Origin of the sequence: Chitinophaga silvisoli, from assembly GCF_003412465.1 — a bacterium.
Taxonomy (GTDB): Bacteria; Bacteroidota; Bacteroidia; order Chitinophagales; family Chitinophagaceae; genus Chitinophaga; species Chitinophaga silvisoli.
In genome coordinates this window covers 230686-692058 of record NZ_QTJV01000004.1, presented here as the reverse complement: position 1 = coordinate 692058, position 461373 = coordinate 230686, and the positions used below count along the sequence as shown (strand labels likewise).

Below are 461373 nucleotides of genomic sequence, written 5' to 3'. Positions count from 1 at the left end.
AGAACGATTACTGCTGATTATATTAAGATGCGGGGCGCTACCAATATTTTGGGCGTGCTGGATAATCAGCTGGGCATTCGTTTTTCCAATGATAATACCCTGGGTGAAACTGACGTGGAACTCATGGGGATGTCTGGTGCTGAAGTAAAGATCCTCCTGGATGGGGTGCCACTGGTAGATCGTGGAAGTACCCGCCAAAGTCTTGCGCAGATAGATGTTCACAGTATTGAACGGATTGAGATTGTAGAAGGACCTATGTCTGTGGTCTATGGTACGGATGCGCTTGCAGGTGTGATTAATATTATTACTAAAAAATATAATGGGGATAAGCAGTTGTCCGTCAATGCGAGTGTACAGGAAGAAACGGTAGGCAATGAATACGCTGCATTTGATGGTAAGGGGCAGCACAATGCGTCTCTGGGATTACGCTGGAGTGGTCATGGGTATTTTGGCAGTGGGGGTATTACCCGTAATAATTTTGGAGGATGGAGTGATACCCTGACTGGCAGAGCCAAGGCATGGCATCCGAAGGACCAGTTGATGACATATGGAACTGTGGGAATTGACAGGAAAAATATTAAGGCATGGTATCGTCTTGATTATCTCGATGAAGATCTGGCTGCTAAAGGTGATATTAATTATGATAATGGGAAAGCGACGGATGCACATTATCTGACTAAAAGATATACACATCAGGCACAGGCTATGTGGCAGGTGAATGATGACCTGAGTGTGAATGGTGCCTTGTCTTACCAGGATTATAACAGGCAAACACGTACTACTATTAAGGACTTTACGAACGGAACCGAGACATTATCGAATGCTGAGGGTGCACAGGATGTGACAAAATATAATGCGGTGTTTTTCAGGGGTACTGCGCAGTATACGGTGAATGCTCATTTGTCTTTCCAGCCGGGTGTTGAATATAGTCGTGATGCTTCATCCGGGCAGCGTATAGAGGGTACTCCCAATATTTCTAACTATTCCATTTTTGCATCTGCAGAATTAAAACCGGCTAAGGGCATTAATATTCGTCCGGGTGTCCGCTTTAGTAAGAACTCTATTTATGATGCGCCACCGGTAATTCCTTCTTTGAATGTAAAGTTTGCATTGTCTAAAACATTGGACCTGCGTCTCTCTTATGCGCGTGGTTTTAGGGCACCGGCTTTGCGTGAGTTGTATTTCAACTTCTTTGATGCGAGTCATAGTATTAAGGGGAATACTAACCTGAAGGCGGAATACTCTAATAGTTTTACGGGTTCACTGAGCTGGCAGGCGATTCAATCTGGACCTGTGCTGGTGAATGTAACGGCAACTGGTTTCTATAATGACTTTGATAATATGATTGACTATGCGTATGTGGCGAATAGTGATACAATGACCTATGTCAATATCAGTAAGTTTAAAACGACGGGTGGCACACTGATGGGTAAGCTGAGCTGGAAGAACCTGGAGGTGGGAGTGGGTATGTCTTATATAGGCAGGTATAATAAGTTTTCTGATGATGATACTTATAAGGCGGCAGATCCTACGCCGACTTTTGTGTGGACACCGGAAGTGAATGGGAATATTACTTATAGTCTGAGGAGGATTGGGACTACACTGAATCTCTCTTATAAATATAATGGTGTGAGACCGACTTATGAGGCGGCGACTGCTGCAGGTGGGACTACTTATTTACACCAGGTGAAGTCGGGGGCTTATAACATGGCGGATTTTACGGTGATGAAGCGGGTGAATAAATTGGTGAATGTAAATGGGGGTGTGAGGAATCTGTTCAATGTGACGAATATTAATAATAGTACGCTGAATAGTGGGGTGGCACATAGTGCGGGAACGCAGTTGCCTATGTGGTATGGGAGGAGTTATTTCCTGGGGGTGAATTTTACATGGAGTAGGAAGTAGGGTAGGAATCAAAGATATGATTCGTTTTTGATATCTCGTTGGAACAGGGAAATACAGGGGAATACCAGGGAAACGGGAAATACCAGGGAAACGAGAAATACCAGGGAAATGGAGAATACAGGGAAACGGGTACTGTAGGGAATACAGGAATACAGGTAAAACTAATAATACAGCCAATAATTTAAATGCTCATAAAATACAATTCAAAAATCAAAAACTCTATGAAATTAAGCAGACTTTTACTCGTGCTCGGCCTTGCTACTACTGGATTATTTAGCGCATGTAGTAAAGATGATGATGCCACTGTGGTGATTGCTCCTTCGGATGGTTCCGAATTAACTTTAGATGGTGGCGGTGGTACCGGTTCTCCTAAAACAGTATATGTAGATATGAGTACTGATTCTGCTACTGCTGTGAGCCGTACCAGCTGGTCACTGGGCTTTTATAGTGGAAATGATTACAGGGTGATTCTGAACGGCTTTACTTCTATGAGTGCGGTAGCAACCGCCAAGACTGATATCACTGCTGTAAATACTGATGATGCTGCTGGTGTGAGTCTTGCAATTGGTCAGGGTCAGGGTACACTGAGCATGATTGATAATGTATATGGTGAACTGAGTGGTACCGTGATTGCTGAAGTATCAGCCACTGATGCTACGAACTATGTATACCTGGTTAAACCGGAAACTGCAAGTGCGTCTGATCCTGCTACCTGGTATAAAGTGAAGATTACGCGTAGCGGTACTACAGGGTATACTTTGCAATATGCTTTGCTGGGTGCGACGACTGTGAAAACGGTAACGATTACTAAGAACAGCAGCTACAATTTTGTGTTCTTCTCTTTTGACAGCGGGGCTACTGTGAATGTGGAACCTAAAAAGGCGGAGTGGGATTTTGCCTGGTCTTATGCGGCTTATTATACTGCCACTATTCCTTATTTCTTCTCTGATTTTGTGGTGATCAACCAGCAGGGTGGTGTTGCTGCTGCTAAGGTAGATTCTACTACTGTAGGGTATGCAAACTTTAAGAAGGCGGATACGGCTTCATTGACATTCTCTTCTAAGAGAGATGCGATTGGCAGCAGCTGGAGATCTACCGGTACCGGGATTTATAAACAGTATTATTATGTGGTGAGGGATCCGGTTGGTAACTATTATAAGCTGAAGTTTGTGAGTATGGGTATTAATGATGGTGGTGAGAGAGGGTATCCGGTAGTAGAGTATGCGTTGATTAAAGAATAGGCGATATTTTAAAAAGAATAGGCGATATTTTGGAGATGGGTGTTAATGATTTTGCGGAAGCAATAATCATTAACACCCATTTTTTTAGTGAGCAGTCCTACTTTTCCTGATTGCGTAAATTGTTTTCCCGTTTCGTCACTTTCCTGTCATATTCACTTCCTAATTTTACACTACTCCGCCCCGAACCAAAATATATTATTGTACCCGATATGCTGTAGATAGCACTATCCTTCAATTTTCATGCGTACCAGCAAAGATTTATACACGGTCATCATATTGTGTTGTAGTAGTTTGTGTGCCTTCGGTCAGTCCGATAGCTCCCATACCTCTCATACCTTAAAGGGTGTGGAAGTCAAGGCCGTGCACCTGGAAACTCTTAGTAGCCGGGCAGCAATGCCTGTGACAGTCATTAATCGGAAGACTTTAGAGATGATGGGGAGTAGAAGGTTGGATGAAGTGATGCGTGAACAGACAGGGATTGCGATTGTCAATGATGTATCTGCAGGGTCCAGGGCGATTGGGATGCAGTTGCAGGGGTTTAGCGCTGATTATATTTTGATTTTGATTGATGGCCAACCTATGATAGGTAGAAATGCAGGGAATTTCGACTTGTCGAGGATAACTGTTGCTGATATTGAAAGGATTGAGATTGTGAAGGGAGCGAGTTCGAGTTTGTTTGGGAGTGAGGCGTTGGGAGGTGTGGTGAATATTATTACCAGGCAAGGGATTGATGCTGCACAGGGGCAGGTGATTGTGAGGTATGGATCGCAGCATACGCAGGATGTGACGGTGGAAGGGGAGATGCCTTTTGGAGGAGGAATTGGGAAAGGAGGGAGAACAGATTATGGGAGGAAAACAGATCATGCAGGAGAAAGGGATCATGGAAGGAAAACAGATTATGGAGGAGAAACGAATTATGGAAGGAAAACAGATCATCCAGGGAATTCCGATTATTCCAATTATAAAGAAAATAGAGGAGCCTTCAACCTATCAGGCAATTTTTATCATACCGATGGCTACAACGTAAATTCCTTTTTAAGCAAGGGCAGTACCGCGCCACCTTATGATAGTTATAGTCTGCAAGGCCGGCTGCGTTATAAACTGAATGCTAAAAACGCATTGCACATTGCTGGTCGCTGGGCGCTCCGCAATTCAATCAATGAATCGGTGTATAGCAGTAGTCAGGTGACGAACAGCACCAGAGATGTACTGCATGAAAGCGATGTGAATTCAGCGATTGTATGGCAGTCTACCCTGAACAAGGGCTGGCAGCTAAAAACACAATACTACTTAACAAGATATAGTACTACACAGGATGTAAGTACAGGCAAGTCTACCCAGCTGACTTCAAATGATTTTACGCAATACTATCATCGCTTCGAAGAACAGGTACAGTATGTGGCATCGAATCAGTTATCGTTTGTAGGTGGTGCAGGCGGTAATCTTGAGGTGATGGATGGGAATGATTTAAGAAGTGAATATGCCTATCTGCAGGGCGACTGGAAAGTGAATCCTCGATTCAGTTCCCGCTTAGGGTTTCGCTATGACCATTCTGATTTTTATGGTGGCAGGCTCAATCCCAGCGCAGGATTGAAGTATCGTCTATCGGAGAAAATATTCCTGACTGCTGCTTTTGGAACGGGTTATAAGACACCTGATTTCCAAAAACGATACCAGGTGTTTACTAATCCGCAGGCAGGTTATACTGTGCTTGGTGTAGAAGAAGTGGCTACTCAGATTGCATCTATGCAGGCAGCAGGTTTGATTAGTGAGGTAAGACCTGTAGCTAAAGATATCAGTACTGCGCTAAAACCGGAGATGGCTGTTTCATATAATGTAGGCGTGAGTTACACACCTTTACAAAATATCCGGATTGATGTAAATGGTTTTTACAACCAGCTGCACAATTTTATTAATACGGTGCAGATTGCTACCCGAACAAATTTTCAACCTGTTTATTCCTATATCAATCTTGACAGGTCATTTACCGGCGGTATAGAAACCGGCATCAGTACACATATCATGAAAGGACTGGATGTATCTGTCGGCTACCAGTTGTTGTATGCGAAGGATAGAGGTATTATGGATTCCATCAGGATGGGTGCTTATCCATACAATAAGATCAGAAATAATAATACTGGTGAGACGAGGGCATCGAAAGTGAGTGACTATATCGGTCTTGAGAACCGGTCCCGTCATATGCTGAACCTGCGTGTGTTTTATGAGTATGTGCCCTGGGGTGTTAGTGCTACTATTCGAGCTAATTATAAGAGCAGGTCAGGTTATGATGATGCCAACAATAACAGGTTCCTGGACACTTACGATACGTTTATAGATGCTTATTGTCTGGTATATGCTTCTGTCGAAAAGAAGTTTTGCAAGGGGCATCTGGCTGTTCAATTTACGGCAGACAATCTTATGAATTATACGGATATGTTGATGCCAGGACAAGCTGGTCGTATCCTGATGGCTGGATTGAAGTGGCGACTGTTTAAACAATAGCGAATATGTACAAGCGAGGGAGAAAATAAGTACATGGGAGCGAAAGGCAATATGTACAAGCGATCGCAAACCAATATGTACAAGTGAGCGAAAAGAAATATGTACAAGCGAGTGGAAAGAAATAGGTACAAGCGAGCGAAAGGCAATATGTACAAGCGAGGGAAAAAAATAAGTACAAACGATCGAAAGGCAATATGTACAAGTGATCGAAAAGCAATATGTACAAACGAGCCTAACCCAATATGTATAAGTGAACTAAAACCGATATGGACAAACTAACCAAAGCCAATATGTACGAACGAGCCAAAACCAATATGTACAAGCGAGCCCAATGGTCATGGTTAGCAGCCATCCTACTGCTGACTGTAGCCTGTAAGAAAGACAACAACAACGTCGATAAGCTAAATTATGAAGATGGTGTAAGCACCGTTATCTATGACCTGGCTGGTGATACAGAAGCCTCTGTGGCTGATGGCGTGGAAGGAAAAGAAAAACGCCCGTTTAAGAGTTTTTATTTCAAGCTATCTACGAAACTACAATCCTGGGATAGCAGCAATACTTTTAAGCAGAGTAACAACTGGGACCTGGCATTTACTGATATCTATAATGCACTTGTGTATGTAAATAATGGTAGCGGGGCAGGGCCAGGGAAAGGCGGTGCAGGAAAAGGAATGATCATCGCTGTGGATTCTGCCTACAGCAAGGTGACCACTGCGCCTGATGATGCAGCATTCGAAACTGCAAACCTGAATTTTGCAGGATGGGATGGTTATCCACAACCTTATAACACGGGTTGGTATTTCTATTCACTGAATACACACCTGGCAGTGCCCATTAAGAACCGCACATTTATCATCCGTACTGCAGAGGGATTATATGGTAAACTGGAACTGATCAATGTATACCAGGGGAACCCACCTGCTGTAACGGATCTTTTCTGGCCGGCACCTTATTTCACTTTCCGCTATTTTGTTCAGCAGGATGGTAGTCATAACCTGAAAACACCTTAATGCTAATGCGTATATCTTTTCTTTTGTTGACCGTTTTTTTATTCGCATCCTGTTCGGATAAGGATAAAGAAGATGATCCTTCTTTGCCTGATCTGCCTGCGATAACCGTGACTGCCAGCGGTACTTATACTGTAAATAATCTACTGGGTGATACTGTTGCCAGGGCTGGTGGCAGTGCATCGTTCAAGACAGTTTACTATAGCTTGGAAGATGGTCGGGTGATTCCAGAAGCTTATGCTGCTACAGACAAATGGGACATTGCATTTGCCAGTATTTACAACAGCAGTATATGGGCCAATAATGGCACTGCTAATTATAATCCTGGTAAGGGTGGGCCTGGGAAAGGAGGGATTTACCTGGTAGTAGACAGTGCGGTGGATAAACAATATTTCGATTATGAAAACCAGCGCCCTGTCGCAGTACCTATTGCACAAAGCCTGATGGAAGAGGCGTTTGATAAGGTGACGGCAGTACCTGTTGCGGATGATCAGCTGTTGATAAACGGCTACCTGACTTTAGATCATTTCAATGGCAGTACGAATGGTTATGCCTTCTATGACTTCTATGGGCAATTGTATCCTGGCGATAGTGAGAAGGCTCATGTGGTTTACAATCTGCCGCGCACGATTATAGTCAAAACTGCCAGGGGTAATTATGCGAAACTGGTCATTTACAGTTTTTATAAAGACAGGCCGGCTAAGCCGGACATTCATACTGCTGCACCTTATATCACTTTTAAATACACGATTAACAAAGATGGCAATAAGACGTTTAACCAATAGTTTGCTGGCACTGACCCTCCTGTTTTTCTGCGCATGTGGAAAAGATGATGATACGGTTCCAACAGCTGAGACTTACCTGGAAGGTACTAACTGGGTACCCGGCCGTGTAAAAAAATTGGAGGAACATATATACCTGGATGAGACATACCATGTAGTCTATGTAGTAAACTATCCTGCACCGGATGTAGGGCATTCTGCATCGGAAGGACATCGTGCATGGTATTTCAATTTTGATACGCATAAGGTTGTGGATAGTGCAGCAGCTGTGGATGGCTTAGCGACCTGGCATATTATGTTCAACAGCATTTATAATTCGCAGATCAATGCGGATGCTGCTACTGCAGAAGGTAAGAATGGGGTTGGGAAGATCAGGGTGATTAGAACTGCATTTGATGAGCTGAGTGCTGCACCTGCTGATTCTATGATCAGGAATAGTGTGCCGATTTCATTTGATATGAATGATATAATTGATAGCTGGGGGTATTACCAGTTCAGTAATCATTCATTGGTGCCTTATAAGGATAGGTCTTTAATTTTTTTGCTGAAGGATAGGCGGTATGTGAAGGTGGAGCTGGTGAATCTGTATAAGGATAACCCGGCTACGGCACCTGATTACCAGGATCCGAATACGAAGAATTTGGCACCTTATTTCAATTTCAGGTATTATGTGCAGGGGACAGCGGGGAGTTTGGACTTGAAGACGAAGTAGGGTAGAGCTTAGAGTGGGAAGATAACCTAAACACAAAAATATTACAGGAAACGGCCGGTGACCGGGAATAACCACTAATTGGAAAAAAGAAGTATGGCCTTATGCAGGCTGCGTTAACCACAGACGCTGGATGTGACGGTCCGAATAGCGCCTGGGAAAATGCTGTCCTACACAAGAAGCCATACTATTGAGAATTCTTAAACTACAAATCTAATGAAAACACTTCGTTTTAGCGCTGCCCTGCTGGTAGCGGGAACTATTGCTTTATTTTCTTCCTGCCAAAAAGATGACGTAACTGCGCCTAACAGCGGCCTCACCGTGGGTGGTGGTCTGGCTGTAGTGGTACCGGATGGTGGTTCCATTAACCTGTCTGTAGCTGGTCCATATGCCAGCAAAACTAAAGGTACTGTTTCCAGATCCGGATCAGTATATACTGTAAGCAACTTTGCCCAGGGTACTGTGACTGCACCGGCAGACAGTACACAGTGGTCAACTGTCGCGAGCACTTATTATTTCAACCTGTCTACCAACGTAGGTGGTGACTCTGTAAATGCTACTACCGTGAGCTATGACCTGCGTTTCACCGGTAGTGCAAATGGTGATATCTATGCCTATTCCGGTGCATATACCCTGAATTACCAGGATTCAGCTTTTGCTACTGCTAAAGGGGTAACCACGCTGGCAGCTCCGGGTGGCAAACTGGGTACTAACAGAATTTACATGGGTACTGTACTTATCAGCTCTTCTATTGGCTGGTATGATTATAACATTACCTCTCATATCGTAACCGCCTATCAGCCACGTACGCTGATCCTGAAAGATCGTATTACCGGTAAGCCTGTCTGGAAAGTAAGCATTACCAGCATCTATTCCAACAGCACACCTAATGCAGGTAGCTCAGCTACTAACTATCCGTATTATAACTTCCAGTACCAGGCACTGTAAGGTGTAATGTACCGCCGGAAGGCCGTTTTCCTGTATTTTTTTAAAACCAATAATGAAATGAAACTGCAATTTAAGTATGCCTTTTTAACATTGTGCCTGTCGGGTGCTATGTTTGCCTGTAAAGATGATAAGGATACAGCTGTCAAACCTGTGGATGAAAAAAAGGATTCGATTGTGAATGAAAATGTAACTATCAAAGCGAATGGCGTAGTGGAGATCAATAGTTTGCCTGTTCCAACAACGTCTACGCTGAATTATAATCTTTTTAGTTTTACGAAAATGGGATTGGTAGGTGTAGGAGAGGATAGTATCAATACTGCAGCGTGGGACCTGGCTTTTAGAGGATCCGGATTGATCATGGCACCTAATTGGGGAGGCACTGCACCAGACTACTGGGATGGAGTGGATAAGTTTGCAATGAATCCTTCGGATGTAATGGTGGCAGGGTATGAGGATACTACCTTTGATGCCATTACAACCGCACCTGCTGCCAGTGCATTTATTCATACAGTGGGTATGGATGTATCGCAGCCTGTGTACAATACTGAAACAGGGGAATTGGCTTATTTTAATTTTCCAAAGACCACGGTGTTTGTATTTAAATTAAATGACGGCAGGTATGTGAAGTTCCAGTATATAAGTATTTATAAAGGGGCTCCTGAAAAGCCGACAGCTGAGATCTATCAAAAGGACTTTGGGTATTGGACGTTTAAATACTTTATTTCCGCTAAGGGAAGTACGGATTTAACAACGAAATAATGATGCTTTATATAGCTACAGAGGAAAGCTTCTGCCATAGGTGGAAGCTTTCCTGTTTTCCGGGCCGCCTGCTGCAGGCAGGCAAAAAGATCAAAACTGTTTTATTTTTTGTAAATTCCCTTTAAAATCCACCCTGGTGAAACAGACCATTCTTATTGCACTCCTATCCTGTGCCACTGTTTTCGTTTCCTGCCGCAAGGACCACGATACTGATACTGAAGCACCTGTATCGCCAACAGATGGCACCCGTGAGCAATTAACACTTGACTCCATCTACCTCTATGCAAAGCAGATTTACCTGTGGTACGATGCCTTGCCGGATTACAACACTTTTAACCCGCGTCAGTATGCTACCGGTAGCAGTGTATTGACTAATTATGAAAAGGAGCTGTATGTCATTACCCAACTAAAAACCAATCCCAGTACAGGTTACTCATATGAGTATTCTGGCTATGCCGGTACTCCCAAATATTCTTTTATTGACAATGGTGCCCTGACCGGGGGCCGCCTTGGTACCGTATCACTTACTGACAAGGGGGATGATTTTGGACTGAGCATCAGTATTGGTGCTGATGTGCGCATCCGGTATGTGAATCCGAACTCTTCAGCGGCACAGGCCGGGTTGGCGAGAGGCTTCCGGGTTACGCAGATCAATGGTACGACTGTCACCACTTCCAGTAGTTCTTTTATCCAATCTGCATTGAATGGCAGTAAAATGTCTATGACTATTGTGGACAACAATGGTACTACGGGTACTGTGAATCTTAGCAAAACTAACTATACAACGAATCCTGTCCTGAAGACAAGCATTCTGAGCGCCGGGTCTCAAAAGGTAGGTTACCTGGCATATAGCCGTTTCTCTGTATTGTCTAGTTCGCAGGCACCGCTGGAATCGGCTTTCAGCACATTTGCTACAGCGGGTGTTACCGCACTCATCATTGATTTACGCTATAATGGTGGTGGTTACACGCAGACTGCTGAAGAGTTGATTAACCTGATAGCACCGTCTACGCTGAATGATAAAACGATGTATACGGAATACTTCAATGATCTGCTGCAAAACGGCAAGGCCACTATTTTAAAACAGCAGCTCTACCTGGATGCTAATGGAAATACGGTAGACTACAATGGTCATAAAGCGACCTATGCAGATCTTGATTATTCTATCAGTGGCAATACCTATTCTTTCAGGAAGGTAGGGAGTTTGAATACCGTAAAGCAGGTGATTTTCATTGTTAGTGGCAATACTGCTTCTGCCAGTGAACTGGTAATTAATAGCCTGAAGCCCTACCTGCCGGTGAAGCTGGTCGGTAGTCAGACCTACGGAAAACCTGTAGGTTTCTTCGGTGTTAAAATTGACACCTATACGGTCTATATGTCTAATTTCTATATGCAGAATGCGAATGGCGATGGTGATTACTTCCAGGGGATGGCACCGGATATTGCTGCCAGTGATGATGTGACGCATGATTTTGGAGATGTGAATGAGCATTGTATTGCTGCGGCATTGAATTATATCTCTGGTAATCCATCCGGCAGGATTGGTGTTGCAACAGCAGAGACCCCTTTGATTCACATGGGGCCGTCGTCTTTCTCCGGTATGATTGAGGACAGATTGCACATGAAGTAGTTAGGAATGCCTGCTCAATTTTTCCCGATCGCGTATTTACTTTTCCCGATCCGATCAGCCTACAATTGAGATCAGGCGTACATTTGTGAAGCTTCCTTATCAAATTGCTGTTTGTTAATCCCAAGAAAAACTACACAAGCATAGATCTCTTTAAAAAGTACCAAGTCCTACCATCCTGTTACACGGGGTGGTAGGCACTATTTTGAGAATTTTGTCAATAAAAGGCCTTATTCTGTCCATTCTTGGTTAATATGCAACAATATTTAAGTAATTTTATCCGTCAAATTTAAATCTGGATGATCAAGAAGGCGCAACGTACCAGAAAATGTATACTGGTTGCTGATGATGACGCAGACGATCGGGAGCTGATAAAAGTGGCTTTTGAAGAGAGTGGGACTGAAACTGAATTGCGTTTTGTTGAAAATGGAGAAGAGTTAATGTATTACCTGAACAGGCAGGGAAAATATGCGGACGAAGAAAAATACCCCTTCCCCAGTATTATTTTACTTGATCTGAACATGCCTCGTAAAGATGGCAGGGAAGCATTACGCGAAATTAAAGAACATGCAAATCTGAAGTGGCTACCCATTATTATCCTGACTACTTCTACTGAAGCAAAGGATATTTCTAAATGTTATGAATTGGGGGTGAATAGTTATACCATCAAGCCTTCCAATTTCTCAGACCTGGTCTCGTTTACCCGCATGCTGCATACCTACTGGTTTACAGTAGTGCAACTGCCGTAGAATTAATTCCACACGCGGTACACGATTATTCATAGTACTTTTAATCATTATCACATACATTAGATAATGATTGAACAGTTAAGAGAAAGTACAGCAGAACTACATCAGGACCTGGAAAGGACCCTGATCCCGGTGATTAAGCAAGCGAATTCTCCGGAAGCATATATCAGGCTCCTGCAATTGTTTTACGGATACTATTACCCGCTTGAACAATACATTGCGGCCCATATTGATACATCCTTTCCCGGTGGATTTGAGGGTCGCCGCAAGGCTACCCAGTTATTGCAGGACATCAACGTGATCAATGGTTCACCACTGGATCCTCCGGTTACCTGTACGAATATCCCGGAAATAAACGATAACGCACAAGCGCTGGGTGCTATGTATGTGTTGGAAGGTTCAACCCTTGGAGGACAAGTCATCTGTCAGATTATACAACGAAATCTCCCTGTGCCTGAAATTTCGCAGGCTTTATCTTTTTTTAACGGTTATGGTGAGGAAACCCGTGCTAAGTGGGACAGTTTTGTACACTACCTGGAAGGATTTCATGGTACTGAAGAACAGAAAAAACGCTTAGTGGAAGCAGCCGCCGACACTTTCAGGCAATTTAAAGTGTGGGCGCAAGCCAATGCCTGATCCATTTCAATTTTATAAATACTGGAATAACCTGTCTTTATGCAAAAAAAGAACTATGACTCCACCTTTTGTGGCAGTGTTCCTTTACACCAGATCAATCTGATACAACCTTATGGAATATTGATGGTACTGCAAAGGAGCGATTACAGGATCGTGCAGGTGAGTGAAAACATAGGTGAAGCACTGGATCTGCCACCTACGGAGGTCGTGAATTCACCACTGTCCAGGTTTATACCGGATACTCAACTGGAACAATTGCAAAAGCGAGTCAATGAAGGTATCGTTGAAACGGTACCGTTTACCTTGTCTTTCGCATCGAAAGACTACCTGGTACTTATGCAGATCAATGGTGAATCTGTGATTCTTGAAATGGAGGCGCAAAGCTCGCCTACTGCCCAAAACTCTTTTATTACTATTTACCAGCAGCTCAAATATGCTATGGCAGCTATCAACGCAGCATCCTCTATTGCGGAGGCCTGCCAGGTAGCGGCTTCGCAGTTAAAGGAGTTGTCAGGTTATGATAAAGTGATGGTGTACCAGTTTGATAAAGACTGGAATGGAACAGTGATAGCAGAGGATTCTGTACCGGAAATGGAGAAGTACCTGGGGCTGACTTTCCCTGCTTCCGATATTCCCAGGCAGGCAAGGGCCATGTACCTCAAGAACCCATATCGCCTGATTCCCAACAGGGATTATGTGCCGGTAAGCCTTTACCCGGTCATCAACCCTATCACCAATGCATTTACAGATCTGTCTGGTTGTAACCTCAGGTCTGTTCCCGCTGTACACCTGGAATATATGAAGAACATGGAAATCATGACTTCCATGTCTTGTCGTATATTAAAGGATGGGCAGTTGTGGGGACTGTTTTCCTGTCATCACCGCACCCCTTTCTACCTGCCATATGAAGGCAGAGCACTTTTCGAACTGCTCTCCGGCATCATTGCAGCGAGGGTGATATCCCTTCAGTATAAGGAGGAAAGCGATGAATATGCCGATCTGCATGACATTCATGCCAAACTGGTAGAGCAGGTGTATACCACCAATGATCTGCCACATGGCCTGCTGGGGCATGAGACCAATGTACTCCAGCTCTTTAATGCCAGCGGTGCCGCCATGGTATTCAATAAGAGAATGGAATGTGTGGGCAATGTACCTGACAAGAATGCGCTGAAAGACCTGCTGCTCTGGATTCAGAGTACTGCCGAAAAGGGGGTATACCAGGAGTTAAGTCTGCCGGCAGTATATGAACCCGGTATAAATTATGCTAAAAATGCTAGTGGACTACTGGTTATCAGCATTCAACCACAGAAAGGGGACTTTTTGGTATTGTTCCGCCCGGAAGTAATCCAGGAGGTAAAATGGGGAGGGAACCCGGATGAAGCGATCCGTTTTGAGAAAGATAATATACAATACCATCCCAGAAACTCGTTTAGTATCTGGCAGCAACAGGTACGAAACACTGCTCTCCCATGGCGTGAGACGGAACTGACAATGGCGGAACACCTGCGCAATTTTACATTGGAATATATTGTGAAGGCAATGAATTGAGGCTTTAGGGAGCCATGATTTATAAAAGTGAAAACAAGAGATGGAAGCATTCCGGCCCATCATTTGTTTATGGTATAAAACTTTTAGATGAAGAAAGCGAATTACATAGTGGCAATTGGGGCATCGGCCGGTGGACTGGAAGCAATTCATGAATTTTTCGATAACATGCCGGAATACGGCAATCTATCGTTCGTGATTATTCAGCATCTGTCATCGGACTATAAGAGCCTGTTGGTGGAGCTGGTATCCAAACATACCCACATGCAGGTGCGTGAGGTAGAAGAGGATATGGCAGTAGAAAATGATTGCGTGTATGTAATTCCGAACAACAGAGATATTATTGTTGAGAAAGGCAGGTTAAAGCTGATGCAAAAACCTGTAGAGAAAGCACCGAATACCGCGATTGATACTTTCTTATTCTCGCTGGCAAAAGACCAGGGCCGTCAGGCTATCGCCATTATCCTTTCCGGTACGGGTACTGATGGTACCAGGGGTGCCGGGGCAATAAAAAAGGCTGGTGGAATGGTGATGGTGCAGGATCCCGAATCTGCCAAATTCGATGGCATGCCACGCAGCGCTATCGCTTCGGATAATATCGATTATATACTTGCCCCGGAATTTATGCCGGGCGAGATTTTCAATTATATACAGGACCTGCCGCTGCACGTGTTCAACGGTAAGATTGACGAGCGACTGCTACCGGAAGTATTCAAGCTGGTACAGGATAACAGCGGACAGGATTTTCATCATTATAAGTCTCCAACTATCACGCGCCGTATTGCAAAACGTATGGCGCAGTTCAACTTAAAGACCTTAGAGGAATACCTGGAATTACTCAGGCAAAATCCTGAGGAAGGTAAATTATTAGCCAAAGATTTCCTGATAGGGGTGACCCGGTTTTTCAGGGATAGTACGGCTTTTGATGTGCTGAGGGACCAGGTGTTGGATAAGTTGATCGATGGTAAGGAGGAAGGTGCCATTTTAAAAGTGTGGGTTACTGCCTGTAGTACCGGTGAGGAAGCCTATTCTATGGCGATCTTAATAGATAAGCTCCTGCAAAAGAAAGGGAAATGGCTGGATGTAAAAATCTTTGCGACAGACATCGACAGCAATGCGATAGAATATGCAGCGAAGGGTGTGTATCCTGCTGCTGTGCTGAAAGATGTAGATGCTGGTATCGTAAAAAAATATTTCCATAAGGAAGATCAGCATTTCCAGATTGTATCCCGCCTGCGTAAGCAGATTGTGTTTGCCAGACATAATATCCTGAAAGATCCTCCATTTATCAAGAATGACCTGGTGAGTTGCAGAAACATGCTCATTTATATGGACAATGTGCTGCAAAGACAGGTATTGGCTTCGCTACATTTTGCATTGAACACAGGTGGTTATCTCTTCCTGGGTACCAGTGAATCGGCAGCGTTGATCAGGGGCGGACTGGAAGAAATCAATGCCAAGTGGAAGCTCTATCGTAAGACGGATGCAGCCCGTTCGGCACCTCCTGATAATTTGTATAGTCCACTGGAATATATTCGTCAGTCGAGAGAATTGCGTCCGAATGGGGTGGCTTTAATTGGGCAGGAGAAGCGGATTGCACTGGAACTGCAGGATGAATTCAGAGATGTCATGTCTGAAGAATTTGGCTATGCAGGCGTGTATATTGATAAGAATTATGAAATAAGAGAAGCGACGGGTAATTATAAAAAATACCTTTCGCTGCCGGATAAAAAGCTCAACCTGAACCTGCTGAAGATGGTGCCTGGCGACTTGTCCATGGTGTTGAACATGGCACTGAGACAGGCATGGAAAACTACGCAGAAGGCGACGCTGAGAGGGATCAAAATCAATACTAAAGAGGGTATCAGGCTGGTGAATATTTTAATCAAACCTGATACCGGTAAGGGGCAATATACGCTCATTGTATTTGGGGAAGAACCGGAAAGAGCAGCGTTGTTGTCAGACCACAAAGAGGAAATCTCATATCCTGCAGGTGTGAATGAGCACATCATGTCGCTGGAAGCGGAGCTGGGTGAAACGCGTACGAATCTGCAGATGGCCATTGAAGGTTTGGAGACTTCCAATGAAGAGCTGCAAAGTAGTAATGAAGAGTTGTTGTCGGCAAACGAGGAGTTGCAAAGTAGTAATGAGGAACTGCAATCGCTCAATGAAGAGTTGCATACGCTGAATACAGAACACCAGCTGAAGATAAAGGAGCTGATGGAGCTGAATGATGATATGGACAACTACTTCCGCAGTACGGACATCGGCCAGGTGTTTGTAGATAGCAGGATGCAGATCCGTAAGTTCAATCCTGCAGCGGTGAAGATGATCAACCTGATTCCTGCTGATATAGGACGACCTATTAATCACATTTCTACGAATATTCAGCAGGATAGCCTGATCGAGGATATCAGTGCTGTAACGCGTCAAAAACATACTTTAGAAAAGGAGCTGGTGCTGAGTAATGGCAATATGTGCCTGATGAAGATCATGCCTTATATCAGGCAGGATAAACAGATTGACGGTGTTGTGATCACGTTTGTGGATATCACGGCCATCAAGGAACTGGATATGCTGCTGAAAGGTGTGTTTAATGCGAGTACCAGTCTTATTATGGCTTTCAGGTCGGTGACAGGGGCCAATGGCAATATTACCGATTTCCGTTTGCTCACTTCCAACAGTGCAGCAGAGAAACTGATCGGGAAAGATGTGTTGTTGCACAAGGCACCATCTATGAAACAATCTATGCCACAATTGACACAGCAGGGATTGTTCGAAAAGTATGTGCAGGTTGCTAAAGATGGTAGTGTATTGCATACAGAGGTATTGGTGGATAATAAAAAGGAGGAGGTATGGTACGAAATGTCTGCCGTGAAAACTGCGGATGGTATAGTCATCACCTGCTCTGATGTAACGGAGAAGAAGGATGGGGAAGAGCGTTTACGACGTAACTACAATGAGCTGATTCAGGCGCGTGAAAGTTTGCGTAACCTGAATGCAGCCCTGGAAGATAAGGTGCTGGAACGTACCCGTGAGCTCACACAGAGTGAAGAACGTTTCCGCCTGGTATCCAAGGCGACGAATGACTCGATCTGGGACTGGAACCTGACTAATAATACGGTGTGGTGGAGTGACAACTTCTATAATATCTATGGCTATAGCCCGGACCAGGAATCTTCCAGCCGCACATTCTGGCTGGAGAAGGTTCATCCTGATGACAGGGCGAGGGTGCAGGAGAGCATCAGCCGTGCGGTGAATACGAAGCAGAGTCAGTGGTCAGAAGGTTATCGTTTGCTACGGGCAGACGGTACTTATGCACATATCCTGGACAGGGGCTATCTCCTGCAGGATGAATATGCTACGCCTTATCGTATGCTGGGGTCTATGCTGGATGTGACGAGTCTGAAAGCGGCAGAGGAACAGGCGGTAATGAGCCTGGAGGAAAAACGCTTCCTGGCGGAGTCTATGCCATTGATTCTGTGGACGGCCTGGCCGAATGGCGAGATCAATTTTGTAAATAAACAGTTTACTACCTACACCGGTCTGACCATGGAGAAAATCAGGGATGCCGGTTGGGAAAGCATATTACATCCGGATGATGTGCCGTTATGGAGTCGTACCTGGAATAATGCGCTCCGGAAGAAGGAAGACTTTGCCCTGGAGATAAGGATCCGGAGAAATGATGGGCAATATCATTGGTTCCTGTTGCGTACCAGAGTGCAGAAAGACCTGAGTGGTACTGCTATGCTGTGGGTGGGTACCAATACTGATATCCATGAGCAGAAGATGCTGGCAGAAGTGATGGAACAGCGGGTGCAGGAGCGTACCAATGCCCTGCAGAAGGCAAATTACGAGCTGGAATCGAGTAATGCGGAATTGCAGCAATATGCCTTTGTGGCATCTCATGACCTGAAAGAACCTTTGCGTAAGATCCATATGTTTGGGAATATGCTCAGGGAGCGGTACCAGGATCAGATGGAGGAAAAGGCGGTAGATTACCTGAACAGGATCATTAATTCCAGCAGCAGGATGACAAATCTCATCAATGATTTGTTAAGGTTTTCCCGTCTGTCACAGATGAATTTCTTTGAAAAGGTGCCTTTAGAGACAATTATCAGGGAAATTTTGTCTGACCTGGAGGTGTTGATCCAGGAGAAGAATGCGATAGTGACGGTAGGCCAGATGCCTACTATAGAGGCGGTGCCTTCACAGATCCGCCAGGTCTTCCAGAACCTGTTGAGCAATGCCTTCAAGTTCTCCCGCAAGGACGTACAGCCGATGATCAGTATAATGGCGAACCGGGTTGCGGAGAAAAAGTTTGATAGTGTAGGGGATCCGGAGGGGCCATATGTCTGCATTACCATTTCGGACAATGGAATCGGGTTTGATGAGAAGTACCTGGATAAAATTTTTGTACTCTTCCAACGTTTACATACCAAGGACAAATATGAGGGAACTGGCATAGGACTTGCGGTTACGCGTAAGATCATTGAAAAGCACCATGGAATTATCACGGCGCATAGCCGTGAAAAAGAGGGGGCTACGTTTACTATTATCCTGCCTGTCAAGCAGGAACAGGAAATAGGGTGATCTTTTTTAATGCCAACATATTAATAGAAGTCCTTATTTTTGAACCATGACAAAGAAGAGTGTAATTTTCACATTTGCCAGCTTTATTTTTGGAGCTTCGGCGTTTGCTCAGAGTAAAACTACGGTAGGGATCCTCCGTTTTCAGTCCGGCGCTTCTCAGAATACGAATAATGTGACCGCTATACAGGATGCGGTAACAGATGTGTTCCTGAAAAACAAGCGTTTAACAGTGGTTGCTCAAACAGATACTTCTTTTGAACAATCCAAAGCGGCTGGTGCTCAATTTATTATCTCCGGAAATATTGCGAAAGCAACGATGGAGATGAGACAAACCAATGTACCGATCGTAGGTACGACCAACACGAATGTGGCGGAGATTTCCTTTACTTTAAATGTTACAGATGCAGGGCGTGGTGATGTGATCGCTACTACGACCATCAATGCCAGCGGGAAAGGAAAGAATGCTTATGACGGCGCGATCAGTGATGCGAAGTCACAGGTAGAGAAGTTTATGAAAGAGAACTTTAAGCTGACGGTATCTATAGCGGAGATTGAAGACAAGAATAGCCTGGGTGCTGCTACTTCGGTATTGATAGCGGGAGGTACCCTGTTAGGCTTGAAAGTGAATGATGAATTCCGGGTGTACGAGGTGACGGAGATTACGGTGGATGGAAAGGTGATGCAGCGTAAGAAAACTTTGGGTAAGATCACTGTTACCAAGGTGGAAGATGAGAACTTTTCAGTGGCGAATGTAATAGAAGGTGGTGTGGATATCACGAAGAAGGTAGGAGAGAAAGCGAATCTGAAATGTGAATTAGAGAGTGAGCCTTCAGGATTATTCTGGAAGAAGAACTAATCATTTAAGCAAGATAAATTAATTAACAAAGCCCTTCGCATTGCGCGAAGGGCTTTTGTTTTATTGCTCATTTTAACACTTAGACTATTCAATTTCTTCGTCCTTACTTACGGTCTTAGCTTTCCTGTTTCGTTCCACCCATGCATACAGTGGTGGAATGAGCAGTGGCGCGAAGATCAGGGTACTTGTGAGACCACCGATGATTACTGTAGCCAGGGGACGCTGTACATCGGAACCGATACCTGAAGATGTAGCTGCGGGGATCAGACCGGCAATTGCTACAATGAGGATGGATAACAATGCGCTCAGCTGTTCTTTGGCACCCAGGAATACGCTGTCCTGCAAGGTATGATCTGGTTTTTCCCGAAGCCGGTTGATGGCTGAGACCAGGAGTACCCCTGCCATTACCGAGATACCGAAGATGCTCACGAAGCCTACACCTGCAGATACGTTAAAGTGGTATCCACGAATCAGCAGGGCTACGATACCACCTGCGAGTGCGAAGAGGATACAGCTTACGGTCACTACCGTTTGCGGCATATTTCTGAAGAGGATAAACAATACTAAGAAGACCATGATGATGGTAAGCGGAATGGTGAATGACAATTGCTTACCAGCACGCTCCAGGTTCTCATACTGACCACCGTAGATGATGGAGTATCCTTTTGGTATATGCAGTTGTGCATTGATCTTTTCGCCTACTTCACTTACAAAACCTCCCTGGTCACGGCCACGGATATTGGTTCTTACCGTCACCATGCGTTTGCTGTTATAACGGTAGATGTTCGTCTGTCCCTGTACATAGCTGATGTCAGCCAGCTGGTTCATGGGAATTAATGCACCGGTAGCAGAAGGCACCTGCAGGTTTTTGAGAGATTCGATAGTGCTACGTTCGCCGGGAGTATAGCGGATAACGAGGTCATAGCGTTTGGTACCATCGTACAATGTAGAGATGGTTTTACCACCAATAGCGGCTTCGATCATGCTTTGGATATCGGCTACGTTGATACCGAAACGAGCAGCATTCTCACGGTTAATATTGATGGCAATCTGTTCCTGCGGACCTTCCTGTTCAATATTTACGGATTCGGAACCCTGCATGTGTTTTACGATATCGGCGATGGTATCTGCTTTTGCACGCATCATGGTGAGGTCGTCACCGACAATGGAGATGGCGAGATCCGCTGCGCTACCGGTTACGATTTCCATAACCTGGTCAATGATGGGCTGACCGGAGGAGAACTTCACAGAAGGCATGGCTTTTTCGAGGTCATGCCTGATGTCAGTAACCAGTTGTTTTTTGGAAATCGTATCGCTCCACAGTTTATATTCTTTCAGTCCTACGAGGATTTCATTACGGTTGGTAGGGAATGGATCCGTACCATCGTCATTACGGCCTGCCTGGGTGATGACGAAAGCAATTTGTGGGTATTTTGCAATGACTTCCCTGATTTTAGGGGAGTATTTTGCATTCTCCTGGATGGTGATACCTGCAGGGAAGTTACCGCGGAGGAAGATAGAACCTTCATCAAGTTCGGGTAAGAATTCAGAACCTAAGTTGGCCCCGAATAATACTAAGATTACGACTACTGCGAAGCCGGCCAGTACGGTTGTTTTAGGACGTTTCAGCGTCTTGCCCAGGAGTTTGCCATACTGTTTGCTCAGGAAGTCCAGCACAATGTTTTTGTGCTCCTTCATGGGCTTATCGGTGTTATTAAATGCCTTTTTGAATGCAAAGGAGATCAGCACCGGTATGAGCGTGAGTGCAGCCAGCATAGAGCCGATTACGGCAAATGCGAGGGTCAGCGCCATTGGAGAGAACAGTTTACCTTCTACACGTGTCATCAGCAGGATAGGCATGTATGCCAGGATGATGATGGTAACGGAGAAGAAGATTTCACGGCCTACTTCCTGAGAGGAGCGGAGGGTCAGTGCGATGATACCACGTTTCTTTTCTTCCGGTGGTGCCGTTCGGTATGTTCGTATCAGGTGTTCGGCCATCACGCAGGCCCCATCTACGATGATACCGAAGTCGATTGCACCGAGTGACAGGAGGTTTGCCGGAATACCTGTTAAGCGCATCAATATGAAGGCAAAGAGGAGTGAGAAAGGGATGGTGAGTGCTACAACCAGGGCGCTTCTCAAACTACCCAGGAAGAAGATCAGGATGATCACAACGATAGACACACCTTCTAACAGGGTATGGCCTACGGTTTCCAGGGAGTGGTCGATGAGGAAGCTACGATCGTAGAGGGTACGGAGGTGTACGCCTTTGGGCAGTTCATCTCTTTCCAGGTCTTTGATTCTTTCTTTCAGGATCTTCAGTACTTCACTTGGGTTCTCGTATCTGCGCAGCAGGATGATGCCTTCGACACCGTTGCTGACGTTGGTTTTTGTAGAATTGAAGGTATAGCCCATGACACCGCTTGGAGGCGGAGGTGCAACTTCGACGGTGGCTACATCGCGAAGGTACACGGGGCTACCGTTGGCTGCTTTGAGTACGATATTGCGAATGTCGGCTTCGGTTTTTACCGCACCGAGACCGCGTACGGCAAAACCCTGTTCACCGCGGCTGATGACGTTACCACCTGTATTCTGGTTATTCTTCTGCACGGCGCTGATTACATCTTCCAGGGTCAGGTCATATTTACGCAGTTTATCGGGTGACGTTAAGATATGAAACTGTTTCAGCGGGCCGCCGAAAGTGGTGATATCTGCGATACCGGGTACCTGCAGGAGGTAGGGTTTGATCACCCAATCCTGGAGGTCACGGATTTCCGTGGGGGTATAACCGGGAGGTGCTTCCACTACATAGCGGAGGATTTCACCTACGGCAGTAGTAAGGGGGGCGAGTTCCGGGTTAACGCCATCGGGGAGTTCGGCGGCAGCCAGTCTTTCATTCACCTGCTGGCGGGCGAAGTAGTCGTCTGTGCCATCGGTGAAGGTGAGCTGTACAACGCTGAGGCCGAAGATAGTACGGCTACGGCGGTCGAGTACATTAGGGGTGTTTTGCAGTGCCCTTTCGATGGGAATGGTCACTTGTTGTTCCACCTCTTCAGCAGCGCGGCCAGGGTACTGGGCTACGATGATGACGTTGGTATCAGCGATATCCGGGTAGGCTTCGATCTTCAGCTGGGTAAAACACCAGTAGCCGATACCCATCAGGCCAAGTCCCATGAGGATGACAACCCACCTGTTTTTTAAAGAGAATATTAAAAGGTTACGAATCATTGTCGGAGAATTTCGGTCAAATCTGGAATCGTTCTACTTTGGTGGTGATGATGAACCCACTGGTGACGCGTTTGCGTAGTTCCTTCAGCGTGTGCAGCACTTTTTCTTCTTCGTCGATGAAGGTGATCATGATTGGTGGTTCATCGAAACTGAAGATGCTGTCAGGGCGTTTCAGCTGATGATGTTCCCCAAATCCGATCACGCCGCGAAAGGCGGTAGCGCCGGCTACTTTTTGTTTGAGCAGGAACTGTACGATGTATTCGTATAGTGGCTGGGAGCCATGAACTTCATCTTTATCTATATAGATCTGTGCCTGTAACATTGTGGTAAAGGTTTTTGGTTAGTATCCGAAACTTAAGCCTTTCAGCTGCATCACACCTTTGATCACCACATTGTCGCCATTCTGAAGGCCATTATAAACAGCTACGCGGTCGCCGATTTGCTGGCCGGTGCTTACTTGTTTTCTAATGAAGGTGGTAGGTGTTGTTTTTACAAACACGTAGTTCACACCTTCAGCAGTGATGAGGGCATCTCTTGAAACGTTGATGGAGCCTGTAGCACCTGCTTTGTTAGAAGCGGTAACGGTGAAGTTGACCATCGCAAACATACCCGCGCGGATCTCTGAGTCCGGGGCTGAGAGCCGGATACGCAGTTTCACCATACGGGTAACGTTGTCGATAACATCGGCGATGGCCTCAACTTTCCCTGCAAGTGGTTTGTCAGGAAATGAAGAGAGTATAACAGTGCAGGCGGTTCCTTTGCTTACGTTGCTCAATTGTGTTTCAGGGATGTCACAGATTACGAAGGCATTGCCTGGAGCGGTGGCACGAAGGATTTCGGGATCGAAACCACCTGATTTCAGGCCGGATTCATGTTGGATGAGTTGTGCCTTTTCGTTGGCCAGGTTGGTTTGTTCCATGGCCAGGTTGGATTTTGCTTCCAGCAGGTCTTTGCCGGAGGCGGCACCGTGGTCGAAGAGATCCTGGGTGCGGTCCAGTTCTATTTTACGTTGTTTGATATTGATTTCTTCGATGTGATTGACATTGATCTTATGTTGTACCAGTTGGGTATAATCACTTTCCAGATCCGGATTGTCAAACAGCACTACATTTTGCGCGCCTTCCTGGGAGCGGACAACGGTTGCCGCAACTTTGCCCGGTGCGTGCAGGGTACCACTCAGGGTGGAATCGCCTACGGGTTCGGTGATGAAGAAGTTGGCCGAAGCAGTATCCGGGAAGGTGATCTGCTGTCCATTGTTGGTAATGGCAGGACCGGGATCGTCCGTCACTTCTTTTTTGTGTTCTTTCTGACCACATCCTGCCAGCAGGAGGGAGGCCACTAAAAAATATCCGGTAATGCGTTGCATAAATTATAATTGGTTTATAAGGCCCGTAGCGAATAAAAGTTGAATATAGCTTTGATAGTAAGATTGCAGTGCGTCGTAGTAGAGTCCGCGTGTATCATACCAGTTACGCTGTGCATCGAGGAAGTCGATGATGGTGGTACCACCGCGGAGGTAGGCATACTTTACATTGTCCAGGATCTGTTGAGACTGGGAGAGGATGCCGTTGAACTTAGCCAGGTTTTGTTTTTGCAGCTGGTAAGAGTGATACGCGTTGGTTACTTCCGTCTGAATAGTGCGCTGGGTGGTATTCAATTCCTGGTTAGCCTGTTGTGCCTGAACGTATGCTTTTTTGATTTCGCCCTGGTTCCTGTTAAAGAAGGGAAGGTCGATAGCTGCATAGAAGCCGATGTAGGGCACAGAGTTTTGCGGGTTGTAGATGATACCTACCTGTGGTTGTGGTACAGCCAGTGTTTTCTGGTAGTTCACGTTGCTGTTGCGCTCGTCGATGGCACTTTTAGCAAGTACAACGTCGGAGCGGTTGTCCAGTGTTTGTGCGATCAGGCTATCCAGGGTAGCATTGGGAGTAAGTGTCTGCACTTCGCTCATGGTATCGATATCCACATTGGAGGGAATACCGGTTAGGAGGCGCAGGTTTTGCAGTTCGTTCATGTAGTCCTGCTGGAATACGCTTAGTTGCAGGTTGTACTGATCCAGCAATACTTTGGTACGTGCCAGGTCTGTTTGAGTGATTACCTGGTTTTTGTAGCGCAGTTCATTGATCTTAACGAGGGTGTCGAGGTTGCCTTTGCTATCCTGCAGGAGGGCGAGTCTCTTTTTGAGGACCCAGCAGGAGATCCAGCTACTACCTACGTTGAGGGAGAGGTTGCGTACGTTTTCCTGGTATTCATTGTCCGCTACTGTAACATCCTTTGATGCTGTTTCAATTTTGTACTTACGCTGGTTAGGCCACTGAATAGGTTTAGTGAGCTGATACCATACCTGCCGGTTTGAGTTGTTTGACCAGCGGGTATTGGGGGCGAAGTGTGCAGAATTGGCCAGTTGTAAGGTCTGGTTATTCAGGTTGGGATTGGGCCGGAGTTTGGCAGTCACTACATCGGCCTGGGCGGCAGCGATGTTCATGTACTGGGCCTTAAGCACCGGGCTGTTTGTTCTGGCGGTATCGATGGCCGCTGCCAGTGTGAAGTTGGTTTGGGCGACAGCAACGTAGTGTATACATGTGAGTACACTGGTTACTACAGCCAATAGGAAGAGCTTCTTCATGTGATGCTGTTTGTCCGCATTTTATTAGTCAATAAGTGCAAATTTCAATAATGGTGTGAATGCTTTAAAGGCGGGCGGTTGATTTTAACCCGTTTTTAATTATATTATTAAAAAGGAAATAACAGAATTTGAGGGGGAAATGTTTGGTGGATGGGGGATTGCGAATGGAGGAAGCTTAAAGGGAGCTTAAAAATGATGGTTGATTGGGTTACCTTTTTGAGTAGGGTTTGGGCGGAATTTTTGGATTTGCCGAAGGCGAATCCAAAAATTCCGTGGATGTTATTGGGAGATAGTCATTTGTTGGATGATGTTTTCCACTTCTGCCTCGGTGGCCCTGAGGCGTGCCTGGCAAAAGGTGATCAGTTCCGAAGCCCGTTTTACCCTGGCTGCGAGCACATCCACGGAAACTGATTCCGTTTCTATTTCCCTGGCTATCTGTTGCAGTTCTTTATAAGCTGCTTCATATGTGAGATTCGTTTCCATCTTTGTTGATTGATTGAACAGTGGCCTGTACGGAGGCATCAACCATTTGTACGGTGATGTCTTCTCCTGTTTGTAAGGCGCTGGTATTTGTAATCAGTTTACCCTGGTGGTAGACCAGTGCAAACCCTTTTTGTAACAGGGCCGTTGGGCTCATGAGGCGTACAACGGTTTCGTGGTGCTGTAGCTTTTGTTGCTGCTGTTGCAGTAGTTTACGGCTAAAGGCATGTATGTTTTGCCGGAGGTAGGACAGGTCCTGTAACCTCGAGGCGGTTAATTGTTTGGGTTTGGATAATACTTGTCCGGAGAGCTGTATCATGCCATTTCTTTGTTTTAGCAAGAGGTGGCGGGCTTGCTGTGGGATGAATTGTTGATACCTGATGAGGCTTTCTTTTTGCCGGATCAGGACATCCCTGCTCCTGTTGATAATCGCGTTGTTGAGGGCAGACAATTGTTGTTGTTTGCCGGAGACGGATTGTTGTAAGCGAATGATCAGTTGTTTTTGGGTGCTGATCAGGGCATCTTCAAACTGCCTGTTATGGGCAATGATCAGTTCTGCTGCGCGGGTAGGCGTTTTGGTCGCTGTATGTGCCATCATATCAGTGATGGTTTCGTTCTTATGGTGGCCGATACCGGTGATGACAGGAATGGGAAATCCTGCTACTGCTTTACCCAGTTGGTATTGATCAAAGAGTAAGAGATCTGTTTGGGCACCGCCTCCTCTGATGATGACGACAGCATCATAATGTTTCCCTGCATCTTCTACTGCCTGGAGTTGTGCACATACCTGTGCGGCATTGGCTTCGCCCTGGACGGTAGTGAAGTAATTGTCGGTATGGAAAATATAGCCATGGGCGTTTGCCTGGAGGGTGTGCATAAAATCCTGGTAGCCGGCGGAAGAAGGGGAGGAGATGACAGCAATCTTTTGCAGCACGGCCGTGAGGGGGAGTTTTTTATTGCGTGTGAGGTAGCCGTCGGCGACCTGCTGCACGATGTCTCCACACTCGGTGACGAGGCGCTGTAAAGTGGCTTGTTTCTGCTGTTCCAGCTGTCCGATAGTGTAGCTGGGGTCTATATCCAGCAGGGACAATTTGAGGCCGTATACCGCGTGGTATTCCACCTGTACCTGTATCAGCACATGCATGTCATTGCCAAAACGCTGTCCGGTGGTAGTTTCGAAATCCCTGATCCGGTTGCTGCCGTTTCCCCATGCGGTAGCGGAGATTTTGGCGGTGAGCTGGTGGGTACGGGGATCTTTTTCCACCAGGTCAAAGTAGTGATAACCTTTGGCAGGATAGAAGGAGTGGCTGGTGATATCGGCCACTACCCAGCTGCTTTGACGGGAAAAAGCGTTTTTAATAGTTCCCTGTATGTGGGCGGCCAGTTGTGATAACGTTATGTATTGTTGCGTACTCAAAGTGAGGACAAAGGTAGTAACAAAAAACGACTGCCTGGAAAGGCAGTCGTTTATAATAATTCCACGTTATGAAAACAAATCCATAAAAAGCTTCAGGCTGCTTTTTATTCTAAAACAATATTAGGAAGATGCTTACTTAAATCAGTTAATGACTAGTTAAACTATTCAGCATTAACATTTTATTAGCGAGTGGCGGGCGGGGCTTTATGGGTCAATATAGGCGATCGCCTATTTTTTGTGTCGGGGATTTGTAGTATTGATAGGCAAAAAAAATCGCATTTACCGAAGGCAAAGCGATTTTTGGGGGCTGGCCTGGGGCCGGCTGAAAGGGAATGAGGTGGTTCTACACCAGGGTAGTGAGGAATAGGTCGAGGCTTTCTTCCTTTTGGAGGTTTAGTTTTTGTTTTAAACGATACCTCGCCATCCTGATACTTTTTGCTTCCACTGCCAGGCGGGAAGCGATTTCTTTATTTGTGAGTCCCATTCTTATGTAGGAGCAATATTTTAAATCTAATCTTGTCAGGTTCTCTTTCGCCTTTTGTTGTAAGCGATTGAAAAACTCCGGATCAATTTCCTTGAAATCTGCTTTGGCGGCTTCGAATTCTTCATCCATTTTCCGGCTATCTGTGATGATGCGATCCATTTGTCGTAATAAGGGATCTGCCCCGGAGATGGTGGTAATTTTTTTCTGTAAGGTCTGCAACAGTTCATTCTTCTCTTCTACCTGTAGGGCACCGGCCAGGAGTTCTTTCTGCAGGCGTTCCTGTCGTTCCTGCATGAGTAATTGTTCCGCTTCCAGTCTTGCTCTTTCTTCTGCTTCCAGTTTCAATTGTAATTGAGCGTCGTGTTTTTCCAGTTCGAGTAATTGTTGATTTTGTAAACTGGATCTGAGTCTGAAATGGTAAGATCTGAAGAAGAAAATTAATAACAATACGGCAGCGATGGCGAGAGAAATGTAGAAGAAATTTAGTTCTTTATTGAAGGAGGCTTTTTGTTGTAAGAGTTGTAATTCTTTGTCTTTTTTCTCTGCTTCATATTGGGCACCCAGGCGTTTTGCGGTGGCGAGTCTTTCTTTGTCAAAAGCCTGCTGGTAGTAATCTACGTATTCTTTGTAATACTTCAGTGCTTTTGCTGTATTGCCCTGTTTTTCTGCAACACTGGCAAGGGCACGCATGATATTAGACTTGACCTGTGCACCGCCTGCAGGATAACTTTCTACTGTATAAAAGGCGGTGAGCAGGAGGTTTTCTGCTTCATTGAGATTGCCATCGGCTACTGCGATATCGCTTAGCATGCCGTAGCAATTTGCGAGGATTTCCTGTTGATCTGTAGCTTTTGCGTAATCAGTGGCCATGTACAGGTAATGCATCAGGCTATCTTTTTGCTTTGGCCAGTATTCAGCATACATGTTGGCGGTATTGAGGGAGAGGATGGCGGGGGCGCTGCGGGTAACCAATCTTCCGTTCTGTGCTTTGATGATCTGCAATGCCATCCTGTTGCAAAACAATGCAGAGTCGAGCAGGTATGTGGTAGAGGAGTCCCTTTTTTCTCTGTACCGGTATTCCAGGTAGGTGGCCAGTGCCTGGTAACCATTGACCAGGTCATCTGGTTTTTGTGATTGCAGGGCGGTGGAGAGTGCCAGGCGTGCATATTTTTCCTGTCCGTCCAGGTCATTCCAGTCACCATAGGTAGCTGCGGTGAAGTAGTAGATGGCTGGTTCGCAGGTGAGTGTTTTTTGTCCGTCCAGGATGCGCAGGGCTTCGAAGAAAAAATGTACGGCGCTATCTTCCTGTTGTTCTATGATATGCAGCCAACCCTTACGGTAATACGCTAATCCGAGTGCCTGTTTATCGCCTGATTTGCGGGCGAAGTACAGGGCGCTGTCCATGGCTTTGATGGCCAGGGAGAAGCTATCGTTGAGTGCATATTGCTGGGTAAGATTGCTGTATACGTTTGCCTTGTATTTGAGGTCTTTGAGTCCTGCGGTCAGTGCCAGTGCCTGCTGATTGAGGACGATGGCTGACTTCATATCTTTATTCCCGGTTATACGGGCCATCATGGAAGTGGCGGTAACCCGGTCTTCCAGCGGCAAGTCCTTGCGGGACAGCAAGTTTTGCAGTGAATCAATGAGGATTGTCTGTGCATAAAGTGGCATTTGCAGGCACAGAAATACAATCAACAGGATATGGTATTTACTTTTTTGGGTCATATGCAAAAATAATGAGTATTCACGAGTATTCCACTCAACTGATCACTCTTCTCTCCCCGATTTGTTGTCTCCACATGGCATAGTATAATCCTTTGAGTGTCAATAATTGTTCATGGGTGCCAGTCTCTACGATCTTCCCTTTTTCCAGTACATAAATGGTATCCGCATGCATAATTGTGGATAACCTGTGGGCGATGAGTATATTTAACTGCTCCCTGCTGGCCGAAATAGATCTGACTGTTTCGGTAATGGCTTCTTCTGTAAGTGAGTCGAGGGCTGATGTCGCCTCATCGAAAATCAGTAATCTTGGATGCCGGATCAATGCCCTGGCGATGGAGATACGTTGTTTTTCACCACCGGAGAGTTTTAATCCGCCTTCGCCCAGGAGTGTATTCAGGCCATGTGCAGAGCGTGTCAGCAGTGGTGTGGCTGCGGCTTTGCGGAGGGCTTCGATCATTTCATCTTCAGTAGCATCTGGTTTTACAAACAATAAATTGTCCCTGAATGTCCCGGCAAACAATTGGGTCTCCTGGGATACAAAACCAATTTGTCTGCGCAACTGGTTGTAATGAATGTCGTCTGATGCCACATTGTTGAAAAAGATTTGTCCTGAGACAGGCTGATACAATCCCAGTAATAATTTCACCAGGGTTGATTTACCGGAACCTGAAGGTCCTACAAAGGCGATGGTTTCTCCCAGGTGTGCTTCGAAACTTATGTCATCGAGGGCGTTCTGTTCGGCTGTCTGGTGGCGGAATACAATGTGTTCAAAGCGGATTTTCTCCAGGTCGCCGAGTGAAACGGGTGTTTCCGGTTTTTCTTCTACAGGTTTTTGCATCAGCTGATCGAATAATTGCAGTGAGCTTTCTGCTTCCCTGTAAAAGAGGATAATATTCCCCAGTTCCTGTAAGGGGCCGAAGATGGTGGCCGATATAAATTGCATGGCAATCAGTTCGCCGGTGCTGAGCACTTTGTGAAAGATTAACCAGAGCAGGATGAAGAGGATAGATTGCCGCAGCAGGTTCAGGGTGGTACCTTGCAGGAAAGAGAGTGTTCTCACCTGTTTTACCTTTTTCATTTCGAGGTCGAAGATATTCCGGGTGAAGGTTCTCAATCGCCTGATCTCAGGAAAGGTCAATCCAAGGCTTTTTACGAGCTCTATATTGCGAAGTGACTCTGTGATAGAGCCGGAGAGTTTGAGTGTCTCTTTGTTGATGCTACGCTGAATTCTTTTCATTTTTCTGCTGAGGGCACTGGTGAGTGTACCTAACACGCCTACCCCTACGAAAAATACGGGTACCAGCATCCAGTTTTTATGCAGGGCATACCAGGTGAGTACACCGATGCCTACCAGGGATGAAAAGAGGATGTTGATAAATGCGTTGAAAAAGCGTTCTGTATCGTTTCTTACTTTTTGGAGGAGTACCACGGTTTCGCCGCTTCGCTGTTCTTCGAATTCCTGGAAGGAGAGGCGGAGGGTTTGTTTCAGACCATCGTTGAAGATTTGCATGCCGAAGCGTTGTACGACCAGGCGCATGACGAAGTCCTGGAAAGAGCGGGCCAGTCTTGCGACCATGGCAACAGATATGGCGATAGCCAGCCAGAAGAGTACTCCTTTGACCAGGGCAGTTTCTGTTCTGTCGCCGGGGTGTAATGCGTAATTGTCAATGATTTTACCAAAGATAATGGGATCATACATGGTAGCTACCTGACCGATGCCTGCGAGCAGCAGGGAAAGCACGATCATCCATCGATGAGGGCGCATGTATTGCCAGAAAATTTTCATGCAGATACAGGTGGCAAAAACTACACCATGATGCTAATTTTTCAGGCTGGCTGGCAATATGCCATATTTTTACGAAAAGCGGCAGTTAAATGCTGTGAATATTGGTAGCCTGCCAGGGCGGCGACTTCGCCAAGGGTTTTCTTTTCCTCCACCAGGAGTTATCATGCATTTCATTTGCCTGGGTAGGTGGTATGGGTGATTTCATGAATGACCTGGTGCATCCTGGAAGGAGCCCAGGCTTTAAATGAGAAAGTACTTGAATTAGTAAGTATCTGCCTGTTTTTAAATAATATTATTTTAACCATTCCGTGCCAAAACCTGTCATAACTTAATAATATAATTTATCATATTACGGTAGTAACCAATATTTTGTGCCGCCCCTTGCGTGGTAAATAAAAAGCTGTATATTTAATATCATATTGTCTTTTGTATAGTTATACATTAGCATTATTGATCTGGGACCCCGGCCGCCAACTAGCATTCCTATGAAAAACTAAGGCCATAGACCAGGGGGACCAAGCACTAAAGAACCCTACTCGTATGGAAAGAAGAAATTTTTTGAAGCAGGCAATGATCACTGTGGCAGGCAGTGCAATATTGCCCGGAACAGTGAAAAGCATGACTTTATGGGAAGAACAACCTCCGTTTATTATCGATGCTAAAAATCCTGGAAAATTCTTTGATCCACACTGGAACAAAGGGATTGGTGCCGGCAGGGCCAATGATGCTTCCAGACCTGTATGGGCAGATCAGCTGGGGGTAGCAGCCAGGGCCTGTGGGTTTAAGTATGCCCGGTTCACAGGCATTTTCCATGATGACATGAATGTGTATAATGCCGGAACATATAACTGGACATTGATAGACGACCTGCTTGATAAAACACTGAAAGCAGGGGTGAAGCCTTTTATTGCTTTTAGCTTCTTTCCAAGGGATATCGCTGGCAGTGACGCTACCCAGTTTAGCTGGAAAGCGAGGGTGGTGCCGCCTACTGACTTTACGAAATGGAATGACCTGGTGACAGAATTTACCAAGCACATTGTGGGTAAGTACGGTGAAGATGAGGTGAGCAAATGGTATTTCGAAGCATGGAATGAACCAGATCAGCGTTCGTATTGGGATGGAACCAAAGCACAATATTTTACTTTATACAAGACGACTGTTACTGCCATGAAGGCGGTAACACCTAAGTGTAAGGTGGGTGGGCCTGCTACCAGCGGGCTTTCCGGCGATACACAGGGGGCATGGCTGGATGAGTTCCTGGCTTATTGCAAGCAGGAGCAGCTGGCTGTTGATTTCGTAACTGCACATCCGTATCCTGCTGACAGTGCGGGTAAACCCAGAGAACTGGGTGCTACTGCAAAAGATCTGGCAGCCCTGCGTAATACAGTGAGCAGGAATTTTCCACAGGCAGAAATATTTGTGACCAGGTGGAGTACAAGTCCTATAGCATCGGATGCGGTGCGTGACAACCTGCCGGCAGCCGCTTTCATTGTAAAGGAAAACATAGATTCTATCGGATTGGTAACGGGTATGTTCTATGGTTCTTTTATAGATGGACCTGAAGAACTGAAAGATACTTTTCATGGTGGTCAGGGCCTGATGAATGCCAGTGGTATTGCCAAGCCGGCGTTCAATGCCTATCGCATGCTGAATGCGCTGGGTGAGGAGTTGTTATATAATAAAGACGGTATTGTCGTGACCCGTCATAAAGATTCAAAGAAGATATCAGCTATTCTTTACAATATTCCTGCCTCCGTGACCAGTGGTGTGTCTGGAAGAGACCAGGCAGGAGTTTCCTCACTGATGTCTCAGGGAGAGACAAAATTGTATTCATTCAAAATTCAAAATATACATCCTGATGCCCGCTTCAACGTGGACAGCCTGACAAAAGAAGATGGCAATGCGATCGTTCAATGGGCTAAGGCCGGAAGTCCTGACCCATTGAATAAAGATCAGGTGGAAATAATGAAGCAGGTAGGTGTGAGCGTGAATGAAGAACAGGTTTTATCGAGTGCAACCGGTGTGTTGTATATAGAGAAAAACCTGGCTCCATGGGATGTAGTATTAGTGGATGAATTGTCTAAATAGATAAATGCCTGTCTTTATTTCGTGCGAAAAATGAAGGCAGTTTTTTGACAGGAAGACGTTCATACTTTTTATATTGTCAATTTGACAATATGGGTTATTTTTATACGCATATCCATGCGTTATGAAAAAACTATTTCTGTTACTCAGCAGTCTGTTTGCCTTACAAACCTTTGCCCAGCAATCTGGTCTCAAACTCTGGTATCGTCAACCAGCCGGTAGTGTATGGACAGCTGCCTTACCTGTCGGTAATGGCCGATTGGGTGGAATGGTCTATGGCAATCCTGATCATGAAATCATTCAGCTCAATGAATCCAGTGTATGGACAGGTAGTCCGAACAACAATGACAACCCTGATGCTTTGGCTGCACTGCCGGAGATCAGGAGACTGATTTTTGCAGGTAAACAAAAGGAAGCACAGGAGCTGGCTGCTGAAAAAATGCAATGCAAAACAAGCAGCGGGCAAATGTTTCAGCCGGTGGGCAACCTTAATTTACACTTCCCAGGGCATGAGCAGTTTTCGAATTATTACAGGGAACTGGATTTGAACCGTGCTGTAGCGACTACACGTTATACCGTAAAGGGTGTGACGTATACCCGCGAAGTCTTTGCCAGTGTGCCTGCGCAGGCCATTGTGGTTCAGCTGGGCAGTAGTAAGGCTGGTAGCCTGTCATTCAGTGCTAACTTTTCTACCTTACAGCCTGACGCACCTGTGAAAGCAGGGGGTGATACCTTGTCTGTTCATGGCATTACTGGCAGTCATGAAGGCGTGGAAGGAAAGGTAGTGTTCCATGGTCTTTCAAAGATTGTGACCAATGGGCAACTCAGTCACAATGATACTTCGATCACCGTAAGTGGTGCTACTACAGCACTCATTTACATTTCTATTGCTACCAATTATATCAACTACCAGGATATAAGCGGGGATGCGGCGGCGAAAGCGGCTGCTTACCTGAAAGGGGCCAGTACTAAAGGATTTTCTGCGTTATTACAGGAGCATGTAGCAGCTTATCAGCATTATTTTAACAGGGTCTCTATTGATCTGGGTACATCGCCTGCAGCAAAAGAACCGACAGATGTACGGTTGAAAAACTTCGCACATACTTATGATCCGCAGTTCGTAGCATTGTATTTCCAGTTTGGGCGTTACCTGCTCATTTCCTGTTCACAGCCTGGTGGACAGCCTGCCAATCTGCAGGGCATCTGGAATGCGGAAATGAGACCGCCATGGGACAGCAAGTACACGATCAATATCAATACTGAAATGAATTACTGGCCGGCAGAAAAAGATAACCTGCCGGAGATGCATACGCCATTGATTCAAATGGTGAAGGAACTCGCTGTGACCGGGCAAAATACTGCGCGAACCATGTATGGTGCGCGGGGATGGGTAGCTCATCACAATACTGATCTATGGCGGATTACAGGACCGGTGGACAGGATCTTCTGGGGAGTATGGAGTATGGGTGGTGCATGGCTGAGCCAGCACCTCTGGGATCGTTTTTTATACAATGGCGATACTGCTTACCTGCGGGACGTATATCCTGCAATTAAGGGGGCGGCATTATTTTTTGTGGATGACCTGGTGCCCGATCCTGTACATCACTGGCTGGTGATTAATCCTGGCACTTCTCCTGAGAATGCGCCGAAGATCAGGCCAGGTGTATCTTTTGATGCCGGGTGTACAATGGATAACCAGATTGTATTTGATGCATTGAGTGTTGCTATTCGTGCGGCGAACATCCTGCAACTCGATGCAGCACTGACTGATACTTTAAAACTGGTGAGAAGCAAGCTGCCACCTATGCAGGTGGGGCAGTATGGCCAGTTGCAGGAATGGATGGAAGACCTGGATAACCCGGAGGATCATCACAGGCATATTTCCCATTTATATGGTTTGTTTCCTTCTACACAAATTTCTCCTTACAGGCACCCGGAATTATACAGCGCTGCCAATACCACTTTGCTGCAAAGGGGAGATGTATCTACCGGCTGGAGTATGGGCTGGAAAGTAAACTGGTGGGCAAGATTGCAGAACGGTGAGCATGCGTTAAAGCTGATCAATAACCAGTTGTCACCAGTAGGTGAGCATGGTGGAGGTACTTATACCAACCTGTTTGATGCGCATGCCCCATTTCAGATAGATGGCAATTTTGGCTGCACTTCTGGTATTACAGAAATGCTGATGCAGAGTCATGATGGAGCCATCCAGTTATTGCCTGCATTACCTGCTGAGTGGAAGCAGGGACATATAAACGGGCTGAGAGCAAGAGGTGGATTTACGATTACTGCACTGGAGTGGAAAGATGGGAAAGTTGTGAAGCTCAAGATCCATTCTGCATTAGGCGGAAATTGCAGGATCAGGGTACCAAATGCCCTGAAGGGAAAGGGTTTGGTGAAAGCAGGTGGGGATAATTCCAATCCTTTTTACGAGGTGGTGGAGATTGCGCAGCCTATTGTAAAGGATGCATCTAAAGTTTTGCCGGTGCAGCTGGCCCCGACTCAATTATATGATTTGCCAACGCAGAAGGGCAAAGAATATATACTCACCAATTAATTTCTTATTTTTCTATTTATGGTCAAACGTACATTACTATCATGCTTTTGCATGCTCCTGGTTTTCGCCGGCATGTCCCAAAACTTATACCTGTTCGCATATTTCAAGGGAAATGGTGAAGATGGGTTACATCTTGCTTACAGCAAAGATGGTTATAAATGGTCGGCATTAAAGGGGGATTCATCGTTCTTAACACCTATGGTGAGTAAGGATAAACTGATGCGTGATCCCTGCATCATCAGGGGAGGAGATGGATTGTTTCACATGGTGTGGACGGTGAGCTGGAATGATAAAGGCATTGGTTATGCTTCGTCAAAAGACCTGATTCACTGGTCTGAGCAGCAGTTCATTCCTGTGATGGCCAGGGAGGACAGTGCGCGTAATTGCTGGGCACCGGAGATCACGTATGATGCACAATCGAAGACTTACATGATCTACTGGTCTACCACTATTTCAGGCAGGTTTACAGAAACGGCAGCTACAAAGGAAAGTGGGTATAATCACAGGTTGTATTATGTAACAACGAAAGATTTCAAAACATATTCAGCTACCAAATTGCTTTATGATCCGGGATTCAATGTGATAGATGCGACGATTGTAAAGGAGGGAAATCGCTATATGATGGTGATGAAGGATGAAACGATTGAACCACCGGCGAAGCACCTGCGGCTGGCATTTAGTAATCAGCTGACGGGGCCTTATACAAAGGCAGGGCCTTCAATTACCGGGAAGTACTGGGCAGAGGGGCCTACTACTTTGAAAATCGGGAAGACCTGGCTGATCTATTTTGATAAGTATACGGAGCATAAGTATGGGGCTATCAGCTCGACAGATCTGAGGGAATGGAAGGATATATCAGATGAGGTGAGTTTGCCGAAGGGGCTTCGTCATGGAACTATTTTCCAGGTGAGGGAGGCGGAGTTCAGGCGCTTGCTGCAATAAATTGGAGGGTAAGATCTCCCCTTCATGATCTATTTCAAACTATCTTTAAAAATAGGATGCATTCAAAAAGAGTGCATCCTATTTTGCTTTTATTTTGTATAACTCCAAAATTAATGACAATGAAATACAGGGATTTAGGCACTACAGGAACATCATTATCTGCTATCGGGCTGGGCTGCATGGGAATGAGTCATGCCTATGGCGTTCCCGATGACAAGGAATCAATTGCAACGTTACATCGCGCATTGGAACTGGGTATTAACTTCTGGGATACTGCCGATATATATGGAGATGGAGAGAATGAAAAACTCATTTCACAGGTTTTGGTACCGCATCGTGACAAGATCTTTATAGCTACCAAGTTTGGTTTTAAATCGCTGGGTCATGGCAAACAGGTGTTCGATGGTTCCCCGGCTTACATGAAAACGGCTGTAGAGAAGAGCCTGCAACGCCTGCGGGTAGATCATATTGACCTATATTATGCACATAGAGTAGACCCAAATGTGCCCATCGAGGAGACAGTAGGTGCAATGGCTGCGTTGGTGAAAGAAGGGAAGGTAAAGTATATCGGCCTTTCAGAAGCGTCTCCTGCTTCCATCCGCAAAGCCCATGCGGTACATCCTATCACTGCATTGCAGAGTGAATATTCTTTGCTCACACGGAATGTGGAAAAGGAGATCCTGCCTCTCTGCAAAGAGCTGGGCATCACTTTTGTGCCATTTAGTCCGCTGGCGAGAGGGCTGGTGACAAATACACTGGATGTAAATGCCCTGCCTGAAGGTGATTTCCGCAAAGGCATTCCCCGTTATCAACAGGAATATGCTGATAACAATGCGAAGCTGGCAGCTGGTTTTGCTGAACTGGCGGCGGGTAAAAATGCAACGCCTGCACAGCTGGCACTGGCATGGGTACTGGCCCAGGGCGAAAACATTATTCCGATTCCGGGTACCAAGAAGCGTAAATACCTGGAGGAAAATGCAGCGGCAGTAGACCTGGCACTCACAGCGGCAGACCTTTCTGCACTGGAGGCATTATTGAAAAAGTATCCGGATACTGGCGCCAGATATACGGAAGTACAGGAGAAAATGGCGAATAATTAACCCAATTAAAAAGTACAGAAAATGGCAACAACATTTAAACTTGGAGGAACCCTGGAAATAAACCGTCTTGGTTATGGTGCGATGCAACTCACCGGCAAGGGGGTATTTGGAGATGTGGATGACCGTGAGAATGCGAAGAAGGTATTGCAGGCTGCAGTAGCGGGTGGTGTGAATTTCATTGATACGGCAGAAGCGTATGGTCCGGATACGAATGAAACCCTGATTGCAGATGCATTGTATCCGTATAAACCTGATGTGGTTATTGCTACCAAGGGTGGCTTTGTGCGCCCAGGGCCTGATAACTGGGTGCCTAATGGCAAACCTGATTTCATACGTCAGAATATCGAGGGTAGTTTGCAAAGGCTGAAAGTAGATACTATCGACTTGTGGCAATTGCACCGTATAGATCCGAATACGCCGGTGGAAGAGACCTTACAGCCGGTGATAGAAGCGGTGAAGGCAGGGAAGATCCGTTATGTAGGTTTATCGGAAGTAACTATCGACCAGATTAAGCAGGTGCAACAGATTTTACCAATTGTGTCTGTACAGAACCTATATAACCTGGGAGAAAGGAAATGGGAAGATGTACTGGATTTTACCACAGAGCAGGGCCTGGCATTCATACCCTGGTTCCCGTTGGCATCTGGTCCGCAGAAGATGGCGGATAAGATCAAGACAATTGCTGACAAGCATCAGGCAACGACGGCGCAGATCGCGTTGGCCTGGTTACTGAAGCGGGCAGATAATATCCTGTTGATCCCAGGAACCAAGTCAGTAGCGCATTTGGAAGAAAATCTGAAGGCGGCTGATGTGGAACTGACGGATGAAGAATTTGAATCTTTATCTAAATAAAGCTGGGCAAAGGCTTTTAAAAGCAAGTCCTCGGACCTGTTGGTCTGAGGATTTGTTTTTTATAAGGGAGAAATCAAAAAAAGCATATTATATTTATTTTTTTAACCACGTTACTCAGTCAATATGCTTTCTTATCCTGTACGTATCGCCCTGATCGCTGCCCTGGGCGGCTTTCTGTTCGGCTTTGAAACAGCCGTTATTTCAGGCGCGGAAAAAACCATCCAACAATTATGGCAACTCGACTCTTTCTGGCATGGCTTCACGGTGGCTGCCAGTCTGATCGGTACTGTCCTTGGTTCGCTGATAGTAGGTAGTCCAGCCCGCATTCACGGCCGTAAAAAAGTGTTGCTTACTATCGCTGTTATTTTTGTGATTTCGTCTATTGGCTGTGCTTCGGTATCTGCATGGTTCTTATTTGTATTCTTCCGTTTTACAAGTGGGTTTGCAGTTGGTGCATCTTCAGTAGTAGGGCCTATGTACATTTCAGAAATAGCGCCTGCTCATCTCAGGGGCAGACTGGCAGGCATGTTCCAGCTGAACATTGTGGCGGGCATTTTCATTGCTTACCTGACCAATTTCCTCTTTGTAGGTTTAGGGGACCAGGCATGGCGCTGGATGCTGGGTATTATGGTGATACCTTCTGCGCTCTTCTGGATTTTGCTGCGTTCAATTCCTGAGAGTCCACGCTGGCTGATTTTGAATAATCGTGAGGCAGAAGCGATTCCTATCCTGAACCGCTTGCAGGAGGCAGATGTCAACGGTGCTATTCAGTCTATCAAAGAATCAGTACAATCACACCAGGAAAAGCTCTTCCAGGGCAGGTATATGAAACCTGTGATGTATGCGGTATTGCTGGCGATGTTCAATCAGCTTTCCGGTATTAATGCGATCCTGTATTATGCACCGCGCATTTTTGAGATGGCAGGTTTTGATCAGACCAAGGCTTATTTACAGCCGGTGTATATTGGTGCGGCGAATTTGTTGTTTACATTACTGGCGATGACGATGATAGACAGATTTGGTCGTAAGACGCTGATGTTAATCGGCTCAGTGGGAATGATAGTATTCCTGGGGCTGACGGCTTATACATTTAAGGATCTGCAGCCGGCTGATGGTGTAGCGCATGTAGCGAACAGCAATGTATTGATTTACCTGATTGGATTTATAGCATTCTTTGCTTTCTCCCAGGGGGCAGTGATCTGGGTATTTATATCAGAGATCTTCCCGAATTCAGTGCGTTCACAGGGTGGTTCACTGGGGAGTTTTACACACTGGATCATGGCAGCGATTATTTCCTGGACATTCCCGATTATTGTAGAAGGCAGTGCGCATGGTGGCTATTATTCCTTTGTATTTTATAGTGGCATGATGTTGTTGCAGTTGTTGTTTATTTTGAAGGTGATGCCGGAGACGAAGGGGAAATCTTTGGAGCAGATTCAGAAAGAATTGGGTATAAAATAAAGTTTAGAGATAGCGCAAAAAACCACTTCTGTCTTCGGCGGAAGTGGTTTTTTTCATTAAATTAGGAATAATTAACCCTTGCCACGCGATGATAAGACTCCTTCTTGCGCTATTGTTTCCCCTCACGGTAGCTGCACAGCAATCTCCCTTTGTTCTGAAAGGGCAAATAGGGCACCTGGGCCCTGACTGTCACCTGTACCTGAGCTATCTTTCTGATGGGAAAGAAGTTCATGATACCGCACAATTACAGGATGGAAAGTTTGAATTTAAAGGCAGTGTGAGAGAGGTGTCTGATGCCCTGATGCTGCTGTCGACCCCACAAAGTATGGATAATGTAGGTCTGGATGCTATTTTCTTTTATATCGAAAAGGGTACGATGGAACTGAGTGGAAAGGATTCGCTCATGACGGCTATATTTACGGCTGGTCCGGTAAACCAGGAATACCAGGAGCTATTGGCACAGTTGAAACCATTTCGGGAAAGGCAAAAAAGGATTTATCTTGAATACACGTCTGCACCACTGGAAGCAAGGCATATTCCTGCTTTTCAGGCAGCGATTGCGGAGGAATATGCTGCAATGAGAAAAGAGGAAAGGCAGGTATACCTGACTTATGCGGCCAAGCATCCCAATTCGGTTATCAGTGTTACGGCATTGGAATGGTATGCGGATGGGAAGCCGGATCAGCAGGCGGATGATTTGTATCGCCGTTTATCGCCGGCAGTGAGAAACAGTGCGAAAGGGAAAGCCTTTGAAAAGCTCCTGAAATAATTATATTTGATTCACTAACAATCAACAAATGGCGGACTTGTCTGTTTTTTATAAATTAGATGCTGATATTGCATGGCAGCCAACGGATCCCGGCGTGAAAAGAAAGGTCATGGCCTACGGTGAGCAATTGATGATCGTAAAGGTGGCTTTTGAGAAAGGGGCGGTGGGCACCTTGCATTCGCATCCACATCTGCAGATGTCTTATGTGGAGAAGGGGACCTTTGAAGTGGAGATTGCCGGTACCCGGAAGATATTGCAAACGGGGGATGTCTTTTCTGTGCCTTCTGAGGCTATCCATGGAGTGGTGTGCAAAGAGGAGGGGGTACTGATAGATGTCTTTCATCCCATGAGAGAAGATTTTTTACTTAGATAATCAATTGTATATCACCAAAAAGCGAATATTATGTTGTCACAAAGAATGCAGGAAGCGCTGAATAAGCAGGTTTTAATGGAGGCGCAGTCATCACAGGCTTACCTCGCTATGGGAAGCTGGGCAGACATTCAGCCAGGTCTGAAGGGCGTAACAAAATTCTTCTTTAAGCACAGTGACGAGGAGAGAATGCACATGTTGAAACTGATTCATTATATAAATGAGCGTGGAGGTTTTGCCATCGTTCCTGCTTTGGCGCAGCCGGTTCTCACTTTTCCGTCTCTGAAAAAGGCATTTGAAGAGCTTTTTGCGCACGAGGTGAAGGTGAGCGAGGGGATTAATGAACTGGTAGACATCGCATTGCAGGAAAAGGATTATGCGACGCATAATTTCCTGCAATGGTATGTAAATGAGCAGATTGAAGAGGAAAGACTGGCGCGTGAGTGTAATGATAAACTGGAACTGATAGGAGATGACAAATCTGGTCTTTATTTGTTCGATCGTGACATAATGACGATGGAGCAGGAATAGGAAAAATATAACTCCTTGATATAGAGAGGGGGAAGTAGTCTGATAAGGACTGCTTCCCCCTCTTTTTTTGCTCAAATCTGATATGCCTAAATATTAATGTATCGGTAATAATATATATTATAAATAATTAATTCAGAAAGATTTATTATTTTTATTTGCCATATACTTTTACTACATTGCTGTCTGAAATATAATGAAAAGTTAGAATGCAAAAAGAGGTTAATATAAATGATCTATGGGAGCGCTTCACAAAAGGTAGTGATGCCCGGTCATTTGAGGTTTTATTTCACGAATTAAACCCTCGTCTCATCAAATTTTGCACGCTGTACGTTCATTATCAGCAGGTTGCTGAGGAGATAGTTTCGGATGTTTTTGTGAAATGCTGGATGGATAGAGTTCAGATGCAGGTGGTTGAGAAGCCGGAGACATATCTTTTTATTGCGGTAAAAAACCAGGCCCTGAATTATAATAAACGCTTTTCCAGTATCCAGGTAGTGAACATTGAGGATCATGATGGAGGGGGGATACTGATCAATGAGGCCTCGCCGGAGCTGGAGCTGGAGAAGAAGGAATTGATTTTCAAAATGGATCAGGCGATAGGGACTTTACCACGGCAGTGTGGTATTATATTCCGGCTCATCAAGGAAAACGGGATGAAATACAAGGAGGTAGCAGAGATTCTTAATATTTCGCATCGTACTGTACACACGCAGATGCTCCGGGCGATGAAGAAGATGAGTAAGGCGATGGATCCTTATCTGAAGAAGGCAAACCGACAGGCGACAGACAATCTTATTAGTACTATATTAGTTTTATTCATATTTATGGGTAATTAGGACTTGGAGATATATGTTAAAATTTTTTTTAAAGCTTGTACGCATATTACCATTAAAAAATTGTCCTATATACAAAGGGTTATTCCAACGGACAATGAGCGATCGTTTTTTTGAAATGGTTATAAAGGACCTGGTTGGTGACATCACACCTCAAGAAGGCCAGGAACTACAAAATATAATGCGTGAGGATACTGTCTCAGCAAGGCAGTATGACGTGTTCCGTACCTACTGGGCTCAGAATCATACTGATTATATAGATGGGCGCAGGCTTTTTGAAAATGTGCAGTCAAAGATTAATGAGCTGGAAAAAGAAGCAGGTACACCGGTCATGCAAGCGATGATGAAGCCTGTACGTAATACGGGTCGTGTTCGCTGGATGGCAGCGGCAGCATCTCTGGCACTCCTTATTTCGGCAGGCGCTACATATTATATATATCAGCGTGGTTCCATGATGCAAAAAGTGACTGCCAAAGGGCAGAAATCCACTTTTATCATGGAAGATGGTACAAGAGTAACACTCAATGCGGACAGTAAATTAGCATATAGCGAAGACTTTGCAACTAAAAACAGGGAAGTATATCTGACAGGGGAGGCGTTCTTTGATGTTCATGCAGATCCACAAAAACCTTTTATCATCCACACTTCTAAAATGGATATCAAGGTATTGGGTACTGCTTTCAACGTAAAATCTTATCCGGACGAGGCTTCATCGGAAGCTACACTGATTAAAGGGGCGATAGAGGTTACCGTGACTGACAATCCATCTGAGAAAATAATTTTAAAACCATCTCAGAAACTGGTGCTGACCAACTTTGACTCTACCAGGAGGAAAGCTGTCAGCATAAAAGATTTAACACCTAATGTTCCAAGTGTACCGAGTGTAACATCCATGACTTACCTGAATGATAAAAGGGATTCATCGGTAGTAATGGAAACAAGCTGGTTGCAGAACAAACTTGTATTTCAGGATGAGGATTTTGGAACACTGGCCAAGAGAATGGAGCGCTATTATAATATCAGCATCCACTTCAACAGGGTCGGTTACAGACAGTTAAGGTTTACAGGAGTATTGGAGGGAGAGACAATTGCGGAAGCACTGAATGCGCTGCACCTGACAGAGAATTTCAATTATAAAATTGAGGATTCAACGATTGTAATTTATTAAAGAAGAACCAGGTAAATCAAGAAGTTCCTTTCATAAGTAGTGAAAGGTGAGATGAGGACCCTATGCCGATGCCTATGATGTATAATACCTATGGAATCGCACTTTCATTTCACCAGAAACAAAGTAAAACAACTAAAATTTTGTCTATGGGAAAAGAAAGCGATTACTACTGAATAAATGCGGGGATCATTTAAATAATCCCCGCTGAAAGATGACTTATTCCAATAAAATAGCAGGCCTTTTCGCACGAGTACTGCCGTTTTAACACTTTTATCACCTTTAACATCTAAGTTATGAGTTTTTATGTACGCCCCAGGGGCGTCAAGATCCCTTACGGGCTTTTAAGGCCATTGCTGATTTTACAACTAACGTTAGGGTTCATCCTTTTTCTGAATCTGCATGTAGTTGCAAATGTTCTATCCTCAAAAACGATTACACTGAACCTCCGCTCCGTTGAATTTAAGGAGGTGCTTTCTATTATCGAGCATCAGAGCGATTATCGCTTTATGTTCAGCAACAGGAATATCCCTAACAAGAGCAAGGTGGATATTAATGTAAAAGATGCACAGATTAACACTGTGATGGATATGATCCTGGATAAATCAGGTTATACCTATCAGGAGCTGGCGAACAATCTGATTGTGATAGTGCCTATGGGTGAGAGGATCACGACTGTGAAAATCACCGGTAAGGTATTGGATCAAACAGGTGAGGCGCTGATTGGTGCTTCAGTGAAAATCAAAGGAACTTCGGATGGGGTAGCTACAGATGAAAATGGTGGTTTTACTTTAAGTGTACCTGACGATGCAATCCTTGTGGTATCATACGTAGGTTTCAAAACACAGGAAGTTCCTGTAAACGGAAAGACTGCGTTGACTATCACAATGCAGCCTGCAGACAAAATAATCAATGAGTTCGTAGTAACGGCGCTGGGTATCAAGAGGGAAGAAAAAGCCCTTGGTTACGCAGTTTCTACCATTACTTCAGAACAGATTAACGCATCTGGTAACACCAACTTTGCTTCCGCCTTATATGGTAAGGCGGCTGGTGTGAAGATCACAACAGCGCCGGGTGGTGCTACCAGTGCCGTTAACATTCAGATTCGTGGTGTAAACTCCCTGAACTATAGCACCCAGCCGCTGTATGTAGTAGATGGTGTGCAGATCAGAAACAATAACGAAACCGGTGGTGCTGGTGGTAACTCTACCGGTTATTGGGATGACCCACGTATCCGTGGTAACGGTATCCTCGATATCAACCCTACTGATATCGAAAACCTGACCGTATTGAAAGGCGCGAGTGCGACAGCCTTATATGGTTCTGATGCGGCGAGTGGTGTAGTTGTAATCACTACCAAGAAAGGTCAGAAAGGTAGAGGTCTTGGTGTAGATGTTAACTATAGCACTACCCGTGAATCGATCGCTAATGCTCCTCAATATCAAAATACTTATGGTCCTGGCTATGACAGAGCGAGCAACGTATCGTTGGGCGCAAATGAAGAGGGTTGGGTACCGGTAGGTTCTGATGGAACGGTCCGACCCTTTTTCAGAGCTTATGGACAGTTTGGTCCTAAGATGGATGGTCAGATGGTTCCTTGGTGGGATGGCTCTATGCACCCCTATTCACCTCAGCCAAATAACTATAAACAAATGTTTCAGAAGGGATACAATTCAAATTTGAATGTATCCCTTTCGAATATGAACGAAAAAGCGAATTATCGTTTCTCTTATACACGTTCAGATTACAAAGGTATCCAGATTGGTACCCAGCAGGGTAAAAACACCTTCAACCTGAACAGTACTATCAAGCTGCATAGCAAGGTGAGCTTAGATGTGGTGGGTGGTTATGTGAATACGAAAGTGACAAACAGGGCACGTTTGATGAACCGTCTCTTCAACTCCTTCGATGGTTTCTTTAGCCGTGCTGAAGATATGGCGGTGGTGTTCGATAAGTACAAAACTACCAAAGGTTACAAATGGGTACCTTATGATAAAACACAGCTCAACCCGGATGAGGCCCTGGTTTACCAGGTTCGTCCTGAACTGTTGAACTTCCTGTGGTACCAGTTGCGTAATAATGAAGTGGAAAACCAGGACCGTTTATTGTCCAGCGTAACACTGAACATTGATCTCGCAAAAGGCCTGAAACTTCGTACGAGAGTAGGTAATGACTTTACCAGTATCAATACTGAAGCTAAGAGCTATAACGAATATCCTATCGCATTCAATACTACCAGCAGTACAGGTTCATATGGTGTAACCAAAAACCGTTACGCTATCGTGTATACAGACCTGTTAGCAACGTATGCAAATGATCAGACGAAGGTGTTTGGTTATAGTATCAGTGGTGGTTTCCAGAGCCGTCAGGAAAGCTTTACCGATCAGACTTCCTCTACAAGTGGTGGTTTGGTAACTGCGAACTGGTTCTCTCTGAACAACTCCTACAATTCACAGACAACTTCTGAGGTACGTAGCAAGCTGCTGAAATACGCTTTCCTGGGTATTGCAAACTTTAGCTACAAGAACTACCTGTTCCTGGAAGGTACTGCCCGTCAGGAGAAATCTTCTACACTGCCTATTAATAATAATTCCTATTTCTATCCTTCTGTGAACTCTTCCTTCATCTTCACAGATGCGTTTGAAATGCCGAAATGGCTGAGCTACGGTAAGATCCGTGCATCCTATGGTATGGTGGGTAACGCGCCTCCTCCATATGAAGCAAACATCGTGTATACGCAGAAACCACTCTCTACTACTACCGGTTCTGTGCCTGTACTGACTGCGCAGAATGCTTATGGTAACGAGAACCTGAAATCTGAAAAGAAGACAGAAATGGAGTTCGGTCTCGAAACCAAAATGTTGCAGAACAGAGTGGGTGTAGATATCTCCGTGTATAACAGTAAGGTGAAAGACCTGTTGATGCGTTTGTCTACCGCAGCATCCAATGGTGCGCTGACACGTATCACCAACGTAGGTGAATTGAACAGTAAGGGTCTTGAAATCGCTTTCAATGCGAATCCGCTGAAACGCCCTAAAACAAACTGGAATACCCGTCTGAACTTCGCATTCAACAACTCTAAAGTTGTGAGCCTGGCTGATGGTGTAAACCAGATCGTATTTAAAGGTGGTGATGCAAACTCTGTGGAAATCGTAGCGGAAGTAGGTCAGACAATCGGTAATATCTATATGTATCCTCTGGCTACTGACGATAAGGGTAACAAGCTGGTGAACTCCAGTGGTATGTACTATGTAGACAAGTCAAGATATGAGAAAGCTGGTAACATCCTGCCTAAAGTAGTAGGTGGTTGGTCCAACACTTTCAGCTATAAAGCACTGACGCTTGATCTGACTATCGACTACCGCTTTGGTGGTGAAATCCTGTCTATGCCACAGAAATATGGTACTAACGCAGGTATGTTCCAGTCTACCATGAAATACAGAGACGAAGCAAACGGTGGTCTGCCTTATTATGTAAATGAACAAGGTGTTGCTACCAGACTGCCTAGTCACAATTCAGTATCTCCGTATGGTAAAGTATACCATGACGGTATTATCCTGCCTGGTAAGAAAGATTCAGATGGTTCAGATAACGATATGATTATTGAAGCTGCGAACTACTACCTGACTGTATATGATGCTTCTTCCAATGGTTATAATGGTCCTGCAGTAATCAGGAACAATTATATCAAATTCAGAGAGGCCGTGTTAAGCTATAATCTGTCAAGAGGTACAGCTCAGAAGTTGCACATGCAGAATATTCGCTTATCATTGATCGGTAGAAACCTGTTCTACTTCTACAGAACCCTGAAGAACATTGACCCTGAAGCTCCTGTAGGTCAAAGCTGGTTAAACCAGGGTGTTGATGAAGGTTCTACCGGTGCTACCCGCAGTATTGGTTTTAGTTTAAATGCAAGCTTCTAACTATTCTGAAGACCTAACAAACAGACATGATCATGAAGAAATATTTGTTACATATAAGTTGTGTTTTTGCCCTGGCCATTGGAATGTCCGGGTGTAAAAAGCAATTGGAAGAATATTATACAAATCCCGATAAAACAACCAACCCTACCATTGAGAAGTTATTCTCCTCAATGATGGATAATAACCGTGTTCGTCCTACTTACTGGGACCTTCGTACTTTGCAGTTCAACCAGATGGGAAAGTATTGTCAGATGACAGCTTACCTCAATGAACTGACAACGTATTCCCAGATCGACGATTACATCCAGAACCGCTGGAACGACTTCTACACGCCTAATAACCAGGGGAACAATGCGAATGATGCAGGTAGTGGTAGTGGTCCGTTGGCACAGTATCGTACTATGCAGCGCCTGTTCAAGGAGCTGCCTATCGATGAGCGTCCAAACATGGAAGTGTTCATGATGGCTGGTAGAGTATTGTTGCTGGACCAGGCTGCACAAATGGTGGATATGTTCGGTGATATTCCCTACTCCGAAGCGGGTAGTCTGGATGCAACTGCAACTATCTCCAATCCTAAATTCGATTCTCAGCAGGAAGTATACGATACTGTACTGACACAGTTAAAAGAAATGGCGGACTGGTTTGCAGCTGCTACCCTGAACACGGTAGCTACTTCAGCATTCGCTAACCAGGATTTTGTGAACCATGGTAGTCTGACCAAATGGCGTAAGTATATCAACTCCCTGCGTCTTCGGTACCTGATGCGTCAGTCTTATGTATATGAAGACAGGGCTAAGACTGAGATCCAGGAAATCCTGGCCAACCCACTGCAGTATCCGCTGGTAGATGGTGATGGTGTAGGAGATAACTATAGTCCGGTTAATACTGACGTGCTGGTATTCCAGCTGACAAACTATACGAATAATCTGGATAATGCCTTTACTGAAATTAAGGCGCAGGCTGCCCCGGATTATATGCTGAATACGGTAATGTTACCAGTGAGTGACCCACGTATTCCGCTGATGTTTGATAAATTTGGTGTGACGATCAATAAGGTGTTTTATCCGAATGCTACATATAGGGCGATGTCTCAGCAGTGGACGCAGGTAATGCAGAGTGACAGTATCAACTATTATTCTACTATTGACTCTACGACCTACCGTTTCAACTCTCACCTGCCTGGTATTATGATGACGGCTGCTGAAACCAACTTCCTGAAAGCTGAAGCTTTTGAACGTTGGGGCCTGTCTGGTGGTACTGCAGCAGCGAGCTATAACCTGGCAGTACGTCAGGCAATTGCCTTTTCTTACTACCTGCACTCTACGAATACTACACAGTACGAAGCTGTAACACAGCCTTCTACTGCTGATGTAGATGCGTTCATGGCGAAGCCTGCTATTGCTTATTCCGGTACTTCTGATGAGAAACTGGGTAAGATCTGGACACAGAAATGGTTAGCATATGGATTTACACAGTGTGGACAGGCATGGGCTGAATACCGCAGAACCAAGTATCCACAGATTACTGTATGGCAGTCTACATCTTCCATTTATCCTTTACCTCCTACCAGGTTCACTTATCCTGCTAGTGAGAAGGCGTATAACACCAGTTATTCTTCTGTACAGGCAAATGATACTAGAACAACAAAAATCTTCTGGGATGTAAAATAATAACCGCACTTATAATTTAGATGGTGGAAGGCCGCAAGGATTTTTATCTTTGTGGCCTTCCTGTTTTTAAATGAATGATATGAAGAAAGGGTTTTTGTCATGTTTATTATTGAGTAGCCTGTTACCCGTGATGGCACAGCAGAAGGCTACCCTGGTAAGAGAAGAAATGGTAATGGACAAACCGCCGGTACCGGCAGCGCATGCCTCCACTATGACGGAGCTGGCTGATGGCCGCCTGATGATGGCGTGGTTTGGGGGAAGCCGGGAGAGTGCGAAGGATGTATGTATTTATACTGCTATATATGCGAAGGGGAGATGGTCTGCACCGGTGGTGGTAGCTGATGGTGTGGTGAATGATTCTACCAGGTATGCGGCATGGAACCCGGTATTGTATACTAATAAGAAAGGGGAATTGTTGTTATTTTATAAGGTAGGACCTAATCCCCGTGAGTGGTGGGGAGTGATGAAGACTTCTAAGAATAATGGTAAGACCTGGTCTAAGGCGCTGCCATTGCCGGATAGTATTTTGGGGCCGATCAGGAATAAGCCGGTTTTGTTGTCAAATGGCTTATTGCTGCATCCTTCCAGTACGGAGAGCCTGGATGAGAAGGTATGGAATGTGCACGTAGAGTTTTCTGATATATATGGAAAGAACTGGAAGCGGGTGAATGTGAATTGTGATACGTTTGGAGTGATACAGCCTACTATTCTTTTCCATCCCGGGAATAAGCTGCAAATGCTGTGCAGGAGCAGGCAGAATGCGATTGTAGAGAGTTGGTCTGTGGATAATGGGCTGACCTGGTCTCCACTGAGGAAACAGGATATGCTGAATCCGAATAGTGGGATCGATGCGGTGACTTTGAAGAGTGGGGTACATGTGTTGATTTATAACCCGGCGGTAAGTGGGAAAGACTGGTCTGATGGCAGGAATGAGCTGAGAGTAGGTGTATCAAAGGACGGGGAGCATTGGGAGGATGTGTATGAACTGGAGAAGCATCCGAAGGGGGAGTTTAGTTACCCGGCGGTGATAGAGGGGAAGAATGGGGAAATACATATTAGTTATACATATGATAGGAAGAATATTAAACATGTGGTGATAAGACTTTAAATAACCTGTGAGGTTTTACCTTTGTTTGGTAAAAACCTTACAGGGTTTTTTTTAGTATAATTTTGATAGTAAACGATCTATATATGAGTCAGCAACTTGAAGTCTGGATGCGTGGCCCCATTTCCGGCATCCCATCCCTCCTCCAGCCTGTAGCCCATGCCCTCCTGCAAGCGCAGGAAGAAATCCACACCCAGCTCAAAGACTTTCCAGAATCCAGGCTCTGGGACACCCCGTTCGACTGTGCTTCTGTTGCTTTCCATCTTCAACACATCAAAGGGGTACTCGATCGCCTTTTCACCTACGCCGAATCCAAATCCCTCAGTGAGGAGCAGCTCAGCGATCTCGCAGCAGAAGGCAGGAAGCAGGCACACATTTCCCTGCACTCCCTGCTTGCTGCACTCGATGCACAAATTATTATCAGTCTTGCCAAATTAAAAGCTACTGAAGAATACGCTCTTGCCGTACCCCGTGGTATTGGCAGGAAACAAATTCCTACTACACTGGGTGGCTTATTATTCCATGCAGCAGAACACACTATGCGCCATACAGGGCAGTTACTTGTCACTATTAAAATATTAAAACATCATTCCTAACGTACATGCATGTGTTAGAAAAATATCTTGCTTCATGCATAAGCATCTAATTGTTAATGAATTTTAAACATTGTTAACACAATTTAAAACCCGGCTTATCAGTTTTGGATTGTGAAAAACTTCTCTATTTTTACTACCGGTAGCTAAATCTAAGTCTCTAAAAGAGAACAGATGTAGCATTGAGAGAGTAGCAAAGTAATAGATAAAACTTGTAGACAGCATTGTATTAATCGACGTTATTGAATCTGGAAGTTACATTGTTTTTAATCAGTCATTTTAAACGAACTAAAATCTAAATGGAGATGATGATTGAATCTGCGTAATACCTGCCAGTTTATTTTTCAAAAATTTTTGTGCGGATTGAAAGACCTGATTTCCAGTGAGTATTGTTTTTGAGGTGTCGAACTAAACCAAGGCTTTTGTACACTGCCTATTCCAGCAGTGACAAGAGAAGCCCGTGTATTTTCTAATCGTAACTAAATGCGCTGAAAACGATATTTCATCGCAAAGGGGAACGTATTGTCATTTAATTACCAACAATTGTTTTTGCTGCAACCGAGAATTGCGGTGAATAGGGGGGAAGTATGTGCCAACTTTAAAAGGAATCGCTTAATAGTTCTACTTAATACCAAAATCGATGTATATGAAGAGAAGACTAGTTTTTCTTTCTCGGATATGCCTGCACAGTATATGGATGTTATTCCTCTCCATGCTGGCATTTTCCCAGTCCCGCACCATTACCGGAAAGGTTGTGGATGCAAGCGGACAAAGTCCCTTACCCGGCGTAACCGTACAGGTAAAGGGTGCTACTATCGGCACCCAGACCAAGGTAGACGGTTCCTATACCCTGAATATTCCAGGTGGTTCTGTCTCCCTGGTATTCACCTTCGTAGGTTACAAGACTACAGAGATCGCTGTAGGTACTTCCAATACTGTCAATGTAACTTTAACTGCTGATGTGACTGCATTGAAAGATGTGGTGGTAGTAGGTTATGGTACGCAGAAGAAGCAGGAAGTGACTTCGGCAATTACTTCTATTGAACCATCCGATTTCCGCCAGAGTGGTGCGCGTAATGCACTGGACCTGGTACAGGGTAAAGTAGCGGGTCTGCAGATTACCCGTACCGGTGGTTCTAACCCTAATACAAGCCCTGCTATCCAGTTGCGCGGTGTAACGTCATTGACTGGTAGCATGTCGCCACTGATCGTAATCGATGGGATCCCAGGTGGTAACCTGGACCTGCTGCAACAGGATGATATCGCGAGCATTTCCGTACTGAAAGATGGTTCTGCTGCTGCGATCTATGGTACCCAGGCGAATGGTGGTGTAATTATCGTAACTACCAAGAAAGGTGTGAAAGGCCCTGCCCGCGTTACTTACAACAACTACTTCCGTAAAGAATACAAATCGCGTATACCTAAGTTCCTCACTGCCGATGAATATGCAGCGAAGATTGCCAGTGGCGAAATCAACGCTACTGACAAAGGCTACAGAACTGATTTCGTAGACCTGCTGGTAAATCATGACAACTTAACGCAAAACCATAACCTGGCTTTCTCAGGTGGTGGCGAGCAGTCTAATTACCGTGCAAGTGTGTACTACCTGAACCAGGAAGGTATCCTGAAAGCCAACGAGCGCCAGCAGTATGGTGGCCGTCTGAGCATCACTTCAAAAGGTCTGAATGACAGGTTGACTTCCCAGTTTAACCTCGCTACCAACTTCAATAAAGCAAACCTGCTGACTGATGGTGGTAACCTGCAGGGTTATTATACTTTCAACCCTACTTATTCTCCATACAATCCTGATGGTTCCTGGTATTTTGAACAAACCAGCACCAATGAACTGGCGAGAATCAATCAGCAGACTGACATCCGCCAGCAACAAACTACTTCAGGCGATGCGAAGGTATCCCTGGATATCGTGAAAGGTCTGAAGGGTTCCATCTTTGGCTCTGTAACCCGTGATAGCTGGACTGAAGGCGGTTATGCTGACCTCCTGTCTGAGCTCTCTGTAGAGAACTACGATTCCACCGGTTATGCATTTCAGGCTTCTTTCCTGAACATTAAGTATGCTGTAGAACCTACCCTGGAATATAATATCACTGTTAACAAGAACCATAACTTCACTGCTATTGGTGGTTATAGTTACCGTTATGAAGTAGAACAATATTTTGATGCCAATAACTATGGCTTCGTAAATGATATCTTCCAGGAGAACAACCTCGGCGCAGGTAATATGCTGCTGACCGGTAAAGCAGGTATGAGCAGCTATAAGAATGATAACAAGCTCATCGCATTCTTTGGCAGGGTCAACTATAACTACAAGGACAAATACATGGCCAGTGTAATCCTGCGTCATGAGGGTTCTTCCCGTTTTGGTGCGAACAACAAGTGGGGTAATTTCCCTGCCTTGTCCGTAGGTTGGAACATGCGTGATGAACCATTCATGCAGGGTGTTACTTTCCTCGATGACCTGAAACTGAGAGCAGGTTATGGTGTGACCGGTAACTCTGGTATCAGCAACTATAGCTCTCTCGTTACTATGGGTACGGGTGGTAACTATATCAACCCGGATGGTGTATGGCGCCAGACTTATGGTCCAAACAAAAACCCTAACCCGAACCTGAAATGGGAAAAGAAATCTGAGTACAACGTGGGTGTTGACTTCAGTTTCTTCAAAGGTCGCATCACCGGTGCGGTGGATGTGTACAAACGTATCACCAAAGACCTGCTGGAAAACGTAACTACCCAGCTGCCTCCTTTCGTGACCAACAGCATTTATGCAAACGTAGGCCAGGTATCTTCCAAAGGTGTGGAACTGACCCTGAGTGGTATTCCTGTCAGAACCAAAGATTTCTCCTGGACTGTTGATGTGGCATTCAGTAATTCAAAGAATACGCTGGACCGCTACTCTAACGAACTGTATACGATCAAGTATCAGTCTTATGCTGACATTGGTGGTTACGGTGCGTTGGGCAATGCGATCCGCACTTACGAAGGTGACCGTATCGGTAACTTCTATGGTAAGCGTTTTGCCGGTCTGACTGATTCCGGTGACTGGTTGTTCTACAAAGCTGATGGCACGAAAGCGCCGGCTGACCAGCTGGACAGCGAGAAAGACTTTGCTGTGATTGGTAATGCTGTTCCAAAAGTATACCTGTCTTTCACCAACACCTTTAAGTATAAAAACTTTGACCTGAGAGCGTTCTTCCGTGGTAAGTTCGGTTACAACATCCTGAACACTATGGAAATGTTCTATGGTTCAAAAGCTTCTCTGCCTAGCAATGTGCTGGAAACAGCATTTACTAAAAATGGCAAGATCACTGGTGGTTACCAGTACTCTGACTACTACATTGAGAAAGGTAATTTCATGAAACTGGATGAACTGACACTGGGATATACTGTTCCGTTCAAGAGCAAGAAAACCTTCCAGAGCATGAGATTGTATGCTACAGCATCTAACCTGTTTATCATCACTAAGTACACTGGTAATGATCCTGACTACGTAAGAGATACAGGTTTGAAACCAGGTGTGGATGCTTTGAATGCATCTGATGACCGTACGCCTTACATGGGCACCCGCGGTTTTATGGTTGGACTGAATGTAGGATTCTAACATGTACCCATTTAAAACTTGTCGAATGAAACGATTTAAAAAGATAGCTGTATACACAAGTTTAGCTTTACTTCCGGTACTGGCAAACAGCTGTACAAACCTGGATGAAAAAGCATACGATACGCTGCTCACAAATAACTTCTATAATAATAGGAACGAAGTAGTGTCTGCCGTACTCAGGCCCTACACACACGCGAATGCATGGATTACCCCCGGTCAGAGTGGCTGGTGGCGTTTGAGTGAACTCTCCGGCGATCAGCTGGCATGGCCGCAGAAAGGTCGTCATGGTTACGATAATGGTCAGTGGATCCGTTTGCACTATCATACCTGGACTGTAGATGAATCCACAGTGCTGAACTGCTGGAACCTGTTGTGGACAGGTCTTGGTTTCTGTAATGATGCCATTGGTAACATCGAAGGTCGTGATGCTGCGAAGATGGGGCTTTCACAGGAAGAGAAAGATGGTTTCACAGGTGAGCTGCGTTTGCTGCGTGCTTTCCACTACCTGCGCCTGATGGATATCTATGGTAATATTCCGATTGTAACTACAGTAGGTGAACCGGTAAGTCCTGAGACAAAGCCACGTGCTGAAGTATTTTCTTTCATCGAAAAGGAAATCAAGGACAATATTGACAAGAGTCCGAACCTGTCCAAAGCATTGCTGGGCCGTATGTCTAAAGCGGGTGGTTATGCTATGCTGGCTGAATTGTACCTGAATGCTGAGAAGTGGTCTGGTACTGCACGCTGGGATGATTGTATCGCTGCCTGTGATGCACTCATCAACAGTACTGCGGGTGGTATGAATGGTGCGTTGGCACTGGATACTAACCTGACAGATACTTACAAACCAAACAATGATCTGTCTAAAGAGATTATCTTCTCTATCGCTTACGACTATATCATTTCTAACTTTGCGCCACAATGGCCTGGTGATTTCTATCACTTCAACCAGGGTCAGATCAATGGTAACCCGATCAATGGTAATGATGGGGTAGTGGTGATCCCTGGTGTGTATACTACATTTGATGATGCTGACAAGCGTAAGAAAGAGTGGCTGCTGATTGGTCCACAGTGGAAATATGGTTCCAATGGTACTGATCCGGTGATTGCCAGCGGTGGTAATGAGTATGATGGTCAGCAGCTGGTGTTTGTGGATAATATCCGTAAGAATGCACAGGGTAGCACTGTTTCTGATATGACGCAGGGTGAGGAGAACAGTGGGGTACGTTTTAATAAGTACAGACTGGGACCTTTGACTGATCCAAGTTATCGTAGTTGTGACTGGGCGGTATATCGTTTGTCATGGATCTATTTTGTGAAAGCTGAGGCGATCATGCGTAAGAATGGCGGTGTGGCTACACAGGAGGCAGTGGATCTGGTGAATACGATTAAGCAGCGTGCTTATAGTGCGGCTGACTGGCCTGCGCATGCATATACCACTGCGACCCTGACGATGGATGAGTTGCTGGCTGAGTTGGGTCGTGAGTTTATTTTTGAGGGGTATAGAAGGCAGGAGCTGATTCGTTTTGGAAAGTATACTACAGGAACATGGTGGGATCACAATGCTTCTGAGTCTTACAGGGAGTTGTTCCCGATTCCAAGGACGCAGTTGCAGTTGAATACGAATCTGAAGCAGAATGATGGGTATCCGAACTAGGTTTTGTTCTAATTAATAGTTAATAAAAAAGGTTTTGCCGGAGGCAAAACCTTTTTTATTATTTAGTCAAATAGCGATAACTGTGTACTATTCCCATGTATAGCTATCACTTCTCCAAAATTCGACAAAGAAATCCCCAATAAGCGAATTGCCTTCTCCTCATGGTCCACCGCTGCCAATAATTGCTGTGCTGTCTTGACAATCACTTCCAGGTCATCTGTCGCAAACGGCAAGGATTGATTCCTCGTGATCTGCTTAAAATCGCTATACTTTATTTTCAGCGTAATGGTACGTCCCTTTAAATTGTGCCTTTTAAGCCTTGTAGCGACCAATGCCCCGATTCTTTCCAATTCCTTGTTCAGCGTTTCAATCTCCGTTAAATCGACCGGAAAAGTGTCTTCTGCACCTGCTGATTTCGTTTCCCTGTGTGGCTGTACTTCTCTCTCATCAATGCCCCTGACTATGCGATAATAAAACGCACCAGGTTTCCCGAAATATTGTTTTATTTCATTCTCCGACAAGCGCTTCAGATCTGCCCCTGTATGCAGGCCCATCTTCTTCATTTTCTCCGCCGTCACTTTTCCTACCCCATGAAATTTCTCTACCGGCAATTGTTCCATGAAACCCGTAATCTGAGAAGGCCCGATAAACGTTAAGCCATCCGGCTTATTCATATCCGAAGCTATTTTTGCCACAAACTTATTGATGGAGACTCCAGCTGATGCTGTCAATCGCAGCTCATCTTTTATTGCCTGTTTGATGAGTCTGGCAATCTCGATTGCCGATCCAATCCCCTGTTTATCCACACTCACATCCAGGTAAGCCTCATCCAAAGAAAGGGGTTCTATCAGATCTGTATACCTGCTGAAGATCTCCCGGATATGCCTGGACACATCTTTGTACACATCAAATCTTGGATAAACAAAAATCCCGTCAGGGCAGAGTTGTACCGCTCTCCTGGAAGACATGGCAGAACGGACCCCGAATTTACGGGCTTCGTAAGAGGCTGTAGCGACCACCCCTCTGCTATTGGGGGAGCCTCCTACGATGACAGGTTTGCCGCGGTACTCTGGATGATCCCGCTGTTCTACGGAAGCATAGAAAGCATCCATATCAATATGAATGATCTTTCTTTTTTTATTTGCTTCCTGTTCCATGGCACCTGTCTATAAGGTACAAAGATACAATTAATCATTGACCATCACCGCCAGATAATCTTTTTCAAATGGCTCTCCATAGATGTCCTCATATTCATGCTTAAATGTTCTGAACAGGCTTCTCGCTGTCGCATGCTGGTGCATGGCAACCAGTGCCCGGCATTTGTACATCACCGCCTCTTCGCAGAGGGAGTCAAAATGCAGCATACTATCGCAGGTTTGTATGATCTCTTCAGGCTGTAACTGCTCTGCATGTTCATCCAGGTACCTGGTGAATATATTGAGCAGTTCTGTACAAAGGTCCGATTTAAATTTATCCAGCCAGCTGTAATCTGTTTCCATCAGTAAGCCTCCCCGGCCACATACCTGTACTAATTGTGAGATGTGCTGCTGCTGGATTAACTGGTGGCAATGCCGGAGATCCACATATACATCTTCTTCAAATGTTAATTTCCATTTTCCGTTTTCCTTGGCTAAGCTATAGTCACCTAGTTTCTCCAGGATGTTTTTCAACTTCACCATATTTACGGACCGGTTATTTTTGGCATCTTTTACCGATCGTCCTGTCCAGAGTATTTCATTAATTTTTTCTGAGGAGATGCCTTTTCTGCCGAAGCAGGAATGTAAGCAGATTAATAAGAACAACTCTTTCACCAGGGGACTGAATAGTTTACTGATATCGTTTCCTTCTTTATCGATGACGGTGAAATGTCCGAATAAATATATTGCTGCTTTTTTCTTTTCAACAGGTGCTGGTAATTCCAGGATTCTGAATACCGGTGCCTGCTTTGGTGGTGCGGGTAAGTGATAAACAGCAATGACCGGTGCAGGTTGTGCCTGTTGCTTTCTTCTGAATGAAAGACCGATTAATAAGGTGGTTAATGTTAGCAGTCCCCAGAGCAGGTATTCATAATTTCTTTCCACCACGCTTTCTTCCGGCATTAATAATGCAGGAGGGAAAAGGATGGTGTTAATCTTTATTTCTGTTACATTATTCTCTGATGTATACAGGGAAACAGCGATGAGTTCCTGTCCTTTTGCATAATAATATAAAGAGGCGGTGGATTTAATATCGTAGAACTGGTAGGGAATTTCATTGCCCAGTTTTGTGTATTCCGGTTTATCCAGTGATCCTTTTATTAGTTGAAGAGAGGATTCCATCCTGTCATTCGCATATGTCAGTGCATAGTATGAATGCTCTTTAGTATCTATTACCATCGCATTGCCAAAGGCCATGGGCACTTCCGGCTTATCAAGCGTATAGATTTTTTTGAAGGAATGCTTCTTTACATCAAATAATAAGAGGTCATAAAAGTTTTCGGGATTCAATAGTTGATCGCCTGTAGCACTACCATGTCCACCCAGGATGTAAGCGGAGTCACCGTTGTCAGTAGCACCCAGTGCGGCCATATATCTTGGTGAGAATTTATCGCCTTTTGCAATGACTGTTTTCCACTGATCATCTGCGGTACTGTATTGCTGTACCTCTGCTGTATAGTGATAATGTCCGTATCCACCAAAGATATAGAGACTGCTATCGTATGAAGAGTAGAAGTGATTATGCTGCCAGAATCCTGTTATTTTATTTCCTTCTGAGGGCTTGCTCCAGGTGCGTTGTGCGTCATTGTACCAGGCTACCTGCTGATTATCTACAAAGTAGTTCATAAGCTGGTGCCGTTTTGTATCGTATTCAGTTACATTTCCCGGGGCTAATTGCCTGGCTTGTGCGAGTGGTACTGCGCTAAGTTTATTCCCATTGCAGGAGAACTGGTACAGGGAGTCGCTGCCTGTTATATATAAGATACCTTTTTCTTTATCGAATGTTAAGCCTGCGTTACCATTTACCGTAAGTGTTTGTCTTGTGTTCCATTCACTATATGCTTTTGCAAGCCAGATAGGATGTTCGATTTCAGCTTTGCTATGATTGATCAGGTCAATGTCCCTGTCTCCATCATGTTGTCGCAATGCCCAGTGGTATTGTGTTTTGCCTGCCTGTGCAATCTGTACGTCGCGCAGACGCATGGAAGGAAGGTCATATGTATTACTATGTTTATAGTGATTAGCGCCGAAGATAATGTGCAGCTGGTTTCCTAAAGCAGCAGGCATGGTGGTGCTTCCCGCCGGTTGGCCGTTGATTTTTAGAGTAGTGATACGTGTATGCTGGTTGAATGAAAACTGCAGGTGATACCATTTTCCTACCACTTCTGCTGGTGGAAATTTGAATAGAATACCTGTGTATTCATCTCCTGATATGAGATTGATGGACTGTGTCTGGTTACTATATATAAGGTCTGTATTCTGGCCCTGTTCATTGGTGATCCTAAAAATGTAACCGAAATAAGAATCATATCCCGGTGCAAAAGAAAGATCAAATGTCAGATCCAGATCATCCTTTACAGTAAGCGGTTTGTCTGGAAAAAGATTCAGTGAAGTACGTAACTCCTGTGCGATTTTTTTACCTGCAAACTCAAGACCATACACGTTCTGGCCATATGATTCATATGGCAATAATGCGAACACTGACAACAGAATAGTAGTAATAAATATATGGTTCTTTACTACAACAGATGAGGGAAGCCCTGGCATACTCCGATTGGCTTTTTTAAATAACGTGGCAAATTAGTTTTTGGTTGTCTATTAACCGCAAAAGGTAAGTTAAGTTAACTTTAAATATCCCTTTGCGTTAACTGAAAATAATTAATTAATCCGGAGAATCATAATTTTTTTTGATTAATGCCCGCGTTAATCCCTTATTAACCGCCCTGTTCACCTTCGATAACTTCTTTTGCAGTACAAAAAAATTATTCCTCATGAAAAGATGGTTATGCATCCTTCTATTTACATGTTGCGTGCTGAACACCTATGCACAGTCGCGTATCGTGAAAGGCCGGGTGACTGACGAAAGCGGGCAACCGATTATTGGTGCAACAGTAAAAGTACTGGGCACTGCTATCGGAACTGGTACTGACGAGAAAGGTCAATTCAGTCTGAATGCAACAGAAAACCCTACTTTGGTGATCAGTTCAATCGGCTTTTTGTCCGACACGGTGCCGGTAACTGCACAGGCTGATGTGCGTGTTGTGATGAAAAGTAATGTATCTTCTCTCAACGATGTTGTCGTGGTGGGTTATGGTACACAGAAAAAAGTGAACCTGACAGGTGCTGTAACACAGGTAACCGGTAAGGTGCTGGAAAACCGTCCTATTCCAAACCTCAGCCAGGGGCTGCAGGGTGTGATCCCTAACCTGAACCTCACTATGGGTGATGGTAAACCTATCCAGTCACCAGCTTACAATATCCGTGGTACGACCTCGATCGGGCAGGGAGGTAATGCACTGGTGCTGATTGATGGGGTAGAAGGCGACCCAAGCATGCTGAACCCTTCTGACGTAGCCAGCATTTCTGTATTGAAAGATGCATCTTCTGCTGCTGTATATGGTGCAAGAGCTGCTTTCGGGGTGGTGCTCATCACTACCAAAACACCTACTAAAGATAAGGTGACTGTGAGCTACTCTTCCAACTATTCCAGCAAAAAGCCAACTACTATTCCTGATATGGTGTCTAACGGTTATCAATATGCGACTGGCTTCAACGATGCCTGGTCTGCATGGAATGATTATGCACAGACTCCACAGAATATTAACAAAACCCAGAAGTTCTCTGCAGCTTACCTGCAGGCGCTGAAGGAACATAATGACAACCCTGCACTGCCTAAAACAGAGTTGGATGCCAATGGCAACTATGTATATTATGGTAATACTGACTGGTATGACTTATTATATAAGAACCACACGGCGGCTATGGACCAGAATCTCTCAGTTTCAGGTAGCAGCGGAAAGGCCTCTTATTATATTACAGGTCGTTATTATGGACAGGACGGTCTCTTCCGTTTTAACTCTGATGACTACAAGATGTATAACATGCGTGCCAAGGGTACTATTCAGCTGACCCCATGGTTGCAGGTATATAATAATACAGAATATGCTAACCGTTCTTACCACAACCCGCTGAACGTAGGTGAAGGTGGTGGTATCTTCAGGAACATGGCGGATGAGGCACACCCTACTTCCATGCTGCTGAATCCTGATGGCACCCTCACATACTCTGCCGCCTATACTGTAGGTGATTTCTATTATGGTAAGAATGGTATCAACCTGGCGCGCCAGATGTTCAGAAACACGACTGGTTTCACTGCCAATGTGCTGAAGAACAAACTGCGCATTATTGGTAACCTGACCTGGCAGAACATCACTGACGACCAGAAGAGAAGAAGAGTACAGGTTCCTTACAGTGCTGCACCAGGTGTAGTTGCGTATGTGGGAACAGGTTATAATGACCTGATGAACTCGGATTCATCTACCAAATACCTGGCTACAAACCTGTATGCTGAGTACGAAACAAATATTGGTCCTGACCATTACTTCAAGGCAATGGCGGGTGTAAACTATGAGCAGTCTACCGGCAGCGGTTTCTCCCTCACCAGGAACGGTTTGATCTATAGCGATGCCAATGATATGAACCTGGCACTGGGTAGCAATATCTCTACTGCTGGTGGTTATGAGAAATGGGCGATCCAGGGTGAGTTCTTCCGTTTGAACTATGCCTTTAAGGAGCGTTACCTGTTAGAAGTAAATGGCCGTTATGATGGTAGCTCCAAGTTCCCTACTGATCAGCGTTATGCATTTTTCCCATCTGTATCCGGTGGTTGGAGAGTGTCTAAAGAAGCCTTCTGGAAAGTACCTGCCAAGGCGATCTCTGATCTGAAAGTACGTGGTTCATGGGGTTCCCTGGGCAATGGTAACATTAACTCCTATGCTTTCCAGGAGAAGTTTGCGATCACCCAGAGCGGTCGTGTCATTAATGGCGTAAGGCCTCAGCAAACCGGTCAGCCATCTGTTATTCCAAATGGCCTGACATGGGAAACCTCTACAACCCGCAATATTGGTCTGGATCTGTCTGCACTGAACGATCACCTGACTTTCAGCGGTGATATGTATACCCGTGTAACGACTGATATGTTTACGGTTGGTCAGACATTGCCAGCTGTATTCGGTACTGATGTACCAAAGGGTAACTATGCTGACCTGAAAACGAATGGCTGGGAAGTTTCCGTTACCTGGAGAGATCAGTTCAATGTAGCTGAAAAGCCACTTCACTATTCTGTAACGGCGAATGTAGCAGACTATACTGCGAAAATTACAAAGTACAATAATACCAATAACAAGCTGACTGATTACTATGCTGGTCAGAAAGTAGGTGAGATCTGGGGTTATGAGAATGATGGTTACTGGACTACTGACAACGTAGGTAAGGCGGCTGCTTCACAGGCACTGTTCAAGGCTTCTAACAGTGGTCAGTGGCTGCCGGGTGATATTAAGTTTAAAGACAGAAATGGGGATGGTGTGATTAACAACGGTACAAATACAGTAGGGAATCCTGGTGATATGCGGGTGATTGGTAACTCTACTCCACGCTATACTTATGGTGTAGGGATCAATGCAGACTGGAATAACTTCTTCTTCGGCGTATTCTTCCAGGGTGTAGGTAAACAAGACTGGTGGCCTGGTAACGAGAACGATGTATTCTGGGGGCAGTACAACAGGCCTTACAACTTTATGCCTAAATCTCAGATTGGCAAGATCTGGTCAGCAGAGAATCCAAACACATACTTCCCACGTTATCGTGGTTATGTAGCGCAGAATGGTTCAGGTGAGCTGTATGCCAAGCAGACAAAATATTTACAGAACGTAAGATACCTGCGTATGAAGAATATCCAGGTGGGTTACAATCTGCCAAAGTCGCTGGTATCAAGAGCGAAACTGCAGGCTGCGAAAATTTACCTGTCTGGCGAAAACCTATTCTCCTGGTCTCCGCTTTACAAGGTTACCAAAGATCTGGATGTGGAAAGCATTGGTCGTTCCGACATGATTACCAACCCGAATCCTACGGATAATGCGGGTAATGGTAACAACTATCCGATCCTGAAGAGCTTCACATTAGGTTTAAATATTACCCTGTAAAAATTAAAATAAGCAATAACATGCAAAAATATATTACCCGGTTGAAATGGACCTCGATGGCGCTGGTGTTGTGGGTACTGGCGGGCAGCTGTTCCAAGGAGCTTGATCAGCGTCCGGTATCTACTGCTGACAGAGATGCGATTTTCGGTAATGAAGCCGGTCTGAAATTATACGCCAATTCATTTTACGATGTACTGCCTGCTATGGGCGATGTGTTCAGAGGTGATGCGATGGCCGACTACAGTGCGGTGAATGCCGTGCCCGATTTCCTGCGCGATGGTGCTTACAACTCCCGTGTACAGGCGGAAATCGACAACTGGAAATGGACCAAACTGCGTAACATCAACTATTTCCTGGCGAACAATAATAACCCTGCGGTATCGGAGACCATCCGTAACAACTATAATGGTTTAGCGCGTTTCTTCCGTGCATGGTTCTACTTTGACAAAGTAAAACGTTATGGTGATGTGCCCTGGATAGGCACGCCAATGGGTATTGCTGATTCCTCACTCTATGCAGCGCGTGATAGCCGTAAGCTGGTGATGGACTCTATTATAGCTGACCTGGATTATGCAGCTGCCAATATCTCACTGGCTAGTGATGCAAGTTCCAGCCAGATCACAAAGTATACTGCGTATGGTTTGAAATCCCGTGTCTGCCTCTTCGAAGGTACTTACAGAAAATACCATACTTCACTGGGGCTTACTGCTGATGCGCCTGCTTTGTTACAGGCTGCGGCAGATGCTGCGAAGGTAGTAATGGATAAGGGTGGTTATAGCCTGAATCAGTCTGGTGGAACCAGTGGTGCTTACCGCCAGCTGTTCATCAGTGCAGCTCCTGTAGCTTCAGAAGTAATGCTGGCAAACGTTGCGAGCAGCACCCTGTCAGTCTTCAACGATGCTAACTGGTATTTTACAAGTGCTACTTATGGTGTGCGCCTGAGCTTAACACGTAAGTTTATCAACACTTACCTGAACATCGATGGTACACCTTTCACCAATGTGGCTGGTTATGAAACCAAGCCATTCGCAGAAGAAACAAAGAACAGGGACCTGCGTCTGTCACAAACTATCCGTACGAGTGGATATACCCGTACCGATAATGGAAAAACTGTTGCTGCTCCGCCGGTATTTTCTTATACTTACACTGGCTATATGCCTAAAAAATGGAGTCTTGATGACACCTATTATGATGGAGGGTCCAACAATACGAATTCTATCTGTATCATGCGTTATGCAGAAATACTGTTGAACTATGCGGAAGCCAAAGCTGAACTGAGTACACTGACTGATGCCGATTGGGCAGCTACAGTGGGTGCATTGAGGGCAAGAGCTGGTATTACCAGTGGTACTACTACAAAACCAACCGTGGCTGATCCGTATTTAACTACCAACTATTTTAACAAAGCTGGTGATCCTACCGATGCAACGATCCTGGAGATCAGGAGAGAGCGTGGTATAGAGCTGGTATTGGAAGGTTTCCGTTACTATGACCTGGTAAGATGGAATGATGGTGAGCTGTTGGTACAGCAGTGGAATGGTATGTATGTACCAGCGCTGGATGTGCCAATGGACCTGAATGGTGATGGTGTATTGGATGTATGTTTCTACCAGACGCTGCCTGCTACCCAGGTGAGCGGTGTGACATACATTAGTGTAGCGCCTACCGTGAGTGGTGTAACAAATCCTACGCAGTTGTCTCATGGCACCTATGGAGAGATCAAGTGGCTGGATAACATTGCCAGGGTCAACTGGGCAGACTTCCGCTACCTGTATCCATTACCCTACACAGAGCTGCAGCTGAACAATAAGCTGGTGCAGAATCCTGGATGGGAGAATTTGTAATTATCATTTTATAAAAATAGATGCAGATGAAAAAATGGTTCTTTATGATGGCTTGCTTTGCCGTAATGACTACAGCTGTGAGTGCACAGCAGTTTACGGTAGGCACTTACAACATGCGCAACAACAACCATGACAATGGTGATGCACAGCGCGGCGATGGCTGGCAGCAACGTTACCCGGTGATAGCTTCGTTGATACAGTTTCATGGGTTTGATATATTCGGGACACAGGAGTGCCTGAAAGATCAGCTGGAGAATATCAAAGAAAGCCTGCCTGGTTATGCTTACATCGGTGTAGGGCGTGATGATGGAAAAGATAAGGGAGAACATTCTGCTATCTTCTATAACACTGCTAAGTTCAAACTGCTGGAAAAGGGAGATTTCTGGATGTCTACAGTGACTGATAAACCTAACAAGGGATGGGATGCAGTACTGCCAAGAATTTGCTCATGGGGTAAATTTAAGGAAATCAAAACCGGTTTTACTTTCTTCTTCTTCAACCTGCACATGGACCACATTGGTGTAGTAGCAAGAGCGGAAAGTGCCAAGCTGGTGATGGAGAAAATCAAGACGATGGCCGGTACTACACCAACTATCCTGACGGGTGACTTCAACGTAGATCAGACCAGTGAATCCTATCAGCTGATCAATAATTCAGGCTTGCTGAAAGATGCATATGAAACCACCGCAATCCGCTATGCGCTGAACGGTACCTTCAATGCATTTAAATCAAATAGCATGACGAACAGCCGTATTGATCACATCTTCCTCACGAAGCAGTTTAAAGTACAGAAGTATGGTATCCTGACAGATTCTTATCGCAGCCAGGATGCGGATGCAACTAAAACTGATTCAGGTAATTTTCCTAAAGAAGTAGGTCTGCAAAAGTTTACTGCAAGAGAGCCTTCAGACCACTTCCCTGTAATGGCAGTCATTAGCGCTAAATAATTTATACTATCCTACGGAAACCCGGAGGTTGTATCAAAAGTAATTTGATGGAATCCAGCATTCAGAATAAAGAGAATTCTCTCCATCAGGTTCCGAATTAAATCCCGGAAATTTTACTTTTTGATACAACCTCTTTTTTTGTCTTATACTTTCAAAAAACATTTGTGCGACCTGCTGTACTCATTCCACTTTTATTGCTGTGTTGTTGCCGCCCGGCAGCTCCGGCGGGAAACGAAAATTATATAGACCCAACCATTGGTAACATCTCACCATTACTACAAGCAACCCGCCCACAATTGCACCGACCCAATCAAATGATCAGGGTGTATCCTTTACGAAAAGATTATACCGATGATCAGATTACTGCATTTCCTTTACAGGTAGTAGGGCACAATGCAGGAGAAGTGTTTTGTATCAAGCCGGTGACAGACAGTACACGCTGGGAGAGGAAACAACTCTATGATCATGAGCTGGAAGAAATTCATCCCTGGTATTACCGCAATTGGCTGGTAGAAGATCAGATACTGGTAGAATATGCACCGGGAAAGAAATGCGGCATGTACAGGTTTACGTATCCTGCACATGCTGTACATCGCATATTGCTATCACCTGTGGATAAGTGGGTGCTGAACGGGAACGGAGAGATTTCAGGCAGCAGCCTGTATCATGGAGATACAAAGGTGTATTTGTATGGCCAGTTTGATAGTCCTTACGATGGAGCACTGACATTTAAGGATGGTGTGGTCGCTTTAAAGTATGCTATCTCTTACATCAGTGTGGCAGCTGCGAAAGTGAGTTTTGAACAGGAGCTGGCGGGAAAAGGGTTTGCAGAAATAGAGGAAACGGCGAGAGCTGCATGGCACAGAATAATGAACCAGATCAGTGTGGAAGGGGGAACGGAGGCACAGCGCCGTGCGTTTTTTACAGCGCTTTACCGCTGTCATGAGCGCATGGTAAATATCAGTGAAGAAGGAGCTTATTACAGTGGTTTTGACAAACAGGTGCATGCAGATGTACGGCCTTTTTATGTGGATGATGCGGCCTGGGATACTTATCAGGCCATGCATCCTCTGCGGATGATATTGCATCCGCACCAGGAAGAAGATATGTTAGCGTCTTATGTGCGGATGTATGAGCAGAGTGGATGGATGCCACAGTTTCCACGCCTGTTTGGAGATCATGCCTGTATGAATGGATTTCATTCCACCATCATATTTTTAGATGCATACAGGAAGGGTTTGCACATAGCAGATGTAGAGAAGGCTTATGAAGGAATGAAGAAGAATGCATTGCAGGCGACGATGCTGCCCTGGAGAAATGGAAGGCTGACATGGCTGGACGAATTTTATAATCACAATGGTTACTATCCTGCATTACGGCCTGGTGAAAAAGAAATCATACCGGAGGTAGATACATTTGAGAAGCGGCAGGCGGTAGCGGTGACATTAGGACATAGTTATGATGACTGGGCATTGGGGAAACTGGCAAAGGAGTTGGGGCATGACAGTGATGCTTTGTTATTTGAAAAGCGGGCAAGGGCTTATATGAACCTGTGGAATGCGGAGAAAGAATTTTTTATGCCGAAGGATGAGCAACATCATTGGATTGATATAGATCCGGGATGGGATGGCGGACCGGGTGGCCGGGATTATTATGATGAGAATAATGGCTGGACATATCAATGGCAGGTAGCGTTCGATATCCCGGGGTTGATTCAATTATTTGGCGGCAGGGAAAGGTTTGAGCGGAAGCTGGATACCTTGTTTCATGCGGAGTTGGGCAGGCAGCGTTACCAGTTCTGGGCGAAGTTTCCCGACGCTACCGGCTTAATGGGGCAGTTTTCGATGGGGAATGAGCCGGGTTTTCATATTCCCTACTTATATAATTATGTAGGGAAGGGGTGGAAGACGCAAAGAATGATTCGTTCGCTGCTGGATATCTGGTTCAAAGACAACCAGTTTGGCATACCGGGAGATGAGGATGGGGGTGGAATGAGTGCCTTTGTGGTGTTTTCGTCGATAGGGTTCTACCCGGTTACGGCGGGTGAGCCGGTGTATACGATAGGCAGTCCGGTGTTTAGTAAGGTCGTCGTGCACCTGGAGAATGGGAAGGATTTTACAATGGTGGCACATAATTGTTCAGCGGTGAACAAATATGTACAGGGTGTGAAAATGAATGGAAAAGAGCGGAAGGATTTGTTTTTTACGCATGAGGAATTGGTGAATGGTGGTACGTTGGAGTTGGAGATGGGGGATAAGCCTTCGCATTTGTAGGGGCCTGTTAAGTACATATACTCAGCTTCCAGAAGTGTAAAAAATTATACCCTTCTGGAATCATATTGATATCCAGTCACTTGTTGGCTAATAATAAAAAATTACAATATAAATCTTGTTTGGATCATAGGTTTTATGAAACTAATCCCCCATACATTGCGTATATTTTGAATGTATTTATACGCTCATTTTTAGTTTACCTATGATACACTTACAAGACAGCACTGTTTACGTAGCAATCTTTGGAATTTTGGCTTCCTTGATTGTTTTTTTACTGACACGACATTTCTTTTCTAAGAACGGCAAGACTGACTACATCAAGAAGTTAGAGATTGCCAATAATGAAATGTTGTATTCCATCAGACCGTTGCTGGTAGAAAAAAAGGTTCCCTCAAAAGAGATCTTAATGGCCGTAAGATTTTCCACCGCAAAAAAGTACGGTGTTCAGCAGAATGATCTTTATGATGAATTCTCTCTAACCAGCGATTTAATCAATGAAACAATAGCTAACTCCTTCCTTACATCGGATCAGAAGTTAGAGTTCTGCAATCTTTTACAATCGATAAAGTAAAAGAGCGTCGTGTAAAACACTTTGAGAGGTCCTTAAGATTTTTTCTTAGGGGCCTTTTTGTTTGTGGAAGTGGCGGCTGTTTTCTTTGCTGGAGCAGTTGTTTTTGCTTTTGCAGCAGTGTTTGTTTTCTCAGCTGGTTTCCTGTTTAGTCTTTTCAGTTCTTTGTTGGCGAGTTCTTTCGCTTCGGTGTCCCCGTATTTCAATGCCTGTTCGTAGTACTTCACGGCATTAGTGGTATCTTTCTTTTTATTGTAAATGTTAGCGATGTTGTTGAGAACGATGAAGTCTTTGGGTTCAATGGCGGTAGCTTTCAGGAAGTACCTGAGTGCCATATTGAGGTCCCCTTTCATCGTATATACGATACCGAGATCTGACAGGCTTTCCACGTGTTTGGGATAGTATTTCAGTACGGTTTCGGCTATTTCTTTCATATTGTCAGCCTGGCTTTTGCCGGAGTTGTAGATGGTAGCTACGTATTCCTGGATAGCGCTGAGCATGAATTCTTCAGGCTTTTCCAGGGGTTTGTTGTCAGTCCATTTCCATTTGTTTTCGATGGTAGTGGAGTAGTTCAATACGTTGACCAGTTCCTGGGTGAGGGCTGCATATTTATAGGTCTCGCCGAGCATATATACTTTACCGAATCGCATATCGAGGCGGTCGGGGTATTTGGCGATGCCGGCGTTGATGTATTTGAAACCTCTGCCCAGTGGTTCGGCTCTGTAGCCGATTTCGCTGGTATAACCTGCCTGTTTTTTAGCTTTGGGTTTTTTGTCAGCGTCAGGGTGGGGTACTTTGGTAACAATCTCAGTTTTACTCCGGCTTACATAGAAATTGAAATAGGCGATGTACAGTTCTGCATCGTTAGGACGGCCTTTTTCCCACTTTTCTAACAATTTCTTCTGTTTAATTGTATCCCCCTGTTCACATAATTTTTCGAACTCCTGTTTGTAATTCTGAGCCAGAATGGTAGTGGTGGACAAAGAGCATAATAGAAGAAGCGTAAATAAATGTTTCATAGTCATCATAGGATCTAGGACGGATAAATAATCAAGCTAATCTTCTGCACAGGGGTACCCGGAAACAGATGAAATAACATTGTTTTTACTACAATCTGACATTTACTGACTTGGGTCCATGTCAATTTAGACACCAAAGTATCTGATTGCCTGTAATTTCTGATTTAAACTATTGATTTTACAAATATAAGTATATTATAACGTATAGGAACTTTATAATTTTATTTTTGGATAGGGCTGCTTATTAAGTGGTCCTTATCCGTTGTATTCGGCTAATCTTTGGAGGAGTGGGAGGAAAGCTTCGATGAGTGCGAGTTCCTCGGTGGAGAAGAGGTTGTCCATTGCTTTCACGAGCCATTCTTCCTTAATCCTGCGGTTTTCGTCGAGGTGGGTCTTGCCGGCTTCGGTGAGGGTGATGAGTACTTTTCTTTTGTCTGACTCGTCGCCGCTGCGGTCTACGACACCTGCGTCAACTAATCTGTTGATAATCTGTGAAATAGCCTGTGCAGAGATGCGTTCAAGGTCGGCCAGGGCAGAGGGGAGCATGCTACCGTGTTGGTCCAGTAAGCCCATAGTGAGGAGCTCGGCATTGGAGAACGCGGAGGTAATATTTTGTTTTCGCAGTTGCCTGGTGAGGCGAGTAACGGTGCTACGTAAGGAAGCAGCTACCTCATAGGTTTTAGACATTTTACAAAGGTACTTTAGTTTTTTTGAATTTCCTTCGGCTCCCTGCTTTTCTACTTTTCAGTGTAAAATTAGCTTAATTTTCAGTAATAAGGCATAAGAGTGGGTATTTAGGTACTAATTTATCGTTTTCGTTTGCTTAAAAAGTTGTACTTTTGTAAAGTAACTTTATCAATTAAGTTTAGCATATGAGGATAGTTAGGTCATTTATTTATAATTCATCCATATTTCGTTCACTTAAACACAAGAACTTTAGATTACACTTTACAGGTCAATCCGTTTCTCTCATTGGTACCTGGATGCAAAGAGTCGCAATCAGCTGGTTAGTTTACCGGATCACGGGCTCTACCTTTTTATTAGGATTAGTCACCTTCTTAAGTTTGATCCCTTCCCTTGTTCTTGCTCCTTATGCCGGTAGTTTCATTGACAGGCATGATAAATATAAAATAGTGTTTATTACCCAGATCGGCCTGATGGTGCAGGCGGGGATCCTGGCACTCATTGTCTGGTTAAGCTATTATAATATTATGATGATAGCTACGCTGAGCCTGGCCCAGGGTATTATTAATACATTTGATACTACCGCCCGGCAATCACTGATGGTTGACCTGGTAGATAATAAAGAAGATTTGCCGAATGCGATTGCGCTCAACTCTTCTGCATTTAATGCGGCGAGATTGGTAGGGCCTGCTTTTGCAGGTTTTATACTGAGTGCTTTTGGTGAGGATATTTGTTTCCTGATCAATTTCCTGAGTTTCTTTTTTGTAATTGCTTGTCTGTTGCAAATGAAACTGAAGATCAGGGAGCGTGAAAAATCAGATGAGAATATCTGGGCCGATTTGAAAAAAGGATATGATTACCTGCGTGAATCCCCTGATCTGTCATCCCTGATTTTAATGCTGGCAGCATCCAGTCTGCTGGTGATACCATATACCACTTTATTACCTGCAATTGCAAAAGATGTGTTTCATGGTAATGCAACAACTTTTAGCTGGTTTGAAAGTGCAGCGGGTTTAGGGGCATTGTTTGGTGCAATTTATATGGCGATGTTAAGGCCGGGGAAGGATCTGAATCAGCTGACTATTTTCTCCAGTATTTTATTTGCAGTAGCAGTTGTGTGTTTGGGTTTCTCTTCTAATATCTGGGTGGCTTTGATTGCAACTGGTTTCACGGGGGCTGGTTTGATGGTACAGAACTCTACCATAAATACTTATTTGCAAACGCATGCATCTTCTGAAATGAGAGCAAGAACATTGAGTTATTACATCATGGCTTACCAGGGTGTGTTGCCAATCGGTAGTTTGATTATGGGGAGTCTGGCGGAAAGATTAGGTGTGAGTGCGATAGTATTTTCAGAGGGGGTGGCAGGTATATTGATTGTGATTGGATTTATTTTACATCAGCGGAAATTACATGACGGAAACTGGATGCGTTCAATGAATCCTTTGCGATTCAGACATTAATGACATAATGATTTTTTACGCTTCAATAAAAATCAAAATATACTTAAGGGAAGGAGATTAATAACAATTGTGAAGGATGCATATCCAATCCTTTTGCCAACTTATACAGTGTTGTAAAACTCAGGTTTTTCTTCCCGTTTTCGATTCTTGAAATATCACCCTGATTCACGCCACTACTCACTTCCAGGTCTAGTAACGTAAGCTGCTTATCCTTCCGGAGCTGCCGGAGGTTGTTGCCGAATACGATTAATATTTTTGCCTGTTCAGGAGCCATTATCTTGTGGCAACCAAGTTGAGGCAAATGCCGAAAATATTTATTGGGCGTTCGACCAAGATTTGAGAAAAAGATTTACATTCGACGAAATTTTATAGTGAATATTCGAGAGAGCTACATCAATTTAATAGTAGCAGAGTTAATTCAGGCATGTTAAAACCAAAATCATTCTTACCATTTTATAATGACACCCCATACCTATTTCCTTAATACACGAGTATTATGACGGGACGCAAAATTACAATTGATAGCGCTGTTATCTATATGAGGAAGTTGCAGGGAACTCCGCATATGCGTATACGCTACAAGGAAGATGAGTTTTTGTTACTTAGAGAAAAAGGGCAGGAACCCAGGTTTGAAACAAAACCAGATTTACCCGAAGAGGCTTTGGAGAAGATTATCTGGGCAGTATCACATTATTTCCCAATGAGAGAGCGGGATAAATAGAAAGAGCTGCCAGCTGAAAAGCCAGGAAAGTAATTGCTGTTTGCTATTAAAATAGTTTTATTCCTTTTTTCAGCGAGTAGCTGTTTTTGATTGTACTAATTCTATTTTTCTGCCGTCCAGATCTGCAATGACGGCGGTATAGCCCCAGGGGGTGTCTGCTCCCTGTGTTACCAGATTTCCTCCTAATGATAATATGGATTGCAAAATAATATCAGGGTTGTCAACTGAAAAGCCAGGGCGAGTGCTTGTGTCCGGTATAGTCTGGGATTTTAGCACAGACGAAAATCACTGTAATTATTGAAATACTTTCTTTATTTTACAATCCACCAAAACGCGCACGTTATGAAAGTGTTCCGGATGCTACTGCCGTTCTGTTGCTGCTTTTTATACAACTATCTGTATGCCAACGACGAACCTATAAAAAACCTGGGTATTGAAAACGGCCTTTCCAACAATGCCGTTATGAACGTATACCAGGACTACAAGGGCTTTATGTGGATCTGCACCTATGATGGTCTGAACCGCTTCGACGGCTACAAATTCCGCATATTCCGCAATAAGATCGGCGACACCACCTCTCTCAATGACAATGGTAACTTCACCATTGAAGGCGACTACCTGCACCGCATCTGGCTTGGGGGCCGCAAGGGCATCAGTGTCTTCAATCCTGTCAATGAACGATTCAATACTGCCCGTTTTACACCTTACAAGAGCAAAACACCCCGTCCTGAAATAGGCGTTATCCACATCATCCGCACAGGGGATAGTGGCAAAACCATCTTAGCCGGTACGGAACGCGATGGCCTCTTGTTATTTCATGATAATGTATACGCCGGCATCCAGGTGCCCGTTATTCAATATACTACTACCATCACCAATTATGAAGTAACCGGTATCGACTTCGATCACAATACCGCCTTTGTATTTGTACAGGACCTGGGCCTCTGTAAATATAACCCGCAGACACAGTCCCTCTCTATCATCAATCAGAGCATCCGCCAGGCAAACTGTCTGCGTAGTGACCAAAAGGGCGGCCTGTGGCTCGGTACTGACAATGGCCTCTTCCGCTATGACCTGGAAAAAAATGATTATTCTGAAAACTATATCCAGACCCACAACAAAGTCGTAGGCCTCTGTATGGACAAAAACGGCAGGATCTGGGTCGCCTCCGATGGGGCAGGTGTCTTCATCGTCTCTTCGCGTGAGAATATTAATAAGTGTCAATTAAACAGTAATGCGGTATATGCTGTATACGAAGACCGGGAAGGTCGAATGTGGATCGGCACTTTAAGAGGGGGGATCAGCATTGTTGCTCCCCGCCGCAATCCATTTGAGCTACATCGCTTCAGTGGGGAAAATACTGTGTGCAACTTTATCCTTTCCTTTTGTGAAGGCGATAATAATGACATCTGGATCGGCACTGATGGGGGAGGTCTTAAACACTGGGACAGACTTCATCATCAATTTACCGCTTACACTGCCGATGCCGGTAATCCCAATGCTATCAGCAGCAATTTTATCACCTGCATTCTTCGTGATGCACAGGATGATATCTGGGTTTCCACCTGGTTTGGCGGCATCAACAGATATAAGAAAGGCAGCAAGTCTTTTGAGCATTTTCAATGTAACAATCCCAGCACCCGTGGCACGGAAAACAATGTATGGGTCGTATACGAAGATGCGCAAAAACAAATCTGGGCAAGTACTACCAACAATGGTACCCTCTATACTTTCAACAGAACTACGAATCAATTCGAGCTCTTTGACAACAAGCTTGTCAACATCCAGTGTCTGGCCGAGGATGCCCAGGGGCACTTGTGGGGTGGCAATTACCAGGACCTTATTTCCATTGACCGTGTGCACAGGCAACACAGGGTTTTCCACATTGGTTACACCGTTCGCAGTATTCATGAAGACAGGAAAGGGAATTTCTGGGTAGGTACGGATGGCGGCGGTTTATTGCAGTTTAACAGGAAAACCGGGCAATATATTCGTTATACCGAAACCGATGGTTTGCCCAGCAATGCCGTACTCCGGATCCTGGAAGATAACAAGGGCGATCTTTGGCTCAGCACTTTTAATGGGCTGGCGAGATTTGACCCGCAATCTAAAATCTGTCGCAGTTATTCACAATCCGATGGACTGCAGAGTAACCAGTTCAGCTATAATGCTGCCCTCAAATTATGTAGTGGCGAATGTATGTTCGGCGGTATCAAGGGCTTCAACATCTTCTACCCCGATAGCGTTTACGAGCAGAAGACGCAACCGCCGGTGTTCCTCACCGGGATCAGGATTAGTAATACCCCGGTGGAGCAGGAAGGACGGTTTATCTCCAAGAGTGCGCTTGAAAATGTAGAAGAACTCAGGATCCCTTATGATAAAGCTGCCATTGCCATGGATTTCGTGGCTTTGGAATATACTTCACCTGACAAGATCAATTATGCTTACCGCCTGGAAGGCTGGGATAAGCAATGGAACTATGTTGGGGAATCCCGCACTGCTACCTATACCCGCCTGCAGGAAGGCACTTATATATTCAAAGTCAAGGCCACCAATGCCGAAGGGCGGTGGGGAGGAGAGATCAGCACTATCCGGATCATCGTATTACCCCCCTGGTATAGGAGCTGGTGGGCTTACCTGCTTTATGCCCTTGTAATTGGTAGTATCTTATATGTTTTCATGCGCTATCGCTCCAGGCAGGAACGTCTGCATTATGAAATTCGCCTGGCCCACCTGGAGAATGAGAAAGAAAAAGAGCTGAATGAGAAGAAGTTATCTTTCTTTACTCATATTTCACATGAATTTAGGACACCTTTGAGCTTGATTATCAACCCTCTTAAAGCATACACCCAGGACCCGGAACTCAGTATTGTATACAGAAATGCGCGCAGACTACTCAGTTTAGTTGATCAGTTACTTTTGTTCAGAAAGGCCGATTCAGGTGGAGATAGGTTGAAAATCAAAAGATTAGACCTTGTGGAGCTGAGTAAGGAGGTCTTTTTATGTTTTTCACAGCAGGCAAGGCTTAAAAATATAGATTACCAGTTTGAAGGAGGCCAGGGTGCCATCGAAATGTTTGTAGATGATGAGAAAATGGAGGTGGCGCTTTTCAATCTGCTGTCCAATGCATTTAAGTTTACCCCGGATGGAGGGAAAGTCAGCTTCAAAATCCGCGAGTTATCCACAGAGGTGGAGATTGCCATCCAGGATTCAGGTTGTGGTATTCCCATTTCCACGGGCAACCGGATTTTTGATAAGTTCAGCCGGGTTGGAGGGCGACAAACTGGTTTTGGGATTGGCCTGTACCTGGTAAAGCATTTCATAGAGAGTCATCGTGGCAGCATTACTTACCATAGCCGCCAGCAGGAAGGCACTACATTCGTGATTCGTCTGCGCAAAGGCATGGGGCACCTGGCGGGGTATGATTTTGCCCCCAGTGAGCGCTCCGCTATTTTGCAGGAACTGATGGAGGAAACTGCCCTGCCCCTGAAAAAGGAGGAAAAGGTTTCTCCTGAAGAGATGGTCACAGAGAAAAAGTCCCTGCTTTGCATTGATGACAATGCTGACATCCGGACTTACCTTCGCCAGTTATTTTCTGACCATTATATAATATATGAAGCAGAAAACGGGGATGAGGGTTTTGCGATGGTGCAGGAGCAAATGCCAGACCTGGTGATCAGCGATGTGCAAATGCCGGGGATGGATGGCCTGGAACTCTGTGCGAAGATCAAAAGCACGGAGGCGCTCAGCCATATCCCGGTGATTCTCCTGACTTCTGCCCATGACCTGAAAATCAAGGGAATAGAAGAGGGGGCGGATGATTACATCACCAAGCCATTTGACAAAGACCTGTTGCTGGCCAAGGTACAGACCCTCCTGAAAAACAGGAACCTGCTCCGTCAATACTTCCTGGACAGCATCACTTTACAAAAGAGTACTGTAAAAGTGCCCGCCGCCTACCGGGACTTCCTTAATAATTGTATCAGTATTGTAGAAGCCAACCTGGGAAACGAAGATTTCTCCATTAAGACTTTTACCCAGGCCATTGGTATGAGTCATTCCAGCTTATATAAAAAGGTAAAATCCATCTCCGGGCAAACCATCAATGCCTTTATCCGTTCCATTCGTCTTCGCAAGGCGGCCATGTTGATGCTGAAGGAAGATTATACCATCAACCAGGCAGCATTTGAGGTGGGGATTGGAGATGTGAAGTACTTCAGGGAGCAGTTTGTAAAGCTCTTTGGTATGAACCCTTCCGAGTATGTAAAAAAATACCGTCAATCTTTTAATCAGGATCTCACAGTAGTAAAAGAGGGGTAAACAAACGAATTTACCCCCTCTTTTAAATGATTTACCCCCCTTCCCAAGGGGGGTAAAGTCCCTAATTTGCCTCTATCGTTGATCAATGAAAAACTGAAAATCAACCGTTTACTCATTCAAATAGAATTCCGTTATGAAAAAAGTCTTGCACAGGTACGTGCGGCAGTTGCCCTTGTTTCTGCGGCTGTCATTGCTTTTAGTATTCATGTTCCCTGTATTTATTGCACATGCCCAGGTGGGCAAAATTTCCGGTAAAGTGGTTTCCGGGGGGCAACCAGTTCCGGGTGTAACAGTGAAAGTGAAGGGGACAAATCAGGGTGCCGTGACCGATATCAATGGTCAATACACTGTAACAGCTAAGCAGGGTGATACCCTGGTATTTAACCACATGTCTTACACTCCTCAGTCAATTGCTGTAACCGGCCCATCTGTGAATGCGACCCTGAGCGAGGTGGCGCAGAATGTGGGCGAAGTGGTGGTAGTAGGTTATGGTGTCCAGAAAAAGGAGACCCTGACAGGATCTATCTCCGTCGTAAAAGGTGCGGATATCGTAAAGAGCCCGCAACCCAACGTATCTAACTCACTCGCTGGCCGTTTCTCCGGTGTGATTGCCAACAACCGTGCGGGGGAACCAGGTTATGACAACTCCAACATCTACATCAGGGGCCTGGGTACTACAGGTAACAATGATGTGCTGGTGGTGGTAGATGGTGTACCAGGTCAGATAGGTGGTTTATCAAGGCTGGACCCTAACGATATTGAGAGCATGAGCGTATTGAAAGACGCTTCTGCTGCAGTATATGGTAGCCGTGCGGCAAATGGTGTGATCCTCGTGACCACCAAAAGAGGTAAACTGGGTAAGCCGGTGATTAACTACAGCTTTAACCAGGGTTTCTCATCACCTACCCGCCTGCCAAAGATGGCGGATGCAGCCACTTTTGCACAGATTGAAAATGAGATTGGGTATTACACCAGTCCATCCAGCGGTATGAACCAGTATTATTCTGACCAGGAGATTCAGAAGTTCAAAGATGGTTCTGACCCATTGAATTACCCAAATACTGACTGGCAGAAGGTGGTGCTGAAGAAATCTGCGGCACAACAGCAGCATAACCTGTCAGTAACAGGTGGTAATGAAAGCGTAAAGTATTTTACATCTATTGGTATGATCAGCCAGGATGGTTTATATAGAAATGGTGCGACCAAGTATGATCAGTACAACTTCCGCTCTAACATCGATGCGGATGTAACCAAAAGACTGAAAGTAAGCCTGTACCTCTCCGGTAGAGAAGAAGACCGTAACTACCCCATCACTGGTGCGGGCGACATCTTCCGTGCTATCTACAGAGCGTATCCTACTATAGCGCCTTATTTCCCGAATGGATTGCCTACTTATGGTATTGAAGGTTCCAACCCTGCATTGCTGGGTACCAGTATTGGTGGTACTACCCGCAATCCTACACAGGTGTTCAATGGTGTACTGAAAGGTGCCTACCAGATTCCGGGTGTAGAAGGTTTGTCACTGGATGGATTCTATTCCATCGATAAATCCTGGAGTTTCCAGAAGGCGTTCAACAAGCCATATTCCGTATATAAGTATCATGCAGATACTGATACCTATGAGAAGTTCATTCAGGGAGGTTCAAACGGGTTGGCTACTTTGTCAGAAGGACAATTAAACAGGCAGATGATGGTGTCTAACATCAAGCTGAATTATACACGTCAGTTTGGTGCGCACAATATCGCAGCATTTGTGGCTTATGAGCAGAGTAAGACTTCCCAGGATTCACTGGGTGCATATCGTCAGAATTTCCCTTCTACTTCTACTCCTGAATTATCACAGGGTGGTCCTGCGAATGCTGACAAGAATAACTCTGGTAACAGTTACAACTTTACCCGTAAGAGTTATTTCGGCAGACTGGCATACAACTATAAGGAAAAATACCTGGTGGAAGCGCAGGCACGTGTGGATGGATCATCTGCATTCCCTTCCGGACATCAGTATGGTTTCTTCCCATCTATTTCTGCTGGTTACCGTATTTCACAGGAGCCATTCTTTAAGGATATCAAATTCATCAATGACCTGAAACTGCGTGGTTCTTATGGTTCATTGGGTAATGATAACATTGCACTGTTCCAGTATTTTGACAACTACTCTTTCAACAGTCAATATGTAATAGGCGATGCAGTACAGGCAGGTATTGACCTGACTAAACTGGCTAACCAGAATGTAACCTGGGAAGTAGCAAAGAAACTCGATGTGGGTTTGAATGCGATCTTCCTGGATCACTTCAACCTGGAGTTTATTTACTTCCAGCAGAAACGTAGCAAGATCCTGACACTGCGTAATGCCTCTATTCCTGGTTCATCAGGTATCGTGAATCCAAATGGTTCTGATCCGCTGGTGCCTGCAGAGAATATTGGTAAAGTAAACAGTGGTGGTATTGAAGCAACGCTGGGTTATAGTAATGTAACACAAGGTGGTTTCCGTTATGGTATCAACACCAACTTTACTTATGCAAAGAGCAAGATAATATACATCGACGAAGCAGGTGGTACACTGGATTACCAACGCCAGACCGGCCGCCCGATGAACACATCATTATTATATAATGCAATCGGCATTTTCAGAACACAGGAAGACCTGGATAAATATACGCATTTGTCAACAGCACAACTGGGTGACCTGATTTATGAAGATTACAACAAGGATGGCAAGATTGATGCGAACGACCAGACGAGAACCAAGTATGGCAACATTCCTGAGATCACTTATGGTATCCTGCTGAATGGTGCGTACAAAGGTTTTGATGCATCAGTTGTATTTGCAGGTCAGACACATGTGAGTCAGTATGTACTGCCTGAATCAGGTACAATAGGTAACTTCTACAGCAGCTGGGCAGACAACCGCTGGAGCCCAACCCATACAGATGGTACATATCCAAGAGTAGATACCCGTGCATCTTCTTCCATCAATGGTGGTCAGTATGCAAATACATTCTGGCTGAACAACGCTTCTTTCCTTCGTTTGAAGAACGTGGAGCTGGGTTATACCATCAATGCAGCTGTATTGAATAAGGCAAAGATCAATGCACTGCGTGTATATGCCAGCGCTTACAACCTGTTCACTATTACCAAGGTGAAAGATTATGATCCGGAAGGTAGCAGCGGCAGTGGACAATTCTATCCACAACAGCGTATTGTGAACCTGGGGCTGAATGTTAAGTTTTAATTCTGAAAAATTGCAGTCATGAGAAAGATTCAATATTTTATATTCCTTCTTGCATTAGGATTTATGTCCTGTAAGAAGAACTATCTCGATATCGTGCCAACGGACCGTGTGTCTGATGCTTCGGTATTGTCCGACTCCCTCTTATTTGTCGATTATGTGGTGAACCGTTACATGGGTGTAAAGTTGCAGGATAAAGAAGCAGAGGGTACACCTCCCGGCTTTGGAAGAGGATTTGAGTACGCGATGTGGAGTTCAGTCACAGATGAATCCATTTATAATAATGATGATAATACATGGTTAATTCAACAGGGCTTGCTGGCACCTGAGAACCTGGGTATCGCCGGTACGCTGTGGGCAAGAAGCTATCGCAGCATCAGGGAAGTAAACTATGCGCTGAACAATATTGCGGCGGTAAACATGAGTGATGATCTGCGTAACAGGCTGAGAGGTGAACTGCACTTTATCCGTGGGTTCCGTTACCAGGATCTGATTCGTAACTATGGTGGTGTGGTGATGATGGGTGATAAGGTGTATAACCTGGATGATAACCTGAATGATCCTGCTTTGTACACCCGTGCAACGCTGCAGGAGTCTATCGATTATGCGATCAAGGAACTGGATTCAGCGGCTTATTATTTACCTGTAGCAAATGATGGCAGCACCTGGAAACTGGGTCGTGCTACCAAGGGTGCGGCACTGGCGCTGAAGTCAAGACTGGCATTGTATGCAGCGAGTCCGCTTTACAATGTAGGTACCTGGGCGGCGGCAGCGGCTGCAGCAAAGGCAGTGATGGACCTGGGGCAATATTCACTGGATGCGGATTATGGTGGTTTGTTTAAGAACTCTGCCAGCAAAGAAATCATCTTTGAAAGATTGTATGTGATTGGTACAAGGCATACTTGTCTGGAGATAGCGAACGGACCTAATGGTTATGGAGGCTGGGGTGGTAATACGCCATTACAGAACCTGGTAGATGCCTATGAAATGAATAATGGTTTGCCTATCACAGATGCGGCTTCCGGTTATAGTGAGGCGAATCCATATGTAAACAGGGATGCACGTTTTTATGCGACTATCCTGTACAATGGAGCGACTTACAGAAACAGTACTATCCAGCTGTATACGCCGAATGGTAAAGATGGTCAGGGTGGTGATAATAACTGGAATGCTACCAAGACGGGTTATTACCTGAAGAAATTCATGGATGACAGTAACCCGATTGACAACCCCTGGAATGTGGCAGGTTTGCAGCCATGGATCTATATGCGTTATGCAGAGATCCTGCTGAACTATGCAGAGGCACAGAATGAGGCGGTGGGACCGGATGCATCAGTATATTCAGCGATCAACCAGATCCGTCAGCGTAGCAGTGTGAATCAGCCTGCACTGCCAGCGGGGCTGACACAGGATGAAATGAGAACGGCTATCAGGAGAGAAAGGCAGGTGGAACTGGCATTTGAAGAGCATCGTTTTTATGATGTGAGAAGGTGGAAAATTGCAACGACAACTGAGAATGTACCGGCATATGGTATGGCGGTGGTGAAGAATGCTGACGGTACATTTACCTATACAAGAAAGACTGCGCTTGCAGGACGTGCATTTGCTGACAAGAACTATTGGTTACCGATACCAAGGGCTGAGATTTTGGCGGCAAATGGTCAGTTGACCCAGAACACAGGTTATTGATAATTACATGCAGGCTATAATATAGCTATAGTATCAGCACGTCATTAAAAGGTCACCAAAAGGGCACCATAAGATCACCTCTATATCCAATCGATAATGAGGTGACCTTATGGTGAGCCTTAGGTGATCTTGTGGTTTACTTATAGTGTTATTATTGTCAAGGAGTTAAGTTAAATACGACATAGGATGAAAAAAATTAGAGTAGCAATCATCGCCCTGATGGCTTTATGTATGCAGGGGATGGGACAGTCTCAGCACACTTTTGCATTGGGAGACAGTGCCTTTTTATTGGACGGCCATCCTTTTCAGATGATATCGGGTGAGATTCATTATCCCCGGGTACCTCGTGAAGCATGGCGGGCAAGGATCCAGATGGCGAAAGCGATGGGTTTGAATACGATTGGTACTTATGTATTCTGGAATGTGCATGAGCCGGAGAAGGGGCATTATGAGTTTTCGGGCAATAATGACATTGCTGAGTTTGTGAAGATCGCGAAGGAGGAGGGGATGTATGTGGTACTGCGGCCTAGTCCTTATGTGTGTGCGGAGTGGGAGTTTGGTGGCTACCCTTATTGGTTGCAGAATGAGAAGGCATTGGTGGTGAGGAGTAAGGATCCGCATTACCTGGAGGCTTACCGCAATTATATCCATGCGGTAGGGAAGCAGTTAGCCCCCCTGCAGGTAAATCATGGCGGGAATATTCTGATGGTGCAGATTGAGAATGAATATGGATCTTACTCCGATGATAAGGAATACCTGGATATCAACAGGAAGATGTTTATCGATGCGGGTTTTGATGGATTGCTGTTTACCTGCGATCCGGAAGCAGCGATTAAGAATGGCCATTTACCGGGCTTATTACCGGCTATTAATGGTCAGGACAACCCAGTGAAGGTAAAGCAACTGATCCGCGAAAATCATGGCGGAAAAGGGCCTTTTTACATCGCTGAGTGGTATCCTGCCTGGTTTGACTGGTGGGGTACAAAGCATCATACGGTGCCTTATCAGCAATACCTGGGTAGATTGGATAGTGTATTGAGTGCGGGTATTTCTATCAATATGTATATGTTTCATGGAGGTACTACCCGTGGATTTATGAATGGAGCGAATGGGAATGATAAGGATCCTTATGAACCGCAGACAAGTAGTTATGACTATGATGCACCATTGGATGAGGCGGGTAATGCAACGGAGAAATTTATGCAGTTCCGTGCAGTGATTGCAAAGCATTTACAGCCAGGGCAAACATTGCCTGAGGTGCCGGCCAGGAGGGGAGTGATTACGATTCCGGATATTCAGTTATCACGTGCAGCAGGGATATTCAGTTTGTTGCCTGCCGCGGTGAAGCATGATACTCCACTGACTTTTGAAGATTTGAAACAGGCATATGGTTTTGTGTTATATAGAACAACAGTGGATGGTGGTAAATCCGGTATGCTGAAGATTGATGTACTGAGGGATTATGGAATTGTGTTTGTGAATGGAAAGAGAGTAGGTACGCTGGATAGAAGACTGAAGCAGGATAGTATGCAGTTGAACCTGCCAAAGGGCAAGGTACGCCTGGAGATCCTGGTAGAGAATTTGGGAAGGATCAATTTTGGACCTTATTTATTACAGAATAAGAAAGGGATTACAGAACGTGTGGTATTTGGCGGAAAAGAGCTGAAAGGATGGGAGATGTATTCTTTGCCATTTAGTGCTGTACCTGCGGTGAAAGCGGGTAAGGCAGGTGTGAATGAGCCGGTGCTGAGAGAAGGTGGTTTCAGGCTGGAGAAGGTGGGTGATACGTACCTGGATATGAGCAAGTGGGGAAAAGGTGTGGTTTGGGTGAATGGGCATAACCTGGGCAGGTATTGGGAAGTGGGGCCACAGCAGACGGTGTTTGTACCCGCAGAGTGGTTGAAGCAGGGAGAGAATAGTATTGCAGTATTGGAGTTAGTAAAACCGGAAGTACAGGTCGTGAGGGGGATAGATCATGCTATTTTGGATGAGGTAAAATAAAAACGTAAAACGATCGGTAACAGGCCTTCCCTTTTGGGAGGGCCTTTTTGTTTTAGCAGGTTGGTGGATTTGAAGGCAGGATTTAAACCAGCTTTCCGGGTAAATTGATGCTGTCTTTCCCGGCCAGGTTTTTCCCGGCTGTAACTTTATTCTCTCTTGTCTCGTTTAAATAAAAAATCACCCCTATGTACGTAGCATCAACCAGACTGTTGCCGACAGCGCTGTTGGCTGTCTATTTGTTTGTCCTGAGTAGTTGTCTGAAGGACAAATGTACCAACAGCATCCCATCAAAAGTTTACACACCTGTCTATGCATCGCTTTCGTCTTTAAGATCTGCTGTCCGCGGTGAATCCCCACACGATATAGCATCCCCGGGGAAGATCTACCTTTATGGCAACTACATCTTCCTGAACGAGCTGAACCAGGGCATCCACGTCATCGACAATACAAATCCTGCTGCTCCGCAAAAGATTGCATTTATCAACGTCCCGGGCAATGTTGACCTTGTAGTCAAGGATAAGATTATGTATGCAGACAGTTATATTGACCTGGTAGCACTGGACATCAGTGATCCGCACAACATTCATGAGACCAGGCGCCTGCAGGGTGTATTCCCGCATCGTCAATATGAATATGGTATAACCGCGGATACACTGAGAGGAATAATCACCAGTTTCAGCATAAGGGATACAGTACTGTCGAATACCTGTTATGAAGCTAATTGGAATGGTGATTATGTATATACCACTGCCAATAATAGTGTGACTGTTGCGAACAAATCAACCGTCTCAGCACCTTCTGCTATAGGCAAAGCTGGTTCTACTGCACGTTTTGGATTAAAGGATAATACGCTCTATACGGTAGCTGACTTTGGCGTGCAGGTCTTCAGTGTACAAAATGCAGCGGAGCCTGTGAAGAGAAATAATTTCAGGGTGAATGTGAATGTTGAAACCATCTTCCCTTATGATCATTATATTTTTATTGGCAGTGATGTGGGAATGTTGATTTATGATATCAGCAATCCTGAACTGCCTGTGGCGTTAGGTACTTTCGCGCATTTGCGTGCCTGTGATCCGGTAGTCGTAAATGGTAAGACAGCTTATGTGACCCTGCGATCAGGCGGTAGCTGTGCCGGCATTGCGAATGAACTCGATGTGCTGAATGTGGAGGATGTAAAGAATCCTGCACTGTTGAAGATTTATCCTATGAGCAGTCCTTATGGATTAGGTATTGACGGCAATAAACTTTTTGTATGTGAGGGCAGCAACGGGATTCATTTTATGGATGCAAGCGATCCCCTGAACATTATTACCAGGAAGACGCTGACAAATATCACTGCCTATGATGTGATTCCCAACAATAATATACTCCTGGCCACTGCCAGCGATGGCTTATATCAATATGATTACACTCATTTGAGCGAACCTGCCTTGTTAAGTAAAATTGGTATTGTTAATAAATAGCTGCTATGAAATATATACTGTTGTTATGTGCAGGTTTGCTGCTCATGCAGGGATTGACTGCACAGCAAAAGCTGGATGTACTTTACTTTAAGAACGGCAGTGTGATCAGGGGACATATTTTTGAAACAGCGCATGAAACAATTAAGCTGGAGAACAGGGTGAAGGATACCCTGGTGATTAATAAGTCGGAGCTGGATAGTACGAAACAGGAGATCGTAGCGCCTAAAATAACACCCCATGGATTCTATAATATCGATGAAGGGGGGCTGCAGTTTTCAGACAGGAAAGGATCTGTGTGGAGATGTATTGTGGGTTATCGGTTTGCCTATCAATACCAGGTAGGTGTGGGGATCGGATTAGACGATTACCAGGCGAGGTCAGTACCGGTATTTGGTGATTTTCGTTATGATTTCAATAAAGCGGAGCGGACATTTTTTGCCTATGCGGGGGCGGGGAAGGCCCTGCCCTGGTTAACAAAGAATCAGTGGCAACTGCAGAACAGCAGGGAGCCGGATGAGAATGTGGCAGGTACTTATACACATGCTGGCCTGGGTTATAAATTCAGGTGGCAGCATAATAGTGCATTCCACATTTCGGCAGGCTATTCTTATGCAGCATTTAAGACAAAGAATGCGATCCTGGATTGGACCACGCAACAGCCATTAGGCACTTTTACCACGACTGAATATTCTTTCAGCAGGGTGACGGTGATGGTGGGGATTACCTTATAAAGAAAAAGAAGTTGTATCAAAAGTAATCTGAAGGTATTGAAAATTACATCAACAAAAATTCTCTCTATCAGGTTCCCGGATTAATAGCCGGGAACCTTAATTTTGATACAACCTCTTTTTTCGCTGATGGATGTCAGCAGATTGCATTGCATGTTAACCTTACACTCATTCAATATCATCATTCAGTGCTACTTACAAATTTTTGAGCTTCAATACTTCAGCCACTTTCTATTATATTGTAATTATTTCTATATTACAATATTTACATTTTTTGTTCTAAAAATTATGAAATTATAAACCAGTTCTATATATTTATAACAACAACCAAGATCAGAATCCAATAACCAAAATCGAATCAATACATTTTATACTGCTGACATTGTGATGAGAATTTATTGATTACCGCTGTAAAAGCCTTCTTTTACAGAATAACTATTTAACTTATTTCTAACCAGATGAAGACGCCATTTTCAATAAATGGTATGATTTAAAAGACGAACCTTTTACCGTAAGATTAGTTAAGGTAATAACCCGTTTCCTGTGCTGTAGCGCATGCCGCCACCATTCCGGTATGCCTGATTTACTATTATATTTTGTTTATGAGAAAATAAAGAAACAATGAAAAGACTGCTACGGTGGGCGATGCCAGCAACCCGCAGGTAGCTATTATTTAATCACAAGGTTATCTACTGTCATTTTAAATCACAATTATGAGAATCAAGGGTTTTCTATGCCTTATGGTGCTGATGTGCCATGTCTATACGTTTTCATTATTTGCACAATCAACCAAGGTCACCGGTACTATTAAAGATGAATCGGGGCAAGCCATTCCAGGTGCTACCATTAAAATTAAAGGGGGCGGAGGGACTGTCGCCGACATAGATGGCTCTTTTACTATTACGGCGAACAAAGGCCAGAAGCTTATCATCACAGCAGTTGGCTACGAAACAAAAGAAGTCGCTGTAGATGGTGCGCCTATTCATGTACAATTGGGGAACGACAAAAAGATCCTGACAGAATTTGTTGTCACCGGGACAGGAAGCCCTACCAGCAGGAGAAAGCTGGGTATTTCCGTAGAATCTGTTTCTGCTGAAAAACTGGCCGGTGCATCTACGAGCATTGACCAGGCACTGGTAGGTAAAATACCGGGTGCACAGATTTCTACTGTAAGTGGTAACCCCAGCGATCCTGTGAACATCCTGCTCAGGGGTGTGAATACTATTCAGGGTGGTACCAGACCGCTGATCCTCTTAGATGGTGTACAGGTAGCAGCTACTGATTTTAATAGTCTTGACCTGTCCAACGTAGAAAGGGTCGAAGTGATCCAGGGTGCTGCTTCTGCGGCACTATATGGTGCACAGGGTGCGAATGGTGTAATACAGCTCTTTACTAAAAAAGGCAGGGCGGGTAAAATGGAAGTGAACTATTCTACCAGTTACTCCTTTAATAATTATATCAACAGTGGTGGTGTGACTAAAGCTGACAAACACCCCTGGCTCACTGATGCTAATAACAATGTAGTAGATGCCAATGGCAATATCCTGGCTCTTGATCAGTATGGCGATTATTCCGGTATCAGTTATACCTATGGCGGAGCTACCCGCTATGCAATGCTGAACCCCAACAACGTTGCGGACAAGCCTTACAACATGAACCTGAAATACTATGATCACTTCAAAGAAATGTTTTTGACAGGTACTACCTGGAACAATGCAATCAACTTCAGCGGCGGTACTGATAAGACAGATTTCAATATGGCATTTGCCAACAACCATACACTTAGTCCGGTTATGCATAACGGTTATGTAGATCGTACGAACCTGACTGCAAACATTGGTACTGAGGTCTTCAAAGGATTCCGTATCCGCTCCACTACACAGGTTATCTACACCAAAAATACACTGACACCGGGCCTTGGGGCTCCAGGTGGTTACCTTTACGGCAGAGGTAACGTGGCAGGTAATGTCGGCAACATCTACAGTTTCCTGAACACTTCTCCTTTCTTCAGTTTAAAATGGAAAATGGCGGATGGACATTCACCTGCCTTTCAGACTGCCGACTTCTTAAGTATCAATGCATTCAACCCATACTATGTACAGGAGTATGCGGATGGGCTGGATAATAAAATTGATATCGTACAGAGTGTGAGTGCCAACTACCAGATCAACCACTTCCTGGAACTGGATGCAAAGTATGGCATCAACTACAGAACTGAACGCGCAACATGGACCTACCTGAACCAGACAGGCAATGCGAATGCAGAGTATTGGGATACGAAGTCTTCTTACTTTGCGACAGACCGCACCGGTGAAATTGACCAGTGGAATTATACCACTACTTTCCAGAACTTCCTGGGTAGTGCTTATTTCAGAACTGATTTTAAGAAAGACTTCGGATGGAACCTGCCCATCCAGACAACGACCCTGGCATCTTATGACTATCGCCAGCGGAAGTACAGGGAATATGACATCTATGGTTTAGGATTGCCTACTACCGCTCCTATTAACCTTGCCTCTGCTTCTGCTCTGTATGTAGCGCCTATGTCTACTTCTACAACTGAACCTACCAACGGTGATTACCAGGAGACGTTTGTGACCTTCGGTTACCTGATCGATCAGAAGATTGATATCGGTGACTGGGCGGGTGTTTCCGGTGGATTCAGAAGTGACTGGTCTTCTACATTTGGTAGTGGTACCAAGCCATTTACATTTCCTCACGTCAATGGTTATATCCTGCCTTCCTCCTTTAATTTCTGGAGTGGCCTGGAACATGCCATTCCATATTTCAAGATCCGCTCTGCTTATGGTGAGGCGGGTACACAGCCGGGTGTAACCGACAGGTATCCTACACTGAACCAGGGTACACTGGGTTCCGGTTTGTATTATTCCAATCCTTCTACTGCACAGAATCCTGATCTGAAAGTAGAAGTATCCAAAGAATTTGAAGTGGGTACAGATTTCTCTGTTTCATTGTTTAAAGGTGACTGGCTGAGTGCAGTAAATGGTTCATTCACTTACTGGACACGTAAGGCGCAGAATGTGATTTACAGGGTGAGTGCAGCATTGTCTACCGGTGGTACATCTGTACTGACAAATGCCATTGATATGTCTTCGAAAGGTATCCAGTTCCAGGTAAACCTGCCTGTGTATAAATCAAGGGATTTCAGCTGGGACTTCACGACCAACTTTGGTAAGCAAACTTCTATGATTGACAATATCCGGGGTGGGGCCGACATTATCTTAACATCTGCTGCGGGTAGTACAGCGCTGACGCTGACAGCAGGTCAGAAGATCGGACAGATCTATGGTTACAAGGCGTTGAGAAGCCTGGATGCGGTGAAAGGAGATGGTACCAAATACATCTCCGACGCAAACAGGGGCAAGTATGAAATAGTAGAAGGTCGTGTGGTAGATACAGCTACCAAAGCTATTCAATTTGCAGAAAGTGCTACAGCTTTTGGTGATCCCAATCCTAAATTCAATGCATCATTTATCAACCAGTTTACCTACAAGAATTTCATCACCTTGTCTTTCCAGTTTGACTGGGTATATGGTAGTCACCTCTACAACCAGACGAAAGAATGGATGTACCGTGATGGTATAGATGGCGACTTCGCCAAGCCTGTTACAATCAATGGCAGAAGAGCTGCTTACACGGCATATTATGGTAGTGCATATTCCAGCTCCTGGGGTAGCCTGTATGGACCGGGTAACAATGCTACCAAGGATTATTTTTATGAAGATGCTTCTTTCCTGCGTCTGAGAAATGTTTCCTTAGGATTTGATATTGCTAAGTTCCTTCACTCACAGAAGTTCAACAAGCTGCAGCTGATATTCACAGGCAGAAACCTGCTGACAGTGACCAAGTATACCGGCTTTGATCCTGAAATCAGTTCCGGTGCGGCTAACTCTTCATTCGACAGAGGGATTGACCATAGTACCATTCCTAACATGAGATCATATCAGGTAGGCTTAAATGTAGGATTCTAAATTTTTATTTTAAAAGGGAACATCATCATGAGTAATAATAAATATATCTTATCTCTTGTTTGCAGTTTGCTATTATTGGGAACACTGTCCTGCAAGAAAGAACTGAATGTAGGTAATCCGAATCTGCCTACGGTAGATGGAAATGTGAATACGGAATCTGGTTTGATTTCACTGGCTACTGGTGGCGTATATATCAATGGTTTTAAAACCGGGGACGACTGGTTGGGGGATAGTTATTTTTCATTGCCTTTCGGGTATATGGAATTGCTGGGCGATGTGGTAGGTGCACAGGCATCGAACCAGCTGGTAAGTACCATGAGTATTCCTGAATACTTTACACTGGACGATGGTACAAAAACCGAAACAGGTATTTCGAATGTATCGCTCATGCGTGCGAACAATACCCGTGCGCAGACAGGTTCCGGTTATAACCCTACCTATTACCAATGGCTGAATATGTATGCTATGAATAATACGCTGAACCAGGTATTGAGTCTGGTAGATGGTATTTCATTTGCCGGTGATGGCACTACGCGTTCCAATACTATTAAGGCCTGGTGCTACTGGTGGAAGGGATATGCGTATTCACAGATCGGGTCACTGTATTATTCAGGATTGAGAGTGGATACTTTTGGAAGTACGACTAACAGGTACCTGGTCAAAGATAGTATCATTGCATTGTCCGACGAGTACCTGAATAAGGCAGCTGACCTGTTAAAGACAGGCATCAGCAGTTCTTCTGATTATTCAACTGTATTGGCACAGCTGATACCTTCCTTCTGCCAGGTGGGGCATGGTGGTGTATTAACAACAGATATGTGGTTGAGGAATATCAATACCCTGATGGCAAGAAACCTGCTGGTGAATAAGCTGGCTCCATTTGTGAATAAGAACCTGAGTGCAACTATTACTACGACATCTACGACACCCATGACGACGGCGGATTGGAATGAAGTATTGACATTGGCCACGGCGGGCATAAAAGATGGAGACTATGTATTTACCGGAAGGAGTGCGGCGGCGAATGGATTTTTCTCTGCATCCGGTGGTACGGTATCTGTATTGACGACGGGTGTGAATACTTCTACTACATTCAGATTAGGAGAGCGTTTTATGCAGAATTTCCATGATGGGGATAAGCGTGTGTCGAACAATTTTGATACGGCTACCAAGTACCTGGATGATTTATCATTTGGCACCAGGTGGAGTATTGTAGATGGTGGCAATGGTACTTCTGGTGTGTATGTATATGGTAGTACTGCGATTGGTGGTTATGAGCAATACATAGCAGGTAGTTATGAAGAGAATGCGCTGATGCTGGCGGAGGCGAATCTCCGTTTAGGCAATACTGAAGCGGGCCTGGCATATGTAGATGCGGTGAGGGCTTACCAGGGTGCTGGTGTAAGTGCTGTGACAGGAACTGGCTTGTCTGCAGTAAATGCTATGCAGGAACTGGTGATGGAGAGAAGGGTGTCACTGGTATTCAGGGGCTTATCATTTTATGATATGCGCAGATGGGGATGGTCTTATGACATCGGATCAGGTGGAGGTAGTTATGGTAATAACTTCCTGACGAAAGCGGGGAAATTGAATAAGAATGTAACGATCAATTTCAACTTTATGGATTACTGGGATGTGCCGGCGGATGAGGCGGATCTGAATCCGGGAGGAGAGGGTAGTGCGGAGACGAAGAATCCTAATTACTGATGTCTTTCTAATAACCGAAAATCTGAAAAGGCTTTTGCGATCTGCAGAAGCCTTTTTGGGTTTTCTAAAGTGTGTTGGTGTTTCTACAGTGTGTTTTGATTTAAAAAAGCGTGTTTTGTCTGCACATCCTGCCTTTACATCGATATTAACAAAATGTCTTTCGGGCTTCGATGTTATTTCGCGGGCATGAAAAGAGTTTTATTCTTCTGTTATTTGCTCACATTGACGGAAGTGGTATCTGCACAGGTCAAAATTACGGGTAGGGTTGTCTCCGCTACTGATGGCAAACCTTTAGGTTTTGCAACGGTATTCATTAATAATACCAGTAAGGGAGGTACTACTAATGAGGGTGGTAGTTTTAATATAGGTGGTGTGGTGCCGGGCAGGTATGAATTGATTGCATCGTATGTGGGGTATGAAACGGTGTCGAATTTTTTGGATGTGAATACGGAGGATGTGGATATTAAGATCGCGTTGCAGCCGAAGGCGACTGTGTTGAAAGCATTTGAGGTAAAGCGTGATCCGAAGCGGGAGGCAAATATTAAGAAGTTTAAAGAGACATTTATAGGGAAGACGGAGTTTGCAAAGACCTGTGTGATTACGAATGATGAGATATTGGATATCGGGTATGATAATGCGGAGCAGGCATTGAAGGCGAGTACGGAAGATTACCTGGTGATAGTGAATGCAGCGTTGGGGTATAAGATCCGGTTTTTGCTGAAGCAGTATGTGAATTCAGACAGGGATCATGTGATTTCTTATTATGGGTATGCGTTTTATGAGAATATGACAACGAAGAAAAAGGCGCAGCAGCGGCAGTGGGCGGCGAATAGGGAGGAGGTGTTTCATGGTTCTTCATTACATTTTTTCAGGTCGCTGATCAATGGGAATACGGCGGAAGAAGGTTTTGTGGTGAATGAGGTGGTGCGGCGGCCGCGGCAGCGGGGGTATGTAAAGGATACGATTGTGAAGAATGGGAAGATTATGATGAACAGGGATGCATATTCAGATGATAGTAATTATGTGAATTATAGAATGCCGAGGCCATTACAGCCTGTAGATTTGATGAAGCCGTCAGATAGTCTGGAGGATAAGTATGAGCTGCATTGTGAGAATATGTTGCTGGTGACTTATATGAAGGAATTGGAGGCGAATAAATACGCAAGGTTGATGGGGAGATTGCCGAAGGAGCAGGAGTCGATGATACGGTTTATGCAACCGGATTGTACGTTTAGTAAGGAGGGGGTTTGTGTGAATCCGTTGGCGCTGTTGTTTAGTGGATATTGGGGATGGGAGAAGCTGGCGGACCAGGTGCCGTATGATTATGTATCAAAAAGTAAGTAGTAAAAGAAGAAGGGAGCTGTGGCTCCTTTTTTATAGTAACCTTATTTTTTTATCAAAAAAAATTATCTTGGTTGCGATATCTCAATTCCCTCAATTTAAATTGTTTAGCCCATGAGATTAGCACTTATTTGCAGTTTTCTGTCCATCTTCTTCATTGCGAACACTGCTGCCGCAACACCCAAGCCGGCGGTGGCCACTACTTACAATGTACGTATAGCGCTGGTAGACATCTACGGTAATCCATACACGGGTAGTACTGGTTTGTATGGTTTCTGGGCGGTGAATCAGTCCAGTGGTGTTACTTACAATGCTGACCGTGAAAGTTATGAGATCTATGATCTGCCGGCGGGCACTTATCAGTTTGGTGCTAACCCGGGCAACTGGGATGGTGTGGTAGCTAAGACTGTGACCCTGGATGATAGTCAGGTGGGGAGTGATGGGTATATAGTAGTGACGTTGACTTACTGGGTGGAATAATTTTTTAAAAAAGGAAGTTGTATCAAAAGTAATCTGAAGGCATTGGAATTTTACTTTTGATACAACTTCTTTTTTTATAGCACATTTATATTATAGCGCAGGTGTAAATTTTGCTTTTACCATTTTACTGACTCTGCTTAAGATCATTAAACAGCAGAGGGAGATAATAATTGCTACATACCCCACGATATCAAAATGTTCCAGCGGGCTAGTCTTCGTTTTTTGTACAACTATCATCCCGGCGAAGGCGGCGGCGATACCACCGGCTATTTGTTGTAAGGAGGAGTTGATGCTCATGAAGGCACCTCTGTCTGCCATATCGGGTACACTGGTAATGATGGCCATGGCGGGAACAGCGCGGCCCATGATAGCGGCCATCATGAGTACATTGATGGCGATCACGGTGTATAGCGGTACGGGTGGCAGGTGTGTATAAATTGCAATCAGGATAATCATGAGCAGTGTAGCCATGCTGGTGATAGTAAAGCGATCCATTTTATCACTGAGTTTTCCGATCATGGGCATGACGATGAGGGTACCGATACCTGCTACAATGAAGAGCAGGGGGAGTTGTTGTTGTGTGACGTGGAGGTTATTGATAGCGTAGGCGCTACTAAAGGGCATCATCATAAAGCCTCCGATGGAGAGCATGGCAGTGGTTGCAAAGCCTATAGCATAGTTGCCTTTGGTCAGGGTGTGCCAGAGGTGTATTAAAGCAGATTTATCGTGTTGCAGTGCAAGGTGTGCAGTGATAGGGTGTATGCGCAGGAGGATGAGTAGCATGATGATGATGGCGAGTCCGACTACTAATAGGAAGGGGGCTTCCCAGCCCCATGCGTTGGCGAGATAGAGGCTGATAGGGATGCCTAGTACCTGGCTGGCCCCGAATCCCATTTGCAGGAAGCCCATCACGCGGCCGCGTTGCTGAACGGGGAAGAGGTCGGTGACGATGGCCATGGAGATGGAGCTGATGACACCACCAAAGAGGCCGGTGACGATGCGGGCGGCAACGAGCACGGGGTAGGTGTTAGCGATACCGCAGCAGGCGGTGCCGATGATGAATCCTGCGTAGAAGAATACGAGGAGTTTTTTGCGGTCAAAGCGATCGGCAAAGCCACTGGTGAGGAGGCCGGAGATGCCGGCGCTGAAGGCGTAGGCGGAGACGATCAGGCCGAATTGCTGTGGGTTGATGGAGAGTGATTTCATGAGCATGTCACCTAATGGCGAGACGATCATGAAGTCGAGGATGACCGTGAACTGGGTGAGCGCCAGGAGGGCTACTACCAGTTTCTGGTAGGGTGAAAAATTGTTTGTCTGGTTCATAGAAGGCGGATTAAAAATGGGGATAAGTGAGCGATCGCTTACTTATCTTGTGAAAAAAAGGGGCTTTGTTCAGGCCCTGGGTAAAAAGGTTTTTTAAATGACTGTATGACGAGTTGTTATTTTAAAACAAGTTTAATTGCTGAATGTATTTAGGACGAGTCCTAGTTGTTGTTTACATGAAAACTGGTTTATTTCCTGAATGTATTTAGGACGAGTCCTAGTTGTTGTTTACATGAAAACTGGTTTATTTCTTGAATGCTTTTATCACGAGTTCAAAAGCTTCGCGCATGATTTTGGGTGTGAGTGTAAATGATTTTCCATCCAGGCTATAGCCGTCTTTATGCCATCGTACCATTGAATAGAGTGGAGCGAATGCCACTGACCAATAGATCTCGATGGGGATTGGATTGATTTCTCCTCTTTCTACTGCATTCTTAAAAAACGGTCCTGCTATTTTTTTCATTTCTGAAGAGATAGATTTGGTGAACATCTCCCTGTAATTGGAGTGTTGCAGCTGGTCTCCGCAGGAGATGTAGCGTTTGTTAGTCAATGCATATTTTGCGCGATTTTGCCATTGCAGCCAGAGGCCGTCTTCAAAAGGCATGTTTGATTCGAGGCCTTTGAGAGCTGCCTGACCGATTCTTTTGCCTACTTCTTCAGATAGTTGTATGAGCAGGTCTTCCTTGTCTTTGTAATAGATGTAAATGGTGGCGGGCGATACGCCGGCGGCTCTTGCGAGTTTGTTGATGCCGAAGTTTTCCAGGCCATCATCGGCAATCATTTCGATTGCTTTTTCGGTGATGGTAAGGATTTTATTTTCGTCGCGTTGCCTCATTCGGGAGTAAAGATAAGTGAGCGATCGTTCACTTAAAAATTTATTTTCAGGGCTTTGAGGAAAATAAAAACCGGTTCCTTAAGAAAGGGGAACCGGTCTTAGAAAATTATTGTTGTAAGGTCCACTGACTGCTTTCGAAATAATCAGGCACTACTGTGCACTGTGCTAATCCACTCTGATTTTCAAGATTCAGGTAGCTATTTTGCCATTCATTTTTCAACCTGGTATAGCCATTATAATTTTCCAGCACCCAGTAACTGCTATAGTAGGTGTTCGGTACATTGCTACTTTCTACATAGGAGTACAGGTGTTCGATATTCAAGTAATGTCCTGTGGAGAGGTTTTTAAAACGAATATGTCCATTCACGGTTTCCTGTACCCATTTATATTGATTACCGGTATTGGAGGTGCTATATTTTACCTGTCCATTCTCTTCATAGAGATAGGTGCTCAGCCATTTGTTTTTGATATACACGCCGGTGCCTGTATTGCCGCCGCCCAGGTTATTCAGCAATGCTTCTGCCTGTGCTACCTGTTGGTTTGCGAGGTAGTTGAAGACTTGGTCGAGTTGTGCCTGGACCGTGCTGTTACCAGCATTGGCTTTGCGGGCCTGGTATAATTGGAAGATCAGTTCCAGTTCATGTTGTCCATAGGGTACGCCCAGTTTTTGCTGCATGGTGGTGAGGAAGGAATAGCCGAATTCTTCTGTAGGTTCGATCATGGTACCTTCTCCATAATCATTCCAGGTAGCGAATTGGATGATGCTCACGGAAGAGGCGAGGGCTTTGTCCAGCATGGTAGAGAAGGTGCCGGTACCATTAAAGGCGATTTGCCAGGTAGGGCCATCGGCAGCACCGGCGGCGTAGAAGGAGTTGAAGCCGGGGTAAACTACACCGATAGGCAGTGCAAAACTGGCTGCCTGTGCATAGTAGTTATTCACAACAGTGGGGTGATCCTGGTAGATCCAGGGAAATTCACCACCCGCATTATTGGCACCTACTTCGGAGGTAAAACCGTAGAGCGGGATGATCTTTGGCCTGGGCGTGATACCACTCAGGATGGCATCCCATTGGGAAGACTGGTGGAAGGTGATGGGACCAAAGTTGAGCACTACCGGGCTACCGTTTGTGGTGAGGTAATTGGATTTGTTAAAGTAATTGTTTTGCATGTAGGTGAAGTCGCCATGAGCACCGGCGGTATTGCCGGCATCCCAGTTCCTGTCTTCTTCAACGATGCTGAATTGCAGGCCGACTGCGTTCAGTTTGTTGATGAGGGCATTTGAGTTAGCAAGGTTGTCCGGGTAGTCATACAATACCCTGGTACCTGGCCAGTCGATAAAAACGCCATCGGCACCGGCGTATTTCATGAGGAGGAGTTGGTACTCGATGATGGCGGGATCGGCGGAGTAGTAGGGACCTGTTTTAGGATAATAGTAAGAGGCGATTTGTCTTTTGCCATTGGTGATGATGTCTGGGTTCTGAGTGTTCATTTTCCAGTGGTATCCCCAGCTGCCTTTGGATTCGGGTGTTTCGAACCAGGGCATGTAGTGGATAAAGATTTTTTTGCCTGTGGTTTTGCTGATGGAGGTGGCAGCTACGGTTTGTTTGTTTGATAGCAGGGCGGCATCTTGTTGTTTGTTGCACGCAAAGAGTAGGAGGGCACAGCAACAGAGCCAGGTGAATGTTTTCATAGTGATTTTTTAAAATGGTTATTGATTGAGTACTTTAAAAACGTAAAAGTACTTATCAAGGTATAAGGGGGCTAAGAGTATGGGGGAAATATAGAAGAAAGGGGCGGGAATTGGATGTAAGTGTATGGTAATCAAATGATTTTTCAACTGGGGTATATAGATTTAAAAAGCGAAATGCCTCCTTTGTGAGGGAGGCATTTCAATATATTTACAGATTTTTAAGGTCTTATTGCTGGATTTTTAGAGTCTTTCGATGACACCGGCTATGCCCTGGCCACCGCCTACGCAGGCAGTGACGATGCCATATTTTTTATCCAGTCTTTTCAAATCATTGAGGATCTGTACGGTGAGTTTTGCGCCGGTACAACCGAGGGGATGTCCCAGGGCGATGGCTCCACCATTGATATTCACGATATCAGGATCGATACCTACTTCACGGATTACGGCAACCGACTGTGAGGCGAAGGCTTCGTTGAGTTCCACGAGGTCGATATCATTGAGGCTTTTGCCTGTCTGCTGCAGCACTTTAGGGATGGCGGCTACGGGTCCGATGCCCATAATACGTGGGTGAACGCCTGCGGAAGCGCAGCCTACGAGGCGGCCGATAGGTTCGAGGCCCAGTTCTTTGACCATGGTTTCGCTCATCACGATGACGAAGGCGGCACCATCGGAAGTCTGGGAGGAGTTACCGGCGGTCACACTGCCACCGGCAGCAAAGACGGGTTTGAGTTTGGCGAGGGCTTCGGCGGAGGTATCGGCACGAGGTCCTTCGTCGGTATCGACGGTGTAGGTTCTTTGTTGCTTGCGCCCTTTGTCATCTACGTATACTTCATCGATATTGATGGGGAGGATACCATCTTTGAAGTAGCCGTTCTGAATAGCCTTGATGGCTTTCTGATGGGAGTTGAGGGCGAAGAGGTCCTGGTCTTCGCGGGAAATATTATATTCTTTGGCTACGGCTTCGGCGGTGAGGCCCATGCCGAGGTAGTATTCAGGAGTGGTGCTGGCCACTTTGAAATTAGGCACTGTTTTCCAGCCGGCTACGGGCACCAGGCTCATACTTTCGGTACCACCTGCGATGATGCAGTGGGCCATACCTGACTGAATTTTGGCGGTGGCGATGGCGATGGTTTCGAGTCCGGAGGCGCAGTATCTGTTCACGGTTACACCGGGGACTTCGATACCGAGGGCTCTCACTGAGATCATTCTGCCTATCTGGAGGCCTTGTTCAGCTTCGGGAACGGCGTTCCCTACAATTAGGTCATCTACGCGCTTCGGGTCAAGCTGGGGTACGCTTTTTAACAAACCTGTTATGACATCTACGGCGAGATCGTCGGGGCGGTAAAAGCGGAATCCGCCACGTTTAGCCTTTCCCACAGCGGTTCTGTATCCGGCTACAATGTATGCTGTTTCCATAACTGAGTATATTTTACCGGGGGTATATCCGGAGATTTTTAAAAATTAATGAAATTTAAGTTAAATAATATTTGTCAAATATTATTTAAGGTTGTAGTTTTGCAACCCCAACCACATGATATGTGTGGGAATAAGAAGACTCCGTAGCTCAGTTGGTAGAGCAAAAGACTCTTAATCTTTGGGTCCTCGGTTCGAGCCCGAGCGGGGTCACAGAATATTTAAAGCCTTGTGTATTACACAGGGCTTTATTTTTTTTAGGGGTGTTGAGAGGAAGTTTGCAATTTGAAGGACTGGGTTGTGTTTTTTGAATTGCAGTTGTGTTTATGGTTTTTAATTTGTTCATACTATGAATGAACAAAAATGAACGGGAATAAAGTTTATTTTTAGGGAGAGGAATATTACATTTGATAAGTGTATCACATAAGCCGTGCGGGTCTGAGGACCCATGCGGCTTATGTGTTTTAAAGGGGGCTATTTTATCATTATCAAATGAAGAATCTACAATTCATTTAGCCATTTAGGGTAGTATAATTTGTCATAATTATTACCATCCGGATTTTTAAATAAGTGATAGTACATGATGGGAATTGAATCGCATGGAAGTGCGGGGTGGAGAAGTATTGTTAACCTTAAAATGTAACAACCAATGTTTGTTAAACTGGATTTCGAGAAGGTGTATCAGGTTGAATTTGAGAAAAGAAATGAGGGGTTCTTTTATACGGTGTTGAGAAATGGGAAAAAGAAGAGGATCAAGATTCAAATTGCTGATAAACCACAGCCATTACTGGACGGAGCATATAACCTGGCATATGGACCAGTGGATCGAAAGGGTCGGATCAGAGATACGGTGAGTGTAAAGCATGCTGATTATTCGATGGTATTTTCGACCATTTTAAAATTTGCGAAAGCGTATCTGGAATGGTATCCATACCGCATGGTCGGCTTGGATGGGTCGACAAATTCCCGGGCGTATGTATACTTCCGGATGATTAAACAGAATTATGATTTCCTGAGCGAGCGATTTGATATGTACGGCATAAAGTATTACATGAGAGTAAAGAGAAAGGGGCCGGAATTATTTGAAAACCCTTTTGATACCAGTGATGTGGCATGCCGCTACTACGAGCTTTTAAAGGATGAGTTATATAATAATAAAGACTTAGAAAAAATGTTTAATTATTTCATTTTTAAAAACAAAGAAAAATATGATTAGAATACGGGTAAAGAAACCTAAACATCCGGTTTATACACAGGGATGGACTCCAAAACCCAGTTCCCTGGAACAAGCTATTAGAACGAAGGAGCAAGCCGACGAATTGGTCGCGGAAATAAACTATTTGAGCGAAATGTCCAGAAAAGGAACGCCGGTTAGTGAGTCTACCGGATATAGGTTTGCATGTGGTAATAAGTTAATAGAAGTCGGACCACGCTATAAAGCGTACAGTGATTTTGATCCCAATAACCCGAAACATGTGGAATATTTGAAAAAACCATTTGTACCTACGTTTAGTGTAGGAAAGCCTCCAACCCAGGAAGAAATCAATGCGAAAGAAATGAAAGAATTTGAAGATTACTGTAAAGAGGTAGGTTTAGAATGGGAATAAAGCGGCATCAAAATTTGTCTCTTTCCACCTGCGTTTAGCGAAAAGCGAGCTTGTATCAAAAGTAAATTCCACGGAATTAATCCGGATACCCGGATACCTGATGAGCAGGATTTTCTTTTATTGAATTCTCCAGCCCTCAAATTACTTTTGATATAAGCTCGCTTCTACATATTTTTCTCCCGTTCCCTGATGGCCTCCTCCCTTTTCAATCCCTCCATCACCTTATAGATTTTCAATACCTCCGACCGTTTCAATTCCAGCCGCCCATACTGCGGATTCTCCGGAGTAATGACGATAAGATCCGCAAGCTTTGTCAAGCCCCCAATTATTTCCCGCCCATCTCCTAACAACAGGTAATACCTATCTCCCACAATCAATTCCCCCTGATCCTCATACTTTAACAACACCAGGTCACCCTTATCCCACAAAGGCAGCATACGCTCATCCTTCAATGCAATAAAAAAATCCCCCCTTCTATAAATATCTCCCTTCAATGTATACGCCACCTGCGCCTGCTCCAAATCTCCAAGCTGCACATTCCCCTCATATACAGGAAGATCTACCTCGTACTTTTTGAAAATACGCTCCACGCTGTTGATCCCCATCCTAATCGGATACCTGTCCTCCGAATTCCTTCCAGGATCTGTTTCCATGTTACTTAATTTAGATTTTCGCCTGTCATAAAACTATGTCAATTCCCCCTAAAAACAAGCTAAAAAAGATGATAATTTCCTTCTCAATAAATTGATTTACATAATGATATATTGATTGTTGTTTAGATCCTTTGCATGCAATTATGACAATTTGAAAGAGGAAAGTGATACGGAGCGGATCAAAGATTCCGGCAACATTTTTCCTCCCATTCATTAAAATTTTTATTAACTTGTACCCTTATTCAGGTACCGTGTGAAAGCCTATATTTAGAAAACTCATCCCTAATACCATATAACCATATCAATTACTTTATGGATCGCAGACAATTCCTTTCGCTATCAGCAAAACGACAGCCAGCAGTGAAAGCGACTACCACCGGTTCGCGTACGGATTCAGGTATTTCCGCATACACCGGCACTTTCGATACCGCCCAGGCAGTGCACCTGCTCAAACGTACTATGTTTGGTGCCACTCCTGAAGATATCGCATGGGTGAAAGGTCTCGGCCTGGACCAGGCAGTGGAGGCCTTGCTCACCACCGTCACCCCCGTGACTACCCAGCCCGTAAACATCTATGGTGAGGATGAACATGGTATTTTACCCGGAGAATCCTGGGTGAACTCACCACCACCTTCCTCTGATGATGAAGATGGCAAACGCTGGAATTCCTACAAAGCATGGTGGATCGGTGTGATGATCAACCAGGGCAGGAGTATCCAGGAAAAGATGACGCTCTTCTGGCATAACCACTTCGTCACTGAAATGGATATGACCCACGATTCCCGCTACATCTACAAATACAATACAACCCTGCGCGCCAATGCTGTAGGTAATTTTAAAACACTCACGAAAGCTATCACCCTCGATCCTGCCATGCTGAGATATCTGAACGGATACCTCAACTCCAAAGCAGGTGCGGATGAAAACTATGCCCGTGAACTGCACGAACTCTTCACCGTTGGTAAAGGCCCCGATAGCCATTATACGGAAGAAGATGTGCGTGCTACCGCCCGTGTACTCACTGGATTCCGCATTAATGCGAATACCATTACCACTTACTTTGAGAGTACGGAGCATGATATCGAAAACAAGGAATTCTCTGACTTCTACAGCAATAAAAAGATCACCGGCAAAACCGGTCAGGATGGTGCGACTGAACTCGACGACCTGCTGACTATCATCTTTGCACAGCCTGAGTGCGCGAAATTTATCGTTCGCAAACTCTATCGCTGGTTTGTATACTACCTCATAGACGATGCGGTAGAGGCTAACGTGATCACACCACTGGCCGACATTTTCAGGAATAACAACTATGAACTGCTGCCTGTGCTCAGAGCCCTTTTCAAGAGTGAGCACTTTTTTGATCCGCTGAATATGTCAGCACTCATCAAGAGTCCGATTGATCACAACGTAGGATTAGTGCGTGAATTTGGTGTTACTTTCCCTACAGCCTATATGGATGCTTATGATGCCTGGGACAGAATCCGCTCTCATGCCGCCAGTATGCTGCAGGACATTGGCGAACCACCACAGGTAGCCGGCTGGCAGCCTTACTACCAGGAACCTCAGTACCATGAGATGTGGATCAATACCGATACCCTGCCGAAACGTAACCAGTTCACCGATGCAATTGTGAGCGAAGGTGGTTATGGTGGTGTTGCTATCGATGTGATGGCCTTTGCCCAAAGATTGTCTAATCCTTCTGATCCTGTGCAGTTAATTACTGACTCTGTAGCTGTGCTGTACCGCATAGATGTATCAGACACCTTCAAGGCATGGCTGAAAAACACGATCCTGCTCAGTGGTCAGAACCCTGACAGCGACTATTACTGGACGGATGCCTGGAATGCCTGGGCAGCTTATCCGACCGATACTGCTTTGCGCACAGTCGTGGAAAGTCGCCTGCGTACTTTGTACAAGTACATGATGAACCTATCCGAATATCAACTATCCTGATCTTTAGAAGAACCTATACTCTATCAACATGAAACGTAGAGATTTTCTTAAATATACTGCGCCGGCCACTATTCTGCCAACCTTCATCAACGGGTTTGCTGTAAAGGCTTTTGGCTCTTCCTCATTATTGTCGGCATTGGAAAATGCTGCTGCGGACAACGATCACGTACTGGTGATGATCCAGCTGGTCGGTGGGAACGATGGCCTGAACATGGTCGTGCCTATCGATCTCTATGATAAGTACCAGGCGATTCGTCCGAACATCGCTATCCCCCAGGGTAAGTTATTGCCCCTGGTGAATAATGTGAAAACTGGTCTGCACCCTGCTATGTCAGGCGTACAGCAATTATATGAAGAAGGTAAGGTCTGCATCATCCAGAGCGTGGGCTATCCTTCTCCCAACTATTCCCACTTCCGCGCTACCGACATCTGGGTATCAGGTTCTGATGCCAACGAGATTGTGGAAACCGGGTGGGGAGGTCGATTCCTCGATACGCAGTATCCCGGTTATCCTGATGGATATCCGAATGATGATAATCCGGATCCGCTGGCGATCCAGATCGGTTCCATTGTATCTCCGGCATTCCAGGGAGCAAATGCGAATACAGGTATTGCGATTTCCAGTGCTACGGACTTTTATAACCTGCTCGATGATGTGGTGGACCCGGTGCCCAATACCCATGCGGGAGTGGAGCTGGCTTATGTGCGACTGATAGCCAAGCAGACCAACAAATTCTCTGATTCGATCAAGAAAGCTGCACAGAATGTGACTTCTCAAAGCGAATATCCTGATACACAATTGGGCAGACAGCTGAAGATTGTAGCAAGACTGGTAGCGGGTGGTCTGAAGACGAGAATGTATATGGTGAGTATGGGTTTTTTTGATACCCACGCGAGTCAGACCCAGGGTGGGGATAACACCACCGGTTACCATGCTGAACTGCTGAAGGAACTGTCAGAAGGGATCAAGGCATTTATGGATGACCTGACCAAGCTGAAAGCCAGTCGCAGGGTGGTCGGCATGACCTTCTCTGAATTTGGCCGCCGTATCAAATCCAATAGCAGTATGGGTACGGACCATGGTGCAGCTGCACCGATGATTGTATTTGGAGATTATGTACAGCAGGGGATCCTGGGTACATCGCCGGATATCCCGGATAGCGGGTCAGTGGCGGATAATACCCCGATGCAATACGATTTCAGATCTGTATATGCGAGTTTGCTGGAGCAGTGGTTCTGTGTGGATAACACCACTTTGCAATCTATTTTGTTCAAGGATTATCAGCGTTTACCGATTGTCAGCGGTATTGCCTGTGGCACGATTACGGGTATCGACGATGTGAATAATGGAAGTAAGGGATTGATTACCAACTACCCCAATCCATTTGTGGATACTACCACGCTGAAGTATAAGACCCGTGGCGGGCATACGATGATCCAGATCTTTGATACGATGGGGCGTTTGGTAGGGGTGCCAGTAAATAATATGATGGCAGGAGGTGAATATACAGCGGTGTTTGATAGTAAAAAACTGGCGGCGGGGATTTACTATGCCCGATTGCAGAATGGGGTATACCAGGAGGTGAGATCGATGCTGAAAGTGAAGGTGTAAGCAAATTTTTAAAATATATAAAGGGGACGGATGGCAACATGCGTCCCTTTTTTCTTTTTCGCCACTCATCAATAAATTTAACAACACTGTTGCATTTATAAGGAATTCACATACCTTTGTTTCACTTTGAAGAACAGGTTTCTACATAAGATACTGGCAATCCTGCTCCTGGGTGTATTTACTTTTAATACGACTCCCAGGGAGTTCATACACCAGGTATTCATGGATCACCATGATACCAAGGATGCCCCTGTCACGCATGATGGCCTGGCTTTTTCAACTAAACACACGCACTGTCAGTTCCTTCATTTAGAGCCGGAACCTTACCAGCATACCAGCACTTTCTTTGCGGTGCTGGAGCAGGCAGTATTGTGGCGCTATGCTGGTCCGGTAATGCCGGCTATTATGCATGGCGATTACCGCATGTTATCTCCCCGCGCACCACCTGCGATTGCTTTCCTTTAGTATTTTCTTTTCTATTAAATCAGGATTTATTCCTGTGATCTTTTATCTGATTGAATTGACGCAATGTCAATAGCTATGCATGTATGCCATGCATTGATCTAAACAAATTTATTGTATGCACTACCTGCGTGTTGTTATATTAAGTATACTGACAGGACTTTCTATTTATTCTCCTGCCTTTGCCGATGAAGATGCCGGCAATTCTTTAAGTGGTACGGTTACAGACAAAACAAATAATACCCCATTACCGGGAGTGACAGTTTATTTTCCTGATTTGCATGTAGGTGCTTCTACAGATGCACAGGGCCATTATGAGATTAAAAATTTACCGAAAGGAAAGTTCCTGGTAGAGGTGCATTTTATTGGTTATGCGACCCTCACGCAAACTGTGCAGGTGAATGGGGCTACCAATATCAATTTTGGTTTGAGTACGAAGGTGATTGAGGAAAATGAGGTGGTGATAACGGGTGTGAGCCAGGCGACATCGCTGAAGCAGAACCCGACTCCGGTGAACATTATCAGGAAAGATTACCTGGATGCAAATATATCTACCAATATCATTGATGCAGTGGCCAAGCTGCCAGGTGTGAGTCAGCTGACGACGGGGCCGGCTATTTCCAAGCCGTTCATCCGTGGTCTGGGTTACAACCGTGTGGTGGTAATAGGCGATGGGATCAGACAGGAAGGTCAGCAGTGGGGTGATGAGCATGGTATAGAAATCGACGATTATAATGTAAGCAAAGTAGAAGTGCTGAAAGGCCCTGCATCACTGGTATATGGTTCCGATGCGCTGGCAGGGGTGGTGAATATAGTGCCACCTGGTCCTGAGCCGGCTGGTCATGTGAAAGGCAATATAGCCGCCAATTATCTGTCTAACAATGGGATGATTTCCTATCACGCAGACCTGGCAGGCACAACTCAAAATGGTTTTAGCTGGAGTGTGTATGGTACGCAGAAGTTTGCGCACGATTATAAGAATAAGTATGATGGGTACGTGTATAATTCTAAGTTCCATAACACCAACTATGGTGGAAGCATTGGTTTGAATAAGAACTGGGGATCTTCTGTACTGCGTTTTACATCCTTTAACCAGGAGTTAGGTTTGGTGGAAGGTGACCGTAATGAACTGGGTCAGTTTATTAAACCAATCAATGATAATGGTGAAGAGGGTGAAGCTGTGGCGACCAATAAAGATTTTAAATCTTATACCATTGGTTTGCCCCGTCAGCAGATCAATCACCAGAAGTTGGTATTGGACAACAATTTTTATATGCACAATGGCGGCAGACTGAATGTCATCCTGGGTTATCAGTGGAACAGGCGCCAGGAGTTTGGGGATGTATTAAATCCTGATGAACCTGAGTTGTACCTGAAACTGAATACGTTCAATTATGGTGTGAAATATTCATTTGTGGATATGAATGGATGGCAGACAAGTGTGGGGGTAAATGGTATGCAGCAGCATAATAATATACTTTCTGGTTCTGAGTTCCTGGTACCTGGTTACAACCTGTTTGATGCAGGTGTGTATGCGGTGACGAGTAAGACATGGGATAAGTTGACTTTCAGCGGTGGTTTACGTTTTGACAACAGGCATATCAGTGTGGATGGATTGATGCTGAATGGAGATGGCAAGCCAGTGGGCAGTGGAGGAGAAGAGAAGTTCCATGCGCTGAGCAAGAACTTTTCGAACATCTCCGGTAGTGCGGGTCTGAGTTATGCGGCGAGTGATAAGGTGACATTGAAAGTGAATGTAGCGAGAGGTTTCAGGGCACCGAATATTTCAGAGTTGGGGGCGAATGGTGTGCATGAAGGAACTATTAAGTATGAATATGGCAATGAAGCGCTGAAGCCTGAGGTGAGTACACAGGGTGATGTGGGGGTGGATTTTAATTCAGAGCACGTATCATTGACTGGTAGCCTGTTTTATAACCACATTAGTAACTTCATTTTTAGCCGTAAGCTGAGCAGTGTGAATGGTGGGGATTCAATTCCTGCTACTGATAATGATGAGGGGTATGCAGCGTTTCAGTACCAGCAGTCTACAGCGAACTTGTATGGTGGTGAGGTGATGATTGATATACATCCTCATCCGATTGACTGGCTGCATTTTGAGAATACATTCTCTTATGTGAAAGCGGTGATTGCAAATGGTGCTGATTCCACTAAGTACCTGCCTAATATTCCGGCAGCGAGATGGTTGTCAGAGTTGAAAGGGAAGTTCAGGCATGTAGGTGGAATATTCCAGAATGCGTATGCGGGGATACAGATGGATTGGACTTTTGATCAGAACAATGTGTATTATGCTTATCAAACGGAGACGGCTACACCGGGGTATACGTTGTGGAATGCGGGGATTGGAGCAGATGTGGTGAATAAGAATAAGAAGGTGTTGTTCTCATTGCACCTGGCGGCGAATAATATTACGGATGTGGCGTATCAGAATCATTTGAGCAGGTTGAAGTATGCACCGGAGAATGAGGTGACGGGTAGGACAGGGGTGTTTAATATGGGGAGGAATTATAGTGTGAAGGTGGCTATACCGTTGAATTTTAAATAGTGGGTGTGAAGGTGAATTATAAATAATGAGTGTATAGGTGGATTTTTAGATAGTGAGTGCGTAGATGAATTTTTAAATAGTCGTTGCGTATACAGATAGAAAAGGAAGGGTCGTCCGGGCGTGGACGACCTTTCTGATTTTATGGGCAATTTTGTCTCAGTTCACTGATCAATGCGTTGTTATATTTCAGAAGCACCGGGCTTGCAGGATCTACGGTAATGTCTTCCAGTTTTTCATTGGCCTTATCCAGTCTGAGCCAGGCTAAAGTAGATTCATGGTCTTTTTCGCTGGCGAAAAGCTGCAGAAAGAGTTTGCTTCCTTCTTCCCTGTCTATTCTCACTTTGATATTTTCCTTCTTTGCGGCTTCTGTTTTGAAGCTGGAGCTCATGACGATATCGGTGATGACTTTGTAACATTCTGGGGAGTAGGAGCCGGCTTGGGGTTTAAGTACGGTGCTGGTGGAATCTTTTACATCAGCGTTAGTAGGGGTAGGTTCGGCTACGATTTGTTTTGGGGCGGCGGTGGTATCGGCAGTTGCTTCCTGCGAGGCGGTTGCGCAGGCAGAGAGTAGGGCCATTGATACGATGATAAGCAGGTTTGATGGACGCATAATGGGTGTGTTTTTGTTTTGGGGAGGTAATACAAAAGTCGTGCAAAAGGAGATATAGAATATAATTGTAATTTTGGTGTATGAGCCAGAAAAGACCAAATTACTTCCTGAGCATGTTGTCCATGAAATGCCCTCATTGCAGGAGGGGGGATATGTTTAAGGATAAGAATCCTTATCATTTGAGTTTTAAGAAGATCTTCAATATGTATGATCGGTGTCCGGTGTGTGGGCAGGTATATGAGTTGGAGACAGGGTTCTGGTTTGGGACCGGATATGTGAGTTATGCATTGGGGGTAGCGTTTTCTGTATTTACGGTGATTTGTTACTGGCTTTTTGTGGGGCTTTCCTGGGAGGATGATAGTGTGTTTTGGTGGCTAGGGGTGAATGGGGTGTTATTGGTGTTGTTGCAGCCGTGGATGATGCGGATCAGCAGGGTGATCTATTTGTATTTCTTTGTGTATTATGATGAGGATACAGCGGAGTTGTAATTTGTGATTTGTCATGATTGTGATTTGTCATGATTGTCATGAAAGTGCGCAGTATGTACGGCGAAGCGACGGTATTGAGTAGGGGAAGCGATATGAAAGGCGAAGGGTTGGGGTGGCCTTCAGGGAAGGATTTAATTCATTCAAGCCCGAAATTAGCTGTAAAAAAGATGTTTGTTCAGTTCGCTGAAAAAGCCTAACTTATAGTATGGCTAAAATATTAGATCCCAATCCTTTACAAGGCACTTACGGAAATATTTCACTTTATTCGGCTAATGGGAAATTTTATATGAGAACGAAAAGTTCCCTGACGGCGAAGGAGGTGATGACCTTGCCTGCATTTGAGGGTACGAGGAGGAGTGCAGCAAGGTTGGGGAAGGCGGCGAAGATCGCTTCGGCGGTGTATAGGCAGATGGCAGAGAAGGAGCATGGGGTGTATAGGGAAATGACGGGGAAGGCGGCGAAGTGGCTGAAGACAGGGGTGAGTGAAGCGGAGGTCGGGCGGAGGTTGGAAGAGACGTATCTGCCGGAAGGGGATTTTAAAACAAGGATAGAAATTGCAATTAATACGAAGCAGGAAATTGCAAATAAGACAAAGAGGGATAGCACAATCAGCGCAAAGAGAAAAACTCCTATTGGCGCAAAGAGAGAAGCTCCCATTAATGAAAAAAGAAAAACTCCTATTAGCACAAAGAGTGAAGCTCCCATTAATGCAAAAAGAGAACGTACCATTAAAACAAAGAGGGAAAGCACTTTCGCACTTCCCCTCTCCAATATAAAGAAGACAAAACTACCTTTCTCCAATTTGCTGTCTCCACATGGCATAATACAGCCCTTTTTCAGCCAGCAAATCAATATGGTTCCCCGTTTCAATAATCCTACCTTTTTCCAGGACAAAGATCCTGTCGGCATGCATAATCGTGGACAACCTATGTGCGATCATCACCGTAATATGCTCGCGGGTAGCGGTGATTTCCCTGACGGTATTAGAAATCGCCTCTTCCGTCAGCGAATCCAGCGCAGATGTGGCCTCATCAAATACCAGCAAACGCGGATGGCGCAGCAGGGCGCGGGCAATGGAGAGACGTTGTTTCTCGCCGCCTGACACCTTCATACCTCCTTCACCAATCATAGTATCCAGCCCATTATCACCACGGGCCAGCAATGTATCGCAACTTGCCTGCTTCAGCACACGCAGCATATCTTCGTCATTTGCCCGCGGGTTTACGAACAGGAGGTTTTCCCTGATTGTTCCGGAGAATAACTGGGTATCCTGTGTTACAAATCCGATCTGAGCGCGCAATTCTTCAATATCAATCTCGGAGCTTTTAATGCCATTGTAGGAGATACTGCCTTCAGGAGGATTGTATAAACCTACCAGCAGTTTCACCAGGGTGGTTTTGCCTGAGCCGGAGGGGCCGACAAATGCCACTGTTTCGCCGGTTTTCACCGTGAAGCTGATCTGATCGAGGGCCTTGCTGGCTGCGGTCAGGTGCTGGAAGCCTACATTGTCGAAAGTGAGCGATTCGATATTGCTGATCCGAACAGGGTTGGGAGGAGTTTCCTCTACCGGTGTTTCCAGGATTCGCTGGAAGTTCAGGAGGGATACCTGTGCTTCGCGGTAAGCGAGAATGATATTGCCCAATTCCTGTAATGGACCGAAAATGAAGAAGGAATACAGCTGCAGGGTGAATAACTGGCCTACCGTTACCGTACCGCCATAGATCAGGTACAGGAGCAGGAACAGGATCACCTGGCGCAGGAAGTTGACGAAGGTCCCCTGCACGAAGCTGATACTCCTGATGCTACGCACCTTTTTGAGTTCCAGCATCAGGATCCGGATGGTGGTAGAGTTCAGGCGGCGGATTTCCTGGTGGGTGAGACCAAGGCTTTTAACGAGTTCGATGTTACGCAGGGACTCGGTAGTAGCACCTGCCAGCATGGTCGTTTCCTTGACAATCGTTTTCTGGATGGTCTTGATCTTGCGGCTGAGTACGTTCATGAGCCAGGACAGGAGCAAACAGCCACCGGTATATACGAATACCAGGCTTTTGTGAACGGTGTAAGCATACACCATCACAAAGATGACACCTACCAGGGCTACGAAGAGTACGTTTACGAAGGCAGTGATAAACTTTTCACTGTCGGTACGTACTTTCTGTAATACAGCGAGGGTTTCGCCGCTGCGCTGGTCTTCAAATTGCTGGTAAGGCAGGCGGAGGGAATGCTTCAGTCCGTCGGTATAAACACTGGCACCAAACTTCTGGATGATCACATTTGTGAAATAATCCTGGAAGGCCTTGGCGATACGCGAAACCATGGCGACACCCATGGATGCAAGTAGTAGCAGAATAACGCCGCTGATATAATCACTTTGACCTCGTTGTACTCCTTTAGCAGTGGTCGTCGGGTGATTCGCGAATTGATCGATCAGCTTGCCAAAAATATATGGATCAAGCAGGGAAAAGACCTGGTTAATAGTTGCCAGTAATAAAGCCAATCCGATTAACCATTTATATCTTTTCAGATAATGTAAGAACAATTTCATGATGCAAAGAACAGTCTAGATCGCAAATATACGATATTATAAATGTTGCAACATGTTTGACTGTACCAGTGGTTATAAAAATTGAGTGCTGACGCATTTTTTAGGGTTGAGGTTCTAAGATTTTATTTTAAGAAATAGCCGCCCGGGGGATGATGGTCACTACCAAAAATTGACTACCTTAATACTACGAAAGGGTTTATATAGCTTATAAAAGGTTATAAATCAACAGCAACGCTTCGGCAGCAGCTATGCTACGGCAACAATTCCACCAAAACGGCTTTCCACGTTTTCTTCACAATTTTTATTTAATCTAATTGTTATGAAGACCTATGATGAGAAACACATCAAGAACATTGTTCTATTGGGAGCAGCGAAGAGCGGTAAAACTACACTTTGCGAAACTATGTTATTTGAGGCTGGCATTATTCCCCGGCGAGGCAGGGTCGAAGAGGGGAACACCGTCTCCGATTATCATGAAATAGAGCATGACAGGGGTAGCTCGGTATACGCCACCTGTATGCACACAGAGTGGCGTGATTACAAGATCAATATCATTGATACCCCCGGTCTGGAAGACTTTGTAGGGGAAGTAATTGCATCTATCCGCATCTGTGATACGGCCCTGCTCCTGCTCAATGCGCAGCATGGCGTAGAAGTCGGAACCGGGCTGATTTGGGATTATGTGGATAAATACCGCAAACCCACCATCCTGGCAGTGAATCAGCTCGATGCAGAACAGGCAAATTTTTCCAAAACGATTGAGGAGGCGAAACAGGTACTGGGGCATGCCGTGACTGTGATGCAATACCCTGTGAACCAGGGCACGGGTTTTAACAGCGTCATTGATCTCCTGAAAATGACGATGTATAAATTTCCTGCCAATGGCGGCAAACCCGAAAAACTACCGATACCTGAGAGTGAGAAAGAGCAGGCGGAAAAGCTACACAATGAACTTGTAGAAAAGGCCGCTGAAAATGATGATACGCTCATGGAGCAGTATTTTGAAAAAGGAAATCTCGATGAAGATGAACTGCGGCAGGGTTTGAAAATCGGGATGTTGAAACATGATGTGTTTCCGGTGTTTTGTTTATCAGCATTGAATGATATGGGAAGTGGAAGGCTGATGGGATTTATTGACAATGTAGCACCATCGGCTGTGGAAATGCCTGCAGAAAAAGGGGAGGCAGGTGAAGCAATTGTTTGCGACCCGGCGGGACCTCCGGTATTGTTTGTATTCAAGACTTTGCTGGAGCCGCATATTGGTAAGTTATCGTTCTTTAAAGTGTTGTCGGGCGAAGTGAAGGCGGGAGCTGAGTTGTACAATGAGAAGGGGAATACCGTGGAGCGGTTGAACCAGCTGTACATTGCTGATGGTAAGAACCGTAATAATGTGGATGTACTACGTACAGGAGATATTGGCTGTACCTTGAAACTGAAAAATACTTTAACGAATCATACATTGGGAGAGAAGGGAGGTGTGCAGGTGGAAGCGATTCATTTTCCTGCACCGAATGTGCGGGTGGCGATTGAAGCGGTGAATAAAGGGGATGATGAGAAACTGAGTGAGGTGCTGGCGGAGATTCATATGGAAGATCCGACTTTGGAAATTGAGTATAACCGTGAACTGAGACAGGTCATCTTACATGGACAGGGGGAATTGCACCTGGCGCTGACTAAGTGGAGGCTGGAACATATTTATAAAACGCCGGTTGAGTTTATTCCAGCGAAAATCCCTTACAGGGAAACGATCCGGCAGGCGGCGCAATCTACTTACAGGCATAAAAAGCAATCGGGGGGTGCGGGGCAGTTTGCAGAAGTGTATATTAAAATAGAGCCTTATTTTGATGGTATGCCACCCTATAAGGAGCATCCTGTGCGGGATACAGAAACGGTGGAATTGAACTGGGGAGGAAAACTGGTGTTCAATAATTGTATTGTAGGTGGAGCGATTGATACCAGGTTCCTGCCTTCGATTATGAAAGGGATCATGGAGAAGATGAATGAGGGGCCATTAACCGGTTCGTATGTCAGGGATATTCGTGTGAGTGTGTATGATGGAAAAATGCACCCGGTAGATAGCAATGATATTTCTTTTAAGATAGCGGGGATGATGGCGTTTAAGGATGCTTTCCATCAGGCGGCACCGTTATTACTGGAGCCTGTGTATGATGTGGAGACGACTATTCCTGATGAGATGGCGGGTGATGTGATGGGGGAATTGCAGAGCAGGAGAAGTATCATAACGGGGATGGATTCTGAACATGGGTACCAGGTGATAAAGGCGAGGACACCGCAGGCGGAGTTGGATAAGTTGTATGCAGCATTGCGGAATGTGACGCAGGGAAAAGCGAGGGTGAAGGCGGTGTTTGCGGAGTATGCGGCGGTGCCGGGGGATTTGCAGAAGCGGTTGATGGAGGAGTATAAGGGTGTGGAGCTGGTGGGGTAATAAGAGCTGAATGATTTATTGAAATAAAAAAGCCTGTATCAGGAATGATACAGGCTTTTTCTATTTCAATCTCTATTAGTAGCCTGGATTTTGTGTCAGGTTTGGATTCAATTTGATTGCATTTGTTGGGATTGGGAATATGCGGTGATTGACATCATTATCCGTTTTGAAACCCCAGCTATTTTCAAATTTACCAAAGCGGATCATATCATTTCTATGCCATGCTTCCATTGCGAACTCCCTGGTTCTTTCATTGTAGATAGAATCGAGGGTGATATTTGTCCAGCCTGGGCTGGTGGTACGTTGAGCTCTGATCTGGTTGACCAGGTTCAGTGCAGTAGCACCATTGGTAGGGCTACCACCGCGGAGGATGGCTTCGGCTTTCGTAATCAGGATATCAGCATATCTGAATACAGGGATATCGTTATTCTGGTTACGGTTAGGAGAAGTAGGATCAGGATAGAACTTGATGTTACGATAACCCATGTTCCATGCTACTTCGTCATTTCCACAGTCAAAGAGTTCAGTGCTTTGTCTCAGTATAACATCTGGTGTGATATCTAACTGGTAGGTGTAAGGAGCGTTGTTACCGGCATAGGTAATAGCGTCATAACCTGCATAGGTAGTGGTGATGGTGATAGGTGTACCATCCTGTTTGAATTGTTTACCATGCAGCCATTGGCCATTACGTACGTCATTCGCATCGTAGAAATAGGCGTAGAAAGAAGGTATAGTACTTCTTGGTGCACCTGGTACAAATGGGATGTTGAAGTAGTTGTAACCTGCACCGGGAGCAACATTACCCATAGAGCGTGGCACATCGTAACGGCTGTTGAGACTCACACCTCTGAAAGGCCATGAACCATTATTGAAGTTCGGATCGTAAGGAACGGCGAAGATAAATTCAGGTGTAGCAGGACCATTGTTATACTTGAACATATCCAGGTAGTTGCCAATGCCGGCTAATGTATACATGTTTGAATTAATGATACTATCACAGGCGGTGATACAATCGTTGTAACGTTGGGTACCGGTATAATATTCAGCATTCAGGTACAATTTAGCCAGCAGGGCAAATGCCATGAACTTATTGGCTCTGCCGTAGGTAGAGACACCGGTTGCTCTGCTGAGGTAGGGCAATGCATTGAGGATTTCTCTTTCGATGAAGCTGAAGGTTACGGTGCGGTCTACATTAGAATGCGGGGTATAATCGCCAGCCACGGTATCGAGGGGAACCCGTCCGTAGTTGTCCATCATCCAGAAATAAGCCAGTGCACGTACCATTTTGATTTCAGCCAGGTGCCTGTTTTTGGTATCACCTTCGCTTTCTGTTTTGCCGAGGATATCGAGGGTTTGGTTGGATACACCAATGATGGTGGAGAGCCATGTCCAGTTACCGTTTACATATCCATTGTCCCTGGTCCAGGTGTGGTAGTGCATTTGTACGTTTTGTCCACCATCGTACCAGTTACCACCACGGGCAGGGAAGATTGTTTCGTCTGTACTTAAGGAGTTTTGCATTGCCCATTCTACGGCAAAGTTACCTCTCAGCACGACATATACGGGACCGGCTGCGGTAATAAAGGAAGCAGAGTCCTGTGGGTAAGTATCAGTGGTCAGTTCGGTCGTAATGGGCACGTCTAACTTATGACACGCAAAGCTTGCAGCGACCAATACTGATGAAAGGAAATATTTTATGATTGAGCGTTTCATACTTCTCATTTGTTTAATTGATAAATATTAGAGGGCCAGGTTTGCGCCGATTAGGAAGGTGCGTGTTTTGGGGTAGAAGTTATTATAGTCTACGCCAGGTGCGATACCTCCCTGATTCACTTCAGGATCTACGCCTTTATATTTAGTAATTACGAAGAGGTTGTTTACAGAAAAGTACAATCTCAGTTTTTTGATAGTAGGATTGATATTTCCGAAAGTATAAGCTAAGGTAGCGTTATCAAATCTCAGGTAGCTACCTGGTTCAATAAAGCGTGAAGAGTATTTGTAAGAGTTAGCATCGCTGGTAGATTCATCTTTCGCATCTGCCAGGATGTTGGAGTATTGTGCTGTAGAGGGACGGAACAGGTCAGCGCGGGTAGCATTGAAGATCTTGTTGCCATACACACCTCTTACGAACACGTTCAGATCCCAGTGTTTGTATTTGAAGGTGTTTGCCCATCCGTAGAGCAGTTTAGGCTGTGCACTGCCGAGGTAGTGGTAGTCGGTTCCATTGATAGGGGCGGTGGTAGTAGAACCATCACCAGCTATGTATTGGGACATACCGCTGGCGTTTTTACCTGCATATTCGAAGGTAAAGAATTGGCCGAGTGGGTGGCCTGTTTTCAACAACTGGAGACTTGCACCGGACTGTGAAGCACCTTCAGGATAGGCAACCGCTACTGAGTCGCCTCCGGAGAACAGTGGGTTTCTCAGGCTGGTGATCCTGTTTTTGTTGCTGGCGAGGTTCAGGGTAGAGTTCCAGCTGAAGTCGTGGCCTTCAACGATGGCAGCGGACAGGCTTAACTCAATACCTTTGTTGTTCATGCTACCACCGTTTGCCACGATAGAACCGGTTGGTACCAGTGCAGGGTTTACGGAGTAAGACCAGATCATACCGGTGGTATTTTTGTTATACACTTCCAGTGAACCTGTTAACCTGCTTTTCAGGATAGCGAAGTCCAGGCCGATGTTGGTAGTGGCTGTTTTTTCCCATTGCAGGTCAGCATTTTGTGCCTGGGTAGGACCGAATGCGCCGAGGGTGGAACCATTATAGTAGAAGCTACCGTTGCTACCGATGATATATTGAGCGGAGAATGCGCTGAAACCACTTGAGTTACCGGTAACACCGTAGCTGGCCCTGAATTTCAGGTCATTGAACAGTTGTTGGTTTTTCATGAATGGTTCCTGTGAGATGCGCCAGCCGATACCTACAGAAGGGAAGTAACCCCATCTGTGATTAGCACCGAATACGGAGCTACCATCATGACGGATGGAACCTTGTAATAAGTATTTTTCTTTGTAGTCGTAGTTGACGCGGGCGAAGTCGGAGATCAGTTTTGTTTCCTGGTATACGCCATCAGAACCGAGGTTGATTTGCGTAGAGTAAGCATAAGGATTGCTCAGTGCCAGGTTTTTAAAGCTTGTGTTGTCAACAGCGAAGTTGTAGGTAGTAGTAGAGAAACCGTCACCGATTACATTGCTTTGCCAGGAGTAGCCTGCTACTGCGTTGATATTATGATTACCGAAGTGTCTGTTCCAGGTCAGGAAGCTTTCCAGGATTTTATACGTGTTGGTATAAGAAGACCTGGTAGCCTGGCCGTTAGTACCGAATGTTTGTTGACTGTGGCCATATCCGGCTGGATCTGGGTTGTCGTACATTCCATTGTACTTGCTGGTGTAGTACTTACTAAGATATTGACCACCCAGTGTGGATACATTCATGTAAGACGCACTGAGGTCGTATGAGAATCCCCAGGGCAGTTTCACATTGGTTGTAAAGTTGGCAGAGAAGTTATTGTTTTTGGTAACCATTTCGCTGTTGTTCAGCATGGCAACAGGGTTGTAGTAGTTGCTATACTGAAGGTTTTCGAAGTAGGTACCATCCGCGTTTTTCACTGGAGAAACGGGGAGGTAGAGGGCAGATTGCAGGAGGATGGTATTTCTGTAAGGAAGGTCCTTTGCATTGCTGATAGAGTTAGAGATATTCAGTCCGAACTTCACATTATCGTTCAGTGCATATTGTTCCACGGCCAGTCTGGCGATCATACGTTCCAGAGAGGTTTTCTGGATAATACCTTCTTTATTGGCATAGTTGAGGGTAGCGACGTAGTTACTATGATCGGTACCGCCACTGAAAGCGATATTATGGTTTTGTGAAACGGCGGTTTCTCTCTCGATTTCTTTCTGCCAGTTGGTATGTGCGCCCAGGTCGTCGTTAGGAGAGAAGCCGGATCCATTCTTGGTAAGGAAGGAGCGTAGTTCATCGGCGCTCATCACTTTGAGGTTGCTGGAGATTTTTTCGGCACCTACGTAGCTGTTATAGCTAACAGTGAGGTTACCGGATTTTCCTTTGCGGGTGGTCACGATGATAACACCGGCAGAGGCTCTGTTACCATAGATAGCGGTAGCGGCAGCATCTTTCAGTACTTCGATATTGGTGATATCGTCTGGTGCGATGAGGGAGATATCCATCCCTGGTACACCATCAATCACGTAGAAGGGTGTCTGGGAGGAGTTGAGGGTGGAGGTACCGCGGAGGATAACGGCAGCGGGTCTGTTAGGGTCACCGCTGGCGGTAATGTTGAGGCCTGGAACTTTACCCTGGAGGAGTTGTCCGAGGTCGGTGATGGCACCTCTGTTGAGATCACCGGGCTTCACGGATGTGATGGCGCTGGTGAGTGCTGCTCTCTTTTGTTTACCATAACCTACGATGGCGACATCGTTTAGTTGGGTAGCGCCGGTAGAGAGAACAATGTTGAGGGTAGTATTGTTACCTACTTTAACTTCCTGAGTTTCATATCCCAGGTAAGTGATTACGAGGATATCTTCGGGGGAAGCGTTGATAGTAAATTCTCCTTTTTCGTTGGTGTTAGTTCCTTTTTTAGTGGCTTTAACCATGATGGTCACACCGATCATTGCTTCACCGTTAGCTGTGGTAACTCTACCTTTCACCGGTGGACCAAAGCGTGCGTTGGTATTGGTGCTCCCTGGAATGATAGGGAGGGGAGATGCGCTGGCTTGGATCTGAATCCCGGCAGTCAACAGTAAGAATGATACCATTCTTACTGTGGTCCCTGGTCTAAACTGCAATCGATTGCAATTTCTGCGAATAGCAGGCAGCTTCATAGTTTTTCCGTGTTTAGGTTTATAAATAGTTGTTTTGTGCGCACTCTTTAGTTTTGGTTTGGCCAGATACGTGAGTGTAGCAGGCCATGCTGGATGGTATCGTTAGATATTAGCCAGTTTTTGTTCACATTTTTGTTGATAAATAATATAGGAATTCGTCCCTCCTAAATGGAATTCTACAGAGTTATGATGTACACCACTTCCTTATTAGTTGCGGTTGTCTCAGGCGTTTCCCCGCGTCGTCCACTGTCGATTGGTTGTTTTTTTCTTCGGTATATCTTCCTATTAACTATGGAATTCGGTTTGAAGATAATGAGAATATTTAAATTCTTTATTTTTTTTTGAAAAAAATGATTTGGGGGTGAATTATGTGTAGGAGGTACATAAATGTCTGCGGAACACTTAATTTGATCTTCGAGATTATATAGTAATAAAAAGAATAATGTTTGATTGTGGGGGGAAATTTAAATATATGGGTGTGATGTTGGAGTTGGATTTATTTAGAAATTATTGATAGGTTATTTTGTGCATTTTATCAAAGGAAGGCTGGATAATGGGGTAAGAGAGAAATTACAATTAAAATGCAATAGTTGTGCTGGAATGGCTTCCTTTTTCAATAGATCGAAATCCTGGAATTATTACATAAGATATTCAATGAAGGCTTATCCAGCCATAGAAAGGTTATCAAATCTTAGTTGTCCGTTTACGATGTTGAACTGATAAATATAAGCGTATTCGCCTCCATTTTCATCCTCACCTCCTTTGGAATGGCCAATGATACTCAGTGTTAGTTTTCCTGTATCCGCATCATACTTTGCCAGCATGTAATAGAAGTTTATCTGATCATCTGAAAATTCAGGAGTTGACGTTTCTCCAATTTCCTGAAGATCTTTCGTCTTTAATTTAAGAAAGGATGTGATGAACTTCTTATGAAAAATCTGATCAAAATAGAGCGTAAATAGTTCTTCTGTCAGGGGATAATGCTTTTCCGCTAATTTTTCAAGATGCGTTTGCGTCGTTCCTTTAGCATTCATTGAGGCCGCGGTCCAGAAATGAGGTCCAGGATCAGAGATGGGAAGTTTAAAGAATTGTTTTGTCTTTGCTTTATCTCTTTGGTATACGGCATCTCTGAATGTTCTCAGTTGTTCTCCCAGGGATTGGGCGAAGGTGTTTGTGGTGTTGGCAAACAATAGGAAAACCAGGAATAGAAATGTCTTTTTCATATTGTATAAGGGTTCGGATAACAAAATAATAAAAAGGACAGATAGAAGCTGATTTTTTCTAGTTTAATTGACTGGGAGGAATGTTGAATTTGATTTTAAAATGATAAGGATATGATGCGAAATGTAGAGTAGTTATATTTATCGCGGCATACAGCCCCAAATTTGTATATTGAGTAATAATAATTATCTATGTATTTGTTGTTTCCCATCGCTATTCTATTATCTGTTTTTTTTACTCCAAAGGTTTCCATCCAGGATTTAGGTTGGTTACAGGGTACCTGGCAGCAGGATAAGCAAAACTATACCCTTTATGAGAGCTGGCATAAGCAGGATGACAGTACCATGGTGTCAGCCAGCTATTACCTGAAAGGAAAGGATACCATTTGGCTGGAGCGTGTAAGGCTGGAACAGAGGCTGGATAAGCTGACTTACATTGCCGCTGTCAACGGGCAGAATAACGAACAGCCTGTGGGTTTCACCTTAGTCGAAGGTAATGCTACGCGGCTGGTATTTGAGAACCCGGATCATGATTTCCCGCAGAGAATTACCTATACCTTCCATGCACCGGATTCCCTGATTGCTGAGATTTCCGGCACCTTGAAAGGGAAAGCTGTCAAACGACAGTTCCCGATGAAGCGTATGCAGGTTAAGTAATTATTTGCCGCTTTAGGTTTACGTGTTGTTTCCCGACTACCTGGTATGTGAATTACGGCATTCAATGGGCATAGACCTCTATATCCAATAATTTTCTCTGTCCAGGCTGCGGAAATGGATGGCTTCTGCGATGTGATCGGATTGGATCTTTTCGCTTTGGGCTAAGTCGGCGATGGTGCGGGAGACTTTTAAGATCCGGTCGTAGGCGCGGGCCGAGAGGTGTAATGTTTGCATGGCTCTTTTGAGGAGGTCTGCGCAATCAGCATCCAGCTGGGCTACTTTTTTTAATAATGAAGCATGCATTTGTGCATTGTTGTAAATGCCTTTGTGCCGGGCGAATCTTTGTTTCTGGATGTTTCGGGCGGCGATGACTCTTTCCCTGATTTTATTGCTGGATTCTGATGTGGATAAGCTGGTTAATTCCTGGTGGGAGACCGGGGTGACTTCTATGTGTAAGTCGATCCGGTCCAGGAGGGGGCCGGAGATTTTGCGCATGTAACGTTGTACCATGCCCGGGCCGCAGGAGCAGGATCTTTCAGGGTGATTGAAGTAGCCACAGGGGCATTGATGCGTTGCCTTTTTCCACATTCTGCAAGAAAATACCTAAGCCTTTGAATCAAAGATATGTAGAGAATCCTAAGACTTTAAACGAGAAAATGCTTAATAAACGGTTGGAAAAGAGAATGTTACAAAAGGAAGTTGCCAATTTTATAGGTGTAACAGAAGATTGTGTAACACTGTGGGAGAATAATCGGTCAAAGCCTATGGTAAAATACTATCCCAAAATCATAGAGTTTTTAGGTTATTTTCCATTTGAAATCGATATTTCCTGCCTTGCAGGTAAAATTAAATATTATCGTTACATTAAAGGGTTTTCCCAGGAGGATCTTGCTAAAAATTTGGGAGTTAATGAATCAACGGTTTTCCACTATGAAAAAGGGAGCCATAAACCTAAAGGCAGATTGCTTCAGATTCTAACTTTGTTACTTTCTGAAGTAGATCGGCATATAAAAAATAATGTCCGCATATAACGTTTAACTCCTATTAAATACAAAGATTATCTCCGCGCGCAAGAGAACTGAGAAAAAAACTTATTAGATTGGCTCAATTAAAAGAGAGATTTCTGTAAATGCCCACTTTGTTATCTTGCAATTATCAGCAATCAATACCTGACCCATTCGGCTTTTTCCCTGGCTTCCGACCAGTTTTTCCAGTCAAAACCTAGGGCTTTCTTAGCTTTCATAGCAAGACAATATTCGCCAATGGTATTGAGTAGGAATAATGGATCATTTGTAGATACTCCTGCTTGTCTTATGCTGACATTTACCGAAAGTAGCCTTTTAGTAAACATCTCACCTTCAATAGTTTCTATATCAATATTGAGGTTAAAAGATGCACTAAGATTTCCATATTCGTCAGGCTTTGCGAAATAAAATTGCGTGCCCCAATGCGGAAATTTTTTGGTTAATTCAAGTATCTTTCTTTTTATAGGATTGGCTCTTTCACTCATTATTTCTATTTCAATCATCGCATCATCAACTGAGTCTTGTCCGCCATAATTATAGGCTTCAGCGAGCATGTCAGTATACTTTCCAAAGTTTTGGGCATGTTCACTTTTCTCTATGGCATCGGCAATGATCACATCTAAGATATTGATCATTTGTTCGCTTTCCTCTAAAAGGTCGCATTCCTGATACGAAACAACCACGGCAGGTATATTGAAATCTCGACATGCTTGAAGTTTGGTTTTCATTTTCAATTTGCGGTATGGATCATATCGAAATGTTTTTTGGGTGAAATACTCCGCATCCCTTGAAAATCCGCCTGATACCCCATCAAATTCGATTACCAATAATGGCGTGTGGTTATTGATGTCGCAAACCACAAAGTCAAAACTGGTTGTAAGCAGGAAATTTTTTGCGCCAGTCTTCATATCTGACTTCATGATTTCATCATAGCCAAACACGTTCCTAGGCGGCAGTTGCGGAAAAACATCTAAATATTTGCTCCAATAGGTCTTTAACCTTTTGAAAAGCTTTTCCTCTCCTTTGCTATCGAAAATAGATTTCCTCATTGCCAACTATAAAATTCTAATCTACGATTTTTTTGCTAATATCTTTAGTTTAAACATTGGTGATTTAACCATATGGAATTTACCTAACTGCTGATAAGAACGAAGTAATATCGGCGAAAGAGAGAATTAGGTTAAAAAAGTGATTTTTAAGTAATAGATACAATAGAAAGTAGATCCTATGTCACCATTTATTACAATACAGTCCGTCTTCAGGCTACCGCCCAATCACTGCGTAAAGGTTGGTAAAATTTGTTTATCACTCCCATATTTTCAACACCTGTTGAGATTATGTCCTATTGTTGTTGTTTCCCGAAATTATTATATATCAAAAGATCTAGCATCGTCAATAAATCCTATTGGTAACCCTCCTAATCCCGTACTACTGAATTCTTTTACAACATTTAAGCGTAGCTTTTCCTGGATTACAGAAGGAATATCATTGTCGACGACGATGATCTGAATATCTTCTCTGTCCTTGCAAAGCTTTAAAATGTAGTTGTAAATATTCAGATACTTTGTAGGATCGCTTGCTCCGAAGCCCTCACTGTTATCCTCCGTTGGATTTGTATCCCCAAGGTATCGGGGTGAAGTTTTTCCAAGATATTTACCAATAGTATCAATCATGAGAAAGTTGGGATGGTTTGTTGTTGTTTCCAAACCATTTTTTAGAAGGCTTATAAAATAACCAACAGACACAAGCGTTCTAACACCTCCAGATGTCAATTTATGATATTCTATGTTTCTAACAATTGGCATGAATGTCCTTTCATTTACCGAAATACCGGTAACATTGTTCATTTTGCATTTAATAAGAAAGTCATTTAGTATATCAGCCAATCTGGCTGTGATTTTTTCGGTGGTCGGAGTCGATGCCTTCAGCTCTTCAAGATCCTTATGAAGTTTTGTGAGTTCCAGGTCCAACTTAGCTGACTGGTTGGAAATCTCGTTGAGCTGGTTCCTTATCTTTAAAGTATATTCGATCTGATCTATCCTCTCGAGAAGCTGTGCCCTGACAATGGTGTAACCATCTCTTTGTGATAGGTAAGGGCTGATTATCTCGCTTGTGCCCGCATCGAGAAGTACATTTACCTTCTCAAGCTCTTTATTAAGTTCAGCAATACTTATCTCAGAAAGAATAATTTCGTTTCTGCTTTCATCAATAAGTTTGGCGATCCCCGACATGCGGTTCTTTACACTTTTGATTTCCTTTTCAAGAAGTTCTGTTCCCGACTGTTGGAATTTTTCCGAAATGCTTGATACACGCAGGGCGTTATCGCAAACAGGACAGGGGGTTTCTAAATCATGTGCAAGATCGTGCCGTGATGCTCTTATGGCTGTATCAAGTTTGTTGATATCCTGTAGGTAATCATTTTTAAGCAGTATATGCTGGCGCATCTGGATGTTTAGATTTTCTATTTTTTCTCTTTCGGCCTTTATGCGCTTTTCCAAATCCTCCTTAATATTTCTTAATTCATCCAGCCCACGGGTATCAGCTTTCATATTCTGATTGATGGACTCTATCTGTTCATTAAGTAAGTTTACATTTTCTTTCATTCTTGCTCGCTCAGCATTGAGATCCTCTTTCGTTTTTAGATTCGTTTCTCTAAAGAACGTTGATATTGTCTTGTAGTTCTGTTCAAGTGCCTTCTGTGCCGTACTCTTTTCAGAGATCAACGCGTTCAATTCTGCGATGTTTATATCAAGCAGGTTGTGAATAAACTTAAATGTCTCTTGGTTCTTAATGGCCACAGCGAAATTAGCGCTATCTAGTAACTGTTTGCTACCAACATCATCTTGGCTCAGGATATTAAACTTTAATATATCCCTGAAACTTAACCTAATCATTTTCGAATCCGATTTGCTCGGAGCCTGCTTTATTTCAATCTTAGGGATGCTCAACGCATCCAGAAAAAAATCAGATATAAATCCTTCATCTGCACGTCGTGAGAAGTTTGGCGAGTACTCTTTAGGAAAAACATTGCCCATATCATCTATTGTGGAGCTATAGACCTCGACATTCTTATTCGGCTCGAAAATGTCGCGTTGTATGGTATAGATCTTTCCATTTAGACTTACTTCCAAAAGACAATATTTACCGCTGCTCCTAAGTTCATCGTACATGTCAATATCATGCCCACCTAGACAATAGTCGATTAGATCAAGTATACTAGATTTTCCAGTATCAGAATCACCATTGATAATATTGAGCCCTGTATGGAAGAAAATTGTATAGTCTTTTCTTATACCCACCACACGAAGTTGGTTGATAATAATTGTTGGTGATTTTGTCTCGTTATTTGCCATAGGTGTATGGTTTTATCAAGTTTAATAGGTCTTTGTAGCTTTCTGAGCTGAGGTGGCTAAGGTTACCAGATATAATGTGAAGTCTATCGGTATAAGAAGTCTCGATACTTTCAAGGTACATTACACCATTTTCCGCTATGGTGTAATATGGTATGTTAGCTACCAGGGAAACATTTGCAAATTTTCTAGCAATCATGATTTTCAATACTTCCTTAGTTTCGGAAAACGAATGTAAGCTGTAAGTATTCGGGAACTTTGTAGAAATTGAATTTTGCTCAATTTCATCAGCTACAAAGGTGGACCTTTTCTCCATGTCGATAAGTATCCTGAACAATATATAAGGGTGTTCTATAAGGAAGACAAACGCCGATATTTTGTCCAAAGAAAGTATTGGATTATTGGCTCTGTTAGTGGAATTATGTTTAAGGATAATCAACAAACGTATTATCTGTATGTCGAGTTCCTTATCGGGGTAGATAAATGATAGTGCCATTTTATGACTGTCCCTTTTTAAATGCTTCTATTGTATCGTTATTATGATCCTTACCCCACCAGATATCCTTACTGGAATTGTTGGAAAGCTGGTGCAGCATACCTGTCTTGTGAATAAAAGAGATCCTTTCCAAAGTTTTCAGAACGCCATTATCCTCCTGTCTGATTTGATCATGGATGTGGGCTACAAGTTCGTTTCCATCCTTCAGTTTACCGGCAGTCAAAAGTGCATAGGCATTATTATAAAGGATTTCGATCCTGCTTATGAGATCGTCAAAATTGCTTTGTGAAATTACCTTTCTCTGTAGGCCGACCTTTCTAATAAACTCCGCATTATAAAATGAGGTTTTGGCTGTATGGATGCTTTTTTCGTGTACGTCCGCCACTAGAAGCTTGAGTACGAAAAACTCATCGTTGAAAGTATCGCTATCTGGAAGTGAGCGGACTGTAAGCGCATTGTCTACTTCCGCTTCTGATACTACTTCCAACAGAATTTGTTCGGCTGCTTTATAGATGGATGACTGATTTGAAGACGGTTTTGCAATATTCTCATGGTCTGCCTCAAAAAATTTTGCGATCTGTTTTTCATTAGACACACCTAATGCGCTATTCTGTTGGACGACTAGGTCGTATTTACCATAGAAATAAATAATCTGGGGCAACCTCTCCGTTTTGTCCTGAATCCAATTATTACTAAGCTTTGTTGTTATATCGCTCAAGGGAGCAAGGTCATTTATTTGGGCATGTGATGCGACTAACCTTACGATCGTCGCAATGCTGCTACCGATATGTGGTACTGCAAGCGAGATAAGCTTACTGATATTTATTGTCGATTCCTTTTCGACCAGCTTCAGTGCAGCACATTTTGCTATCAGTCCGCCTAAGCTGTGGGCGATTACGACAATTTTTTTATAGTCATTACAGTGAACCTCAAGCTCGGTCACCAGAATATCGCTTATACTTTCTACATCCAGGTTTAGCTCAACCTGACCACTTTTTATATTTGTCAACTTATTAAACAGCTTACCCAGCAGTTTTACACGGACTGGGCTAAAAATTTTAGAATAATAGTCGAACAATCCTATGTCATAGTTTTTTTTCACGATACTATTAGAAAATAGTAATTGTGGAAACGTTTGGCCCTTTTCATTCATCCAAGTTGACTCATCTCCTGTCAGGCCATGTATAAATAGTATAAGGTTCTTTTTCCGCCTTTTTCCGTTTTCGAGTATTTTGATCATGTGGTGCTAATTAAGCAATTGAAACCGAGCTATTTGATAAGATGCTGTTCAACCGAAAAATGTTGATTTTCAAGGAAATTTCAACAAATAGTGGGCTTGGACTTGTGGAAAATTTGTTGAGCGTCAATATTCTATAGATTTTAATTGCTGCGAAATATATTGAATTTACTTTGGTATAACAAATGATTGTTGAAGTAGTAATTTCCGTACTATATTTACAATGTAGACTTGCCTACGAGTTTTTATAAGTTTTCGATGTGTTTACTTCTGATCAACAGTAAGTCTAGATTATCTTCCCAGTAGCTTCATGGTTGTAACTGTTACCCATTTTCATGAATGCGTTGCCTTTTTCCACATTTTCCAAAATTGTACCTAAGCCATTTGGAGACAAATATTTAAAGAGTCCTAAGACTTTAAATGAGAAAATTCTTAATAAGCGGTTGGAAAAGAGGATGTTACAAAGGGAAGTTGCCAATTTTATAGGGGTAACAGAAGATTGTATGACACTTTGGGAGAATAATCGGTCAAATCCTATGGTAAAATACTATCCCAAAATCATACAATTCTTAGGCTATTTCCCATTTCAAATTGATATTTTCCAGTCTTGCCGGTAATATTAAATATTATCGTTATATCAAAGGGGTTACCTAGGAAGATCTTGCTAAAAAATTGGGAGTTAATGAATCAACAGTTTTCCATTATGAGAAAGGAACCCATAAACCTAAAGCAAGGCTGCGCCAGGTTTTGTCTTTATTGCTTTCGGACGCGTAGATAACATATAAAAAGGTTAATAAAAATGAGTTTGCAGTGATGAATCAGCTTGTCAAGCCGGAAAATTTGCAATACGAACCAGCCACGGCCGAATACATATCAATACTCCTACGCCTATGTTGAAAGCTTAAAGGATATTCTTGATGCTATGACCAGATGAGGGAAAATCACATAAAACAGTGCAGTCTCATTTATGGTGTAAAAGAATTCGTGATAGAAGTCTCTTGCTGAAACAATACTTTCACTTAGCTAGGCTTTATCCACTAATATGTATGAAAAGATAAATTAATATAAAGGATTGCTAGCTTTGACGTTTGATTTCATATTAGCACGGTTATAAATTCTCGAAAAATACCTTAACATCCGTTAGAGGAGTAACGTTGTTAAAGTTAATAACTACGGCTCCCTGAATAGACCCCTCCCTTACCTCTATGTTTCTGGTATCATGGTTATATGCGAAGCATAAAGTTCTATCACCTACTTGGAGCCACAATATGTTTTTCATTTCACCTTCGCGGGACATTACACGAATATTGTCTGTTGTTCTCCAAATTATTCCTCCTGCAATAGCAAGTGCAATTTCATTGACATTTTGGGCGTGGTGGTTTGCTCTGTCCAACACCCCCGAAAGGTATGTTCTGAGAATTTCAATATTATGGATAGTTGTTGCCATATTAATTATTTAAGTATTTTAATAGTCCTTGATTAATCTCTCTCTCTCATTTTTGGAAGTTACATTCTGCTGGTACATCTAGTTGGCCTATATAAAATTACAGCAAAAGTTCATCCGAGCCCTTGCTCTTTGTGTAAAGTCCGCGTTGGGATGAAAATACCAACTAGTGGGTATTTGCCGTATATAAAATTTGCTATAAATTAGATTTAAACAGCTTATGCTATTGTCTGAGTCCTCAAGCCTGATGTTATATCACTAAAACTCCTTAGCCTCAATGTATGAAAAAAACCATTGCCTTTATGATTGTGATGTTATTCTTACTAAAGATTGGCTATTCACAGAAAGCCTATGCCTTTACGCTGGAATCCAAAATGTGGCATAAAACAAATATCAGTATCATCTGGAGCAATCCCCAAACGGGAAACCTACAGAGAATGGGTTGAGGAAGATAAAAAGGACACTTGGTAATTTAAATAACTACAATAATACTTTTTCGGAAATTTATTAAATTAGGTTAATTTTTAGCATTTATAAGCGAGGACCGGACAATGAATCCAGTTGCTTCTTTGACTAAAAAGATATACTAACTCCTTTTGTAGAAACTATTGATAGGGTTTAAGGCTCTTTTAGAGTGGTGAAAAGAATAGAATTGACATTTTAAAGCATATGATTAGTACAGAATACGTTATCGCAATATTACAGCTACCAAAAATAGGAAGGAAAACGGCTGCTCGTTTTCTAGATGCATTGACTTACAATATTAACAATAAAGAGGATCTGTACGATTTTTTAAAGGAACGCACTGTAGGCACCAAGTTACCTGATTATTCTAGGGCTGATATTGAAGCCGCCATTGCAGAGGCAGAAGGCATTGTTTCCTTGTCTGAGAAGCTAGGTGTGAGTATTATTACTTACAAAGATGAATTGTATCCAAAACAATTACTTGAGATTCCAGATTTTCCCATAGTTCTTAGTTACAAGGGCAATATTCAATCGCTATCAGAAAAGCCAAATATTGCTGTAATAGGAACTAGAGAGCCTACAGAGTATGGTGCAAGAATCGGAGAGAGGATTGCAGAGGTTTTCGCTGGATATAAGTTTAACATAGTTTCTGGCTTGGCCATTGGCTGCGATACTGCTGGGCATAAGGGAGCCTTAAAGGGTAAGGGTACTACTACAGCTGTTCTTGCGCACGGGCTGGATCATATTTATCCTAAAGAAAATAGAGAGCTCGCTGACGAGATACTACAAAATGACGGCGTGCTCTTATCCGAATACTTTGTAAAAACCAGGGCACTTTCGAACTTCTTCGTGGAACGCGATCGTATACAAGCCGGGCTTTCTCAATTGGTAGTTGTTGTGGAAACCGGGGTTAAAGGTGGTACCATGCACACGGTTAAATATTGTGAAGAATACAAAAGATCTTTAGTATGTATTGCGCATCCTGACAAATGGTTAAATCATGAAAAGGTGCAAGGGAACCAGATGCTTATTAGAGAAGGCCGTGCATATGGAATTTCTACGCCGGAAGAAATAGATGTACTGTCGTACTTGTTATTGGATAATTATTTTGAAACATCATTTACTAAGGAAATTTACATTAAAAACTTTTATGATGCTTTGGGACACTATTTTGTTTCTTTTCCAGAATTAAAGAAGAAAAGTGTCGAAATTCATACAGGATCAAATAAATCCTCATATTTTTATGAGGCATACAAGTCTATATGTTTAAGAATTGCTGGGGAGTTCAAGTTGGACTTTGGAGTTGATTATGTTCGACCAGTAGACAGCACTAATAGAACAGCTAACAGCCTCTTTAAAGAGCACATATCAGAAAAAGTAAATCAGGTGGCTTTTACGCGAAGAAGGCTTTACAGCACTTTTGCCAAAGAGATACAACACGATTTAATACAGTTATGGGATTTTGTGCAACATACTAACAACCAAAACAACAAAGTAAACCCGTCGGGGGATGATTTATCTAAGACGAAGGGGGGCGAAACTGACGATTCTCAATATAAATTATGGGAGGAGTAATCTTTGACCTTGATCAAACTATTGTAGATAGTTCAATAGCTGAAAAATTTCGCAATACTGGAAAATGGGAACAAGTATACCCGTTAATACGGGATTTCGTTTTGTATCCTGGAGTTCAGGGGGCGTTAGTATATCTTAGGCAGAAGGGAATACCCTTCGCTATTGTTACATCCAGTCCCAGCAAATACTGTGGGAAAATAACTGACCATTTCGATATTATTTGCGACAACAAGGTGTGTTATCATGATACTACCAGACGAAAGCCCCATCCTGATCCTATCAATCTGGCAATCCAGCGGATGGGGGTAGATCCGGGTAAAATTCTTTCCTTAGGTGACCTGCCAAAAGATATTCAAGCATCCAAAGCAGCAGGTGCCATTTCCGTCGCGTGCCTATGGGGTAGTTTTAATACCGCGGCATTACGTGCTTCAGAGCCTCATTATATCGTTGAGCGTTCAGAAGAGCTACCTGATTTTTTAAAAAGGTTTTTTTGACAGGGGCATGTTAGAAAACATGTTAATCTATATTTCTCAACGCCCGACCCTGGAAAGAAGAAAGTTTTTGTTTCGAGCCATAGAAAGGGATATATAGCTTGTGTGAGTGAAATAGTGCTGTAGGTTCTGTTAACCCTTCTGCTCTAAATTTTGTGTAACTGTAGATAGATAAGCCCCATGTTGTTTTAGAACCTCGAATTACATTGTATTGAATCTTGTGATTAAAGAGATAGATAGGTTATTTCACCACCACTTCTTACCATAAAAGACTAACGATGAAGCTCCAAAGAATTGAACAAAAAAATCTGCGAGACCACTATTATTTAAATGGTCATGATGATTGCTATTATTTATTGGAATATATGCCAGGAGAGGACTTTGACTACAGCGAGGCAAACCAGCTAATTCCTAATTTTAAGAAAAAGCGTGGCGCATCTGGATGGAAATACAAAGGACAGGCTATAAGCAAAGTTGCTGAGTATTTAGAAGATGCAATTGATGATTTAGACCTTGCAGGATGCACGCTGGTTCCGATACCTCCGTCGAAAATCAAAACAAATCCACAATACGATGATAGAATGACACAGGTATTAAATCGTTTGAATAGCGAGGGAAACCTGGATGTAAGAGAGATTATTAATGCTATTGAAGATAGGGATGCATCGCATCTTAGCGGAGATCATCGCCCCAAACTGGACGATCTCGTTGAAAACTATGAGTTAGACCTGGAAGAGTGTGAAGAACTGAAATCGACAGTAGTACTTTTTGACGATTTAATTACGGCTGGGGCCCATTTTAAGGCATGTAAACAGGTGATTCAAGACGCTTTTCCTGATATTAAAGTGATTGGAGTATTCATTGCTCGAAGGGTTGTGCCTGATCCGTTTTCGGATTTTCTGGATGGAGTATAAGTTCTAATTTATTTTATTAGGCTTCAGGTTACAAGCGTCCAAATATTGAATAGCCTCATAATTATTTAACCTATATAATAATCATGAAACATTCTACTATTATTTTATTGCTCCTGCTTACCTGTGGTATTGGCTTTAGCCAAACTATCGTTCCAGCGAATTATCTTAAAAAGCCCTTGAAAGAAATTGATTCAATAAAATCAAGAGCCTACTTGTATGATAGCTCAATAATACCTTCTAATCATGCCTTTTTATTTCTACCATCAATAAGTAATATTGAATATTTTGAGAAGGCTTCCACCCAGTTTCTTCAAAACAATGTAATCTCATATAATGACAGCCTTTCTAATATTACTATGTATTCGGAATTGGCCGCAGACTTTATTGGCCCAGTACGTGTAAGTGCTGGAATTACACTGGCATATCCGAAATCGGACACAAATACGGTAGAGCAAAAAAAGATTAATAGAGAGAAATTTATCCAGCGGTTCACGACAGGGGGAGGCGCCGTTGTGTTCAATTTTGCACTTCCTATTTTTTCTTATGATTCACCAATTTTCGGAACAGCGATGTCTTTTACACCGCGATTTTCTATTGATCCACCATCTTTTGGTGTAACTAATGGCAGCTTCGCTCATAATACGGCGATAGGCACCGACCTACAGGCAGAGTTGAGAGGTATAAAGGGGATATTTAGGTTTTTTGGTAATACGCGATTAAGCTACGTAGCTGGTAACTCGACCTTTTATAATGCTCTTGAATTGAAAGAGGGGAGTCGGAAAGGCTTCTGGCTGAATAACTATAATATAGGTGTCAATATAAAGGATGTGTTTACTATCTCCTATACTAAATATTGGGGTAGTGACAATATCAAAGATAAACTCAGCGGTTATTTATCCTTTACAGTATCACCAAATTTTTAATGGTATGGCTATTTCCTGCCGTAATGTATTCATCTATTCCTTTTTCCTGTTGTCGTGTGTGGGGTCAAGGCAGGGACGAAAGCCGTGCGAGGAAAGTATGAACTGGCAGTTTGAAGACTATAGTAAAAAGCCTCTTTTGGCGAATCAAATATTCAGCAAAGGTTTCACTGTCTTTGTAGTTATTGAAGGTAAACCTAAGCATATTGCCCAGTTACGAGATTCTGTTAATGCGTTAATAGCAAACAGTTTTCGAGTTGCGTTGACAAATTGGGGAGTATCCATGCTGATCAATTATAAAAGAATGCCTAAAAGTGTTCAGGAGTATTTAGATAACTATACTTTAAAGGAAGCAGGGCATTCAACTTATAATGCCCCGCCTGTATTTTTAGTTGAATGTCCGGAGAATGCAAATATGGTAGTTCACGTATATACTGATGGTGGTAAGAAATTTCCGGATGGTAATGCGGTACTGGCTAAAGCGCAGGTACAGGGAAGAACGCTTTTTATCAATATGCGAGATCACAGGATGATTTATAATCAGAGGGCCTTTGATTTAACGTTTGAGAATTATTATAACCTTGTTCCTATATTGGCACATGAAATAGGTCATTGTTTTGGACTAAACCATAGTAGAAGCAGCAATAGCATAATGTCCACCAAAATTAGTTTACTAAGCAAATTCCCAACCGCCGCCGATGGGGATAGTCTTGCGAAAGTTTTGCTCACTAGAATTGTGGGAACTCCTGCTGGATATTTTAACCCGACAGGCTGTATTGGTTTACGGGCAGATTAAATGTTATAGATCTGTACAGGATTCGGCTTACTTATTATAAGCTGTTACTGTTAAAATTATTATTTGTGTTGGGCTGTAGTGTAGCTGGCATCGCCTGTTGTGTCACTCACTGAATCGCTCCATTTTTTATGCGGCTTTTCTGGGGTGGGCTTACCCTTCGATATAATTTTTTAAGCCTTAGTCACCAGGCGCATATTGGCACTTAGAGTTTACTGCAAGAGAATTAAGCTTGTGTTCTTCCTGCAGTCCATTATTTTTTGCTATAAGGTCGGTCTCGTTCAGGACCTTCGTTATCGTTTTAACAGTAGCTCTTGGTAACAATATGCTGCTTGTTTTGAAACGGCTTTCCGTACCAAACAAGGCAATGCATTCTGTTTTACCAGAGAAAGATTTAATATTTATTTACGGTGTGTTTGACATTTATTTCCAGTAGAGTTCATGTTTACAAAATGTTACACATTTTCATAAATGCGTTGCCATTTTCCACATTTTCCAAAATTATACCTAAGCCTTTGAATTTTAGACATTTAGAGAACCCTAAGACTTTAAATGGAAAAATTCTTAATAAACGGTTGGAAAAGCGGATGTTACAAAAGGAGGTAGCTAATTTTATAGGCGTAACAGAAGATTGTGTAACACTATGGGAGAATAACCGGTCAAATCCAACGGTAAAATACTATCCCAAAATCATAGAGTTTTTAGGCTATTTTCCATTTGAAATAGATACTTCTAGCCTCGCGGGTAAGATTAAATATTATCGTTATATTAACGGGTTCACCCAAGAGGATCTTGCTAAAAATTTGGGAGTTAATGAATCAACGGTTTTCCATTATGAGAAAGGGAGCCATAAACCTAAAGGCAGATTACTTCAGATTCTAACTTTGTTACTTTCTGAAGTTAACCGTTATCCTGACGGAAATACTCAGGTACATCATTTATGAAGTCTCTAATTATTGGTGAATATTACACCGTTATAGATAAACTATTCCCCAATTATAAAACCCGTCGTTGGCATATGAAAGTTACCGGATACAATGTGGATTTGTCATGCTTTGAAATAACAAGCAGTTTAGCGGGCAACTCGATTTATTTAGCCAATGGGCAGCATTTTAAAAACTCCTTAATTATAGAAGGGACAGAGTTTCCATTTAAAACTGATATTGATTTTGGTATTTCCGCTATTCAGCCAGTTTATTTCTTTATCACTACAGATTACGAGGGGTTAAGGTCTATACTTTTGGAAAAATGTATTAGCCTTTCCAATGACCTGTTAATGCTCATCTATTATCGGCCTTTCCTTCCTTCAGATCGCAGACATTGCTGGGTTACCCCTTTTGAACGTCTATTTTAACAGTGCCCAGGCCAAGGCTGCAAATGCTGAAACCCGTAATCCCCGGCCACCGGGCCGGGGATTACTTTCTTTGAATCCGCAAAGAAAGTAACAAAGAAACGGCGGTAACGGGATATTGAACATCTTCTCAAAATCGGCCATTAAAACCCCACCACTTCATTGGTGGCTACCTCAATTACTAGATTAGTTTGAAGTTCATTACAAGATGACGTATTTCGGCTTTGTCGTTTATATCTCAGAGTGAAAGGTGCTTTATTGTTTCTTAGTAATAGGTAATTCCCTCTATATTAATCTGAATTTTCTTCTTTCATTTTTGGGGTAATTCGTTTATTAAAACCAGTATATATAGGTGTAAGTTATGAGAGATCTTTCCATTAAGGGAAAATGACACTTTGGTTGAGTATGGCACTTTTACAGGGTTTTATTACATTAAACACTGTTTTTATGTGAGAAATAATTATAATCTGAAATCGAATTTAAATCGTAGTCATTTGTCATTAATGATTGTTTTAAATGATCGTCGTTAACCTTGGATTAACTATTTAGGACAAAAAAAATGTATTACTTTCAAAATGTTTTTATCGAATCTGTACCTAAAGGATCAACCCCCTATATGAAGTTAATCTCATTCATCCCGATTGCCTTTGTGCTACTTCCATGCCTTGTTAGTGCTCAGGACAGTATAAAGAACCAAATTAGATACATAAGATACGTTGAACAATCAACAGGTACTTACGAAAAAAAGATAAGTCTATATTCCCAAAAGGTGCTACGAAAATTTAGTAGGGAAGAATTAAAGATTAAAAACAAACTTGTGAAATTAGACCCTCAAAAGGCAAAAGAGCTTTTTGCGAGCGACGTTCAGTCCTATTCAAATGCCGTAAAAAGTAAAGTGTATTCCAAAATCCCTTTTAGCGGTCATCTGGATACTGCGCAATTATCCCTGCAATTTTTGAAAAAAAATGGCTTTGCAGATCAGTATATGGATCAGGCCCGGAAAAACCAGGAGGCGCTCCAAGGTAAGCTAAAAGTTACCGAGGATATTCAAGCCTATATACAGAGTAGAAAACGGCAACTTCAAGAACAATTAGTACAGTATACGCAGTTCTCTAAAAACCTGCAAAGTCTAAGTAAACAAGCCTATTACTATAAGGAGCAGTTAGCGGAATATAAATCAACTTATGAGAGCCCCTCTAAGATTGAAAGGAAGGCCCTTAGTGAACTCAAGAAACTACCTGCCTATAATGAATTCGTTAAAAATAATTCCATTGTTGGCAGCTTATTTAATCTAGGTGAAGATTACAATAACACCCGTTCCCTCGAAGGTTTACAGGTTAGAACGCAGGTGGAAGAAATAGTCCAGACCCGTGTAGGTACTGATCCTAATGCTCGTGCGGCTATAAGTCAACAGCTGGAACAGGCGAAAGACAAGCTATCGGAATTAAAGAATAAGTATCCGGAATTAAATAGCGCCGCAGAAATGCCGGATTTTAAACCTAATCCAATGAAAACAAAGCCCTTCCTGAAACGATTGGAATTTGGCGGAAATATTCAATTTCAAAAGAATAGTTCATATTACCCTACAATAACTGATATAGCCGGTCAGGTTGGGTATAAATTTAATAAAAATGGAAGCATTGGAATAGGTATTAGTTACAAACTTGGTTTGGGAAGTGGTTGGAACCACATTGCCTTTTCTCACCAGGGAATCGGCATTCGCTCCTACATTGACCACAAGATAAAGGGCAGCTTCTACATCACCGGGGGATACGAAAAGAACTATTTTCAGTCTTTTTCCCGTTTTACTGAGCTTTATCATTTACACCATTGGACAGAAAGTGCGCTTCTTGGAATTTCTAAAAAGTACAGAATTAACGCTAAATTGAAGGGCAACCTTCAGATACTATACGATTTTATCCCACAAAACAAGTCATTATCCAATCATATAAAAGTTCGTATCGGTTATAATTTTTAAATATTATATCTATGAAGTTCATTTCATTGTCATTGATGTTATCAATGCTGGCCTCTTTATGTCTAGCCCAGACCAGCGCCCCGCCTATAGATTACGTTGCCGTTAGTTCGGTAGGTCCTGAAGCCGCCAGCATTGGCAAATTCGGCAACATTCCGGTTGGCTTTGCTACAGGTGTTCCGGGTATTTCGATACCAATAGACGTTTTGAATGTAGGAAATATCAATTTTCCAATCAACCTGGCCTACCATTCCGGAGGTATACATGTGGACGAAGTTGCTAGCTGTGTAGGACTGGGCTGGGCACTTGATGGTTATGGCGTTATCTCCCGCAATGTGGTCGGGTTACCTGACGAGTTGGATCAACATGGATTTATTGACGCTCCTGAAGCAACCGATGTCGCGCTGGCCGGAGGAACAACGAGTAGTACCTACAAGCAGTATATTTTTGACGTTCACAAAGGGCTTTCAGAAGCGGAACCCGATGTTTTCCAATACAACTGTAACGGACAATCAGGCAAGTTTATTTTTAAACACGATGGCTCGATCATGCAAATTCCTGTCACTAATAATAAGATAACCTTTGATGGCGTAGGTTTTAAACTGGTGGATGCAAATGGGTCGCAATATATTTTCGACCTGGCACTTACTACCACCAATGCCGGCGATAATTCAAATTACAAAACACAGTGGCAGTTGACCAAGATAGTAGATCCTAATACAGTTGATACCCTCTTTTTTTCGTATGAATCTACTTGTAATACCTCGAATGAGCAATTAGTGACCTCAACTCAATCCTTTGGGATGACCGGAGGTGATTGTGGATTTCAGGAATTAAATGGACAGTATTTTTCCACGTTTACCAGCGGGTTTGGGCCGGAATCTAAAACCTATTATCAGAATATTTCTCACAACGATACTTATTTAAAAGAAATTAAGTGGAGGGGTGGAAAAATAACGTTTGTGAATGTTTGCGGAAGGCAGGATGTTACCGGATCAGGGGAACGTTTGGACGAGGTTGACGTTTATTCGGAGACTAGTGGTGTATACACCCAAACCAAACGCATAAAGCTGTATCAGGGTTACTTCTTTAGCAATCCGCTGATTAACGCAACAGCCAATGAGAAGTTTTACAGGTTAAGACTTGATTCGGTTGCTGTTTTGCCCCTTGGTACATCTGATCAACCAATCACTTACCGGATGACATATGATACGACAGCCATTGCCCCCAGGGAAAGCCAAATTATGGATCGCTGGGGATTTAATAATGGAAAATTTAGTGCCGGAGGGAATATGGAGAAGCAATTCGCCATTTACGGAGGTGTTTATTATTCATTCGGCTCGGCTAACAAAGATGCAGATTCATTATATAGCCAGGCATGTATTTTAAAATCCATTCAATATCCAACAAAGGGGAAAACCGTTTTTGAATATGAACCTCACCGGTACAAAACCAGTTTTCCTAAACGCGAGGAAAAAAGTACTTCCCTGTATGTAACAGGAGGTGTGCAGCAATCATTGACAAGTACTTTCACTGTCAGTAATAATTCTTATGGATTCACATGTACGCCTTACATATCAGCTATAAATACAAATCTGGTTTCTGATAAACCTATAATTGAAATTAAAGATCAGGCCACTAACCAGGTTGTCTTCAGCCATCAGGAAACACCGGCAAATGCAGGATCAACAGGAACTCCCTATCAACCTGGCCCCAGTGTTTTAAATCTTGTTGCCGGGCATACCTACCTGATAAGTATTAATATCTACTCAACCAGCAGCCAGGTAAATGCAAACGTTCTGGTAAACTGGATTGATTCTATACCTAATTCATCGGAAATAAAATTTGGTGGAGGTTTAAGAGTGAAAAGAATTACCGATTACGATTTAAGCGGAAAATTTTTATCCAGGCAATTTTATGAATATGGTGATAGTGGTGAAGGAGTGGTGTTGACTCCGCAATATTATCAAAATATAAACTTTGAAAAAATAATCCGTAGAGTTGGTTGTAATGGAGGGGCAACGGAGCCATTTTGTGTTGATTACATTGAATCCGACCCTCAATTAAATCCTATAGGTTATTCTATGGTATATTATTCCAATCCGGTATATCCTATTACGCAATTCTCCGGTAGTCCCGTTTTGTACAGGAAAGTATCTGAGTATAGTGTTGATTCGATCGGTAATACAAACGGGAAAACTGTTCATTACTTTCAGGTTTACCAGGATGGATCTACCTTAAGTAATAATGGCATAAAAGATCAGTTACCATCTGAATTCTTTGTAAACGGCATTTATCTGATCAGCAACAACTGGAAGAATGGTTTTAAGACAGGTGAAGATGTTTATAAAAATGTCTCCGGAAACTATATTCTGCAAAAAAGAAAGCGGATAACCTATTTGTCCGCCATGGAGAGTCAGCAGAACGTGCTGAAAATTAAGCCAAGGTATAGTTCAAGTGGATGTGAGGAGTTTAGTACATTTGATGTAACCGTTTATGCCGTCCCTATAACAACCGGCGCAATGCTGCCCGTTATACAGAATGATACGCTAAACGATGACTTTGGTTATCAATTGGGAACAACTACAAGCACATCCTATAATTACAATCTACTGCCCGTAACCAGGCAAACAGTTAAAAGCAACGGTGATAGCAGCCTGCAATTGTTTCAGTATCCCAATGATTTTTCGGCTACAGGCAATGTCTATGAAAAAATGGTATCCCGAAATATCGTCACCCCTTTGATAAAGGTTAGGAAACTGGTGAACGGAACTCAGGTTTCAGCGGTGACGAAGAACTACACTGACTTTTTGAGTAACTCCAAATTGTTTGTTCCCTCTACGCTGGAGACCCAAACTACTACATATCCTTCCGAAGTAAGGGCACGATTTAATCAGTATGATAGTTTTGGAAACATTCTTCAGCAACAAAAAGATAGTGATGCATATCAAGCCGTTATCCGGGACTACCGATCAACCCTACCCGTCGCTATAGCTAATAATGCGGTGTTTTCAGATATTGCTTACACCAGTTTTGAAGCGGACGGAGCAGGAAACTGGACAGGTATTGTTCTGGCTAATGTATCCAGCGCCGCCACTGTAACGGGGACTAAATGCTATACACTGAATACGGCCGGGTTAACCAAATCTGGTCTTACGTCAACAACCACTTATATTGTCAGCTACTGGAGCAAGGGTGGGGCTTATACAGCAGCGGGAACAGCTCCTGTTAAAACAGGTCCTTCGGTAACAAGAGGAAGTGTCACCTGGACCTACTATGAGCATCAGGTAAGTGGGGTAACTTCCGTTAAAGTAGCAGGTAGCGGAGGTATAGATGAATTACGGTTATATCCTTCGACTGCACAAATGGAGACTTACAGTTACTCGCCTGGTATAGGTATGACTTCTAAAACCGATGCCAGAGACCTTACTTCCTATTATGAATATGATGGCTTAGGCCGCTTGAAGCTGATCAGGGATAAGGACAATAATATCATCCAGACTTTACAGTATCATTTAGTACAATAATAACCCCGACGACTATGAATAAATCTTTTTATAGCCAAACCTGGCTTTGCCTTTTGACCTTCATAGCTTTTTCTATGTGTGTAAAAGGGCAGCGAGGAAATATTTCGCCTGTATCACAACAAATATTTAGCGGAGCTACAGCTTCAACGATAACTATAGGCGGACCAGACATATCCGGATATAGTTATAAATGGCAACGATCATCCAATAATGTAGACTTTTATTTTATTTCCGGGGAAACTGCTACCTACTACAATCCAGGAGCAGCGACCCAAACCTGGTATTACAGGGTCTATTTTACAAGCAATACTAATGGAAGTACAGATGTAAGTCCCGTTGCATCAGTGGTTGTGGCCAGTCATCTGGCGGCTGGCACCACAACTCCTTCTTCTTCCACAATTAATTATAATTCCAGTCCCGGCCAGCTATCTAATTCCGGTGCAACAGGCGGTATAGGAACGTTGCAATATCAGTGGCAGCAGAGCAGTGATGGGACTACGTATTCTGATATAACAGGAGCAACAACTGTTAATTATACTCCTCCTGGTTTAACCTCGACTACTTATTACCGGTTAAAGGCAACAAAGGGTTCTGAAGCCGTCTACAGTAATGTAAGTCAGATCACAGTTTATCCTCAACTGATCTCAGGCACGCTGACACCAGCCAGCCAGTCAATTAATTACAATACTAAATTTGATACTTTACGGTATTCTGGCCCAAGTGGGGGTAATGGAAGCTATTCTATAGTCTGGCAAAGCTCCAATGATAATACCAACTGGGGTACTATAAATAGTACAATAGGTCTGCTAAAATGGACTTCCGGGCAACCAACTCAGACCTCCTATTTTCGGGTCTGGACCAGTAGCAATGGCGTAGATGTATATAGTAACTCGGCGGTTGTAAATGTCTATCCGCAATTAGTTGCAGGATCTGTCAGCCCGACAGCAGTCAGCATTAACTACAACACGACAACAAATCTTACAGCCACAGCGCCGACAGGCGGCAATGGCTCCTTTACTTATCAATGGCAAAATTCTACCGATAACAGCACGTGGGCCAATATATCCGGGGCAACTTCATTAACCTATGCTACGCCCAATCTAACCGCTACCGGATATTACAGGTTAATCTCCACCAGCAATGGGGTATCGGTTACCAGTGCAGTAATTACCATTACTGTATATCCGCAGTTGACCAGTGTGCTATCATGGTCTGGTAGCTACATCAATTACAACACCGCTCCGGGTCAGATTACCAATACCAGGAGTGGAGGTAACGGTACCTACACCTACCTTTGGCAACAGTCATCGGATAATGCGACATGGACAGATATCAGTGGCGCGACGAATCAAAATTATTCCCCGCCTGCATTGACAAGCACAAGGTACTTCCGGGTGAATACCACCAGTAATGGAGCAACCACTACCAGTAATGTTATTACTGTAAATGTTTATCCGCAACTCAGCCCGGGGACAATTTCTCCTGCGTCAGGAGAATATATTCAGGGTAATACCCCCGGCCTGATCTCAGGAACAAGCCCAGGCGGTGGAAATGGTACATATAACTATCAATGGTATAGTTCTACAGATGGGGGGACCACATGGAACGCGATTAGCGGTGCAACATCACAGAATTATACTTCTCCAGCTTTAAACCTGACAACCAGGATCAGGAGAACTGTAACGAGCAATAGTGTTTCAGCAAATTCAAATACTGCAATATTTAATGTATATCCCGCCATTGTACCGGCTGACATCCCTATAGATTCCTTCTTTTACACATATGGACTTACGATTGTTTCAGCCCCGCCGACCGGTGGTACAGGCACCTATTTATACAACTGGCAGTCGTCATCCGATGCAACAACATGGGTCAATATATCGGGGGCAACTTCATTGTCTTATGCAGTACCTGTAATCACTGCAAAGACGTTTTACAGGCTTAAAATAAACAGTTCCAGCTTCGTGGCCTATAGTGACACGGTAGCTGTCTTTAAAACATTCAATGGCGGAATTATTAATATCAATACAGCTGCTGTTGCCAGCGGTGGAACCATTACCTTATCAGTAACACAAAATGCGTCAGGAGGAATCTGTAGCAGTTATACCTACCAATATCAAAGTTCTACAGATACTTATACCTGGAACAATATCAGTTCCACAACGGTATCCGGATTAACTGCTAACACATGGTTTAGAAGAATGGCAACCTGTGCATCGAATAGTGTCTCATCTAACATTGTTCAGGTAAAGATTGTAAACACCTCCGCTCAATTAGTCCCCAATACAGAAACCGGCGCTTCTGCAGGTACTCAGGCTTCTATAGCTATGCCGGCCTATACTGGCATGAACGCCGGTAATATGAACTATGTCCGGAAGCGGGTATTCACAAAGCCCCTGATCACTGACCAGGCTACAGCAGATGCGCAAACCCAGCCAACGGATGTTAAACAGGTCACCACCTATTTTGATGGGCTGGGTCGAACCATTCAAACCGTTGCCAAACAAGCTACACCTGATCTGGCTGATTTGATATCTACCAATTTTTACGATGCTTTTGGCCGGGAACCACAAAAGTATCTGGATTATACAGATAGCCTGGGAACCGGAGACTTCAGAACAAATTCTAATACCAGGCAGCCAGGTTTCTATAATTCCCTTTATAACAACCAGGAGGGGTACTATTATGCCAATGCTGTTTATGAATCTTCCCCGCTGAACAGGACATTAGAAACCACTGCTCCCGGTAAATCCTGGACAGGGAAAAGGGTTGGAGAAAGAGTAATAGAAAGGGTAAATACTGTCTATGACTCTGTGGTGATATGGAAAGTGAGTATCGATAGTGCAAGTGTGCCTTACCGGAAAGGCTATTATCTTCCTGGTAGCCTGACTGTAAAGGAATCTATAGATGAGAATGCAAACAGACTGGTTCAGTACAGTGATATGGAGGGACACCTTTTGCTATCCAAAGCCCAGCTTTCCGATCAGCTACTGCCGGGATATACCGGATGGGCATCTACTTATTATGTCAATGACGATTTGGACAGACTTAGGTTTGTCATTACGCCAAAGGCAGTTGAAAGTATTAAGAGTAACTGGATCGTAACAGACTCGGTGGCAGCTGAGCTTTGTTTCCAATACAGATATGATGCCCGGGGCCGGAATATAATTAAAAAGATGCCAGGTGCAGATTCTGTTGAAATTGTCCATGATAAAAGAGATAGGGTAATTGCCACTCGTGATGGAAACCTGAAATCATTAGGGTTCTGGGAGGTCTATTACTATGATACCCAGAACAGAGAAAGATTGCGGGGGCTATGTAATATCCAGCTGAGCCGAAAAGATTTATTGGATTCTATTTCGCATTATGCTTTTAATCCGTTAAACCCATTTCCTTTTATTGATACTTCAGCTATCAATAAGCAGGTCTATACCTTTTATGACGACTATGTTTTTTCCGGTGCAAGTGCTTATGCTACCACTGATTTAAGCAAGCCATTTGCCGGCGGAAATCTGTATGCAGAACCGTTACCGGTGGCATCTTCCAAACAAACAAGGGGTCTTGTTACTGGTTCTAGGCAGCAGGTTGACTATGATGGACAGTTTCTGATGTCCACATTTTATTTTAACGATAAGGGCAGGCAAATCCAGGAGATAGCAGAAAATACACAGGGAGGAAAAGATATTACCAATAGCCTCTATGATTTTAGTGGTAAAGTGGTAAGCACTTATCTCAGGCATACAAACCCTAAGAGTACTGCCACCCCTCAAATTACCCTCCTGACGATGAATCATTATGATCCGGGAGGAAGGATAGATTCTGTAAAAAAACGGATCAATGATAATCTCAATCTTCAGCAAACGCTGGCTATCAATGACTACGATGAATTAGGACGATTAAATACTAAAAAGCTAGGTGTTGCCTCTTCTGCTTTGGAGACATTGACCTACGAATATAACATTCAAAATTGGCTCAGGGGCGTAAACCGGTTATATGTAAATACTTCTGGCAGCACAGCTAATTATTTTGGAGAGGATATTAGCTATGATTTCGGGTTTGATTTGAAGCAGGTAAATGGAAATATTGCAGGCGTAAAATGGAAAAGCCGTTCTGATGGACTTTCAAGGGCTTATGGCTTCAATTATGATAATTTAAGCCGGCTAACACAGGCAAATTTTAATCAACAGAATAGCGGTAGTACCAACTGGACAAAGGATAAAATAGATTTTTCTGTTAATGGACTCGCTTATGATATTGCCGGCAATATTAATTCCATGAAACAGGTCGGAATGAATGGAACGGCTATTAAAGCAGTGGATAGTTTAAAGTATGGGTATTTCAATTATAGTAATAAGTTAAGCCACGTCACAGATAAGCGGAATGATGCACAGAGTATTTTAGGTGATTTTAAGGAGTCTGTCAATGATGAAAGCAGAGACTATTGGTATAACGCCGCAGGAAGTTTATCTAAGGACAAAAATAAGAACATAGATACTATTTTATATAACCATATGAATCTGCCGTCTATTGTAGAAGTGAAAAATAAAGGTAAGATATTCTACCAGTATTTGGGGGGAAGTCAGAAAGTATCTAAACTGGTAAGTGATACAGCCGGTCCTAAATATCTCTGGACACATTATGTTGGGGATATGGTCTATGAAGCAGGGGTAGATGGGATTGATACTCTACGGTATATACAAACGGAGGAAGGACGAATAAGGCTGCTTTATAAGACGGGGCAACCGGTTGGTTATACCTATGATTACTTTTTAAAAGATCACTTAGGGAATGTAAGGGTTGTTTTAGGGACCAGATCAGATACGGCCATTTATGCAGCGACGATGGAAACATCGGCTAGTGCTATTGAGAACGCCTTGTTTAGTAATATAAACACCACCCGTGTAGACACTCCATATCGATACCCTATAGACAATACGACGAATCCAAATGCATTTGTAGCGAAGTTAAATGCCGCTAATGGCTCGAAAATAGGCCCTTCGCTGGTCTTGCGGGTGATGTCAGGGGATAGTATTGTAATTGCGTGTAAAGCGCTTTATAAGAATTCAGGAGCCAGTACATCGGCTACCACGTCTTCCGGTATGGTCATGTCTATAGTTCAGGCATTCTCTTCCGGGGGAGTAAATGATGGAGTGCATGGTGGTACAGGTAGTACGTCGCCGATTTCGTTTTTAACGCCTGTGGTGTATGATAATTTAAAGAATAAAGATCCTAATCAAAATCTTTCAACATCACCTAAGGCTTATCTAAATTTTGCGGCCTTTGATGACCAGTTTTACCTGGTGGATGAAAACTCAGGGGTTAGACAAGTGAAGGGGAATGTGGATTCTTTGATCAGTTTGACTGCAAATAAATTTGCTGTAAATAAGACTGGATTTATTTATATTTATACCAGTAATGAGAGTGGGCAAGATGTTTATTTTGATAATCTAATTGTAACACATATTACCGGCAAGGTTTTTGAAGAGACCCATTATTATCCGTTTGGGTTGACGATGGCGGGAATAAGTTCGAATGCCCTTAAAGGCACACAGTATCCCGCGAATAGACTTAAATATAATGGCAAAGAATTACAAAATAGAGAATTCAGTGATGGGGCTGGATTGGAGTGGTATGACTATGGAGCTAGGATGTATGATGCGCAGATAGGAAGATGGCATGAAATAGATCCCCTGGCAGACCAAATGCGTAGGCACTCACCATATAATTATGCGTTTGATAATCCTATTCGTTTTATTGATCCTGATGGAATGGGGCCAACTGATTTTGTAAAAGATAAAGATGGAAACATTAGATGGGACAAAAACGCTAATTCACAAGCGACAACAAAAGATGGTGAGATTTATTTAGGAAAATCATTGACATTTAATTTTAACAGCTATATTGATGCGAAACTATGGGATGGGCCTGGAGGAGATGTGCCAGCTGGGGATAAATTAACTTCAACAGTAACTATCACAGGGCAGGAAAATAGTGATGGAGAATTAACGGGAGTTACAGCTACAAGTAAAGTGAAGATTGGGGAAACTCCTGTCGGTACAGCAAGAGATAATTATCCCGGATTAGGTGATGATCAAAATAAGTTGAGTGCAACAACTACATCTGAAGGAATTAACGTTAGTTTTAAGCAGCATGCGAGTGTGCCTAAGATCGAAGAACTTGCATTAAATACTATGGGGTATAACATTGTCAATGTTGGCCAGAAATTAGATGTTAATATTTCTCCCAAAGGGTTAGTTTCTGTTTCGGCGGCAACTGATGTATTCCCTTCAGCTACACTCAAACTCAATGGTAGTACTATAATGCAATATAATCAGCCTTCATTTAAAGAAACTCATAGGTTCCGTATTGTAAATAATCATTTAGTAAGAGAATATAAACCAGCAATGTGGTATAAAAGATTATAAAATGGCAACAGTTAAGTTTAGAATTGTTTTACTGTACTTTTTGTTAAAGTACTTAATATTATACATATTAATTATGTTTATTAGGCAAGACTATGCGTTCTTGAGAGTTGATAAACTTAGTAGTGTAGGCGACTGGTATTATTACATGTTTATGTTTTTATTTTTACCAATCATAAACATGGTCCTGTTTTCTGCGGTTGTCTATTTTTCATTTAGGCTGAAGAATTTTTTAACATTCGTTGCTTTGATTGGCTTAATTTCCGTTGCAGAATATCTTATGTATGTTTTTTTTACTTCTCAAAAGTACTTGGATGAATACGGGGTGTTTAATGGAATCATAGGTATCCTGTTGTTCCTTTTATTATTCCACCCCCAAATTAAACAAGTATATAAAGTATCTAAAAGACACCAGGAAATTTGATTTAGTTTGATATTTTGAAGATACTAAGGCCGCAGGTCTTTCCTGCGGCTTTTGCATTTATCGTTTATATGCTTTTTTAGTTTTGATATGTTATAAATCGATGACGTAATAAATTTTTCTTTTCCTCCTACGGAAAGGCTTCAATATCTTCAATGCGCCAAAGAAATTTTCATCCAGTATCAGGCTGGTTGAGCCACCCATCTTATCATTATGTAGGTAATAACCCAGTTAATATTGTTGACCTGCATGGAAGAAATTGGTTTCAAGATAAAAAAGGGAACATTATATGGAACGATTCCAGGGATAAAACTTTGACTCAAATTAAAACATCTTATATTATAGCTTATTTATTATTGAGCGTTTTACGTGTATCAAGGTAGAAACAGAGAAGGGCATAATTGGAGTAGCTGAATTAACGGAAATAGGAATCTTAGGAATTTTGAACGAAAAGACCAACCAGGAATTAATTGCACTACCTAATAAGGTGATCACCCCAACAACGATTATTGACTAGAAATTTTAATGTGTCGAAGGCAAGCTATAGTGCCTTTGATTAAGCGTTTTGTTATAAATGTTTTCACAAAGTTCGGGCAGGTGATCGAAAAGGCCAATAACGAAACCGCGCTTAAAGCAGTGTCAAGAGCGCAAGGGTAGATCCTGCACCAGCTCCCAAAAATGGTCACCTACAACATCCACGTATTTATGCGGCGACGAAAGTTGGCGCTTATCGATCCTGCTGCCCGGTGATGGTTCCATCATTAATAATTAAAATTACTAATATGGAAACATTTGCTTTTATTTCAAATTTTCAAGTTTCAGAAGTTCAGCTTACTTATAAGCGTAATTATGATATTACCACACGGCCTGCAATTAACTGTCAAGTAACTGCGGTTGAAATATTTAGACAGTGTTGGGATGATAATATAATTGAATTGCAAGAACAATTTAAAGTAATGTATTTAAGCAATTCCAATGCTGTACTAGCTATATCTGAGGTTTCTACTGGCACTTGTACTTCGACAGTTGTAGATCCTCGAATACTGTTTGCGACATCCCTAAAATTGAATGCAATAGGGCTAATAATTGCTCATAATCATCCATCTGGTATTCTGGTGCCAAGCCAGGCAGATATTAAAATGACTACTAAACTCAAAGAAATTGCTTTACTATTGGAAATAAAACTATTAGATCATTTTATTTTTACTAAGAGTAATTATTATTCTTTTGCTGACGAGGGGCTCTTATAGCCTCTCCTCTACAAGTCCTTTAGTAGCTTAATTTTGAAGAAGCTCTTTTCCTGAATTCGCCTCCACGATCATCCGTTAGAGATCTTGTCTGCCAAAACCGTCCTAACCGAGTAAGTCAAAAACCTGCTTCCTCGTCTAGTTTCAAAAAGTACACCTGTATGTTTGGTGTATAGAATCACCTTTTTGTTACACCACCTTTGACATAGCTAAATGATAGTTTATGGCAAAGCGTAATCAATTTACCCCACCCACGCGCAATGAGGTGTACATATACTTCCGATTGCTCAACCTGTCTGATAAGCATTCTGATGCATTCTATTTATACTATGAATTTAAAGAGTGGAGGAATGACACCGGAGAACAGTTTAAAAACTGGAAAGTGCTCGCATACAATTGGATATTAAGTTTCGCAAGATCTAATCCATTCAAAAAGAAAAGGAGTAACGGTGCAAAAATAGCTGGGCATCTTTTCCCTATTAAATGAAAGGGTCGATCCCGGCTTAATATGGTAATAAATCAAAACACGATGTTATGACTAGTCTTGGAACAGATTATAATCTTACGGCTGAACCAGATGATTTTTATATCGATAATTCGAATCATCATTTCAAGGATATGAAGAAAGCATTTATGATGCTGTGCAATCAGGCTCCGATCATACTATTAAGGCAAAATGAATTAATACCCCCCCGATATTTTATAACTGATCATGCAGGTAATAAGATTGTAGAGATGCTTCTTTCGGTAGCAGATCCTATATCGGATAAAAGAAATCCGCCTTTCATTTATTTTAACTTCTTTGAGGAAATAAAAGAATTCGAAACAAAGTACAAGATTTCACTTGAGTTGTTTCATGGTTACAATAAATCGGATAATCATTTGCCAATTATGCAGGTGAAAGGCGACGGTATACATTCTCCTTGGCACTATATGAGAGGCTTTTCAGACAAAAACAATGAGGACTTTAAATCTAATACAAGGTTTTCAACTACTTATGTGTCAGTTTCAACGAGTGAAAGCGTAGATAATTTTCCAATTGGAAAATCTAAGGTTGGGACAAATACTTATTATTTTCCTTCTCTTAAAGCTGCTATCAAACATGCGCTGGAATCCGATTTTGACCTAATGTTATTTAGAGGTTACTATGCAGAACGGATTAAAGGCATATTAGTTCACGAAAACGTTGAGAGGGAGGGTAAGTCAAAGAAAGTGGAAGTTGCCAGATTAATAGCTGAAGGTAACACGATTAAATTTAAAATTATTGATCATAAACATCTTAGAGCGAAATTGGACAGATTAGAGTTGGAGGGAAAAGTTAATTCTGAAACCGTTGCAATATTTGACGATGCCAATGCAACTTATTTTCGCTGTATTAGGGCGGAATCTATTGAACGACGAATAATTGAATTCCAAAAGAAGAAATGGAGTGCTCAATGGACAAGGCCACGGGAAGTATCGAACAATACACATATTACAAATAAAGGAAAGCTAAAGTGAAAGGGGCTACCTGGTTGATTTATTCTTGCATGCATGGCTAAAGAAAACTCCATTGGCGGCAGCCAATGAGATGCCTGTGATTAAATGAAATGTGAAAATGAAACATGGCAGTGTGTTCTCTGGAATTGGCGGTTTTGATTTAGCTGCTAGTTATTTGAATTGGGAAAATATTTTTCAGATAGAAATAGATCCTTTTTGTCGGAAAGTATTAGGAAATCGTTTTCCCAATTGTGTTAGATATGATGATATAAGGAAGGTAAATGCAAAAAAATATTATGGAGCAATTGATGTTATTTCCGGCGGATGGCCATGCCAACCATTTTCAACAGCTGGAAAACGGAAAGGAAACAACGATAACCGTTATCTCTGGCCGCAGATGCTCAGAATTATTGATGAGGTCAGACCCACTTGGGTCATCGGTGAAAATGTTGTTGGAATCACCAGTATGGTACAATCCAATTTGTCAATTAGCTTGGCAGACCAAGCCGCTTTATGGGAAGAAGATAAAAATTTTACAATCGAAGAAGAATTCATTATCGGAACCATCTGCAAGGATCTTGAAAGAATGGGATATTCCGTCCAGCCGATTATTATTCCAGCTTGTGCCATTGGTACATGGCACCGACGCGATAGGGTCTGGTTTTTGGCCTACGCCGACTGTTTCGGATATGAAAGGGGGATGCTCGGGAGTTGCGAAACACAAACTATCTTATCTACGTCATTTTTTACACGGTTCAAAACTTTCAATTTACAGCAGATCGAGAAAGACCTCCTTGCCGAACCCGGACTTATTGAGAATTATGATGGGGTTTCCTCCAGGCTGGTTAAAAACCAGATAAGGGGATATGGAAATTCAATAGTTCCTGCAATTGCTTATGAAATTTTTAAAGCAATAGATTTTATTCACCATATTTAAAAACTGTTAAAGATGTATTTACATTACAATGTCGAGCCGCATTTTTTAAGAGAAAAATTTGAAATATTTCATCCTGTAGGTAGCATTTCCGAATCTGATGCATATGTAAAACAACTTATGAAAAGCCAGGAAAAAGGCAAGACCTACAGTGACTTTTATTTAACTGATATGTCTAAGAATAACGTTCTAAAGCCATATACGTCCGAAGAAATTTCTAAGAAACAGCGACTAATTAAAGATAATAGCAACGATAAATCTATGAGAATTTAGGAGGTATTGTTTTTGCGCCAACAGTTTTTATTTTATGTGTTGTATGGATTTGGAGTTTGAGAATGATATTTAAAATCCAGTATGACCAAATAAGAGCTTATGGAAATGCGATTATGCTACAAATTATTCATAGGATTTATAAGGCAATAGATTTGTTAAGCCATGGAAATTTATTAAATCTCTTTTGAATAGTAATATTAAATCGCTGGATTTATGCGGGAACTAGATTATATGCTCATTATTGAAAAAGATCTTCCAGATTATTATAATACCGAAGAATATTATTTTGGAACAATGAAAGAGGCTATGACAAAGTTATTAGAACTTGGTAATGAAAGATCTTTCTTTTCCAAGCGGAATCATGAAGAATATTCCCATTGTGCTATTTATAATGGTGATGTCTTACTGGTAGACATATGTGAAAGCAAAATATTTAAGAAATATCAAGATGGAATTGATAGAATTATTTTCTTTTTTGATAAAGGTGTAGAAGAGTTTGAGAAACATTTGCATTTTTCATTAAGTTGCTTTGACGATTATGGGGCTAAGGAATATTCGTTGATTCTTTCTGCTAGTATTAACGGGGAGTTTCGGCTGTCAAATGGATTGAAATTACTAATTGAAATGATTACTAAAGAAGTTAATTTTAATTCAAAGTTTCAGTATTGTGAAGAAGTAAACACTTTTGATAGCCGTAGAATATCTTCAGGTAGGAAATACTTTTTTAATAATTCTTGTGATGCAATAATTGAGTTGCTGAACCAGGATTTTAATCAACTTTATTTCAAAAATAATAGTTCGGAATCTTTTTATCGTGTTACCAATAGTGAAGTTATTCATGAGGAGAAATTATTCTGTTATTTATATATCAAAAGAAATTGTGGACATGATGACGGAGTATATCTTCATATTAATCATCGTGAGGAACTTGCTCCTTTGGGTCTTTCGATGATTTCTAAGCCCACATACATTGGCATTTTTAAAGTCGGAGAAATAGATGAAAGTAGACAAGTCGTAAATTTGACCTTTACTAATGATACATTGAAAAATTGGAAAGACTTTAACTTAAAAGCTAATAAAGATTTGAAATATCGAGAAAAGAATTCCGGTGCCAGAAAGAAATGGCGTTGATTGAAGAAAGATAAGGATAGAATTATTCAATTTCATTAGTATGGATTTTACATTTGAACACGATATTTAAATTTAAATAGAAATGCTACAATCAACAAGATACTTATGAGAGGAACTGAATTGTAATAATAAATTCGGAACACCTGAAAGTCAAATTTGTAAGTTTTTCTATGGTGAGGATGTCGAAGGGTGCCGAAGCGATAATTATATGGGCGATACAATCATTATAGATAGAACTAATCACAATCCTAGTCTTAAAAGTAAGAAATTCCTTTTCGATTAGCCTTAATATCAGTTTATGGATGCTTTATTAACAGTCATATCAGGTGCTTGTGTGCCTGCTTCGCCGCACACAGCAAGCTGTGGGTTTGTTACACAAACCCGCTTGATGGCATTGCTCCGGAGTCGCGCCATCTGAATTGATATTTGATGAATGTGATAATCAGATTATAATTAAATATGTATTCGATTACAGTATTAATATACCACCAATGAAGTGAAGATAACTAAACATTTTAGCCATAAACAATTTTGATGGTAAATTGATTAATTAATTGAAATGCCCTCGGTCTATTGGGCCGAAGGCATTTCTCTAGGTGGATTTATTTATTGTAGTACCTGGGATTCGCTAATGTATTGTCGATGTACTGCTTATAATTATCCACCATCTTATCTATTCCTTGGGTAGGATTTTTTCTTATCAGGTTCGCCTGCCAGGTTCTATATTGGTTGCCTACGTTCATATGTAGGGTAGATTGTATCCATTCAAAGATTTGGTTAATGCTTACCTCTCCATTGTTTATATGATGTGAGCAGTAGATAAAATAACCCAATTCAACTAGGTCATTTATCTTACCAGTCCATTTTAATAACACTGGATTGTTTTTATTATTTTCTGTAGCTCCATTTTGAGTAGCTGGTGTTAAATCTTCAATTTTTTCTTTTAATCTTAGTTCAAGCTTAATCCATGCTTTTAAGCAAGCCATTTTGGATGACATTGGGGTAAGAAATCTGTCATCATATAATATACCTTCGTCAGGGTTTACCCAAACGAACTCGTCTCTTTTTCGGAAGTAAAATTTATCGAGATGAGTACCACCAGATTTATTATATAATAGGAATTCCTTGTTGTTTGAATAGAATTTTTTAATTTTTGTGATTTCTATATCATAATATTCAATTTGTTTATCCTTAGATGTTGGACAATTGATTATTATACTAAGTAATCTAAATAGGAAAATAATTGTGCTATCAAATTCTGGTTTGATGTCTTTGTAAAATTCTATTTCTTCATTTTCATTATCAAAATTGTGGTTAGCCATCACGGATTTTAAATGGGCAGTTTCTGAGCTTACTTTTTGAATTGCTGCAATTATTTCATTTTCTTCGAAAGGAATTTTTTCGTAGAATTCGTTGCGAAGTTCATTTCTCATTGATCTAGCTTTTTCTAACATGGTTTTTCTATTAATACAGTTAACAATAATTATTCTGCTTAATAACCGCTGCTTATTATTCCAAAGCAAAATTTCTATTGAATATTACAGTAGAACTCATAATAGGTAGGAAGGCCTTCATGTTTTTTGTGTCGATTGAGGATGCTGTTTATTAACGAATTAAAGTTGAATGCTATTATTATTTAAATGGTCTTGTAATTTAAATTTATATTGATCACCAATAGGGAAAGGGGCTTCTATATTTGAAAGTTTAATACATCCTTTTTCAATAGACTCAATAAAATTTATGTTTATTATAAAAGACTTATGAATTCTTAAAAAGTCATTTTCTGGCAAATTTTTTTCCCATTGACCCAATACATAAGCTGACAATATATCTTTGTTTATAGTTTTAAATAAAGTTGATTTATTTTTGGATTCCAGGTATAAAATATCCGAAAAGTTTACCCTTAAAATTCTACTGTTTTCGCTGCTTTTAATTAATACGAATTTTTTTGCTCTAGGTAATAAATTCTTTTGAATACTATTATTGTTATAACCATGTTTCCCTAATGCCTTATAAACAGCTTTTTCAAATTTTTCAAAGCTAATGGGCTTTAAAAGGTAATCTATAACGTTGTATTCATAAGATTCAGAAGCATAATCTGTGTGAGCCGTTGTTAATATTACTTGCGGTTTTTGTTTTAAGAGATCTAGAAATTTGAATCCTGTAGTTTTAGGTAACCTAATATCCAGAAATAATATATCGATTTTTATACCGTCAAGAATTGATTTTGCTTCTAAGAAATCGGACGTATATCCAACCAGGTCTAAGATGTCAGATAGTTTTTCAATATGCTTTTTGATTATATTTACTGCTGCCATCTCATCTTCTAATATATAACATAATAATTTATTTTCCATTTAATACATAATTTCAATAGTTATTTCGAAAAATTGAGCATCCTCATTTACAGTAAGTTTCTGCTTATCTCCATAATGATAATGCAATCTTTTTTTTAGGTTTTCCAAACCTATACCGGTAGAAGAGGCTTCCTTAACATTTTTGCTATTTGCAATATATATTAGCAAAGATGAACTTAATTGGTCATAGTCTATGTCTATAATAATTTCTTGCGTTGTATCACCGTGTTTTAATACATTTTCAATTGGTATCGTTAAAATATATGGAGGAACTCTTAGTTTATCTAAGTTGCCAGATTTAGAATATATAACTTGCCCTAAGTCATTAAATCTATAATTGAAGAGCGATAATAGTTTCTCTATATTGTAAATCTCATCAATTAGTAAGACCTGGCCATTTTCGTCTTCTTTTTTTTCTATTGAATATCTCATCACATCACTCAAATCCACAATAGCATCTGCCAAGGGTTCTGATACGTCTAGGGCTTTTGAATAAAAATAATTTAATGTGTTGTATAAAAAATGTGGATCAACTTGTGCCTTTAATGCATTGAAATCCGAAAGAATTATTTCCTTTTCCAACTTAGTAGTCTCCCATTTTTTTCTAATGTTTTCTTTTGCATACCAATAAACCCATCCCCATATTGAATACTGTGAATACCACCATAAATGCATAATAAATGATTCACCATGTGTGTACGGACTTTTGTCAGTCATCCAAAGGGGATACAAGTAGTTACTGCATAATTCTCGTCCTATAAAAGATATTACTAACAAAATCAACATGAATGGCAACAGTAAGTACCATCTTGAATAATTAAAGAACTTGGGAAATATGAATAAAGAACATGAATAGAAAATTAAAGCTGCAATGGAGTATTTAACAGCTGTATCTCCTATGTATGCATCACCATGGTAGGCAATTAAATTAATACCATAGTTCATTAATGAATATAGTACCCACAAAATGAAATGCATGCAAGCAGACTTTAAAGAATTTTTATATACCATTCTCTATGGCTTTTAAAGTCCAGGATATCCAATCAATATCTTCAGTAATCTTTCGATCCGGTTGAATACCGATATTGTCTATCAAAGGAATATATTTGTGCTCACCCATTCCCATTGGACACATGTATTGCCAAAATGGACAAGGCAAATCTCGATTTCTTCCAATTTCAGTAAAGTCTAATGCGCCTTTCGTACTTTCTCCCACAACGGTAACCTTTTGACTTTGTTTGGCGTGCATTACGAATAATTCCGCGGCACTTCCTGTGCCTGAATTTGTAATTATGAAAATTCTCTTTGGATATGTTGTTCCATTGACATAAATGGAATCCTCATTACTGACCTTTGTTACATTTCCTATATGCTTCTTTAAGGTGTCAATTAACTCCTTAAAATCCTTTTTTTCTTCCTCGTTAAAATTAGGGTTAATAAGGCTTTCACTGTATAGACTAATATTATCCTGAGATGCCTTAATGAATACTGCGTCTGTGTGTATTGGTTTGGTTATATATAACCGGTTCAAGGTATCAAATGTCATTATGTGACCGCCTGAGTTATTTCTTATATCAATAATTAAATTCTCTTTGCTTGTTATATTCTTCCAATTCTTGCCTATAACTTGGTCCAACGTATCTCTGAGAGTTATATCCGAGCTTTTAATTTTTATAAGAGATGTTTTATTTGATAGGATTTTAAATTCAATCATCGTATCCATTGACGAATTAATAACTTTTCCAAACTGCTCTTTTCTCCATAAACCATATTCGCCTAGATTCATTATATTATTTTGGGCTTTGCCTTTGGTTATTACTGGAGTATGATCGGCAATAAAGAATTTTATTTTATACGAATTTTGACCGTATAATATCATTTTGACTTGTCCAGGATGCCATTTAAAATTGTCTGCTTTAATAATTATAGCTTCGTATTTGTTTGCTGAATCTGATTTGATAATAGCGACCTTATAGTTGAATTCGGGCAAGCTCCAGATGCCTTCAATCCCACTTGTATTCTCTAATGAATATTTTTTGACAATTGAATCGAGGTTAATTCTCTTCTTTGGAAGCCTGGCAAATATCATTCGCAGCGAATCATAATTGACATTTGATGGACTTAGCCTATTTATCAGCACTCGTAAATGTGGATCTTTAAAGAGACTTACATACCTTACTAATATTTCATAGCAATCGTAATTCTTTGCGTCTATTGATTTGTCTCTTAAAGTTTTGACTGCCGAATCATAAGCAGAAAATCCAATCTTATTCATTTTTGTATTAAATCCCACGTAATTTCCCTCAATACTCTTAATTAATGAATCAAGGTTCGCCTTGCAGCTACAATCCTGGGCCTTTAAAAGATTACAGAGTAATACAATGCAGATAATGGTTATTATTATCTTTTTCATTTTACGCTTTCTTTAATCTGTTATTGCAAAATCTTGTCTGTCTTGTAGGATATTCCCATCTACAAATAGGACTGCCAGCAGAATTACAAGCAAACTTTGTAAGGGTTTTGTCTGTGTTCTTTGCGATTAAATTATTAGATGGTAGTAAAAATTTAGATACTATAATTTTTGAAATAGCCATTTTCTTATGGCTAGGCATAATCAGGGTTTTCATAAGATGTCATTTAATTGGTTACAAACTGATATAAAATTAACTTATACCTATTATAATTCAAAATTATGGAGTGAACAGCTCTTTCTGGGGAGTAAATAAGGTATTTTAAGGAGTGAACCCTATTAATTGATGCCAATGCTTTAAAGTAAAAATCGAGAATAAGATTTTTGAATAATGCACTCTTTAAATCTAATGAATATAAATTGATATATGCGATGTATGTTTTTCGGTATTTATGAATATATGTTTGTAGGATGATAACGTAATATAATCTGAGGAAGATTTTGATTAGTATAATAGCTTAAAAGCCTTTGCCTTATGCGAGAAAAAGTGTTTTCATGGTGGAGTGGTTATTGAACAGGTATTCTGGATAGGATTTGTATATATCTGTGGAGTGTTCACACATGCTGACTTAGACTTACGATGCCAAAAAATAAAGATGTAACCTTGAAAAAACCGCAGGAATACCGTCACAAGGACAAATAACATGAAAATCGAAAACAAAAAGGCTTATCGTGAGGCACATGTAGAGCTAAAAAGCTTATCAGTAAAGAGTTTGCAGCTTTGAGAGAAAAAAGAACAGCATCTTGCAGAATTGTCAAAAGCTATTGGGCAATGGGAAAGCATAGCTTATCCCATGCCAATCCGGCCTACATTCATTGAAAATTTCACCTATTTATTAAAAAGCTATGATCTGAAAAAGGAGAAATTGGTTATTCGTTAGTGGATCTACCGTTACTGCTTTATTTATAGTAGAGATCCAAGTGCATTAATAATTCGCAATCTGGATTCTAACTTCATGCTAGATGGGAATCTAATAATGGAGAGCCTTAATCCATTATTTCCAATAAAAAAACTTGCATTTGAAATAGTTCAAGAAGGTATGGTTCACTGCGCTATACCTTTTTCATTGGTTCTACCACCAAAAGTTTAACGTTTGTCATTACCTTCATTAATCGAAATCTTGTAAGGTTCGGGTTCAAAGATATCACGCCAATCTTTAAGTTTAAAAAAGAGAGCTATCTGATAACACACTGATACAGGAGGTTGAATTTTATTTGAATTCCACTTAGAAATTATATCAACACTCTTGTAACCAAGATACTTTGCTAAATCCTCATTTTTAAGACCTTTATCAGCAAGTAAAGACTTTATTCGATTTAATTTATAAAGTGGCTCCATAGTAAAAGCAAAGATAAGCACACCCAAATAATTGAAAATCAGCATAAAAAGTATCTATATTACTTATTTACTGAATTTTATTACTTAAAAACGGATTTTAATTACTTTATTATGTATTTTTGATTTTAATTGAGAAAAGAATAAAAAAACAGATTTAAGTAATTTAATTGCTGTTTAACTGATTAATATTACATTTAATAATAAAAGAAGGTTTTTCATAGAATAAGCTTGAGAGAAGCCGCCGGGTATTTACCTGGTGGCAATTAAATTAATAAAATAATAGGGAAAGCTGATAGGCCAAACTTCCATAAAGTATTATTAACCAACTAATATTACCGCTCACTCATCGATATCATCCTTGAAATCAAGAATTTCAAAAGGCTCAGGTTCAAAAATATCACGCCAATCTTTAAGTTTAAAAAAGAGAGCTATCTGATAGCATACTGATACAGGAGGTTGAATTTTATTTGAATTCCACTTAGAAATTATATCAACACTCTTGTAACCAAGGTAATTTGCTAAAACCTCATTTTTAATCCGTTTATCAGCAAGTAAGGACTTTATCCGATTCAATTTATAAAGTGGCTCCATAGTAGAGCGAAGGTAAGAATACCCAAATAATTGAAAATCAATACTGATGCTATTTTAAATACTTATTTGCTGATTTTTTTTACTTAAAAACTGATTTTAATTACTTTATTTCCTATTTTTACATAAAATAAGAAAAAGAATATAAAAAACGGATTTTAGAAATTAAATTACCGTCACACTGATTTATATTACATTTAATAAAAAAAATATATAATAAGATATTTTAAGCGTCGGTAGATATTACCTGTGGCGATTCTCAACTAAATAAATTGTAGGACGTTTATCGCTAATAAATGCTGAACAGAAGAATATTTTGCGGTAAAAAAAGTTAACATAACGTATGTATTTCTGTGTGGTTTTTACCTCGCGGATTTTTAAACTCTTAAAGCAGAGTCCCTTCTCATAGCTGACTTATATGAATGACCACCAGTATTTACCAATCAAATAAATAAGCTATGAATAGAAAAAAGAAGGTTAATCAGAATGCAAATAATGAGAATAAAAATCTAGCAACAGCTACAAGGCAGGACGTACAACTCTTAAATGAGATGTTCTCACCGGTTAATGAACTTCCAATACAAATACGTAACGAAATAGCCAAGATATGCGACTGGAGTCTTCCAACATATTACAGGAAACTTTCTGGGAAAGACAAGAAAGGAGTAAGTCTTGCACAATTAGGATCAATTGCAGATATATATCTTATTAACGTTAATAAGGTATATGAAAAATTGAAGTCAGCAAAAGAAAGGCTCGAAAAACTGAGAAAATTCTGACCATTTAACCAAATGCATTTATGAGCAGAGTTAGTGAAAATGAACACGAAATTAAGGAGGAACAAAAGGTAGATAAAAATAATGAAAATCAACACAAGAGTGGGAAAAACAGGAAAAAAAATAAGCAGATCGATCTTAGGCGTGGCGTTTCCTCCGCTGTAGCTACAGTAGTCCAAGGAGAATTTGAGATAAAGCAAACCCTAAATCCACCAGGCTATAAGAAAAGGAAGAAGGATAATGAAGGGACAGGAAAGAAAATCCGCTTTTTTGATATCATCTCAATCGTGAATGATCTTCCTAGAACATTACAGAGAAAAATTATCGCAGATTGTAACTGGTCTGAGAGTATGTATTACAATAAGTTTCGTGTAGATATAAGCCCGTCTCTTATCAATGGATCCACATTAAAAGTAACTAGTCATGCAGAGTTAAAGACCATTATTAAAATCTATGTGGATATAGTGGAAGAGCGGTTACAAATACTTCAATCAATGAAGTCTGAACTTGAAATGGAAAAGCAATGAATAATATCGCTTGTTTGGCCTATCCCATAATTATAAACTGGTAGAAATTAATAAATATGTAAAATATAATGAAAGAAAAGCATCTAAATAAATTATTACTGTTCCGCAATAGATGTCTGCCTGATGAATATCTAATCGCAGTACTGGATTGGGCAGAGGCAACGATGCGCGACGACAAGTACTGTTCTTTAAATAAAATTGAAAGGTCAAGAATAGCGGGAATCTGGCGGCTTCTCTTTAAGTCCATAAATGTGATTTATCGCATAACTTATCAGTTTGACAAGAGCACGGAAATTGAAACACACCTATACTTTAAAGGAGATGTCCTATTTTTAAGGCACTACATTGATATAGCCTCGCCCAAGGTGCATAAACAAACTGTAACAGACATATTTAGCTATTATCACACCTCCTCAGCTGGAGAGGGGCATTCAGAAGCTGCGCGTGCTAAAATCATGAATACTTTTCTGGCGTTCATAAGCATATGCAAGCCGTTATATAAGGTAGGGGAAGCCATTCTATTCCATCATGAGAACAAACTCAAATATAGGGATGAAAATGATGAGGATGAAGACTAAATATAATAGACCGTTATTGTGAGAGGCCCTTGGGATCCGGCAAATTTTTTATAGTGGCATATCAAATTTCCCCCCCAAATGATACTGACTAGAAATGTTTGTGTAGGCTATGAAATAGTATAAACGATGTTGTACCTTTCATCTACCCTAGCGTAGGTAATCTTTTAGTCAGTACAAGTTTGATGTTATTGATCAACAGAAAAATAGACAATAGATATGGCAACATGAAACATAACCTGTATTATCTCATGTCCGATCTTGAATTCAATAGACATTTGTAAGTACAATGATCAAAAGTAGAAACACAGTTTGCTATTCACGTATAAATTCAACTTCTAAGTACCCATAAGATTTCACAGCAAGTAATTCCTCCAAACTCACTTACCATCTGCCTATCGCTTCAATTGGAAGAATATTCGACTGCCAATTCCTACCAGTGGAATAAGAAGCCTTATATTCATTACATTCATTATACCCGCATTTACAATAATAGGATTGTTACGTAAATGATATATTCTGGATGCACAAGGGACGGATTATTTTAAAATACTAGTAGAAGTTGAGGTATAAGCCTTCCTCCATCAACATATACTCATTATGTAGCTGGAACTGCCAGCTCTGAAAATTTGTTAAGTTCCTCCATTGTAAAGGAGTTCCCCATTCGTGCTCATTGTCATCTGTTGGCAATTTTTACCATACAATTGTAAGTTACCTACAGTATGCCTTTCTATTAAATCGAAAATTTCTCAGATCGGTCTTGTATAAGTACATAATCACTGGCTTATAGTAACAATTGTTAAGGTGTAATCGCGACTAATAATTCTTCTATAGTAATTGTTTCAACTTTTAAGGCCCCAGTCTTACTAGCAGAAACATCGAAGTTAAGATTGACAAACACGATATAGTAAACCTTATTATTGAGCACAATCCTAGGGGGAAATGTTCTGTCCGATTCGCCTGTACTGATTTCAATCTCTTTATTATCGACATTAAAGACAACCAGGTAACCAACGTTCTTGTTATAGTCATTTGTGTATTTAACAACCTGAGAAAAACCATCTATTACTCGGTTTTTACGATAGCCTCTTTCTGTATCAAATATCTTAATCTCTAAAATGAGCGGATCATCTGTATGTATTTGTCCCACTATATCTGCCCTACCGGATGCAGATTTTGGAGTAGAAAACGGATAATCAATACCTTGATCAAATAAGTAGAGTCGCAAATCATCCTCAAATACTTGCTCATACTGTTTATTGTCAACCATATTATACTTAGCTAAAAGTATGTTGTACATAAACCACTCCGTCCGTTTCTTATATTTCTCCAACAGATATATAATATTGCTTGTTTCATCAAGTTTGTCATGTATAAAATTGGTAATAGGATCAATGTACAGATCTACAAAATTGGGTATATTTTCTGTATAAGTCCTGCCTGTCCCAAGGTTTTCGACCAGAGTTCGTCCATCATAGCTTTGCTGCTGAAAATAAGTCAATAGGTGAAAAAGTGCAGAGGCTAACTGTTCTTCATTATCAAATGTATAATCCCCTATTGATCCTCTTCCTTTATCGAAAAGATGATCATTATAGCTAACGACTACTTCTTCGGTGAATGGATAATTATCTTTTGCTGTTTGAAGGATAGACATAATAGGAACCGTCTGCTGCAACTTCTCCAGAAAGAACTTGTAATTATTGGTTACATTCCTTTGGTTGGATTTGTAAAGCCGATTTCTCCATTCCTGTAGATTGCTTCTTAAATTATGGTTATAGCACACTAAGCGAATTATTTAAATTTGTTAAATAAATTATCAAACGCCGTATTAATATCATTTATGGATCGATTTGTAGAAGCTGAATCATCAATAATATGGATAATAGTTTTACAGTTATGACAAATTACGGAGGATTGCAATTTAACATCTATCAGCTGAACCTCCACACTATATGAGCAATTCGGGCAGTCAAAATCGATCCAGAAAGATCCGATATTTAGAGGCATTATCTACAGTTAATTAGATTTAAAAATAATGCTCTTTGGCTAATTTCAAAGAAATTCTATGCCTTGTTTCTTTTCCATTCTTCATCCGTCATCATATAAAGGAAAATTCTGCCTTCCTCTCATCGGGCTTGGTAGAAACCATCCGGGTAAAGGCGTAAAATGGTACAACGATGCTATTCTTCACAGTGTAGGTCACTACAACATTTTTATTATCAGACTGCATTTGAATGCCAGTTACCTTATCCTGCACCATTTCCGATACCATCACACGCTGAATCTGGTGTTCTGCGTCCTTTTTCGACGTTGACAAAAAAGCTTTGCCTTATTTGTCAGGATTACGTAGGGATAGGAAGAGTCCTTTATATTTAAATTGATCTCTATTAAACCAGCGGCTAGCAATCCGTTCTCTTTTACTTCCTCAACCCAGGAGTGATTCCAGGGAACATTTTCCGCACTTGTTTAAAACGTATAAGACATGGACATTACGTATGTAACTGGCTGATTTACTTTTGTAATATGAGTCTCTATTCCCCCGGCATTTGTATCCGTCGTGTTCGAGGTCATTCCTACAGACACTGACCTGTTACCATATTTGTACAGGTAGGCATTCTTTATGTAATCAGTAAGGGAAAAGTTACTATTCGTATCAAGGTAATTTAGCCATTTTTTGAAAGTTATAAAGTCTTGCGTCGAAAAAGTAATCGATAGCACCTTTGCATAGCCTCCACTATTAGTTTCCGTCCGCAGTACTATCATTTCAGCATTTTCAGGTTGGCCGATGTTCACGAGGCTAAACTCACGCTTTGTATAATTCCCTTTAGAAGAATCAACATATTGCGACAGGATAAATCCCCTTGTAATATAGTTTTTTACAATAGTGTCAATCTGGATAGGATTATTTTGATATGGAACATTGATAATAGTTCCGAGCCTGATCATCTCCTGGTTAGTTATTATTTGAGATTTTGCGTTAGCCAAGCAAAAAAACAGCAGGAGCATTGATAAAACCTCCCGATAGCGCTTTATTTTCTTATGCATTTATTGCGGATATTAACGGTGATTAATTAATATGCTGATATTACCAATATTGCCTGCTTTTCCATCCTGGGCAGAGATAGCATTATACGATACTCCGTTCCTGCCGTCGTGGCTTTGTGCGGGACACAAGCGCCCGCAATTACATCCATGCCCCCGCTCGCCGCCTACACCACCTATGCCTCCTTTTCCATTACAACCTGGTGTTCCATAAAGGATAATTTGACCATCATCGTCACTGAGCTCAGCCGGCCGTTGGCTGGCGGAGCAAGACTGAACAGAGGATGGAGTATAAACCCTGATAGGGTTATATTCAAGGTCCAGCAGCTCAATGAATGCGCTCGCCGTATTTCCGCCGCTACCGCCAGTTCCACCGACACCACCATTGCCGCCGTCTCCTCCATCTATGCCATGCGTACAACTCTCACAGTGTCCCCATGCTCCTGCGCCGCCATTTCCCCCGTCGCCACCATCCTGACCACGGCTGCCATCTATCCGTATCCAAAGGTTCCCTTTGCTTGGCAGGTAGAAACTGACGAGGTGTAGTGTAGTTCCACTAATTCCGTCCTCTCCTGCAATTCCACTGTCCCCGTTTTCGCCATTACTACCCACTCCGGAAATGCCATTTACTGTTTCTATCACGCTGGTACTACCAGAAGGACAGGATCTCCGGTACCAACTCCTGAATTTTGGCACCGGAGTGGCAGGCTTTGGCTTCTCCAATTCATGATGGGAAAGATCAATTGTTGCTCCCTTACCAAACAATATGCGGTCAAATGTCCATTGTAATTCCCTGATAGCAGGATCTATCTTCAATGTGAAATTATCAGGAAGGTATAAAGTGCCACCGTGGGCAATAGACTGCTCACCTTGGCGGACGAAATAAGTTCCACCTGCAGAAGCGTTTTCCGGGAAAATGGCAAATGACCTTTCCGCGCTCGTCTTGTTATCAATAACAAAACTGTAGGAAGAAGTATCAATGTTCTGCTTAATTTCTTTTCTCGTCGGATAATGTACAAAAAGGTTACTGTCGCAATTGTGTCCGATACACTTCGAATAATAATCAATAAAGTTTTCTACACACTGGTCACAGCTTCGCCTGGTAAATGACTTGACGGCGCCATCCAACAACGCTACCAATGATTGCGAAATATTTGCATCACGTGCTATAGTCGTCCTGATAGGTAATCCTACACCTTTAATTGCATCAACTGTAACCTCTACAGAATCATTTTGTGAGCGGCCAGTAACGCGTAGTGTCAAGTCAATCTCGCACCGTTTTAAGGCTTTGGGTTTTAAAAAATAAAAAATGCCTTTATGGATAAAGGGTTTTTGCCTCAAATAATTACTTTTTAGATGTATTTCGTGGTCAAACGAAACACCTGCCTGTTGTGCTTTGACAAGATCTGACGTGAATATGCAGGAAAGGAGGAGTGAAAAAAACAAATTTTTTCTCATAATCAGTTTGGGGACAATAGTTTAGGTGTCTATACTTTACAGTTTTTGTAGTATTTGGAAAGGTAATATTTTAGTTTTACTTTGACAAGTTTAAGAATTGGGAAAATGACTTGGAAGCGAGATTATTATGCGGATGTAAAGAACGTACATAAATATGGGACTTTAACCTTAAAAATAATTGAAAAATATTAGCATATTCTTGAGAATAACCAATAGGAGTAATACCGGACAAATACAGCTCCAGTTCGAAACTAGTTACTTCTTGGTTTAATTATACTCTCTATTGCAGTGGAGGGAAGAGGACATCTAATTGTGTCTTTTACGCATCGTAAAACTCATTTTCAATTTCTACGCAGGAAAAGTTGTTACATATGGATATTAAATGTAGAAATAATTCCATTTTACTCTGACTTTAAAATGATGACGAAAACCTGCCATTCGGAATAGTCAATACATCCATTAGCGAGAAATTTAACAAAAAAACCTTCTCATAAAGAGTAATCGATCAGTTAATCTGTATTTTCAATATTATGAAACCTAAAAGCTGAATTACTTTGTTTTTTTACGCTAATAGAAAGAAGACAATCTTCATATTTTTTGCTCTTAATCAGCCATCTTAAAACACTTCTTCAAATAACCAATTAAAATGTGGCTGTAATAGGTCTGCATACCATGTACTAAATCAAAACTATTACCAATAAGAACAAGTCTATTCATTTCACCATATTAATGAGGGATCAAAATAACTCCTGCGTATTCATCAGATGGGTCATAGTTGTTTCCGCAAATATATTTTTTTTGTTTAGGATGTTTTCTTTGAATGTCATCCTGATAATTGTTCTTTCTTTTGCTAAAATTGGGGCATCATTAGAAATACTTAAATTAATGACTACATAGAGATTATTCTCAATTTCCTTATCTCAGACTTCCATATTTTTCTAATTATTTTCTTATTCTCATCCGTAACTGATTATATGCAATTTAGGTTGATAATACAAAATGCTGTTTATGAGTTAAGCCAATATTCTTTATTCTACTTGATCTTTGAAGATCATTTTTACCTGTTAATTTTAATACACCTGTATGGCAAGTGTATTAAATCCGTATTGAAGAGAGACCATATTTGTACAGAAATAGAGGAATTCTATTTATGAATAAGAATACTCATAGCTACACAAACCCGCCTCGATGCCATTGCTACAAAGTCGTGTCATCTGGATTGATTAAATCATGATTAGGGAAATAAAACTGTATTTAAATCTATGTTAGATGAAAAATAGCGTAAGAGAGAACTATGATAAGCGCACCTGCTGGTGTAATATTCGATTGACTGAAAAGGAGCATGAAACTCTTTTGGGTAAATTAAATGACACCACATACAATAAGCTAAGTGATTATTTACGCAGTATCATATTTAATAAGCCAGTTAATTTCAAAGTCCGTAACCAATCACTAGATGAATTTATGAATGAGCTTATTGGTTTACGTCAAGAATTGAACTACTTGGGTAATAATTTTAACCAAGTGGTAAAGAAGCTAAATAGTATCCCGCCATCTAAGGAATATTTGACTTGGTTGGGAGTTTCGGAGGATTTACAACGACAACTACTTTCTAAAATTGGGATAATTCAAATTCGCATTGATCAATTTTCTGAGAAATGGTTGCAGTCGTAAACGAAGGCCCAAATTTACGTGGTGCTGTTGAGTACAATGAGGAAAAGGTCGCATTAGGTAATGCTAAGATATTGTATGCACATCTATATCCTAAAGATGCTTGCGATCTTTCATTTAAAGAAAAGCTATTTCGCCTGGAACATCTTGCAGAGTTAACGCAGAAGGCTGATAATGTTTGCCAACATATTTCTATCGGTTTTCATCCATCAGAAAATATTTCCAAAGAGCTTTTACAACAGCTAGCAGTTGAGTATATGGAGAAAATTGGTTTTGGAACCCAACCCTTTTTGCTTTATCAGCATGTTGATACGGCTATACAGCATGTTCATATTGTTAGTACCAAGATTAAGGAGGATGGAAGGGCAATCGATACATCTTTTATAGGAATAAAGAAATCAATACCAGCTACGGAACAATTAGAGGAAAAATATGGATTGATGAAAGCTAAAGAACAAAAATCTAATGATTGTATTGCTATCAAAGCTGCTGATATTGGAGCTATCGAATATGGGGAGAAGCCTACCAAAAAGGAAATTTCTAGGGTCGTTAGATCCGTAATATCTCTTTATAAGTTCGGAAGCCTTTCTGAATTTAATTCCATTTTAAGACAATACAATGTAGTTGCCGATCCTGGTGAAGAGGGAAGTCGCCTGCGGAAAAATAATGGCCTTGTTTATCGTGTCCTAAAGGAGGGGGGCGAAATAGTTGGAAAACCGATTAAATCAAGTTCAATTTATGGTGGACCTACCCTGAGTTTTCTTCAGAGGCATTTTAAGCAAAAATCGGGGAAAGCAGAGCATAAGGAGCGGCTCTTTAGAATCATCGATGAAGTTTTGAACAAAGCTGTCGATGAGAAACGGTTTTTAACGGCTCTAAAAGAGAAAGGAATTTCTGCTCAAATCTATAAAAACAAAGAGGGATTACCTTACGGAATTACTTTTGTTGATAACGTTACTTTAACTGTATTTAAAGGAAGTGATATAGATAAATCCTACTCTGCTAAAGGGATTTTTTCTCGTCTTCAACCAGATGAAGACATCCCAACAGTTGCCTGGAACAAGCAGTTTGTGAACTCTGCCATATCAAATACTGATTTCAAGGTAGGTATTAAAGGTGTATTATTTCAATGGCTTGGTGCTGGAATGCGTGTTCAGTCTATAAGTAATGAAGATGCCAATCCAATTATTTCAATGGGATATTCAGAAATACAAATGGATCAATATTGGAAAAGTGACAAGCGGATTAGTAATTATTTGTCCGCAAATGGACTTACAGCAAGACGGATTAATTACATAAACAAGCATTTGCCTGGAATTACGTCAAAGGTTTTGGGTAGTGATACAATAAAAGCGCTATCTGAATATGTAAATACCCAACTAAGTAATTTAATAGACGCTGCATTTGATGTAGTTGAAGACAGTGGGATTTCATACGAATTATTAAAAGAAGCTAGAAAGAAGAAAAAGTATAAGAGGGGTTAGAGTGTAATATTTACCTAAATCTAATTGTCAAATCTATGAGTACAGGTGAAAATGAACAGGGCCTTCGCGGCATTATTGATTTTGTCAGGAAGGCTAGTGTCTTTTTGTTGGCATTACATTTTTATGTGTTTTGCTATTCGTTTTTTGTTGACATTGGTATGTCTGCTGGGATCGTTGAACGGATTTTATTGAATATTGGAGAAACTGGTATTGTCAAAGAGCCATTGTCCACAAAGTTATTCTCCTTATTTCTTTTAATCCTATCTCTTTTCGGTAATAATGGCAGGAAAGAAGAGGATTTAAAACCTAGGAATATCTTGGCATATATTGCTGCCGGATTATTTTTATATTTTGGGGCTACCTTATTTTTCTATTTGCATACAGATCCGAATGTGATTGCGGTTTGCTACATTTTTGTTGTGGTTCTTGGTTACTTACTTATGCTCGCTGGTGGAGCAAAGCTATCCAGGTTGATTAGCCTGAATTTTAAAAAGGACATTTTTAATGAACTAAATGAAACTTTTCCACAGCAAGAAGAGTTAATTAATAACGAATACAGTATTAATCTTCCTGGGGAATATAATTTGAAAGGTAAGATTCGTAAAATGTGGATTAACATTCAAAATCCTTTCCGGGCGCTACTCATTATGGGTACGCCCGGGTCCAGGCGAAAGGAGTAGTAGAGATCTGGTAAGACCTATTTTATCGTCAGACATGTAATTACACAACATTTGGCTAAGGGCTTTACAATGTTTGTGTATGATTTTAAGTTTGATGACCTCACACGAATAGCATATAATGCATTCCTAAAGAACGAGCATAAGTATAAAAATAAGCCCTCATTTTATGTGATTAATTTCGATGATCTTCAAAGAACGCACCGATGTAATCCTCTTGAACCATCTCAGATGATTGATATTACTGATGCAAGTGAATCCGCTCGTAGTATTCTTTTAGCGCTCAACAAGGAGTGGATAAAAAAAAGTGGTGAGTTTTTCACTGAAAGTGCCGTTATTTTTGTTACAGCTGTTATATGGTGGCTTAGAAAATATCAAGATGGTAAGTACTGTACACTTGCTCATGTTATTGAGCTGATCCAAGCCGATTACGATGACCTTTTTCCAGTATTAGGTACTGAGCCTGAATGTGAATCTTTAATTCAAAGTTTTATTTCTGCTTATTTAAATAGAGCGCTTGAACAACTTGAAGGCCAAATTGCGTCTGCCCGTATTGCCTTAGCTAGATTAAGTTCGCCAACTCTCTATTATGTTATTAGTGGAAATGATTTTACGCTTGACATAAATAACCCCGAGGCTCCCAAAATTGTCTGTATGGGGAATAATCCGTCCAAAACGCAGACTTATGGCGCAGTTTTATCTTTGTATACAAATAGGTTATTGAAACAGGTTAATCAAAAAGGTAAACTAAAATCCAGTCTGGTTTTCGATGAATATCCTACTATTTACCAACCATTGGATTATAGTGTTTCTGTGAGCAGAAGTAATCTGGTTTCACATACGATTTGCATCCAGGATTATTCTCAGATGAAGAAGGACTATTCTAGGGAGCAGGCAGAGGTATTGATGAATGTGTGCGGAAATATCATTAGTGGGCAGGTGTTAGGAGATACGGCAAAAATGCTAAGTGAACGAATTGGTAAGATTGTACAGGAGAGAGAAAGTGTAAGTATAAATAGGAACGATACTAGTATTAGTAGATCAACACAAATGGATTCGGCAATTCCTCCTAGTCGTATCAGTTCACTTAGTTCTGGTGAATTCGTAGGTCAGGTGGCAGATGATCCTTTGAAGATCGTTAAGCTAAAGAATTTCCATTCTCGGATAATAAATGATCATGAAGCAATAAAGACCGAAGAGAGGTCTTACAAGCCCTTGCCGATAATCCGGCACTTATCCGTCAATGAAGTTGATAATAACTATATTAGAATAAAGAATGACGTAGTTGAAATAATTGAAAGTGAAATTGAGAGGATAAAATCTGATCCAGATTTAGTACACCTTCTCTTTGTAAAGTCTGATCAACGCAATAGCCGTAAGGCTGAGTAGAATTGGTTTAATTATTTCAATTAACTAGAGCTTATTTCATAAATAGGATATAATCCTTCTTAATATAATTAAGCGAAAGCAAGATGAACAAAATCTTGAAGCCGTTCAATGCAATATGACCGATGTCACTAAAACCGAATAAAATAATTAGAGGTGATCCAGGCACCGTTCCGAAAATACTACCCCCTATCTAAAAGTACCAATCGCTTATTTATCTCCTTTATATTACATTCTCCCGGATCCCACTTTTTACCAGTACCAATCCCCAACATTTCTTTATACATAGCCTTTTCCGGATGACTTCTCTTACTCAATATCTCCAACATATAATAATAACCCGACAAACCACCAATATCTTCCGGAGGACACGCTCCACTACCATCCAGACAATAGGGAAAATCTATAATATCTTTTTCAATTTTCTCCAAAATGACCTGATGATACCATTTATCCCCAAAATCATATATATAACAATATTTCTGTCCTTCTTTCTTAATTACCTGGCTCACCATTACATCTTTAGCCTCAATAATATTTCCATCATTGATATCATCCCCTGGAATTCCATAACAGACCTTATCAGAAAAACCAGATTTAGAAAATAGAAACAAATGGCAATTTTCCCAACCAAATGCACCCTGAATCGCCAAATGAAATTGATATAAGTTAAGGTCTACCGGGACAATAATTCTTCTCCAAATCAACGGATCGCTATCAGTTAAGGAAATATGGAATTGATATAACATGATCTTTTATTAAAAACTCCCCATGAAGGTATAATTTTATTTAAAAATTAATTAAATTTAATATACTTTTTTACACACTAATTTAATATCACTGTTGCCTTGAGGTTCTCGGATATTTGAGTCCAAGGATTATTAGAATTTCGGAAGTTAAATTTTGTACATTTTCACCACTTCAGCCAGTGTAGGATAATTCAGTGAGCTATATGGTCTAAAGTAGTTTTTCATATGTCAAATATTTGATTTTGGCAATTGCATCTTCCAGTGAAAGGAACCAGTTCATATTTAGGCATTCATCTCTAAAACTTCCATTAAATGACTCTATAAATGCATTGTCAGTAGGTTTTCCTAACCTTGGGAAGTCCAAGGGTACATTATTTTCATATGCCTAGTGGTCAAGATCTTTGGATATAAGTCAGGTAAGAGGGCGGATGTCACCTTCACCCTCTCCCCTAAGAACCAACCATGATAGTTTCCTCTCAAGTGGCTCAAGCCTCAGTAACTTTTATGCAATATGTTTTCGGTTTCTTGCAAAACAGCTTATATGGTTAAGTTTGGGAGCATCTGCACCTTTGTCTATTACCGGACCTGCTGATAGAATCATTCTTTCTAAAATATCTGCTTCATAGCCATTTAATAATCCTAAATAAACTGGACACCAGTAGTTCTGCTTTTCAGCGATTTTCCGGTAACCTTCTTCTGTGAACCTATTTTTGTCAATGCATACCGCCTTTTCTCCCAATATTCTTTTAGTACCGGGTTATCAGTGAAGTTCCCTTTTACTTTAATATGCCTTTTAATAGGAACCATATGAATCTTATTTAAGATATACATCTCTAATTCCTTTGGAAGTAACCTCTTTTCCGAAGAACACCCAGTCTTGTCCCTTTTGAATAGTAAAGTACTTTTTCTTTATCCAGGTAGCTTGCTTTGTTGGATAATCCTCGGTAAAAAAAATTGTACAGGTGTATATCTGGTGTATAAAAGCCCCCTTCCATTGATCGTATGTTTGTGTTGTAATAATTGATAAACATATTAATAACACAAAATAAAATAGTGATGCTAGCAGGGATAATGAGTTGGGGCCAGTATGTCACTTTGTTGGGTGGTGCGGCGGTTGTGTATTACGGTTATGTGATGGTGAGGTTTGGTAAAGTGTTATGGAAGAGTGGGCCGCCGCCCACTCCATCAAACAAAAAACGCATCTGGCATATCGAAACACAGGATGAATTTGGTGATAACGAACAGCCTCCTGAAGTAGAAAATATACTAGAACCTGCATTGTCTAATTCTCAACAAACAGCAAAACCCGGATTTCTATTTGAGCCAGGGCCGGAAGAACGAGCACTGGATGCCATGTCCTTAGTCGTTGATAATATTGAAATCTTGCTTGAAAACGCAGGTCATGATTTTGACAAGGAAAAAGTATTTGCGGAAATTACACAGGAAATAGCGTCAGCTCCTGTATTACATCTCCCACCTTATCGAAGCATGCTAGCTAATGTGATTATCCGTAAAGCTGTTGAAATTGCACGTTTGCAGCTTACTCTTGAAGAAGCCGAGGCATTGATTCCCACTGCCTAATTGCTTCAATTCTGAGCTTTTTTAATTCTAAATACATATTGTAATGAAACGACTTTGTAGTGCATGGGTTCGTGTGAAGGGTCATGTCTTTTCAGAAAAGAAAATAATGTTGTTACTGCTTGCCGCTATGGTAGTAACCTTAAAGGCCGCGGCCCAGGGAGAGCAAGGCCTGCAAGCAGCTGAAGCAACTATTAAAGGATATTTTCCATACGCTGTAAATCTGATGTATGCCATAGGTGCGCTGGTAGGAATTGTCGGTGCCGTGAAGGTATATAATAAATGGTCTGCTGGTGATCAGGATACATCAAAGGTAGCAAGCTCATGGTTTGGTGCATGTATCTTTCTAGTCGTGGTTGCTACCATATTAAAAGCCTTTTATAAAGTGTAAGGCTGTCAAAAAATTGGGGAAAAGGGCCGGACTATTTTACTGTTTAGCAATTAGAGCATTCAGAAACTAACAGCCGGTTAGGCTGCGGCAAGTACCCAATAATACAAAACAGGAATGCCCGGTTTATAGCGTGTATGCGGTGATTGTTGATCTCGTGTTGTTCTCCTGACGTAAGCATACAGCTATTGATAAGAAGCAGTGTGGTTGGAATACCGGGTGTTCCTGTTTTTCCTTCATTATAATAACAAGAAGATGAAAATATACCAGATCAATAAAGGTGTCAATAAGCCACTGGAAGTTAAAGGTATCAAAGCGCAGTATCTTATTTATCTGACAATAGGTGTGATCGTCTTACTGATGATTTACGTCATAAGCCATCTTGCAGGAGCGCCCGGCTTTATTTTATTGCCAGCTGTGGGTGTTTTGGGTTTCTTGTTGTTTACATGGGTAAGTCAGGCTTCTAAAAAGTATGGTGAACATGGATTGATGAAAGCCATGGCTTACCGCCGGGTGCCTTCTGCAATTTTATCCTCTTCCAGGAAACTATTTTTCCAATTAACCGAAAATGCGATAAATAATGATCGTAGTGTTAGCTTTAGTCCTTGTTGTAGTGACAACCGTAGTGCTACAAATTAAGCCGCCGACTGATACTTCAAAGAAGCTGGAAAGTATAATCCCGATTTATAAAGTTGAAAATGATGCTGTTGTTAGCAAAAATGGCGACATAACGATTGCTTTCCAGTTACACCTTCCCGAAATTTTTACATTAAGCCCGGAGGAATTAGATGCTATTCATCATGCTTGGGTGAAGGCGATGCGTATTCTGCCGATCGGTACCATTTTGCATAAACAAGATTGGTATGTAGATATGGCTTACAAAGGTAACTTTAATAAAGAGGATCATACCTTTCTGAGTTATGCCAGTGAGAAATACTTTCATGAACGGCCTTACTTAGATCATAGTTGTTACCTTATGTTAACACTACCGGCAAAAGGAAGGAGACCGGCAAGCTCGGTGCTTTCAAACTTATTGCGAAACTCTTTTGTACCACCGCAAGCACTAAATCCAGCTATTTATCAGCATTTTCTGGACAAGGCCGGGCAATTTGAGAAATTAATAACAGCTAGTGGTGTAATCCGATCCAGTAAGCTATCTACAGCAGATTATATAGGTGATGAAAGAAAGGCAGGAGTGTTAGAAAGGTATTTATTCCTAGCTCCAGGTGGTAAAGCGCCAGAAATAAAAGACATCACATTCAAACCAGATTTAAGAATTGGGGAGAACCACTGCCAGCTTTACACCCTTGGTGATGTGGAAAACCTTCCATCTGTTTGCAGTCCTAAAATACAAAACGAAAAGTACTCGACTGACAAAACTAAATTCTTTGTTGGATTCGCCTCCCCTGTAGGGCAGCTTTTAAGTTGCAATCATATCTATAACCAATATGTTGTTATCCAAGACCCGCTTAAGGAGACAAAGCAGTTAGAGGCGAAACGAAGGCGTATGCAGTCATTATCGAACTATTCTAGAGAGAATAGTATTAGTCGGGATGCGGCTAATGATTTCCTCAACGAGGCCATTAGTGAGCAGCGGCAGTTCGTCCGTGCGCATTTCAATATTCTCGCATGGTCAGACGACGCTGGGGAGGTAAAGGATCTTCGCAACAAGGTAGCCACGTCACTTACACAAATGAATGTGGTTCCCAGCTTGGAAATCAAAGGTGCACCGCAATTGTTTTGGGCAGGAATGCCAGGTAATGCTGCAGACCTTCCAATGAATGAAACATTCTCTACTTTTTCGGAACAGGCAATTTGTTTCTTTAATCAGGAGAGTTCGGCAGAGACTTCGATCGCTCCCGTAGGTATCCGTCTGGCAGATAGAATAACAGGTAAGCCACTATTTGTAGACCTGGACCTGGCTCCGCGTGCCAATGGAGTAATCCAAAATCTCAATCGTGTAATCTTGGGCCCTAGCGGTTCTGGAAAGAGCTTCTTTACTAATGCCTATATGCGTTCTTGCTATGAACAGGGGGCGCATGTGGTTATTATAGATGTCGGACATTCCTATTCAGGCTTATGCTCTCTGGTAAATGGCTATTATTTTACCTATGAAGAAAAGAACCCGATTAGGTTTAATCCGTTCTACATTTCGGTAGGCGATACATTAGACACCGAGAAAAAGGAAAGTATCAAAACGCTTTTGTTAGCGCTTTGGAAGAAAGATACGGAAATCTTTAAACGCAGTGAATATGTAGCACTATCTAATGCGCTGACAGCTTATTATGTCTATTTGGATGCTAATGCAACAGTGTTTCCATGTTTCAATACTTTCTACGAATTTTTCCGGGATGACTATGCTGCTATTTTAGAAGCAGAAAAAGTACACCAACGAGATTTCGATATTAACAATTTCCTGTTTGTCATGAAACCCTATTATGTTGGGGGAGAATTTGACTACCTGTTGAATGCTACCGAAAATTTAAACTTATTGGAGCAGCGGTTTATAGTCTTTGAGTTGGATAATATTAAGGATAATCAGGTCCTGTTTACAGCTGCCACGATCACGGTGATGCAGCTCTATATTAATAAAATGCGCAAGCTGAAAGGCATCCGGAAAGTTATCCTAATAGAAGAAGCCTGGAAGGCGCTTATGAAAGAGGGATTTGCAGAATACATTAAATACCTCTACAAAACCGTTCGCAAGTTTTATGGGGAAGCAATCGTCGTTTCCCAGGAAGCTGACGACATGATCGCCAGCCCTATAGTGAAGCAAGCTATCATAAACAATAGCGATACAAAAATTCTCCTGGATCAGAGTAAATATCAAAATAAGTTTGACCAGATTCAAGAGCTATTAGGATTGTCGGATAAGGAAAAAGCACTTATTCTCAGTATGAATAAGGCTAATGAACAAGGCAGAAAATACAAAGAAGTCTTTATTAGCCTCGGAGGAACGGTAAGCAAGGTGTACAGAACAGAAGTTTCTCCGCAGGAATATTACACCTACACTACAGAACAAACAGAAAAAACAAAAGTACAACAACTCGCCGCCATTCATGGAAGCATGGAAAAAGGCATTCAGGCAATAGTGAGAGCGGCATAACCTTAAAAATAGATGGTATGAGTGATACTTATTTCGCAAAATCGATGATGGTGGCATTGGGATTTGATGCACTGTTGCCTATACAGGAAATTGAATTAATGGCCTCCAAGAAGCTGCCTACTTTCTCCTTGTATTGCAGGAAAAGAGAGGATAAAGCCAATTTCCATTTTAAAATTGATTTTAAAAAGGATGCTTCTGAAAACTATCATCTGGATAGCTACACGGCGGCATTATTAATTAATAAGGATTTCGATCAGGTTTATGTAGGCTCAGTCTCTATTAAAGATCTGGAAGAAGACTTAAACCAACTTCCCTGGAACGAGCGGTATTCAAGTGATGCCCGCTCCCGTTTGGATGCTTGGAACAAACTTTATTCCGTAATAGAAAAACTGGTTTGGATAATATCCTCCCCATCAAACAACGAAAGACTAGTAGGTATTTACCTGGCGTTGAATTATCTGCCGTTACCTATGCTGGGATCTTTTTACTTAACTCGCGATGTTTTTACTGTACTTCCCAAAGACTTACTTATTAATGTTGACTTTTCTGACGGTGTAGCTTATTATCCGGTTGATAAAGCGATTACAGAACTATATGGCCGACTAGATTCCCACGGGAAAAAACCTTTTTTTCGGTTTTTTAAATAAAATCTGTTGTGATGAAAAAATCTATATTGATTGGCTTGTTTTTGTGTGCTTTGTTTACAGTAACGCCAACTCAAAAAACGCATGCTATTGTTTGGGTAGTAGTGAAAGCAGCAGCCAAGAAAATTATCAAGGCGATAGATTTACAAGTGCAACGATTACAAAACAAAACTATTGGTCTTCAGAATGCACAGAAAGTGGTGGAAAATGCGTTGTCAAAGGCAAAGCTGAATGAAATATCGGGTTGGGTTAACAAACAAAAAGATCTGTACCAGACCTACTATGATGAGTTGGTGAAGGTAAAGAGCCTGATCGCTTATTATCAGGAGATCAGGATTATCATTCAAAAACAAGTCGATATGGTCAACGAATACAAAGAGGCCTACAATCTTTTTAGGAACGATAATCATTTTACACCAGATGAAATTATTCATATGGGAGAAGTGTACGACGGAATCTTATCTCAAAGTGCGCAGAATCTAAAGGCTATTAATCTGGCCATAAAATCCTTTCTCTCGATGAATGATGCCTCGCGGTTACTTATGATTTATGAGGCAAGTGAGGCCATTGATGAAAAATATAATGATTTATGTAAATATAACAGTACGAATAAAGCAAAGGCAATAAATAGGGCAAGGGATGAAAACGACCTACGGGCTTTAAGGCAGCTGTATGGAGATACCGATTAGAAGGTTTCGCACAAATGTCCGAGCTGCGATGAAACGTATTCGATGTTTATAAGTTGGGCTAGAGGTGATAAATACGGATGCTTTACCATCATAAAAAACAGCTGAGTTAAAGAACCTGGTTATAAGTATTGTTAATTGAGTGGTGTTGTATTTATGTGCTTTTTATGAAAACCGTAATTTTATTATTATACTTTTTAATATTGGCTCCTTTTGCGCATTCCCAGACTTGGGATGAATGGTTTAACCAAAAGAAAACCCAAAAGAAGTACTTACTAGCACAAATTGCTGCCTTTCACACTTATGGAGAGTATTTAAAGAAAGGGTATGATATTGCAAAAGGTGGATTAAACGCTATTCATGATATTGAGAACGGCGAATTCGGTTTACACCGCGATTATTTCAATTCTCTAAAACAGGTAAGCCCTGCTGTTCGGCAGAACGCTTCCCTAATAGAAGCGGCTAACAATATTGACTTTGCTATTAAACTATGTACAGAGGCTAAACAGAGGATGAAAGGTAATGACCGTTTTCTGCCAGCGCAACGGGAATTTTACATAAGGTGTTTAGATACATTACTTGGTCAAATAGCCGTTACGCTGGATGACCTCATGGCGGTAACAACAAATGGTCGTTTCCAGATGACGGATGATGAACGCATAGAGAGGATTAATAAAGTTTTAAAAGCCAATCGTGCACAGGCTGCTGATGCAGGAAGATATTACCAGCTTGTAATTTCTATAGATAAAAGTATTGAAAAGCAATTGTCGGAAGACAACGCTTTGCAGGTGTTGTTAGATGTTAAAATGTGATTTATGAAATGGCTTTTTGGACTATTGGTATTACTTTTTATAATACCCCGTCAGGCGAATGCACAAGCAACAGAGTTAGCTCAATTAGCGCTGAATGTCGAGAAACTTTCGCAGTTGAAAAGCATTTTGCAGGATATGTATAAGGGGTACGAAATACTTTCTGAAGGGTATAATAAGGTCAAAGATGTTGCCAGCGGTAATTACAAATTGCACGAGGTTTTTTTGGATGGACTTTATATCGTTAGTCCGGAAGTGAAAAAATATAAGCGGGTCGGAGATATTATCTCTTGTCAATTAGCCATTCTGAAAGAAGGAAAGGAAGCCTGGATAAACTTTGGCTCAGCCACAGTATTTCAAAGTTCCTACCGGGAATATATTAGTCGTGTTTTTAACAATCTGTATGATGCTTCCCTTAGAAATTTGTCCGAATTGACAATGGTAATCACATCTGGTTCATTACGAATGTCGGACGATGAACGTCTGAAAGCGATTGACAGGATTTATACCGATGTGCACGGGAAACTTACTTTCCTTCGGTTGTTCAATATTGACACGAGGACTTATATGGTCAACCTTATTCGTGAAAGTGGTGAAAACGATGGCCTGCAAAATCTGCTAAACCTGAAGTGATTTTGAGCTGTTTAAAATAGTGTAAATATGAAATGGAGTTGTCTGGTTTTCATGGCTTTGGCTATAGGGTTACTTATACCCTCTGTGGCATCAGCGCAAGCTGTTGCAGATCATATTAATGGATTGCAGGTTGTTTTAGATAAGTTGTATAAAGATATGCTTCCTAAATGTAGCAGTCTGATTGGGGTGGGAAAAGGCATCGCCTGTTTTGCTTCGGTTTTTTACATCGGTCACAGGGTTTGGCGTAGCATGGCGGCAGCGGAACCTATTGACGTATATCCGTTGTTAAGACCCTTCGCTATAACGCTTGTCATAATAAACTTTAGCGCCGTCCTGGCGGTGTTTAATGGTATTTTATCTCCCATAGCAAACGGTACAAAAACGATGGTAACCAATTCCGATGCAGCAGTAAAAGAACTGTTTGCAAAAAAGGAGGCGGCAGTCAAAAATACAGAAGAATGGCAGGCGTTGGTAGGAGAATCCCAGCTAGGTGATTATTCGCTATGGGTGAAATATGCGCATCCAAGTGACGGCGGTGGAGGAATGTTCTCTAAGATCTGGAAGGAAATGCAGTTTATATGGGATAAAATGAAGTATAATATGCAAAATGAACTTAAGATGGCACTATCCACTATTCTGCAAATACTTTATGCGGCCGCCGCTCTTTGCATTAACACGCTGAGAATTTTCAATCTTATCTTATTGGGTATTCTTGGACCATTAGTGTTAGGGTTGAGCGTATTTGATGGCCTTCATCATACCCTGTCGGTCTATCTTGCCAGATACATCAATATTTACTTATGGCTACCGATTTGTAATATACTTGGCTCAGTGCTGGGAACCATTCAGCAACATTTGATTCAACTCGATTTGGATGCGCTTGCTAATAATGGTGTGACCAGTTTCGGATTGTATGATGCCGGTTACTTGGTTTTTATGGTGATTGGTATCATATGTTATACTACCGTCCCTAGCATTGCCGATTGGATTGTTCATGCGGGCGGTGGATCAGCATTGCAGCATAAGGTGACCGGCCATGCACATAACGTCACTGGTAAAGCAGTTGATGTTGCTACTAATCCATTTGGAATCCGATCATAGGAATGTGAGATTTGATAATGTAGATCGTGAAAATAGTGTTGAATGTTCCAGCAATTTAAAAATATAGAATCAGCCTTCAAACACATTAAGCTGTTTACAGCGGTAGTGATTGTGGCAACTGTCATCATTAATTGTTATACCGTATATAAAAGCTATTTGTATGCTGGTGAGGCACAGCAAAGAGTATTTGTAATCGTAAATGGAAAAGCGATCCAAGCAGTAGCGGCAAGCAGAAAAGACAATGTTGCCATTGAAGCAGTTGACCATATCAAGGTGTTCCATAACCTATTTTTTTCACTCACCCCAGACGAAAAGGCGATTCAGGCTAGTTTAAGCAAGTCCATGTATCTCGCGGATAAATCAGCGAAGGACCAGTACGACGATTTGAAAGAAGCCGGTTATTACGATCAGGTAGTGTCTGGCAATATCAGCCAGGAGGTGACCTGTGATAGTGTTCATGTGGACGTAAATCAGCACCCTTATCCATTTCGGTTTTATGGAAAATTGAAAATTGTAAGACCAACGTCTACAGTTATCCGCAATCTGGTTACCAATGGTTTGATTCGGGATCTGAATACGCGTACTGAAAATAATCCGCATGGATTTCTTATTGAACGGTGGAATATCGTCGATAATACAGATTTGACTGTTAAACAAAAATAGCATATGTGGTGGAAGGGCAGGATCAATAGTAATGGAGCAGCAACAATTGTGTGGCGTATTCTGGCAGCTTGGACAGATCAGGGGCTACGAAGAATAGCCACTTTTCTAAACGGGCAGTTAGGGAAATTAACAGTAAAGCAGAATAAAGCGTTTTGGGGTTTGTTTGTAGTATTTTTCGGTGCTGCAGGTGTTATTTGTGCCATTCCAGGAATTAATATTCTTCCTGCATATGATATGCCGCCTGTACTGTTTTCGCCGCCCCCTGTTTTCCCTTCCGAAACTAGAGGAAATGCATACTACAGTACCATTGATTCTTTACGAGCCTATAATTTTTCTGTCTTATTGGACAGTTTAAGAAAAACGGAAGAAGGGCGAAGAGAAATTGAGGCTTTCGAAAATCAGCATCCTGGTCTAATAGATAGTATGCTGCAAGTTAGTAATTCATTGTATCCAAAGAAATAATAACAATTATGGAAAAAGAGAAATTGAAAGTGAGGATATTGTTATTCATGCCAGTGGTAGTAATTCCACTTCTATGCTTGATTTTTTACGCTATGGGTGGTGCTGAAAGTGGTGAAAACCCTGTAATGGTAAATCCCGGTTTCAACAAGATACTTCCTTCTCCAATAGTAGAAGAAAAAGAAGGAATGGATAAGCTGTCGTTATACCGTAAAGCGGAGAATGATTCTCTTTCCTTTCGTAGCCTGGCTCAGCGCGACCCGTATGCAATAACTCCACTAACAGACAGCGGTAACTTATATCAACCAACGGTTCCTTCGATGAATTTTAAGAAAGGTAACGCTGATAACCCTACAGAGGGCGAAGATAAGATAAAGGAGCAGCTTGCTTTTTTACAAAAACAGTTATCAACTCCTGACAAGGCAATACCCGACAACAAAAACTTTGCACCGCGAGACACGATCTCTACACAATCCGACGAGCAGATAAAACGTCTTGAACAGATGATGCAGGCAATGCAGGCCGGAACAAATACGCCTGATCCAGAGATGGCTCAATTAGACAATATGCTGGATAAAGTACTGGATATTCAAAATCCTTCCAGGATCAAGAATAAATTAAAGGAAGAGTCTTTGAAAAATAAAGGGAAAGTTTATCCAGTTACTATTTCTCCTTCTTACCAAGGGGATGATTTGCTCCCAGTAAAAATAAACGGCGCGGATTCCATGTATAATAAATGGAAAGATTCAGTTATTAACCCCTATTTTCAGCCAAGTAAGCGAAATCAGTTTTTTGACCTCAATGGAATGGAAGAACAGCAAGCCCAGACAAATGCGGTGTCCGCCGTAATAGACGAGAAACAGACACTTGTTACAGAATCAACATTAAAGATCCGGTTAACACAGGATATTTTTATCAAAGGACAGCTCATTCCGAAAGGTACACATGCCTTTGCTGTATGTGATCTTAGAAATGAACGGCTAGCCGGGGAAATCAAGGAAATACAGTATAAGGGAAACATCTATCCGGTATCATTAATAATTTATGACGGCGATGGTATCGCAGGTATCCGTGTGCCTGGTGCGATCAGCAGAGATGTGGCGAAAGACGAGGCAGCCAACGCAATACAGACATTACAAATGGCTTCTCTTGATCCTAATATTGGTGCGCAAGCGGCTTCTGCCGGTATAAGCGCTGCCAAAAGTTTATTGTCAAAAAAGACGAAACTAATTAATGTAACTGTAAAAAGTGGCCATCCCATCCTGTTACTCGACGGTAATCAGGAGTAAAATAGTAGTCAATGGCAAAAATAACATTAGAACAGTTGGATAAGTTGGGGTTACAGGCGGCAAGATCACCCCTGGATAAAGCAGTTCAGGAAGGCCGAACACAGTTTGCAATAAGTTTCCACGCGAAACAGGGTAAAGATGATATGATCGTTTACCTGACATTTCACTTGCTGCCGGACTTGAAAACAATAGATTTAACCCATTATGAGGTTTTAATAAAACTACCTATTGTTCTTGCTCATGGTGAGATTGGAGGCATAGATACGGCGGCGCTGGAGCAGAAAATCTCAGAGATTGATTGGAGTGCGCCTGTTCAGGATACCGATTCAGCTTGCGCTGCTAGACTGGCGTTGGCCGTGCAGTTATACGAACTGGAACAGGCAGGACAGGAAGGATATTCACTGAGCAAAAAACTACAGGTAAAGTATTTTACCGGAACCCCGTTTGCTGTTTCAATTGCTGGTGATTTTCGACTTAAATCTCTTAGCAAGAACTACTATCCTAGCCAATCTTTCCAGAATCATTTCCCTTCCCTCAAAGAAGCGCATTCTTTTATGCGGCATGAATTAAAAATAAAGGGCTGGCATCTCGCAGAACTGCCTGCTAAAAAAGCAGGAAGGAGTAAAAAGCAAAAGTCCTAATCCGACAACTTAAAATTTATTGTTGACTTATAATAACGTGAAAATGAAAAAGTTGCTGTTGTTTAATTTATTTTTCGTTGTTTTTTTCTTTTCCAGGCTGCATGCTCAGAGGCCTGCCGATATAAACAATGTTTACATCAGTTTTTATCAAACGGTTTTAGTGGTGTTTGATGCACCAATACAAGACTTTGACAGGGGATCTTCGGATATACTGGCGAAAATTGTCAGTAAAAACAAGCATGTAATTAAGATCAAAGCAAATCGGGAGAATTTTAAACCGACTACCTTATCTGTTTTTACAGATGATGGTGCCATTTACTCCATACGGGTATTCTTTGTCGATGATGCCCCCTCTTTGGAATATCGCATTAAAGCGCAGGGTAAATTTGAGGGTGCTGGCTTGACTAAACCTGATACGGCTTCTGCGCTGTTAAACACCGTTAGAAAGAATGCAGATACCATATCGTCATTCAAAAAAATGGCCTGTCATGCCAAAGCACGAAATAATGGAATGAAAATCAACTTACGTGGCGTGTATATTGACAATGGCATACTTTACTTCCACGTCACACTAGCCAATCAATCAAACATTCCATATATCATTGATTATAGCAAAACCTATCAGCGAGACAAATCCAAAGCAAAACGTACTTCTGTTTTAGAACAGGAAATTTATCCGCTATACCAACTCTTAACACCCGGTGATATTATTTCCAATAAATCGGGTCAAACCTGGATATTGACATTTCCTCAGTTTACGATTGCCGATTCTAAGTTTATGACTATCGATCTTTTTGAAAAAAATGGGGATAGGCACCTGCAATTGAAGATCAAGGGAAAGGACATTCTAAAAGCAAAACCCTTGTTTCCATAAAATGAAATCATATGAAAAAAGATACTGAGGTTAAAGTAAATCCACTGGAAGAAGAATTGCAAAGGTGGAATGTGAAGGAGCAATTGTATCAGAAAACTCTGGGAGCAAGCACTACGAAATCAAGAGAATATTTGAAGATCAAGTATAAGCACTTTCGTAATCTTTACCAGCAGTTTAAAAACGTTAAGGACAAAGATGTAAAGGCTTCCTTGAAAATAATAAAAGCTCATTTGAGAGCTACCAGAAAGCAGTTATACCCCTTGTGGCAAAGGTTATCCGTAGATATTGCGCGAGCTGTTTGGAATATGGCTACCTGGCTTTTTAAAAATACACGGGATGTAACTATAAGAACGATTGGAGAGCAGCGCCAAAGAGTTCCTTTGAATAATTCCATCTATGACGCTACGACAAAAAATGACAATACGCAGGATTTGACCACGGCAAAAGATGCTTCCCAATCACAGAGCCAAAGACTGCTTAAGATTAAGCGCAAAAGCCATGAAAGGGCAATGCTTAATGTTCCGCGCATGGGTAAGGGTATTTCATAAAAGTGCAATTCACAGGTAATATGGAATTAAATAGGGTGAAAACGGCATTAGATCGGTGGGATACGAAACAAGCCGGTTATATTCAGAAATTTGGTCAGGAATTGTTGCAGGACAGGGAATTCAACTTGCTTCGCTTACAGGTATGGAAGCGAATTATTAAGCAGCACAGAAAGCTGAATCTTTCTGAAGATGAATTTTATGATTTGCAGTTTGTCAAAGGACAAATCCGCCAGATGGATGCCGCCCTTTTTCCCGGTATAAAAGGCTTTTTTCAAAAGCTGAATTATTCTATTGCTAGGGCAATTGATCGGATCTTTACTGGAAAGCCGACTTTTTTAAAAGATTCGGGAATGATAACAGTGGCCACAAAATCAGATCAAGAAGGCAATGTGAACCACCAGTCTGAAAAAAATGGACTTTCGTCAGTATATATAGCCCCCGAATTAAAGGCGGACAAACAATTACCTACTCGGCAATCGGAAGATGTAGTTGTACAAACCGCTATATCCGCTGCTATACTGGCTCCACAAACCGCCCTTGTCGTTGAACAATCTCCTGAAATTTCTCCGCAATCGGAAAAGGTAGTTGTACAAACCGCTGTATCCGCTGCTATTCTGGTTCCGCAACCCGCCATTGTCGTTGAACAATCACCGGAAATTTCTCCGCAATCGGAAAATGTAGTTGTACAAACCGCTGTATCCGCTGCTATCCCGGCTCCGCAACCCGCCATTGTCGTTGAACAATCACCGGAAATTTCTCCGCAATCGGAAAATGTAGTTGTACAAACCGCTGTATCCGCTGCTATCCCGGCTCCGCAACCCGCCATTGTCGTTGAACAATCACCGGAAATTTCTCCGCAATCGGAAAATGTAGTTGTACAAACCGCTGTATCCGCTGCTATCCCGGCTCCGCAACCCGCCATTGTCGTTGAACAATCACCGGAAATTTCTCCGCAATCGGAAAATGTAGTTGTACAAACCGCTGTATCCGCTGCTATCCCGGCTCCGCAACCCTCCCTTGTTGTTGAACAATCACCGGAAGTTTCTCCGCAATCTCCTAATGAGACTACAACGGAGACGACTATTCTCCAGCAGCGAAAGTCATTTCAACGGAATAACGAAATAAAAACATTAACCGGCAGGATGCGGACTTTGCGATAGTGTTACAATTTAAAAATTAAGTTATGGATAATGTGCAGAATGAACTTGAAATTAATGTAGGTCACAACTTAGCGGTGCTAGAGGATACTGTTCGTATCCGCCAGTTACCGGAAACAGTCCTGGATACATTGCCTGAACAAATGGCTACTGGAAAACCTGAAATTAAGACTTACGGATTGGTCGGGTTTGAGGATGTATCTACAGTAATAGGAATTGAGGCTACTTTCTATTTAATAGAAAATAAGTATTACCTCAATAGAACCCAGGCTACAGTCGCTAAAGAAATCGAAATTACCCATGGGAAGATCGGTGACCTCAATACCGCAGATTTGGAATCTCGCCTGGCAAATCCGCCGACCGCTGAATTTAGAACGTCCGAGAATAGCACTGAATATGATCTGGCTTTGGAAAACTATCAGAGTAAAATTACGCAGGATTTATTAGTCGTTCAAAAGGAAAAGCCAGAGATATTTAATAGGCTGATAGTAAAATATCATCCTGATGTGGATATTCAAATGGATAAGACTTCGCTGGATCGGCAAGCCAGAATAGATGCCGACCATAATAAAACATTTGAATTTAGCGATTACTACAAACTTACCACAATGGAAATGTTCAACCTCCTGGAAGGTAGGGCTGTTTACAAAACATTGAAACAGTACAACTTTGTGGATAGTGAAGGAAATATTGTTGAGGGCGATAACTTGAAGAACCGCCCGGAATTGAGACAAGTTTCTTCAAAATTCGATACATGGCTGAAGTTGAAACAGCAACCAAACGGGAGCCAGGTAATTGAGTTTGTTGGAGGCTTGCGTAATGTCGAATCACAATTGGTAAAATTCAACTTTCAGGATATGGATGACGCTAATTATGTTGATAAGCTGGCGTACCATATTAGAAAAGGAAGTGAGGTTGTTGTAAAATTTCCAAATGCCTCCGGTTCATCTAATCTAATAGTTGCTGCCAATCCACCGGAAGGCTTGAAGATTGCCAACATGGAAGGGAAAGTGCTTAGTCCAGTACCTTTTTTGAAGATACAACCCGAAAAGAAAAATTTTTCAAGGCCTGTGGTGACAAGCTCACCTGACCGCCAGGTGAAAAATGAAGAATCTAATCGGGAAGTAGTGGACAATCAGCCCTCACAAGCACAGCAACATACTGGCAGTCAAACAAATGGTAATGAAAATAGTCAAAGTCCCAGCCAAGGGGTTTTGCAGCAGGTTCGATCCTTTTTTAGCCGTAACAGACAGGTTGGCGAGGATAACAACAACATTAGCAGGAAGATCTAGTTACCAGGGCAGCAGGATCAATCTATTCGTGCAGTTTTCACATTGTCGCTTTCAGAGTTTACCGGCTTTAACAGGGCTATTTTGCCGCCGTTGCGACGCTCCGTTTTAAGTTCAGTTCGCTATTTAACTCTTAGTAAACTATTTTTTTCCATAATGCTTCTTCAGATGAATATCGAACAAGCTTTCCTTGTCACTACAGGGTTGACGTATGAACAACAAAACCTGGGTATCAGCGGTTCAGCGGAAGTGTTTAATAAACGGGAAACCTTTGAGAATTTAAACGAAGCTATTATTGCATTAAATAATATCCCTAACTATTACTTTAGTGACGCATTGGTTCTTCAGCATCAGCTGGGCAAATCATTGGATTATGCAGTCATTCATGATAGTGATGGGATTATTAAAATTACAAAAAACTATATCGGATGGACGCGTGATACCCCTCCTGGAATCTATATATCCTTGCATGGTATCACAACCGAAGAATTCAATAACTCATCCGGGCAGGATCTTATAAGCTATCCCTGTATTACTGTTGGCACTAATACCGCCTATCGGATCGTTTCTTATGCGCAGATGGAAAAAGAAATTTCAGCGCTACCAAAGCGGCAGCCAGTTACCAGAGTTATTAAACCCGATAACTGGCGCGGTAAAACGATAAAGTAATATTAACTTATAGTCCGAAAAGGAAACGAGCAATGCGGGAGCGCAAATCGTCAGCGATAGGGCTATTGCGGGAATGATCCCCAAAACCGTCTTCAACTTGAAGGCGGTTTTCTTTTTCCGCATCGATGGCCGGCTGTTATTTTCTTTCTTGTTCAATCATCTTTTCTCCGCAAAAATACCACCTGCCTTTCCATTCTCTACAAGGGCTTTCGCGGCATATGCTCACTGCGTTCCGCTATTCCACGTCCCTTGTCTCGAACCGGCAGGTGGTGAATGCCTCGAAAAAAATATGAAGAACAAGAAAACCAAAGAAAAGCAGTCCAAGTACCTCTATCGCAACGCGGATGATAAACCGGAATTCGCCAAAATTGAAGAAGAGGAATGGGAGTGCCCCTGCGGACCTGACGCTATGCGTGATTCTTTCTGGCCTTGTGATAATTACGGCAATCTGATTGATCCCAACGGTCCGATGAAAAAACACAAAATACTCTGCCAGTACTGCGGCAGAGTGTTCCATTCCACTACAGGACAGGTAATCCTAAGAAGAAATGTTGAGGATATTGATAAGGAATTTGATAGAGTCTATGGTTGATGTTTTGGAAAAATAACTGGTGTTTTAATGACACCAGTTATTTTACTTTTATCGATTGGCTAACAGGCCGCCTAATAATAGGCGGCTTTTTTCATTGGTCCCGTGCCGGGGCGGCACGGGGTCTCTAATCATTTCCAAAAGAAAAGAGAAAAAAGAAATCAAAAGTATGGCACGGGGAAAAGAAAGCAAGTCTGAGGGCAAAAAAAATCTCCACCTCATACAGCTTGGTGTCCGCCAAAGGCGGACCTCATATGAGGTAGTATTTTTTCTTAGCCCAGGGTTGCTTTCTTTTCTCCGCGCCATGTATCAGGGCTTTCTTTTTCTCTTTTTTCTTTTGAAAATGATCACGCAAAAAAATACACAAATGAAACATCCTGAAAAATTACACACGCCGCCCCCTTTAGCTAAAATCATGGCAACATCCTGGGCGATCCAGTCTGAAACACGTGTAACAAGAAGCCGCGCGTTGTGCTATGCCTGGGGCATCTTCCTAAATGAAAATGTGATGCTGTACCGCTTGGCTGTAAAGCATGGCACCCGCCAGAAGCCCCAGGCATCTACAAACAACCTCACACTTTTCCTTTAATCATCTTTAACCCTGGCGTATGCCGCCGCCAGTTCTAAAAATAAGCGGCTATCCTATGGCAGATAATATAAACTTTAATCAAATCACAGGTAAACACGCTTTTTACTCAGTACGGGAAAAGGCTTGGCATGATAAAGGCCAGATTGTTAACCAGTATCAAAAAAGTGACGATGTGTTAATAGATGCACAGCTCAATTTTGATGTAGTTAAACGCCCAATAATTACATATGATGCTATTGGCGAAGGTGAAGGCGAGTTAATAATGCCAGATGTTAAAGTCCCCGGTTTTTTTGCCACTGTACGCACAGATACAAACAAGGTACTTGGAGTTGTCGGAAGTGGTTATGAAGTGATCCAGAATATAGACGCATTTAGTTTTTTTGATTCTATTGCAGGTGCTGAAAATATCTTTTATGAGACAGCGGGAGCGCTGGGACAAGGGGAGCGTATTTTTATCACAGCAAAACTACCTTCCCATATTACCGTTGCCGGTATAGATACTATGGAGAATTATCTATTCCTTACCACCTCACACGACGGAAGCGGGTCTATTGTTGCGGGTTTTACTCCTGTGCGTATTGTGTGTAACAATACACTAAATGCCGCTTTAAGAGGGTGCCCCAATAAAACGAAAATACGCCATACAGCGAATGCAAAAGATAGGTTAAAAGAGGCCAACCGCGTCATGGGCATGGTTAACAAATGTATACCTGCTATGTCTGAAACTTTTAATCACTGGGCTAAAATCAGTATTACAGACCAGCAGGTAAAAGAATTGATTACACTGGCATTAGCGCCCAACGTGGAGACCATTGCCAATATTAAAAAAGGGGAATGGGAGGAAGTAAGTACACGCTTTAAAAATCAGTTAAGTGATGCTTTTTCTTATGCATTCGGTAGTGATACGCAATTGATGGATACCACCAAAGGAAAGTTATACGGGGCCTATAATGCTGTTACCGGCTACTTTCAAAATGTCTCCAGATATGATAGCTCTGCCGACCAGGTGAACGCCATCCTCTACGGTGGTACCGCTGAAAAGAAAGCACAAAAAGCCTTCGACCTGTGCGAAGCATTCGCCCAATACGGAGGGGACGCATTACAATTTAATTGACCCATCGCCGCCGGGGGCTAGGCCCCCGGCTTTATATCATCTTATTTACATCTTTTTGAAAATGGCCCGACACACTTTATACGTCATCGTTAGGGTTATCGTAGATACGGCCCTAACGGACAAAAAGCAACTAATTGATCAATTCGAAAGCCAAAAGGAAGAATTCAATTTTCCCGGAACTCCTCATGTATCAATACTAAATGTTAGATGGATTGATACTTGGCCTAAAGATCCGGCATCCGGTGAGCCGTGGATCTTGTAAAATTTCAGTAACCATAAAAAAAATATAATTATGAAACACAATTTTGAACAACGCAAACAAAACCGCATTGAAAATGCTAAAGCGCAGGCAGAAAAAAATAGTTTGTTATCAGACAGGCAGTATAGCGCCGCGCAAGAGATAGCCTCATATATCCCAATGGGACAACCTATATTAGTGGGGCATCACTCAGAGAAACGACACCGCCGTGACCTGGATAGAATACACAATTTACACGGCCAATCTATTCAATCCGCTGAAAAGGCAAGATATTATGAAGCAAAAGCAAAAACGATTGAAGAAAACACCGCTATATCTTCCGATGATCCCCAAGCCCTTACTAAACTACGTGAAGCATTGAAAGAATGTGAAGACCTGCAAATCTTCATGAAGGAAGTAAATAAGTGTATCAAAAAGAAGGATAAGGAAGGTTTTTTAAAACTGCCAGGAACTAGTGAAGCAAAATGGATCGTTGTAAATACGCCGGATTGCTTTAATTCTAAAGGCTTTGCAAGGTATAAACTAACAAATAACGGTGCCGAAATTCGGAGGCTTAAAAAACGCATTGCCCAATTAGAGAAATTGGAGAAAATGGAAACCTCTGAATCAGAATACAACGGCGTTATATATAGAAAGAACGTAGAAGCCAACCGCGTACAGTTGATTTTCCCGGGTAAACCAGCGGAAGAAATTAGAACTATTTTAAAAAAGTATGGATTCCGCTGGGCTCCGTCAGAAAAAGCCTGGCAGCGTCATTTAAATAATGATGGCATATTCGCTGCAAACTACGCTTTGAAAGCCATTGTAGCGAATAGCACCCTCAATAAACAGGAACCGGCGAAGGTCTTCACATTATTGAATAAGCAAGACAATATCGCCGCATAAATCTTATTATCAACCGGTCAATACTGGCCGGTTGATAATAACCGGTAGGTAACATAATTCTTTTACTCATTCAATCGCTTCTATATGAAATCATTTGAAGAGTTAACAAATTTAAACAAGGCCGATTTGTTGTATTCTTTATTCCCGGCTGAAATGGAACAATTCGTTCAGTTCATAATAAAGCGCTATACTAAAGTAAAACCGAAATGCCCGGACAGTTTTATTAACCAGGAAGCGTGGCCTGTATTAATGGAGGAATTATATAACTACATGGCAGTTTATAAATCCAAACTCTGGACAAGTCAGAGACTTTTCAAGGATAAACTTTTTTATCACCTGATGGCATACGCTACCATTCATTTTTTATGGTTATACATAAAGCCACCCCGTAACACTGTAAACGAAAAATTTGTGTTATTAGCGAGATTTTTGTTTTTCTAACCTAAAGCCGGGGGCGCAGCCGGTATTAAAAGGAGCGCGTTTTTTTATGGCATGGAGTATATCTATCACGCCGGAGGGCTGGAATGAAATATATGAAGCCTGCCACGGATGTGAGAAACATTTTTTGTTGGAGGCCATTAACGAAACGGCTATTCAAAAAGGGATTCCCGGTATATCTGAAGATGCCGCAAAAGAAATTTCACACGAGGCATTGGCCAATATTGTTTTCGAGATAATACAGGAAACAGACACCTGTGATAACGGCGGGTTTAAATACTGGATCGATCCCAAGGGATTTTATAAAATAGATTTACAATTAAGGCGGTAGATATACTGCACTGGTATTGTTTGAGGTTAGCTTTTTAGATTCAATTTATTTTATGATTAGTTGTTAACCGTTATCCTGACGGAATAATCAGGGTACGCCATTTATGAAACCGTTAATTATTGGCGAGTACTACTCCGTTATAGATAAAGTATTGCCTTATAATACAACACGCCGCTGGCATATGAAAGTTACCGGGTATAATGCTGAATTGTCCTGTTATGAAATAGAAAGTAGTTTGGTCGGTGATTCGATTTATTTACCTAACGGGGAGCATTTTAAAAATTCCCTTATTATAAAAGGTTCAGACTTTCCATATAAAACTGAAATAGATTTTAATGTTTTCACCTGCCAGCCGTATTACTTTTTTATTACTGCAGATTACGAAGGGCTAAAATGTATGCTTTCCGAAAAGTGTATTAGCCTTTCCAAAGAAATAACGAAGCACATTTATTACCGGCCCTCATTGCCTTCGGATCGTATGCAATGGTTAATAGCCCCTTTTGAGTTGCTTTTTTAAGATTACCAGGTAAGGTAAACTATTAGTGCTGCCATTTACCCCGGCCTGGGGCCGGGGTTACTTTCTTTGAAATCCGCAAAGAAAGTAACAAAGAAACGGCGTTTGCGCCTTCCTCTGCTTTTACACATTTATCACACTTCACCTTCCCCGCTCAGGGGAGCAAACGATTACTATTATGTCAGAGATTAATAACATTCACTATTACGACAAATATATTGTTGCCTTTTCCGGTGGTAAAGATTCTACAGCCTGTTTTTTATACTTGCTTGATCAAGGTATACCAGTGTCTAAAATTGAGTTGTGGCATCATGACATTGATGGGCGGGAAAAAACATTGATGGATTGGGAAGTAACGCCTGCTTATTGCCGGGCGTTTGCAGAGGCATTTCATGTGCCGATATATTTTTCGTGGAAGCACGGAGGGTTTCGGAGGGAAATGTTACGGAAGAATGCATTAACCGCACCAGTGAGTTTTGAATGTCTAGGTGGCGAGGTGAGGACAGCCGGAGGGAAAACCGGTAAGCCTAACACACGGTTAAAGTTTCCACAGATCACACCTGACTTATCACTGCGCTGGTGTTCGTCTTACCTGAAGATTGATGTAGGAGTGAAGGCGCTTGTTAATCAAAATAGATTTAATGGAAAACGTACCCTGTTTATTTCAGGGGAACGTGGAGAGGAAAGCACCGCCAGAGAAAAGTATAATAGGTGGGAAGAAGATAAAGCCGACTGCCGATATAAAGGGACTTATTATAAAACAGTAACGCGGGAAGGCAGCGGTATTACCAGAAATGTACAACGTACAATCATTAAAGGAAAGAAACGCAGGCATGTTGACCGATATAGACCTGTTTTAAGTTGGAGTGAAGCACAGGTATGGAAGATCATTGAGAAATACGGCGTGCGGGTGCACCCCTGTTATTATCTTGGTTATTCGCGCTGTTCCTGTAAATTTTGCATCTTTGGCAATGCCGATCAATTTGCAACCAGTTACGCCATCAGCCCCGCCGAAGGCAACGAGTTAATAGCCTATGAAAAGGAGTTTGGTGTGACAATGAAACGCAACATTACCCTTTCTGAATTGATCGCATCCGGGAAGCCTTTTAATAAAATGGATGCCCGATACATTCGGATTTCCACCTCTCATAGTTATAACCTTAGTATTACAATGCTGCAAGGTGAACAATGGATATTGCCTGCGGGGGCATTTAAGGGAGAGTGCGCAGGGCGTTAGTGGAAAATTATTAATCTAAAAGGGATTATTGTACAACGGTGGGGCTATCACCAAGCACTGCCGCTGTCAATAGTCATACCACCCTGATAACCTTACTTTCTTTGACCTCCGCAAAGAAAGTAACAAAGAAACGGCTTATCCTGTTCTATTCTTCGTTGTAATTGAATCTTAAGTATTTCATTTTTCATGAGCAAGCGTACCCGTTATTTATTTGGCTGTGTTGCTTGCTCTGTCTTATGTCTGAGCATGATTTGTCATAAAACGGTGCTTTTACTTTTTTATGACTGCTAAAAAAATTATATTGCTTTTAATACCCAATTGGATGATTGATTTCCGACAACTTGATGATAGCTTAAATCGTTTAGATTTACTTGCTGTAGCTAAGTACCAGTTAGCAGAGAAGATTTTTGCTTATAAGAAGGTGAAATTTGATGCTGCTGAAATTGAAGAGCATTTAGATATTCTTACAGAAAATAAGATCATTGTTGAACAGAGCGGAAACTACCTTGTAGGTTCTGAAAATGGCTTATGCTATTATTTTTTTACGGTTTTCCGTAATAATATGAATCTGCATCTTGATGCTACGGTAAATAGCATTGTTACCTTATTTGAGAAGTGTGATCAATTCTTTTCGAGTGGAGACCATGATGCTAGTGATTTTTTGCACCATCTATACCAGGTAACTACTTTGTTTCATCAACGGACATATAAACCTGATTATAGTACTTTAGCCATTTATAGGGAAAACACTGATTTTATATTCTCTTTTTATCTGAATTCAATATTTGAGGCATTTTCCTTATTTGAGCTAACCAGCCAGGAATTTGCAGCACTGATAAACAACCTCCTTCTTTTTTTAAAATATGAGGATAACGTTTTGGATCTACAATTGATGACGTTTCAGCAATCTATTCGCCAGCTTACATATAGCAATCCCTTACTTGGTAGGGAGATTGCAAATACCTTGGAAGCAAATCTTAGTAAAAAGAGCGTTCAATGTTGGGGCGGGATTTGGAATGTACTATTAATGAATTCTTTGGAAGACTTACCGTTATTCTTGACAAAATCTGATGATGCAGATAAACTTCCTTTTATTTTGGAGGCCCTGACAGGCATTGATTTTCCCCAAGATAAAATTGAGCCGGTTGATTCGTGGTTTCAGGGATTAGGTGAGTTAAAAGGAGAAGCAAAGGAAAAAGCACCCGCCTTTATATTGTCGTTACTTCATTGTAAGGCAACCAGTGAATGGAGCCGAAGAGAGGATTATCTGAATGTGCTATATAGATATGCTAATGATAGTAAGCCAAGCATCATTCACGCTTTATTAAGCCGTTTATTGAGATTTCCTATTGCTGAAAAAAATAATTTGTTGTTGGAGGTTGTAGGTAACGAAGCATTAGATCAGCGTTTACTTTCCTTAGCGGAAGGAATTTTGGGCCATATTAATGATGTCTTATTATACTTTTCTTGTGTAAGAAAAAGGTTTTCGAAGGTGCTAAGTAGCGATGCCCCTTTTATACATACAGCTAGGAATTTGAGACATTCGAACCCTGGTGAATTTGACAAGCAGCTTGTTACGTTACTTATTGATAATAGTGGACGTGTAAGGCTTATGGCGAATCGTATCTTAGGCCAATTAAGAAGAGCCTTCGATAGTGTTACTAAATTACATTTTGATGTATTAACCTTGGACGCTAAATCACAATTCAAGTTTTTTACCTCTGTACTCTCAGAATATTTGGAACCCAAATACTCACTGCCCCTAATACTTGATTTAGTTAACTCTGGAAACGAAGTGGTAAGGGAGGCTCTAATATGCAGGCTGGAATTACTGACTGAGGATTATTCAAACCTTGTGAAGGAAGCCATTAAGAATTATTGGCCTGTGATGAGTAACGAACAGCAAAAATTATATAACCGGGTCGAAAACTACTCAAAGGAGTTCTATAATGAATTACATGAAAAGAATCTTATCCGGGAATTAGACCCCTTTTACACTCAAATGAAATATTATAAGGCTTTCATGAGTAAATATGGAAAATCTTTTAATCAGGGTTTAACCAAGACCGTTGAGCAAAAAAGTGTTTTTCATAAGTTATTTACCAAAGTTGAAGTGGCGAAAGGCGGTGGTTGGAAAATGGAATCTAGCAACGAGATAAGTAAGTTTACCACTTTTAGCGCCTCAATGGTTTTCCCAAGAACATTATTTATTAATCAAGACTTGTTTGAATATCTGCGACTTGCAAGTATAAATGAGGATTGGAGTAACTTTTTACCACAATGGATAGTAACAAATTAATGGTTCGAGATTATCTCGATTCTTTAAAGGAAGATACTGAGTTAGATTTTATTTTCCCTTTGCTTTTAACTGTGTTAGGTTACAGGGTTATTGTAACACCCAAACAGGCGAAGGGGAACCCCCAATTTGGCAAGGACGTTATTGCAATTGGTAAAACTTCAGATGGTACAAGAGCACTCTTTTATTTTGAATTAAAGGCTGGTTCTGATAAGAATATCGATGATACGACCATGACCAAGCAAGACGGAATAATTGATTCTTTTCGGACGGCCAAGTATGTAGAGTATGAGGACCATTCAATACCAGGATTAAATGAACTTCCCCGTCAATTTGTTTTGGTTCATACCGGTACAGTAAATGTCAATGCCCAAAGGACATTGGACGGCTTTGTGAAAAGGGAATTTCCGGATGGTAATTTCGATCATTGGGATATTAACCACTTAACAGATTTGTTCAGCACCCATCTTTTCAGTGAATATCTTCTTACTGATCCGGAAAGTACTAGGTTATTTAAGAGAACTTTGGTTTTACTTGATGCGCCTGATTATGACCTGTCTGATTTTTATCAATTGATAGAAATTCAGTTACGAAAGATAACCACCGTAAATGGTCGGTCCCTCACGATGTTTTTTGCGACTATGAACCTGTTAAGCGCGATTATCTTAAATTATAGCGAGAATAACAACAATTTAAATCCGGCAAAGGAAGCGATAACATACGTTGTTTTACGGGTGTGGCGATTTATAATTGAAAATAAGTGGGAACGGAAGCGCCCAATTTTAAAACATTTTGGAAAAATAGTATCCGTTCATTCGGTTGTTCTTCAGAAGTATTTCAATAAACTCTTACCTATCATTTCTAAGCGAGATGGTTTCTATTCTGAAAAAGGGGGATTTTTTGAATACGTTGGTGGGCCGCTTAGGACATACGATGTTCTTGGTTATATGATTTATCATTTTACAGAGCTGGAATTTAAGGAAAATGAAAAGGACCCTTATAACAAAACTCTCCGAGAAGAACATAAACGTATTATAAGAGAAGTCATAAATAATAACTCTACTTGTGTACGGCCTTTATTGGATAATCATTCAATTGTTATTTGCATGGTTATCCTCTATTTCATGAAAAGAACGGATTTTTCAACACGAGATCGCAATTTCTTGCACGCCTTCATCAAAAATACATTTGATAATATCGGCCTTAATTATATTTACCATCAACGACTACCTGAATTGCATAGCAATGTTGAAGCATTAATAGAATTTGTGAGTACTAAAATGCGCCCCACTGCTTACACTGACAGTTCTTCGATGCTAATTCCCTTTTTGTTGGAAATATCGGTGATCCTGGGCTTTCAAGATATTTACGAGAACATGAAGGGGGAGTTTGCAGGTGTTGTAAACTTTCAGCTACCCCAATTTGTACCTGGCAGCGATATTGAAACGATATTGTTTTCTGATAATGCACCTGACGAATATTTTACAGAAGCCAGCCTGACATATCCTGATAGCATGACCGAGGCTTTAGAAAAGTTAAAGGCAATACCGATCGAATCACACGAGTGGAAGATTGAAAAAGCTGGATTTCCATATGTACGGCTTTTGGCTCATCATTTCTTTAAAAATGATTTTGTTCCTTCGGAATGGCGGCGAAAAATTTTAGAATAGATTTAGTTGATGTTATAAAATATAGATCTAATTAGAATGTTATTTATGGCCTATATGTGTAACATATTGTATAAGGTAAAACTTGGAATCGGCTTTCAAATTTTGTATATTTGATGATATAGGGGAGCAACACGGCAAAGGTCGTGTTATGTTGGAAAAGGATTTAATTCCTGGTGAGGATGAAAGAGGAATGGTTGACAGGATAGCGGCACTAGTCGCTCAAAAACTATCACAATCGAGTGAGAATAGCCAGCCTGATTATGAAGAACGCAAGTCAAAAGATTATACAAAGAAGAATTCCCCAATATTATCTGATTCCAAAGAAGCCGCACTTATTATCAAAAGTGCTGAATTTCGAGAGCGGGAGCGATTAAAACGACAGATTGTAAGAATAGCCCAAAGATTAGAATTTACCGTTGAGTTTGCTGTCTCATTAGCTGGGAAGGCAATAGTTGACATTGCTCTAAAAAGAGAAAATGCAACTGTCGCGTGCTTTATGTTCAATTGTGGCAGATTGTCATGTGAACCTTCTACTATCAATTTATGTGTGCATTCTGGTTTTAATCGGATGCTGATCTGTACACCTGGTAAAGTTTCAACTGATGAAATTTATAGTTACTTACCAGTAAATACTATAAATATTTCTATTGTATCACTTGACGGTTTACCTGATTATTTAAACAATATTGGATTCGAAAATTTGCGAACAGAGAATGTTTTTAAGGGAAGAAAAGTAATTGTTGAATATACAAGAATATCGAACGAGGACGCGCAGGTGAAAAGTAATGCTATTATTCGCATCTTATCAAAGGCTCAATTAAAGTAATATAAAATAGGCTAACCGATCTAATGACTAACACTAACAATTTAAACCTAATTCTTTATGCAGGAGATTAACAACGTTGGTATATGGAAACTTTGTGATACTGATCCCGCAAATGCAAATATAGAGATTCATTTTGAAGAGAATGCAAGAAGGTTCTGTATGCAAAATGGCTGGGATGTTGCAGACATTTATCGTTTAGGCGATGTACCTGTGACAGATGATATGAATTATCCGGAATATAGAAGAATACTAAATGATGTAATGGAAGGGAAAATAAGCAGGCTTATTATACTGGAAAATGATACTAAGCCATATCCAGATATTGTTTATTCTATCGGAATTATCTTGAAAAATTTTGGAATGCAGGTAATGAGCCTAAATGAGGCCACTATGAAAGTTGCCCCTATTAAAATAACTGTGAACCCAGCTTGGAAAGAGTTTTTTGGTAAAACCAACTTATCCTCTATTTATATGCAGAATAATGAAAATTAGTCTAAAATATTGATCATAGAAATTGAATATGGCCAAATGGAAAACAAAAAGGCGGTAGGTGCCTGGATCAGGTTTGCAAATGAATCTCTATCAACTGGGGATTGTATTTTGTCGTATGAAAATCAAGCGCAGGAATGGTGTAAGAAAAAGGGATGGGAGCTAACAAGAGTATATAGATTAATGGATACAACAAGGTATGCCAGTTGGGGAACATGAAGAAATGCTAAGAATGCTTAATGACATTAGAGAGGCGGTTATCATCGGCCTTGTTGTCTTAAGTTTTTCAAGGCTTTCACGTAATCCAGAAGAGATTAAAGCAATCGTTCAAACGTTTCAAACTCATAAAACCAGATTGATATTGGTGAGCAAAAGGGGATCGTCTAAGCAATGGTATGGTGAAATGTTATCAGTTTTTAGTTTAAATGAGAAAGGTTTAACCAACATAGCTTTAAAAAATTAGCTTAACGGCGTTGTAGATAGATACTTTATGAAAAATTTAATAACAGACATTATTTGATTTAAAGTCTTTGCCAAATGGAGGAAAATAAGTCAATAGGTATATGGATACGTGTGAGCACAGAGGACCAAGCAAAAGGCGACTCTCCTGAACATCACGAGGAACGCGCCCGTATGTATTGTAAACTGAAGGGTTGGGATGTAGTTACGGTGTATCATTTAGAGGCCATTTCAGGGAAATCTGTCATGGACCAACCTGAGGCACAGCGGATGCTTAAGGATGTGAGGGAGGGTAGAATAAAAGCGTTAGTTTTTTCGAAGTTGGCACGTTTGGCGCGTAATACCAAAGAGTTGTTGACATTTGCAGACTATTTTCAAGACCATAAGGCAGATCTTGTTTCTTTACAAGAATCCATCGATACCAGCACCCCCGCTGGGAGACTTTTCTATACAATTATAGCAGCGATGGCCCAATGGGAGAGGGAAGAAATAGCCAGCCGTGTTGCTGCATCTGTCCCCATACGTGCAAAGTTAGGTAAACCATTGGGCGGGGCCGCTCCATATGGTTATACATGGGGAGATGATCCGCTTAAAAAGCAACTCGAAATTGATGAAAATGAGGCCCCTGTCAGAAAATTAATGTATGAGATTTTTTTAAGAACTAAACGAAAAAAAACTACAGCTAAAGAGTTAAATGATTTAGGCTATCGTACAAGGAAAGGGGAGATGTTCTCTGACACTACTATAGATAGGTTATTGAGGGACCCTATGGCTAAAGGTGTCCGTCGTGCCAATTATACAAAAAGCAGGGGAAACAAAAAGCATTGGGACTTGAAGCCCAGTGATGAATGGGTGCTGATAGAGTGTCCAAGTCTTATTTCTGAGGATCTATGGAATCAGTGTAACAGTATTCTTGACCAACAATATAAAAAGAGAAATAAGTCAGGCAGACAAAGTAATTTTTTATTAGCTGGGATTCTTAAGTGTAAGTGTGATAATAAAATGTATGTCTATCATGGGGTAGATACTTTCCATTGTAAAAATTGCGGAAATAAGATAAGCGTAAAGGACATCGACTTTATTTATGAAGAGCAGCTGAAAAATTTCTTATTTACAAATTTAGAAATAGACACCTACAGGCAGGAGACAAAAGCATTGATAGAAGAAAAGACGAGTTTGGTTGAGGTGACCGAAATGGAAATAGGTGAATTGAGGAACAAAACGCATGAGCTATTACAGATGAGAATGAAGAAAGAGATCAGCCAGGAAGATTTTGCGTATTACTATCAGCCTGAGAAAAATCGCTTGGAGGAATTGCAACATCAATTAGCTGAACTTCAAGGCGAAATAGATGTCTTAACCATTCACCTAGCTTCTTCGGATACAATTCTCACAGATGCCAAAGACCTTTACAGTAGATGGGCCGATCTTGAATTGCATGAAAAGAGGAGTATTGTTGAAACGATAACAGATGAAATTGTTGTGGGAGAAGATGATATTCATTTGAAATTGGCTTACTTGCCCAAGCACACTTTTTTTGATGATAGTGGAAAAAGGCAACACAATGTCAGGGGTTCATGGAGGCGATGAGCATGAAGGCAGCGGGGAAGTCGGCGGTGTAATTGGCCCTGGAAATGGTGACTTTTCTTTCTTCGATGGGTTGGCGCATGACTTCTAAGACGGCGCGTTGAAATTCGGGTAATTCATCGAGGAATAAGACACCGTTGTGGGCAAGTGAGATTTCGCCGGGTTGAGGATTGATGCCGCCACCTACTAAGGCGGTATCACTGATGGTGTGATGTGGGGATCGGAAGGGGCGTTTTGTGATTAAATCACAATCAAGTTTACCGGCGACGGAGTAAATTTTAGTAGTTTCTAAAACTTCAGGAAGGGTCATGGGAGGGAGGATGGTAGGGAAGCGTTTTGCGAGCATTGTTTTGCCGGCTCCAGGAGGGCCGATGAGGATAATATTATGACCGCCGGCTGCTGCGATTTCAAGGCCGCGTTTGACCATGTATTGGCCTTTTACTTCATTGAAGTCAAGGTCGTTGTGTGTCTGTTGGGAGAAGATGTTGGCGACATCGGAGTTGGTGGGTGATAAAGTTTTGGGGTTGTCGTAGAAATCGATGACTTCTTTTAAATCGAGTGCACCGTATACTTTGATTCCTTCTACCATGGCGGCTTCTTTCGCGTTTTGTATAGGGAGGATGATTCCTTTGAAGCCGTCTTTTTTTGCTTGTACGGTCATGGGGAGTGCCCCTTTTACTGGAAGTAAAGTACCGTCTAAAGAGAGCTCTCCCATGAGGGTATAGTGACTTAAATAATCGGGGCTTATTTGTTCGGAGGCAGCTAATAAGCCAATTGCTATTGGTAGATCGTAAGCAGCGCCTTCCTTGCGGATATTCGCAGGGGCCATGTTTACGATAGTTCTGAAGCGGGGGAAGAAATAGCCGATGTTGTGAATGGCGGATTCTATGCGGTCTTCACTTTCTTTGACTGAGCTGCCAGGTAAACCTACGATTGAAAAACGGGTGCCTTTTGGCGACACATTCACTTCTATGACAATGGAAATGGCACTGACGCTTTGCAGCGCACTGCCATAGGTTTTAACAATCATGGATGAAAAAGTTTGTTACTGAATATAACGAAAAAATCTCATCTACCATGAGCAGATGAGATTTTTTACAAATGAATTAGCCGCTTATTTTATCTCGTTCAACAAATCCAACACCTTCTCCCGTTTCAATATCAGGTAACCAATTTTCTCTTTCGCAATACCATCTTTCAACTGATAAGTAAAATGTAGGTTATCATCTGTCACTTCTGATTCAAAGTACTTGAACCGTATATTTGACGCACCTTTCAGCTCTTCTGCTATTTCATACAGGTGTGTGGATAAGATGAATAAACAGTTCGTACTTTTCAACAACCCATTGATCACTGCCAAGGAGCAATTCTTTGCATCTTCCACATTGGTTCCTTTGAACATTTCATCAATCAGTACTAACCATTTTCTCCCATCATTAATTTTGATGATTGTATTTTTTATACGCTGCACTTCATTGAAGAAGAATGATTCTCCTTTGAAGATATTATCCTGTACCTGGATATTACTAAAGATCCCATTGAAGAAACTACATTTCATTTCGGTAGCAGGCACGCCCATGCCTATATGCGCCAGGAATACTGCTACACCTACTGCTTTGATGAATGTAGTTTTTCCTGCCATGTTTGCACCTGTCAGAAACATGAAGTGTGACTGAGGTGTGATGGATACATTGTAAGATACCGGTTTTGCTAAGATGGGATGATACAGATCTTTGATCTCTACATAGGGATGTGGGGTATCTTCAAATGTCGGGAATTTAAAATTGAAATGACGCACTGCTTTTGACATGGCATACATTGCATCGAGTCTGCTATACAGGTCTAATAATTCCTGGATGGTTTTACGATGCTTCTTACGGATGTAGTGATCATGACGCAGGATCTGCATGAAGGATACGGGTCCTGCTGCATCGGCTGTGATGATGTCGTTGAATTCTTTCTGATATAAGAGATGATGCGCTCTGTCCAGTAAATTTTTCAGATCGCGGGGTGTATTATCAGCATTATAGGTATCTACTAATGAGCGGAAACCTTTGAGCAAATTGAGCAACTGTGTGAAGGAAAATTTGATGAATCCGTAATCGGGATTGTACATCAGTTTTGTTACGACTGAACTTACTACCAGAGATAATCCTTCCGGGTTGCCGATGGGTTCTATCTGGGCTTCGAGATAGTTTTCCATCACGACAATGGTACCATTGGTAATATCTGTAGGCCAGCGGTCTTCCTGCTGAATCAGGTAGTTTAAGGATTTTTGTCTGTGCTCTATGGCAACTATATCTTTCAGCGGATTTGCATACATCTGCCTGAGATAATGTCTGCCGCCTGTTGTCGTGGTGAAATCCAGTTTATGAAACAGGGAGAATTCTTCTTCCCTGTTGAATATTGATAGGTCGTAATAGGTCGTATTATCTAATTCCATTGCACAGGCTTTTAGGTGAATATACGGAAATATGCCGCTTTATTTACAGATGAGCAATGTGAAGAATTCCATAAGGGGAGGGGAAAAAAATGGCCCGAACCTTTGCTTCCTTTGGTCGCAAAGATCCGGGCCATTTTTAGTATTTATCGTTTATCTGTTGAACAGCAGGCGTTGTCCTTTTTCACTTTCATTGAACACACCATTCTCATAAGCCAGGTGGCCGCTTACAAATGTATGTGTTACGGCTGCCGGGAATGTATGCTCTTCCAGTGGGGACCATCCGCACTTGTAGTGCAGATTGCTCTTATCTACCATGGTGGCCTGTTGCAGGTCTACAATGACGCAGTCAGCAAAGTAGCCTTCGCGCAGGAAGCCTCTTTCTTTGATCTGGAAGCAGATGGCAGGCGCATGTGCCATTTTCTCCACTACTTTTTCCAGCGTGATATTGCCTTTGGATACGTGTTCCAGCATCATGAGCAGGCTGTGCTGCACCAATGGAACGCCGGATGGTGCCTGTAAATAGGGTTGTTGTTTTTCTTCCCAGGTGTGCGGTGCGTGGTCGGTGGCAATGATGTCCAGACGATCGTCCAGCAGGCCCTGCCAGAGACCATGTTTATTGTGAGCCGCTTTGATGGCGGGATTACACTTAATGAGATTGCCATAGCGTGCGTAATCATCTGCTGTGAAGTAGAGGTGATGTACACAAACCTCAGCGGTAATACGTTTTTCTGCGAGTGGCAGCATATTGCTGAAGAGTTGTAATTCCTTCTCGGTAGAGATGTGCAGGATGTGCAGGCGGGAATTGTGTTTCTTGGCAAACTGGATGGCTACCAGGGATGATTCGAAGCAACCTTCTTCATTACGAATCAGGGGATGGTAGGCGGCAGTCAGGTTTTCCGGGCCCACTTCCTGTTTGTATTTCTCGAGGTTGTTTTTGATGATTTTTTCATCTTCGCAGTGGGTAGCGATGAGGACTTCGCTGCCACCAAAGATGCGTTCGAGGGTGATGTAGTTATCCACCAGCATATTGCCGGTAGATGAGCCCATGAATATTTTTACACCGCAGATGCGGTCTTTCTTTTCGTTTGTTTTTAGTACTTCATCAGCATTGTCGTTGGATACGCCCATGAAGAAGGAGTAGTTGGCCAGGGAGTGTTGTGCACCGATTTTATATTTGTCTTCCAGCAGCTCTTGTGTAAGGGCGGCGGGAACGGTGTTTGGCATTTCCATGAAGCTGGTGGTACCGCCGGCTACGGCTGCACGGGATTCCGTGTAGATAGTGGCTTTGTGGGTAAGGCCGGGTTCGCGGAAGTGGACCTGGTCATCGATGACACCGGGTAGGAGGTGTTTGCCTTCGCCGTTGATTTCGGTGTATTGTCCGCTGATGGTGATGTGCGGAGCGATTTTTTCTATACGGCCATTTCTGATAAGGACGTCCTGGACAGTGGTACTGCCTTCATTGACTACGGATATATTGCGGATGATATATGTCTGCATGGCGCAAAGATAGGGGAAAGAAAGGTTTGTCAAACTTTAAGGGGGAGAGGAGGAGAAGGGCAAAGGTGGGAAGGGGAAGAGTAGAAGGGGAAAGGTGGGATGAAGGAGAAGGGAAGAGGGGAAGGGAAGTGGAGAAGGGATGAGCTGATGACGGATGAGTAGAAGATGGGATGAGTAGAAGATGGGATGAAGAGGTGAAAGGGGGAAGAGATGGAAAGGGAAATGGGTGATGGGGGACCTTTTTCGTTGAGGGAATAGTTAACTGATTCTCCTAATAGAGAACAATTATTAAAGCAACAAAGTAATTGACTGATTAACCTTCCAGGTGGATGGAGAACACGATCATACGAGACTTCAGTGACTGTATCACATTGGAGTAACGGAGGTTCTTATCTTTCACCTGCATATTGGAGAGACCATTGCTGATCTTAAATTCAGGGGAGAAGATAAAGCTGGGGAAGTAAAACTCAAAACCAGCACCTGCTTCATAGCCATAGTCACCTGCTTTGATCTTCACGAGATCTTCTGCGCGGCGTGCGCGGGCATTGGAGGCCAGGTCATAGTCATATTTCAGACCGGCGATTACGTATACCCGCATATTATCGATACGATCTGACTTGAATTTGATCTGTAAGGGGAATTGCAGGAGGATGGATTCGATATTTTTAGTGGTTTCCCGGGTGGGGAAGTTTTCCCGATAGTATAAGTTTTTCGAGGCGAATGACAATTGCGGATTAAGGCGAAGGTCGAAATATTCGCTCAGGCGTACGTTGCCCAGGAGACCGAGGTTAAATCCAAAGGTCTTGAGGGGCTCTACTACCATGATAGAGTCCTGATGCAGGAAAACCGCATCGTGCAGGAGTTTGAAATAAGAGTTGTTGGCCGCGAGCGTGATACCAAAGTAATAGGGCTTGGCATCATGTTCTTCCATATTCAGTACGGTTTGCGCCTGAGCGCTCCTTGTATTCCATAGGATAGCCAGTATCAGTACTAGCGGGAAGCGCAATAAATAGAGCTGATGCCGAATGTGAGTTTTTTGCATGTCACTGCTTGAAAGCCGGTATTAGTTAAAATATTACACATTTCCTGACCTTGGGGGAACGCTTTCACAGATTCGGGAAGGTAGCTGTATGCTGCCTGACTCTTTGCAATCCATTTTCCGATCAGGGGTGTAATATAGCGAAAATACAAATTATATAATTGTTTAATAGGAAAAACTGTTGGATTAGAGAATTCTAATATTACCAATTTTCCGCCCGGCTTCAATACACGCAACATTTCAGCCAGTCCTTTTTCCAGATTCTCGAAGTTGCGAACACCGTATGCTACCGTTATTGCATCAAACGTATTATCAGGAAAACTTATTGTTTCGCTATCTCCCAGCTGCAGGGTAATTTTGTCAGAGAGGCCCAGGTTATTAATTTTTTCCCGGCCAAAGGAAAGCATGCCTTCAGAGATGTCGATACCGGTGATGGTGTCAGGGTTGAGCATCTTGTTGGCCATGATGGCGAAGTCGCCTGTACCGGTGGCCACGTCCAGCATTTTTTTGGGTTGGAGGGATTTCAGCAGTTTGAGGGCTTTTTTTCGCCACATGATATCGATCCCGAGGGACATAAAGTGGTTTAAAAAGTCATAGCGATGGGCAATATCATTGAACATTGTCGCTATTTGTTCCTTCTTGCTTAATTTTGACGCGGCAAACGGTACTACTTTCTTGTCTGACATAGCCCGCAAAGTTAGGGTGTTCTTGTTGATAAGTAAAATGCTAAAAGTCATGTACGGGGCCAATTTTTGATTTTTTTGTAAAAAGATATTATGATTATAAAATCTGCGGAATATTTAATTAGTAGTCCAGAGTGGGAAAAATGTCCTACTCCGAATTTGCCGGAGTATGCGTTTATTGGTAGGTCGAATGTGGGTAAGTCCTCGTTGATCAATATGTTAGCTAATAATGAGAAGTTGGCAAAGACATCGGGTACGCCGGGAAAGACGCAACTGATCAACCACTTTTTGGTGAATAAGGATTGGTACCTGGTGGATTTGCCGGGGTATGGGTTTGCGAAGGTGAGCCAGTCTCAGCGGAGGAGTTGGGAGAAGATGATTGAGAATTATTTGCGGAAGCGTCCGAACCTGGTGAATGTGTTTGTGTTGATTGATAGCAGGCATACGCCTCAGAAGCTGGATATTGATTTTGTTAATCAGTTGGGCGAGTGGCAGATTCCATTTAACCTGGTGTTTACGAAGGCGGATAAAAGTACGCAGGCGGAGACGAGTAAGAATGTGAAGGCGTTTTTGAATAAGTTGAGGGAGAATTGGGAGTTTTTGCCGGCGAATTTTGTGACTAGTACGGTGAAGAAGATGGGAAGGGATAAGATTTTGGAGTTTATAGATGAGATGAATATGCAGTTTAGGGCGATTGCATAGGAGGGGTGAGGGTATGAGTGATTGCAAAAGAGTGATTACGTAGGATGGCGATTGCATAGGAGGGGTGATGATATAAGGTGAGAGTATTGGAGGGTGATAGTATAGGTGGGTATGGCAAAGGAGGTTGATTGCAAAGGAGATGATTACATAGGATGGCGATAGCATAAAGAGTGATAGTATAAGAGGGGTATTGCATAGGAGAGGGGTGATGGTAGGTGATAGTACTGGAGGGTGATTAGGGTGGTATAAGGGGATTATTGCAATAGAGGGATGATGGTATATGAAATGCAAAAACACAGTTTAGGCAATTTGCGAAAACTGTGTTTAATAATATATGGATAAAGGGGCGCTGTTACAGTGCTCCTTTATTTTTTACGCGAACATAAGTGGCTTTGGTGCCATCGGCGATGTGCACGGCAGACAGGTAGAGCGTATCGTTAGAGTTGCAGAAGGTGCAGCTGTAGATCCTTGGATTCCACGGGTCTTTGTCAGAAACGAGGTAAGGAAGACGATCTGCTTTGAAGGCCATGAGAAAAGATTCCCTGCTGATGAGGGTATCGTGGCGATAGGTCAGCATATTATTCCCATTGAAAGTAATAGTGTTAAGCGCACTACTATCTACCAGGCTGAGATGCTTGCCGGAAACGGTTTGTATCAGTCGCCAGCTACCTTGAAGTTTGCTGGATGGGTTGTCTGCAAGGTTCTCTTTTTTGCAGGCAAAGGTTGCTAATAACGCTAATAGTGTGACAGTGACAGATATGGGTCTCATTTTGATCCCTTTAATTAATTGTAGGTTGTTAGGTATAATTTAAGATACGAAGAATTTTTGAAAAATGGTAGGGTGGGGTTATTTCAGATGCAGTTTTTCAGTTTTTTAAGGGGGATAGTTTCCCAGGATGTGTGGTTACACATCCTAAAGCAAAGTGAGAAATGTGCAGACCCGTTTATCAGTTCACTACCTTATCGGCACAGCAGCTACTGGCAAACGCGTCTGGCTTGGCTTTGAAGGCGAAGCCCATACCCAGTATATAACCCATTGCTTCGCGTAAAGCAAGGTTGCTTTTAAACTGGGGGTTGGTGTTAATGTCCGCATGTACTTCCATGTCTACATCGTATTCGGTAAACAGGTCACAGAGTTCGTAAGCGATCTCGATGCTTTTGGCTACTTCTATGAGCATACGCTCTTTGATAGAGTAGGCATCGTGTGTTTTTTCGTTGTGAATGAACATGAAACCTCCATGTCCTTCGCGTAGAAATACGATGACGGTAGCGAATTCTGTGTCGATGCCTTTGACCTGGGAGTCTGTCCCGATGCATACTTTGAGGTGAAAGCCTTTGGCGGTTTCGCGGATGATGGCCTGGCGGACTTCTTCCTTAATTGGCAATTGGATTTGTTCGCCGTTGAATCTTCTCCATTTCATGATATATATGATTAGAGTGAAAAGGCAGTGTTGAGTTATAAAGCCAGTCGGTGATTCAGCGCCTTGCGGAGAGGGATATCAGGATAACCGAATATACAATTTATTTGAATAGGTTGAGTGTGGTATGTATGCAAAAGGGAGGGTTCGACTTTTGGCCGAACCCTCCCTTTTTTGAAAAAAGCAATCAATATTGTCCGGTACTGAGGAGTACCAATGTGCAGGCTTCCATTGTATCAATCCCTTTGTCCTCCGCCATCTTCGCCAGTTCGTCATTTTCGGTGCCGGGGTTGAAGATGATGCGTTTAGGGTGCAGGTTCATGATGTAATCATAATATTCTTTCTGGTTGCCCGGGTTCATATACAGGGTCACTGTATCCACATCTTCCTGAGTACCGTGGTCGGTAGTGATGGGGATACTTCCTATCTGGGCAGCTCTTTTGCCGATGGCAACAACAGGATGGCCATGGGCAGTCAATCTGTTTACAGCCAGATAACTATATCTGTCAGGATTAGGTGATGCACCTAATACCACTGTTTTTTTCTTGTCGCTCATACTTATATAGTAACAAACTTTACACCAGAACATGAATGGAAGGGGCGGTACCGCCTTCCTGGCAGGGGAGATGATGTGGTTGGCATAGGTTTCCAAGTGGGGGGGGAGATATAAGGCCAGCCTGGGTTGTGTGGGTGGCAAGCTTTTAAGCAGGGTTTAGCTTTGTGCCAATGAGACAGGTGCTGATCTGTTAAGCCATGCAGGGTAGGAAGCCTGGCGGGAAGGATGGTTATCTGCTTATTGGTTGTGATGTGCGAATGAATGGACGGTTAGAGGTGCGGTGGGGAGCACTGCAATTGGAGCTGCCGTTGAGGTCGGATTGTCGTATCCGGACTTTCAGTTTTTGAAAGGTTGTTTGGAAAAAAACAAGGCGGGGGGCCGCCTTAGATTTATCATCGGGATGACTTTATTTGAACAGCTTCATCAGGGTGGAATAGAACCAGTTTGCATCTGCTTTTACAAATGCGTTCAGGGTTTTGTCTGTTTGATGAGCGAATTTGTTGATTTCTGTAATGGAGTCTTTGAAGGATTTCAGGTGTTTGTCTTTCGGATCACCTTCTACTTCCTGGAGTTGTTCCAGGGTTTTGAGGATGGGATCCAGTTCCCTGCGTTTTCTTTCGCGGGCAATTTCTTTGGCAACTTTGTAAATATCTTTTTCAGCGGTGAAGTATTCTTTTCTTTCGCCGGGCACGAGGACGCGGTCTACGAGGCCCCAGTTGATGAGTTCGCGTACGTTCATGTTGGTGTTGCCCCGGGAAATGTTTAGCTCTGCCATGATTTCGTCTGCACTTAGGGGCTCAGGCATGATCATTAGCAAAGCGTGGATTTGGGCCATGGTTCGGTTTATACCCCATTGGGCTCCGAGGGAGCCCCATGTTTGGATGAATTGTGCTTTTGCTTCGGCTAATTTCATTGCTTCCTTATTGAAGGTATAAAGGTATATTATGTTTTTGAACTTTCAAAAGTTTGTGAAAAGGGGGAGGGGGGAAGAGGAGAAAGGAGAGAGGCGAAAGGGGGAAGGAGATAAAGGGGATAAAAGGGGTAAAGGGGAGAAAGGAGGGAACGGGAGTGAGTTGGAAGGCGGGAGAGTTGGAAGGATGGAAAGGAAGCAGGAGGAAAGAAAGAAGGAGGGAAAGTAGATAGAGAGAAAAGCGAAAAGGAGTGAGATGAAAGAGGAGAGAGATGGAAGGTGGGAGAGCAAGGGAGTCTTTTAGTTTTTGTATAAATGAAGCATTGTTCTGTACGAGGTAGGTATAATATTAAAAGGCCATGTGAGCATCAAAAGCTTCGTTTCAGGTGCGGGAATGAAGAGCGATGCGGTTGCCATCGGTATCATAGATAATCGCAAAATACCCGGGAATGGGAATATCAGCAATGGGGCGTTTATCCAGTTCAATCTTACCTCCGGCTGCTTCTACGCGGTCCAGGATAGGTGAAAGGTCTTCACCTGCATTCAGATAAATCAAAGCCCCGCGCTGGCTGGGCAGGTATTCCATACCATGGACAATAGCTCCGCCAGCGCCACTGGTGTGGTCGAAGAGGAAGAAGGCCATTTTTTTGAGTCCGGAGATTTGTTCGGGAAGCTCATAGCCTAGAATATGGCTGTAAAACTTCCTGGCTCTGTCGAAGTCGTGTACGGGGATTTCGAACCAGTTTAATGCATTCCGGAGAGGTTCCATTGTTACTGCATTTGATATAAATATAATAAAAAAAAGCGGCTTCCTGTCAGGAAGCCGCTCTTCATAATTATATCGTATTGGACTATACCAGCATTGTAACTGGATTTTCCAGGTAACCTTTCAGTGTTGCCAGGAACTTAGCACCTACGGAACCGTCTACGCTACGGTGATCACAGCTCAGGGTCAGTTTCATGATATTAACAGCTTTGAACTGTCCTTTTTCAGATACTACTGTTTCCTTGATACCACCAACGGCCAGGATTGCAGAATCCGGAGGATTGATGATAGCAGTGAATTCATCGATACCCATCATACCCAGGTTAGAGATAGTGAAGGTATTGCCGGTGAAGTCCTGTGGTTGCAGTTTCTTGTTTTTCGCCTTGTCGTACAGACCTTTAGCATCAGCAGCGATCTGGCTCAGAGATTTCTGGTCAGCGAAGCGGATTACCGGAACGATCAGACCATCTTCGATAGCTACTGCAGAACCGATGTGGATGTGGTGGTTCTGGCGGATGAAATCACCCATCCAGCTACTGTTTACATCAGGATGTTGGCGCAGTGCCAGGGCAGCTGCCTTGATCACCATATCATTGAAGGAGATCTTAACAGGAGAAACCTCGTTAATTGCTTTACGGGCTTCCATTGCCTTATCCATATTTACATCTACTTTGAGGTAGAAGTGAGGAGCAGAGAATTTGCTTTCGCTCAGGCGCTTAGCGATTACTTTGCGCATCTGGGTCAGCTGAACATCGGTGTAACTTTCCTGACCTGCAGGTGCAAAAGCAGGAGCTGATTTCGCAGCGCTGGCAGCAGGTGCAGAAGCGGTAGCAGCAGGTGCAGCGGATGGAACGAATCCGTCCACATCTTTCTTCACGATTCTACCGTTATCGCCGGAACCGGTTACTTTATTGATGTCGATACCTTTTTCCTGTGCCAGTTTCTTAGCCAGCGGAGATGCTTTCACACGACCGTTAGCGTCAGTAGCAGTAGCTTCAGGAGTTGCAGCAGGAGCTGCATTTGCTGCCGGAGCAGCAGTTTGAGCGGCAGGAGCAGAAGCAGCAGCTGGTTTAGCACCACCCTGACCTTCGGAAGCCAGGATTGCGTCTACGTTTGTACCTTTCTTACCTACGATAGCGATGATACCATTTACTTTGGCAGCATCACCTTCTTTTACGCCTACATATAATAATTCACCTTCAGCGTAACCAATTACTTCCATGGTAGCCTTATCGGTTTCCACTTCAGCCAGTACGTCATCGCTTTTCACGGTGTCACCTACTTTCTTATTCCAGGCTACGATCTTACCTTCTGTCATCGTATCGCTCAGGAGCGGCATACGGATTACAGTTGCATTTTTCAGTGCTTCTGCAACAGCTGCATTATCAGCGGCTGGGGCAGGAGCAGCAGCCGGAGCTGGTGCCTGAGCTTCAGGTTGAGCCGGTGCAGCAGCAGGAGCTGGAGCAGCACCACCCAGTAAAGACTGGAAGTCTTCACCCGGTTTACCAACGATAGCTATAACTTCATTTACTTTAGCAGCCTTTCCCTTCTCTACACCTATATATAATAACGTACCCTCTACATATCCCATCACTTCCATGGTGGCCTTATCAGTTTCCACCTCAGCAATTACATCGTCTGCTTTTACGGTATCGCCTACCTTTTTATGCCATTCCGCGATCACCCCTTCTGTCATCGTGTCACTCAAAAGGGGCATTCTGATAACTTCTGCCATAGTATTTTTCCAAATTTTGCTCAAACCTACAAAAGAATTGCGAATTGTGAAAGTCGTATTCTTGTTCTTCTGCCGATTCTAAACGGTATTAAAAATCGAGTTCTAAATTTAGTTTGTCTTTCAACTCTTTCACGAGCGGATATTTTTCTATCATCTTAGCAAATTTCTCGCGGCTGGATAGCGGCGCAGGGCCAATATCCGCTGTTTGCTGAGACTCATCGAGATGAAGTGTGAGTACGAGGCTGTTGTTCCGGAACTTGTCTTTGAAGAATTGAGAGATGGCCAATTTTTCTTCTTCCATGAAGCGGAATTGCACAATATTTCTGCTTGTAATTCCGATCTCTTCAGGACCCAGCATGGAGATAACGGCCAGTTGTAAGTTACTTACGACTGTCATTTTGTTAGCCTGGCGGAAGCGGTCTATGAACTCATCCCAGTATACGGAAAGTGCGCCATGTGTCATGGGGATACTTTCCTGCTTTGTTTCGGCGGTTTGCTGGGCAGCAAATGCCTGTTTCATGGCGGCTAGGCCTGTCAGCTTAGGTACGGTGGCTGCAGGTTTGGAAGCCGTTTGGGATGAGGATGATTGGGAGGTGTATGACTGGGAAGATCCCGGTTGTCCGGAGGAAGTTGTCGAAGACCTGGTTTGTCCGGATGGAGATTGGGTTCCATTTTGTCCGGATGTATGAGGGCTTGCAGTTTGTCCGGGTGTAGTCTGAGAATAAGCAGATTGTCCGGATGCCTGCTGAGCAGATGTATTTGAATTATACTGTGTGCTTGTAGCGGTTTGCTGTACAGGCACTTTATTTTCTATAGTGAGCTTAGGTTCATTGGCTGCAATAGATGCACTTGTAGCTGGCTGACCTGCTTTGGCAGGTGTGGCCTGAGCGATAGGAGCGCGGAGCTTTTGAGGGGCGGAACCGTCAGCTACCAGTTTTTTTTTTACTACCTCTCCGGTTTGGTCATCGCTGACTAAGGTAACTGCCTGTTGCAGGAAACAGAGTTTGATCAGGGCCATTTCTACGTGCAGACGTTTATTGCGTGCCATGCGGTAGTTGATCTCTGTTTCGTTCAGGAGGTGGAGGGCGGTGATGAGGTAAGAAGGACTCAGTTTGCCGGATAACTGGCGGTAGCGGTCTTTGAGGTTACCGCTTACTTCTACGAGGTGGAGAACTTTGTCTTCCTTGCACAACAGGAGGTTGCGGAGGAATTCGGCCCAGCCATTGAGGAAGTTGTCGCCTTCAAAACCTTTTTGCAGGATTTCGTCGAAGATGAGAAGGGCGGAAGCTACGTCCTGTTGCAGTACGCCATCCATGATTTTGAAGAAGTAATCATAGTCAAGAATGTTGAGGTGCTCCAGGGTATTCTGGTAGGTAAGTCTGCCGCCGGTGAAGGAGACGATTTTATCCAGGGTACTGAGGGAGTCACGCATACAGCCATCGGTCTTTTGCGCTACGAGGTGCAGGGCATCGCTTTCGGCCTGGATGTGTTCTTTCTGACAGATTTCCTGTAAGTGATCCACGGTGTCCTGGATGGTGATGCGCTTGAAATCGAAGATCTGGCATCGGCTCAGGATGGTGGGGAGGATTTTATGTTTTTCGGTGGTAGCCAGGATGAAAATAGCATAGGAGGGGGGTTCTTCCAGTGTCTTCAGGAATGCGTTGAAGGCGGAGGAACTGAGCATGTGCACCTCATCTATGATATAGATTTTATATTTACCGGCTTGAGGAGCAAAGCGTACTTGTTCAACGAGGGTACGGATGTCGTCAACTGAGTTGTTGGATGCAGCATCCAGTTCGTGGATGTTGAAAGAGGAGCCTTCATTGAAGGAAACGCAGGAGTGACATTGATTGCAGGCCTCACCGTCGGGCTGGAGATTTTCGCAGTTGATGGTTTTTGCCAGGATACGGGCACAGGTGGTTTTGCCCACACCGCGGGGACCGCAGAACAAAAATGCGTGCGCAAGTTGGTTGTTGCGGATGGCGTTTTTGAGTGTGGTGGTAATGTGGGATTGTCCTACTACTGTAGAAAAGTTCTGTGGTCTGTATTTACGGGCAGAAACGATAAAATTCTCCATATTCAAAGGCTATTCACGAAGGCCGAAAGTACACAAAATTCAGGAGAAATGTTAATAAGGGGAGAGGTGGTTGGGGAATGGAGAGTTTGAGAGTGGCCTGCGGCAGCATGGAAGAAGGTGAATATTCGGCTGGTGCCGTGGTTTGGAGGGTTTAGTGGCGGGAAAGAGATGTTTTAGGTGATTGGTTTGGGGATAATGATGGGGAAGGATCGTTTTTCGGTGGTTGGTTGGGTATGATGGCGGGAAAGAGATGTTTTTTGGGCGAGGTTGGGGGAAAGGAGGCTATTTTATAGCACCGCTTCCAACATTTTACAGCACCGCCTCCAACCAGGCTTTTTTCATCAGAATTATACTATTATTATACTGCTCCATCACCGTTGTACTAATCTCATGCAAGTTCGTTATCTCCTCCATAACCGGCTCATTCCCATTTATATAACTATAGTTATACCGCATGAAATGACTCACCTTTTCCTGTAAAGCGGCATCCCATCCTCCCGATACTTCCGGCATCTGCTTCATGCGCTGCAAAATTTTCCTGAGCAATGCTCCTTCATCCACCAGACTATCAAAATAAGGTTGGGCGCTGGCCATCGTCAGGCCTTGTTCACTAAAGAGTGAGCTGACTGAATGGAGAATTCTGCCAACGATATCATTTAGCTGCCAGCAGATGCCCTGGTGTTCGATCAGTTTGAAATACTTTTCCAGCAGCAGTTTGGCGTTAGCAGGATCTTTTTGGAATGCGATGGTATAATGGTAGTGTATAGCCAGTATATCATGCGCCTGCAGCCATTCTGCTTCCTGGCGGATACTGGATTGAAGTTTGATGCGCACTTTGCCCGCAGCATTGGCAGGATATTGCTTTCCTTCAAATTCAAAATATCTTGTTTTGATCTGGCCCTGTTGAATTGCATGCAGGGTCTCCGCATCCTGGATATCTCTGAAGTAGGCACGCAGGCGTTGTACATTATTCTCTGCATATAATGTAGCAGTAGATAATGCCGCCATCTGTTCATTGGGCAATGGCGTGATATTGGTTTCGGACAAAAGCGGAAAAGGGCGATTGTCGTAATACTCATTGAAGACTGCCGGCATTGAGTAATCCCTGATCCGGGTGGCCGTTTCAGCTATGAAATTTTCCACAGGGTAAGCCGCATATTGACCCGGTTGCTGAATAAAAGGTTGATTCAGCAAATTGGACATTTGCTCCTGTAATTCCTCTGCATGCCGGAAGAGTTGCCATGCACTCTCAGGGCGCAGCGTTTTGTTGATATTGGCGGCTATGTAGCGTTGTTCTCTTTCTTCCCTGGAAGGATGCGTGGCCCATTGATCGGGAAGGTGCACCCTGCTCAGCAGGAAGGAGCTAAAATAACTATTCGTTACCATTGGCAACTGGTGCTCATCCAGTGCAATTTCGTGCTGGGAGGCATAGAGGCGGATGAGGGAGCGGTGTACTTCGTATATATTTCCAAAGCGACGTTGCTGTCTTGCCATTTCCGGAAGTTGCAGCAAGCAATGCTCATAAAAGAATCCACTTATTTCCAGTCTTCGCATGGCTGAAACGGCAGCATCTGAACCTGCTACTTTCATTGCTACTTCGTCTGCATGAAATTCCATTTCTCTTCGGAGTGCCATGTATTGTTTGTTCACTATACCATACATGAGTCGTAAGGCTTTTTGGATATCACTGACGATGCGGAGATTGATGCGTGCCAGCAGTGCAAATACGATCCATCTGCCAGAGATCCAGCTCATGGTTTTGTGCCAGCTTTGGTTTTCGTATAGCATGTTGTAGATCATCCTGTTTACAGTGTATACGTAGCTGGCGAGTTTCATGCTTCGTTGTGAAAAATGTCCGAATTCATGAGCGATGGCCATGGTGAATTCACTTACGTTCAGACTATTGACAAGGCCTAAGCCGATCTCCAGATTTTTGCCGACAGGCCAGAACATGTTCATGAAGCGAACGGGATAAATGACTGCAGCATTAACACCTGGGGCGAGGTAAACTTTTTTAGGGAAGCGGGTTTTGGTGGCTCGCGCAATTTGGTGGAGGCAGTCGAAGAGTGCGGGTTGTTCCTCGCGGGTGATAGGGATGCGCAATGAAAGGTCCTGTTGCTGGCGGGTGAAGAGAAATTTGATCAGGAATAAGACCTGCATCATACCCATGAAGATAATGCCCAGGCCAGTGATGAAAAGGAGGATGGAAAAGATGGTGATGGGGTGAAGAGGTGCAAACATGATAAGGCTGACACCTGCCCAGAGAAAGATGGCGGCGAGGATTCCTGCATATATGAGCAGCAAACCATAGGTGACGAAGAATAGCAGAATGCTTCCCATCATTTTGAGGACCTGCAATCTGAATGATTTTGCCGGTTGGACTGTAGTTGAATTTTCGGGACCGGCCGAAAAACTGTTGGACATAGTTACAAGCAAGTTAGCATGATGATTGCTTAATAAATATAGTGTTATTTTGAGAAGTTGAAGGTGGGAAAAATGGAATTTGAAAACGAATTGTTAATGGCCGCCAGTGCCAGGGAAGGAATCTTTATATTAGACGTTTCATTATGGCACAGGTAGGAAGGAAATGAACAAACACTAACTTAATAAACAACAGCACCACAGAAAGGACCATAATTATCGTGTAGGAAGCAATCTTTCATATTTACAATCTCTTAAGATGTCGCGAATGGTCGCACGCAGGTTGACCTCAAGTATTGTACCCTTTCTGGTACAAATACCAGATAGTATTTTTGTCATTAGCATCGCACTATTATTCCTATTAATAGCAATTGTTGCTATTGTCATGAACTACCGGCTTCGAATGCAATTAAACAAAACTAAATCTGCCTTGTCTGAATCTATAAAAGGCAAGCTGAATATGATTACAAACTTCAACAGGGAAGTGCGTACCCCACTGAATGCTGTGATCGGATTGAGTGAACAATTGACACATACCCCATTGAATAAAGAACAACGGGATCTGCTGCATGCTATTGAACATGCTGCGGGGATGTTGCTGCGTATTATGACCAATGCGCAGGAGGTTTATAGCCTGGCAAAAGGTGATATACAATTAGATTCAAATCCATTTGAAATTTATGCCGCTTTCTATAGTGTAATGGAAGAGAAGCGTACCCTTGCGAAGGAGAAAGGCTTATACTTTGATGCGCTTTATGAGGGTGATCAATACCTGCGTGTACTGGGTGATGAACAGCGATTGATACAGGTGATGCAACACCTGGTTGATAATGCAATTAAATATACCAAACTGGGAGGTGTGCAAGTCATTTTACGTGTGACGAAAGCTGAAGAGGACAAAGCTGTAATTTACCTGGAGGTAAAAGATACGGGTATCGGTATTGCTGAAGATATGATTCCTTATCTGTTTGGTTATTATTCTTTTCCCCGTCCGCCGCAAATGGCAGCGGTGAGTGGTACCGGATTAGGTTTGGCGATTGTGCAGCATATCCTGTATTTACATGGAACGAAGGTGCATGTTGAAAGCAGTCAGGAGAAAGGTAGTTGCTTTACTTTTGAAATTACTTACCCCGTACCGGATAAAAAAACGCTGATCATTTCACGGAGAGAGTTGGAAGATATGACCGGTAGTTTTATGGAAGGGAGGAATATTCTTGTGGCGGATGACCAGGAAATGAACCTGGTATTGCTATCGCGGATTTTGAGCAGGTGGAAGTGTAATTTTGATAAGGCGACAGATGGTATTGTTGCTTATAATTTGTTTTTACATCACGATTATGATATGGTGTTGCTTGACGTGCAGATGCCTGGTATGACGGGCCTTGAGGTAGTGAGGAAGATACGGGAGGATCGTGATGCAATAAAGGCAGCTGTACCGGTGCTGGCGATTACTTCTGATATAACGATGACTGAAAATGATAGGTACCGGGAGTTAGGGTTTGATGATTGTATGTTGAAGCCGTTTAAAGAGCGGGATATTTACAATACAATTATCAGGCATTTGCCTCCGGCAGGTGTGAAGGTGTTGTAAAAAAATGAGGATGTATCAAATGCAAAATTTCCGGGATTTAATTCGGATGTTGAGGGTGAGAATTTTAGTTTATGAAATTCTCTTTCTCTATGTGGTCAAATTACTTTTGATACAACCTCGTTTTAAATTTAAGCAAGTTGTGGATGTCGTTTGAATTCTTTTGTTCTGTCAAACAAATAGCGATAGGTCGTTAACCTGCGGGTGATGGTGGTACCTAAGCTTTCTGCCATATTGATCATTTTAGGATTGAAATCTCCAATCCACTGCATCTCATATTTCTCATATTGCAGCTTGTGCTGGATGATGGCACCTCCTTCAAGGATCATATAAGCATCTGCTCCCTTGCCCTGGAATTCAGGCACTATACCGAATAAAATTCCTGTGAATGTTTTGGTACCGCGGGTCCATTTCAACCAAAGCAGTTTGAGCATCTGTAAGGGACCGAATTTACCATTCATGTGTTTGAAATATTCATTCAGGGATGGTAAGTTCAGCCAGGCACCGATTGGCTCATTGTTGTGATAAATGAACCATACGATCTTTTCATCCATCACCGGTTTCATTTGCTTAAACAGTTTCATTGCCTGGGGGAAGGCCATTTCCTTGTTACCACCATGGCCTGCCCATGCTTTGTTATACACATGCACAAAGTCTCTCACATACTTCTCCATATTATTCTTTTTCAGATGGCTGGAGGAGAATGCCGGATCTGCTGAGATGGCGGCATGGCGGGCATAGAACTTATCTTGAACCCGGTCTTTTACATTCAGACCATAACAGTATTGGTGGAAAAAGGGTTTAAATCCGTAGTTTTCCATCAGTTCTTTATAATAAGGAGGATTGAAGTTCATACCATATAATGGTTCGTGGAAACCTTCTACCAGCAATCCCCACCAGTTATTTCTTTCACCAAAGTTAATAGGGCCGTCCATCGCTTCCATGCCTCTTTCTTTGAGCCAGTCGCGGGCATGGTCGAAGAGGAAGTTGGCCGCCTGCTGATCATTGATACAATCAAAGAATCCTACGCCACCTGTGGGTTGTTCATCTCCTTTGTTCTTATATTTTTTATTTACAAAAGCGGCTATACGGCCTATCAGTTTGCCATTGTCATCTTTCAGCAACCAGCGGATCAATTCTCCGTGGCGGAATGCCTTGTTCTTTTTGGTATCAAACACTGCATTGATGTCCTTGTCCAGCGGACGAACCCATCCGGGAACATCTTTATTCAGCTGCACATGAACGTCTAAAAACTGCTTTGCTGTACGTTTATCATTTACAATCACCAGTTCCATAGGGAAGATTTAGAGGTGCAAAAATAACGATTGCTCAATATATATTGAGGGAGAGGTGTTTTAATTTGATTATTTCGGGGTGGTAGGGGAAATGAGGTTCGGGAGAAGGGCTACAGGAAAGGATTTTAGGGTTAGATAATAGTTTATTCAAGGCAGAACTTAATGTCGGAGGCGAAATTTAGAAAGGGTTATCGTTGGCAGATGCGATAAGTATACAGTGGATACTGCCTGCGGTTGTGGCGATTAGTCCGGAGATGTTGCCGGAGCAGGATGTGATTCAGGGAAGTAAAAGTAGTAAGCAGAAAGTAGTGGGTGTGGAGAATGCATGATGAGCGTTGGGAAGGATGGGAGGAGGGATGGGTTAAGGGGGGGCTTAAAAAATAGAAGATGGCTGATGTAATGTGGCGGGGTGTATACTGGCATTATTTTTTCTGATTAGTTCGTTATGAAACGGAATACAGGATATATCATCGTCATCATTTTTCTCGGCATTTTTCTGGTGCTTAGTTTTTCACGTCAGCAGAAGCGGGTGAAGCAGGTATTGGCGGAGAATGAGCGTTTGTTTAATGAGAACCGTCATTTAAAGCAGTCATTGGACCTGAGTAGCAGTACAGCGCAGCAGATTGCTGACAGGGCTGAGGTGAGGCAGCGGGAGAGTAGTCAGGGGCAGTTTGTGGATCCACGGATTTATTATAGAAAGAACTGGAAGCAGTTTATTGCAGTGACGAATAGTGATTATAAGACTGGTTTCCTGGGAGGGATTAAGAACCTGGATGTAATTGTGAAGAACCAGACGGAGTTTGTGATTGATAATGTGGTGGTGGCTGTAGAGTATCAGAGAGGTAATGGGGATGTGTTTAAGACGGAGCAGTATACGATCAGTGATATAGGAGCGAAGGGGACGAAGTCAGTGAGGGCGGCTGATAGCAGGAAGGGGCAGAAGGTGGTGATTAAATTGATGAGTGTAACGAGTCAGTCGATGAATTTTTGTTGGGCTGTGAATAAGGTGGCGGATCCTGTAAATCCGGATCCTTATAAGTGTACGCCGGATAAATAAGTTTTCTCTCTTTATAGGATGATGTATTTGTTAAATCAAATTGGCCGCGGATAAGTGATTATCTTTGGGACATGGTATCATTCCGGCCGAGCAAGCGTATTTCACCTGAAGTTATTGAGCTATATGAGGCTGCCTTTCCTGAAGCGGAGCGGCGGCCTTTGCCTGCGCAGCAAAGATTGCTGGAGGAGGGGGCGTTGCAGTTGTTGGAGGTAGTGGAGGGCGTGCATTTTGTGGGTTTTGTGTTTTGCTGGGCATTGACGGATTTCACGTTTATAGAGCATTTTGCGATTGATCCTGTGAAGAGGGGACAAGGAACGGGGACGAGGGTGATTACCTTATTATTTGAGCGCTATGGTCGCCTGGTTTTGGAGACCGAGTTACCGCATACGACAGATGCCCGGCGGAGAATTCGTTTTTACGAGGCGCTGGGTTTTGGTGCTTTTCCTGCACTTTATTTACAGCCGCCTTACAGGGCGGGTTGGGAACCGTTACAATTGGTTTTAATGCAGAAAGGTATGTCCCTGGAGGAACATACCTTTACAAAAGTCAGCAATGAAATATATCGTGAGGTTTATGGTCTCTGATAATTAAGAAGCAATGTTACCTCTCAGTTCTGCTGCGTGGCGCAGTACGGGAAGGTTGTGATTGCTGTTGCTGTTGCATCCTTTGCTGCTGCTGTTGCTGCTGCTGCTGGGCGCGTTGTTGTTGTTGCATTTGTTGTTGTTGAGCTCTTTGCTGTTGTTCCTGTTGTTGCCTTTGCTGTTGTTGCATTTGCTGCTGTTGTCGCTGTTGTTCCTGTTGAGCTCTTTGCTGTTGTTGCTGTTGGATGCGTTGTTGATCCTGTTGCTGGCGAATACGTTCCTGTTGCTGTTGTTGCTGTACTCTTTGCTGTTGGTCCTGTTGTTGGCGGATACGCTCCTGTTGCTGCTGTTGCATTTGCTGCTGTTGGATGCGTTGTTGATCCTGTTGCTGGCGAACACGTTCCTGTTGCTGTTGCTGTTGCTGAGCTCTTTGCTGTTGATCCTGTTGCTGGCGGATACGCTCCTGTTGCTGCTGTTGCATTTGCTGCTGCTGGATACGTTGCTGGTCATTTACCTGCGTGCGCGTACCGGGATTGGGCGTAGACGTTGAAGGCGTGGTACGATCAGGCCTGTTAGAATTGTTATTCCTGTCAAAGCTCCTGTCAAAATTGCGATTGTCGTTCCTGTCATTGTTAATGTTGTTTGTGTTGTTATTATTATTGTTTCTATTATCAACCCTGTTAGGGATGTTGTTATTGTTATTCCTGTTATCTACTCTGCCGGGGACGTTGTTGTTGTTATTATCCCTGTTAGGATAGTTATTATTGTTATTGTTCCTGCTATCGCCTCTGTTATCGCCCCTGTTAGGGAAGTTGTTATTATTCCGGCTATCTCCCCTGTTAGGAATGTTATTATTTGGGCTATTAGGTCTATCGAAGTTATTCCTGGTATTACCGTTACCGCTTGAGAAATTTCTGTTCTGTTGACCCTGACGTAAGTCATTAGGGTTAGGGCGGTATACGCGAACCTGGTCATTTGCAATTGAACCACGGCCCGGGCGGTCGCTATCCATAATTCTTCTTGGCTGGATATTCGTTCTTGTATAGCGCTCTACATCCCTGGTAGCTGGACCGCGGTAGTATGTACGGTTATTAATAATAGTAGTATTATTAATAATGGTTGTATGGTTAAACACTTCTACCCTGGTAGCGCGGGGAACATAGTAGCGACTTACATATGTATTGGTAATGTATTGGCAGGGAACGAATGACCAGTAGGAAACCGGGATATTTACATTCACGCCTATTGTCATGCCGGGGCCTAAAGGAGCCCAGCCATAGTAATCGCTGCTGTTTCTCCAGCTTACCCATGCAGGTCCCCATTCATAGCCTGGGATCCAGACCCATCCATAATAGTCGTCAAATGTCCAGCGACCGTAGTGGAATGGGGCCCATCCCCAGTCGTAATCAGACATCCAGGTCCATCCGTAGTCGGTGTAAACCCAGTGACCATTGGTGGCATAAGGTTGGAAGTCGGGTCCGGCGTTGGGAATCCAGGCTTCTCCATATCCCTGGTAGTTGACCCAGCGGCCGTATGGGCTGAGGGCATCGTAGAAACCGCCAGCGGAAACCTGATAATCTTGTGGAGGGCGGGCGGCGACACAGGACATGCCTGGGAGTGCAGCAAAAGAGGCTGCTATAGCTATTGCGGAAATATATCGTTTGATGTTTTTCATATATGTAATTCTTTTGGCGGCTGATTCTTTAATGTATAGGATTTCTTTCTACAGCAGTAAAAGAATCAATTGATTTTAAATAGTTTACGAATGTAGTGTATAACAATTGATCAAGTGTTATTGCTGGCTTTAGGCTGGCCTGCTGCATTCATGTAGGATGTTCGCGGTGTCAGAATTTAGCTTGATCAGATAAAAACAAATCCTGTGCCGGATTAGTTAAATGCTGAGCTGTAAAGGGTTTGGAGGGTTTGAAGGGTGTATATTTTAGCAAAACGCTAACATTTACATGATATTTTATGTGGATAAGAATGATGACAATCATGCATGACAAATGCCTGGGGACTGTTATTTTTACACTGAGAATGCATACTAATTATGTGTAACGTAATTAGCGCAAAGCCACGTTTTAAGGGAATTTCACGGGAATATCCACGGTATTTTGAATTTCCCTCATTAACTGTTACCTTTGCGGCAAAATTAACAAACCGCTCATTTTAAGCATTTATAAACCTCTTAAAAATATGCCTAACACAGGTAAGATCAAGCAAATTATCGGTCCCGTGGTGGACGTCCACTTCGACGGGAAGCTGCCCGAAATCTACAACGCACTGGAAATTACCCGCGAAAATGGTCAGAAGGTAGTGCTGGAAGTTCAGCAGCACCTTGGTGAAGATAGCGTTCGTTGCGTTGCGATGGATTCTACAGATGGTTTCGTTAGGGGAATGCTGGTAACCGACAAGGGGACTCCTATTAAAATGCCGGTGGGCGATGGTATCAAGGGTCGCTTGTTCAACGTGGTAGGTGAGGCTATTGACGGTCTGGGTGATATTGATACTTCAAATGGTTATCCTATTCACCGTAAGCCTCCTCGTTTCGAGGATCTGGCTACAGACACAGAAGTATTATATACAGGTATCAAGGTAATTGACCTGATCGAGCCATATGCAAAAGGTGGTAAGATTGGTTTGTTCGGTGGTGCTGGTGTAGGTAAAACAGTATTGATCCAGGAGCTGATCAATAACATTGCGAAAGGTTACGAAGGTTTGTCAGTGTTTGCAGGTGTGGGTGAGCGTACCCGTGAAGGTAATGACCTGATGCGTGAAATGATCGAAGCTGGTATCGTAAAATATGGTGAGAAATTCCAGGAGTCCATGGAGCATGGTGGATGGGATCTGGCTGCTGTTGATAAGGAAAAACTGAAAGCATCTCAGGCTACCTTTATCTTCGGTCAGATGAACGAACCTCCAGGTGCCCGTGCGCGTGTTGCGTTGTCTGGTCTGACTATTGCAGAATATTTCCGTGATGGAGATGGTACTGCAGGTGGTGGTAAGGATATCCTGTTCTTCGTTGACAACATCTTCCGTTTCACCCAGGCAGGTTCTGAAGTATCCGCGCTGTTAGGTCGTATGCCTTCTGCGGTGGGTTATCAGCCTACGCTGGCAACTGAGATGGGTCTGATGCAGGAGCGTATCACCTCTACCAAGAATGGTTCCATCACATCTGTACAGGCGGTTTATGTACCTGCGGATGACTTGACTGACCCTGCTCCGGCTACAACATTTGCGCACCTGGATGCTACTACGGTATTGGATCGTAAGATTTCTGACCTTGGTATTTATCCTGCGGTGAGCCCACTGGATTCTACTTCCCGTATTCTTTCTCCATCTATTGTAGGTGAAGCGCATTACAACTGTGCTCAGCGTGTGAAGATGATTCTGCAACGTTATAAAGAACTGCAGGATATCATCGCTATCCTTGGTATGGATGAATTGAGCGACGAAGATAAACTCACAGTAAGCCGTGCACGTCGTGTACAGCGTTTCCTGTCTCAGCCTTTCCACGTAGCAGAACAGTTTACTGGTCTGAAGGGTGTACTGGTTCCGATCGAAGAAACTATCAAAGGTTTCAACATGATCATGGATGGTGAAGTTGATGAGTATCCTGAAGCAGCGTTCAACCTGGTAGGTAACATTGAAGCGGCTATCGAGAAAGGTAAGAAACTGCTGGAAGCAGCTAAGAACTAATTCATTTTTCACCCTTAACTTTTAATATGTTATTAGAAGTATTAACACCTGAAAGAAAACTGTACTCCGGCGAAGTGTATGGTGTACAGTTGCCAGGCATAGACGGCTCTTTTGAAGTGCTGAATAATCATGCGCCGTTGATCGCTGCATTGGGCAAGGGCAGAATGAAGGTGCTGAAAGATAAGTCACAGAATGAATTCTATAACATAGAAGGAGGTTTTGTGGAGGTATTAAGAAATAAAGCGACTGTGCTTGTAGAAGGCGCATCAGCGATATAACTGAAGTAGCGGTAAGCTATAAATGAAATAGGCCGGGTAGGATTACCCGGCCTTCGTTTTGTCCTAACTATTCCAATCTAATTAATAATTACCCTGTTTAAAGAGCGCAGTAGGATTACTGGCCAGGGCGTCTTACAATCAGGACCCACGCCGCGCAGGATACAAGTATCCTACAGCCGCAATTGGGCCTGTTCCTATGAAAATGAATATCTTATATTATGTAATGATTTTTTTAATTGTATAACTGTCACATTTATCACGAACCCCTGACCGGAAATAGAGGGTAGGTGAGTTATATTTTAGTTGTTTCAATTATAGTCCAGGAAGGCATACGTAACATGTGTATCGGTTTGTCCTTCATAGGTGTTTATACTTCGGTTTAGTTCACATTTTTCCTATCATAATACTGATAAACAGGGTCGCCAAACATGGATTGCTCTGACTACATTACTATTTTGCGTAAGCAAGATATTTGATTTTTTTTAAATATCCTCGCGCTGAGTGGTTGCTGAGGGATACTAAAATCCAGCCAACAACGTTAGTCGTTGGAACTGAGTCTTTAGGCATATAAATTTTTTTAATCTTTTTTTTCCACAAAGAGGGATTTGCCGCTGATGTACGGCATACGGTGCAGTATATACGCTACTAATTCAGGAGCGGATCTATAGGGAAATTGGCCATGATGGCAAAGTTGCTGCCAAGGTTCCTGAGCGCTTGTTTCCATACATTGTCGTCTTTTTCATCGAAGACGAGGGCTTTGTTACTTTGTGAAAGGATCCAGCTTTTTTCATTTAATTCATTTTCAAGCTGTCCACTACTCCAACCGGAATAGCCGATGAAGAATCGGATCTTATTAAGATCGAGTTTACCTGTGTTGATCATTTTTACGACCTGATTGAATTCGCCGCCCCAGTAGATACCACTTTGTATTTCAAAACCACCTTTGATGAGTTCTGGTTGTTGATGGATAAAGTGAATGGTATCTATCTGTACCGGACCTCCGTAGTATACGGAAATGTTGGGGATCAGGATATCCGGAACGAGGTCGTTTAGGTTCTGATCGAAACGTTTGTTGAGGACGAAGCCAAAGCTACCTTTATTGGATTGGTGCTCACAGAGTAGTACTACAGTGCGGGCAAAGTTTGGATCTTTCAGAAATGGGTCAGCAATAAGCAAAATACCGGGCGACAATGATACCATACACATTCAGTTTTATCACTTATTCAAATTTAACTAATTGAATTAAAGTATGGTAGGATTTTGTGGAGAATTCGTTAGGGTTTTGGGAAAGTTTAACAGGCTGAGGTATTTAGGGTAGCTGGCCTGCGGCGGCAGGGGAAATGGGCATTGTTACGCTGGCGCGCTGGTGGGGGGACAGATGGCTTGGGTAAGATGGAGGATAAGAGAATGGGGTGGGGGATGAAGGATAAGAGAATGTGGTGATATGGAGGATAAGAGGATGGGATGAGATGAAGGATAAGAGAATGTCTGCTACTACTGATAAGAGCGCAGTTGCATTGCATAAGCTTGATTTCCACAAAAAATAAAGGAGGCTAGAAAGCCTCCTTACCATTTTATCAACCAAAATCTAAATCGCTTTATGGAACGAATCCATGTCGATGTATGTAGAAAAATTAAAATTGCTTGTTTGTTAAACTGTTACATCAAATTTAGTACCAGTTTGATACAGCAAATGTACGTAAAGAATGAGAATTACAAACGTCTTTGTGCAGTTAAAATTACGTTAAAGTGGTATTTATTTGCTTAATCCAAGCTGGTAAAAGGTTTTAGCGTATTAATTTTATATTAACGTTGCTATAGCAATTATCGAGTTTTAACAAAATATGCGCTGGAACGCTCACTGAATGTGAGTATATTGTGCGCTTTACGACTAATCCTGAAATGGTACCACTGAAGAAAGTCTTTCCCATCATTGTGGTGTTAATTACACTGTCCTTGCTGGGCCTCATTTACATCCAGTTTAGCTGGATCCATAACGCCTCTATTGTACGCAGAGAGCAGATTGAAGAACGCGCTATCAATGTACTGGATAGGGTGCGGGAAGAAATGCTTGCACGCACCGGCCCGGCTATTCGCCTGAAAATGAATAATACTGTGGTCAGACCTACTGAAAGAGGCCTTACTATTGATAAGTTTAATTCCCTGGACCTCAACATTGGGGTGAGTGACCGCTTTACTACTGCAGAGGTGAAAAACCTGCTAATTAGTGGGCTGCGACGCGAAGGGCTTGACACTACCTTTGAATTCGCCATTGTAGGCAAGGGGAATTTTGGAGAAAGCAGTATTAAAATGCAGTCTGCCGGTTTCCCTAACATGGCCACAGCAGTAGCCAGGGATAGTGTGAATTACCTCGTGAAATACATGCCGCTGCTGGGGAGTTATGAATACATGACGGACAATACGGAAACCATGGTGGTACTGCAGCCACGCAACAACATGTCTTTCCTCTTATCTCTCGGAAAGATGGTAGCTGGTGGTATTCTGTTTACCGCTGTCATCATCACTGCTTTTGCGCTTACTATCCGTACTATGCTGAACCAGAAGAAGATTTCCGAGATTAAATCTGACTTCATCAACAATATGACCCATGAGCTGAAAACACCGCTGGCCACTATTTCTCTGGCTATCGATGCGATCGGGAATGAGAAGGTGATGGACAATAAAGAGAAGATCCGGTACTTCTCCGGCATCATCAAAGAGGAGAATAAGCGCATGAACAAACAGGTGGAAAGTATCCTGCAATCTGCCCTGTTGGAGAAGAATGAAATAGGATTGAAATTACAGCCTACTGATGTGCATGAAGTGATTACGCATACTGTTGAAAACATACAGCTGCAGCTGGCTTCCAAGAATGGTCATGTGGAATTGCGACTGGATGCGATCAACCCAATTATACAGGCTGATGATGTGCATTTCTCCAACGTTATTTTCAACCTGCTGGACAATGCCATCAAGTATTCCAAGGAGAACCTGGAGGTCATCATCTCTACATACAGCACCCGCAAAAACCTTGTCATCACTGTTTCAGATAATGGCATAGGGATGAGTCGTGATACGATTTCACGTATCTTTGAAAAATTCTATCGTGCGCATACAGGTAACGTACACAATGTAAAAGGCTTCGGCCTGGGTCTCAGCTATGTTAAAGCCATCATTGATGCGCACAAAGGGAAAATCAAGGTAGAAAGTGCTGTGGGCAAGGGTAGTAAGTTTACGCTTGAATTTCCACAGGACTAATTCATTATTTTAAAACGGGGTTGTTCAAATGGCATTAATCGAAAAAGAATTAGCACATTTTAGATATCCTATAGCCGTTCCCGGTATGGGCACTGCTATGCAGGAAAAACTGAAGGAAAGCCGCATACTTGTAATCGGGGCAGGTGGTTTAGGGAGCCCGGTTATTCAATACCTGAGTGCGAGTGGTGTAGGTGTTATCGGTATTGCTGACTATGGTTTGATACAGGATGAGGATATGCATCGCCAGCCCATTTATCACATGCAGGATCTGCGAAAGCACAAAGCGAAGATGGCTGCAAGCCGTTTGTGGGCCAGCAATCCTTTTACCAAACATTATCCCCTGCTGTTGCAGGTGAAGCCAGAAAATATCAACCAGTTGCTCGAAGGGATGGATCTCGTTATTGATTGTTCCCAGCATATGCCGACTCACCTGGTAGTGAATGATGCCTGTGTGGCGAAGGGCAAACCTTTTGTAATCGGAGCTGTGCATAACTGGATCTCCTGGTGGGCAGGATTTAACATCGCGCCTTCCAGTGGTGATGCAGCCGCTTCCTATCGTTGCAGCATCAACCTGATTGATGAATATACCAATTTCGATGCAGGTGCGATCGGTGTCACACATGGTGCTACCGGTATGCTAATGGTGAATGAGGTATTGAAATACCTGGCTGGTGTACCTGATGGCCTGGCGAATAAATTTTATAGTATGGATTATCTCCATAACGTATACCAAACCCATACTCTCAACCCGGATGCCGGTATTCTGGCTGCTACCAAAGCGAATGGCCTGCTCACTGCAGAGGCTTATGGACTGGAAATAGTACCTGAAATAGAAGATTAAAAAGAACGCACATGTTTCGTAAGATATTAACCTGGATCTTAGTGGTATATGTGTTGTCAGGCGCTCTCCTGTACTTTTTTCAGAAGAAACTGATCTTCCATCCGATTGTGGCGGCGGCTGATCATGCATATCATTTCGATGTGCCTTTCCAGGAGCTGAATGTGAGGGTGAATGATAAAACTACTATCAATGCGATACTGTTTAAGGCTGAACAGCCCAAGGGTATCGTGGTCTATTTTCATGGGAATGCACAGAATGTTTCCTATTATGCTTATGCCAGTCAATATTTTACCAAACATGGGTATGAGGTATTGATGATGGATTACCCGGGATATGGAAAGAGCACCGGGGCCCTGACTGAGGAGGATTTGTATGCCGATGCGCTGCAGATGTACCAGGTGGCAAGAACGCATTTTTCCCCGGATAGTATTATTATTTATGGCAGGTCACTGGGCACAGGTATTGCTGCTCAACTGGCCAGTGTACGGGATTGTAGACGACTTGTATTGGAAGCCCCTTATTATAACATGACGGATCTGGCAATGAAGATGGCACCGATTTATCCTTATGGGTTTATGCTGAATTATAAGTTTCCTACTAATGAGTATTTGCCTAAGGTGACGGCTCCGATAACTATTATTCATGGTACGGATGACAGGACGGTGCCTTATGAGTCAGGGTTGAAGCTAAAGGAGTTTTTTAAGAAAGGGGATAGTTTTATTACGATTTCCGGGGCGGGGCATAATAATCTGAAGGAGTATCCTTTATTTGGGCAGACACTGGAAGGGTTGGTTAAATAAAGGTTGAAATAATTGCAAAAAAGACGCTCACGTTTTTGTCGTGAGCGTTTTTTTTTGCACATGCAGTTATGAGCGATCGATGAGTTTGCACGTTTTTTCTCCAATCTGCAGCTCGTGTGGCAGCCCCAGTTTCAGTGTATAATTTTCGTTTGTATGTCCTACCGGGAATCCATAGGCCACCGGATAGTCATAATCCTTTACAATATTGTGTATAATCTCATATTCATTCTGACCAAATGGCGTAGCCGTCTCCTGTGCGTCAGTAAAGGTACCTACTACCAATCCTGCCAGTTTATCCAGCCACCCTGCTCTCTTCAGGTTATACATCATACCATCTACCCGGTAGCGGTATTCTCCTACATCTTCCAGCACCAGGATTTTGCCCCTTGTATCAGGTTGAGATACCGTGCCTGATAAATTGGCCAGCAGCGTGAGATTGCCGCCTATAAGCTGGCCGGATGCTTTACCAGTGCGGTTCAGGTCATTAGGCTCAAAGCTGTATTTGTAATTTTTCCCTTTCAGGGCCTGGCGCAGGCTTTCTACATATACATTCTCCACGGTTTCGGCACGGATACCGCTACACATCACGGAATGGAGGGTAGGAATGCCCAACTGCTTATTGATATGCCCATGCAGTGCGGTGACATCGCTATAGCCACAGATCCATTTAGGGTGCTTGCGGAACTTTTTGAAATCCAGTTTATCCAGCAGGCAAATCATACCATAGCCTCCGCGGCCAAAGACGATCGCCTTGATTTCGGGATCATCCAGCATATCCTGTAGTTCTTCCAGCCTCAGCTCGTCAGGTGCTGAAAAGTTGTGAAAACTGGTGCCCACCGTGATTCCCAGGTGTACACGGTAACCCCAGGATGTGAGTACACCAGCTGCATATTCAGCAGCCTGCAAGTCCATTTTACTACTACTACAGGTGACGCCTATAAGGTCACCTTTTTTCAGATATGGAGGAATTTTCATTGTTCTACGCTTTAAGTTACCTTTGCAACCTGCGAACGACGATTCGCGAGACAAGCCCCACTTTTTTGCTGGGAGTTTTAACAGGGCTAAGTTGATAAATACTTTTCGCTCTTCCAAAGGATAAAATAGATTTCAAGATTATTTCAGTTAACATGGCAAAATTTAACAGATATCTAATCACGGCTGCCCTGCCTTATGCCAACGGACCGGTACATATTGGTCACCTGGCGGGTTGTTACCTCCCTGCTGATATCTATGTACGCTACCTGCGTGCAAAGAAGGCAGACGTTAAATTCATTGGGGGCACCGATGAGCATGGAGTTCCTATTCTCATCAAAGCCCTGAAAGAAGGTGTAACGCCACAGGATATTGTGGACAAGTATCATAAGATCATATCTGAGAGCCTCTCTGATATGGGGATCTCTTTTGATATCTTTTCCCGTACCACCAAACAGATCCATCATGAAACCGCTGCTGCCTTCTTTAAGAAGATGTACGACGATGGCCTGTTTGAAGAAAAGGAGACTGAACAATTCTATGACGAGGTAGCCAAGGTATTCCTGGCTGACAGATATATAGTTGGTACCTGCCCTAAGTGTGGTAATCCTGGTGCTTATGGTGACCAGTGTGAGCGCTGTGGTACATCTCTCAGTCCTGACGACCTGATTTCACCCCGCTCCACCCTGAGTGATGCGGTGCCTGTGAAGAAGAAAACCAAACACTGGTACATGCCACTCCAGAACTATGAACCATTCCTGAAAGAGTGGTTGCTGGAAGGCCACAAAGAATGGAAGAATAATGTGTATGGTCAGTGTAAAAGCTGGCTGGACAGTGGCTTACAGAGCCGTGCTATGACCCGTGACAGTGAGTGGGGGATCAAGGTACCCCTGCCTGATGCTGAAGGAAAAGTATTGTATGTATGGTTCGATGCACCGATTGGTTATATTTCTGCTACCAAGGAACTGACTCCTCACTGGGAGGATTACTGGTGTAAAGAGGATACCAAGCTGGTTCACTTTATCGGGAAAGATAATATCGTATTCCACTGTATTATATTCCCATCTATGCTGAAGGCGCATGGTGGATTTGTATTGCCTGAGAATGTACCTGCGAATGAGTTCCTGAACATTGAGGGGGATAAGATTTCTACTTCCCGTAACTGGGCGGTATGGGTACATGATTATGTAAAGGATTTCCCGGGTCAGGAAGACATTATGCGTTATGTGCTGTGTGCTACTGCACCGGAGACAAAGGATAACGACTTCTCCTGGAAGGATTTCCAGCAGCGTAACAATAGTGAGCTGACCGCCATTTATAGCAATTTTGTGTACCGTACTATGGTGCTGGTGCATAAGTACTGTAATGGTAAAGTACCTCCTTTCCACATGGACGTAAAGGATGAGGTGGATGATAAATTGCTGAGCGACCTGCTGGAGTCCAAAAAGAAAATTGAAGATGCACTGGAAAATTACCGTTTCAGGGAAGCGCTGGCAGAGGTAATCAATGTGGCCAGACTCGGGAACGTGTTCCTGCAGGGCAAGGCTCCATGGACACTGGCAAAGATGCAGGAAGAAAACCAGAAACTGATTGACAACTGTTTACATTTATGTTTACAGCTGACTGCTAACCTGGCTATTTTGTCCAATCCATTCATGCCTGGTACTTCCAAAAAAATCTGTCATATGCTGAAGGTGGTGGATCGTATGCTGGAATGGGAGAATGCTGGTAGCCTGAAACTGGTAAATACGGGTTATCCAATGCGCGAACCGCAATACCTGTTTACAAATATTGAGGACGATAAAATCCAGGAACAGGTGGAGAAATTACATGCTGGTTTAGTAAAACCAGTGGAAGCAGCGCCTGCACCGGAAGCGGCTCCTGTGAAAGAAGACATTCAATACGACGATTTCGCAAAACTGGACCTGCGCGTAGGTACCATCATTGAAGCCGAAAAAGTAAAGAAAGCAGATAAACTGCTGAAATTACTGGTGGATATTGGTACGGAAAAACGTACTGTAGTTTCAGGTATTGCCCTGCATTATTCACCAGAAGAAATCATCGGCAAGCAGGTGACACTGGTTGCCAACCTGGCTCCGCGCAAAATGAAGGGGATCGATAGTCAGGGTATGATCCTGATGGCTGAAGATGCGGGTGGCAAGCTCGTATTCGTCAATCCTGATGTGCAGACTGCACCGGGAAGCGAGGTGAGATAACGGATTCATATGTAAAAAGATAGATACCCTCCGGTGATGAGCCGGAGGGTTTTTTATGCGTGGTATCGACATAATATCCTATATTCATTTACCGATAAAAATTACGCGTTCTATGAAAAGACACATCCATAAGGTGGCCGTTTTAGGTTCTGGCGTGATGGGTTCCCGTATAGCAGCTCATTTTGCCGGGATAGGCGTACAGGTATTGTTGCTGGATATAGCCCCCAAAGAACTCAATGATGCAGAAAAGGCCAAAGGATTAACCCTGGAAAGCAAAGCGGTCAGAAACCGTATTGTCAACGATGCCCTGCAATCCACATTAAAATCGAATCCTTCCCCGGTATACACGAAGGATGTCGTAAAACTGATTCGTACCGGGAACTTTACTGACGATATGTCCCAGATTGCCAACGTAGACTGGATCATAGAGGTAGTGGTAGAGAACCTGGATGTGAAGAAATCCGTTTTTGAGCAGGTAGAAAAATTCCGGAAAGCGGGTACGCTGATTACCTCCAATACTTCCGGTATTCCTATTCACCTGATGGCGGAAGGCAGAAGTGAAGATTTCCGGAAACACTTCTGTGGTACTCACTTTTTTAACCCTCCCCGTTACCTGCGTTTACTGGAAATTATTCCTACTCCACATACAGATCCGGCCATCATCAGTTTCCTGATGGAATACGGAGACCTGTACCTGGGTAAGACTACGGTACTATGTAAGGATACGCCTGCCTTTATTGCCAATAGGGTAGGGGTTTTCTCTATCATGGCCATATTCCACATCATGCAGGAGATGAACCTGAATATTGATGAAGTAGATACACTCACTGGTCCGGTGATCGGCAGACCTAAATCTGCTACTTTCCGTACTGCCGATGTGGTGGGTATCGATACCCTGGTAAAGGTGGCTAAAGGTGTGAAAGAGAACTGTCCGAATGACGAAGCTATAGACATATTTGTGATTCCGCCGTTCCTGGAAAAAGTAGTGGAAAACAAATGGCTGGGCGATAAAACCGGGCAGGGTTTTTATAAAAAGACCAAGGGCGAAGGGGGCAAGGAAATCCTGACCCTGAACCTGCAAACCATGGAATATGGTCCTAAACAGCGACCTAAATTTGCCAGTCTGGAAGCGGCGAAGCCTGTGGAAGACCTGAAGCAGCGTTTACGTATGCTGGCAGCGGCTACTGATAAGGCAGGGCAGTTTTATCAACAGTTTCATGCTTTATTGTTTGCCTATATTTCCAACCGCATTCCTGAAATAGCAGATGACCTTTATAAAGTAGATGATGCGATGAAAGCCGGCTTTGGCTGGGAGATCGGCGCTTTTGAAACCTGGGATCTGCTGGGTGTGGAAAAGACGGTGCAGGCGATGGCAGAGAAAGGTATTAAGGTAGCGAAGTGGGTAGAGGAGATGCTGGCCAAAGGCATTAAGCATTTTTACAAAGTAGAAAACGGTAAGAAATATTATTACGACATCGCCAGCCAGGATTATAAAGTATTGCCTGGGGCGGAGACTTTTATTATTCTCGAAAACCTCTCCGGCAATGTGGTGTGGAAAAACAGTGCATGTACCCTTTATGATATCGGGGATGGCATTGTAACGCTGGATTGGAAAACCAAGATGAACACCATCGGTGGTGAAGTACTGGAAGGTGTGAATAAAGCAATTGACCGTGCGGAAAAAGATTACCGTGGGTTGATCTTAGCCAATGAAGGTGCGAATTTTTCTGCTGGTGCCAATGTGGGTATGATCTTCATGCTGGCGGCAGAACAGGAGTATGATGAGCTGGATATGGCGGTACGACTTTTCCAGAAGACGACTATGCGCCTGCGCTATTCTTCTATTCCGACTATCGTGGCCCCACATGCGTTGACGTTAGGTGGTGGTTGTGAAATGTGTCTGCATGCCGATAAGGTGCAGGCAGCAGCGGAAGCTTATATTGGCCTGGTGGAACTGGGTGTGGGGCTGATACCAGGAGGCGGTGGTACCAAGGAGATGACGGTGAGAGCCAGTGATGAGTTTAAGGAAGGAAGGATTGAGGAAGAGCCACTGAAAGATCGTTTTATGGCGATTGCAATGGCCAAGGTAAGTACTTCCGGCAAAGAAGCTTTTGACCTCGGCATCCTGAGAGCGGGTCATGATGAAATTACCATGAACCAATCCAGGTTGATTGCTGACGCAAAGCGTAGTATCTTACAAATCGCGGAAGAAGGATATACCCGCCCTGTAGAGCGGAAAGATATTAAGGTGCTGGGGCGTGGTGCCCTGGGTATGTTGCTGACAGGCATACATAGTATGCGCTTTGGTAATTATATCTCAGATCATGATGCGAAGATAGCAGGTAAACTGGCATATGTAATGTGTGGCGGCGACCTGACAGAGGCCAGTGTGGTGAGTGAACAATACCTGCTGGACCTGGAGAGAGAGGCATTTTTGAGCCTGGCTGGTGAAAGAAAGACCCTGGAAAGATTGCAGAGCGTGATCAAAACCGGCAAACCCATACGGAATTAGCGTACCATTTTAACTTATGTCTATACTTACACTACGGAACATTTCGAAAAGATATGGTTCCCTGCAAGCACTCCGCGAGGTCTCTTTTGAGGTACCTCGCGGCAGTGTTTTTGGTATCCTTGGCCCCAATGGAAGTGGAAAAACCACCCTTTTGGGCATTGTGACAGATGTATTGAAGGCGGATACAGGGGACTTTACACTCTTTGACCAGTTACCCAGCGCCACCCAAAGGCGACAGATCGGCACATTGCTGGAAACCCCTAACTTCTACCACTACCTGTCGGGGTACAGGAACCTACAGATTACAGCAGCAGTCAAACAAAGGGATGAAAAAGACATAGCCAGGGTGCTGGAGATTGCGGGGTTGAGTGCCCGGCAGCATGCTGCATTCAAAACTTATTCCCTGGGGATGAAGCAAAGGCTGGCCATTGCCAACACCCTGCTGGGCGACCCTGATGTACTGATCCTGGATGAGCCATCGAATGGCCTGGATCCTGCGGGGATTGCGGAGGTCAGGGGACTGATCAAACAACTGGCGCAGTCCGGCAAAACCATTATCATGGCCAGTCACCTGCTGGATGAGGTGGAAAAAGTCTGTACCCATGTTGCCGTATTGCAGAAAGGGAAGTTGCTGACATCGGGTCCTGTGAATACGGTGATGGTGCGGGAAGATTTTGTGGAATTAGCTTGTAATGATATGAGCAGGCTGGAGGTTTTATTGCGGCAGCATCCACTTTTGGGAAATCTGGCGCTGACTGGTGGGGTATTGCAGGCATTTTTTACGGGTGCGGTAGATCCCTCAGAACTGAATAGCTGGCTGGCGGGACAAGGCATCTGGCTGAATCATTTACAGGTAAGAAGGAAAAGCCTGGAAGCAGCTTTCCTCGAAATGACACAAAACTAAAGGTATGCTGAATATAATTAGAATAGAGTGGCTGAAGGTTAAAAACTACAGGACATTCTGGATTTTACTGATTCTGGCGGTGATCGTCATTCCTGCTTCCAATACGATTGTGGCGGATGTGGTGAGCAGGATTCCGAAGCAGGCCACGGATATTCTGGGCCGGAATTTCTATGATTTCCCGGTCGCCTGGCAAACGGTGGCGAATGTAAATAGTTTTACGTCCATCATTTTTGGTTTGCTGCTGGTGACGCTGGTGACCAATGAATTTACATACAAGACGCACCGCCAGCTGGTGATTGATGGCTGGGAACGGCTGGACCTGGTATTGTCAAAGATTTTTTGGGTCGTGGCACTCGCTTTGCTTGCATTGGTGGTATCTTTTATTACTGCCATAGTATTTGGAATGATTTATAGCACAGCTCCTTTTAGTTTTGAGGGGGTACAGTTCCTGTTTTTCTATTTCCTGCAGGTATTGGTGTCTTTATCTATCGCCCTGATGCTGGGTATGTTTATCAAGCGCTCAGGACTGGCAACGGTGATTTACCTGGGGTATGCTATGATCTTTGAGCAGTTGCTGACGGTGGGGTTAAAACATTCGGTAGGGGCAATTGGCGGATTGCTGCCATTGCAGGCTGGTGATGAGTTATTGCCTTTCCCGGTGGTGGATAAGGTGCTACCTTCCAGCTCTGATTATAGTCATGGGGTGTACGAGATCACAATAATCCTGTACATCGCACTGTTTATAGGTTTGACGTGCCGGAGGATGCTGAAGGCAGATTATTAAAAGAATTTAACATTCTTTGGCAATGGAATATATTTAAGAATATTAAATTTGTTGTCGGAAGGCAATGACTATTAAGCTTTAAAATAAAATTATCGTGAAGGGAAAAGCGGAAAAGATCATCTTGGTGACAAATGACGACGGGGTTACGGCTCCGGGCATCAAAGCGTTGATAGAAGCGGTAAGGCCGCTGGGAAAGGTTGTGGTGGTAGCACCGGATAGCCCGCAGTCGGGGAAGGGGCATGCGATTACGATCGGGGTGCCATTGAGATTAGATCCGGTGGATATTTTTGAAGGTATAGAGGCATGGCAGTGTTCGGGTACGCCGGTGGATTGTGTGAAGCTGGCGAGGGATAAGATCCTGCATGGATTGCCGGATTTATGTGTGAGTGGTATTAACCATGGTGCCAACCATTCTATCAACGTCATCTATTCAGGCACTATGTCTGCAGCGATGGAAGCGGCGATAGAAGGAGTACCATCAGTGGGATTCTCTTACCTGGATTATAGTTTTGAGGCGGACTTTTCATTATGTAAGGAGGTGGCTCATTCCGTGGCGAAGCAGATGCTGGAAACAAATTTGCCGGGGGGAACGTTGTTTAATGTGAATGTTCCTATTGTGGCGGCGGCAGATTTTAAAGGTGTAAAGGTGTGCAGACAGGCGGATGCGAAATATGTAGAGACTTTTGATGAAAGAAGGGATCCGAGAGGGAAAAAGTATTACTGGCTGACGGGGGAGTTTACTAACAGAGACAATGGAGACGATACGGATGTGTGGGCATTGGCGAATAACTATGCGTCGTTGGTGCCTGTACAGTTTGATCTGACGGATTATAAAATGAAAAAGGAATTAGAAAAAATCTGGAAATAAGAATTAGCGCAAGAAAACCCTTATCACCGCACATTATAACTTTATTTATGTTAAGAAAAGATAATCTTCCTTTGGGCATTATATTAGGGGTCTTGACTCCGGTAATCGCCTTTTTCCTGTACTATGTATTTTTTGTGTTGATGCCTCGGCATATCAGCCTGAGTGAGTTTTTTATGATGCTGAGTGATAACAAGCAGATGCAGCCGAAGCTGATCAGTATTTGTTTGTTGCTGAATGGAGTAGTGTTTTATTTGTGTACGCGGGTAAGGAGGGATGTGACGGCGAAGGGGATTTTTCTGGTGACGATGTTGTACGCGATATTGATAATCTTATTGAAGATATTGCATGGGTAGGTAATTGCCCTGCATGAGTTATTGGATCGGTTTTGCCAGCAGGTGAAACCGATTTTTTTTTGGGGGGTGATACACTATATTTGCCTCTGGCTGATTTAATGACAAAATGAAATATTACATAATAGTAGGAGAGGCATCCGGTGACCTCCATGGGAGCAATCTGATCAAACAGTTAAAACAACTTGACAGCAGCGCGGATATCCGGTGCTGGGGTGGGGACCTGATGGCGCAGGCCGGGGGAACTGTGGTGAAGCACTATAAGGATCTGGCTTTCATGGGTTTTATAGAGGTGGTGATGAACCTGCGGACTGTATTGCGTAATATGGATTGGTGTAAGCAGGATATTGAAGCATATCAGCCGGATGTATTGGTATTGATTGATTATGCGGGTTTTAACCTGCGTATAGCGGAGTGGGCGAAGCCATTGGGTTATAAGATTGTATTCTATATCTCTCCGCAGGTATGGGCCTGGAAGGAGAATCGTGTAAAGAAGATTAAGAAGTCTGTCGACAAGATGCTTTGCATCCTGCCATTTGAGCAGGACTTTTACAATAAGTGGGAGTATCCTGTAGAATATGTAGGGCATCCGCTGGTAGAAGTAGTCAAAGCTGCGAAGGATGCACCGGCAGAGCCGGCAATTGCTGATAAACCTGTCATTGCGATATTGCCGGGCAGCAGGCGGCAGGAGGTAAGTGTGAAGTTGCCGATCATGCTCACGATGGCGAAACATTTTCCTCAATATCAGTTTGTGGTGGCGCAGGCTCCCAGCCTGGATGATGCCTTTATGCAGGGGCTGACAGGTGCTCACCCGAATGTATCTACAGTTAAAAATCAAACCTATGCCTTGCTGCGGCAGGCGAAAGCTGCATTGGTTACTTCTGGCACTGCTACGCTGGAGACGGCGTTGTTCGGTGTGCCGGAGGTGGTATGTTATAAAGGAAGTGCAGTTTCGTATTTCTTTGCCAAGCGGCTGATAAAAGTGAAGTATATATCCCTGGTGAACCTGGTGATGGATAAGCCGGTGGTGAAAGAGTTAATTCAGCATGATCTGACGGAGGCAAACCTGCTCAGGGAGCTGAGTTTATTGCTGGAGGACGATGCTACGAGAAAGCGGATTAAAGAGGATTATGACCAGCTCTGGTCGAAACTGGGTGAGAAGAAGGCGAGCAGGAGGGCTGCGGAGGTGATTGTAGAGGAGGCGAAACGTGGAAAGTAAGGAACGCTTGCAAGTTGGGTGCTTAGATTAAGAAGGAACCCTTGCGGGTTAAGTGCTTAGACTAAGTAAAAACGCTTGCACGTTGGGTGTTTAGACTAGTGATGTTTGAAGAAAATCATTTTAACCGCGAAGAGAATTAATGCAAGGAGGAATACCAGAATTGAAATCCTGTTCATGCCATGCATGAGTTTTACGCTCGTGTTATTTGGTGCGTTTTCATCTTTTTTACCTATGTAGAGGTAACGGAGTATTTGTTGCCAGATGCTTTTCATGAAGTAAAGATAAGTTAATTGGCCTGCGGCAGCAAGGAAGAATGAGGATAAGTTGCTTAATTAATAAAGACAGTTATTCTTTTACAATGAAATAATCTTTTTGGCCTGCGGCAGCAAGCTAACATTTCAAACAATAATCAATTTAAAATAATGAGACGTTATGTGAACATTGTCTGCCTGTGTCTGCTAACAGCCACTGCAGGCGCACAGTCTTTTCAACAATTTGAGCTTAACAAAGACTGGCAGTTTTCAAGTACTGACGACAGCAACTGGCGTTCCGCCACCGTGCCGGGCACTGTACATACAGACCTGATGGCTCATCACCTGATTCCCGATCCTTATGTGGGTATGAATGAAAAATCGGTGCAATGGGTGGATAAGAAGAACTGGCAATATCAAACCACTTTCGTTGTTACAAAAGAGATGTTACAGCATGACTGGCTTGCACTTGATTTCAAAGGACTGGATACTTATGCCGATATCTATCTCAATGGAGATGTGATTGCCAGCAGTGCAAATATGTTTGTACCACTGAAGGCACAGGTGAAACAAAAAGTAAAAGAGGGTAACAACACTTTACGACTTGTTTTTCACAGTCCAATCAGGCATGATATGCACCACTTTCTGAACGATGATGTGATCTATCCTGCAGGCAATGATGCGAGTGATATTCCACTGAGTGTATATGCCCGGAAAGCGCCCTATCATTACGGGTGGGACTGGGGCCCGAGATTAGTGACTTCGGGTATCTGGCGACCTGTATATCTTGAATATGGCAATAAAGTAAGCATTGAAGATGTATACCTGCATCAGCAACTGCTCAGTGATAAATCCGCAAGCATACAGGCGATACTTAAGTTGAATACAATTGTTCAAAAGAACTATACGCTTAAAATAGAAAGTCCTGATAAGTTGTTTAGCACTGTTACAAAACAAACTGCAGGTGATTCCACAAGTGCTGTATTCACCATCGCAAATCCTCGCCGCTGGTGGCCTAATGGTTTGGGAGATGCTTACTTATACAAAGTAAAAGTATCTCTTTACGATGGTAAAGAACTGCTGCAGTCAAAGGATGTACGCATTGGTCTTCGTACGCTTGAAGTCGTAAACAAACCTGATAGTATGGGTGTTAGTTTCTTTGTAAAAGTAAACGGGCGGCCTGTATTCATGAAAGGTGCGGACTATATTCCTATGGATAATTTTCTGCCAAGAGTGACCAGCGAGAGGTTTGCAAAGCTCTTCACCGATATGAAGACATCTAATTTCAACATGGTGCGTGTATGGGGTGGTGGCACATACGAAGAAGATCGCTTCTATGATCTTGCAGATGAAAATGGTATTCTGGTATGGCAGGATTTACTCTTTGCCTGTTCTACTTATCCTACACCGAAAATATTGGATAATGTAAGAAGTGAACTGGCTGCGAATATAACCCGTTTGCGTAATCATCCGTCACTGGCTTTGTGGTGTGGTAATAATGAAATAGGTGTGGCGATTGATCACTGGGGTTGGAAAAACGGATATGGGTATACGGAGCAACAATGGGCTGATATGATTGCTGGCTATGATGAACTTTTCAACGTGCAGCTTCCAAAAATCATTCGGCAGTTTGATGCGGACAGATTTTATTTTCCCTCATCTCCTATCAGCAACTGGGGCAGCAAAAAAGATTTCACAATTGGGGATAATCACTATTGGGGTGTATGGCATGGTATGGAATGGTTCGAAGCATTTGATGAACGTATTCCAAGATTCATGAGTGAATATGGTTTCCAGTCATTCCCTGATATGCAGACTGTGAAGAGGTTTACTTCAGTGCAGGACAGGGATATTTATTCTCCGGTCATGTTGTCTCACCAAAAGAGTCTGAGCAGGGGGAATGCGGCTATCAGGACTTATTTATTACACTATTATAAAGAGCCCAAAGATTTTGAGTCCTTCCTGTATGTGAATCATGTATTGCAGGCGGAAGGTATAAAGATGGGTATTGAGGCCCATCGGAGGGCGATGCCTTTCTGTATGGGTACGCTCTACTGGCAGCTGGATGATTGCTGGCCTGGCCCGTCATGGTCAGGTATAGATTACTATGGTCGCTGGAAAGCCTTGCAGTATTTTGTAAAGAAAGCATATACGCCTGTACTGGTGAGTAATATCGTAAAAAATGGTAACTTAAAGACGTATATTATATCTGATGAAATAAAAGACCAAAAGGCAAAACTGGGCATGAAGCTGATGGATTTTGAAGGGAAGGTATTATGGGAGCAATCACAGGATGTAAATATTGCAGGTAATAAAAGCGCTGTCGTTCACGAGATCGCATTGAACAGTATTTTGTCACAGCAGGATACGGGAAGGGTAATATTGTACACGAATGTGGTAAATGGCGATAAGCTCCTGAGCGAGAATGTTTATTATTTTGCTAAAACCAAAGATCTGACATTGCCGGATCCGGAAATCGGGGTTTCCTATCCTGCATTTGACACCACGGCCACAGGCATATTAATTACTGCAAAGAAGCTGGCGAAAAACGTATTCCTGCAATATGATGATCCGGAAGTACAATTCAGCGATAACTATTTTGACCTGTTACCTGGTCAGTCTAAGGTGATCTGGTTCAATAAAAAAGTACCGGCGGAACAACTAAAGGTTATAAGTCTTAGAGATACATTTAAAAATTAATCATGCGAAAACTTTGTTTGCTTTTAAGCAGTGCACTATTGCTAATGGGGTCGGCCCGTGCGCAGCACCAGATTCCACCCTATATTCCACCGACTGACAAAGCTGTGCAGGCGAACCTTGAACAGTGGTCAGACTGGAAATTCGGAATGCTGATTCATTGGGGTGCATATTCTCAATGGGGGATCGTGGAATCCTGGAGTATCTGTCCTGAAGATGAGGGATGGACACAACGTCAGCCTTATGGTATTCCTTATTACGACTATGTAAAGAAATATGAAGAACTGGGTAAAACTTTCAATCCTACAAAGTTTGATCCTTCCAAATGGGCAAAAGCAGCAAAGGATGCAGGTATGAAATATGTGGTATTCACGACCAAGCATCATGATGGTTTTTGTATGTTTGATACGAAGCAGACAGATTATAAAGTTTCCAATCCAAACTATGCTTTTGGTAAGGATGCCCGTTCTAATATTGCGAAGGAAGTATTTGAAGCATTCCGCAAGGAAGGTTTGCATGCAGGTGCTTACTTCTCAAAACCTGACTGGCATAGCCAGGATTATTGGTGGTCTTACTTCCCGCCAAAGGACAGGCATGTGAATTATGATGTAAGTAAATATCCTGATCGCTGGAAAGCTTTCCGTCAATATACTTACAACCAGATTGAAGAGCTGATGACGGGTTACGGCAAACTGGACATTCTGTGGCTGGATGGTGGCTGGGTACGTCCCCGCAAGCAGGATAAAAAAGCAGCAGCAGATATTACTGCCGCAGAAACCGGTGAGAAGGTAATAAAGCAGGATGAGGATATAGACATGGATGGTATTGCAGCGATGGCACGCACTCACCAGCCAGGTTTGATAGTGGTAGACCGTGAGGTACATGGTCCGAATGAAAACTATCGTACTCCAGAGCAACAGATTCCTGACAAGCCACTGGACTATCCGTGGGAAACATGTATGACGATGGCTAACAGCTGGTCATATGTACCGAACGATCATTACAAATCAGTAAATGTTCTGATACACAACCTGGTTGACATTGTTGCGAAGGGTGGTAACTACCTGCTGAATGTGGGGCCTGGTCCTGATGGTCAGTTGCACGACGAAGCATATACAACTATGACTGCAATTGGTGCCTGGATGCATATAAATGGCGATGCGATTTATGCAACAAAATCTGTTGCTCCATATAAGGATGGAAAAGTATGTTTTACACGGAAGAGAGACGGCAGTGTATATGCGATATATTTGCTGGATAAAGATGAGCAGGTGCCTGCTACCATTGCATTTAAAGGGCTGACACCTGCTAAGGGTGCGAAGCTGGAAATGCTGGGCGCTAAAGATAAACTCAGTTGGAAAGCAACGGGTGGTGGTACTACTATTACGATCCCTGCAACCTTGCAGAAGAAGGGTTTTCAGCATGCTGTGGCGATCAGAATATCTGCTGTTGCATCCTGATCCGGAGAAAAAAGAATTTAAAAAAATGGCTGCTGGTGAACTGGCGGCCATTTTTTTTGTTAATAGGTTTAAAGACAAATAACGAGTGTGAAAATGAAAAAACCATTTTGAGTAACCCTCAATCAAAACCGTTACAACTGTTGTCCAGAACGAGTATTTCTGATCAATAACTTCTTATTAACTAAAATCATAAGTTTATTTATCAATATTGTAAAAGAAAGCAGAAAAGGGTACAATAAGTTTTGTTAACAACCTTAAATGTAACGGGGAAAACTTTTACGTATGGAGAGTAATGTATCGATTCTTCTTGCAGAAGACGATTATCACTACGGGAACGTAGTAAAAAAACATCTGGAATCGCAGGGTTATCATGTGGTGCATTGCTTTGATGGAGAGGTAGCCTGGAAAAAGTTTCAGAGAGATGATTTTGACCTTGTCATACTTGATGTGATGATGCCGAAGAGGGATGGCTTCTCATTGGCACAGGACATCCGAAAGCGCAATGGCATGATTCCTATCATCTTTATTTCAACCCGATCTCTGGACGAAGACCGGTTACACGGTTTCCGGATTGGCGGAGATGATTTCATCATAAAGCCGTTTAGCATGAAGGAGCTGGTGATGCGGATCCGGGTATTTTTGCGCAGAACCTTGCCGAAGGAAATACCGGGAGATGGCATTTATCGTATCGGGCATGTACGTTTTAATTATGATGAAAAAGAGCTCACCAAGGAAGATGGAATACCGATTGCTGCGCTGACGAAGAAGGAGGCGAAGGTGCTGAAGTACCTGGTAGAAAACAGCAATAAGCTTGTCAAAAGAGATGAGATATTACTGAAAGTCTGGGGCAACAGTAGTTTCTTCAGCAGCAGGAGTATGGATGTATTCATTACCCGCCTGCGCAAGCACTTTAAGCTGGAACCGGGCATTGACCTGGAAACCTTACACAACGTGGGCATCAGGTTGAATATACCAAAAGATTAATCAAATATATAAGGGAGTATATCTGTCAGTCTCAGGCAGGAAGCATTTGGACGAACGAACTAAGTAAAAAAAAAGAGCACAATCATATTACAAAGCAAGGATTCAGGCAATAGAACCCCATCACCATCCACTAACTGTACACAATGCACTATGAAAGAAAAGGGCCCGGGCTGGTAAACGGCGGTAAGTCCGGGCATGGACAACCACGATATGAGCAGCAGAACAATGATCGCCGCCGGAACGGCAACTCTCAGGGAAGACAGGTAAATCCCCGTAAACCACCACGCCCGAAAAAGCCAAAGAAGGAAAGTAAGATCTATTTTATTGCTTTATTACCCAATGCCGCTGTAGGCAAGGAAATCATCAGGATGAAGCAGGAGTTTGCGGACTTTTACGATGCCCGCAAGGCGCTGAAGGTATTACCATATATTACGATACAGGTACCATTTACAGCTGATCCGGTAATGGAAAAGGACCTGTGCGAGGCATTGACGGATTTTGCCGGGGGCATGAAACCATTTGATGTGAAATTGGATGGGTTTGGTGCAGTTTCCCTGGAGACCCGTCGGCTCATCTTTATCAATGTGGTGAAGACTCCTTCCATCATGGACCTGCATAAGCAGTTGATTTTACTGCTGAGAAAGGATTTCGGGTTCAGCAATATGCTGGCCAAGTATGGGTTTAATCCTCACATCTCACTGGCATTGAATGATATAGGTGAGGGCGCTTTCGAGGTAGCCAAACAGGAATACGAAGAAAAGGAGTTCCAGGCAGTCTTTAAGGTCAACAATCTCTATTTGCTGCGGCATACCGGCACAGCCTGGGAAGTATTGCACAAATGTAGATTGGGCGGAGAGTAGTTTGCGCTTTGATTAAAAAAATCAACCAAATGAGCCTTCCCGGCAGGGGGCAGGCACTTTATTCCTCCATAAAAGATACCACTACCGTGGGATTCCGGGCCATGGTTCTTATGCAAGAAAATTGTAACTTTAGTGCAGATGGATACAGTGGCAGTCAAAACATATAACCTCGACGAGGAACAAGAGAAAAAAGAAATCGTTCGTCATTACCGTGCTTTATTACGTGCCTTAAAACCGCGCTTGAAGAAAGGTGATCGCGAACTGGTTCGCACTGCCTTTGAAATGGCAGCGGATGCTCACAAGGAAATGCGGCGTAAATCAGGTGAGCCCTATATATTACATCCCCTGGCTGTAGCCCAGATCTGTGTGGATGAAATAGGATTGGGGGTTCGCTCTGCTATCTGCGCTCTCCTGCATGATACCGTAGAAGATACTGAAGTGACGCTGGAAGATATTGAGCGGGCTTTTGGTCCGGAGATCGCCCACATTGTGGATGGTCTCACCAAAATATCGATCGTAGTTGATTCCAGCACCAGTACCGCACAGGCGGAGAACTTCAAGAAGATCCTGCTCACCCTGGCAGATGACCCCCGTGTGATACTGATCAAGCTGGCAGATCGCCTCCACAACATGCGCACGCTGGATAGCATGAGTCGTGAAAAACAACTCAAGATCGCATCCGAAACCGTATTTATTTATTCTCCCCTGGCCCACCGCCTCGGCTTGTACAACATCAAGTCGGAGATGGAGGACTTGTCTATGAAGTATACGGAGCAACAAACGTACCGTGACATTGCCCGTAAACTGAAGGAGACCAAGCGTGAGCGGACCCGTTATATCAACGAGTTCATCAAGCCTATCAAGGAAGTATTACAGGAAGAAGGATTTAACTTCGAAATTTTCGGAAGGCCTAAATCCATTCATTCTATATGGAATAAGATCAAGAAGAAGGGGATCACTTTCGAGGAAGTGTATGACCTTTTCGCGATCCGTATTATCATGGATTCCCCTGTGGACAAGGAAAAGTCAGATTGCTGGAAAGTATATTCCATCATCACCGACTTTTACCATCCCAGTCCTGAACGTACCCGTGACTGGCTTAGTAATCCAAAATCCAATGGATACGAGGCCCTGCATGTAACCGTAATGGGGCCATCGGGTAAATGGGTGGAAGTTCAGATCCGTACCAAGCGTATGAATGATTACGCTGAAAAAGGTCTGGCTGCCCACTGGCGCTACAAGGAAGGCAGCAACCAGAAGCAGGATACTGAGAACAAGTTTGATCAGTGGTTCAACCAGATCCGTGAGATCCTGAACAACCCTGATTCCAATACCCTCGATTTCCTGGCTGACTTCAAGAGCAACCTGTTCACCGAAGAGATCTATGTGTATACCCCTAAAGGGGACCTCAAGATCATGCCGGTCAATTCTACTGCGCTGGACTTTGCCTATGCTATTCACAGTGCGGTAGGTAATAAATGTATAGGTGCCAAGGTGAATTACAAACTGGTACCTCTCAGTCATAAGCTGCGTAGCGGGGACCAGGTGGAGATCATCACCTCCAATAAGCAGAAGCCTACTGAGGACTGGCTGAACTACGTACTGACTGCGAAGGCGAAATCCAAGATCAAGGATGCCCTGAAGGAAGAGAAGCGGAAGGTGGCCATGGATGGTAAGGATGTGCTGGAGCGCAAGCTGGATCACCTGAAGATCTCAGCGAGTCAACATAATATTAATGAACTGGTACAATTCTATAAGCAACCTTCTCCACTGGACCTGTATTACCAGATAGCGGTGAAGAATATTGACCTGAAAGAATTGAAGCAATTCAATATACTGGGTGATAAGCTGGAGGCTCCAAAACCGCCACCGGTGAAGACTCCGGAGCACATTGCCGAAGATCACATCAAACACCAGCTGCCTGCCAAGAAGGATGCAGAACTGATCATCTTTGGGGAGAGCTCCGACAAGATTGCTTATAAACTGGCCAATTGTTGCCGGCCGATTCCCGGAGATGATGTATTTGGGTTTATTACTGCCAGTGAAGGCCTGAAGATTCATCGTACCAATTGTCCGAATGCCGCCCAGTTGCTGGCCAACTATGGGCACAGGGTAGTGAAGACCAAGTGGGTGAAGAACAGGGAGATTTCCTTCCTTACGGGCTTACGCCTGGTAGGGATGGACGATGTGGGGGTCATTCACAAGATCACTAATATTATATCCGGAGAGTTAAAGATAAATATTGCCGGTCTGACAATTGAGTCGAAGGAAGGCTTGTTTGAGGGCTTGATCAAGGTGTTTGTGCATGATAAGGAGGAGCTGGATGAATTGTTCCTGCGTTTAGGCAAGCTGGATGGTATTCAGTCAGTAAACCGGCTGGAGGATGAGTAAAATATTTAAAGGGTTGCCGCCTGGCAGCCCTTTTTTTTGTCATTTGTCAACAGGGTATAGTTGTTATTATTCCTTTTTTCACCGTAATTTTGCCACTTCTTTTTAAAAATAATATCAATTCATATGGTAGATGTTTTGCTGGGCCTGCAGTGGGGCGACGAAGGCAAAGGAAAGATTGTGGATTATTTTGCAGGCAATTATGATATCATTGCCCGCTTTCAGGGAGGTCCAAACGCTGGTCATACCTTATATATCGACGGTCAAAAAGTAGTATTGCACACGATCCCCTCCGGCGTGTTTCACAAAAACATCATCAACCTGATTGGAAACGGGGTAGTATTGGACCCTGTTACTTTCAAGAAGGAATGTGATAAGATTACTGCACTGGGCGTAGACCTGAAGGCTAACCTGTTCATTGCTGAGAGAACGCACGTGATTGTGCCTAGTCACAGGGCGCTGGACAAGGCATCAGAAATTTCCAAGGGTGCTGAGAAGATTGGTTCTACCCTGAAAGGGATTGGACCTGCTTATATGGATAAAACAGGCCGTAATGGTCTGAGAGTGGGCGATGTACTGCGTGCTGACTTCCGGGAGCGCTATGCTAAATTGAAGGCAAAGCATGAGCACCTGCTGGCTGGTTATGATTTTGCTGCTGAAGTAAGAGCCGAGATTGCGAATGATATTGCTGAATGGGAAGCTGAATTCTTTCAGGCGGTTGAATTCCTGAGAGGCATGAACATAGTAAATGGAGAATATTTCCTGAATGATTACCTGAAAGCTGGTAAAAAAGTATTGGCAGAAGGTGCACAGGGAAGTATGCTGGATGTGGATTTTGGAACGTATCCTTTCGTAACTTCATCCAACACGATCAGTGCTGGTGTATGCAGTGGTCTGGGTATTGCGCCATCATGGGTAAAAGAGGTAATTGGTGTAACCAAAGCATATTGTACCCGTGTAGGTAGTGGTCCGTTCCCTACAGAACTGCACGATGCGGTGGGTGAGAAGCTGCGTAAAGAGGGGAATGAATTTGGTGCAACTACCGGCCGTCCACGTCGTTGTGGCTGGATTGACCTGGTGGCACTGAACTATACCTGCATGCTGAGTGGTGTGACTCAGCTGGTCATGACAAAGAGTGACGTACTGGATGTGTTTGAAGAAGTGTACGCTTGTACCGCATATGAAATAGATGGAAAACAGACCAAAGCGATGCCTTTCCAGATTAATGATCTGGATGTAACGCCAATCTGGGAAAAATATAAAGGTTGGAGCGATGAGACTGCTGCGAAAAGCACGACCTTCAGCGAATTGCCTGCCGAGATGAAAGCCTTTGTAAAAGCTGTTGAAACTTACTTGGGAGTACCTGTGAAATACGTGTCCAACGGGCCTGGAAGGGATCAGATACTGCCACAGTAAAATACTAATAAATTACAAAAAAAAATCGGCAAAAAAAATTTGGCTAATCAAAAAAACTGTTAAAACTTTACGCTAAAGTAATACGCTAAAGACTTAAGTGAACCTATTATGAAATCAAAATCTGATAACGAAAAAGAGACCAAAAAGACGAGTTCTCCAAAGACTACTAAAGCAGCGCCTAAAGCTGCTAGTAAGCCCAAGAAGGAAGAGGAGGACGACGATGATGAGGATGAGGAGGAAACTCCCCGTAAGTCTGCTGCTTCTAAAAAATCAGATAAGCCGGCCTCAAAATCAAAAAAGAAATCTGACGATGATGAGGATGACCTGGATGATGACGATGATGATTTGGGCGATGATGATGATGATAATTGGGGAAAATCCGAAGATGAGGATTACGATCCTGACTTCGAAGAGTTTGACATGCCTAAACCTAAGAGCAAACGTGGCCGTCCTGGAAAGAAAAGTGTAGATGACGATGACGATCTGGGCATCGATGATGAATTCAAAGACATGGGTCTGTTCAACGACAGAGGTGGCTTTGATGATGACGACGACGATTTTTAAGCACTAAAAATCAGCATTATCAGGATATTTCACCATTTCCCGCTTAATGATCAAACGTTATTTAAACAACAGATGTTGAATTGGGCTAACCAATACAACATCTGTTGTTTTTTAGACAACAATCATTATTCATCTTCCTACAACCGGTACGAAGCCATTCTGGCTGCTGGCGCTATCAACACGCTTTCCTGCAATGCCGGCACTGCTTTTTCCCAGTTACAGCAATTTTACGACACTCATTCCGACTGGATTTTCGGCCACCTGGGCTATGACCTCAAAAATGAAGTATTTTCAGGCATCAGCTCCGGAAATGCTGACGGCTTACATATGCCCGACCTGTTCTTTTTCAGACCGGAAACTGTATTGTTGCTGAAAGAGAAAGAAGTGAGTATTGGAGGGTGGAACATGGAGCAGCAGACTGCCGCCGGCATATTTGCCGCTGTGCAGCACACTGCCGTACCCACAGTGACCAAAGCAGTGTCCAATACTGACATTCAAGCCCATATGGACCGTGAGCAGTATATTCATGCTGTACGTGCCCTGCAGGAACATATTCACAGGGGAGACTGTTATGAAGTGAATTTCTGCAGAGAAAACTTTATCCGTGATACGGATGCTGATCCTTCTGAACTTTTCAGGCGACTGAATCAGCTTTCTCCCGCCCCATTTTCAGCTTATTATCATTTTGAGGACAAATACCTGGTCTGTTCAAGTCCCGAGCGCTTTATCCAGAAAAAAGGCCCTTTACTCATATCCCAGCCGATCAAAGGCACCATTAAACGGGAAGGGGATGTGCTGAAAGATAAACAGCGCAGGCTCGAATTGCTCCACAATAGCAAGGAGCGGGCAGAGAATGTAATGGTCGTAGACCTGGTACGCAATGACCTTTCTCATACTGCACTGCAGGGTACAGTGCAGGTAGCAGAACTTTTTGGTATTTATTCCTTTGCACAGGTGCATCACATGATTTCTACGGTGACGGCTATGCCTGATCCGGGGTTGCCACTGACTGAACCCATTAAGCAGGCCTTTCCCATGGGCTCTATGACGGGCGCTCCCAAAAAGCGGGTACTGGAATTAATTGAGCAATACGAGCAATCCAGGAGAGGATTGTACTCCGGGGCTGTAGGATATATTAGCCCTGATGGGGATTTTGATTTCAATGTAGTGATCAGGAGTATCCTGTACAATGCAGGAAACAGATACCTGTCTTTCCAGACAGGATCTGCTATTACTTACTATGCCAGTGCAGAGCAGGAATGGGAAGAATGTCTGCTCAAAGCTGCTGCCATGAAAAAGATTATTACCGCTTAAAGAAATTTTCCATTGCGCTCCTGATGTCCGGATAGGAGAACACAAACCCTGTATTACTGATTTTAGCAGCAGAGACACTTACACTTTTCAGTACTTCCACACTCATTTCACCTAATGCCATTTTCAGGGCAAATGCGGGTACATATACCGGGATAAAGCTTTTGCCCCGGGCTACCTGTGCCAGTGTCATGACCAGGTCCTTGTGTCTCACCGGGTTAGGAGCTACTGCGTTGTAGATCCCGGCTAGATCGGGATTGACGATACCACTCAGGTATAGTCTGACCAGGTCATGGATGTGGATCCATGGCACCATCTGTTCTCCATTGCCGAGAATGGTGGCAAAGCCAAATTTCAGTGGTTTATAGAATTCCTTCAGGGCACCGCCTTCGGGGCTGAGTGCGATGCCGGTGCGGAAGATGAGTACTTTCTTTTGCAGGGACTGCATTTTCAGTACAGCATTTTCCCAGGCTACGCAGGTAGTGCTCAGGTAATCGTCGATAGGAGGATCATTTTCGGTAAAGGGTTCTCCACCTTTGTAGGGGCCATAATAGCCGGTAGCAGAGGCGCTGATGAATTTCTTCACCTTATTGGGTATACGGGAGAGCGCATTGAAAAGGAGCACTGTACTTTGGGTGCGGCTATCTAGGATCTCCTTTTTGCGCTCGGCTGTCCAGCGTTTATCAGCTACGTTAGCGCCTGCCAGGTGAACGATATAATCTGCCTGTGAAAGGGCAGCTTCATCAATTGTCTGGCGATCCACATCCCAGTGTGCATAGGTCACCAACCCGTTTTCTGCGGGGAGCTCAGTTTTCCTGCTCAGGATAATAACCTTATATCCAACTTCAGTAAGCAATCTGGTGAGTGCGCGGCCTACGAGTCCCGTACCACCTGTAATTAAGACCGTGTCCATAGTTAAACTCAAAAGTACTGTTTATTTATATCAATTTAGGTGCCGGCTGCCGTTAATCATGCTTTTGGCGTTGGTAACCCGTAATTCCTTATTTTAGTGTAACCGGTTGGCAGTGGATACAATGAATTCCAGTCGTTTACCGTTAAATCTATATCCTAAAACTGCAATTATTTAAATAAATCAGCAATGCGCATATTATATCTCTATGCTTTACTGTTTTTGTGGAGTGGGGCAGTAATGGCTCAAAAGATCACTTATACGGAACCAGAGAAAGATGATTACAAAAGCACCGAATTTGAAATTATCGGCCGCGTTTCAGGTAATATCCTGGTGTATAAGAGTGACAGGGGCGATTATGTAGTGTCCGTGTACGACAATGCTATGCAACTCAAAGACAGGGTAAAGCTGGACTTTCTTCCCAAAAAACTGATTAGTGTCGACTTTATCAATTATGCCGACAAGGTATATATGTTATACCAGTTCCAGCGTAAAGAGGCCGTGTATAGCTTTTGTGCGACCATGAACGGGGATGGAAAGTTCAACGACGCTCCGGTGTTGGTCGATTCCACCCGTATTGGTTATTATGCCAAGGACAATAACAAAGTCTATTCGGTTGAATATTCTGAAGACAAAAGCAAGATCCTGGTCTACAAGATCAACCAGGACAAGGAGAACGACAACGTATTTTATACCTTCCTGTATGACAGTGCTTTCCATTTTATGAACAACAGCAGGCTCTCGCTGCCTATGGAGTCCAAGCGGCATTTCCTCAGCAACTTCACCCTGACGAATGACGGCGATCTCCTGTTCAATAAACTGGAACGTACCAATAACAGGGATTATATCGTGAGCGGTAGTCTTGTCATCAAGCGTGCAGCAGTTGACAGTTTTGAAACTGTGCCCATGGAACTGAAAACAACCCTGCTGGATGAGGTGAAGATGAAGATCGATAACAATACCCATAAGGCCCTGGTTACTTCCTTCTACTACAGGCAAAAACGCGGGAATGTGGAAGGGCTGTATGTGAGTAAATATGATTATGCGGCGAAGACACTGCTGTATGAAAAAGAAGTGGTCTTCTCACCCGAGCTGAAAAGCAATGCCAGGGGTGAATCTTCTACCAATGCGGCTTTCAACGATTACTTTATCAGGAAGATCATCAATACTAAAAATGGAGGATTCATTCTGACTGCGGAATCCTTCTATACCACGAACCGTAATAACCAGCCATGGAACAGGTGGAACTATATGTACGGTCCTTATGGTATGTATACGCCTTACTACTATTCTCCATATTCACCATGGTACTACAATCCATGGTATAATAACTATAGCATGGGTACCAGGTATAACTATGACAACATAGGAGTCCTGTCTGTGGATGATGATGGTAATCTGCTGTGGAGCAACTTTATCCGTAAGAACCAGTTTGACGAGGGGAATGATTTATACCTTTCCTACCTGATGGTGAATATCGGCAGTGAATTGCGATTCCTGTACAACGAACTGGAGAGAAGAGATTTTATTGTAACAGATACGGGTATTGAACCGGATGGCACCAGTTCGCGCAAGCCTACCCTGAGAAACCTGGATAAAGGGTTTACCTGGATGCCAAGATATGGTAAGCAGATCAGTGCCAGAACTGTATTGGTACCATGCATTTACAGAAGCTATATCTGCTTTGCTAAAGTAGATTTTTAGCATTAGCAATTTCATAGAAAGCCACTTTTGCCGGAAGGTGAAAGTGGCTTTTTTGTTTCCAGAAACCCAAAAAATCCCTAAATAGCTATGAATTATTGATTTTTTTTCGTTTGTTTATATTATCAACCACATCTTTCAGTTAAAATCGCCAATATTATTAAAAAAATAGATACATACAGTGAAGCTGATAGTATTGCCTTATTAATAAACGGCGATAAGGAAGCGTACGAAGCTATCTATCATGAATATTGGCCCCGGTTATTTGCCTATGTCTACAACCGGTTAAAGTCTAAGGAAGTCACAGAAGAGATCCTCCAGGAAGTATTTTTTTCCCTTTGGAACCGGAGGAAGGACTTGTCAGTCACCCACTCACTAAGTGCTTATTTATTCACAGCGGTGAAGTACCAGTTGTTTAATTATATGAAGGCGGACAAGGTGCGGAGAGCTTATGCCAGCAGTTATGCACAATATGTGGATGCAGACCATAGTAATGAACAATACATGGCATATACCGACCTGGTGAATGCCGTAGAAAAGGAAGTATCGCGCCTTCCTGAAAAATGCCAGCAGGTATACCGCATGAGCCGCAACGAGCATCAGTCTATCCAGGATATTGCAGCTGCCCTAAACATTTCGCACAAGACCGTGGAAAACCACCTGACCAGGGCTTTGAAGCACCTGCGTATTGCCTTCAGGGAATATTTCTGGCTGCTATAAAAAATATTTTGATTGTCATTGGGTGTTTGCCCTTTCTCAGTTTACTTACTATATAGAAAACAGGTTGGATGAATAGTAAGGAATTCAAACATATTCTCGATCAGTATACCGCGGGCCAGCAAAACCAGCAACTGGAAGCATGGCTGGATTCATTGGAAGATAAAACTGCAATAGATGCTTTGTCTGCCGAAGAACTACAGGCTTCCAAAGATGCGATGTTCCTGCAACTGCGGCATCGTATTGATCAAAGGCGACCTGTATTTTATTTATTAAAAGCAGCTGCTGCCGTGGCTGTACTGTTAGCCGCGGGATTTATTTTCAGGACCACCTTACTCAATTTTGTCGCACCTCACCGGGCCACTTATGCGACCAGTGAAAAAGGAAAGATTACAAAACAAATTTTATCTGACGGTACCATTGTGTGGCTGAAAGGTGAGAGCAAGCTGGTATTCCCGGTGAAATTTGGCACTGCGGAAAGAGCTGTCACCCTGGATGGAGAAGCCCTGTTCGAAGTAGCAAAAGATGCGCATCATCCTTTTATGATTTATTGCGGATCGCTCACCACCAAAGTATTAGGGACAAGTTTTAATATAAAGAAAACAGGGAAGGAAGTCACCATTTCTGTGCTGACAGGCGCAGTATCCATCAATGGAAAAAACATACTTCGTGAACATGAAAACGCCGTGTATTCAGAGCTTCAATCCACTGTAACGAAAGGCCATGCCAGCAGGGAAGCCGTACACGAATTTACCAAAGGAACAGAATACGACATGGCATTCAATGATGCCAGCATGGAAGATGTGATTCAACGAATAGAGAAAAAATTCGAAATAGATATACAAACCGGAGACACTGCTATCGCCCATAGTCTGTTCACAGCAGATCTGACAGACCAGTCTTTACATACTACGATGGAGATGATTAGCCAGGCACTCAACCTGGAGGTGACAATCAAAGGAAAGACCGTAATAATGCAACTAAAAAAATAAGTCGTCATGAACTATCAACCAGGATCAGGAAGTATCACACAAAAAAACAATTGCCTATGACAGTAGCTAAACAACTACAATACTACAGGATGTAATCCCCTGTTAAGAATGAATGATCGCCCCTGCATGCACTACGCGCAAACGTGGTCAGGGAATGCTTTGCCTTAATCAACCAGAAATCTACAAAGTAATTCGTCTATGAGTGTAAAAGCTTTTATCGGGATAGTGCTGCTCGTCAGTCTATACGGGAGGATCGCCTATGCCCAGAGTATTCTAAACAAAAAGATCTCACTACAGGCAGATGATGAAAGTCTGCGCAATGTACTCAGTCAGATCAAAAACAAAGCCGATGTAAAGTTTGTGTACAGCTCCAATCACATTGCCATGGATACGAAAATAAGTGCCAGGGCAAAGGATGAAGAACTGGGGAGTGTACTGAATAAGGTATTGGGACAACTGGATATCAAATACGTAGTCAATGATGGATTTATTATTTTAAAAGATCACAGTGAACAAAATATTATTGCAGACACCACCATCAGGGGAAAGGTATTGAGCGAAAACGGTGAACCTTATCCAGGTACTACTATTGTGGAGAAAGGTACCAGCAATGGTGTAACTTCCGGCGGGGATGGTTCTTTCTCCCTGAAAGTAAAAACCGGCGCTACCCTGGTGGTGACGGCCATCGGGTATCATGTCATGGAAATACCTGTTGCTGAATCAGGCGTGATTCAATTGAAGGCCGCTGTAAAACAACTGCATGATGTGGTGGTGACTGCGGCTGGTATTGCCCGCCAGAAGACGAGCCTGGGGTATTCAGTGAGCACCGTATCTTCCGACAAATTAGCACAGAAATCAGAACCCGATCCTGTTCGTGCCCTCCAGGGTAAAGTAGCAGGTGTGAATATCTCCTCCGCAGGTGGGGTGGCAGGTGGTGGCACCAATATCACTATCCGTGGTAACTCCTCCCTGAATGGTAATAACCAGCCGCTCTTCGTGGTGGATGGCGTACCGTTTGATAACAGCACCTTTGCCAGCGTAGGTGCATCTACGGTAGGTGGTGTGGGTGTGACCAACCGCGCCTTTGACCTGGACCCGAATAACATTCAGAGTATGACGGTGCTGAAAGGTGCAGCAGCCGCCGCATTGTATGGATCCAGGGCTGCGAATGGAGCCATCATCATCACCACTAAGGCAGGTAAGAAGAAAACCCGCAAAGGCACAGAGATCACTTATAATGCCGGCTATTCTATTGAACAGGTGGCAGGCTTACCCGAATATCAAACCAAATATGGTCAGGGTACGAACAACGATTATCGCCAGGGTGTATATGCCTCCTGGGGCCAACCTTTTGAAGGGGTGGAGAGTATGTTGCCTACACGGTCTACTATCCCTCATCAGCTGACCAGGCAGTTTTCTTCCGCGGTGTTTCCTGAGTTCTATGAAGCGGACGGTGTTACCCCGATCCAGGTGCCTTATAAATCTTATGCAACGCAGAACGCAAAGAATTTTTTCCGCACGGGGAATGTATTTGAGAATGCAATCTCCATTTCTTCCGGTACTGAAAGAGGCAATTTTACAGCTGGTTTTTCCAACACCGACAACAAAGGTGTAGTGCCTGGAAATGAAATCAAACGTACTTCGATGAATATCGGCGGGAATATCAAACTCGAAAATAAATTCTATGCCAGTGGTTCCATCAACTATGTGACAACCCGCCAGAAGACTCCACCGGTAGGAGGTCTCACCGGCTCTATCATGTCTACACTGATGTATGTACCCACCAGCTACGACCTTACAAACTATCCCTATGAAAACCCTATTGATGGTAGTAACGTGTACGACTACACAGGCGTAGACAACCCTTACTGGTCTGTAAAGCACAGTCCTAACACCAGCGATGTAGACAGGTATTATGGTAACCTGATTGTTGGTTTCGATCCCTTCACCTGGCTCAACGTTCAAAATACAATCGGTTTCAATGCTTATACCGATCGTAGAATGAGTGTAAGAGGAAAAGGTTCTTCTTCCTACTCCGCAGGTAGTATCACTACTGATAATATCTACAGGCAGGAATTGGATAACACCCTCTTATTAACGGCGACCCATTCAGTAACTTCCGATATCTCTGTACGCGCCATCCTGGGTAATAATGTGAACCAGCGATTTACAGACCGGAAAGCATTTTACGGAGATAATATCATCGTGGCTGATCTGCATGATATTAACAACACCAGCTCTGTGACCGGTGTTCAGCTCACCAATAACAGGAACCTGCTGAAGCAAAGGTATTATGCCTTCTTCACGGACATCACCTTTGACTACAAGAACTATTTATCCCTGAACCTTGTAGGCCGTAATGATATTTCTTCTACACTGCCTGCCAATAACCGTAGTTACTTTTATGGTGGGGTGAATGGATCACTTGTGTTCACCGAAGCCTTTCAGTTGCCGAAAGATGTGCTGAGCTTTGGTAAGGTGAGAGCAGGGTATACCCGCGTAGGTAATGAAGCATCGCCTTATCAGACAGCTGCTTTCTACCAGATCAATGCCATTCTGGGTGGCGCTACCACACCTTCGAATGTAGGCCTGCCATTCACGCCTGCTGGTGGTAGCACCTATAATATCGTTACGCAGTCTAACCTGTTGACAAATGCTAACCTGAAGCCGGAGTTCATCACAGAACTGGAAGTAGGTACTGAATTGCAGTTCTTCAACAACCGCATCGGTATTGATTTCACTTTCTACAACAAGCGCAGTACTTCACAGATCTTTGAAGTAACCGCTGCACCTTCTTCCGGTTATACTACACAGATCCTGAACCTGGGTGAGGCGACCAACAAAGGAATTGAGATTGGTTTCAATGCGTCGCCAATTCAGAAAAGGAATGGTTTCAACTGGGATATCAATGCCAACTTCACACGCAACAGGAATATGATCAAGGACCTGGGAGGTTATGAAAAATTCAGTTACGGTGGTACAAATGGTACCAGCAGCGTGCACATTGTAGGCAGTCCTTATGGATTGATTCAGGGTACTGCTTATGCACGTGATGATGAAGGAAATATCCTGATTGACCCAAGTTCGGGTAAGCCACTGGTATCCGGTTCACTGAAAGCGATTGGGAATCCAAATCCTGATTTCATCGTAGGCATCACGAACACTTTCCGTTTTAGGAACATCTCACTGAATGTGCAGTTCGACTGGAAACAGGGTGGACAGATGTACTCTAATACTGTAGGTCAGATGATGTCGCGCGGTGTGACCCGTGATACAGAGAAACGTGAATTCCAGATCGTATCGCCGGGTGTACTTGGAGATGCCAATACCCTCACGCCATTATTGGATGATAAAGGGAACAAGATTCCAAACAATGTGGCGATGTCTTACGAAGATCATTTCTTCAATGGTGGTATGGGCCCCGGTGGGGTAATGGAAGGCTCCATCTTTGATGCCACTGTATTCAGACTGAGAGAAGTCGCGTTGGCCTACGAACTGCCAAAGAGCTTCCTGGGCAGAACGCCTTTTGGCTCGGCCAGCATTTCAATAACAGGTCGTAACCTCTGGTACAACGCGCCGAACTTCCCTAAGTACAGCAATTTCGATCCTGAGGTAAGTTCTTTGGGTGTGGGTAACTCGCAGGGGTATGATAACCTCTCTGTACCTACTACCAAGAGATATGGTGTCAACTTAAGGTGTTCATTCTAATTGTATAATTATGCAGTCAAAAACGCTTTTATATATTTCTCTCTTAGCAGGACTTTGTTCCTGTAAGAAGTTTGTAGATATCAATACAGACCCGAACAATCCTACTACTGCCCAGCGATCCCTGTTGCTGCCTTCTACTGAGGTATCGATGGCAGCTAACATGTATGAGCTGAACAGTGGCACGGAAACCTTTGTACAGCATACGGTCTTTTCTTCTGATCTGGGTCGTTACCAACAGCAGGGCACCAGTTTTGATGATCCCTGGGATGGTTTTTACAGCCAGACCCTGAATGACCTGGAGGCGATCATCAACAGTGGTACTACTGAAAATGACTGGGGATATGTAGCTATCGCAAAACTTGAAAAGGCCTACCTGGTGAGTATGATGGTAGATATGTGGGGCGACATTCCTTATTCGGAAGCGGAGAATGGACAAACGAATGTAAGTCCTGCATTCGATAAAGGGGAAACTATTTACGAGAGTGTGCTGAGCCTGATTGAAGATGCAATTGCTGATGCTAATAAAGTATCCACTACTACACTCGTACCTGCATCTGCTGATATGATGTACAGTGGTGCAAAGGCTTCCTGGATAGCAATGGCACATTCACTGCAGTTAAAACTCTACAACCAGATCAGGCTTGTAGATGCCAACCGCTCAGCTACTGCTATCAGGGCACTGATCACTGATTCAACGCTGATCAATAATAATAACCTGGATTATACATTTAAGTTCGGTCCTTTGCAAAACCCGAACAACAGGCATCCATGGCATCGGTCAGAATACCAGTCCAGCAAAACGTTCTACATGAACCAGGCGTTTATCGATCTGCTGTTTAATAACGATGATCCAAGATTGCGCTATTTCATTTTCAGGCAGAATGCTACTGCGGGGCTGAACAACTCTACTAACAGCAACGGTTATTATGGCCGTAATCCGGGTGATGGAACGGCAGCTCCTGCGGACCTGAATCGCCGTTCTACTTTTGGTATTTATCCGGCTGGTGGTTTGTATGACAATGCGAGTATCAACAATCTCACATCTGCAAATGTGTATCTCACCAATACTGATGCCACTGGCAGTGTAAAGGTGGTTGCTTCTACTGATGGTACGGGATCAGGCATCATTCCGTTGATCACAAATGCGATGGTAAAATTTATCAGGGCAGAGGCTGCACTTACGCTGGGTACGGGGGACGATGCGCGGCAGAATTTTGCAGATGGTATCACGGCGCACCTGAATAGTGTAAGTACCTTCAGTTCTACCCGGGGAGGTGTGACGATACCAGGAGCAACGATTACGGGATTTGTGAATAAGCAGTTGGCTGCTTACGATGCTGCTGATGCTGCGGGCAGGTTATCGCTGGTGATGACGCAGAAATATATTGCGACTTATGGCAATGGCATGGAGACATATAATGATTACCGCAGAACAGCATTGCCTGTATTGCGCACGCCATTGTCGCCACTCAATACATTCCCACTGCGCCTCTATTATTCACAGACAGAGCTGAGTGCGAATACCAGCCTGGGAGAGGATGTGAGCAGTCTGCAGGTGGCACAGCAAATTACGCCGGTGTTCTGGGATAAATAAGCTACTTATCAACCAAATTATTATTTATGAAGCCAACAATATTCATGCTTTCAATATTATTGATCTGTGCCTGTAAAAAGGCACATTATGAGTGGGAAGATTATCAATACACTGCTGTACCGATTGTAACGATCGATACGACCAAATCGGCGCTGCCTACCCGCCAGGCAGGTAAGGTAGTGTTCTTCAACAAGAAGGCGGCTGACCTGGCATCGCAGCAGTTTTCCTTTACATTGGAATGGGCGGGGTTCAATAAAGTGACGGTTACTTCTATCGAGGTATACAATAGTTACAATAAAGCGGAGAGCAGTGTACCCGCTTATCCATTGGTAATCTCATCGCCGGGTAACCAATATACCAATATAGCACAGTTTCCGCTGCCAAGTATCGTAGGGGCGAATGACCATTTGTACGAAACAGTTACAGAATTCCCAAAAACTTTTATCTTCACAGCAGCGGAACTGGCTGCACTAAATAATGTTGACCTTAGTGCAGTGGCTGTCAACGATTATTTCCTTTTCAAATTCATTCTGAACCTGTCCGATGGCAGGAGAATTGTCACCTTCTACAATAATATCTGTGATGAATCCCGTGGCGAACCGGGAGATTGTAGGGTTGGAGTAAGATTTAAAAACCAGTAAGCAATGAAGAAAATAATTTTGACAGCTGCACTGTTGCATACGGTGATGAGTATGTATGCGCAGGACCGCAAAGGAGTGGCCGATAAAAAGTACCTGACCGAAATCAAATCGCTTGCAGAGAAACCAGTGGTGAAGAAAGCGTTTCAGACGATTGTGGATATGGAACCACAGACGATTGCTAATCACATTTTACTGACAGAAATACCAGCACCTCCCTACAAGGAAGAGGTAAGGGCAAAGCAATATGCATCTATGCTGAAGGCAGCGGGTGCTGACAGTGTATGGACGGATAATGTGGGGAACGTGATCGCCCTGCGCAAAGGTAAAGATGGAAAAAAAACTGTTGTACTGGAAGGGCATATGGATACTGTATTCCCGGAGGGTACCGATACTAAAGTAAAACACAGGGGCGATACCCTGGCAGCGCCCGGAATAGTGGATGATACCAGGGCACTGTCTGTAGTACTTACTGTGCTGACGGCGATGGAGAAAACAGGGATTGAAACAAATGCCAATGTACTCTTTATCGGTACTGTAGGTGAAGAAGGGCAGGGGGATCTGAGAGGTGTGAAAAACCTGTTCAGCGATAAAGGTCCGGGAAAGATAGATACTTATATCGCGATTGATGGCTGGATGAGCGCACATGTAAATCACAGGGGCCTGGGGTCGCATCGTTACCGCATTACTTTCAAAGGACCGGGCGGACATTCCTCTGGTTCCTTTGGCCTGGGTAATCCGCACAATGCACTGGGCAGGGCGATTGCTTACTGGTGTGTGGCGGCTGACTCTCTTACAAAGGCTCCCGGCTTACGGCTCACATACAATGTAGGTGTGATTGGTGGGGGTACTTCTGTAAATTCCATTCCATTTGAGAGCTGGATGGAAGTGGATATGCGATCAGAAAGTCCGGAGCGTGTAGCGGCCTGTGATCAACTATTACATGCTGCTGTAGCCCGTGCGCTGGCAGAAGAAAACAAGATGAAAAAATCAGGTGCTAATCTTACTGTCGACATGAAGCTGATTGGCGACCGGCCTTCCGGGGTGGGTGATACTGCACAGTCCCTGATTCAGCATATGATGGCGGTGATCACTTACATGGGTGATACACCTTCTTTGACGGTAGGTTCTACCAATTCGAATATTCCTATTTCCAAAGGTATTCCCGCTATTACCATTGGTACAGGTGGTATAGGCGGCAATGCGCATGCACTCCCTGAGTGGTGGGTGAATGACAAAGGATATAAGGGCATCCAGCAGGCACTATTGATCTTATTGGCGGAAGCCGGTATAGCAAAATAAAAAGGCTTATGACTAAACCATTCTACGGCATGCTGCTCTTGTTAACACTCACGCTGACCACAGCCTGGGCGCAGCAGCAAATCCCTTCTCCTAAAGAACATTTTGGTTTCAACATTGGAGATGATTATCAACTGGCGAACTACACTCAAACGGAAGCTTATTTCAAAAAACTCGCAGCGAGCAACCGAACGAAGCTGGTAGACATCGGGCTGACGGAAGAAGGCAGGCACCAGTACATGCTCATCGTCTCTGCACCTGAGAACATGCAGCAACTGGAGAAATACAAAACGATTTCTCAGCAACTGGCTCATGCCGAAGGCCTGACTGATGACCAGGCAAAGGCACTGGCTGCAACAGGTAAAGCCGTTGTATGGATTGATGGTGGTTTGCACGCTACTGAAGTAGTGGGCTCTCACCAGCTCATCGAGAGTATGTACCAGTTAGTGACCCGTACTGATGAGGAAACCATGAACATCCTGCAAAATGTAATCATTCTCTTCACACATGCGAACCCTGACGGGCAGGAGCTGGTAGCCAACTGGTATATGCGTACGGAAGATCCGAAGAAGCGGGCGATGAACATTCCAAGGTTGTATGAGAAGTATGTAGGCCATGACAACAACAGGGACTTTTATATGATGAATATGAAAGAGAGTCAGAACATAGGCCGGCAGCTGTTCGTAGAGTGGATCCCGCAAATTATGTACAACCATCACCAGCGTGGGCCGGCAGGTTCCGTGCTGGCAGGGCCTCCTTACCGTGATCCGTTTAACTATGTATTCGATCCGCTGATTGTAACGAGTATTGATGCAGTAGGTGCTGCGATGAATAACCGCTTGAATGCAGAGAATAAGCCGGGTTATACACAGCGGGGTGGTTCCCAGTTTTCTACCTGGTGGAATGGTGGGCTGCGTACGGCCCCTTACTTCCATAACATGATTGGCCTGCTCACGGAAATCATTGGTGGACCCACACCTGAGACGGTGCCACTGGCACCGGAAAGATTAATTCCAAATGGTGCAACGCCGAACCCGGTCGTGCCACAGGAATGGCATTTCCGCCAGTCGATAGACTATTCAGTGTCGCTGAACTATGCAGTGCTGGACTATGCAGCGAAGTATAAGAGCACCCTGCTGTACAATATTTATCACATGGGTAAGAATGCGATTGACAGGGGGAATGAAGATCACTGGACATTCTATCCCCGCTTTGTAGATAGTATCAGAACAGCTGCTGCTGCGGCTAAAAAAGATTCTGCAAAGAAGGAAGAGAGTGGTGGCGACCTGTCTTTGGGAAAAGAAGATACAATTGTCAATACTTATTTTGCTACCTACTTTAAGAATCCTGCTTACAGGGATGCGAGGGCCTATGTGATCCCTGCTGACCAGGAAGATTTTCCGACAGCGGTGAAGTTCATCAATGCCCTGAGTCGTGCGGGTGTTACAATTCATAAAGCGACAGCTGATTTTACGATAGCTGGTAAACATTATCCTGGGGGGTCTTATGTAGTAAAGACTGCACAGGCATTCCGTCCGCATGTACTGGATATGTTTGAACCGCAGGACCACCCGAATGATTTTCAGTATCCCGGTGGACCTCCTATCAGGCCTTATGATGCTGCGGGTTGGACATTGGCATTTCAGATGGGGGTGAAGTTTGACCGGATCCTGGATGGTGTGAATGTGCCATTGACACAGTTGCCTTACGGGCAGATAGAGTCGCCACTGGGCAATACGATTGCGATAGCGAAGAAAGGATATTTATTGAATCCCGGGCAAAATAATGTTTTCATTGCCGTGAATGATTTGCTGAATGCAGGGATAAAAGTTTCAAGAATGGCATCAGGTGCATTTTATGTGCCTGTTTCTTCAAAATCAACAGCACTCTTAACAAAAGCGGCGAATGAGTGGGGGGTAACAGTTGCTCCTGTTGATGTAATTCCCGCAGGACTAAAACCTGTAAGCCCTGCCCGCATTGCTATCTGGAATACCTATGGTGGTTCTATTCCTGCAGGTTGGATGCAATGGCTCATGGAGCAATATCATTACAAGTATACCATGATTTATTCACAGGAGATTGACAAGGGTGAGCTGCGCAAGAAGTATGATATCATCTTATTTGCTACAGGTGCTATTCCTGATACAGGCAAGCCAAAGCGGGACAGTTACTGGTTTGGCAAACTGCCTAAACCGGAAGAATTATCGGCTGAATTCAAACCCTGGTTAGGACGTATTACAGCTGATACTTCTGTGCCCCAGTTGAAGAAATTCCTGGAAGCGGGTGGCAGCATTGTTACCATAGGTACCAGCACCAACCTGGCTTATCATTTAAAACTGCCGGTGAAGAATGCACTCATCGATCCTAAGACGAAAAAGACATTGTCAGGTGCAAAGCTCTACATCCCGGGCAGTTTACTCATTGCAGATGTAGATACTACTGCTGCTGAGAATGCGGGTATGCATGCAAAAACCGATGTGTATTTCGATCGTAGTCCGGTATTCAATGTCAGTGGAGATGTGAAGAAATTGATGTGGTATTCAACCGCTACTCCGCTGCACAGTGGATGGGCCTGGGGACAAAGTTACCTGAAAGATGGAGTGGCTGCATTTGTAGCACCTATAGGCAGTGGAAAATTATATGCCTTTGGTCCTGAGATTACTTTCCGCGGACAATCACATGGCACGTTTAAATTACTATTCAATCAACTCTATAAATGATGAAGCGCGTAATAGTATCCCTGCTATGTTGTGCACCGGCTTTCGTGTATGCACAAAAAGCAAATAAAGATAAAACGGCGATCATTGCTGCACTCGATGCGCAAGCGCCTGCTTATACAACAATAGAGCAAAAGATCTGGGGTTTTGCAGAAGTGGGGTACCAGGAGGTGAAGAGTTCTGCATTGTTACAGGAGAAACTGACACAGGAGGGCTTTGCGGTGAAAGCTGGTATTGCCGGCATCCCTACAGCTTTTGTAGCTACTTATGGGAGTGGTGAACCTGTAATTGGTATTCTCGCAGAGTTTGATGCATTGCCGGGATTATCGCAGGAAGCCAGTCCTGAAAAGAAAGCCATCATTCCTGAAGGTGCAGGGCATGGATGTGGGCATAATTTATTTGGTACTGCATCTGTCGCTGCTGCTGTAGCCGTAAAGGACTGGATGAAAGCAAGTGGTGGTAAAGGCACCTTGCGGGTATATGGTTGCCCGGCGGAAGAAGGGGGTTCAGGTAAAGTGTATATGGTGAGAGCCGGATTGTTCAATGATGTAAGTGCTGTATTGCACTGGCATCCGGGCAATGACAACGCTGCAGGCATCGCACCCTGGTTAGCCAACAAAAATGCGAAGTTCAGGTTCTATGGGGTAGCTGCCCATGCTGCCGGTGCTCCTGAAAAAGGGAGATCAGCGCTCGATGGGGTAGAAGCCATGGATTATATGGTGAACATGATGCGTGAACATGTACAGCAGGATACACGTATTCACTATGTGATCACCAAGGGTGGTGATGCACCGAATGTGGTTCCTGCTTTTGCAGAAGTTTATTACTACGTACGTCATCCGGATATGCAGGTAGTAAAAGATACCTGGGACCGGCTGGTGAAATGTGCAGAAGGAGCAGCTTTAGGTACTGGTACGACTATGAAGTATGAAGTAATCGGTGGTGTGTACAACATGATGCCGAATGAAACCCTGTCTCACATGATGGATAAAAACCTGCACCTGGTGGGAGGATTTAAATATACTGCGGAAGAAAAGGAATTTGCTAAGAAGATTCAGGCAACTTTTATCGATCAGAAGAATGTTCCGGACATAGATAGTGCATCTATGACGGTACAACCATTTACCATTGTCAAAGAGGGAGGTATCGGTTCTTCTGACGTAGCTGATGTAAGTTGGGTTACACCGACTGCTGGTATGAGTGCTGCCACCTTCGTAGCAGGTTCCGGTGGTCATAGCTGGCAGAATGTAGCTGCTGCCGGTTCCAGCATTGGTGCAAAAGGAATGATGGTGGCTGCCAAGACGATTGCACTCACTGCCTATGACCTGTTCAATGACCCTGCTGCTGTAAAATCTGCACAGGCAGAACTAAAAGAACGTCGGGGAAAAGATTTCAAGTATGAAGCCATGCTGGGCGACAGAGCACCGGCACTGGATTACCGGAAGAAATAAAACCATCTTATGAAATATTTATTGTCTGTTATCATATTGTGTTGTGCCACTACTTTGTATGGGCAAACAGTTCCTTCTCCCAAAGAACATTTTGGTTTCAATATGGGAGATGATTACAAGCTGGCGAATTATACACAGACCGCTGCTTATTTTCAAAAGCTGGCAGCTAGCCCTCGGGTAAAGCTGGTGGATATTGGTCTTACAGAAGAAGGCAGGCATCAGTATATGCTTGTCATCTCTTCGCCCGGGAATATTCAGCAATTAGAAAAATACAGGAAGATTTCGCAGCAACTGGCACGGGCCGAAGGGATCAGTGAGCTGCAGGCAAGAGCGTTGGCTGCAGGTGGTAAGGCGGTAGTATGGATTGATGGTGGATTGCATGCTACCGAAGTAGTAGGTTCACATCAGTTGGTAGAAACGGCTTATCAATTGATCAGCAGGAATGATGATGAAACTAAACGCATCCTGGATAATGTGATCGTGTTGATGACACATGCCAACCCGGATGGACAGGAGCTGGTGGCTAACTGGTATATGCGTAATGCAGATACCTTGAAACGCAGTACTGACCAGGTGCCTGTGCTGTACCAGAAATATATTGGGCATGATAATAACCGTGACTTTTACATGATGAATATGAGCGAAAGTTTCAACATGGGTAAGCAGCTGTTCCTGGAATGGATGCCCCAGATCATGTATAATCATCACCAACGCGGTCCGGAAGGCTCTGTACTGGCAGGGCCTCCATACCGCGATCCGTTCAACTATGTATTTGATCCTTTGATGATCACGGGTATCGATGCATTGGGGGCTGCGATGTACAATCGCCTGAATGCAGAGGATAAACCAGGTTATACCAGGTTGAATGGTTCCAGTTTTTCTACATGGTATAATGGTGGCTTGCGGACCACAACGCAATTTCACAATATGATCGGCTTACTCACCGAGATCATTGGTAACCCTACGCCGGAGAAGATTCCCGTGGTTCCCCAGCGCTTAATCCCGAATGGCGCTACGCCGAACCCGGTATTACCACAGGATGTATGGCACTTCCGTCAGTCTATTGACTATTCCGTATCGCTGAACTATTCAGTGCTGGATTATGCTGCCAGGCAGCGTGATGAGGTCCTGTACAACATTTACAAGATGGGTAAGCATGCAATTGATCGTGGTAACAGGGATAACTGGACCTTATCGCCAAAGGGAGCAAATGCAATTACTGCTGCATATAAAAAAGATAAGAATGATACCACCAAAGATGATGGCAGTGATCCTTATGGCTGGATGAAGAGAGGCAATAATATCCCCATGTCTTACTATGATGCGGTATACAAGAATCCTGATACCAGGGATCCAAGAGGCTATATCATTTCAGCTGACCAGGCAGATTTCCCTACAGCAGTGAAGTTCATCAATGCACTGATTAAAACAGGTATCAGCGTGCAAAAAGCAAGTGCTGCATTTACGATAGCCGGTAAGCAGTATCCGGCGGGATCCTATATTGTACGTACCAACCAGGCGTTCCGCCCGCATGTATTGGATATGTTTGAGCCACAGGATCACCCGAATGATTTTCAGTATCCTGGAGGTCCTCCTATTCATCCTTATGATGCTGCGGGTTGGACATTGGCTTACCAGATGGGTGTGCAGTTTGACAGGATCCTGGATGATTTTAGCGGTCCGTTTACACAATTGCCTTATGGTGAATTGCAGGAAGTGAAAGCAACAAAATTGCCAGCCAGCAAAGGTGGATATTTAATAAGTGGAAAACAGAATGATGCATTTACTGTAGTCAACCAATTATTGAATGCAGGTGTAGATGTGTACAGAACAAAGACAGGAGATTTCTATGTAAAGACATTGAAGGATGTGGCGGTGAATGTGCAGGCAGTCAGTAAGAAACCTGCTGACCTGGATAAAATTAAACCGGCCCGTATTGGTTTGTGGGACAGCTACGGCGGCTCTATTCCTTCTGGTTGGGTAAGGTGGTTGCTGGAACAATACAAGTTCCCGTTCAAAGTGATTTACGCCAAAGACATCGACAAGGGTGACCTGAAAAAAGACTATGATGTCATTGTATTTGTCACCAGGGCTATTCCGCCATTAAAAGGTGAGGAAACCAACCGTTATGGTTTTTCGCAGAAAGCACCTGCTCCGGATGAAATTCCTGAACAATACAGGGGGATGCTGGGCAAGATCACAAAGGATACGAGTATTCCCCAGCTGAAGGCATTTTTAGAAGCGGGTGGTAATATTGTTACGATTGGTACCAGTACCAACCTTGCTTATCATTTAGGCTTACCTGTTACGAATGCATTGGTTGAAAATGGGAAGCCCCTTCCGGGAACGAAATACTTTATACCTGGCAGTATCCTGAAAGCCAGTTTTGATAGTACCCTGATGGCTGCTTATGGCATGCCTGCCAATGGTGATATCAATTTCGATAACAGCCCTGTCTTCAAAATTGATGCGGGGGCAAAAGATGTGAAACCTATTGCCTGGTTCAGCACAGATACTCCTTTGCACAGTGGCTGGGCCTGGGGCCAGGCTTACCTGAAAGGCGGTGTCGCCGCTTTTTGTGCACCTGTCGGCAAGGGAATGTTCTATGCTTATGGACCTGAGGTGACCTTCAGGGGGCAGTCGCACGGCACGTTCAAGTTACTCTTCAACACACTATATCAGGAAGGGGGGCGATAAGCCCCCTTTTTTATAGCGAAAATTGGCATATATTTCCGCCATGATTTATCGCTAGATATGAAAAAACCTATTCTCCTCCTGCTACTGATTGCTCTAACCAGTAGTTTCGTGCTTGCGCAAAAAGCACCTCCAAGAGCTGTCGATACCACCTTATTCGGCGACAACAACCAAGCAACAAGAAGTGATTACCTGGCAGGGTTTGAAAAAGTTTTTCAGACCATGAACAAGGTCCCTCTTGTCACCAGTTCCTTTACCCGTGTACAAGACATTCAGGCGCATCTGAAAGATGCTGATTCTATATTGGAAATTCTGAAAGACCGTTTTGCCGGTAATGACAAAAGTCTCAATATTCGCAACCTTCAGATGTACCAGTCCTTATTGGAAGAACTGGACAACACCATGAATGAATTCGGGAAGGTGCTGAATGGATATGACCAGAAACTGGATGATGTAAGAAAGGAAATCAGGGATCTCCGTAAGGATACGCTAATGCGTGGTCTGTTCAGGGATTCTGCCCTTCGAGCTACTTTCATCCCGCAGCTGCAAACCCTGCGTACAAAGTTCAGAAGAGCTGATAGTCTGGTGAAAGCCAATACAGCTATTCTCAATGATCTGAAAGCAAAGGTTTCCACCGATGCCATCGTCATTGAAGAACTGGGATACCAGACAGAAGAAGCACTTAAAACTGCGGGTGGCCGTGCTTTTACAAAGGAACGCCTCTTCCTGTGGGAGCCTGTTACAGCGCAGGGTCGCAGACCTCCTCCCGGTGGATTTAAAAAATCAGTAAATGCGGAGCAGCAACTTGCCAGCTATTATTTCAGGAATACCCGTAGTAAGCGCTCCCTGTTATGGATTATTGGTATTGCCTTCTTTGTCTGGATCAATTACAACTTCCGGAGTCTGAAGAAATTGAATAAGCTCAGTGCCATCAAGGAATTTGATTTCAAGTATGTAAAGGCATTGCCCTGGCTCATGACCTGTGTGCTGATTTTGAACCTGGCTCCCTTATTTGATCACAATGCACCTGCTATTTACATAGAGACCACGCAGTTCATGCTGATGGTGTTGCTGACACCTGTCTTTTACAAAATACTCCCCCGGCAGATCTTCATGGGCTGGGGATTGTTTATGCTCTTATTTCTCTTCCTGCCTATCATCAGGGTATTAGGTTTGCCAATACGGCTGATGCGGTATGCGAATGTGGTGCATGACCTGGTGGCAGTGGTGATTGGCCTGTTGTACATACAAATCCGAAGTTTCCGCAAAGAATATCGTTTGATGTGGTGGGCGGTGATCCTGTATACCTTCCTGAATACACTGGCGGTATTGATGAATATATTTGGCCGTGTCACCTTGTCACAGATCTTTAGTGCTACAGCGGTATATGCCCTGGCACAGGCCGCGAGTCTCAGTATATTTGTACAATTGGTTATTGAAGCCTTCCTCTTACAGATACAGGGTAGCCGTATCAGGAAGCGCTATCCGGAGCACTTTGATGTAGCGGATATCAAGAAATCATTGTTCCGTTTTATATCTGTATTGGCAGTGTTGATCTGGGCAATTGTATTCAGCACCAACCTGAATATCTACGATGCATTCAGCACCGGATTGAAGGCATTGTTCCAGGCATCAATAGTGATTGGTAGCAGTTCCTTTACTATTGGTGGGGTAGTATTGTTCCTGGGTATTATCTGGATTGCTAATTTCCTGCAGAAGTACATTGCTTACTTCTTTGGGGATATTGGGGATGATGCGGCCTTTGATGATAAGGGGCAGCGTTCAAGGCTGCTGGTGACGAGGCTGATCCTGCTGGTGCTTGCTTTCCTGCTGGCTATCAGTGCTTCAGGCTTGCCGGTGGATAAGATCACAGTGATCCTTGGTGCATTGGGTGTAGGTATTGGTCTGGGTTTACAGAGTATAGTCAACAACTTTGTATCTGGTATTATCCTGATCTTTGACCGCCCTTTACGTATTGGAGATACAGTGGAAATAGGGAGTAAGAAGGGGCGTGTAAAAGAAATCGGGATCCGCAGCAGTACCCTGCTTACCGAAGATGGGGCAGAGGTGATTTTGCCAAACGGCGATGTGCTCTCCAAAGAGATTACCAACTGGACCCTGAGTAATAACAATGCCAGGATCAATTTCAACTATAAGGTCGCTAAACTTGAAGATGCAGCCACAGTGAAGCAGGAACTGAAAGATCTGATTGCAGCCAATGACCAGGTGATGGCCAGAAGGGAGATCGAAATCATTATGAATTTTGTAAGTGCTACAGTGATGTCGGTGAGGATTGCTTTCTGGTGCAGGGATATTATGAAGGTGTCTGTGGTAGAGGCAGAGATTAACAATGCGATCTACAATTACTTTGAGCAAAAGGGGATTGTGACCCAGTAAAAAGAAATGTTAAAAAAGAAAAGCCCGGTACGCCTTATGGAGTCCGGGCTTTTTTTTCATCCTATATTCGTAACGACTTAACCTCTTATGCAGAAAATTACCTTATTACTGTTACTAAGCATATGTATGGGACAAGCTGCGATGGCTCAGGCTGACAGGGACACAGCAGATGCCAGGTATAAAACAGCGATAGCGATGATGGAGGACGGAAAGCCAGCGGCAGCAATACCATTGCTTGAAGAAGCGATTCGATTGAATCCGGATGAATGGGCTTATCATTATGAGATTGCGTACTCGAAATACATGCAGCAGGATTATAATGGCGCTGTAGAGATCCTTAAAAAGCTGATCAAACGAAAAGATATCAACAGCCGGGTGTACCAGCTGTTAGGCAATGCGTATGACCTGAGTGGAAAGCGGGATAAGGCGCTGGATGCATATGAAAAAGGCCTGAAGGTGTTTCCGGCGGCGGGTAACCTGTACCTGGAACGTGGTGTAATGGAAGTGAATGTAAAAGACTATACGAAGGCCATGAGTTATTTCGAAAAGGGGATAGAAGTGGATCCAATGTTTCCTTCCAATTATTACTGGGCATCAAAAATCTTCCTGGGTACCCAGGAGGAGGTGTGGGGGATGATCTATGGGGAGATCTTCCTGAACCTGGAGAGGGGGTCGAAGCGCACAGACGAGATAAGCAGGCAGTTGTACCTGACATATAAAGGAGAGATCCAGTTTAAAGACGATACTTCTGTGTCAGTGAGTTTCTGTAAGCAGAATACCATGGCGGTATCGCCGGACGGTAAGTTGCACCTGCCCTTTGGGATTGCGGTGTATGAGCCTTTGTTACTCATATCGCTGGCGGGGGAGAAGATTATAAGTTTGCCTGCACTGAACAGGATCAGGACCCGCTTTGTGGAAAACTATCAAACCATGCCTCTGGCTAAAAGTAACCCGGTGGTATTGTTTGACTATGAGCAGCAGGTGAAGGAGGCGGGCTACCTGGAGGCATATAATTACTGGATCCTGGCGGAAGGGGATGAAAAGCAGTTTGAGGAATGGAGAAGTGAGCATAAGAAGGAATGGGAGGAATTCATAACGTGGTTTAAAAAGAATCCATTGAAGATCACGGAGGAGAATAAGTTTTATAGAGGTAAGTATTAACTTAGGTGTATGACGGAACTGGAAATATTAGAACAGACGATCAGGAGTTTTTCGGGGATTGATGAGCAAAGTTTTGCATTGTCATTGCCCTACTGGGAGTTGAGAACCTACCAGAAAGGTGAGTATTATAATGAATACAGGAATGTGTGTAAGCATTTGGGTTTCATTGTAAACGGTGTTTTCCGCACCTATTATGTGAATGCGGAGACGGGGGAGGAGAAGAACATGTTGTTTTATACTACCGGGCAGATGGTAACGGCGTTTAAGAGTTTTCTGACCCGCCGGCCCTGTAATTTTTATACGGAGAGTATGGTGGAGTCCACCGTGTTATATATACATGTGGATCATTTGCAGGCATTGTATCAACAGTCTCATGAGTGGGAGCGTTTTGGCAGGTATATAGCCGAGGTAGCTTTTAACCTCATGATGGAGCATACGGAGGATTTCCTGTTCAAGAGTCCGGAGGAGCGGTATTTGCAGATGGTGGAGCAGCATCCGGAGATCTTTAACCAGGTGCCTTTGTATCATATTGCTTCTTACCTGGGTATAGCGGGGCCCTCTCTGAGCCGGATTAGAAAAAGGATGCAGAAGAAATAAAAAAAGAAGGAAAAGCAGGCCCCGGGCCGGTGAAAAGTTCAAAGGAGACACTACCAAAATTCCTAATATTTTGATTTACCTTTGGAACGCTTTCAAAAAAGTAGAAAAGAGAATCAGATTGTGGTTAAATTCTTCCGCTCCGGCAACCCTCTAACAGTATTGCTGCTGTTAATATATACATTGGTGGTAAAATTTCATTACCTCTATTATCCGTCCACTTACCTGGCCGACGGTTCCGAAGGTTTATTATATGACTTGCTGGTGAAATGGCTCAAGGCACTTGTAGGCCCGAGTCCATTCTTTTTTACCTCGCTGGCGGTTTTGCTGCTGCTCTTGCAGGCCCTGCTGATCACAAAGATTGTGAATCACCAGCGTCTCTTTGCGAAGCCGAATTATTTACCTGCTATGGCGTATATGCTTTTTACGTCATTGCTGCATGACTGGAATGTGTTTTCACCTGCCTTGCTGGTGAACCTGATTATGCTCTGGGTATTCTCTTCCATCACTTTGCTTTATACCCGCACCTCTGCGAGAGATGTGGTTTTTAATATAGGTTTTGCGCTCGGGATTTGTGGATTATTCTATTTCCCGGCAATTATATTCTGTCTGCTCTTGTTAATGAGTTTGTTGATAATGAGGCCTTTCCGCCTGGCAGAGTGGATTATAGCCCTGTTGGGACTGGTGGGCCCCTTGTATTTGCTGGGTACTTATCTTTTCCTGACAGACCAATGGGCTTTGTTCACAAAGATCCCAAGAATTGGTTTTTCCATAGAGCTCATATTGCATTATAAGGTATGGGGTGCCATTGTGTTCAGCGTGGTATTTTTCCTGCTGGGCTGGCTGCTGTTGCAGCGGAGTCTGAAGAAGATGCTGATTCAGGGCAGGAAGATCTGGGGGGTATTGGTCATCTATGTGTTCGTAGCGATGCTGATTCCTTTCTTCAATATTCATTTTTCACCTGCTTACTGGGTACTGGCCATTTTGCCCTTGTCTATGTTTGTCGCCAATGTTTACTGGTCGATCCGGAACAACACGATGGCGAATGTCATTCATATTCTAACTGTTGCTTATGTGATTGTTATGCAATGGTTTAGTAACAATCATTAGCAGCGTTCCCGGCCGCTTTTATTTTGAACGGCTATGGAAATGTGCAGGCGGCACAGTAATTTTGTGGTTTTTCCGGTACTTTGCGTTCAATGGTCCTGGACGTAAAAGTTGGTTAAAATCAATGAGATATATTTAAGACCATAAAATTCAACTATTTAATATGAAATTCGGCGTAGTCACCTTTCCTGGCTCCAATTGCGATCATGATATGATAGATGCCCTGCGTAATGACCTGGGGCAGGAAGTAATTGAGTTGTGGCATAAAGACAAAGACCTGAGCATGTTCAGTACAGAAGACTGCATTGTACTGCCGGGTGGTTTTTCTTATGGGGATTACCTGCGTTGTGGTGCTATTGCACGCTTTAGTCCGATGATGCAGAGCGTGATTGAATTTGCAAATAAAGGTGGTCGTGTGATAGGTGTTTGTAATGGATTCCAGATCCTGGTAGAAGCAGGATTACTGCCGGGGGCACTGTTACGTAACGAAAACCAGCAGTTCGTTTGTAAGAATGTGTACCTGAAGAGTGATAATCCGGTAGCTTCTCTCACCAAAGATGTAACTGGTCGTCCGCTGATGATTCCGGTAGCACATGGGGAAGGCCGTTATTATGCAGATCAGGCTACACTGGAAACGCTGCAGGCGAACAACCAGATCCTGTTCCGCTATTGCGACGAATTTGGTAATGTAGTTGAAGATGCAAATCCAAACGGAGCCACCCTGAACATTGCAGGTATCTGCAATAAGGAGCGAAACGTATTTGGATTGATGCCGCACCCTGAAAGGGCAACCCGCGAGGTGCTGGGTAATACTGATGGGCAGCTGATATTCCAGAGCCTTATCAACAACAACTGATTCTGTTTATAGAAGTATAGTATAAAAAATCAGCCAACCAGTTAAAAACAACGTATGAAACAATTATTAACAGCGATCTGTCTTTTCGCTTTGCCACTGCTGGCGAGTGCACAGATAGAGAATCCGGTGAAGTGGAGCTTTACGTCGAAGAAGATTAACGCGACCACGTATGAATTGCACATGACAGCCACCATCGAAGGTGGTTGGCACCTGTATGCACAGGAAGCCGGAGAAGGTCCGGTACCTACCTCCTTTAAGTTTACCAAAAGCCCACTGGTAGTAACCGAGGGTAAGGTAACTGAAGTAGGAAAGCTGCATAAAGCTTTCGACAAGAACTTTGACTCAGAACTGAAATACTACGAGAACCAGGTAGACTTTGTACAAAAAGTAACCGTGAAAGGTAAAGCTGCTACAAAGGTGAAAGGATCCGTAGAGTTCATGACCTGTGATGATCATGAATGTCTGCCTCCTAAATCAGTAGATTTTGCTATTTCCGTGGGAGGAAAATAATTAATACAGGAAGCTGTACACCACAGTATTCCGTACACGTCAATTGAAACGAGTTCCCCCGGGAACTCGTTTATTGTTTGAAAGGGAAATAAGTCCCTAAATCCTATTATCTATATGAAGCATTTGCTAACATTCATAATAATAATTGCGACAGCCTTTGGAGTGCAAGCGCAGAGCGACACTGTAGTTCACTGGCAATATACCGCAGAGAAGAAAGGCGCACAGGATTATGTGCTGCACTTTACAGGGACTATTGAAAAAGGAGTGAAATTAATCTCCACCACGATGCCTGATGATGCCCTGGTGTACAGCCGTGTGGTGGCAGACAGTGTCGTGAGCGTAGGTACGATCACAGAAGAAGGCGCGCTGAAAAAGGAGAAAGAGGAGATACTGGATAATGCCGAGGTGAAATTCTTTGAAGATAAGGTGGTACTGAATGTACCTGTTCACCTGAATGGAGATGTAAAAACACTGAATGGATCAGTGAACTACATGTACCTGAAAGGAGAAGAAGCAGGTGGTCCTGATGAGTTTATTTTCAAATTCAAAGCGGATGCTTCCGGTACGCTGGTGAGTGTAGCGGCAGGTTTGCAGGAAGCATCTGCCGATGCGGTGAACTCGCTGAAGCGTAGTAATATCAAGCTGGATCAGCCGGTGATTATAACCGGGGAGCAGGTGCATGAGAAGAAGAGCCTCTGGGGGATTTTCTTATTGGGGCTGATTGGTGGTTTTGTGGCGTTGGTGACACCTTGTGTGTTCCCGCTGATTCCGCTGACAGTATCTTTCTTCACCAAGAAATCCCAGGACAAGAAGAAGGGTGTAGCGAATGCGATCACTTATGGGTTCTTCATTTTTGCGATTTATGTGTTACTGAGCACACCATTTTATTTCCTGAACAGTATTGCACCGGAGATCTTTAATAATATCTCTACCAATGTGTGGCTGAACCTGGTGTTCTTTGTGATCTTCATTGTCTTTGCTATTTCGTTCTTTGGGGTGTTTGAAATCACCATTCCGAGTAGCCTGGCGAGCAAGGTAGATTCCAAGTCAGGTGTAGGTGGCCTGGTAGGTATATTCTTTATGGCGCTTACGCTGGCGCTGGTATCATTCTCCTGTACGGGTCCTATCCTGGGTTCACTGCTGGCGGGTGCCTTATCAGCAGATGGTGGTGCGGTACAGTTGACGGCGGGTATGGCGGGATTTGGTTTTGCGCTGGCATTGCCATTTGCGTTGTTCGCGTTGTTCCCTAATTTATTGAGTGCATTGCCTAAATCCGGTGGATGGTTGTCTTCCGTGAAGGTGGTACTGGGCTTTATAGAAGTGGGTATGGCGATTAAGTTCCTTTCTAATGCTGACCTGGTGGAGCACTGGGGTATCGTGAAGAGAGAGATATTCTTTGCGGTGTGGATTATCTGTGGTATTATGATCGTGTTGTACCTGCTGGGTAAGATTCGTTTCCCGCATGATTCTCCAATTAAGAAGTTCAGTGTGACCCGTATAGCATTCATCGTGGTATTTACCGTGTTTACAGTGTATATGCTGCCTGGGTTGACGAATACAGCGTGGGCGAATCGTAAGCTGATCAGTGGTTTCCCTCCTCCTTTGAGTTATAGTATTTATAATAACCGTGCGAAGGGTGTGGAGGCCAATGTGGTGAATGATTATGAGAAGGCGCTTGAGATGGCGAAGGCACAGCATAAGCCGATTCTGATTGACTTTACGGGTTGGGCTTGTGTGAATTGCCGGAAGATGGAGGAGAATGTGTGGACGACGAGTGAGGTGAAGCGATTGATAGAGGAGGATTATATATTGGTGTCATTGTATGTGGATGACAGGAAGGTATTGCCGGAAGATCAGCAGTTTTTGTATACGACGACGAATGGTCAGAAGAAGGAGATTAAGACGATTGGGGATAAGTATGCGACGATGCAGACAGAGAATTTTATTAATAATTCCCAGCCGTATTATGTGTTGATTAGTCCGGATGAGCAGTTGCTGACAACACCGGTGGGGTATACGCCGGATGTGGATAAGTATGCGGATTGGTTGAAGAAGGGATTGGAAGCTTATCAGAAAGTAAAATAAGATTTGGAAAAAGGGCTGCTGATCGCAGCCCTTTTTTATTGGTGGGCCTGCGGCAGCAAGGAAGGTCTCATTTGTTCGGCTGGCGCCGTTGCCTGGCGGTTCTTATTAGAACGGCAAAAAAGTAATTTAGGGATGCGGCTTATTATTTGCCTGGAGTGATAATAATATAATGTGCAAATGGAAACTCTTTCCTGATAGCCGCTTGAATGCGTGAAATCGCATCCGTAATATCCTGTGTATCAAGGTCTTCTTTAAACCGGACTAATAGCAATAGCATCACTTCTTCAGGTGATTGATAAGTAGAGAAGATCTGCAATACTTTTTCCACCGTATGATCACTTTCCACAATCCCGCGGATTTTGAATTGTGTGGCAGTGGCAATGCCTTCGCCCATGAGCAGACTACGGCTTTCACGGGCCAGCAGTATAGAAACGACTGTGAGCAGCACACCGACTATTAAGGAAGCCACTCCATCTAAATAAGGATTATTGAGTTTGTGTCCCAGGTAGAGCATGATGCCTACGACTGCTAATCCCAATACGGCAGCACTATCTTCGAATAATACGAGAAAACTGGCGGGGTCTTTACTTTGATGCACCGCTGTCCACCAGGACTTTTTACCCTTTACTTTTTTGAATTCGATAATTGCCACGACGAGGGAACCGCCGTCGAAGAGGAAGGAGCATGCCAGTACTATATAGTTCCAGAATGGATCTTCGGGAGGTACGGGATGGCGGAGATGACTGATCCCCTGGAAGATGGAGATGCTGCCGCCGATGGCGAAGATGAGGAGGGAGACGATGAAGGACCAGAAATAGAGTTCCTTGCCATAGCCAAAGGGGCGTTTGGCATCAGCGGATTTCTTGCTGAGGCGGATGCCGAGGAGGAGCAGGAGTTGGTTGGCGGTATCTACCAGGGAATGGACACCTTCGGAAAGCATGGCGGTGCTACGGGTAAAGGCACCGGAGATAAATTTGATGACGGCGATGAGCAGGTTTGCGGCCAGGGCGATATAAATAGTTCTATTCGGATGCATATGGATAGCCAGTGAAAAGTATGCCGAATGTATGAAGGGGTGGATATCCGGGCCCCTATACCAACTCGTCACCAATAGGTCACCATAAGGTCACCATAAGGGCACTTGTATATCGATTCGATATTGAGGTGATATTGAAGTGACCTTATGGTGCCCTTTTAGTGACCTTATTACCTTATAGAAATAGTAAAGCCAGGATATCGGAATACCCTGGCTTTACTATATGAGGAGTGATTGATCTTATTGGAAGGAATAGTTTGCCAGATCGGCAACTGCGATTTTTTCCTGTAGGCCGCTCACCATGTTTTTGATGCTGAGGACACCTTCTTTCACTTCGCTTTCGCCCATAATGATTACGTATGGGATGCCGCGTTTATTCGCGTATTTCATTTGCTTATCCATTTTAGATGGCTCGTGATAGAGTTCGGCGGCGATACCGCGGGCACGGAGGCTGGCGAGCATGGGGAAGGCGGTGCTGGTGGTATTTGCGTCCATATTGAAGATGAGGACACGGGTACCTTGCTGGGCGGTAGCGGGGAAGAGTTGTAATTCTTCGAGTACGTCGTAGATGCGGTCTACGCCGAAGGAGATACCGACACCGGAAAGGTTGGGGAGGCCGAAGAGACCTGTGAGGTCGTCATAGCGGCCACCGCCGCCGATGCTGCCCATTTTCACGGTAGAAGGTGCTTTTACTTCCACGATCATACCTGTATAGTAATTCAGGCCGCGTGCCAGGGTGACATCGAGGATAGGCGTGGTTTTGAAGGCTGTCGGTTGAGAATGGAGTACGTAGGTCAACTCTTCAATACCTTTTTTGCCGGTTTCAGAATTTTTGAACAATTCGCCTAATTGTTGCAGTTTTTCCTCATTATTCCCCTCAATGTTGAGGAAATTTGCAATAATTGCGATTTCACTTTCATTGAGGCCACGTTCGCTCAGTTCCTCTTTTACTTTTTCGATACCGATCTTATCCAATTTATCGATGGCTACGGTAATATCTGTTAACAGCTCAGGTTTTCCGGCTACTTCTGCCAGTGCACTGAGAATTTTTCGGTTATTGATGCGAATCTCATAGCCTTCCATACCCAGTTTTGTGAATACGGAGTCATAGATCATGAGCAATTCTATTTCATTCAGCAGGGAATTACTACCCACGATGTCTACATCACACTGATAAAACTCGCGGTATCTTCCTTTCTGAGGCCTGTCAGCCCGCCATACCGGCTGCATCTGATACCTTTTAAAAGGAAACGCCAGATCATTCTGATTCATCACCACAAACCTGGCGAAAGGAATCGTGAGATCATAGCGCAGTGCTTTTTCACACAGCAGGATGCCGAGTTCGCGGCTATCTTTTGCCTGCTGGGCGCGGCCCAGGATGTCTCCGTTATCAAGAATTTTAAAAATCAGTTTATCTCCTTCCTCACCATATTTACCGGTCAGGGTATCCATTTGTTCCATGGCAGGGGTCTCCAGGGGTTGAAAGCCAAACAGTTCGAACGTTTCGCGAATCGTCTGAAAGATATACTGCCTTTTCCTTACTACCACAGGGCCGAAATCACGGGTACCTTTTGGTATACTGGGTTTTATCATCGTTTTGATTTTTATATATCAGTGCCTGCTACTATGCGCTGGCAGGCTTTATAGATCATATTATATACCGGTTCGAAGAGGGCATCGTCGTACCATGGATCAGGTACAGGCTGCTGGTTATCAAGGAGCAGCTGAACTTTGTCCCTGTCAGCATCGGTGCGTGCTTTGCGCAGTACATCGCGGTAATTGTCCAGGTCCATAACGAAGATGCGGTCAAAATCATCGAAATCGGTTACCTGGAACTGGCGGCCTCTGAGACCGGAAATATCTATGCCGTGTTGTCTGGCTACCTTAACAGAGCGCCTGTCAGGCGGATCGCCCACGTGCCAGTTGCCCGTACCGGCTGAATCCACTTCCCAGTTCAGTCCTTTTTCGTCTGCCAGATGTCTGAGAATGCCTTCCGCCAGGGGGGAGCGGCAAATATTGCCCAGACAAACCATTAATATTTTCATAATTGCCGCAAACCTACAAGATTTTAACATTATTTTATTAATCCACCTCAATTTTGCCTGAAAGCCCGCAGGGCGGGAATCCGGCCACTGTCAGGCCCGGTGCAGTAATACTGGCATGGGTTATGGAATTTAAATTATGCAGCATCTATATAATAATTACGTGATACTATGATGAAGATTATTCTCGTATATACTGCAAATAGCCGGAAATTTGACGCTGATTAGTATTAACAAGGTTTTAACAACTTCGTTCATAATTAGATGTAGATTGAATATGAAAAAATGTATGAATGCCAGACGTTTACAAAACCTGCGCTAGTGGCGGTTTTTCTACTTATCTGTTTAGCATGCAACCCATTTTTCTTGACAATCTTCTAATAGAACAGGTGTTTGATTAGAAATTTTTTTTTGTATACTTGTAATTCGCAACAATGCTGATGGAACAGGAAAGATCTGGTAAAAGGAATATGAGCATCGATTATCGCTCACTTGGAGAGTTAATAAGAGGGTTATTTTTTATGCTCTTTGGATTATTTGCAATATTTGCAGAACGTCTTCATATGGGGGAGTTCCGCGTGTCGCAAACTGTACTCAATATCTTCGGAGGGGTCCTGATCGCTTATGGTATTTTCCGCGTGTACCGGGGAGTGAAGAATTCATTTTTTAACAGGAATTAACGAATTAATAGTCAGGCATATGTTTACCAGTATCATTAAAAGGAACCGGAATTATATCGCATTGTTAGCGACAATTGTTATCTTGTCATCCTGTACATCGAACAACAAATCCGGTCAGGTGCAGGATACGCCAACATCCGGCACTATCAAAATAAGTGTAGACGAGACATACAGGCCGCTGATTGAATCGGAAATTAAAGTTTTTGAGTCACTTTATCCGAAAGCGCATATCATTGCGGAATATAAACCCGAAGTAGATTGCTTCAGAGACCTGATGGCCGACAGTGCACGATTGATCCTTGTAACCAGGAGTTTCAATCAGCAGGAGCTGGATTATCTGAAAGAAGTTAAGATATCGCCACAAAGTATGATGCTCGCCTGGGATGGTGTAGCATTGATTACTAATCACAGTAATCCGGATTCTATCCTCACTCTGGACCAGGTTCGCAACATAATGGACGGAACTGACACGGAAAGGAAGTGGCAAATCATTTTCGACAATTCGAATTCAAGTACGGTTAGATATATCCAGGATTCAATCAACAAGGGGAAGGCCCTGCCAAAGAACGTAATGGCGGCGAAAACCAATCCCGAAGTGATTGATTACGTGGCTAAATCAAAAGATGCACTGGGTGTAATCGGGGTAAGCTGGATATCAGATACCAACGATGCCCAGGCTATAGAATTTACAAATAAGGTGAACGTAGTGAAGGTGCGCGCTGATAATGGTTCAGAATTTGTAAAACCATATCAGGCATATATTGCTCTCGGTTCATACCCGCTCAAAAGAGGATTATTCTTTTGCTTAAAAGAACCTTACAGCGGATTGGGGTCCGGGTTCGCAACCTTCCTCGGAGGACAAGAAGGACAGATGGTGATAGGTAAATTCAAATTGTTCCCTGCGAGATTGAACATCGTGTTTAGGGAAGCGAACATCAAGTAAAAAACTAACACAACTAAAATTAAAAACCGGATTGCTCATGAACAGACGGAAAAGTTTAATTGTTGCAATGCTGTGCGTCGCGAACGGCGCAATGGCTCAATCTGTAGAAGATGGATTGAAAGACCTGTATTATGGCAAGTATGAAACAGCCAAACAAGACCTGGAGAAAGTAATAGCCGCTAAACCTAATGAAGAAAGAGCATATTATTATCTCGGTATCGCTCAGCTGGGCCTGGGTGATAATAATGGCGCAGCTGCTACCTTCCAGAAAGGTCTGACAGCAGTTCCTACTTCCCCTTTACTGCAGGTGGGTATGGGCAGACTGGACCTTTTGAAAGGCGATGCTGCTGCTGCAAAGCAGAAGTTTGAAGCTGCAAGTGCTGCAACGCAGGGTCGTAACGGCGATGTAGCCCGCGCGATCGCTGATGCTAACTCTGAAATCCATGGTGGTGACCGCGGTTATGCTGCGAGTGTAATGGAGAAACTGCTGAACAACGAAGGCCGTAAGAAAAAAGAAGTTTATACAGCTACCGCTGCCGATTATATCGAGCTGGGTGATGCTTATCGTATGCTGGGTGGTGAAAATGGTGGTAAAGCAATCAATACTTATGAGAAGGCTTTAGAGCTGGATCCTAACAATGCTGAAGCAACCATGAAAGAAGGTATTGTAAACTACAATGCCAAGCTGCTGCAGGATGCTGTAAACGACTGGACCAAGGCTACCAATATGGATGCTAACTATGGTCCTGCTTACTACCAGCTGTATGAATTCTATATCACTCCAACCAAAGCTCAGCTGTCACTGGAAAACGCAGCTAAGTACCTGGAGAAATATATGGCTGTAGTAGGTGAAGGCGCTGGTAAACTGGAAAATGAATACAACCTGGCTGCCATCTCTTTCTACAAGAAAGAATATGATGCAGCTATCAGCAAAGCGAAATCTGTATTACCGCAGACAAACGAGTCAAACAGAGGTAAATTTACCCGCCTGCTGACCGATGCTTACCTGCAGAAAGGTGATACCGCTACCGCTAAGTCTGAAATGGAAGCTTACGTAAAAGCAGTTGGCGATGCTAAACTGGCTCCTAACGACTACAAACTGTTGAGCGCTATCTACCAGGCAAACGTTGGTGACTCCGCTCAGAGAGTAGCAAACGATTCAATTGCGGCTATGTACCTGGAGAAATATGCACTGGCTGATACTGCAAAAGATGCAGAAAAATACAGAAGCGTAGCTGAATCCTTCAAAGCAATGGGTGCAAGCAAAAAATCTGCAGAATGGTATGGTAAACTGGTAAATGACTTCTCTGACGAGAAAAATACCGGCAAAATCCAGGATATGTTCTGGAAAGGTACCATGGAGATCTATGCACACGAATACGATCAGGCAGATTCTACCTGGGGTCAGTTCGTAACCAAATATCCTACACAGGAAATACTGGGTACTTACTGGAGAGGCCGTGCAAACATGGCGAAAGATCCTGAAGCAAAAGAAGGTCTGGCACTGCCACACTTCCAGCACCTGTTTGAGATCAAAGGTGATGAGAAACTGAAGCCAAGCCAGCTGATGTTCCCTTATCAGTACCTGATGATCTACTATTATAACAAGGATGATGATGCTAACATGAAGATCTGGATGGATAAGGTAACTTCCATTGATCCTAACAACGCTACCGTTGCAGCGATCAAGGAAAACCTGGCTAACAGAGCTAAATCCGCATCCAAACCTGCTTCTCAGGGAAACAAGAAATAAGCAAACTGAGCTTTAAATAGAAAACCCCGGCGACTGCCGGGGTTTTTTTATTTCCGGTTGGGGAAAAAACATAATATTTTAATCCTTCAATAGATTTGAATATTGCTAGACTTAGCCTATTTTTGCTCATTCTGATGAACGATTTATAGGGAAGCTTATGTTTATAGACACAGTAATATTGTCAGCAACCACTCCTTTTAGCTATTTTCCAATTGTTTTACAGTTAATAGCTGCACTGGGTTTTGTAGGCCTCACCATGTTCGCCACTCACTTCCTGGGTCCCAAAAGAAAGACACAGGACAAGCTCGAAACGTTTGAAAGTGGTATTGAACGTCATGGTAACGCCCGCCAGCCGGTAGCTATTAAGTACTTCCTGGTGGCTATCCTGTTCGTACTTTTCGATGTGGAAGTCATTTTCTTTTATCCTTATGCGATCAATTTCCGCCTGTTGGGCTGGGAAGGTTTCGTTGCCATGTTGATGTTCGTGGCATTCTTTATGGTAGGTTTCCTTTATATTCTTAAGAAGGGAGCCCTGAAATGGGAAGATTAATGTAATTACGGCATACAGCGCCATGTGAGGCTGTGTTTGCAAAAGGGAACAAATCTGATATTGAAATTTTAAATCTGAAAGTATGGCACGTCCGGTTCAGTATAATACGAAAGTGAAGACAGTGGAAATCCCTGAGGGATATTCCGGGGAAGGTTTTTTTGCGACTTCGTTTGACAAAGCGATAGGTCTTGCACGTAAAAACTCTATCTGGCCGCTGCCTTTTGCCACTTCCTGCTGTGGAATCGAATTCATGGCCACCATGGCGTCTACCTATGATCTGGCGCGTTTTGGTGCAGAGAGAATGGCATTTACCCCTCGTCAGTGTGATTTGCTGATGGTAATGGGTACTATCTCCAAGAAAATGGGACCTGTATTACGCCAGGTATACCTGCAGATGGCTGAGCCACGCTGGGTGATGGCTGTAGGTGCATGCGCCAGCAGTGGTGGTGTATTTGATACTTATTCAGTATTACAGGGCATCGACCAGGTAATCCCGGTGGATGTATACGTGCCAGGATGCCCTCCACGTCCTGAAGCAATTATTGATGGATTTATGCGCATCCAGGACCTGATTGGTCAGGAAAGCCTGCGTCGCCGCCATTCCGATAAGTACAAAGAACTGTTGAATTCCTACGGCATACAATAAAGATCACTATACACTTTACTCCTGTATCTGTGATCTTAAACATACACTGCAATGTCCTTGACTAACGACAATATTAAACAACGACTAACCGACAAGTTTGGTGAGGCTGTCTCACAGGTGGAAGAAACCTTTGGGATGCTTAATTTTACAGTACCTAAAGATCTGAACCTGAAAGTGATGCAGTTCCTTTACGACGATGAGGAGCTGCAATTTCGTTTTTTAACAGACCTCACTGCCGTGCACTATCCTGATCGTAAAGGAGAGGAGCTGGCAGTAGTATACCATCTCTACAATTTTGCCCAGCGCGTAAGACTTCGTATGAAGGTTTATACCAGTGTGGAAGATCCGAGAGTATTCACCGCTACCCGCCTGTTTGAAGCTGCAAACTGGATGGAGCGGGAAACTTACGATTTCTTCGGGGTGAACTTCGTAGGGCATCCAAACCTGAAACGTATCCTGAACGTGGATGAAATGGATTATTTCCCCATGCGTAAGGAATTCCCACTGGAAGACCAGACTCGTATCGATAAAGATGATGAAATGTTCGGCCGCGGCGGGCATATTGGCATATAATTAATTATTCGTTGATCATGTCAGAGCAACATATAACACTTCCGGAAGGATCTATTGAAAGGGTTACACAAACCCTCAACCTCGGACCTACCCACCCTGCTACTCACGGGGTGTTTCAAAATATATTGGAAATAGACGGTGAGCGCGTTGTTAGTTCCGAATCCACAGTGGGTTATATCCACCGTGCATTTGAAAAGATTGCTGAACGCCGTCCTTACTACCAGATTACTCCTCTTACAGACCGTCTGAACTACTGTTCTTCTCCTATTAATAATATGGGATGGCACATTACGGTAGAGAAACTGCTGGGCATTCAAACGCCTAAGCGTGTGGATTACCTGCGTGTGATCATCATGGAGCTGGCACGTATCTGTGATCACCTGATCTGTAACGGGGTTGTAGGTGTGGATACCGGTGCCTTTACCGGCTTCCTGTACCTCATGCGCTGGCGTGAGCTGGCTTATGAGATCTACGAAGAAATCTGCGGATCCCGCCTCACTACCAACATTGGCCGTGTAGGTGGTTTTGAAAGAAACTTCACACCCGCTGCTTTCGAAAAGATCGAAAAGTTCCTGGTAGAGTTTCCAAAAGCCCTGAAGGAATTCGAAACCCTGATGAACCGCAACCGTATCTTCATGGAGCGTACACAGGGCGTAGGTCCGATCAGTGCCGAAAGGGCTATGAACTACGGTTTTACCGGTCCTAACCTGCGTGCTGCCGGTGTGGATTACGATTTACGCGTAGCGCATCCTTATTCCTCTTACGAAGATTTTGAATTTTCTATACCTGTAGGCACCACCGGTGACTGTTACGACCGCTTCCTGGTTCGTAACGGCGAAATGTGGGAAAGTCTTAGCATTATCCGTCAGGCGATGGATAAGGTGAAAGCACTGCCCGCCGATGTATACCATGCTGATGTTCCTGCTTACTACCTGCCGGAAAAGAGCGATGTGTATACAAAAATGGAAGCACTCATTTATCACTTCAAGATTATCATGGGTGAGTCCGATATTTTACCAGGCGAATTGTACAATGCTGTAGAAGGTGCCAATGGGGAACTGGGCTTTTACCTCATCAGTGATGGTGGCCGTAGCCCATACAGACTCCACTTCCGCCGTCCATGCTTCATTTATTACCAGGCTTACGGTGAACTGATCAAAGGTGCCATGCTGAGTGATGCCCTGATCTGTATGAGTAGCCTGAACCTGATAGCAGGTGAGCTGGATGCATAAACGAAACGCCTTTTTGTTTTTTTAACTATAGAATATGTTTTCAGAAGAGAAGCTGAATAAAGTAAAGGAGATCATCGCCCGCTATCCCCAGGGTAGACAGAAGAGTGCGCTTATTCCGGTGCTGCACCTTGCACAGGGTGAGTTTGGCGGCTGGCTCAGCACAGAGACTATGGATTACGTAGCTTCCCTGCTGCAGATCAAGCCTATTGAAGTGTATGAAGTGGCAACCTTTTACTCGATGTTTAACCTGCAACCGGTAGGTAAGCATGTATTCGAGGTGTGCCAGACCGGCCCCTGCATGCTGCGCGGTTCAGACAATATCATCGACTATATTAAAAAGAAACTGGACATAGGAGTAGGAGAGACCACGAAAGACGGCCTCTTTACGCTGAAAGCAGTTGAATGCCTGGGTGCCTGCGGTTATGCGCCGATGATGCAGCTGGGTAAACACTACAAAGAACACCTGACACCAGAGAAGGTGGATGCCATCATTGAAGAATGCAGGGCGAACGCAAACTAAAAGCCAATCTACAAACTATAACAGTAAGATGGGACGCAAATTACTTTTTGACAAAGCACATATAGAAAACATCCGGTATTATGATGTATACCGGGCCAACGGCGGCTACGGATCGGCGGAGAAAGCATTGAAAAGCATGACTCCTGATCAGGTGCTGGACGAAGTGAAGAAAAGTGGTCTGAGAGGCCGTGGTGGTGCTGGTTTCCCTACCGGTATGAAATGGAGCTTCATTGCAAAGCCAGAAGGCGTACCCCGCTACCTGGTATGTAATGCCGATGAATCTGAACCAGGTACTTTCAAAGACCGTTACCTGATGGAATTCATTCCTCACCTGCTGATCGAAGGTCTGCTCATCTCCAGCTATACCCTGGGAGCAAATACCTGCTATATCTACATCCGCGGTGAGTATGCCTGGATTCCTGACATCCTGGAAGAAGCAATTGCTGACGCAAAGAAAAACGGCTGGCTGGGTAAAAATATCATGGGCAGCGGTTTTGATCTTGAAATATATGTACAACGTGGTGCAGGAGCTTACATCTGTGGTGAAGAAACTGCCCTGATCGAAAGCCTGGAAGGTAAACGTGGTAACCCACGTATCAAACCTCCATTCCCTGCGGTGAAAGGTTTATACGATTGTCCGACTGTGGTAAACAACGTGGAAACACTGGCTACCGTAGTACCGATCCTTCGTATTGGTGGTGAAGAATATGCTAAATACGGCACTGGTAAATCAACCGGTACAAAGCTCATTTCTGCCTGTGGGAATATCAACAAACCAGGGGTGTATGAAATAGAGATGAACATTTCTGTAGAAGAATTTATTTATTCAGATGAATATTGCGGTGGTATCGCAAATGGAAAGCGCCTGAAAGCGTGTATCCCTGGCGGTAGTTCCGTACCTATCCTGCCGGCTAACCTGCTGCTGAAAACTGCAAAGGGTGAACCGCGTATGATGACATATGAAAGCCTGGCTGACGGTGGTTTTGCTACCGGTACAATGCTGGGTTCCGGTGGTTTCATTGTACTGGACGAAGACCAGTGTATTGTGAAGAACACCCTGACCTTTGCCCGTTTCTACCACCACGAAAGCTGCGGACAGTGTAGTCCCTGCCGTGAGGGTACCGGATGGATGGAGCGTGTACTCAAAAACATCGAGAACGGTAAGGGTAAAATGAGCGATATAGACCTGCTGTGGGATATTCAGCGTAAGATAGAAGGTAACACCATCTGCCCGCTGGGTGATGCTGCTGCCTGGCCGGTAGCTGCGGCTATCCGCCACTTCCGCGATGAATTTGAGTGGCATGTGTTGCATCCTGAAGAAGCGCAAAAACGCAATTTCGGTCTTGCACATTATGCAGATCCGCTGGAAATCGCTGCCCCTGCTGCAGTATAAGAATCAACAATATCTAACACGACGTTTCGTGTAAAGAACGAGCGCCTTTTTTAAGCGAACAAAATGGCTGAAGAACAGAAACTCTTTAAAGTCAAGATTGACGGGATCACCGTGGAAGTGGCACCAGGTACTACCATCCTGAATGCTGCCCGTCAGATAGGAGGAGATATAGTGCCGCCTGCAATGTGCTACTATTCTAAACTGCAGGGTAGTGGTGGTAAATGCCGTACATGTCTGGTAAAAGTATCCAAGGGTTCGGAAGCTGACCCCCGTCCTATGCCAAAACTGGTTGCCTCCTGCCGTACTACTGTAATGGATGGTATGGAAGTAGCAAACATCACCTCTCCTGAAGTGCTGGAAGCACGTAAAGGTGTGGTGGAATTCCTGTTGCTGAATCACCCGCTGGATTGCCCGGTATGTGACCAGGCTGGTGAATGTCACCTGCAGGATCTGGGCTATGAGCATGGTGCAGAAGCTACCCGTTACGAATTCAAACGCCGTACTTTCGATAAAGTAGATCTGGGTGATAAGATCCAGTTACACATGACCCGCTGTATTCTTTGTTACCGTTGCGTATTCACTGCCGATCAGGTAGCCGGCAACCGTGAACATGGTGTACTGGGCCGTGGTGAACATGCTGAAATCAGCACTTACCTGAGCAAGAACTTAAGCAGCCCCTTCATTGGTAACGTCATTGACGTTTGCCCTGTAGGTGCCCTGACCGATAAAACTTTCCGTTTCAAAAACCGTGTATGGTTCCTGAAACCGGTAAATGCACACCGTGATTGTGATAATCCTAAGTGCTGTGGTAAAACTGTACTGTGGATGCGTGGTGATGAGGTGTTCCGTGTAACTGCACGGAAAGATAAATATGGTGAGGTGGAAGACTTCATTTGTGATACCTGCCGCTTTGATAAGAAAGAAGCGAAAGACTGGGTGATCGAAGGTCCACGTAAGATTGAACGCCAGAGCGTAATTTCTGCTAACCATTATGTAGGTGTAAACAAGCCAAAGGATACCCTGGTAGAAGTACTGGATGGCCGTCAGCCAAAACTGCTGATGGATATTCACAGCATTAGCCAGGTAAACCGTCCAAATATCGATCTGTCGCAGATCGAAGGGCCTGCACACTCTGATGATTTTAACAAGTAAGTAAATTTATAACTCGTATTTGATGCAAGTAGACTGGTTTTTCATTCTTGAGAAGGTATTATTGATAACTGGTGTATTGATAATATCTCTGGTCGTGGCCATGTACTCCACATGGGGCGAAAGAAAGGTAGCGGGTATTATGCAGGACAGGCTTGGTCCAAACAGAGCGGGTCCTTTGGGATTGCTCCAGCCGCTGGCGGATGGTGGTAAACTCTTCTTCAAGGAAGAGATCATCCCGGGAGCCTCCAATCGTTTCCTCTTCATTTTAGGTCCGTCACTGGCTATGACTGTAGCCTGTATGACCAGTGCAGTTATTCCGTGGGGCGATACCCTGACCATTGCCGGTCATACCGTATCCCTGCAGGTAGCTGACGTAAATATTGGTATTCTTTACATTTTTGGTGTGGTTAGCTTAGGCGTATACGGCATTATGCTGGGCGGCTGGTCTTCCAACAACAAATTCTCCCTCTTATCATCTATCCGTGCGGCATCCCAGATCATCAGCTATGAGCTGGCCATGGGTATGGCACTGATTGCACTGCTGATGGTAACTGGTAGCCTGAGCCTGAAAGATATCGTAGAGCAGCAACGTCAGAGTGGTGTCTGGAACGTATTTGTTCAACCACTGGGCTTCATCATTTTCCTGATCTGCTCTTTTGCTGAAACGAACCGTTCTCCATTTGACCTGGCAGAAGCGGAGAATGAACTGAACGGTGGTTATCACCTGGAGTATTCTTCCATGAAACTGGGTTTCTTCCTGTTCGCTGAGTACATCAATATGTTCATCAGCTCTGCGCTGATGTCTACACTGTACTTTGGTGGATACCACATCTGGGGACTGGATAGTCTGCATGTATCGCCAAACATTGTGACTATACTTGGTACACTGGTTCTGTTTATAAAAACTATTTGCTTCATTTTCTTCTTTATGTGGGTTCGCTGGACTATCCCGCGTTTCCGTTACGATCAGTTAATGCGCCTGGGCTGGAACTACCTGATTCCGATCGCGTTATTAAACATGCTGATTACTGGTGGCTGGATCTTATGGCACCAACACTAACAGAATGAAATTGTAAACTTATTTAATCGCATTATTAATCATGCAAACTTTAACAAACAGGGCAAAACCGGTAGATCGCAGACCGATGAATTTTTTGGAGAAGATGTATCTGCCTGCTATCGGGAAAGGGATGGTGATCACTTTCAAGCACATATTCCAGAAGAAACCAACAGTAAGTTATCCTGAAGAAAAGCGTGAGTTCAGCCCGGTATTCCGTGGTCTGCACATTTTGAACAGGGATAAGGAAGGACGTGAGAATTGTACGGCTTGTGGTCTGTGCGCGGTGGCTTGTCCTGCGGAAGCGATCACGATGGAAGCTGCTGAAAGGAAGCCGGGTGAAGAGCACCTGTACCGTGAAGAGAAATATGCTGCACGTTATGAAATTAACATGCTCCGTTGCATCTTCTGTGGTTTTTGTGAAGAAGCTTGTCCTAAGGATGCGATTTATCTCTCAGAAACATTTGCACCAGCACATTACAAACGTGAAGGTTTCATCTATGGTAAGCAGGATCTGTTGATTCCATTGCCAGGAGAGCAGAAAAATGCATAATTCCAAACACAACAATCAGACAATATAGCAATGGGAATGAATTTACAACAAGTCGTTTTCGGGATCCTCTCTATTATTTCACTGATCACTGCGCTGGGCGTGGTGTTTAGTAAGAGTCCCGTTACAAGTGTCCTTTGCCTGATCCTTACATTTTTTACCATAGCCGGCCATTACGTGATGCTGAATGCTCAGTTCCTGGCGGTGGTGCACATCATTGTATATGCGGGTGCGATCATGGTATTGTTCCTGTTCGTGATCATGCTGATGAACCTGAATGCTGAAGGGGAGCCGCAAAAGCGGAACTGGCTGAAGTATGCAGGCGCCATCAGTGGTGGTGCACTGCTGGTAGTACTGCTGGCTGCACTGCGTGAAGCGAGCCTGCCATCATTAACACCGGCATCTAACGATATTGGCTTAATTGCTAACCTTGGTCAGACTTTATTTAAAACATATGTTGTTCCTTTCGAAGTGAGCAGCATCCTGTTTTTGAGTGCCATGGTCGGTGCAGTCGTGATTGGTAAGAAAGAACATTAATCCTAATCTGTAATTCATTTTTATGCCGGTTCAATATTATATCTTTTTAAGCATTGCGCTCTTCTGTATCGGGGTGATGGGTGTATTGATGCGCAGAAATGCCATCATCATCTTCATGTGTGTAGAGTTGATGCTGAATGCTGTGAACCTTTTGTTAGTGGCGTTTTCTAAAATGTGGGCGGATGCAGGTAGAGTGGATGCGGCCGGGGCCCAGATCTTTGTGTTTTTCATCATGGTCGTGGCAGCAGCTGAAGTAGCTGTAGGTCTGGCCATTATCGTTATGGTATACAGGAATTCACAGTCAGTAGATGTGAATATCATGAACCGTCTGAAGAATTAACCATAGGGCAAACCGTAATTTGTAATCGTAATTCGTATTTGATAGATGATTAATCTAGTTTGGCTGGTACCATTATTACCACTATTAGGATTTCTGGTGAATGGATTGGGAAGAAGATACCTCTCCAAATCACTGGCAGGTATCGTTGGGAGCGGGGCTATACTGGCGGCTTTTGTGATTAGTTTGCTGATGTTCCTGGAAGTACGCACCCCGGGTTTTCAGGCGGTAACCGTACAACTGTTTGACTTCATTTCTGCAGGCAGCCTGCATATTCCATTTGCCTTTCAGGTAGATCAGTTAAGTTCACTGTTTCTCCTGATCATCACAGGCGTAGGCTCTCTGATTCATATTTACTCTACTTCTTACATGCACGATGAGACCAGCGAGGGTTTTGCGCGTTACTTCGCGTACCTGAACCTCTTCGTGTTCTCTATGTTGATCCTGGTTTTAGGAGCCAACTACGTGATGATGTTCATAGGCTGGGAAGGTGTGGGCCTTTGCTCTTACCTCCTGATCGGCTTTTGGTACAAGAATACTAATTACAACAATGCTGCCAAGAAAGCATTCGTCATGAACCGCATCGGTGACCTCGGTTTCCTGCTGGGTATGTTCCTGATGATTGTACACTTTGGCAGTGTAAACTATGCTGAAGTATTACCACAGATTGCAGGTGTGGCTAAGGGTGATGGTACCCTCGCTGCAATTGCGATCCTCTTCTTTGTAGGTGCGATGGGTAAATCAGCACAGGTGCCGCTCTATACCTGGTTGCCTGATGCGATGGCGGGTCCAACCCCGGTATCTGCCCTGATCCACGCTGCTACGATGGTGACAGCTGGTATCTATATGATTGCGCGCAGCAATATTCTTTATACACTTGCTCCCTGTGTGCAGAACGTAGTAGCTATCATTGGCCTGGTTACAGCAGTGCTGGCGGCTTCTATCGCACTGAAGCAGGATGATATCAAGAAAGTGCTGGCCTACTCCACGGTATCTCAGTTAGGCTATATGTTCCTCGCCCTGGGTGTAGGTGCTTATACAACTGCGGTATTCCACGTCATGACACACGCATTCTTCAAGGCGCTGTTGTTCCTGGGTTCAGGTTCTGTAATCCACGCAATGGGCGGCGAGCAGGATATTCGTAAGATGGGTGGTCTGAAAAAGTACATGCCCATTACGAATGCTACATTCCTGATCGGCTGTCTGGCTATATCAGGGATCCCTGGTTTATCCGGCTTCTTCTCTAAAGATGAAATTTTATCCCACACCTTTGCTGCCAACAAGCTGCTGTATGTAGTAGGCTTGCTGACGGCACTGATGACGGCGTTCTATATGTTCCGCTTATACTACATCACATTCTGTGGTCAGTTCCGCGGTACACACGAACAGGAGCATCACCTGCACGAAAGTCCGGGGGCAATGACGTTCCCGCTGATCGTACTGGCTATCCTGTCTGTGATTGGTGGTTATGTAGGTTTACCAGCAGTATTTGGTGCACCTAACCTGTTAGAACATTACCTGCATCCTATCTTCGCTGCCTCTGCAGAAAAGGTAGAGCTGCATGAGATGGCACACAGCACTGAATGGTTGCTGATGGGGCTGAGCTCTGTGCTGGTAATCATCACTATCTTCCTGGCGCGCAACTGGTACCGCAACTTCACTGACAATGGTGAGCCACGTACAGGTATTGCGAAAGTGCTGGAGAACAAGTGGTATGTAGACGAAATTTACGATGCTATCATAGTAAAGCCCCTGGGTATGCTGAGCCGTTTCTTTGAAGAGGCGATTGAGCGTTCCGGTATTGACAGACTGGTAAACGGTGTAGGCCGTGGTGTACAGTGGGGTAGTCAACAGGTAAGGTTGCTTCAGAGCGGGCAGGTAGGTTTTTACATATTTGCCATGGTTATAGGGATGGTTATATTATTCGTAATCGGGTTCCTGGTTCGATAGTATTACCTGCATCATCATTCAAAAAGGACAAGTTTAGATAAAATTATGTTGACAGTATTACTCATTTTGATTCCTTTGGTGACGGGCCTTATTGCATTTGGTCTGAAGGGATCAGGCCCTAAGACGCTGGGTTTGATATCATCTCTGGCATCGCTGGCAGTCACTATCGCTGCGTTGTTCCAGTTCAGGTCTGCACCTGAAAGCCTCAGCCATAGCTGCAACTGGATACCACAACTGGGAGCTGGTTTTAGTGTAGGATTGGATGGTATGGGCATGATGCTTAGCCTGCTCACTTCTATTTCATTTGTACTGATCTTTATTGTTATCAATAAGAGGGAGTATGACCGTGCTAACAGCTTCTATGCACTGATGCTGTTATCGCAGGCAGGTCTCATGGGGGTATTTGCTGCCTATGATGCGATGCTGTTCTACTTCTTCTGGGAACTGGCGCTGATTCCTGTCTATTTCCTCTGCTCACTGTGGGGAGGAGAAAAGAGAATCCCTGTTACCTTCAAATTCTTCGTATACACGTTTGCAGGTTCACTGCTGATGCTGATCGGTATTATCTATATCTATCTGCAAACACCTGATCACTCATTCAGTTATGCGAGCTTCACGACGGCAGCTTTGCCAAAAGAAACACAGTCCTGCCTCTTCTGGTTGTTCTTTGTAGCTTTTGCAATAAAGATGCCGATCTTCCCTTTCCACACATGGCAGCCGGATACTTACGAGCAATCTCCCACCCCGGTTACAATGGTACTGTCAGGTATCATGGTGAAGATGGGTCTCTTTGGTGTGATCCGCTGGTTACTGCCGGTGTTACCACAGGGTGCTTATGTATGGTCTGATGTAGCAATTGTATTGTCTATCATCGGGATCGTATATGCTTCCTGCATCGCTATTGTTCAATCTGATTTCAAACGCCTGATCGCTTATTCTTCCATCGCCCACATCGGGTTGATGAGTGCCGCCATCTTCGCGAACAATGAGCAGAGCTTACAGGGTGTGCTGGTACAGTTCTTCAACCACGGTATCAACATCATCGGGTTGTGGATTATCGTAGAGATTATCCAGGATCGTCTGAAAGTAAAATCATTGAATGAACTGGGTGGTATTGCAGCTTATGCACCTCGTATGGCTACCTTCCTGGTGATTATCAGTTTTGCCAATATTGCTTTGCCGCTGACCAATGGTTTCATCGGGGAGTTCCTGATGTTCAGCGGCTTGTATCAGTATAATCCATGGTTTATGGCAGTAGCTGGTCTGGGTGTGATCCTGGGTGCAGTGTATACCCTGAACATGGTGCAGAAAGTGATCTTCGGACAGCCTAATCAGCTGACAGAAACCACTACTGATCTGCGTGGCAATGAATTGCTGGCATTGGGTGTGATAGTGGCGATCATCCTGGTATTAGGTGTATATCCAAAGCCTATGCTGGAGTTGGTTCAGAGCACTACTGAATTGGTTAATAAGGTTTATTAAAAAGTTGTTCTTTCGTAACACAGGAATATGAATGCATTAATATCTACTGCTTTATCGGGCGTTTTGATGATGTTTGCGGGGCTTTTCGTGAAAAATAAGCAGTCCATTAAATTTGTTGCCATCGTGGCGTTGCTCATTTGCTTTGCAGCGAACCTGGCTGAATTGTGCACATTACAGGGAGGTAGCCGCACTCTGTATGGTATGATCACTGTGACTAACTTCAGTGTACTGTTCAATGCCGTGGCTTTTGGAGCTACCTTATTGTACTTTATGCTGTCAGGCAGTGCTTTTGAAAAAGTAGGAGAACATGTGTCTGATTACTTTGCACTGGTATTTTTCATTCTGTCGGGTATTTCGCTGGCATCTTCGTTCAGCAGTTTATTAATGCTTTTCCTGGCGATAGAAATTATTTCTATTCCTCAGTATATCCTGGCTGGTAGTGACAAGAAGAGTCCTAAGAGCAGCGAGGCTTCCCTGAAGTACTTCCTGATGGGTTCTTTCTCTACCGGTATTTTGCTGATGGGTATTACCCTGATCTATGGAGCAACCGGATCTTTCCTGATCAGTGAATTAGGTATTGGGGACGGAGCGATAAGCCCGCTGGCACTCTGTGGTGTGATCCTGATTGCATTTGCACTAAGCTTTAAAGTTTCTGCCGCACCATTCCACTTCTGGACTCCGGATGTATATGATGGTTCTCCTTCTGTATTTACTTCCTTTATGGCCACTGTGGTAAAGGCGGGTAGCTTTATTGCATTTATCCGTTTATTCCATGGTGCGTTTACCGGTACAATCAGTAAGGACTGGCAGTTGCTGCTGGCACTGGTTACAGCTGCTACGCTGATCATTGGTAACTTTACAGCGGTATTCCAGCAGAGTGTAAAGCGTATGCTGGCTTATTCAAGTATTGCGCAGGCAGGTTTTATGCTGCTGTCAGTTATTGCCTTCAGTGACTTTGCTGTAAAAGGTATTATCCTGTATGCTGCTGCTTATTCTATTGCCACTATCGGCATCTTCGCAGTACTGATCAAGATGAAGGATTATACTTTCGATGGTTTTAACGGGTTGGCGAAGAAGGAGCCGCTGGTGGCTGCTGTGACTACGATCTGTTTGTTATCATTGGCAGGTATTCCGCTGACTGCAGGTTTCTTTGCTAAATATTATGTGCTCACAGCAGCGGTACAGGAAGGTAACCTGTTCTGGCTGGTGATCATTGCAGTGATTTGTGCTGCCATCAGCGTGTACTACTATTTCAGGGTGATCATGGCGATGTACTTTAAATCCGGTGAACCAGGTGTAGAAGAAATGAATGGAAGATTTAAGTTCCTGCTGGTAGTGACTGCTGCTATCGTGATCCTGCTGGGTGTGTTCCCTGGATTGCTCTTACAGTTTGCATAAAAACGAATTTTACATCCATAAAAAATGCCGGCTATATGCCGGCATTTTTGTTTTCAAATGGTGCTGCTTTTCAAACGACGCGATCTGGTGTAGTGATCGCACTTAAAAATATTCCTTCCTGCTCGCTGATACGGTCTAATAAGGCCAGCTGGTTGCCTGCTCTTACATAGTTGTGTTTTTCGTATCTGGCGCCGTAATAAATATCGTTGTTCAGATAATCTGCAAGGAAGCGGATGGCCTGCATGTAGACCATAAATTGTCCTGCGTAGACCAGGTGATGAATTTCGTCAGGGCTTAATTCATCTTTCAATTCGCTCAGATAACCGCTTACAATCGCCTTAAAGAATGCAGGTCTTGCTGCTACCTTACTAAAGTCTTTTTCCTCCTCATTTGCCGGGGATAAGTAAGTTCTCATCATATCCCCGAAGTCACTGATGAAGTATCCCGGCATCACAGTGTCTAAGTCAATTACACAGATTCCATTTCCGCTATTGTCAAAGAGTACGTTATTGATCTTGGTATCATGATGCATGACCCTGATTTTGAAAGCAGGATTCTGTTTGATGGCTTCGAATGTATCGGTGAGATAAGCGTATTGCCTGATTCTGAAAATCATTTCTTCAGATTCTGCTATTCTCGCCTTGTTGCCCTTTTTCAACGCATCCTCAAATTGTTGATATCGTAAAGTGAGGTTGTGGAAATCAGGTAAGCTATAGCCGATTTTATTTGTGTCGATATCGGATAATAAGCGGGTGAATCTGCCGAATTGTTTAGCTGCTTCCCAGGCCAGTTGTTCATCGTCTACGACATCATAGCTGCGGGAGTCGGGAACAAAGGGCTGCAGGCGGAAGTATTCACCGTTTTCAGTGATTACGAGTCCTTCATCATCCAGGGTATTCACGGGTTGTACAAAGAAGTATTCCGGTGAATGTTGCTGCAGATACTGGCCGATATAACGGATGTTGTTTGCGATCACTTCGGGTTGTTTGAACACCTGGTGATTGATCCGCTGTAAAATGTAGGACTTGTCGCCATGGATGACTTTCCAGGTGGTGTTGATAAGTCCGCTGCCAAAAGGCTGGATAGTACATTCATCTGCCACTATTCCATAAGCTGCCAGTATCGAAGCCTGCATGATGTTTGGATTGATAAAATGTTGCTGATGATTCAAACTTAAGGGAAAGATTGATAGGAAGTTTGCGCAAACGGTTGCGTGAATTTTGGGGTGATAGGCTTGCCGCCGGCTGAGTATGCAGGCTATCTGACTACCAGGCGCGAATCGATAATGATGTGTTGAAAATCCTGCTCATTTTTATTACCTAACAATGAAATTAAAATCTCAGTAGCCTTATACCCCTGCTCATAAGGATACTGCTCCACCGAAGCCACCGGCGGAAACGCCATATAACTGCTCAAAGGCAGATTGGCATAACTCACAAACGTCAACTCTTTATTCACTTTGATTCCCTGCTCCAGTGCATACTGTACTGCATCCTGCGCCACATAATCATTGAATGCTACAATAGCAGTCGCCTTCCTTTTGTTAGCCAATAATTGCTGCATAGCAGCCCGCGTTCCTTCCCGGGTAAGATCTGAATTTACAATCAGGCTGGCATCGAATTTCAACCGCTTCTTCTGCAATGCCTGCTTGAATCCAGCCTCCCGCTGTGGTGTGGCTACGAGTTGTTCCGGCCCATTGATCATACCGATTACACGATGGCCTTTTTCCAGCAAATGAGAGACTGCCTGCAGGGTGCCTGATTCCATGTTGCAGGCTACATAGTGAATGTCTTTTTTATCCGGAATACGATCAAAGAATACCACGGGAATATTGAACTTTTCCAAGGCCTCAAAATGTGCATAATCCCCGGTATTTTTCGCCAGCGAAACTATCAGCCCATCTACCCGGTGATTCTTCATAATTTCCACAATCTTTTTCTCCCTGGCAGCATCATCATGTGATTGCCCCAGCAGTACCATGTAATTGTTCTGGTTCGCTGCATCTTCAATACCGCTAATGGCGGCGGAGAAGAAAGCCTCTGAAAGTTCTGGTAATACGATCCCGATCGTAAAGGTCTTTTTCTGCTGAAAGTGAATGGCAGTCTGATTCGGTTCGTAATTGAGGGCACGTGCCAGCTCCTGTACCTTCATCCGGGTACGCAGCCCGATACTGGGATGGTCATGCAGTGCACGGGAAACTGTAGATTTTGCCAGCTTCAGTTTCTCTGCAATTTCTTTTATAGTAGGAGGGTTCGCCATTTATATAATAAAAATAGCGGAAAAATGTTTTTTGTTATCTTTAAATCATGCAATTCCGTGACATATTTTCCCTTGCTTACAGTTCTGTCAGCGCGAATAGATTACGCGCAGGGCTTACTATTTCCATTATCGCTTTTGGGATCATGGCCCTGGTAGGTATTCTGACTGCTACTGAAAGCATGAAAAACAGTATTTATAGCAGTTTTGCCAGTATGGGGGCGAACAGCTTCTCTATTCAGAACAGGGCATTACGCATCTTTATGGGGGATGGGCCGGATGCAAAAAAGAGTGATAAGAAAAAGAAGAAAGTAAAAACTTCGAATGCCAATATCCCCATCACCTGGGTAGAAGCGAGAGACTTTAGCAGACGTTTTTCTTTTCCTGCTACAGTGAGTGTATCTGTGACTGCAAGTGGGGGAGTAACTGTGTACAGGGGAGACAGCAAAACAAATCCAAACATACAGGTAATAGGTGGCGATGAAAACTACCTGGATTTTTCCAACTATAAATTGAAAGAAGGCAGGAACTTTAATCAATTGGATATGGAAACAGGGCGGAATGTCGCTATATTGGGAACAGACGTAGCAAAGAAGCTGTTCGGAGATGCTATGAAAAACGTGATTAACAGCAATATCCGTGTGGGGAACGTGCGCTACAGGGTGATCGGGTTGCTGGAGACGAAAGGGAACAGTGGATTTATGAGTGCCGACAAGGTGGTGGTAACCACTGTGACGAACACGAGAAGAGTATTTGGCGGTAACACGATGACCTACAATATCGGTGTTTCTGTAAAAGATATTAACCATATGGATGCTGCAGTAGGAGAGGCTACCGGCCTATTCCGCATTATCAGGCATCTGCATGTGAATGAAGAGGAAAATTTTTATATCAGCAAGAGTGACAGTATAGGCGAAATGTTGTTTAGCAACCTGGCATATGTGGCAGGTGCCGCTGCGCTGATCGGGATCATTACCCTGTTCGGCTCCGCAATAGGATTGACGAATATCATGCTGGTCTCTGTAGCTGAGCGTACGCGTGAAATTGGTGTGAACAAGGCACTGGGCGCAACGAAAACAGTGATCCGCAGGCAGTTTGTGTACGAATCTATCATCATCAGTGTCATGGGAGGTGCTCTTGGAGTGCTGCTGGGCATGCTGGTGGGCAATGTGGTTTCACTCCTGATGCATACCAGTTTTGTAATACCCTGGTTCTGGATCTTTATGGGTATCAGCCTGTGTGCCGGTGTAGGCTTAATGGCAGGTATATTCCCCGCTATCAAGGCTTCTAAACTCGACCCTATTATTGCGCTCAGATATGAATAACCAGATATTTTTAGTCGCCAACATCTAAAGAATTCCGATGGCTTTAATCATTGTACTTATGTCAATCCTGCTGCTGGTATTGCTGGTAGCGGGGTTTAGGCTCAACACATTCATAGCTTTCCTGGTCGTGTGTCTGTTCATGGGTTTAGCCCTGAAGATGGATATCAATACAATTACGCAATCTATTACTACCGGTATTGGCAAGACCCTGGGTGGACTGGTCACCATCATTGTATTTGGCAGTATGCTGGGTAAACTGGTGGCGGAGAGCGGTGCGGCGCAAAGAATTGCAAATGGATTGATGCATCTCTTTGGCCGGAAGTATATTCAGTGGTCACTGATGCTGACGGGTTTTATTGTAGGCATTCCCTTGTTTTATAATATTGGTTTTGTGCTCATGGTGCCACTGATCTTTACGGTGGCAGCTCGGACAAAACTGCCTGCGGTGTACCTGGGTATTCCTATGCTGGCATCACTGTCAGTCACACATGGCTACCTGCCGCCCCATCCATCGCCGACTGCCCTGGTAGGCGCTTTTGGTGCGAATATGGGCATGACCCTGATGTACGGAATGATGGTGGCAATTCCTGCTATCATATGCGCAGGGCCTGTTTTCAGCCGTTTCTTAAGAGGCTATCAACAGGAACCTGCTGCTTTGTTTCATATAGCGCCGATTCCGGATGAGCAACTGCCGGGCATGGCCGAGAGCCTGTTTGCAGCCCTGCTACCTGTCATCCTGCTGGCTGGAACAACTATTGTGAAACTAACAGTTACAGAAGGACCTGTATTGAAGATCGCAGACTGGCTGGGAGACCCCATCATTGTGATGCTGCTCGCCGTATTGAATGGCATTTATTTACTGGGCCTGAAGAGAGGATTGAAAATGAAGGCGGTGATGAAATCGCTGGATGAATCGATCAAGGATGTGTCTCCTATCATCCTCATCATCGGTGGTTCCGGTGCCCTGACGCAAATGCTGATGGATAGCAAGGTGAGCGATGTTATAGCGCAGGGTATGATGAGCACTCATATGAATCCATTGTTGCTGGCCTGGAGCCTGGCAGCCCTGGTAAGAGTGGCGGTAGGCTCTGCTACTATTGCCGGATTGACGACGGCTGCAATGCTGGGACCGCTGGTGGGAACGCTGGGGGTAAACCCCAGTTTGATGGTTTTGGCAACAGGCGCGGGCAGCCTCATGTTCAGTCATGTGAACGATGGCGGGTTTTGGTTGTTTAAAGAGTACTTTAACCTGACAGTCAAGGATACCTTTAAGACCTGGTCCGTGATGGAAACGATTGTGAGTGTGGTCGGACTGATAGGGTGTTTGATATTAAGTGTATTCGTACATTAAAATTTAATACCCTGAAAGGGATAAAAAAAGGAAATTGATGCTATAATAGGAATAGGAAACCGAATTAATAACTATAGAAATTTTTCAGTGAAATGACAGCAACAGAAAACTTCCAGGCATTAGGATTGACATTACCACCAGCACCTGCTCCATTAGGTGTTTACAAACCTTACCTGATCGATGGCAAATACCTGTATCTCTCCGGCCATGGCCCTGTACAGGACGATAAGAGCCTGATCATAGGCCGTATTGGTGAGGACATGGATATTGAGAAGGGTAAGCTGGCTGCCAGACAAGTAGCGCTGACCATGCTTTCTACCATCGTTACCAATCTGGGTAGCCTGGACAAGGTGAAGCGTGTGATCAAGGTATTGGGTATGGTGAACTGTACACCTGATTTTGGTCGTCATCCTTACGTGATCAATGGGGCGAGTGAATTGTTTGCAAAGATCTGGGGCGAAGAAAATGGGATTGGTGTGCGTAGTGCTGTCGGTATGGGTTCCCTGCCTGACAATATTCCTGTAGAAATCGAAGCATTATTTGAATTAGCATAATCAGCTATGAACTGGTACGAACTGCACAACATTAACACGGTGGATTCACCTGCATTGCTGGTGTATCCTGAGCGTATGCGAGACAATATCCTTGCAGTGAAAGCTTCTGTGAAGGATGTGCAGCGATTGCGCCCACATGTGAAAACCAGCAAGATCACAGAAGCCGCAGCGCTGATGATAGAAGAGGGTATTCATAAATTTAAATGCGCCACTATCGCCGAAGCTGAAATGCTTGGACTGGCAGGTGCAAAAGATGTATTGCTCGCTTATCAGCCTGTAGGGCCGAAGATTGGAAGATTGCTGGAACTCACAGAGCAATACCCGGATACAAAATACAGTTGCCTGGTGGACAACGCTGCTTCGGCAGTAGCTATCGCCGCACAATTTGCTACCGCGCAAAAAGTGCTGCCTGTGTATCTCGATCTGAACGTAGGGATGAACAGGACAGGCATTGTGCCAGGTTCAGGCGCACTCGCATTATACCAGGAACTGGCGGACCTGCCGGGGCTATCACCGATAGGACTACACGCTTATGATGGTCACCTGCATGATGTGGACTTTGCTGTGCGCAAAGAGAAATGCGATGCCGCCTATGAGCCTGTAGCGGCCCTTGCACAGATGATTACAGATGTCGGATTGCCTGCTCCACGTATTGTGGCAGGTGGTTCACCTACATTTCCTATTCATGCCGAAAGGCAGGGGGTGGAGTGTAGTCCCGGTACTTTTATCTTCTGGGATTGGGGGTATCAGCAACACTTGCCGGATCAGCAGTTTGACTATGCAGCAGTATTGGTAACAAGAGTGATCTCTGTGATTGACGGAGAACGTTTGTGCCTTGACCTGGGACATAAGTCAGTCGCAGCCGAGAACCCACAGCCTAGGGTGGTATTCCTGAATGCACCTGAAGCATCGCCTTTATCGCAGAGTGAAGAACACCTGGTTGTGAAAGTAGCTGATACTATGCAGTATCCTGTAGGCACTGTATTCTACGGCGTACCTTATCACATATGTCCTACCGTTGCCCTGTATGAGCGTGTAGGCGTTGTAGAAAATAATACCTGTATTGCGCAATGGAAAGTAGTTGCGAGAGACAGGAAGATCATGATCTGAAATTTAAAACTATTATAAGCATGTTTGCAATAGACGCGCATCTGGATCTCAGCATGAACGCGATGGAGTGGAACCGTAATCTTCGCCTGCCTGTCAACGACATCAGGAAGATAGAAGAAGGGCTCACAGATAAACCAGACCGCGCTAAGGGTGTTGTATCTTTTCCTGAGCTGCGCAAAGGAAATATAGGATTGGTAGTAGGTACCCAGATAGCCCGTTTTGTGGCACCTGACAACCCGCTGCCTGGTTGGTTTTCGCCGGAGCAGGCCTGGGCGCAGACACAGGGACAGCTGGCATGGTACAAAGCGATGGAAGAAGCCGGTGAACTGACTCCGATCACTGACCTGGCATCGCTGGAAAAGCATCTTGCTTACTGGAATGATGGCCAACCTACAGACAACAAAGCTATTGGGTATATCTTAAGCCTGGAAGGGGCTGATTCTATCGTAGACATCTCTTACCTGGAAAGAGCCTACAACAATGGGCTGCGTGCTGTAGGCCCGGCTCACTATGGCCCGGGCAGATATGCACAAGGGACGGATGCTACAGGGTATATGGGCGAAAAAGGCCGGGCTTTGCTGAAGGAAATGGAACGCCTGAATATCATTCTCGACGCTACGCATCTGTGCGATGACAGCTTCTGGGAAGCCATGGAGCACTTCAACGGACATGTATGGGCCAGCCATAACAACGTGCGTAAACTGGTAAATCATAATCGCCAGTTTGCCGACGAGATGATCCTTGAACTGGTAAAACGTGGTGCTGTGATTGGCGGCGCAATGGATGCATGGATGATGGTACCCGGATGGGTAAGGGGCGTTTCTGACCCTAAGGGCATGGATTGTAACCTGGAAAAGCTGGTAGATCATATGGATTATATCTGTCAGCTGGCAGGCAATGCATTGCATGTAGGCATTGGTTCAGACCTGGATGGTGCCTTTGGAAAGGAACAGTGTCCTTACGACCTGGAGACGATTGCAGATGTGCAAAAGCTGCCTGCATTGTTTAAGAAGAGGGGGTACTCAGATGAGGATGTGGAAAACATTATGCATGGCAACTGGCTAAGATTCCTGCGTAAAGCATGGGGAGCATAACAAACTATTAACAAAAATTATCAAGCCCTGCGGGAACATCCTGCAGGGCTTTTTGTTATTAGTAATATAATTGGGACAATACGTTTGTCGGATCATTATCCGCAGGTTTTAACTGTAGAAAGCTATCATACTGCTCAGTCGTCATGGCTGTTTTTAGTTTTTTGTAAAAGCCATTGTGCATGCTTTTAATTTTAGCATCATAGGCTTTGGGGTTGGCTTTTGTTTCGGCCACAACGGTATTGCGTTGTGTAATAAATTCGGAGATATATGCCCGCAGTTTTGTCTGTTGATCTTCTTTGAGGGAAAGCGACTTTGTCAGTTTACCTATGATTGCATTGGTATGACCTTCTACATTGGTTATCGGGGCCTGTGCAAAGGATGTTATTGTCAGTATGCAGCAAAGAAATGAGAGCAGGAGGGTATGTTTCATATTAGCAGGTTTTAACTTGAAGTTACAGCAATTATTAGTCTATATATGATGTTTCGCTCCTGGAATAGGATATTACCATGCGCTATCCTTTTATACATTTTACCTGCATGCAAAAATGAATCTGCTTCCCAGGCAAATCCTGTGGATACCACGCTGGCAGTGAGCCCTGGTGCAAAGCAGGAGTTGATCTTACTCAATCAACACTATGGGGATGATTCTTTACAAACGATGGACATTTATCTGCCGGCGGGCAGGTCGCCCAGGCGTACGCACCTGATGGTATTTGTACATGGGGGTGGATGGTTGGGTGGAGATAAAAGTGATTTTACGGTTGCCTGTGAAGGCCTGCTCAGGAATACTACTTTCTCGCCTGCATTTGCCTATGTAAATATTAATTACCGCCTGGTGAAAGATGGAAAGAATAAATTTCCGGCAGCAGAGGAGGACTTGGTAGCGGCAATGAATTACATGTATGCACATGCAGATTCGTTCCTGGTATCGCCATCTTCAGCCCTGATAGGAGCCAGTGCCGGTGCGCATTTAACTACGCTGATTGCATATAAGCACAATGAGCAAAAGCATATAAAGTGTGTGGTGAGTAACTGGGGGCCTTACGATTTGGCGCGGATGTATAAGGAGGGATCTTCCGGTGTACCTGAGTTGATGCAATTGGTGCTGGGGGCTACGCCTGCAGAGAACCCGGAAATTTATGCGGTGAGTAGTCCTGCTACTTATGTGTCTTCAGATAGTCCGCCGACATTTCTGGTGCATGGCAAGCTGGATACATTAGTGAGGATAGCTCAGGGTATGGAGTTAGACAGTGCCTTGTCGAAGCATAAGATAGATCATGTATTCTATACCTTCGATGGCTATCATGGGTATTCGTCGGAGCAGGTAGCGAATGATGCAGCGGATAAGATGTTTAATTTCATCGCGAAGTATACGAAGTAAAAAGAGGTTGTATCTTTTTATACAACCTCTTTCCGTTTTTATTGCATGACTATCTTCACGGGTTTCGTGTGGATAGTCATTGCAGTATCTATGGTCTGGTATTCAGCTTCCAGAGTATGGGCATCCAACCATTTTATACGGCCAGGACCCCAGTGTTGCAGCTCTGTTTCTCCGAGCAATTTCACATTTCCATTTTCGTAACTGTAGAGTTCAAACCCATTATTGTTGGATCCAGTTTCCAGGTCGAAAGAAGGACAGAGTACAAATTGTTTATCTGGTGAGAGGTGTGGAATACCCCATATGTGCGTTTGCTTGCCTGTAGCAGGATTGACGAGCAGGAAATCGCTGGATTCATAATAGCTGCCAAAGGCGAGGTGTTGCTGCAGGTCTTCCTGGTAACCGGCATAGTAGTATACGGCATAATCCTCGTCTATAGGCGGATGCTTAACGTTGGCCAGTACAGCAGTCTTACCATTCTTCAGTACGAAGAGGAGGGAATCACCTTTCCTTTGCACTTTAGCGGCATATTTGGTCAGCTGTGGCCCTTCTAGGCTATCATAATCTAATTCGGTCGCAGGACCGAATGATGATTTTGCTAAGCTGTATACCAGGAATTGTTTGTTGGCAATGCGGAATGAATCGATTGGCCGTTCATTGGTGGATGCCGGTGCGACAACGGCGGTTTCGGCAGTCGGAGTGCTGTTTGATGCGGCACTTGGATGGCAGGCAGTATAAATCACTGCGGCGGTTAATAAAGATAGGTACTGTTTCATATGATGAAACAAATATAAACGAAAATTGTGCCATAGATAGATGTGGCAGGGTATAAAAAAAATCCCGGGCTTTAGGGCCCGGGATTTTTTATAGAAGTATGTAAGACTTACTCAGCTACAACTTCGAATTCCAGTTCAGCTTCATTGCCTTTACCGAAATCCAGTTTCGCTTTGTATGTACCTAATTCTTTTACATCATCCAGGATGTGGATGCGGCGACGGTCGATTTCGTAACCTTTCTGTTCTTTAATCGCACGAGCGATCTGAACACCGGTAACGCTACCAAAGATCTTACCGGATGTACCGGTTTTAGCACCAATTTTTACCGGGCCTGCCTTCAGTACTTCAACCACCTTAGCGATTTCGGCGAGCATTTTCTCTTCTTTTACTTTCTGCACTTTCAGGCGCTCCTGGAGTTGCTTCATGTTAGATGGAGATGCTTCTACCGCAAATTTCTGTGGGATCAGGAAGTTCCTGGCGTAACCGTTTTTTACGGTAGCCACTTCATTCTTCTGACCCAGATTATCTACGTCTTGTATTAAGATTACTTGCATGTTAATTAGTTTTAAGGACCTTTTACTTACGATAAGTAATTTGTCGGTTTACTTTAAAAGGTCAGTAACGTAAGGTAACAACGCCATCTGACGAGCCTTTTTAATTGCCTGAGCTACCTTGCGCTGGAACTTCAGGGAGTTACCAGTGATACGACGAGGGAGCATTTTACCCTGGTCGTTCAGGAATTTCTTCAGGAATTCAGCGTCTTTGTAATCCACATACCGGATGCCCATTTTCTTGAAACGGCAGTATTTCTTCTGACGTTTCTCGGTTTTTACGGCCGTTAAGTACTTAATTTCTTGTTTTACTGCCATAATTTTAAGCTTCAGCGGTTTTAGAATCAGCGTTTACGCCATGTCTCTTGCGATTGTTGTACTGTACAGCGTATTTGTCCAGTGCAGTAATCATGTGACGGAGCACATTTTCATCGCGGTTCAGCTGAATTTTCAGCTTCTCATTGAGGTCGGATGGCGCATTGTATTCCAGAACCAGGTACATGCCCGTGGTTTTCTTCTGGATTGGATACGCCAGTGATTTTAATCCCCAGGGATTTTCGTGCGTTAATTCACCGCCATTTTCTTTAATAATGTCAGCGAATTTTTTCTGAGCAGCTTTGTAGTCTTCCTCAGACAGCACAGGGGTAAAAATCACCATCAATTCGTAATTCATAATTTCCCTGTTTTAAATTTGATTAGAAAAAAATTGGATCGCAAAGATAGTGCTTTCTTATTAATAAATGCAAAAAACCACTTCCGCCGTAGACAGAAGTGGTTTTAGATAATTATTTATTTCCTAATTACTTGGTTATCATTATCTTACTATTAGTTACCCCATCCAGGCTCTGGATCCTCAATATATACACCCCGTTAGGTAAACCATTCACATCAATCGTCTTTGTATTCCGGCCTTTATTCACAAACTGCTGTGTTTTATAACGGCTGCGACCCTGCATGTCTATCAGTTCGAACTGTGCAGGACCTGGTTTATCCATATCTACCGACAACTGGAGGTTATGACCAATGATGCACCAGATGAGCTTTTTGATCAGGTCTATCAAAGATACATATACTCTGGCATCTGCACTGTAGCGAACGCTGCCATCCTTGCTTACCATCTTCAGGCGGTACCAGGAGAAGCCCAGCCATGGCTGATAATCGTAAGAGCGGTAAGAAGTCGCTACATCTTTATTACCCTGTGCTGCGAGGGTATCCACTGCCTCATAGTTACGCAGGTTACGGGTTTTCTCTACTACATAATAGTCTGTATTGATTTCGTAATCTGTAGACCAGCTCACTTTTACATTGCCTGAATCCACTACTGCCCTGTAGTTTTCTGCAGTTACGGGATTACCCAGGATGTGCAGGTTGTAATTGGTCTGCACCGGATAATGGTCACTGGTAGTGCTGCTGTAGCTACTGATGAGCTGTGCTACTTCTTTGTGGATCTTAGCCGAACCCGGCAGGTAAGCGATCGCCATTTCATCGGAAGCGATCACATTATCTATTACGGTAGGATAAGCAGTGGTTGACTGATCACCTGCCAGGCTCAGTGGTAAGGTGAGTGGTTTGTAGTGCAGGGTATCATTCATGAAATCTATATAAGAAGTAGTGGTATCCGGTGCCAGTTCAGTAGTAATAGTCTTATCCAGGGCATCGTTGAAGTCACCGAGGATGATGAAGTTACTGTTTGGATACTGTGCATCCAGGGAATCTTTCAGTTCCTGGTTGCCATCTTTACGACGCTGCCAGGATTGAATCTTTTCCGCAGTGGTACCGGTGTTCGCCTTGCTGTGAATGAGGACAAAGTTGATCCGGGCACTGTCTCCATTCAGGTTCGCAGTAGCCTGCAGCAGGAATGGGAAGCGGCCGGAAGACCAGTTGTAATAAGCATTTGAGCTACCACCTTTTCTCAGTACGCCATAAGAACGAATAGAGCGGATTACGCTTGTTTTATAGAGGAAGGTCAGTTTTTGTGCGGAGGTATAATCTGCATCTGTAATGCTATCGGCATAAGAACCAAAGTCAGAAATGATGTAGCTATAGCCTGGCATCTGGCTCACTACGGCTCTAAAGCGGGCCGTGTCTACCACTTCGGCTAATGCATAAATATCGGCATCCAGTTTTTTTAGTACCACGGTGGCATTTGCCTGCTGCAGACTATCATTCGCCGGATTTTGTGCCGGGCTGCCAAACCATTCCATGTTCCAGTTCACCACTTTCAGGGAGCGTAAAGAAGTGCCTGAAAGCGCGATAGGCGTGGTAGTCAGACTTGCACTGCTGAAGGTGAGTGAACCTGTATATGCCTGGTCAGCAGCTGTGGGCGCGAATCTTACCCAAACTTTTACGGTGCCGGTGAGTGAGTCAGGTAGATAGTTCAGTGAGGTGCTATATGTACCTGCACTATCTTTTGACAGCTGGAAACCTGCACTGGTAGCAAGTGTGAGTGCTCCGGTGAAGTCGCTGGCATTGAAGGTAAAGTATTGTGCGGATGATTTCTGTCCTGATTGTACATAGTCGAAATCCAGGCTGGTTGCAGATTTGTCTACTGATGGTAATGGTGCCTGCGGGCTGTTGTAGACATGGAAATCATCCAGGGTCCAGCGGGCGGCATTCAGAGTAGGAGATGAAACGTATTTAAATGCAATATATACACTGGGTTGTTTAAAAGCTGCCAGGTTAATACTGTCAGCAGTTTTCCAGGCATCTGACGACATTGCAGGGAATCTTCCATTTACCGCAGTCCAGGTGGCAGTATTCGGGTTGCTGCTGCCATCATAGTTGGTAGAAATCAGTAATTGTAAGGATGGTCCTACAAATGCTGTACGGCTGGCAAAGGAGAGGAGAGGATAATCAAAACCTGTTAAATCAAAAGCAGGAGAAATCAGCCAGTCTTCATTTTCGACAGCGCCACCGCTATAACCATTGATCTGTGCACCATTCAGGGTCTGACCGAAAGTAGTGCAATCCCAAACCTGTGCGCCTGTTACGCTGTAGGCAGTAAAGCCGCCTACTACACCAGTGCCGCCTGTACAATTGTTGAAATCAAAATCCAGTTGTTGTGCACCTGTGCTGAAAGCCCATATGGTGCTATCCGGAATGCCTGCGAAAGCGTTGCCACTATTGTCAGTAACTGCACCGCTATCGATGGTGATGTAGTAAGATTTGTTACCAGCGAGAGAGGTGATGACACTGAGCAGCTGATTCCTGATTACAATTGCAGAGCTGGGGATGTCAAAGGTTTGCTGGGTGCCGTTAGTCACATTGTGCAAAATGAGGTGTCCGCTACCGGCAATGATATTTTCTGAGAAAATAATGCTGGGGGTAGCAGTTGGAGGCACATTCGTTTCGTGATTCAAAGGAGTCAGTGAATCGATGACCGGAGGCGTGGTATCTGCACCACCACTGCCGGCAATAATATTGTCTATGGCAAATGAGGGGCGGGAACCACCACCGCTGATCTGGCGGTTAACCCAGCGAAGCTGCACCAGTGGCTGGTTTTCACAGGCTGCGGGGAGTACCAGGGTTTTGGTGGATGGATCCTGCGGGGTAGTAACACCCGAAGTGGTCTGCAGGGTAGTCCCATTTTGGTATTCAGTACCGGTGATGTTGGTAAAGTTGCCAGTGCTACCGATCCTGTATTGTAAGATAACTTCGTTGATACGCGTATTGCTGCTGCCATCGTAAGGATTGCGAAGCGTCATTACGTCGTATGTGAATGAGATGTTCACCTGCCCGCTGGTATTGAGGGCGAGGGTGAGGCAGTTGTCCACGCTGCCACTGTTAAGGAAACCCAGTTTACCATTATAATTATATACACCGTTTGCGGTGCTGGAGGCGGTGCCGGTAGTCAGTGCTTTGTCTGATGCGGGAGTGGCGGTATTGAAGTTGGAGGAAGGGGAGCCGGAGAGTGTCCAGCCCTGCCATCCGTCAGGGTAAGTGGTGGATGTGGTCGCCAGTGCATCAAAGTTTTGCTGGTAAGGCAGTGCCTGTGGCGCGGGTTGGGTTTGCGCAAAGGAGCGTAGAACACCGAAAACAGTAAATAAAAGGAGTAGAGTTTTTTTCATGTAATGAATAGATGGTTTGTTAGGGGTGGGTAAATATGTTTAAATGGAAATTTTGTCTACTGGTCTAATGAATCGCTTCAGGGTCGTGATATACTACCTGTTAAATCTACTACATTTGTGTTATATTTTGCATGATTTAATTGTTAACTGAGAGGGGCCTGCGGCCTCCTCCGCCAGTTTGTCAGCCCCGGCTCCACTGGCATACCCTTTGAAAAACATACACCAAAAACACAGATACCCATGCAGAAAGGAGCAATACGTGTTCAGACAGAGAACATTTTCCCCATTATCAAAAAATTCCTCTATTCAGATCATGAGATCTTTATCCGCGAACTCGTAAGTAACGCGGTTGACGCAACCCAAAAACTGAAAACGCTGGCTAGTGTAGGTGAATTCAAAGGTGAGCTGGGCGAGCTGGCTATCACTGTGAAACTGGACAAGGAGAAAAAGACGCTGACCATTTCCGACAATGGGATCGGTATGACAGCTGAAGAAGTAGATAAATACATCAACCAGGTAGCTTTTTCCGGAGCGGAAGAGTTCCTGAATAAATATAAAGGTCAGAACGAAGGTACCAACATCATTGGGCACTTTGGTCTTGGTTTCTATTCCTCATTCATGGTGAGCAATGTGGTGGAAATTGTAACTCAATCTCACAAAGATGCACCGGCTGTACGCTGGGAGTGCGATGGCAGCCCTGAATACACCCTGGAAGAAACCACCCGCGAAGCAGGCAGAGGTACTGATATCATTATGCACATCAACGAGGAAAGCGAAGAATTCCTGGATGAGCATCGTATCAAAACCATCCTCGAGAAATTCTGTAAGTTCCTGCCTGTTCCGGTGAAATATGAAGATAAGCAGATCAACAATACTCACCCTGCCTGGACAAAGAAACCTAGTGAGCTGACTACAGAAGATTATCAGAACTTCTACAAAGAACTGTATCCTTTCTCTGAGCCACCACTGTTCTGGATCCACCTGAATGTAGATTATCCATTCAACCTGACCGGTATTCTCTACTTCCCTAAAATTAACAAGAGCTACGAAATCCAGAAGGACAAGATCAGCCTGTATTCCAACCAGGTATTCGTGACTGACGAAGTAAAGGATATCGTACCGGAATTCCTGATGCTGCTGCACGGTGTGATCGATAGTCCGGATATTCCGCTGAACGTGAGCCGTAGCTACCTCCAGGGCGATCCGAATGTGAAAAAGATCAGCTCTTACATCACCAAGAAAGTAGCCGATAAGCTGGATGAAATGTTCAGAAGCGACCGTAAAGAATTCGAAGAGAAATGGGAATCCATCGGCCTCTTTGCAAAATATGGTATGATGACGGACGATAAGTTCCGTGAAAAAGGTAACAAATTCCTCATCCTTGAAGATGTAGATGGTAGTAAATTCTATACCCTGGATGAATACAAACAGGAGACTGCCGCTATTCAAACCAACAAGGAAGAAAAGCAGGTGATCCTTTACGCTACCAGTCCTATACAGCAGGATAGCTATATCTCTGCTGCGAAAGCAAAGGGATATAAAGTAGTGAAACTGGATAGCCTGGTAGATGCTGCTTTCCTGAATCAAATGGAAACGCACTGGGAGAAAGTACAGTTCACACGTGTGGATGCAGACATCGCTGACAACCTGATTGACAAGGATGAAAATACCAGCCATGTACTGACACAGGATCAGGAAACACGCCTGAAAGCATTGTTCGAAAAGATCCCTCAGCAACATGTAAAAGTAGAATTGAAAGGTCTGAGTGCAGAGTCACAGCCAGTAATTGTAACACGTCCTGAGTTTATGCGTCGTATGAAAGATATGGCAGCAGTAGGAGGTAGTGGTATGTCCTGGTATGCAAATATGCCGGACGAAATCAATATGACAGTAAATGCGAATCACCCGATCTACCAGCAGATCCTCAAAGAAGGTAATGACCAGCTGCAGGAGAAGCAGATCCGCAACCTGGCCGACCTGGCATTGTTATCACAGAACCTGTTGACAGGTGCAGATCTGACGGCTTTTGTAACCAGAAGTGTAGAACTGATGGGTGAAAAAAGTAATTAAGATATAATAAATCATTGGCAATGCCGTTTTGATAGCATTGCACAAGCCCTTATCCCGTCCCGCTTTACTGTGGGACGGGATTTTTAGTTAAAGGGAAATATGTAAAAAGAAAAGGAATTATGGAATAAGGCCATGCACTATGGCATCATTTCCCCATACTTACCTTTACAGTAAAGGAAAAACAGAAAGCCCTATCATAGGAGACCTTCTCAGATCTCCGTCCGCAGGGGATCAAAGCGAATGTTTTGATTCCCTGCAATTTGTGGTAATCATTACTCGGATTGAGTAGAGAAAAGTCAGTGAGAGCGGATATCTATTACTTTCATTTGCAGATTCATCTTGCCATTCCATTCGTTCTCATCAATGGTAAAGACCATGTCGAAAGGCTGGCGACTGCTCACGATGGGAAATTTGTCAGCCATGTAAAACCCTATGCCTGTCACAGCAATAGAATGTTTACCCTGTTTCACTGAAAATTTAATGTGCTCATCTTTTATCAGGCGGGAATAGCCACTGTCTACCACGTTGCGTACGAGGAAGATAGGGCGTTGGTTGTCCGGGCCCAGGGGCTCGAACTGTTTGAGGATATTGAAGAAGGCGGGCGTGATATCTTTCAGGGAGATCTCGGTATCGATGGTGATTTCCGGGATCAGCAGGTCCGGATTGATAGTAGTGGCAACGACTTCTTCAAATTTTTCCTGGAAGGCGGGTACATTTTCAGGTTTGAGGGTCATGCCGGCGGCATAGAAGTGGCCACCATAGTTTTCCAGCAGATCCTTGCACTGGTGAATGGCTTCGTATACGTTGAATCCGATCACGGAGCGGGCAGAGCCGGCTACTTTATCATTACTGAGGGTAAGGATGATGGTCGGTCTGTAGTAATACTTATCAATAAGGCGGGAGGCCACGATGCCCACGACTCCTTTGTGCCAGTCCGGCTTATAGAGGACTGTAGACTTTTTATGATGGAGTGAAGTATCGTTTTGAATAAGTTCTACCGCTTCTTTGGTGATGTTGCCATCTATTTCCTTACGGTCAAAGTTGTCCGCATGCAACACTTTAGCGATCTCCATAGCCTTTTCCATATCATTTTCAATGAACAGGTTTACGGCTTTACGGGCATCATCCATTCTGCCGGCCGCATTTACGCGGGGGGCGATTACAAAGACCAGGTTGGAGATGGTGAGTTGTTCTTTGAGACCACTGAGCTGAATGAGGGCCTGGATACCGGGTAGGGGGGATTCATTGACCTTTTTCAATCCATGAAAGGCCAGTACACGGTTTTCGCCGGTCATAGGTACGATATCGGCGGCAATGCTGGTTGCCACCAGGTCCAGGTAGCGGTGAGCAGCCGATTCGGGTAAGCCTATTTTCTGGGCGAAGGCGGTAATAAGTTTATAGCCAATACCACAGCCGCTTAGCTCCTTGTAAGGGTAAGGGCAATCGTATTGTTTAGGATTGAGGATTGCCACAGCCGGGGGCAGAATTGCATCTGGCAGGTGGTGATCACATATAATAAAATCTATTCCATGTGCAGCGGCCCAGGTAATCTGATCGATGGCCTTGATGCCGCAATCCAGGGCGATGACGAGACTAAAGTCGTTGTCCCTGGCGTATTCAATACCCTGGGTAGAGATGCCGTAGCCTTCGCGGTAGCGGTGAGGAATGTAGAATTCTATATTATTATATAAGGAGTGTAGAAAATCGAATACAGTTGCTACGGCGGTAGTACCATCTACGTCGTAGTCTCCGAACACGAGAATTTTTTCATGCCTGAAGAAGGCCTGTTCAATTCTGGATACGGCTTTATCCATATCCTTCATGATCCATGGGTCATGGAGATCTGCCAGTGTAGGGCGGAAGAACAACCTTGATTCATCATAGGTATGCATGCCGCGCTGCACCAACAACCTGCATAACAGGGGATGTATGCGCAGGGAGGCCTGCAGCAAAGCTTCCTGTTTTGGTTGATACGATCGGACTGTCCAGCGTTTTTGCATCTATAATCTAAAGAAGGATGAGCGATTCTTGTTTGAACGGAAGATAGGGTATAAATTTCAAAAAGTATGGCCCGTTCTCACGAAGAACTGACCAACAAGCAATTATATTGTCCCTATATTATTCTTAGGTCTGTCTCAGCAATAATTTGATGGCAGTATAAGAATTTCCTCCACCAGCTCTCCGGAATCAACCGGGGACATTACATTAATACAGCCTTATATATTATTATCAGAAATTGCGGTCGGTTGTATACCTGACCATCGATTCGAGTCCCTGTCTGATATTGCTATCGGGGAAGCTATGGAGGATCGCCATGGCTTCGTCGCGGTATTCGAACATCTTCTTTTGTGTATACTCGATACCACCGGAAGCTTTCACCAATGTAATGACTTCTTCCACGCGGGCTTTATCGGTATTATGATTTTTTACAATATTGATTATTTTCCTTCTTACCTCAGGAGTGGCGTGTTCCAGTGTATAGATGAGGGGGAGGGTCATTTTTTTCTCCCGTATATCTATGCCGGTAGGTTTACCGATTTTTTCGCTGCCATAGTCGAAGAGGTCGTCTTTGATCTGGAAGGCAACACCTACTTTTTCGCCGAAGAGGCGCATTTTTTCGGTAGTATCTTCGTCGTTAGAGGTACTCCAGGCACCTGCTGCGCAGGCGGCGGCGAGGAGGGAGGCTGTTTTACGACGGATGATTTCGAAGTAGATATCTTCTTTAATATTGAGTTTACGTGTTTTCTCGATCTGGAGGAGTTCGCCTTCGCTCATTTCCTTTACGGCCTGTGAGAGAATCTGGAGGGCCCTGAAGTCATTATTATTTAAGGAGAGGAGGAGTCCTTTGGAAAGGAGGTAATCTCCTACGAGCACAGCGATCTTATTTTTCCACAAAGCGTTGATAGAGAAGAATCCACGGCGCTCATTGGCATCATCCACAACATCATCATGTACAAGGGTAGCGGTGTGCAACAGTTCTACGAGGGCAGCTGCGCGGTACGTGCTTTCCTGGATATCATTACTGAACAGGCGTGCCGAGAGCAGGACGAACATGGGGCGCATTTGCTTCCCTTTTCGTTTAACGATATAATGCATGATCCTGTCTAATAGCGCGACATTGCTCTTAACTGCATCAGAAAATTTGCTCTCGAAATCCCTTAATTCCTTACTGATCAGGTTTTTAATCTCGTCCATGGTTGATTGAAAAAGATTGCTAATCTATGCTTAAAATATCAAATTTTAACAATTTGGCCCCTAATTTGTATATAAGGGAGTAACAAAACTTTAACATTACTTTGTTTTAGTTATAACAAATATGCTTATTCGTTATATACTCCAACAAAGTATGGCACAACATTAGTTTGGCCTAAGTGTTAATAGTTAATTAGTTATCAATAGAAATAATATTGCAACAAAAATTTGAATATTCATTTGAGAATTTTACCTTTGCTGGGTAAAAAAACGGGTTATTAGTAAATTTTTAACAGTTTTTAAATAGAAAACAATTATGGCAAGCAAAAAGTACTTATTACTGGCTGGCGCTATGAGTCTCCTAGCGGCGTCTTCCAGTTATGCACAAGTTACCCCTGTTTTTGACGCCCTGGATTCAACTAAAGTTCCAGCATCAAGACAGGCACAACAAAACAATTTCGCTAATCACCAGTATGACTTCCCTGCAAAACCACGTGATATGTGGGAACTGGGTTTCCACGGTGGTCTGCACGTAATCAACGGTACCATTCCTGCTAAACCAGGTTTCGGTGGTGGTATCTCCCTGAGAAAATCACTGGGTCATACTTTCTCAATCAGAGCAGAGTATACCGGTTCCTTTGACAAGGGTCAGGATTACAGACTGCGTACAGTAGCTGGTGCAGGTGGTGGTGCTGCTACTATCTGGTCTAAGACTGCTGCATTGAACAATGGTCTGATTGTTCCTAACTATAAAACGGCTACTCACCAGCTGTCTTTTGACCTGATGGCTTCCCTGAGCAACATCCTGTTCTACAAAGCTCAGCCAAAAGTTAACTGGTATGTATTTGGTGGTTACTCACTGGGTCTGATCGACGTTGACGTTGATGCAGTAGACGGTAGCGGTAACGGTTATAGCTATTCAGGTGTTAACTTCAACGCACCGCGTAAGGACATCAAGGATCAGCTGAAAAATATCTACGATGGTGATTACGAATCAAATGCTCCATCTCAGGGTAACAGAGGTAACATCGGTCGTAAAGACAATAACCAACTGTGGCGCCATGGTGCTGATTTCGGTACCGGTATCGCTTTCAGAGTATCTAAGAGATTCAACATCGGTGTAGAAGAAAAATACACTATGTATTTCGACGATTATCTGGACGGTTATTCTTCTCCATACTCTAACCACAAGGATGCATTCAGCTACACTAGCGTACGTCTGAACTTCAACCTGGGTAACTCTTCTAAGAGAGTTGAACCACTGTGGTGGGTTAATCCGCTCAACTATGCTTACAATGAGCTGAGCGCTCCTCGTCACATGAAACTGCCTACTCCAGTTCTGCCTGATGCTGATGGCGATGGCGTTACTGACCAGTTCGATCGCGAACCAAACACTCCAGCTGGTGCTCCGGTTGATGTTCATGGTGTAGCTAAAGATACTGATGGTGATGGCGTTCCTGACTACAAAGACAAACAACTGATCACTCCAACTTATTGCCAGCCAGTTGATGCTGATGGTGTTGGTAAGTGCCCAGATCCTGAGTGCTGCAAAAACATGCAACCTACTGCAAATTGCTCTAGCCTGGTTCTGCCTAGCGTAGCATTCAAAGGTTCTTCTACCAAAGTTTCCAGCGATAACGAAGCTATCCTGGCTTCTGTAGCTAGCACACTGAAATCTAACCCAACTTGTAACATCCTGGTAACAGGTCACGCAGGTGCTAAGGGTAAGAAAGGTGGTGTTGACCTGAGCAGCCGTCGTGTTGATTCAGTGATCGACTACCTGGCTGACAAGCAAGGTATCGACCGTGGTCGCTTCATCAAACAAAACACTCCTGGTGAGTCTGGTACTGTAGATCTGTCTCCAGCTAACTAATTCTCACTGAGAAAAATATAGAAGCCCCGTCTCTGTTGAGACGGGGTTTTTTATTGCCCCCACATTCCTCTAAACTCCCCATAGCCGCCTTTGCTACCTGCCGAAGCACCCATATTAACTCTCACCAAAAAATTTTCTATATTCCTTAATTCGCACTAACTTTGATGGCTTTTTTGAGTAGCAGAACTGTTTGAATGCACACTCCTAAAGGGAGGTAGTTACGACATCAAAAGAATTACTACTCTTATTTATTTAATTACATATTTCGTGAGAAAAGACATTAACAGGGTTAGCCTGGCCGGTTTAGTAGTAGCATTAGGTATTATTTACGGTGACATTGGAACATCTCCGTTATACGTTTTCAAGGCTATTATAGGTACGAACTATATTAGCGAACTACTGGTCATCGGCGGTATTTCCTGCATTTTCTGGACCCTGACTTTACAAACCACAATTAAGTACGTAATCCTCACGCTGCGTGCAGACAATAAGGGAGAAGGTGGTATCTTCTCATTATATGCACTCGTACGCCGACACGCCAAGTGGGCCGTTATCTTTGGTATGATAGGCGGTGCCGCTCTCCTGGCAGATGGTATTATTACCCCACCTATTACTGTAACGACCGCAATCGAAGGTCTCCGCACACTGGAAGTATTTAAAGATCTTAGTCAGTGGACAATTGTAAAGATTGTACTGACAATTATTACATTGCTCTTCGTGGTGCAACAGTTTGGTACCAATTCTATTGGTAAGTTGTTTGGTCCTATCATGGTGATTTGGTTCTCCATGCTCGGTATCCTGGGACTTTCACACCTGACAGACGATTTCTCTGTACTGAAAGCTTTCAGTCCACACTATGCCATTCAATTGTTAACGACCTATCCCCGTGGTTTCCTCATCCTGGGTGCCGTGTTCCTGTGTACCACAGGGGCCGAAGCCCTCTATTCTGACCTGGGCCACTGTGGTAAAGGGAATATCCGGGTATCCTGGACGTTCGTAAAGACCTGCCTGCTCCTGAACTACCTGGGTCAGGGTGCATGGTTGCTGACACACAAAGGCACAATGCTGCCAAAGGATCAGAACCCATTCTTTACCATTATGCCTGAGTGGTTTGTGATCCCAGGGATCCTCATCGCTACAATGGCCTCTATTATCGCGAGCCAGGCATTGATCTCCGGTTCATTTACCCTCATTTCAGAAGCGATGCGACTGAACCTGTGGCCGAAACTGAAGATCAATTATCCTACTGAAATGCGTGGTCAGTTGTACATTCCAGGTATCAACACCATGATGTGGATAGGTTGTGTGGCCATCGTACTCATCTTCCAGGAGTCGGGAGCTATGGAAGCAGCATATGGTCTCTCCATTACAATTTGTATGTTGATGACCTCCTGTCTCTTTGCCTTCTATCTCTACACGCGAAGGGTGCGCGTCAGCCTGATCCTGCTTTACCTTATTATTTACTTCACGATAGAGTTCTCCTTCCTGTTCGCCAACCTCGTAAAATTCATGCACGGAGGTTATGTAACAGTGATAGTGGCAGGTGTGCTCTTCCTGATTATGCTGGTGTGGTTTAAATCACGCAAGATCAAAAACCGTTACGTGGAATTCGTACGACTGGAAGATCATCTTGCTGTAATCCAGGAGCTGAGCAACGATACGACTATCCCCAAGTATGCTACTCACCTGGTGTATATGAGTAGTGCTGATAATCCGAAGGAGATTGAGCATAAGATCATCTATTCTATTCTGAATAAGAAACCCAAGCGTGCAGATATCTATTGGTTTGTGCACGTAGATGTGGTGGACGAACCTTACCTGAGTGAATACTCTGTACAGACGATTATTCCGAACGAAGTGATTCGCGTGGAATTCCGTTTAGGCTTCAAGGTCGAACAGCGCATTAACCTGATGTTCAGAATGGTGGTGGAAGATATGGTGAGGAATAAGGAGGTGAATATCACCAGCCGCTACGAATCACTGAGTAAGAACAATGTGGTGGGCGACTTCCAGTTCATCGTGATGGAGAAATTCCTGTCACACGACAATGACCTGCCGCTGTATGAGCGTCTGATCATGAGAATGTATTTCTGGCTGAAACGCGTGAGTCTTTCTGAAGAGCGTGGTTTTGGTCTGGATAGTAGTTATGTGACGATTGAGAAGTATCCGCTGGTGGTAGCGCCGGTGACGAATCTGCAACTGAAACGAATCATACATTGATAAACAAAAAGGCCGCTCAAACGAGCGGCCTTTTTAATCTGTATAAAATCCTGTTTTAATCTATATAAAATCCAAATTTCCCCATTCTTTCATCCCTCATCGCCTCCATAATCTCCGTTTGCGTATTCATTACATAAGGACCATGCCATGCCACGGGTTCGTTTAATGGTAACCCATCGCAATAAAGGATGAGCGCATCTTTGCTGGCAGTGATTGCAATCTCATCACCGTCATTATTAAAGACCACCATGCTCCTGTCGCCTGCCGTACGCCCGTTCACGCTAAGCTCTCCATGGAGCACGTAGAAAAGAATGTTTCTTTCCTTGGCTACATTGATCGTTGTGCTGCCACCTGCACTGATATCCATCAAAATGGCGTTAATGTCTGTAATCGACTGTAAGGCCCCTTTATGACCATTCCACTGACCACCTGCGATAGCTACTTTTACTTTATCGTTTTCAACCAGGGGAATATCTTCTTTTTGTAAGCCGGTATATTTAGGTGGAATCATTTTCTGCTTTGCAGGCAGGTTGATCCATAATTGCAGCAGTTCTAAGTCGCCACCCTTTTCTTTAAAAGAATCTTCTACATATTCGTTGTGAATGAGGCCGCGGGCAGCAGTCATCCATTGTACGCCACCTTCATCGATACGGCTGTGAAAGCCGTGGGAGTCTTTGTGGACGACATGTCCTTTTACGATCCAGGTCACGGTTTCAAAGCCACGGTGTGGGTGAGGGCCGAATGGCATACCTGCGTTGTAAGGAGGCAGGGTCATGGGACCATGGTGATGGAGTAACAGGAACGGGTCGATGGTGTTGCCATCGGGGAGTGGCAGCGGGCTGTAGAAGTGATATGAGGAAAGGGAACCACTGATGGGGTGGTTCATGTTGATTTTGTTAATTGATCTTTGCATGGGGCAAAGGTACGAAGGGGTGATAGAGTGGGGGATGGATTGGATTCGGTAAATGGTGGACTATTAAAGCAATATCCTAATTCCTTTCCCCCAAACTGTTAATACCATGTTAACGGTAATAAAAAAAGTCCCCCGGAGAACCAGAGGACTTTCTTTAACACAACTAAAAAAACAATCAAACGTTCGAATTAAATCAATCGGGTTTTTTCCCATCTAAAAAAGTATTGATCGTATTGATTTCTGCCTGATTATTCTGACTATCTGAAATAGTATAGTTAGAATAGAAATTCTCGGCAGAACCAGCGCCATTATCGAGGTTGATGTTTCGACGAATGTACGCAGGAACGTTTTCAATTTCTGAATTATTATCGATGCCTTTCACGTTGAAACTGAGACTACGCAGCTTTGCCACGCGCTCCGCCTGTTTACGCTTTTGCTCTTCTAATTGCTCTTCAAATGCATGCAGTTGCTGCATATCACTTGACATCTCTGTGCCTGGCTCTTCTTCACGGAATACAATCTTCATCTCTGGCGTTTCTGCCGGAGGCGGAGTGGTAGTTGGCTCAATAAAAATGTGTCTGGCAGGATATCCGCCAGCCGCCTGATTATTAGGCTGTATTACATTCACATTGTTGTAGCTGGAAGGAGCGGTTGATCCTACCGGTTCAATGTTGAGTGCAAAGCTTGACCTTCCGCTTTCAGCAGGAGGTTCCGGGGTTACAAACGTAGTAGCCGGCTGCGTCACCACAGGCTCTACCAACCGTGGCGCCATGTGGTCGGTTGGTTCGATGAACATAGAGTTGTTGCTGGAGCTAACAGGAGTGTTCATCTTTTTTTCATCACCTTCACGACCCAGTTCCATTACGATTCTAGGCTGATTATGAGATGGATCCTGTGGGGCCTGTTTTACCTGCTGAATCGGTTTTTGTTCAAAACCGGTAGCGATAACGGTCACACCCAGTTTACGATCCAGGTCCTGGTCATAGCCAACACCGAGGATCACATCGCAATCCTCACCTGCCTGACTTTGTACGTAAGCCTGGATGGTATCCATTTCATCGAGTGTGTGTTCGAATTCACCTTCTGCAGAAGAGATGTTCAGCAGGATCCATTTCGCACCACGGATGTCGTTATCATTCAGCAGCGGTGAAGTAAGTGCTTCTTCGATTGCTTTCTGCGCGCGGTTTTCACCTTCAGCAGTAGCAGCACCGAGGATGGCAACACCACCATTGCGCATTACAGTACAAACGTCCGCAAAGTCCACGTTGATCTGACCAGTGCTGTTGATCACATCAGTGATACATTTAGCAGCTGTAGCCAGTACGTTATCTGCTTTTTCGAAAGCAGCTTTGAACTTCAGGTCGCCGAACTTCTGGCGCAGTTTATCGTTAGAAATTATCAGCAGCGTATCTACGTATTCTTTCAGGCGGTTTACGCCATCATCTGCCTGTTGCATTCTCTTCTTTCCTTCGTAAGAAAAGGGAGTGGTAACAATGCCCACTGTGAGGATGCCCAGTTCTTTACAGATCTTGGCGATGATTGGAGCACCGCCTGTACCGGTACCACCACCCATACCCGCAGTGATGAATGCCATTTTGGTATTCACCTCCAGGATCTTTTTGATTTCTTCAAAGGATTCTTCAGTCGCCTGTTCACCAATGCGGGGGTTGGCACCGGCTCCGAGACCCTGAGTCAGGTGAGGGCCTAACTGAATTTTATTAGGAACAGGACTATTGGAGATAGCCTGTGCATCTGTATTACAGATGATAAAATTCACACCCTCAATACGCTGGTTGAACATGTGGTTCACCGCGTTGCTTCCGCCGCCACCAATGCCTATCACTTTGATGATGGAAGATTTTTCTTTGGGAAGATCAAAATGTATCATGACTCTATCTCTTTTATGGGTTAGTAAGTATAATTAATAATGCCCACAAATTCTTCTATAGTTAGTAATTATTGGTAGTGGTAGAACCCACTACCATTATCCGAATATTAATTATCTGATTTGAAATCGTTTATGGCTGCAACAATTACGCCATTCTCGGAAAATACCCTGTTAAAGTTTTGCATCCTCTTCTTCGGTGAACATGTCGATGATCTTCGTTTTCATTCTGTCCAGGAAAGTTTTCAGCGAGGCGTTTCTTTCTCTCGCTTTTCTTGCCTGAATTTCTTCAACTGAGGTGGCATCATCTTCCCAGCTGTTATCCGTTTCTGTAGCGGCTTTTGAGGCCTGCTCCTTGGCGACGTAGCTGGTGTTGATCTTAACATAATTTTCTTCCAATGCTCTGCGGTCGTTCTCATAGTCGTTGTATCCTTTGAGAATAAGACCGATACATGTTGCATACATTGGTTTGGTCAGTTCATCGATATGACCGGAGGCCAGGTGCTCGTTCGGATACCCGATTCGTGCGCTTACACCGGTTGTATATTCAGTGAGCTGGATCAGATGTTTCAGCTGGGAGCCACCACCCGTAAGGATGATACCACCATTGAGCATCTTGTTGTCCATACCAATCTGCTTGAGATGATAAATGACGAAGTCCATGATTTCACTCATACGTGCCTGTATGATGTGCGCCAGGTTCTTCACAGAAATCTCTTTAGGGCTTTGTCCGCGCAGTCCGGGAATGGTGATGTAAGCATTGCTTTTTGCTTCATCAGCCAGTGCGTAACCGAATTGCACTTTCATTTGTTCTGCCTGTGTTTTCAGTACACCGAGACCGTTTTTGATATCGTTGGTGATATTCTCACCACCGTAAGGTATTACGGCTGTGTGCTTCAGGATACCTTCGTAGAACACAGCCAGGTCTGTAGTACCACCGCCGATATCTACGATGGCTACGCCTGCTTCGAAGTCCATATCACACATTACGGCAGCGGCAGAAGCCAGGGGCTGAAGTACCAGGTCATGGATCTTCAGTCCGGATTTCTCAACGCTACGGTTGATGTTGCGAATAGCATTCTTATCACCGGTGATGATATGAAAGTTCGCACCCACCTTCACACCGCTCATCCCAATCGGGTAAGTGATGTTCTGGAGGCTATCAACAATATATTGTTGTGGGATCACATCAATGATCTGGTCACTGGCTGGGATCACCGTTTTATACTGGTCATTTATCAGTTGATCAATGTCTTTCTGGGATATTTCCGCTTCGGTATCGTTCCGCACGATATCGCCACGGGTTTGCAGGCTCTTGATGTGATGACCTGCAATGCCAACATACACTTCATTGATCTCCAGGTTTGGATTAGAAGCATAGCAGTTCTCCAGGGCCTGACGTATCGCCTTGATCGTCTGATCAATATTCAGCACCATTCCGTGCTGAACACCAAAAGACGGCGCTTTGCCGAAACCCAGGATTTCCAGTTTCCCGAATTCGTTCTTTCGACCTGCAATGGCAGCAATCTTTGTAGTTCCAATATCAAGGCCTACAATGATAGGAGCTTCCTGATTCATGGCGTTTCTATAGTTTTTTGTTGTGTTACTAATTTCTACCCGGCCTATACACTGCCTTTGGTTCCTTTTTTCCAGACGACTTGTCCTTTTGATGGCTCGTTTTCGAAGGCGTAGGTCTGGCAGGTACCACTCTGACCGAGGCCTCCAGCTTTGCAGCTTCCGGTTGCACTGAATCATTTCCGTGCACCATGATCCTCGATAGTGTATCGCCGGTGCTGGCTAATTTCGCGCTGTCTTCAGCGGCCAGCTTTTTCGATAATTCCTCCCCGCTTCTTCGTGTGCACACTACTTCGTTTTCGAATGCCACGTTGATTTTTGCGTAATTGTTCCATCCCACCTTACTCAATCCTTCTTTATAAAACGCCAGCAGTTTGTTGAATTTTTTCTCTACATCGGTACCATCGCCAAACAGTATCACGTGATCTCCCAGTGTTGGTATGATTTCAAACTCACGCTGGGGGGTGATGACCACCTGTTCTACCTGTGCAGTCCAGAAAGGGTTGCTTTCTACAAAGCTGCCTATTTCCAGTATGCCTGCAGTCAATGCGCTGTCTGCCTTTTGCACCTTAGCAGCATCTGACGGATAATCTGTGAACACCGGCACTCTTGCTGTATATCGGGCCGATACCGGTATCCTGTCTCCATCCCTGTCAAGGTAGTAAGTATTGCCTGTTAAGGTAAAGATCCTTGCTACGGGCTCTCGCTGAGCGACCTTGATGTTGAGTCTTCGTTGGTTGTCCACAAAGATGTTCGCAGTTTTTACCCAGGGATCACGGGCCACAATCTTCTCCAATGCTGCGATGTTAATCTCTTTTATGGGCTTGCCTACAGGATTTAAATTCTTGTCGCCAGCCACCAACGCTTTTATATCTTTCTCTTCTATAAAAAAGTTGTTCTCGTCACCAACCAGTTTTACAACGATCCCCTTGCATTTACCCTCTTCCTTGTCCTGCACTGCCGCTACAAGCAGGACCACGAAACCAGTCAATACCGCTGTCCAGAGCAGTACACTACCTATTCGCTTTAATGCCCGGCGGGTCTTGGTTTGCATTTGGGTTTTAATTTTTTTTCTACTCTTTCACTTTCTCTCCATTCAGTATTTCTCTGATCGGATCTCTGAATTGGTCAATGTCACCGGCACCTGCCGTGATGAGCAATGGTGCGCTATTCGATTTAATCCAGGCCAATACATCTTCTTTTTGTATTACCTGCACTGGTACTGTAATCTTTTCCGCCAGGATCTCGCTGTGCACGCCTTCGATGGGTAATTCCCTGGCCGGATAGATGGGTAACAGTAACACTTCATCTGCGAGTGACAGGCTCTCTGCAAATCCATCTGCCAGGTCACGTGTACGTGAGTACAGGTGTGGCTGGAAGATAACTGTACAGCGCTTGTCAGGGAATAAGCCACGCGCACTGCTGATGAGGGCACGTAATTCTTCCGGATGATGCGCGTAGTCGTCTATGTACACCTGGTAATCGTTCTTCACCAGGTATTCAAAACGACGTTTGATGCCTTTGAAATCAGCAATTGCTGCTTTGATTTTTGCAGCATCGATACCTAACAGGTGCGCCACGGTGATGGCTGCCACTGCGTTTTCAATATTATGTGTTCCCCCGATAGGCAGCTGTACATCATGAATATGCCAGTCCTGCTCTACTACATCAAACAGGTAAGCACCGTCAACTGTTCTGATATTGGTAGCATAAATATTTGCTTTTGCATCTTTCAGGTGATACCAACGTTTATTATCACCTTTTAATTCTGCTGCACGGGGCAGTCCCAGTTTTGCGATCAGTGTACCATTCGGTTTTATGTTCGCCGTATACTGTATGAAAGCATCCTGCATGTCTGCTTCTGTACCGTAAATGTCCAGGTGATCTGCATCCATGGCGGTGAGCACTGCGATATCAGGGTGCAGTTTCAGGAATGAACGGTCATACTCGTCAGCTTCGATCACAGCCACCTGTTTGTCGCTGCTCCAGAAGTTGCGGTCGTAGTTAGCGCTGATGCCACCAAGGAAAGCGTTGCATCCATAGCCACTATGACGCAGTATGTGAGCGGTAAGGGTAGAGATGGTTGTTTTGCCATGTGTACCACCTACAGTGATGGCGAACAACTCTTTGGTGATCTCCTGCAATACATCACTCCGTTTTACTACCTCGTATTCGTTTTTACGATACCAGATCAGCTCTTCGTGGGTACCGGGAATAGCGGGTGTATATACAACCAGCTGTGCATCTTTATCCAGCAGGTTCACATCATCCGAGTAATGGATCTGCATACCCTCCTCCGCTAACTGACGTGTCAGCGGTGTTTCGGTACGGTCATAGCCACTTACATGCACGCCCTTTTCATTAAAAAAGCGGGCGATGGCGCTCATACCGATGCCTCCGATTCCAATGAAGTAAATGCGTTGTATGTTGTTCAGATCCATTTTTCTATTTCCTTTTATTTGATCAGTGCTAAAACCTGTTTAGCAATGACCATATCAGCATTTGTATTACCCAGTTTTCCTATATTCTCTTCCAGTTGTTGCAGTAACGCTTTGTTTTGTAACAAACTGAATAAAGTATTTCCCAGTTGAGCGGCGGCATCATCATTTTTGATCATGAGCGCTGCTTTTTTGTCTACCAGACTTTTCGCATTGAATGTCTGGTGATCTTCGGCCGCAAAAGGGAAAGGCACGAAGATGACAGGTTTCTTCACTACACACAGTTCAGCGATGGCCAGTGCGCCTGCACGTGATACCACCACATCCGAAGCTTTGTAGGCGAAGTCCATTACGTTGATAAACTCATACACTTTCACATGAGAGGCATATGGTGCAGCAGCGGCTTTCGCTGTTTCAAAGTAAGGCTTACCTGTTTGCCAGATCAGCTGGATGTCTTTCTCAACAAAAGTGGCAAGTATCGGTGCCAGTGCTTCGTTGATCGCTTTAGCTCCCAGGCTTCCACCTACAGCGAACACTGTTTGTTTGCCTGTGCGGAGACCAAAGTGAGCCAGGGCATCTTCCCTGGATACTGCGGACTGTGTAATGTTCCCCCTTACAGGATTACCAGTCATCATTACCTTATCAGCAGGGAAGAATTTTTCCATGCCTTCGTAGGCCACACAGATCTTTCCGGCTTTCTTTCCCAGGGAAATATTGGCTTTTCCTGCGAATGAATTTTGCTCCTGTATGAGCGTAGGAATACCTCTCTTCTGTGCTTTGCGCATGACAGGGAAGCTGGCAAAACCACCTACACCCACCACGGCATCCGGTTTGAAGGTATCAATCACCCTACGTGCCTGCGACAGGCTTTTCAGGATCTTGAATGGTAACAACAGGTTCTTGAGCATATTGCTGCGGTTGAATCCTGCTATATCCAATCCTTCGATACGGTAGCCAGCCTGCGGCACTTTTTCCATCTCCATCTTTCCCTTGGCACCTACAAAGAGGATCTCCGTTTCCGGTTCTATCTTTTTCAACGCATTGGCAATAGCGATCGCCGGGAAGATATGTCCTCCGGTACCACCACCTGCTATGATAATTCTGCGTTGCATTGTCATGTTAGTTTTTAAAATTCTTCGATTTCAGCTTGCTGGGCTACTACCCTCGCAATCCTTTCCTGCTCGATTCTTTTCCCTTCCAGTTCTTCCACATTTCTTGATACACTGAGTATGATTCCAATAGCAAGACTGGTAAAGATCACGGATGATCCACCCATACTCACCAGCGGCAATGTCACACCTGTTACGGGAAAGAGCCCTACATTCACTGCCATATTTGTCAGTGCCTGTATGACTAATGTGATGCTGAGACCAACTGCCAGAAAAGCGCCGAATGCATAGGGACATTTTCTAAACAAGCTGATGCTTCTTAATAATAGCAACATATAGGCCATCAATATCAAAAAAGCGCCAAAGATACCATACTCCTCAATAATTGTTGCGTATATGTAGTCGCTATAAGCATGTGGGAGGAAGTTTCGCTGGGTACTGTTACCAGGACCTTTACCTAAAACCCCGCCACCTGCGATAGCAATATTTGCCTGTTGCACCTGGTACGGTAAGTCAGATTTATCATCATCACCGGATCTGAAGTGTTCTATTCTTTTGATCCACGTCTCTGTACGTCCTTTTTTGCCGGTGAGTGATGCGAACGCAAACATCAGGACAATCAGCACGATACCTGCACCTACCATAGCCACCAGGTACTTAACAGGTACCCGGCCTATAAAGCAAAGGATCATGCAGCTGGCTCCCAGCAACAATGCAGTAGACATGTTGGCAGGCATGATCAACATACAGATAACCCCTACCGGGACAATAATAGGCAGAAAGCCTTTCTTAAAATCCGTGATGTTGCCCTGCCTTTTGGAAAGCTGTCTGCTCACATACATGAATATAGCCAGTTTAGCTACGTCAGAAGTCTGAAAAGTCAGATTAATAACGGGGAGTCTAATCCAGCGGCTTGCATCATTAATATGACTACCAAAAGCCAGTGTATAGATCAGCAAGGGGATAGAGAGCAGGAAACCTATCTGTGCCACACGGGAGTAAATAGTATAATTCACCCTGTGTGCAAAGTAGATGATCAGCAATCCCATGACCAGTACACTCAGTTGTTTGAAAAGGTAGTACTCCGTATGACCGCCCTGAAGGCGATAGGCAAGTGACCCTGTGGCACTGTAAACTGCCAGCAGACTCACTAGTGAGAGGAAGATCACGATCGTCCAAATCACTTTGTCACCCTTTGTCCTATGAAGTAAACCGTCCATTTAAACTTTTTTGGTTTCCGGAATAACCCGGATTTTTATAGTTCCCTCACCGCGTCTTTGAACTGCTTTCCTCTGTCTTCATAATTCTTAAACAGATCGAAGCTTGCACAAGCCGGGGAAAGTAATACTACATCACCTTTTTCTGCATGCTGAAAGGCTGCATCAACAGCTTCCTTCATACTGCGCGTATCAACCATTACCGGGGTATCTTTGGATAACGCTTCCTGAATCGGCGCATTGTCTATACCCAGGCAGATAATTGCTTTTACTTTTTCTTTTACAAGTTCCCTGATAGCGCTATAATCATTTCCTTTATCAACACCACCCATAATCAACACTACCGGGGTTTCCATGCTCTCCAATGCAAACCACAGTGAGTTCACATTGGTGGCTTTACTATCATTGATGAAATCCACTCCACGCACAGTGGAAACGTATTCCATACGGTGCTCCAGACTCTTAAAAGAGGTCAGGCTCTCCCGAATTTTTTCTTTCCTTATCTCCATGGTCCTTCCAGCAATACCCGCTGCCATGGAATTGTACAAGTTGTGCTTGCCCTTAAGCGCGAGATCATACATTGATACGATTACTGGTTCATCATTAACCTGAATGTTTACCTGATCGTTTACCATAAATCCTCCTTGCTTTAACGGTTCCATGATAGTAAAGGGTATTGATGTTGAATAAATAGTTTGCTTCTTCAAATAATTGTCAATCTCCTGATCATCTTTGCAATACACAAAGAAATCTTCCGGTCCCTGATTCATCGTTATGCGGAATTTTGACTCCACATAGTTCTCCATTTTGTAGTCATATCTATCCAGGTGATCTGGAGTGATGTTCAACAAGATGGCTACGTTGGGCTTGAATTCCACGATATCGTCCAATTGAAAGCTACTTACTTCGACGATATAATAATCAGCGGGTGCGGTGGCTACTACACGGGCATAACTCAGGCCAATGTTACCTACCATAGCGGCATTGAGACCTGCTGTCTCAAAGATGTGGAAGGTGAGTGCTGTAGTAGTACTCTTTCCGTTGCTGCCGGTAATGGCGATAATTTTGGCATCCTTGCTAAACCTGTAAGCCAGCTCGATCTCAGAGATCACCGGTACTCCCTTCGCGCGGATCTTTTTCATCAGTTCCGTTTTCTCAGGTATACCAGGACTTTTGACAATTTCGTCGGCACCTAAAATCACATCCCAGGAATGCTGTCCCTCCTCAAAAGGAATATGGTTGACAGCCAGTTCCTGTTTATAAATATCCTTGATGGTTCCACCATCTGACACGAATACATCATACCCCTGTTGCTTGCCTAACAGGGCTGCACCTATTCCGCTTTCACCGGCTCCGAGTATGATGAGTTTCTTTGTCATTTTGCTTATCTGATTTTTAAAGTTGCAATACTAACGACTGCACACATGATTGTAATGATCCAGAACCTTACAGCTATTTTACTCTCGTGGTAACCCAGCTTCTGGTAATGGTGGTGAAGTGGAGACATCAAAAATATACGCTTGCCTTCACCATATTTTTTCTTGGTATACTTAAAGTAAGAAACCTGTAATACTACACTCAGGTTCTCTACCAGGAATACACCGCAGAATATTGGTATCAATAATTCTTTCCTTACAATGATGGCCAGGGAAGCGATGATCCCACCCAAAGCCAGGCTACCTGTATCACCCATGAACACCTGTGCCGGGTAAGCATTGTACCAGAGGAAACCTACACAGGCACCTACAAAGGCAGCAATGAAGATGGACAGTTCACCCAGGTTAGGGATGTACATGATATTCAGGTATTCGGCAAACTGGATGTTGCCCGAAACATAGGCGAATATGCCAAGACAAACGCCTATGACCGCGGAGACACCCGTAGCCAATCCATCTAAACCATCTGTGAGGTTCGCTCCATTAGACACTGCCGTAATGATAACGATCACGATGAGGATGTAGAGGATGTAAGTATATTTTTCTGCGCCAGGGATCCAGGAGATCAGTTTGGCGTAGTTAAACTCATGATTCTTTACAAATGGGATAGAGGTGATCGGCGTTTTTACATCGGCAAAGCGATGTCCTTCCTTCGTTACTCTTTCCGATTTGGCGACTACTCTCTCATAAGGAGCCAGTTTCTTTGCACCCAGGATCTCGCGGGAGATCACTACGTTTTCATTGAAGTACAAAGTGCTGCCGATGATGATACCTAAACCAACCTGGCCCAGGATCTTGAACTTACCGGCAAGACCCTCTTTGTTCTTTTTGAACACCTTGATGTAGTCATCCAGGAAACCGATCAATCCCAGCCACACTGTGCAAAGGAGCATGAGCCAGATGTAAACGGTTTTTACCTGGGCGAACAGCAGGGTAGGAATTACAATGGCTGCCAGGATGATCAGACCACCCATGGTAGGTGTTCCTTTCTTACTGTTTTCGCCCGCCAGACCAAGGTCACGGATGGTTTCACCAATCTGCTTTTTCTGGAGAAATCTTACGATGCGTTTACCTAACAAGAGAGAGATTACCAGGGATAACAGTAACGCCATCGTCACACGGAACGTGATGAATTGAAACATCCCGCTACCGCTGAAATTTAACGTTTTCAAATAATTGAATAAGTAATAGAGCATACTGTTAGTTAGTAGTTGTTAGTTAGTTGTTAGTTAGTTGTTGTTGCTCGTTTAGTTTTATTTCTCCATCATCCTCATCATTTCTTCCAGCACCTGTTTGTCATCGAAAGGATGCTTCACACCTTGTATTTCCTGGTATTTCTCATGGCCTTTGCCGGCTATGAGAATGATGTCCTCAGGATTTGCGAGGCTGATTGCTGTTTTGATAGCTTCTTTACGGTCGGTGATAGACAATACTTTCTTTTTAAGATGTACTGGTACACCGGCCTCCATTTGCCTGATAATCTCGTTCGGATCTTCTGAGCGTGGATTATCGGAAGTCAGGATAACCCTGTCACTGCGTTCTACTGCTACTTCGGCCATGACAGGGCGTTTTGCTGTGTCACGATCGCCGCCGCAGCCTACTACGGTGATGACCTGTTCGTTGCCTTTGCGCAGGTTTTTGATAGTCGCCAGCACATTGAGCAATGCATCAGGAGTATGTGCATAATCCACAATACCAATGATGCGCTGATTGGGAGAAACGATATAATCGAAGCGTCCTTCAGCCCCCGAGAGGTCACTGAGTGCCTGTAATACACGGGCCTTATCCTGACCAAGCAGGGTAGCAGCGCCGTATACAGCCAGCAGGTTGTATGCGTTAAACTCACCGATGAGGCGGAAGTGTACTTCTGTCTCATTGATCATCATGATCAGGCCAGTGAGGTTATTTTCAAGGATCTTTCCCTTAAAGTCTGCAACGGTGCGCAGGCTGTAAGTTTGTTTTTTCGCCCTGGTGTTTTGCAGCATCACACTGCCTCTTTTATCATCGAGGTTGGTGAGGGCAAAAGCCGTTGCCGGCAGGCCATCGAACCAGGATTTTTTTACCCTGATGTATTCGTCAAAGGTCTTGTGATAGTCCAGGTGATCGTGGGTGATATTGCTGAAGATGCCTCCGGCAAATTTTAACCCTGCGATTCTTTGCTGGTGAATAGCATGAGAGCTTACTTCCATGAACACATAATCACAGCCATCGTTGACCATATCAGCCAGGAGTGCATTCAGGTGAATGGGATCCGGGGTAGTATGGGTAGACGGAACGATCTTATCGCCGATCTGATTCTGAACGGTGGAGAGCAATCCGCAATGGTAACCCAGAGCGCCGAACAGTTTGAACAGTAGGGTAGCGATGGTGGTTTTGCCATTGGTACCGGTTACGCCTACGAGTTGTACCCTGTGAGAAGGGTTGTCGTAGAAGTTGCCTGCTATTACCCCTGCTGCAGTTGTGCTGCTATTTACCTGTACATAGACAACGTTGTCAGCTGTCTGCGCAGGCAGTTCTTCACAGATCACGGCAGCGGCACCCTGCAGTACAGCTTTGTCAATGAACAGGTGACCATCGGAATGTACCCCTCTGATTGCAATGAAGGCATCTCCAGGCTTTACGGCTCTGGAGTCGATATTCAGTGCATTCACGGCTGTATCGGTCGACCCTTTTACAGCCACGATGTTTACATTATATAATATGTCACGCAGTGTTTTCATTAACTCAGTTCTATGACTATCGTTTGATTTTTCTCTAATTGTGTTCCCCCGGGAATGGACTGGTTGGTTACCTTACCTGCACCTCTGACCACCACACGCAATCCTGCATTCTCAAGCAGGTATAATGCATCCTTTAATCCCATCCCTGTTACATTTGGTACGCTGCCTTTTGCCTGCGTTACCTGTGCGAAGTTGACTTTCTTGTCGGTCACTTTTGCACTTACCCAATTGTTGTTATTGACTTCACCTTCAACGGGCAGGTCCAGTGTATTGGTAATTTCTTTCCAATCACGGCCCTTGCTGTTTTTGAATGCCAGCAATGTATCCAGCATCAGGTTCGCTCTCATGGGTCGTTGTTTTTCAACAGCGATAGCATATAGTTTGTCTGCTACCTCGCGAAAAACGGGTCCTGCTACAGAGGCACCGTAGAACTTGACTGCATGTGGTTTGTTTTTGATCACCACAACGCAGGTGAACTGCGGGTCTTTGGCAGGAAAATATCCTGCGAAAGAGGACTGGTATATTTTATCGGCATAACCCCGGTTAGCATTCGCTACCAGGGCGGTACCGGTTTTACCGGCAAAGCTGTAGTATGGTGACCACAATGAACGGGCGGTTCCATTCATTACAACTCCTTCCAACATTGCTTTTACCTGAGTGAGTGTATTGGAAGAGCAGATGCTGTCCAATAAAACCTCGGGTTCGAAGCTCTTCACTGGTTTACCATATTCATTAATGGAGTTGACCAGGTAAGGCTTCATCATTTTTCCGTTGTTAGCTACAGCGTTGTAGAGCATGCAGGTTTGCAGCGGACTTATTAACACTTCATAACCGAAGGCCATCCATGGAAGGCTGGTAGCGCTCCATGTTTTGCTGGCAGTGGTTTTGATGACCGGTTGGTCTTCACCTACGAGATCTATACCAGTGGGCTTGTCGAGTCTGAGTTTTCTCAGGTGCCAGACGAAGTCGTTTGGTTTTTTATTATAGAACTGATAAGCCAGTTTTGCCATTCCCACATTTGAGCTCAGTTCGAACGCATGTTTGATCGTTACGTTCGTCTGGCCGGGGTGTGGTTCGGAGTCAAATACGGTTCTGCGTCCAATCTGCCACTTACCTTCCTGCAGGTTCACCATGTTGTTCATGGTGGCGTATTTGTCGTCGAGTACGGAGATGACGGTAGCCAGTTTGAAAGTAGAGCCGGGCTCTGTTGCTCTCAGGGCATAGTTCATATCCTCGAAGTAGCTGCCGTCCGGTTGTCTGCCCAGGTTGGCGATCGCTTTGATCTTACCGGTTTTTACTTCCATCAGTATGCAGGTTCCGTTTTCGGCTTCGTTGGCGACCATCATATTCATGAGGGCGGTTTCAACGATATCCTGCATGTTTACATCGAGGGTAGTGATGACATCATGACCATTTTCCGGTTCGATATCATAACCTTCGACGGGTACGAAAGTACCACCAGCAATGCGGCGCATCAGTCTTTTACCGGTGGTGCCGCTTAAATAGTTATCGTAGGTCCTTTCGAGACCTACGTTCTGTGCATTTTGCCTGCTCAAACCGATGGTTCTGTTAGCCAGCAGTTTGAAGGGGTTAATGCGTTTATTTTTCGTTTCCGCGATCAGGCCTCCTTTATTTTTCCCTAGTCTGAACATCGGGAACTGGCGGACTTGCTGATACTGGGTGAACGAAATATCTCTTTTCAGGAGAAAGTATCTGTCTTTGTTTTTGTAGCCTTCCTGAAGGAGTGTTTTATACTCCCTCGGCGTGTGGTCCTGAAAAGTCTTTGAAAGACAAATGGACAATGAGTCAACATTGTCCTTGAAGATCTTTCCATTCTTATCGGTGAGCCCATCTGCTGCGAAATCGACTCTTACGTCGAAGTAAGGGATAGATGTTGATAACATCCTGCCTTCTTCGGAGTAGATGGTACCCCGGTCTGCGTCGAGGGTTACATAACGGGTATGCAGGCTGTCGGCCATGCTGCGCCAGTAATTTCCTTCAACGTTCTGGAGAAAGAACACCTTTATTAATATAGCCACACCAAACAGCACCATGCCGATAAAGCACAGATACACTCTCCACAATATGTCTTTCTTTACTTCCACAGTCTGATATGATTATTACTGTTTCTTCAGTACGATTTTTTGGGGTGGGGAACTGAGTGGCTTGAGGCCCCAGGGTTCCACTGATTTGCTGACTTCACTCATTTTGCTACGGAACATCAATTCACTTTTCACATTTAGATATTCCCATTTCAACTCTTTGATCTCACGTCCCAGTTTGTTGATCTGTCGGATCTTTTTTTCAGCCAGGTGACTGTTGGCGATATAGATCAGCGCGAGCGCGGAAAGAAACAGAATAAAGGGCATATTTTGCGTGATGGCCCTGTAATTGATGCGCAGGCGCCATTCTTTTTTCTGTTCCGGTTCATCCGGTAATTCTGCAACTGGTATATGTTCTTCCTGTTCCAAGCAGCTCGGTTTTATTAGTCAACGTGAATGATATGGTATCACATCCTTCGCACATGATCAACGTGATTGGGGGATTGACGCTTTCTCTTAGTTTGCTAGTTTTCTTAATCTCTAGTTGTACCCTTTAAAATGTTTCGTCAGTCCGGACCCGTTATAATTTTTCGGCTACCCTCAGTTTTGCGCTGCGGGACCGGGAATTACGCTTTAGTTCTTCGGGGCCGGCGGTGACTGGTTTTTTTGTATCTAACCGGAACAATTTGGGGGGTGTGGTAAAAGAAAATGGATCGTCCTGCACCTCAAATTGTCCTGTTTTCATAAAGTTCTTCACCAGTCTGTCCTCCAGTGAATGGAAAGTTATGATAGCCAGTTTACCGCCCGGTTTTAACACTTCCGTTGCTTGTGTGAGCAAATCTTTAAGGGCGCCCAGTTCGTCGTTAACGGCGATCCTGAGTGCCTGGAATACCTGCGCGAGGTATTTCTGCGGATTGCCTTTTACGATTGGCTGAATAACGGATTTGAACTCGTTGATGGTCCTCATTGGGCGGGCTTTTCGCTCTGTGACTATGACTTTAGCCAATGTGCGTGCGTTGGTTACTTCTCCGTAGTTCTGGAACAGAAGGTGTAATTCCTGCTCTGAGTAGGATTGCAGCAACGCTGCTGCTGTGAGGGTTGTTCTTTTGTCCATGCGCATATCCAGATCTCCGTCGAACCGGATACTAAATCCTCTTTCTGCTGTATCAAACTGCCATGATGAAACGCCCAGATCCGCGAGGAGGCCGTCAACCGGGGGAACTTTATACAGTTTGAGGAACCTGGCAAGGTGCCTGAAGTTTTGTTGTACAAATGTGACCCTTGGGTCATCGATCCGGTTATTATAGGCATCTTCGTCCTGATCAAACACGATGAGCCGTCCGTTCTCGTTCAGTTGTTCCAGAATGGCTCTGGAATGACCGCCGCCGCCAAAAGTCGCATCTACATATGTCCCTTCGGGATTGATTTGCAGATGAGAAACTACTTCCTGCAGCAGAACGGGCAGGTGATATTGTGACGCTTCTCCCATAGTAGCTGTTAAATCGAAATATTGTTATCTCCACCTCCCATGACCTGCATCGCAAGGTCACTGAAGGCTCCTGGTGAGAAATTTTCAAAGAACTCCTGGTATTTTGCTTTATCCCAGATTTCAATCTTATTGGTGGCCGCTGAAAGCACGATCTCTTTATCGAGCGATGCATAAGCCATCAGATTTTTGGGCACCAATAATCTGCCTGCACTATCCAGTTCACAAATGGTAGCCCCGTTCAAAAAATAGCGGCGGAACTCCCTGACTTTCGGATCGAAATCGTTCAGTTTACTGATCTTTTCGAAAATTGGCTGCCATTCGTTCATGGGATACAAGGACAGACATTTTTCAAATCCCCGGTTGATGACAAACTGCTCTCCGGCGCTTTCTGCCAGCTGCTTTTTAAAGCCAGCAGGGAGTAGAAAGCGTCCTTTTGCGTCAAGCGTTGCCTCATATTCTCCCAGAAAACCTGTCATACTTGGGGGCGAAAGTCCTTGAATTCCATTTTCTAACACAAAATAACACTTTTTCCCACTCTCTAACGAAAAAATGAATTATAAATTTTTTCCACAGTATTTTTTTGCCTATAATAATGGGGTTTTGAATGGTTTATTGATGAGCTTGTGTTTATTCTGTGAAGATGTATGTTGATAATATGTGAGAAGTATGTGAATATGTGTTAGTAAGTATGTTAATTTGCTGATTAGTAATGTTTATTATTTTTGTTGACATTTTTTCTTCGACTGTTCTTCGACTGTTCTTCGACTGTTCTTCGACCGTTCTTCGACGCTTGTTCGACGCTTCTTCGACGCTTCTTCGACCCAACCCAGCCCCAAACCGCCCGATTTCTCATCCCGTGGGAAAAAGTGTTTATCCCCACAATCCCCCTTTTTGCAAAATTTTAACAGCTGTATATGCTACCCTATCTTACATTTACATTTAATTCTTAACTTTGCCCTCTTTATGCGGAAAATGAAGATATTTTCTTTTTTTATCAGTCTTTTAGTAATTGTTATCGCTACGTCCTGTAATACAGAACTGCGCCGGATCGAAAAAAGCAAGGATTACGAAGCCAAACTGGCTTATGCAAACAAAATGTACGAGAAAAAGAAGTACATGACCGCACAATCCCTGTACGAATCCCTGTTCCAGGTATACAAAGGCACAGAGAAGTATGAACCGATTTACTATAACTATTGCTACTGCTCTTATAAATTGAAAGATTACGTTCAGGCAGGGTTTTATTTCAAAAACTACCTTGACAACTTCCCTAACAGTCCAAGGGCGGTAGAAATGGATTATATGCAGGCCTACTGCTATTATAAACAATCTCCGAAAATCCCGCTGGACCAGGCGAATACCATCAAGGCCATTTCTGCCATGCAGACCTTTATCAACAACTACCCCACCTCCGACAAGGTGGCCGAAGGTAACCTGGTAATTGAACTGTGCCGCCAGAAACTGGAAAGAAAAGAATTCAATAACGCAGAATTGTACTACAACCTGGGTTATTATAAAGCCGCCGCTATCAGCTTCAAAAGCCTGATGCGCAACTATCCTGACTCCGATAAGAGCGATGGATACAAATACATGGCTATCAAAGCTTATTACAAGTATGCCGAACACAGCATCTGGGATAAGCAAAAAGAACGCTATGAAGACGTGGTTTCCGAGTATATGGACTTCGCAGACCATTATTCTTCAAGTAAACTGAAGCCGGATGCCGAAAAATGGTATACCTTAGCAAAAAACAATATCAAGGATATAGATAATCTGAACGCACCAATCAGCAAGAAACAAGAGCGGAAGAAAGAGAAAGCAGCCAAAAATGCTAAGGCAACAAACAATACCCTTAACAATATTAGTAATCAATAATTAATTCTCTGGAGAATGAGCAAAATAAAAAGAGGTCTTACCAGCAGTCTTAATCCAATGGTAGAAACCAAAAATACTACCGAGATCAAAGGCAAAACTGGCAACCTGTATGAATCCATTGCAGTAATTGCTAAACGCGCCAACCAGATCAACATATCTGTGAAGGAAGAACTGCACTCTAAACTGGAAGAATTTGCCAGTCATACAGACAATCTGGAAGAAGTGCACGAGAATAAAGAACAGATCGAAATCTCCCGTTTCTATGAGAGAATGGCAAACCCTGCTATTCAGGCTACCATGGAATTCCTGGAAGACAAGATCTACTTCAGAAGAAACGATGATGACCTGTACAGCTAATTTGGTGTACTGAAAAATATCTACCTTCATGGCGGCAGAAATCTATTTCTGTCGCCTTTTTTATAATTGGTATAAGCTACATGTTGCAAGGAAAGAAAATACTACTGGGTGTGTCCGGAAGCATCGCTGCCTACAAAGCTGCTACGATCGTCCGCTTGCTCGTAAAGGAAGGTGTTGAGGTAAAGGTGGTCATGACACCATCTGCCTGCGATTTCATCACGCCACTCACCCTGGCTACCTTATCGAAAAGTGAGGTGCCCGTGAGCATCAGTGACAATTCAAGCTGGAACAACCACGTCATGCTGGGCCGCTGGGCCGATGTCATGCTCATCGCTCCCGCTTCGGCAAATACCCTGGCCAAAATGGCAATGGGAATCTGTGACAACCTCCTCATGGCAACCTACCTCTCGGCCACCTGCCCCGTACTTTTTGCTCCTGCCATGGACGAAGATATGTGGCACCACCCCGCCACCCGCGCCAATGTGCAAAAACTGCTCAGCTACGGTCATCAGCAACTGCCTGTTGAAAAAGGAGAACTGGCCAGTGGCCTCTTCGGCGAAGGAAGAATGGCGGAACCTGAACACATCGTCGCCTTCCTGCAACAATATTTTACCTCCCATCAACCCCTGAAAGGAAAAAAAGCACTGGTAACTGCCGGGCCTACACAAGAACCCCTGGACCCCGTTCGTTATATCAGTAACCACTCCAGTGGTAAAATGGGCATTGCCATCGCCGATGCTTTGGCAACTGCCGGTGCAGATGTCACCTTAGTGCTGGGACCTACCCATTTGTCAGCCACACACCCGGGCGTACACACACTCAGGGTCGTGACAGCAGCAGATATGTATAACAGGAGTGCAGACCATTTTGCCGGCAGCAATATCGTTGTAATGGCAGCCGCTGTGGCAGACTACCGCCCTAAACAGGTGGCAGACATCAAGATTAAGAAAGGTGCCGGCGATGAACTGACCCTGGAACTGGAAAAAAACACCGACATTCTCCGCACGCTCGGCGCGCAGCGACCTGCCGGACAGGTACTCGTTGGCTTCTCCCTGGAAACCAACAACGAAAAGGAATATGCACTGAAAAAACTGCATGAGAAAAACCTGGACCTCGTCGTGATGAATTCCCTCAATGATGCAGGTGCCGGTTTCAATCATGATACAAATAAAGTAACGCTGTTTGACAGGCAGGGCAACGCAAGAGAATTACCGCTCAAATCCAAAAAGGAAGTAGCGGAAGATATTGTAAAGGCCATTACTGCCATGACCGGACAGCAATAACAGTCTCTATAATCGTATGATAACATGCAATATCCTCCACAGTTGAAAGTCCTCACCTGCTTTGTACTCTTTCTGCTCTTTGGTTCCGGCCTCCTGGCCCAGGAACTGAGGGTGAATGTCACCGTCAACGCCAACCAGATCACCGGTACCGACAAGAAAGTATTTACAACCCTGCAGAAAAGCCTGATGGAATTCCTGAACGGCCGCCGCTGGGGAGACGATGTATATACACCTGCCGAACGTATTGAATGCAATTTCCTGCTGAACGTAACAGGCGATCTCGGAAGCAATACCTTCAAAGCCACCCTGACAGTACAGGCTACCCGCCCTGTGTACAACGCCGGCTATGTAAGCAGTCTGCTGAACATGCAGGACAACAACGTGGTATTCCGCTACGTGGAATTCCAACCTCTGGAATTCAGCGACAACAGGGTAAGCGGCAATGATCCGGTTGCCTCTAATCTCACTGCTATCCTGGCGTATTATAGTTATATCATCCTGGGCCTGGATGCCGACTCCTTCTCCCCACGTGGTGGCGACGACTTCTTCAAGAAGGCGCTGAACATCGTGAACAATGCACCGGATGGCAAAGATGTATCCGGCTGGAAACCATTCGAAGGCAACCGTAACCGTTACTGGCTGCAGGACAACCTGCTGAATGTAAAGTTTGCCCGTTTTCACGATGTCATGTATCAGTATCACCGCCAGGGACTGGATGTGATGTACGATGATATGAACAAGGGCAGGGCTGCAATCCTGAACTGTCTCAATATGATGTATGCCATCTACCAGGATATACCTAACTCCATGCTGATGGCAGTATTTTTTACCTCTAAATCTGAAGAACTGCAGAAGATCTTTTCCAAGGCACCACCCCAGGAAAAATCCCGTGCGGTACAGTTATTGTCTCAAATGGACGTAACGAATGCTGTGAAATACCAGCAGATGAAATAGCTTTGCGCTAACAACGGAATAGTATTTATGCAATATAGAATCGTTTTTGTTTTCTTTCTTTTGGGATTAATGGCATGCGGACAGGCTGGAAAAGTGCCGGAAGGCATTTTGCAAAAGGAAGAAATGCGGGATGTACTGCTCGACATGACTATGGCAGATGCATACAGCAGTAATAATGAAGACCCACGTACACCACTGCCTGATTCTGTGCACCGGTACAGGCAGAAACTATATTACAGGCAGATCCTGGACCTGCACCACCTGACCCGGGAGCAGTTTCAGAAGAGCTATGACTGGTACGAAAGCCGCCCTGACAGGCTGAAGGAAGTATATGATATGATGCTGGAAGTAGCCACTGCCAGCAGGGAAGACCTGGACAAAGAAATGCGTGCAAAGGCATACCTCGAAAACCCCTTTGCTGAATTACCTTTTGGCAAAAATGTGCTAATTTCAAAGAAGGACGGTTTGCCAACTCCTTTTATCAAACAGCTGAATTTGCCCGCACCTCATCCTCCTAAGCCGGAACCTCCTAAACCGGCCCCACCTAAACCAAAGCCGAATAACGGACCGGTGCCGATGGGAACAGGTATGATGCAGGCAAAACCGCTGCCAGGAGGAACTAAATCATTACAGGAAAAAGGTTTACCAGGACATCATAAACCTGATTTCAAGCCGAAACAGCAATAACATTGTTTCGGCCCCCAAAAATTTCAAAACACCAAAACATGAACAAAGTTGTAGCAAATGCTGATGAAGCACTGCATGACATCCACGATGGAACTACGCTGATGCTGGGCGGTTTCGGGCTATGCGGCATCCCCGAAAACTGCATTGCTGCCCTGGTACGCAAAGGTATTCAGGACCTGACCTGCATCTCCAACAACGCAGGTGTAGACGATTTCGGCCTGGGCCTGCTGCTGAAAACAAGACAGATCAAAAAAATGATGGCCTCTTATGTAGGCGAGAATGCAGAGTTTGAAAGACAACTCCTTTCCGGCGAACTGGAAGTAGAACTGATCCCGCAAGGTACGCTGGCAACCCGTATCCAGATGGCAGGAATGGGCATTCCTGCTTTTTTTACGCCCGCCGGTTACGGTACCGAAGTAGCAATAGGCAAAGAGTCCCGCGAGTTCAATGGCAAGCAATACCTGATGGAAATGGCCCTGCATGCCGATTTCGCCATGGTTAAAGCCTGGAAAGGTGATACCATGGGCAACCTCGTATTCAGAAAAACAACCCGAAATTTCAGCACCTCTATGGCGAAAGCCGGCAACATTACAATTGCGGAAGTAGAACACCTGGTACAACCGGGAGAACTGGATCCCGATCAGATCCATGTACCCGGGATCTATGTACACCGCATCTTCCAGGGCACTGGCTACGAAAAGCGTATCGAACGCAAAACCGTTAAGATTTAAAATTGTAATGTATGTCTTTAGATAAATATAGCATTGCTAAAAGAATAGCGCAGGAATTGCGCGATGGTATGTATGTAAACCTGGGCATCGGTATTCCTACACTGGTAGCGAACTTCATCCCGGATGGCGTATCTATTATGCTGCAATCAGAAAATGGTTTGCTGGGCATGGGGCCCTACCCCGAAGAAGCAGATATCGATGCTGACCTGATCAATGCAGGAAAAGAAACTGTCACTGTACTACCCGGTGGCTGCTTCTTTGACAGCGCAGAGAGCTTTGGAATGATCAGGGCAGGAAAGGTAGATCTGACTGTATTAGGCGCAATGGAAGTATCTGATACAGGTGATATTGCCAACTGGAAAATACCAGGCAAAATGGTGAAAGGAATGGGCGGTGCCATGGATCTTGTCGCCGCCGCCCGGAATATCATTGTCGCCATGATGCATACAAATCCAAAAGGAGAAAGCAAGTTATTACCACAATGTTCATTGCCCTTGACAGGTGTATCCTGCGTGAAAAAAATAGTAACAGAACTGGCTGTACTGGATGTAACACCCGAAGGATTCAGGCTGCTGGAACGAGCCCCCGGGGTGAGCGTAGATGAGATCAAATCCAAGACAGCAGGGCGTTTGATCATAAGCGGTGAAGTACCGGAAATGAAATTATAACAAAAGGGGCTTGTACCACAAGTCCCTTCGCTATTAGATAATCATTCTCTTTGAAATTAGCAATACCCATAACTTGCTATTGTATAATAAATTAAAAACAGCATCTTTGCTCTGCCAACTTCTGATACAGGAAAGAGTCCATTCATCAGCAGCGTAACTAAGACTAAGTAAGGAGCATATCGACGGGAACATGAAACCTGAATAAAGTTTCGGGGAAACCAAAATAAATTGGAGATGCCGTGTGCATCAGATTGTCAGTGAATAATACTTCACACTAATATTTATTGTGCCAACGAGGCAATAGTATTCTGATAAGCAGGATAGGAACTATATTACACTTATTAAAAAAGTTTAATATCTTGTGCCTTGAAAGTTCTTTGAACCTACCTGTTTATCTAACTGTACTACTATGACTAAAACTGTGTCAATTTTAGCTGTGTGTCTGGGCATGCTCATGAATGCCCGCGCACAACAAGACCTTGCGGGCTACCGTACAGGCAATTATACCGGTGTAAACGGTGTATTTTCAAACCCCGCTAACATCGCAAATAGTCGTTATCGTTGGGACGTAAATTTATTGGGGCTTAATGCCAGCGTTGGCAATAATCAGGCGCAATTTAAATTGGGGGACCTCGGGAAAACATTTGACGGGGACAAACTTACAGATCAATTGTTCGGAGCAAACGCCGGTAAAACGAGCGGCTTAGTGAACGTGGCTATCCACCTGCCCTCTGTAATGATCAGCGTGGGACCAAAAATGGCTTTTGCATTCACCAGCAGAGCAAGGGTATTGGGCAATGTAACAGATATGGACGGACAACTGGTAGACCAGATCCGGAACATTGATGAAACTTCCAATTTACCCTATACCATCAGTAGCAATGGTAATATGCGCGTAAATGTAAGTGGCTGGACAGAATATGGCCTGTCTTTCGCCCGTGAAGCATTTACAAAAGGACCACATTATTTCAAGGCAGGAGGTACTGTAAAATACCTCTCAGGCATTGGAAATATGAACCTGCACCTGGGCAACTTTAAAGGGACTATTGACAAAGATCTCATTCAGCAGGATGGGTACCTCACCAATACTTCTGCAAAAGTAGGCCTGGCTTCATCCGGGGTGAATGTTTCAGACTTTGATGCCAGTCAGCTCACCGAAACCTCAGGTCATGGTGTAGGCCTGGATCTGGGTGTGGTATACGAATACAGACCAGCAGAAAGCAAAGGTTATTTGTTTAAAGTAGGGGTTGCTGTTCTCGATCTCGGCAGACTTAAGTTTACTAAAGACATGACGAGGAGTGCAGGTTATAATCTGAATATCCCGGCATCTGACAGGTTTTACCTGAGCCAGTTAAACGGCGTGTCGCTGGATGATTATAAGGCAACTTTAGATCAGTATCCCCAATATTTTGCCCCCGATGGTACAAACAGTGAAACGAGTTATAAGGTGAGTCTGCCTACAACGATGCAGATCAATGTAGACTACCATTTGCAGGATCATTTTTATGTGAATGCAAATGTGCAGCTGGCGCTGGCAAAAGGTACCACTAAGCCATACAATGGCCAGTACTACAGCGGCTTTACCCTGACTCCACGTTATGAAGGAAGGAAATTCGGTTTTTATCTTCCTCTCAGCTATAACGGGTTAACAAAGTTCAATGCAGGAACAAGTTTCCGGGCAGGACCCCTGTACCTGGGTTCCGGTAGCGTACTCACTGCTTTAATGGGCAATTCCAAACAGGCAGATGTATTTATCGGGTTCCGTTTCGGGCAATTATATAAGAAAACTAAATAGACGGGTGTTGATTCCGGGATGAAATCCGGGAAGTACCCCTGTCCTATGTATAAAAGCGGTTGTTCTGGCAGGAGCTGGGATGACCGCTACCTATTTTAAGGGGATACAGCCCCGGCTGCTACTATCTCCATGCCATGAATATTTCGTACCTTTCAGTTCCTTTCTAACATTTAAAAATGCGTTCGAAGTGCAACAGGTGTTTATATGTTATAATGGAAAGTTTATTGCAGCATCTGAGCCGGTTTTAACGGCAGATAACCGGTCCTTCCGGTATGGAGATGGATGTTTTGAGACCATGCGCGCAGTTAGGGGAGAAGTGCAGCTCTCTGAACTGCATTTTGAGCGCTTAATGGCTAGTTTGCATCTGCTTCATTTTGATGCTCCCCACACTTTTACCCGGACTTATTTTACACGCCTCATAGCTGAGCTTTGCAGCAGGAATAATCACAACCGCCTGGCCAGAATAAGACTGACTATTTTCCGCTCTGATGGTGGCCTGTATGCCCCCGAGAATAACCACCCCAATTTTATTATTCAAAGCTGGGAACTGGACAGGCAGGTGCTGGAACTGAATGAAAAAGGACTGGTAGTAGACGTTTTTCCCGAAGCACGCAAAAGCTGTGATAAATTTGCAACAATCAAGTCAAACAATTGCCTGCCTTATATCATGGCAGCAATCTACGCTAAGCAACACCGCCTCAACGAAACAATCATTTTAAATGCAAAGGACAGAGTCGCTGATACGACCATAGCGAACCTCTTCATCGTGAATGATAAAAAACTGATAACGCCCCCTTTAAGTGAAGGCTGTGTATGTGGTGTCATGCGCAAGCATATCATCGATATGGACCTCCCGTATAAAGTGATTGAAAGACCCCTGACAATAGCGGACCTGGAGAATGCAGATGAGATCTTCCTCACCAATGCCATTACCGGCGTAAGGTGGGTCGGACAATTCCGCGATAATAATTACGGCAATGCGGCAGCAGTGATCCTCCACGAATTGCTGCATGAAGGAGTCTTATAGAAAAATCGCCCCATCTTTAATAAGGTAATACGCTGAAGATGCGTAGCAGTGGTGTATTTTTTGTAGTACTTTCTTTAAGTATTACATCTTAATATTGTCTACGGAATGTTTCATTGAGAATTTGCAAAACTAACCTCATATTATGCCTGCCACCGTTAATTTATGCTGGTTACGCCGTGACCTGCGATTGCTGGATCATGCAGCGTTATACCACGCTTTAAAATCAGAACATCCTGTCGTACCTGTATTTGTATTTGATACCGTCATCCTGAATGATCTGGAAGATAAATATGACCGCAGGGTTACCTTTATCCGCGATACGCTGGAAGAAATGCAGGAACAATTATCAAAACTGGGTAGCAGCCTGGATGTATTTCATGGTACGCCCGAAGAAGCCTTTGCGTATTACACCACGCAGTACAACGTGCATACAGTGTATGCCAATATCGATTACGAGCCTTATGCCCGTGATCGCGACAAGGCCATCGGCAAGCTTTTGAAAGCAAAAGGAATTGCGTTCAAACTGTACAAAGATCAGGTAATCTTTGACAGGGACGAAATTCTGAAAGATAACGGCGAACCATATACGGTATACACGCCTTACAGTAAAAAATGGCGGGCCAGACTAAATGATTTTTACCTGAAAGCATATCCTGTAGAAAAGTATTTCCGCAACTTTTACAAACAAAAAAGCACTCGTATTCCCTCATTGCGTACCATGGGATTCATGCCCGGTGAAAGAGATTTCCCTTCCGTAAAAGTAAAGGACAGTCTCATTGAAAACTATGATAAAACAAGAGATTTGCCAGGTATTCACGGTACCACGCATTTAGGCATGCACCTGCGTTTCGGCACCATCAGTATAAGGGAACTGGCAGAGCGTGCCAATCATCTGAACCAAACATTCCTGGGAGAACTGATATGGAGAGATTTCTTCCATATGATCCTATGGCATTATCCACAGGTAGTAGAGCAGTCATTCAGAAAAGAATATGATAAGATTAAGTGGAGAAATAATGAAGCGGAATTTAAGAAATGGTGTGATGGCGAAACCGGCTACCCGATTGTGGATGCAGGCATGCGCGAATTGAATGCAACCGGCTTTATGCACAACAGGGTGCGTATGATCACTGCAAGCTTTTTAACCAAACATTTGCTGATAGACTGGAGATGGGGAGAAGCATATTTTGCAGCAAAATTACTCGACTATGACCTCGCTGCAAACAATGGCAACTGGCAGTGGGCCGCAGGATGTGGTTGTGATGCAGCACCTTATTTCAGGGTGTTCAATCCATCATTACAAACAGAGCGATTCGATCCTGATCTGAAATATGTGAGGAAGTGGGTACCGGAGCTGGATGAGTTAACATATCCCCGTCCAATGGTCATCCATGAAGAGGCAAGAAAAAGAGTATTGGAAGTATATAAAAAAGCAGTCGCGAAAAGTTAACGCGACTGCTCCTGTAATTTTTTTATTTAGCAGCTGCCATTAATCTCTCTATCGCAGCTCTGCCGGTTTCTCCCAGATCCAGTGAGAAGTCGTTTACATACAATTCAATATGCTGGCGCATCACACTTTCCTCCATTTCCTGTGCATGAGCAGTCACGAAAGGAGAGAGGTTAGGATAGTGCTTGTATGATTCCTGCAGGCTATCGTGAATCAGTTTGTCTACCTGTTGTTTCAATGCAGCAGGCAGGGATTTTCTGATGACGATACCACCCAATGGAATCGGGCTGCCAGTAGTGCTTTCCCAATATTCTCCAAGGTCAATGATCTTCACCAGACCTCTCTGTTGATAAGTGAACCTGTTTTCATGAATAATCACACCCGCATCTACACGGCCATCCAGTACCGCGTTTTCAATGTCTGAGAAGACCAGGATCTCCTTGTTTTTTGCTTCAGGAAATGCAGTGGAGAAAAGCAGGTTCGCAGTAGTGTTAATACCAGGAATAGCGATCTTACAATCTTTGATCTTTTCCTTATCGATCGGTTTCTTTGCGATCAGCAGTGGACCACAACCTCTGCCCAGGGCAGAACCACTGTTCAGCAACTCATATTGATGTAATACTTTAGGAAGTACACCATAGCTTAGTTTGGTGATATCCAGTTTACCTTCCAGTGCCCATTTGTTCAGTGTTTCCACGTCTTCCAGGCGGGTGTTGAACGTTAAGCCTTTCGTGTCGATCTTGTTGTTCACCATGGCATCAAAGATAAAAGTATCGTTGGGGCATGGCGAAAATCCGAGTGTTAATTCCATATTGCTTTGCTTTAGGAGGCAGATCCCTGTCTCAGATGTTCAATATATGTGATCAAATTTTCATTCAGTTGTTGAATGGCCAGTGGAATTTTCCACCTTGACTTATCGCGTACTTCCACGTAGTTGGAGATGCTGCGGAGCTGGAAGAAAGGAATCCTCTCCAGCAGACAGGCGTAATGAAAGGCGGCCCCTTCCATGCTTTCCACCGCAGGATCATATTTATCTACGAGTTGCTGGCGGGTACGCTCACTACCGCTGACAGTATTGATGGTCACGCCGCTTACCCGTTCGAGCGCAGGTAAATGTGGCACTCCTTCGAACAGATTGACCAGTTGTTTGTTAGTAAACGGTGGCTGATCAGGTTGCCATAGATTGGTTTCAAAGAGGTCTTTGAAGGCCTGGTCGTCTTCCACGCCTAGGTCACCCAGTTGCTCCCTGTCAATGATGACGGTTTTGCCCATTTCCCAGGAATGATCAAAGCAGCCGGCGATACCTGCCTGGATAACAAGGTCAGGGCGATTAGCAGCAAGATAACGACCCAGGTGATAGGCAGTGTGCATCATGCCGATGCCATGAACAAGGGTAGTGATCTGGATATCAGGGTGATTGAAACCTGACAGGTAGTCGGAGAAAGGTTGCATCTCGAAAGGTGTGGCAGCAATGACCAGAATTTTCATGTTGCAAATATCGGAATAAAAGGTATTGCCTCATTTTCGTTTTTTTAGCGGGTCCGCCGCCCTTTGCCTCACCGCCAATCAACTGATGCCGTAGGCATCAGTTGATTGGCTTGTCCTTCAATTGTTGTACTTTTGCGGAAAATTGCAGCTAATCACATGATCTATTTAACGCGTGTGGAAAACTTCAATGCGGCGCATAAATTGTCTAATCCCGCCTGGAGTAAGGAAAAAAATAAAGAAGTGTTTGGAAAGTGTGCTAATGAGAATTGGCATGGTCATAATTATGAATTGCATGTTACCGTAAAAGGCAATCCTGATCCTGAAACAGGCTTTGTTTTTAACGCTAAAACACTGGGGAATTTAATCGAAGAATATGTGGTGGAACAGGTAGACCACCGCAACCTCAATATGGATGTAGCATTCATGGCTGGCAAGTTCACCTCAGCGGAGAACCTGGCCATCGGAATCTGGGAGCAGCTGGCCCCTCATTTGCCGGAAGGCGTACAGCTCCACTGCATTAAGTTGTACGAAACACCCCGTATCTATGTGGAATATTACGGAGGGTAGTAATTAATTAGTTGATCTTAAGATGAATAAGCAATGGCTTACAAGAAGGTAGAATCTTACGATGAGAAGGTAACTTCCGATCTTATCGGGCATTACAAAAATACTATCACCCTATTGGGTGAAGATGTGGAAAGAGAAGGATTGCAAAAGACACCTGAGCGGGTAGCGAAGGCAATGCAGTACCTCACCACAGGTTATCAGCAGGATGCAAGAGATATATTGAACAGTGCCAAATTCACAGAGTCATATAGTGAGATGGTAATTGTGAAGGATATCGAGTTGTACTCCCTGTGCGAGCACCATATGTTGCCTTTCTTTGGCAAGGCGCACATCGCCTATATCCCGAACGGCTACATCACCGGCCTGAGCAAACTGGCCAGAGTAGTAGATGTGTATGCCAGGAGATTACAGGTACAGGAACGCATGACGCACCAGATCCTGGATGCCATCCAGGATACCCTGCAGCCCCTGGGCGTAGCAGTGGTGATAGAAGCACAGCACCTGTGTATGATGATGAGAGGCGTACAGAAGCAGAACTCTGTGACGACCACTTCCGCCTTTTCAGGGCAGTTTGAAGATGGCAGAACCCGAAGCGAGTTCATGCGATTGCTCGGTCAAAGTATTTAAACGAAAATCTGAACCCTCTCGAAAGAGAGGGTTTTTTTATTGGATGCAAATTTTGATATATCACAAAGACTATGAATATTTGCAATCCTAATCACTGAGATATGTATTTAATGTTAATACATATGTCTGATAGGCAACCGTAAATCAATGTAAATGAAACACGCTTACGTATTTCCCGGTCAGGGCGCTCAGTTCCCGGGTATGGGTAAAAACCTGTATGACACCAATCCAACGGCAAAAGACTTATTTGAGAAGGCTAATGAAATCCTTGGCTTTCGTATATCTGATGTAATGTTTACAGGTACTGATGAGGACCTGAAACAAACCCGTGTTACACAACCGGCTGTATTCCTGCACAGCGTAATAGCATTTCTCTGCGGTGCAGAAGGTGCTAAGCCTGATATGGTTGCCGGTCACTCCCTGGGTGAATTTTCATCACTGGTAGCAAATGGTGCACTTACATTTGAAGATGCCCTGAAACTGGTATATATCAGGGCTACAGCTATGCAGAAGGCATGTGAACAAAATCCTTCTACTATGGCAGCAGTACTGGGCCTGGAAGATGCAAAGGTGGAAGAAATCTGTAAAGCGGTGAGCGAAGAAACCGGTGAGGTAGTAGTAGCGGCAAATTATAACTGCCCTGGTCAGCTGGTGATTTCCGGCTCTCTGAAAGGGATTGAAGTAGCTTGTGAAAGAATGAAGGCTGCAGGTGCAAAACGTGCACTGGTATTGCCTGTAGGCGGTGCTTTCCATAGTCCGCTGATGGCCCCTGCAAGAGAAGAACTGAAGGCGGCGATCGAAAAAACAACTTTCAGTACGCCTACCTGCCCGGTGTACCAGAATGTGGTAGCGAAAGCAGTAAGCAATCCGGCAGAAATCAAGCAGAACCTGATTGATCAGTTGACAGGTGCGGTGAAGTGGACCCAGTCCGTGCAGGCAATGGTAGCAGATGGTGCAACTAATTTCACCGAAGCGGGCCCGGGCAAGGTGCTGCAGGGCTTGATCCAGAAGATTCATAAAGAAGCTGTGGTGAACGGCATTAACTAAGCACCTGAATTAATTCTATATAAAAAAGACAGCTTTTGCTCCCTGGCAAAAGCTGTCTTTTTTTATATAGCTATGGCCAGCTTAAATACATATTTTCATTTCATATTGCGTCAGGATTTCTGACATCCCCATATGTTCTAAAAAACTGATCAATCCCTTGTTCTGCGCATCCACATTAATCAATGTAAATGGATTCCCCAAAGCCTCTGCAGCCTGTTGCATTAAAGCTGTTCCTATTCCCCTGCGCCGCATCTCTTTTTTCACCCCTATCTGCCTTATCCGCCTGCTGGCAAGAAATACGCTGATATAACCTACTATCTCATGCTCCACCAGCGCTACCCAGGTGGTAGTATGCTGTTTTTCCCTTCTTACACTCGCTATGCTATTCGACCAGCTGGGTACCTGGTCAGCAAATGGATGTACAATGCTTTCAGGAGGTAATAAGTTCTTCTGAATCAAAACACCCTTCATTGCTTTCTTTGTTAGCGGCACCTCCCCTTTAAAACAAAGAAATCTTCGCTGCTGCTCAAACCCCGCATTCTCATAAGCCTTAATCGCCTTCTGGTTAGTCGCAATCACCTCCAGCAAAATCTCCTTCACCCCCTGCTGCTGGTATTTCGGTATAAAATACTCATACAACTCCTGCACCAGGTGCCTTCCCCTTGCCATAGGCACCACCCCTGTACCTCCATTATACAGCACTTCCGGCCTGCTCTCCTCCCTGCCATGCAATATAAACCCATACAAGTCATCCCCCTGGAAAGCCCCTGCCGAGCAATCCAGCTGTATACTTTCCCCTGTCAGCTTTTGCTGCAACAGGGAAACTGTCAGTTGCATAGGAATCACATAATCGCTGAAGGCTTCGTTAAAAACCTGGCAAAGCTGATTTGTAGCAACGCCTTTCAGGTGGTGGAATCTATAAAGCATAACGAAAGTTTATCAGAAGCTGATGCTGGCATTCCACCACTCAGGGTCGAAGCTGGCATCATATTTTTTATAAAAATTAATAGCCGGCTCATTCCATTCAAGTACCTGCCACACCATACCATTGTATTTCTTCTCCCGGGCTTCTTCCAACAGCTTGTCAAACAGTAGTTTACCAATTCCCCGACCCCTGTAGCTTTCCGTTACCAGCAGGTCTTCCAGGTACATGCGGCAACCTTTCCAGGTAGAATAGCGAATATAATAGAGGGCAAAACCAATGATCTGGTCGCCGTCTACCGCTGCAAAGGCTTTCCAGACAGGGCTTTCGCCAAACCCTGCATCGGTAAACTGTTCTAGTGTTACAGTCACTTCATCGGGTGCTTTCTCGTATTCCGCCAGTTCCCTGATCAGTTCCAGCAAGCGTGGACAATCTTCTCTTCGTACATTCCTGATGGTAATTGGTGTCATATATATTTTTACTGTTGTATAAAATTTCGGTATTTTGTTGAAAGGTAACAAAAACTCAATAATATTGAAGGAAGTCGTACTCAATATGGCTGCTTATCACTACTGGGCTAATCAGCGTTTGGCAGCAGTACTGAAAAAGCTGAGCGAAGCACAGTTGGATCAGGAACTGGTGAGTAGTTTTCCCAGCATACGCCAAACGGTGTATCACATGTGGGATGCGGAAAGTGTGTGGAAACAACGGTTAGAACTGGTAGAACAAACGAAGAAGCCGGCCCCCCGATTCAGGGGTACATTCGAAGCTGCCTGCGATGAGTGGATCACAGTATCCCGGCAATTGCTGGAGATGGTACAACAGATCAACCCCGCAAAACTATCTCATACGGTAGCTTATTACAACAGCCAGAAACAATATGGTAAATTAACCGTTATAGAAATACTGATGCACGTTTTTAATCACGCTACTTATCACCGTGGCCAGTTGGTCACACTCTTAAGACAGGTCGGCGTGACGAAAATTCCGGGTATGGATTTTAGCGGGTATGTTAAAAAGGGCTGATGATTCATGCTCCCAACAGTACTTTATCTGGGAACAAATGAAAAATACCCTGAAAATAACAATACCAGCTGGCCAATGACAGCGCTTCCACGTGGCCGTCTTTTCAGCAAAAGTTATTGCTCATCCCGGAAGTAGCAGGAAAATGTAGCATCTTTGCAGCTTATAGATGAAAAAAAACTGGTTTCACGGCTTTGTCAGCTGCAATATAAGAGGGCCGTCAACCACGCAGACAATTAATTTTCAATGAGTGCACAATCATTTTATGCAAATGTACCTCAGCACCTGGTAGCAGTAGACTGTATAATTTTTGGATTTGAAAATGGAAGGCTGAAATTACTGATCATGCAGCGGAAAGTCGATCCCATGCAGGGCGACTGGTCATTGATGGGAGGCTTTCTACAACAAAATGAAAGTGTAGACGATGCTGCTGCCCGCGTATTGAAACAAACCACGGGACTGGAAAACATTTACATGGATCAACTGGGCTGTTATGGCGATGTAGGTAGAGATAGCGGTGCAAGGGTGATCTCCATGGCTTACTATGCACTGATCCGCATCACAGAACAGGAGAATGTTCCTTCACAGGCATACAGCGCCCACTGGCTGGAACTGCATCAGATCCCTAACCTGATCTTTGACCACAGGCAGATGATAGCCGATGCCCTGAAGAAACTGCGCGACAATGCGCACTTTCATCCCATCGGGTTCGAACTGCTGCCGGAGAAATTTACTTTGTCGCAGCTCCGCAGCCTGTACGAAGAAATCTTCCAGCATGAGCTGGACAAACGCAACTTTAGAAAGAAAATCCTCTCCATGAACATATTGGAAAAACTGGAAGAAAAGGATAAAACCACCTCCAAGAAAGGTGCACACCTATACCGGTTTGATAAACTGAAATATGAAGAACTAAAGACGAGGGGACTGGTATTTGAAATCTAATCCAGCATTATATGAAAAAGCAAACGAACGATGTGCCTAAGCCAGCAAAATTTTGTTATGCGCACATTGGCGGTAAACTGGGGGAACTGCTGGCATCCGCTTTTATTGAAAATGGGTGGATCGCAAGGGATGGAGCTGACAATAAACACTTTTACATTACCCCAACAGGTGAACAGGCCCTGACTAAAATGGGTGTCGACCTGTCCCTGATAAAATCGTGATAGCTATTTAGCTGCAACATTTGATCTTCCGTAACTATAATACATGGCTATTATACAGTGTAATGGCAACTGTCGGACTATTGATCCGCTGTGAGCAGTCTTTTGGCCAGATCCAAAAGCTAAAGAATGCCCTGGCTGTAACCCAGGACAGTGTGACCTATTCCCGTATCCTCATAGCCCTCGCCCAGAAATACCAGAACCGCCAGCTGGATACCTGCTTTCAATACCTCAACATGGCCAGAGGCGTTACCAAACGCATCGGCTTCAAATGGGGCGAAGCAGAAGTATACAGAGGGCTGGGTGGCTATTATGCCTATCGTGACAACAGTTACCTCTCTTTTCGTTTTTACCTCGATGCATTAAAACTATACAGGGAACTAAAAGATAGCACAGGTATGACCCTCGTGAATATCAAACTGGGAGTCTACCAGCATTACCAGGGGCAGCATAGCGAAGCCGAAGGCTATATCAAACAAGCCCTGGCCATGGCTATGCACATGCGCAACGATAGTGTAATGTCCGCAGTAATGGCCAATTACTTTTTCATTTACCGCAACGATACCGCCCACCAGGCACTCGCCAGCCGTTACCTCGCAAACGCTTACCAACTGGCCATGAAAGGCGGGCATACCCGTATGATCATTTATTCAGGATTACTCAAAGCCGATGAAATTTATGACCAGGGAGATACTGCATTAGCTGTCGCCAAAGTAAAAGAACTCGTGCGCATTGCCATGAAAAAAGGTTTCCTCTATCATGCATTATATGGATATGCACAACTCGCAGATTATGCCATACAGGCACATAGTGCCGACTCTGTAATCTATCAGAAAGAAGTGATCAGGCTCGGACTGGAAGGAGGTTACAGGGAAATTGTATTGCCGGTGGTCGCAAAGTTTTACCGCTTTTATGAACTGCGGCATCAGACCAAAGAAGCCGATTATTATGCAGACCTGATGGCAGATATTACTGAGCTGTACGAACAAAGCCGTTCACAGGGTGAACAGGATTACATGGATTATTACCTGCAGGGAAAGCAGTTGCGGCAACTACAATTACAACACGATTTTCAGCAGCAACAACTGGACAGAAAAGCACTGGAAGCCAGAAGCCGTTACCTGGTCATTGTGTGCCTGATCGTATTACTGATCCTGTTGATCTTATTACTGCTTGACCTCAACCGCTCTCACCGCAGCTCCCGTAAGAATGCAGATAGCCTGCGCGAAATGAATAAATATATCAGTGAACAAAATGCACTGCTGCGTACCCATGATGATTTCAAGAATAAACTGATCTCACTCATAGCACACGATTTCCGTTCTCCACTGATCCAGATTATTGAAATCACCGCTTACCTGCAACAGGGCGCTTTCTCTGTGCAGGAAGCTGCCATCCTCTTCAAAAGACTGGAAAACAACGCAGAAAATACCTTACAGATCTTTGAGAACATTCTTCGCTGGATCAGGACACAGCTCAGTGGTTTTATCTACCAGCCAGTGCCCTGTACCCCTGCCGCCCTGATAAAAGAAGCCATGAATGCTATGAAAGAAGAAATACTGGAAAGGCAGGTGCAGATCTCAGTACAGGTGCCTGCTGATCTGCAGGTCCTGGCAGACAAAGAGATGTTGCAGTTTGTACATCGCAACCTCCTGCACAATGCCGTCAAGTTCAGCCCGGAAAGAGGCACCATCGCCATCACTGCCGGTATTGACAAGGAAATGGTAACAATAAACATCGCCGATGAAGGAACGGGCATTTCAACAGACATGCTGGATCACCTGTTCGAATATCGCCCCGAAAATAAAGGAACAAAACCTTCAAAAGGAGGAGCAGGTTTAGCACTGATCATCTGTAAAGACTTCATGGACAAAATGGGAGGAATTATTGTAGCAGAGAACCACGCCGACAAAGGCTGTTCATTTTCATATACATTACCGTGTTCAAAAAACTAGCCGTCATATTACTCCTGTTCACACAGGTGGTATGTGCACAAAAGAGTGCCGTACAGCAACTGCGCCGTCAACTGGCGAAGGTGCAGGATAGTATTGTATACACAAATGTATTGAATGAACTGAGCATGAAGTGGCACCTCATCAATGCAGATAGTTGCTTCTGGTATGCAGTGCAGGCAAGGGATGTGGCAAACAGGTTGAATTACCGGAAAGGAATTGCGGATGCACTCAATAATCTCAGCATCGCCTATGCACTCAAAGCAAATATCAAACAGGCCATTGAATACGAAGGCAAGGCCCTGGTGTATTACCGCCAAATGGAAGATAACAGCAACATCTGCCAGGTGACCATGAACATGAGCGTCTTCCATAGCCTCGCAGGCATGAATGAAACAGGGCAACAATACCTGTACCAGGCCATGGACCTGGGTAAGAAGCTGGTCTATGATTCTATCTATAGCCTCGTACTGATCAATTATGCCATCCGGTTTAACGATGATAGTACCAAAAGAGACTCCGTACAGTGGGCAATACAAAAAGCCAAAAAGATAGCCGGCAATTATCCCGGTTGCAGCAGGGACCTCTATTACATCCATGCATTTGAAGCCGATAATTTATTCAGAAAAGGAGAGCGCGCCAAAGCAGTGACATGGATCAATTCACTGGCCACACAGGCACAGAAAGATGGATTGATCTATGTGGCAATCGACATTCTCCGGCACATCGAAAATTATTACAAACAAGGCTATCAGCTGGATGTCATTCCATACAAGGAAAAGATTTATGCTTTGGGTAAAATAGCGGGTTATACGGACCTGATGTTGCCGCAGGTAATAAGTATCTACCGCTATTATACCAGGGTGAATAATGCGGCGAAAATGGCGGAATACGGGCATGAACTCTGGACGCTAACTGACAGGCAGGAGGTGATGAAAGACAGCCGGCATGTGAACTACCTGGACTATTTCCTGAAAGAACAGGAGCTGAACGAATGGCACCTCAGCAATAAAATACAAACGGAAAAACTCGCGAGAGCCAATACCCAGCGGTTAGCACGGCGTAAGCTGATTGCTTTTTTGTTTGGCCTATTGATGATCCTCGGTGGTTTTACCTTTTCCCGTTATCGCAGTTACCGTTACCTGCAGCAGCAGGAAGAGCTGCTTGCAAACATGAACGCAGCAATCTCTGACAAGAACAGGCAACTACAGGTACAGGACGATTTTAAGAACAAGCTCATCTCAGTAGTAGCGCATGATTTCAGGGAACCCCTGCAGAATATTATCAAAGTATCTGCCTTATTCCGGAATGGAGACGCAGATCCTGCCCTGAGGCAAAAACTGATAAAGGATACGGAAAGCAGCAGCAGGAAGACCCTTGAAATCTTTGATAACATCTTACGATGGATCAAGTCCCAGCTATCCGGATTTGTATATGCCCCGGCCCCCTGTAACCTCAAAGACATGTTCAGCGGGGTAATAGCAGAGATCCCTGAAGGCTTGCAGGTAGCAGGCGACCAGGCAATGCTGCAGTTCGTACACAGGAGTTTGCTGCAGGGTGCAGCAACGCTTGGCAGAGATGTAAGGGTCGTAGCCGTGCAGGAGGCTGATAGGGTGAAGGTCATGGTAATCAGCTCACCTACCGTATTGACGACGCAGCAGGCCACGAATTTGTTTGCTTATGAAGATGCTGTTTATAGTGTACAGGGAGAAGGAGAGGAGCTGGCCATGCGCTTTATCATCTGCAAAGATTTTATGGATAAGATGGGTGGGCAGATTTGGGCAAATGTAACAGGAGAGCAACTGCAATTGATTTATGCACTGCCCTCATTCAGTTAAAAAAAAGAGGGTGTATCAAAGTAATTTGAACACATTGAGAATTACAAAATCAAAAATTCTCGCCGTCACTTACCCGGATTGAATCCGGGATATTTACTTTTGATACGCCCTCGTATTAATATGATTATTTAGTGTCGTAACCCCATTTCAGGTAAGTAGCACCCCATGTGAAACCACCACCAAAAGCAGCTAATACAAGATTATCACCTTTCTTCAGTTGTTTCTCATAGTCCCAGAGGCACAGTGGCAAAGTACCAGCGGTAGTATTACCATAACGCTGAATGTTCATCATCACTTTCTCTTCAGGCAGTCCCATGCGGTGTGCTGTCGCATCGATGATCCGCTTGTTAGCCTGGTGAGGCACCAGCCATGCAATATCGTCGGAGCTCAGGTTATTACGCTCCATGATTTCTGCAGCAGCGTCCGCCATGTTAGCCACAGCATATTTGAAGACCATTTTACCTTCCTGGTACACATAGTGTTCACGGTTGGTAACGGTTTCAATAGAAGCAGGCTTAGCAGAACCACCCGCCTTCATGTGCAGGTATTCACGGCCATGACCATCGCTTTTCAGCACGCTGTCTATCAAACCATAACCTTCCTCGTTAGGTTCCAGCAGTACGCCAGCACCGCCATCACCAAAGATGATGCAGGTAGTACGGTCAGTATAGTCAATGATGGAGCTCATTTTGTCAGCACCCAACACCATTACTCTTTTATAACGTCCACTTTCAATGAACCGGGCACCAGTATCCAGTGCATACAGGAAACCAGAGCAGGCAGCAGCGATGTCGAATCCAAAGGCATTCTTGGCACCGATTTTATCTGCAACGATATTGGCAGTAGCCGGGAATACCATGTCCGGAGTGACAGTAGCTACAATAATGAGGTCTATATCAGCAGGTGTGATCCCTCTTTTACGGCATATTTCCAGCGCTACAGGTACGCATAACTCAGAAGTCCCTTTCCCCTCGCCTTTCAGAATCCTTCTTTCTGTAATTCCTGTACGGGTGATGATCCATTCATCAGTAGTATCAACCAGTTTCTCCAGCTCTTTGTTAGAGAGAACGTAATCCGGTACATACCCACCTACCGCAGTAATAGCGGCCGTTATTTTGTTCATATTAATAAAATAGATGTTTTAACAGGCCGTAAAAATACATAAGAATTTGGAAATGTAACTTATAAGCCAAAATACCCGCCCCCCATCTTCCCAAAAATCCTTAGGTTTGCCACAAATTAGAATCCTGAATAATCCTGTATGATTGCTTACCTAAATGGAAAACTGTCCTATAAATCCCCTGCCATGGTACATTTGGATGTTCAAGGGGTTGGATACGAAGTGCAGATCAGTTTGAATACGTACTCCCGCATACAGGGTATGGACAACTGTAAATTGCTTACATATCTTCATATAAAAGAAGATGCCCACACATTATACGGCTTTTCCGACGATGCTGAACGCCAGATGTTCCTGTTGCTGATAAGTGTGTCCGGTATTGGTGCGAATACCGCCAGAATGATGCTATCCTCTTTACAACCTGAAGATATTCAACGCGCTATCGCGATGGAAAATGCGAAAATGCTGGAGAGCATAAAAGGAATCGGCGCAAAAACAGCTCAAAGGGTCATCCTGGAGCTAAAAGATAAGATCAAAAAGCAAAAAGACGTTGGGCATCAAATATCTGTAGCTGTAAACAATACAATGCAGGAAGATGCGTTAAATGCATTAGTCACGTTGGGAATAGCCCGTAATGTAGCAGAACAGGCTATAAACAAGGTACTGAAAGCAGAACCACAATTGCAGGATTTAGAAGGACTGATCAAAAAGTCGTTAAAAAGTCTGTAAGCGTAGCACCAATTAAAGCTGGATTTTTATTTTTTAGTTATAGCCGGCCGCCAGGTAACATTGGCTCGCCTCCGCTGTAAAAAACAGTACTGAAAACAGCACCACTATTGCAAATTCTGGAAGAAAAAGACTGTAACAGTACTGAAAGCAAAACCACTATGTCAGATCTGAAATGACCATAGTAGCCCTTCATTTTCAATAAATTGGGTTACTAAGGGGAGTTACAGGTCTGTAAACTTTTACCCTGACCTCTATTAAAACCTATTTCTCTTGTCAAGGAAGACAAATTATGGTGCTATAGCAGTAATAGGAGTCGCTTCCTTTTTTATTGTTAATACTGCAGCAAGGAATCGTTCGGGTTATAGCAGCGATATTTTAAACAAACACTGGCAACCAAAAGATACTGTTGGTAAGGATACCACGGTGAAAGATACTGTCAAACGGGATACTCTCAAGTACCCCATCAAAGACAGGTTCGGCACCCGTATTACTGACCCCGTGCGTAATGAAATCGATCTCAAAGATCCCAAAAACATCACCCAGTCAGTTGATTATGATCCTGTTACCAAAGAATATACTGTATCGGAAAAAATAGGCGACCACTATTACCGCAACCCCACCCTCCTCAGCTTCGAAGAATTTAACAGACTACAGGCACAGAAAAGTGAGCAGGACTACTGGCAAAAAAGGGCCAGTACCCTCGGTTCCCTGAACCAAAAAAATTCAGGCCCCGAACTGTATAAAGGCTCCAAACTGTTTGACAGGATCTTCGGTGGCAACAAAGTGGATATCCGCCCACAAGGTAGCCTTGAACTGACATTCGGTTACCAGGGGCAGAATATCAAAAACCCCGTACTTACCGAGCAAGCCAGGAAAACCGGCGGTTTCGATTTTGATATGAACATCAATATGAACCTGACAGGTAAGATCGGCGACAAACTGAAAATCACCACTAACTATAATACTCAATCCACCTTTGATTTTGAAAACCAGATCAAACTGGAATACACCGGCTACGACGACGAGATCATCAAGAAGATTGAAGCCGGCAACGTGAGCTTCCCACTCCGCAGCACCCTCATTTCCGGGGTGCAATCACTGTTTGGGGTCAAAACCCAAATGCAGTTCGGTCGCCTCACCGTTACCTCCGTTCTCTCTAACCAGAAATCCCAGAAACAAAACCTCCTCATCAAAGGCGGTACCCAGGTACAGGATTTCACCATCCGGGCAGACGAGTATGAAGATAACCGGCACTTCCTCTTAGGACAGTTCTTCCGCGATACATTTAATTATAGCATGAGCAACCTGCCCGTGATCAAATCACTGGCATACGTAAACCGTATTGAGGTGTGGGTAACCAACAAAACCGGAGCCACCACCAATACCCGCGACATCGTAGGTCTGATGGACCTTGCAGAATATGCACCTTATAACCAGACGGTCACAGTTACCCCCGGTGCTCACCTGCCGGCAAACGGAACGAACAACCTCTACTCCAACGTGATCGCTGATGCCGCCAGCCGCTATACAGGAACAGTGGTCAGCAGGTTACAGGCTATGGGATTGCAGGGCGTACAGGAATATGAAAAGACCTTTGCCCGTAAACTCGACTCCTCCGAGTATACCCTGAACCGTCAGCTGGGTTTCATCTCCCTCAACCAGCAGTTGCAGGCCGATGAAGTACTGGCCGTCGCTTACCAATATACTTACAATGGTCGTGTATACCAGGTGGGTGAGTTCTCACAGGATGTACCACCGGATCAGAATAACAGTGCGAACCAGAAAATCCTCTTCCTCAAACTCCTGAAGGCAACCTCTGCCAGACCTAATCTACCCATCTGGGACCTGATGATGAAAAACATCTATTCTACAGGTGCCTACCAGATCAACAGGGCAGACTTTAGTCTGGACATCTATTATAAAGACCCCGGTAGCGAAACCCGCACCCCCAGCGATAAACGATATTTACCGGATGCTACAGGACAGTGGGCAGGAGCGCCATTGATCTCTGTACTGAACCTGGACAGACTGAATAACCAGAATGACCCGCAACCAGATGGGGTGTTCGACTATGTGGAAGGATATACGATCAATTCCAATACAGGACGCGTCATGTTCCCACAACTGGAGCCCTTTGCTCAGGGGATCCAGAAAGCCTTTGGCGGAAACCCGGCACTGGAAAAACAATATATGTTCAAGGTGTTGTACGACTCCATCAAAGTAGTGGCACAGCAATTCCCGCAATTGAACCGATACCTCCTGAAGGGTACTTATAAATCCAGTAACTCTTCCGAAATTCAGCTGGGTGGTTACAACATTCCGCAGGGTTCAGTAACCGTCACTGCAGGCGGCCAGTTGCTCCGTGAAAACGTTGACTACATTATTGACTATAACCTGGGTCGTATCAAGATCGTGAACTCCGGGGTCCTGGCTTCCGGTCAGGCCATCAACGTACAGTTTGAAAACAATGCTTCCTTCGGAACCCAGGTCCGGAACTATTTTGGTACCCGTTTCGATTATGTAGTGAATGAAAAACTGAGCCTTGGTTCTACCATCGCCCGTATGAGTGAGCGCCCTTACTACCAGAAAGTAAACTATGGCGAAGACCCGATCAAGAATACGGTCGTAGGCTTTGACGTGAACTATAATTCTCCGTCAAGAGCACTGACCCGCCTCCTGAATAAACTGCCGAACTTTAATAGTACCACGCCTTCCAACATCATGTTCACCGGTGAGGTGGCCAAATTATTCCCTGGTCACAGCAAACTGGTAAATGCAGCAGGTAGCAGCCAGGGCCAGGTATACATCGATGACTTTGAAGGTTCACAGAGTGGTTATGACCTGAAATACCCCGCTACCAGCTGGGCACTGGCATCTACGCCTTCACAGGCTACAGATAGCGCAGGACTGACTTTGTTCCCGGAATCTGAATTGAACAATCAGTGGGGCTACGGTGCCAACAGGGCAAAACTGGCCTGGTATATCATCGAACCAACCCTGCAGATTCCAAATTCTTCCGGTCTGCCTACAGGTATTACGACGAATGTACAGTCTGATCACCGTACCCGTCTCGTATACCAGCAGGAAATATTCCCGAACAAGTCTACCGACTTTGGTCAGGCACAGTTAAGTACCCTTGACCTGGCATACTATCCTACAGAAAGAGGCCCTTACAACTTTACCGCTGGCAGGGATAGTATCGATGCAAATGGTAAAATGAGAAACCCGGCAAAGAAATGGGCCGGTATCATGCGTGCCCTGGACAACAGTGACTTTGAAACCAGCAACGTAGAGTTCATCGAATTCTGGATCCAGGACCCTTTCATTGATAATCCAAACAGCACCGGTGGTCAGTTGTATTTCAACCTCGGTAATATCTCTGAAGACGTGTTGAAAGATTCTCATAAATTCTTTGAGAATGGTATGCCGGATCCTACCACTGGCCTCGATAAATTAGACTCCACTGAATGGGGTCGCCAGCCTAAGTTCCAGCAGCAGATCACACAGGCATTTGACAATGATCCTGAGATCCGCAAATACCAGGACGTGGGTTACGATGGTCTGCAGAGCGGATACGAACAGAATTACTACAAAGACTATTTGGCCAGACTGGCTGCTAACTTTGGAACCTCTTCCGTAATCTATCAGCAGGCTGCAAAAGATGCTGCGAATGATGACTACGTACACTACCGTGACCTGGATAGTGGAAACATCCTGGTGCGCTATAAGAGATTTAACAACCCGGAAGGCAACTCTCCGGTATCCACTAATTCTACTTATTCCAGGGCAGCGACCAACATTCCTGAAACAGAAGACCTGAACAGGGACAACACGCTGAATGAAACAGAAGAATACTTCCAGTATAGAGTGAACCTGCGCCCAAACATGGCAATAGGTACTAACAATATCGTGGATAAGTTCGATGCAGATGTAACACTGGCAAACGGTACAAAGACAAAAGAAACCTGGTACCAGTTCAAAGTGCCGATCGAAAAATATGATAAGAAAGTTGGAGCTATACCTGACTTCAAGTCCATCCGCTTCATGCGTATGTTCCTCACGAACTTCAATGACTCTGTCGTAGTTCGTTTCGGTAAACTTCAACTGGTGCGTAACCAATGGCGTCAGTATAATTATAAACTGCAGCCAGGTGATCCTATTCCAAATGATGCAGCTACCTCCTTTAACTTAACAGCAGTAAATATTGAAGAGAACTCTTCACGTAAACCATTCAATTATGTATTGCCTCCGGGTGTAACACGTCAGAACACGGTAAGTACCAACAATACTACCTTACAGCTGAACGAACAATCCATGTCATTACAGATCAATGGACTTGAAGATGGCGATACGCGTGGTGTAACCAAGAACTTGGGTATGGACCTGCGCCAGTACAAGCACTTGCAAATGTACCTGCATGCTGAACCTATAGAAGATCCAAACTCCCTGAAGGATGGCGAACTGAGAGCAATTGTAAGAATCGGTAGTGACTTCGTTGAAAACTATTACGAGTACTCAATACCATTGGCAGTTTCTAAACCAGACCAGCCAAGTAATCCAACTAATATCTGGCCTACTGCCAATGATATGGATATCGTGCTCACAAAACTGACAGACCTGAAATTGCGCCGTAATAATTGTGATACCTGTTCCGCACTGAAAGTATACCAGGAATCTGATGGCGCTAATTTTATGAGCGTATTAGGTAATCCAAACTTAGGTGATGTACGTACCATCCTGTTAGGTGTAACCAACCCCGGTGATAATGGATTGAAGAAATCAGGTGAAGTCTGGTTCAATGAATTACGCCTCACAGGCCTGGATGAAAAAGGTGGTTATGCAGGTATGGGTAGACTCGACCTGCAGCTGGCCGATCTCGGTACGATCACGATATCCGGTAATATGCACACTGCCGGATTCGGTAACCTGGATCAACGCGTGAATGAACGCTTCAGGGATAACTATACCCAATACGATGCCGCTGCAAACCTGGATCTGGGTAAACTCCTGCCAAAGAAAGCTGGTATGGTGATTCCTGTATATGCAGGTTATTCAAGAGCGGTAAGCCGTCCGGAATACGATCCATACGATCTGGACATCAAGCTGAAAGATAAACTGCGTATGGCGAAATCTGACTGGCAGCGAGACTCCATCCGCAAAGCAGCAGAGACCTTTACCTCTATCAAGAGCCTGAACTTTACCAATATCCGCAGGGTGAATCCGAACAGGAAGAAATATCACCTCTGGGACCTGGAAAACTTCGACATCAGCTATTCATTCTCTCAGACACTGGCACACTCTCCGATCATTGAAAATGATGTGCTCACCAAGCACAGAGGTGGCCTTGGATATACCTTTACCGGTCAGCCGAAATATGTAACACCGTTTAAGAAACTCTTCAAAACGAAAACAAAATGGCTGGACCTGGTGAAAGATTTCAACTTCAACTATGTACCTTCCCTGCTCAGTTTCAGGGCAGACATCACGCGACAGTTTGGTGCCACACGCATCCGCAATGTAGGTGGTGACGGAACATATAAGTTGCCGGAAACTTTCAATAAATACTTTACGTTCGACAGGTATTATGGTGTGAAATGGGACCTGACCAGGAGCATCAGTATTGACTTCAATGCGGTCAACAATGCACGTATCGATGAGCCGCAGGGAAGGTTGAACACAGAAGCCAAGAAAGATACTATGTGGCGCAACTTCTTTAAACTGGGAAGAACCACAAACTACTATCACTCCGCAAACGTTACTTATACCCTGCCTACAGCCAAACTGCCTTTGACCAGCTGGACAAACGTAGCACTGGGGTATAGTTTCGACTACCGCTGGACAGGCGCTTCATTGCTCGCTAAATACCTGGGTAATGCGATCGAGAATACACAGAACAAAACTGTGATGGCAGAGTTTAAATTCTCTGATCTGTATAACCGGTCCAAATTCCTGCGACAGTTCAGTACCTCAGTTAACAAACGACCGCAACAGAACAATAACAGTAAACAACCGCCAGGCAAAAACCAGCCAGCACAAAATAATACCGCCGACCAGGAGATTTCACCTATCCTGAAAGCTGTGATGAAACCACTGCTGATGCTGAAACGTATCAATGTGGATTACTCTGAAAACAGTGGTACCAAATTGCCGGGTTATATTGATAGTACGAAAGCATTGGGTATGAACTGGGCACACTTTACACCCGGCCTGGGATTTGTGACAGGACAGCAGCCAACGAAAGCATGGCTGGATGACTTTGCGAAAAAAGGATTGATCACTCCGGATACTACCTTCAACGTACAGTTCCAGCAGCAATTCACACAGCGACTGCAGGTACAGGCACAGCTGGAACCTTACAATGACTGGCGTATCGACCTGAGTCTCACCAAGTCCTTCACCAAGACACATACAGAGCTGTTTAAGAACATGGACTCCGCAGGGTATCAACACCTCACACCATACGATGCTGGTGGATTTGAGATCTCTTATGTAGCCGTGAAGACAATGTTTGGTAAGATAGATTCAGAAACAGGAACGACAACGACCTTCCAGGATTTTGAGCGCTATCGTAAAACGATCTCTAACCGCCTGGCTACAGCCAACCCTTACAATAGCGTACCAGGTACACCTACCTACAACACCAAGGATCCTGAGTATCGCTATGGTTACAGCCGTTATGCACAGGATGTGCTGATCCCTGCATTCCTGGCAGCTTATACAGGTAAGAGCCCTGAAAAGATAGGCTTGCTCAAAAATGGTGGCCCTGCAAATGTGCGTAGTAATCCGTTCAGTAATTATATACCTCGTCCAAACTGGCGTGTCACATATAATGGCCTGGCAAAACTGGATCCATTCAAGAACTATTTTACAAACTTCTCTATCACACACGCCTATGTTGGTTCACTGAGCATGAGCTCATATAACTCTGCGTTGCTGTACGAAGATCCAAGACTGGCAGGTTATCCCGGGTTTATTGATACCGTTTCAGGTAACTATATCCCATACTTCCTGGTACCAAACCTGACCATGACAGAGCAGTTTGCACCATTGCTGGGAGTAGATATGACATTTACCAGCAGTTTGAATCTGCGTGTGGAATTCAAGAAGAGCCGTTCACTGAGTTTGAGCCTGATCGATTACCAGTTGACCGAGCTGCGCTCTACAGAAATCACAATGGGCGGTAGCTATCGTATCAGGAATGTGAAATTCAAGTTCCTCGGCGAGCAGACGGGCAAGAAGGTGTCGAACGATATGAACTTCAGGTTGGATTTAAGTTTGCGTGATGATAAGACGGTGAATAATAAACTGGATGCAGACCTTGTAATACCAACAAGTGGACAGAAGGTAATAGGAATAGCACCGTCCATAGATTATGTGGTCAATAACAGGTTGAACTTACGATTCTTCTACGACCGAAGGCAGACGATACCAGTGATCTCTACAGCGTATCCGATCATAAGTACGCGGGGTGGTCTGACACTGAGATTTATGCTTGCACAATAGTTCACTAAATAAAAAAAAAGCTTATGTCTCCGACATAAGCTTTTTTTTATGACCCAACTCATAAACTCTGGTTAAAATTTTACCTACTTTTGTCCCGTGAGATACTTCTTATTCATAGCGCTCTTAACAGGACTACTGCTACAAAACTGTAGCCAGTACCTGATTTCGCTGGAATATAAGCTCAACCAAAAATACATTGCCAGCGTGCTGTGCGTGAACAGGGATAAACCTGACATGCACTGTAACGGTAAATGTTACCTGAAAAAACAACAGGAACGCGACCAGCAACAACAAAACAATGGCACAGCCGGAAAAGAAAAATACGAAGTGTCGTATATAGACGATCTCTACTCATACGACTTCCAGGCCTATGCCCCATCTACACAAGTCATCGCATATTATCAGAGCTCTGTACCATATACTCCTCTATCTGATACCTTCCGTCCCCCACAAGCCTGATCACTCCTCATTTGCATTTTACTACAGGAATAGAATTGTCTGCTGAGGCGATTAGCCAGTGGCATGCTTACTAAATTCAAATGAGAAATTACTTAAATGCTGAGCAGAGACTGCTCAATTCATAACTATTGACTTTATTATCCACATGAAATATCTATTAGTGATAATAGCAGGAGTACTATTGTCCTTACATTCTTATGCCCAGGTACAGGGCAGCGTGATCGATGCACAGACAGGCGAGGTATTGTCAGGCGTGAATATCCAATTATTACATCATAGCAAAGGCTGTGTAACCGATGCACAGGGTAAATATAATATCGCTGGCCATAACGGTGATTCCGTGTTAGTGTCTTATGTAGGCTATCAACCACAGAAGATGGCATTGACAGCAGGTATCATTTCCTTACAACCATCTACTGCCAGTCTCAATGAATTTGTAGTGACCAGCAGCAGGGATAAACAATTACGTACAGATGCACCTATCGCGATCAGCCGGATCTCCACACAGGAAATGCACGATACCAAAGCAACTACACTTGACCAGTTATTGAACAAGGTAAGTGGGGTATACATGGTGCCATTACAAAATGAACAACATACGATGGCCATTCGTCAGCCGATCGGTTATAAGAGTTTATTCCTGTATCTCGAAGATGGTATTCCTATCCGTACTACCGGCGACTTTAACCACAATGCACTCATTGAAATTAACATGGCGGCATTGCGTACAATCGAAGTAGTACGTGGCCCTGCATCTTCCTTATATGGTAGCGAAGCAGTAGGCGGCGCTGTCAACTTTATCACCGCAGCACCTTCCTTAAATCCTACAGGCCGCGTGCAGGCCGGGGTGACGGACAGAGGCTACAAACGTGCAGACTTCAATGTGTCAAACACATTTAATAAAGTAGGACTCACTATGGGTGGTTATTATGCCAACCAGCAACATGGTTACATGGATCATAGTGATTACCATAAATTCGCCTTCACCTTAAGAGGCGATTACCAGATCAGCGAACATACCAAATGGATCAACGCCGCTACCCTGGTAGATTATTATACCGACCAGATAGGTGGTTTGGATAGCGCCCACTTCTTTGGAAAGAACTATACCAACTTCCAGACATTCTCTTACAGGAAAGTAAATGCATTGCGCTACAGAAGCACAGTAGAGCATGACTGGAATGACCTGAACCATACTACATTTACAGCCTTCTTCAGAAGCAGTAGTATCAAACAAAATCCATTCTACTACATCACAGATTCAAAGACAGATCCATTGAAAGCTGCCGGGCAAATCAATAACGATAGTTTTAAAAGTTATGGACTAATCCTCCAGCACAAGAAAGAATTCGGTTGGCAGGATGCAGCTATCATCGCAGGCGTAAGCATGGATTACAGCCCCGCCGCTTACATTGCTAATTACATCGATGTAGATAAAAATGCAGCAGGTTATTACACACATTATACACCTACCGATTCCGTGCTCACTAACTACGATGTAAAGTTATTGAACACGGCTGCTTATGTACAGGGCAACATGACATTGGTAACCGGGCTGAAACTGGTCGCAGCATTGCGTTATGACAGGATGGATTATAAATTCGAAAACCATCTATCTGCATCGGCTTATACAGGTGCCGCCAGTCAGAAAAATAACTTCAATGCATTTACACCTAAATTAGGATTGACTTACGACTTCGGACATAGTCGTGGATTATATGCGAACTACAGTGTCGGTTTTGCACCACCAAATATTACAGAGTTATTCACAGGTGTGAAAGTACCTGTGTTAAAACCGGCTAATTACAATAACTATGAAGTAGGCGGTTGGTTTGGGTTTGCAAATGATAAAGGATATGTGGATATGAGTGTGTATGAGATGAAAGGCAGGAATGAAATAATCAGTGTACGCCAGTCAGATGGTTCATACCTGAACCAGAATGCAGGGCAAACTACACACAGGGGCGTAGAATGGAATGTACGTTATGCACCAGTTACAGCGATTCAATTACGCGTAAGTGGACAATATGCAGATCACTTCTTCAATGACTACACGGAGAAAGGAGTATCTTATAGTGGCAACCAGATGAATGGTGCACCACACGTGATCACGAATACTGAAGTAACCTTCAAACCTGCATTTATCAAAGGTTTCAGGATTGGTGCAGAGTGGCAGCATATCAGTAAATATTACATGGACCCACAGAATACCAAAATGTACAAGGGATATGATTTACTGAATCTTCGTACCGGTTATGCATGGAAGAGTTTTGAATGCTGGATCAATTGCCGCAACGTAGCAGATGTGATTTATGCAACAACCGCGGAGAAGACGGCCTATAGCACCAGCTATTATCCTGGACAGAAGAGGACATTTGATTTTGGGATCGCATATACATTTAAATAATGAAGAACAAATTGTGGATCGTATTGGCAGGCCTTTTATCGGCCTGCCATCCGGGTAAAGATAAAGAATACACACTCTCGCATGGAGAGGCATCCTGTGCATTTATATCCGAAACAACCGATGGTAAAAAAGTCATCAGCTGGATAGAAACAAAGCAGGGAGCAGATACAGGAACAATGTATTATGCCATACAGCAGGGCGATACCTTTTCCACGCCACATGTAATTCCTGTGGCAAATAATGTGTTGCCGCATGCAGAGAATATGCCGAAACTATTGTTCAAACCCAATGGTGAGATCATTGCGATGTATGGAGTAGAGCAACATGATCCGCGCAATCAATGGGCAGGTAGAGTATTCTATACACATTCATCAGATACAGGTAAAACATGGTCTGCCCCTCAACAGCTCGTGACAGATACGAGCAGTTATGATCAGCGCTATTTTGATATGGCCCTGTTACCTGATGGAGAAGCCGGGGCTATCTGGCTGGACAACAGGAAAGACATCAATGCAGAGGGATCAACCTTATACTTTGCGAAGACCAGTGGATATGATGGTTTCAAAGGCGAGCACGCAATAGCAGAAACGGCGTGTCAATGTTGCCGTACCGATCTATACACCGATCCCAAAGGACATTTGCATGTTGCATTCAGGGATATCATCAATGATTCAATCCGTGATATGGTGCACTTGTTATCAGTGGATAACGGCGTTACATTTTCTGCACCGGTCAGGATCAGCGCAGATAATTGGGTAGTACGTGGCTGCCCGCATACAGGGCCTGCAATGGCAGCAAATAGTTTCGGATTGCATTGTGTATGGTTTACAATGGGTGGAGGCCAGGGTGTGTATTATACGCATTCTACAGATGAAGGCAATACTTATTCAAAAAGAGATACAGTCAGCACAACCCCAATGGCCAAACATCCGCAGATAACAACAATCGGTGATGATAAGCTAATGATTGTATGGGATGAGCCGGTGAAGGTAGGAAAGGAGTTTAATAGTAGGGTAGGATACCAGCTGAGAAAAGGAAACGGAGAAGTGCTTAAAACAGGCTTATTAACAAGCGATAGTTTATATGTCACTTTCCCGGTAGTCAAAGCAATAAATGAAAAGACGGTATTGGTAGCCTATACGAAAAAAGGAAATGTTTGTTATAGATGGGTGAATATATAAAAACAAAAAAGGTGTACCACTTCTGGTACACCTTTTGATTTCTTTTTTCTCAGTAGCTAAAAGCACCTGCCCAGTCCTGGCGGGTAGCCCAGCGACCGTAGTTATTTCTTTTAGATCTGTCGGAGTAGAAGCGCCATTCTGCTTTCCATCTCGGATAGTAGAGACGCAACAAATACAGTGTTGCAAATGTAAGCATAGGGATATGGTTTTTTAGGATAGATAGTTAGCATTGTTAGTAAACTCTTAAAGCTCATAGTTAGTTAGGTATCACATTCCCCTTTAATGGTAGTTCGTCATACCATCATTTAACCTCTTGTCTGCCATCATTATACCACATTCATTATAGACAAAAAGTAAGTTGTCTCAAATATATATAGAAAATTCTGCTAATGGAATAACATCTATGTGTTATATTATAACTTTTTACTCTTTATAAGTGTAAATCGCATTTGCCTGCTGTGTACAGGTGATCACTAAATCATTGATACACACATGTGCTGGCAGCGTAGCACAGTAATAAATCGTATCCGCCACATCTTCTGCACGCAATGGCGTAAACCCTTTGTACACATCATCTGCCTTACCCGCATCACCTTTAAATCGCACTACTGAAAACTCTGTCTCCGCAGCACCCGGATGTATCGCCGTCACCTTGATAAAGTAAGGCAGCAGGTCTATACGCATACCCTGCGAAATCGCATCTACTGCAGCTTTGGTGGCACAATACACATTCCCTTTCGCATATACGGTTTTAGCAGCTGTGGATCCCAGGTTGATTATATGCCCCTTCCTGCGGGCTTTCAGCCATGGAATCACCGTCCTGGATACATACAGTAATCCCTTCACATTCGTATCAATCATGGTATCCCAGTCAGACAAACTGCCTTCATCAATTGTAGACAAACCTAAGGCTAAGCCCGCATTGTTGATCAGGATATCCACAGCTTTCCACGAATCGGGGATTTGTTCCAGTGCACTGCTCACAGCTTTTTCATCCTGCACGTCAAATGTCAAAGGCAATACCTTCACGCCATTCGCTTTTTCCAGGTCCTGCTGCAAAGCCGTCAATCTTTCCTGTCTTCTTCCGGTGATGATAAGGTCATATCCGTTGGCTGCAAACTTTCTCGCACATGCTTCTCCAAATCCGGCAGTGGCACCGGTAATAAGTACTATCCCCATGTCAAAAATGATTATTTACTTCACCAAAGTTACAGTGCCTTTCTTTAAAATTGTTTTTCCGGTGAAATCTTTTCCTTCCAGGATCCAGATATAGGTGTCTATTGGTGCGGGTTGTCCCTTATAAGTGCCGTCCCAGCCCTGGTGAAAATCTGTAGAGGAGTAGATTTCCTGTCCCCAGCGGTTAAAAATGCGGAAGAATTTATATTCAGTAATGCCTACAGGAATAAAACGGAACTGGTCGTTGCGCCCGTCGCCATTTGGGGTGAATGCATTTGGTACATAAATCTCCGGTCCCGTATAATATTTGATGCTGATGGTATCATAACCTACGCATCCCTGTGAATTGGAGACACGCAGAATATAAGTAATGTCTTCATTCCACTTCAGTTCCGGATCTGCGATATTCGGATTGCTCAATCCATCAGGCGGTGCCCAGGCAAAGAACTCCCCGCCACTCGCATGCAGGGTCAGTGCCTGTCCTTTTGCCAGGATAGTATCATTGCCGGCAAAGGGGAACACTTCATACACCGTAATGTCTTTCGTGACGGTGGCTACACAGGAATGATCCGTATACAATACCAGCGAAACGGTGTAGACACCACCATGTTCATAGGTATGGCTCACATGCTCACCATATGCCCTGCTGATGCTACTGTCACCATTTGATCCCAGTTCCCATCTCCGCTCAGTAATATGACCATAGGTGTAAGAGGATTTATCGTCGAACTGAATGCGGTCACCTTTGCAAAACCCGTTGACATCGAAGTCGCCTTTTAAGCCCGGGTAATTACTGACTATACCCGTAGTGCTGTCAGTACAGGTGAGTCCTCTGTTCACCACCAGTTTTACTACATACTTTCCGGTATCAGGATAGAGATGTCTGAATAATGTTTTGTCAGTCACTACAGTATCGGTGCCATCACCAAAGTCCCAGTAATAAGTGGAAGTATACCCTGCATTGCTGGTGTTGGGCATGAGCACGCTGAGGTCAGGCTCGGGTACACAATTCTGAAGAGTGGGAGGGAAACCGGCGGTGATTTTGGTATTGCAGTTAAAAACGGTGAGGAGAATATCTTTGTGATGAGTGCCTATCATTTTGCCCGTATGCCTGTCGAATTCTGTTACACAAACTGAAACTACGTATTGACCTTCTCTGGGGGGAACACCTGTTAAAAATCCATGATTGTCGATTGAGACCTGTGGTGTGCCTCCCATGGGATTCGATCCTGAATAAGGTGGCTTGTAGTTTACAATATTATCGTAGGGGGGAGGATTGGCGCTGGCAGCTTCATTGCGGTTAGCACCTCCGGTCAGCGCATTGCACAGTGAATAAACAAGACTATCCCCGTCGGGATCCGTAGCAGAGTAATCATAATGGAGCGGAAGGTTGGCGCAGATTACAATCGCTACGTCCTTGGCAAAATATGCACTCTTATTCGTCGGGCGGCTTTCAGTACCAGGAATGATGCAGTAGAAGGTAGAACCTTCATGTTCAGAATCGTTGATATTTGCCAGTTTCTCTCCGCGGCAACAACGCTGGTAGGCTACATAATAACCTCCTAATATAGGTCTGAGAGTAATCGTATCTCTGTAAATAGCGACTTCAAGATTCTGGGAGCGCGGTGCCAGGCAGGGATTGCGCAGGGTATCCCGCAGGGGATGTCGCTCTTTGATAAATAACAGCCTGGCATCTGACACCCTTGAGCCGCCGGAAGTGTAAATATTCACAGGTACAGGATCTTCAAAATGATCCAGGCAACCCTGAATATCTCCACAGGTGAACTCAGCATTCCTGTATAATTTAAGAGTAATCTCGTACCTGTAGTAACCATCAGGATTCATGGCAATAAAAGCATAATAGATCTCGCCACCAATAATGTGGTAAGCAGCTGCAGTAACGTGGATTAAACTACAGCAAATAGCCAGAATAACAGATCTATGCATTAAATGGGGTTGTGCATGGGCGCTATGAAGACTTTACTATAGGAATTTAAATAAAAAAAAGGAGACGGGCGAATGAATTAAATCGCCATATGAAGGGGTTTGAAACACAATCGGAATCTGCATTCGCAGATTCCGATTGTAATATAGTTGAAGGCATAAATTTACCTGATCAGGGTGACAGTGCCCTTACGAATCACCGTTTCATTATTCACATTCTTACCCTGCACGACCCATACATAAGTGCCAATGGCAGCAGGTTTCCCGTCAAAATTCCCATCCCATCCCTGCAGGTATTCCGTCGTACTGTACATTAGTTTTCCCCAGCGGTCAAAGACCCTGAAAAACTCCAGTTCCGTAATACCCACCGGCAGAGGTCTGAAGATATCATTTTGTCCGTCCCCGTTAGGTGAGAAGCCTGTAGGCACATAAATATCAGGCCCCGCTATAAACCGGAGCTTTATATCATCAGTGCCCTTACATCCTTCAGCCGTATAGGCAGTAAGGGTATATGTAAAGTCATGATTGATAATCGTTGTCGGCGTATCGATATTTGGATTGTCCAATCCATCTACCGGAGACCATACATAACTCGTACCTCCAGAACCATGCAGGGTGAATGGCTGGTTCAGGATCACAATGGTATCATTACCGGCAAAGGCAGGTACGGGGGGAACCACATTGACCATCACAGTATCCCTCACTGGTTTAGGACATCCCTTGTTATCGGTCACAGTCACAATAAACTGTGTCGTATCTGTTGGTTTTGCAAGCGTCGTTGCCTGGGTCGGAGTCGACAAAGAAAAGGTCGGGGTCCACTGGTAAAAAGCGCCGCCCGATGCTGTCAGCGTAAGCTGGTCACCATAGCAGATAGTTGTGTCTGCGCTGGCCTGCACAACAGGCGCATCCACGATTTTTAAACTCATATCATCATGCCCGCTACAATCACCCAAAGTAGCCACTACCTGGTAGGTGGCAGAGGGAGCAGGTGGTACGATGTTGAGGATGGCACCATCACCCACATGAGTATTGGATGGTAGCTCATACCAGGTCAGGGAATAATTCCCATCCGCGAAAGCGCGGATATTCAGCGTATCACCGGTGCAAACCGTACTATCAGCAATTGTTCTTACATACAGTGTATCACGAACATCAACGTTTACGGTTGCTGAATTCTGACAACCCGTTGCATCAGTAAACGTTACAGTATAACCAGTATCCACTTTTGGAGATACAGTAGGAGTAGCCGTATTAGGATTGATAATGTTATAATCAGGTGTCCAGGCATAAGTACCATTGATTGTTTGGCCGCCCGATTCACTGCTGGCAGTAAGCTGGAGTGAATTACGGATACATAATAAGGTATCTGGTGTGGTGCTGATAGGTGGTTTTTCGTAAACGGTGATCGTGCTCGTATCCGATCTTGCACAACCATTCTTAGTAGTGATATCCAGGATAACGGTATAGGTACCGGCCCCCGGGTATTTATAGCTGGCCACTGATGACCGCGAAGTATCTGCTGTGGCACCCGTATCCCCGAAATCCCAGCGGTAAGTAGCAATGGCATCTGTATTACTGGTCGTTGTAGAGGTATTGGTAAAAGTAGTGGTGGTATTACTGCACAATCCCGTAATGCGCATATCGGGCGTTAACAAAGGATATACATATACAACGGCAGTTGCCTTGTCACCGCAATTGCTGGTTTTATCGACCCATAATGTCACATTGTACACTCCTTCATTAGCATAGGTATGCTGCAAAGGAGCAGTGCTGGTAGTCGTATAAGTTGTACCATCGCCAAAATCCCAGTCATAGGTTTTGTCCTCAGTACTGTTGTTCAGGAAAGTAATGGTAAAACCGCTGCAATCATTGTATTTATCAGGCATGGCAGCTTCCACCACACGCACACAGGTGGTTACAATCATATGGAAATCCTTCCTGTGAATGCCAAGTAATTTACCATTCCGGTATTCATAGGCACACACAGTCACTACATATTTTCCCGGATCGGGTGCCACACCTGTAATTAAACCGCTATTAGACACGATGTAAGCATCAGGCCCCAGGGGAGCAGCACCTGAATAAGGGCTGACGTAAGGAAGATTCGAATAAGGAGGAGCAACAGCAGCAGGTGGTGTCGCATATTTATCCTGTCCATTAGTCACCTTACCACCCCCATAAGCAGCGCAGAAAACATACACCAGGCTGTCACCATCAGGATCGCTGGCAGAAAAGTCGTAAGAAAATTTCTTATTGGCACAAACAAGGATCGCTTCATCTTTATTGAAAGTAGGACTTGAATTGGTCAGGATATCATTGGTACCCGGCAATTCAGTAAAGTAAGAGGCACCATTCCCCGGAAAATGTTCCTGGTCATTTGCCACATGTGTGTCCTTAATATTTGCCATGGTATAATCACGGCAGCAGGTTTGGAACGACACCGTATATCCTGCAGCGTTGATCGGCACAGTGATGGTGCCGGTATATGTGCCAATCTGAAAACAGACCTTGGGTGGATTTACGATACAGGGATCCGCCTGCCCGGAAGTTTGCGTGGCCTTGCTGGTTTGAGAGATCAGGTAAGGAGAGCCGCTTACCTCCCTGTTATCAGCTTTACTGAATACAGCAAAGTATACAGAATTGGGCAATTCAGCCAGGTCCTGAGCTGTCTCACAAACTCTGTAAAGTTTCAGGGTAACCTGGTAGGTCACCGTAGTAGTGGTACCTGAAATATATTTATAGGACATCTCTCCCCCGATGATATGGGAAGCTTTGGAAATGAATCCATAAGAGAGTATGAATAGCAATAGAAGGGTGCTTCTTTTCACAATTATTGATCTTGGCAAAAAAGAGTAAACTGTAGCAAGAGCTGATTGCTGGCTGCGGGAACTTCCCACATGCCCATATGGCCTGTTTCTTCAAAAATATAAATGCTGCTGGTCCGTGGAAGGGATACCTGTGGCAATATGCTTTGAAGAGGAACGGCTGTGTCATCTTTTCCGATTACAAACAGCACTGGTACTTGTATAGATGATAACACGCTTGTGCGGTCAGGTCTTATTATCATTGCTTCGTAATACGCTTCCATGGAAGCGAGGGGACAGGTGATACCCATATTCACATATGCTTCCACACTTTCCGGATGCCTGGCCTTAAAGCCGGGACTGAACATATTCGGAAATGCCTGTCTGATAAATGCTTCACTACCATATTGTTCCATCAGTTTGATGGATTTGCGGCGCGCGTCTTTCTTTTCCTCGGTATCAGGAAGGGCTGTAGAGTGGAACAGGCCCATTCCCTGTAAAATTGATGGGTATTTCTCTGCAATGGCAAGGGCAACATATCCGCCCATAGAATGGCCTACAATCACTGCTTTTTCAATACCGGCAGACTGTAACGAGCTGTAAACATTGTCAGCCATGCTATCAATAGTCAACGCAGTCGTGAGCGGATTATTGCCGACTCCGGGCAAATCAGGCGCAATTACCTCAAAAAATTCGCTCAGATATGCCTGTTGCACATTCCAGATGGCGGCATTCTCAGCAAATCCATGCAGTAATACTAATACGGGCTTCTTCCCTACACTTAGATGATTATTTTGGGCAGAAAGTTTATTCGACATCAGAAAAAATATTTATAAGAACACACTATAATGCAGGCCTGGGCTACAACTATTGATAGGCAGCCTGTAACGTAAAAGATATTTTATAGATGTTTATAATGTATTGGTTATCCGTTTACGCGTCAGCCGCAGAAAGAAACTATAAAGGATCAGCAATATACAAAATAGAACCGCTGCCTTGGAAAGCAAGTCTCCATATTTAACATAGAACGTAAGGTAAGAGTTCGGTGTTACAGTTGCTTTCAAAACTCCTTCTTCCCAATAAGGGAGTGAGTCCACAATTTCCCCGTTTTTATTGATGATGGCAGAGATGCCGGTATTGGCACTACGGGCTACCCAGCGGCGGGTTTCAATGGCACGGAGACGGGCATACTGTAAATGCTGACGATGACCTTCCGTATTGCCCCACCAGCCATCATTCGTCATAATAAAAAGAATATTCGCACCCTCTCTTACATGCTCAGCGACAAACTCACTGTACACAGATTCATAACAGATAGTAGGAAATACCTTAATGTGTGTGGCCTTGTTTTCCATTAGTTCCACACCCGGACTGCGGCCATAACTACCGCTGATGCCGCCAAAATCCAGCGCAAGACTATTCATAAAACTCAGGTAGTGCACATAAGGAATTAACTCAACACCCGGTACCAGTTTAGATTTATGATAAACACCCACTACGTTCGAAGTATCAATTTGTACACCCGCATTGAATACATCATAAACCATATCTCCATCTGAATTGCGACGGGCAGATGAAGGAATCTCGTCATTTTGATTATATCGTTTCAAGGTTACTGCGCCACTTACCAGAGTTGCTTTGGGATACTGCTGCAATAACAATCTGATCTTTTGGGTATAATCTTCATAAGTGAGTTTGTTCTCCCAGGCACCGTGTACAAAAAGGGCCGTTTCTGGCCATACGATAAAGGAGGTGCGGTTCGTAATTGCCTTTTGGGTGAGCTGCAGCATTTTATTGACTTCCAGGGATTCATTTTCGTCTGCAAATTTATCGTAAGGGTCAATGTTGGGTTGTACGACCACTACTTCGGCACCTGTTCCTTCAGTTGGGACATGCAACCCCATATTTATGTACGCACTGATACCGAAAGGCACTGCTAAAATGAGAACGGGTTTCCAGATCTGCTTTAAAACCGGCTTCCTGTAAAACTTATACTGAAACCACACATGATAGATCGCCAGGTTCGTAGCCAGGATCCACAAAGTCCCTCCGCTTACGCCTGTATATTCATACCACTGTACCCAGTTCGGGTGCATGGCAAAAGCATTGCCCAGGCTGAGCCATGGCCAGCTCAGTTCCCATTGCAGGTGGATATATTCAAAGGTCATCCAGTAGACAATGAAGGTAAAGTAGGCGAGGGTAGGGCTCACCCATTTTCGGGTTCTGCGGTAACCCATCACCGGCACCAGCATAAACAGGGTATTGAGCAGGTTCGCTGCTACACCACTTGCAGGCACCGTCGTATTACCTACCCACCAGGTAGTGGCCACATTCCAGCAGAAAAGTAAGAGGAAAGCGCTGCCAAAAAACCGGGCCCTGTTTTCCACAATATCCGCCAGCCGAAACAAGGGGATAAAAGCAATGAAAATCAAAAAGGTAAGGGGAGAAGTTGGCCACGCCGCCCAAAGGAGCAGGCTGCCGGAAAGACTCAAAATAGCGGGTAAGTAACGTTTTGCCATAGCGGCTCAAAAATAAGGATAATCAGCAGCATCAGGATAAAATTGGCTATCTCCACCATCGAAATTCAAAGATGAAAGAAGAGGAACTGTATCAGCCGGAAAACAAAAAAGGCACCTCATCAACCTGATGAAATGCCCTTTTCTATTATTATTATGCGATGAATTATCTGCTATAGTTCGGAGCTTCCTTGGTAATCACCACATCATGCGGGTGATTTTCCTTCACAGTAGCAGGAGAGATCTTAATGAACTGTGCTCCCTGCAGTGCCTTGATATCCTTAGAACCTGTCAGACCCATACCAGCTCGCAGACCGCCTACATACTGCTGAATCACTTCTGCCAGCATTCCTTTGTAAGGTACACGACCTACGATACCTTCCGGTACCAGTTTCTTGATATCATCTTCTTCCTGGAAATAGCGGTCTTTGGAACCTTCTACCATTGCTTCCAGGGATCCCATACCACGATAAGACTTGAACTTACGTCCTTCGTAGATGATAGTTTCTCCAGGACTTTCTTCAGTACCAGCAAAGATAGAACCAGCCATTACACAGGATGCACCTGCAGCGATAGCTTTTACCATATCACCGGTATAACGGATACCACCATCTGCAATTACCGGAACACCCAGTTTCTTCAGGGCCGTAGCCGCGTTCATTACAGCGGAGAGCTGAGGAAAACCAGCACCTGTTACTACACGGGTAGTACAGATAGAACCAGGCCCTACACCTACTTTCACTGCATCAGCACCTGCTTCAGCCAGTGCCAGTGCGCCATCGCCGGTTGCTACGTTACCTGCTATCACCTGTAATTTAGGGAAGGTCTTTTTCAGTTTCTTCAGACCATTCAGTACACCTACTGAATGACCATGAGAGCTATCGAGACAAACTACATCCACACCCACATTGATGAGCGCCTGCGCCCTGTCCAGTACATCCGGGGTAATACCCAGTGCTGCACCTACGAGCAGACGACCATATTCATCTTTAATAGCATTTGGATAGCTGGTCAGCTGCAGGATGTCACGGTAAGTGATCAGACCTACGAGTTTACCATTCTTTCCAACTACTGGTAATTTCTCAATTTTATTCTGTTGAAGGATTTTTTCTGCTTTCTTCAGGTCAGTACCTTCTGGTGCAGTAACAAGGTTCTGAGAAGTCATTACTTCGCTTACTACGCGTTTCATGTTCCTTTCGAAGCGTAAATCACGATTGGTGAGGATACCAACCAGCTTGCTTTGTTCATCTACGATAGGAATACCACCGATGCTATTTTCTTTCATCAGGCGGAGAGCTTCTCCGATAGATGCATTTGCATGCAGGGTTACCGGATCGAGGATCAGCCCGTTTTCACTACGCTTTACCTTACGTACTTGCTCGGCCTGTTTTTCAATAGACATATTCTTGTGCAGAATACCGATACCACCCTGGCGTGCCAAAGAAATGGCCAGATTAGCTTCTGTCACGGTATCCATGGCAGCAGAGACCATTGGAATGTTCAGGCGTAAGTTTTTGGTAAGTTGCGTGCTGATATTAACGTCTCTGGGCAAGACTTCAGAGTAGGCTGGAACCAGAAGTACATCGTCAAAGGTAAGTCCGTCCTCTACAAATTTCGGTTTTGATTTTCCGGCAGGCATGTTGCAACTATTTGTCAGTTATTAAATAATTGCACGCAAATGTACAGCTATTTAAGGAAATACAAAAATTGTTGTGATGCCCGTCATCCGCTCCCCTGTTTTTAAATTGCCTCAAACCAGCTGGTAGCGCTGTCCCGGCATACTTCTTAACAATTTATTCATCTCCAGCTGGAATACTACAGATGCTACCCTGCTCTCTGGCAATGGACTTCTGCTATATATATGATCTATATGATAATCTTCACTCTTATTAAAAAGGCCTAATATCTGGCGCTCCTCCTCATTTAGCTCTGCACGCAGCTCCTGCTGCATCGGCACTACTGCCTTTGCCTGCTTTACCTCATCATCCCAGTTCATGGCTTTTAATATATCATCTGCACCTGTTATCAGCATTGCCTGATTATTTTTTATCAGGTGATGACAACCCGCTGACTTGGAATCTCCTACACGCCCCGGGATGGCAAATACATCCCTGTTGTAACTATGGGCAATATCCGCCGTGATCATCGACCCTCCTTTTATCCCACTTTCTATCAACACGGTGGCATCTGTCATCCCCGCCACAATCCTGTTCCTCCTGGGAAAATTAGGTTTATCCGGTGTCGTCTCCCTCGAATACTCCGTCAGCAATCCTCCCTGCTCTACCATCTGCCTTGCCGTATGTGTATGCACATCCGGGTATATTCTATCCAGCCCATGCGCCAGGATCCCAATCGTTGGCATTCCATATTTTAATGCCGTAGCATGGGCAAGCACATCTATGCCATAGGCTAATCCACTCACTACCATGATATTACTGGCTTCCAGCCCCGCTATCAGGTTAGCACACACCTCCCTGCCATGCGGAGTAGGCACACGGGTTCCAATCACATTGATGATGCGCTTTGCATTTAAATCTGCATTCCCCTTAAAATATAATAGAAAAGGATTATCGTAACAATCCAGCAGGCGCTGTGGATATAATGGAGATTGAAAACTGATAGCGGCTATCTTATATTGCTCCAGGAAAGCGATTTCCCTGTCCACCCACCTAAAGTCCTTAAATTCCTTGATGGCATTCGCTCTTACCTTCCCCATCATCGGCAGGCATTCCAGTTCTCTTCTGCTCGCTTTAAATATGCTACTGGCATTTTCAAAGTAAGTCATCAATTGTTGGGCTATCTTATTTCCTATTTGTGGTATCCTTGTAAGTGCAATCTGATAACGTGTTTCTTCCTGCATTTCCCCTACTTTTGTATCTCCTTAAGTTACAACTTTTTTCTCATGTTTTCTAAATTCCTCCCACTTTCCCTTGCATTCACCCTCTTATTCGCATGCAAGGCACCCAAACCCGCAGCACAACATACGGCCTTAGTGCCTTATGGTCCTGCATTTGCAGCCCTTTGGCAACAACGCGCTGCTGAATATAAAGCCCTCTGTTTCCAGGCATACAACTTCGCCCGTCTTCGCCTCAACGAAGACCTGCAACGCAGTTCCGCTAAGCCCATGGCTATTGTCACTGACATTGATGAAACGGTATTGGACAACAGTGCATACAATGTACACGTTGCACTAAAAGGCGAAAACTACAGCGATAAAACCTGGCAGGAATGGACCAGCAAAGCCATGGCCGATACGGTTCCCGGCGCATTGTCTTTCTTAAAATACGCTGCTGAAAAAGGCATCCATGTATACTACATCACCAACCGTTCAGAAGCAGAACGTGGCGTAACCTTACAAAACTTACAACGCTGGAATTTTCCTGATGCAGATAATGAACACCTGATCCCCAAAACCACCACTTCCAGCAAAGAAGAAAGACGACTGGCAGTTGCAAAAACACATGAAATAATTCTGCTCATGGGTGATAACCTGGGTGACTTCTCCGCCATCTTCGAAAAGCAACCCGCTGATCAAAGAGATGCAGCTACAAAGCAGTCTGCTGCTGAATTTGGAAACAGGTTTATCGTATTACCAAATCCCATGTATGGTGATTGGTTACCGGCTTTGTTCCAATACAATTACAAGCAAAATATCGATTCAATATTGCAAACGCAATTGAAAAATTATTAAACCCACGGCAGCGCCACTGCTAGCTGACCCAAACAAAAAAAGCTTGTATCAAAAGTAAAATGCACGCTACCCTGCATCCGGATACAACCAGTGAATTTTACTTTTGATACAAGCTCCTGTTGTCCTGTTTTTTGTCTCCCAACCCTTATTGACTACTGCTAAAAACCAACAACGGTCATTTTTGAACTTTTTGATCCGCTGAATGCCGTTTCTTTGCTGAAAAGCTGTCTCTCCAAAAGCTTCAATGCAGATGGAAGAACCTTTACCATGGCCCCTCCCCATTTTATTTATACTGTTTTGCAAAAAAATAAGTTTGATAATTGGTTTATTTGAAATAAGTTTAATAATTGTCTGATTGACATTATTTAGATTTGTTTAATATTCTCCGTTAAAGACCACCTCCATGTTATGAAAAAACTAATTGTGTTTATTGGAATATGTATTGCCGGTACTTCCATGGGCCAGCAATATAAAAGCTTCCCTATGTGGGACTACACCCTGCCTGTGGAGCAGCGTGTCAACGACCTGGTTAACCGCCTGACCCTGGAAGAAAAAGTCGGGCAAATGCTCAATGCTGCTCCCGCTATCACCCGTCTTGGTATACCAGCCTATGACTGGTGGAATGAAACCCTCCATGGTGTGGCCCGCACCCCTTACCATGTAACTTCTTATCCGCAGGCCATTGCAATGGCTGCCACATGGGATACTGCCTCACTATACATGATGGCAGATTATTCAGCCACCGAAGGCAGGGCGATTCATAATAGGGCAATCGCAGAAGGAAAGGACAATGAACGGTATATGGGCTTAACCTACTGGACACCAAATATCAATATATTCCGCGATCCCAGGTGGGGTAGGGGACAGGAAACTTACGGGGAGGACCCATACCTGACCGCTAAACTGGGGGCCGCTTTTGTACGCGGACTTCAGGGGAATGATCCCAGGTACCTGAAGGCTGCTGCCTGCGCCAAACATTTTGCCGTGCACAGCGGCCCGGAATCCAGCAGGCATTCAGATAACTTTAACCCTTCACTGCATGATCTTTGGGATACCTATCTGCCTGCATTTCATGAACTGGTCGTTAATGCGCATGTTGCAGGCGTTATGTGCGCATATAATGCCGTGAACGGTCAGCCTTGCTGCGGCAATGATTTGCTCATGACCAGCATTCTTCGCAGACAATGGAAATTCACCGGCTACGTAACAAGCGATTGCTGGGCCATAGACGATTTTTTCAAATACCATAAAACGCATAAAGACGCTACCGCCGCAGCTGCAGATGCCCTCATTCATTCAACAGATATTGAGTGCGGCACCTCAGTTTATTATTCGCTCATTAACGCGGTAAAAACCGGGTTGTTAAGCGAAGCTCAACTGGATACTTCACTAAAGAGATTATTTACCATACGTTTCCGGCTCGGAATGTTTGACCCGGTATCCCAGGTCAAATATGCACAAACGCCGGCTTCAGTATTGGAATCCCCGGAACATGATGACCATGCCCTGAAAATGGCCAGAGAATCCATCGTTTTACTGAAGAACTCCGATGGAGTGCTTCCCCTTAGTAAGAAGATCAGGAAGATAGCCGTGATAGGACCCAATGCCGATAATAAAATAGCTGTTCTTGGCAACTATAATGGCACGCCGTCCAGGGTAGTGACCCTTGTTGAAGGGATCAGGCAAAAACTGGGTCCGGATGCAACACTTATCTACGAAAAGGCGATCAATTATACCAACGATACCCTGCTAAGTTACCGGGATTTAACACCCATGCTTTCCTTTAAAGGCAGCCCGGGAGTACAGGCAGAGTATTTTGCAAACGAGCAGCTCGAAGGTGCACCCCTGCAAACGCTCATCGAAAAAGATATTGATCATTACTGGACGGAAGGACAAACACCCGCACCCAACCTGAAGACCATCCATTATTCAGCCAGGTATACCACATTCCTGAAAGCAGCAGCTACTGAAACTATGAATTTTGAAATAGATGGAGATGACGGATATCGCCTGTTTATCAATGACAGCCTGGTTATCGATGCCTGGACGAAAAACCGCTGGGGAGCAAGACCTTTTGCTTTGCCTGTTCAGAAGGACAGCAGCTACAAGCTGGTAGTGGAATTTTATCAGAATGAAGGGAATGCCTCCATCCGGGTTAAAGTTGGTGACAGGGTTAAAACTGACTTTGCGGCTTTGGCCGCCAGGTTGAAGGATGTAGATGCCATCATTTTTGCTGGCGGTATCTCACCGCAACTGGAAGGAGAAGAAATGCCTGTAAAAGTACCTGGTTTTGAAGGAGGCGACCGGACAACCATTATGCTGCCTTCAGTGCAAACAAAGCTCCTGAAAGCCTTACAGCAAACAGGTAAGCCTGTCATTTTTGTGATGATGACCGGCAGCGCTATCGCCATTCCTGAAGAACAGGCAAAAATACCTGCCATTATAAATGCATGGTATGGAGGACAACGTGCAGGAAGCGCTATTGCCGATGTATTATTTGGTGATTACAATCCTTCAGGACGCCTGCCTGTGACCTTTTATGCCTCAGACAACGATCTTCCCCCGTTCACAGATTACGCTATGCATAATAGGACTTACCGCTATTTCAGGGGGAAACCCTTATATCCGTTTGGCTACGGTCTAAGCTATACGCATTTTACATATAGCCGGCTTAAGATGGCAGAAAGTGCCCGGAAAGGAACTCCGGTCAATGTCAGTGTAGCGTTGACGAACACAGGGGAATTTGATGGTGATGAGGTGGTACAGCTTTATGTAAGTTACCCTGCAGAGGCAAACGCACCTGTAAGGTCATTAAAAGGTTTTCAACGCATATCATTAAAACGTGGCGAAAGTAAAGAAGTATCATTTACACTTACACCGGAAGATCTTTCCCTTATTGATGAAAAAGGGAACAGCTATCAACCGGGAGGAAAAGCAGTAATCAGCATAGGAGGAGGGCAACCGGGAAAGGAAAATGCCGGCGCAGAGAATGTGTTATCACAGACCATGATGGTCCGGTAAAATAGCGGCAGGATAATTCAACAGGTTAATAAACAGGGAACGATACAATAGGTTAATAAACATGTTAACAGAATAAAATGAGACCACTACACTTTTTGATCTTTTTGATGATCAGTATGGGCAGTTATGCCCGGCAATTCGAAAAGAACAGTTCAGGCATCACCACCACAGTTGGCGGCAATGAAGTGAAAATTCAGTTCTATACGCCTTCTATTGTCAGAGTTGTTAAGTCGCCTAAAAACAACATGTTCTCCAAAACGAGTTTGTCAGTAATAGCAAGTCCCTTAAAGACAGTTTTTACAACAAGTTCGGGAACTAACTTCATCATCGTGAAAAGTGATAAGCTCAGTGTAAGGTTAAATACTGAAACAGGTGAAATCAGCTATCAAACCACTGCAGGCGAAGCCCTCCTTAGTGAGAAGCCCAATGGCGTTTCGTTTACACCTTTTGATGATGCCGGAAGCAAAACATTTTCTGTATCTCAGTCTTTTCAGCTTGCGAAGGATGAACCTATTTATGGATTGGGTCAGCATCAGAGAGGGAACCTGAGTCAACGCAATCAAAAGTATAATATGATGATGCAGGGCAATACAGATGATCCCATCACTTTTTTCCAGTCCGTAAAAGGTTACGGCGTATTCTGGGATAATTATTCGCCCACTACTTTTGAAGATACTCCAAATGAAATGTATTTTAAATCAGAAGTAGGAGACTGTATAGACTACTATTTCATGTACGGCGGCAATGCTGATGGCGTGATAGCCTGCATGCGGAAATTAACCGGTCAGGCACCTATGTTTCCATTGTGGACCTATGGCTTCTGGCAGAGCAGGGAACGGTATAAATCACAACAGGAAATTGTGGATGTCGTGAAAAAATACCGTGAGCTGAAAGTACCTTTGGACGGTGTCATCCAGGATTGGCAATACTGGGGTGATAATTACCATTGGAACGGCATGAGTTTCTTAAACCCGGAATTCCCACAGCCTAAGAAAATGGTAGATGATATCCATGCAATGAACGCACATGCGATCATTTCTATCTGGGCTTCTTTCGGCCCCAAAACAAAACCTTATGAAGATCTCAACGCAGGTGGTATGCTTTTCAATTTCAGCACCTGGCCGGAGAGTGCAAAAGACGTGTGGCCCCCGGATATGAACTATCCTTCCGGCGTGCGTGTATATGATGCCTATAATCCTGCGGCGAGGGATATTTACTGGCGATATCTAAGCAAGGGCTTATATGCTATCGGGTTCGATGGCTGGTGGATGGACTCCTCAGAACCCGATCATCTGTCATTTAAAGATACAGACCTTGAGCAGCAATCTTTCCTGGGTTCTTTTCGTAAAGTGCGTAATGCGTTTCCACTGATGACAGTAGGCGGCGTATACGATCATCAACGAAAAGTGAGTGGTGATAAGAGGGTATTTATCCTTACACGCTCTGCATTTGCTGGCCAGCAAAGATATGGTGCAAATACCTGGTCCGGTGATATTACATCCTCCTGGGAGACATTAAAAAACCAGATACCTACCGGGCTTAATTTCTCTTTAAGCGGCATTCCTTACTGGAACAGCGATATCGGCGGATTCTTTCTCGGCAATTTTCATAAAAAACTGGCAGATCCGGAATACCGCGAATTATATGCAAGGTGGGTGGCCTTTGGTACTTTCTGCCCGATGATGCGTTCTCATGGAACAGATGCTCCCAGGGAAATATACCAATTCGGCAGCAAAGGCGACAAGGTGTATGATGCTATAGAGAAGTTTATATATTTACGCTATAGCCTGCTACCCTATATTTATTCAACTTCCTGGGACGTTACAGCCAACCAATCCAGCATGATGCGGGCACTGGTAATGGACTTTGTAAAAGATCACAATGCCTGGAATGTGAATAATGAATTCATGTTCGGGAAATCTATACTGGTAACACCTGTGACCCAGGCACAGTATCTGAAACAGGTGGTAAACGGAAATGATACAGCCTGGGCTGAAGATTTCAGCGCTAATAAATCTACAGAAGTATATTTACCCGCCGGTACAAGCTGGTTCGATTTCTGGACAGGCGAGCCGGTAGCTGGTGGTAAAACCTTGCAGAAAGAAACACCATTGGATATAATTCCCCTGTATGTAAAAGCAGGCTCCATATTGCCACTGGGTCCACAAGTGCAATATGCTGAAGAAAAGAAATGGGATAACCTTGAAATACGTGTATATCCGGGGAATGATGGCCGGTTTGTATTGTATGAGGATGAAAATGACAATTACAACTATGAGAAAGGAATATACTCAACTATCACTTTTAAATGGGATGATAAGGCGAAGATGCTTACCATTGGAGATAGAAAAGGTAAATTCCCTGGCATGATTGCATCCCGTAAATTCACCGTTTTTTTGGTCGGCGCTAATCAGGGTGCTAATCCAGGAAAAGTAGTAGAATATAAAGGGATGAGTGTGAATGTGAAGCTATAAAAGTAAGGGGGATTTTGACACAGCCGGTAATGTAAAGGCCTTACAAACCATTGGTTTGTAAGGCCTTTAAGTTTATTCCAAATCGTTAAAGTTTAGTCTTTTCATTTAACAATCCGAATCGGTTTATCTGAATCATCTGATCTGCACGACATGTTTGTTATAATTTGATAATCTTAAACTCTGTTCGCCTGTTCTGCGCCCTGCCTTCCGGCGTTTCATTATCCGCTACCGGTTTACTTTCACCGTACCCTTTCGCTACCAATCGCTCTGCTTCTATCCCTTTCTGCACCAGGTATTGCACCACTGCCTGCGCACGTTTATCAGACAGTGTCAGGTTGATCTGATCATTACCCACATTATCCGTATGCCCGCTGATCTCCACGACCATAGTCGGGTTTTCTTTCATCAATCCCACTAATCTGTTCAACTCTACATAAGACTCTGTCTTCAGCGTATACTCCCTGCTCGCAAAGAACACATTGTTCAATACCATTATCGCACTCGTATCCAGCGGCACCAACGGTACTTCCCTGAAGTAACCGGTATCCTTATCCGCACCTTTCAGAGAAAAATTCTCTGAGTGGAAAAGGTAGCCTTTCTTATTCACATTCAATCCATAATCCCTGCCCACCGGCAATGCGACCAGGTAATTCCCCATCAGGTCACTCTTGATATCCGCCATGGTCTGCCCTGTCTCCAGGTCCTGCAACTCAATATTCGCGACCAGGCGTTTCTGGCTCTTTGCATCATACACATACCCCCTTACATACAGCGTCTTCAACGGCCTTGCAGCAGGATACAATTCAAAACTATAAATATCCAGTGATCCACGGCTGTCTGTACGGTCAGAAGCATAATACGCAGTTTTACCGTCAGCTGCCACTACCATACTTGCCTCTTCGTCCATTGTATTGATAGGATAACCCAGGTTCACAGCAGGACCCCAGCTGCCATCAGCTTGTCTGCGGGAATAGAACAGGTCCATACCACCATAACCTGGATGCCCGTTGGAAGCAAAATATAATGTCTGGTTATCCGCATGAATAAAGGGCGTGCTCTCATCACCAGGTGTATTGATATTAGGCCCAAGTCTCTCAGGAGTACCCCATCTGCCATTGGCTTGCATGACACTCATAAATATATCAGAACCGGCATCTGCAGTTTCCCTGGCAAAGTACAGGGTCTGTTTATCAGGAGATAGACAAGGCTGGGATTCCCAGTCTCTTGTATTGATTGGGTTGCCCAGGTTCATGGGCTCCACCCACATGCCCTCTTCCGTTCTGATAGCATAGTAGATATCACAGCTACCTCTTCCATTTGGAAAATTGCAGCCTGTAAATACCAGCATGTTACCATCCTGCGAAATGTTCTGCGCACCTTCATTAAATGCAGAGGAGTTGACAGGTTGCCCCAGGTTATAAGCCTTCTTCCAGTGCATACTGTCATCTCTTTCCGACACATAAAAATCCTCGTTCTTGCCATTTACCCGGCGGGTAAATACAAGCATCTGGTTATCGATCGTCAGGGAAGGGAAGTATTCACCATCCTTTGTATTGATATTATCCCCCAGGTTCACAGGTTTGAAGGGTACCGGGTGGGCGGCTTCCCGGGCAGCATAAGTAAAAGTCTTTTGCAGGGCTTCTGCTTTTGGATTCTTAATCTTGGTAGTCGCGATGTAAAGATTAATACTGGCCAGGGCATCACTAAATCTGCCCACACCTCCCAGGGCTTTCGAGTAAGCCAGCAGCGCAGGCCGGATGGAAGCGCTATCCAGTCTTTTCAGTGTTTCAAAAGCATTGATCGCCTCGTCGTATTTTTTTAACTCTACATAGGAAATCGTCATTTGTCCATAGGCATCCGTAAATCCAGGCTCAGCACGTACCGCTTCCTGCAAATAAATAATAGCATCTTCCGTTTTATACTCCGAAACCGCCAACTGTGCATTGTCAAAACTCTTCTGTGCTTTTTTCTTAGCGTTATCATAGGTTACCACCTGAGCATGCACACCCAGGCTAATCACAAGACAACTCAGCAATATTGGGAATTTGGCCATAACTTATGATTGGGAATGTGGGTCCAATATATGAAAAAATCGCCAGATGAATATCTTTCTATCAGATAATCAATGCGATTACATATTTTTTTCACAATAAACGTTATGATCCAAACGCGTATTGTACCAGGTATCGGGTAAATTAGCAACAGGGCCAGACAAGCCCCAAAGTCATCAGTAAACCTGGTATTAAAAATCCTGCTTATGGTACATTAATATATTTGTGCACCTGGAGAGAGAGTTGCCATTTAGGGTTGTCCTTGATATAGTCGATGATCAGTGGTGTCATTTCAGCGGCCTTGTTCCATTCCGGCTGAATATACAGTTTACAGTGAGGACCTGCGAGCGCAGCATATTTCTCTGCCCAGGCAAAATCACTTTTGTTAAAGATGACCACCTTCAGTTCATTGGCAAGTGAACAGATTTCAGGCAGGGGGGCCTTGAATTTCTTAGGGGATAAAGTTATCCAGTCCCATTTACCGGAGAGGGGAGAGGAACCGGAAGTTTCAATATGTGTACGGAAACCGGCTGCATGCAGATCTGCTGTCAGTGCATCCAGGTTGTGCATTAATGGTTCGCCGCCGGTGATCACGGCAATACGGCCGGGGTAGCTGGCAGCCTCACTCACAATGTCTGTCAGTTCCAGTTGAGGATGACGATCTGCCTCCCAGCTATCCTTCACATCACACCAATGGCAGCCTACATCGCAACCACCAAGGCGGATGAAATAAGCTGCGCAGCCCTGATAATTACCTTCACCCTGAATCGTGTAAAAGCGTTCCATTACCGGGAGCGTGCGTACGTTTGGATATGTGGCAGTAGTTGACATAATGCAAAGGTACGCATAATGCAGTTATGCGCTATGCGTACCGTATAATTGTTAGTAATCCATTTTACATCATACCGGACAGAAAGATCTGCCTTTAAAATTGAAAATGAATCACTGCTGTGATTAGTTCATATTTCCTTTCTGACCTACGGCTGCATGGTAGGTATTCTTGAGGAGTGCCGCAATGGTCATTGGACCTACGCCACCCGGAACCGGGGTGATAAAGCTGCATTTCTCAGCTACAGCGTTATAATCCACATCACCTACCAGCCTGAAACCGGATTTCTTCGAAGCATCTTCGATACGGTTGATACCTACATCCACGATCACAGCACCTTCTTTCACCATATCAGCAGTCACGAAGTTCGGACGACCGATGGCTGCAACGATGATGTCCGCCTGGAGACAAAGTTCTTTCAGGTTAGGCGTGTGTGAGTGAGTGAGGGTAACGGTGCAGTTACCAGGATTGCTGTTTCTGCTCAGCAGGATGCTGACAGGCGTACCTACGATGTGGCTGCGGCCGATTACTACAGCATGTTTGCCTTTGGTTGGAACATTGTAGTGCTCCAGCATCAGCATGATACCGTAAGGAGTAGCAGGGATGAAGGTAGGCAGGCCACTGACCATTTTACCAACATTTACCGGGTGGAAACCGTCTACGTCCTTGCTTGGATCGATGGTATTGATTACAACTTCTTCGTTGATATGTTTGGGAAGTGGTAACTGTACGAGAATACCGTCAATATCTGCATTTTCATTCAGCAGGGTGATATTGTCCAGCAGATGTTTTTCGGAAATTTTTTCATCGAAACGCAGCAGGGTAGAGTGGTAGCCAATCTCTGCGCAGGATTTAACTTTTGAAGCAACGTATGTTTCGCTGGCTGGATTGTTACCAACCAGGATGGCAGCCAGGTGAGGAACTTTCTGACCTAAAGCCTTCAGTTCAGTTACCTTATCTGCCAGTTGGGCTTTAATAGCCGCTGATACAAGTTTACCGTCTAAAATTTGCATGCGCAAAGGTAGGCTTAATTAGGAAGATTTACTAATGATTAAATGCAACAGGACACTCATTTTTGATTTTAATACGGGTCCCAGGCCCTATGCTTAAAACAAAAACGCTTCTGCCTGTTGGCAAAAGCGTTTCATATATACGAATAGTTTAATCCCGATGTTAGTTCCTCCCAAGTTCCGCAAAACAAGTTCCCCGCCTTCAAAATTTCAAATTTAGGTCACTCGTTTTGCTCTAAATAGAACTTGATAAATAATAGTGGAAATTTTAAAGGCAGGCTTAAGAGCGTAATATAATTAAATTTTCGGAGATGCAGATAATATTTCCGGATCTGCCTGCGCTCCGTATTTTTTAAAGTTTTGTATAAATCTGTCGGCAAGGTCTGCTGCCTGCTTGTCAAACGCCTCCTTGTCAGCCCAGGTATTGCGGGGATCCAGCAATTCGGCAGGTACACCCGGACAGTGTTCCGGAATACCAAAACCGAAGAACGGGAAATCTTTATACGCAATCCTGTCCAGCTGTCCACTGAGTGCTGCTGTGACCATCGCCCTGGTGTATTTCAATGAAATGCGCTGACCGGTACCATAAGGACCTCCTGTCCAACCAGTGTTAATCAGCCATACAGCCACGTCCTGTTGTTTCAGTTTCTGCCCCAGCAGCTGTGCATATTGTACAGGATGCAATGGCAGGAATGGTGCCCCAAAGCAGGTACTGAAAGTGGTAGTCGGCTCTGTTACCCCGGTTTCTGTACCCGCTACCCTGGCTGTATAGCCGGATATAAACTGGTACATGGCCTGTGCCGGTGTCAGTCTTGAAATAGGAGGTAATACCCCAAATGCATCGCAGGTCAGGAAGAAAATATTGGAAGGGATATTGCCTACTGAAGGAATTACCGCATTGTCAATATAATCCAGTGGATAAGAAACCCGCGTATTTTCAGTGATACACTTATTGGCAAAGTCTACTTTATTAGTCCCTTCAAAACACGAGACATTCTCCAGCAGCGCCCCTTCGCGGATGGCTTTGTAGATCTGCGGCTCCTTTTCTTCACTCAGGTCTATACACTTTGCATAGCAGCCACCCTCAAAATTGAAGATGTGATGAGAGGACCAGCCATGTTCATCATCCCCAATCAGTTTACGGGCGGGATCTGCACTGAGCGTGGTTTTACCCGTTCCACTCAAGCCAAAGAAGATAGCAGTATCTCCATGCTCATCCTGGTTGGCTGAGCAGTGCATAGGCAGTACACCATGCATTTGTGGCAGTATATAATTGAGGATGGTGAATATACCTTTCTTTATTTCCCCGGTATATGCAGTGCCTCCGATCAATACGGTTTTGCGCTCAAAACTGATGGCCGCAAAATTACCCTGCCGCGTGCCGTCTGTAGCAGGATCAGCAAAGAATCCCGGTGCCTGGATCACAGTCCATTCTGCATGCATGTCTTCCAGTTCTTCGTCACCCGGGCGCAGGAACATATTATAGGCAAAAAGATTTGCCCACGGCGTTTCTGTCACAACCTGGATCCCTACGCGGTATGCAGGATCAGCGCAGGCAACGCAGTCACGTACCCAGATTTCTTTTCCCTTAAAGTATGCAGTAATTTTTGTGTACAACCGGTCGAAGTGATCGGCGGACATCGGAATGTTGAAATCATTCCAGTTCACTGTTGCGGCAGTAAGCGCATCCTTCACGATGAACTTATCTTTTGGAGAGCGACCGGTGAATTTCCCGGTGTTTACGGACAATGCTCCGTTGGCTGTGAGGGCTCCCTGTTTCCGTGCCAGTGTTTGCGACACCAGCACGGCAGGTGCTGTCTGATAATAGATAGCTGCTGTTTGCTCAATACCTATAGCTGATAGGAGAGCAACAGGGTTCCTTACGCTGCTGACTTGCATAGTAAGATTGTTTTGGTGTGTTAAAGCAAAGCTGCGTCTTTTTTTGAAATTATCAAATTAATAGCCCCCTGTTAACACAAATTTAGAAAAAATAGATGCTAAATGGATATTCAATTAGAGAAAATCTAAAATGGCCGGGACTGTTTTGGAGGAAACAGCAGGTAATTATGGTCAGCTAATACACTTATCCTCATCCATTCTACACGCATATTCACCTCTTCAGGGTTACTTCCTAAAATTTCAGTAGGTTTGACGCGTGTTTTAATCAATAGGATCAATTATGAAAAATTTGCCACTGGATTCACAGATTTTTATCAAAAATCGCCAGCGCTTTATTGCGGAGATGCAACCCAATTCCATTGCTATCATCAATTCCAACGATGAGTTGCCCAGCAATGGAGACGCTTTATATCGATTCGAGCAAAACCACGACCTGTACTGGTTGACGGGTGTTGAGCAGGAAGACACAATGCTCATCTTATACCCGGATAATCCGGATCCTAAGTACAGGGAAGTGCTTGTATTGGTACGTCCAAATGAGTTAAAAGAAAAATGGGATGGTCATCGTCTGCGCAAAGACGAGGCACTGGCTGTATCGGGTATCGGTACCGTAGTGTGGCTGGATGTGCTGGACGGATTATTACAACCATGGATTCACGAAGCCACTAATATCTATTTAAATACCAACGAAAATAATCGTAAATCCAGCCTCATCGCTGTAAGGGATTACCGCTATGCAGAAGAAATGCGTGCCCGCTATCCCTTGCACAACTACCTGAGAGCTGCCGTTATCTTCAAGAAACTGCGTGCTGTCAAGACCCCGGAGGAAATTAAAGTACTGCAGCAGGCCATGGATATTACAGAAGGTGCCTTCCGCCGCCTGCTGAAATTCATCCGCCCCGGTGTATTTGAGCACCAGATTCAGGCGGAAATCGTACACGAATTCCTCTCTAACCGTGCTGACGGTGAAGCCTATACTTCTATCATTGCCAGCGGCGACCGCGCACGCACCCTGCACTACATCTTCAACAACCAGGAGTGTAAGGATGGTGAACTGGTCCTGATGGACTTCGGTGCTGCTTATGGTGGCTACAATGCTGACCTGACCCGTACCGTGCCTGTGAATGGTAAGTTCACACCCCGCCAGCGGGAAGTTTACGATGCCTGTCTGCACCTGCATAACTATGCTAAATCAATCCTGAAGCCAGGTCTGACCATCGCTAAGTACCATGAAATGATGGGTGAGGAAGCTGGTAAAGTATTCGTAAAAATCAATCTCCTGAAGGAAGAAGATATTAAGAACCAGGATCCTGAATCACCGGCATACCGCAAATACCTGTACCATGGCATCAGCCATCACCTGGGTGTAGGTGTACATGATTTAGGTCCCTCTTTCTGGCAGCCAATCCCTGATGGCGCAGTATTGACCATCGAGCCAGGTATCTATATTGAAGAAGAAAAAATGGGCGTGAGGATCGAAAATAACGTGTGGATAACTTCAAATGGCAACATCGACCTGATGAAGAATATTCCTGTCACAGCCGATGAAATTGAAGCTTTAATGAAAAAATAAGGTAATGTGTACGCTATTGCGTAATATTAGCGTTAGATTTACCAAAAAATAACAGCATCGGGCTTGTCTCAAAAGTAATTGTACCAACTGATGGAGCGAATGTTTGCAAATGCAATGCTCATTTCTTTCGGCTGACTTTCGGGACAAGCTCATGGACTATCACAATGAAACAACTTCCTAACATCCTTACACTGGGTAACTTGTTTTGTGGTGCGCTGGCAATCATTTACATCCTGCATGCACCACAATACATTGCTGAATTCAATGGACACGACTATGCCGTAACGAATCCTGAGCCTATCTACTGGGCATCTGCCCTGGTAGTACTGGCCGCGATCTTTGATTTTCTGGATGGCATGGCGGCTCGCCTGTTGAAACTGGGTTCTCCGTTTGGAAAGGAGCTGGATTCACTGGCCGACATGGTGACGTTTGGTGTAGTGCCGGGTATGATCTTCTTCCGCTTATTGCGTAGTGCTTATATGCAGATGCCGGATGTATTTGACGTATCTTATATCAACCTGGCTCCAGCCTTACTGGTTCCTTGTTTTGCGGCATTCCGGCTGGCTAAGTTCAACCTGGATACCCGTCAGTCAGAGAATTTCATTGGAGTACCTACCCCGGCAGTAGGCTTGCTGGTAGCATCTTTCCCACTCATCATGCTGTATAATCCTTTTAATCTCGCGCATTACCTGCAGAATATCTGGGTGCTATACATCATGATAGTTATCCTGTGCTACCTCATGGTGGCGGAGATGCCAATGCTGAGCATGAAATTCAAGAATTTCAATCCGGCACAGAACTGGCCAAGGTTCCTGCTGTTGATATTAGCAATATTGGCTATACCAGTCTTGAAATTCGCAACAGTGCCATTTGTATTCGTGATTTACGTGGTCTTATCTATGGCGGCACGCCCTGCTACTTCAGATAAATAACTGGCATAGCTTATCAGATAATTTTGAAAAGGCTTTTACCACCCCGGTAAAGGCCTTTTTTTTCGCCCTTTATATGGTTTTCAACTGCCTTCTCTCAACAAAGCCAGCTTGTTTTTTGCGATTTATGTGTTAGGTTTGCGTCAAAATTTTAGAAAAAATGACCTTCACTGCACATATCAACGTAATGCCGCTGAAAGAATTGCTGGATCCTCAGGGAAAAGCGGTAATGAGTGGTTTAAAGAACCTTGGTATTACACAGATCAATGATGTGAGAATCGGAAAACATATTACCCTCCATATCGAAGCTGCTACAAAAGAAGAAGCGCAGGCACTGGCCGAAATCGCTTGTCAGAAACTGCTGGCTAACCAGGTAATGGAATCTTTTGAAGTAACTATTCAATAAATAATTAATAAGGCTGAGTGCCAGCGCTAAAACTACCTTAGTTGCCGGAAATCAGCCTTACGTGTTTTATTCAGGAATAATGCCCTGCCGGTGGATGTTGCCGGTATGTCATGCGCCATACGATCTTTATGAAGCTTTATCTCGTTCCATCTCCCATAGGCAATCTTGCCGATATTACTTACCGCGCTGTAAAAGTACTGGAAGAGGCAGACCTGGTGCTTGCGGAAGACACCCGCACATCCGGCGTGCTGTTAAAGCACTACAACATCAACAAACCCATCACTCCTTATCACCAGCACAATGAACACAAAGTGTTGCAGCACCTGTTACAACAGTTACAGGCCGGCAAAACGATGGCCCTGATCACCGATGCCGGTACCCCCGGTGTATCTGATCCGGGATTCCTGCTGGTAAGAGAATGTGTTCGTGCCGGTGTTCCCGTCGAATGCCTGCCTGGGGCTACCGCCTTTGTGCCCGCTCTTGTCAACAGCGGCATCCCGATGACCCGCTTCTCTTTTGAAGGTTTCCTGCCCCTGAAAAAAGGTCGCCATACATTATTTACACAACTGTCAACTGACGAGCGTACCCTGGTATTTTACGAATCTCCACACCGCCTTGTAAAAACCCTCGAAGACATGATGGGCTACTTCGGTGCTGACAGACCTTGTTGCGTTAGCCGCGAGCTGACCAAAATGTTCGAGGAAAACAAACGGGGAACCTTACAGGAGGTACATGACTACTACAAGGAAAAAGGCGTGAAAGGAGAAATCGTGTTGATCCTGCAGGGTGCTATAGGCAAGAAAAAATCGCAGGAAGAAGAAGAATAACTCAGTATCTTCATTAAGGCAGGAGATTTGCAGTATCTCCACACGTAAACGTAAAACGTAACTAACAGCTAAGTCGAAAGCATAGAGCGGCCTACAGCTCCCGCTGTTTTTATCATATAACGAAAATAGTAATTGGAAATGAAGCACATGTCAGTAGTTAAAGGCCTGATGGTGTGCCTGTTGGCAGCAGGTTTCATCCCTGCGCAGGCACAGCCTGACCGTTGGCAGCAACGGGTAAAATATGTTATGGATGTAAATGTAAATGCAGCCACTAACCGTTTTACAGGCAAGCAAAAACTGGAGTATACCAACAACTCACCCGATACATTGTACAAGGTGTTCTATCACCTTTACTGGAATGCATTTCAGCCAGGCAGCATGATGGATGTGCGCAGCCGTGAACTGGGCAAAACGGTCATTGGTCGTGATTCAAAAGGGAATGAAAGAAGAGATTGGGACTACCGTGTGGCAGATAAGATCTCTAAATTCACACCTGAGCAAACCGGCTACCAGCACGTACTTTCCCTAAAGCGCGATGGTGTGCCCCAGTCATTCAATATGCTGGAAACCATCCTGGAAGTACCTTTGAAAAAACCAATCCTTCCGCATAGCACTACTACCTTCGAAATGGAATTCGAAGCACAGGTACCTGTGCAAACCCGCCGTAGTGGCCGTAATAACTCAGAAGGTGTAGACTTCTCCATGTCACAGTGGTATCCTAAGATGTGTGAATACGATTATGAAGGCTGGCATGCTACTCCTTACATCGCCCGTGAGTTCTATGGTGTATGGGGGGATTATGATGTGAAGATCGCGATGGATAAAAAATTCGTGATCGCCGCTACCGGTTATTTGCAGAACCCTAATCAGGTTGGTTATGGTTATGAAATGCCGGGTACCAAAGTGATCCGTCCTACAGGCGAGAAACTGACATGGCATTTCATTGCAAACAATGTGCATGATTTTGTATGGGCAGCAGATCCGGATTATAAGCACATCACCCAACAGGTAGATGGCTTCGTGGCACACTTCTTCTATATCGAAAATGATATCACAAAAGAAACATGGCCTGCGTTTGCAAAAATGATTCCACGTGCATATGAATATATCAAAGCTCATTATGGTCCCTATCCTTACAAGAGCTATAGCTTTATCCAAGGTGGCGATGGTGGTATGGAATACCCTATGGCTACACTGATCATGGGCAATGGTAAATTAGAAGGCCTGTATGGACTGGCAGCACATGAATGGATGCATAGCTGGTACCAGGGAATGCTGGGTACGAATGAAAGCCTGTATCCATGGATGGATGAAGGTTTCACCACATTTGCAGAAAACAATGTATTGTATCATACACTGGATTCTACCAAAGAATCATTTGCACAGGAAAGTGCTTACAATGGCTATTACAACCTTGTAAAAAGCGGTTATGAAGAACCGATGAGCACTCATGCTGATCATTACAAAACTAACTATGGGTATACACAGACGGCATACAATAAAGGAGCTGTATTCCTGGAGCAGCTGGGTTATGTGATCGGTACAGGAAACAGGGATAAAGGATTGCTGCGGTATTATTCAGACTGGCGTTTCAAGCATCCGAATCCAAATGATTTCATCCGTGAAATGGAGAAGGAGAGTGGTATTGCGCTGGATTGGTACAAGCAGTATTTAGTATATTCAGTGAAGCATATTGATTATGGAATCGATACAGTGTTCACAAATGATAATAACAAAACCGTAATTCGTTTACGCAGGGTAGATGACTTCCCAATGCCGATCGATTTACTGGTAACGACAAAGGCAGGCAAGAAGGTGATGCATTATATACCGCTTTCAATAATGTATGGCACAAAGCCTAATGAAGATGGGAATATTATGCGTACCGTGCATGAAGCGTGGAGATGGACGAGCCCTACCTATGATGTGATGATTGATACGCCATTGAGTGATCTTGGTGAAGTGGTAATTGATCCCAGCTTACGTATGGCAGATATTAACCGCAGCAACAACACACTCAAATTTTAAATATTAACGCTAAAAAAAACGCTTGCACCGAAGGTGCAAGCGTTTTTTTTAGCTATTTCCTGATCAATGCCTTCAGCTCCTCTATCTCCTTCTGCTGCTGTATCATGTGTAAGGTCAGCTCCTCCACTTTTTGCAACAATATCTTGTTCATCTCTCCCAGATCCTGCCCATCTTTCTCCACTGTTGCAGCACTCGGCACCTCCGGCAAATGCTTATTCTCTTTAATAAACGCCTCCACCTCTTTCAAAGAAGGCAATTGATAACCCGGTTCAAATACAAAATCCGCCCATCCACTTGCCGTTACCTTCACTTTTTTGGAGGTGACCGTACCATTTACTGCCAGTTCAGACTGTGGGCTCGTGGTACCAATACCCACGTATCCATTAAACCCAACAGTTAAACGTGGTAAACCCTGCGTAAAGAATTTAATCCCCATATAACCACTTTGGTACATGGTAAAACCACCTACCAGGTCAGGATCCTTTACCCATTGCAGCCCATAATGCAATTGTGATAAACCTGAATACGTGAACTTGTCATTCATAGAGATCCCAAAAGAGTATCCTGGACCACCCATCGCAATATTACCATCCACCTGCAATCTCGCAGTAGGATTAAACCCACCGCCAATCTCAACGTTACCTGTGTTATTAATCATCATCACAGGCAGGGGCGCATTTCCTGTCGCAAATACAATATGCCCGCCTGAAAGTCCAGCCTGCAGGACCAGGTGATTAGCAGCGGTAAATGGATACGAACCACCGGTATAACTCCTGTAAATAGTGGGTTCATTAGCATCTGTTCCTGTATTAAAAGCACTCTGGGTGCCTAAAAGCTTGATTCGTCCGCCTACGTTCAATGCATTTTCAGAAACGCCACTCACTATGCTGGTACCTACCCAGATGTTTTTACTGGTGTAGTTGCCGTTTGTCGCTTCTGTAACGGATTGCAGTGTTTGTGCATGGGCGACAGAGGCGATACCCGCGCATAGCAGGAATAGGGATAAATGTTTCATGTGTAAAGATTAACAACTGATTAAAGCATAATATTAATTAAAAAAGATGTACAAAACGTACATCTTTTTCAATGATTGTAATCCGTATAGTAATCGCTCATCTATAATCTCTCTGTTAATCACTAATCCAATATCTCACAATTAAACCCTTGTTCCTGTACAAACCTGATAATCTCATCCTCCTCCACATTCATATTTACAATCCTCAGCACCTTATCACAATCCTCCAGGTCCACATGACACTGGCCTACTTCATAATTATTCCGGATCGCATGGAGTACATTCGTTCTCTCTTCCGGTGTTGCTATATTAGTTCTGAATATTCCAATCATAGCATTAAAAGTTATTGATGGTTGAATGGCAAAGGAGAGCATGGCTAAATTATATATTGGTTCCTGTATCTGGTTTTGTTTCTTCTGGTTTAGACTGAGTGGCAGCATTTGCATCGATATCATCATACCAGCGGCTAAAGCGGTTATTCGGGCGGCACCAGTTCTTCAACCCTTCTTTCATTCGCTCTCTTTCTTCCGGTGTCATATTCGCATAGCGTTCTTTCAGCTTCTCATCCCAGGCCCTTCTGTTCCTTCTGAAACCACCTCCCGGACCGCCATGCCATCCAAAGAGCATTTTACCCAACAGGCAAAGGCCTAAACCCTGCCAGAAAGTAATGACTGGCCCGTGAAATAATTCAGGTATCAGGCAATTCCACAGTTCACGGATACCAAAGCCCAGCGCGGTGATGAAAACCACCCCCATGACAATGAACTTTAAAATATGTAAAGCCTTCGGCTTTCTTCCTCTCTTAAACATATAATGTGTTTTACAATTCTTCGTACAATTGTGCCAGCCGTTCGCGGAGATGCAGCACAGCATAGCGTTTCCTCGATAATAGGGTGTTCACGGGGATGCCGGTTTCAGCAGACAATTCCTTGAAGGATTTCCCTTCCAGTTCATGCTGTATAAATGCATAACGCTGTTCTTCCGGCAGCTCGTCAATGGCTTCCATAATGGCTTCTGCTAAAACTTTGCGTGTGAGTGGTGCGTCACTTTTGGCATCCTGATCGGCTATCAGTTCGGATAGGAATAAGGTCTCTTCTCCATCTATTTCCTGTGTATGATCGCTGAAGGTAGTCTCCCGTTTCTTGCGGAACCAGTCGGTAATTTTATTGCGGGTTACGGTAAACAACCAGGCGGTAATAGAGTCGATCTGACTACCCAGCCGGGAATATTCCGTAAACTGATACAAAACATCCTGTAAAATATCTTCTGCATCCGCCACATTATTCACCCTTTTACGGATGAAATGGAGTAGACGTTGCCGCTCCTTACGCACCGTTTCCTGTATGCGCTCATTTTGTTCAGCAGCCATAGCTAGAGGCGTTTTTGTTAGGAGCAATTCTTTCATCTTACTATTGGAGACGAAGGGAAATGCAGGATATTTTAAAGTTCAGGAAAGTTTTTTTGAATTTAAACTATAAATAATGAAAATCAATAATTTAAGAGAGGAATTATTTTTACTTATTTACTACGACCACATATTTCTCCTTGAAAAACTCTTCAGGGAATAACTGGTAAACGCTGGTAAGACGAGGTCTGAGGCCGCTTTCCTGTACTTCAAGCGCCAGGTCACCGCCCTTCAGGCAGATGAGGCCCGGTTGCTGCTCGTGGGCAGGAGCTTTTTTCAATAATGGTTTTCCCCAGCGCCAGAGGTCCTTTAATGGCGCTACGGCACGGGATACTATCACATCAAATTTTCTATCCTTGATTTCTTCGGCCCTGGAGTGAGCAGTACTTACATTCTTTAAGTCGAGGGCTTCGGCTACACCCTGTACCACCTTGATCTTCTTGCCAATAGCATCCACAAGGTGGAACTTTACTTCCGGGAAGAAGATAGCCAGCGGGATGCCGGGAAATCCACCACCGGTTCCGAGGTCGATGACCTGGTAGCCGTCCGGGAAATCAGCCATAGCGGCAATGGCCAGGGAGTGGAGGACGTGCTTTTCATATAAGGCATCGATGTCTTTACGGGAAATGACGTTGATCTTCTCGTTCCAGTCTTTGTAGAGTTCGAACAGTGCAGAGAATTGGTCGACCTGGGTAGGGGTGAAGTCCCCGAAGTATTTTTGAATGATGTCCATATGTGGGTGCAAAGGTAGGGTCTATTCTGAAATTGTGTAAAAAACCGTGTCTATAAAAAATAAAAGGCCTGAGTTGGAAAGGACATTTTCATCGTGGATGTCTTCTAAAAGAATGCCCAGGGAGCTGTTCTTATAATCGTTTCGTTTAATGTTTTCAAAACCATTATAGGCAAGGTGTTGCTTAACGTCATTTAGATCAACCAGGTCATCAGCTATGATAAAAGGTTGTTTCAATACTGCTTTTAAAACACCAGCAGTTTCAATAAATCCAAGGAAAGTATAAGAAGTGGCGGGGAAAAGGAGGTTATGAATGGTAATACTATTGAAGAATTCAAGCCAGGTTGCATAATAGATAGCATCATTTAATTTTATGACACTCTGCCCGTCATTGCCTAAATAGACTTCCGCTTCTCCACCCCTGGTCAAATAAAAAGCATGATCCGGCAGGCTGCTCACCCATAAGTTATTGTCAGAAGCAAATTCCTTTAGGTGTTCGGCCTGCTCTTTTTTGATGATTGCGTTACGTTCGAAGTCTTTTTTAACCGTTCTACTTGTGCTAAAGCCTGCGCATAAGTAATTACGGGCTGCTGTGCAATGATCTTTTGCCCCTTCAAGGCTATCTCCTCTAACGATATGTTCAAGTTTTCTACGGGTATCATTACTTAACATTTATACAAATTTACTAAAAATATCCTGCCTCTGCGCTTACCACCTGTTCTTCGACTTAAACAACAACGCCGGCGTAAATATCACATAATAAAAACACATAAATATATCCATAAACCAGCTAAACTTAAACAGATCCCCCTCATCCAGCTTCTTCATCGCCATAAACGTAATCACACTCTGCAACAACATCTTGCCCCCAAAGATCGACAACACATACACCATCATCGGCTGATAAAAAATACTCGCTATAAACAAAGGATAAAACAGGAAATGCGTCAGACTAAACAACCCCAACAGGAACTTATGACTAAACCTGTAATGCTTCCCGGTCGACATATGCCTCGTCTTCTGATGAAACCACTTCCTCCAGCTCGTCTTCGGCTCAGAATACGTAAATGCCTGTTTATTAATCACCACCCCCACATTATGCCTGTTCGCCGCCGCATTCACAAACAAATCATCATCGCCCGAAGCAATATGATGATGCGCCGTAAACCCTTTCTGACGACTAAACAACTCCCTCTTATAAGCCAGGTTCCTGCCCACACCCATATAAGTCACCCCGCTCAGCGCAAATCCCAGGTACTGCAAAGCACTGAAATAGGTCTCATACCTGATCACCTTATTCAGCAAGCCCGGCTTCTTCACATAAGGACTATACCCCAGCACAATCTCCTTCCCTTCTGAAAACCCCTGACTCATCAGCGCTAACCAATAAGTACTGCTGGGCTTACAATCCGCATCCGTAAGCAGGATATTCTCAAATTTGGCTGACCTGATCCCCATAGAAAGCGGAAACTTCTTACCAGGAATAAACTTGGCAGGTTGTTTAATCTCAATATGACGATAATGTGGATAACCAGCTTCGATAGAACGGAGGTAATATTTAGTATCATCCTCTGAATTGTCATTCACAACAATGACCTCATAAGATGGATTTTTTTTATCATGGAATCGCTGTAAAAGTACAGAAGGCAGGTTTTTCTGAAGGTTCAATTCTTCATCCTTGGCACATATAATAACTGAGAACTGTGATTCCGGCTCTGCATCAACGTCGAAGGTACGGCGATAAAAAGCTACCCTGGAAAAGACGATCAGGTAATAGAGGATCTGTATCCCTGCAACGGTAGCAAAACTGTAAAAGGCTATTAAGCCTAAGTTATACAACATAGCGTAGCAAATATATATGATTTCGATTATCTGTATAGTGCTGTGGAAAAAAAGATTTTTCAGGTAGACGGGACCCCGGTTTTCTCCAAACCAAACGGCGATTCTCCCTTAAAAAGCGCTAATGAATGGATTTACCTTATTTTTGCCCCCTGAAAATTGCCAGATGATATTCGAACTGACAACAACTGATAGTGAAAGTAAAGCCCGTGCCGGCGTTATTACCACCGGCCACGGCGTGATTGAAACGCCTATTTTTATGCCCGTAGGCACCGTAGGCAGTGTAAAAGCCCTGACCCAGGAGCAGATTAAAAATGATGTCCAGGCACAAATCATCCTTGGCAACACCTATCACCTCTACCTGCGTCCGGGCACGGACATCCTTTCCAAAGCCGGTGGTCTCCACAAATTCAACGGCTGGGATCGTCCTATCCTCACAGATAGTGGTGGTTACCAGGTATTTTCCCTCGCCGCAAACAGAAAAATCAAAGAAGAAGGCTGCCTTTTTCAAAGTCATATCGATGGATCCCGCCACCTTTTCACCCCTGAAAATGTAATGGACATCCAGCGAACCATCGGAGCCGATATCATCATGGCTTTCGATGAATGCCCGCCTTACCCCTCCGAATACCGCTATGCGAAAAAGTCTATGGAACTGACCCATCGCTGGCTGGATCGTTGTATTGCCCGCCTGAAGGAAACACAGCCTGCCTATGGACATGAGCAGACCCTGTTCCCCATCGTTCAGGGAAGTACCTACAAGGACCTCCGTACCATTTCTGCTACCGAAATCGCTGCCCGGGATTGTGCCGGCAACGCCATTGGTGGCCTTAGTGTAGGCGAACCCGAAGCTGACATGTATGAAATGTGCGAACTGGTATGCAACATCCTGCCAAAAGAGAAACCCCGCTACCTCATGGGCGTGGGTACTCCATGGAACATCCTGGAAAACATTGCTTTAGGCGTGGATATGTTTGACTGTGTCATGCCTACCCGCAATGGACGTAATGGTATGCTCTTCACCTGGAACGGTGTCATCAATATCAAGAACAAAAAGTGGGCAGACGATTTCTCGCCAATCGACGAAAACAGTCCCTGCTTCGCTTCCAGCCAATACAGCAAAGCTTATCTCCGTCACCTGTTCGTAGCCGGGGAGATCCTGGGTATGACCCTGGCCAGTATCCATAACCTGGCATTCTACCTGGAACTGGTGAAGGAAGCCCGGAAGCAAATTTTAACAGGAAATTATGCCCGGTGGAAGAACAGGATGGTGCCGCAGCTGAAACAAAGACTTTAGAATTTATTATTTTGCCGCCATATGATTACTAAAATAGATTGGTATATACTACGTAAGTTCATAGGTACCTTCATTTATTCCCTTTCTATCCTGCTTATAATATCTGTCGTGATAGATATTACAGAGAAGGTAGACGACTTTATGAATAGTAACTTATCTGTTTACCGGATCATCGTAGACTACTATTTTGGGTTTATTCCGCACATTGCCGCGCTCTTATTTCCACTTTTTATATTTATTTCCGTAATTTTCTTCACGTCGAAGATGGCGTATCGTACAGAAATCGTAGCCATCCTGAGTGCAGGTGTAAGTTTCAGACGTTTTCTCCGCCCTTACTGGATTGGAGCAATCCTTTTCGGTGGCATTCTCTGGCTGGGCAACTTCTGGACCGTACCAATTGCCAATAAGATCCGTACCAAATTCGAAAACACGTACGTGAACAAGAAGAAGGCATCAGAAAGTATGTACGACAAGAGCATCCGTATCGACAGCTTTACTTATGTCACCTTCGGTTCTTATGACCCTAACTACAAAAGTGGGGGGAACTTTGAACTGGAAGACATCCACGGGCAGGAAATGCGCATGAAACTGAGATCTGAACGAATTGAGTGGGATTCTGTTAAGAAAGTATGGAAACTCAACCTTGTGACTGTTCGTAAAATTAATGGCCTGCATGAAACCTGGTTCAAAACCAGGGATACCGTGCTCAAACTGGCCCTCAACCCCGCCGAAATGCATGAAGAAAAGAACATGCAGGAAGCAATGACCACCCCGGAACTGACCCGGTACATTGACAGGGAAAACCTGCGTGGTGCCGAAGGATTGAATGTATTTTATGTGGAAAAGTACCGTCGTACCGCATCCTCTGCAGCAGTGGTGATCCTGTCCCTCATCGGAGGTATCATTGCATCCAGAAAAGTCCGTGGAGGTAGTGGCCTGCACCTGGCAGTAGGTATCGTCATCAGTGCGACCTACATCATTATGTTGCAGTTCTCTACAGTATTCTCCATCAAGGCGAACCTGAACCCAATGCTGGCCGTATGGATACCCAATTTCGTATTCGGGGCACTTGGATTCTACCTGTACATGCGGGCTCCCAAGTAAAAAATTCACATTTCTTTAATATTTAGTGAATTTAGCATTCTTTACTTATTAGTATTTTGATAGCCAGTAGGTTATAGTATTGCGCATGAATGTATGCCCGGTTTGGGCTGATCATATTAATGTTAAGTTCATTAACAAATCATTACTTTTGACAATTGATCGTCTTTTTGTTATCATTACCAATTAACAGTTTAAAATGGGTCATATAAAAGAAAAATTTAAGGTCAAGGCCGATGAGCTGAACGTTGAGATTAAAGACCTTGTTAAAAACCACGGAACCAGAAAGATTGAGGATGTAACACTTGCACAGGTATACCAGGGGATGCGCGGCATCACTGGTTTAGTTACAGAAACATCACTACTGGATGCAAATGAAGGTATCCGTTTCCGGGGCTACAGCATTCCGGAACTGCGTGACAATTTGCCTAAAGTGAAAGGTGGAGCGGAACCATTACCGGAGGGACTGTTTTATTTGATGTTAATAGGAGAGTTGCCATCGGAAGCAGATGTACAACATTTATCCAGCCAGTTTGCACGTCGTTCCCATGTGCCAAACCATGTATTTGCTGCGATCGATGCACTGCCGGTGAGCGCTCACCCAATGACCATGTTCACTGTTGGAGTGATGGCATTGCAGACCGAATCTTCTTTTGCTAAGGCTTATGCAGAGGGGATCAATAAAAAAGACTACTGGAGCTATATGTACGACGATTCAATGGATCTCATTGCCCGTCTGCCACGTATCGCTGCTTATATATATCGCCGTAAATACAAAAACAACGTACATATCCAACCAAACGGTCTGCTGGACTGGGCTGGCAACTTCGCCCACATGCTGGGTTATGAAGATGAAGGCTTCAAGGAACTGATGCGTTTGTACATGGTTATTCACGCTGACCACGAAGGTGGTAACGTAAGTGCACATACTACTCACCTGGTAGGTTCTGCACTCAGCGATGCGTATTTATCATTTGCTGCTGGCATGAATGGCCTGGCTGGTCCGCTGCATGGTCTGGCTAACCAGGAAGTGATCAAGTGGATCCTGAATATGCGTGAAGAACTGGGTACCAATGCTCCCACCAAACAGCAGATTGAAGATTACGTACGCAAGACACTCGCAGATGGTAAGGTTGTTCCAGGTTATGGTCACGCCGTATTGCGTAAAACTGACCCTCGCTTCACCGCGCAGATGGAGTTTGCAAAAACACACCTGCCTGATGATGAACTGGTAAATATCGTATGGAATATCTATGAAACTGTACCACCAATCCTGGAAAACCTGGGTAAGGTAAAGAATCCATGGCCTAACGTAGATGCACATTCCGGTGCACTGCTGGTACACTATGGTTTGGTAGAGTATGAGTTCTATACAGTATTGTTTGGTGTAAGCCGCGCATTGGGAGTTTTAGCCTCGCTTTGCTGGGATCGTGCACTTGGTTTCTCTCTGGAGAGACCCAAAAGTGTGACTACTGAGTGGATGAAGCAGTTTATAGAAGGAAAAGTAGAAGCAGAATAATCAATTCTATATCTTTTAAGGAGCGAACTAATGAAGGTAACACTTCAATTAGTTCGCTTTTTTAATTTCAGCATTAGCTGGCATTACCCAGCACTAGCCGACCACCCCGGGAAACCTGCATTTGCCGCAGGCAAATGCAAGTTTCCCGGCAAAAGGATAAATGGCTTTTTTATAGTTCGCACTTCCGCTATTTTTGTATTTCACAAAATCATGGAATCCTCCACTAGAACTGCCATATTATCCAATCCAATAGAGTACCTGAAAGGGGTAGGCCCTCAACGGGGAGAACTCCTGCGCAAGGAAGTCAACATCCACACTTTCAGAGACCTGATGAACTATTTCCCCTTCCGCTACGTAGACCGTACCAAGGTGGAAAAGATCATCAGCCTCCATGCGCAAATGGATTTCGTGCAGATCAGGGGCCGCATCACCAGGATAGAAACCGTCGGCGAAAAACGCGCAAAACGCCTGGTAGCTACCCTCCGCGATGATACCGGCGAAATACCGCTCGTCTGGTTTCAGGGACATCAATGGATGGAGAAATCCCTCCAGCTCCACGCAGTCTACCTTGTATTCGGTCGTCTCTCCGTATTCAATGGCTACCTGCAAATGTCTCACCCGGAAATGGACCTGGCCACAGAAGAAACTGCCACCGGCAAAGCAACACTGGAACCAGTCTATTCCACCACCGAAAAATTAAAAGCAAGAGGATTATCTGCCAAGGCAATCGGCAAGCTTACAAAAAATCTGCTTGAACAATTGTCACCGCACGAAATCCCGGAGAATATCCCGCTCCCCGTCCTGCAGCAATACCGCCTGATGGACAGGGCTAAGTCCTTTTTCAAAATTCACTTCCCTGCCAGTGAAGACGATGCTGCGCAAGCCAGGAGAAGACTGAAATTTGAAGAACTGTTCCTCGCCCAGATCCGCATCTGTAGGCTCAAGATCAGAAGACAAGCCGCTTCGCACGGGTTCCTGTTCACAAGTGTTGGTGATACGTTTAATACTTTTTACAACGAACACCTGCCCTTCGCCCTCACCGGTGCCCAGAAAAGAGTGCTCAGGGAAATCAGGCAGGACACCGCCACCGGCAGGCAAATGAACCGGCTTGTGCAGGGAGACGTAGGTAGCGGTAAAACCATGGTAGCCCTGCTCACCATGCTCCTGGCCATTGACAACGGATTTCAGGCCTGCCTCATGGCACCCACAGAAATCCTGTCTCAGCAACACTACAAAGGCATTGCTGAATTCCTCGAAAAAATGGACATCCGGGTCGCCCTGCTCACCGGCAATGTAAAAGGCAAAGCCCGTAAGCAGATTCTGAAAGATACGGAAGAAGGAAAAATACATATCCTCATCGGCACCCATGCCCTGCTGGAAAACCAGGTGGTTTTCCACAACCTGGGCCTCGCCATCGTAGATGAGCAACATCGATTTGGGGTAGCCCAGCGTGCAAGGCTATGGCAAAAAAACACCATGCCCCCGCACATTCTGGTCATGACAGCAACACCCATCCCCCGTACACTGGCAATGACGGTATACGGAGATCTGGATGTGTCTGTTATCGATGAACTGCCCCCCGGCCGTAAACCTATCACCACTGTACATCGTACGGAATGGCAGCGTCCTTCGGTGATGAATTTCATCAAAGATGAAATCAAAAAGGGTCGCCAGGCATACATCGTATACCCATTGATCGAAGACTCTGAAACCCTTGATTATGAGAATCTCATGAAAGGGTATGAAGAGGTGAAAGCCTTCTTCCCCGAGCCACAGTACTATATTAGTATGGTACACGGCAAGCAACCGCTGGATCTGAAAGATGCCAACATGCAGCGGTTCGTGACCGGCGATACCCAGATCATGGTGGCGACCACCGTAATCGAAGTAGGGGTAAACGTACCCAATGCCTCCGTGATGGTGATAGAAAGTACCGAAAGGTTCGGCCTTTCCCAGCTGCACCAGCTGAGAGGCCGTGTAGGAAGAGGCGCAGAGCAGTCTTACTGTATCCTCATGACAGGAAACAAACTGGGAGCTGACTCCAAAGAACGTATTAATGTTATGGTACAAACCAACGATGGTTTCATCATTTCAGAAAAAGATATGGAGCTGAGAGGACCCGGTGATATAGAAGGTACCCGCCAGAGTGGAATACTGGACTTAAAACTGGCTGATATAGTGGCGGATAAAGCCATCCTCGAAGCTGCCCGTGCCAGCGCAGAAAAAATATTACAGGAAGATCCTGATCTCGCACTGCCTGAAAATCAGCCATTACAGCGATATCTGGCCGTGCAGCAAGGAAAATCACAATGGAGCAAAATCTCATAAAACCATACCCGCGCCCCATTGTCAGAAAATAACCTGTGCATGCAAAATTTCCTGCCGGGGTTTTACGTTTATCTATAGAATGCGCCCCGGTTTATCGATATAAAGAAGGTTCAACTTAAACTCCCTCGGGATTTATTCATCTAATTTCCCGTAGCAGGCAGGTTGGGATAATACAGACTAAAGGTTGGCGCTGTTATTGCGGTAACATATTACCGACTTCTGCGTTAAAGCTTAGTGACATTGATCAAGACATAAAATACTCCTTATCCATTGATATCTCAATGGATAGAAACAAGAAATATACAATACGGATGAAATGTAGGTTCCCTATAGGCTGCTTAGCTTTTATCATTTCGCTGTTCGCAGGCGGAAAAATAATGGCACAGACGGCGACGACGCAGGAAATGTATTATAGCAGAGCTCTGAAATTCACAGAGAATAAAGGGCAATGGACAGGCGATTTCCTATACCAGGCAGATATGGGTGGCGGTGCGGTATTCCTGAAGCGCACCGGCTTCAGGTTCCTGTTACAGAACAAAGACGACATGTTTGCCCTGGCTGAAAAAATGCACGGGCATGCAGGCCTCGGCGATACCACATGGAAGATTGTACCCGGTACAGTAACTGCCGGCAGCTCAATCGCCCGCACGGCTTCCTCTTCCCCCGGCAATACTTCCGATTCCTTACCGGTAATCAGAAGCCATGCCTACGAAGTGACCTTCCTGAATGCAAACAATCCTGAAATCTCCCCGGATAAAGCAGAAGAAACATATTCCAATTACCTGATCGGAAATGATAAATCCAAATGGGCCTCACATGTGAAATCATATGGCCTGGTCAATTACAAATCTTTATATACCGGTATTGATATGCAGGTATATTCAGATGCAGGTGTTTTGAAATATGATCTGATTGTAGCCCCAGGAGCAGATCCCTCACTGGTGCAGATGCAATATACAGGTGCGAACAAAGTAGAAGTGAAGAAAGGAAACCTCATCATCACCACTTCTGTAGGTACGGTAACTGAACAAATGCCCACCGCATATCAGTACATTGACAACGAACGTGTAAGCGTAAAGGTAGCTTACTCACTTAGTGGCAATAAACTGAAATATAAAGTGAGTGATTACAACACCGCTTATCCGCTGATCATCGATCCAAGTTATATCTTCTCCACTGTAACCGGTTCTACTGCGGACAACTGGGGTTTTACTGCTACCTACGATGGTGCAGGTAATTTCTATGGCGGCGGTATCGTATTCGGAAATGGATATCCCGCTACCACAGGTGCCTTCCAGACATCTTTTGGCAGTGGTGGATTTGATATCGCAATCAGTAAATTTTCTTCCAATGGCCGTCAGCTCATTTATGCTACTTATCTGGGTGGTAATGGCAAAGAACAACCTCATAGCTTATTCGTAGATGCAGATAATAACCTCGTGATATCAGGCAGAACCACTTCTGCTGATTACCCTTATTCCAAAATGATTGGAACAAGAGGTGGCTGGGATATTGCAGTGACAAAACTGAATGCAGATGGTTCTGCATTTATTGGTTCACTCCTGATCGGCTCCTCTGTTGACGATGGTGTAAATATCCGGGAAGACAGGGCACAGGGACCCAGCCTGCTGCTGCGTAACTATGGCGATGATGCTCGTAGTGAAGTTGTGATCGATGATGCTGGTTATATCTATGTGGCCAGTTGTACACGTGGTAGCGATTTCCCCGTTACCGCAGGTGTATTGCAGTCTAATTTCGGCGGAAAACAGGATGGTGTGATCATGAAAATAAACCCTACCTGTACTGACCTGGTCTGGGCTACCTTCATAGGTGGTAGCAATGAAGATGCTGCCTACGTACTGGCACTGAACGGAACCAGCAGTTTATACGTAGCCGGTGGTACCGCCAGCAATGATTTCCCTATGAGAGGAAATGGTTTATACAAGTCATACAAAGGCGGTGCCTGCGATGGCTGGATAGCACATATTACTTCAGATGGTACGGCTATTTCACAGAGTACTTACATGGGAGCTACAACTGCAGCCGCTGATCAGGTATATGGTATCCAAATGGACAGCAAAGGTTTTGTGTACATCATGGGTACAACAGAAGGCACCTGGCCGGTGGTTCAACCTACAGGAACCACCACTTTTTACAACGACAATTCCAGGCAGTTCATTGCAAAATTACAACCTGACCTGTCTGCATTTGTATACAGCACTACATTTGGTAAAGCATCCTCCACACCAAGTATATCTCCCGTGGCCTTCCTGGTGGACCGCTGCGAGAATGTATACGTGTCCGGATGGGGTGGTGGCATCGATATCGACTTACTTTATCCTAACTCCAATACCGGAAGTTTGCCTACCAAAAATGCATTGCAGAAAACAACAGATACGCAGGACTTCTACTTCTTCGTATTACAGCGGGATGCCCGGGATGTGCTGTTTGCCAGCTACTTTGGAGGTAATGGTACCTATGAACACGTAGATGGCGGTACCAGCCGTTTCGATAGGAATGGTGTAATCTACCAGGGTATCTGTGCATGGTGTGGTACAAGCCCCAATTACAGGCCAAGATATCCGACTACACCCGGTGCATATGCCACTACCGCACCCCCGGATAACAAATGTAACCTGGGTTGTCTGAAGATTGCATTCAACCTGGATGGTGTAAGAGCAGGTATCAAAACAGAAGATAGAAAAACAAACTATTGCGTACCTGCAACCATTACCTTCATCGATACCACACATACCAGCGCAGTTACCTGGACATGGAATTTTGGCGATGGTTCAGCACCCGTAACCGGTACAAGTGATACCATCCAGCATACTTATAATAATCCGGGTAACTATACTGTAAGCCTCATCAAATGTGATCCTGCCAGCTGTAACGGTTGTGATACAGCAACACTGCAGTTGCGGATCAGAACAGACGAAGCAGTATTCAACATGACAGCGACCAGACAACCACCATGTGAGTCGCTCACCTATGAGTTTGACCTGGTAAGCACACCGCCTAAACCATATCAAAGCAATTCATTCTCGCTTAATTTCGGTGATGGTACAGGTGCTATTGCAGTCGGCCCTTCAGACTTCCCTTACACACATGCTTATGCAGCAGATGGGATCTACAATGCAACGCTTACACTGGTGGATACAAACTATTGTAATGCACCTGATGTAGATACCATTACACTGCGTGTAGCAGCCAACGTGAAAGCATCATTTGTAGTACCTGATAGTTCCTGTGTACCGGCTACACTGGAATTTAATAACACGACTGCAGGTGGTGAAACATTCACATGGGATTTCGGTGATGGCACTACTTCAACAGATATTTATCCAACACACACCTATTATACGGCAGGCGATTATCCTGTTACATTGAGTGTTGTAGATAACAATACCTGTAACAAGACAGATGATACCACCGTTACAATACATGTATTCGATGCGCCAACGGCGGACTTTACCTATTCACCCGTAACGCCGGTTGAGAATACGCCGATAACATTTACCAATCAGTCATCTGCAGATGCGATTGCTTTTGAGTGGGAGTATGGAGATGGCGCTATTTCAACACAGACGAATCCTGTGTATCAATACAATTCAACAGGTGTGTACGATGTATACCTGATAGCTACGAATGCAGCAGGATGTAAGGACACAGCTTTGAAACAGGTGAGTGCAATCGTGATACCATTATTTGATATTCCTTCCGCATTCTCTCCGAATGGAGATGGCGTGAATGATGTGTTCCTGGTGAGAGGATTTGGTATCGCTAAGTTTAATATGAAAATTTATAACCGCGTAGGCCGGCTGGTATTCGAAACAAATGATGCGAATATTGGCTGGGACGGGGTATACGCTGGAACGATTCAGCCAATGGATGCCTATGCCTATGTCATCAATGTGCAGTTCAGTGATGGCACTTCGGCAACAAAGAATGGTAGTGTAACCTTGTTAAGATGACGAACATGAAGCAGTTTGTAAAATTTATCGCGGGTTGTACGATGCTGTTGGGAACAGCAATACAGGGGAATGCGCAGGACATGCATTTCTCTCAGTACTTCAATGCTCCATTGCTGACTAACCCGGCAAATACAGGATTTATTCCGGACGGTAACTACCGCCTGGGAGTGACTTACCGCGACCAGTGGGCAAGCATCCCTGTGCCCTACCGAACGATGTCCGCCTTCGGCGATTTCCAGTTGTTTCGCGACAAACTGGAATATGGCTGGGTAGGGGTAGGAGGAGTACTGCTGCGGGATGTGGCAGGTTCCGGCAACCTGACATCGACCAAGGCTTATGCCTCAGTAGCATATCACCAGTTGTTAGGACAAAGCAGCCTGTTGTCACTAGGTTTTAATGTAGGGAGTGCAAATAAGCGGGTGGATGTCACCAAACTGACATTCGGGGATCAGTGGAACGGAAAGTTCTTCGATGCACAGGTGCCGACAGCAGAGCCTTTCAATGCAACGAGTGTGACTTATTATGATATGCAGGTGGGTATGAACTATGCTTATTTCCCTACTGATAATATCTATATCAATGCGGGTGTATCAGCACAGCATGTGAATAAGCCCCGTGAGACATTCTATGAAGGGAATACAGTGATTCCGAGATTGTATACCGGATTTATCAATGCGAGTATCAAGATGAGTGATAAGGTGATCATTAATCCTTCGGCTTATTATGCAAGGCAGGCAGGGTCTAATGAGGTGGTAATGGGAGGTAATCTTGCATATAATTTGTCAGAACACGGAGAGACGCAGTTGTACGGCGGGGTATATTACAGGGTGAAGGATGCGGCAGTGTTGCTGGTGGGATATCAGTTGAAAGGGGTGAAGATGATGTTTAGTTATGACGCGACGATGTCTTCATTGTCGGCAGCAAATAGCCATAGAGGAGCATATGAAGTGGGAATAGTGTATACCGGTTTGTACCCGAACAGGGCGTTTAACGGGGCGAAAAGGATGACGATTTGTCCAAGTTTCTGATGATATATTTTTCCTCTTTACAACCCGGGATTGTTTCAAAAGTAATCTGAAGGCATTGAGAATTTCATAAACTAAAATTCTCTCCATCAGGTACCCGGATTCATCCCGGGAATGGTACTTTTGATACAACCCCGGGTTTTTTCGTAATAGCAAATACTGTAACTTGCTGCTTACCATCGCCGTTAAACTATTGGTGGTTTCAACAATCAAATAATACTCAAAGTATACTATGAAACGAATATTGTTTTGCTTATTCCTGTTAGGTACTGTTCACCTGGCGCAGGCGCAGTACTACAAAACAGACACCGCAAGGAAGAAAGAGTTCGACGCTTCCCGTCTTATGATCGGAGGTTCAGTAGGACTTGCCTTTGGGGATTATACCAATATTGATTTTTCTCCATTGATCGGTCTCCGCATCAACGATATGTTTGCAGCAGGTGTCGCTATTAATGCCCAATACGGTTCGGAGCGTTTCCGTTATTATGACGGAACTACTTCGCAGCGCAACCAGTATTCCATCGTAGGTGGCGGACTCTGGGGTCGTTTTTACCCGTTTGACTTCATGTTTATCCACATACAGCCGGAGTATAACTTTATCAATGTAAAGACTACCCTGTATGATCCAAAGGAGACATACTCAGATCATTACGGTGTACCTAGTTTGCTGATGGGTGGTGGTTATGTGCAGCCAATCAGTGACAGGGCGGCCATCAATATTATGGCACTGTACGATGTGATTCAGGATAGCAGGTCACCATATTCAAACGGTTTGATCCTGAGAGTAGGCGCTACATTAGGACTTTAATAAGATCATTTTATAAAAAAAAGGCTGGCCATTTTTAGGGTCAGCCTTTTTTATTTCCCTTTACCAGCTATCATTTAGCATAGATAAATTGTATAATTGACACTGTTAAAAAACTTGTTATCACAGGTATCATGATTATTTCAGTGTCATAATTGTTTTTATGGGTTATTATCAGTAATTTTTGTAAAAATTGGCCTTCCACGTTGCCTGGCCAATCCGATAAACCACGTTAGGATGAAGGCATTGTACTGTATACAAATCTGCTGCGGCAGAGAGCAAATTACTATATGAGGAAAACCTTGAAGTGACCAGCACCTGTGCTGTTTTTTGCTATGCTATATAATCAGGTTAATGTGTAAATCAGCATAAAGATATTTAAGATAATGCGGTGGGCCTTATAGGCTGCTGCATGTTCATAACGTGTTAAATGTTAAGCGGGTTTCTTTCAAGTTACCTGCTTCTTTAAGGTGATTATGCTAACTGTCGTCGTTCTCCTTTGAGGGGAAGGTAAATTCCTGTATTCACTCCATTCTTTGCTGAGGCGTTAGCCTAAAAAAAAGCCTTTTCCTTGCTGCCGCAGGCCAATTCTTTAGTATTTTAGCTTTATATAAAAAAAATCCATAGCTATAATGAACGATCGTTTAATGAATTTGAAAGAAAGGGACTGGACAGAAACCAAAGCACATTCCAGCTGGCAGATCTTCAAGATCATGGCCGAATTTGTAGAAGGCTTCGAAGCCATGGCCAAAATGGGCCCTTGCATCTCCATCTTCGGTTCCGCCAGAACCAAGCCTGGCAATAAATATTACGAACTCGCCCATGAAATAGGTCGTCGCCTTGCTGACGAAGGCTTTGGTATCATCACCGGCGGAGGGCCCGGCGTAATGGAAGCTGCCAACCGCGGTGCCCAGGAAGCGAAGGGGAAATCCGTAGGTGTGAACATTACATTGCCGCATGAACAGTTCCCGAATCCATATGTAGACCATGATAAGAACCTGCATTTTGACTACTTCTTTGTGCGTAAAGTGATGTTTACCAAGTACTCACAGGGTTTTGTTATGATGCCTGGAGGCTTTGGTACGATGGACGAATTCTTTGAGGTAGCGACCCTGATCCAGACGAAGAAGATGACGGAAACGCCGATGGTACTGGTGGGTAAAGAGTATTGGAGTGGACTGCTGGAGTGGATCCGGACTACGATGATGGAAAAAGAGAGTAATATATCACCGGAAGATCTGGGCCTTTTGAAGCTGTTTGATACGGCGGATGAGGTGGTGGAATATTTCAGGGTGTTTTACACGACGAATAAGTTGCGGCCTAACTTCTAAGGGAATTTTGGGTAAAAAGACAGGGAACTTAAGCGGATTAAAGGGATATTCCAGCTTATTCTTCCCTACAGTCTGGCTACCCATAAACTTCCAAAAGCACTATCCTTCGGGGTATTTTCTGTAGGTTTGCAAAAATTAAACGCAATGGATATAATTCCAGCCAACGTGGAAGCGTTTGCAGAGAAGTACAGCACCCCGGAAAGCGAGGTGCTAAAACAATTGAACAGGGAAACAAACCTGAAGGTAGAGCAGCCACATATGCTGAGCGGTCACCTGCAGGGGCAGTTCCTTAGCCTGGTCAGCCACATGCTGCGCCCGGAAAGGATCCTGGAACTGGGGACATATACAGGCTATTCCGCCATTTGTCTGGCGCAGGGACTTACACCTACAGGCATATTGCATACTATCGACATTAACGAAGAAAGAGAAGATATGTGCCTGCGTTACTTTGAGAAGGCAGGCCTTTCTGATAAGATCAAAATGCACATCGGCAAGGCAGCGGATGTTATAGCGCAGTTTGACGATGTATTTGATCTGGTATTTATTGACGCAGACAAAGCAGGGTATGAGAAATATTATGATCTCGTGTGGGAAAAATTACGTCCCGGCGGGATTATTTTAGCAGATAATGTGATGTTTCATGGAGAGACCTTGCTGGAACCTGCACAGCAGAGCAATAATGCGAAAGCAATGGTGAAGTTTTGTGAGAAAGTAGCTGCAGATGGGCGTTCGGAACAGTTATTGCTTACGCTGCGGGATGGATTGCTGATGATCAGGAAAAAGAGTTAGGATCAGTGATGTGGAAAATTGAAGGCAAATTTGCTCCTCCTGCATACATACTTACTAACTACCAGGAGTCGCAACTTTATTCAAAAACGAACCCATTAAATTCATGTACATGCAACTAAGGAGATGCTTTTTCGCGGTCAGTTTTCTTATTGGCTGCATGCCATTTGTGAAAGCACAGACCACATCGACACCGCAGTACATTGCGATGTACAAAGACATCGCGATCGATGAAATGAAGCGGAGTGGAATCCCGGCTTCCATTACCCTGGCACAGGGTGTATTGGAAACCCAATCCGGCAACAGCTGGCTGGTACAGAATTCCAACAATCACTTTGGTATCAAATGTAAAAACAACTGGACTGGTCAAACTGTGAACTATGATGATGATGCACGCCAGGAATGTTTTCGAAAATACAATACAGCTGCAGACTCTTACAAAGATCACTCTGATTTCCTGAAGAATAACCCTCGTTATTCTTTCCTCTTCCAGTTCCAGATGGAAGATTACAAGTCATGGGCATATGGATTGAAGCAGGCAGGTTATGCCACCAGCAAAACCTATCCACAGCAGCTGATCAAGGTGATTGAAGACTATAACTTACAGCAATATACGATGGAAGGAGAAGGGCGGATAGCCAGGTCTACACCTTCAACCATTACGAATACGAAACCTTCCACCACTACCACCGGGAAAGGCAATACAGCTGCTGCTGCTGACAAACCAATTCCATCCGGTGTATTTGAAATCAATGGCCGCAAAGTACTGTATGCCGAGGCAGGTACTGCATTGATCCAGGTCGCTGATGAAAAGGATATCAAACTGCGTAACCTGGTGAAGTATAATGACCTTGCCAATGATGATCCTTTGCCAAAGAGTAATTACATCTTTTTGGAGAAGAAAGGGAAGACAGGCAAGAACGATTTTCACGTAGTTAAGCAGGGAGAAACCATGTATGATATTTCCCAGGCAGAAGGTATCCAGTTACGCTGGTTACGCCGTCGTAACAGGATGAAAGAAGGAGAGGAGCCAGCAGCTGGTCAGCGATTGGCACTGCAGGGCTATGCAAGTACTAAGCCCGATCTCGCAAAGATTCCGCCTCCGGAAGATCCAACTGAAGGAGACCTGAATCCTAAGCAGATTGTAGATGATGTGAAGACTGAAATGGAGCGCCAACAACAGCTGGCACAACAGCAACAGGCACAGCAACAACAGGCGCAATCACAGCCGCAGGTGAATAAACTGCCTGACGGTATGGTGGATGATCTGAAGAAGATTGGAGATGTGACACCGGCAGGCACCAGCACTACTGCTGCAAAACCAGCTACTTCAGCAACTAAGCCGGCATACAATCCGGCACCTGCTACTTCAGCACCTGTTGTGAATGCTTCTGCAAGTGTAGGAACATCTGCTCAACCAGTAGCCACCACACCTGCAGCAACCGCACCTTCACAACCAATAGCCACCACACCTGCGCAGCCTGCGGCTTCCAAACCTGTAGCCACCACACCTGCTACTCCTGCTCAAACACCAGCTACTCAAACATCAACACCAGCAGCTCAAACGTCTGCTCCGGTGGCACCAGCACCAGTAGCACCAACACCTGTAACCTCCACACCAACACCTTCCCCTGCTCAGCCGACAGCCTCCACGCCTGGTCCTCAGCAGCCCCCTCCATCCACCACACCAGGCGGATTACCAGAAGGAACTATTCAGGTGGGAAACTTGTTATATCACGATGTCACTTCCAAAGAAACACTCTACGGCATCTCAAAACGCTACAACATAACCGTAGAACAGTTAAGGGAATGGAATCAACTGGAAGCCTACGATATTAAAATCGGCCAAAGGCTTTTAGTAGGAAAAGCACAACAATAAGAACAATTTAATCAATCGTAAATAAGGAAACACATGTCTGTTATTCAGGTTCATGACAAACAATTCACACCTTACATCAACGCAGATAAACTCCAGGCGCGTATTCAGGAACTGGCAGCCGCTATCAGCAATGACCTCAAAGGTGAAAAACCATTATTCATTGCCATCCTCAACGGCTCCTTCATGTTTGCCGCTGATATGTTTAAATACCTGACCATAGAAGCAGAGATCTCGTTTATCAAACTCGCTTCCTACAAAGGCATGAAGTCGACCGGAAACGTAGTGCAGGCAATTGGCCTGGATGAAGATCTGTTCGGCCGTACTGTCGTGATCCTGGAAGACATCGTGGACACAGGAAAAACACTGAGCCAGTTCCTCCCACAATTAGAACATCAGCAACCTAAAAAACTGCTCGTTACTTCCCTGCTCACCAAACCGGAAGCAATGAAGTTCCCCATTAAGATCGATTATCTCGGTTTTAGTGTACCTAACAAGTTCCTCCTGGGTTATGGCCTGGACTATGATGGCCTGGGTAGAAACCTGCCGGAAATCTACCAGTTAGTTGAAAATGCCTAAGGCGATTTCGAAGGAACTTAATCCTTAGCAAAAGAGGTAGGTTCTTTTTCCAGCAAAAAACGCCCTCCGGCATTAGCAAAAAAAAGAAAATCTCCCTACCTCCGCAGGCCCACTAATATTTCAGAAAATCCCTTCTGCCTAAAAACAGAAGGGATTTTTTGCTTATATTACACTAACTGATGCAGAATTCCAATGGAAAAGCTCCTGATGCTGCTCGCCAGCCTGCTAATCCTTGTACCTGCGAATGCACAGAAAATTTACATCACCGGAGCCGTAGAGGACAGTATTTCACACAATCCCTTACCCGGTGTATTAATCTCAGTGATCAATGATACCGCAAAAGTCGCTACCAATCAGTATGGACTTTTTCGGATTGCGGTGCCTTCCCAGGACGCTATATTACTCTTCCAACTGGACAAATACCGCCCTAAACGGGTTCCCGTAGGTGTGTACAACCGTATCCTCGTCCAACTGGATGCCATCGACAACCCAAAAGATGCCATCGCCAAAGCCAAAGCTATTGCCCGTGACCGCTCCTCCAATGGCTCCAATCCAAACTATGGCAATACCAGCATGGGTACCCGCGTCTTCTTCGACGAAACCTACGGCACCCTGTACGAAAATCAATTCATGAAAACCCTGATCCGCAGCCACTCTACCTTCGCCGTAGATGTAGACAGGGCCGCCTATAGCAATATCCGCCGCTTCATCCGACTCAAAGAAAAAATCCCCGTAGATGCTGTGCGCATCGAAGAAATGCTCAACTACTTCACCTACCACTATCCCCCTCCCCCCAGGGACCAAACCTTAGCCATCTACAGCAGCTACGGTACCTGCCCCTGGAAACCAGAACACCGTTTACTGCAAATCGCCGTTAGAGGCGCTGTGATGCATACAGATAGCCTGCCTCCCAGCAACCTTGTATTCCTGATCGATGCCTCCGGCTCCATGGCACCCGCCAATAAACTACCCCTACTGCAGGCCGCTTTCCGCATCCTGGTGAATAATCTCAGACAGAACGACCACGTTGCTATCGTTGCCTACGCAGGTGCCCCAGGCATAATCCTGCCCAGTACCTCAGGAGATCAGAAAGATAAAATCCTTAATGCTATCGACAACCTCAGTGCAGGTGGCGCTACCGCAGGAGAAGCTGCCATCAAACTCGCTTATCAGCTGGCACAGGATAATTTTATCAAAGATGGTAACAACCGCGTAATCATGGCTACTGACGGCGATTTCAATGTAGGGCAGACCAGTGACGTAGATATGGAACAACTCATCGTGAGCAGGAAAGAAAGTGGCGTACTCCTTACCTGCCTCGGTTTCGGTATGCGTGACTATAAGGACAGCAAGCTCCAGACACTTTCCAGCAAAGGCAATGGCAACTTCGCCTACATCGACAACCTCGAAGAAGCCAGTAAGATCTTTGCCCGTGAATTTGGCGGTACCCTCTTCACCGTCGCCAAAGATGTGCAGGCAGAAGTCTACTTCAATCCCGGAATGGTGAAATCTTATCGCCTGATCGGCTATGAAAATAAAGTAATCAGTAACGCAGATACTACCGGGGGCAGGGTATCCGGAGGCATTGTAGGAGCGGGGCATTGTGCCCTCGCTATGTATGAAATAGTGCCCGGAACCGAAGGTAGTCATAGCCTTCGGGATACCGATGTCGTTTTTAATCCCGCAGACAGCCTTCTGGCTAAAATCAAAATCAATTATCAAGTCCCCACCGATTCCTCTTTCCATACCATCTGGCATCAAATCCCTGATTCCTGTGTCGCTTTTGAAGATGCCGATCCTGATTTTCGTTTTGCATCCTCAGTCGCATTATGTGGCATGATTTTACGACATTCTGCTTACAAAGGGGAAGGTGACAGCAAAATGGTATTGGAGATCGCTAAGAGAGCACTGGGCGATGATCCTGGAAATTACCGCAAAGAATTTATCAAGCTGGTTAAAGACCTGAAAAAGAACAAGAACGTTAACTAGAAAAGTCCTGAGCATAACCATATCTGCTTGATTTACATTTCTACATGTTTCGTGGATTTACTGCCTCAACTGTTAAACTTTGTTAAAGGTGTAACCCTTGATTTAAACTTTGTTCGCTGAAAATATCTAACCTCTTGTTATTTCGACCTATTGTGAACTGAACTAAAACGGAGACCAATGCATAGCAAGTCAGTTAAGATTCTTGAACTAAACTTCGAGCGTGGATGGAGAGGAGGAGAGCGGCAGACTATGTATACAATGTCCGGATTCAAAGATGCCGGCCTGAATGTAGAATTACTATGTAGAAAAAACTACCCGTTGGAAAAAAAGGCAAACGAAAAAGGATTTAAAACCCATTCATTTGCCAATATTTTTGGCGCACTCTTCTTCCTGATCTTTAAAGGAAGCCGTTATGATGTACTTCATGCGCAATCTTCTCATATCCTGACTTATGCTATTCTTTCCAAGCCCTTTCACAGGGCTAAAATCATTTTCACCCGTCGCGTGGATTTTGTTCCCCATGGTAAAATGACCTTATTCAAATATAAGCTGACTGATCAGGTCATTGCGATCAGCAATGCAATCAAACATATTCTCACAGACTTCGGAGCTAAAGATGTTCGCCTGATTTCCAGTGCCATTATAGCTAAAAAGCTGGACAAACTCAGGGCAGAACAGATTCTCCGCGATGCCGGTGTCGATCCTTCCCTACACCTGATCGGTACCACCGCCGCGCTTGTGCAACACAAAGATCCCCTAACCATGATCGAGGCCATCCGCAAACTGGCTGCCGTTCGTCGTGACTTTGTATTCCTTCACTTTGGAACTGGGGAACTGGAACAGCAAATGCGGGATAAAATAGAAGAATATGGCCTGGGAGATGTGTATAAACTGATGGGCTTTTATGAAAATGTTGAAGACATCTTTTCCGTACTCGACATCTTTACGATGAGCTCTGAACAGGAAGGCCTGGGAAGTAGTGTGCTGGATGCCTTTATGTACAGGGTACCTGTAGTCTCTACCAATGCCGGTGGCTTGTCAGATCTTGTGCAGGGTGGGAGAGCAGTATCCTGCGAAGTACATCACCCGGAACAACTGGCGGCCGGTATCCAGTCTTTACTGGAAGAACCAGCCAGGAGAGAGTCCGTGGCCAGAAGGGCCTTTGCATATACAACAGAAAGACATAGTTTATCATGCATCACCCGTTCTTACCTGGAATTATTGTATGAAATGGGAGCGGGAATTGACCTTTCCAGGTTCGAAAAACCGGTGTCGCATATGCAGGCTACGCAGGCATAAGTTGCCGGGCCAGCTCATATACCAGTTGTCCAATCGCCCGATGATTATACTTTGTCCGGATTGTTTCATAAGCCCCTTGCGCCAGTTGCGCTCTGAGAGCGCCATTATTCTTTAATAAAAGGATCTTTTCCGCAATCGCCTCTGCTGTATTTGCTGTTAATAAGATATCCTTTCCATCCTCAAATATCTCCCTGATAGCCGGGGACTCTTTGCTGATCATTGCTTTTTCAAGCGCAGCATAATGGAAGATCTTGTTAGGGATCACGAGATCCGCCTTCAATGTCTCTCCAAAAATCCCCAGACAAACATCAAAATTATTCATTTCAGCAGCCAGTTGATCATAAGCTACCCAACCTGGTAAAGAAATATTTCCCAATTGATAAGACGCTACTAATTGCTGGATTACTTTATACTCAAATCCATTTCCAATCAGCCGGAAATGGATATCTGCATGCTCCTTTAATAGCTTCGCCGTTTCCACGATCATACGTGTACCCTGCAAAGGAATAAAGCCGCCATAAAACCCCACCACGAAAGTATCCCGCTCACCTAATGCCGGGGCAGGCGGGAATTCATCCGTATTCACACCCACAGGTACCACATGTAGTTTGTGCAGCGGAATGCTGAAAGTGTGATGATAATAATCCCTGTGGCAGGAGGTGTCGCACATGACGAGGTCTGCCAGCTGCATAGAAATCCTGTCCTTCAGGTAGTTCTTCAATGCTCTTGGAGAAAACCTGCTGACTTTCTTATAATCAAATACCTTGGAAAGATAGCGGGAGATGAGGGGATCAAACAAGATGGGTTTGCCGGAGAGGATTTTAATGGCCGCCACATCCTGGTGTGTAAAAGCAGGTAGAAAAATGATATCTGCCTCCTTACAGGCTTTGCGCAGCGCTGCAAAATTCCATTTACTCTTCTCTTTGTAATTGTAAAAAGAAAGGGACACAGCAGGAATAGTCCGCAAACCATCCAGGATAATTTTTGTACGGTTGTAGTCTGGCTCGAAATCTCCGGCTACCAATATCTTCATCGTGTGATCTTGCCTTATTTAGTAATCCTGAAACGTTTTTAGTATTCAAAAACCAGTAATCCAGAAACCAGTAATCCAGAAACCAGTAATCCAGAAACCAGTAAATCCAAAAACCAGTAATCCAAAAACCAGTAATCCAAAAACCAGTAATCCAAAAACCAGTAATCCAAAACCAGTAATCCGGAAACCTTATTTAGTGATCCTGAAACATTTTCTAATCAGCTTCTGCTGAAAATCAAACGGCATGGTTTGCCCGGTAATATCCTTAATTACACTTGCCTGGATCTGATCTGTCTCTAACTGAAACTTACGGTAGTTATTACTAAAGTAAACCACTCCTCCTGGCTTCGTAGCATGCAACACCTTATTCAGGATAGCCACATGATCCCGCTGAATATCCAGGAACTCCTTCATACGCTTGCTATTTGAAAAGGTAGGAGGATCCAGCACCACCAAATCAAAATAATCAGCAGGCAGGGTATCCAGGTATTGCAACACATCTGCATGTACAAACTGGAAGTTGCCCTTCAGGTCATTCAGCTGCATATTCTCTTCCGCCCATGCCAGGTAGGTCTTAGACAAATCTACAGACACCACTTCACTCGCGCCACCTGCTGCAGCATACACAGAAAAAGACCCTGTATAGCAAAAAAGGTTTAATACCCTCATATCTTTTGCAGATTCCCGAACCATGCCCCTGGTAATGCGGTGATCCAGAAATAGCCCGGTATCCAGGTAATCGGATAGATTCACCTTGAACTTCAGCCCGGCCTCATGTACCACTACCTCATGGTTTTCAAAAGATACCTTCTCATACTGCTCCTGTCTGCTCACTTTTCGCTGTCTCTGCTTTACCCAGATGTTGCCAAGCGGTACATTCAGCACTTTAGCAATTACTTCCAATGAACTATCCAGCCAGTTTTCATGCGTCTCCTCATCCATCCCATGGGGGCGGGTGTATTCAGATACATAAACGTGGTCGTCATAACGATCAATACTGAATGGAAATTCATTGATATCATCGTCATACACCCTGAAACAGGTAATATTCTGGCGGCGGGCGATTTTCCCAATATGGCGATAAACCTTTACCAGCCGGTTTTCTAGCATTTGTAATTTGGAAGGATCGAACATGTGCGGTAAAATTATAGCTAAAAAGCGAAAAAACCGTTGATCGCATAGCAATCAACGGTTTTTGAAGGCCGTACAAATAACGGCTATCACTTAACTAAAAATATCTCTTACTTTCTCAAAGAATCCTTTTTCTGACTTCTCCGGCTTTGGCTGGAAATTATCCGAGTTCTGCACCTTTTCCAGGAAAGACTTCTCTTCATTGCTCACCTGTTGAGGTGTCCATACATTCACATGGATCAGCTGGTCGCCTTTCTCATAAGAGTTTACAGAAGGGAATCCTTTGCCTTTCAGTCTGAAAATCTTACCGGATTGTGTGCCTGCAGGAATCTTGATCTTCGCTTTTCCATCAATGGTAGGCACCTCTACAGAAGTACCAAATACCGCATCAGGGAATGAAATGTACAGGTCATAAGCCACGTTCAGACCGTCACGCTGCAGTTCCGGATGTGGTTCCTCTTCGATCAGGATCAGCAGATCCCCGGGAGCACCACCTCTTTCGCCTGCATTACCTTTGCCACTCATGCTCAGCTGCATACCTTCCTGTACACCTGCAGGTATATCGATGCTGACCATTTCTTCACCATACATACGGCCTTCACCTTTACAGTGACCACACTTGCTGGTAATGATCTGGCCTTCGCCATGACAGGTAGGACAGGTAGCTACAGTCTGCATCTGACCCAGGAATGTCTGTGTCACTTTCCTGACCTGGCCGGACCCATGACAGGTATTACAGGTCTGGAAAGCATTTTTATCTTTCGCACCCAGTCCGCCACAATGCTGACAGGGTACATGCTTTTTAACTTTTATTTTCTTGTTGGCACCTTTAGCGATCTCTTCGTAGGTCATGCGGATCTTAATACGGAGATTGGAGCCACGTGTACCTCTGCCACGTCTGCCTCCACCACCGCCACCACGGTTGCCACCGAAGAAGCTGCCGAAGATATCGTCTCCGAAAATGTCTCCAAAGTTGGAGAAGATATCATCCATGTTCATGTTACCGCCACCGTAACCACCGCGGTTACCCATACCCGCGTGACCAAAACGGTCATACTGGGCGCGTTTATCCGCATCGCTCAATACTTCATAGGCTTCAGCGGCCTCCTTAAATTTTTCTTCTGCTTCCTTATCATTGGGATTGCGGTCAGGATGGTACTGCATAGCTACCTTCCGGTAGGCTTTTTTAATTTCATCCTGGGAGGCAGACTTGGCGACGCCCAGTATTTCGTAATAATCTCTTTTGGTAGACATATATCGCACTAAAGCCGGCATTGCGCCGGCATGGTTAAAGAAAAACTATTCTGTCAGAAAGTCACCTTATTTTCCCACTACAACCCGGGCATGACGGATCAATTTGTCATTCAGCATATAGCCCTTTTGCAACTCATCCAGTACTTTCCCCTTCAGTTCCTCAGTAGGTGCAGGAATTTCTGTGACAGCGTCGTGAAGATCAGCATCAAATTCTTTATGCAAATTCTCCATAGGTTTCAGGCCCTTGGCTTGTAGTGTTGATTTCAATTTATTGAATACCAGCATAACGCCTTCTTTAATAGCATTAATGTCGGTAGTGTTTTCGAGCTGTTTGGCAGCACGCTCACTGTCATCCAGCACATCCAGCAAAGCGACAATCGTCTCTTTATTGGCAGTCTGCATTAACTCAATCCTCTCTTTGGCAGTGCGTTTTCTGAAGTTATCAAACTCTGCAACCAGACGGAGGTATTTATCCTTCATCTCGTCCAGTTCCTGTTGTTTCTTGTCGAATTCGCTTTCATCCGCCAAGGCATCGTTAAGGTGGGTAGTGCCAGCCAGGTTCTCATCCGCATTAATATCTGGCATGCCTTTACCCTTTTCGGTGTCCTGTTCGTTTGTCTGCATATGGTAATGTTTTCGTTTATTAAATGTAAATTTACAAAGGTACGTCAGACAATTAACTTGCCAAGCAATCAAATGCCGCCAAAATGACAAAGCCCTTCCTGAAAGATGTCATTTTGGAAGTTCGTCCCCCACTGATACTATTCTGACTCCACCTTAAGTCCACGTCTTGTTCGACGCTAGTTCGATGCTTGTTCGAATAAGCTATAATGCCCCCTTTCCGATAATTTCCTCCCCGTTTCTTACCTTTGCGCCTTCGAACTATTGATAATGACCAAAGTTTTTTTAAAGAAAAAAATACAGAACCGCGTACTACAAGGCCATCCGTGGATTTTCGGGAATGAAGTCGGAGAGATCCAGGGACCGGTAGATGCAGGTGATATTGTGGATGTATTCACGCATCAGGGCTTCTTTCTGGGTAGAGGATATATTAATCCGCAATCCCAGATCCTTGTCCGCCTCCTGACCCGCGACAAAAATGAGACGATCGATGCGGAATTCTTTTACCGCCGGCTCCTCAAGGCATGGAAATACCGCCAGCAAATCGGATATGTGGAAAACTGCCGCCTGGTATTTGGCGAAGCTGACGAAATGCCGGCCCTTGTCATCGATAAGTTCAACGATTACTTTGTATTACAGACCCTTGCACTGGGTATGGATAAGTGGAAAGGCGCTATAGTAGATGCCCTGAACAGGATTTTTTCCCCCAAAGGCATTTATGAGAGAAATGATGTGCCAGTAAGAGAGCTGGAAGGTATGCAACAGCAGAAAGGTTTCCTGAGTGCACCTTTCGATACCAATATCATTCTGAATGAAAATGGACTGAAGTTCCATGTAGATATCGAAAACGGTCAGAAGACGGGTTACTTCCTGGATCAGCAGGATAACCGCCGGGCCATTCAGCACATTGTAAAAGATGCGGATGTACTGGAAGCATTCTGCTATACCGGTACTTTCTCCTGTCATGCAGGGTACTATGGCGCTAAAAGCGTATTAGGCCTGGACATTTCTGAACATGCTGTGAATACCGCCCGCAGAAATGCACAATTGAATAATCTGGAAGATAAATGTAAGTTCCAGGCTGTCAATGCATTTGATGTGTTGAAACAGTGGACAAAAGAGGAGAAGAAGTTTGACGTGGTGATCCTGGATCCACCGGCATTCACCAAGAGCCGCGAGAATATCCAGAAGGCGATCACAGGTTATAAAGAAATCAACCTGAGAGGGATGAAATTACTGAAACCAGGTGGATTCCTGGTGACAGCATCTTGTACCAACCTGGTGCCGCCGTCTATGTTCCTGGAAATCATTGATATGGCTGCGAAAGATGCGAAGAAGAAGTTGAGACAGGTAACTTTCCAGACACAGGCCCAGGACCATCCGATTTTATGGAATATCGAAAACACCACTTATCTGAAGTTCCTGATCGTTGAGGTGCAATAATTTAGATCGAATAAACTACAAATAAAAAAGGCTGTCGCGAGACAGCCTTTTTATTAAATATCTTTATAAACTACTTGACCACATTAAATTTCCCCGACTCCACCAGGGTTCCCTGCCTGTCTCTCAACTGGAATATATACAACCCACTATAATACCCATCCAGCTCCACCGTTGTCTTATTACTCACATTCTTTATCTGGCTCACCATCTTTCCGAGAAAATTGAATACAATAAGATCATAAACCTGTTCGTTATTATGCTGTAATTCAAAATTTATTCTCGAGGATGCAGGATTAGGATACAACTTCACAATTTTACTCCCCCCATCAGTACCTGATGAAGCAGGTTTATACGTCTGCGCCCTGGTAACCAGGGTGGTCAGAAGCATAAAACATGTAAGTAAAAGAGTAAAGGTTTTCCACATACCCGTAAAGATAAAGATTTTTTCGAATATCTATTAATTTTCGTTCTAAAATAGCGGGGCTGGCACAATAAAATAATCTATCATATTATATAATATATTATTATAGTGAAACCCGCATTATCCAATTTCCTATTGTAAAAATAACAAATGGCAGGCCAAAAAGGAAGCACTGCCATTAGTTTTTAACAAAAATTAACGCTTTTCGGCAATTTTTATTGCAAATCAGCCAGTGTTTTCTTAATTGCTTCAAAATCAGGCAGATCTCCAGCAGACTCTAGCACCTGTGCATACTTCACAGTACCTTCTTTGTCTACCACGAAAGCTGCTCTCTTGGAAACCCCTTTCAGGTCCAGTACGAAATTGTCATAATAAGCACCATAAGCCTGAGATGCTTCTTTGTTGAAGTCAGACAACAACGGGAAGTTCAGGTTCTGCTCTGCCTTAAATTTACCCAGGGTAAACGGTGAGTCTACAGAAATACCAACTACTGCTGTATTCAAACCATTATACGTAGCCAGGGAATCTCTTACACTGCACAGCTCTGCTGTACATACACTGGTAAATGCCAGCGGAAAGAACAGGATAACCAGGTTCTGTCCTTTGAAATCTTCCAGGGTTACTTTCTTCTTCTCTGTATCATTCAGAGAAAATGCTGGTGCCTTTGTGCCGATTGCGATGCTCATTTTATAATTTTTTAGACGGGCAAATATAGTAAAGGATTAATAAGGGAATTAAAATCTTGGACAATGCACGGCATCCAGGGTACTATTCCTGCTATTCAGGAATCCTTTAAATACCAGTGCTAACTCAAATCCCCCAAAACTCTGACTCGCCGTTTTTAGTTTTGAAATGTTACAGTCGTACGTCATACTGATCTCGTACTTGTCCATATCCAGGCGCATGGTTGGTATCACGGCATCTCCCCAGCGTACAAACACTCCCCCATAAATGCCCCGGGTACTTTCCAGGCCCTCATTGTATAACATATACCCTAATATCGCGCCACCATTATACTCCGAATAAGCGCCTTCATGAATCTCATTATACTGCGCTATCAGTTTCAACCTGTCTTCCATCGGGATGGTAATACCCGCATTGAAAGTATACTTGGGATCCATCGTAATACTGTTGTCTTTATAAAAAGACACTCTTGGACGATTGAAGTGAAACAAGGCCGCCCCTATATAATAATTCACATCTTCACCGATGGTACTGTTGAAACTGATGCCAGCACCAGCATCCCAATAGCCATATCCACGCAGCGCTAATCTGCCTTCTTCGCCGGAAGCAACGGTAGGATCATAACGCCCATTCGTATACTGGTTATTGAACGTGAGCTTAGTGGCATCAAATTGTCTCTGCACAAATCCACCCATGAAGCCCACTGACAGGAACATGTTCTTCACCTCACTCAGTGACTTATGGTAGTTGATCGCCGGCAGGATCTGTACGGCCTGCAATTTGGCAGTACCCGCTCTGTCGTAGGTAAACTGTGCACCTGTTGTAAGGAAGTCCTCCCCACGACCTATCGGGAATTTCAGCTCCCCACTCACAGCACCCGTTTGATAAGGAATCGTCACACTATTCCACTGATTCCTGTACACTGCCTGTACCCGGTAATCGCCATTGAAAAGACCTATCAGTGCGGGGTTTCGCAGAATGGGGGTCTCATAAAACTGCGACAGGTGAATATCCTGCGCCATTAGTCTGGAACTCAGACATAAACAAAGTGCCACAAACAGCTTTCTACAATTCCTTCTCATGCTTGGCAAATTTTTAAATAGGAATATGGTAATCACTGTTTATCGTAACAGCATTACGTTACCCTTCAGGGTAAAGTCCTCATTCGTATCGCAGACCACTTCGGCCACATATACAAACACATCCGGGTTCACAGGCACACCTTTTACTTTTCCATCCCATCCGCTCGTAGGATCTTCAACACTAAAGTTTGTCCTTTCAAATACTAATTGTCCCCAACGGTTATATATTCTCCATGATTTAATCGTCTTGATACCACGCCCCCTGATGTAGAAAATATCATTCTGTCCATCATTGTTAGGCGTGAAAGTATTCGGCAGCCAGGTATTGCCTGATTCACACACCATCTTGATCGTGATATCATCCACACCCTTACAGCCATATGCATTGGTCGCCGTTACTGTATAGGTAGTCGTAGTTTTTGGTGTCGCTGTCGGCTTCAGACAATCCACACAATCCAGGTAATTCACAGGCCACCATTCTACAGTTGTAATATCATTACTACCTACCACCGGAATCTGGTAACTGCTACCCGTAGCCAATGTGATATCCGGACCTGCATTCACTTCAGGCAGCGGATGTACAGTGACTACTGCAAGTGCCTGCGAAGTAAAGCAGGCATCCTTACCATAACCAGTTACTGTATAAGTGGTCGTCGTATCAGGGTATGCCATTGGATTTTGTCCTGAAGGGTTGCTCAGCCCTGTAGCCGGAGACCATTGGTAAGTTACCGCTCCGGAAGCATGCAGCTGTGCAGAACCATTTTTACAGATAAAGGTATCAGTAGCTGTTACTGTAAACGGCTGAGATACCACAATCGGAATATCCGCTTCTTTGGCACACCCCGCCGCATTCTCCACTTTTACATGATAAGTCGTATCAATGTCAGGCGTGATCACAGGATTGGCGCTATGACTATCATTAATCTTATAATCTGTCCAGGTCACAGTTGCATCAGCATCAGTATTCGCATGCAACGTGAGCGAACCCCCCCGGCACAGACTTGCACTTACGGGATCCGGATTCAGCGCAGGATAGTCTACTACACTGATAGTCTGCGTAGCAGTACTGCTACAAATACCGCTGGCAGTAGTAATGGTCAGGGTGATTACCTGGTCACCTGATTGGTTGAATGTCGTAGCAGGCGGTGTTTGAACTAAATAGTTTTGCCCCAGGATATCCCAGCTCCATTTGGTATCTGGAATATTTTTAGACTCATGTCCGGTCAGTTGCAGGGTAGTACCCGTACACAATGGACCTGCTGCATCTATAGATGCTACCGGCTTAGGCTCTACTACAATTTCTTTTTGAATGGTGTTCACACAACCATAGGCACTCGTCGTAGTCAGCGTTACATTGTAAGTACCCGGTGCATCATATACATAAGAAGGTGCCGGACCTGTACCTACATCATCAGTTTTGGTAGTGACACCAAAATCCCAGGCATAAGTCATATCCATCCCCAGTTCAGATGATACGCTGTGAGAAGAATCTGAAAAGAGTACAGTGCCGCCATCACAAGCCTGGGTCACATCCGTGCCGAAATTAGCAGTGACTTTATCAGCAATTACTTTGGATTCACCATCTGCTGCAACACGACATCCGCGGGCATCTTCCAGCAATACTACAGGATAGTACACACCTTCCTGTGGATAAGTGTAAGCAGGAGAAGTAGGGGTAGTCGTGGTTTCAGAATGACCATCCCCAAAGTCCCAGATGTATTTAATAGCCGATGTAGAGTTAGCATTCATTGTTACCGCAAGTGGATAACAACCTGTTTCCGGTGTTACGGTATAACTACCATTGGGCCCATCGATAAAAATATTTTTAGGTCCTGCTACAGCACTCGCACAGCCACCCTGTGAATAAACAGTAAGGGTTATGCCGAAAGTACCTGCCTTGATATAGTTGTGCAGCGGATCCTGCTCAGTAGAAGAGCTGACATCCCCAAAACTCCAGGCAGAACTTACATAATCGGAAGAGAGGTTGGTAAACTGAATTTTTACCGGTGGACAAACATCCGCAGCTACAGCAGGGAAGCTGAAATCTGCTATCGGGTTTGGTACACGCAGGTAATCTACAGTAGTGATCGTATCGCGGCAACCGGTAGTACCTTCAATCATCAGCGATACGGTATACTTGCCAGGCACTGTATAAGTATGTGCAGGTGTGGCATCAGTACTGGTCGTGCCATCACCGAAATCCCACTGGTAAGTAAGTGGTGTGGTGATGGAAGAGTTAGAGAACTGATAAGGAGTGTTCAGACATGCTATACTATCCGGGCCGCCAAATGCTGCAATGATATTTGCCACGCGGGCAGTAGCGGTATAACTGTCTTCGCAACCAGTATTATCCTTAACTGTCAGGGTCACAGGATAATTGTTGATAGCTGTATAAGTATGTGTTACAGTAGGAGTAGCAGTGGTAAATACTTCAGGCGTAGAACCATCACCGTAATCCCATGTCCAGGATACAATCGTATTGCCTGTTTTAGTAGTTGACTCATCGGTGAAGGTGATCGCAATACCCTTACATTGCCTGGTTTCAATAGAGAACTTCGCATTTGCACCATTCACTGAAATAGGAATGGTATTGGAAATATGCGGACAACCATATATATCGGTCAATTCCAGGCTGGCCGTATAATCGCCAGGAGTTGGATATACATAACCGATAGGTCCCTGTGCCGCTGTAGTGTAGGTAGCTCCGTCCCCAAACTTCCAGAGATAGGTGGCAAAATGATTAGCGCTTACGGGATCCATTGCAAAGTTAACAGTACCATTTTTACAGATAGTCGTAACATCTGCATAGATCTTTGGTGTTTCGTCTATTATGGTAACAGTCGTGCTGTATACGGATTGACAACTACCATTATCCACGGTGAGGGTAACTGTATAAGTACCACCCTTAGCATATACATGTGTTGGGTTTTGAATGGTAGAACTGCTGCCGTCACCAAAATCCCAGTTCCATAATTTGGTAGTACTGGTACCAAAATCAGATCCGTCAATAAATGAACGCTGGTAAATATTCGTACAATTCACCGGTGCTACAGTAAATGCCGCTGATGGCGGATAAATGGTGATCAGGTTCGTTTTCGTAAGCGTCTGCCGGCAACCATTGTTGATCACAGTCAGGATTACAGTATGTGTACCAATGGAGGTCCAGGTATAAGTAGGGTTTTGCAAAGAAGAAGAACCATTCCCGTTTGTTTCCTGGAATGTCCATTGCCACTCAGTACCTGCAGGTGTAGAGGTGTTGGTAAAATGGAAAACAGTAGGCTGACAACCGGTGGTCTGATCTACCGTAAAATCCACATTGACAGGATTACCCACCCGCACTGTCATAGAAGCGCTTTGAGTACAACCGCCCTGCGTAGTAATGGTTAAGGTGACAATATAGTTACCTTCCTGTGTAAAGATGTGAGTAGGTATTTTATCGGTGGAAGTTGTACCATCGCCAAAATCCCATGCCCAGCCTACTACCGGATCTGCAGAGGCTATGATTGGACTGAACTTGTCTTCCAGTGGTACGCAACCTTCTGCTAAACCATCGATGGTCAGGATTGGTTTCTGTACCCTGACAGTATTGGTAGCAGTGGCCGTACAACCCGCAGCATTACTGGCCTGCAGCGTTATGGTAAAGGCACCTTCCGCATTATACTGGTGACTGGTATTTTTTACAGTAGAGGTACCACCATCTCCAAAGTCCCATTGCCAGGCGGTAGCGCCGGTGGTATTACCGGTAAAATTGAAAGTAGCAGGCACTTTACAGGCAGTAGTGGGGGTAACCCCAACACTCGCAGTAGGAATATCAGAGATGGTGAAGGTCCTGGTTACATTGGCCTGACAGCCATCCTGGGTCAGTGCGGATAAAGTAACCGAATAGGTTCCCGGGGTATTAAAAGTCTTGACTGCGTCAACTGTAGTTTGTACATCACCGTCAGAGAAAGTCCAGGTAGCACTCTGTGGAGCTGGCTGAGTCGTATTGACAAAATGCAGGACGGTACCCTTACAAAGACTCTCTGTGATGCTAAAGTCTGCCGCAATAGTAGCGATCTGGATATAAGCTGTTTGAGAAATCGTTTTTGAACACCCATCAGCGGAAGTGGCCGTCAGCGTAACATTGAATTTACCTTCGGAGGTATATGTATGAATCGGGTTCATATCAGCACTTGTGCTGCCATCTCCGAAATCCCAGAGGTAGGTGATAGCCGGGTTACCGGTAGTATTGATAGTCGTATTGTTGGTAAAGTTAACCGTGAGCGGGGCCTTACAGCTTCCCTGGGTATTGCTGGTGAATGCAGGGGCAGGGGTGGCGCTTGCATGAATAATCTGGGAAAAGCTGTTAGTACAACCATAACTGTTGGTCACGATAGTAGTGGCAGCATAATCGCCTCCTACCGTATAAGTATAGTTGGCAGTGGCACCCGTAGTCCCGTTACCGTCGCCGAAGTCCCAGTTGATACTACTTATAGTACCATCACCGGCAGTCGACTGGTCTGTAAACTTTACAGGCAGCGGCGTACAACCGCTCGTAACATCAGTAGTAAACTGTGCTGTTGGTTTTTTATATACATTTACAGTGTGGGTAGCGCTTCCCGTAGTGCCGTTGGCAAACGTAACTGTAAGAGTTACAGTGTATGTGCCCGGTTTAGTAAAGGAGCGCGTGGGGTTCCAGAGGGTCGATTTCGCTCCTCCATCCCCAAAATCCCAGGAAGCTGAACCTCCTGTGGTAGACTGATTAATAAATTGTACATAGGCAGTTCCACATCCTGTAAAGTTATCAGCAGTGAATGCTGCTGTGTTTTGAGCCTGCACGCTGAAAGCAGAGAGCAGAATCATTACACAAGTGTATGCAGCTGCATACCAGGTGCGGACAAGAGGGCTTAGGCGTTGGTGTTTCATTCTCCGGATATGGCTAATGTCGTTCGGCATTCGACAGTAGCATAGGTTTTAAATAATAAAGGTTCAATTTTTTAACGTTAGTCCGGTATAAGAGTAACGTTAAGTAAACGTAAACAAATTGTTAATGGTTCAGAGTAGAAAAGAAAATCACACAAAAGTTATTCCAGCTTTATCTGTTGGCACAAGCTCAACAATATACGGCAAATTTACGATGTGTAAATTTATTATATGCATTTTCCTTTTATGCATGAGTACTGCTGTATTTGCACAGAATAACAATGTGGTAAAACCTGACGTATTTCAGACAGGAATTAAACAATCGGGAGTACAGGTATTTGATGTACGTACCTTGGCTGAATACAGTAGCGGGCACCTGCCACACGCTATGCAGGCTGACTTTGCAAGGGAAGAGGAATTCAATGAAAGAATCCAGTACCTGAATAAGCAGCAACCGGTATATGTATATTGCCTGAGTGGTCCCCGTGCAGCTGCGGCAGCTAAGCAAATGCGCGATAAGGGATTCTCGAATGTTGTAGAACTGGAGGGTGGCCTAGCTGCCTGGAAAGGTGCGGGTCTCGAAGTAGAAGGGGGGAATAATATCCCTCAGCTCACGCTGATCGACTTTACAGGAAAGGTATCTGAAGGTGATGTATTAATCGAGATAGGCGCTGACTGGTGTCCTCCCTGTCAGAAAATGGAGCCTGTAGTAGCTGCTTATTTGAAATCGCATGCAGGTGTTAAACTGTTAAAAGTAGATGGTAGCAAAGATACTAATGTAATTAAAACGCTGGGGGCTACTACCTTACCTACTTTTATCCTTTACAAAGAGGGACAGGAAGTCTGGAGAAAAACAGGCGTTGTAGAATTAAACTAATGTCATCTGTGGCAAGCCGAAGCCAATTGAATTTATTTTATTGCTATTAGCTGGACCGTATCCCTATACCAGCAAGCCATTATCCAAACAAAAAAGCTTTTGCCATCGTGCAAAAGCTTTTTTGTTTTAATTTATACGTTGTAAATGTGATGGTACTTTTCCGTTGCATAATCCAGGAAGTACTTGAAAGCCAATGGTTCTCCCGTGACCTTCTCACACAATTCATTGCTGGTGTAATACCGGCCATGATGATGGATTTCATCGCGCAGCCAGCTAAGTAATTGTTTATAGTCTCCCTTTGTGATCTGCTCAATCAATCCCGGGATCTGCTTCTGGGCAGCTATAAAAAACTGTGCTGCATACAGGCTGCCCAGGGAGTAAGTCGGGAAATAACCGAAGCTGCCATGTGACCAGTGAATGTCCTGCAATACTCCTTGATTATCATCTGGTACATCTACGTGCAGGTATTCACGATAGTACTTATTCCATACTTCATTGAGGTCTTTGGTAGAGTAAGTGCCATCCAGCAATCCCTTTTCTATTTCATAACGGATCATCACATGGAAGTGATAAGTCAGTTCATCGGCTTCGGTACGGATCAGGGAGGGTTTTACCTGGTTGATCGCTTTATAAAAGTCGTCCAGCGATACATGCTGCAGGTTTTCAGGGAAGCGGGCCTGCAGGGCAGCATAATGATATTGCCAGAAGGGGAGGCTGCGGCCTACGTTATTTTCCCATAATCTTGACTGTGATTCATGAATGCCTAAACTGGCTGCTTCGCCACATGGCAATCCATAATTATCAACAGGCAGGCCCTGTTCGTACAGTGCATGACCGCCTTCGTGGATACAACTCCAGGTCATGTTGCCAAAATCGTTTTCATCGATCCGGGTAGTCACCCTTACATCCTGTGGATTGAAGCTGGTAGTAAATGGATGTTCTGAAATATCCTGCCTGCCGGCGTTCATATCATATCCCATGGCTTTCAGTATTTCGATACCGAATTCCCATTGTTTATTACGGTCGTAATGCAGGTGCAGGAAGTCTTTATTAACCTGTGGTTTGGCTTCAATTTGCTGTAACAGGGGTGCAAGGGCAGTTTTTACATCCGCAAAGATGGTATCCAGCATGGCGGTATTGGCCCCTTTTTCATACTCATTCAGCAGGGCGTTGTAGGGATGGCCATTGTATCCCAGGATGTCCGCTTCCTGTTTTTTAAGTTCCACCATTTTTGCCAGCACCGGTTCAAAGATCTTGTAGTCATTGGCTTTCCGGGCCTTGATCCATGCATGGTAGCATTCGTTCGTGGCATTAGAAAGTTCAGCTACGAAGCGGGCCGGGTATTTCTTATTCTTCTCATAGTCCTCCAGGGAGAGGGCTGCATTTTTGGAGGCAATGATGTCCAGATCCTGGCGGGTATGCAGGTTTTGCAGCAGTTCGCCCAGCTTGTCTTCAACAAATAATTCATGGGCCAGGGTACTGAGGGTTGTGATCTGCTGCCCCCGGAAGGCGGCTCCTTTTTCCGGCAGGTGAGTTTCCTGATCCCATCCCAATACAGCAATAGCATTGCGTATATCGGCAATCTGTTGCATTTTCGTTTTGTACGATGCGTACAATTCTCCCGAGGATTGTGTCGTCATGCCATTTAGTTTTTTGCAATTTTAAATAATTCCCATCATATTTGCTTGTCATGAAAATCAAAGAAATCACAGCGGCTATTGCCGCATTTGCACCCTTACAGTACCAGGAAAGTTATGATAACGCTGGTTTACTGTTCGGCAATGCTGACTGGGATGTAAGCGGGGTACTCCTTTCCCTGGATACAACCGAGGCGGTGGTTGACGAGGCTATCAGCAAGGGTTGCAACCTGATAGTGGCACATCATCCCATAGTATTCGGAGGCCTGAAAAAGATCAATGGTAATAATTATGTAGAGCGGGTAGCTATAAAGGCTATCAAGCATGACATCGCTATCTATGCTGCCCATACTAACCTCGATAACGTAAGAAACGGGGTTTGCGAAATGATGGGCCAGCGGCTGAGCCTGAAAAATACACGGGTATTGGCACCTAAAAAAGACTTATTAAGAAAATTATACACGTTTGTGCCCCATGCATCTGCCGAAAAGGTAAGATCTGCATTATTTGCAGCCGGTGCCGGACATATTGGCGCATATAGTGAATGTAGCTTTAATGGGGCAGGAGAGGGGACTTTTAAGGCCGGAACCGGGACCCAGCCTTATGTCGGGGAGATCGGCAGCCGTCATTCTGAGGCAGAAACTAAACTTGAGGTTATTTTTCCCTTATATTTGGAACAATATGTGATCAAGGCACTTATAGCCAGTCATCCTTATGAAGAAGTGGCCTACGACGTGGTGAAACTGGAAAATGAATATGCACAGGTAGGTTCAGGACTGATCGGGGAGCTGGAAGCGCCAATGGACGAGATGGAATTTTTGAAGTTCGTGAAGCAACAGTTTGATACCGGCTGCGTTCGGTATACCCCACTCAGGGGCAGGCCGGTAAAACGGGTGGCACTCTGCGGAGGAGCCGGAAGTTTCCTCCTGAAAAGGGCAATTGGGGCAGGAGCGGATGCTTATATTTCTGCGGACTTTAAATATCATGAGTTTTTTGATGCTGAAAATCAAATAGTTATAGCGGATGTTGGACATTTCGAGAGTGAGCAGTTTACGGTTGACTTATTTTTTCATATATTGACTGAAAAATTCCCTAATTTTGCGCCTCTTAAATCTACCATTCGAACAAACCCGGTAAATTATTTATAAACACATTACATGGCTACTGTAAATAAAGATTACTCCGTAGAGGAAAAATTGGTGTCTGTACTTAGACTACAGAAGATGGACTCCAGACTGGACGAGATCCAGGTGTTGAAGGGGGAGTTGCCGATGGAAGTTAAAGATCTGGAAGACGAGATCGAAGGGTTAAACACACGTCTGTCCCATGTGGAAGACGAAATCCGTGGCATTCAGGACTTCATTTCTAACAAGAAAAATCAGATCAAGGAATCAGAAGCCCTGATTAAGAAATACGAGAAGCAACAGGATAACGTAAAAAATAACCGTGAATTTGAAGCCATCACCAAGGAACTGGAAATGCAGTCCCTGGAAATCAAGCTGGCTGAGAAACACATTCGCGATGCAAACGATGAGGTAAAGGACAAGAGCCGTTCCCTGGAGTCTGCAAAAAGAACGATCGCTGAAAAAGAAGCGAACCTGAAGCATAAGAAAGGTGAACTGGAAAAGATCATCGGTGAAACTGAGAAAGAAGAGAAAGCTTTCCGCAAGCAGAGCGATGAAGCTCGTGCTAAGGTAGAGCCCCGCCTGCTGGCAGCTTACGAAAAAATCCGTAAGAACTACCGTAACGGCCTGGCAGTAGCTACCGTGGTACGCGATTCCTGCGGTGGTTGCTTCAATGCTATTCCTCCTCAACGTCAGGCGGAAATCCGTCAACGCAAGAAAATCATTATCTGTGAGCATTGCGGTCGCGTGCTGGTAGACAATGATCTGGAAGCAACAGTTACAATTTAATAGTTAGTAATACCAGGAATAATTTTGAAAAGGGTTGTATCGTTCGGTACAACCTTTTTTCATTGCAGTCGTTTTTGGTTTGGAATTTGACGTAAAGCCGGCATTGTAAATATATTTGTTTCCATGCGTACCATATTCCTGTTGGGATTATTTCTCACTCTTATGTTCCCTGCTGTGGCCCGGCAAAAAGTATATGACTTTAATCCCCGCTGCCAGCAAGCCTATGATGCTATTATGCAACTGAAGGTCTCCGCAGGCACCGCCCTGCTGGAAACAGAAAAAAAGGAACATCCCGATAACCTGATACCTTACTTTCTCGAGAATTATATCGACTTTTTCAATCTCTTTTTCAACGAAGATCCCGCTGTCTATGCAAAAAGAAAAGACCTGCGCGATCAGCGGCTGGATATTTTGGCATCGGGACCGGAAAATAGCCCCTACTACCTGTATACCCAGGCCGTGATCCGCTTTCAGTGGGCCATGATCCGCATTAAGTTCAGCGAAAAATGGGATGCCGTATGGGAAGTGAGGAAGGCATTTGTGCAGTTCAAAGACAACCAGCGGAAGTTTCCCCAGTTCCAGCCAAACACCATGATGATAGGTGCCCTGCAGGCAGTATTCGGTACTATCCCCGAAGGCTATCGCTGGATTTCAAATATCCTGGGCATGAAAGGGAACATCCGTGAAGGTATGCGGCAGGTACAGCAGGCAGCTGAAAGTAATAATGATATAGCCTTAATATTCCGGCCCGAAGCTTCTTATTATTTTTGCTACCTGAAACTGTTCATTGAAAATAAACCGGAAGATGTCTGGACATTCATCCAGAAACATCAGCTGGATACGAAAAATAACTACCTCTTTGCCCTCATGGTGGCGAATATTGCCATGAACAATCAGAAAGCGGCACTGGGTATCAAAACCCTTTCCGAAAGGAGTGATAGCGGTGGCTACCTGGATATCAAATATAATAACTACCTCTGGGGAGTCTTGAAACTGGACCGCCAGGACGAAGATGCAAATGTGTACCTCCAGCGCTTTACCGACAGCTTCAGGGGCAAATTCTATCTCAAGGAATGCCTTCAGCGCCTCAGCTGGTATTATTACCTGCATGGGAACATGGAAGCTGCCAACAAATACCGGGCGCAAATCCTGACCAGGGGAAATACAGAAACCGATGCTGATAAGCAGGCACTTAAAGATGCCAAAAGCGGTAAGTGGCCGGATGCCGTATTGCTGAAAGCCCGTTTGCTCAGCGATGGAGGTTTCTTCAACGAAGCCCTGAAAATGTTGCAGACCAGGAAGGCGGCAGACTATCCACGAATGGAAGATAAGCTGGAATATGCCTACAGGCTGGGAAGGATTTACGATGAAATGGGCATGGATGATAGCGCTATCGCCATGTACGAAGTCACCGTAAAATCAGGTGCTAACAGACCAGAATATTTTGCTGCGAGAGCATCCCTGCAAATGGGTTATATTTATGAAAAGAGAAAAGACAAGGTGAAAGCACAACAATGTTATCAGACTTGTCTGGACATGAAAGGACATGATTATAAGAACTCACTGGATCAGCGTGCAAAGGCCGGAATTCAGCGATTGAACGGAGGTTGAGGGTTCGCTACGCAGATACAGTTCGTAATGTGAAATTTAATTTGCGGAATATTTTCCCATATGCTACAAAAACTAACAATTAAGAACTACGCTATTATTGAACAGCTGGAAGTAGATTTTTCCGGAAGCCTGAATGTCATCACGGGAGAAACAGGTGCAGGTAAATCTATCCTGCTGGGCGCATTGTCATTGATACTTGGCGAACGAGCAGATCCGGGAGTATTGCACAACAAGGATAATAAATGTGTAATAGAGGGGAATTTTAAAGTGAAGAAATCGCAGGTAGCAGAATTTTTCCAGCAGCATGAACTGGACCTGGAAGACCAGCTGATCATCCGCCGCGAGATCAGCACTGCCGGAAAGTCGCGTGCATTCATTAACGATACACCGGTAAACCTGTCTCAGCTCCATGAACTAAGCCAGTACCTGGTAGACCTGCATCAGCAGTTCGATACCCTGGAACTGGAAAAGTCCGATTTTCAGCGGGAGGTACTGGATGCCCTGGTGAACCAACCTGCACCCCTCCAACAATATCAGCAGGGCTATAGCAGGTATGTAGCCGTACAGCGTGAACTGAAACAACTGCATGACCTGCGCAACAACGCGAATAAAGAACTGGATTATAATAAATTCCTGCTGGATGAACTGACAGATGCCAGCTTCGTACCGAATGAAATAGAGGAACTGGATGCGGAGCTGAAAGTACTGAGTCATGCAGAGGAAATCAGGAATACCCTGAGCAGGGTTTATTTCCAGCTCAAGGAAGATGAGCAACCCTTATTGCAGCAGCTGAAACAGATTCAGTCTTCAGTACAAGGCCTCTCTAATTTTCATAAGGATGCACCGGGCATTGCCGCCCGACTGCAATCGGCATATGTAGAACTCCAGGATATCACCGGGGAAATCGGGCATATGAATGACCAGGTACAAACGGATGGCGCAAGACTGGAACACCTGAACGAACGTTTATCCCTTGGCTACAGGTTGCTGAAAAAACATGCGGTACAAACCACAACTGAACTGCTGGCTATCCAGGAAGAACTGGCAGTGAAAGTAGATGGCGTACTGAACCTCGACGAAAAACTGGAAGGCCTGGAAAAGGAACTGGAAACCTTGCAGGGCAGGTTACTGGCACAGGCGGCAGCAATAACAGCAGGTCGTGAAAAAGCGGCAGTACCGTTTGAGAAATCTGTAAATGCTTTGCTGGCCCAGGTAGGTATGCCAAATGCCAGGCTAAAGGCAGCGATCACGAAAGGAGCGCTGAACCAGTTTGGACAGGACACCATTGAGTTTTTATTTGATGCGAATAAGAGCGGCAATTTTGCCCCAATCCGGAAAGTGGCTTCCGGTGGTGAACTGAGCAGGCTGATGCTGTGTATCAAATCGCTGGTAGCACAGTCGGTAGCCTTGCCTACACTGATCTTCGATGAGATAGATACAGGGATTTCAGGAGAGGCAGCGCGTCAGGTCAGCTTCATCATGGAAGGTATGGCAAAGGGACACCAGATCATCTGTATCACCCATCAGCCGCAGATTGCGGGCAAGGCGGATGCCCATTATTTTGTGTTTAAAGATATGAAGTCCGGCAAGGTGACAACGAATGTACGATTGCTGACGAGGGAGGAGCGGATCAATCATATCGCGCAGATGATGAGCGGGGAGAAGCCAACGGCCGCAGCGTTGGAGAACGCAAGAGAGTTGGTGAAGTAAAGAGAATAGCAATCGAAAATATTTATACAAAGGAACCGGATTCTTTGAAATAAAGAATCCGGTTCCTTTTTTAGCAAAGAAAATACCCCATTGGAGAAAAAAGATTTTCCATGCTGCCGCAGGCCGATCTATCCCAATCAATTAATCTTTTTTTTTCAACTATAACGCCTATTTTTGCCCAAAATAATTATCAACCCAATGGCTTATAACTTATTAAAAGGAAAGAAGGGTATCATATTTGGTGCATTGGATGAAAATTCCATTGCCTGGGCAACTGCACTTCGCTGTGTGGAAGAGGGCGCTGAAATCGTGTTGACAAATGCACCTATCGCTTTACGTATGGGGGAGATCAATAAACTGGCGGAAATTACCAACGCCCCTGTCATACCAGCGGATGTGACCAGCCTTGAAGACCTGAACAATCTGTTCACTAAATCCATGGAGCATTTTGGCGGTAAAATAGATTTCGTACTGCACTCTGTAGGTATGAGCCTCAACGTGCGTAAGGGAAAGCCTTATACTGACCTCGACTACGACTTCTCCCATAAAACATTCGATATCTCAGCAATGTCCCTTCACCGTGTGCTGCAAACAGCTTATAAGCTGGATGCGCTGAATGAGTGGGCATCTGTAGTAGCACTGACTTACATCGCTGCACAGCGTGTATTCCCTGACTACAGCGAAATGGCTGATGCAAAAGCATTGCTGGAATCAGTAGCACGGAGCTTCGGTTACCATTATGGTATCAGTAAGAAAGTACGTATCAATACCATCTCTCAGTCACCTACCCGTACTACTGCCGGTAGCGGTGTGAAAGGATTTGATGGTTTCATCAACTATGCAGAGAAAATGAGTCCATTGGGGAATGCATCTGCAAAACAATGTGCTGACTATACCGTATCACTGTTCTCTGATCTGACAAGAATGGTGACCATGCAGAACCTGTTCCATGACGGTGGCTTCTCTTCTACCGGTGTAACAATGGATGTGATGCTGCAGATGGAAAAATAAAATAGTACGATCTGAAAATAATAGCCGTGAAAGTGAGTAAGCAATTATTCATTTTCACGGCTTTTTCTTTTAGAAAGGGTGGGTGGCTTAATCTGATTTTACGCCCGGCCCGAAGCCATCTCCCTGCAAATGAATGCTATCCCACAAAAATGGCAGCTGCTTTATCTGGCGCGGATTTGCGCCGATTTTTGCCGGGAAAATTAATACAAAAAAAGCCGGTCCTTCATTGAAGGAGCGGCTTGAAATTTTTTAGCATAGGCAAATTTGCTGAGGCAACAATAAATGGAATATCTATGCGCTAATATTCGTCTTCATTAAAGAAGAAGTCATCCTGTGACGGATAATCAGACCAGATATCTTCTATTCCCTCGTAAATTTCACCTTCGTCTTCCAGTTCCTGAAGATTTTCAATCACTTCAATTGGTGCACCGGAACGGATGGCGTAATCAATTAATTCGTCTTTAGTAGCTGGCCATGGAGCATCCTCCAGGTATGAAGCTAATTCTAAGGTCCAGTACATGTTATTGAAATTTTTACTGTCTTAAATTTTGGCAAAAGTATTATTTAATTTGAAATAAACAACTATTACTATCTTAACGGTGAATTACTTTTATTCAAGTATGCTGACCGCACGCAATCTTACCAAAAATTATTCCAACTTACCCGTTTTGAAGGGAGTGGATGTAACTGTGAACAAAGGGGAGATCGTTACCATCGTAGGATCTTCCGGAGCCGGGAAAAGTACCCTGCTGCACATTCTGGGTACCCTGGATACGCCTACCTCCGGGGAGGTATGGCTGAATGATGTGAACCTGACAGCACTCAAAGGCAATGCACTGGCTGATTTCCGTAACCGGCACATGGGATTTATTTTCCAGTTCCACCATCTTTTACCTGAATTTACCGCGATAGAAAATGTTTGTGTGCCCGGTTTCATAGCCGGTCACAACAAAAATGAGGTCAAAAAAAGGGCCGTTTTTTTGCTGGAAACCCTGGGATTAGGTCATCGGGTCGATCATAAACCCAATGAATTGTCAGGAGGTGAACAACAAAGGGTGGCAGTAGCCAGGGCCCTGATCAATAATCCGGATATCGTGATGGCCGATGAGCCGACCGGTAACCTGGATTCGCACAATGCCCGGGAACTGCACCAGCTGTTTTTCCAGCTGAGAGACCAGTTTCAGCAAACTTTCATCATCGTAACCCACAATGAAGAGCTGGCCCCCCTGAGTGACAGGCAGCTGGTGATGAAGGACGGGAAGATGCTCTAAAACCCATCTTATGTCATTTAAGATTTACACCAAAACCGGTGATAAGGGACAGACCTCCCTGATCGGAGGTACTAAAGTTTCTAAAAGTAGCCTGCGCATTGATGCATATGGCACTGTAGACGAGCTCAATTCTTATATTGGACTGGTGAGTGACTACCTGGCTACAGAGCCTGAAATGGTCACTTTCCTGCGCGAAATACAGGACCGTTTATTTACGGTGGGTGCTTCGCTGGCCTGTGATCCTGAGAAGGACATAAAAATGCGTATTCCGGACCTGTATGAGAAGGACGTGGAAGCCCTGGAAGCCAGTATTGATAACATGAATGAGGAGCTGCCGGAAATGAAGAGTTTCATTTTGCCCGGGGGCCATGTGGCGGTGTCTACGGCCCATATAGCCCGTTGTGTATGCAGGAGGGCAGAGCGGCTTTGTGTGGGTTTGCAGGAAAATGAAGAGTTTATAGCACCATTGGTACTGCAGTACTTAAACCGGCTGAGCGATCATCTTTTCGTGTTGGCAAGATGGATAGGTCACCGGTTGAAAATAGAAGAAATTAAGTGGACACCGAGGGTGTAAATCCCGGTCATTAACGAATAGTGAGCTTTATTCCAGGCTGAATACTATTACGCCTTCACCAGAAGACTATCCTCTACAGACTTATCTGATTCAATCAGACCATCTCTGAGACGAACAATCCTCCTGGCATGCGCGGCAATATCCTCCTCATGGGTAACGAGTACAACAGTATTGCCTGAGGCATGGATCTGCCCAAAAATCTCCATGATTTCCACAGAGGTTTTGGTATCAAGGTTTCCTGTCGGCTCATCCGCCAGGATCAGGGAAGGGTCATTCACCAGGGCACGGGCAATCGCCACACGCTGACACTGACCACCGGAGAGCTCGTTGGGCTTATGTTTATAACGCTGCCCCAGACCGACCTTCTCCAGCATATAGATAGCTTTTTCCTCTCTTTCTTTTTTGCCGATACCCGCATAAATCAGCGGCACAGCCACATTTTCATAGGCGGTGAGGCGTGGCATGAGGTTAAACTGCTGGAATACGAAACCTATTTCTTTATTCCGCACTCTCGCCAGGTCGTCATCTTCCATCTGGCTCACGTCATGGCCATTCAGAATGTATTTTCCGCTGGTAGGGGTATCGAGTGCCCCCAGCATATTCATAAGGGTAGACTTTCCGGAACCGGAAGGGCCCATGAGGGCGACATATTCATTTTTAAAAATGTCCATGTTTATACCTTTCAGCACGGGCAGCTCATTGGAACCAATGAAATAGCTTTTACGGATCTCTTCTAAATGGATGACGGAATGTGGGCGCATACGTACAGTATTAAATACAAGATGATTTCCTTGATGTGTGCCTTTATATGGGTATAAGGATTACTTTTTGATCACTTTAGGAACTTTAAAGTATTGATCATTGGCAGCAGGTGCGTTTTGTAAGCCTTCTTCCCGTGTGATGGAAGGAACTACTTTATCCTCACGGTACACATTACGATCGGCAGTCATGTGCAATATTGGCTGAACCGCAGAGGTGTCTAGCTCATTCAGTTTTTCCACGAAGGTGATCATTCGCTGGAGATCTCCCTGAATAGATGTTTTTTCCTCCGGGGTAAATTCAAGTCTTGCCAGGTCTGCTAACTGATCTACCAGTTGTTCGTTCACTTCCATAGTTCAAATTAAATGAAAAGATAATGAAATATTTATTAAACCGGCGTTAAAGTTACTAAATACTAAAGAGAGTATCATTATTCGCTGCCAGGTATTGCCTTAGGCCGGCCACAGGCAATTCCCCGTCCCGAAAAACAGGCTTCTTCCGAAGGCGGAAGCCCGTTTTTCGGTGGAAAGAAAATGCAGTCCCCTCACAGGGTAGCTCCTAAGAATTTCCTAAATTGCACCCCATTATGGCAAACAAAGAGATAGTAGTAAGCGGTATCCGCTCTACCGGATTTTTACACTTAGGCAATTATTTCGGCGCAATCCGCAATTATGTAAAGATGCAGGAAGCCTATAACTGTTATTTTTTCGTAGCAGACTGGCATTCCCTGACAACCCATCCTGATCCCAAAGACCTGCGTGGCAACGTTTACCGCGTACTGGCAGAAAATATAGCTTCGGGCCTCGACCCGGAAAAAGTATCGCTTTATGTACAGAGCGATATCCCTGAGATTGCAGAATTATACCTGCTGCTCAACATGTTAGCTTACAAAGGCGAGCTGGAAAAAGTACCTACATTCAAGGATAAGGTACGCCTGAACCCCGACAACGTAAATGCCGGCCTGCTCACTTATCCCGTACTCATGAGTGCCGATATCCTCGTGCATCGTGGTGTAAAGGTACCTGTAGGTAAAGACCAGGAACAACACCTGGAGATGGCCCGCAACTATGCACAGCGTTTCAATAAGCGCTATGGCCAGTTATTCCCTGAGCCGGTGCCATTTAACTTCGGCGATGACCTGATCAGAATTCCAAGCCTGGATGGTGAGGGTAAAATGAGTAAGAGCGAGAACCAGATGGCTACCTTATACCTTTCTGACAGCGATGACCTGATCATCAAAAAAATGAGCAAAGCTAAGTCAGCCACCGGTAAAGAAGAAGATGGCAGTATGCCCGAAGCAGTGAAAAACCTTTTCAGCCTTATGGACCTGGTATCCACCCCGGATGTAATCGAACACTTTAAGAAAACATTCGAGGATGGCAGCATCCGCTATGGTGATATGAAAAAGCAGTTAGGCGAGGACATGGTGAAATTTATTGCCCCTATCCGCGAAAAAGCTAAATCCTTACAGGAAGATCAGACTTACCTGAACAAGATCATGAAGCACGGTGCGGAGAAAGCAAGGGAAAGTGCGGCACAGACTTTGCATGAAGCGAGAAAACTCATCGGCATTAATTACTACTGATCATACGAAGGAACCGCAACATTTTTAAGGTGATAATCAGATAAAATTGTAAATTATGGGTTGTCACCTAATGATAGTTGCTGCTCACTGGCTTCAAATAAATGATTAGTGACCTCGATACAACATGGCAAAAAATAACAAGCTCAAACACATCGCGATAGCCGGGAACATTGGTGCCGGTAAGACTACACTTACTGAAATGCTCGCAAGGCATTACAAATGGGACCCGCAGTTTGAAGATGTAGAGCACAATCCATATCTTAATGATTTCTATGAAGATATGCCCCGCTGGTCCTTCAACCTACAGGTGTATTTCCTTCATGGAAGATTGAAACAACTGCTGGATATTCAGAATGGCAATGACATTGTAATTCAGGATCGTACTATATACGAAGATGCACACATCTTTGCCCCCAACCTCTACGAGATGGGCCTGATGACAAAGCGCGACTTTGACAACTACTTTAATTTCTTCGAGACGCTGAAGTCAATGGTGAAACCACCGGATCTGCTGATCTATCTCAAGGCTTCTGTACCTACACTGGTAGCACAGATCCAGAAGAGAGGCAGGGAGTACGAGGAGAACATCCGTTTAGACTACCTGAAGCGCCTGAATGAGTATTATAATAACTGGATAGAGAGATATACGGAAGGTCCTTTATTAATCATCGATATCGATAAGAATAAGTTTCCGGAGAGTGATGAAGATTTGGGAGAAATTATTTCAAAGATAGACTCACAGCTGCACGGGCTGTTTTGATAGGCAGGCAATCCCGCATGCCACACAAAAAAAATGTCTCATACTCATGGTGTGAGACATTTTTTTTTGTAACTTCTATCATATGAAATCCATTGTTGTTACCATCTGTTGCACCTGCTGGTGCATCCTTACTATTTGTGCTCAGCCTACCGCAGGTACATACAGCAAACATCATCAACGACTCTTTACCGCACTACAAAACCAGGCTGCACTCGGCTGGCTGAAATCCACGACCATTGGTGTAAATACAGAACGACGTTTTTTACTAAACGCCCTTAGTATTCACACGCTCGCCATCGCCTGGCCCACTCATGCCGGCACATTTGCAGGTATCCTGAAACAAACCGGTTTTCGTGCCTGGCACGAACAATTATTTGCCTTTGCCTATAGTCACAACATGGGTGAAAAATGTAGTGCAGGCATGCAGGTAAATTACTTCAACACCACTACCCAGGGATATGGCAGTACGCATACACTGACAGCAGAAGCAGGCACCCTATTTCAACTCAGCCCCCGGTTATTCGCAGGCATCCACGCCTTCAATCCTGTCAATACACCCACACTACCCGCCATCCTCTCCGCTGGCCTGGGTTACGAAGCCAGCGACAATTTACTACTCAGCACCGCCCTGATCCAGCAGGAAGGTATTCCGCCTGCCCTCAAAGTCATGTGCGAATACGCATTCATCCCTCAGTTCCTCCTGGAATTAGATTGGTGCAACGACCCTATGCAAAGAAACATGGCCGTGTCTTTTGAGCTTAAAAGGCTATTTATAAAAGTATACGCTGCCCATCATCCTCAATTAGGTTTTTCACCCGGAACTACAGTCATATGGCAGGTATAAAATTAATAGTGCTGATAAGCCTGTGTCTTCCCTTAACAACATTTGCAAGACAGGAAGACGATCTTGTGAATGAGGACATGCAATGGCAGCAACTGGAAACCTACAGGAAACATCCATTATCATTGAATAAAGCAGATGTAGCTGCACTGGCTTCATTAGGTCTTTTAACCAGCTTACAAATTGATGAATTGATCAATTATAAAAAGCAATTCGGAAATTTGTTAAGCATCTATGAATTGCAGGCCGTTCCCGGGTTTGATGAAACCACTATTCAGCTGATCTTACCTTATATTACAGTTACAGAAAATAGTAAAACTGAAGAAGGAGAGCAAACAATACTTGCAAGAAATAACCTCTTGAAATACCGTTCATCTACCATCGGGATACAACTAAAAAAAGATACCTACAATGCTTATTATTTTATTAAAAATTACCGCAAAATAAAAGCGCTTGCTATCGGTGATTTTACAGTAAATATGGGCCAGGGTTTAATCAACTGGCAGGCCTATGCCCTGGGGAAAAACGGCATGATCACCCATATCAAAAGAGAAGGGGAAATCATCAGGGGCGCTACCTCATCAGGCGTAAACAGAGGGGCTGCAATCACCTTACAACAAGGGCATTGGGAAAGCACAGCCATCATCTCATTAACACAGGTAGGGGCTAATATTTCTTACAAATTGCCGCAGGCACATGTAGGTGTCAATTGGCTCAATCAAAATGTAGGAATGGATTATAGCATCTCTTTACGCAACTATCACTTCTTCGGCGAGCTTGCTGTCAATCAAGGAAAGGCAATGATTATAGGTATGCTCGCAGGTATCGGGAAGATAGCAGACCTTGCCATGTTTTACAGGCATTTCAACACCGGCTATGTACCTCTCCAGGCCAATGCAATGGGTGAAAACTCGCGTCCGGTCAATGAAGAAGGCCTCTATACCGGTATCAGCATTCATCCTATCAAACACTGGCAACTGGATGCTTACGCAGACATCTTTCACTTTCCATGGTTACAATTCAACACTACCGCTCCTGCAGATGGCCAGGAATTGTTTGCAGCACTCACCTATACGCCTGACAAAGAAACACGTCTTTACTTCAGGTACCAATACAAACAAAAATTCCGGCAGTCAAAAGGAAACTATTTCCTGCCTCCTATGATGCAAACCATCCATGAGAATTATAGATTTCAATTGTCCTTTTCACCTTCGAAAGACCTTACCTGGAAAACCAGGGTGGAGGCAAACACCTGGCAGGATGAAAATGGCAAACAATATGGTGGCTTATATCAACAGGAATTGGCCTATCAGTTCCCACAGTGGCCCCTGCGTTGCTCCCTGAATTATATCTGGTACAATACAACAGGAACAGATACGCGGTTTTATATACCTGACAGAACTGTATTATACGATTATAATTTATCACAACTCTATGGCAAAGGATCCAGGCAAAGTTGCACACTGAGGTGGAAAAAAGGGAAGCATTTACAAGCCTGGGCAAGGCTTGAAACAGGTGGCCCTGTTACACTACAAGTGACATATGCCATCTGATAGCAACAAAAAATATCACCTTACTATCAAAGTAAATGTTTCATAATATCTCAAAAAAGAGCAAAAATCTGATTACAATTTCAAAAAATCAGTCAATAAATGCTAAAATATCGCAGAAATAGAAGTGTTATCGAAAGTTAAATTTTCTCATATAGAATATTGCAAATAATTTATATACATATGAAAAAAAATTGCACTCTTAAAAAAAGGTTAAATTTTTCTTGGTGGTGAGTAATTTTTTTCTCTAAATTGTGCTCCTCAACCAAAATCTAAATCGTAATTATGAAAGGGGCCAGCATCTCTTTATCCAGTTTACATTTTTTATGAATACTTTGTCAACCTGTGTACAGCGGTATAGCAGTACGCTTTTGCTTATGAACTAGGATAAGATTCATTCTGTGCTTCAAACTACCATCCAGGTTCTTGCCGCCTTCATCCCGGATGGTAACTTTTAAAACAACAACTAAATTGTAAAAACCTAAATCGTAAAAACCTGAATCAAAAATTCTAAATCGTAAAAATTCTAAATCGTAATAACAGCACACTGTGTTCTGATTCAACTTATTGTACTAGGGGAACCTATCTAAATCTTTACTGTCAAAAACAGGGGAACCTATTATTTTTTTTATTGTCAACTAAAATCTAAATCGTTTATGAAAAGAGCGTTACTCTTTTTCACCATGCTCATGGTGAGTGTAACCCTGACGTATGCGCAACAGCGCCAGGTTACAGGAAAAGTCACCGGCCCGGACGGTTCACCTGTACCTTTTGCCACTGTACAAATCAAAGGAACTAACACTGGGACAACCACAGATCAGGATGGATTTTTCAAACTGAATGCGAAACCAGATGCTGTATTGATTGTGCGTAGCGTAGGATACATTTCTCAGAATATTCCGGTAGGTTCATCCGGTACTGTTAGCGTGGCATTGAAATCAGATGACCAAAACCTGCAGGAAGTTGTAGTAACTGCCCTCAACGTAAAAAGAAACAAGAACGAACTGCCTTACTCCGCGCAGACAGTTGCAGCAGAAGAATTAAACAGAACAAGAGATGTAAACATTACCACCTCCCTGGCAGGTAAAGTTTCCGGTCTCGAAATTCGTAAGAATAACACCCTGGGTGGTTCCACGAACATTGTACTGCGTGGTGCCAAATCCCTCAAAGGCAATAACCAGGCGCTCTTCGTAGTAGATGGTGTGCCTATCGATAACTCCAACACCAACAGCGATGACCAGTTAAAAGGTTTGGGTGGTTATGACTACGGTAACGCCGCAGCAGATATCAACCCCGACGATGTAGAATCAGTGAGTGTACTGAAAGGTGCCGCTGCTACTGCATTGTACGGTTCCCGCGCTTCAAATGGTGTGGTGATGATCACAACCAAAAAAGGTTCAAGAGGATTAGGTGTTACCATCAACTCTGGTGTGAATATTGGTAAATACGACCCTTCTACCTTTGCAAAATATCAGAACAAGTATGGTGCTGGTTATGGCTCCGGATACGGTTCTCCTGATGGTTATTTCTACTATACCGATGTAAATGGTGATGGTATTGAAGACCGTGTAGTACCTGTTACAGAAGATGCCTCCTATGGTGGTAAATTCGATCCAAACCTGCAGGTATATCATTGGGATGCTTTCTATGATAAATCTCCCTATTACATGAAAACCCGCCCATGGGTAGCAGCTTCAAACAATCCAAGTGCAATGTTTGAAACTGCTGTTGGTACTAACAATAGTATCACTGTAGATGGTGCTGGCGATAAAGGTTATTTCAAACTCGGCTATTCCAAATTCATCGATAAGGGTATCATGCCTAACAGCCGTATCGCTAAGGATCTGATCAACTTTGGTGCATCTTACAATCTCTCCAGCAAGTTAACCGCAAGTGCTTCCATAAATACTACTATGATCGATGGTCTCGGGCGTTATGGTACAGGTTATGATTCCAAAAACCTGATGACCAACATGAGACAATGGTGGGAAACCAACGTAGATGTAAAGGAACAGAAGGAAATGTACCTCGCTGAGAAACGTAACATCACCTGGAACCAGGCAGATGTAGGCGCACTGAATCCTATCTTCTGGGATAACCCTTACTGGACCAGGTACGAAAACTATGAAACGGATGGCCGTACCCGTCACTTCGGCAACATCAGCCTGAACTATAAAGCTGCAGACTGGTTAGATGTAGTAGGCCGTGTATCACTGGATACTTACAATGAACATCAGGAAGAAAGATCCGCCATCGGCTCTATCGATGTATCTAAGTTCAGTGAATACAAACGTACATTCAGCGAGTATAACTACGACCTGATGCTGAATTTCAACAAGAACATCTCACAGGACCTGAGTTTCAAAGGTATCCTGGGTGGCAACGTTCGCCAGACAAACATCAGCTCTATTTTATCTTCTACCAACGGCGGTCTCCTCATCCCTCGTTTGTATGCCCTGCTGAACACAGCAAACCCAATGGAAGCGCCAACAGAAAAAGCCAGCAGAGAAGAAGTGGATGGTGTATATGCTGCGGCTAACTTCGGTTTCAAAGAATTATTATTCCTGGACCTGACCCTGAGAAGGGATCAGTCTTCTACACTGCCTAAAGGTAATAACAGTTACTATTATCCCTCTGCCTCTCTCGGTTTTGTATTCTCTAAACTGATTCCGCAGGCTACCTGGTTAACCAATGGTAAAGTAAGAGTAAACTGGGCACAGGTGGGTAATACAGCACCTGCATTATACACACGGAATTACTACGACGTACCAACCGGCATCGATGGTGTACCATTAGCTTCAGTAGGTGGTACCAAGTACAACCCTGATCTGAAACCAGAAAAAACAAAGAGCTTCGAAACAGGTCTGGAAATGTCTTTCCTGGGCAACCGTTTAGGATTTGATGCAACTTACTACAGACAAAATACCGTTGACCAGATCGTTCCCCTGCCAGTATCAACCAGCACTGGTTATGACTACAAAGT

Annotated in this window: 362 protein-coding genes, 1 tRNA gene and 2 pseudogenes (2 of these 365 cut by a window edge); 240 read left to right on the top strand and 125 right to left on the bottom strand. The window is 44.0% G+C overall.

The annotated features are described in order from the left end of the window. The 14 genes from DXN04_RS14855 to DXN04_RS14790 form a co-directional block, all read left to right on the top strand. Positions 1–1905, top strand: the 3' portion of a protein-coding gene (locus DXN04_RS14855) for a TonB-dependent receptor plug domain-containing protein (RefSeq protein ID WP_199415046.1). Its footprint begins 156 nt before the window's first position; 1905 of the gene's 2061 nt are visible here — the last part of the coding sequence; its start codon lies off the left edge, out of view; its stop codon occupies positions 1903–1905. A 221-nt stretch (positions 1906–2126) separates the two neighbouring features. Then, positions 2127–3146, top strand: a complete 1020-nt coding sequence (locus tag DXN04_RS14850) for an HmuY family protein (RefSeq protein ID WP_158569026.1) — start codon at positions 2127–2129, stop codon at positions 3144–3146. A 240-nt stretch (positions 3147–3386) separates the two neighbouring features. Then, positions 3387–5648 carry a TonB-dependent receptor plug domain-containing protein gene (locus DXN04_RS14845; RefSeq protein WP_116854131.1) on the top strand — a complete coding sequence of 754 codons (2262 nt, stop codon included), beginning with the start codon at positions 3387–3389 and terminating at the stop codon, positions 5646–5648. A 266-nt stretch (positions 5649–5914) separates the two neighbouring features. After that, complete coding sequence (locus tag DXN04_RS14840; RefSeq protein ID WP_199415045.1) at positions 5915–6658, top strand: hypothetical protein; 744 nt, start codon at positions 5915–5917, stop codon at positions 6656–6658. A 5-nt stretch (positions 6659–6663) separates the two neighbouring features. Then, positions 6664–7440 carry an HmuY family protein gene (locus DXN04_RS14835; protein ID WP_147319933.1) on the top strand — a complete coding sequence of 259 codons (777 nt, stop codon included), beginning with the start codon at positions 6664–6666 and terminating at the stop codon, positions 7438–7440. Continuing rightward, positions 7415–8149: an HmuY family protein gene (locus tag DXN04_RS14830; protein ID WP_116854129.1), complete on the top strand. Its 735-nt coding sequence runs from the start codon at positions 7415–7417 to the stop codon at positions 8147–8149. Before DXN04_RS14835 ends, DXN04_RS14830 begins: the two co-directional genes overlap by 26 nt. A 213-nt stretch (positions 8150–8362) precedes the next feature. Further along, positions 8363–9094, top strand: a complete 732-nt coding sequence (locus DXN04_RS14825; protein ID WP_116854128.1) for a hypothetical protein — start codon at positions 8363–8365, stop codon at positions 9092–9094. 57 nt (positions 9095–9151) lie between these two features. Then, positions 9152–9853, top strand: a complete 702-nt coding sequence (locus DXN04_RS14820; protein ID WP_147319932.1) for an HmuY family protein — start codon at positions 9152–9154, stop codon at positions 9851–9853. 136 nt (positions 9854–9989) lie between these two features. Next, positions 9990–11483 (top strand): S41 family peptidase, encoded by a 1494-nt coding sequence (locus DXN04_RS34785; RefSeq protein ID WP_158569025.1) that lies wholly within the window; start codon positions 9990–9992, stop codon positions 11481–11483. A 296-nt stretch (positions 11484–11779) separates the two neighbouring features. Then, positions 11780–12229: a response regulator gene (locus DXN04_RS14810; protein WP_083720184.1), complete on the top strand. Its 450-nt coding sequence runs from the start codon at positions 11780–11782 to the stop codon at positions 12227–12229. Positions 12230–12295: 66 nt separating this feature from the next. Further along, complete coding sequence (locus DXN04_RS14805; protein WP_116854126.1) at positions 12296–12865, top strand: biliverdin-producing heme oxygenase; 570 nt, start codon at positions 12296–12298, stop codon at positions 12863–12865. 39 nt (positions 12866–12904) lie between these two features. Continuing rightward, complete coding sequence (locus DXN04_RS14800; protein WP_116854125.1) at positions 12905–14416, top strand: GAF domain-containing protein; 1512 nt, start codon at positions 12905–12907, stop codon at positions 14414–14416. An 87-nt stretch (positions 14417–14503) separates the two neighbouring features. Further along, positions 14504–19006, top strand: a complete 4503-nt coding sequence (locus DXN04_RS14795) for a CheR family methyltransferase (protein WP_116854124.1) — start codon at positions 14504–14506, stop codon at positions 19004–19006. 46 nt (positions 19007–19052) lie between these two features. After that, positions 19053–19862, top strand: coding sequence for a hypothetical protein (locus tag DXN04_RS14790; protein WP_116854123.1), 810 nt, complete (start codon positions 19053–19055; stop codon positions 19860–19862). Positions 19863–19946: 84 nt separating this feature from the next. Here DXN04_RS14790 and DXN04_RS14785 read toward each other — a convergent pair whose 3' ends face one another. From DXN04_RS14785 to DXN04_RS14750, 8 genes are all read right to left on the bottom strand, one after another. Beyond that, entirely contained in the window at positions 19947–23093 is a 3147-nt protein-coding gene (locus DXN04_RS14785; protein WP_116854122.1) for an efflux RND transporter permease subunit, read from the bottom strand. Positions 23094–23109: 16 nt separating this feature from the next. Continuing rightward, complete coding sequence (locus tag DXN04_RS14780; protein ID WP_116854121.1) at positions 23110–23415, bottom strand: DUF190 domain-containing protein; 306 nt, start codon at positions 23413–23415, stop codon at positions 23110–23112. 18 nt (positions 23416–23433) lie between these two features. Then, positions 23434–24459 carry an efflux RND transporter periplasmic adaptor subunit gene (locus DXN04_RS14775; protein ID WP_116854120.1) on the bottom strand — a complete coding sequence of 342 codons (1026 nt, stop codon included), beginning with the start codon at positions 24457–24459 and terminating at the stop codon, positions 23434–23436. Between the two features lie 3 nt (positions 24460–24462). Further along, positions 24463–25719, bottom strand: a complete 1257-nt coding sequence (locus DXN04_RS14770; RefSeq protein WP_116854119.1) for a TolC family protein — start codon at positions 25717–25719, stop codon at positions 24463–24465. A 279-nt stretch (positions 25720–25998) separates the two neighbouring features. Then, the gene (xseB, locus tag DXN04_RS14765; RefSeq protein ID WP_116854118.1) at positions 25999–26202 is read right to left on the bottom strand and encodes an exodeoxyribonuclease VII small subunit; all 204 of its coding nucleotides are present in this window, start codon (positions 26200–26202) and stop codon (positions 25999–26001) included. Further along, the gene (gene xseA / locus DXN04_RS14760) at positions 26180–27616 is read right to left on the bottom strand and encodes an exodeoxyribonuclease VII large subunit (RefSeq protein ID WP_116854117.1); all 1437 of its coding nucleotides are present in this window, start codon (positions 27614–27616) and stop codon (positions 26180–26182) included. Before xseA ends, xseB begins: the two co-directional genes overlap by 23 nt. A gap of 343 nt (positions 27617–27959) precedes the next feature. Then, positions 27960–29825 carry a helix-turn-helix transcriptional regulator gene (locus DXN04_RS14755; RefSeq protein WP_116854116.1) on the bottom strand — a complete coding sequence of 622 codons (1866 nt, stop codon included), beginning with the start codon at positions 29823–29825 and terminating at the stop codon, positions 27960–27962. A 34-nt stretch (positions 29826–29859) separates the two neighbouring features. Beyond that, positions 29860–31611, bottom strand: a complete 1752-nt coding sequence (locus DXN04_RS14750; RefSeq protein WP_116854115.1) for an ABC transporter ATP-binding protein — start codon at positions 31609–31611, stop codon at positions 29860–29862. 540 nt (positions 31612–32151) lie between these two features. Here DXN04_RS14750 and DXN04_RS14745 point away from each other — a divergent pair. From DXN04_RS14745 to DXN04_RS14665, 17 genes are all read left to right on the top strand, one after another. Continuing rightward, positions 32152–33699 carry a GH39 family glycosyl hydrolase gene (locus tag DXN04_RS14745; RefSeq protein ID WP_116854114.1) on the top strand — a complete coding sequence of 516 codons (1548 nt, stop codon included), beginning with the start codon at positions 32152–32154 and terminating at the stop codon, positions 33697–33699. A gap of 121 nt (positions 33700–33820) precedes the next feature. Then, positions 33821–36253: a glycoside hydrolase family 95 protein gene (locus tag DXN04_RS14740; RefSeq protein ID WP_116854113.1), complete on the top strand. Its 2433-nt coding sequence runs from the start codon at positions 33821–33823 to the stop codon at positions 36251–36253. Between the two features lie 51 nt (positions 36254–36304). Beyond that, positions 36305–37195 (top strand): glycoside hydrolase family 43 protein, encoded by an 891-nt coding sequence (locus DXN04_RS14735; RefSeq protein WP_116854112.1) that lies wholly within the window; start codon positions 36305–36307, stop codon positions 37193–37195. Positions 37196–37314: 119 nt separating this feature from the next. Continuing rightward, on the top strand, positions 37315–38295 hold the full coding sequence (locus DXN04_RS14730; RefSeq protein ID WP_116854111.1) for an aldo/keto reductase: 981 nt from the start codon (positions 37315–37317) through the stop codon (positions 38293–38295). 21 nt (positions 38296–38316) lie between these two features. Beyond that, positions 38317–39147 (top strand): aldo/keto reductase, encoded by an 831-nt coding sequence (locus DXN04_RS14725; RefSeq protein ID WP_116854110.1) that lies wholly within the window; start codon positions 38317–38319, stop codon positions 39145–39147. Positions 39148–39270: 123 nt separating this feature from the next. After that, entirely contained in the window at positions 39271–40608 is a 1338-nt protein-coding gene (locus DXN04_RS14720; RefSeq protein ID WP_116854109.1) for a sugar porter family MFS transporter, read from the top strand. 88 nt (positions 40609–40696) lie between these two features. Beyond that, positions 40697–41377 carry a DUF4369 domain-containing protein gene (locus DXN04_RS14715; protein ID WP_116854108.1) on the top strand — a complete coding sequence of 227 codons (681 nt, stop codon included), beginning with the start codon at positions 40697–40699 and terminating at the stop codon, positions 41375–41377. Between the two features lie 28 nt (positions 41378–41405). Then, on the top strand, positions 41406–41750 hold the full coding sequence (locus DXN04_RS14710) for a cupin domain-containing protein (protein WP_116854107.1): 345 nt from the start codon (positions 41406–41408) through the stop codon (positions 41748–41750). A 30-nt stretch (positions 41751–41780) separates the two neighbouring features. Then, entirely contained in the window at positions 41781–42278 is a 498-nt protein-coding gene (locus DXN04_RS14705) for a ferritin (protein ID WP_116854106.1), read from the top strand. Between the two features lie 206 nt (positions 42279–42484). Then, the gene (locus DXN04_RS14700) at positions 42485–43114 is read left to right on the top strand and encodes an RNA polymerase sigma-70 factor (RefSeq protein ID WP_116854105.1); all 630 of its coding nucleotides are present in this window, start codon (positions 42485–42487) and stop codon (positions 43112–43114) included. Positions 43115–43208: 94 nt separating this feature from the next. Next, positions 43209–44279: a FecR family protein gene (locus DXN04_RS14695; RefSeq protein ID WP_158569023.1), complete on the top strand. Its 1071-nt coding sequence runs from the start codon at positions 43209–43211 to the stop codon at positions 44277–44279. A 293-nt stretch (positions 44280–44572) separates the two neighbouring features. Continuing rightward, complete coding sequence (locus tag DXN04_RS14690) at positions 44573–48199, top strand: SusC/RagA family TonB-linked outer membrane protein (protein WP_116854103.1); 3627 nt, start codon at positions 44573–44575, stop codon at positions 48197–48199. Positions 48200–48231: 32 nt separating this feature from the next. Then, a complete protein-coding gene (locus tag DXN04_RS14685; protein ID WP_158569021.1) occupies positions 48232–49869 on the top strand; it encodes a SusD/RagB family nutrient-binding outer membrane lipoprotein in 1638 nt (545 codons plus the stop codon). A 79-nt stretch (positions 49870–49948) separates the two neighbouring features. Next, positions 49949–50977 carry a sialidase family protein gene (locus DXN04_RS14680; protein WP_233525601.1) on the top strand — a complete coding sequence of 343 codons (1029 nt, stop codon included), beginning with the start codon at positions 49949–49951 and terminating at the stop codon, positions 50975–50977. Between the two features lie 83 nt (positions 50978–51060). After that, positions 51061–51570, top strand: a complete 510-nt coding sequence (locus DXN04_RS14675) for a DinB family protein (protein ID WP_116854100.1) — start codon at positions 51061–51063, stop codon at positions 51568–51570. 643 nt (positions 51571–52213) lie between these two features. Then, positions 52214–55186 (top strand): SusC/RagA family TonB-linked outer membrane protein, encoded by a 2973-nt coding sequence (locus DXN04_RS14670; RefSeq protein WP_233525600.1) that lies wholly within the window; start codon positions 52214–52216, stop codon positions 55184–55186. 25 nt (positions 55187–55211) lie between these two features. Then, positions 55212–56843 (top strand): RagB/SusD family nutrient uptake outer membrane protein, encoded by a 1632-nt coding sequence (locus tag DXN04_RS14665; RefSeq protein WP_116854098.1) that lies wholly within the window; start codon positions 55212–55214, stop codon positions 56841–56843. Positions 56844–56905: 62 nt separating this feature from the next. Here the strand turns inward: DXN04_RS14665 and dinB are convergent, their stop codons facing one another. Then, positions 56906–58000, bottom strand: a complete 1095-nt coding sequence (gene dinB / locus DXN04_RS14660; RefSeq protein WP_116854097.1) for a DNA polymerase IV — start codon at positions 57998–58000, stop codon at positions 56906–56908. A 30-nt stretch (positions 58001–58030) separates the two neighbouring features. Then, positions 58031–60586, bottom strand: coding sequence for a Kelch repeat-containing protein (locus DXN04_RS14655; protein ID WP_116854096.1), 2556 nt, complete (start codon positions 60584–60586; stop codon positions 58031–58033). Positions 60587–60810: 224 nt separating this feature from the next. Between DXN04_RS14655 and DXN04_RS14650 the strand changes: the two genes are divergently transcribed. From DXN04_RS14650 to DXN04_RS14630, 5 genes are all read left to right on the top strand, one after another. Further along, entirely contained in the window at positions 60811–64020 is a 3210-nt protein-coding gene (locus tag DXN04_RS14650; RefSeq protein WP_116854095.1) for a SusC/RagA family TonB-linked outer membrane protein, read from the top strand. 20 nt (positions 64021–64040) lie between these two features. Then, positions 64041–65864, top strand: coding sequence for a RagB/SusD family nutrient uptake outer membrane protein (locus DXN04_RS14645; RefSeq protein WP_233525599.1), 1824 nt, complete (start codon positions 64041–64043; stop codon positions 65862–65864). A 26-nt stretch (positions 65865–65890) separates the two neighbouring features. Next, the gene (locus DXN04_RS14640; RefSeq protein WP_116854328.1) at positions 65891–66811 is read left to right on the top strand and encodes an endonuclease/exonuclease/phosphatase family protein; all 921 of its coding nucleotides are present in this window, start codon (positions 65891–65893) and stop codon (positions 66809–66811) included. A 164-nt stretch (positions 66812–66975) separates the two neighbouring features. Beyond that, positions 66976–69084, top strand: coding sequence for a GH92 family glycosyl hydrolase (locus DXN04_RS14635; protein ID WP_199415044.1), 2109 nt, complete (start codon positions 66976–66978; stop codon positions 69082–69084). Positions 69085–69286: 202 nt separating this feature from the next. Further along, complete coding sequence (locus tag DXN04_RS14630) at positions 69287–69655, top strand: hypothetical protein (RefSeq protein WP_116854093.1); 369 nt, start codon at positions 69287–69289, stop codon at positions 69653–69655. Between the two features lie 32 nt (positions 69656–69687). Here the strand turns inward: DXN04_RS14630 and DXN04_RS14625 are convergent, their stop codons facing one another. Together DXN04_RS14625 and DXN04_RS14620 are read right to left on the bottom strand one after the other, a co-directional pair. Continuing rightward, positions 69688–70671, bottom strand: coding sequence for a tetratricopeptide repeat protein (locus tag DXN04_RS14625; protein WP_158569020.1), 984 nt, complete (start codon positions 70669–70671; stop codon positions 69688–69690). Positions 70672–70926: 255 nt separating this feature from the next. Continuing rightward, positions 70927–71358, bottom strand: a complete 432-nt coding sequence (locus DXN04_RS14620; RefSeq protein ID WP_116854091.1) for a MarR family winged helix-turn-helix transcriptional regulator — start codon at positions 71356–71358, stop codon at positions 70927–70929. A gap of 185 nt (positions 71359–71543) precedes the next feature. Here DXN04_RS14620 and DXN04_RS14615 point away from each other — a divergent pair, with 185 nt between their 5' ends. Then, positions 71544–72818 carry an MFS transporter gene (locus DXN04_RS14615; protein ID WP_116854090.1) on the top strand — a complete coding sequence of 425 codons (1275 nt, stop codon included), beginning with the start codon at positions 71544–71546 and terminating at the stop codon, positions 72816–72818. A 43-nt stretch (positions 72819–72861) separates the two neighbouring features. Here DXN04_RS14615 and DXN04_RS14610 read toward each other — a convergent pair whose 3' ends face one another. Beyond that, positions 72862–73119, bottom strand: a complete 258-nt coding sequence (locus DXN04_RS14610) for a helix-turn-helix domain-containing protein (protein WP_233525598.1) — start codon at positions 73117–73119, stop codon at positions 72862–72864. A 195-nt stretch (positions 73120–73314) separates the two neighbouring features. Here DXN04_RS14610 and DXN04_RS14605 point away from each other — a divergent pair, with 195 nt between their 5' ends. The 11 genes from DXN04_RS14605 to DXN04_RS14555 all read left to right on the top strand — a co-directional run bounded on the left by DXN04_RS14605 (position 73315) and on the right by DXN04_RS14555 (position 94489). Continuing rightward, positions 73315–73539 (top strand): hypothetical protein, encoded by a 225-nt coding sequence (locus tag DXN04_RS14605; RefSeq protein ID WP_116854088.1) that lies wholly within the window; start codon positions 73315–73317, stop codon positions 73537–73539. 342 nt (positions 73540–73881) lie between these two features. After that, on the top strand, positions 73882–77859 hold the full coding sequence (locus DXN04_RS14600) for a hybrid sensor histidine kinase/response regulator transcription factor (protein WP_233525597.1): 3978 nt from the start codon (positions 73882–73884) through the stop codon (positions 77857–77859). A gap of 133 nt (positions 77860–77992) precedes the next feature. Then, on the top strand, positions 77993–81091 hold the full coding sequence (locus tag DXN04_RS14595; RefSeq protein ID WP_116854087.1) for a SusC/RagA family TonB-linked outer membrane protein: 3099 nt from the start codon (positions 77993–77995) through the stop codon (positions 81089–81091). Between the two features lie 18 nt (positions 81092–81109). Further along, complete coding sequence (locus DXN04_RS14590) at positions 81110–82777, top strand: RagB/SusD family nutrient uptake outer membrane protein (protein WP_116854086.1); 1668 nt, start codon at positions 81110–81112, stop codon at positions 82775–82777. Positions 82778–82963: 186 nt separating this feature from the next. Beyond that, positions 82964–84778, top strand: coding sequence for a glycoside hydrolase family 35 protein (locus DXN04_RS14585; protein WP_116854085.1), 1815 nt, complete (start codon positions 82964–82966; stop codon positions 84776–84778). Positions 84779–84963: 185 nt separating this feature from the next. Then, positions 84964–86241 carry an LVIVD repeat-containing protein gene (locus DXN04_RS14580; protein WP_116854084.1) on the top strand — a complete coding sequence of 426 codons (1278 nt, stop codon included), beginning with the start codon at positions 84964–84966 and terminating at the stop codon, positions 86239–86241. A gap of 5 nt (positions 86242–86246) precedes the next feature. After that, on the top strand, positions 86247–86972 hold the full coding sequence (locus DXN04_RS14575) for a hypothetical protein (protein ID WP_116854083.1): 726 nt from the start codon (positions 86247–86249) through the stop codon (positions 86970–86972). 710 nt (positions 86973–87682) lie between these two features. Then, positions 87683–90961: a SusC/RagA family TonB-linked outer membrane protein gene (locus tag DXN04_RS14570; RefSeq protein ID WP_116854082.1), complete on the top strand. Its 3279-nt coding sequence runs from the start codon at positions 87683–87685 to the stop codon at positions 90959–90961. Positions 90962–90988: 27 nt separating this feature from the next. Continuing rightward, complete coding sequence (locus tag DXN04_RS14565; protein ID WP_116854081.1) at positions 90989–92668, top strand: RagB/SusD family nutrient uptake outer membrane protein; 1680 nt, start codon at positions 90989–90991, stop codon at positions 92666–92668. Between the two features lie 186 nt (positions 92669–92854). After that, complete coding sequence (locus DXN04_RS14560; protein ID WP_158569018.1) at positions 92855–94012, top strand: carboxypeptidase-like regulatory domain-containing protein; 1158 nt, start codon at positions 92855–92857, stop codon at positions 94010–94012. Between the two features lie 111 nt (positions 94013–94123). Continuing rightward, positions 94124–94489 carry a hypothetical protein gene (locus DXN04_RS14555; RefSeq protein ID WP_116854079.1) on the top strand — a complete coding sequence of 122 codons (366 nt, stop codon included), beginning with the start codon at positions 94124–94126 and terminating at the stop codon, positions 94487–94489. A 90-nt stretch (positions 94490–94579) separates the two neighbouring features. On the opposite strand, the gene DXN04_RS14550 is transcribed toward DXN04_RS14555, so the two are convergent. From DXN04_RS14550 to DXN04_RS14535, 4 genes are all read right to left on the bottom strand, one after another. Further along, positions 94580–95812 carry an MFS transporter gene (locus tag DXN04_RS14550; protein ID WP_116854078.1) on the bottom strand — a complete coding sequence of 411 codons (1233 nt, stop codon included), beginning with the start codon at positions 95810–95812 and terminating at the stop codon, positions 94580–94582. A 244-nt stretch (positions 95813–96056) separates the two neighbouring features. Further along, positions 96057–96647 carry a TetR/AcrR family transcriptional regulator gene (locus DXN04_RS14545; RefSeq protein ID WP_116854077.1) on the bottom strand — a complete coding sequence of 197 codons (591 nt, stop codon included), beginning with the start codon at positions 96645–96647 and terminating at the stop codon, positions 96057–96059. 106 nt (positions 96648–96753) lie between these two features. Then, on the bottom strand, positions 96754–98337 hold the full coding sequence (locus DXN04_RS14540) for a glycoside hydrolase family 71/99-like protein (RefSeq protein WP_116854076.1): 1584 nt from the start codon (positions 98335–98337) through the stop codon (positions 96754–96756). A gap of 240 nt (positions 98338–98577) precedes the next feature. Then, positions 98578–99753: a thiolase family protein gene (locus tag DXN04_RS14535; protein ID WP_116854075.1), complete on the bottom strand. Its 1176-nt coding sequence runs from the start codon at positions 99751–99753 to the stop codon at positions 98578–98580. A gap of 137 nt (positions 99754–99890) precedes the next feature. On the opposite strand from DXN04_RS14535, the gene DXN04_RS14530 reads away from it, so the two are divergent. The 3 genes from DXN04_RS14530 to DXN04_RS14520 all read left to right on the top strand — a co-directional run bounded on the left by DXN04_RS14530 (position 99891) and on the right by DXN04_RS14520 (position 101357). After that, positions 99891–99963: transfer RNA gene (locus tag DXN04_RS14530), tRNA-Lys, on the top strand. Between the two features lie 436 nt (positions 99964–100399). Continuing rightward, positions 100400–100966, top strand: a complete 567-nt coding sequence (locus DXN04_RS14525) for a DUF6934 family protein (RefSeq protein WP_116854074.1) — start codon at positions 100400–100402, stop codon at positions 100964–100966. Next, on the top strand, positions 100959–101357 hold the full coding sequence (locus tag DXN04_RS14520) for a hypothetical protein (RefSeq protein WP_116854073.1): 399 nt from the start codon (positions 100959–100961) through the stop codon (positions 101355–101357). Before DXN04_RS14525 ends, DXN04_RS14520 begins: the two co-directional genes overlap by 8 nt. 164 nt (positions 101358–101521) lie before the next feature. Here DXN04_RS14520 and DXN04_RS14515 read toward each other — a convergent pair whose 3' ends face one another. Next, positions 101522–102010: a S24 family peptidase gene (locus tag DXN04_RS14515; RefSeq protein ID WP_116854072.1), complete on the bottom strand. Its 489-nt coding sequence runs from the start codon at positions 102008–102010 to the stop codon at positions 101522–101524. 312 nt (positions 102011–102322) lie between these two features. Between DXN04_RS14515 and DXN04_RS14505 the strand changes: the two genes are divergently transcribed. From DXN04_RS14505 to DXN04_RS14490, 4 genes are all read left to right on the top strand, one after another. After that, the gene (locus DXN04_RS14505; protein ID WP_116854070.1) at positions 102323–103966 is read left to right on the top strand and encodes a DUF1800 domain-containing protein; all 1644 of its coding nucleotides are present in this window, start codon (positions 102323–102325) and stop codon (positions 103964–103966) included. 28 nt (positions 103967–103994) lie between these two features. Beyond that, on the top strand, positions 103995–105578 hold the full coding sequence (locus tag DXN04_RS14500; protein WP_116854069.1) for a DUF1501 domain-containing protein: 1584 nt from the start codon (positions 103995–103997) through the stop codon (positions 105576–105578). A 126-nt stretch (positions 105579–105704) separates the two neighbouring features. Beyond that, positions 105705–106043: a hypothetical protein gene (locus DXN04_RS14495; RefSeq protein ID WP_116854068.1), complete on the top strand. Its 339-nt coding sequence runs from the start codon at positions 105705–105707 to the stop codon at positions 106041–106043. A 115-nt stretch (positions 106044–106158) separates the two neighbouring features. After that, entirely contained in the window at positions 106159–108603 is a 2445-nt protein-coding gene (locus DXN04_RS14490; protein WP_116854067.1) for a TonB-dependent receptor, read from the top strand. A 139-nt stretch (positions 108604–108742) separates the two neighbouring features. Here the strand turns inward: DXN04_RS14490 and DXN04_RS14485 are convergent, their stop codons facing one another. Beyond that, positions 108743–109213: a hypothetical protein gene (locus DXN04_RS14485; protein ID WP_116854066.1), complete on the bottom strand. Its 471-nt coding sequence runs from the start codon at positions 109211–109213 to the stop codon at positions 108743–108745. Positions 109214–109293: 80 nt separating this feature from the next. Between DXN04_RS14485 and DXN04_RS14480 the strand changes: the two genes are divergently transcribed. Continuing rightward, on the top strand, positions 109294–109701 hold the full coding sequence (locus tag DXN04_RS14480) for a DUF983 domain-containing protein (RefSeq protein WP_116854065.1): 408 nt from the start codon (positions 109294–109296) through the stop codon (positions 109699–109701). A 282-nt stretch (positions 109702–109983) separates the two neighbouring features. On the opposite strand, the gene DXN04_RS14475 is transcribed toward DXN04_RS14480, so the two are convergent. Together DXN04_RS14475 and DXN04_RS14470 are read right to left on the bottom strand one after the other, a co-directional pair. Next, a complete protein-coding gene (locus tag DXN04_RS14475; protein ID WP_116854064.1) occupies positions 109984–110523 on the bottom strand; it encodes a hypothetical protein in 540 nt (179 codons plus the stop codon). Then, positions 110489–112246 (bottom strand): ABC transporter ATP-binding protein, encoded by a 1758-nt coding sequence (locus DXN04_RS14470; RefSeq protein ID WP_116854063.1) that lies wholly within the window; start codon positions 112244–112246, stop codon positions 110489–110491. The genes DXN04_RS14475 and DXN04_RS14470 overlap by 35 nt, the downstream gene beginning before the upstream one ends. 319 nt (positions 112247–112565) lie before the next feature. Between DXN04_RS14470 and DXN04_RS14465 the strand changes: the two genes are divergently transcribed. Next, positions 112566–114692, top strand: coding sequence for an elongation factor G (locus DXN04_RS14465; protein WP_116854062.1), 2127 nt, complete (start codon positions 112566–112568; stop codon positions 114690–114692). 75 nt (positions 114693–114767) lie between these two features. Here the strand turns inward: DXN04_RS14465 and DXN04_RS14460 are convergent, their stop codons facing one another. The 3 genes from DXN04_RS14460 to DXN04_RS14450 all read right to left on the bottom strand — a co-directional run bounded on the left by DXN04_RS14460 (position 114768) and on the right by DXN04_RS14450 (position 120754). Beyond that, complete coding sequence (locus DXN04_RS14460; protein WP_116854061.1) at positions 114768–116405, bottom strand: RagB/SusD family nutrient uptake outer membrane protein; 1638 nt, start codon at positions 116403–116405, stop codon at positions 114768–114770. Positions 116406–116432: 27 nt separating this feature from the next. After that, positions 116433–119465 carry a SusC/RagA family TonB-linked outer membrane protein gene (locus tag DXN04_RS14455; protein WP_199415043.1) on the bottom strand — a complete coding sequence of 1011 codons (3033 nt, stop codon included), beginning with the start codon at positions 119463–119465 and terminating at the stop codon, positions 116433–116435. Positions 119466–120193: 728 nt separating this feature from the next. Further along, positions 120194–120754 carry a hypothetical protein gene (locus tag DXN04_RS14450; protein ID WP_116854059.1) on the bottom strand — a complete coding sequence of 187 codons (561 nt, stop codon included), beginning with the start codon at positions 120752–120754 and terminating at the stop codon, positions 120194–120196. A 189-nt stretch (positions 120755–120943) separates the two neighbouring features. Between DXN04_RS14450 and DXN04_RS14445 the strand changes: the two genes are divergently transcribed. Continuing rightward, the gene (locus DXN04_RS14445; protein ID WP_116854058.1) at positions 120944–121408 is read left to right on the top strand and encodes a DUF6265 family protein; all 465 of its coding nucleotides are present in this window, start codon (positions 120944–120946) and stop codon (positions 121406–121408) included. Between the two features lie 78 nt (positions 121409–121486). On the opposite strand, the gene DXN04_RS14440 is transcribed toward DXN04_RS14445, so the two are convergent. Further along, the gene (locus DXN04_RS14440) at positions 121487–121996 is read right to left on the bottom strand and encodes a magnesium chelatase subunit ChlI family protein (RefSeq protein WP_116854057.1); all 510 of its coding nucleotides are present in this window, start codon (positions 121994–121996) and stop codon (positions 121487–121489) included. A gap of 23 nt (positions 121997–122019) precedes the next feature. Between DXN04_RS14440 and DXN04_RS14435 the strand changes: the two genes are divergently transcribed. After that, a complete protein-coding gene (locus tag DXN04_RS14435; protein WP_199415042.1) occupies positions 122020–122439 on the top strand; it encodes a helix-turn-helix transcriptional regulator in 420 nt (139 codons plus the stop codon). A 131-nt stretch (positions 122440–122570) separates the two neighbouring features. Here DXN04_RS14435 and DXN04_RS14430 read toward each other — a convergent pair whose 3' ends face one another. The 4 genes from DXN04_RS14430 to DXN04_RS14415 all read right to left on the bottom strand — a co-directional run bounded on the left by DXN04_RS14430 (position 122571) and on the right by DXN04_RS14415 (position 127519). Next, a complete protein-coding gene (locus DXN04_RS14430; RefSeq protein WP_116854056.1) occupies positions 122571–123482 on the bottom strand; it encodes a DUF2726 domain-containing protein in 912 nt (303 codons plus the stop codon). 318 nt (positions 123483–123800) lie between these two features. Further along, positions 123801–125786, bottom strand: a complete 1986-nt coding sequence (locus tag DXN04_RS14425; protein WP_116854055.1) for a coiled-coil domain-containing protein — start codon at positions 125784–125786, stop codon at positions 123801–123803. After that, on the bottom strand, positions 125776–126279 hold the full coding sequence (locus tag DXN04_RS14420; protein WP_116854054.1) for an ABC-three component system middle component 4: 504 nt from the start codon (positions 126277–126279) through the stop codon (positions 125776–125778). The genes DXN04_RS14425 and DXN04_RS14420 overlap by 11 nt, the downstream gene beginning before the upstream one ends. 1 nt (position 126280) lies before the next feature. After that, entirely contained in the window at positions 126281–127519 is a 1239-nt protein-coding gene (locus DXN04_RS14415; protein WP_116854053.1) for an ABC-three component system protein, read from the bottom strand. Between the two features lie 663 nt (positions 127520–128182). Here DXN04_RS14415 and DXN04_RS35775 point away from each other — a divergent pair. Beyond that, positions 128183–128290: pseudogene (locus DXN04_RS35775) on the top strand (hypothetical protein); the annotation flags it as partial. Positions 128291–128624: 334 nt separating this feature from the next. On the opposite strand, the gene DXN04_RS14405 reads toward DXN04_RS35775, so the two are convergent. After that, positions 128625–128963 (bottom strand): hypothetical protein, encoded by a 339-nt coding sequence (locus tag DXN04_RS14405; RefSeq protein ID WP_116854051.1) that lies wholly within the window; start codon positions 128961–128963, stop codon positions 128625–128627. Positions 128964–129241: 278 nt separating this feature from the next. Here DXN04_RS14405 and DXN04_RS34780 point away from each other — a divergent pair, with 278 nt between their 5' ends. The 15 genes from DXN04_RS34780 to DXN04_RS14320 all read left to right on the top strand — a co-directional run bounded on the left by DXN04_RS34780 (position 129242) and on the right by DXN04_RS14320 (position 152878). Next, on the top strand, positions 129242–129406 hold the full coding sequence (locus DXN04_RS34780; RefSeq protein WP_158569016.1) for a hypothetical protein: 165 nt from the start codon (positions 129242–129244) through the stop codon (positions 129404–129406). 223 nt (positions 129407–129629) lie between these two features. Further along, positions 129630–131000 carry a DNA-processing protein DprA gene (locus DXN04_RS14400; RefSeq protein WP_116854050.1) on the top strand — a complete coding sequence of 457 codons (1371 nt, stop codon included), beginning with the start codon at positions 129630–129632 and terminating at the stop codon, positions 130998–131000. Continuing rightward, positions 130988–131494, top strand: a complete 507-nt coding sequence (locus DXN04_RS14395; RefSeq protein ID WP_116854049.1) for an HAD family hydrolase — start codon at positions 130988–130990, stop codon at positions 131492–131494. Before DXN04_RS14400 ends, DXN04_RS14395 begins: the two co-directional genes overlap by 13 nt. Positions 131495–131769: 275 nt before the next feature. Next, on the top strand, positions 131770–132405 hold the full coding sequence (locus DXN04_RS14390; protein ID WP_116854048.1) for a hypothetical protein: 636 nt from the start codon (positions 131770–131772) through the stop codon (positions 132403–132405). Between the two features lie 83 nt (positions 132406–132488). After that, a complete protein-coding gene (locus DXN04_RS14385; RefSeq protein ID WP_116854047.1) occupies positions 132489–133328 on the top strand; it encodes a hypothetical protein in 840 nt (279 codons plus the stop codon). Positions 133329–133425: 97 nt separating this feature from the next. Continuing rightward, positions 133426–134121 (top strand): matrixin family metalloprotease, encoded by a 696-nt coding sequence (locus tag DXN04_RS14380; RefSeq protein WP_158569014.1) that lies wholly within the window; start codon positions 133426–133428, stop codon positions 134119–134121. Between the two features lie 512 nt (positions 134122–134633). Then, complete coding sequence (locus tag DXN04_RS14375) at positions 134634–135062, top strand: helix-turn-helix transcriptional regulator (protein ID WP_158569012.1); 429 nt, start codon at positions 134634–134636, stop codon at positions 135060–135062. Next, positions 135059–135472, top strand: a complete 414-nt coding sequence (locus DXN04_RS14370) for a hypothetical protein (RefSeq protein ID WP_116854044.1) — start codon at positions 135059–135061, stop codon at positions 135470–135472. Before DXN04_RS14375 ends, DXN04_RS14370 begins: the two co-directional genes overlap by 4 nt. A 613-nt stretch (positions 135473–136085) precedes the next feature. Continuing rightward, positions 136086–137447: a hypothetical protein gene (locus DXN04_RS14365; RefSeq protein WP_116854043.1), complete on the top strand. Its 1362-nt coding sequence runs from the start codon at positions 136086–136088 to the stop codon at positions 137445–137447. A gap of 11 nt (positions 137448–137458) precedes the next feature. Further along, a complete protein-coding gene (locus DXN04_RS14360; protein ID WP_147319931.1) occupies positions 137459–140971 on the top strand; it encodes a hypothetical protein in 3513 nt (1170 codons plus the stop codon). A gap of 14 nt (positions 140972–140985) precedes the next feature. Further along, positions 140986–147396, top strand: coding sequence for a DUF6443 domain-containing protein (locus tag DXN04_RS35200; protein WP_199415041.1), 6411 nt, complete (start codon positions 140986–140988; stop codon positions 147394–147396). A gap of 1200 nt (positions 147397–148596) precedes the next feature. Then, positions 148597–149064 (top strand): JAB domain-containing protein, encoded by a 468-nt coding sequence (locus DXN04_RS14345; RefSeq protein ID WP_116854040.1) that lies wholly within the window; start codon positions 148597–148599, stop codon positions 149062–149064. Positions 149065–149595: 531 nt separating this feature from the next. Next, complete coding sequence (locus DXN04_RS14335; protein ID WP_116854038.1) at positions 149596–150561, top strand: hypothetical protein; 966 nt, start codon at positions 149596–149598, stop codon at positions 150559–150561. A gap of 97 nt (positions 150562–150658) precedes the next feature. After that, positions 150659–151477 carry a DNA cytosine methyltransferase gene (locus tag DXN04_RS14330; protein ID WP_116854037.1) on the top strand — a complete coding sequence of 273 codons (819 nt, stop codon included), beginning with the start codon at positions 150659–150661 and terminating at the stop codon, positions 151475–151477. A gap of 483 nt (positions 151478–151960) precedes the next feature. Next, positions 151961–152878, top strand: coding sequence for a hypothetical protein (locus tag DXN04_RS14320; protein WP_116854035.1), 918 nt, complete (start codon positions 151961–151963; stop codon positions 152876–152878). Between the two features lie 602 nt (positions 152879–153480). On the opposite strand, the gene DXN04_RS14315 is transcribed toward DXN04_RS14320, so the two are convergent. From DXN04_RS14315 to DXN04_RS14290, 6 genes are all read right to left on the bottom strand, one after another. After that, positions 153481–154332, bottom strand: a complete 852-nt coding sequence (locus tag DXN04_RS14315; protein WP_116854034.1) for an RteC domain-containing protein — start codon at positions 154330–154332, stop codon at positions 153481–153483. A gap of 159 nt (positions 154333–154491) precedes the next feature. Next, a complete protein-coding gene (locus DXN04_RS14310; RefSeq protein ID WP_116854033.1) occupies positions 154492–155235 on the bottom strand; it encodes a LytR/AlgR family response regulator transcription factor in 744 nt (247 codons plus the stop codon). Further along, complete coding sequence (locus tag DXN04_RS14305; RefSeq protein WP_158569010.1) at positions 155236–156180, bottom strand: sensor histidine kinase; 945 nt, start codon at positions 156178–156180, stop codon at positions 155236–155238. Between the two features lie 55 nt (positions 156181–156235). Next, the gene (locus DXN04_RS14300; protein ID WP_116854031.1) at positions 156236–157648 is read right to left on the bottom strand and encodes a S41 family peptidase; all 1413 of its coding nucleotides are present in this window, start codon (positions 157646–157648) and stop codon (positions 156236–156238) included. 1144 nt (positions 157649–158792) lie between these two features. Next, on the bottom strand, positions 158793–159089 hold the full coding sequence (locus DXN04_RS14295; protein WP_116854030.1) for a helix-turn-helix transcriptional regulator: 297 nt from the start codon (positions 159087–159089) through the stop codon (positions 158793–158795). 294 nt (positions 159090–159383) lie between these two features. After that, on the bottom strand, positions 159384–159635 hold the full coding sequence (locus DXN04_RS14290; protein ID WP_116854029.1) for an XRE family transcriptional regulator: 252 nt from the start codon (positions 159633–159635) through the stop codon (positions 159384–159386). 455 nt (positions 159636–160090) lie between these two features. On the opposite strand from DXN04_RS14290, the gene DXN04_RS14285 reads away from it, so the two are divergent. The 3 genes from DXN04_RS14285 (at position 160091) to DXN04_RS14275 (ending at position 161513) form a co-directional block, all read left to right on the top strand. Next, a complete protein-coding gene (locus DXN04_RS14285; protein WP_116854028.1) occupies positions 160091–160411 on the top strand; it encodes a hypothetical protein in 321 nt (106 codons plus the stop codon). Between the two features lie 20 nt (positions 160412–160431). Then, on the top strand, positions 160432–160935 hold the full coding sequence (locus DXN04_RS14280) for a hypothetical protein (RefSeq protein ID WP_116854027.1): 504 nt from the start codon (positions 160432–160434) through the stop codon (positions 160933–160935). A 68-nt stretch (positions 160936–161003) separates the two neighbouring features. Next, complete coding sequence (locus tag DXN04_RS14275; RefSeq protein ID WP_116854026.1) at positions 161004–161513, top strand: hypothetical protein; 510 nt, start codon at positions 161004–161006, stop codon at positions 161511–161513. Between the two features lie 796 nt (positions 161514–162309). Here the strand turns inward: DXN04_RS14275 and DXN04_RS14270 are convergent. From DXN04_RS14270 to DXN04_RS14255, 4 genes are all read right to left on the bottom strand, one after another. Continuing rightward, the gene (locus tag DXN04_RS14270) at positions 162310–163164 is read right to left on the bottom strand and encodes a hypothetical protein (protein ID WP_147319930.1); all 855 of its coding nucleotides are present in this window, start codon (positions 163162–163164) and stop codon (positions 162310–162312) included. 444 nt (positions 163165–163608) lie between these two features. Continuing rightward, positions 163609–163827, bottom strand: coding sequence for a hypothetical protein (locus DXN04_RS34555; protein ID WP_147319929.1), 219 nt, complete (start codon positions 163825–163827; stop codon positions 163609–163611). A gap of 149 nt (positions 163828–163976) precedes the next feature. Continuing rightward, positions 163977–164456: a hypothetical protein gene (locus DXN04_RS14260; protein ID WP_147319928.1), complete on the bottom strand. Its 480-nt coding sequence runs from the start codon at positions 164454–164456 to the stop codon at positions 163977–163979. 111 nt (positions 164457–164567) lie between these two features. Further along, on the bottom strand, positions 164568–165815 hold the full coding sequence (locus DXN04_RS14255; RefSeq protein ID WP_147319927.1) for a hypothetical protein: 1248 nt from the start codon (positions 165813–165815) through the stop codon (positions 164568–164570). Positions 165816–167279: 1464 nt separating this feature from the next. Here DXN04_RS14255 and DXN04_RS14250 point away from each other — a divergent pair. From DXN04_RS14250 to DXN04_RS35385, 4 genes are read left to right on the top strand one after another with little or no spacing between them, the layout of a single operon-like run. Beyond that, positions 167280–167684: a plasmid mobilization protein gene (locus DXN04_RS14250; protein WP_116854022.1), complete on the top strand. Its 405-nt coding sequence runs from the start codon at positions 167280–167282 to the stop codon at positions 167682–167684. Next, entirely contained in the window at positions 167669–169165 is a 1497-nt protein-coding gene (locus DXN04_RS14245; RefSeq protein WP_116854021.1) for a relaxase/mobilization nuclease domain-containing protein, read from the top strand. Before DXN04_RS14250 ends, DXN04_RS14245 begins: the two co-directional genes overlap by 16 nt. 35 nt (positions 169166–169200) lie before the next feature. Beyond that, positions 169201–169845 (top strand): YWFCY domain-containing protein, encoded by a 645-nt coding sequence (locus tag DXN04_RS35390; RefSeq protein ID WP_233525596.1) that lies wholly within the window; start codon positions 169201–169203, stop codon positions 169843–169845. A 24-nt stretch (positions 169846–169869) separates the two neighbouring features. Continuing rightward, complete coding sequence (locus DXN04_RS35385; protein ID WP_317128898.1) at positions 169870–171231, top strand: type IV secretory system conjugative DNA transfer family protein; 1362 nt, start codon at positions 169870–169872, stop codon at positions 171229–171231. 179 nt (positions 171232–171410) lie between these two features. On the opposite strand, the gene DXN04_RS14235 is transcribed toward DXN04_RS35385, so the two are convergent. From DXN04_RS14235 to DXN04_RS34550, 3 genes and pseudogenes are all read right to left on the bottom strand, one after another. Continuing rightward, the gene (locus tag DXN04_RS14235; RefSeq protein ID WP_116854020.1) at positions 171411–171977 is read right to left on the bottom strand and encodes a plasmid pRiA4b ORF-3 family protein; all 567 of its coding nucleotides are present in this window, start codon (positions 171975–171977) and stop codon (positions 171411–171413) included. A gap of 147 nt (positions 171978–172124) precedes the next feature. Beyond that, positions 172125–172362: pseudogene (locus DXN04_RS14230) on the bottom strand (integrase core domain-containing protein); the annotation flags it as partial. A 117-nt stretch (positions 172363–172479) separates the two neighbouring features. Beyond that, on the bottom strand, positions 172480–172716 hold the full coding sequence (locus DXN04_RS34550; RefSeq protein ID WP_147319926.1) for a hypothetical protein: 237 nt from the start codon (positions 172714–172716) through the stop codon (positions 172480–172482). A gap of 317 nt (positions 172717–173033) precedes the next feature. Here DXN04_RS34550 and DXN04_RS14220 point away from each other — a divergent pair, with 317 nt between their 5' ends. The 31 genes from DXN04_RS14220 (at position 173034) to DXN04_RS14055 (ending at position 201797) form a co-directional block, all read left to right on the top strand. Next, positions 173034–173558, top strand: a complete 525-nt coding sequence (locus DXN04_RS14220) for a hypothetical protein (RefSeq protein WP_116854018.1) — start codon at positions 173034–173036, stop codon at positions 173556–173558. A gap of 43 nt (positions 173559–173601) precedes the next feature. Then, positions 173602–173946 carry a DUF4134 domain-containing protein gene (locus tag DXN04_RS14215; RefSeq protein ID WP_394337840.1) on the top strand — a complete coding sequence of 115 codons (345 nt, stop codon included), beginning with the start codon at positions 173602–173604 and terminating at the stop codon, positions 173944–173946. Positions 173947–174198: 252 nt separating this feature from the next. Next, on the top strand, positions 174199–174582 hold the full coding sequence (locus DXN04_RS14210; RefSeq protein ID WP_116854323.1) for a DUF4133 domain-containing protein: 384 nt from the start codon (positions 174199–174201) through the stop codon (positions 174580–174582). Then, positions 174524–177049, top strand: a complete 2526-nt coding sequence (locus DXN04_RS14205) for a TraG family conjugative transposon ATPase (RefSeq protein ID WP_116854016.1) — start codon at positions 174524–174526, stop codon at positions 177047–177049. Before DXN04_RS14210 ends, DXN04_RS14205 begins: the two co-directional genes overlap by 59 nt. A gap of 17 nt (positions 177050–177066) precedes the next feature. Then, a complete protein-coding gene (locus DXN04_RS14200; protein WP_147319925.1) occupies positions 177067–177696 on the top strand; it encodes a hypothetical protein in 630 nt (209 codons plus the stop codon). A gap of 11 nt (positions 177697–177707) precedes the next feature. After that, positions 177708–178382: a conjugal transfer protein TraI gene (locus tag DXN04_RS14195; protein WP_116854014.1), complete on the top strand. Its 675-nt coding sequence runs from the start codon at positions 177708–177710 to the stop codon at positions 178380–178382. A gap of 164 nt (positions 178383–178546) precedes the next feature. Then, the gene (locus tag DXN04_RS14190) at positions 178547–179191 is read left to right on the top strand and encodes a hypothetical protein (protein ID WP_116854013.1); all 645 of its coding nucleotides are present in this window, start codon (positions 178547–178549) and stop codon (positions 179189–179191) included. A 3-nt stretch (positions 179192–179194) separates the two neighbouring features. Continuing rightward, positions 179195–179821: a TerB family tellurite resistance protein gene (locus DXN04_RS14185; RefSeq protein WP_116854012.1), complete on the top strand. Its 627-nt coding sequence runs from the start codon at positions 179195–179197 to the stop codon at positions 179819–179821. Positions 179822–179848: 27 nt separating this feature from the next. Continuing rightward, positions 179849–180922, top strand: a complete 1074-nt coding sequence (gene traJ / locus DXN04_RS14180; RefSeq protein ID WP_116854011.1) for a conjugative transposon protein TraJ — start codon at positions 179849–179851, stop codon at positions 180920–180922. Between the two features lie 42 nt (positions 180923–180964). After that, positions 180965–181585, top strand: coding sequence for a conjugative transposon protein TraK (traK, locus tag DXN04_RS14175; protein WP_116854010.1), 621 nt, complete (start codon positions 180965–180967; stop codon positions 181583–181585). Positions 181586–181588: 3 nt separating this feature from the next. Next, positions 181589–182047, top strand: a complete 459-nt coding sequence (locus tag DXN04_RS14170; RefSeq protein ID WP_116854009.1) for a hypothetical protein — start codon at positions 181589–181591, stop codon at positions 182045–182047. 8 nt (positions 182048–182055) lie between these two features. Further along, positions 182056–183333 carry a conjugative transposon protein TraM gene (traM, locus tag DXN04_RS14165; protein ID WP_116854008.1) on the top strand — a complete coding sequence of 426 codons (1278 nt, stop codon included), beginning with the start codon at positions 182056–182058 and terminating at the stop codon, positions 183331–183333. 11 nt (positions 183334–183344) lie between these two features. Next, entirely contained in the window at positions 183345–183974 is a 630-nt protein-coding gene (locus tag DXN04_RS14160; protein ID WP_116854007.1) for a hypothetical protein, read from the top strand. Between the two features lie 43 nt (positions 183975–184017). Next, on the top strand, positions 184018–184848 hold the full coding sequence (gene traN, locus DXN04_RS14155) for a conjugative transposon protein TraN (RefSeq protein ID WP_116854006.1): 831 nt from the start codon (positions 184018–184020) through the stop codon (positions 184846–184848). An 11-nt stretch (positions 184849–184859) separates the two neighbouring features. Continuing rightward, a complete protein-coding gene (locus DXN04_RS14150; RefSeq protein WP_116854005.1) occupies positions 184860–185396 on the top strand; it encodes a hypothetical protein in 537 nt (178 codons plus the stop codon). A gap of 20 nt (positions 185397–185416) precedes the next feature. Next, the gene (locus DXN04_RS14145) at positions 185417–186556 is read left to right on the top strand and encodes a hypothetical protein (protein ID WP_116854004.1); all 1140 of its coding nucleotides are present in this window, start codon (positions 185417–185419) and stop codon (positions 186554–186556) included. Positions 186557–186579: 23 nt separating this feature from the next. Beyond that, on the top strand, positions 186580–187845 hold the full coding sequence (locus DXN04_RS14140; protein WP_116854003.1) for a hypothetical protein: 1266 nt from the start codon (positions 186580–186582) through the stop codon (positions 187843–187845). 165 nt (positions 187846–188010) lie between these two features. Next, entirely contained in the window at positions 188011–188511 is a 501-nt protein-coding gene (locus tag DXN04_RS14135; RefSeq protein ID WP_116854002.1) for a hypothetical protein, read from the top strand. A gap of 289 nt (positions 188512–188800) precedes the next feature. Further along, complete coding sequence (locus DXN04_RS34545; RefSeq protein WP_147319924.1) at positions 188801–189103, top strand: hypothetical protein; 303 nt, start codon at positions 188801–188803, stop codon at positions 189101–189103. Between the two features lie 166 nt (positions 189104–189269). Then, a complete protein-coding gene (locus DXN04_RS14125; RefSeq protein ID WP_147319923.1) occupies positions 189270–189689 on the top strand; it encodes a hypothetical protein in 420 nt (139 codons plus the stop codon). 55 nt (positions 189690–189744) lie between these two features. After that, the gene (locus DXN04_RS14120; protein WP_116854322.1) at positions 189745–190803 is read left to right on the top strand and encodes a DUF932 domain-containing protein; all 1059 of its coding nucleotides are present in this window, start codon (positions 189745–189747) and stop codon (positions 190801–190803) included. A gap of 292 nt (positions 190804–191095) precedes the next feature. Further along, positions 191096–191947 (top strand): DUF3560 domain-containing protein, encoded by an 852-nt coding sequence (locus DXN04_RS14110; RefSeq protein WP_116853998.1) that lies wholly within the window; start codon positions 191096–191098, stop codon positions 191945–191947. Between the two features lie 487 nt (positions 191948–192434). Further along, entirely contained in the window at positions 192435–192716 is a 282-nt protein-coding gene (locus tag DXN04_RS14100; protein ID WP_116853996.1) for a hypothetical protein, read from the top strand. A 103-nt stretch (positions 192717–192819) separates the two neighbouring features. Then, on the top strand, positions 192820–193233 hold the full coding sequence (locus DXN04_RS14095) for a hypothetical protein (RefSeq protein ID WP_147319922.1): 414 nt from the start codon (positions 192820–192822) through the stop codon (positions 193231–193233). A gap of 175 nt (positions 193234–193408) precedes the next feature. Further along, entirely contained in the window at positions 193409–194467 is a 1059-nt protein-coding gene (locus DXN04_RS14090; protein ID WP_116853994.1) for a phosphoadenosine phosphosulfate reductase domain-containing protein, read from the top strand. A gap of 280 nt (positions 194468–194747) precedes the next feature. Continuing rightward, entirely contained in the window at positions 194748–196766 is a 2019-nt protein-coding gene (locus tag DXN04_RS14085) for a hypothetical protein (RefSeq protein ID WP_116853993.1), read from the top strand. Then, the gene (locus tag DXN04_RS14080) at positions 196748–198433 is read left to right on the top strand and encodes a hypothetical protein (RefSeq protein WP_116853992.1); all 1686 of its coding nucleotides are present in this window, start codon (positions 196748–196750) and stop codon (positions 198431–198433) included. Before DXN04_RS14085 ends, DXN04_RS14080 begins: the two co-directional genes overlap by 19 nt. A gap of 82 nt (positions 198434–198515) precedes the next feature. Further along, a complete protein-coding gene (locus tag DXN04_RS14075; protein ID WP_116853991.1) occupies positions 198516–199259 on the top strand; it encodes a hypothetical protein in 744 nt (247 codons plus the stop codon). 57 nt (positions 199260–199316) lie between these two features. After that, positions 199317–199751 carry a recombinase family protein gene (locus DXN04_RS14070; protein ID WP_116853990.1) on the top strand — a complete coding sequence of 145 codons (435 nt, stop codon included), beginning with the start codon at positions 199317–199319 and terminating at the stop codon, positions 199749–199751. A gap of 196 nt (positions 199752–199947) precedes the next feature. Next, positions 199948–200211, top strand: a complete 264-nt coding sequence (locus DXN04_RS14060; RefSeq protein WP_116853988.1) for a recombinase family protein — start codon at positions 199948–199950, stop codon at positions 200209–200211. Between the two features lie 74 nt (positions 200212–200285). Then, positions 200286–201797, top strand: a complete 1512-nt coding sequence (locus tag DXN04_RS14055; protein ID WP_116853987.1) for a recombinase family protein — start codon at positions 200286–200288, stop codon at positions 201795–201797. On the opposite strand, the gene DXN04_RS14050 is transcribed toward DXN04_RS14055, so the two are convergent. The 5 genes from DXN04_RS14050 to ubiE all read right to left on the bottom strand — a co-directional run bounded on the left by DXN04_RS14050 (position 201775) and on the right by ubiE (position 207510). Beyond that, positions 201775–202824 carry a YifB family Mg chelatase-like AAA ATPase gene (locus tag DXN04_RS14050; protein WP_116853986.1) on the bottom strand — a complete coding sequence of 350 codons (1050 nt, stop codon included), beginning with the start codon at positions 202822–202824 and terminating at the stop codon, positions 201775–201777. The genes DXN04_RS14055 and DXN04_RS14050 overlap by 23 nt on opposite strands. An 84-nt stretch (positions 202825–202908) precedes the next feature. Beyond that, positions 202909–204237 (bottom strand): MutS-related protein, encoded by a 1329-nt coding sequence (locus DXN04_RS14045; RefSeq protein ID WP_116853985.1) that lies wholly within the window; start codon positions 204235–204237, stop codon positions 202909–202911. A 150-nt stretch (positions 204238–204387) separates the two neighbouring features. Then, positions 204388–205734 carry a dihydroorotase gene (locus DXN04_RS14040; RefSeq protein WP_116853984.1) on the bottom strand — a complete coding sequence of 449 codons (1347 nt, stop codon included), beginning with the start codon at positions 205732–205734 and terminating at the stop codon, positions 204388–204390. A 313-nt stretch (positions 205735–206047) separates the two neighbouring features. Beyond that, complete coding sequence (porT, locus tag DXN04_RS14035; protein ID WP_116853983.1) at positions 206048–206776, bottom strand: type IX secretion/gliding motility protein PorT/SprT; 729 nt, start codon at positions 206774–206776, stop codon at positions 206048–206050. Next, a complete protein-coding gene (gene ubiE, locus DXN04_RS14030) occupies positions 206725–207510 on the bottom strand; it encodes a bifunctional demethylmenaquinone methyltransferase/2-methoxy-6-polyprenyl-1,4-benzoquinol methylase UbiE (protein WP_233525594.1) in 786 nt (261 codons plus the stop codon). Before ubiE ends, porT begins: the two co-directional genes overlap by 52 nt. Before the next feature lie 39 nt (positions 207511–207549). On the opposite strand from ubiE, the gene yihA reads away from it, so the two are divergent. After that, positions 207550–208158: a ribosome biogenesis GTP-binding protein YihA/YsxC gene (gene yihA / locus DXN04_RS14025; protein ID WP_199415040.1), complete on the top strand. Its 609-nt coding sequence runs from the start codon at positions 207550–207552 to the stop codon at positions 208156–208158. Between the two features lie 352 nt (positions 208159–208510). On the opposite strand, the gene DXN04_RS34540 is transcribed toward yihA, so the two are convergent. The 4 genes from DXN04_RS34540 to DXN04_RS14005 all read right to left on the bottom strand — a co-directional run bounded on the left by DXN04_RS34540 (position 208511) and on the right by DXN04_RS14005 (position 211045). Continuing rightward, the gene (locus DXN04_RS34540; protein WP_147319921.1) at positions 208511–208927 is read right to left on the bottom strand and encodes a hypothetical protein; all 417 of its coding nucleotides are present in this window, start codon (positions 208925–208927) and stop codon (positions 208511–208513) included. Between the two features lie 178 nt (positions 208928–209105). Beyond that, positions 209106–209579: a ribonuclease H-like YkuK family protein gene (locus DXN04_RS14015; protein WP_116853980.1), complete on the bottom strand. Its 474-nt coding sequence runs from the start codon at positions 209577–209579 to the stop codon at positions 209106–209108. A gap of 184 nt (positions 209580–209763) precedes the next feature. Beyond that, positions 209764–210132, bottom strand: a complete 369-nt coding sequence (locus tag DXN04_RS14010; RefSeq protein WP_116853979.1) for a CoA-binding protein — start codon at positions 210130–210132, stop codon at positions 209764–209766. Between the two features lie 406 nt (positions 210133–210538). After that, entirely contained in the window at positions 210539–211045 is a 507-nt protein-coding gene (locus DXN04_RS14005; protein ID WP_116853978.1) for a GbsR/MarR family transcriptional regulator, read from the bottom strand. A gap of 31 nt (positions 211046–211076) precedes the next feature. On the opposite strand from DXN04_RS14005, the gene DXN04_RS14000 reads away from it, so the two are divergent. Beyond that, positions 211077–211271: a hypothetical protein gene (locus DXN04_RS14000; RefSeq protein WP_116853977.1), complete on the top strand. Its 195-nt coding sequence runs from the start codon at positions 211077–211079 to the stop codon at positions 211269–211271. Between the two features lie 153 nt (positions 211272–211424). Here DXN04_RS14000 and DXN04_RS13995 read toward each other — a convergent pair whose 3' ends face one another. From DXN04_RS13995 to DXN04_RS13980, 4 genes are all read right to left on the bottom strand, one after another. Continuing rightward, positions 211425–211811, bottom strand: a complete 387-nt coding sequence (locus DXN04_RS13995; protein ID WP_116853976.1) for a VOC family protein — start codon at positions 211809–211811, stop codon at positions 211425–211427. Positions 211812–211893: 82 nt separating this feature from the next. Next, complete coding sequence (locus tag DXN04_RS13990; RefSeq protein ID WP_116853975.1) at positions 211894–213543, bottom strand: pyruvate dehydrogenase complex dihydrolipoamide acetyltransferase; 1650 nt, start codon at positions 213541–213543, stop codon at positions 211894–211896. Positions 213544–213631: 88 nt separating this feature from the next. Then, positions 213632–215620 carry a DNA polymerase III subunit gamma/tau gene (locus DXN04_RS13985; RefSeq protein WP_116853974.1) on the bottom strand — a complete coding sequence of 663 codons (1989 nt, stop codon included), beginning with the start codon at positions 215618–215620 and terminating at the stop codon, positions 213632–213634. A gap of 309 nt (positions 215621–215929) precedes the next feature. Continuing rightward, positions 215930–218044 (bottom strand): M48 family metallopeptidase, encoded by a 2115-nt coding sequence (locus tag DXN04_RS13980; protein WP_116853973.1) that lies wholly within the window; start codon positions 218042–218044, stop codon positions 215930–215932. A gap of 427 nt (positions 218045–218471) precedes the next feature. Between DXN04_RS13980 and DXN04_RS13975 the strand changes: the two genes are divergently transcribed. Then, positions 218472–219632: an ATP-binding protein gene (locus DXN04_RS13975; protein ID WP_158569008.1), complete on the top strand. Its 1161-nt coding sequence runs from the start codon at positions 218472–218474 to the stop codon at positions 219630–219632. 128 nt (positions 219633–219760) lie between these two features. Here DXN04_RS13975 and DXN04_RS13970 read toward each other — a convergent pair whose 3' ends face one another. After that, positions 219761–220924 carry a hypothetical protein gene (locus DXN04_RS13970; protein WP_116853971.1) on the bottom strand — a complete coding sequence of 388 codons (1164 nt, stop codon included), beginning with the start codon at positions 220922–220924 and terminating at the stop codon, positions 219761–219763. 194 nt (positions 220925–221118) lie between these two features. On the opposite strand from DXN04_RS13970, the gene DXN04_RS35605 reads away from it, so the two are divergent. The 3 genes from DXN04_RS35605 (at position 221119) to DXN04_RS13960 (ending at position 222565) form a co-directional block, all read left to right on the top strand. Next, a complete protein-coding gene (locus tag DXN04_RS35605) occupies positions 221119–221253 on the top strand; it encodes a hypothetical protein (protein WP_262512464.1) in 135 nt (44 codons plus the stop codon). A 116-nt stretch (positions 221254–221369) separates the two neighbouring features. Next, positions 221370–221981: a hypothetical protein gene (locus DXN04_RS13965; RefSeq protein ID WP_116853970.1), complete on the top strand. Its 612-nt coding sequence runs from the start codon at positions 221370–221372 to the stop codon at positions 221979–221981. A gap of 71 nt (positions 221982–222052) precedes the next feature. Further along, complete coding sequence (locus DXN04_RS13960; protein WP_116853969.1) at positions 222053–222565, top strand: GNAT family N-acetyltransferase; 513 nt, start codon at positions 222053–222055, stop codon at positions 222563–222565. Positions 222566–222581: 16 nt separating this feature from the next. On the opposite strand, the gene DXN04_RS34775 is transcribed toward DXN04_RS13960, so the two are convergent. After that, on the bottom strand, positions 222582–224237 hold the full coding sequence (locus DXN04_RS34775; protein WP_158569006.1) for a DUF6600 domain-containing protein: 1656 nt from the start codon (positions 224235–224237) through the stop codon (positions 222582–222584). A gap of 521 nt (positions 224238–224758) precedes the next feature. Here DXN04_RS34775 and atpD point away from each other — a divergent pair. Both atpD and atpC read left to right on the top strand, forming a co-directional pair. Then, positions 224759–226261, top strand: a complete 1503-nt coding sequence (gene atpD / locus DXN04_RS13945) for a F0F1 ATP synthase subunit beta (RefSeq protein ID WP_116853967.1) — start codon at positions 224759–224761, stop codon at positions 226259–226261. Between the two features lie 26 nt (positions 226262–226287). Next, positions 226288–226539 (top strand): ATP synthase F1 subunit epsilon, encoded by a 252-nt coding sequence (atpC, locus tag DXN04_RS13940; RefSeq protein ID WP_116853966.1) that lies wholly within the window; start codon positions 226288–226290, stop codon positions 226537–226539. 645 nt (positions 226540–227184) lie between these two features. Here the strand turns inward: atpC and DXN04_RS13935 are convergent. Further along, positions 227185–227739: a YqgE/AlgH family protein gene (locus DXN04_RS13935; protein WP_116853965.1), complete on the bottom strand. Its 555-nt coding sequence runs from the start codon at positions 227737–227739 to the stop codon at positions 227185–227187. A 678-nt stretch (positions 227740–228417) separates the two neighbouring features. Between DXN04_RS13935 and DXN04_RS13930 the strand changes: the two genes are divergently transcribed. The 3 genes from DXN04_RS13930 to DXN04_RS13920 are packed head-to-tail and all read left to right on the top strand — an operon-like array spanning position 228418 to position 231438. After that, a complete protein-coding gene (locus tag DXN04_RS13930; protein ID WP_147319920.1) occupies positions 228418–229797 on the top strand; it encodes a sensor histidine kinase in 1380 nt (459 codons plus the stop codon). Positions 229798–229825: 28 nt separating this feature from the next. Next, positions 229826–230638, top strand: a complete 813-nt coding sequence (locus DXN04_RS13925; protein WP_116853963.1) for a HesA/MoeB/ThiF family protein — start codon at positions 229826–229828, stop codon at positions 230636–230638. Between the two features lie 11 nt (positions 230639–230649). After that, positions 230650–231438: an alpha/beta hydrolase gene (locus tag DXN04_RS13920; protein ID WP_116853962.1), complete on the top strand. Its 789-nt coding sequence runs from the start codon at positions 230650–230652 to the stop codon at positions 231436–231438. A gap of 66 nt (positions 231439–231504) precedes the next feature. Here the strand turns inward: DXN04_RS13920 and DXN04_RS13915 are convergent, their stop codons facing one another. After that, on the bottom strand, positions 231505–232413 hold the full coding sequence (locus DXN04_RS13915) for a S66 peptidase family protein (protein ID WP_116853961.1): 909 nt from the start codon (positions 232411–232413) through the stop codon (positions 231505–231507). Between the two features lie 98 nt (positions 232414–232511). On the opposite strand from DXN04_RS13915, the gene metG reads away from it, so the two are divergent. The 7 genes from metG to lpxB all read left to right on the top strand — a co-directional run bounded on the left by metG (position 232512) and on the right by lpxB (position 241263). After that, positions 232512–234626, top strand: a complete 2115-nt coding sequence (metG, locus tag DXN04_RS13910; protein WP_317128897.1) for a methionine--tRNA ligase — start codon at positions 232512–232514, stop codon at positions 234624–234626. Positions 234627–234738: 112 nt separating this feature from the next. Then, positions 234739–237138, top strand: a complete 2400-nt coding sequence (locus DXN04_RS13905; RefSeq protein WP_116853959.1) for a 3-hydroxyacyl-CoA dehydrogenase/enoyl-CoA hydratase family protein — start codon at positions 234739–234741, stop codon at positions 237136–237138. A 16-nt stretch (positions 237139–237154) separates the two neighbouring features. Then, entirely contained in the window at positions 237155–238042 is an 888-nt protein-coding gene (locus DXN04_RS13900; protein ID WP_116853958.1) for an ABC transporter ATP-binding protein, read from the top strand. Positions 238043–238046: 4 nt separating this feature from the next. Beyond that, positions 238047–238826, top strand: a complete 780-nt coding sequence (locus tag DXN04_RS13895) for an ABC transporter permease (RefSeq protein ID WP_116853957.1) — start codon at positions 238047–238049, stop codon at positions 238824–238826. A 94-nt stretch (positions 238827–238920) separates the two neighbouring features. Continuing rightward, entirely contained in the window at positions 238921–239694 is a 774-nt protein-coding gene (gene surE, locus DXN04_RS13890) for a 5'/3'-nucleotidase SurE (RefSeq protein WP_116853956.1), read from the top strand. Positions 239695–239741: 47 nt separating this feature from the next. After that, positions 239742–240047, top strand: coding sequence for a hypothetical protein (locus tag DXN04_RS13885; RefSeq protein WP_116853955.1), 306 nt, complete (start codon positions 239742–239744; stop codon positions 240045–240047). A 106-nt stretch (positions 240048–240153) separates the two neighbouring features. Beyond that, the gene (gene lpxB / locus DXN04_RS13880; protein ID WP_116853954.1) at positions 240154–241263 is read left to right on the top strand and encodes a lipid-A-disaccharide synthase; all 1110 of its coding nucleotides are present in this window, start codon (positions 240154–240156) and stop codon (positions 241261–241263) included. Positions 241264–241358: 95 nt separating this feature from the next. On the opposite strand, the gene DXN04_RS35695 is transcribed toward lpxB, so the two are convergent. After that, positions 241359–241535 carry a DUF6728 family protein gene (locus tag DXN04_RS35695; protein ID WP_317128895.1) on the bottom strand — a complete coding sequence of 59 codons (177 nt, stop codon included), beginning with the start codon at positions 241533–241535 and terminating at the stop codon, positions 241359–241361. Positions 241536–241685: 150 nt separating this feature from the next. Between DXN04_RS35695 and DXN04_RS13875 the strand changes: the two genes are divergently transcribed. The 8 genes from DXN04_RS13875 to DXN04_RS13840 all read left to right on the top strand — a co-directional run bounded on the left by DXN04_RS13875 (position 241686) and on the right by DXN04_RS13840 (position 253197). Further along, positions 241686–244214 carry a beta-mannosidase gene (locus tag DXN04_RS13875; protein ID WP_116853953.1) on the top strand — a complete coding sequence of 843 codons (2529 nt, stop codon included), beginning with the start codon at positions 241686–241688 and terminating at the stop codon, positions 244212–244214. 2 nt (positions 244215–244216) lie between these two features. Next, positions 244217–245671, top strand: a complete 1455-nt coding sequence (locus tag DXN04_RS13870; protein ID WP_116853952.1) for an alpha-L-fucosidase — start codon at positions 244217–244219, stop codon at positions 245669–245671. Positions 245672–245953: 282 nt separating this feature from the next. Further along, a complete protein-coding gene (locus DXN04_RS13865) occupies positions 245954–246655 on the top strand; it encodes a response regulator transcription factor (protein WP_116853951.1) in 702 nt (233 codons plus the stop codon). 143 nt (positions 246656–246798) lie between these two features. Next, entirely contained in the window at positions 246799–247515 is a 717-nt protein-coding gene (locus DXN04_RS13860) for a 2'-5' RNA ligase family protein (protein WP_116853950.1), read from the top strand. A gap of 138 nt (positions 247516–247653) precedes the next feature. Then, positions 247654–249906: a RelA/SpoT family protein gene (locus DXN04_RS13855; protein ID WP_116853949.1), complete on the top strand. Its 2253-nt coding sequence runs from the start codon at positions 247654–247656 to the stop codon at positions 249904–249906. Between the two features lie 123 nt (positions 249907–250029). Beyond that, complete coding sequence (locus DXN04_RS13850; RefSeq protein ID WP_116853948.1) at positions 250030–251319, top strand: adenylosuccinate synthase; 1290 nt, start codon at positions 250030–250032, stop codon at positions 251317–251319. Between the two features lie 108 nt (positions 251320–251427). Beyond that, a complete protein-coding gene (locus DXN04_RS13845; protein WP_116853947.1) occupies positions 251428–251883 on the top strand; it encodes a hypothetical protein in 456 nt (151 codons plus the stop codon). A gap of 72 nt (positions 251884–251955) precedes the next feature. Then, positions 251956–253197: an anthranilate synthase component I family protein gene (locus DXN04_RS13840; RefSeq protein WP_116853946.1), complete on the top strand. Its 1242-nt coding sequence runs from the start codon at positions 251956–251958 to the stop codon at positions 253195–253197. Here DXN04_RS13840 and DXN04_RS13835 read toward each other — a convergent pair. Then, positions 253187–254107, bottom strand: coding sequence for a TIGR01777 family oxidoreductase (locus DXN04_RS13835; protein ID WP_116853945.1), 921 nt, complete (start codon positions 254105–254107; stop codon positions 253187–253189). The two genes, DXN04_RS13840 and DXN04_RS13835, sit on opposite strands and share 11 nt — an antisense overlap. Positions 254108–254293: 186 nt before the next feature. Between DXN04_RS13835 and DXN04_RS13830 the strand changes: the two genes are divergently transcribed. From DXN04_RS13830 to DXN04_RS13750, 17 genes are all read left to right on the top strand, one after another. Continuing rightward, positions 254294–255808, top strand: coding sequence for a hypothetical protein (locus DXN04_RS13830; protein WP_147319919.1), 1515 nt, complete (start codon positions 254294–254296; stop codon positions 255806–255808). Positions 255809–255952: 144 nt separating this feature from the next. Continuing rightward, entirely contained in the window at positions 255953–256525 is a 573-nt protein-coding gene (locus tag DXN04_RS13825; protein ID WP_116853943.1) for an RNA polymerase sigma-70 factor, read from the top strand. A gap of 68 nt (positions 256526–256593) precedes the next feature. Next, positions 256594–257514 (top strand): FecR family protein, encoded by a 921-nt coding sequence (locus DXN04_RS13820; RefSeq protein WP_116853942.1) that lies wholly within the window; start codon positions 256594–256596, stop codon positions 257512–257514. Positions 257515–257712: 198 nt separating this feature from the next. Beyond that, complete coding sequence (locus DXN04_RS13815; protein ID WP_116853941.1) at positions 257713–261222, top strand: SusC/RagA family TonB-linked outer membrane protein; 3510 nt, start codon at positions 257713–257715, stop codon at positions 261220–261222. A 10-nt stretch (positions 261223–261232) separates the two neighbouring features. Beyond that, positions 261233–262816, top strand: coding sequence for a SusD/RagB family nutrient-binding outer membrane lipoprotein (locus tag DXN04_RS13810; protein WP_116853940.1), 1584 nt, complete (start codon positions 261233–261235; stop codon positions 262814–262816). A gap of 26 nt (positions 262817–262842) precedes the next feature. Continuing rightward, the gene (locus tag DXN04_RS13805) at positions 262843–263457 is read left to right on the top strand and encodes a hypothetical protein (RefSeq protein WP_116853939.1); all 615 of its coding nucleotides are present in this window, start codon (positions 262843–262845) and stop codon (positions 263455–263457) included. 3 nt (positions 263458–263460) lie between these two features. Continuing rightward, positions 263461–264756 carry a M20/M25/M40 family metallo-hydrolase gene (locus DXN04_RS13800; protein ID WP_116853938.1) on the top strand — a complete coding sequence of 432 codons (1296 nt, stop codon included), beginning with the start codon at positions 263461–263463 and terminating at the stop codon, positions 264754–264756. Between the two features lie 8 nt (positions 264757–264764). Continuing rightward, positions 264765–267473: a M14 family metallopeptidase gene (locus DXN04_RS13795; protein ID WP_116853937.1), complete on the top strand. Its 2709-nt coding sequence runs from the start codon at positions 264765–264767 to the stop codon at positions 267471–267473. Continuing rightward, positions 267470–268921, top strand: a complete 1452-nt coding sequence (locus tag DXN04_RS13790) for an amidohydrolase (RefSeq protein WP_233525593.1) — start codon at positions 267470–267472, stop codon at positions 268919–268921. The genes DXN04_RS13795 and DXN04_RS13790 overlap by 4 nt, the downstream gene beginning before the upstream one ends. Positions 268922–268930: 9 nt before the next feature. After that, a complete protein-coding gene (locus tag DXN04_RS13785) occupies positions 268931–271618 on the top strand; it encodes a M14 family metallopeptidase (RefSeq protein WP_116853936.1) in 2688 nt (895 codons plus the stop codon). Positions 271619–271675: 57 nt separating this feature from the next. Further along, positions 271676–274012, top strand: coding sequence for a mechanosensitive ion channel domain-containing protein (locus tag DXN04_RS13780; RefSeq protein ID WP_116853935.1), 2337 nt, complete (start codon positions 271676–271678; stop codon positions 274010–274012). Between the two features lie 126 nt (positions 274013–274138). Next, entirely contained in the window at positions 274139–275173 is a 1035-nt protein-coding gene (locus tag DXN04_RS13775; RefSeq protein WP_158569004.1) for a tetratricopeptide repeat protein, read from the top strand. Between the two features lie 9 nt (positions 275174–275182). Beyond that, complete coding sequence (locus tag DXN04_RS13770; RefSeq protein WP_116853933.1) at positions 275183–275770, top strand: Crp/Fnr family transcriptional regulator; 588 nt, start codon at positions 275183–275185, stop codon at positions 275768–275770. A 120-nt stretch (positions 275771–275890) separates the two neighbouring features. Continuing rightward, positions 275891–276877 carry a hypothetical protein gene (locus tag DXN04_RS13765; protein WP_147319918.1) on the top strand — a complete coding sequence of 329 codons (987 nt, stop codon included), beginning with the start codon at positions 275891–275893 and terminating at the stop codon, positions 276875–276877. A gap of 160 nt (positions 276878–277037) precedes the next feature. Beyond that, a complete protein-coding gene (gene purQ, locus DXN04_RS13760) occupies positions 277038–277730 on the top strand; it encodes a phosphoribosylformylglycinamidine synthase I (protein ID WP_116853931.1) in 693 nt (230 codons plus the stop codon). A gap of 54 nt (positions 277731–277784) precedes the next feature. Next, complete coding sequence (locus tag DXN04_RS13755; protein WP_116853930.1) at positions 277785–278240, top strand: protein-disulfide reductase DsbD domain-containing protein; 456 nt, start codon at positions 277785–277787, stop codon at positions 278238–278240. A 114-nt stretch (positions 278241–278354) separates the two neighbouring features. Continuing rightward, positions 278355–280325 carry a protein-disulfide reductase DsbD family protein gene (locus DXN04_RS13750; RefSeq protein WP_116853929.1) on the top strand — a complete coding sequence of 657 codons (1971 nt, stop codon included), beginning with the start codon at positions 278355–278357 and terminating at the stop codon, positions 280323–280325. Positions 280326–280467: 142 nt separating this feature from the next. Here the strand turns inward: DXN04_RS13750 and DXN04_RS13745 are convergent, their stop codons facing one another. The 3 genes from DXN04_RS13745 to DXN04_RS13735 all read right to left on the bottom strand — a co-directional run bounded on the left by DXN04_RS13745 (position 280468) and on the right by DXN04_RS13735 (position 283406). Then, the gene (locus DXN04_RS13745; RefSeq protein WP_116853928.1) at positions 280468–281361 is read right to left on the bottom strand and encodes a cation diffusion facilitator family transporter; all 894 of its coding nucleotides are present in this window, start codon (positions 281359–281361) and stop codon (positions 280468–280470) included. Between the two features lie 240 nt (positions 281362–281601). After that, on the bottom strand, positions 281602–282954 hold the full coding sequence (gene hisS, locus DXN04_RS13740) for a histidine--tRNA ligase (protein WP_116853927.1): 1353 nt from the start codon (positions 282952–282954) through the stop codon (positions 281602–281604). Between the two features lie 11 nt (positions 282955–282965). After that, entirely contained in the window at positions 282966–283406 is a 441-nt protein-coding gene (locus tag DXN04_RS13735) for a low molecular weight protein-tyrosine-phosphatase (RefSeq protein WP_116853926.1), read from the bottom strand. A gap of 431 nt (positions 283407–283837) precedes the next feature. On the opposite strand from DXN04_RS13735, the gene DXN04_RS13730 reads away from it, so the two are divergent. The 17 genes from DXN04_RS13730 to DXN04_RS13650 all read left to right on the top strand — a co-directional run bounded on the left by DXN04_RS13730 (position 283838) and on the right by DXN04_RS13650 (position 300156). Further along, positions 283838–284083: a hypothetical protein gene (locus DXN04_RS13730; RefSeq protein ID WP_116853925.1), complete on the top strand. Its 246-nt coding sequence runs from the start codon at positions 283838–283840 to the stop codon at positions 284081–284083. 19 nt (positions 284084–284102) lie between these two features. Beyond that, positions 284103–285026, top strand: a complete 924-nt coding sequence (locus DXN04_RS13725; RefSeq protein WP_116853924.1) for a substrate-binding domain-containing protein — start codon at positions 284103–284105, stop codon at positions 285024–285026. A 37-nt stretch (positions 285027–285063) separates the two neighbouring features. After that, a complete protein-coding gene (locus DXN04_RS13720; protein ID WP_116853923.1) occupies positions 285064–286779 on the top strand; it encodes a tetratricopeptide repeat protein in 1716 nt (571 codons plus the stop codon). A 157-nt stretch (positions 286780–286936) separates the two neighbouring features. Beyond that, positions 286937–287329, top strand: coding sequence for an NADH-quinone oxidoreductase subunit A (locus tag DXN04_RS13715; protein WP_116853922.1), 393 nt, complete (start codon positions 286937–286939; stop codon positions 287327–287329). 82 nt (positions 287330–287411) lie between these two features. Beyond that, entirely contained in the window at positions 287412–287975 is a 564-nt protein-coding gene (locus DXN04_RS13710) for an NADH-quinone oxidoreductase subunit B (RefSeq protein ID WP_116853921.1), read from the top strand. A gap of 51 nt (positions 287976–288026) precedes the next feature. Further along, positions 288027–288548, top strand: a complete 522-nt coding sequence (locus DXN04_RS13705; protein ID WP_116853920.1) for an NADH-quinone oxidoreductase subunit C — start codon at positions 288027–288029, stop codon at positions 288546–288548. A 17-nt stretch (positions 288549–288565) separates the two neighbouring features. Then, positions 288566–289780: an NADH-quinone oxidoreductase subunit D gene (locus DXN04_RS13700; protein WP_116853919.1), complete on the top strand. Its 1215-nt coding sequence runs from the start codon at positions 288566–288568 to the stop codon at positions 289778–289780. Positions 289781–289814: 34 nt separating this feature from the next. Beyond that, positions 289815–290300, top strand: coding sequence for an NADH-quinone oxidoreductase subunit NuoE (gene nuoE, locus DXN04_RS13695; RefSeq protein WP_072359211.1), 486 nt, complete (start codon positions 289815–289817; stop codon positions 290298–290300). A gap of 28 nt (positions 290301–290328) precedes the next feature. Continuing rightward, positions 290329–291693 carry an NADH-quinone oxidoreductase subunit NuoF gene (gene nuoF, locus DXN04_RS13690; protein ID WP_116853918.1) on the top strand — a complete coding sequence of 455 codons (1365 nt, stop codon included), beginning with the start codon at positions 290329–290331 and terminating at the stop codon, positions 291691–291693. 63 nt (positions 291694–291756) lie between these two features. Further along, positions 291757–292845, top strand: coding sequence for a 2Fe-2S iron-sulfur cluster-binding protein (locus DXN04_RS13685; protein WP_116853917.1), 1089 nt, complete (start codon positions 291757–291759; stop codon positions 292843–292845). A gap of 22 nt (positions 292846–292867) precedes the next feature. After that, positions 292868–293905, top strand: coding sequence for an NADH-quinone oxidoreductase subunit NuoH (gene nuoH, locus DXN04_RS13680; RefSeq protein ID WP_116853916.1), 1038 nt, complete (start codon positions 292868–292870; stop codon positions 293903–293905). A 40-nt stretch (positions 293906–293945) separates the two neighbouring features. Next, complete coding sequence (gene nuoI, locus DXN04_RS13675) at positions 293946–294455, top strand: NADH-quinone oxidoreductase subunit NuoI (protein ID WP_116853915.1); 510 nt, start codon at positions 293946–293948, stop codon at positions 294453–294455. A 36-nt stretch (positions 294456–294491) separates the two neighbouring features. Beyond that, a complete protein-coding gene (locus DXN04_RS13670) occupies positions 294492–294989 on the top strand; it encodes an NADH-quinone oxidoreductase subunit J family protein (RefSeq protein WP_116854319.1) in 498 nt (165 codons plus the stop codon). Between the two features lie 22 nt (positions 294990–295011). Next, entirely contained in the window at positions 295012–295329 is a 318-nt protein-coding gene (nuoK, locus tag DXN04_RS13665; protein WP_116853914.1) for an NADH-quinone oxidoreductase subunit NuoK, read from the top strand. Positions 295330–295374: 45 nt separating this feature from the next. Further along, complete coding sequence (gene nuoL / locus DXN04_RS13660) at positions 295375–297276, top strand: NADH-quinone oxidoreductase subunit L (RefSeq protein ID WP_116853913.1); 1902 nt, start codon at positions 295375–295377, stop codon at positions 297274–297276. A gap of 45 nt (positions 297277–297321) precedes the next feature. Then, the gene (locus DXN04_RS13655; protein ID WP_116853912.1) at positions 297322–298758 is read left to right on the top strand and encodes a complex I subunit 4 family protein; all 1437 of its coding nucleotides are present in this window, start codon (positions 297322–297324) and stop codon (positions 298756–298758) included. Positions 298759–298785: 27 nt separating this feature from the next. Further along, the gene (locus DXN04_RS13650) at positions 298786–300156 is read left to right on the top strand and encodes an NADH-quinone oxidoreductase subunit N (protein WP_116853911.1); all 1371 of its coding nucleotides are present in this window, start codon (positions 298786–298788) and stop codon (positions 300154–300156) included. Between the two features lie 70 nt (positions 300157–300226). Here the strand turns inward: DXN04_RS13650 and DXN04_RS13645 are convergent, their stop codons facing one another. Beyond that, on the bottom strand, positions 300227–301291 hold the full coding sequence (locus tag DXN04_RS13645) for a phosphotransferase enzyme family protein (RefSeq protein ID WP_116853910.1): 1065 nt from the start codon (positions 301289–301291) through the stop codon (positions 300227–300229). Between the two features lie 122 nt (positions 301292–301413). Continuing rightward, positions 301414–302415, bottom strand: coding sequence for a LacI family DNA-binding transcriptional regulator (locus DXN04_RS13640; RefSeq protein WP_116853909.1), 1002 nt, complete (start codon positions 302413–302415; stop codon positions 301414–301416). Between the two features lie 47 nt (positions 302416–302462). On the opposite strand from DXN04_RS13640, the gene DXN04_RS13635 reads away from it, so the two are divergent. The 5 genes from DXN04_RS13635 to DXN04_RS13615 all read left to right on the top strand — a co-directional run bounded on the left by DXN04_RS13635 (position 302463) and on the right by DXN04_RS13615 (position 307846). Further along, a complete protein-coding gene (locus DXN04_RS13635; RefSeq protein WP_116853908.1) occupies positions 302463–303737 on the top strand; it encodes an ABC transporter permease in 1275 nt (424 codons plus the stop codon). Between the two features lie 37 nt (positions 303738–303774). Next, positions 303775–305088: a gluconate:H+ symporter gene (locus DXN04_RS13630; protein ID WP_116853907.1), complete on the top strand. Its 1314-nt coding sequence runs from the start codon at positions 303775–303777 to the stop codon at positions 305086–305088. Positions 305089–305180: 92 nt separating this feature from the next. Further along, on the top strand, positions 305181–305642 hold the full coding sequence (locus DXN04_RS13625; RefSeq protein WP_116853906.1) for a RidA family protein: 462 nt from the start codon (positions 305181–305183) through the stop codon (positions 305640–305642). Positions 305643–305648: 6 nt separating this feature from the next. Further along, positions 305649–306752, top strand: coding sequence for a D-TA family PLP-dependent enzyme (locus tag DXN04_RS13620; protein WP_116853905.1), 1104 nt, complete (start codon positions 305649–305651; stop codon positions 306750–306752). A gap of 20 nt (positions 306753–306772) precedes the next feature. Then, positions 306773–307846 carry a dipeptidase gene (locus tag DXN04_RS13615; protein WP_116853904.1) on the top strand — a complete coding sequence of 358 codons (1074 nt, stop codon included), beginning with the start codon at positions 306773–306775 and terminating at the stop codon, positions 307844–307846. 58 nt (positions 307847–307904) lie between these two features. Here DXN04_RS13615 and DXN04_RS13610 read toward each other — a convergent pair whose 3' ends face one another. Further along, positions 307905–308276 carry a hypothetical protein gene (locus DXN04_RS13610; protein WP_116853903.1) on the bottom strand — a complete coding sequence of 124 codons (372 nt, stop codon included), beginning with the start codon at positions 308274–308276 and terminating at the stop codon, positions 307905–307907. 45 nt (positions 308277–308321) lie between these two features. Between DXN04_RS13610 and DXN04_RS13605 the strand changes: the two genes are divergently transcribed. After that, entirely contained in the window at positions 308322–309227 is a 906-nt protein-coding gene (locus DXN04_RS13605; protein WP_116853902.1) for an alpha/beta hydrolase, read from the top strand. A gap of 38 nt (positions 309228–309265) precedes the next feature. Here the strand turns inward: DXN04_RS13605 and DXN04_RS13600 are convergent, their stop codons facing one another. The 5 genes from DXN04_RS13600 to DXN04_RS13580 form a co-directional block, all read right to left on the bottom strand. Beyond that, the gene (locus tag DXN04_RS13600) at positions 309266–310000 is read right to left on the bottom strand and encodes a hypothetical protein (RefSeq protein ID WP_116853901.1); all 735 of its coding nucleotides are present in this window, start codon (positions 309998–310000) and stop codon (positions 309266–309268) included. 107 nt (positions 310001–310107) lie between these two features. Next, on the bottom strand, positions 310108–310554 hold the full coding sequence (gene rplI / locus DXN04_RS13595) for a 50S ribosomal protein L9 (protein ID WP_116853900.1): 447 nt from the start codon (positions 310552–310554) through the stop codon (positions 310108–310110). Positions 310555–310602: 48 nt separating this feature from the next. Next, positions 310603–310869, bottom strand: coding sequence for a 30S ribosomal protein S18 (gene rpsR, locus DXN04_RS13590; RefSeq protein ID WP_116853899.1), 267 nt, complete (start codon positions 310867–310869; stop codon positions 310603–310605). 4 nt (positions 310870–310873) lie between these two features. Beyond that, on the bottom strand, positions 310874–311224 hold the full coding sequence (gene rpsF, locus DXN04_RS13585; protein ID WP_221223742.1) for a 30S ribosomal protein S6: 351 nt from the start codon (positions 311222–311224) through the stop codon (positions 310874–310876). A gap of 127 nt (positions 311225–311351) precedes the next feature. Then, positions 311352–314618: an Ig-like domain-containing protein gene (locus tag DXN04_RS13580; protein WP_116853897.1), complete on the bottom strand. Its 3267-nt coding sequence runs from the start codon at positions 314616–314618 to the stop codon at positions 311352–311354. A gap of 240 nt (positions 314619–314858) precedes the next feature. Between DXN04_RS13580 and htpG the strand changes: the two genes are divergently transcribed. After that, the gene (gene htpG / locus DXN04_RS13575) at positions 314859–316688 is read left to right on the top strand and encodes a molecular chaperone HtpG (protein ID WP_116853896.1); all 1830 of its coding nucleotides are present in this window, start codon (positions 314859–314861) and stop codon (positions 316686–316688) included. Positions 316689–316984: 296 nt separating this feature from the next. Here the strand turns inward: htpG and recJ are convergent, their stop codons facing one another. After that, positions 316985–318688, bottom strand: coding sequence for a single-stranded-DNA-specific exonuclease RecJ (recJ, locus tag DXN04_RS13570; protein WP_116853895.1), 1704 nt, complete (start codon positions 318686–318688; stop codon positions 316985–316987). A 229-nt stretch (positions 318689–318917) separates the two neighbouring features. Next, positions 318918–319883: a polyprenyl synthetase family protein gene (locus DXN04_RS13565; RefSeq protein WP_116853894.1), complete on the bottom strand. Its 966-nt coding sequence runs from the start codon at positions 319881–319883 to the stop codon at positions 318918–318920. Positions 319884–320196: 313 nt separating this feature from the next. Between DXN04_RS13565 and DXN04_RS13560 the strand changes: the two genes are divergently transcribed. Both DXN04_RS13560 and DXN04_RS13555 read left to right on the top strand, forming a co-directional pair. After that, positions 320197–321753 carry an OmpA family protein gene (locus DXN04_RS13560; RefSeq protein WP_116853893.1) on the top strand — a complete coding sequence of 519 codons (1557 nt, stop codon included), beginning with the start codon at positions 320197–320199 and terminating at the stop codon, positions 321751–321753. A 267-nt stretch (positions 321754–322020) separates the two neighbouring features. Further along, positions 322021–323973, top strand: a complete 1953-nt coding sequence (locus tag DXN04_RS13555) for a KUP/HAK/KT family potassium transporter (RefSeq protein WP_116853892.1) — start codon at positions 322021–322023, stop codon at positions 323971–323973. 55 nt (positions 323974–324028) lie between these two features. On the opposite strand, the gene DXN04_RS13550 is transcribed toward DXN04_RS13555, so the two are convergent. The 14 genes from DXN04_RS13550 to mraZ form a co-directional block, all read right to left on the bottom strand. After that, complete coding sequence (locus DXN04_RS13550) at positions 324029–324886, bottom strand: pirin family protein (protein WP_116853891.1); 858 nt, start codon at positions 324884–324886, stop codon at positions 324029–324031. A 193-nt stretch (positions 324887–325079) separates the two neighbouring features. Next, positions 325080–326774, bottom strand: a complete 1695-nt coding sequence (ftsZ, locus tag DXN04_RS13545; protein WP_116853890.1) for a cell division protein FtsZ — start codon at positions 326772–326774, stop codon at positions 325080–325082. 171 nt (positions 326775–326945) lie between these two features. Continuing rightward, positions 326946–328349, bottom strand: a complete 1404-nt coding sequence (gene ftsA / locus DXN04_RS13540; protein WP_116853889.1) for a cell division protein FtsA — start codon at positions 328347–328349, stop codon at positions 326946–326948. A 28-nt stretch (positions 328350–328377) separates the two neighbouring features. Further along, positions 328378–329400, bottom strand: a complete 1023-nt coding sequence (locus DXN04_RS13535; protein ID WP_116853888.1) for a cell division protein FtsQ/DivIB — start codon at positions 329398–329400, stop codon at positions 328378–328380. 19 nt (positions 329401–329419) lie between these two features. After that, positions 329420–330787: a UDP-N-acetylmuramate--L-alanine ligase gene (murC, locus tag DXN04_RS13530; RefSeq protein ID WP_116853887.1), complete on the bottom strand. Its 1368-nt coding sequence runs from the start codon at positions 330785–330787 to the stop codon at positions 329420–329422. A gap of 14 nt (positions 330788–330801) precedes the next feature. Next, positions 330802–331896, bottom strand: a complete 1095-nt coding sequence (murG, locus tag DXN04_RS13525; RefSeq protein WP_116853886.1) for an undecaprenyldiphospho-muramoylpentapeptide beta-N-acetylglucosaminyltransferase — start codon at positions 331894–331896, stop codon at positions 330802–330804. A gap of 14 nt (positions 331897–331910) precedes the next feature. Then, the gene (locus DXN04_RS13520; RefSeq protein ID WP_116853885.1) at positions 331911–333113 is read right to left on the bottom strand and encodes an FtsW/RodA/SpoVE family cell cycle protein; all 1203 of its coding nucleotides are present in this window, start codon (positions 333111–333113) and stop codon (positions 331911–331913) included. Between the two features lie 35 nt (positions 333114–333148). Then, entirely contained in the window at positions 333149–334489 is a 1341-nt protein-coding gene (murD, locus tag DXN04_RS13515) for a UDP-N-acetylmuramoyl-L-alanine--D-glutamate ligase (RefSeq protein ID WP_116853884.1), read from the bottom strand. 5 nt (positions 334490–334494) lie between these two features. Then, a complete protein-coding gene (mraY, locus tag DXN04_RS13510) occupies positions 334495–335688 on the bottom strand; it encodes a phospho-N-acetylmuramoyl-pentapeptide-transferase (protein ID WP_233525591.1) in 1194 nt (397 codons plus the stop codon). 111 nt (positions 335689–335799) lie between these two features. After that, entirely contained in the window at positions 335800–337266 is a 1467-nt protein-coding gene (locus DXN04_RS13505; RefSeq protein WP_116853882.1) for a UDP-N-acetylmuramoyl-L-alanyl-D-glutamate--2,6-diaminopimelate ligase, read from the bottom strand. Beyond that, positions 337266–339371: a penicillin-binding protein gene (locus DXN04_RS13500; RefSeq protein ID WP_116853881.1), complete on the bottom strand. Its 2106-nt coding sequence runs from the start codon at positions 339369–339371 to the stop codon at positions 337266–337268. Before DXN04_RS13500 ends, DXN04_RS13505 begins: the two co-directional genes overlap by 1 nt. A 15-nt stretch (positions 339372–339386) precedes the next feature. Continuing rightward, positions 339387–339737: an FtsL-like putative cell division protein gene (locus DXN04_RS13495; protein ID WP_116853880.1), complete on the bottom strand. Its 351-nt coding sequence runs from the start codon at positions 339735–339737 to the stop codon at positions 339387–339389. 151 nt (positions 339738–339888) lie between these two features. Further along, a complete protein-coding gene (rsmH, locus tag DXN04_RS13490; protein ID WP_116853879.1) occupies positions 339889–340797 on the bottom strand; it encodes a 16S rRNA (cytosine(1402)-N(4))-methyltransferase RsmH in 909 nt (302 codons plus the stop codon). Between the two features lie 8 nt (positions 340798–340805). Then, the gene (gene mraZ / locus DXN04_RS13485) at positions 340806–341273 is read right to left on the bottom strand and encodes a division/cell wall cluster transcriptional repressor MraZ (protein WP_116853878.1); all 468 of its coding nucleotides are present in this window, start codon (positions 341271–341273) and stop codon (positions 340806–340808) included. A 496-nt stretch (positions 341274–341769) separates the two neighbouring features. Here mraZ and DXN04_RS13480 point away from each other — a divergent pair, with 496 nt between their 5' ends. The 10 genes from DXN04_RS13480 (at position 341770) to DXN04_RS13435 (ending at position 351624) form a co-directional block, all read left to right on the top strand. Continuing rightward, the gene (locus DXN04_RS13480; RefSeq protein WP_233525590.1) at positions 341770–342672 is read left to right on the top strand and encodes an outer membrane protein assembly factor BamD; all 903 of its coding nucleotides are present in this window, start codon (positions 341770–341772) and stop codon (positions 342670–342672) included. A 15-nt stretch (positions 342673–342687) separates the two neighbouring features. Next, the gene (locus tag DXN04_RS13475) at positions 342688–343029 is read left to right on the top strand and encodes a DNA-directed RNA polymerase subunit omega (protein ID WP_072359134.1); all 342 of its coding nucleotides are present in this window, start codon (positions 342688–342690) and stop codon (positions 343027–343029) included. Between the two features lie 80 nt (positions 343030–343109). Then, positions 343110–344312 (top strand): bifunctional phosphopantothenoylcysteine decarboxylase/phosphopantothenate--cysteine ligase CoaBC, encoded by a 1203-nt coding sequence (coaBC, locus tag DXN04_RS13470; protein WP_116853876.1) that lies wholly within the window; start codon positions 343110–343112, stop codon positions 344310–344312. Between the two features lie 24 nt (positions 344313–344336). Then, positions 344337–345266 (top strand): type IX secretion system protein PorD, encoded by a 930-nt coding sequence (porD, locus tag DXN04_RS13465; RefSeq protein ID WP_116853875.1) that lies wholly within the window; start codon positions 344337–344339, stop codon positions 345264–345266. A 27-nt stretch (positions 345267–345293) separates the two neighbouring features. Then, positions 345294–345953, top strand: a complete 660-nt coding sequence (locus DXN04_RS13460; RefSeq protein WP_116853874.1) for a DUF4296 domain-containing protein — start codon at positions 345294–345296, stop codon at positions 345951–345953. 38 nt (positions 345954–345991) lie between these two features. After that, on the top strand, positions 345992–346684 hold the full coding sequence (locus DXN04_RS13455; RefSeq protein ID WP_116853873.1) for a CoA transferase subunit A: 693 nt from the start codon (positions 345992–345994) through the stop codon (positions 346682–346684). Positions 346685–346695: 11 nt separating this feature from the next. Next, positions 346696–347352 carry a 3-oxoacid CoA-transferase subunit B gene (locus tag DXN04_RS13450; RefSeq protein WP_116853872.1) on the top strand — a complete coding sequence of 219 codons (657 nt, stop codon included), beginning with the start codon at positions 346696–346698 and terminating at the stop codon, positions 347350–347352. 409 nt (positions 347353–347761) lie between these two features. After that, entirely contained in the window at positions 347762–349147 is a 1386-nt protein-coding gene (locus DXN04_RS13445) for a DUF5723 family protein (RefSeq protein WP_147319917.1), read from the top strand. Positions 349148–349334: 187 nt separating this feature from the next. Next, a complete protein-coding gene (locus tag DXN04_RS13440) occupies positions 349335–350174 on the top strand; it encodes an aminotransferase class IV (protein WP_158569002.1) in 840 nt (279 codons plus the stop codon). A 142-nt stretch (positions 350175–350316) separates the two neighbouring features. After that, entirely contained in the window at positions 350317–351624 is a 1308-nt protein-coding gene (locus DXN04_RS13435) for a cryptochrome/photolyase family protein (RefSeq protein WP_116853869.1), read from the top strand. A 22-nt stretch (positions 351625–351646) separates the two neighbouring features. On the opposite strand, the gene DXN04_RS13430 is transcribed toward DXN04_RS13435, so the two are convergent. Both DXN04_RS13430 and mqnB read right to left on the bottom strand, forming a co-directional pair. Next, complete coding sequence (locus DXN04_RS13430) at positions 351647–352432, bottom strand: 1,4-dihydroxy-6-naphthoate synthase (RefSeq protein WP_116853868.1); 786 nt, start codon at positions 352430–352432, stop codon at positions 351647–351649. Positions 352433–352443: 11 nt separating this feature from the next. Continuing rightward, on the bottom strand, positions 352444–353109 hold the full coding sequence (gene mqnB, locus DXN04_RS13425) for a futalosine hydrolase (protein ID WP_116853867.1): 666 nt from the start codon (positions 353107–353109) through the stop codon (positions 352444–352446). Between the two features lie 156 nt (positions 353110–353265). On the opposite strand from mqnB, the gene DXN04_RS13420 reads away from it, so the two are divergent. From DXN04_RS13420 to fabD, 3 genes are all read left to right on the top strand, one after another. Beyond that, complete coding sequence (locus DXN04_RS13420) at positions 353266–353676, top strand: 6-pyruvoyl trahydropterin synthase family protein (protein ID WP_116853866.1); 411 nt, start codon at positions 353266–353268, stop codon at positions 353674–353676. A 33-nt stretch (positions 353677–353709) separates the two neighbouring features. Continuing rightward, positions 353710–354303 (top strand): GTP cyclohydrolase I FolE, encoded by a 594-nt coding sequence (gene folE, locus DXN04_RS13415; RefSeq protein ID WP_116853865.1) that lies wholly within the window; start codon positions 353710–353712, stop codon positions 354301–354303. Positions 354304–354456: 153 nt separating this feature from the next. Next, positions 354457–355350 carry an ACP S-malonyltransferase gene (fabD, locus tag DXN04_RS13410; protein ID WP_116853864.1) on the top strand — a complete coding sequence of 298 codons (894 nt, stop codon included), beginning with the start codon at positions 354457–354459 and terminating at the stop codon, positions 355348–355350. Between the two features lie 81 nt (positions 355351–355431). On the opposite strand, the gene DXN04_RS13405 is transcribed toward fabD, so the two are convergent. Both DXN04_RS13405 and DXN04_RS13400 read right to left on the bottom strand, forming a co-directional pair. Further along, positions 355432–356277 carry a GNAT family N-acetyltransferase gene (locus DXN04_RS13405; RefSeq protein WP_116853863.1) on the bottom strand — a complete coding sequence of 282 codons (846 nt, stop codon included), beginning with the start codon at positions 356275–356277 and terminating at the stop codon, positions 355432–355434. A gap of 12 nt (positions 356278–356289) precedes the next feature. Further along, positions 356290–356742, bottom strand: coding sequence for a GNAT family N-acetyltransferase (locus DXN04_RS13400; RefSeq protein WP_116853862.1), 453 nt, complete (start codon positions 356740–356742; stop codon positions 356290–356292). Positions 356743–356806: 64 nt separating this feature from the next. Between DXN04_RS13400 and DXN04_RS13395 the strand changes: the two genes are divergently transcribed. The 5 genes from DXN04_RS13395 (at position 356807) to DXN04_RS13375 (ending at position 362245) form a co-directional block, all read left to right on the top strand. Continuing rightward, positions 356807–357298 (top strand): DinB family protein, encoded by a 492-nt coding sequence (locus tag DXN04_RS13395; RefSeq protein WP_116853861.1) that lies wholly within the window; start codon positions 356807–356809, stop codon positions 357296–357298. Between the two features lie 243 nt (positions 357299–357541). After that, a complete protein-coding gene (locus tag DXN04_RS13390; RefSeq protein WP_116853860.1) occupies positions 357542–358237 on the top strand; it encodes an NUDIX hydrolase in 696 nt (231 codons plus the stop codon). An 11-nt stretch (positions 358238–358248) separates the two neighbouring features. Continuing rightward, complete coding sequence (locus tag DXN04_RS13385) at positions 358249–358458, top strand: ArsR family transcriptional regulator (RefSeq protein ID WP_116853859.1); 210 nt, start codon at positions 358249–358251, stop codon at positions 358456–358458. 62 nt (positions 358459–358520) lie between these two features. Next, a complete protein-coding gene (locus DXN04_RS13380) occupies positions 358521–360410 on the top strand; it encodes an ATP-binding protein (RefSeq protein WP_116853858.1) in 1890 nt (629 codons plus the stop codon). Beyond that, positions 360395–362245 carry a hypothetical protein gene (locus DXN04_RS13375; RefSeq protein WP_116853857.1) on the top strand — a complete coding sequence of 617 codons (1851 nt, stop codon included), beginning with the start codon at positions 360395–360397 and terminating at the stop codon, positions 362243–362245. The genes DXN04_RS13380 and DXN04_RS13375 overlap by 16 nt, the downstream gene beginning before the upstream one ends. Before the next feature lie 124 nt (positions 362246–362369). Here DXN04_RS13375 and DXN04_RS13370 read toward each other — a convergent pair whose 3' ends face one another. After that, entirely contained in the window at positions 362370–363368 is a 999-nt protein-coding gene (locus DXN04_RS13370) for a beta-ketoacyl-ACP synthase III (RefSeq protein ID WP_116853856.1), read from the bottom strand. A 138-nt stretch (positions 363369–363506) separates the two neighbouring features. Here DXN04_RS13370 and ruvA point away from each other — a divergent pair, with 138 nt between their 5' ends. The 5 genes from ruvA (at position 363507) to DXN04_RS13345 (ending at position 375644) form a co-directional block, all read left to right on the top strand. Beyond that, positions 363507–364094 carry a Holliday junction branch migration protein RuvA gene (ruvA, locus tag DXN04_RS13365; RefSeq protein ID WP_116853855.1) on the top strand — a complete coding sequence of 196 codons (588 nt, stop codon included), beginning with the start codon at positions 363507–363509 and terminating at the stop codon, positions 364092–364094. Between the two features lie 270 nt (positions 364095–364364). Next, entirely contained in the window at positions 364365–371597 is a 7233-nt protein-coding gene (sov, locus tag DXN04_RS13360; RefSeq protein WP_116853854.1) for a T9SS outer membrane translocon Sov/SprA, read from the top strand. 96 nt (positions 371598–371693) lie between these two features. Then, a complete protein-coding gene (locus tag DXN04_RS13355) occupies positions 371694–372056 on the top strand; it encodes a hypothetical protein (protein WP_116853853.1) in 363 nt (120 codons plus the stop codon). A 145-nt stretch (positions 372057–372201) separates the two neighbouring features. Then, positions 372202–374463, top strand: coding sequence for a TonB-dependent receptor (locus tag DXN04_RS35600; RefSeq protein WP_116853852.1), 2262 nt, complete (start codon positions 372202–372204; stop codon positions 374461–374463). Beyond that, positions 374463–375644, top strand: coding sequence for a sialidase family protein (locus DXN04_RS13345; RefSeq protein WP_116853851.1), 1182 nt, complete (start codon positions 374463–374465; stop codon positions 375642–375644). Before DXN04_RS35600 ends, DXN04_RS13345 begins: the two co-directional genes overlap by 1 nt. 49 nt (positions 375645–375693) lie before the next feature. Here the strand turns inward: DXN04_RS13345 and DXN04_RS34770 are convergent, their stop codons facing one another. The 8 genes from DXN04_RS34770 to dprA form a co-directional block, all read right to left on the bottom strand. After that, the gene (locus DXN04_RS34770; RefSeq protein WP_158286615.1) at positions 375694–375840 is read right to left on the bottom strand and encodes a hypothetical protein; all 147 of its coding nucleotides are present in this window, start codon (positions 375838–375840) and stop codon (positions 375694–375696) included. Between the two features lie 227 nt (positions 375841–376067). Then, on the bottom strand, positions 376068–376823 hold the full coding sequence (locus DXN04_RS13340) for an SDR family NAD(P)-dependent oxidoreductase (RefSeq protein ID WP_116853850.1): 756 nt from the start codon (positions 376821–376823) through the stop codon (positions 376068–376070). Between the two features lie 15 nt (positions 376824–376838). Next, positions 376839–378767, bottom strand: coding sequence for a PKD domain-containing protein (locus tag DXN04_RS13335; protein WP_116853849.1), 1929 nt, complete (start codon positions 378765–378767; stop codon positions 376839–376841). Between the two features lie 161 nt (positions 378768–378928). Beyond that, positions 378929–381592: a PKD domain-containing protein gene (locus DXN04_RS13330; RefSeq protein WP_147319916.1), complete on the bottom strand. Its 2664-nt coding sequence runs from the start codon at positions 381590–381592 to the stop codon at positions 378929–378931. A gap of 2 nt (positions 381593–381594) precedes the next feature. Next, a complete protein-coding gene (locus DXN04_RS13325; RefSeq protein WP_116853847.1) occupies positions 381595–382386 on the bottom strand; it encodes an alpha/beta fold hydrolase in 792 nt (263 codons plus the stop codon). Between the two features lie 93 nt (positions 382387–382479). Next, the gene (gene lnt / locus DXN04_RS13320; RefSeq protein ID WP_116853846.1) at positions 382480–384087 is read right to left on the bottom strand and encodes an apolipoprotein N-acyltransferase; all 1608 of its coding nucleotides are present in this window, start codon (positions 384085–384087) and stop codon (positions 382480–382482) included. Between the two features lie 163 nt (positions 384088–384250). Next, entirely contained in the window at positions 384251–385723 is a 1473-nt protein-coding gene (gene guaB, locus DXN04_RS13315; RefSeq protein ID WP_116853845.1) for an IMP dehydrogenase, read from the bottom strand. Positions 385724–385834: 111 nt separating this feature from the next. After that, positions 385835–386944: a DNA-processing protein DprA gene (gene dprA / locus DXN04_RS13310; RefSeq protein ID WP_116853844.1), complete on the bottom strand. Its 1110-nt coding sequence runs from the start codon at positions 386942–386944 to the stop codon at positions 385835–385837. A 42-nt stretch (positions 386945–386986) separates the two neighbouring features. Here dprA and DXN04_RS13305 point away from each other — a divergent pair, with 42 nt between their 5' ends. The 3 genes from DXN04_RS13305 to DXN04_RS13290 all read left to right on the top strand — a co-directional run bounded on the left by DXN04_RS13305 (position 386987) and on the right by DXN04_RS13290 (position 393270). Beyond that, entirely contained in the window at positions 386987–387775 is a 789-nt protein-coding gene (locus tag DXN04_RS13305) for a 5'-nucleotidase, lipoprotein e(P4) family (protein WP_116853843.1), read from the top strand. A 408-nt stretch (positions 387776–388183) separates the two neighbouring features. Next, entirely contained in the window at positions 388184–390796 is a 2613-nt protein-coding gene (locus DXN04_RS13295; protein ID WP_116853841.1) for a glycoside hydrolase family 3 C-terminal domain-containing protein, read from the top strand. 77 nt (positions 390797–390873) lie between these two features. Further along, a complete protein-coding gene (locus DXN04_RS13290) occupies positions 390874–393270 on the top strand; it encodes a glycoside hydrolase family 31 protein (RefSeq protein ID WP_116853840.1) in 2397 nt (798 codons plus the stop codon). Between the two features lie 157 nt (positions 393271–393427). Here the strand turns inward: DXN04_RS13290 and DXN04_RS13285 are convergent, their stop codons facing one another. The 4 genes from DXN04_RS13285 to pckA all read right to left on the bottom strand — a co-directional run bounded on the left by DXN04_RS13285 (position 393428) and on the right by pckA (position 399059). After that, positions 393428–395323 (bottom strand): OmpA family protein, encoded by a 1896-nt coding sequence (locus tag DXN04_RS13285; RefSeq protein ID WP_116853839.1) that lies wholly within the window; start codon positions 395321–395323, stop codon positions 393428–393430. Between the two features lie 202 nt (positions 395324–395525). Then, positions 395526–396152: a 7-carboxy-7-deazaguanine synthase QueE gene (locus tag DXN04_RS13280; protein ID WP_116853838.1), complete on the bottom strand. Its 627-nt coding sequence runs from the start codon at positions 396150–396152 to the stop codon at positions 395526–395528. A gap of 123 nt (positions 396153–396275) precedes the next feature. Beyond that, entirely contained in the window at positions 396276–397163 is an 888-nt protein-coding gene (folD, locus tag DXN04_RS13275) for a bifunctional methylenetetrahydrofolate dehydrogenase/methenyltetrahydrofolate cyclohydrolase FolD (protein ID WP_116853837.1), read from the bottom strand. Between the two features lie 294 nt (positions 397164–397457). Then, the gene (gene pckA / locus DXN04_RS13270; protein ID WP_116853836.1) at positions 397458–399059 is read right to left on the bottom strand and encodes a phosphoenolpyruvate carboxykinase (ATP); all 1602 of its coding nucleotides are present in this window, start codon (positions 399057–399059) and stop codon (positions 397458–397460) included. Positions 399060–399339: 280 nt separating this feature from the next. Here pckA and DXN04_RS13265 point away from each other — a divergent pair, with 280 nt between their 5' ends. From DXN04_RS13265 to DXN04_RS13245, 5 genes are all read left to right on the top strand, one after another. Then, on the top strand, positions 399340–400632 hold the full coding sequence (locus DXN04_RS13265) for an aminopeptidase P N-terminal domain-containing protein (RefSeq protein WP_116853835.1): 1293 nt from the start codon (positions 399340–399342) through the stop codon (positions 400630–400632). Positions 400633–400796: 164 nt separating this feature from the next. Continuing rightward, positions 400797–401564 carry a CDP-alcohol phosphatidyltransferase family protein gene (locus DXN04_RS13260; protein WP_116853834.1) on the top strand — a complete coding sequence of 256 codons (768 nt, stop codon included), beginning with the start codon at positions 400797–400799 and terminating at the stop codon, positions 401562–401564. A 157-nt stretch (positions 401565–401721) separates the two neighbouring features. Beyond that, positions 401722–401967, top strand: a complete 246-nt coding sequence (gene purS / locus DXN04_RS13255) for a phosphoribosylformylglycinamidine synthase subunit PurS (protein WP_116853833.1) — start codon at positions 401722–401724, stop codon at positions 401965–401967. Positions 401968–402095: 128 nt separating this feature from the next. Beyond that, entirely contained in the window at positions 402096–402794 is a 699-nt protein-coding gene (gene rsmI, locus DXN04_RS13250) for a 16S rRNA (cytidine(1402)-2'-O)-methyltransferase (protein ID WP_116853832.1), read from the top strand. A gap of 147 nt (positions 402795–402941) precedes the next feature. Then, positions 402942–404822, top strand: coding sequence for a M1 family metallopeptidase (locus DXN04_RS13245; RefSeq protein WP_233525588.1), 1881 nt, complete (start codon positions 402942–402944; stop codon positions 404820–404822). A 52-nt stretch (positions 404823–404874) separates the two neighbouring features. Here DXN04_RS13245 and DXN04_RS13240 read toward each other — a convergent pair whose 3' ends face one another. From DXN04_RS13240 to DXN04_RS13210, 7 genes are all read right to left on the bottom strand, one after another. Beyond that, positions 404875–405837, bottom strand: a complete 963-nt coding sequence (locus tag DXN04_RS13240; RefSeq protein WP_116853830.1) for a hypothetical protein — start codon at positions 405835–405837, stop codon at positions 404875–404877. Positions 405838–405959: 122 nt separating this feature from the next. After that, entirely contained in the window at positions 405960–406169 is a 210-nt protein-coding gene (locus DXN04_RS13235; RefSeq protein ID WP_116853829.1) for a hypothetical protein, read from the bottom strand. 49 nt (positions 406170–406218) lie between these two features. After that, positions 406219–406647 (bottom strand): hypothetical protein, encoded by a 429-nt coding sequence (locus tag DXN04_RS13230; RefSeq protein ID WP_116853828.1) that lies wholly within the window; start codon positions 406645–406647, stop codon positions 406219–406221. A gap of 10 nt (positions 406648–406657) precedes the next feature. Next, complete coding sequence (locus tag DXN04_RS13225) at positions 406658–407206, bottom strand: RNA polymerase sigma factor (RefSeq protein ID WP_072362710.1); 549 nt, start codon at positions 407204–407206, stop codon at positions 406658–406660. Positions 407207–407351: 145 nt separating this feature from the next. Beyond that, positions 407352–407975 carry a 16S rRNA (guanine(527)-N(7))-methyltransferase RsmG gene (gene rsmG, locus DXN04_RS13220; protein ID WP_116853827.1) on the bottom strand — a complete coding sequence of 208 codons (624 nt, stop codon included), beginning with the start codon at positions 407973–407975 and terminating at the stop codon, positions 407352–407354. 21 nt (positions 407976–407996) lie between these two features. Next, positions 407997–408644: a putative polyvalent protein kinase domain-containing protein gene (locus DXN04_RS13215; protein WP_116853826.1), complete on the bottom strand. Its 648-nt coding sequence runs from the start codon at positions 408642–408644 to the stop codon at positions 407997–407999. Between the two features lie 36 nt (positions 408645–408680). Continuing rightward, entirely contained in the window at positions 408681–409814 is a 1134-nt protein-coding gene (locus DXN04_RS13210; RefSeq protein ID WP_116853825.1) for a glycosyltransferase, read from the bottom strand. Positions 409815–409977: 163 nt separating this feature from the next. Between DXN04_RS13210 and tgt the strand changes: the two genes are divergently transcribed. The 13 genes from tgt to DXN04_RS13145 all read left to right on the top strand — a co-directional run bounded on the left by tgt (position 409978) and on the right by DXN04_RS13145 (position 429720). Continuing rightward, complete coding sequence (gene tgt, locus DXN04_RS13205; protein ID WP_116853824.1) at positions 409978–411108, top strand: tRNA guanosine(34) transglycosylase Tgt; 1131 nt, start codon at positions 409978–409980, stop codon at positions 411106–411108. 21 nt (positions 411109–411129) lie between these two features. Next, the gene (locus DXN04_RS13200) at positions 411130–412212 is read left to right on the top strand and encodes an LptF/LptG family permease (RefSeq protein WP_116853823.1); all 1083 of its coding nucleotides are present in this window, start codon (positions 411130–411132) and stop codon (positions 412210–412212) included. Between the two features lie 196 nt (positions 412213–412408). Next, complete coding sequence (locus DXN04_RS13195; RefSeq protein WP_116853822.1) at positions 412409–413728, top strand: citrate (Si)-synthase, eukaryotic; 1320 nt, start codon at positions 412409–412411, stop codon at positions 413726–413728. 210 nt (positions 413729–413938) lie between these two features. Next, positions 413939–416056 carry an ATP-dependent DNA helicase RecG gene (gene recG / locus DXN04_RS13190; RefSeq protein WP_116854318.1) on the top strand — a complete coding sequence of 706 codons (2118 nt, stop codon included), beginning with the start codon at positions 413939–413941 and terminating at the stop codon, positions 416054–416056. 377 nt (positions 416057–416433) lie between these two features. Further along, the gene (locus tag DXN04_RS13185) at positions 416434–420030 is read left to right on the top strand and encodes a gliding motility-associated C-terminal domain-containing protein (protein ID WP_158569000.1); all 3597 of its coding nucleotides are present in this window, start codon (positions 416434–416436) and stop codon (positions 420028–420030) included. Positions 420031–420035: 5 nt separating this feature from the next. Next, positions 420036–421058 (top strand): PorP/SprF family type IX secretion system membrane protein, encoded by a 1023-nt coding sequence (locus DXN04_RS13180; protein ID WP_116854317.1) that lies wholly within the window; start codon positions 420036–420038, stop codon positions 421056–421058. 229 nt (positions 421059–421287) lie between these two features. Further along, entirely contained in the window at positions 421288–421863 is a 576-nt protein-coding gene (locus tag DXN04_RS13175) for a hypothetical protein (RefSeq protein WP_116853820.1), read from the top strand. 629 nt (positions 421864–422492) lie between these two features. Beyond that, positions 422493–423191, top strand: a complete 699-nt coding sequence (locus DXN04_RS13170) for an LOG family protein (protein WP_116853819.1) — start codon at positions 422493–422495, stop codon at positions 423189–423191. A 144-nt stretch (positions 423192–423335) separates the two neighbouring features. Next, on the top strand, positions 423336–423980 hold the full coding sequence (locus tag DXN04_RS13165) for an O-methyltransferase (protein ID WP_116853818.1): 645 nt from the start codon (positions 423336–423338) through the stop codon (positions 423978–423980). A 109-nt stretch (positions 423981–424089) separates the two neighbouring features. Beyond that, positions 424090–425856: a glucosaminidase domain-containing protein gene (locus DXN04_RS13160; protein WP_158568998.1), complete on the top strand. Its 1767-nt coding sequence runs from the start codon at positions 424090–424092 to the stop codon at positions 425854–425856. A 33-nt stretch (positions 425857–425889) separates the two neighbouring features. Next, complete coding sequence (hpt, locus tag DXN04_RS13155; RefSeq protein ID WP_116853816.1) at positions 425890–426432, top strand: hypoxanthine phosphoribosyltransferase; 543 nt, start codon at positions 425890–425892, stop codon at positions 426430–426432. Positions 426433–426624: 192 nt separating this feature from the next. Further along, positions 426625–428421, top strand: coding sequence for a YfbK domain-containing protein (locus DXN04_RS13150; protein ID WP_116853815.1), 1797 nt, complete (start codon positions 426625–426627; stop codon positions 428419–428421). Between the two features lie 177 nt (positions 428422–428598). After that, entirely contained in the window at positions 428599–429720 is a 1122-nt protein-coding gene (locus tag DXN04_RS13145; RefSeq protein WP_116853814.1) for a glycosyltransferase family 4 protein, read from the top strand. Here the strand turns inward: DXN04_RS13145 and DXN04_RS13140 are convergent. The 4 genes from DXN04_RS13140 to DXN04_RS13125 form a co-directional block, all read right to left on the bottom strand. Next, on the bottom strand, positions 429707–430753 hold the full coding sequence (locus DXN04_RS13140; protein WP_116853813.1) for a glycosyltransferase family protein: 1047 nt from the start codon (positions 430751–430753) through the stop codon (positions 429707–429709). The genes DXN04_RS13145 and DXN04_RS13140 overlap by 14 nt on opposite strands. A 189-nt stretch (positions 430754–430942) precedes the next feature. After that, the gene (locus tag DXN04_RS13135) at positions 430943–431863 is read right to left on the bottom strand and encodes a class I SAM-dependent methyltransferase (protein WP_233525587.1); all 921 of its coding nucleotides are present in this window, start codon (positions 431861–431863) and stop codon (positions 430943–430945) included. 114 nt (positions 431864–431977) lie between these two features. Next, positions 431978–433138 (bottom strand): molecular chaperone DnaJ, encoded by a 1161-nt coding sequence (gene dnaJ / locus DXN04_RS13130; protein ID WP_116853811.1) that lies wholly within the window; start codon positions 433136–433138, stop codon positions 431978–431980. Between the two features lie 66 nt (positions 433139–433204). After that, the gene (locus DXN04_RS13125; RefSeq protein ID WP_116853810.1) at positions 433205–433762 is read right to left on the bottom strand and encodes a nucleotide exchange factor GrpE; all 558 of its coding nucleotides are present in this window, start codon (positions 433760–433762) and stop codon (positions 433205–433207) included. A gap of 267 nt (positions 433763–434029) precedes the next feature. Between DXN04_RS13125 and DXN04_RS13120 the strand changes: the two genes are divergently transcribed. Continuing rightward, entirely contained in the window at positions 434030–435202 is a 1173-nt protein-coding gene (locus tag DXN04_RS13120; RefSeq protein ID WP_116853809.1) for a class I SAM-dependent rRNA methyltransferase, read from the top strand. 70 nt (positions 435203–435272) lie between these two features. Here the strand turns inward: DXN04_RS13120 and DXN04_RS13115 are convergent, their stop codons facing one another. The 4 genes from DXN04_RS13115 to DXN04_RS35690 all read right to left on the bottom strand — a co-directional run bounded on the left by DXN04_RS13115 (position 435273) and on the right by DXN04_RS35690 (position 442294). Next, positions 435273–435590 carry a T9SS type A sorting domain-containing protein gene (locus DXN04_RS13115; protein ID WP_158568996.1) on the bottom strand — a complete coding sequence of 106 codons (318 nt, stop codon included), beginning with the start codon at positions 435588–435590 and terminating at the stop codon, positions 435273–435275. A 248-nt stretch (positions 435591–435838) separates the two neighbouring features. Next, positions 435839–436309 (bottom strand): redoxin domain-containing protein, encoded by a 471-nt coding sequence (locus tag DXN04_RS13110; RefSeq protein WP_116853807.1) that lies wholly within the window; start codon positions 436307–436309, stop codon positions 435839–435841. A 48-nt stretch (positions 436310–436357) separates the two neighbouring features. Beyond that, positions 436358–437389, bottom strand: a complete 1032-nt coding sequence (locus tag DXN04_RS13105) for a PorP/SprF family type IX secretion system membrane protein (protein ID WP_116853806.1) — start codon at positions 437387–437389, stop codon at positions 436358–436360. Between the two features lie 39 nt (positions 437390–437428). Continuing rightward, the gene (locus DXN04_RS35690) at positions 437429–442294 is read right to left on the bottom strand and encodes a PKD domain-containing protein (RefSeq protein ID WP_158568994.1); all 4866 of its coding nucleotides are present in this window, start codon (positions 442292–442294) and stop codon (positions 437429–437431) included. 247 nt (positions 442295–442541) lie between these two features. Here DXN04_RS35690 and DXN04_RS13095 point away from each other — a divergent pair, with 247 nt between their 5' ends. Beyond that, positions 442542–443168: a rhodanese-like domain-containing protein gene (locus DXN04_RS13095; RefSeq protein ID WP_158568992.1), complete on the top strand. Its 627-nt coding sequence runs from the start codon at positions 442542–442544 to the stop codon at positions 443166–443168. 131 nt (positions 443169–443299) lie between these two features. On the opposite strand, the gene DXN04_RS13090 is transcribed toward DXN04_RS13095, so the two are convergent. After that, positions 443300–444808: a carboxypeptidase M32 gene (locus DXN04_RS13090; protein WP_116853803.1), complete on the bottom strand. Its 1509-nt coding sequence runs from the start codon at positions 444806–444808 to the stop codon at positions 443300–443302. A 50-nt stretch (positions 444809–444858) separates the two neighbouring features. Here DXN04_RS13090 and DXN04_RS13085 point away from each other — a divergent pair, with 50 nt between their 5' ends. The 5 genes from DXN04_RS13085 (at position 444859) to DXN04_RS13065 (ending at position 451050) form a co-directional block, all read left to right on the top strand. Then, entirely contained in the window at positions 444859–445953 is a 1095-nt protein-coding gene (locus DXN04_RS13085) for a Nif3-like dinuclear metal center hexameric protein (protein WP_116853802.1), read from the top strand. A gap of 9 nt (positions 445954–445962) precedes the next feature. Continuing rightward, the gene (locus tag DXN04_RS13080) at positions 445963–446718 is read left to right on the top strand and encodes a zinc ribbon domain-containing protein (RefSeq protein WP_116853801.1); all 756 of its coding nucleotides are present in this window, start codon (positions 445963–445965) and stop codon (positions 446716–446718) included. A 123-nt stretch (positions 446719–446841) separates the two neighbouring features. Then, positions 446842–448329: a tetratricopeptide repeat protein gene (locus DXN04_RS13075; protein ID WP_116853800.1), complete on the top strand. Its 1488-nt coding sequence runs from the start codon at positions 446842–446844 to the stop codon at positions 448327–448329. 60 nt (positions 448330–448389) lie between these two features. After that, entirely contained in the window at positions 448390–450039 is a 1650-nt protein-coding gene (gene recN, locus DXN04_RS13070) for a DNA repair protein RecN (RefSeq protein ID WP_116853799.1), read from the top strand. 198 nt (positions 450040–450237) lie between these two features. Next, positions 450238–451050: an enoyl-ACP reductase FabI gene (locus DXN04_RS13065; RefSeq protein WP_116853798.1), complete on the top strand. Its 813-nt coding sequence runs from the start codon at positions 450238–450240 to the stop codon at positions 451048–451050. Positions 451051–451348: 298 nt separating this feature from the next. On the opposite strand, the gene DXN04_RS13060 is transcribed toward DXN04_RS13065, so the two are convergent. After that, the gene (locus DXN04_RS13060; protein WP_012794455.1) at positions 451349–451570 is read right to left on the bottom strand and encodes a DUF2795 domain-containing protein; all 222 of its coding nucleotides are present in this window, start codon (positions 451568–451570) and stop codon (positions 451349–451351) included. A gap of 100 nt (positions 451571–451670) precedes the next feature. On the opposite strand from DXN04_RS13060, the gene DXN04_RS13055 reads away from it, so the two are divergent. Both DXN04_RS13055 and DXN04_RS13050 read left to right on the top strand, forming a co-directional pair. After that, complete coding sequence (locus DXN04_RS13055; RefSeq protein ID WP_116853797.1) at positions 451671–452321, top strand: ABC transporter ATP-binding protein; 651 nt, start codon at positions 451671–451673, stop codon at positions 452319–452321. A 10-nt stretch (positions 452322–452331) separates the two neighbouring features. Continuing rightward, a complete protein-coding gene (locus DXN04_RS13050) occupies positions 452332–452895 on the top strand; it encodes a cob(I)yrinic acid a,c-diamide adenosyltransferase (protein ID WP_116853796.1) in 564 nt (187 codons plus the stop codon). Between the two features lie 47 nt (positions 452896–452942). Here the strand turns inward: DXN04_RS13050 and DXN04_RS13045 are convergent, their stop codons facing one another. Continuing rightward, positions 452943–453656 (bottom strand): ABC transporter ATP-binding protein, encoded by a 714-nt coding sequence (locus tag DXN04_RS13045; RefSeq protein ID WP_116853795.1) that lies wholly within the window; start codon positions 453654–453656, stop codon positions 452943–452945. A gap of 60 nt (positions 453657–453716) precedes the next feature. Then, positions 453717–454007: an Asp-tRNA(Asn)/Glu-tRNA(Gln) amidotransferase subunit GatC gene (gene gatC, locus DXN04_RS13040; RefSeq protein WP_116853794.1), complete on the bottom strand. Its 291-nt coding sequence runs from the start codon at positions 454005–454007 to the stop codon at positions 453717–453719. Positions 454008–454240: 233 nt separating this feature from the next. Here gatC and trpS point away from each other — a divergent pair, with 233 nt between their 5' ends. The 5 genes from trpS to DXN04_RS13015 all read left to right on the top strand — a co-directional run. Beyond that, the gene (gene trpS / locus DXN04_RS13035) at positions 454241–455239 is read left to right on the top strand and encodes a tryptophan--tRNA ligase (protein WP_199415038.1); all 999 of its coding nucleotides are present in this window, start codon (positions 454241–454243) and stop codon (positions 455237–455239) included. Between the two features lie 124 nt (positions 455240–455363). Next, positions 455364–455999 (top strand): deoxynucleoside kinase, encoded by a 636-nt coding sequence (locus DXN04_RS13030; protein WP_116853793.1) that lies wholly within the window; start codon positions 455364–455366, stop codon positions 455997–455999. Between the two features lie 82 nt (positions 456000–456081). Next, entirely contained in the window at positions 456082–456843 is a 762-nt protein-coding gene (locus DXN04_RS13025) for a hypothetical protein (RefSeq protein WP_116853792.1), read from the top strand. Beyond that, on the top strand, positions 456831–458393 hold the full coding sequence (locus tag DXN04_RS13020; protein ID WP_116853791.1) for a ComEA family DNA-binding protein: 1563 nt from the start codon (positions 456831–456833) through the stop codon (positions 458391–458393). The genes DXN04_RS13025 and DXN04_RS13020 overlap by 13 nt, the downstream gene beginning before the upstream one ends. A gap of 653 nt (positions 458394–459046) precedes the next feature. Next, a protein-coding gene (locus DXN04_RS13015) for a SusC/RagA family TonB-linked outer membrane protein (RefSeq protein ID WP_116853790.1) crosses the window boundary here: on the top strand, positions 459047–461373 show its 5' portion. It continues 871 nt past the right edge of the window; 2327 of the gene's 3198 nt are visible here — the first part of the coding sequence; its start codon is at positions 459047–459049; its stop codon lies off the right edge, out of view.

Coding starts and splice junctions, on each gene's coding strand:
- DXN04_RS14600 (WP_233525597.1), top strand. CDS start 73,882: ATGAAAGTGTTCCGGATGCTACTGCCGTTCTGTTGCTGCTTTTTATAC.
- DXN04_RS14795 (WP_116854124.1), top strand. CDS start 14,504: ATGAAGAAAGCGAATTACATAGTGGCAATTGGGGCATCGGCCGGTGGA.
- DXN04_RS14260 (WP_147319928.1), bottom strand. CDS start 164,456: ATGATCAGGCTCGGAACTATTATCAATGTTCCATATCAAAATAATCCT.
- DXN04_RS13625 (WP_116853906.1), top strand. CDS start 305,181: ATGACAGCAACAGAAAACTTCCAGGCATTAGGATTGACATTACCACCA.
- DXN04_RS13340 (WP_116853850.1), bottom strand. CDS start 376,823: ATGGGGATAGTACTTATTACCGGTGCCACTGCCGGATTTGGAGAAGCA.
- ftsA (WP_116853889.1), bottom strand. CDS start 328,349: ATGAATCAGGAAGCTCCTATCATTGTAGGCCTTGATATTGGAACTACA.
- DXN04_RS13795 (WP_116853937.1), top strand. CDS start 264,765: ATGACTAAACCATTCTACGGCATGCTGCTCTTGTTAACACTCACGCTG.
- DXN04_RS14080 (WP_116853992.1), top strand. CDS start 196,748: ATGGATAGTAACAAATTAATGGTTCGAGATTATCTCGATTCTTTAAAG.
- DXN04_RS14695 (WP_158569023.1), top strand. CDS start 43,209: ATGAGCGATCGTTTTTTTGAAATGGTTATAAAGGACCTGGTTGGTGAC.
- DXN04_RS13325 (WP_116853847.1), bottom strand. CDS start 382,386: ATGTCGAATAAACTTTCTGCCCAAAATAATCATCTAAGTGTAGGGAAG.
- DXN04_RS13060 (WP_012794455.1), bottom strand. CDS start 451,570: ATGTACTGGACCTTAGAATTAGCTTCATACCTGGAGGATGCTCCATGG.
- DXN04_RS13210 (WP_116853825.1), bottom strand. CDS start 409,814: ATGTTGTATAACTTAGGCTTAATAGCCTTTTACAGTTTTGCTACCGTT.
- DXN04_RS14310 (WP_116854033.1), bottom strand. CDS start 155,235: ATGGAAAATAAATTATTATGTTATATATTAGAAGATGAGATGGCAGCA.
- DXN04_RS13125 (WP_116853810.1), bottom strand. CDS start 433,762: ATGCAGACAAACGAACAGGACACCGAAAAGGGTAAAGGCATGCCAGAT.
- murC (WP_116853887.1), bottom strand. CDS start 330,787: ATGGATCTGAACAACATACAACGCATTTACTTCATTGGAATCGGAGGC.
- DXN04_RS14730 (WP_116854111.1), top strand. CDS start 37,315: ATGAAATACAGGGATTTAGGCACTACAGGAACATCATTATCTGCTATC.
- lpxB (WP_116853954.1), top strand. CDS start 240,154: ATGAAATATTACATAATAGTAGGAGAGGCATCCGGTGACCTCCATGGG.
- DXN04_RS13430 (WP_116853868.1), bottom strand. CDS start 352,432: ATGGAATTAACACTCGGATTTTCGCCATGCCCCAACGATACTTTTATC.
- ubiE (WP_233525594.1), bottom strand. CDS start 207,510: ATGACTTTTAGCATTTTACTTATCAACAAGAACACCCTAACTTTGCGG.
- DXN04_RS14575 (WP_116854083.1), top strand. CDS start 86,247: ATGAAATATATACTGTTGTTATGTGCAGGTTTGCTGCTCATGCAGGGA.
- atpD (WP_116853967.1), top strand. CDS start 224,759: ATGCCTAACACAGGTAAGATCAAGCAAATTATCGGTCCCGTGGTGGAC.
- DXN04_RS13830 (WP_147319919.1), top strand. CDS start 254,294: ATGCGCATATTATATCTCTATGCTTTACTGTTTTTGTGGAGTGGGGCA.
- DXN04_RS35390 (WP_233525596.1), top strand. CDS start 169,201: ATGAGTACAGGTGAAAATGAACAGGGCCTTCGCGGCATTATTGATTTT.
- DXN04_RS13080 (WP_116853801.1), top strand. CDS start 445,963: ATGGCTACTGTAAATAAAGATTACTCCGTAGAGGAAAAATTGGTGTCT.
- DXN04_RS14785 (WP_116854122.1), bottom strand. CDS start 23,093: ATGATTCGTAACCTTTTAATATTCTCTTTAAAAAACAGGTGGGTTGTC.
- DXN04_RS14845 (WP_116854131.1), top strand. CDS start 3,387: ATGCGTACCAGCAAAGATTTATACACGGTCATCATATTGTGTTGTAGT.
- DXN04_RS13215 (WP_116853826.1), bottom strand. CDS start 408,644: ATGTTAAGTAATGATACCCGTAGAAAACTTGAACATATCGTTAGAGGA.
- DXN04_RS13805 (WP_116853939.1), top strand. CDS start 262,843: ATGAAGCCAACAATATTCATGCTTTCAATATTATTGATCTGTGCCTGT.
- DXN04_RS13225 (WP_072362710.1), bottom strand. CDS start 407,206: ATGGCTGCTGAACAAAATGAGCGCATACAGGAAACGGTGCGTAAGGAG.
- DXN04_RS13645 (WP_116853910.1), bottom strand. CDS start 301,291: ATGCAGGCTTCGATACTGGCAGCTTATGGAATAGTGGCAGATGAATGT.
- traN (WP_116854006.1), top strand. CDS start 184,018: ATGAAAAAGTTGCTGTTGTTTAATTTATTTTTCGTTGTTTTTTTCTTT.
- DXN04_RS14185 (WP_116854012.1), top strand. CDS start 179,195: ATGAAATGGCTTTTTGGACTATTGGTATTACTTTTTATAATACCCCGT.
- DXN04_RS13995 (WP_116853976.1), bottom strand. CDS start 211,811: ATGGAACCTCTCCGGAATGCATTAAACTGGTTCGAAATCCCCGTACAC.
- DXN04_RS14675 (WP_116854100.1), top strand. CDS start 51,061: ATGAGTCAGCAACTTGAAGTCTGGATGCGTGGCCCCATTTCCGGCATC.
- dnaJ (WP_116853811.1), bottom strand. CDS start 433,138: ATGTCTACCAAAAGAGATTATTACGAAATACTGGGCGTCGCCAAGTCT.
- DXN04_RS14460 (WP_116854061.1), bottom strand. CDS start 116,405: ATGAAACGCTCAATCATAAAATATTTCCTTTCATCAGTATTGGTCGCT.
- DXN04_RS14345 (WP_116854040.1), top strand. CDS start 148,597: ATGGAAACATTTGCTTTTATTTCAAATTTTCAAGTTTCAGAAGTTCAG.
- rpsR (WP_116853899.1), bottom strand. CDS start 310,869: ATGGCAGTAAAACAAGAAATTAAGTACTTAACGGCCGTAAAAACCGAG.
- DXN04_RS14335 (WP_116854038.1), top strand. CDS start 149,596: ATGACTAGTCTTGGAACAGATTATAATCTTACGGCTGAACCAGATGAT.
- DXN04_RS14000 (WP_116853977.1), top strand. CDS start 211,077: ATGTTTTTGAACTTTCAAAAGTTTGTGAAAAGGGGGAGGGGGGAAGAG.
- DXN04_RS13960 (WP_116853969.1), top strand. CDS start 222,053: ATGGTATCATTCCGGCCGAGCAAGCGTATTTCACCTGAAGTTATTGAG.
- DXN04_RS13840 (WP_116853946.1), top strand. CDS start 251,956: ATGTTGAATTGGGCTAACCAATACAACATCTGTTGTTTTTTAGACAAC.
- DXN04_RS14750 (WP_116854115.1), bottom strand. CDS start 31,611: ATGAAAATTTTCTGGCAATACATGCGCCCTCATCGATGGATGATCGTG.
- DXN04_RS14655 (WP_116854096.1), bottom strand. CDS start 60,586: ATGCCAGGGCTTCCCTCATCTGTTGTAGTAAAGAACCATATATTTATT.
- DXN04_RS13780 (WP_116853935.1), top strand. CDS start 271,676: ATGAAAAAACCTATTCTCCTCCTGCTACTGATTGCTCTAACCAGTAGT.
- DXN04_RS14580 (WP_116854084.1), top strand. CDS start 84,964: ATGTACGTAGCATCAACCAGACTGTTGCCGACAGCGCTGTTGGCTGTC.
- DXN04_RS14450 (WP_116854059.1), bottom strand. CDS start 120,754: ATGAAAAAGACATTTCTATTCCTGGTTTTCCTATTGTTTGCCAACACC.
- murD (WP_116853884.1), bottom strand. CDS start 334,489: ATGACAAAGAAACTCATCATACTCGGAGCCGGTGAAAGCGGAATAGGT.
- DXN04_RS13160 (WP_158568998.1), top strand. CDS start 424,090: ATGCAACTAAGGAGATGCTTTTTCGCGGTCAGTTTTCTTATTGGCTGC.
- DXN04_RS13715 (WP_116853922.1), top strand. CDS start 286,937: ATGTTTATAGACACAGTAATATTGTCAGCAACCACTCCTTTTAGCTAT.
- DXN04_RS13455 (WP_116853873.1), top strand. CDS start 345,992: ATGAACAAAGTTGTAGCAAATGCTGATGAAGCACTGCATGACATCCAC.
- DXN04_RS13915 (WP_116853961.1), bottom strand. CDS start 232,413: ATGAAAATTCCTCCATATCTGAAAAAAGGTGACCTTATAGGCGTCACC.
- DXN04_RS14270 (WP_147319930.1), bottom strand. CDS start 163,164: ATGTCTATCCTTCAAACAGCAAAAGATAATTATCCATTCACCGAAGAA.
- DXN04_RS14090 (WP_116853994.1), top strand. CDS start 193,409: ATGTCAGAGATTAATAACATTCACTATTACGACAAATATATTGTTGCC.
- DXN04_RS14395 (WP_116854049.1), top strand. CDS start 130,988: ATGGGAGGAGTAATCTTTGACCTTGATCAAACTATTGTAGATAGTTCA.
- DXN04_RS13745 (WP_116853928.1), bottom strand. CDS start 281,361: ATGCATCCGAATAGAACTATTTATATCGCCCTGGCCGCAAACCTGCTC.
- purS (WP_116853833.1), top strand. CDS start 401,722: ATGACCTTCACTGCACATATCAACGTAATGCCGCTGAAAGAATTGCTG.
- recG (WP_116854318.1), top strand. CDS start 413,939: ATGGAATCCTCCACTAGAACTGCCATATTATCCAATCCAATAGAGTAC.
- DXN04_RS14535 (WP_116854075.1), bottom strand. CDS start 99,753: ATGGAAACAGCATACATTGTAGCCGGATACAGAACCGCTGTGGGAAAG.
- fabD (WP_116853864.1), top strand. CDS start 354,457: ATGAAACACGCTTACGTATTTCCCGGTCAGGGCGCTCAGTTCCCGGGT.
- ftsZ (WP_116853890.1), bottom strand. CDS start 326,774: ATGATACATTTTGATCTTCCCAAAGAAAAATCTTCCATCATCAAAGTG.
- DXN04_RS13900 (WP_116853958.1), top strand. CDS start 237,155: ATGTCTATACTTACACTACGGAACATTTCGAAAAGATATGGTTCCCTG.
- DXN04_RS13785 (WP_116853936.1), top strand. CDS start 268,931: ATGAAATATTTATTGTCTGTTATCATATTGTGTTGTGCCACTACTTTG.
- DXN04_RS14520 (WP_116854073.1), top strand. CDS start 100,959: ATGATTAGAATACGGGTAAAGAAACCTAAACATCCGGTTTATACACAG.
- DXN04_RS35600 (WP_116853852.1), top strand. CDS start 372,202: ATGAAATATCTATTAGTGATAATAGCAGGAGTACTATTGTCCTTACAT.
- DXN04_RS14640 (WP_116854328.1), top strand. CDS start 65,891: ATGAAAAAATGGTTCTTTATGATGGCTTGCTTTGCCGTAATGACTACA.
- DXN04_RS14665 (WP_116854098.1), top strand. CDS start 55,212: ATGAAACGATTTAAAAAGATAGCTGTATACACAAGTTTAGCTTTACTT.
- DXN04_RS13535 (WP_116853888.1), bottom strand. CDS start 329,400: ATGCAAACCAAGACCCGCCGGGCATTAAAGCGAATAGGTAGTGTACTG.
- DXN04_RS13835 (WP_116853945.1), bottom strand. CDS start 254,107: ATGGACACGGTCTTAATTACAGGTGGTACGGGACTCGTAGGCCGCGCA.
- DXN04_RS13065 (WP_116853798.1), top strand. CDS start 450,238: ATGGCTTATAACTTATTAAAAGGAAAGAAGGGTATCATATTTGGTGCA.
- DXN04_RS13285 (WP_116853839.1), bottom strand. CDS start 395,323: ATGGCCAAATTCCCAATATTGCTGAGTTGTCTTGTGATTAGCCTGGGT.
- DXN04_RS14555 (WP_116854079.1), top strand. CDS start 94,124: ATGAGATTAGCACTTATTTGCAGTTTTCTGTCCATCTTCTTCATTGCG.
- DXN04_RS14305 (WP_158569010.1), bottom strand. CDS start 156,180: ATGAACTATGGTATTAATTTAATTGCCTACCATGGTGATGCATACATA.
- DXN04_RS14590 (WP_116854086.1), top strand. CDS start 81,110: ATGAGAAAGATTCAATATTTTATATTCCTTCTTGCATTAGGATTTATG.
- DXN04_RS14770 (WP_116854119.1), bottom strand. CDS start 25,719: ATGAAGAAGCTCTTCCTATTGGCTGTAGTAACCAGTGTACTCACATGT.
- mqnB (WP_116853867.1), bottom strand. CDS start 353,109: ATGAAAATTCTGGTCATTGCTGCCACACCTTTCGAGATGCAACCTTTC.
- DXN04_RS13855 (WP_116853949.1), top strand. CDS start 247,654: ATGGATACAGTGGCAGTCAAAACATATAACCTCGACGAGGAACAAGAG.
- tgt (WP_116853824.1), top strand. CDS start 409,978: ATGATATTCGAACTGACAACAACTGATAGTGAAAGTAAAGCCCGTGCC.
- trpS (WP_199415038.1), top strand. CDS start 454,241: ATGGCAAACAAAGAGATAGTAGTAAGCGGTATCCGCTCTACCGGATTT.
- DXN04_RS13050 (WP_116853796.1), top strand. CDS start 452,332: ATGTCATTTAAGATTTACACCAAAACCGGTGATAAGGGACAGACCTCC.
- DXN04_RS14820 (WP_147319932.1), top strand. CDS start 9,152: ATGAAACTGCAATTTAAGTATGCCTTTTTAACATTGTGCCTGTCGGGT.
- DXN04_RS14150 (WP_116854005.1), top strand. CDS start 184,860: ATGAAAAAAGATACTGAGGTTAAAGTAAATCCACTGGAAGAAGAATTG.
- DXN04_RS14420 (WP_116854054.1), bottom strand. CDS start 126,279: ATGGCACTATCATTTATCTACCCCGATAAGGAACTCGACATACAGATA.
- nuoH (WP_116853916.1), top strand. CDS start 292,868: ATGCAAGTAGACTGGTTTTTCATTCTTGAGAAGGTATTATTGATAACT.
- DXN04_RS14370 (WP_116854044.1), top strand. CDS start 135,059: ATGAAGTCTCTAATTATTGGTGAATATTACACCGTTATAGATAAACTA.
- DXN04_RS14500 (WP_116854069.1), top strand. CDS start 103,995: ATGAAACGTAGAGATTTTCTTAAATATACTGCGCCGGCCACTATTCTG.
- DXN04_RS13195 (WP_116853822.1), top strand. CDS start 412,409: ATGGGTCATATAAAAGAAAAATTTAAGGTCAAGGCCGATGAGCTGAAC.
- DXN04_RS13095 (WP_158568992.1), top strand. CDS start 442,542: ATGAGTACTGCTGTATTTGCACAGAATAACAATGTGGTAAAACCTGAC.
- DXN04_RS13185 (WP_158569000.1), top strand. CDS start 416,434: ATGGCACAGACGGCGACGACGCAGGAAATGTATTATAGCAGAGCTCTG.
- DXN04_RS14210 (WP_116854323.1), top strand. CDS start 174,199: ATGAAAATATACCAGATCAATAAAGGTGTCAATAAGCCACTGGAAGTT.
- DXN04_RS14800 (WP_116854125.1), top strand. CDS start 12,905: ATGCAAAAAAAGAACTATGACTCCACCTTTTGTGGCAGTGTTCCTTTA.
- DXN04_RS14455 (WP_199415043.1), bottom strand. CDS start 119,465: ATGGTATCATTCTTACTGTTGACTGCCGGGATTCAGATCCAAGCCAGC.
- DXN04_RS13875 (WP_116853953.1), top strand. CDS start 241,686: ATGAGACGTTATGTGAACATTGTCTGCCTGTGTCTGCTAACAGCCACT.
- nuoK (WP_116853914.1), top strand. CDS start 295,012: ATGCCGGTTCAATATTATATCTTTTTAAGCATTGCGCTCTTCTGTATC.
- DXN04_RS14585 (WP_116854085.1), top strand. CDS start 82,964: ATGAAAAAAATTAGAGTAGCAATCATCGCCCTGATGGCTTTATGTATG.
- DXN04_RS14805 (WP_116854126.1), top strand. CDS start 12,296: ATGATTGAACAGTTAAGAGAAAGTACAGCAGAACTACATCAGGACCTG.
- DXN04_RS14095 (WP_147319922.1), top strand. CDS start 192,820: ATGAAACCGTTAATTATTGGCGAGTACTACTCCGTTATAGATAAAGTA.
- traK (WP_116854010.1), top strand. CDS start 180,965: ATGTTCCAGCAATTTAAAAATATAGAATCAGCCTTCAAACACATTAAG.
- DXN04_RS13090 (WP_116853803.1), bottom strand. CDS start 444,808: ATGACGACACAATCCTCGGGAGAATTGTACGCATCGTACAAAACGAAA.
- DXN04_RS13820 (WP_116853942.1), top strand. CDS start 256,594: ATGAATAGTAAGGAATTCAAACATATTCTCGATCAGTATACCGCGGGC.
- DXN04_RS13055 (WP_116853797.1), top strand. CDS start 451,671: ATGCTGACCGCACGCAATCTTACCAAAAATTATTCCAACTTACCCGTT.
- DXN04_RS13180 (WP_116854317.1), top strand. CDS start 420,036: ATGAAGCAGTTTGTAAAATTTATCGCGGGTTGTACGATGCTGTTGGGA.
- nuoF (WP_116853918.1), top strand. CDS start 290,329: ATGGGACGCAAATTACTTTTTGACAAAGCACATATAGAAAACATCCGG.
- htpG (WP_116853896.1), top strand. CDS start 314,859: ATGCAGAAAGGAGCAATACGTGTTCAGACAGAGAACATTTTCCCCATT.
- DXN04_RS13885 (WP_116853955.1), top strand. CDS start 239,742: ATGTTAAGAAAAGATAATCTTCCTTTGGGCATTATATTAGGGGTCTTG.
- DXN04_RS14700 (WP_116854105.1), top strand. CDS start 42,485: ATGCAAAAAGAGGTTAATATAAATGATCTATGGGAGCGCTTCACAAAA.
- DXN04_RS14790 (WP_116854123.1), top strand. CDS start 19,053: ATGACAAAGAAGAGTGTAATTTTCACATTTGCCAGCTTTATTTTTGGA.
- DXN04_RS14005 (WP_116853978.1), bottom strand. CDS start 211,045: ATGAAATTAGCCGAAGCAAAAGCACAATTCATCCAAACATGGGGCTCC.
- DXN04_RS14445 (WP_116854058.1), top strand. CDS start 120,944: ATGTATTTGTTGTTTCCCATCGCTATTCTATTATCTGTTTTTTTTACT.
- DXN04_RS13635 (WP_116853908.1), top strand. CDS start 302,463: ATGCAATTCCGTGACATATTTTCCCTTGCTTACAGTTCTGTCAGCGCG.
- DXN04_RS14195 (WP_116854014.1), top strand. CDS start 177,708: ATGAAAAAATCTATATTGATTGGCTTGTTTTTGTGTGCTTTGTTTACA.
- DXN04_RS13610 (WP_116853903.1), bottom strand. CDS start 308,276: ATGAAACATACCCTCCTGCTCTCATTTCTTTGCTGCATACTGACAATA.
- DXN04_RS14205 (WP_116854016.1), top strand. CDS start 174,524: ATGATCGTAGTGTTAGCTTTAGTCCTTGTTGTAGTGACAACCGTAGTG.
- nuoI (WP_116853915.1), top strand. CDS start 293,946: ATGCAAACTTTAACAAACAGGGCAAAACCGGTAGATCGCAGACCGATG.
- DXN04_RS14300 (WP_116854031.1), bottom strand. CDS start 157,648: ATGAAAAAGATAATAATAACCATTATCTGCATTGTATTACTCTGTAAT.
- DXN04_RS14850 (WP_158569026.1), top strand. CDS start 2,127: ATGAAATTAAGCAGACTTTTACTCGTGCTCGGCCTTGCTACTACTGGA.
- rsmI (WP_116853832.1), top strand. CDS start 402,096: ATGAAGCTTTATCTCGTTCCATCTCCCATAGGCAATCTTGCCGATATT.
- DXN04_RS13245 (WP_233525588.1), top strand. CDS start 402,942: ATGTCAGTAGTTAAAGGCCTGATGGTGTGCCTGTTGGCAGCAGGTTTC.
- DXN04_RS14810 (WP_083720184.1), top strand. CDS start 11,780: ATGATCAAGAAGGCGCAACGTACCAGAAAATGTATACTGGTTGCTGAT.
- DXN04_RS13150 (WP_116853815.1), top strand. CDS start 426,625: ATGGAAAAGCTCCTGATGCTGCTCGCCAGCCTGCTAATCCTTGTACCT.
- DXN04_RS13895 (WP_116853957.1), top strand. CDS start 238,047: ATGCTGAATATAATTAGAATAGAGTGGCTGAAGGTTAAAAACTACAGG.
- DXN04_RS13135 (WP_233525587.1), bottom strand. CDS start 431,863: ATGCTAGAAAACCGGCTGGTAAAGGTTTATCGCCATATTGGGAAAATC.
- DXN04_RS13815 (WP_116853941.1), top strand. CDS start 257,713: ATGAGTGTAAAAGCTTTTATCGGGATAGTGCTGCTCGTCAGTCTATAC.
- DXN04_RS14560 (WP_158569018.1), top strand. CDS start 92,855: ATGAAAAGAGTTTTATTCTTCTGTTATTTGCTCACATTGACGGAAGTG.
- DXN04_RS34545 (WP_147319924.1), top strand. CDS start 188,801: ATGAAGAACAAGAAAACCAAAGAAAAGCAGTCCAAGTACCTCTATCGC.
- DXN04_RS14040 (WP_116853984.1), bottom strand. CDS start 205,734: ATGCAGACATATATCATCCGCAATATATCCGTAGTCAATGAAGGCAGT.
- DXN04_RS14280 (WP_116854027.1), top strand. CDS start 160,432: ATGAGCAGAGTTAGTGAAAATGAACACGAAATTAAGGAGGAACAAAAG.
- DXN04_RS14615 (WP_116854090.1), top strand. CDS start 71,544: ATGAGGATAGTTAGGTCATTTATTTATAATTCATCCATATTTCGTTCA.
- DXN04_RS14480 (WP_116854065.1), top strand. CDS start 109,294: ATGAGCCAGAAAAGACCAAATTACTTCCTGAGCATGTTGTCCATGAAA.
- DXN04_RS13750 (WP_116853929.1), top strand. CDS start 278,355: ATGAAGCATTTGCTAACATTCATAATAATAATTGCGACAGCCTTTGGA.
- DXN04_RS14715 (WP_116854108.1), top strand. CDS start 40,697: ATGATAAGACTCCTTCTTGCGCTATTGTTTCCCCTCACGGTAGCTGCA.
- DXN04_RS14160 (WP_116854007.1), top strand. CDS start 183,345: ATGGCAAAAATAACATTAGAACAGTTGGATAAGTTGGGGTTACAGGCG.
- recN (WP_116853799.1), top strand. CDS start 448,390: ATGCTACAAAAACTAACAATTAAGAACTACGCTATTATTGAACAGCTG.
- DXN04_RS13650 (WP_116853911.1), top strand. CDS start 298,786: ATGAATGCATTAATATCTACTGCTTTATCGGGCGTTTTGATGATGTTT.
- DXN04_RS14360 (WP_147319931.1), top strand. CDS start 137,459: ATGAAGTTCATTTCATTGTCATTGATGTTATCAATGCTGGCCTCTTTA.
- DXN04_RS14540 (WP_116854076.1), bottom strand. CDS start 98,337: ATGAAAACATTCACCTGGCTCTGTTGCTGTGCCCTCCTACTCTTTGCG.
- DXN04_RS14475 (WP_116854064.1), bottom strand. CDS start 110,523: ATGCCATGTGGAGACAGCAAATTGGAGAAAGGTAGTTTTGTCTTCTTT.
- DXN04_RS13670 (WP_116854319.1), top strand. CDS start 294,492: ATGAATTTACAACAAGTCGTTTTCGGGATCCTCTCTATTATTTCACTG.
- recJ (WP_116853895.1), bottom strand. CDS start 318,688: ATGCAAAAACGCTGGACAGTCCGATCGTATCAACCAAAACAGGAAGCT.
- DXN04_RS14365 (WP_116854043.1), top strand. CDS start 136,086: ATGAAGTTAATCTCATTCATCCCGATTGCCTTTGTGCTACTTCCATGC.
- DXN04_RS13860 (WP_116853950.1), top strand. CDS start 246,799: ATGCACTATGAAAGAAAAGGGCCCGGGCTGGTAAACGGCGGTAAGTCC.
- DXN04_RS13810 (WP_116853940.1), top strand. CDS start 261,233: ATGCAGTCAAAAACGCTTTTATATATTTCTCTCTTAGCAGGACTTTGT.
- DXN04_RS34775 (WP_158569006.1), bottom strand. CDS start 224,237: ATGAAAAACATCAAACGATATATTTCCGCAATAGCTATAGCAGCCTCT.
- DXN04_RS13175 (WP_116853820.1), top strand. CDS start 421,288: ATGAAACGAATATTGTTTTGCTTATTCCTGTTAGGTACTGTTCACCTG.
- DXN04_RS13385 (WP_116853859.1), top strand. CDS start 358,249: ATGAAAAAGCAAACGAACGATGTGCCTAAGCCAGCAAAATTTTGTTAT.
- DXN04_RS13200 (WP_116853823.1), top strand. CDS start 411,130: ATGATTACTAAAATAGATTGGTATATACTACGTAAGTTCATAGGTACC.
- DXN04_RS13935 (WP_116853965.1), bottom strand. CDS start 227,739: ATGGTATCATTGTCGCCCGGTATTTTGCTTATTGCTGACCCATTTCTG.
- murG (WP_116853886.1), bottom strand. CDS start 331,896: ATGCAACGCAGAATTATCATAGCAGGTGGTGGTACCGGAGGACATATC.
- DXN04_RS14135 (WP_116854002.1), top strand. CDS start 188,011: ATGAATATCGAACAAGCTTTCCTTGTCACTACAGGGTTGACGTATGAA.
- DXN04_RS14515 (WP_116854072.1), bottom strand. CDS start 102,010: ATGGAAACAGATCCTGGAAGGAATTCGGAGGACAGGTATCCGATTAGG.
- DXN04_RS13400 (WP_116853862.1), bottom strand. CDS start 356,742: ATGACACCAATTACCATCAGGAATGTACGAAGAGAAGATTGTCCACGC.
- DXN04_RS14430 (WP_116854056.1), bottom strand. CDS start 123,482: ATGAGGAAATCTATTTTCGATAGCAAAGGAGAGGAAAAGCTTTTCAAA.
- DXN04_RS35690 (WP_158568994.1), bottom strand. CDS start 442,294: ATGAAACACCAACGCCTAAGCCCTCTTGTCCGCACCTGGTATGCAGCT.
- rplI (WP_116853900.1), bottom strand. CDS start 310,554: ATGCAAGTAATCTTAATACAAGACGTAGATAATCTGGGTCAGAAGAAT.
- DXN04_RS13980 (WP_116853973.1), bottom strand. CDS start 218,044: ATGTCCAACAGTTTTTCGGCCGGTCCCGAAAATTCAACTACAGTCCAA.
- DXN04_RS13230 (WP_116853828.1), bottom strand. CDS start 406,647: ATGTTTAAGAGAGGAAGAAAGCCGAAGGCTTTACATATTTTAAAGTTC.
- DXN04_RS14725 (WP_116854110.1), top strand. CDS start 38,317: ATGGCAACAACATTTAAACTTGGAGGAACCCTGGAAATAAACCGTCTT.
- DXN04_RS13140 (WP_116853813.1), bottom strand. CDS start 430,753: ATGAAGATATTGGTAGCCGGAGATTTCGAGCCAGACTACAACCGTACA.
- DXN04_RS14490 (WP_116854067.1), top strand. CDS start 106,159: ATGCACTACCTGCGTGTTGTTATATTAAGTATACTGACAGGACTTTCT.
- lnt (WP_116853846.1), bottom strand. CDS start 384,087: ATGGCAAAACGTTACTTACCCGCTATTTTGAGTCTTTCCGGCAGCCTG.
- DXN04_RS14400 (WP_116854050.1), top strand. CDS start 129,630: ATGATTAGTACAGAATACGTTATCGCAATATTACAGCTACCAAAAATA.
- guaB (WP_116853845.1), bottom strand. CDS start 385,723: ATGCCTGCCGGAAAATCAAAACCGAAATTTGTAGAGGACGGACTTACC.
- gatC (WP_116853794.1), bottom strand. CDS start 454,007: ATGGAAGTGAACGAACAACTGGTAGATCAGTTAGCAGACCTGGCAAGA.
- DXN04_RS14505 (WP_116854070.1), top strand. CDS start 102,323: ATGGATCGCAGACAATTCCTTTCGCTATCAGCAAAACGACAGCCAGCA.
- folE (WP_116853865.1), top strand. CDS start 353,710: ATGGCTTACAAGAAGGTAGAATCTTACGATGAGAAGGTAACTTCCGAT.
- DXN04_RS13615 (WP_116853904.1), top strand. CDS start 306,773: ATGTTTGCAATAGACGCGCATCTGGATCTCAGCATGAACGCGATGGAG.
- DXN04_RS13600 (WP_116853901.1), bottom strand. CDS start 310,000: ATGAAACAGTACCTATCTTTATTAACCGCCGCAGTGATTTATACTGCC.
- DXN04_RS14120 (WP_116854322.1), top strand. CDS start 189,745: ATGGCAGATAATATAAACTTTAATCAAATCACAGGTAAACACGCTTTT.
- hisS (WP_116853927.1), bottom strand. CDS start 282,954: ATGATAAAACCCAGTATACCAAAAGGTACCCGTGATTTCGGCCCTGTG.
- DXN04_RS14485 (WP_116854066.1), bottom strand. CDS start 109,213: ATGCGTCCATCAAACCTGCTTATCATCGTATCAATGGCCCTACTCTCT.
- DXN04_RS14565 (WP_116854081.1), top strand. CDS start 90,989: ATGAGTAATAATAAATATATCTTATCTCTTGTTTGCAGTTTGCTATTA.
- DXN04_RS13735 (WP_116853926.1), bottom strand. CDS start 283,406: ATGAAAATATTAATGGTTTGTCTGGGCAATATTTGCCGCTCCCCCCTG.
- DXN04_RS13335 (WP_116853849.1), bottom strand. CDS start 378,767: ATGCATAGATCTGTTATTCTGGCTATTTGCTGTAGTTTAATCCACGTT.
- DXN04_RS14235 (WP_116854020.1), bottom strand. CDS start 171,977: ATGTTATATCAATTCCATATTTCCTTAACTGATAGCGATCCGTTGATT.
- DXN04_RS14100 (WP_116853996.1), top strand. CDS start 192,435: ATGGCATGGAGTATATCTATCACGCCGGAGGGCTGGAATGAAATATAT.
- DXN04_RS13700 (WP_116853919.1), top strand. CDS start 288,566: ATGTCAGAGCAACATATAACACTTCCGGAAGGATCTATTGAAAGGGTT.
- DXN04_RS14415 (WP_116854053.1), bottom strand. CDS start 127,519: ATGATCAAAATACTCGAAAACGGAAAAAGGCGGAAAAAGAACCTTATA.
- DXN04_RS14840 (WP_199415045.1), top strand. CDS start 5,915: ATGGACAAACTAACCAAAGCCAATATGTACGAACGAGCCAAAACCAAT.
- DXN04_RS13870 (WP_116853952.1), top strand. CDS start 244,217: ATGCGAAAACTTTGTTTGCTTTTAAGCAGTGCACTATTGCTAATGGGG.
- DXN04_RS14425 (WP_116854055.1), bottom strand. CDS start 125,786: ATGGCAAATAACGAGACAAAATCACCAACAATTATTATCAACCAACTT.
- DXN04_RS13390 (WP_116853860.1), top strand. CDS start 357,542: ATGAGTGCACAATCATTTTATGCAAATGTACCTCAGCACCTGGTAGCA.
- DXN04_RS13985 (WP_116853974.1), bottom strand. CDS start 215,620: ATGGAGAATTTTATCGTTTCTGCCCGTAAATACAGACCACAGAACTTT.
- DXN04_RS13265 (WP_116853835.1), top strand. CDS start 399,340: ATGAAAAATTTGCCACTGGATTCACAGATTTTTATCAAAAATCGCCAG.
- DXN04_RS13800 (WP_116853938.1), top strand. CDS start 263,461: ATGAAGAAAATAATTTTGACAGCTGCACTGTTGCATACGGTGATGAGT.
- DXN04_RS14060 (WP_116853988.1), top strand. CDS start 199,948: ATGCCAGTTGGGGAACATGAAGAAATGCTAAGAATGCTTAATGACATT.
- DXN04_RS13580 (WP_116853897.1), bottom strand. CDS start 314,618: ATGAAAAAAACTCTACTCCTTTTATTTACTGTTTTCGGTGTTCTACGC.
- DXN04_RS13720 (WP_116853923.1), top strand. CDS start 285,064: ATGAACAGACGGAAAAGTTTAATTGTTGCAATGCTGTGCGTCGCGAAC.
- DXN04_RS13770 (WP_116853933.1), top strand. CDS start 275,183: ATGACGGAACTGGAAATATTAGAACAGACGATCAGGAGTTTTTCGGGG.
- DXN04_RS14470 (WP_116854063.1), bottom strand. CDS start 112,246: ATGAAATTGTTCTTACATTATCTGAAAAGATATAAATGGTTAATCGGA.
- DXN04_RS14045 (WP_116853985.1), bottom strand. CDS start 204,237: ATGGAATTAGATAATACGACCTATTACGACCTATCAATATTCAACAGG.
- DXN04_RS14110 (WP_116853998.1), top strand. CDS start 191,096: ATGAAACACAATTTTGAACAACGCAAACAAAACCGCATTGAAAATGCT.
- DXN04_RS13550 (WP_116853891.1), bottom strand. CDS start 324,886: ATGCAAAGATCAATTAACAAAATCAACATGAACCACCCCATCAGTGGT.
- DXN04_RS13405 (WP_116853863.1), bottom strand. CDS start 356,277: ATGCTTTATAGATTCCACCACCTGAAAGGCGTTGCTACAAATCAGCTT.
- DXN04_RS14625 (WP_158569020.1), bottom strand. CDS start 70,671: ATGAAACATTTATTTACGCTTCTTCTATTATGCTCTTTGTCCACCACT.
- DXN04_RS13460 (WP_116853874.1), top strand. CDS start 345,294: ATGCAATATAGAATCGTTTTTGTTTTCTTTCTTTTGGGATTAATGGCA.
- DXN04_RS14200 (WP_147319925.1), top strand. CDS start 177,067: ATGAGTGATACTTATTTCGCAAAATCGATGATGGTGGCATTGGGATTT.
- DXN04_RS14290 (WP_116854029.1), bottom strand. CDS start 159,635: ATGGAGCCACTTTATAAATTGAATCGGATAAAGTCCTTACTTGCTGAT.
- DXN04_RS14825 (WP_116854128.1), top strand. CDS start 8,363: ATGAAAACACTTCGTTTTAGCGCTGCCCTGCTGGTAGCGGGAACTATT.
- DXN04_RS14330 (WP_116854037.1), top strand. CDS start 150,659: ATGAAACATGGCAGTGTGTTCTCTGGAATTGGCGGTTTTGATTTAGCT.
- DXN04_RS14525 (WP_116854074.1), top strand. CDS start 100,400: ATGTTTGTTAAACTGGATTTCGAGAAGGTGTATCAGGTTGAATTTGAG.
- DXN04_RS14735 (WP_116854112.1), top strand. CDS start 36,305: ATGCTCCTGGTTTTCGCCGGCATGTCCCAAAACTTATACCTGTTCGCA.
- DXN04_RS14405 (WP_116854051.1), bottom strand. CDS start 128,963: ATGGCAACAACTATCCATAATATTGAAATTCTCAGAACATACCTTTCG.
- DXN04_RS13045 (WP_116853795.1), bottom strand. CDS start 453,656: ATGCGCCCACATTCCGTCATCCATTTAGAAGAGATCCGTAAAAGCTAT.
- nuoE (WP_072359211.1), top strand. CDS start 289,815: ATGTTTTCAGAAGAGAAGCTGAATAAAGTAAAGGAGATCATCGCCCGC.
- DXN04_RS14830 (WP_116854129.1), top strand. CDS start 7,415: ATGGCAATAAGACGTTTAACCAATAGTTTGCTGGCACTGACCCTCCTG.
- DXN04_RS13370 (WP_116853856.1), bottom strand. CDS start 363,368: ATGAACAAAATAACGGCCGCTATTACTGCGGTAGGTGGGTATGTACCG.
- rsmH (WP_116853879.1), bottom strand. CDS start 340,797: ATGGGAGAAGCGTCACAATATCACCTGCCCGTTCTGCTGCAGGAAGTA.
- DXN04_RS14245 (WP_116854021.1), top strand. CDS start 167,669: ATGGTTGCAGTCGTAAACGAAGGCCCAAATTTACGTGGTGCTGTTGAG.
- DXN04_RS13520 (WP_116853885.1), bottom strand. CDS start 333,113: ATGGACGGTTTACTTCATAGGACAAAGGGTGACAAAGTGATTTGGACG.
- rpsF (WP_221223742.1), bottom strand. CDS start 311,224: ATGAATTACGAATTGATGGTGATTTTTACCCCTGTGCTGTCTGAGGAA.
- DXN04_RS14780 (WP_116854121.1), bottom strand. CDS start 23,415: ATGTTACAGGCACAGATCTATATAGATAAAGATGAAGTTCATGGCTCC.
- DXN04_RS14145 (WP_116854004.1), top strand. CDS start 185,417: ATGGAATTAAATAGGGTGAAAACGGCATTAGATCGGTGGGATACGAAA.
- DXN04_RS14630 (WP_116854093.1), top strand. CDS start 69,287: ATGATACACTTACAAGACAGCACTGTTTACGTAGCAATCTTTGGAATT.
- DXN04_RS14170 (WP_116854009.1), top strand. CDS start 181,589: ATGTGGTGGAAGGGCAGGATCAATAGTAATGGAGCAGCAACAATTGTG.
- DXN04_RS13480 (WP_233525590.1), top strand. CDS start 341,770: ATGAAGATATTTTCTTTTTTTATCAGTCTTTTAGTAATTGTTATCGCT.
- rsmG (WP_116853827.1), bottom strand. CDS start 407,975: ATGGACATCATTCAAAAATACTTCGGGGACTTCACCCCTACCCAGGTC.
- xseB (WP_116854118.1), bottom strand. CDS start 26,202: ATGGAAACGAATCTCACATATGAAGCAGCTTATAAAGAACTGCAACAG.
- DXN04_RS13620 (WP_116853905.1), top strand. CDS start 305,649: ATGAACTGGTACGAACTGCACAACATTAACACGGTGGATTCACCTGCA.
- mraY (WP_233525591.1), bottom strand. CDS start 335,688: ATGTTTCAATTCATCACGTTCCGTGTGACGATGGCGTTACTGTTATCC.
- DXN04_RS14645 (WP_233525599.1), top strand. CDS start 64,041: ATGCAAAAATATATTACCCGGTTGAAATGGACCTCGATGGCGCTGGTG.
- DXN04_RS13115 (WP_158568996.1), bottom strand. CDS start 435,590: ATGCTTCTGACCACCCTGGTTACCAGGGCGCAGACGTATAAACCTGCT.
- DXN04_RS34770 (WP_158286615.1), bottom strand. CDS start 375,840: ATGCTTACATTTGCAACACTGTATTTGTTGCGTCTCTACTATCCGAGA.
- purQ (WP_116853931.1), top strand. CDS start 277,038: ATGAAATTCGGCGTAGTCACCTTTCCTGGCTCCAATTGCGATCATGAT.
- hpt (WP_116853816.1), top strand. CDS start 425,890: ATGTCTGTTATTCAGGTTCATGACAAACAATTCACACCTTACATCAAC.
- DXN04_RS13725 (WP_116853924.1), top strand. CDS start 284,103: ATGTTTACCAGTATCATTAAAAGGAACCGGAATTATATCGCATTGTTA.
- DXN04_RS14680 (WP_233525601.1), top strand. CDS start 49,949: ATGAAGAAAGGGTTTTTGTCATGTTTATTATTGAGTAGCCTGTTACCC.
- DXN04_RS13380 (WP_116853858.1), top strand. CDS start 358,521: ATGGCAACTGTCGGACTATTGATCCGCTGTGAGCAGTCTTTTGGCCAG.
- dprA (WP_116853844.1), bottom strand. CDS start 386,944: ATGCAGGAAGAAACACGTTATCAGATTGCACTTACAAGGATACCACAA.
- DXN04_RS13030 (WP_116853793.1), top strand. CDS start 455,364: ATGGCAAAAAATAACAAGCTCAAACACATCGCGATAGCCGGGAACATT.
- DXN04_RS14140 (WP_116854003.1), top strand. CDS start 186,580: ATGGATAATGTGCAGAATGAACTTGAAATTAATGTAGGTCACAACTTA.
- DXN04_RS13075 (WP_116853800.1), top strand. CDS start 446,842: ATGCGTACCATATTCCTGTTGGGATTATTTCTCACTCTTATGTTCCCT.
- DXN04_RS13450 (WP_116853872.1), top strand. CDS start 346,696: ATGTCTTTAGATAAATATAGCATTGCTAAAAGAATAGCGCAGGAATTG.
- DXN04_RS14385 (WP_116854047.1), top strand. CDS start 132,489: ATGAAACATTCTACTATTATTTTATTGCTCCTGCTTACCTGTGGTATT.
- DXN04_RS13755 (WP_116853930.1), top strand. CDS start 277,785: ATGAAACAATTATTAACAGCGATCTGTCTTTTCGCTTTGCCACTGCTG.
- DXN04_RS14465 (WP_116854062.1), top strand. CDS start 112,566: ATGAAGACCTATGATGAGAAACACATCAAGAACATTGTTCTATTGGGA.
- DXN04_RS13850 (WP_116853948.1), top strand. CDS start 250,030: ATGGTAGATGTTTTGCTGGGCCTGCAGTGGGGCGACGAAGGCAAAGGA.
- DXN04_RS14670 (WP_233525600.1), top strand. CDS start 52,214: ATGAAGAGAAGACTAGTTTTTCTTTCTCGGATATGCCTGCACAGTATA.
- DXN04_RS13560 (WP_116853893.1), top strand. CDS start 320,197: ATGGCAAGCAAAAAGTACTTATTACTGGCTGGCGCTATGAGTCTCCTA.
- DXN04_RS13105 (WP_116853806.1), bottom strand. CDS start 437,389: ATGAGAAGGAATTGTAGAAAGCTGTTTGTGGCACTTTGTTTATGTCTG.
- DXN04_RS13655 (WP_116853912.1), top strand. CDS start 297,322: ATGTTGACAGTATTACTCATTTTGATTCCTTTGGTGACGGGCCTTATT.
- DXN04_RS14755 (WP_116854116.1), bottom strand. CDS start 29,825: ATGACCCAAAAAAGTAAATACCATATCCTGTTGATTGTATTTCTGTGC.
- DXN04_RS14055 (WP_116853987.1), top strand. CDS start 200,286: ATGGAGGAAAATAAGTCAATAGGTATATGGATACGTGTGAGCACAGAG.
- DXN04_RS14125 (WP_147319923.1), top strand. CDS start 189,270: ATGGCACGGGGAAAAGAAAGCAAGTCTGAGGGCAAAAAAAATCTCCAC.
- DXN04_RS14215 (WP_394337840.1), top strand. CDS start 173,602: ATGAAACGACTTTGTAGTGCATGGGTTCGTGTGAAGGGTCATGTCTTT.
- DXN04_RS13790 (WP_233525593.1), top strand. CDS start 267,470: ATGATGAAGCGCGTAATAGTATCCCTGCTATGTTGTGCACCGGCTTTC.
- DXN04_RS14605 (WP_116854088.1), top strand. CDS start 73,315: ATGACGGGACGCAAAATTACAATTGATAGCGCTGTTATCTATATGAGG.
- DXN04_RS14275 (WP_116854026.1), top strand. CDS start 161,004: ATGAAAGAAAAGCATCTAAATAAATTATTACTGTTCCGCAATAGATGT.
- DXN04_RS14690 (WP_116854103.1), top strand. CDS start 44,573: ATGAGTTTTTATGTACGCCCCAGGGGCGTCAAGATCCCTTACGGGCTT.
- DXN04_RS13605 (WP_116853902.1), top strand. CDS start 308,322: ATGATGTTTCGCTCCTGGAATAGGATATTACCATGCGCTATCCTTTTA.
- DXN04_RS13685 (WP_116853917.1), top strand. CDS start 291,757: ATGGCTGAAGAACAGAAACTCTTTAAAGTCAAGATTGACGGGATCACC.
- DXN04_RS14570 (WP_116854082.1), top strand. CDS start 87,683: ATGAGAATCAAGGGTTTTCTATGCCTTATGGTGCTGATGTGCCATGTC.
- DXN04_RS13990 (WP_116853975.1), bottom strand. CDS start 213,543: ATGGCAGAAGTTATCAGAATGCCCCTTTTGAGTGACACGATGACAGAA.
- traM (WP_116854008.1), top strand. CDS start 182,056: ATGGAAAAAGAGAAATTGAAAGTGAGGATATTGTTATTCATGCCAGTG.
- DXN04_RS13420 (WP_116853866.1), top strand. CDS start 353,266: ATGATCTATTTAACGCGTGTGGAAAACTTCAATGCGGCGCATAAATTG.
- DXN04_RS13260 (WP_116853834.1), top strand. CDS start 400,797: ATGAAACAACTTCCTAACATCCTTACACTGGGTAACTTGTTTTGTGGT.
- yihA (WP_199415040.1), top strand. CDS start 207,550: ATGATTATAAAATCTGCGGAATATTTAATTAGTAGTCCAGAGTGGGAA.
- DXN04_RS13110 (WP_116853807.1), bottom strand. CDS start 436,309: ATGAGCATCGCAATCGGCACAAAGGCACCAGCATTTTCTCTGAATGAT.
- pckA (WP_116853836.1), bottom strand. CDS start 399,059: ATGCAAGTCAGCAGCGTAAGGAACCCTGTTGCTCTCCTATCAGCTATA.
- DXN04_RS14250 (WP_116854022.1), top strand. CDS start 167,280: ATGAAAAATAGCGTAAGAGAGAACTATGATAAGCGCACCTGCTGGTGT.
- DXN04_RS14015 (WP_116853980.1), bottom strand. CDS start 209,579: ATGAAATGGAGAAGATTCAACGGCGAACAAATCCAATTGCCAATTAAG.
- DXN04_RS13970 (WP_116853971.1), bottom strand. CDS start 220,924: ATGGAACTGGTGATTGTAAATGATAAACGTACAGCAAAGCAGTTTTTA.
- DXN04_RS14190 (WP_116854013.1), top strand. CDS start 178,547: ATGAAAACCGTAATTTTATTATTATACTTTTTAATATTGGCTCCTTTT.
- DXN04_RS14085 (WP_116853993.1), top strand. CDS start 194,748: ATGACTGCTAAAAAAATTATATTGCTTTTAATACCCAATTGGATGATT.
- DXN04_RS13290 (WP_116853840.1), top strand. CDS start 390,874: ATGAGACCACTACACTTTTTGATCTTTTTGATGATCAGTATGGGCAGT.
- DXN04_RS35695 (WP_317128895.1), bottom strand. CDS start 241,535: ATGAAAAGCATCTGGCAACAAATACTCCGTTACCTCTACATAGGTAAA.
- DXN04_RS14720 (WP_116854109.1), top strand. CDS start 39,271: ATGCTTTCTTATCCTGTACGTATCGCCCTGATCGCTGCCCTGGGCGGC.
- DXN04_RS13925 (WP_116853963.1), top strand. CDS start 229,826: ATGGCATTAATCGAAAAAGAATTAGCACATTTTAGATATCCTATAGCC.
- DXN04_RS14650 (WP_116854095.1), top strand. CDS start 60,811: ATGAAAAGATGGTTATGCATCCTTCTATTTACATGTTGCGTGCTGAAC.
- DXN04_RS14315 (WP_116854034.1), bottom strand. CDS start 154,332: ATGTTAGAAAAAGCTAGATCAATGAGAAATGAACTTCGCAACGAATTC.
- DXN04_RS14835 (WP_147319933.1), top strand. CDS start 6,664: ATGCGTATATCTTTTCTTTTGTTGACCGTTTTTTTATTCGCATCCTGT.
- DXN04_RS13295 (WP_116853841.1), top strand. CDS start 388,184: ATGAAAAAACTAATTGTGTTTATTGGAATATGTATTGCCGGTACTTCC.
- DXN04_RS13145 (WP_116853814.1), top strand. CDS start 428,599: ATGCATAGCAAGTCAGTTAAGATTCTTGAACTAAACTTCGAGCGTGGA.
- DXN04_RS14440 (WP_116854057.1), bottom strand. CDS start 121,996: ATGTGGAAAAAGGCAACGCATCAATGCCCCTGTGGCTACTTCAATCAC.
- DXN04_RS13235 (WP_116853829.1), bottom strand. CDS start 406,169: ATGATTGGAATATTCAGAACTAATATAGCAACACCGGAAGAGAGAACG.
- DXN04_RS13475 (WP_072359134.1), top strand. CDS start 342,688: ATGAGCAAAATAAAAAGAGGTCTTACCAGCAGTCTTAATCCAATGGTA.
- DXN04_RS13640 (WP_116853909.1), bottom strand. CDS start 302,415: ATGGCGAACCCTCCTACTATAAAAGAAATTGCAGAGAAACTGAAGCTG.
- DXN04_RS13845 (WP_116853947.1), top strand. CDS start 251,428: ATGAAATCAAAATCTGATAACGAAAAAGAGACCAAAAAGACGAGTTCT.
- mraZ (WP_116853878.1), bottom strand. CDS start 341,273: ATGACAGGTTTTCTGGGAGAATATGAGGCAACGCTTGACGCAAAAGGA.
- DXN04_RS35200 (WP_199415041.1), top strand. CDS start 140,986: ATGAATAAATCTTTTTATAGCCAAACCTGGCTTTGCCTTTTGACCTTC.
- DXN04_RS14285 (WP_116854028.1), top strand. CDS start 160,091: ATGAATAGAAAAAAGAAGGTTAATCAGAATGCAAATAATGAGAATAAA.
- DXN04_RS14320 (WP_116854035.1), top strand. CDS start 151,961: ATGCGGGAACTAGATTATATGCTCATTATTGAAAAAGATCTTCCAGAT.
- DXN04_RS13435 (WP_116853869.1), top strand. CDS start 350,317: ATGCCTGCCACCGTTAATTTATGCTGGTTACGCCGTGACCTGCGATTG.
- porT (WP_116853983.1), bottom strand. CDS start 206,776: ATGCAAAAAACTCACATTCGGCATCAGCTCTATTTATTGCGCTTCCCG.
- DXN04_RS13170 (WP_116853819.1), top strand. CDS start 422,493: ATGAACGATCGTTTAATGAATTTGAAAGAAAGGGACTGGACAGAAACC.
- DXN04_RS13920 (WP_116853962.1), top strand. CDS start 230,650: ATGTTTCGTAAGATATTAACCTGGATCTTAGTGGTATATGTGTTGTCA.
- DXN04_RS13020 (WP_116853791.1), top strand. CDS start 456,831: ATGGCAGGTATAAAATTAATAGTGCTGATAAGCCTGTGTCTTCCCTTA.
- porD (WP_116853875.1), top strand. CDS start 344,337: ATGCAATATCCTCCACAGTTGAAAGTCCTCACCTGCTTTGTACTCTTT.
- DXN04_RS13565 (WP_116853894.1), bottom strand. CDS start 319,883: ATGGACGAGATTAAAAACCTGATCAGTAAGGAATTAAGGGATTTCGAG.
- DXN04_RS13240 (WP_116853830.1), bottom strand. CDS start 405,837: ATGAAACATTTATCCCTATTCCTGCTATGCGCGGGTATCGCCTCTGTC.
- DXN04_RS14745 (WP_116854114.1), top strand. CDS start 32,152: ATGGAAAGAAGAAATTTTTTGAAGCAGGCAATGATCACTGTGGCAGGC.
- folD (WP_116853837.1), bottom strand. CDS start 397,163: ATGCAAATTTTAGACGGTAAACTTGTATCAGCGGCTATTAAAGCCCAA.
- DXN04_RS13965 (WP_116853970.1), top strand. CDS start 221,370: ATGAAACGGAATACAGGATATATCATCGTCATCATTTTTCTCGGCATT.
- DXN04_RS13305 (WP_116853843.1), top strand. CDS start 386,987: ATGTTTTCTAAATTCCTCCCACTTTCCCTTGCATTCACCCTCTTATTC.
- DXN04_RS34540 (WP_147319921.1), bottom strand. CDS start 208,927: ATGAGACCCATATCTGTCACTGTCACACTATTAGCGTTATTAGCAACC.
- DXN04_RS13710 (WP_116853921.1), top strand. CDS start 287,412: ATGGCACGTCCGGTTCAGTATAATACGAAAGTGAAGACAGTGGAAATC.
- DXN04_RS14295 (WP_116854030.1), bottom strand. CDS start 159,089: ATGCTGATTTTCAATTATTTGGGTGTGCTTATCTTTGCTTTTACTATG.
- DXN04_RS14740 (WP_116854113.1), top strand. CDS start 33,821: ATGAAAAAACTATTTCTGTTACTCAGCAGTCTGTTTGCCTTACAAACC.
- coaBC (WP_116853876.1), top strand. CDS start 343,110: ATGTTGCAAGGAAAGAAAATACTACTGGGTGTGTCCGGAAGCATCGCT.
- DXN04_RS13165 (WP_116853818.1), top strand. CDS start 423,336: ATGGATATAATTCCAGCCAACGTGGAAGCGTTTGCAGAGAAGTACAGC.
- DXN04_RS13905 (WP_116853959.1), top strand. CDS start 234,739: ATGAAAAGACACATCCATAAGGTGGCCGTTTTAGGTTCTGGCGTGATG.
- traJ (WP_116854011.1), top strand. CDS start 179,849: ATGAAATGGAGTTGTCTGGTTTTCATGGCTTTGGCTATAGGGTTACTT.
- DXN04_RS14775 (WP_116854120.1), bottom strand. CDS start 24,459: ATGCAACGCATTACCGGATATTTTTTAGTGGCCTCCCTCCTGCTGGCA.
- DXN04_RS14705 (WP_116854106.1), top strand. CDS start 41,781: ATGTTGTCACAAAGAATGCAGGAAGCGCTGAATAAGCAGGTTTTAATG.
- DXN04_RS14550 (WP_116854078.1), bottom strand. CDS start 95,812: ATGAACCAGACAAACAATTTTTCACCCTACCAGAAACTGGTAGTAGCC.
- DXN04_RS13085 (WP_116853802.1), top strand. CDS start 444,859: ATGAAAATCAAAGAAATCACAGCGGCTATTGCCGCATTTGCACCCTTA.
- dinB (WP_116854097.1), bottom strand. CDS start 58,000: ATGGAACAGGAAGCAAATAAAAAAAGAAAGATCATTCATATTGATATG.
- DXN04_RS13280 (WP_116853838.1), bottom strand. CDS start 396,152: ATGTCAACTACTGCCACATATCCAAACGTACGCACGCTCCCGGTAATG.
- DXN04_RS13775 (WP_158569004.1), top strand. CDS start 274,139: ATGGGACAAGCTGCGATGGCTCAGGCTGACAGGGACACAGCAGATGCC.
- DXN04_RS14010 (WP_116853979.1), bottom strand. CDS start 210,132: ATGAGCGACAAGAAAAAAACAGTGGTATTAGGTGCATCACCTAATCCT.
- DXN04_RS14050 (WP_116853986.1), bottom strand. CDS start 202,824: ATGATTGTTAAAACCTATGGCAGTGCGCTGCAAAGCGTCAGTGCCATT.
- DXN04_RS14685 (WP_158569021.1), top strand. CDS start 48,232: ATGAAGAAATATTTGTTACATATAAGTTGTGTTTTTGCCCTGGCCATT.
- DXN04_RS14380 (WP_158569014.1), top strand. CDS start 133,426: ATGAACTGGCAGTTTGAAGACTATAGTAAAAAGCCTCTTTTGGCGAAT.
- DXN04_RS13865 (WP_116853951.1), top strand. CDS start 245,954: ATGGAGAGTAATGTATCGATTCTTCTTGCAGAAGACGATTATCACTAC.
- ruvA (WP_116853855.1), top strand. CDS start 363,507: ATGATTGCTTACCTAAATGGAAAACTGTCCTATAAATCCCCTGCCATG.
- DXN04_RS13630 (WP_116853907.1), top strand. CDS start 303,775: ATGGCTTTAATCATTGTACTTATGTCAATCCTGCTGCTGGTATTGCTG.
- DXN04_RS14710 (WP_116854107.1), top strand. CDS start 41,406: ATGGCGGACTTGTCTGTTTTTTATAAATTAGATGCTGATATTGCATGG.
- DXN04_RS13445 (WP_147319917.1), top strand. CDS start 347,762: ATGACTAAAACTGTGTCAATTTTAGCTGTGTGTCTGGGCATGCTCATG.
- nuoL (WP_116853913.1), top strand. CDS start 295,375: ATGATTAATCTAGTTTGGCTGGTACCATTATTACCACTATTAGGATTT.
- DXN04_RS13705 (WP_116853920.1), top strand. CDS start 288,027: ATGTCCTTGACTAACGACAATATTAAACAACGACTAACCGACAAGTTT.
- DXN04_RS13505 (WP_116853882.1), bottom strand. CDS start 337,266: ATGAAAACACTGCGTGACATATTATATAATGTAAACATCGTGGCTGTA.
- DXN04_RS14620 (WP_116854091.1), bottom strand. CDS start 71,358: ATGTCTAAAACCTATGAGGTAGCTGCTTCCTTACGTAGCACCGTTACT.
- DXN04_RS14070 (WP_116853990.1), top strand. CDS start 199,317: ATGCAGGAGATTAACAACGTTGGTATATGGAAACTTTGTGATACTGAT.
- DXN04_RS13120 (WP_116853809.1), top strand. CDS start 434,030: ATGACCAAAGTTTTTTTAAAGAAAAAAATACAGAACCGCGTACTACAA.
- DXN04_RS14545 (WP_116854077.1), bottom strand. CDS start 96,647: ATGAGGCAACGCGACGAAAATAAAATCCTTACCATCACCGAAAAAGCA.
- atpC (WP_116853966.1), top strand. CDS start 226,288: ATGTTATTAGAAGTATTAACACCTGAAAGAAAACTGTACTCCGGCGAA.
- DXN04_RS13345 (WP_116853851.1), top strand. CDS start 374,463: ATGAAGAACAAATTGTGGATCGTATTGGCAGGCCTTTTATCGGCCTGC.
- DXN04_RS14595 (WP_116854087.1), top strand. CDS start 77,993: ATGAAAAAAGTCTTGCACAGGTACGTGCGGCAGTTGCCCTTGTTTCTG.
- DXN04_RS14220 (WP_116854018.1), top strand. CDS start 173,034: ATGCTAGCAGGGATAATGAGTTGGGGCCAGTATGTCACTTTGTTGGGT.
- DXN04_RS34780 (WP_158569016.1), top strand. CDS start 129,242: ATGAAAAAAACCATTGCCTTTATGATTGTGATGTTATTCTTACTAAAG.
- DXN04_RS13025 (WP_116853792.1), top strand. CDS start 456,082: ATGAAATCCATTGTTGTTACCATCTGTTGCACCTGCTGGTGCATCCTT.
- DXN04_RS14390 (WP_116854048.1), top strand. CDS start 131,770: ATGAAGCTCCAAAGAATTGAACAAAAAAATCTGCGAGACCACTATTAT.
- DXN04_RS13730 (WP_116853925.1), top strand. CDS start 283,838: ATGCTGATGGAACAGGAAAGATCTGGTAAAAGGAATATGAGCATCGAT.